The 461,373-nt window shown below is 40.5% G+C and carries 379 protein-coding genes, 13 tRNA genes, 3 rRNA genes and 1 riboswitch (2 of these 396 running past the window's edge); of the genes, 189 read left to right on the forward strand and 206 right to left on the reverse strand.

Going from position 1 to position 461,373, the window contains the following annotated elements; genetic code table 11:
- Window positions 1-203, reverse strand: partial view of a DUF1572 family protein gene (locus OQ289_RS17420; protein ID WP_270088108.1) — the 5' end (the start) only. Its footprint begins 373 nt before the window's first position; 203 of the gene's 576 nt are visible here — the first part of the coding sequence; its start codon is at window positions 201-203; its stop codon lies beyond the left edge, outside the window.
- 176 nt (window positions 204-379) lie between these two features.
- On the opposite strand from OQ289_RS17420, the gene OQ289_RS17425 reads away from it, so the two are divergent.
- Window positions 380-787, forward strand: coding sequence for an NUDIX hydrolase (locus OQ289_RS17425; protein WP_270088109.1), 408 nt, complete (start codon window positions 380-382; stop codon window positions 785-787).
- Here OQ289_RS17425 and OQ289_RS17430 read toward each other — a convergent pair.
- The 8 genes from OQ289_RS17430 to ettA form a co-directional block, all read right to left on the reverse strand.
- The gene (locus OQ289_RS17430; RefSeq protein ID WP_270088110.1) at window positions 784-1,494 is read right to left on the reverse strand and encodes a 3-keto-disaccharide hydrolase; all 711 of its coding nucleotides are present in this window, start codon (window positions 1,492-1,494) and stop codon (window positions 784-786) included. The genes OQ289_RS17425 and OQ289_RS17430 overlap by 4 nt on opposite strands.
- Window positions 1,495-1,649: 155 nt before the next feature.
- The gene (ccoS, locus tag OQ289_RS17435; protein WP_270088111.1) at window positions 1,650-1,820 is read right to left on the reverse strand and encodes a cbb3-type cytochrome oxidase assembly protein CcoS; all 171 of its coding nucleotides are present in this window, start codon (window positions 1,818-1,820) and stop codon (window positions 1,650-1,652) included.
- Window positions 1,821-2,107: 287 nt separating this feature from the next.
- Entirely contained in the window at window positions 2,108-4,504 is a 2,397-nt protein-coding gene (locus OQ289_RS17440) for a heavy metal translocating P-type ATPase (RefSeq protein ID WP_270088112.1), read from the reverse strand.
- A 79-nt stretch (window positions 4,505-4,583) separates the two neighbouring features.
- Window positions 4,584-5,933: an oxygen-independent coproporphyrinogen III oxidase gene (gene hemN, locus OQ289_RS17445; RefSeq protein ID WP_270088113.1), complete on the reverse strand. Its 1,350-nt coding sequence runs from the start codon at window positions 5,931-5,933 to the stop codon at window positions 4,584-4,586.
- A gap of 3 nt (window positions 5,934-5,936) precedes the next feature.
- A complete protein-coding gene (locus OQ289_RS17450; protein WP_270088114.1) occupies window positions 5,937-6,380 on the reverse strand; it encodes a lactate dehydrogenase in 444 nt (147 codons plus the stop codon).
- 167 nt (window positions 6,381-6,547) lie between these two features.
- Entirely contained in the window at window positions 6,548-7,606 is a 1,059-nt protein-coding gene (locus tag OQ289_RS17455; RefSeq protein WP_270088115.1) for a response regulator, read from the reverse strand.
- A 158-nt stretch (window positions 7,607-7,764) separates the two neighbouring features.
- Entirely contained in the window at window positions 7,765-8,955 is a 1,191-nt protein-coding gene (locus OQ289_RS17460; RefSeq protein ID WP_270088116.1) for a PAS domain-containing sensor histidine kinase, read from the reverse strand.
- 4 nt (window positions 8,956-8,959) lie between these two features.
- Window positions 8,960-10,642: an energy-dependent translational throttle protein EttA gene (gene ettA, locus OQ289_RS17465; protein WP_270088117.1), complete on the reverse strand. Its 1,683-nt coding sequence runs from the start codon at window positions 10,640-10,642 to the stop codon at window positions 8,960-8,962.
- A gap of 188 nt (window positions 10,643-10,830) precedes the next feature.
- Here ettA and OQ289_RS17470 point away from each other — a divergent pair, with 188 nt between their 5' ends.
- Window positions 10,831-13,383 carry an ATP-dependent Clp protease ATP-binding subunit gene (locus tag OQ289_RS17470; RefSeq protein ID WP_270088118.1) on the forward strand — a complete coding sequence of 851 codons (2,553 nt, stop codon included), beginning with the start codon at window positions 10,831-10,833 and terminating at the stop codon, window positions 13,381-13,383.
- A gap of 223 nt (window positions 13,384-13,606) precedes the next feature.
- On the forward strand, window positions 13,607-14,047 hold the full coding sequence (locus OQ289_RS17475; RefSeq protein WP_270088119.1) for a hypothetical protein: 441 nt from the start codon (window positions 13,607-13,609) through the stop codon (window positions 14,045-14,047).
- Between the two features lie 88 nt (window positions 14,048-14,135).
- Here the strand turns inward: OQ289_RS17475 and recN are convergent, their stop codons facing one another.
- Both recN and porD read right to left on the reverse strand, forming a co-directional pair.
- On the reverse strand, window positions 14,136-15,797 hold the full coding sequence (gene recN, locus OQ289_RS17480) for a DNA repair protein RecN (RefSeq protein WP_270088120.1): 1,662 nt from the start codon (window positions 15,795-15,797) through the stop codon (window positions 14,136-14,138).
- A 15-nt stretch (window positions 15,798-15,812) separates the two neighbouring features.
- Window positions 15,813-16,706: a type IX secretion system protein PorD gene (gene porD / locus OQ289_RS17485; RefSeq protein WP_270088121.1), complete on the reverse strand. Its 894-nt coding sequence runs from the start codon at window positions 16,704-16,706 to the stop codon at window positions 15,813-15,815.
- A gap of 143 nt (window positions 16,707-16,849) precedes the next feature.
- Here porD and OQ289_RS17490 point away from each other — a divergent pair, with 143 nt between their 5' ends.
- From OQ289_RS17490 to OQ289_RS17500, 3 genes are all read left to right on the forward strand, one after another.
- Window positions 16,850-17,473 (forward strand): sprT domain-containing protein, encoded by a 624-nt coding sequence (locus OQ289_RS17490; RefSeq protein ID WP_270088122.1) that lies wholly within the window; start codon window positions 16,850-16,852, stop codon window positions 17,471-17,473.
- 366 nt (window positions 17,474-17,839) lie between these two features.
- Complete coding sequence (locus OQ289_RS17495) at window positions 17,840-19,501, forward strand: M28 family metallopeptidase (RefSeq protein ID WP_270088123.1); 1,662 nt, start codon at window positions 17,840-17,842, stop codon at window positions 19,499-19,501.
- Window positions 19,502-19,597: 96 nt separating this feature from the next.
- Entirely contained in the window at window positions 19,598-20,011 is a 414-nt protein-coding gene (locus OQ289_RS17500; RefSeq protein WP_033564192.1) for a hypothetical protein, read from the forward strand.
- Between the two features lie 150 nt (window positions 20,012-20,161).
- Here the strand turns inward: OQ289_RS17500 and OQ289_RS17505 are convergent, their stop codons facing one another.
- Window positions 20,162-20,395, reverse strand: a complete 234-nt coding sequence (locus OQ289_RS17505) for a hypothetical protein (RefSeq protein WP_033564191.1) — start codon at window positions 20,393-20,395, stop codon at window positions 20,162-20,164.
- 398 nt (window positions 20,396-20,793) lie between these two features.
- Between OQ289_RS17505 and OQ289_RS17510 the strand changes: the two genes are divergently transcribed.
- A complete protein-coding gene (locus tag OQ289_RS17510; protein WP_270088124.1) occupies window positions 20,794-21,288 on the forward strand; it encodes a hypothetical protein in 495 nt (164 codons plus the stop codon).
- Here OQ289_RS17510 and tamL read toward each other — a convergent pair.
- Window positions 21,285-23,636 (reverse strand): translocation and assembly module lipoprotein TamL, encoded by a 2,352-nt coding sequence (gene tamL / locus OQ289_RS17515; protein ID WP_270088125.1) that lies wholly within the window; start codon window positions 23,634-23,636, stop codon window positions 21,285-21,287. The two genes, OQ289_RS17510 and tamL, sit on opposite strands and share 4 nt — an antisense overlap.
- Before the next feature lie 5 nt (window positions 23,637-23,641).
- On the opposite strand from tamL, the gene OQ289_RS17520 reads away from it, so the two are divergent.
- From OQ289_RS17520 to OQ289_RS17530, 3 genes are read left to right on the forward strand one after another with little or no spacing between them, the layout of a single operon-like run.
- Window positions 23,642-24,394, forward strand: coding sequence for a TrmH family RNA methyltransferase (locus OQ289_RS17520; protein WP_270088126.1), 753 nt, complete (start codon window positions 23,642-23,644; stop codon window positions 24,392-24,394).
- Window positions 24,391-25,581: an MFS transporter gene (locus OQ289_RS17525; RefSeq protein ID WP_270088127.1), complete on the forward strand. Its 1,191-nt coding sequence runs from the start codon at window positions 24,391-24,393 to the stop codon at window positions 25,579-25,581. The genes OQ289_RS17520 and OQ289_RS17525 overlap by 4 nt, the downstream gene beginning before the upstream one ends.
- Window positions 25,582-25,629: 48 nt before the next feature.
- Entirely contained in the window at window positions 25,630-26,832 is a 1,203-nt protein-coding gene (locus OQ289_RS17530; protein WP_270088128.1) for an AI-2E family transporter, read from the forward strand.
- A 58-nt stretch (window positions 26,833-26,890) separates the two neighbouring features.
- On the opposite strand, the gene OQ289_RS17535 is transcribed toward OQ289_RS17530, so the two are convergent.
- Entirely contained in the window at window positions 26,891-28,366 is a 1,476-nt protein-coding gene (locus OQ289_RS17535) for a RagB/SusD family nutrient uptake outer membrane protein (protein ID WP_270088129.1), read from the reverse strand.
- A gap of 30 nt (window positions 28,367-28,396) precedes the next feature.
- Entirely contained in the window at window positions 28,397-31,501 is a 3,105-nt protein-coding gene (locus OQ289_RS17540; protein ID WP_270088130.1) for a SusC/RagA family TonB-linked outer membrane protein, read from the reverse strand.
- Between the two features lie 120 nt (window positions 31,502-31,621).
- A riboswitch (SAM riboswitch) is annotated at window positions 31,622-31,731 on the reverse strand.
- 380 nt (window positions 31,732-32,111) lie between these two features.
- Here OQ289_RS17540 and OQ289_RS17545 point away from each other — a divergent pair.
- Complete coding sequence (locus tag OQ289_RS17545; RefSeq protein ID WP_270088131.1) at window positions 32,112-34,826, forward strand: DNA gyrase/topoisomerase IV subunit A; 2,715 nt, start codon at window positions 32,112-32,114, stop codon at window positions 34,824-34,826.
- Window positions 34,827-34,875: 49 nt separating this feature from the next.
- On the opposite strand, the gene OQ289_RS17550 is transcribed toward OQ289_RS17545, so the two are convergent.
- On the reverse strand, window positions 34,876-35,901 hold the full coding sequence (locus tag OQ289_RS17550) for a N(4)-(beta-N-acetylglucosaminyl)-L-asparaginase (RefSeq protein ID WP_270088132.1): 1,026 nt from the start codon (window positions 35,899-35,901) through the stop codon (window positions 34,876-34,878).
- A 385-nt stretch (window positions 35,902-36,286) separates the two neighbouring features.
- Between OQ289_RS17550 and OQ289_RS17555 the strand changes: the two genes are divergently transcribed.
- The 4 genes from OQ289_RS17555 (at window position 36,287) to OQ289_RS17570 (ending at window position 43,481) form a co-directional block, all read left to right on the forward strand.
- Entirely contained in the window at window positions 36,287-37,522 is a 1,236-nt protein-coding gene (locus OQ289_RS17555) for a C40 family peptidase (protein WP_270088133.1), read from the forward strand.
- Between the two features lie 66 nt (window positions 37,523-37,588).
- Window positions 37,589-38,644, forward strand: a complete 1,056-nt coding sequence (locus OQ289_RS17560; RefSeq protein WP_270088134.1) for a dipeptide epimerase — start codon at window positions 37,589-37,591, stop codon at window positions 38,642-38,644.
- Between the two features lie 189 nt (window positions 38,645-38,833).
- Window positions 38,834-42,031, forward strand: coding sequence for a SusC/RagA family TonB-linked outer membrane protein (locus tag OQ289_RS17565; RefSeq protein WP_270088135.1), 3,198 nt, complete (start codon window positions 38,834-38,836; stop codon window positions 42,029-42,031).
- Between the two features lie 10 nt (window positions 42,032-42,041).
- Entirely contained in the window at window positions 42,042-43,481 is a 1,440-nt protein-coding gene (locus OQ289_RS17570; protein ID WP_270088136.1) for a SusD/RagB family nutrient-binding outer membrane lipoprotein, read from the forward strand.
- Window positions 43,482-43,645: 164 nt separating this feature from the next.
- Here OQ289_RS17570 and OQ289_RS17575 read toward each other — a convergent pair whose 3' ends face one another.
- The 4 genes from OQ289_RS17575 to OQ289_RS17590 form a co-directional block, all read right to left on the reverse strand.
- Window positions 43,646-45,046: a M14 family zinc carboxypeptidase gene (locus OQ289_RS17575; RefSeq protein WP_270088137.1), complete on the reverse strand. Its 1,401-nt coding sequence runs from the start codon at window positions 45,044-45,046 to the stop codon at window positions 43,646-43,648.
- Between the two features lie 33 nt (window positions 45,047-45,079).
- Complete coding sequence (locus OQ289_RS17580; protein ID WP_270088138.1) at window positions 45,080-46,132, reverse strand: S66 peptidase family protein; 1,053 nt, start codon at window positions 46,130-46,132, stop codon at window positions 45,080-45,082.
- A 12-nt stretch (window positions 46,133-46,144) separates the two neighbouring features.
- Window positions 46,145-47,482 carry a dihydroorotase gene (locus OQ289_RS17585; protein ID WP_270088139.1) on the reverse strand — a complete coding sequence of 446 codons (1,338 nt, stop codon included), beginning with the start codon at window positions 47,480-47,482 and terminating at the stop codon, window positions 46,145-46,147.
- 278 nt (window positions 47,483-47,760) lie between these two features.
- Window positions 47,761-49,143, reverse strand: coding sequence for a M20/M25/M40 family metallo-hydrolase (locus OQ289_RS17590; RefSeq protein ID WP_270088140.1), 1,383 nt, complete (start codon window positions 49,141-49,143; stop codon window positions 47,761-47,763).
- Window positions 49,144-49,687: 544 nt separating this feature from the next.
- On the opposite strand from OQ289_RS17590, the gene OQ289_RS17595 reads away from it, so the two are divergent.
- Complete coding sequence (locus OQ289_RS17595) at window positions 49,688-49,993, forward strand: Smr/MutS family protein (RefSeq protein WP_270088141.1); 306 nt, start codon at window positions 49,688-49,690, stop codon at window positions 49,991-49,993.
- 128 nt (window positions 49,994-50,121) lie between these two features.
- On the opposite strand, the gene OQ289_RS17600 is transcribed toward OQ289_RS17595, so the two are convergent.
- Both OQ289_RS17600 and OQ289_RS17605 read right to left on the reverse strand, forming a co-directional pair.
- Entirely contained in the window at window positions 50,122-51,693 is a 1,572-nt protein-coding gene (locus tag OQ289_RS17600) for a RagB/SusD family nutrient uptake outer membrane protein (protein ID WP_270088142.1), read from the reverse strand.
- A gap of 42 nt (window positions 51,694-51,735) precedes the next feature.
- A complete protein-coding gene (locus OQ289_RS17605) occupies window positions 51,736-54,720 on the reverse strand; it encodes a SusC/RagA family TonB-linked outer membrane protein (RefSeq protein ID WP_270088143.1) in 2,985 nt (994 codons plus the stop codon).
- A 597-nt stretch (window positions 54,721-55,317) separates the two neighbouring features.
- Here OQ289_RS17605 and OQ289_RS17610 point away from each other — a divergent pair.
- Window positions 55,318-59,289, forward strand: coding sequence for a hybrid sensor histidine kinase/response regulator transcription factor (locus OQ289_RS17610; RefSeq protein WP_270088144.1), 3,972 nt, complete (start codon window positions 55,318-55,320; stop codon window positions 59,287-59,289).
- A gap of 156 nt (window positions 59,290-59,445) precedes the next feature.
- On the opposite strand, the gene OQ289_RS17615 is transcribed toward OQ289_RS17610, so the two are convergent.
- Window positions 59,446-59,519: transfer RNA gene (locus OQ289_RS17615), tRNA-Pro, on the reverse strand.
- Between the two features lie 504 nt (window positions 59,520-60,023).
- Between OQ289_RS17615 and rplS the strand changes: the two genes are divergently transcribed.
- From rplS to yidC, 5 genes are all read left to right on the forward strand, one after another.
- Complete coding sequence (gene rplS / locus OQ289_RS17620) at window positions 60,024-60,371, forward strand: 50S ribosomal protein L19 (RefSeq protein WP_033564178.1); 348 nt, start codon at window positions 60,024-60,026, stop codon at window positions 60,369-60,371.
- Between the two features lie 465 nt (window positions 60,372-60,836).
- Entirely contained in the window at window positions 60,837-61,937 is a 1,101-nt protein-coding gene (locus OQ289_RS17625; protein ID WP_270088145.1) for a carbohydrate-binding family 9-like protein, read from the forward strand.
- A gap of 1 nt (window position 61,938) precedes the next feature.
- Window positions 61,939-63,024: a family 10 glycosylhydrolase gene (locus OQ289_RS17630; protein WP_270088146.1), complete on the forward strand. Its 1,086-nt coding sequence runs from the start codon at window positions 61,939-61,941 to the stop codon at window positions 63,022-63,024.
- 280 nt (window positions 63,025-63,304) lie between these two features.
- Window positions 63,305-64,924, forward strand: a complete 1,620-nt coding sequence (locus OQ289_RS17635; RefSeq protein WP_270088147.1) for a CTP synthase — start codon at window positions 63,305-63,307, stop codon at window positions 64,922-64,924.
- A 40-nt stretch (window positions 64,925-64,964) separates the two neighbouring features.
- Complete coding sequence (gene yidC / locus OQ289_RS17640; protein WP_270088148.1) at window positions 64,965-66,788, forward strand: membrane protein insertase YidC; 1,824 nt, start codon at window positions 64,965-64,967, stop codon at window positions 66,786-66,788.
- Window positions 66,789-67,131: 343 nt separating this feature from the next.
- Here yidC and OQ289_RS17645 read toward each other — a convergent pair whose 3' ends face one another.
- Entirely contained in the window at window positions 67,132-68,481 is a 1,350-nt protein-coding gene (locus tag OQ289_RS17645; protein WP_270088149.1) for an acyl-CoA dehydrogenase family protein, read from the reverse strand.
- A 279-nt stretch (window positions 68,482-68,760) separates the two neighbouring features.
- On the opposite strand from OQ289_RS17645, the gene OQ289_RS17650 reads away from it, so the two are divergent.
- From OQ289_RS17650 to OQ289_RS17665, 4 genes are all read left to right on the forward strand, one after another.
- A complete protein-coding gene (locus OQ289_RS17650; protein ID WP_033564175.1) occupies window positions 68,761-68,979 on the forward strand; it encodes a hypothetical protein in 219 nt (72 codons plus the stop codon).
- A gap of 187 nt (window positions 68,980-69,166) precedes the next feature.
- On the forward strand, window positions 69,167-70,516 hold the full coding sequence (gene purB / locus OQ289_RS17655; RefSeq protein ID WP_270088150.1) for an adenylosuccinate lyase: 1,350 nt from the start codon (window positions 69,167-69,169) through the stop codon (window positions 70,514-70,516).
- Window positions 70,517-70,590: 74 nt separating this feature from the next.
- Window positions 70,591-71,145, forward strand: a complete 555-nt coding sequence (locus OQ289_RS17660; protein WP_270088151.1) for a NifU family protein — start codon at window positions 70,591-70,593, stop codon at window positions 71,143-71,145.
- Between the two features lie 63 nt (window positions 71,146-71,208).
- Window positions 71,209-71,784: a hypothetical protein gene (locus tag OQ289_RS17665; RefSeq protein WP_270088152.1), complete on the forward strand. Its 576-nt coding sequence runs from the start codon at window positions 71,209-71,211 to the stop codon at window positions 71,782-71,784.
- 65 nt (window positions 71,785-71,849) lie between these two features.
- Here OQ289_RS17665 and OQ289_RS17670 read toward each other — a convergent pair whose 3' ends face one another.
- Window positions 71,850-72,389, reverse strand: coding sequence for a response regulator transcription factor (locus tag OQ289_RS17670; RefSeq protein ID WP_270088153.1), 540 nt, complete (start codon window positions 72,387-72,389; stop codon window positions 71,850-71,852).
- Between the two features lie 67 nt (window positions 72,390-72,456).
- Between OQ289_RS17670 and OQ289_RS17675 the strand changes: the two genes are divergently transcribed.
- From OQ289_RS17675 to OQ289_RS17705, 7 genes are all read left to right on the forward strand, one after another.
- On the forward strand, window positions 72,457-73,305 hold the full coding sequence (locus OQ289_RS17675; RefSeq protein ID WP_270088154.1) for a transketolase: 849 nt from the start codon (window positions 72,457-72,459) through the stop codon (window positions 73,303-73,305).
- A 109-nt stretch (window positions 73,306-73,414) separates the two neighbouring features.
- Window positions 73,415-74,368, forward strand: coding sequence for a transketolase family protein (locus OQ289_RS17680; protein ID WP_033564172.1), 954 nt, complete (start codon window positions 73,415-73,417; stop codon window positions 74,366-74,368).
- 21 nt (window positions 74,369-74,389) lie between these two features.
- Entirely contained in the window at window positions 74,390-74,935 is a 546-nt protein-coding gene (locus OQ289_RS17685; protein ID WP_270088155.1) for an RNA polymerase sigma factor, read from the forward strand.
- A gap of 34 nt (window positions 74,936-74,969) precedes the next feature.
- On the forward strand, window positions 74,970-75,803 hold the full coding sequence (locus OQ289_RS17690) for a hypothetical protein (RefSeq protein ID WP_270088156.1): 834 nt from the start codon (window positions 74,970-74,972) through the stop codon (window positions 75,801-75,803).
- 3 nt (window positions 75,804-75,806) lie between these two features.
- The gene (locus tag OQ289_RS17695; protein ID WP_270088157.1) at window positions 75,807-76,244 is read left to right on the forward strand and encodes a hypothetical protein; all 438 of its coding nucleotides are present in this window, start codon (window positions 75,807-75,809) and stop codon (window positions 76,242-76,244) included.
- Between the two features lie 159 nt (window positions 76,245-76,403).
- The gene (locus tag OQ289_RS17700) at window positions 76,404-77,591 is read left to right on the forward strand and encodes an aspartate aminotransferase family protein (protein WP_270088158.1); all 1,188 of its coding nucleotides are present in this window, start codon (window positions 76,404-76,406) and stop codon (window positions 77,589-77,591) included.
- A gap of 35 nt (window positions 77,592-77,626) precedes the next feature.
- Complete coding sequence (locus tag OQ289_RS17705) at window positions 77,627-78,382, forward strand: SGNH/GDSL hydrolase family protein (protein ID WP_270088159.1); 756 nt, start codon at window positions 77,627-77,629, stop codon at window positions 78,380-78,382.
- A 30-nt stretch (window positions 78,383-78,412) separates the two neighbouring features.
- Here OQ289_RS17705 and OQ289_RS17710 read toward each other — a convergent pair whose 3' ends face one another.
- Window positions 78,413-79,618 carry an MFS transporter gene (locus OQ289_RS17710; protein WP_270088160.1) on the reverse strand — a complete coding sequence of 402 codons (1,206 nt, stop codon included), beginning with the start codon at window positions 79,616-79,618 and terminating at the stop codon, window positions 78,413-78,415.
- A 61-nt stretch (window positions 79,619-79,679) separates the two neighbouring features.
- Complete coding sequence (locus OQ289_RS17715; protein ID WP_270088161.1) at window positions 79,680-80,867, reverse strand: class I SAM-dependent rRNA methyltransferase; 1,188 nt, start codon at window positions 80,865-80,867, stop codon at window positions 79,680-79,682.
- Between the two features lie 333 nt (window positions 80,868-81,200).
- On the opposite strand from OQ289_RS17715, the gene OQ289_RS17720 reads away from it, so the two are divergent.
- Entirely contained in the window at window positions 81,201-81,731 is a 531-nt protein-coding gene (locus tag OQ289_RS17720; RefSeq protein ID WP_033564165.1) for a YceI family protein, read from the forward strand.
- A gap of 37 nt (window positions 81,732-81,768) precedes the next feature.
- Here the strand turns inward: OQ289_RS17720 and thrC are convergent, their stop codons facing one another.
- The 3 genes from thrC to thrA form a co-directional block, all read right to left on the reverse strand.
- Complete coding sequence (gene thrC / locus OQ289_RS17725) at window positions 81,769-83,076, reverse strand: threonine synthase (protein WP_270088162.1); 1,308 nt, start codon at window positions 83,074-83,076, stop codon at window positions 81,769-81,771.
- 213 nt (window positions 83,077-83,289) lie between these two features.
- A complete protein-coding gene (locus OQ289_RS17730; protein WP_270088163.1) occupies window positions 83,290-84,270 on the reverse strand; it encodes a homoserine kinase in 981 nt (326 codons plus the stop codon).
- Window positions 84,271-84,353: 83 nt separating this feature from the next.
- Entirely contained in the window at window positions 84,354-86,801 is a 2,448-nt protein-coding gene (gene thrA, locus OQ289_RS17735; protein ID WP_270088164.1) for a bifunctional aspartate kinase/homoserine dehydrogenase I, read from the reverse strand.
- A 469-nt stretch (window positions 86,802-87,270) separates the two neighbouring features.
- Between thrA and OQ289_RS17740 the strand changes: the two genes are divergently transcribed.
- Both OQ289_RS17740 and OQ289_RS17745 read left to right on the forward strand, forming a co-directional pair.
- Window positions 87,271-87,870, forward strand: a complete 600-nt coding sequence (locus tag OQ289_RS17740; RefSeq protein WP_270088165.1) for a C40 family peptidase — start codon at window positions 87,271-87,273, stop codon at window positions 87,868-87,870.
- 266 nt (window positions 87,871-88,136) lie between these two features.
- The gene (locus tag OQ289_RS17745; protein ID WP_270088166.1) at window positions 88,137-88,652 is read left to right on the forward strand and encodes a phosphoribosyltransferase family protein; all 516 of its coding nucleotides are present in this window, start codon (window positions 88,137-88,139) and stop codon (window positions 88,650-88,652) included.
- Between the two features lie 37 nt (window positions 88,653-88,689).
- Here OQ289_RS17745 and OQ289_RS17750 read toward each other — a convergent pair whose 3' ends face one another.
- The 5 genes from OQ289_RS17750 to OQ289_RS17770 form a co-directional block, all read right to left on the reverse strand.
- Window positions 88,690-90,153 carry a lytic transglycosylase domain-containing protein gene (locus tag OQ289_RS17750; protein ID WP_270088167.1) on the reverse strand — a complete coding sequence of 488 codons (1,464 nt, stop codon included), beginning with the start codon at window positions 90,151-90,153 and terminating at the stop codon, window positions 88,690-88,692.
- Between the two features lie 193 nt (window positions 90,154-90,346).
- A complete protein-coding gene (locus OQ289_RS17755; RefSeq protein ID WP_270088168.1) occupies window positions 90,347-90,568 on the reverse strand; it encodes a twin-arginine translocase TatA/TatE family subunit in 222 nt (73 codons plus the stop codon).
- Window positions 90,569-90,662: 94 nt separating this feature from the next.
- Window positions 90,663-91,943, reverse strand: coding sequence for a murein hydrolase activator EnvC family protein (locus tag OQ289_RS17760; protein ID WP_033564158.1), 1,281 nt, complete (start codon window positions 91,941-91,943; stop codon window positions 90,663-90,665).
- 101 nt (window positions 91,944-92,044) lie between these two features.
- Window positions 92,045-92,830, reverse strand: a complete 786-nt coding sequence (locus OQ289_RS17765) for a DUF4292 domain-containing protein (protein ID WP_270088169.1) — start codon at window positions 92,828-92,830, stop codon at window positions 92,045-92,047.
- Window positions 92,820-94,544 carry a tetratricopeptide repeat protein gene (locus OQ289_RS17770; protein WP_270088170.1) on the reverse strand — a complete coding sequence of 575 codons (1,725 nt, stop codon included), beginning with the start codon at window positions 94,542-94,544 and terminating at the stop codon, window positions 92,820-92,822. The genes OQ289_RS17765 and OQ289_RS17770 overlap by 11 nt, the downstream gene beginning before the upstream one ends.
- A gap of 229 nt (window positions 94,545-94,773) precedes the next feature.
- Here OQ289_RS17770 and rplM point away from each other — a divergent pair, with 229 nt between their 5' ends.
- The 7 genes from rplM (at window position 94,774) to OQ289_RS17805 (ending at window position 101,355) form a co-directional block, all read left to right on the forward strand.
- Window positions 94,774-95,217 carry a 50S ribosomal protein L13 gene (gene rplM, locus OQ289_RS17775; RefSeq protein ID WP_033564156.1) on the forward strand — a complete coding sequence of 148 codons (444 nt, stop codon included), beginning with the start codon at window positions 94,774-94,776 and terminating at the stop codon, window positions 95,215-95,217.
- 11 nt (window positions 95,218-95,228) lie between these two features.
- Complete coding sequence (gene rpsI, locus OQ289_RS17780) at window positions 95,229-95,615, forward strand: 30S ribosomal protein S9 (RefSeq protein ID WP_033564155.1); 387 nt, start codon at window positions 95,229-95,231, stop codon at window positions 95,613-95,615.
- Window positions 95,616-95,633: 18 nt separating this feature from the next.
- Window positions 95,634-96,446, forward strand: a complete 813-nt coding sequence (gene rpsB, locus OQ289_RS17785; protein ID WP_033564154.1) for a 30S ribosomal protein S2 — start codon at window positions 95,634-95,636, stop codon at window positions 96,444-96,446.
- A gap of 187 nt (window positions 96,447-96,633) precedes the next feature.
- A complete protein-coding gene (gene tsf, locus OQ289_RS17790) occupies window positions 96,634-97,470 on the forward strand; it encodes a translation elongation factor Ts (RefSeq protein ID WP_270088171.1) in 837 nt (278 codons plus the stop codon).
- 203 nt (window positions 97,471-97,673) lie between these two features.
- On the forward strand, window positions 97,674-99,056 hold the full coding sequence (locus tag OQ289_RS17795) for a TolC family protein (RefSeq protein WP_270088172.1): 1,383 nt from the start codon (window positions 97,674-97,676) through the stop codon (window positions 99,054-99,056).
- Between the two features lie 131 nt (window positions 99,057-99,187).
- Window positions 99,188-100,171 (forward strand): HlyD family secretion protein, encoded by a 984-nt coding sequence (locus OQ289_RS17800; protein WP_270088173.1) that lies wholly within the window; start codon window positions 99,188-99,190, stop codon window positions 100,169-100,171.
- Between the two features lie 17 nt (window positions 100,172-100,188).
- A complete protein-coding gene (locus OQ289_RS17805) occupies window positions 100,189-101,355 on the forward strand; it encodes an ABC transporter permease (RefSeq protein WP_270088174.1) in 1,167 nt (388 codons plus the stop codon).
- Between the two features lie 57 nt (window positions 101,356-101,412).
- On the opposite strand, the gene pckA is transcribed toward OQ289_RS17805, so the two are convergent.
- Window positions 101,413-103,029 carry a phosphoenolpyruvate carboxykinase (ATP) gene (gene pckA / locus OQ289_RS17810; protein WP_270088175.1) on the reverse strand — a complete coding sequence of 539 codons (1,617 nt, stop codon included), beginning with the start codon at window positions 103,027-103,029 and terminating at the stop codon, window positions 101,413-101,415.
- Window positions 103,030-103,440: 411 nt separating this feature from the next.
- Window positions 103,441-104,343 carry an OmpA family protein gene (locus OQ289_RS17815; protein ID WP_270088176.1) on the reverse strand — a complete coding sequence of 301 codons (903 nt, stop codon included), beginning with the start codon at window positions 104,341-104,343 and terminating at the stop codon, window positions 103,441-103,443.
- A gap of 538 nt (window positions 104,344-104,881) precedes the next feature.
- Here OQ289_RS17815 and OQ289_RS17820 point away from each other — a divergent pair.
- The 8 genes from OQ289_RS17820 (at window position 104,882) to OQ289_RS17855 (ending at window position 118,067) form a co-directional block, all read left to right on the forward strand.
- Complete coding sequence (locus OQ289_RS17820) at window positions 104,882-105,946, forward strand: efflux RND transporter periplasmic adaptor subunit (RefSeq protein WP_270088177.1); 1,065 nt, start codon at window positions 104,882-104,884, stop codon at window positions 105,944-105,946.
- 5 nt (window positions 105,947-105,951) lie between these two features.
- Window positions 105,952-109,029 carry an efflux RND transporter permease subunit gene (locus tag OQ289_RS17825; RefSeq protein WP_270088178.1) on the forward strand — a complete coding sequence of 1,026 codons (3,078 nt, stop codon included), beginning with the start codon at window positions 105,952-105,954 and terminating at the stop codon, window positions 109,027-109,029.
- Between the two features lie 9 nt (window positions 109,030-109,038).
- Window positions 109,039-110,340, forward strand: coding sequence for a TolC family protein (locus OQ289_RS17830; RefSeq protein WP_270088179.1), 1,302 nt, complete (start codon window positions 109,039-109,041; stop codon window positions 110,338-110,340).
- Window positions 110,341-110,769: 429 nt separating this feature from the next.
- A complete protein-coding gene (locus OQ289_RS17835) occupies window positions 110,770-111,372 on the forward strand; it encodes a TetR/AcrR family transcriptional regulator (protein ID WP_052144071.1) in 603 nt (200 codons plus the stop codon).
- 89 nt (window positions 111,373-111,461) lie between these two features.
- Complete coding sequence (locus tag OQ289_RS17840) at window positions 111,462-114,215, forward strand: TonB-dependent receptor (RefSeq protein WP_270088180.1); 2,754 nt, start codon at window positions 111,462-111,464, stop codon at window positions 114,213-114,215.
- A gap of 35 nt (window positions 114,216-114,250) precedes the next feature.
- A complete protein-coding gene (locus OQ289_RS17845; RefSeq protein ID WP_270088181.1) occupies window positions 114,251-115,537 on the forward strand; it encodes a parallel beta-helix domain-containing protein in 1,287 nt (428 codons plus the stop codon).
- 2 nt (window positions 115,538-115,539) lie between these two features.
- A complete protein-coding gene (locus tag OQ289_RS17850; protein ID WP_270088182.1) occupies window positions 115,540-116,619 on the forward strand; it encodes an SO2930 family diheme c-type cytochrome in 1,080 nt (359 codons plus the stop codon).
- Window positions 116,620-116,663: 44 nt separating this feature from the next.
- Window positions 116,664-118,067 carry an aldehyde dehydrogenase family protein gene (locus OQ289_RS17855; RefSeq protein ID WP_270088183.1) on the forward strand — a complete coding sequence of 468 codons (1,404 nt, stop codon included), beginning with the start codon at window positions 116,664-116,666 and terminating at the stop codon, window positions 118,065-118,067.
- Between the two features lie 202 nt (window positions 118,068-118,269).
- On the opposite strand, the gene OQ289_RS17860 is transcribed toward OQ289_RS17855, so the two are convergent.
- The 11 genes from OQ289_RS17860 to OQ289_RS17910 form a co-directional block, all read right to left on the reverse strand.
- Window positions 118,270-119,466, reverse strand: a complete 1,197-nt coding sequence (locus OQ289_RS17860; protein WP_270088184.1) for a threonine aldolase family protein — start codon at window positions 119,464-119,466, stop codon at window positions 118,270-118,272.
- Window positions 119,467-119,943: 477 nt separating this feature from the next.
- Entirely contained in the window at window positions 119,944-121,821 is a 1,878-nt protein-coding gene (locus tag OQ289_RS17865; protein WP_270088185.1) for a glycoside hydrolase family 97 protein, read from the reverse strand.
- A 30-nt stretch (window positions 121,822-121,851) separates the two neighbouring features.
- Window positions 121,852-125,019, reverse strand: coding sequence for a sugar-binding domain-containing protein (locus OQ289_RS17870; protein WP_270088186.1), 3,168 nt, complete (start codon window positions 125,017-125,019; stop codon window positions 121,852-121,854).
- 2 nt (window positions 125,020-125,021) lie between these two features.
- Window positions 125,022-127,178: a right-handed parallel beta-helix repeat-containing protein gene (locus OQ289_RS17875; RefSeq protein ID WP_270088187.1), complete on the reverse strand. Its 2,157-nt coding sequence runs from the start codon at window positions 127,176-127,178 to the stop codon at window positions 125,022-125,024.
- A gap of 178 nt (window positions 127,179-127,356) precedes the next feature.
- Complete coding sequence (locus tag OQ289_RS17880; RefSeq protein ID WP_270088188.1) at window positions 127,357-129,069, reverse strand: RagB/SusD family nutrient uptake outer membrane protein; 1,713 nt, start codon at window positions 129,067-129,069, stop codon at window positions 127,357-127,359.
- A 102-nt stretch (window positions 129,070-129,171) separates the two neighbouring features.
- Window positions 129,172-132,531: a SusC/RagA family TonB-linked outer membrane protein gene (locus tag OQ289_RS17885; RefSeq protein ID WP_270088189.1), complete on the reverse strand. Its 3,360-nt coding sequence runs from the start codon at window positions 132,529-132,531 to the stop codon at window positions 129,172-129,174.
- A gap of 192 nt (window positions 132,532-132,723) precedes the next feature.
- Window positions 132,724-133,857: a FecR family protein gene (locus tag OQ289_RS17890; RefSeq protein ID WP_270088190.1), complete on the reverse strand. Its 1,134-nt coding sequence runs from the start codon at window positions 133,855-133,857 to the stop codon at window positions 132,724-132,726.
- 125 nt (window positions 133,858-133,982) lie between these two features.
- The gene (locus tag OQ289_RS17895) at window positions 133,983-134,573 is read right to left on the reverse strand and encodes an RNA polymerase sigma factor (RefSeq protein ID WP_270088191.1); all 591 of its coding nucleotides are present in this window, start codon (window positions 134,571-134,573) and stop codon (window positions 133,983-133,985) included.
- 486 nt (window positions 134,574-135,059) lie between these two features.
- The gene (locus OQ289_RS17900; protein ID WP_270088192.1) at window positions 135,060-136,430 is read right to left on the reverse strand and encodes a putative oxidoreductase C-terminal domain-containing protein; all 1,371 of its coding nucleotides are present in this window, start codon (window positions 136,428-136,430) and stop codon (window positions 135,060-135,062) included.
- Window position 136,431: 1 nt separating this feature from the next.
- Entirely contained in the window at window positions 136,432-137,862 is a 1,431-nt protein-coding gene (locus OQ289_RS17905) for a Gfo/Idh/MocA family protein (protein WP_270088193.1), read from the reverse strand.
- A gap of 33 nt (window positions 137,863-137,895) precedes the next feature.
- Window positions 137,896-138,753: a ThuA domain-containing protein gene (locus OQ289_RS17910; protein WP_270088194.1), complete on the reverse strand. Its 858-nt coding sequence runs from the start codon at window positions 138,751-138,753 to the stop codon at window positions 137,896-137,898.
- A gap of 323 nt (window positions 138,754-139,076) precedes the next feature.
- On the opposite strand from OQ289_RS17910, the gene OQ289_RS17915 reads away from it, so the two are divergent.
- From OQ289_RS17915 to OQ289_RS17950, 8 genes are all read left to right on the forward strand, one after another.
- Window positions 139,077-140,141 carry a LacI family DNA-binding transcriptional regulator gene (locus OQ289_RS17915; RefSeq protein WP_270088195.1) on the forward strand — a complete coding sequence of 355 codons (1,065 nt, stop codon included), beginning with the start codon at window positions 139,077-139,079 and terminating at the stop codon, window positions 140,139-140,141.
- Between the two features lie 98 nt (window positions 140,142-140,239).
- Window positions 140,240-140,992, forward strand: coding sequence for an SDR family NAD(P)-dependent oxidoreductase (locus tag OQ289_RS17920; RefSeq protein WP_270088196.1), 753 nt, complete (start codon window positions 140,240-140,242; stop codon window positions 140,990-140,992).
- A gap of 475 nt (window positions 140,993-141,467) precedes the next feature.
- A complete protein-coding gene (locus OQ289_RS17925; RefSeq protein ID WP_270088197.1) occupies window positions 141,468-141,710 on the forward strand; it encodes a hypothetical protein in 243 nt (80 codons plus the stop codon).
- Between the two features lie 387 nt (window positions 141,711-142,097).
- Window positions 142,098-142,901: an HmuY family protein gene (locus OQ289_RS17930; protein WP_270088198.1), complete on the forward strand. Its 804-nt coding sequence runs from the start codon at window positions 142,098-142,100 to the stop codon at window positions 142,899-142,901.
- A 130-nt stretch (window positions 142,902-143,031) separates the two neighbouring features.
- On the forward strand, window positions 143,032-143,733 hold the full coding sequence (locus OQ289_RS17935) for a hypothetical protein (protein WP_270088199.1): 702 nt from the start codon (window positions 143,032-143,034) through the stop codon (window positions 143,731-143,733).
- A gap of 95 nt (window positions 143,734-143,828) precedes the next feature.
- Window positions 143,829-144,650, forward strand: coding sequence for a hypothetical protein (locus OQ289_RS17940; protein WP_270088200.1), 822 nt, complete (start codon window positions 143,829-143,831; stop codon window positions 144,648-144,650).
- A gap of 20 nt (window positions 144,651-144,670) precedes the next feature.
- Window positions 144,671-145,672 carry a hypothetical protein gene (locus tag OQ289_RS17945; RefSeq protein ID WP_270088201.1) on the forward strand — a complete coding sequence of 334 codons (1,002 nt, stop codon included), beginning with the start codon at window positions 144,671-144,673 and terminating at the stop codon, window positions 145,670-145,672.
- Window positions 145,673-146,135: 463 nt separating this feature from the next.
- The gene (locus OQ289_RS17950; RefSeq protein ID WP_270088202.1) at window positions 146,136-146,585 is read left to right on the forward strand and encodes a DUF1579 family protein; all 450 of its coding nucleotides are present in this window, start codon (window positions 146,136-146,138) and stop codon (window positions 146,583-146,585) included.
- A gap of 332 nt (window positions 146,586-146,917) precedes the next feature.
- Here OQ289_RS17950 and OQ289_RS17955 read toward each other — a convergent pair whose 3' ends face one another.
- From OQ289_RS17955 to OQ289_RS17970, 4 genes are all read right to left on the reverse strand, one after another.
- Entirely contained in the window at window positions 146,918-147,763 is an 846-nt protein-coding gene (locus tag OQ289_RS17955; RefSeq protein ID WP_270088203.1) for a hypothetical protein, read from the reverse strand.
- A 38-nt stretch (window positions 147,764-147,801) separates the two neighbouring features.
- The gene (locus OQ289_RS17960; RefSeq protein WP_270088204.1) at window positions 147,802-151,218 is read right to left on the reverse strand and encodes a TonB-dependent receptor; all 3,417 of its coding nucleotides are present in this window, start codon (window positions 151,216-151,218) and stop codon (window positions 147,802-147,804) included.
- A 140-nt stretch (window positions 151,219-151,358) separates the two neighbouring features.
- Window positions 151,359-152,531, reverse strand: a complete 1,173-nt coding sequence (locus OQ289_RS17965; protein WP_270088205.1) for a FecR family protein — start codon at window positions 152,529-152,531, stop codon at window positions 151,359-151,361.
- 74 nt (window positions 152,532-152,605) lie between these two features.
- Window positions 152,606-153,199, reverse strand: coding sequence for an RNA polymerase sigma-70 factor (locus OQ289_RS17970; RefSeq protein WP_270088206.1), 594 nt, complete (start codon window positions 153,197-153,199; stop codon window positions 152,606-152,608).
- Window positions 153,200-153,359: 160 nt separating this feature from the next.
- On the opposite strand from OQ289_RS17970, the gene OQ289_RS17975 reads away from it, so the two are divergent.
- Window positions 153,360-154,100, forward strand: coding sequence for an SDR family oxidoreductase (locus OQ289_RS17975; RefSeq protein ID WP_270088207.1), 741 nt, complete (start codon window positions 153,360-153,362; stop codon window positions 154,098-154,100).
- Window positions 154,101-154,301: 201 nt separating this feature from the next.
- On the opposite strand, the gene OQ289_RS17980 is transcribed toward OQ289_RS17975, so the two are convergent.
- The gene (locus OQ289_RS17980) at window positions 154,302-154,874 is read right to left on the reverse strand and encodes an RNA polymerase sigma-70 factor (protein WP_270088208.1); all 573 of its coding nucleotides are present in this window, start codon (window positions 154,872-154,874) and stop codon (window positions 154,302-154,304) included.
- Window positions 154,875-155,737: 863 nt separating this feature from the next.
- Here OQ289_RS17980 and OQ289_RS17985 point away from each other — a divergent pair.
- Entirely contained in the window at window positions 155,738-156,139 is a 402-nt protein-coding gene (locus OQ289_RS17985; protein ID WP_270088209.1) for a hypothetical protein, read from the forward strand.
- Window positions 156,140-156,413: 274 nt separating this feature from the next.
- On the opposite strand, the gene OQ289_RS17990 is transcribed toward OQ289_RS17985, so the two are convergent.
- Window positions 156,414-156,487, reverse strand: a tRNA-Met gene (locus OQ289_RS17990).
- A gap of 415 nt (window positions 156,488-156,902) precedes the next feature.
- Between OQ289_RS17990 and OQ289_RS17995 the strand changes: the two genes are divergently transcribed.
- The 3 genes from OQ289_RS17995 (at window position 156,903) to OQ289_RS18005 (ending at window position 160,140) form a co-directional block, all read left to right on the forward strand.
- The gene (locus OQ289_RS17995) at window positions 156,903-157,280 is read left to right on the forward strand and encodes an START-like domain-containing protein (RefSeq protein ID WP_033564125.1); all 378 of its coding nucleotides are present in this window, start codon (window positions 156,903-156,905) and stop codon (window positions 157,278-157,280) included.
- Window positions 157,281-157,366: 86 nt separating this feature from the next.
- Window positions 157,367-158,833 (forward strand): LptF/LptG family permease, encoded by a 1,467-nt coding sequence (locus tag OQ289_RS18000; RefSeq protein ID WP_270088210.1) that lies wholly within the window; start codon window positions 157,367-157,369, stop codon window positions 158,831-158,833.
- Window positions 158,834-158,925: 92 nt separating this feature from the next.
- A complete protein-coding gene (locus OQ289_RS18005; RefSeq protein ID WP_270088211.1) occupies window positions 158,926-160,140 on the forward strand; it encodes a bifunctional 3,4-dihydroxy-2-butanone-4-phosphate synthase/GTP cyclohydrolase II in 1,215 nt (404 codons plus the stop codon).
- Window positions 160,141-160,175: 35 nt separating this feature from the next.
- On the opposite strand, the gene OQ289_RS18010 is transcribed toward OQ289_RS18005, so the two are convergent.
- From OQ289_RS18010 to OQ289_RS18030, 5 genes are all read right to left on the reverse strand, one after another.
- Window positions 160,176-163,268, reverse strand: coding sequence for an efflux RND transporter permease subunit (locus tag OQ289_RS18010; protein ID WP_270088212.1), 3,093 nt, complete (start codon window positions 163,266-163,268; stop codon window positions 160,176-160,178).
- A 1-nt stretch (window position 163,269) separates the two neighbouring features.
- Window positions 163,270-164,373, reverse strand: coding sequence for an efflux RND transporter periplasmic adaptor subunit (locus OQ289_RS18015; protein ID WP_270088213.1), 1,104 nt, complete (start codon window positions 164,371-164,373; stop codon window positions 163,270-163,272).
- A gap of 1 nt (window position 164,374) precedes the next feature.
- The gene (locus tag OQ289_RS18020) at window positions 164,375-165,643 is read right to left on the reverse strand and encodes a TolC family protein (protein WP_270088214.1); all 1,269 of its coding nucleotides are present in this window, start codon (window positions 165,641-165,643) and stop codon (window positions 164,375-164,377) included.
- Between the two features lie 176 nt (window positions 165,644-165,819).
- On the reverse strand, window positions 165,820-167,166 hold the full coding sequence (locus tag OQ289_RS18025) for a sensor histidine kinase (protein ID WP_270088215.1): 1,347 nt from the start codon (window positions 167,164-167,166) through the stop codon (window positions 165,820-165,822).
- A gap of 1 nt (window position 167,167) precedes the next feature.
- Window positions 167,168-167,845 (reverse strand): response regulator transcription factor, encoded by a 678-nt coding sequence (locus OQ289_RS18030; protein ID WP_270088216.1) that lies wholly within the window; start codon window positions 167,843-167,845, stop codon window positions 167,168-167,170.
- Window positions 167,846-168,011: 166 nt separating this feature from the next.
- Between OQ289_RS18030 and OQ289_RS18035 the strand changes: the two genes are divergently transcribed.
- Together OQ289_RS18035 and OQ289_RS18040 are read left to right on the forward strand one after the other, a co-directional pair.
- The gene (locus OQ289_RS18035; RefSeq protein WP_270088217.1) at window positions 168,012-168,419 is read left to right on the forward strand and encodes a thiol-disulfide oxidoreductase DCC family protein; all 408 of its coding nucleotides are present in this window, start codon (window positions 168,012-168,014) and stop codon (window positions 168,417-168,419) included.
- Between the two features lie 12 nt (window positions 168,420-168,431).
- Complete coding sequence (locus OQ289_RS18040; RefSeq protein WP_270088218.1) at window positions 168,432-169,862, forward strand: NAD-dependent succinate-semialdehyde dehydrogenase; 1,431 nt, start codon at window positions 168,432-168,434, stop codon at window positions 169,860-169,862.
- A 17-nt stretch (window positions 169,863-169,879) separates the two neighbouring features.
- On the opposite strand, the gene OQ289_RS18045 is transcribed toward OQ289_RS18040, so the two are convergent.
- From OQ289_RS18045 to OQ289_RS18065, 5 genes are all read right to left on the reverse strand, one after another.
- Window positions 169,880-170,413 (reverse strand): CopD family protein, encoded by a 534-nt coding sequence (locus tag OQ289_RS18045; protein WP_270088219.1) that lies wholly within the window; start codon window positions 170,411-170,413, stop codon window positions 169,880-169,882.
- Window positions 170,414-170,592: 179 nt separating this feature from the next.
- Entirely contained in the window at window positions 170,593-171,630 is a 1,038-nt protein-coding gene (gene hemE / locus OQ289_RS18050; protein WP_270088220.1) for a uroporphyrinogen decarboxylase, read from the reverse strand.
- Window positions 171,630-172,145 carry a hypothetical protein gene (locus OQ289_RS18055; RefSeq protein ID WP_270088221.1) on the reverse strand — a complete coding sequence of 172 codons (516 nt, stop codon included), beginning with the start codon at window positions 172,143-172,145 and terminating at the stop codon, window positions 171,630-171,632. Before OQ289_RS18055 ends, hemE begins: the two co-directional genes overlap by 1 nt.
- A 6-nt stretch (window positions 172,146-172,151) precedes the next feature.
- Window positions 172,152-172,856 carry a response regulator transcription factor gene (locus tag OQ289_RS18060; protein WP_033564113.1) on the reverse strand — a complete coding sequence of 235 codons (705 nt, stop codon included), beginning with the start codon at window positions 172,854-172,856 and terminating at the stop codon, window positions 172,152-172,154.
- Window positions 172,846-173,721, reverse strand: a complete 876-nt coding sequence (locus OQ289_RS18065) for a sensor histidine kinase (RefSeq protein ID WP_270088222.1) — start codon at window positions 173,719-173,721, stop codon at window positions 172,846-172,848. The genes OQ289_RS18060 and OQ289_RS18065 overlap by 11 nt, the downstream gene beginning before the upstream one ends.
- A 174-nt stretch (window positions 173,722-173,895) precedes the next feature.
- Here OQ289_RS18065 and OQ289_RS18070 point away from each other — a divergent pair, with 174 nt between their 5' ends.
- Entirely contained in the window at window positions 173,896-174,597 is a 702-nt protein-coding gene (locus OQ289_RS18070; RefSeq protein WP_270088223.1) for a YjjG family noncanonical pyrimidine nucleotidase, read from the forward strand.
- 57 nt (window positions 174,598-174,654) lie between these two features.
- On the opposite strand, the gene OQ289_RS18075 is transcribed toward OQ289_RS18070, so the two are convergent.
- The 3 genes from OQ289_RS18075 to OQ289_RS18085 form a co-directional block, all read right to left on the reverse strand.
- Entirely contained in the window at window positions 174,655-175,485 is an 831-nt protein-coding gene (locus tag OQ289_RS18075) for a 3-keto-disaccharide hydrolase (RefSeq protein WP_270088224.1), read from the reverse strand.
- 188 nt (window positions 175,486-175,673) lie between these two features.
- On the reverse strand, window positions 175,674-178,031 hold the full coding sequence (locus OQ289_RS18080; RefSeq protein ID WP_270088225.1) for an outer membrane beta-barrel family protein: 2,358 nt from the start codon (window positions 178,029-178,031) through the stop codon (window positions 175,674-175,676).
- A 195-nt stretch (window positions 178,032-178,226) separates the two neighbouring features.
- Window positions 178,227-178,508, reverse strand: coding sequence for an ATP-dependent Clp protease adaptor ClpS (locus OQ289_RS18085; RefSeq protein ID WP_033564108.1), 282 nt, complete (start codon window positions 178,506-178,508; stop codon window positions 178,227-178,229).
- A gap of 27 nt (window positions 178,509-178,535) precedes the next feature.
- Here OQ289_RS18085 and OQ289_RS18090 point away from each other — a divergent pair, with 27 nt between their 5' ends.
- Entirely contained in the window at window positions 178,536-179,624 is a 1,089-nt protein-coding gene (locus OQ289_RS18090; protein ID WP_270088226.1) for a 3-oxoacyl-ACP synthase III family protein, read from the forward strand.
- Window positions 179,625-180,102: 478 nt separating this feature from the next.
- Here the strand turns inward: OQ289_RS18090 and OQ289_RS18095 are convergent, their stop codons facing one another.
- The 13 genes from OQ289_RS18095 to OQ289_RS18155 all read right to left on the reverse strand — a co-directional run bounded on the left by OQ289_RS18095 (window position 180,103) and on the right by OQ289_RS18155 (window position 191,067).
- The gene (locus OQ289_RS18095; RefSeq protein ID WP_270088227.1) at window positions 180,103-180,999 is read right to left on the reverse strand and encodes an urea transporter; all 897 of its coding nucleotides are present in this window, start codon (window positions 180,997-180,999) and stop codon (window positions 180,103-180,105) included.
- Window positions 181,000-181,233: 234 nt separating this feature from the next.
- Window positions 181,234-181,377: a tyrosine-type recombinase/integrase gene (locus OQ289_RS18100; protein ID WP_333485553.1), complete on the reverse strand. Its 144-nt coding sequence runs from the start codon at window positions 181,375-181,377 to the stop codon at window positions 181,234-181,236.
- Window positions 181,378-181,385: 8 nt separating this feature from the next.
- Window positions 181,386-181,667, reverse strand: a complete 282-nt coding sequence (locus tag OQ289_RS18105; protein WP_270088228.1) for a hypothetical protein — start codon at window positions 181,665-181,667, stop codon at window positions 181,386-181,388.
- A gap of 165 nt (window positions 181,668-181,832) precedes the next feature.
- Window positions 181,833-182,726 (reverse strand): ATP synthase F1 subunit gamma, encoded by an 894-nt coding sequence (gene atpG, locus OQ289_RS18110; protein WP_270088229.1) that lies wholly within the window; start codon window positions 182,724-182,726, stop codon window positions 181,833-181,835.
- A gap of 79 nt (window positions 182,727-182,805) precedes the next feature.
- On the reverse strand, window positions 182,806-184,380 hold the full coding sequence (gene atpA, locus OQ289_RS18115; protein ID WP_033564105.1) for a F0F1 ATP synthase subunit alpha: 1,575 nt from the start codon (window positions 184,378-184,380) through the stop codon (window positions 182,806-182,808).
- 53 nt (window positions 184,381-184,433) lie between these two features.
- A complete protein-coding gene (atpH, locus tag OQ289_RS18120; RefSeq protein WP_270088230.1) occupies window positions 184,434-184,979 on the reverse strand; it encodes an ATP synthase F1 subunit delta in 546 nt (181 codons plus the stop codon).
- Between the two features lie 32 nt (window positions 184,980-185,011).
- Entirely contained in the window at window positions 185,012-185,512 is a 501-nt protein-coding gene (locus OQ289_RS18125; RefSeq protein ID WP_033564103.1) for a F0F1 ATP synthase subunit B, read from the reverse strand.
- 101 nt (window positions 185,513-185,613) lie between these two features.
- Complete coding sequence (atpE, locus tag OQ289_RS18130) at window positions 185,614-185,802, reverse strand: ATP synthase F0 subunit C (RefSeq protein WP_021188666.1); 189 nt, start codon at window positions 185,800-185,802, stop codon at window positions 185,614-185,616.
- Window positions 185,803-185,835: 33 nt separating this feature from the next.
- Entirely contained in the window at window positions 185,836-186,918 is a 1,083-nt protein-coding gene (gene atpB, locus OQ289_RS18135) for a F0F1 ATP synthase subunit A (RefSeq protein WP_270088231.1), read from the reverse strand.
- A gap of 87 nt (window positions 186,919-187,005) precedes the next feature.
- Window positions 187,006-187,398 (reverse strand): hypothetical protein, encoded by a 393-nt coding sequence (locus OQ289_RS18140; protein WP_270088232.1) that lies wholly within the window; start codon window positions 187,396-187,398, stop codon window positions 187,006-187,008.
- The gene (locus tag OQ289_RS18145) at window positions 187,391-187,609 is read right to left on the reverse strand and encodes an AtpZ/AtpI family protein (protein WP_270088233.1); all 219 of its coding nucleotides are present in this window, start codon (window positions 187,607-187,609) and stop codon (window positions 187,391-187,393) included. The genes OQ289_RS18140 and OQ289_RS18145 overlap by 8 nt, the downstream gene beginning before the upstream one ends.
- A 78-nt stretch (window positions 187,610-187,687) precedes the next feature.
- Complete coding sequence (locus OQ289_RS18150; protein WP_270088234.1) at window positions 187,688-189,919, reverse strand: helix-turn-helix domain-containing protein; 2,232 nt, start codon at window positions 189,917-189,919, stop codon at window positions 187,688-187,690.
- 161 nt (window positions 189,920-190,080) lie between these two features.
- Window positions 190,081-191,067: an imelysin family protein gene (locus OQ289_RS18155; RefSeq protein ID WP_270088235.1), complete on the reverse strand. Its 987-nt coding sequence runs from the start codon at window positions 191,065-191,067 to the stop codon at window positions 190,081-190,083.
- Between the two features lie 225 nt (window positions 191,068-191,292).
- Here OQ289_RS18155 and OQ289_RS18160 point away from each other — a divergent pair, with 225 nt between their 5' ends.
- Complete coding sequence (locus tag OQ289_RS18160) at window positions 191,293-191,793, forward strand: phosphoheptose isomerase (protein WP_270088236.1); 501 nt, start codon at window positions 191,293-191,295, stop codon at window positions 191,791-191,793.
- Between the two features lie 96 nt (window positions 191,794-191,889).
- Here OQ289_RS18160 and OQ289_RS18165 read toward each other — a convergent pair whose 3' ends face one another.
- Together OQ289_RS18165 and OQ289_RS18170 are read right to left on the reverse strand one after the other, a co-directional pair.
- Window positions 191,890-193,611, reverse strand: coding sequence for a M56 family metallopeptidase (locus OQ289_RS18165; RefSeq protein WP_270088237.1), 1,722 nt, complete (start codon window positions 193,609-193,611; stop codon window positions 191,890-191,892).
- Window positions 193,604-193,999, reverse strand: coding sequence for a BlaI/MecI/CopY family transcriptional regulator (locus tag OQ289_RS18170; RefSeq protein WP_270088238.1), 396 nt, complete (start codon window positions 193,997-193,999; stop codon window positions 193,604-193,606). The genes OQ289_RS18165 and OQ289_RS18170 overlap by 8 nt, the downstream gene beginning before the upstream one ends.
- An 892-nt stretch (window positions 194,000-194,891) precedes the next feature.
- Here OQ289_RS18170 and OQ289_RS18175 point away from each other — a divergent pair.
- From OQ289_RS18175 to OQ289_RS18185, 3 genes are all read left to right on the forward strand, one after another.
- Window positions 194,892-196,745, forward strand: a complete 1,854-nt coding sequence (locus OQ289_RS18175; protein WP_270088239.1) for a DNA topoisomerase IV subunit B — start codon at window positions 194,892-194,894, stop codon at window positions 196,743-196,745.
- A gap of 25 nt (window positions 196,746-196,770) precedes the next feature.
- Entirely contained in the window at window positions 196,771-197,613 is an 843-nt protein-coding gene (purU, locus tag OQ289_RS18180; protein ID WP_270088240.1) for a formyltetrahydrofolate deformylase, read from the forward strand.
- Between the two features lie 99 nt (window positions 197,614-197,712).
- Entirely contained in the window at window positions 197,713-199,497 is a 1,785-nt protein-coding gene (locus tag OQ289_RS18185; RefSeq protein WP_270088241.1) for a hypothetical protein, read from the forward strand.
- Between the two features lie 110 nt (window positions 199,498-199,607).
- On the opposite strand, the gene OQ289_RS18190 is transcribed toward OQ289_RS18185, so the two are convergent.
- From OQ289_RS18190 to OQ289_RS18200, 3 genes are read right to left on the reverse strand one after another with little or no spacing between them, the layout of a single operon-like run.
- Complete coding sequence (locus OQ289_RS18190; protein WP_443020444.1) at window positions 199,608-200,513, reverse strand: class I SAM-dependent methyltransferase; 906 nt, start codon at window positions 200,511-200,513, stop codon at window positions 199,608-199,610.
- 51 nt (window positions 200,514-200,564) lie between these two features.
- Window positions 200,565-201,329, reverse strand: coding sequence for an ABC transporter ATP-binding protein (locus OQ289_RS18195; RefSeq protein WP_033564090.1), 765 nt, complete (start codon window positions 201,327-201,329; stop codon window positions 200,565-200,567).
- An 11-nt stretch (window positions 201,330-201,340) separates the two neighbouring features.
- Window positions 201,341-202,075, reverse strand: coding sequence for an MlaE family ABC transporter permease (locus OQ289_RS18200; RefSeq protein WP_270088243.1), 735 nt, complete (start codon window positions 202,073-202,075; stop codon window positions 201,341-201,343).
- Between the two features lie 289 nt (window positions 202,076-202,364).
- Between OQ289_RS18200 and OQ289_RS18205 the strand changes: the two genes are divergently transcribed.
- Both OQ289_RS18205 and ispG read left to right on the forward strand, forming a co-directional pair.
- Complete coding sequence (locus tag OQ289_RS18205; protein WP_033564088.1) at window positions 202,365-203,312, forward strand: LiaF transmembrane domain-containing protein; 948 nt, start codon at window positions 202,365-202,367, stop codon at window positions 203,310-203,312.
- A 44-nt stretch (window positions 203,313-203,356) separates the two neighbouring features.
- On the forward strand, window positions 203,357-205,369 hold the full coding sequence (ispG, locus tag OQ289_RS18210; protein ID WP_270088244.1) for a (E)-4-hydroxy-3-methylbut-2-enyl-diphosphate synthase: 2,013 nt from the start codon (window positions 203,357-203,359) through the stop codon (window positions 205,367-205,369).
- 62 nt (window positions 205,370-205,431) lie between these two features.
- Here the strand turns inward: ispG and OQ289_RS18215 are convergent, their stop codons facing one another.
- Complete coding sequence (locus OQ289_RS18215) at window positions 205,432-205,938, reverse strand: T9SS type A sorting domain-containing protein (RefSeq protein WP_033564086.1); 507 nt, start codon at window positions 205,936-205,938, stop codon at window positions 205,432-205,434.
- A gap of 254 nt (window positions 205,939-206,192) precedes the next feature.
- Here OQ289_RS18215 and OQ289_RS18220 point away from each other — a divergent pair, with 254 nt between their 5' ends.
- On the forward strand, window positions 206,193-208,136 hold the full coding sequence (locus OQ289_RS18220) for a KUP/HAK/KT family potassium transporter (protein WP_270088245.1): 1,944 nt from the start codon (window positions 206,193-206,195) through the stop codon (window positions 208,134-208,136).
- A 59-nt stretch (window positions 208,137-208,195) separates the two neighbouring features.
- Here OQ289_RS18220 and OQ289_RS18225 read toward each other — a convergent pair whose 3' ends face one another.
- The gene (locus tag OQ289_RS18225) at window positions 208,196-209,896 is read right to left on the reverse strand and encodes an amino acid permease (RefSeq protein ID WP_033564084.1); all 1,701 of its coding nucleotides are present in this window, start codon (window positions 209,894-209,896) and stop codon (window positions 208,196-208,198) included.
- Between the two features lie 60 nt (window positions 209,897-209,956).
- Window positions 209,957-210,640 (reverse strand): hypothetical protein, encoded by a 684-nt coding sequence (locus OQ289_RS18230; protein ID WP_033564083.1) that lies wholly within the window; start codon window positions 210,638-210,640, stop codon window positions 209,957-209,959.
- 113 nt (window positions 210,641-210,753) lie between these two features.
- On the opposite strand from OQ289_RS18230, the gene tyrS reads away from it, so the two are divergent.
- A complete protein-coding gene (tyrS, locus tag OQ289_RS18235; RefSeq protein WP_270088246.1) occupies window positions 210,754-212,037 on the forward strand; it encodes a tyrosine--tRNA ligase in 1,284 nt (427 codons plus the stop codon).
- 73 nt (window positions 212,038-212,110) lie between these two features.
- On the opposite strand, the gene OQ289_RS18240 is transcribed toward tyrS, so the two are convergent.
- Window positions 212,111-212,815: a DUF4397 domain-containing protein gene (locus tag OQ289_RS18240; RefSeq protein WP_270088247.1), complete on the reverse strand. Its 705-nt coding sequence runs from the start codon at window positions 212,813-212,815 to the stop codon at window positions 212,111-212,113.
- Between the two features lie 149 nt (window positions 212,816-212,964).
- Between OQ289_RS18240 and OQ289_RS18245 the strand changes: the two genes are divergently transcribed.
- The 3 genes from OQ289_RS18245 (at window position 212,965) to OQ289_RS18255 (ending at window position 217,382) form a co-directional block, all read left to right on the forward strand.
- Complete coding sequence (locus tag OQ289_RS18245) at window positions 212,965-215,592, forward strand: FtsK/SpoIIIE family DNA translocase (RefSeq protein ID WP_270088248.1); 2,628 nt, start codon at window positions 212,965-212,967, stop codon at window positions 215,590-215,592.
- 2 nt (window positions 215,593-215,594) lie between these two features.
- Entirely contained in the window at window positions 215,595-216,251 is a 657-nt protein-coding gene (locus tag OQ289_RS18250) for a LolA family protein (protein ID WP_033564080.1), read from the forward strand.
- Between the two features lie 99 nt (window positions 216,252-216,350).
- On the forward strand, window positions 216,351-217,382 hold the full coding sequence (locus tag OQ289_RS18255; RefSeq protein ID WP_033564079.1) for a LacI family DNA-binding transcriptional regulator: 1,032 nt from the start codon (window positions 216,351-216,353) through the stop codon (window positions 217,380-217,382).
- On the opposite strand, the gene OQ289_RS18260 is transcribed toward OQ289_RS18255, so the two are convergent.
- Genes OQ289_RS18260 through OQ289_RS18275 form a run of 4 tightly spaced genes read right to left on the reverse strand, consistent with a single transcriptional unit; the run spans window position 217,379 to window position 222,192 of the window.
- Window positions 217,379-218,728, reverse strand: a complete 1,350-nt coding sequence (locus OQ289_RS18260; RefSeq protein WP_033564078.1) for an MFS transporter — start codon at window positions 218,726-218,728, stop codon at window positions 217,379-217,381. The genes OQ289_RS18255 and OQ289_RS18260 overlap by 4 nt on opposite strands.
- 31 nt (window positions 218,729-218,759) lie before the next feature.
- Window positions 218,760-220,175 carry a glucuronate isomerase gene (gene uxaC, locus OQ289_RS18265; protein ID WP_270088249.1) on the reverse strand — a complete coding sequence of 472 codons (1,416 nt, stop codon included), beginning with the start codon at window positions 220,173-220,175 and terminating at the stop codon, window positions 218,760-218,762.
- Window positions 220,176-220,177: 2 nt separating this feature from the next.
- Window positions 220,178-221,347, reverse strand: coding sequence for a mannonate dehydratase (gene uxuA, locus OQ289_RS18270; protein ID WP_270088250.1), 1,170 nt, complete (start codon window positions 221,345-221,347; stop codon window positions 220,178-220,180).
- A 23-nt stretch (window positions 221,348-221,370) separates the two neighbouring features.
- Complete coding sequence (locus tag OQ289_RS18275; RefSeq protein WP_270088251.1) at window positions 221,371-222,192, reverse strand: SDR family oxidoreductase; 822 nt, start codon at window positions 222,190-222,192, stop codon at window positions 221,371-221,373.
- 261 nt (window positions 222,193-222,453) lie between these two features.
- Between OQ289_RS18275 and OQ289_RS18280 the strand changes: the two genes are divergently transcribed.
- Window positions 222,454-223,458, forward strand: coding sequence for a sugar kinase (locus OQ289_RS18280; protein WP_270088252.1), 1,005 nt, complete (start codon window positions 222,454-222,456; stop codon window positions 223,456-223,458).
- Window positions 223,459-224,100 (forward strand): bifunctional 4-hydroxy-2-oxoglutarate aldolase/2-dehydro-3-deoxy-phosphogluconate aldolase, encoded by a 642-nt coding sequence (locus OQ289_RS18285; RefSeq protein WP_270088253.1) that lies wholly within the window; start codon window positions 223,459-223,461, stop codon window positions 224,098-224,100.
- A gap of 70 nt (window positions 224,101-224,170) precedes the next feature.
- Here OQ289_RS18285 and rpoC read toward each other — a convergent pair whose 3' ends face one another.
- The 14 genes from rpoC to OQ289_RS18355 form a co-directional block, all read right to left on the reverse strand.
- Window positions 224,171-228,451 (reverse strand): DNA-directed RNA polymerase subunit beta', encoded by a 4,281-nt coding sequence (rpoC, locus tag OQ289_RS18290; RefSeq protein WP_270088254.1) that lies wholly within the window; start codon window positions 228,449-228,451, stop codon window positions 224,171-224,173.
- A 74-nt stretch (window positions 228,452-228,525) separates the two neighbouring features.
- Window positions 228,526-232,335, reverse strand: a complete 3,810-nt coding sequence (rpoB, locus tag OQ289_RS18295; RefSeq protein ID WP_270088255.1) for a DNA-directed RNA polymerase subunit beta — start codon at window positions 232,333-232,335, stop codon at window positions 228,526-228,528.
- Between the two features lie 167 nt (window positions 232,336-232,502).
- Window positions 232,503-232,880: a 50S ribosomal protein L7/L12 gene (gene rplL / locus OQ289_RS18300; protein ID WP_003011668.1), complete on the reverse strand. Its 378-nt coding sequence runs from the start codon at window positions 232,878-232,880 to the stop codon at window positions 232,503-232,505.
- Between the two features lie 79 nt (window positions 232,881-232,959).
- Entirely contained in the window at window positions 232,960-233,478 is a 519-nt protein-coding gene (rplJ, locus tag OQ289_RS18305) for a 50S ribosomal protein L10 (protein WP_270088256.1), read from the reverse strand.
- Window positions 233,479-233,480: 2 nt separating this feature from the next.
- Window positions 233,481-234,179 (reverse strand): 50S ribosomal protein L1, encoded by a 699-nt coding sequence (gene rplA / locus OQ289_RS18310; protein WP_033564310.1) that lies wholly within the window; start codon window positions 234,177-234,179, stop codon window positions 233,481-233,483.
- 23 nt (window positions 234,180-234,202) lie between these two features.
- The gene (rplK, locus tag OQ289_RS18315) at window positions 234,203-234,646 is read right to left on the reverse strand and encodes a 50S ribosomal protein L11 (protein ID WP_033564069.1); all 444 of its coding nucleotides are present in this window, start codon (window positions 234,644-234,646) and stop codon (window positions 234,203-234,205) included.
- Between the two features lie 185 nt (window positions 234,647-234,831).
- The gene (gene nusG / locus OQ289_RS18320) at window positions 234,832-235,377 is read right to left on the reverse strand and encodes a transcription termination/antitermination protein NusG (RefSeq protein WP_033564068.1); all 546 of its coding nucleotides are present in this window, start codon (window positions 235,375-235,377) and stop codon (window positions 234,832-234,834) included.
- 18 nt (window positions 235,378-235,395) lie between these two features.
- Window positions 235,396-235,590 (reverse strand): preprotein translocase subunit SecE, encoded by a 195-nt coding sequence (gene secE / locus OQ289_RS18325; protein WP_033564067.1) that lies wholly within the window; start codon window positions 235,588-235,590, stop codon window positions 235,396-235,398.
- 22 nt (window positions 235,591-235,612) lie between these two features.
- Window positions 235,613-235,683: transfer RNA gene (locus OQ289_RS18330), tRNA-Trp, on the reverse strand.
- A 159-nt stretch (window positions 235,684-235,842) separates the two neighbouring features.
- A complete protein-coding gene (tuf, locus tag OQ289_RS18335) occupies window positions 235,843-237,027 on the reverse strand; it encodes an elongation factor Tu (protein WP_270088257.1) in 1,185 nt (394 codons plus the stop codon).
- Between the two features lie 60 nt (window positions 237,028-237,087).
- Window positions 237,088-237,159, reverse strand: a tRNA-Thr gene (locus tag OQ289_RS18340).
- 94 nt (window positions 237,160-237,253) lie between these two features.
- Window positions 237,254-237,326 (reverse strand) — tRNA-Gly (locus tag OQ289_RS18345).
- 55 nt (window positions 237,327-237,381) lie between these two features.
- Window positions 237,382-237,462, reverse strand: a tRNA-Tyr gene (locus OQ289_RS18350).
- Between the two features lie 31 nt (window positions 237,463-237,493).
- Window positions 237,494-237,566 (reverse strand) — tRNA-Thr (locus OQ289_RS18355).
- A gap of 373 nt (window positions 237,567-237,939) precedes the next feature.
- On the opposite strand from OQ289_RS18355, the gene OQ289_RS18360 reads away from it, so the two are divergent.
- Entirely contained in the window at window positions 237,940-239,049 is a 1,110-nt protein-coding gene (locus OQ289_RS18360) for a BamA/TamA family outer membrane protein (protein WP_270088258.1), read from the forward strand.
- Window positions 239,050-239,087: 38 nt separating this feature from the next.
- Here OQ289_RS18360 and OQ289_RS18365 read toward each other — a convergent pair whose 3' ends face one another.
- From OQ289_RS18365 to OQ289_RS18375, 3 genes are all read right to left on the reverse strand, one after another.
- Window positions 239,088-239,522: a hypothetical protein gene (locus OQ289_RS18365; RefSeq protein ID WP_270088259.1), complete on the reverse strand. Its 435-nt coding sequence runs from the start codon at window positions 239,520-239,522 to the stop codon at window positions 239,088-239,090.
- A 111-nt stretch (window positions 239,523-239,633) separates the two neighbouring features.
- Window positions 239,634-240,050, reverse strand: coding sequence for a bactofilin family protein (locus OQ289_RS18370; protein ID WP_270088260.1), 417 nt, complete (start codon window positions 240,048-240,050; stop codon window positions 239,634-239,636).
- Window positions 240,051-240,054: 4 nt separating this feature from the next.
- The gene (locus tag OQ289_RS18375; RefSeq protein WP_270088261.1) at window positions 240,055-240,882 is read right to left on the reverse strand and encodes a M23 family metallopeptidase; all 828 of its coding nucleotides are present in this window, start codon (window positions 240,880-240,882) and stop codon (window positions 240,055-240,057) included.
- Window positions 240,883-241,325: 443 nt separating this feature from the next.
- Between OQ289_RS18375 and OQ289_RS18380 the strand changes: the two genes are divergently transcribed.
- The 3 genes from OQ289_RS18380 (at window position 241,326) to OQ289_RS18390 (ending at window position 245,416) form a co-directional block, all read left to right on the forward strand.
- Entirely contained in the window at window positions 241,326-243,734 is a 2,409-nt protein-coding gene (locus OQ289_RS18380) for an ABC transporter permease (protein ID WP_270088262.1), read from the forward strand.
- Between the two features lie 75 nt (window positions 243,735-243,809).
- Window positions 243,810-244,469, forward strand: a complete 660-nt coding sequence (locus OQ289_RS18385) for an ABC transporter ATP-binding protein (RefSeq protein WP_270088263.1) — start codon at window positions 243,810-243,812, stop codon at window positions 244,467-244,469.
- Window positions 244,470-244,564: 95 nt separating this feature from the next.
- Window positions 244,565-245,416 carry a transglutaminase-like domain-containing protein gene (locus OQ289_RS18390; RefSeq protein WP_033564308.1) on the forward strand — a complete coding sequence of 284 codons (852 nt, stop codon included), beginning with the start codon at window positions 244,565-244,567 and terminating at the stop codon, window positions 245,414-245,416.
- Here the strand turns inward: OQ289_RS18390 and OQ289_RS18395 are convergent.
- Window positions 245,413-246,534: a hypothetical protein gene (locus OQ289_RS18395; protein ID WP_270088264.1), complete on the reverse strand. Its 1,122-nt coding sequence runs from the start codon at window positions 246,532-246,534 to the stop codon at window positions 245,413-245,415. The two genes, OQ289_RS18390 and OQ289_RS18395, sit on opposite strands and share 4 nt — an antisense overlap.
- 161 nt (window positions 246,535-246,695) lie before the next feature.
- On the opposite strand from OQ289_RS18395, the gene OQ289_RS18400 reads away from it, so the two are divergent.
- The 13 genes from OQ289_RS18400 (at window position 246,696) to OQ289_RS18460 (ending at window position 259,404) form a co-directional block, all read left to right on the forward strand.
- A complete protein-coding gene (locus tag OQ289_RS18400; RefSeq protein ID WP_270088265.1) occupies window positions 246,696-247,346 on the forward strand; it encodes an epoxyqueuosine reductase QueH in 651 nt (216 codons plus the stop codon).
- 122 nt (window positions 247,347-247,468) lie between these two features.
- A complete protein-coding gene (locus tag OQ289_RS18405; protein ID WP_270088266.1) occupies window positions 247,469-248,005 on the forward strand; it encodes a YceD family protein in 537 nt (178 codons plus the stop codon).
- 14 nt (window positions 248,006-248,019) lie between these two features.
- The gene (gene rpmF, locus OQ289_RS18410; protein WP_081981171.1) at window positions 248,020-248,211 is read left to right on the forward strand and encodes a 50S ribosomal protein L32; all 192 of its coding nucleotides are present in this window, start codon (window positions 248,020-248,022) and stop codon (window positions 248,209-248,211) included.
- A gap of 105 nt (window positions 248,212-248,316) precedes the next feature.
- Complete coding sequence (plsX, locus tag OQ289_RS18415) at window positions 248,317-249,255, forward strand: phosphate acyltransferase PlsX (protein ID WP_270088267.1); 939 nt, start codon at window positions 248,317-248,319, stop codon at window positions 249,253-249,255.
- Window positions 249,256-249,261: 6 nt separating this feature from the next.
- On the forward strand, window positions 249,262-250,260 hold the full coding sequence (locus OQ289_RS18420; protein WP_270088268.1) for a beta-ketoacyl-ACP synthase III: 999 nt from the start codon (window positions 249,262-249,264) through the stop codon (window positions 250,258-250,260).
- Between the two features lie 68 nt (window positions 250,261-250,328).
- Window positions 250,329-250,808: an acetyl-CoA carboxylase biotin carboxyl carrier protein gene (gene accB, locus OQ289_RS18425; protein ID WP_270088269.1), complete on the forward strand. Its 480-nt coding sequence runs from the start codon at window positions 250,329-250,331 to the stop codon at window positions 250,806-250,808.
- 75 nt (window positions 250,809-250,883) lie between these two features.
- The gene (gene accC, locus OQ289_RS18430; protein WP_270088270.1) at window positions 250,884-252,248 is read left to right on the forward strand and encodes an acetyl-CoA carboxylase biotin carboxylase subunit; all 1,365 of its coding nucleotides are present in this window, start codon (window positions 250,884-250,886) and stop codon (window positions 252,246-252,248) included.
- 75 nt (window positions 252,249-252,323) lie between these two features.
- Window positions 252,324-253,199: a twin-arginine translocase subunit TatC gene (tatC, locus tag OQ289_RS18435; RefSeq protein WP_270088271.1), complete on the forward strand. Its 876-nt coding sequence runs from the start codon at window positions 252,324-252,326 to the stop codon at window positions 253,197-253,199.
- Between the two features lie 6 nt (window positions 253,200-253,205).
- Window positions 253,206-253,646, forward strand: coding sequence for a ribose 5-phosphate isomerase B (rpiB, locus tag OQ289_RS18440; RefSeq protein ID WP_270088272.1), 441 nt, complete (start codon window positions 253,206-253,208; stop codon window positions 253,644-253,646).
- A 59-nt stretch (window positions 253,647-253,705) separates the two neighbouring features.
- Window positions 253,706-255,271, forward strand: a complete 1,566-nt coding sequence (locus OQ289_RS18445; protein WP_270088273.1) for a M28 family peptidase — start codon at window positions 253,706-253,708, stop codon at window positions 255,269-255,271.
- A gap of 178 nt (window positions 255,272-255,449) precedes the next feature.
- Window positions 255,450-258,140, forward strand: coding sequence for a carboxypeptidase regulatory-like domain-containing protein (locus tag OQ289_RS18450; protein WP_270088274.1), 2,691 nt, complete (start codon window positions 255,450-255,452; stop codon window positions 258,138-258,140).
- Window positions 258,141-258,197: 57 nt separating this feature from the next.
- The gene (locus OQ289_RS18455; protein ID WP_270088275.1) at window positions 258,198-259,103 is read left to right on the forward strand and encodes a J domain-containing protein; all 906 of its coding nucleotides are present in this window, start codon (window positions 258,198-258,200) and stop codon (window positions 259,101-259,103) included.
- 4 nt (window positions 259,104-259,107) lie between these two features.
- Window positions 259,108-259,404 carry a chaperone modulator CbpM gene (locus OQ289_RS18460; protein ID WP_270088276.1) on the forward strand — a complete coding sequence of 99 codons (297 nt, stop codon included), beginning with the start codon at window positions 259,108-259,110 and terminating at the stop codon, window positions 259,402-259,404.
- 22 nt (window positions 259,405-259,426) lie between these two features.
- On the opposite strand, the gene OQ289_RS18465 is transcribed toward OQ289_RS18460, so the two are convergent.
- The 5 genes from OQ289_RS18465 to arfB form a co-directional block, all read right to left on the reverse strand.
- A complete protein-coding gene (locus tag OQ289_RS18465; RefSeq protein WP_270088277.1) occupies window positions 259,427-260,248 on the reverse strand; it encodes a hypothetical protein in 822 nt (273 codons plus the stop codon).
- Window positions 260,249-260,268: 20 nt separating this feature from the next.
- Window positions 260,269-261,930 (reverse strand): M56 family metallopeptidase, encoded by a 1,662-nt coding sequence (locus OQ289_RS18470; RefSeq protein ID WP_270088278.1) that lies wholly within the window; start codon window positions 261,928-261,930, stop codon window positions 260,269-260,271.
- Window positions 261,931-262,033: 103 nt separating this feature from the next.
- A complete protein-coding gene (locus OQ289_RS18475) occupies window positions 262,034-264,031 on the reverse strand; it encodes an energy transducer TonB (RefSeq protein WP_270088279.1) in 1,998 nt (665 codons plus the stop codon).
- Between the two features lie 33 nt (window positions 264,032-264,064).
- Entirely contained in the window at window positions 264,065-264,433 is a 369-nt protein-coding gene (locus OQ289_RS18480) for a BlaI/MecI/CopY family transcriptional regulator (RefSeq protein WP_270088280.1), read from the reverse strand.
- A 157-nt stretch (window positions 264,434-264,590) separates the two neighbouring features.
- Complete coding sequence (arfB, locus tag OQ289_RS18485; protein ID WP_270088281.1) at window positions 264,591-265,001, reverse strand: alternative ribosome rescue aminoacyl-tRNA hydrolase ArfB; 411 nt, start codon at window positions 264,999-265,001, stop codon at window positions 264,591-264,593.
- A 551-nt stretch (window positions 265,002-265,552) separates the two neighbouring features.
- Between arfB and bshA the strand changes: the two genes are divergently transcribed.
- From bshA to OQ289_RS18505, 4 genes are all read left to right on the forward strand, one after another.
- On the forward strand, window positions 265,553-266,689 hold the full coding sequence (gene bshA / locus OQ289_RS18490; RefSeq protein WP_270088282.1) for an N-acetyl-alpha-D-glucosaminyl L-malate synthase BshA: 1,137 nt from the start codon (window positions 265,553-265,555) through the stop codon (window positions 266,687-266,689).
- 77 nt (window positions 266,690-266,766) lie between these two features.
- Window positions 266,767-267,471, forward strand: a complete 705-nt coding sequence (gene pyrH, locus OQ289_RS18495) for a UMP kinase (RefSeq protein ID WP_033564304.1) — start codon at window positions 266,767-266,769, stop codon at window positions 267,469-267,471.
- A 30-nt stretch (window positions 267,472-267,501) separates the two neighbouring features.
- On the forward strand, window positions 267,502-268,065 hold the full coding sequence (gene frr, locus OQ289_RS18500; RefSeq protein WP_033564044.1) for a ribosome recycling factor: 564 nt from the start codon (window positions 267,502-267,504) through the stop codon (window positions 268,063-268,065).
- Window positions 268,066-268,258: 193 nt separating this feature from the next.
- The gene (locus OQ289_RS18505) at window positions 268,259-269,242 is read left to right on the forward strand and encodes a sugar phosphate isomerase/epimerase family protein (RefSeq protein ID WP_270088283.1); all 984 of its coding nucleotides are present in this window, start codon (window positions 268,259-268,261) and stop codon (window positions 269,240-269,242) included.
- 36 nt (window positions 269,243-269,278) lie between these two features.
- Here the strand turns inward: OQ289_RS18505 and purE are convergent, their stop codons facing one another.
- The 9 genes from purE to OQ289_RS18550 all read right to left on the reverse strand — a co-directional run bounded on the left by purE (window position 269,279) and on the right by OQ289_RS18550 (window position 277,643).
- Window positions 269,279-269,788 (reverse strand): 5-(carboxyamino)imidazole ribonucleotide mutase, encoded by a 510-nt coding sequence (gene purE, locus OQ289_RS18510; protein ID WP_033564302.1) that lies wholly within the window; start codon window positions 269,786-269,788, stop codon window positions 269,279-269,281.
- 7 nt (window positions 269,789-269,795) lie between these two features.
- Window positions 269,796-270,938 (reverse strand): 5-(carboxyamino)imidazole ribonucleotide synthase, encoded by a 1,143-nt coding sequence (locus tag OQ289_RS18515; protein WP_033564043.1) that lies wholly within the window; start codon window positions 270,936-270,938, stop codon window positions 269,796-269,798.
- A gap of 8 nt (window positions 270,939-270,946) precedes the next feature.
- Window positions 270,947-271,459, reverse strand: coding sequence for an NADH-quinone oxidoreductase subunit B (locus tag OQ289_RS18520; RefSeq protein WP_033564042.1), 513 nt, complete (start codon window positions 271,457-271,459; stop codon window positions 270,947-270,949).
- The gene (locus OQ289_RS18525; RefSeq protein WP_270088284.1) at window positions 271,456-272,052 is read right to left on the reverse strand and encodes an NADH-quinone oxidoreductase subunit A; all 597 of its coding nucleotides are present in this window, start codon (window positions 272,050-272,052) and stop codon (window positions 271,456-271,458) included. The genes OQ289_RS18520 and OQ289_RS18525 overlap by 4 nt, the downstream gene beginning before the upstream one ends.
- Before the next feature lie 179 nt (window positions 272,053-272,231).
- Window positions 272,232-273,569, reverse strand: coding sequence for a signal recognition particle protein (ffh, locus tag OQ289_RS18530; protein WP_033564040.1), 1,338 nt, complete (start codon window positions 273,567-273,569; stop codon window positions 272,232-272,234).
- Window positions 273,570-273,899: 330 nt separating this feature from the next.
- Window positions 273,900-274,592: a zinc metallopeptidase gene (locus OQ289_RS18535; RefSeq protein ID WP_033564039.1), complete on the reverse strand. Its 693-nt coding sequence runs from the start codon at window positions 274,590-274,592 to the stop codon at window positions 273,900-273,902.
- A gap of 211 nt (window positions 274,593-274,803) precedes the next feature.
- Entirely contained in the window at window positions 274,804-275,397 is a 594-nt protein-coding gene (locus tag OQ289_RS18540; RefSeq protein WP_033564038.1) for an RNA polymerase sigma factor, read from the reverse strand.
- A gap of 242 nt (window positions 275,398-275,639) precedes the next feature.
- Window positions 275,640-276,911: a serine hydroxymethyltransferase gene (glyA, locus tag OQ289_RS18545; protein WP_270088285.1), complete on the reverse strand. Its 1,272-nt coding sequence runs from the start codon at window positions 276,909-276,911 to the stop codon at window positions 275,640-275,642.
- 201 nt (window positions 276,912-277,112) lie between these two features.
- Window positions 277,113-277,643: a DUF7935 family protein gene (locus tag OQ289_RS18550; RefSeq protein ID WP_270088286.1), complete on the reverse strand. Its 531-nt coding sequence runs from the start codon at window positions 277,641-277,643 to the stop codon at window positions 277,113-277,115.
- Between the two features lie 92 nt (window positions 277,644-277,735).
- Here OQ289_RS18550 and OQ289_RS18555 point away from each other — a divergent pair, with 92 nt between their 5' ends.
- The 7 genes from OQ289_RS18555 (at window position 277,736) to OQ289_RS18585 (ending at window position 285,971) form a co-directional block, all read left to right on the forward strand.
- Window positions 277,736-278,089: a HesB/IscA family protein gene (locus tag OQ289_RS18555; RefSeq protein ID WP_033564036.1), complete on the forward strand. Its 354-nt coding sequence runs from the start codon at window positions 277,736-277,738 to the stop codon at window positions 278,087-278,089.
- 404 nt (window positions 278,090-278,493) lie between these two features.
- Window positions 278,494-281,907 (forward strand): isoleucine--tRNA ligase, encoded by a 3,414-nt coding sequence (gene ileS, locus OQ289_RS18560; protein WP_270088287.1) that lies wholly within the window; start codon window positions 278,494-278,496, stop codon window positions 281,905-281,907.
- A 3-nt stretch (window positions 281,908-281,910) separates the two neighbouring features.
- Window positions 281,911-282,297 carry a TraR/DksA family transcriptional regulator gene (locus tag OQ289_RS18565; RefSeq protein WP_033564034.1) on the forward strand — a complete coding sequence of 129 codons (387 nt, stop codon included), beginning with the start codon at window positions 281,911-281,913 and terminating at the stop codon, window positions 282,295-282,297.
- A gap of 53 nt (window positions 282,298-282,350) precedes the next feature.
- A complete protein-coding gene (locus tag OQ289_RS18570; RefSeq protein ID WP_033564033.1) occupies window positions 282,351-283,001 on the forward strand; it encodes a lipoprotein signal peptidase in 651 nt (216 codons plus the stop codon).
- Window positions 283,002-283,343: 342 nt separating this feature from the next.
- Window positions 283,344-284,303, forward strand: a complete 960-nt coding sequence (locus OQ289_RS18575) for a M20/M25/M40 family metallo-hydrolase (protein ID WP_270088288.1) — start codon at window positions 283,344-283,346, stop codon at window positions 284,301-284,303.
- Window positions 284,304-284,310: 7 nt separating this feature from the next.
- Window positions 284,311-285,258 (forward strand): SDR family oxidoreductase, encoded by a 948-nt coding sequence (locus OQ289_RS18580; RefSeq protein ID WP_270088289.1) that lies wholly within the window; start codon window positions 284,311-284,313, stop codon window positions 285,256-285,258.
- Window positions 285,259-285,440: 182 nt separating this feature from the next.
- Window positions 285,441-285,971 (forward strand): acyl-CoA thioesterase, encoded by a 531-nt coding sequence (locus tag OQ289_RS18585; protein WP_033564030.1) that lies wholly within the window; start codon window positions 285,441-285,443, stop codon window positions 285,969-285,971.
- Window positions 285,972-286,046: 75 nt separating this feature from the next.
- Here OQ289_RS18585 and OQ289_RS18590 read toward each other — a convergent pair whose 3' ends face one another.
- From OQ289_RS18590 to OQ289_RS18605, 4 genes are all read right to left on the reverse strand, one after another.
- Window positions 286,047-286,457, reverse strand: a complete 411-nt coding sequence (locus OQ289_RS18590) for an EVE domain-containing protein (RefSeq protein WP_033564029.1) — start codon at window positions 286,455-286,457, stop codon at window positions 286,047-286,049.
- 166 nt (window positions 286,458-286,623) lie between these two features.
- Entirely contained in the window at window positions 286,624-286,971 is a 348-nt protein-coding gene (gldC, locus tag OQ289_RS18595) for a gliding motility protein GldC (RefSeq protein ID WP_033564028.1), read from the reverse strand.
- A 60-nt stretch (window positions 286,972-287,031) separates the two neighbouring features.
- Complete coding sequence (locus OQ289_RS18600) at window positions 287,032-287,277, reverse strand: hypothetical protein (RefSeq protein ID WP_033564027.1); 246 nt, start codon at window positions 287,275-287,277, stop codon at window positions 287,032-287,034.
- Window positions 287,277-288,626 (reverse strand): DEAD/DEAH box helicase, encoded by a 1,350-nt coding sequence (locus OQ289_RS18605; protein WP_270088290.1) that lies wholly within the window; start codon window positions 288,624-288,626, stop codon window positions 287,277-287,279. The genes OQ289_RS18600 and OQ289_RS18605 overlap by 1 nt, the downstream gene beginning before the upstream one ends.
- Before the next feature lie 159 nt (window positions 288,627-288,785).
- On the opposite strand from OQ289_RS18605, the gene OQ289_RS18610 reads away from it, so the two are divergent.
- The 4 genes from OQ289_RS18610 (at window position 288,786) to OQ289_RS18625 (ending at window position 292,465) form a co-directional block, all read left to right on the forward strand.
- Window positions 288,786-290,924 (forward strand): S46 family peptidase, encoded by a 2,139-nt coding sequence (locus OQ289_RS18610; RefSeq protein ID WP_270088291.1) that lies wholly within the window; start codon window positions 288,786-288,788, stop codon window positions 290,922-290,924.
- Window positions 290,925-291,049: 125 nt separating this feature from the next.
- On the forward strand, window positions 291,050-291,229 hold the full coding sequence (locus OQ289_RS18615; RefSeq protein WP_033564024.1) for a hypothetical protein: 180 nt from the start codon (window positions 291,050-291,052) through the stop codon (window positions 291,227-291,229).
- A gap of 72 nt (window positions 291,230-291,301) precedes the next feature.
- On the forward strand, window positions 291,302-291,589 hold the full coding sequence (locus OQ289_RS18620) for a hypothetical protein (RefSeq protein WP_270088292.1): 288 nt from the start codon (window positions 291,302-291,304) through the stop codon (window positions 291,587-291,589).
- Window positions 291,590-291,772: 183 nt separating this feature from the next.
- Entirely contained in the window at window positions 291,773-292,465 is a 693-nt protein-coding gene (locus tag OQ289_RS18625) for a hypothetical protein (RefSeq protein ID WP_270088293.1), read from the forward strand.
- A 138-nt stretch (window positions 292,466-292,603) separates the two neighbouring features.
- Here OQ289_RS18625 and cysM read toward each other — a convergent pair whose 3' ends face one another.
- The 9 genes from cysM to OQ289_RS18670 form a co-directional block, all read right to left on the reverse strand.
- Entirely contained in the window at window positions 292,604-293,476 is an 873-nt protein-coding gene (cysM, locus tag OQ289_RS18630) for a cysteine synthase CysM (protein ID WP_033564022.1), read from the reverse strand.
- A gap of 2 nt (window positions 293,477-293,478) precedes the next feature.
- On the reverse strand, window positions 293,479-294,306 hold the full coding sequence (locus OQ289_RS18635) for a serine O-acetyltransferase (protein ID WP_270088294.1): 828 nt from the start codon (window positions 294,304-294,306) through the stop codon (window positions 293,479-293,481).
- A 17-nt stretch (window positions 294,307-294,323) separates the two neighbouring features.
- Window positions 294,324-294,701, reverse strand: coding sequence for a DUF3037 domain-containing protein (locus OQ289_RS18640; protein WP_033564020.1), 378 nt, complete (start codon window positions 294,699-294,701; stop codon window positions 294,324-294,326).
- Window positions 294,685-295,482 (reverse strand): HipA family kinase, encoded by a 798-nt coding sequence (locus OQ289_RS18645; protein ID WP_270088295.1) that lies wholly within the window; start codon window positions 295,480-295,482, stop codon window positions 294,685-294,687. Before OQ289_RS18645 ends, OQ289_RS18640 begins: the two co-directional genes overlap by 17 nt.
- A gap of 240 nt (window positions 295,483-295,722) precedes the next feature.
- Window positions 295,723-297,075, reverse strand: coding sequence for an aryl-sulfate sulfotransferase (locus OQ289_RS18650; RefSeq protein WP_033564018.1), 1,353 nt, complete (start codon window positions 297,073-297,075; stop codon window positions 295,723-295,725).
- A gap of 7 nt (window positions 297,076-297,082) precedes the next feature.
- The gene (locus tag OQ289_RS18655) at window positions 297,083-298,684 is read right to left on the reverse strand and encodes a SusD/RagB family nutrient-binding outer membrane lipoprotein (RefSeq protein WP_270088296.1); all 1,602 of its coding nucleotides are present in this window, start codon (window positions 298,682-298,684) and stop codon (window positions 297,083-297,085) included.
- Between the two features lie 46 nt (window positions 298,685-298,730).
- Window positions 298,731-302,198: a SusC/RagA family TonB-linked outer membrane protein gene (locus OQ289_RS18660; protein WP_270088297.1), complete on the reverse strand. Its 3,468-nt coding sequence runs from the start codon at window positions 302,196-302,198 to the stop codon at window positions 298,731-298,733.
- Between the two features lie 215 nt (window positions 302,199-302,413).
- Complete coding sequence (locus tag OQ289_RS18665; RefSeq protein ID WP_270088298.1) at window positions 302,414-303,559, reverse strand: FecR family protein; 1,146 nt, start codon at window positions 303,557-303,559, stop codon at window positions 302,414-302,416.
- 62 nt (window positions 303,560-303,621) lie between these two features.
- On the reverse strand, window positions 303,622-304,254 hold the full coding sequence (locus OQ289_RS18670; RefSeq protein ID WP_270088299.1) for an RNA polymerase sigma-70 factor: 633 nt from the start codon (window positions 304,252-304,254) through the stop codon (window positions 303,622-303,624).
- Between the two features lie 273 nt (window positions 304,255-304,527).
- Here OQ289_RS18670 and OQ289_RS18675 point away from each other — a divergent pair, with 273 nt between their 5' ends.
- From OQ289_RS18675 to gldG, 7 genes are all read left to right on the forward strand, one after another.
- Window positions 304,528-305,544 carry a hypothetical protein gene (locus tag OQ289_RS18675; protein WP_033564016.1) on the forward strand — a complete coding sequence of 339 codons (1,017 nt, stop codon included), beginning with the start codon at window positions 304,528-304,530 and terminating at the stop codon, window positions 305,542-305,544.
- A 435-nt stretch (window positions 305,545-305,979) separates the two neighbouring features.
- The gene (locus OQ289_RS18680) at window positions 305,980-307,182 is read left to right on the forward strand and encodes a BT_3928 family protein (protein WP_270088300.1); all 1,203 of its coding nucleotides are present in this window, start codon (window positions 305,980-305,982) and stop codon (window positions 307,180-307,182) included.
- Window positions 307,182-307,715, forward strand: coding sequence for a shikimate kinase (locus tag OQ289_RS18685; RefSeq protein WP_033564014.1), 534 nt, complete (start codon window positions 307,182-307,184; stop codon window positions 307,713-307,715). The genes OQ289_RS18680 and OQ289_RS18685 overlap by 1 nt, the downstream gene beginning before the upstream one ends.
- A gap of 15 nt (window positions 307,716-307,730) precedes the next feature.
- Window positions 307,731-308,675 (forward strand): glycerophosphodiester phosphodiesterase family protein, encoded by a 945-nt coding sequence (locus tag OQ289_RS18690; protein ID WP_270088301.1) that lies wholly within the window; start codon window positions 307,731-307,733, stop codon window positions 308,673-308,675.
- Window positions 308,676-308,678: 3 nt separating this feature from the next.
- Window positions 308,679-309,386 (forward strand): ATP-binding cassette domain-containing protein, encoded by a 708-nt coding sequence (locus OQ289_RS18695; RefSeq protein ID WP_033564012.1) that lies wholly within the window; start codon window positions 308,679-308,681, stop codon window positions 309,384-309,386.
- A 66-nt stretch (window positions 309,387-309,452) separates the two neighbouring features.
- Window positions 309,453-310,034, forward strand: coding sequence for a hypothetical protein (locus OQ289_RS18700; protein WP_033564011.1), 582 nt, complete (start codon window positions 309,453-309,455; stop codon window positions 310,032-310,034).
- Window positions 310,035-310,131: 97 nt separating this feature from the next.
- Window positions 310,132-312,543 carry a gliding motility-associated ABC transporter substrate-binding protein GldG gene (gene gldG, locus OQ289_RS18705; RefSeq protein ID WP_270088302.1) on the forward strand — a complete coding sequence of 804 codons (2,412 nt, stop codon included), beginning with the start codon at window positions 310,132-310,134 and terminating at the stop codon, window positions 312,541-312,543.
- A gap of 72 nt (window positions 312,544-312,615) precedes the next feature.
- Here the strand turns inward: gldG and OQ289_RS18710 are convergent, their stop codons facing one another.
- A complete protein-coding gene (locus tag OQ289_RS18710) occupies window positions 312,616-314,109 on the reverse strand; it encodes a succinate CoA transferase (protein ID WP_270088303.1) in 1,494 nt (497 codons plus the stop codon).
- A 348-nt stretch (window positions 314,110-314,457) separates the two neighbouring features.
- Between OQ289_RS18710 and OQ289_RS18715 the strand changes: the two genes are divergently transcribed.
- Together OQ289_RS18715 and OQ289_RS18720 are read left to right on the forward strand one after the other, a co-directional pair.
- Window positions 314,458-315,270, forward strand: a complete 813-nt coding sequence (locus tag OQ289_RS18715; protein WP_270088304.1) for a helix-turn-helix transcriptional regulator — start codon at window positions 314,458-314,460, stop codon at window positions 315,268-315,270.
- 126 nt (window positions 315,271-315,396) lie between these two features.
- Window positions 315,397-316,248 carry a 3-keto-disaccharide hydrolase gene (locus OQ289_RS18720; RefSeq protein ID WP_270088305.1) on the forward strand — a complete coding sequence of 284 codons (852 nt, stop codon included), beginning with the start codon at window positions 315,397-315,399 and terminating at the stop codon, window positions 316,246-316,248.
- 106 nt (window positions 316,249-316,354) lie between these two features.
- On the opposite strand, the gene rpsT is transcribed toward OQ289_RS18720, so the two are convergent.
- Window positions 316,355-316,609 carry a 30S ribosomal protein S20 gene (gene rpsT / locus OQ289_RS18725; RefSeq protein ID WP_033564006.1) on the reverse strand — a complete coding sequence of 85 codons (255 nt, stop codon included), beginning with the start codon at window positions 316,607-316,609 and terminating at the stop codon, window positions 316,355-316,357.
- Window positions 316,610-316,865: 256 nt separating this feature from the next.
- Here rpsT and OQ289_RS18730 point away from each other — a divergent pair, with 256 nt between their 5' ends.
- Both OQ289_RS18730 and sucD read left to right on the forward strand, forming a co-directional pair.
- Complete coding sequence (locus tag OQ289_RS18730) at window positions 316,866-317,399, forward strand: RNA methyltransferase (RefSeq protein WP_270088306.1); 534 nt, start codon at window positions 316,866-316,868, stop codon at window positions 317,397-317,399.
- 80 nt (window positions 317,400-317,479) lie between these two features.
- On the forward strand, window positions 317,480-318,352 hold the full coding sequence (gene sucD, locus OQ289_RS18735) for a succinate--CoA ligase subunit alpha (RefSeq protein WP_033564004.1): 873 nt from the start codon (window positions 317,480-317,482) through the stop codon (window positions 318,350-318,352).
- Window positions 318,353-318,471: 119 nt separating this feature from the next.
- On the opposite strand, the gene OQ289_RS18740 is transcribed toward sucD, so the two are convergent.
- The 16 genes from OQ289_RS18740 to spt all read right to left on the reverse strand — a co-directional run bounded on the left by OQ289_RS18740 (window position 318,472) and on the right by spt (window position 331,912).
- Complete coding sequence (locus OQ289_RS18740; protein ID WP_270088307.1) at window positions 318,472-318,969, reverse strand: DinB family protein; 498 nt, start codon at window positions 318,967-318,969, stop codon at window positions 318,472-318,474.
- Between the two features lie 120 nt (window positions 318,970-319,089).
- Window positions 319,090-319,323: a hypothetical protein gene (locus OQ289_RS18745; protein WP_270088308.1), complete on the reverse strand. Its 234-nt coding sequence runs from the start codon at window positions 319,321-319,323 to the stop codon at window positions 319,090-319,092.
- Window positions 319,323-319,847 carry a DUF4252 domain-containing protein gene (locus OQ289_RS18750; RefSeq protein ID WP_270088309.1) on the reverse strand — a complete coding sequence of 175 codons (525 nt, stop codon included), beginning with the start codon at window positions 319,845-319,847 and terminating at the stop codon, window positions 319,323-319,325. The genes OQ289_RS18745 and OQ289_RS18750 overlap by 1 nt, the downstream gene beginning before the upstream one ends.
- A gap of 9 nt (window positions 319,848-319,856) precedes the next feature.
- Window positions 319,857-320,327, reverse strand: a complete 471-nt coding sequence (locus OQ289_RS18755) for a DUF4252 domain-containing protein (protein WP_270088310.1) — start codon at window positions 320,325-320,327, stop codon at window positions 319,857-319,859.
- Window positions 320,328-320,339: 12 nt separating this feature from the next.
- On the reverse strand, window positions 320,340-321,005 hold the full coding sequence (locus tag OQ289_RS18760; protein ID WP_270088311.1) for a hypothetical protein: 666 nt from the start codon (window positions 321,003-321,005) through the stop codon (window positions 320,340-320,342).
- A complete protein-coding gene (locus OQ289_RS18765) occupies window positions 320,971-321,486 on the reverse strand; it encodes an RNA polymerase sigma factor (RefSeq protein ID WP_270088312.1) in 516 nt (171 codons plus the stop codon). Before OQ289_RS18765 ends, OQ289_RS18760 begins: the two co-directional genes overlap by 35 nt.
- A gap of 413 nt (window positions 321,487-321,899) precedes the next feature.
- Window positions 321,900-322,011 (reverse strand): 5S ribosomal RNA (gene rrf / locus OQ289_RS18770).
- 85 nt (window positions 322,012-322,096) lie between these two features.
- Window positions 322,097-324,981 (reverse strand): 23S ribosomal RNA (locus OQ289_RS18775).
- Window positions 324,982-325,134: 153 nt separating this feature from the next.
- Window positions 325,135-325,208, reverse strand: a tRNA-Ala gene (locus OQ289_RS18780).
- Window positions 325,209-325,221: 13 nt separating this feature from the next.
- Window positions 325,222-325,295, reverse strand: a tRNA-Ile gene (locus tag OQ289_RS18785).
- A gap of 112 nt (window positions 325,296-325,407) precedes the next feature.
- Window positions 325,408-326,929, reverse strand: a 16S ribosomal RNA gene (locus OQ289_RS18790).
- The 16S, 23S and 5S rRNA genes sit together here with 2 tRNA genes alongside, the layout of an rRNA operon.
- Window positions 326,930-327,474: 545 nt before the next feature.
- The gene (locus tag OQ289_RS18795) at window positions 327,475-327,858 is read right to left on the reverse strand and encodes a GtrA family protein (protein ID WP_270088313.1); all 384 of its coding nucleotides are present in this window, start codon (window positions 327,856-327,858) and stop codon (window positions 327,475-327,477) included.
- Window positions 327,859-327,877: 19 nt separating this feature from the next.
- Window positions 327,878-328,582: a CDP-alcohol phosphatidyltransferase family protein gene (locus OQ289_RS18800; RefSeq protein ID WP_270088314.1), complete on the reverse strand. Its 705-nt coding sequence runs from the start codon at window positions 328,580-328,582 to the stop codon at window positions 327,878-327,880.
- Window positions 328,583-328,592: 10 nt separating this feature from the next.
- Window positions 328,593-329,588, reverse strand: a complete 996-nt coding sequence (locus OQ289_RS18805) for an NAD-dependent epimerase/dehydratase family protein (protein WP_270088315.1) — start codon at window positions 329,586-329,588, stop codon at window positions 328,593-328,595.
- The gene (locus OQ289_RS18810; RefSeq protein ID WP_270088316.1) at window positions 329,585-330,706 is read right to left on the reverse strand and encodes a hypothetical protein; all 1,122 of its coding nucleotides are present in this window, start codon (window positions 330,704-330,706) and stop codon (window positions 329,585-329,587) included. Before OQ289_RS18810 ends, OQ289_RS18805 begins: the two co-directional genes overlap by 4 nt.
- Window positions 330,707-330,712: 6 nt before the next feature.
- Entirely contained in the window at window positions 330,713-331,912 is a 1,200-nt protein-coding gene (spt, locus tag OQ289_RS18815) for a serine palmitoyltransferase (RefSeq protein ID WP_033566382.1), read from the reverse strand.
- Window positions 331,913-332,290: 378 nt separating this feature from the next.
- Here spt and smpB point away from each other — a divergent pair, with 378 nt between their 5' ends.
- Window positions 332,291-332,746, forward strand: a complete 456-nt coding sequence (gene smpB / locus OQ289_RS18820; RefSeq protein WP_033566383.1) for an SsrA-binding protein SmpB — start codon at window positions 332,291-332,293, stop codon at window positions 332,744-332,746.
- Between the two features lie 6 nt (window positions 332,747-332,752).
- Here the strand turns inward: smpB and OQ289_RS18825 are convergent, their stop codons facing one another.
- Window positions 332,753-333,658, reverse strand: coding sequence for an AraC family transcriptional regulator (locus tag OQ289_RS18825; protein WP_270088317.1), 906 nt, complete (start codon window positions 333,656-333,658; stop codon window positions 332,753-332,755).
- 255 nt (window positions 333,659-333,913) lie between these two features.
- On the opposite strand from OQ289_RS18825, the gene OQ289_RS18830 reads away from it, so the two are divergent.
- From OQ289_RS18830 to OQ289_RS18840, 3 genes are all read left to right on the forward strand, one after another.
- Entirely contained in the window at window positions 333,914-335,416 is a 1,503-nt protein-coding gene (locus tag OQ289_RS18830) for an aldehyde dehydrogenase family protein (protein WP_270088318.1), read from the forward strand.
- Window positions 335,417-335,539: 123 nt separating this feature from the next.
- Window positions 335,540-336,577, forward strand: coding sequence for an alcohol dehydrogenase AdhP (gene adhP, locus OQ289_RS18835; protein ID WP_270088319.1), 1,038 nt, complete (start codon window positions 335,540-335,542; stop codon window positions 336,575-336,577).
- A gap of 65 nt (window positions 336,578-336,642) precedes the next feature.
- Window positions 336,643-337,017, forward strand: coding sequence for a DUF779 domain-containing protein (locus OQ289_RS18840; protein ID WP_270088320.1), 375 nt, complete (start codon window positions 336,643-336,645; stop codon window positions 337,015-337,017).
- A gap of 114 nt (window positions 337,018-337,131) precedes the next feature.
- Here OQ289_RS18840 and OQ289_RS18845 read toward each other — a convergent pair whose 3' ends face one another.
- The 5 genes from OQ289_RS18845 to OQ289_RS18865 form a co-directional block, all read right to left on the reverse strand.
- Window positions 337,132-337,539, reverse strand: a complete 408-nt coding sequence (locus tag OQ289_RS18845; RefSeq protein ID WP_270088321.1) for an acyl-CoA thioesterase — start codon at window positions 337,537-337,539, stop codon at window positions 337,132-337,134.
- A 129-nt stretch (window positions 337,540-337,668) separates the two neighbouring features.
- Entirely contained in the window at window positions 337,669-339,492 is a 1,824-nt protein-coding gene (locus OQ289_RS18850; RefSeq protein WP_270088322.1) for a MutS-related protein, read from the reverse strand.
- A 32-nt stretch (window positions 339,493-339,524) separates the two neighbouring features.
- Window positions 339,525-340,181, reverse strand: coding sequence for a protein-L-isoaspartate(D-aspartate) O-methyltransferase (locus OQ289_RS18855; protein WP_033566389.1), 657 nt, complete (start codon window positions 340,179-340,181; stop codon window positions 339,525-339,527).
- A gap of 79 nt (window positions 340,182-340,260) precedes the next feature.
- Complete coding sequence (gene priA, locus OQ289_RS18860; RefSeq protein WP_270088323.1) at window positions 340,261-342,738, reverse strand: replication restart helicase PriA; 2,478 nt, start codon at window positions 342,736-342,738, stop codon at window positions 340,261-340,263.
- Between the two features lie 190 nt (window positions 342,739-342,928).
- Window positions 342,929-343,318 carry a DUF423 domain-containing protein gene (locus tag OQ289_RS18865; RefSeq protein ID WP_270088324.1) on the reverse strand — a complete coding sequence of 130 codons (390 nt, stop codon included), beginning with the start codon at window positions 343,316-343,318 and terminating at the stop codon, window positions 342,929-342,931.
- A gap of 155 nt (window positions 343,319-343,473) precedes the next feature.
- Here OQ289_RS18865 and OQ289_RS18870 point away from each other — a divergent pair, with 155 nt between their 5' ends.
- The 5 genes from OQ289_RS18870 (at window position 343,474) to OQ289_RS18890 (ending at window position 350,182) form a co-directional block, all read left to right on the forward strand.
- A complete protein-coding gene (locus tag OQ289_RS18870) occupies window positions 343,474-346,110 on the forward strand; it encodes a hypothetical protein (RefSeq protein ID WP_270088325.1) in 2,637 nt (878 codons plus the stop codon).
- Window positions 346,111-346,229: 119 nt separating this feature from the next.
- Window positions 346,230-347,240 (forward strand): DHH family phosphoesterase, encoded by a 1,011-nt coding sequence (locus OQ289_RS18875; protein ID WP_033566392.1) that lies wholly within the window; start codon window positions 346,230-346,232, stop codon window positions 347,238-347,240.
- A 19-nt stretch (window positions 347,241-347,259) separates the two neighbouring features.
- Window positions 347,260-348,264: an FKBP-type peptidyl-prolyl cis-trans isomerase gene (locus OQ289_RS18880; protein ID WP_052144355.1), complete on the forward strand. Its 1,005-nt coding sequence runs from the start codon at window positions 347,260-347,262 to the stop codon at window positions 348,262-348,264.
- Window positions 348,265-348,380: 116 nt separating this feature from the next.
- A complete protein-coding gene (locus tag OQ289_RS18885) occupies window positions 348,381-349,160 on the forward strand; it encodes a TatD family hydrolase (protein WP_270088326.1) in 780 nt (259 codons plus the stop codon).
- Complete coding sequence (locus tag OQ289_RS18890) at window positions 349,160-350,182, forward strand: asparaginase (protein ID WP_033566394.1); 1,023 nt, start codon at window positions 349,160-349,162, stop codon at window positions 350,180-350,182. Before OQ289_RS18885 ends, OQ289_RS18890 begins: the two co-directional genes overlap by 1 nt.
- A 35-nt stretch (window positions 350,183-350,217) precedes the next feature.
- On the opposite strand, the gene OQ289_RS18895 is transcribed toward OQ289_RS18890, so the two are convergent.
- From OQ289_RS18895 to OQ289_RS18945, 11 genes are all read right to left on the reverse strand, one after another.
- The gene (locus OQ289_RS18895; protein ID WP_270088327.1) at window positions 350,218-351,525 is read right to left on the reverse strand and encodes a bifunctional folylpolyglutamate synthase/dihydrofolate synthase; all 1,308 of its coding nucleotides are present in this window, start codon (window positions 351,523-351,525) and stop codon (window positions 350,218-350,220) included.
- 12 nt (window positions 351,526-351,537) lie between these two features.
- Complete coding sequence (locus tag OQ289_RS18900; protein ID WP_270088328.1) at window positions 351,538-352,359, reverse strand: energy transducer TonB; 822 nt, start codon at window positions 352,357-352,359, stop codon at window positions 351,538-351,540.
- Between the two features lie 78 nt (window positions 352,360-352,437).
- Window positions 352,438-352,848 carry an ExbD/TolR family protein gene (locus tag OQ289_RS18905; RefSeq protein WP_033566397.1) on the reverse strand — a complete coding sequence of 137 codons (411 nt, stop codon included), beginning with the start codon at window positions 352,846-352,848 and terminating at the stop codon, window positions 352,438-352,440.
- Between the two features lie 26 nt (window positions 352,849-352,874).
- The gene (locus OQ289_RS18910) at window positions 352,875-353,576 is read right to left on the reverse strand and encodes a MotA/TolQ/ExbB proton channel family protein (protein WP_270088329.1); all 702 of its coding nucleotides are present in this window, start codon (window positions 353,574-353,576) and stop codon (window positions 352,875-352,877) included.
- A 117-nt stretch (window positions 353,577-353,693) separates the two neighbouring features.
- On the reverse strand, window positions 353,694-354,782 hold the full coding sequence (locus tag OQ289_RS18915) for a hypothetical protein (RefSeq protein WP_270088330.1): 1,089 nt from the start codon (window positions 354,780-354,782) through the stop codon (window positions 353,694-353,696).
- A 40-nt stretch (window positions 354,783-354,822) separates the two neighbouring features.
- Complete coding sequence (locus OQ289_RS18920; protein ID WP_270088331.1) at window positions 354,823-356,559, reverse strand: TonB-dependent receptor; 1,737 nt, start codon at window positions 356,557-356,559, stop codon at window positions 354,823-354,825.
- A gap of 6 nt (window positions 356,560-356,565) precedes the next feature.
- On the reverse strand, window positions 356,566-359,607 hold the full coding sequence (locus tag OQ289_RS18925) for a tetratricopeptide repeat protein (protein WP_033566401.1): 3,042 nt from the start codon (window positions 359,605-359,607) through the stop codon (window positions 356,566-356,568).
- Window positions 359,608-360,182: 575 nt separating this feature from the next.
- Window positions 360,183-361,121 carry an aspartate carbamoyltransferase catalytic subunit gene (locus tag OQ289_RS18930; protein WP_270088332.1) on the reverse strand — a complete coding sequence of 313 codons (939 nt, stop codon included), beginning with the start codon at window positions 361,119-361,121 and terminating at the stop codon, window positions 360,183-360,185.
- Window positions 361,122-361,148: 27 nt separating this feature from the next.
- Complete coding sequence (gene pyrR, locus OQ289_RS18935; protein WP_270088333.1) at window positions 361,149-361,694, reverse strand: bifunctional pyr operon transcriptional regulator/uracil phosphoribosyltransferase PyrR; 546 nt, start codon at window positions 361,692-361,694, stop codon at window positions 361,149-361,151.
- 105 nt (window positions 361,695-361,799) lie between these two features.
- Window positions 361,800-363,179: an APC family permease gene (locus tag OQ289_RS18940; protein ID WP_270088334.1), complete on the reverse strand. Its 1,380-nt coding sequence runs from the start codon at window positions 363,177-363,179 to the stop codon at window positions 361,800-361,802.
- 116 nt (window positions 363,180-363,295) lie between these two features.
- Complete coding sequence (locus OQ289_RS18945) at window positions 363,296-366,322, reverse strand: DUF2723 domain-containing protein (protein ID WP_270088335.1); 3,027 nt, start codon at window positions 366,320-366,322, stop codon at window positions 363,296-363,298.
- 273 nt (window positions 366,323-366,595) lie between these two features.
- On the opposite strand from OQ289_RS18945, the gene OQ289_RS18950 reads away from it, so the two are divergent.
- From OQ289_RS18950 to pth, 6 genes are all read left to right on the forward strand, one after another.
- Window positions 366,596-366,666, forward strand: a tRNA-Gln gene (locus tag OQ289_RS18950).
- Between the two features lie 131 nt (window positions 366,667-366,797).
- A tRNA-Gln gene (locus OQ289_RS18955) sits at window positions 366,798-366,868 on the forward strand.
- 233 nt (window positions 366,869-367,101) lie between these two features.
- A tRNA-Gln gene (locus tag OQ289_RS18960) sits at window positions 367,102-367,172 on the forward strand.
- 68 nt (window positions 367,173-367,240) lie between these two features.
- The gene (locus tag OQ289_RS18965) at window positions 367,241-368,197 is read left to right on the forward strand and encodes a ribose-phosphate pyrophosphokinase (RefSeq protein ID WP_033565384.1); all 957 of its coding nucleotides are present in this window, start codon (window positions 367,241-367,243) and stop codon (window positions 368,195-368,197) included.
- A gap of 401 nt (window positions 368,198-368,598) precedes the next feature.
- A complete protein-coding gene (locus OQ289_RS18970; protein WP_270088336.1) occupies window positions 368,599-369,195 on the forward strand; it encodes a 50S ribosomal protein L25/general stress protein Ctc in 597 nt (198 codons plus the stop codon).
- A gap of 176 nt (window positions 369,196-369,371) precedes the next feature.
- Window positions 369,372-369,932, forward strand: a complete 561-nt coding sequence (pth, locus tag OQ289_RS18975; protein ID WP_270088337.1) for an aminoacyl-tRNA hydrolase — start codon at window positions 369,372-369,374, stop codon at window positions 369,930-369,932.
- Window positions 369,933-370,136: 204 nt separating this feature from the next.
- On the opposite strand, the gene OQ289_RS18980 is transcribed toward pth, so the two are convergent.
- Both OQ289_RS18980 and OQ289_RS18985 read right to left on the reverse strand, forming a co-directional pair.
- Window positions 370,137-371,873, reverse strand: a complete 1,737-nt coding sequence (locus tag OQ289_RS18980; RefSeq protein ID WP_270088338.1) for a M56 family metallopeptidase — start codon at window positions 371,871-371,873, stop codon at window positions 370,137-370,139.
- Between the two features lie 10 nt (window positions 371,874-371,883).
- The gene (locus OQ289_RS18985; protein WP_270088339.1) at window positions 371,884-372,246 is read right to left on the reverse strand and encodes a BlaI/MecI/CopY family transcriptional regulator; all 363 of its coding nucleotides are present in this window, start codon (window positions 372,244-372,246) and stop codon (window positions 371,884-371,886) included.
- A 256-nt stretch (window positions 372,247-372,502) separates the two neighbouring features.
- On the opposite strand from OQ289_RS18985, the gene OQ289_RS18990 reads away from it, so the two are divergent.
- From OQ289_RS18990 to OQ289_RS19065, 16 genes are all read left to right on the forward strand, one after another.
- A complete protein-coding gene (locus OQ289_RS18990; protein ID WP_270088340.1) occupies window positions 372,503-373,408 on the forward strand; it encodes a LysR family transcriptional regulator in 906 nt (301 codons plus the stop codon).
- Window positions 373,409-373,489: 81 nt separating this feature from the next.
- The gene (locus OQ289_RS18995; protein ID WP_270088341.1) at window positions 373,490-374,467 is read left to right on the forward strand and encodes a c-type cytochrome; all 978 of its coding nucleotides are present in this window, start codon (window positions 373,490-373,492) and stop codon (window positions 374,465-374,467) included.
- 3 nt (window positions 374,468-374,470) lie between these two features.
- Window positions 374,471-374,938 carry a DsrE family protein gene (locus OQ289_RS19000; protein ID WP_270088342.1) on the forward strand — a complete coding sequence of 156 codons (468 nt, stop codon included), beginning with the start codon at window positions 374,471-374,473 and terminating at the stop codon, window positions 374,936-374,938.
- Window positions 374,939-374,999: 61 nt separating this feature from the next.
- Entirely contained in the window at window positions 375,000-375,911 is a 912-nt protein-coding gene (locus OQ289_RS19005; protein WP_270088343.1) for a molybdate ABC transporter substrate-binding protein, read from the forward strand.
- 279 nt (window positions 375,912-376,190) lie between these two features.
- Complete coding sequence (locus OQ289_RS19010; RefSeq protein WP_033565393.1) at window positions 376,191-377,480, forward strand: citrate synthase; 1,290 nt, start codon at window positions 376,191-376,193, stop codon at window positions 377,478-377,480.
- A gap of 155 nt (window positions 377,481-377,635) precedes the next feature.
- Window positions 377,636-378,709, forward strand: a complete 1,074-nt coding sequence (locus tag OQ289_RS19015) for a complex I subunit 1/NuoH family protein (RefSeq protein WP_270088344.1) — start codon at window positions 377,636-377,638, stop codon at window positions 378,707-378,709.
- Between the two features lies 1 nt (window position 378,710).
- The gene (locus OQ289_RS19020; protein WP_270088345.1) at window positions 378,711-379,280 is read left to right on the forward strand and encodes a 4Fe-4S binding protein; all 570 of its coding nucleotides are present in this window, start codon (window positions 378,711-378,713) and stop codon (window positions 379,278-379,280) included.
- Window positions 379,277-379,825, forward strand: coding sequence for an NADH-quinone oxidoreductase subunit J family protein (locus OQ289_RS19025; protein ID WP_270088346.1), 549 nt, complete (start codon window positions 379,277-379,279; stop codon window positions 379,823-379,825). The genes OQ289_RS19020 and OQ289_RS19025 overlap by 4 nt, the downstream gene beginning before the upstream one ends.
- Complete coding sequence (gene nuoK, locus OQ289_RS19030; protein ID WP_270088347.1) at window positions 379,822-380,127, forward strand: NADH-quinone oxidoreductase subunit NuoK; 306 nt, start codon at window positions 379,822-379,824, stop codon at window positions 380,125-380,127. The genes OQ289_RS19025 and nuoK overlap by 4 nt, the downstream gene beginning before the upstream one ends.
- 2 nt (window positions 380,128-380,129) lie before the next feature.
- A complete protein-coding gene (locus OQ289_RS19035; RefSeq protein ID WP_270088348.1) occupies window positions 380,130-382,172 on the forward strand; it encodes an NADH-quinone oxidoreductase subunit 5 family protein in 2,043 nt (680 codons plus the stop codon).
- Window position 382,173: 1 nt separating this feature from the next.
- Window positions 382,174-383,778, forward strand: coding sequence for a complex I subunit 4 family protein (locus tag OQ289_RS19040; protein ID WP_270088349.1), 1,605 nt, complete (start codon window positions 382,174-382,176; stop codon window positions 383,776-383,778).
- 1 nt (window position 383,779) lies between these two features.
- On the forward strand, window positions 383,780-385,270 hold the full coding sequence (locus tag OQ289_RS19045; RefSeq protein WP_270088350.1) for an NADH-quinone oxidoreductase subunit N: 1,491 nt from the start codon (window positions 383,780-383,782) through the stop codon (window positions 385,268-385,270).
- A 134-nt stretch (window positions 385,271-385,404) separates the two neighbouring features.
- Window positions 385,405-386,010 (forward strand): DUF4254 domain-containing protein, encoded by a 606-nt coding sequence (locus OQ289_RS19050; RefSeq protein WP_270088351.1) that lies wholly within the window; start codon window positions 385,405-385,407, stop codon window positions 386,008-386,010.
- 5 nt (window positions 386,011-386,015) lie between these two features.
- Window positions 386,016-387,041 carry a glycosyltransferase family 9 protein gene (locus OQ289_RS19055; RefSeq protein WP_270088352.1) on the forward strand — a complete coding sequence of 342 codons (1,026 nt, stop codon included), beginning with the start codon at window positions 386,016-386,018 and terminating at the stop codon, window positions 387,039-387,041.
- On the forward strand, window positions 387,041-388,291 hold the full coding sequence (locus OQ289_RS19060) for a glycosyltransferase (protein ID WP_270088353.1): 1,251 nt from the start codon (window positions 387,041-387,043) through the stop codon (window positions 388,289-388,291). The genes OQ289_RS19055 and OQ289_RS19060 overlap by 1 nt, the downstream gene beginning before the upstream one ends.
- Window positions 388,284-389,399, forward strand: coding sequence for a glycosyltransferase family 4 protein (locus OQ289_RS19065; protein WP_270088354.1), 1,116 nt, complete (start codon window positions 388,284-388,286; stop codon window positions 389,397-389,399). The genes OQ289_RS19060 and OQ289_RS19065 overlap by 8 nt, the downstream gene beginning before the upstream one ends.
- Here the strand turns inward: OQ289_RS19065 and OQ289_RS19070 are convergent, their stop codons facing one another.
- Genes OQ289_RS19070 through OQ289_RS19080 form a run of 3 tightly spaced genes read right to left on the reverse strand, consistent with a single transcriptional unit; the run spans window position 389,400 to window position 392,281 of the window.
- Window positions 389,400-390,221 carry a glycosyltransferase family 2 protein gene (locus OQ289_RS19070; RefSeq protein WP_270088355.1) on the reverse strand — a complete coding sequence of 274 codons (822 nt, stop codon included), beginning with the start codon at window positions 390,219-390,221 and terminating at the stop codon, window positions 389,400-389,402.
- A 45-nt stretch (window positions 390,222-390,266) separates the two neighbouring features.
- Window positions 390,267-391,082, reverse strand: a complete 816-nt coding sequence (locus OQ289_RS19075; RefSeq protein WP_270088356.1) for a glycosyltransferase family 2 protein — start codon at window positions 391,080-391,082, stop codon at window positions 390,267-390,269.
- Between the two features lie 38 nt (window positions 391,083-391,120).
- Window positions 391,121-392,281: a glycosyltransferase gene (locus OQ289_RS19080; protein ID WP_270088357.1), complete on the reverse strand. Its 1,161-nt coding sequence runs from the start codon at window positions 392,279-392,281 to the stop codon at window positions 391,121-391,123.
- Window positions 392,282-392,324: 43 nt separating this feature from the next.
- On the opposite strand from OQ289_RS19080, the gene OQ289_RS19085 reads away from it, so the two are divergent.
- Both OQ289_RS19085 and OQ289_RS19090 read left to right on the forward strand, forming a co-directional pair.
- Window positions 392,325-393,272 carry a glycosyltransferase gene (locus OQ289_RS19085; RefSeq protein WP_270088358.1) on the forward strand — a complete coding sequence of 316 codons (948 nt, stop codon included), beginning with the start codon at window positions 392,325-392,327 and terminating at the stop codon, window positions 393,270-393,272.
- A gap of 23 nt (window positions 393,273-393,295) precedes the next feature.
- Entirely contained in the window at window positions 393,296-394,393 is a 1,098-nt protein-coding gene (locus tag OQ289_RS19090; protein WP_270088359.1) for a glycosyltransferase WbsX family protein, read from the forward strand.
- A gap of 11 nt (window positions 394,394-394,404) precedes the next feature.
- Here the strand turns inward: OQ289_RS19090 and OQ289_RS19095 are convergent, their stop codons facing one another.
- The gene (locus tag OQ289_RS19095; protein WP_270088360.1) at window positions 394,405-395,205 is read right to left on the reverse strand and encodes a glycosyltransferase family 2 protein; all 801 of its coding nucleotides are present in this window, start codon (window positions 395,203-395,205) and stop codon (window positions 394,405-394,407) included.
- A gap of 2 nt (window positions 395,206-395,207) precedes the next feature.
- Window positions 395,208-395,936: a hypothetical protein gene (locus OQ289_RS19100; RefSeq protein ID WP_270088361.1), complete on the reverse strand. Its 729-nt coding sequence runs from the start codon at window positions 395,934-395,936 to the stop codon at window positions 395,208-395,210.
- Between the two features lie 173 nt (window positions 395,937-396,109).
- On the opposite strand from OQ289_RS19100, the gene OQ289_RS19105 reads away from it, so the two are divergent.
- On the forward strand, window positions 396,110-396,883 hold the full coding sequence (locus tag OQ289_RS19105) for a glycosyltransferase family 2 protein (RefSeq protein ID WP_270088362.1): 774 nt from the start codon (window positions 396,110-396,112) through the stop codon (window positions 396,881-396,883).
- Between the two features lie 61 nt (window positions 396,884-396,944).
- Here OQ289_RS19105 and OQ289_RS19110 read toward each other — a convergent pair whose 3' ends face one another.
- From OQ289_RS19110 to OQ289_RS19130, 5 genes are all read right to left on the reverse strand, one after another.
- Window positions 396,945-398,036 (reverse strand): glycosyltransferase family 4 protein, encoded by a 1,092-nt coding sequence (locus OQ289_RS19110; RefSeq protein ID WP_270088363.1) that lies wholly within the window; start codon window positions 398,034-398,036, stop codon window positions 396,945-396,947.
- Between the two features lie 261 nt (window positions 398,037-398,297).
- Window positions 398,298-399,383: a DegT/DnrJ/EryC1/StrS family aminotransferase gene (locus OQ289_RS19115; RefSeq protein ID WP_270088364.1), complete on the reverse strand. Its 1,086-nt coding sequence runs from the start codon at window positions 399,381-399,383 to the stop codon at window positions 398,298-398,300.
- Entirely contained in the window at window positions 399,380-399,748 is a 369-nt protein-coding gene (locus tag OQ289_RS19120; protein ID WP_033565410.1) for a sugar 3,4-ketoisomerase, read from the reverse strand. Before OQ289_RS19120 ends, OQ289_RS19115 begins: the two co-directional genes overlap by 4 nt.
- On the reverse strand, window positions 399,733-400,737 hold the full coding sequence (locus tag OQ289_RS19125) for a glycosyl transferase (protein ID WP_270088365.1): 1,005 nt from the start codon (window positions 400,735-400,737) through the stop codon (window positions 399,733-399,735). The genes OQ289_RS19120 and OQ289_RS19125 overlap by 16 nt, the downstream gene beginning before the upstream one ends.
- On the reverse strand, window positions 400,734-401,537 hold the full coding sequence (locus OQ289_RS19130; RefSeq protein WP_270088366.1) for a methyltransferase, TIGR04325 family: 804 nt from the start codon (window positions 401,535-401,537) through the stop codon (window positions 400,734-400,736). Before OQ289_RS19130 ends, OQ289_RS19125 begins: the two co-directional genes overlap by 4 nt.
- A gap of 564 nt (window positions 401,538-402,101) precedes the next feature.
- Here OQ289_RS19130 and OQ289_RS19135 point away from each other — a divergent pair.
- The 3 genes from OQ289_RS19135 (at window position 402,102) to OQ289_RS19145 (ending at window position 405,203) form a co-directional block, all read left to right on the forward strand.
- Complete coding sequence (locus OQ289_RS19135; protein WP_270088367.1) at window positions 402,102-402,593, forward strand: SixA phosphatase family protein; 492 nt, start codon at window positions 402,102-402,104, stop codon at window positions 402,591-402,593.
- Between the two features lie 73 nt (window positions 402,594-402,666).
- Window positions 402,667-404,685, forward strand: coding sequence for a thioredoxin domain-containing protein (locus OQ289_RS19140; protein ID WP_270088368.1), 2,019 nt, complete (start codon window positions 402,667-402,669; stop codon window positions 404,683-404,685).
- A 20-nt stretch (window positions 404,686-404,705) separates the two neighbouring features.
- Window positions 404,706-405,203, forward strand: a complete 498-nt coding sequence (locus OQ289_RS19145; protein ID WP_033565415.1) for an FKBP-type peptidyl-prolyl cis-trans isomerase — start codon at window positions 404,706-404,708, stop codon at window positions 405,201-405,203.
- 56 nt (window positions 405,204-405,259) lie between these two features.
- Here the strand turns inward: OQ289_RS19145 and mnmD are convergent, their stop codons facing one another.
- A complete protein-coding gene (gene mnmD / locus OQ289_RS19150; protein ID WP_270088369.1) occupies window positions 405,260-405,925 on the reverse strand; it encodes a tRNA (5-methylaminomethyl-2-thiouridine)(34)-methyltransferase MnmD in 666 nt (221 codons plus the stop codon).
- Window positions 405,926-406,084: 159 nt separating this feature from the next.
- On the opposite strand from mnmD, the gene OQ289_RS19155 reads away from it, so the two are divergent.
- Window positions 406,085-407,326, forward strand: a complete 1,242-nt coding sequence (locus OQ289_RS19155; protein WP_270088370.1) for a dicarboxylate/amino acid:cation symporter — start codon at window positions 406,085-406,087, stop codon at window positions 407,324-407,326.
- A gap of 1 nt (window position 407,327) precedes the next feature.
- On the opposite strand, the gene OQ289_RS19160 is transcribed toward OQ289_RS19155, so the two are convergent.
- Window positions 407,328-408,371, reverse strand: a complete 1,044-nt coding sequence (locus OQ289_RS19160) for a lipid A deacylase LpxR family protein (protein WP_270088371.1) — start codon at window positions 408,369-408,371, stop codon at window positions 407,328-407,330.
- 253 nt (window positions 408,372-408,624) lie between these two features.
- On the opposite strand from OQ289_RS19160, the gene OQ289_RS19165 reads away from it, so the two are divergent.
- The 4 genes from OQ289_RS19165 (at window position 408,625) to OQ289_RS19180 (ending at window position 414,102) form a co-directional block, all read left to right on the forward strand.
- Complete coding sequence (locus OQ289_RS19165) at window positions 408,625-409,044, forward strand: cytochrome c maturation protein CcmE domain-containing protein (protein ID WP_033565418.1); 420 nt, start codon at window positions 408,625-408,627, stop codon at window positions 409,042-409,044.
- Between the two features lie 25 nt (window positions 409,045-409,069).
- Entirely contained in the window at window positions 409,070-411,538 is a 2,469-nt protein-coding gene (ccsA, locus tag OQ289_RS19170; RefSeq protein WP_270088372.1) for a cytochrome c biogenesis protein CcsA, read from the forward strand.
- The gene (locus OQ289_RS19175; RefSeq protein WP_270088373.1) at window positions 411,535-412,302 is read left to right on the forward strand and encodes a Rossmann-like and DUF2520 domain-containing protein; all 768 of its coding nucleotides are present in this window, start codon (window positions 411,535-411,537) and stop codon (window positions 412,300-412,302) included. The genes ccsA and OQ289_RS19175 overlap by 4 nt, the downstream gene beginning before the upstream one ends.
- Before the next feature lie 246 nt (window positions 412,303-412,548).
- Entirely contained in the window at window positions 412,549-414,102 is a 1,554-nt protein-coding gene (locus tag OQ289_RS19180) for an FMN-binding glutamate synthase family protein (RefSeq protein ID WP_033565421.1), read from the forward strand.
- A 119-nt stretch (window positions 414,103-414,221) separates the two neighbouring features.
- Here OQ289_RS19180 and OQ289_RS19185 read toward each other — a convergent pair whose 3' ends face one another.
- Window positions 414,222-414,665, reverse strand: coding sequence for a MarR family winged helix-turn-helix transcriptional regulator (locus OQ289_RS19185; RefSeq protein WP_270088374.1), 444 nt, complete (start codon window positions 414,663-414,665; stop codon window positions 414,222-414,224).
- A 107-nt stretch (window positions 414,666-414,772) separates the two neighbouring features.
- On the opposite strand from OQ289_RS19185, the gene OQ289_RS19190 reads away from it, so the two are divergent.
- Window positions 414,773-415,183 (forward strand): hypothetical protein, encoded by a 411-nt coding sequence (locus tag OQ289_RS19190; protein ID WP_270088375.1) that lies wholly within the window; start codon window positions 414,773-414,775, stop codon window positions 415,181-415,183.
- Between the two features lie 5 nt (window positions 415,184-415,188).
- On the opposite strand, the gene OQ289_RS19195 is transcribed toward OQ289_RS19190, so the two are convergent.
- Together OQ289_RS19195 and OQ289_RS19200 are read right to left on the reverse strand one after the other, a co-directional pair.
- Window positions 415,189-415,965, reverse strand: a complete 777-nt coding sequence (locus tag OQ289_RS19195) for an amidohydrolase (protein ID WP_033565423.1) — start codon at window positions 415,963-415,965, stop codon at window positions 415,189-415,191.
- 91 nt (window positions 415,966-416,056) lie between these two features.
- Window positions 416,057-417,034: a polyprenyl synthetase family protein gene (locus tag OQ289_RS19200; protein WP_270088376.1), complete on the reverse strand. Its 978-nt coding sequence runs from the start codon at window positions 417,032-417,034 to the stop codon at window positions 416,057-416,059.
- Window positions 417,035-417,193: 159 nt separating this feature from the next.
- Between OQ289_RS19200 and OQ289_RS19205 the strand changes: the two genes are divergently transcribed.
- On the forward strand, window positions 417,194-418,360 hold the full coding sequence (locus tag OQ289_RS19205) for a glycosyltransferase family 4 protein (protein WP_270088377.1): 1,167 nt from the start codon (window positions 417,194-417,196) through the stop codon (window positions 418,358-418,360).
- 9 nt (window positions 418,361-418,369) lie between these two features.
- Entirely contained in the window at window positions 418,370-418,699 is a 330-nt protein-coding gene (locus OQ289_RS19210) for an iron-sulfur cluster assembly protein (RefSeq protein ID WP_033565426.1), read from the forward strand.
- A gap of 26 nt (window positions 418,700-418,725) precedes the next feature.
- Here the strand turns inward: OQ289_RS19210 and OQ289_RS19215 are convergent, their stop codons facing one another.
- From OQ289_RS19215 to OQ289_RS19225, 3 genes are all read right to left on the reverse strand, one after another.
- Window positions 418,726-419,958: a cation:proton antiporter gene (locus OQ289_RS19215; RefSeq protein WP_270088378.1), complete on the reverse strand. Its 1,233-nt coding sequence runs from the start codon at window positions 419,956-419,958 to the stop codon at window positions 418,726-418,728.
- A gap of 14 nt (window positions 419,959-419,972) precedes the next feature.
- Window positions 419,973-420,452 (reverse strand): cation:proton antiporter regulatory subunit, encoded by a 480-nt coding sequence (locus OQ289_RS19220; protein ID WP_033565428.1) that lies wholly within the window; start codon window positions 420,450-420,452, stop codon window positions 419,973-419,975.
- 165 nt (window positions 420,453-420,617) lie between these two features.
- On the reverse strand, window positions 420,618-421,397 hold the full coding sequence (locus OQ289_RS19225) for an MBL fold metallo-hydrolase (protein WP_033565429.1): 780 nt from the start codon (window positions 421,395-421,397) through the stop codon (window positions 420,618-420,620).
- A 114-nt stretch (window positions 421,398-421,511) separates the two neighbouring features.
- On the opposite strand from OQ289_RS19225, the gene recJ reads away from it, so the two are divergent.
- The 3 genes from recJ (at window position 421,512) to OQ289_RS19240 (ending at window position 425,596) form a co-directional block, all read left to right on the forward strand.
- Window positions 421,512-423,212 carry a single-stranded-DNA-specific exonuclease RecJ gene (gene recJ / locus OQ289_RS19230; RefSeq protein ID WP_270088379.1) on the forward strand — a complete coding sequence of 567 codons (1,701 nt, stop codon included), beginning with the start codon at window positions 421,512-421,514 and terminating at the stop codon, window positions 423,210-423,212.
- A 111-nt stretch (window positions 423,213-423,323) separates the two neighbouring features.
- Window positions 423,324-424,058: an LPS export ABC transporter ATP-binding protein gene (gene lptB, locus OQ289_RS19235; RefSeq protein ID WP_033565431.1), complete on the forward strand. Its 735-nt coding sequence runs from the start codon at window positions 423,324-423,326 to the stop codon at window positions 424,056-424,058.
- Between the two features lie 23 nt (window positions 424,059-424,081).
- Window positions 424,082-425,596, forward strand: a complete 1,515-nt coding sequence (locus tag OQ289_RS19240; protein ID WP_033565432.1) for a GH3 auxin-responsive promoter family protein — start codon at window positions 424,082-424,084, stop codon at window positions 425,594-425,596.
- A 7-nt stretch (window positions 425,597-425,603) separates the two neighbouring features.
- On the opposite strand, the gene OQ289_RS19245 is transcribed toward OQ289_RS19240, so the two are convergent.
- Both OQ289_RS19245 and OQ289_RS19250 read right to left on the reverse strand, forming a co-directional pair.
- A complete protein-coding gene (locus OQ289_RS19245) occupies window positions 425,604-426,338 on the reverse strand; it encodes a tetratricopeptide repeat protein (RefSeq protein WP_270088380.1) in 735 nt (244 codons plus the stop codon).
- Entirely contained in the window at window positions 426,335-426,904 is a 570-nt protein-coding gene (locus OQ289_RS19250) for an RNA polymerase sigma factor (RefSeq protein WP_270088381.1), read from the reverse strand. Before OQ289_RS19250 ends, OQ289_RS19245 begins: the two co-directional genes overlap by 4 nt.
- Before the next feature lie 77 nt (window positions 426,905-426,981).
- Here OQ289_RS19250 and OQ289_RS19255 point away from each other — a divergent pair, with 77 nt between their 5' ends.
- From OQ289_RS19255 to OQ289_RS19265, 3 genes are all read left to right on the forward strand, one after another.
- On the forward strand, window positions 426,982-428,982 hold the full coding sequence (locus tag OQ289_RS19255) for a PKD domain-containing protein (protein WP_270088382.1): 2,001 nt from the start codon (window positions 426,982-426,984) through the stop codon (window positions 428,980-428,982).
- Window positions 428,963-431,569: a CHAT domain-containing protein gene (locus OQ289_RS19260; protein ID WP_270088383.1), complete on the forward strand. Its 2,607-nt coding sequence runs from the start codon at window positions 428,963-428,965 to the stop codon at window positions 431,567-431,569. The genes OQ289_RS19255 and OQ289_RS19260 overlap by 20 nt, the downstream gene beginning before the upstream one ends.
- Window positions 431,570-432,288: 719 nt before the next feature.
- Complete coding sequence (locus OQ289_RS19265) at window positions 432,289-433,356, forward strand: branched-chain amino acid aminotransferase (RefSeq protein ID WP_270088384.1); 1,068 nt, start codon at window positions 432,289-432,291, stop codon at window positions 433,354-433,356.
- Window positions 433,357-433,410: 54 nt separating this feature from the next.
- On the opposite strand, the gene miaA is transcribed toward OQ289_RS19265, so the two are convergent.
- From miaA to pdxA, 4 genes are all read right to left on the reverse strand, one after another.
- The gene (miaA, locus tag OQ289_RS19270; RefSeq protein ID WP_270088385.1) at window positions 433,411-434,319 is read right to left on the reverse strand and encodes a tRNA (adenosine(37)-N6)-dimethylallyltransferase MiaA; all 909 of its coding nucleotides are present in this window, start codon (window positions 434,317-434,319) and stop codon (window positions 433,411-433,413) included.
- Window positions 434,320-434,332: 13 nt separating this feature from the next.
- Window positions 434,333-434,914: an IS1096 element passenger TnpR family protein gene (locus tag OQ289_RS19275; RefSeq protein WP_270088386.1), complete on the reverse strand. Its 582-nt coding sequence runs from the start codon at window positions 434,912-434,914 to the stop codon at window positions 434,333-434,335.
- Between the two features lie 207 nt (window positions 434,915-435,121).
- Window positions 435,122-436,540 carry a CCA tRNA nucleotidyltransferase gene (locus OQ289_RS19280; RefSeq protein WP_270088387.1) on the reverse strand — a complete coding sequence of 473 codons (1,419 nt, stop codon included), beginning with the start codon at window positions 436,538-436,540 and terminating at the stop codon, window positions 435,122-435,124.
- 124 nt (window positions 436,541-436,664) lie between these two features.
- Window positions 436,665-437,720, reverse strand: a complete 1,056-nt coding sequence (gene pdxA / locus OQ289_RS19285; RefSeq protein WP_033565441.1) for a 4-hydroxythreonine-4-phosphate dehydrogenase PdxA — start codon at window positions 437,718-437,720, stop codon at window positions 436,665-436,667.
- Between the two features lie 481 nt (window positions 437,721-438,201).
- Here pdxA and OQ289_RS19290 point away from each other — a divergent pair.
- The 4 genes from OQ289_RS19290 to OQ289_RS19305 all read left to right on the forward strand — a co-directional run bounded on the left by OQ289_RS19290 (window position 438,202) and on the right by OQ289_RS19305 (window position 441,369).
- Window positions 438,202-438,275: transfer RNA gene (locus tag OQ289_RS19290), tRNA-Ala, on the forward strand.
- A gap of 180 nt (window positions 438,276-438,455) precedes the next feature.
- Window positions 438,456-439,235: a 16S rRNA (adenine(1518)-N(6)/adenine(1519)-N(6))-dimethyltransferase RsmA gene (rsmA, locus tag OQ289_RS19295; protein WP_270088388.1), complete on the forward strand. Its 780-nt coding sequence runs from the start codon at window positions 438,456-438,458 to the stop codon at window positions 439,233-439,235.
- Window positions 439,236-439,246: 11 nt separating this feature from the next.
- Window positions 439,247-440,407: an FAD-dependent monooxygenase gene (locus tag OQ289_RS19300; RefSeq protein ID WP_270088389.1), complete on the forward strand. Its 1,161-nt coding sequence runs from the start codon at window positions 439,247-439,249 to the stop codon at window positions 440,405-440,407.
- Entirely contained in the window at window positions 440,404-441,369 is a 966-nt protein-coding gene (locus OQ289_RS19305) for an NAD(P)-dependent oxidoreductase (RefSeq protein ID WP_270088390.1), read from the forward strand. The genes OQ289_RS19300 and OQ289_RS19305 overlap by 4 nt, the downstream gene beginning before the upstream one ends.
- On the opposite strand, the gene OQ289_RS19310 is transcribed toward OQ289_RS19305, so the two are convergent.
- On the reverse strand, window positions 441,328-442,197 hold the full coding sequence (locus OQ289_RS19310) for a hypothetical protein (RefSeq protein WP_270088391.1): 870 nt from the start codon (window positions 442,195-442,197) through the stop codon (window positions 441,328-441,330). The two genes, OQ289_RS19305 and OQ289_RS19310, sit on opposite strands and share 42 nt — an antisense overlap.
- A 202-nt stretch (window positions 442,198-442,399) precedes the next feature.
- On the opposite strand from OQ289_RS19310, the gene acs reads away from it, so the two are divergent.
- The 8 genes from acs to mnhG all read left to right on the forward strand — a co-directional run bounded on the left by acs (window position 442,400) and on the right by mnhG (window position 450,375).
- Window positions 442,400-444,316, forward strand: a complete 1,917-nt coding sequence (gene acs, locus OQ289_RS19315) for an acetate--CoA ligase (RefSeq protein ID WP_052144249.1) — start codon at window positions 442,400-442,402, stop codon at window positions 444,314-444,316.
- 221 nt (window positions 444,317-444,537) lie between these two features.
- Window positions 444,538-446,847: a putative monovalent cation/H+ antiporter subunit A gene (locus OQ289_RS19320; RefSeq protein ID WP_270088392.1), complete on the forward strand. Its 2,310-nt coding sequence runs from the start codon at window positions 444,538-444,540 to the stop codon at window positions 446,845-446,847.
- A 109-nt stretch (window positions 446,848-446,956) separates the two neighbouring features.
- The gene (locus OQ289_RS19325) at window positions 446,957-447,370 is read left to right on the forward strand and encodes a Na+/H+ antiporter subunit B (protein WP_033565448.1); all 414 of its coding nucleotides are present in this window, start codon (window positions 446,957-446,959) and stop codon (window positions 447,368-447,370) included.
- Window position 447,371: 1 nt separating this feature from the next.
- Window positions 447,372-447,728: a Na+/H+ antiporter subunit C gene (locus tag OQ289_RS19330; protein WP_033565449.1), complete on the forward strand. Its 357-nt coding sequence runs from the start codon at window positions 447,372-447,374 to the stop codon at window positions 447,726-447,728.
- Entirely contained in the window at window positions 447,725-449,227 is a 1,503-nt protein-coding gene (locus tag OQ289_RS19335) for a proton-conducting transporter transmembrane domain-containing protein (RefSeq protein WP_270088393.1), read from the forward strand. The genes OQ289_RS19330 and OQ289_RS19335 overlap by 4 nt, the downstream gene beginning before the upstream one ends.
- Window positions 449,228-449,271: 44 nt before the next feature.
- Complete coding sequence (locus OQ289_RS19340) at window positions 449,272-449,748, forward strand: Na+/H+ antiporter subunit E (protein ID WP_033565451.1); 477 nt, start codon at window positions 449,272-449,274, stop codon at window positions 449,746-449,748.
- Complete coding sequence (locus OQ289_RS19345; RefSeq protein ID WP_033565452.1) at window positions 449,745-450,020, forward strand: monovalent cation/H+ antiporter complex subunit F; 276 nt, start codon at window positions 449,745-449,747, stop codon at window positions 450,018-450,020. Before OQ289_RS19340 ends, OQ289_RS19345 begins: the two co-directional genes overlap by 4 nt.
- The gene (mnhG, locus tag OQ289_RS19350; protein ID WP_033565453.1) at window positions 450,013-450,375 is read left to right on the forward strand and encodes a monovalent cation/H(+) antiporter subunit G; all 363 of its coding nucleotides are present in this window, start codon (window positions 450,013-450,015) and stop codon (window positions 450,373-450,375) included. The genes OQ289_RS19345 and mnhG overlap by 8 nt, the downstream gene beginning before the upstream one ends.
- Window positions 450,376-450,420: 45 nt before the next feature.
- On the opposite strand, the gene OQ289_RS19355 is transcribed toward mnhG, so the two are convergent.
- The gene (locus OQ289_RS19355) at window positions 450,421-452,814 is read right to left on the reverse strand and encodes a TonB-dependent receptor (RefSeq protein ID WP_270088394.1); all 2,394 of its coding nucleotides are present in this window, start codon (window positions 452,812-452,814) and stop codon (window positions 450,421-450,423) included.
- A 521-nt stretch (window positions 452,815-453,335) separates the two neighbouring features.
- Here OQ289_RS19355 and OQ289_RS19360 point away from each other — a divergent pair.
- The gene (locus OQ289_RS19360) at window positions 453,336-454,562 is read left to right on the forward strand and encodes a hypothetical protein (RefSeq protein WP_270088395.1); all 1,227 of its coding nucleotides are present in this window, start codon (window positions 453,336-453,338) and stop codon (window positions 454,560-454,562) included.
- A 112-nt stretch (window positions 454,563-454,674) separates the two neighbouring features.
- On the forward strand, window positions 454,675-455,430 hold the full coding sequence (locus OQ289_RS19365) for an SDR family oxidoreductase (protein ID WP_270088396.1): 756 nt from the start codon (window positions 454,675-454,677) through the stop codon (window positions 455,428-455,430).
- 702 nt (window positions 455,431-456,132) lie between these two features.
- Here the strand turns inward: OQ289_RS19365 and OQ289_RS19370 are convergent.
- The 5 genes from OQ289_RS19370 to OQ289_RS19390 all read right to left on the reverse strand — a co-directional run.
- Window positions 456,133-456,693: a serine O-acetyltransferase gene (locus tag OQ289_RS19370; RefSeq protein ID WP_270088397.1), complete on the reverse strand. Its 561-nt coding sequence runs from the start codon at window positions 456,691-456,693 to the stop codon at window positions 456,133-456,135.
- Window positions 456,694-456,813: 120 nt separating this feature from the next.
- Window positions 456,814-458,301: a PKD-like family lipoprotein gene (locus OQ289_RS19375; protein WP_270088398.1), complete on the reverse strand. Its 1,488-nt coding sequence runs from the start codon at window positions 458,299-458,301 to the stop codon at window positions 456,814-456,816.
- Window positions 458,302-459,069, reverse strand: a complete 768-nt coding sequence (locus OQ289_RS19380) for a DUF4843 domain-containing protein (RefSeq protein ID WP_270088399.1) — start codon at window positions 459,067-459,069, stop codon at window positions 458,302-458,304. It lies immediately after the preceding gene.
- 4 nt (window positions 459,070-459,073) lie between these two features.
- Entirely contained in the window at window positions 459,074-460,537 is a 1,464-nt protein-coding gene (locus tag OQ289_RS19385) for a RagB/SusD family nutrient uptake outer membrane protein (RefSeq protein ID WP_270088400.1), read from the reverse strand.
- Window positions 460,538-460,547: 10 nt separating this feature from the next.
- Window positions 460,548-461,373: the end of a SusC/RagA family TonB-linked outer membrane protein gene (locus tag OQ289_RS19390; RefSeq protein ID WP_270088401.1), read on the reverse strand. Its footprint extends 2,423 nt past the window's final position; 826 of the gene's 3,249 nt are visible here — the last part of the coding sequence; its start codon lies beyond the right edge, outside the window; the stop codon is at window positions 460,548-460,550.

Raw genomic sequence — 461,373 nt, forward strand, 5'->3', positions numbered from 1 at the left:
TCTTTTTCTCCATCACTATGTAAAAAATCCGTCCACCGCGAGTGCATATTTCCGGCCAAATGATTAATCAACATCGCAATACTGTTACTCTCGGCATTAAACTTCCAAAAAAGCTGCTCATCCGTGAGTTGTTGGAATGTACAATCTCCTAAATTTTTATAATATTCAAATTGTTTTCGGGCACTTTCAAGATAAGACATCATCTCTTCTATTTGATTTACTTAAACTTAGCTAATATACAGCACATCTTCAAATAGACTTCCAAATATCCGATATCAATAGCACAAACGTGAGAAAGCCTCTACTATTTACGAAATTGTGATGACCAAATATATTTAGTGCATAAATATGGCTATTTTTAAGCCGTAAATTTTACGACATGAATAAACTATACACCGCAGGTCTGGTTGTCATCCAAGATGACAGCTTATTATTGGCATACAGCAAGAATAAACAGGCTTGGTATCTACCAGGAGGAAAAGTCGACTCGGGGGAGACAGCAATACAAGCACTAATACGAGAAATCGAAGAAGAATTAAAGGTAACCTTGATTCCCGAACACATCAACTTTTATTGCCATATCCAAGCCTTAGCTTATGGAGAAGATCAATTAATGATGGAACAGGACTGCTTCCTATACAGACTTCCAATACAACCTACACCAAGTCTTGAAATCGAAAAAATCGCTTATTTTGATTTTGAATCTTATATTCAAGAGCCTATACAAGTACCAGGTGTCATCAAATTGTTCCAACAATTAAAAGCAGATAGACAAATCCTCTACTAAGGGAGCTCGATAATCTTCAGATTTCGAAAATGTATCTCCGCACCCTCAGATTCTAGACAAAGATAGCCTTTACGCGAAGAGGATTGCCTAATACCATTCACAAACTTCCCATTTACCGAAAGCTTGACGGTGCCGTCTACACAGACAACTTCATATGTATTCCACTCGCCCTTACCCTTTGCTCGGTTTTCGACAGATTTACTACGTTCACCTCTTGGATTATCAGGAATGGTCTTCACTCCTCCCGCTCCAAACAGCTCACCATGTACATAAGCTATAGGAGCAGGCACGCCGTTTTGGAAATTTTGGTTCACCCAATCCAACTCAAGCATTTGCACTTCAACTCCAGCAGGTAAACGGGACCCTTCTTGAGGTACCGCATCACACCAGACAAATACGCCTGAATTGCCGCCCGCTTCCATATGTCGCCACTCTACGTGCAGTATAAAGTTTTCATACATCTTTTCAGACCGCATCACCCCAATAGGCAATCCTTTACAAACCAACAAATCCTTTTGCTTGTACCAAGTATCAGGACTTGTATTGACATCTATCCAATTTATTGCTTTTTCCTTGGTCTTGGTATTGCCCGTTAGGGTACTCAGCGGGACTTCGGTTCCAAATGATAGTGTCGTTTGTGCCTGTAGTTGAGATAAAGATGCCAGATGATAGATCAATATCCAAGTGGCTATTTTCCATAGTTTCATTTTGTGTCTATTAGGTTTATGGTTCAAAATACAATTGACTCGTTACTTTTCATCAAAACGTGTCACGTGCCCGATACCGCAATCGATCAGTGCTGGGAGGGATATATCGTCGCAGACGCTTAAATCAAAGCAGCGTCTAACGGAATTGGATCCTGTCATTTCTGGCGTTTATCCGATGATTCTTTAATCTCGTCATCGAAGAGAATACGGACGGAAGGTGTATACGTATCGTCATTTTGTCCCGATTTATGAGACCAAAAAAACGCTCCTAAAAAAACTAAGGCAACGAAAATACTACAGCCAATCAAAAAAAAGATAATAGTCATATCAAAAATATATTGTAACGCCCTCCTCACCCATTAAAATGAGGAATGATAAATATAGAAATTAAAAACACAATATCTGTCGCATCATGCTGCCATGAGCCTATTTATTTCAAACATCCCAACTTAGCGTTTGTTTAAAATTCATCTAATAATTTCTTTATGTCTCTTTTTGGCTGACGACTTCGTCATGTTTTTTTGCGGTAGAGACGCCGCTAGCTCAAAAAATACGCTTCGTCTCGTTCAAAAATAGCGTATAAAAATTTCATCATCTAAATTTACTCAGGCTCTTAGATTAGTTTTTTTCTTTTGGCATAAAAGCGCGTCATCAAGCTGGTAAACGATATGATAGTAACGGTACTAATAGGCATCAAGATAGCCGCAAATAGCGGTGACATCGTCCCTTGTACCGCCCAGCTCAAACCGATTACATTATAAGCAATGGATATCAGAAAGCTCATATGTATGACTTTGACTGCATCCTTGGCAAAGGCAAAAAATACAGGAAGCTTATCAAAACCCTCCCCATCCAAAATCGCATCGCAACCTGGTGAGAAGTTGTTGATATCATCGCTTATCGCTATCCCCAAATCAGCGCGCTTTAAAGCCCCTGCATCGTTCAACCCGTCTCCTAACATACATACCGTCCGGCCGTTATCCTGCCAGGATTCTATCGCTTGCAATTTGTCAACTGGACTTTGGTTGAACAACAAGGTCGTATTTGACGGAAAAATCAATTTCAGCGCATCTGTCCGCCTATCGTTATCGCCAGAAACCAAATGCAGTTCATATTCGGATTGGAGACTGTTAATGACTGTCGCGAGTTGGGGTCTCCAAGACTGCTCTAGTGTAAATCGGCCTTTTATTCTATCGCCTATACAAACATACACTACCGAACCGCTCTCCTCATTATGTGTGGTTCCTACAAATGAAGCGCTTCCGATTTTAATTTCCTGCTCACGAACTGTTGCTACTATTCCTCCCCCTACGATCTCTTGATAACTATCCAATGTCAAGTGTTTAGGAGCGGCAATCCATTTCACTATTTCTCGACTTAGGGGATGGCTTGAATTCCGACAAACAGATGATACCATGAGCAATTCGTCTTCATCCAAATCCCCCTCAAAGTAAACAGATGACTGGGTGGGTGAGGATATAGTCCCTGTTTTATCAAATACAATCGTATCTATAGCCGCCATTTGCTCTATAGCTCCCGTATTCTTTACATAAAACTTATTCTTATCAAAGATACTCAGCGCCGCAGAAAGTGTAAATGGGGAGCTTAGCGCCAAAGCACAGGGACAAGCAATGATCAATACAGCTGTAAAGGCTCCCCAAGCCCGATTTGTATCCTGATGGAACAGCCAAATGACGGTAGCGGTAAATGCAATCATCAAAAGACCTATCGTAAAGTATTTGCTGATGAACCCAACAAAGGTGTCAAACTGTTTGTCCTGGGCCTTAAAGCTTTCATTGTTCCATAGTTTGGTTAGGTAGCTTTGGGACACCGGCTTCACCACTTCCAGCTCTATGGCCTCGGCCAGCTGTCGTCCCCCTGCATAGATTACCTCTCCCAACACTTTATTGATGGGATGGGATTCACCTGTTACAAAGCTAAAGTCTACTGCTGCATGCCCCTTCAATAAGATGGCATCTGCTGGAATAATCTCATTATTTCGTACCAAGATACGATCACCGACTTGAATATCCGCAATCGGAGTCGCCCTGTCCCCTTTCTCCGTCAGGACCGTCACCGCGACAGGAAAGTACGAGCGATAATCTCTTTCAAATGAAAGGTGATAATATGTACGTTGTTGCACCCACTTACCAATAAGGATAAAAAAGACCAAACTGCAAAGCGTATCTGCAAATCCAGCTCCTGTGCCGCTCAACACTTCCCAGGCTGTTCGAACAAACAAAATGAATATCCCCAATGCTAAGGGCACATCTAGATTCATCCTCTTCTGCCTAAGACTCAACCATGCCGATTTAAAATAATCCGAAGCGCTGTATACCAAAACGGGAATAGCGAAGGCCAAGTTGACATATCCAAAAAAGGCGGCATATTCTTTTTCGAAACTGGCCATTCCAAAATAATCGGGAAAACTCAGCATCATAGAGTTTCCGAAGCAAAATCCAGCTACAGCAATCTTGCGGACCAAGCTGCCCTGTTCAAATTTCTGTCCCTGCTTGACTACATCCTGTAATGTGATTTTAGGTTCGTAACCAATATCTGTCAAAAGCTCTACTACCTCCCTTAGCGAGATATCCGCATGCTTAAATCGGAGCGTCGCTTGTCGTTTCATAAAATCCACTTGAGAAGATAGGATCCCTGGATTCAATTTATAAAGATGCTCCAACAACCAGATGCACGAGCTGCAGTGGATCACAGGAATATAGAACGTAATAATCGAACGTTCGTCGTCCTTATAGTCCAATAGTTTGGCTGCAATCGCATCTTCATCAAGATAACTCAGGTCAGTTCTTTTGGTCCGATTAGCCTTTCCCGGATGCACGTTATATTGGTAATAGCTCCCCATATCATTATCATGCAAGATCTGATAGACCGTCTGGCATCCCAAACAGCAGAACGGATGATCATCGAGTTCATAATGTCCACTGCTTATTGCATCCCCACAGTGATAACACTTCGCACTTTCTATGGTTGGATTACTGCTATCATTCATCTGTATAAATATTTAGAGCCTATAAACACCCTTCTTCTATCGATTTATTGGTTTCACTATTCTATTACGCACTTATTTTCTATATCGCTTGGCTAAACAGCTGCTCATTGTTCTTGGCTTGATAAAGACGTTCATCAAAAGCCATGCAAATATTTCTCAGAAAAGATTTCCCCATTTCCGTAATCCTTACATCTGTCCCTGAGTATGTGACAAGGCCGTCTGCAACCATAGGCATCAATCGCTTCTGGATACGCGGAGTCAGTGTCGAATCACTCGCAAGCATCGTCTTTCCTTTGCACATCACATCTAAAATATATCTTCTCAACAGAAGGTCTTCATCATTCAACAAGTGCCCCTTCACTACTGGGAGTACGTCAGCTTCAATCAACCGATGGTATTCTTCTACTGTCTTCACATTTTGTGCAAATGCACTCCATGCATCACTGATAGATGATACACCAAGCCCAATCATCAAAGGTGTGTAACGATCGGCATATCCCATAAAGTTACGATGCAAACGCCCGGCTTCCAAGGCCCGGAACAATTCATCGCCCTGTTTTGCAAAATGATCCATCCCTACGTCTTCATATCCAGCCTCACTAATCAACTGCTTTCCTAACTGATAGAGACTCAATTTTTCCTGTCCTTGAGGGAGGTCCATTTCCGTAAATCGGCGTTGTCCTGGTTTGACCCAAGGCACATGGGCGTAGCTGTAAAACGAAATACGATCGGGTTCCATTGCCAAAGCCTTAGTGATGGTATCTCCTACCCTTTCCATCGTCTGCAACGGCAATCCATAAATCAAATCAAAATTAATAGATGTATAACCGATTCCCCTTGCATCACGCATTACGCGCGCTACATCATCAACCGTTTGCCTACGGTTGATGACAAACTGCACCTCTGGGTCAAAATCCTGAATCCCAAGACTCAATCTACGAAATCCCAAATTATAAAGCGTTTGAAGATGTTGAAAAGTCGTGTTTGCAGGGTGAGCTTCAAATGAAAAGGATGCATCTGCCGTCGGTGTATGTCCCTCCAATATCCCTGTGATCAAGCGTTCCAAATTATCAGGCTGAAAGAAGGTAGGTGTACCCCCTCCTAGATGTATCTCACATATACCGATAGAACCTCCGCCCATCATTTGGACATACATTTCCCATTCTTTCAAGACAGCCGTTATGTAAGGCTCCTCTACTTTATGATTTTTAGTGATTCGGGTATTACATCCACAATAAGTACACAGGTCCTCACAGAATGGGAGATGGATATAGATACTGACTCCTCCAGATTTTGAATCAACATACGTATTTTTAACACGTTGCCTCCAATTGGAACTACCAAAACTGTCATTTTCCCAAAAAGGGACGGTTGGGTAGCTCGTATACCGCGGAGCGGCAACATTATATTTCGAAATCAAATCCTCCATAATTTATCTTTTTCTATTGTAATGCTTGACGTTATCAAGCCGCTCACTGCAATCTTTCGAACAGCAACATGCCCTGCCTATACATTTCCCATTTTCCCAGAAATTCAGGTTTCGGATCGTTTGCTTAGCTACGCCTTCGATTGTTTGGTTTTCGTAAGGTGTGTTCGCAATCTTTATGTTCAAAGATTCGGCTTCTGTAGCATCTATATGCTGTACACCTATAGAGCGTGTGATGAGATACAGCACGCCTAATTTCTTAAGTTCAAACAAGATACTTTTATCTAAAAAATCCTTTTCTGATACAATGACAGCCTTCTTCCCCACAGCATAGTGCACGGTGGTACCGTCCAAACCATTAGAGATCAAAGTAAGGTCATGCACCTTTTTATTGGCCAAAACCAATATCTCTTTCTCTTCAGGCTTAATGTTATAGGCTACAACTTTCATGTAATATCTCCTCGATTTTGCGATAACACATAACAAATGTAAATCTAATACCAAAAGAAAGCCATGAAAAAGGTCATGTTTAGAAATGACTTTCGTCACTTATTTTGCATAAAAAAAGCGAATATCGCTATACGATATTCGCCTTCACCTATCATTAATATGTACACTTATCTGATTTGTCTCAGATTATTGACCGAAGAGATACGAATGGCATTCCCCTTCTTCTTAATGAGATTAGCTTCTTTAAAGTCAGCCAATATCCTACTGATTGTTTCATTCGCGGTACCCGCCAAGGTGGCCAGTTCCTCCCTTGACACGTGTAGCACATGCCCACCGTCTTCATCTGGACGAGTCTTCTCTGCTACATCGATTAAAGCATTGGCTACACGTTTGCGGACAGAGTCATACGCCAGTTCCAGCAGTTTTTCTTCTTTCTCTTTTAAATTGCCAGACAATAATTTGATAAACTTGCCTGCAATGGCCGGTTTTCGAAATAATAGCTCGTAGAAATCGTCCTTGGGAATCAGCGCTATTTCGGAATCTTCCAATGCAATCGCACTGTCTGTATACTCTTCATTCAATAACACGGCTTCATATCCAAAAAAATCATGCCTTACATAAATATCTGTAGACAGCTCACGTCCATCCGAATAACTCAAAAAACTTCTAACCTTTCCTATGATTATGTAATAGACGAAAATCGGATTGTCTTTGAGTTCAAACACAAGTTGCTTTTTCTTGAATTCCTTTATACGAGAAGAATCAATAAGCTCTTTCAACATGAGGTGCTGCTCTTCGTCACTCAGGTGTGATTCGCCACTTCCTACGGAAGATTTGGCCACCATTTGACCTCTCTTTTTCAATCTACTTTCGATTGCATTTAGAAGCTCTACATCGTCAAAAGGCTTGGTGAGGTAATCGTCAGCCCCCATTTCCATGGCCTTGCGCATGTCAATGCGTTCGCTCTTTGCCGTCAAAAAAATAAAGGGAATTGTAGCGGTTTGCTCGTGTTTGCTCAACATATAAAGGACACCATAGCCGTCAAGCTCCGGCATCATAATATCACATAGAATCAGGTCTGGTGTGTTCTCCAATGCCATTTCTACGCCTACCCTCCCATTCTCAGCTGTCAACACGTTATAATATCCTGTCAACTCTAAAATTTCGGAAGTTCCCTCCCTAATTTCAAAATTATCCTCAATAATCAAAATATTTTTCTTCCTCATTATTCAAATAATGTTAACCTAATTGTTCAAACTTAGATAAAATGTTTGCATCTACAAAACCCAATGCAGCGAGCCCATGCCTATCATGTAAGGGTCAAAGCATAGCCTTCAACCATTCTTCTTGTGGGTAGATTTGTATAAACAGCTTTTTCTAAAGACTATTTATCAGACGAAAATGTGAGTAAGAAAGCCGTTCCTTGGTTGATGCTGGATCGATACTCTAATTTCCCATCGAGAAGCTCTACATAACGTTTTACTATATTCAATCCGAGGCCGGTGCCCGGGATATTCCCCGTATTATGTGCCCTGAAAAAAGGTTCGAATAGACTTACCTGATCTTCGTAAGGTATGCCTATTCCATTATCCTTGATGTTGACGGTACAGTTGCCATCTTCAATCTTTGTACTGAATTCAATAAAGGTATCTTCTCCTGAATATTTAACAGCATTGGAAATGAGATTGATTACAATACTTTTCCAGAGATGCGCATCCATTAGAAATTCAGCCTCTACCCCTGTATGTTCGTATACGATATGTTGATTTTTTTTACAGATCATTTGCATCTCTTCCGTCACTTCTTCGGCCAGCGAAACCAGGTTGATCCGTTCCATCTGGACGGCAACTACCCCAGCTTCCAATTTCTCCAACGAGAGGAAATCATTCAAGATATTAGTCAATAGTTGCACTGAGCTTTTGATACGGGAAGTATGTTTGCGAACATTCAGAAAATCGGGCTTTTCGATATACTTTTCGATTAGGGACGCCGACAGCTGTACCGAGCTCAAAGGCGTCCTAAACTCGTGAGAGGCCATCGATACAAATCGAGATTTCATTTGGCCGAGTTCTTTCTCCTTTTCCAAAGAGTTGCTGACCTCAGCCTTTGCTTTCTCCAATTCAGAAACCGTCTTGATCAAATCCTTGGTCCGTTCACTGATTTTTTGCTCCAATTCCAAGGCGTGCTTCAACAGCTTATCCTCTGCTTCCTTTTCTTTTGAAAGGTCATGGATAAAACCTGTGAATATACTTTTATCGTGGTAAAACACTTCGCTCACAGCCAACCGGAATGGGAACGTCGTCCCATCCTTCCGCCTCCCTCGTACTTCACGACCTATTCCGATAATCTTTTTCTTACCTGTTGTCTGATAATTATGGATATACCCATCATGGTTGCTCCGGTCTGGCTCAGGCATCAATAGAGATACATTACTCCCAATCACCTCTTCCGGCGAATAGCCAAATAAACTAGACGCAGCTGGGTTAATAGTTTCCACGTTCCCCCTATTATCGATTGTAATAATGCCATCGATAGCGTTATCAATGATTGCTTTTAATAGTTTTGCAGCCTCCACTTGATTATTTTACCAGTTTTCTATATTTGATTCGCTTAGGTCCTATATCTCCCAACCGTTTTTTCCGGTTTTCTTCGTATTCGGAATAATTCCCTTCAAAGAAGTATACCTGTGAGTCACCTTCAAAAGCAAGAATATGCGTACATATTCTATCCAAGAACCATCTATCGTGCGAGATGACCACGGCACAACCACCAAAGTTTTCCAAACCTTCTTCTAATGCTCGTAGTGTATTGACATCGATATCATTCGTCGGCTCATCCAGTAGCAGGACATTCGAACTTTTCTTCAACGTAATGGCCAGATGTACCCGATTACGCTCTCCGCCCGAAAGTATACCTACATTCTTCTGTTGGTCTGCACCGTTAAAGTTAAACTTAGAGACATAGGCTCTAGAGTTCACTGGACGATTGCCCAAAAGAATATTGTCTTGACCATCTGTAATATTTTCCCAAACGGATTTGTTTGGGTCCAGATCATTGTGCATCTGATCCACATACCCCAATACGACGGTCTCACCTACCCTGAACGTTCCCGTATCAGGCGTTTCTTGTCCCGTGATCAGTCGGAAAAGGGTTGTCTTTCCTGCACCATTGGGACCAATTATGCCTACAATTCCTGCTGGGGGAAGTGAAAAACTCAGGTTTTCAAACAAAATGCGATCGCCATAAGACTTTGAAATGTCGTTGGCTTCGATGACCACATTCCCTAAACGAGGTCCAGGAGGAATGAAAAGTTCCAATTTTTCTTCCCTTTCCTTCGTCTCCTCCGAGGCTAATTTTTCATAATTATGCAAACGAGCTTTGGACTTGGCATGACGGGCTTTTGGTGCCATACGCACCCATTCCAACTCACGTTCCAGAGTCTTTTGACGTTTGGACTCTGTCTTTTCTTCTTGCGCCAAACGCTTTGCTTTCTGATCCAACCAAGAAGAATAGTTGCCTTTCCAAGGGATACCTTCTCCCCGATCCAACTCCAATATCCAGCCCGCCACATTATCTAAGAAATAACGGTCGTGCGTCACTGCGATGACCGTCCCCTTATACTGTTGTAGGTGCTGCTCCAACCAGTCGATTGACTCCGCATCCAAGTGGTTGGTGGGCTCATCCAGCAACAGCACGTCGGGCTCCTGTAGCAAAAGACGACATAGTGCCACCCTTCTACGCTCTCCTCCTGACAAATTGGCAATCAAGGATTGTGGCTCGGGACAACGTAACGCATCCATTGCGCGCTCCAATTTGGCATCAAGTTCCCAAGCATTCGTAGCATCTATTTTATCCTGCAACTCCCCTTGTCGGGTCAATAGCTTATCCATTTCATCTGCATTCTCATACACTTCTGGCAAGCCAAACTTTTCGTTGATTTCTTCGTATTCCTTTAAAACAGCTGTAATCTCCGCAACACCCTCTTCAACAATCTCACGGACAGTTTTCTCCTCATCTAATACCGGTTCCTGCGCAAGATAGCCCACGGTGTATCCTGGGGAGAAAACCACTTCCCCTTGGTAGGCCTTGTCCAATCCAGCAATGATTTTCAAAACAGAAGACTTACCCGATCCGTTGAGACCGATCACCCCTATTTTGGCACCATAAAAAAAGGAAAGATATATGTTTTTTAAAACTTGTTTTTGAGGCGGGTAAATCTTGTTTACACCTGCCATCGAAAAGATGATTTTCTCGTCAGACATATTGATTTTTGTAACTATTTTGTAAACAAAGATAATTATTCCGCCCGATAAACTGACATTTTGCTAGATTTAGACGTATGGCGTAATTGTTGATAACATTAATAGAAAATTAGGGTAAGACTTTTGGATATATATTTATACATTTATATTATCCTTAATTCGAACTCAAAAACAGAAAGGTAAACTACATGGAAGCAAAATTTTCACCACGCGTAAAGGATGTAATATCCTATAGCCGAGAAGAAGCTTTACGTCTTCGTCATGATTATATTGGCACAGAACATCTTTTACTTGGGTTGATTCGTGAGGGGGATGGAGTGGCGATTAAGATTTTGAAAAATATCGGTATCGATACTGCAACTCTACGACAGTCTATTGAAGATGCCGTAAAAGGTTCATCGGTGTCTCGTGCACCAATTGGCAACATGCCACTAACAAAACAAGCAGAAAAAGTACTTAAAATCACATACTTAGAAGCAAAGATATTCAAAAGCGACATCATCGGCACTGAGCATTTGATGCTTGCAATCTTGCGTGACGACGAAAACATCGCCTCTCAGATTCTGCAACAGTACCAAGTTACCTACGATGTGTTCAAGAATGAGGTTGAGCAAAACAAAACCACCATTACCGATGAGGCTCCGGGCTCTTCAGCAGGTGGGGATGATGATTATCCAGAAGAGGAGCAATTCAACCAGCCTAAGAAAGTGTCGGATATCAAGTCTAAGACACCGGTATTGGACAACTTTGGGCGTGATTTGACAAAAGCTGCCGAGGAAGGTCGCCTAGATCCTATCGTGGGCCGGGAGAAAGAAATCGAGCGTGTATCACAGATTTTGTCTCGTCGTAAGAAGAACAATCCTTTGCTTATTGGGGAGCCTGGTGTTGGTAAATCTGCCATTGCAGAAGGTCTTGCGCTTCGTATTATCCAACGCAAAGTGTCACGTGTCTTGTTCAACAAGCGGGTAGTCACACTTGATTTGGCCTCTCTTGTAGCAGGAACGAAATACCGTGGTCAATTTGAGGAACGGATGAAAGCTGTGATGAACGAATTGGAAAAATCTCCAGATGTCATCCTATTCATCGATGAGATTCATACTATTGTTGGCGCTGGAGGTGCTTCGGGTTCTTTGGATGCCTCAAACATGTTCAAACCTGCTTTGGCTAGGGGCGAGATTCAATGTATCGGAGCTACTACGTTAGATGAATACAGACAATATATCGAGAAAGATGGTGCTTTGGACCGTCGTTTCCAACGCGTCACCATTGAGCCTGCGTCTCATGATGAGACCATCGAGATATTGACCCGTATCAAAGATAAATACGAAGAGCATCACAATGTCAACTACACACCTGAAGCTATTGAAGCCTGTGTGTCATTGACCACCCGATACATCACTGACCGTTTCCTTCCGGACAAGGCCATTGATGCACTGGATGAGGCTGGATCACGTGTCCACCTTAACAATATACATGTACCACAGTCCATCATTGATATCGAACAAAAGATCGAAGAGGTCAAGGTCGAGAAAAACAAGGTTGTTCGCAGTCAGAAATACGAAGAAGCCGCTAAGCTCCGGGATTCGGAGAAAAAGCTTTTAGAAGAATTGGAACGTGAGAAGACTGCTTGGGAAGCGGAGACCAAAACTAAGCGCTACCTCGTTACCGAGGACAATGTTGCCGAAGTGGTCTCCATGATGACAGGTATTCCGGTCCAACGTGTCAGCCAGACGGATAGCCAAAAGCTATTGAACATGGGTGATTCGATGAAGGGACGTATCATTGGACAAGATGACGCCGTTCAAAAGTTGGTCAAAGCCATACAGCGTACACGTGCTGGGTTGAAAGACCCTAAAAAACCAATCGGCTCCTTTATCTTTCTAGGCCCTACAGGGGTTGGTAAGACCGAGTTAGCAAAAGAGTTGGCTAGATTCATGTTCGATTCGGAGGATTCGTTGATCCAGATTGATATGAGTGAGTACATGGAGAAATTTGCGGTATCCAGATTAGTGGGAGCGCCTCCAGGATATGTAGGATATGAAGAAGGTGGACAATTGACAGAGAAGGTCCGTCGCAAACCTTATGCAGTAGTCTTACTGGATGAGATTGAAAAGGCACATCCCGATGTCTTCAACTTATTGTTACAGGTATTGGATGAAGGACAGTTGACAGACAGTCTTGGTCGCCGGGTAGATTTTCGTAATACCATCATCATCATGACTTCTAATATCGGAGCCCGTCAGTTGAAGGAATTTGGGCAAGGAGTAGGATTTACAACTGCTGCAAAAACAACCCAAGCTGACTCGCACGCTAGAGGTGTTATCGAAACGGCCTTGAAACGCGCTTTTGCTCCAGAATTCTTGAATCGCGTAGATGATGTCATCGTATTCAACTCCTTGAATAAAGAGCACATCTTCAAGATTATCGATATCGAATTGAAATCTTTGTTCGCACGTATCGAAGGATTGGGCTATCATATCGAACTGACAGATACTGCCAAAGACTACATCGCGGAGAAAGGGTATGACACCAATTTCGGTGCTAGACCACTGAAACGTGCTATTCAAAAATATCTTGAAGATCCAATTGCTGAAGAAATCCTCAGAGGAGAAATTCAAAGCGGAGGCACATTGACGGTAGATTTGGATAAAGAAAAAAATGAAATCACGGTCAAGGGCCAACCTTCTAAAGGAGGAGGAAAAGATAAACCCAAAGAGTCTGACGTATCTAAAGACAACTAAGGATACCACCGACTTAATCAATAGAAAATCACCAGATTAGTCTGGTGATTTTTTTTGACCCTATGTAGCTTACCTTGTATAGTATTTGGTTGCTATGCCCTTCATGGGACAAATAAATGCGTTACGCTTTTTTTATGGCAGAATTTTTGCTTCTTAGATTAAACTTAATTCATATATCTTTGTCTTATCATAAACAAGTATAAATTTTAAAACACATATACACATGAAAAGATTTTTATTAGCCTTAGTCGTGATTGGCATGACGATTGGATTGTCAAGTTGCACGAAAGAGTATATCACGAACTACTTGCCTGGTGTGAGTTATGTGGTACCTGTTACATCCAACCAGTGGACAGGCGGCGGCAATGGTATTTACCAAACTACCATAGCTATGAAAGATTTGGACAAAGCGTATTTTGAAGATGGCCATGTTAATGTTGCCGTTTCATTCAATAGCAACGCAGACTATTATGAAAATATCCCAGGAGACTTGGAGAGCTTTTACAAGATCAATAATGAGGAGAGAGTCACACTACATAGTTATAGCGCAAAATACAGTATTGGTCAGGTAGTTATTACTGCTGAAAGATTGGGAGGGGATAATAGAGCCCCTGAAGATATGCTTGTGAAGATTGTCCTTACAGATGCTGATATTGGCAACTAAGAAATTCGAACGTATAAACTATAACGGGATTCCAATTGGAATCCCGTTATAGTTTATACTATTCTCTAAATATAGATAGTCATACGCACTACCCTTCGATTAGTTCGGCAGCATGCTGTAGAGCTGCCTCTCCGGGATTGGATCCGCTCAACATCTGCGCTACTTCTATTACCCGCTGCTCTGGAGATAGCAGAATGATATTAGATTGGGTCTTGTCACCCCTATCCTCTTTGTATACCTTAAAGTGGCTAATTCCTTTTGAAGCTATTTGCGGCAGATGCGTAATAGCCATCACCTGCATATTGGCAGCCAATCTGTGCATAATCTCCCCTACTTTCAATGCCACTTCCCCCGATATACCGGTATCAATCTCATCAAATATAATGGTTGGCAAAGCAGTAGACTGTGCAACGAGGGATTTCAATGCCAGCATCACACGTGACAACTCTCCCCCTGAAGCTACTTTATGGATAGGCTTTAGCTCTTGCCCTTTATTTGCTGAAAATAAAAACTGTACCGTATCTTGCCCCGACTCTTTAAACAGACCTTCCTGCATTTGTTGCAGGTCGATATGCAATTGTGCATGAGGCATACCTACTTCATCCAATACGGCCTCTACATGTTGTTGAATTTGGGGAATTACTCGTCTTCGAGATTCGGACAATTCGGATGCTGCTATTTTTGTTTCTTTTTCAAGGAGGGATACTTCTTTTTCGAGATGTAACAACTGCTCTTCTTGTCCTGATGTAGCTATAATCTTGGATTCAATATCATCTCGTAGTGCAATCAATTCCTCTACTTGATCCAATCGATGTTTCTTCTGTAGCGTATACAATAGGCTAAGGCGTTCATTAACGATGTTCAAGCGATTTTCGTCCAACACGACCCCTTGCTCCAGTGCTTCTACTTCTTGTACGATATCCTTCAGCTCGATATGCACACTCTGTAAACGGGCGACTATAGTTTCAGCTGTCGGCATATACCTCTGCGCTTGTTGCAAGTATGTCAATGCATCCTTGACCATCCCCAGCGCATTGGCTTCCTGCTCGACTAAATACTGGGTAGCGCCTAACAACGTCCGCTTTATCTCTTCAGCATTTTCCAATTGTCGTTGTTCGTCTTCCAGTTCGGATTGCTCCCCAGTTTTCAAACCGGCCTGCTCTAGCTCATTGAATAGAAATTGGTGATAATCCATCTCCGCATGGGCAGCTTCTATAGATGAGCGAAGTTGCGCCAATGCTTTACTTTTAGATTTGTAGTTTTTAAACGTTTGTGAAAAGCTTTCCTTCAAAGCTCCATTCTGAGCGATACCATCGATGACCATCAATTGGAAAGCTTCGGTATTAATCTGTAAGGTGGCATGCTGTGAGTGCACATCGATTAGTTGCTCACCTAAGCCCTTAAGTACCGTTAGATTGACCGGTGAGTCATTGACAAAAGCACGAGACTTGCCATCGACGCTAATCTCCCTGCGAATAATGGTTTCTTCGTCATAATCCATATCATTTTCTTCGAAAAAAGCCTGAAGATGATACGATCCGATATTGAAATATCCTTCTATGATGCATTTTCGATCCTGATTAAAGAAGTATTTACCTTCTACTCTACTGCCCAAGATGAGGGCGAGGGCCCCCATGATAATGGATTTTCCGGCACCGGTCTCCCCAGTAATGATATTTAAGCCCCTATCAAAAGAAATATCTAGGGTATCGATAAGTGCATAATTTCGAATATAGAGTCTGCTCAGCATAGTAATCGGTCTCGCTTATTTTCTGATTTCTTCGTATTGCGTTGAATTCGTAGGGTCTACTTCTACCAATAAATTATAGGCCTTCACGCCCTCATTGCCAGGCATCTTACTGAAGATTCCCACAAATTCTTTGGCCTTTGCCGCATAAAATGCGGAAGTCAAGATATTACCGCTATTATTACGGTCTACCTCTTTCAATCTAGGAAGTTGATCGGCCATCATTTTTCTAGCTTCGGTTTCATTGGCAGACATTTTATCCAAGCCCTTGAGGTGGTAATAGTACGAGAACTCCCGATAGGGTGCATATCGCCTATCTGTCAGATTGGTAATCAACCAATAGCGGTTGTCAAAAGCATCCATCGACCGCCAGCCGACGTAATCACCATTTTGGGAATAGTTCACAATATCCTTCGCAACTGAGAAAAATGGATTTCCGCCGTTCAATTTAAAAGAATCTGCATCCATTCCAATGATGACATTGGCATAAAAACCTAGCAACGAAGAGAGGTTGCTCATATACTGATTCTCGTTGTAGTCCAACAAATCTCCCTCTACATAAGAAAAATTGAAATAACGGTCGTTAAAAGCTAAAATGGGACTATTATAATTGGTGCCAAAAACTGGTCTCGAAGAGAATATTTGGGCTGTAGCTTTGAATTCCTTAGAGCCATCCCAGGACGTAATCGTAATCAGCATTGCTCCATCTATACGTTCCTCATTTTGCACTTTATTGGGCGTCCACGGCCTGTTATTCAGAAAATCAGTAATCGCTTTCTGCAGGACTTCTAAAGAGCGCTTATTGGTATTCTGCACCTGCGGTGACTGTACATCTACGCGGATATTAAGCTCTTGCGCCGACAGGCGACACACCAATAGGCTTAATAGAAGGACACTTATTAGCTTATACATATATTTCTGACAAACGGGATTTATATGCTCAAACTTAGAAAAAATGCTTTGCATTCGCAAGCCAATCCATCAACTTAGGGGCTGCCTATGCATATCTCACTCCCCTTGGCACATTCGCAATTAAATGACTAATTTTGGACAGTATGCCTGACTATATCCAACAATTGCAAAAACATATGCCAGAAGTGGCTGCCCCTATTATCGCTCAATGGATAGTGGATTCTAAATGCCATTTTCGAATAAGCAGGGCACGCGTAACCAAATTTGGAGATTATCAAGCGCCTTATCGGGGACAACCGCATAAAATATCGGTCAATAACAATCTTAACCCCTACGCATTCTTGATTACAACTATTCATGAATTTGCTCATTTGCGTACGTGGCAGCAGCATAAGAATAAAGTGAAACCTCATGGCGGCGAATGGAAAGCTAACTTCAAATTTCTAATGGCTCCATTCTTACAGCTTCAAGTATTTCCAGAAAAGATACTCGTTGCCGTTGTCAGCTATTTGGATAATCCCGCAGCTTCCAGTTGCACGGATTTGCATCTATATCGAACACTGAAGGAATTTGACCCGCCACAGACGGAGACGACTATCACAGTGGAAATGTTGGAACAAGATGATTTTTTCAGCATGAAAAATGGACGGACTTTTCAACGTAAAGAGAAAATCAGAAAACGTTATAAATGTATAGAGATACCTTCCAATAAAATCTATTTATTCCACCCTATCGCTGAGATTGTCCCATTAAAGAAACCTTCGTAAGTTCAACACCTCCTTGTGTTGAACTTGATTCGGCATCTGTAGGTCTGTAGCGGAAAACGAAGTCAGATGCGTAGAACTTTGAGACCCTGAATCAAGTTCAGGGTGACGTAGTGGTAAAGTAAGGGTAACATAAGGGACTACAATATTAAAAAAGAATAGGGTGACGTAGTGGTAAAGTAAGGGTGACATACTTAATGAAATTCAGGGTGACGTCTATAATCACAGTGACATATAGCAAGGTATCATAGCTGCTGGTGATTATGAAATCATGAAAGTTTTATCTAAGTTTGGGTACCAAATACCTTCAAACAACAGTACTTGAGAAGGCATAGCTACGAAAACAAAACGTGTAAACACAACAAACACATGAGACTACTTCATTTCCTATCTGTACTTGCCATCACCATGCTCGGTGTATCCTGTCAAAATAAGAAAGCTAATTCTGATTCGGTTCATGACACCAGTGGACTAGATTCGGTTGCGCTCGGAGCTATATCTGAGAGCAGCTACAAAAAATACGTTGAGGAGCTTTCATCCGATGCATTTGAAGGCCGGAAACCCTTTACAAAAGGTGATACTCTGGCTGTGACCTATATCGAAGAGCAGTTCAAACAGCTGGGATTGGCTCCAGGAAATGGTGACAGTTTTTTTCAAGAAGTCCCTATGGTAGAAATCAGCAGCACCGCTCCCTCACAACTTACCTTAACCGGAGCCTCAGGCAAATTGACTATCAATAATCTAGCGGATTATGTTATCGGCAGTAGACAATTAAAAGAAAACATTGATGTCGACCAATCGGAGCTGGTCTTTGCCGGATTTGGCATCATTGCGCCTGAATACAACTGGAATGACTATGACGGGTTGAATGTAAAAGGAAAAACCGTTGTTGTCATGGTCAATGACCCCGGACGGTATGACAAAACGCTCTTTAAAGGGGATACCATGACCTACTACGGTCGGTGGACCTATAAATATGAAGAGGCCGCTAGACAAGGTGCAGCTGGTGTATTAATCATCCATGATAAAGGAGCGGCAAGCTATGACTGGGACGTGGTAAGATCAGGATGGAGTGGCTCCCAATTGGACCTTGTCTCCAAAGACAAAGGAGAGTCTTATACCGCATATGAAGGATGGATATCTGCAGAAACCACAAAGAAGCTCTTTGCACTATCTGGAATACAAGAAGATTTGATTGCTCAGGCGAAGAAGCCGGGTTTTAAACCTCGAAGTCTCGGCATTACGACGGATGTTCGAATCAAGAATAGGTATCGTACGTCAACCTCCAACAATGTCATTGCTAAATTGGAGGGTAGTACACGTAAAGATGAAGTGATTATATATACAGCCCATTGGGATCATTTGGGAATAGGCGAACCGGTAGATGGGGACTCTATTTATAATGGCGCGATAGATAATGCCGCAGGGGTAGCGGCACTTTTTGAAATCGCGAAGGCATTCAAAGCAGCTAAAGTACAGCCCGAACGTACGATTGTTTTCATGGCGGTCACAGCCGAAGAACAGGGCCTGTTGGGCTCTGCCTACTATGCTGCAAATCCTATCTATCCTTTAAAAAAAACGGTTGCTAACCTGAATATGGATGCTTTCAGTCCAATGGGGGCAACCAAAGATGTATCTATAGTAGGTATGGGGCATTCGGAATTAGATGAGTATGCTGCACGGTCGGCCGCCAAGTTCGGGCGCGAAGTACACGACTCTGGCAACCCTTCTTCTGGTGGTTTTTTCCGTTCGGACCATTTCAATTTTGTAAAAAAAGGGGTTCCTGCTCTTTTTATGGGGAGTGGAGACCAATATCTTGAAACGGACACTACGGTATTACAAAATCGTAAGAAATTACTGTCAGGCAGGTATCACGCACCCTCGGATGAGGTTGATCCACATTGGGACTTCAACGGGATAATCGCAGATATCAAGCTCTTCTTTGATATGGGCTACACGATGAGCCTTGAAGCCACATATCCAAAATGGAAAGACAAGTCTGAATTCAGACATGTAGGAAGTAAACGATAAACGATGCTTTTCTTTCATATTTTAGTCCTCCCCGACTTCCATATGAAAGAAACTTTATCTAAGTTTGTGATTGAACAAAATTAAAGAGAGTTAAACATGCTACATTTACATTCCACATTAGCGATTGTGCTGCTATTGGCATTGGTGGTGTCCATCATCATTACTTTAGCAAATCTTGCTGGCAACAAAGCCTATAATCGCAAGATTGCCTTAATCGGGCTAATCTCCGCACACTTACAGTTAGTGGTCGGCTTAGTACTATTCTTCGTACTAAAATACCCTTCCATGATGTCAGGTGGTATTATGAAAGATCCGACCTTGCGTTTCAAAATCATCGAGCACCCTTTGACGATGATTATCGCTATCGTATTGATTACGATAGGATACTCGAAAGCTAAAAGAATTACTGATGCAAAGAAAGCCAATAAAACGGTGGCTATCTTCTTCATCTTGGGCTTAATATTTATCTTGGCTAGAATTCCATGGTCTACATGGTCCCTATTCGTTTAGTCAAACATTCATACCGCAAAAAAGTCCCAATACATCTGATATGTATTGGGACTTTTTAGTATAACGGACTGTTGGATAAATTTTATTAGGCATAAAAAAAGCCTATAGTAATCACTATAAGCTTTTATATATTTTTAAAGTGCTTACCGACTATTTCTTACTTCCAAATCCTAAGATTGCAAACACAGTCTTGAAAGCAATGATAGTAGCGATGATCAACAAAATATTTGCAATAGTCGAAAAGAGAAATGAATCTTGAATAAATCTAGCAAAGACACCTGCAAGACCAATAACAATAGCAACAGTTAAAGTTACATAATACTCTGAACGATTAGCATTATTATCTGTTTTCTTCGGCTGTCTTTGAGCTGTTGTATTTTCCATGTTTCTATTTAAATGAATGTTACGCTGCAAATGTACAAAGTAAAGCACTAAACAAAAAATTTATTTGACTAAATAATTGCCACATCCCTCGACAGCGCTACTATATTTTTTCTAGGCAAACTGCTATAAACAAAGGATTTTAGCTAATATTGCATCGAAATGGATGTAGGTTTGCGTTCGTCTGTATATAATTGGTCTTTTGACAGTCATCTGCTGGCTGGCGAATCCAGATCATGTTGTATCCGTATGCGTGCGGTGTATACCAAGTGGATATTTCACATGCACGCAAACTCTACATTGGACAGAGAGATGCTTTCTATCTCCTTCGCTATCGGTTTTTTTTACAACGGAAATACAGCACCATGCAGCACTATTTGATTATACTTTTGTTCATAACAATGCAAGCATATAGCCATGCTCAGCAGAATGTCATCAAGGATTTTACCGTTAAAGAGAATCTTACTCAGAATGGTCGTCTAGCCATTGTTGCGACAGACACGACTGGCCAGGCCAGTGAAGCTATCAATGGAACATTCGTCTTCACATTGAATGGACTACAGCAGGAGCTCTCTTTTCGGAATGGAGTGGCTGTAGCTGATAGCAAGATAGCATCTTCAACGTTTGTATTTTTCAAACACAAAAATCAAGAAGATACGATTGGCAAACTTTTCTACGTCTTTAAATCGGACAAGGGATTGAATCCTATCAAAATCAGCGGGCTAGCGCTTCTCCTTATCCCTAGTATTATTCTTTTGATTGCCTATACTTTCAAACGCTTTATATTGGCGGCCGTGATATTGGCACTAGCCTATGCATTTTTCAACTATTCACAAGGTCTAAGCTTGGGCAATCTAATGGAGAGTATCATTATGGGTATCAAGAACTTTATCTAGAAAGGGAAGCCTATTCCGAAGTTGTATTGAATAAAATTATAACGATCGGGCTTATGGGATTCGTAGTAAGACTGCTTAAAATCTTTCTGATCGAAGAAGTGCTTGATTACCCACTGATCCTTGCCTTCAAATTGTGGATCTTTTACTTTGATTCCAGCGTCTAGTCGAATCACAAAATAATCAGAGTCAAAACGAAGTCCAAACCCCGAGCCAATAGCAATCTGGGTCATGAATTTATCAAACTTAAATTCACCGCCAGGATTCAATTCATTCTCCTTCAAGCGCCATACATTCCCAAAGTCCACAAATGTAGCACCATTCAACTTGGCCCCTAGGAAGTGGTTGAGCAATCGAAATCGATACTCGGCATTACCCTCTAGCTTGATTTCGCCTAGTTGGTCCAAATTCCGAAGATTGAGTCGCAGCGACTCGTCCAACCCTTCCCTATTGTAACTTCCTGGACCTAAGGTACGTGCTTGCCATGCTCTGATACCATTCATTCCGCCACTGTAAAAGCTCTTTTCAAAAATCAACAAGCTGGAGTTATTGCCATAAGGAATAGCGATTCCGGGATTGATTCGGAATACAAATTGCCGATTACCGCCAAGATGACGATACAAACGATAATCCAATTCTAACTTTGCATACTGAAGATAAGGGACGTCAAAAAGAGTCCGTTCTCCATCCTCATTTTGACTGAAACTAAAGAGCTTGCTGGCCACCCCTAATACGTTCCCACTAAGATCAATCGCTCCTCTGAAATAACTAAAATCTTCCAACTTCAATAATTTAGGTGCATTTAACGTGTAGGTATATTGAGAACCCAATCCAAAATACTCCCGATTATTACTTCTTATATACAGCAAGTAGCCCTCATCAAAGAGCTGTTGCTCAAATGCTGCATCCAACTTGCCTACCCTATATTCCAAAACAACAGGTGTATAACTATGTTGTTTGTTTGCCGTTTCAAACCAGGTATAGTTCAACGTATTGATAAAATATCGATTGGAATAGGCATTATCTTGATTGAAGATCTGTAGATTGGAAGAGAAGGTTGTCTTGGGAAGCCCGTATTTACCGATACTATTAAAAATGCCAAATGGCACTAATAATCTTGGAAATATCAAATTGGCTCCAATCTGAAAATCATTGTTGAATATTTTCTGCGCAAGATTTCCCTTTAAGCGAGGATCAAAGAGCACCCCGTAGCGCATCTTGATTTCCAATTGTTCGGCACCACCGAAGATATTACGATGGGAGAATGTATTGGCGATATTAAATCCGCTCATTCCTGAACTGAAGGTGTATTCGCCTTCTATCTGATTGCCCATGATGGGGCGAGGAATCAACTCGTACCTTACATTCAATTTATTGGAATCCACCTTTTCGTACAAAATCTTCACGCTTCTAAACCCGTTCATCTCATAAAGGCGGTCATAGGAGAGATTTTCCTTACTCAAATCATATTTATCGCCAGACTTGACGAACATGTATCGGGCAAGTGGGCGCAATCTAAAATTACCGGTCTGATCTTCAAAATTAACGTTTAATACCGTATCGCGGTAGGTTTTACTCCTTTTGCCAACGGACTGATTCAAATTGCGAATGGTCAGCGCACTGTTGTTGATATAGTAGAGGGTATGCTGGTCTAGCTGCGGTGGGTTGTCTACAGATATCTTCAAATCTACTTGGTAATTGCGCAGGCTAGAATCCACACCTGCACGCATATACTGCCTAACGTAGTCGTAGTACCCATTTGTTTTGAGCAGCATATATAGATTTTCCCTATCTGTCAATAGCTTTTCGGCATCGTATCTTTCTCCTATTTTCACATGGGAGTGCGGCGCTAACCAATCATTATACAGTTTCTCAACCTGAGGATCTTCAATTTTCACCTCTTTACTACGTATGGTGTAGGATTGCCCGGATACTACTTTAAAATCAATACTTGCTTTTTTTTTCTTAATCGATATCTCAGGTTTCACTTCGGCATTGAAATACCCTTTTGTTTGCAAGAAGCGTTGAATCTGTTTACTGGAAAGCTCTACAAGCGCTGTATCCAATATATGAGGAGCCTCGCCTACGCTCTTGACGTTATTTTTTTTATACTTACCGTCTTTGGTATTGAAGGTATTGTATATAAACAGGTTCATTTTTGAATTGGGTCGCAATTCACTCGAAACATAAAGTGAAGAACGCTCCTTCAGCTTAGGATCTCCTCCTGTTATATCCACATCTGTGACTAAAGCCTGCTCGTCTTCCAGATATTTTGTTGAACGGCATCCACTAAGAATTAGCAACAAAAGCGTTATACTTGCATATAAAAAATAAGTCGTTTGTTTAATCATCAAAAATGTTGTCAAAAGCGCAAATCAGTCTAGTTACATCTCTCCAACATAAAAAGTTTCGCAAAGAGCATGGCCTTTTTGTTGTAGAGGGTATCAAATCTGTAACGGAGTTTTTATATTCATCGTATGACGTTCATGCCTTATTCTACACGGCAAGCGTTAACACAAAAGTGGTTAAAATACCGCAAAATATAAAATCCTACGAGCTGACTGCTAATGAATTCTCAAAAATTAGTCAATTAAAATCTCCTCAAGGGATATTGGCCCTTGTGAATCTTCCCAAAGAAGCGTCCCTATTAGCCTTGGATTTGGCCAATCGATTTACATTGGTCTTGGATGACGTCCAAGATCCTGGAAATCTAGGAACCATTATTCGTACGGCGGAATGGTTTGGATTTAAAGATATCATTTGTTCAATAGGCACCGTTGACGCTTATAATCCTAAAGTAGTGCAAGCGACAATGGGTTCGCTGTCCCGTATACGGATCCATTATACAGACCTTCCTTCTTTCATTTCTCACTGTGGTCTTCCTGTCTTTGGGGCGCTTCTGGATGGTTCTTCCGTCTATGAAACCTCTTGGGGAGGACAAGGCTTGATCGTGATGGGCAATGAAGGTAATGGTATCAGTCAGGAGGTCATCAAACTGGTGAACCAAGCTGTGACGATACCTCGTTTTGGGGAGGCAGAATCGCTCAACGTAGCCGTTGCTACCACTATCTTCTGTAACGAAATAGCCAGAATGGGCATCATGAAATGACGGATACGAGCTCAAATTCAATATATACCCTACAATTTGCACTCCTGTGTTTGAGTTCGCTACTATTTTCAGCAAGCTTCAACATGATTATTCCCGAGCTGCCTAATTACCTCAGCAGTATGGGCGGAGCTGAATATAAGGGTCTGATTATCGCCCTGTTTACCTTGACGGCTGGTATTTCTAGACCGTTTAGTGGTAAGTTGACAGACAAATGGGGACGTGTACCAGTGATGGCCGTTGGCTCTGTTGTGTGCTTTGTTTGTGGATTTTTGTACCCTGTACTCACTTCAGTGGCCGGGTTTCTTATGCTCAGGCTGGTACATGGTTTTTCGACAGGGTTCAAACCTACGGCTACTTCGGCATACGTTGCGGATATCATCCCACGCGCTCGTTGGGGAGAGGCACTCGGTCTTCACGGTTTATGCTTTAGTATTGGTGGTGCAGTAGGCCCAGCAATTGGAAGTGCTATATTTCAAGCTTATGGTATAGATACGATGTTTTATAGTTCTTCTTTATTTGCACTACTATCCATCGTAATTGTAGCCAACATGAAAGAGACGCTATCCACTAAAGAGAAACTCAACATTTCGATGTTCAAGATCTCTAGATCGGACATTATAGATTTGGGAGCACTGCCCGCTGGCGTGGTCACTTTTTTATCCTACTCGGCCTATGGCGTCATCTTGACTCTAATACCTGATTGGAGTGAGCATCTCGGCTTAGCCAATAAAGGGGTATTCTTTACGGCATACACGATTGCTTCTATCCTCATTCGATTTCTCTCTGGAAAGGTAGCCGATCGATACGGCCGGACAAAAGTCATTATGGTCGGACTGGTCACTGTGGCACTCTCCCTGTATCTCATAAGTGAGGGTGATAATTTTTTCAGATTGATGCTCGGTGCTAGTGTATATGGTATTGGTACGGGTATCCTATCGCCGGCGGTGAATGCTTGGACAATAGACCTCAGTAGTCCACAACAACGAGGTAGGGCTATTGCAACTATGTACATCTCCTTGGAGGCTGGTATAGGATTGGGTGCTCTTATCGCTGGATTCTACTATCGTGATATCATCGAGAATATTCCAAAAATTATGTTGACCAATGCTGCTGTACTGTTATTGGCCCTAATCTATATGCTTTGGTGGCAATTTATGAAAAAACCGAAACAGGAATTGCCGATGTAGGATTTAATTGTATCTTTATAATTGTAACTGAATAAACAACTAGACAATATGGAAGATAAAAAAAGTTCCCCGCCCTATTCGCTTAGCTTAGCGTCGAGCTTATTTGCGTTAGTACTTATCATCGGCCTGATGTATGTCACGCAAAGTGTATTGGTCCCGCTACTATTTTCCATCATTATTTCTATTACACTGTTTCCCATTGCTAATTTTTTAGAGCGTAGATTACGATTTGTACGTTCATTGGCCGCCATTGTATCTGTAATAATTGCCATATTGATTATCGGTGGCATCTTGTGGTTCATTGTACACGAGAGCATTATTATAGGACGAGATGCAAGTGACATCACCAACAAAGTAACGTCCGTTGTGGAAAGCTTCCAAGATTGGATGCAACATCGATTTGGGATGGAAAGAAGCGAAATGGCGGCAAAGTTTCAAGAACAGAGTAACAAGGTACTCGATAATGTGGGCGGTTACCTATCTACAGCTTTTGGGTCCATTGGGAGTACCCTTGCTGGAGTAGTACTGGTTCCTATCTTTATTTTCTTCCTGCTTTATTACCGAGATTTTTTTAAAGAGTTTTTCTTTAAGACTTTCAAAGATACCGAAAACAAAAAAATCAATGATGTACTCAATAAAATCTATCAAGTGGTACAAAGTTACTTCTTGGGTCTGGTTACTGTAATGGGCATCGTCGCTGTATTGAATACAGTAGGTTTGATGATACTGGGCATTGAGTATGCTTGGTTTTTTGGTTCGTTGGCTTCATTCCTAATGTTACTTCCTTATATCGGAATTGCTATCGGATCTATCCTTCCTGCATTATTTGCGTTGGCAACAAAAGATAATGCTTGGTATGCGATTGGTGTCATCGCTTGGTTTCAGGTAGTCCAATTTTTAGAAGGTAACATCATTACCCCAAATATTGTTGGGGGAAAAGTAAGTATTAACCCTTTGATGGCAATCATCGCTATCTTAGTGGGTGGTATGATTTTCGGATTGGCGGGTTTGATTCTTGCGCTACCTATGACCGCAGCCCTTAAGGTCATCTTCGATGCCATTCCTTCTATGCAGTCCATCGGCTTTTTGATAGGTGAGCCGGAGAAACAACACCTTAAAAGAAACTCCACTCAAGAATTGTTAATGAAATGGGGAATCGTACGCCCCCCTCGCCGAAAGAAGAAGGAAACGGAAGATGTTGCGACAGCAGCTAAAGAGGTTACCACAAAAAGTAACGAAAAGGAAAATTAAGAAAAAGGAGGTTTCTTGTAAGAAACCTCCTTTTTCTCTTTTAATAATATGCTATACTTTATAGATTTTCATTTCGATTTCTTTCACTTTCTGGAATTGCAAAAAGATAATATCGACTATTAGGCACAAAAGATGTACGATCAGGAAATATCAGAAGTGTATGGCCTAAAGCCTCCACACTTTCGTTCTTCCCTTCGTCATTTTTCACGGTCACATATATTGCTGTACCATCGGGTTTAACATAGCTTTTCCGCGCAACGGAGACCTGCGTCCGTAGGATGTCGGTGAGTGAAAATCCTTCTCCCCACAATTCTTTTCGACGCTCAATCAATATTGCATCAACTAGGTTCCCTGAAGTGTAAGGTTTGGCATTCCGTGCACCCCGCAATTCATTCAAGCGATCTATAGCCTCTCCTTCATGTCCGCCCCTCGCCAATCCTTCCGCCTCAATCAAATACATTTCTGCTGCACGCATATATACAATATCGCCAGTCATATTCGACCTAAACTTGAACTTTTTATACTTCAACCAGCCTTTGTTTATGCTAGATCCACTCCATTCGAAAAGTTGACTACGGATATCTTGCTCATCAAATAGTTCTTTAAAATATGGATCAGCCATAAAACTGCTATAGTAAGCTTCCTTTGAGGAGACATCCATGTAGTGGAATGTATAACTCTCATCGCTTTGCTCTGGGGTCTGTGGATGCCCCCATATCCATTCGCCATTTGCCAAGTCATTGAACCCTTCTGCATATTTAGCTGCTTCCATTAAAGGATAGCCCTTTCGAGCATCAGCCGCATGCTTTGCTGCAAGCTCCCATTTCTCGGTATTCAAATAGGTACGAGCCAAAAGGCCGTTGATTATCGCACTATTGATTTTGTATTTTGCTCCTTGATACATCCCCACCAATGTTAACGCATCTTTAAGATCGGATTCAATCAATGCATACACTTGCTCTACTGTGGCCCGAGCCTGAGGAACAGTGGTAACAGTGGTCGGCTCGGTATAAATGGGTACTGCCAATGCATCCTTGTCCTTGGCATATGTATACTGATAGAAACTTACTAGGTTGTAATAAGCAAAAGCCCGAAGTGCTTTGGCCTGTCCTTTCAGCCTGTTCTTATAGTCTAGATCTCCATCAGCAGCATCTATTTTGGTGACGACATTATTCATATTGTCAATGACTTTATAGAATAAGGTCCAGAAAAAGGTAGTCCTGCTGGAAGTCTCATTGAACATGTCTGTGAAATTGTAAGGCCCCGCATATCCATACTTGGTTGTAATCAGTGCGACATCGCTTCCCATAGCGTCACTGGTACGCATCACAGCACTATACCCTGGGTTAGCGTAAGTAGCATATGTTTCATTCAGATATTTCCAGGTGCCATTGATGACCGTCTCTATATTATCTGCATTCTTATAGATTTCATTTTCATCCACGGCATCGGTCGGTGCTGTCTCTAGATCTTTTGAACAACCTACCACCACTAAAAGAAAGAGACTGGCTATATATATAATATTTCTATTCATGATTATTTATCCTATTTTTCAAAATCCATTCTAAAATCCTAACTGTAGACCTGCAGATACTGAACGCATTGCTGGGTATCTATAATAAGTTGCTCCATTGACTGTTTGCTCAGGGTCCATCCCTTTGTGTTTGTTGAAGGTCAATAGGTTCTCTCCTTGAGCAAAGACGCGTAATTGTTGCAACCCGATACGGGTCAGCAAGTTTTTAGAAAAGTTATATCCCAAGCTCACATTTTTCAAGCGCGCATAACTGGCACTATACAGGAAACGAGTAGACTGTTGTGTCCAACCTGAGTTGGTAGTCGAGAGCGCTGGCACGTCAGTATCTGTATTTTCAGGGGTCCAGCGGTTTAAAATCTCCTTACTCCATGCTCGTCCAGGAGAATTACCATTGTGCATGACCATCAAATAGTCTCCATCATAAATCTTGCCCCCTAGACTGAAAGTCAGTAGCGCTGATAGATCTATATTTTTGTAGGTGAATGTATTGCTCAGTCCTCCAGTTACTTTGGGTAATGCCGATCCTTGAATCGACCTGGAGGCTTTACTGTAGTCCCAAGTCGCATCCTTTGAACCGTCAGCATTCTGAATGTACCACGTTGGTGTACCATCTCCAGGATTTACCCCTGCCCATTCCTTTATATAAAAATCATATATAGATCCACCAACACGCAGTAATTTATTACCACTTTCAATATCCTTATTTCCATTTGGCAGTTCGGTAATCTGGTTTTTAAAATGGCTTACATTCAAATCTAGATTCCATCGAAAATCTTCATTCCTGATGGGAATGGTCTGTAAAGTCAATTCAATACCTGTATTTTTGATCCCCCCTAAGTTGACATCATATCCTGTAAATCCGGTCGAAGGCGCCATCGGCATGGTATACAATAAGTCTTTGCTCTTACGATCGAAATACTCTATCGAAGCAGAAATGCGATTATTCAAAATAGCGACATCTAATCCTACATTTAGATTAAGGTTGGTTTCCCACTTCAAATCTGGTGTCGCCAATCGGCGTGTCACCGTCCCCCCTTCACCCAAGCTATTGGTGATGGCATACAATCCTTGATAGGCATAATAAGTACCTAGATTGTCATTGCCTTGCGCACCATAACTGGCTCGTAAAGTAAGTTGGTTGAATAGTCCTGTATTCTTAAGAAATTCTTCCTCGGCAATTTTCCAGGAAGCTCCCAAAGACCAGAATGTACCCCATCTGGTATCTGGAGCAAAGCGCGAAGACCCGTCCGTACGTAGTGATCCAGAGAAGAAATAGCGATTTTTATAATCGTACTCCGCGCGCCCCAGAAAACTCAACAATGCATAGTCTACAGAATAGCCATCAAAACCGGTCAACAACGACGCGGCATCTGGTTCATTAAACCCAGGCATTACAAAACGCTCTCTACTCCCACTAATCTCTGAATTCTGATACTTATAGAATTCTTGTCCTCCCAAAAGGTTGATATGATGATCATCCCATGTTTTATCATAGGTCAAGATATTATTTAAAGTATAGGAGACTCGACGAAAATTGCTTTTAGACACGCTGCCTTTAGTTCGAACCCCGTCTCCCAGCAATGGATTCACGAAATCATGTGTATTGGAATTGACATAATCTAAGCTGTAAGTGGTCCTAAATTTAAGGTCGGATGTCAAGATTGCCTCCAAATATGCTCTACCAGAGAGGTTCTCTCTACGGATATCGTTTTTATCCAAAGGTAGCGATGCTGCCATATTACTATTGGGAGTAGCCCCAGCAGGTCTGTAACTTCCAAAGTCATAGATTTTATTATCATTATCGTCCAATTCGTATGAACCATCTGATTCTCGTTTATAATAGGGATAAAAAGGACCTATTGTACGTGGAAAGTTAATAATATTGGCCGTGTTGCTGTCTTCGGAGGTTGGATATTTCTGTAGGCTACTGCTCACGGAGAGATTTAATCCTGCATTCAACCAACTTTTTGCTTTGACATTGGTATTCAACCTGGCATTATAACGTTTAAATCCAGATTCAATTGCGACGCCTTGATCATTGAGGTATCCAAAAGATAGATAGTAATCGCTTTTTTCACCACCACCTCCAAAATTGAGATCCGATTGTGTACGGTTTCCGGTACGTAGTAATACATCTTCCCAATTGTCATTCCACAGCGTTTTGGCACCTGTGACTAGCTTACCATCCACACCTACCGGCTCAGGAAACCCTGATCCATATGGGTTGATACCGAGATTGGTGACCAATTGACGACTAGCGGTAGCTGCGGCTTGTTCGGCCGACATCTTATTAGCGACGTTGCGATTACGTAGTGCCTCCCAGTATAATTCAAAATATTGATCTGTATTTACTTTTTCATAATCCTTTACCGCTCTGTTTGAAAAACCTTGGTTCAAACTAAAATTAATCCTCGTATCTCCTTTTGCGCCATTCTTTGTCGTGATGATAATAACACCATTTGCTCCCCTAGAACCGTATAGAGCGCTCGCAGCTGCATCTTTAAGCACTGAAATAGACTGGATATCGCTCTGATTGATGGCGTTGATATCACCATTGTAGGGATTGCCATCCACAACGTATAAAGGCGCACTTGAGGCATTGATAGAGCCTATCCCTCGGATACGAATTGTCGCATCTGTACCTGGTTGGCCAGAGGAAGAAACAGACTGTAGTCCCGGAACTTGTCCTTCTAGGGCCTTACTAACGGATGAAACAGGTCTATTATTAATATTCTCTGCTGAGATGGTCGATACCGATCCTGTAAAATTTGCCCGTTTGGCGGTACCATAAGCTACGACCACGACTTCATCTAAGCTACGGTCACTTGGACGTAAACCTATATGTAGATTATCTACTGCTGCATTTACAATTGTTGTTTCAAAACCCACGTAGCTGAGCTGCAATTTGGAGGTTGTCGCTGCTTGAATTGAAAACGAACCATCTTTGGCTGTCCGTACCGTGGTAGTCCCCCCCACAACACTTACATTCACATCTGACAATGATTCCTTTGTCAATTCGTTGATAACAATACCTTGTACTGTTCTCGATTGCTGGGCTTGTCCATAATTGTAGTACAACAATAACGGGAGGACCAGCACCCAGGTCGCATTCATCTTTTTAAGTAATTTTTCCATGCTCATATCAAATACATTAAATCTGTCGATATTCCATACATATCCAAAGCAGCAACAGCCAGTTGGCACATGTGACGGCAAGGCTCTTTTCACGTCCGGACTGTGAGTAAGCACTTGATCCACTTATCGATTCTGCTTTTTTCAGCAGAGAGGCAGTAGCACCTTGCATGGAGACTGGCAGGTTGCTAAGATTTCATCGGGCCTATTCCCTCCATCTTTCCAGATAAGTACGGTATCGATTATTAGGATGCAAAGATAGCGATATTATATATAATCTATAATATATATAGACTTTATTGCTTTTATGACATTTCTATTAGAATATCCACTTTTCCTTCCTCTACAAGAAGGAGTCCCTATTATGTCTGTACGCAGCGAGACCGCTAAGACATGTATAATTAACGGTCGTGGAGGGCTTACAATCGTTTATTAAGGGGATTGCGTGCTTCTAAAAAATCGATTCCATTCTGTTGGATTTTGATAATCAATCATTTCACCTTATGCCTATATCAAAGAGTTGGGAGATTCCAAAATCGTTTTGTATTTTTACCGAGCCTGATTAATATCGGGCCAAATAAAAACAAGTCCAAAACTATTTAGTGCATAATAAATGAGCGACGAAACGAACTACAACGACGACCACGAAGAAGCATTATCACCTCAAGAAAACGAACAGACCAGCAATACGATTCCTTTATCCGGTTTATATGAAAACTGGTTTTTGGATTATGCTTCGTATGTCATCTTGGACCGTGCAGTACCTCATATCAACGACGGATTCAAGCCCGTCCAACGCCGAATACTCCACTCATTGAAAGAGATGGATGATGGTCGATATAATAAGGCGGCCAATGTCATCGGTAACACCATGAAGTATCATCCACACGGGGACGCTTCTATCGGGGATGCGATGGTACAATTAGGTCAAAAAAACCTACTCATAGACTGTCAGGGTAACTGGGGAGACCCTATCACAGGCGACTCAGCTGCTGCACCTCGTTATATCGAAGGTCGCCTATCCAAATTTGCCCTTGACGTCGTATTCAATCCGGAGACTACAGAATGGCAATTTAGCTATGATGGTCGGAATCGCGAACCTGTAACACTTCCTGTCAAATTCCCATTGCTGCTGGCCCAAGGAGCCGAGGGTATCGCGGTAGGTTTGGCGACCAAGATTATGCCGCACAATTTTATCGAGCTGATCGATGAATCCATCAAAGTTCTTCAAGGGGAGCGTCCGTATCTTCTTCCGGATTTCCCAACTGGGGGAATGGCCGATTGCTCCGCTTACAATGAAGGGCAAAGGGGGGGTAAAATCCGTGTTCGTGCCAAAATCGAAGAGCGTGACAAGAAGACTTTGGCAATTACTGAAATCCCCTTTGGAACCACTACAGGGGGGCTCATCGAAAGTGTTGTCACCGCTAACGACAAGGGAAAAATCAAGATTAAAAAGATAGAAGATAACACCGCTGAAAACGTAGAGATTATCGTACACCTTGCGCCAGGAATCTCTCCTGACGTGACTATTGATGCCCTGTACGCATTTACGGCATGCGAATCTTCTATTTCACCGAATACATGTGTCATCAAGAATGAGAAGCCATACTTCATGAGTGTGAATGACATCTTGATTGAGAACACAAAAAACACCAAAGACTTGCTGAAACAGGAGTTGGAGATCAAACTCCATGACCTACAGGAAAAGATTTTTTTCAGTACGCTACTCAAGATATTTATACAGCAGGGCATGTATAAACATCCCGACTATGAAAACTCTGGAGATTTCAACACTGTGGTGGGCGTATTGGATACTTTATTCGAGCCATTCTTCCCTCAGTTTTACCGTACCATCCTGCCTGAGGACTACAAAAAACTGATCGATAAGCCGATGAGTAGCATCACGAGATTCGACGTAAAGAAAGCGGACGAACAGATGGCTGCTTTGGAGGAGGATATTAAAACGGTCAAGAAGCATCTTCGTCAATTGACTGAATATGCAATTGCATGGTATACCCGATTGAAAGAGAAATATGGTCAAGGACGGGAACGCAAGACCGAGCTTCGTGCTTTTGATAAAGTAGAGGCTTCACAGGTAGCATTGGCTAACGCTAAGCTGTATGTAAATCGTGAGGAAGGATTTATCGGGTCGAGCATGAAGAAGGATGAATTCGTATCTGACTGTTCGGATATTGACGATATTATCGTGTTCCGAGGTGACGGCAAGTATGTGGTTACTAAAATACAGGACAAAGTATTCGTCGGAAAAGACATTATACATGTAGCTGTATTTAAAAAGGGTGACGAACGTACGATTTATAATGTGGTATATAAAGAGGGCGGTACAGGGACAAGCTATATTAAACGATTCTCGGTAGTAGGTGTGACGCGGGATAAGGAATATGACGTATCGAAAGGATCGAAAGCTTCGAAAATACTGTATTTCACGGCCAATCCGAATGGGGAGGCGGAAATCATAAATGTACAGCTGAAACCGCATTCGAAGCTTCGCAAATTGGCATTCGACATGGATTTTGCAGAGATTGCCATCAAGGGGCGTGCATCGCAAGGAAATATCGTATCCAAATACCCTGTAAAGAAAATAGCGTTTAAGAGTGCGGGAGTATCCACACTCGCTGGACGAAAAATATGGTACGATGAAATCCTCAAACGACTGAACGTGGATGAGAGGGGCAAGTACTTAGGTGAGTTTGATGGGGATGATAAGATTCTTACGGTTATGGCGGACGGTTCATACGAGTTGTCCAACTTTGATTTGAGCAATCACTTTGATGAGAAGATGATTCGTATCGAGAAGTTCTATCCGCAACATGTCTACACAGCTGTACACCAAGATGGCAAAAGTGGCACTTACTATGTGAAGCGTTTCTGTTTTGATGAGTTGCCTGTGGGCAAACGGGTTACTTTCATTAATGATGAGCCGAATTCGAAGCTTATCTTGTTGACCAATGCTGCTGAGCCGGTGGTCAAATTGGACCTTCGCAAAGGAAAATCGCAGACCGAAGAAGTCATAGACCAACCTTTGGTCGAAATCATTGATGTGAAGGGGATAAAAGCGCAAGGTAATAGGCTATCGTTCCACACGATACAGAAGATCGATTTGCTTACAGCCGAAGAGGATCTCACCGTTTTAAAGGAAAGTGAAGAAATACCTCCTACGGAATCTGATCGACAGCATGATAGCAGGGACGTCAAATCGGACCTGACACTTGAGATCACCAATCCCGATGATGTCGAACTGGGTGATAACCTTAAAAAGGATGACAACGGAAGTATAGACGACAATGGCCAGATAGGTTTATTCTAGCATAAAAAGATCCGGTAGTGATGCCGGATCTTTTTTTAAATACTAAGAACTAGGCTCCAAAAATATGTTTTCCTTTGATCAACAGGTCTTGTTTCTCTTGGTTGCACACGGCATATGAAAAACCATCTTGCAAAGCATAAGAACCATACTCGCCCTTTTTATTCAAGGCTAGGAATCCAACCTGAATTTCCTTGGCCGTAGCTGGTTTTTTCTTGATGATGCGTTCGACTGCTTCTTTGCAAGCCGCTTCGGGAGTGTATCCTTGTCGCATAAGCTCGACTACCAAAAAACTGCCTACTGTTCGGATTACTTCTTCGCCTACACCAGTAGAGGTAGCTCCTCCCACTTCATTATCTACGTAAAGTCCAGCTCCAATGATAGGGCTATCTCCTACCCTTCCTCGCATTTTGAAGGCCATTCCGCTGGTGGTACATGCTCCTGCAAGATTACCATCGCTATCCAAGGCCAGCATACCGATTGTGTCGTGATTGTACTGATTACCTGGTAAGCGTTCGACGGCGAATGACTTGTTCTCAATATTCATGATGGGTTTGTATTTCTTCTCTTTCAACCATTCCTTCCATGCCTTTTCACCCTCAGGCGTCAACAATTCTTCTTTTTCGAACCCTTGCTGAAGAGCGAACTGCAGTGCCCCCTCACCTACTAGCATGACATGTGGTGTCTTGTCCATGACTAACCTAGCGACCGATATCGGATGTGCTATATGTTCCAAAGCAGCGACTGCCCCACAATTGCCTTCGGAATCCATAATACACGCATCCAAAGTTACATGACCATCCCGATCAGGATAGCCTCCCTTGCCTACCGTCATATTCTTCAAGTCAGCTTCGGGTACACGCACTCCTTGTTCAACCGCATCAATGGCTTTTCCATTTTTTTTCAAAATTTCCCAAGCAGCTTGATTGGCTGCGACACCAAAATCCCAGGTTGAGATCACGATGGGAGCGCCACCTTTTGTAGAAATAGCTCCAGAAAAACTCGACAAAGTACTCAAGCTTCCTAAAGAAGCAGCTCCCATTATCCCTTGTTTTATAAATTTACGTCTTGAATGCATATCTAACATCGTCTTTTATACAATACAATATTACGAAACACGCACGAGAGCTTAGGCACCTTTTCGAAAACAAAGTTATGTGCACAAGGGGTTTTAAATCCAATTTCACTTAGCACCTATTATTAAAATCCATCATCTAATTTGTTTATGCTTATTTTTACTATAACGCAGCTCCGTCAGCTTTGCCGTAGACATCCTTGTTACTGTTTTACAGGGATGTCCGATTTCGTACATTAATCGACCTCTAATCATTTCGGCAATAAAAGAGATTTCGAATCGTAAAAAAATATAAATTCAATTCGGTTTTATGCAACATTTTTATTGAAAAAATCAAAAACATACAATAAATACGTATCTTTAATATAAATTTTAACCCTATATTAGTATGCGCCCAATTCATCCAAAAGTCCTTTTCATATATCCTAGCATTGCTTTTATCTCTCTCTTTTGTCTAAATACAGCCGCTGCCCAACAGATTGACTCGTCGCGGTATGTGCAGATTAGAGAATTGCAAGAAACCGTAAAAAATGAATTTGCACCGGATAAAAGATTAAAGTTGGTGGAGCTGTCGACAACGGATGTACCGGGTAACATATATGTCATCCAAACTACAGAATCGGCTGCTCAAAAGAAACTGCAAGCGCAAACAAAAGGTATCGATGCTGACATCACTATTATCCTTCTTCCAGATGCATCTGTAGAAAACAAACACCATGGTGTCGTTAACCTCTCAGTTGCCAACCTTCGAACCAGACCCGACCATGCTGCGGAAATGGCCAGTCAAGTCCTACTTGGCGCACAGGTGGACATTCTTCAAAAGGTGAGAGGCGATTACAGAGTGCGCACGCCAGAGGGGTATATTGCTTGGGTGCCCACTTCTTCGATTGTAGCAATGGATGAAACGGAGCTTCAACAGTGGAGCAATTCCAAAAAGGTAATCTTTACAAGCGAGTATGGAAAATCGTACGCACATCCTACCTCAACTGCTGCACAGGTCTCCGATTTGGTATATGGCGACATCCTAACGTTAGTTGGAGAAAACGACAAGTACTATACCGTAAGCTATCCTGACAAAAGAAAAGCTTATGTAAAAAAAGACGATGCTTTACCTTTCAATAAATGGCTAAGTTCGCGCACTCCCACCGCAGATAATGTAATTGCGAGTGCTAAAACTATGCTTGGACTCCCCTATCTATGGGGAGGGACTTCAACTAAGGGGGTAGATTGTAGTGGATTCACCAAAACGGCCTATTTCATGAATGGATTTGTCATACCCCGAGATGCCTCTCAACAAGTATTAGCAGGCGCATCTATTGACATATTGGGCGAAGATGGTCACTTTGACCCTAAAAAGGCACTCCAAAACCTCAAACCAGCGGATCTCTTATTTTTTGCGGCAGGCAAAAATAGTAATCCCAATGCGAGAGTGACACATGTTGCCCTATACATTGGCAATGGGACGTTCATTCACGCTGCAGGATCTGTAAGAATCAATAGTATGTTGAAGGATTCGCCCGACTATGATGACTTTCAAACGAGAACGGTAGTGGCTGCAAAAAGATATTTGGGTATCCAAGACCCCACAATTCAAAAGGTCGAAAACAGTAATTATTATAAATAGGACAAATAGTCCGCCTAAATACTAAATTCGCAGTACAGGAATCGCTATATAATACTTGATAATATCATGAACAAAACAGATAACTGGTTTTCTAAAGATTTTGGACGATTCAAGCTGAGGTATCGTCCCTACACCCTCGAACTTCGTCATGTCTTCACGGTGGCTTCATTCAGTCGTAGCACTACTCCTGTTGTCTTGATTGAATTGGAGTATGATGGGATTATAGGGTACGGCGAAGCGAGTATGCCTCCCTACTTGGGCGAATCTCAGGAAAGTGTCATTCATTTTTTAAACCTAATAGACTTAAGTATTTTCTCTTCTCCTTTCGATACGGAGGATATCTTACAGTATATCGATCAACTTGCCTTGAAAAACACGGCGGCAAAAGCGGCAGTTGACATCGCTCTTCATGACATACTGGGAAAAATCATGAACCAGCCTTATTATAAAATTTGGGGATTGAACCCCATACTCATCCCTCCGACATCTTATACTATAGGTATTGATACGGAAGAAATCATCCGACAAAAAGTAGCTGAGGCTGATCAATTCAAGATACTAAAGGTCAAACTTGGGTTGGATACAGATAAGATGATTATCAACACTATTCGCCAAACTACCGACCGCCCTCTGTGTGCGGATATCAATCAAGGATGGAGGTGTAAGGAAGAGGCCTTAGAAATGGCGCACTGGCTTGCCGAACGGAATGTTGTATTCCTCGAACAGCCGATGCCTAAAGAACAGGTGGATGATAACGCATGGCTCACGGAGCACAGCCCCATTCCTACCATTGCTGACGAGGCTTGCCAACGATTAGTGGACGTCCCCGCATTGAAGGACGTGTATACGGGTATTAACATTAAACTGATGAAATGTACGGGAATGCAGGAAGCAAAAAAAATGGCGGAAGTGGCGCGTGCACTGGACATGAAGGTCATGATTGGATGCATGACGGAGACGTCATGTGCCATTTCGGCCGCGGCTCAACTTTCACCACTAGTTGATTGGGCAGATCTCGACGGGGCACTTCTTATTGGGAATGATGTATATGATGGAATGAAAGTGATTGAGGGAAGCTGCATTTTGCCGGATAGGCCAGGCATTGGTATACTAAAACTTTAACTGTATTTGAGCGAATACAAACAAAACTAACCAAACATACTAAAATCTATTTTAAAACAACAAACTAACCATTAATCGATGAAATATACTTGGATATAGCGGCAATACCGATACCTACAATATACTGAAGCACTAGACAAGATACCGATTTCTAATTCCGAGATATTTCATTACCTAAAAAAAACAATAATGAAACATCTTCTACTCGCATGCTGGTGCCTGTTGACGTGCCTCACCACCACGACCATCTATGCACAGCAAACTTCTGTTACGGGGAAAGTGACAGAACGCTCCACTGGCAAACCTATCGTTGGCGTCACCATTAATGTTAAAGGCTCTAATAGGAGCACCTTGACTAATGAAAGTGGCGCATTCAGCCTTGCCGGTATCCCTTCAAGTAGTACATTGGTATTTACATCTGTAGGCTACCAAAGTCAAGAGTTAGTGGTCGGTAGCAGGACTACCCTCAACATTTCGATGTCTCCAACCGACCAAACGCTGGATGAGGTTGTCGTCACGGCTTTAGGCATTAAGCGTAATCAAAAATCGGTCGGTTATTCAACCCAACAAGTAAGAGGCGAAGACCTAACGTTTACCAAAGAAACCAATATACTTGGTTCACTGGCGGGAAAGGTCGCAGGCGTACAAGTTACAGGATCTTCTGGAGCCAATTTAGGAGGTACACAAAAGATAAAAATCAGGGGAATCAACTCAGTAACTGGAGGAGGACAGCCATTATTAGTGATAGATGGCACACCAATTTCAAATGCTAATTTCAGTTCTAGTGATGCAAATGGTGTTGACTTGGGAAATGTTGGTCAGGACATCAATCCTGAAGATATCGAGAATATCAATGTTCTCAAAGGACCTACAGCCTCTGCCCTATACGGTTTAAGAGGTCAATATGGGGTTATCATGATTACAACAAAAAAAGCCAAACAAGGACCTAAAACAATTGATATTAGCATCAATTCAGCAACCTCTATCGAGAAGGTTGGCAACTTCATGCCGTTACAAAACACGTATGGTGTAGGAAACAATCAGACGTTCTTAAAACTAGCATCAGGTGAATTGTATGTAAACGGTAATGACGAATCTTGGGGTCCCAAAATGGACGGCACACCCGTACGGATGTACTACAGCTTTTATCCTCAAGATCTGGAATATGGAAAAACTACGCCTTTCTCACCGCAGCCTAATAATATCCGAGACTTCTTCAACACAGGAATAAACACCAACAATGGCGTCACAATTGCAGGGGGAAATGAAAACTCTGCAATCAGATTCAGTTATAATAATACGTACATAAAAGGAACCTACCCGAATACCTGGTTGAAAAGAAATAATCTCGGGTTGAACGGATCACTGGACATCACATCCAAATTAACCGCATCTGCTAATGTAAACTATGCCAACAATAAAGCCCAACGTCCAGCCCAAGGTTATCAGGGTTCATTTACCGGGGCCACGCAATGGTTTCAGCGCAACATAGACATCAACCGATTAAGAGATTACAAATATGCCGATGGGACCATTATGAATTGGAATGTAAATCCCAATACTTCTACGGAACTGATTACAAATAACAAACCCTCAGACTGGAACAATCCGTTCTTTGATGCTTATGAAAATTTAAATAACGATTCGCGTGACCGTGTATTCGGCGATGTCGGGCTATCGTACAAAATATTAAACAACTTAAAAGTATCCGGATTCATTCGAAAAGATTTCTTCACACAGAACATATCAAGCCAAACAGCTATAGGTGGTCGATTAGATGAAGGCTATAGGGTTGGTAAATACCAAAACAATGAAGACAATTATGAATTCCTAGCAGAATATAGCACGAAATGGGATGAACTCTCGCTAAACGTCAATGCAGGTTCAAATCTTTATAAAAGGAAATATGACTATCTACGTCAGGCCACAGTAGGAGGATTGTCTACAACGGGCTTCTACAATATTGAGGCTTCCATCGATAGACCCGATGTAAACTCTTATACTTTAAAAAAGCAGGTACGATCCATTTATGCGATGGCTTCGTTGGGATATAAAGATATTTATTTTTTAGACGCTTCCATTAGACAAGATGTCTCGTCAGCACTTCCTAAAAACAACAATTCATATTGGTACCCATCCGTTTCCGGATCGTTGATTTTCAGCGAACTATTAAATGCTAAAGCACTCTCATTTGGTAAGCTAAGGGCTTCTTACGCTATTGCGGGTGCAGATGTCGACCCTTACGACATTCTGATGAACTATGAAATCGGAAGTGTTTACAAAACGTCAACAAGCACAATAAACACCATTCGAGTTCCTGTAAAACTTAGAAATCCTAATCTGGAACCTTCATTTGCACACTCATTTGAAGTGGGAGCGGATTTGAAATTTCTAGACAACAGATTAGGTATTGACTTCACCTACTATCAACAGCGAAATAAGAACCAGGTGATTGATCTATCGCTATCAACAGGAACGGGATATTCGTCTGCGACAGTCAATGCGGGAGATATCGAGAATAATGGTATAGAAATATCGTTATTTGCAAACCCTATCAATACGAATAACTTCAATTGGAATACAACCATAAATTTAGCTAAAAACAACAGCAAAATCCACGAACTAATCGAAGGTGTCGATTCTTATCAACTTGGACTGAATACATATTCGAGCCAAACGATGTTTTTATACGCGAATAAAGGCGAAGCGTTTGGGACATTAATGGGGCCAGGATACAAAAGAGATGAGGCTACGGGAAAGATTATGTTGGATGCGAACAATATGCCTGTACAAGAGCTAAATAAAAATTTCGGGTCCGTACTTCCAGATCTGACAGGAGGGTGGCTCAACACATTCAGATACAAAAATGTGGATCTCAATGTCATGATTGATTTTCAAGCTGGTGGACAGTTTTTCAGCTGGTCAAAAATGTTGGCCGTTAAATCCGGACAGGCTGAAGAAACTGCTGTACTAAACGAAAATGGTAAAAATGTTCGAGATCCTTTAACTGACGGCGGAGGCTATAAAATCAATGGAATTTCTCAAGCCAATGGACAAGAAGTCAACTCATTTGTGGATGCCAGGACCTATTTCAGAAATAATATTGGTACGAGAATATATGAAGAATGGATATATGATGCTTCCTATATCAAACTTCGAGAGATCAGTCTAGGCTATACACTTTCTCAGAACATCTTGTCCAAAGGTCCTTTCAAATCGGTACGAATAGCCGGTATTGCAAGAAATCCTTGGATGATTTGGCAGAAGGCTCCAAAGGGGCTTGATCCATCTGAACTATCTTCGGGTAGTGCTTCCATTAGTTGGATTGAAAAAGGAGAACTACAAACCGTTCGTTCTTTTGGTATTAATCTTAGTGCTAAATTCTAAATTCCTACAGATGAAAACTACACCTATTTCAAAATATGCTTTGCTATTTATTACGTCTATGAGTATAATCTCATGCAGTACTAAATTTGATGACTCCTACTATATAGACCCCAACAACCCATCAAAGGCTTCGGGTACACAGTTAATCGCAAATTCACAATTTTACCTCCCTAATGTTAGCTCTAGCGCCTTCGGAGTCCACTATCCGCAATACTTATCCTTGACAACTTTTACGGATAATACGAGGTTTATTTCCTCGGTTTTTAATTTTTCCACTTGGTACACCGGGCCCTTGAACAACCTGGAGAATGTCATTAGCAATGCCGATGTTCTCAATGCAAATGAAGGCCCCGTCATCAACCAACTTGCTGTGGCGAAAATCTTAAAATCCTTCTTCACATGGCATGTAACCGATCGATGGGGTGACATTCCTTATTCAGAGGCATTACAGGGAACAGCGATGTCAACCCCCAAGTATGACAAACAACAAGATATCTACAACAATATTTTCACCTTATTAGAGGAGGCCAACTCTTCCATAGTAACGACGAATGGTGCTATAAAAAATGACATTGTATATGGAGGGAACATTCTGAAGTGGAAAAAACTAGGGAATACCATTCATCTACTAATGGCTTTACGTCTATCAAAGGTAGACCCAGAAAAAGGTAAGATAGAATTTGCGAAAGCGCTTGCGGCTGGGGTATTTGAATCCAATGCTGATAACCTCTCCTATCCACATCTCGCTGAAGTGGACCATGAAAACTTTTGGTATACGTCATTCACTCGATTGGGGCGCAAGTGGTATGCGCTAAGTAAGCCATTAGTGGACTATATGAAGCCCTTAAATGACCCTAGACTCCCAATTTTTGGTGACAAGAATAGTGTTGGCGAATACAATGGATTGGAATTTGGCAAGGCTATTCCCAATCCTGATGTAGATATTCCACAGGTCTCCCTATTGGGAGAACGTCTAAGGGAGCAGAATTCTCCAGTAAATATTGTGACCTATGCGCAAGTACTCTTCGCGAAAGCAGAAGCTGCTAAATTGGGATGGATTGTCGGTGGGGATGTGCAAGCAAAAATTTTCTATGAAGATGCCATCACCCAGTCCATCAGCCAATGGACAGGCAGTACGAGCTCTGCTGCTGATTTCATTGCACAAACCACTGTGCAATACAACTCCACTAAGGCCATTCAACAAATAGCCGAACAAAGGTGGGTCCACTTATTTCTGAATGGATATGAAGCTTGGGCAGAATGGCGTAGGACAGGATTTCCCCTACTTACTTTGAGCTCTGATAACAATGGGGGTAAAATCCCTAGACGAGAGGGCTACCCATCTCAAGAAGCAACAAATAACAAGACAAACTATGATGCTGCGGTTGCATCATTTCCCTACGGTGGTCCAGATGGATTTGACACACGAGTATGGTGGGATAAGCCCTAGAATTATGTTTAAAGTCTAAGTATAAAAGCCTGTCCATACAACATGAACAGGCTTTTATACTGTACACAACGTCCGAATTAATTCGTTCCGCTGTACGGATTTTGGTCTGCTTCTGATAAAGCAGTATTATTGGCAGGTTTAAAAAAATAGCGAAAGGGTGGTCTTTATTTAGAAATATCGATCAGATATCCATTTATAATCGCATATCGAATGTGGTTTTCTTTCTTCAAAAAGAATGTTGCTTCTTGGCCAAGGCGCAGTTGCGAAAACGAACGAAACTGCTGGGCTTCATGGATACCTCGAATCGGAAGTTTCATCGCTTTTAAATCACTTCGGTCTTTGATTAATATCGTTGAATACCCAGACTTCAATAACTCCGTGACCCTTTGGGTGTCTAAATCATCTTGATGTGAAAACGGCTCGGTATAGAGCTTTCCAAATTCTACCGTATATCCCTCAGCATCAAGGTCATCATACCCATAGAATTCGGTTAAATCACCTATATCCTCAACATAGCCTTTAACATAGTAGTCATTACCTACCGTAATCTCATCCCTGCGTATAGCAATATCTACTTTGATTGGAACTCCTGCAGCGACAAGAGCTATATTGCGCAATACGACATCATGCAACTGAGTAGCATTGAATGGAATTTGCTCATAGTCTTTGATATCGTATTGGGAATAACTTCGTTGTGCGATTTGCAACAAAGCATTCAGTATAATAACAAAATTGAGTTTACGGATTTCCTGCTTTTCTGGATCTCCTTTGAACGCGCCAGATTCGATCAGCACTGTACTTGCTCCCCATTTTTGAAAATTGTCTCCAAAGGCACGAGGCGAGTGTTCGTCATCGTACTTGGCTATGGCACCAGGAATATACTGTTGTAGAATTTGTTCCATCCCGACGATGATCTTCATAGCATCCCCCCTTACTTCGTTCACATCTCTATTGACATTATAAGCGGGAGCTAGTAAGGATATCGTCACCGGATTGCGAGTACCCGGTACATTGTAGTAGATGTGTTGATCATGGAGATTAAACCCATATCTTGGTTTCAAGATTTCTGCCCTTGAACGTAGCAGCTTCCCTTCTGGAGTAGCTGTATCTCGCGCATCTCGATTGAGGTCTATCTGCTGTGCGTTGCGACGAGTGTATATTTCAGCACCGTCTGGGTTGAGCATGGGGATGAATCGAATATCTAGCTCGTGCTTCAATAACTTTCTTATATCATCAAACCCATCGTCTTTGCTTGTCAGGAAATTGAACAAATCAAAAAGCGCCATGGTGGCAGTTGGCTCGTCCCCATGCATTTGCGACCATAGCATGACAACCCTATCTCCCTTGCCGTATTGCACTTCATGGATACTTCTTTTCTGGACGGATGTGCCGATTGGTTCAATCTGAAGTACGCCCAATTGACGATGTTTTGCTAAAAGCTTGATTATATCTTCGTGTTTAAACCGTCGACTTTGCAAGGCCGTTTCTTTGTAACGAACGTATATTGTATCTAATTGCGATTTGGTCAATAGGGTTGACTGGGAGAAAGAACTATTTCCGATCATGATAAGCAAACATATTAATACTAAGGATTTCATTTAGGAGGTCAATGTTGGTTGTAAGACTTCTAGCGTCCCTTTATCAGCGTCGATACGAACCCGAACGCCAACAGGCAAGATAAATTGGTCCGCGATATGTCCAATCATCGCACCACTATAGGCTGGGATATCCAAAGGTTCGATATAGTCTCTGAATACTTGCTCTAGTGTCAGTGAGCCGTAGCCGCCTGATGGCCCACAACCTGTGCACTTACCAAAGACAAATCCTTTAATGACCGATAGTATACCTGACAATCTCAACTGACAAAACATCCGATCTACCCGTTCGATATTCTCGTCTACTTCTTCAAGAAAAAGTATAGAATCTTTAAAGTCCGGTAGATAGGGCGAACCACACAAGCCGGTTAATACTGTCATATTTCCACCTAAGAGAATTCCTTCAGCCTGCCCTGGACGCCATGTTGTAATACGTTCTTTATATTGTACAATATGGTCACCTTTGTCGACAGGATTAGCAAATATAGGAAGGATATTGTCTACAAACTGTGCTTCAAAGGATTTGGCGACTTTGTTGGTCCATGTGCTGATACCTACAGCACCATGAAAAGTAACCAGTCCCGTTTTGGTGTAGAGTGCCATGATCAAGGCCGTAATATCAGAGTATCCCAACAGTATTTTAGGATTTTTAGCGATCATGTTGTAGTCCAGCCGATCTAGCAGTCTGGAAGTACCCGCTCCACCTCTAATACAGACTATGGCTTTTACCTCGCGATCACTGAACATCTGATGGATATCTGCTATCCGTTCTTGATCGGTCCCGGCTAGATGTCCATAGCGGCTGCGAATATGGTTTCCTTCTTTAACTCTAAATCCTAACACTTGGAATATTTCACGAGCGATGGTAATGGACTCCTCCATATCCAAAACACCTGCAGGGGCTATTAACCCAATCGTCTCTCCTTTTTGGAGGCGTGGGGCCAACAATTGTGCCGCATGCAGTATGTAGGCATTCGAATGTTCATCGGCCAAACTCGAAAAAGGCATTGCTAGTGTACCGATTGTTAACGATTTCAGAAATTCCCTTTTGTTCATGGCCAATGTATATTATCGATTAAAAAGTAATCGCTGTCCTGTCCCGTACTCGATTAAGTTTCCATTGGTGTATGCTAGATTTCCAGATACTACCGTATGTGTAATAGTGGAGGTAAACTGATGTCCCTCAAATGGAGACCAGCCGCACTTAGAAAGTATATTGGATTTATTGACCGTATAAGGTTTATTGAGATCGACTAATACCAAATCGGCCCAATACCCTTCGCGAATGAATCCTCTTTCCTCTATTTGAAAACAGATGGCTGTATTATGTGCTGACTTCTGAACTAATTGTTCTAATGTCATCTTTCCTTGGCTCACCATATCCAACAGAGCCTGTAGTGCGTGTTGCACCAAAGGCCCTCCAGAAGGAGCGGCACTGTATGATTTTGATTTTTCCTCAATAGTATGCGGTGCATGATCTGTCGCAATAACATCTATATGACCATCCAATAATGCGTTTAGGATTTGGTCGCGATCGGTCGCCGTTTTCACTGCGGGATTCCATTTGATAAAATTGCCTTTCGTAGCATAGTCCTGATCGGAGAACCACATATGATGTATACATGCTTCAGCAGTAATACGTTTTTGCTCAAGAGGAATCTCATTGGTAAAAAGAGCCGTCTCTCGTCCTGTGGATATATGCAGGATGTGCAATCTCGTATTATTTTTCTTTGCCAATTCCACTGCTTTAGAAGAGGATAGGTAACAAGCCTCCTCCGATCGAATCAGGGGATGCATATCGATAGTGAGTCCTTCTTCTCCATATTGTTCTTTATACATCAACATGTTAGCACGAATGGTCGACTCGTCTTCGCAGTGAGTAGCAACTAGTGTAGGTGAATTAGCAAAGATATTTTCCAAAGCACGCTCATTGTCTACCAACATATTCCCAGTGGAGGATCCCATAAACACCTTCACACCACAGACATCACGAGGATTGGTTTTGAGGACTTCTTCCAAATTGTCATTGGCGGCGCCCATGAAAAAAGAATAGTTGGCCAGTGACTTTTGGGCACCAATATCGTACTTATCTTGAAGAAGTCCTTGGGTCAAGGTATTGGGTACAGTATTTGGCATCTCCATAAAGGAGGTAGTCCCTCCAGCTACGGCTGCACGACTCTCGTGCCATATATCAGCCTTGTAGGTAAGGCCAGGTTCACGAAAATGCACTTGGTCGTCGATCAACCCGGGCAGTAAATGCAATCCTTCAGCATTGATCTCTTGATCGGCAATGATATTTAACTCCTGGGCTATCTTTTCGATTCGACCGTTTTTAATATAGACATCTGCTACTTTGATTGTCCCTTCATTGACAATATGTGCAGATTTGATAAGTAGTGAAGACATTCGGTGGTTATTTATTATCCTTTAGAACAAACTTAGATAAAACTTTCATGATTCCATAATCACAAACAGTGATGAAAGTTGCTTATGGACATTTAAAATAGACTCTTTTCAAAAAATCTGACCGTATAAAACCTATGGTAGTAGAACCAAACATCCGATTGAAAAGAGTGGTACATTTATCACCACATCAACGGCTGGCAGAATGTTCCATTATATTTCCCAAGCGAGGTGGATATATACAGCTCCACTCATTTCTATATATTACTTCGGATTCTTTGTTAGAGTTGATCGATCTGCTGATCTACTAAGTACAACAAAGCGGCAATTGCGGCTACACCAGATTGCAGTTCTCGCTTATCGACGGCTTCAAAGACATCCTTGGCCGTATGATGTAAGTCAAAGTAGCGATGTGGATCGGGTCTGAAATTAAACATGATTGTATTCGGAAAATGACGCCCCCACACGCCCGAATCTACACCTGGGCTCCCCTGAAGAAATCGTGATACCCAAAATTTTTGTTCGAAGAGCGGCTTCCAATGCTCCTGTATCCAAGCGACACGGTCGGCAGATGCCTTAATGTCAAATCCTCGAGGCGCAAATCCCCCCGCATCACTTTCAATAGCCGCCACGATTTGCTCATTTTTATCTTTGGCAACCTGACCGTATGCGGAGGCACCGTGTACTCCATTCTCTTCATTCATGTAAAATACGAGACGTATGGTATGTTTGGGTTTGTAGCCCAATGCCATCAATGTACGAATGGCATCTAATGTCCCCATCGTCCCTGTACCATTATCATGGGCGCCTTCGCCAACGTCCCAAGAATCAATGTGACCGCCTATCGTAATGATTTTTTCGGGTGATTGAGTGCCTTTCCACTCTGCAATTACATTATGGGTATGGCGGACTCCCTTCCAAGACGAATGTTGCTCTAAATAGACTTTTGCAGTTGGATTTGCTTTTAAGGCCTTACTCAATTTAATAGCAGATACTGCCGATATTGCCATAGCGGGGATGCTATCTATCCCTTTTATATAACCGGTGCCACCTGTATGTGGAAAATCATCTGCTCGAGAAGAGGACAACGAACGAAACAAAAATGCAACTGCACCGAGTTTAGCTGATTCTGATGGTCCTCGACTACGTTGGCTCGAATTCAACCCATAGGCGACTCCAGTCTCGACAATAGATTCGTCCCAAGGTTTATTGATGAATACAATCTTCCCACGCACTTGGTCACCATGTTTTTTCAAATCGCTTAACAACTCTACTTCTATCACTTCCGCTTCCAAGCCTTGAGGTGGTGTAGCTACCGACCCACCAAGGGCCAAAACAGTCAACGGTTCCTTCGAATCTATGATATATGCTTTCTCTTGGGGGCCTCGATCCCAATATGGAAGCTGTACATCCTGCAAATAAACTTGATCAAAATCCATTTTTTGCATTAATCCCTTAGACCATATTACGGCCTTATCTGCATTTGGGGAGCCAGCAATCCGATTACCAATCTCTTTTGTGAGATAACGCAAATTGTCATATGCTTCGCCATTATAGAAGGATTCGTGATAAATCTTATCTAACATAAGTGAATCTTGTTGTCCAAAAGCGCTACTTGTGACAGCAATTACATGGAGTAGGGTCAATAAAACTATTCTTTTCATCTTTATAAATTATTTCACAAGTATAAAATTCAATACTCGTCAATTCCTATATATTATGTTCATAGAATTTGCCCCATAAAGGAGAGTGTGAATATATACATAATCTTGCTTTAGCGCATAAAATTTCATAAATTGTCCTTTTGCATACATGTGCATGTCAACATATTTTTGTCCTTCTATCCACCAAACATTTATTTCCGTAAAAGTCCGTTAAAATGCGTAGAAGTCCGTAAAAGTCCGTAGCTTCTCTAGGTTAACTTCGTCTTAACTCGTGCTTAGCTCCGTCTTAAATTGGGTATTGCTTCGCGTCCTCTTCTAAAGGGTGTCGGGGTAACATCTTCCCAAACATCAATCGAAGAGAAGGCAAAGGTATACCCTAGCCATCCCGAATTTGTCGCCACGACATATCGTGCCCTCCTAACAGAGATTCAAACAGCGTCAACAATCTGACACTCAAATTAACGTCACAGTAATCAGAAGCAATTCGTCTTCGTTCTTTATAATTTGGCGAGCAATTGCCAAAACTAAATATTACTTTTGAAGGATGGCGAGAGAATTACCGAGACCTGCCAAGGTGGTGGATTTACATCCGCAGGCATTTTTGAATGACTGGGAAGACTATAGTGCCGATGAGCTGCTTGTAGAATCACTGGATTTACTTCGAACATCCCTTGATCAGGCCATTTATTGGGAGTATCCTGAGATTAAATTTATTCATGGAAAAGGCAAAGGTATTCTTCGAAAAGAGGTTTACAACGAACTTGCCACCTACAGGTCCAGTGGCGCTATATCCCGCTACTACCCTTCCTATCAAAATGAGGATATTGTAGTGGTTGTTATCGGTATTTAATATCTTTCAATCATAGATACCTTTATATAGAACACCCCCCAATAAGGAGTTATTGAGGGGTATTCAGAAAAGGCAATCTGAAAGATGTGTCTTTTAGACCTTATACATCTGAGTTCTCTCTTACTAGACTAGTACCCTGGATTTTGCACTAGATTAGGATTGACCGCGATCTGTTGACTGGGAATAGGATATACGAGTGTCTTCGGATCAGGATCTGCAGCTTTTTCTTGCCAAGCTAGTAAAAACTTACCGAACCGTATGAGATCCTGTCTTCTCCAACCTTCCCAATAGAGCTCACGAGCTCGTTCGTCTAGTAAATTGTCCAATGTTAAAGTGGTAAAAACTGTCACTCCTCTATTGGTACGGATATCATTTACTAAATCTAGGGCATCCGATGCTGCACCTGTCCCGCCTCTCAATATTGCCTCTGCTTGCATCAATAATACATCTGAATAACGATATACGACCCAATCGTTGTTGCGCTGTCCAGTCACTCCATAATCAAAAGCGTATTTCATAGGACGGATACCCGCTGTTTCAAGTGTTGCTCCAGATGTACGTATGGTTACTTCCCGGGTAAACGACAATGGTGCATTTGCAGGATTTCGAGCCATCAGTGGTTGATTGGTCGTCCAGTTGTATTGTTGTCCAGCAAAAAAACCGACATTCTGACGATGGTATTTTTTACTTTTGTTGGAAGTCGTATCGGCATCGTATTCATAATAGATACCTCTCCTTTCATCCACATCCGTAAACTTGTCGTAATAGTCCGATAATGTACACCAACCATTCCAACCTCCAGGTCGCATATTATAGTGGGCAATGGTATTCCAAGTCCTATCCACATTCCCACCTCGTTCTCCGTTTTTATTGAAGAGGGTGTAAATATTCTCTGTGGACTTTACATCATTGTTGGGCGCAAAATTGTCGAAATATTTACCTTTTGCAGATACACTATAAGCACCTGTTGCTGTTATTTCTTTTGCAAGTGCAATAACCCGATTCATATCTTCAGCCGCAAAAGTAGGAGCTTGTCTGTTGAGAAATGCACCTCTATTTAGATGAATCTTCATTAACAAAACTTTCGCAGCATTTCTATTCGCTACATAAGCTTCGGTAGGTCCATTTTCTGGTAGACTGTTCATTATTTCTGTCAGGTCCTTTACCATATAATCAATAGCTGCTTGTGGTTGTAACACCTCAGGGGCTATGCGAAAATCCTCTAATGAGGCTCCCTCTCTAATTGGAACCACACCATACAAATCCAACATATCAAACATCGTTAGTGCCCGTATAAATCGAGCTTCCGCTGCCTGCTGTGCACTGGGCTTATAACGTAATACATTTCCAGCATTATATATCGCTGTTCCTAAGCTAACGAAAGTGTTGTTCATATAGCCATTATCAGCATTCCAAGTATGCAGGTGGATCGCGCGATGCATACCATTATCATCCCAATCACCACCGCGAGTGGGTGCCATTGCAGCATCTGTGGAGACTTCCTGCATCACCCAACGTTGCTCCTGCTGATATGGTGTGTTTAGTGAATTATAAGCTGTAATCAATAAGGCTCCTGGTTCTACATTGGATGTGCCTTCTTCCAATTCTCCCTTAAACTCTTCATTCAGTTTGGTACAGGAGAATGTACTTGTGATGACTGAACCGGCAATTACTATATATATTAAAGATCTTAGTTTCATTTTTTTATTTTTTAGTGTTATCCAGTAATTCGTATCGTACCATTAAAGAGAAAAATTAACGCCGAAAAGTATATTTCTGGCCGGAGGGTAAGGTAAATACTCAATACCCAAAGATGGAATACCATTTGTGGCACCGTCCGTATTGACCTCCGGGTCAAATCCGGTATATTTCGTGATAATAAAGAGATTTTGTCCAGTTAGCGAAACATTCAAGTTTTTGAATGTGCTACCGATATCACCCAATTTGTAACTCAGCGTTAAGTTAGCGAGCTTCAAGTAATCTCCTTTTTCAAGAAACCGAGTTGACGGAGCCGATGAATTGGAAGTAGACTCTTTAACAGATGTATCAAAAAAAGCTGAGCCGATATTTCGGGAGGATAGGTTACTTAACCCTAAAGTTGTAGCTGCTGTATTGTTGAATAGATAATGTCCCATAGCACCATTCATATTGGCGGAAAGAGAAACTTTCTTATAGGATACATTGGTTGAAATGCCGACCAAGGTCGTCGGATTCGGACTGTTCGAATAGAATTTGTTAATGGCTGGATCATTGGCGCTGCTAATGCTACCATCATGCCCCCGGTACATACTCATTCCCGTTTGCGGATCTATACCTTGATAATCGGCCAGGTACCAAACGTTCAACGGCTGCCCATTAACCATCCGCTGACCTAACACACCGGAAAATCCTTGTCCTCTCAAAGCTCCCGTTTCATAATATCCTACTAGTCCGCTTACACTATTTTTGAGAAAAGTGGCATTACCGGTCAGGTCCCAAGTCCAATCGGTATTTTTAACAATGGTCCCTGTCAATGAAACCTCTACCCCTTTGTTGACAATTTCACCATCGAGATTTACCCAGATACGGCCTGCAGGGGCAGGTTGAGCGAGTGTCTGCTCAAATAGCGCATCGGTTGTCTTTTTATTAAAGTAATCAATCGATCCGTAGATACGATTGTCCAAGAATGCAAAATCGAGACCTGCATTTAAAGTAGTCGAAGTCTCCCATTTTAAATCAGCATTACCATAATTGGCCTGACTAACACTTTGATTTCCAAAAACCAACCTATTTAATGATGCACCGGAAGGGAACTCTTGGTTGCCTGTCTTACCCCAGCCCAATCTCAATTTCAATTGACTGATATTGGTATTGGATTTAAGAAATTCCTCCTCAGCGATATTCCAAGCTAAAGCAAGTGAGGGAAACATAGCATATTTGTTATTCTCTCCAAATTTGGTGGACCCATCTCTTCTTGCGGTCACGGTTAATAAATAACGATTGAGGTAATTGACTCCTCCACGGGCAAAAAAGGATTGCAATTGATTGGTAGGGCTTCTATAGGATGAGATCTCCCTGGTAGAGACAGAAGAATACTGTAAATAATCAAAATAATCAAGTCCCATATATCGGAATCCGCCCCCAAAGGCTATATTATTGTTATAATTGTAGTCTAGGTATTCGTATCCAGCTACTGCATTTACACTCCAATCCTCGTTAACCTGCTTGTTGTAGGAAAGCATATGGGTCATTTGCAAATTGGTCTCTCCATTATTGGAATTGAATGCCTGCTCATTGCTTTCCGCGGAAGGATCAATGAGTCCTGCTCTATACATCCCTTGACGATTACCTGTTTGACGCATTGCACTGTAAATAAAACGGTACTCCAAATCATTGGTAATTTTGTAATATGGTGCGATATTGACTACCATTGTATTGGTAGTTGCGAGATCTTTGAATGCCTCTATACTGGTCAGGGGATTACGAGTAGTGGTACTGACAAAGGTCAAATTTCCATTCTCATCTCTTATAGGACGAGTAGGATTCCATTGCAAGGCTTGTGAGATAACATTGCCTTCTGACCCTACCATGGCATTGATAGGTGCATATTTATTGTCCATCTGGGTCAAAAACACTGCAAAATCAAGTCCTAATTTCTTACTTTCTAAAAACTGGAAGTTACCCGTAAAATTGGCGGTATATTTCTTGAGTTGAGATCCTAAGATAATGCCATTTTGATTCAAATATCCACCAGACAAGCGATATTTCCCATGATCGGTACCGCCAGCAACATCCGCATAATAGTTTTGAGTGACTGCGTTCCTGGTAATGGCTTTAAATGCGTCCTCTTCGGAACCAAAATCTGCATTTGCTACTTCGGAAGGTGTATAATAACTTAAAGCTTCTCTAAATCTAGCTGCATTCAATACGTCCGGAAATTCACGCATACTCGAAATTCCCGTCGAGGCACCGATTGATACCTCGGGAGATCCTATTTTTCCTTTCTTTGTGGTAATAATGACAACCCCATTTGCTCCCCGAGATCCATAAATCGCTGTTGCAGAAGCATCCTTAAGGATGTCCATACTTGCTATATCACCTGGATTTAGATAGGTTAATGGATTTCCTCTATCTGAAGAGAATCCTCCGCGCCCTTCGGGCAAAGGTGAATTACCAGACATGGGTACACCATCTAATACGAATAGTGGATTGTTACTGGCTCTAATGGAGGAATTCCCCCTGATTCGCACTGTTGTAGAGCCACCCGGTTGTCCTGTATTATTAATCACCATTACTCCTGGAGTTTTTCCTTGAATCAATTGATCGGGGCTGGTCATGATCCCTTTATTGAAGTCCTTTGCTCCAATGGTTACCATCGCACCTGTTAAATCTTTCTTCCGAGCTGTACCGTATCCAATTACCACCACCTCATCTAATCCATGATCGGCATTCGGCTGTAAGGTAATGGTCATATCATTACCGACAATCGGTACTTCTATCGTCATGTAACCTATAAAAGAGACTTCCAATGATCGAGCATCATTGGGTACATCCAGTGAAAAGATTCCTTCTCCGCTTGAACTTGTAGCAATTGTGCTTCCTTTAACTTTAACGGTAGCGCCCGCGAGGGGGGTTGCTGTCTCGTCCACAACCTTCCCCGTCAAGACTTTTGTCTGAGCGACGACGATGAGGGATACGAACAGTAATGTCACTGTCATTACGCATTGTGCAAGTAGTTTGTTTTTCATCCGCATAATTTTGTTTTTTAGTGGTTATGAAGCTATCCGACTTAGGCCTTACTGTGCGGCTGGAAAAATCGTAATGGTTTCATGTATTGTTTGTTTAGTGTGTTAATTGATTATTTTTTCAGGGCAATGAGATACTTCTGGCTCCTCTATTTAGTTCAACTTCAAATTAAGCTATATTGAAAAATCATGTGATTAAAATTACTACGCACTTACACTCAACTTCACAGCTTTCTGTAGTTGAATCATACATAACATTCGTTTTCGATTGCCAAACATCGTTGAACAGACTTCTTTTTCCCAAATCGTTGAAGTTTCAGAACTAAGGAAATAGATACTGTGTATTTTAAACGATGTCATCCAGATTTTGCTGATACACCTTTGTGTCCAACATGCAAAGGGTCGAAAAACAAATGCCTAGATTTATTTCAGCAAAATTTTACGGTAAAACATATGTTTATATTTGGTTACTATAATTACATAAAAATCAACAAATCATTCCTGCTGCTTCAATCACAGCGTCTCAATTTTATATCATAGTGTATCAGTAAAAATTTTTTTTGTCCTTTTATTGATTACTTTAGCTTAAAGGACTGGGTTTTGAAAAAAATTGCATTTATCTACACAGTTTACGTATTGCTTGTGCTGGGCCATGTTCAGGCACAACCTATCTATTTTAAAAATTACCAGACCAAAGATGGTCTGTCCAATAACACAGTGACCTGTATAACACAGGATATGCAGGGATTTTTGTGGTTCGGGAGTCGAAATGGATTGAATCGCTTTGATGGTAACAGCTTCAAGATATTCCAACATAATATCTTCGATAGGCAGAGTATAGGAAGTTCTTCCATTTTAAGTCTATTAACGGATAGTAAAGGCACCATGTGGGTAGGCACCACTCAGGGAACATATATATACGACCCTGTAAAAGAGAATTTCAGACATTTTAATCAAATCCCCGCAGGTGAGGTCCGTTCTATAAAAGAATCGGGAGGCTTCATTTGGCTCTCTTCTAATGGCAAACTGTACCGATGGAATCTCTCTGACTCCAAAGTATCATCTTTCAACCCCGATGAAGGGGATATCATTGCAGCTACAAGCAACCAACAGGGTGAGCTATGGGTTGTCACGAGTAGCTACTCCATACAACGATACGATGTCAAACTGGGTCAATTCATCGAAATTGATTTATCTTCGGTAAACAAAAAGATACGCTCTAAAATAAGGACCGTGTATGGGATTAACGATTCTCTTTTAATTATTGGCACGACGAATACCGCTTATATATTTGACAGCAAAGAGGAGCGACTGACTAATCTATTTGCTAGCTGGACTCCCAAGAAAGCCATTCAGATCAATAGCATTATTCAGCAAACGAAAAATGTCTTCTGGCTAGGTACAGAGACTGGGATATACACGTATGACATAGAGACGAAAAGTCTACACAGCATAAAAAAAGACCCGCTTAATCCCTTTTCGATATCTGACAACGTTGTTGTTGAGTTTTTTCGGGATAAAGAAGGAAGCATTTGGACTGGGACGTTCTTTGGTGGATTAAATCAATATATCAATCAGTTTGATAATTTTAAGAAGTACCTATCTGGTTTTGGAAAATCAGCTCTATCCGGAAATATCGTGCATGAAATCAGCAAAGATAAGTATGGCAACTTCTGGATAGGAACGGAGGATGGTGGACTGAATAAAATTGACCCTAAATCTGGGGTGACGGAGCATTTTAGAGCGGATGGTAAGACAGGGAGCATCACGCACAATAACATTCACGGACTTGCTACAATCGGTGATGAATTGTGGATAGGCTCGACATCACATGGGCTTGACATCTTGGATATAAAAACGGGAAAGTTAAAACGTCACTACAATGAAATTGGCGAGGGTGCATTGCGAAGTACGTTTGTAGTTTGCCTGTTCAAGACGAAAGACAACACCATGCTGCTAGGTACTGACCGTGGATTGTATCAGTATGATAGCAAAAGTAAAACCTTTCAACTTTTGCCTATTAAATCGGCCTGGATACAGGGCATACATGAGGATGCAGAAGGTATACTTTGGATCAACACCTATGGCAGTGGTGTATTAATATATGACCGAGTATCTGCGTGTGTACGTCAGTTGTATTCCGAACCTGGGAAATCCAATACTTTGATCAATAACTACGTTAATGGACTTTTTGAAGACAGCAAAAGAAACATATGGCTTTGTACAGAAGGGGGCCTATCTAAATATCAAAGAAATGGCCTTTTCACCAACTATCTAACTGAGACAGGTTTGGCTTCCAACCAAGTGTTCAAGGCTCTGGAGGATGACAACAATACGATTTGGATATCAACAGGTAGAGGGTTGGTCAGACTAGACGATAAAAATCCAAAAGGCATCATGTATACAGCGAGGGACGGACTTCCTACGGAACAGTTTAATTACAATTCTGCCTTTAAAGATACAGACGGGACCCTATATTTTGGAACAATTAAGGGAATGGTGAGCTTCAACCCGGCCAAATCTATTAAAAACCACTTTGTCCCCCCTATCGTAATCAGCAGCATACAAATTAACAATGCCGATTCTCCTGTACGAGAAGATGGGTTTTTAAAACGGTCAATCTCCTTGACATCAGAAATCAAACTTACCTACGACCATTCGAATATCAACTTTAACATAGCCGCTTTAAGCTACGCATCACCGAAAAGTAATGCATACCGATATACTATGGAAGGTTATGATAAAGGATGGACGGAAATCAGTGGTAATCAAAAAATATATTACAACAAGCTTCCTCCTGGAACCTATACCTTTAAGTTCATGGGGGCCAACAACAATGGTGTATGGAATCCGAAGCAAAAGGAGCTACGAATTATCGTTTCTCCACCGTGGTGGTCTTCGAATTGGGCTTACACCTTATATGTATTGATTGCTAGCACTATCGTCCTCTTTGTATTGCGATATTATTTCTTACTTGTAAAGGCCAATAATGCCCGAAAAATGGATATATATGAGCGAAAAAAAGAACAGGAAATATACAATCTTAAATTAGAATTTTTCACCAACCTTGCACACGAGATTCGAACACCGCTGACGTTGATCAAAATGCCTATCGAAAAAATCATACGTACCCAAATATTTGTGGACAGCGAAACCATCCAGGATCTAGCACTAATCGATAAGAACACTTCTAGACTCATCCGACTCACGAATCAATTACTAGACTTTAGAAAAGCAGAAACCAATAATATGAGCCTTATTTTCACTAAAACGGATATTAATGTGTTACTATCCGAAGTATTCAATGATCTGAATTATTTGGCTAAGGACAAATCATTACAATATGAGCTGTCTTTGCCCCGTATCAGTCTGACTGCCTATGTTGACGAAGAGGCATTTAGGAAGATATTCACCAATCTCATTCACAATGCCATTAAGTATGCTGCGAATGAGGTTGCCATAAAATTACTTCCATTCAACAGCGATGATATCATGTTCAATGTAGAATTCCGAAATGATGGGGAGCTCGTTCCTATCGAAAAAAAAGAAAAAATTTTCGAACCTTTTTACAGATTGAACGAATCAGATAAAGATACAGGAACGGGTATCGGCCTACCACTCTCTCGTTCATTAATCGAGTTACACAAGGGCAGCTTATCTCTAATCTATACCGAAGAGAATAGGAACCTCTTCCTGCTTTGTTGCCCAATCTTACAAGACCAATCTCTGGATATAAGATCCTTTCATGAAGAGATGGATGACCAGGATTGCAGCAATGTCTATTATCCTGATGCTCAACATGACATGGATAAGCCGGTCATCCTCTTAGTGGAAGATAATAAAGAGATACTTGCGTATCTTAATAAGGAGCTAAAAGTCACCTATACTATTCTAAGAGCTAGCAACGGGGCTGAGGCTCTTGATATTTTGGACAGTAATAACGTACAACTCGTGCTAACAGACATTATGATGCCTGTCATGGATGGCTTGGCTTTATGCAAAAGAATCAAAACGGATATCTTGTACAGCCATATTCCCGTCATTTTCCTGACGGCAAAAAATGCGTTGGATGCCAAAATTCAGGGATTGAAGAGTGGTGCTGATGCATATATTGAGAAACCATTCTCCATGGAATATTTAATGGTACAAATACGTAGCATGCTTAACAATCGAAAAATTATCAGGGATTACTTCAGTACTTCCTCTTCAAATCTAATGGAAATTAATGTCTCAGCACCAGATAAAGATTTTATTGGCCAGTTGAATACCATCATTTATGATAATATATCCGATATTGACCTTAATGTAGAGGAACTAGCTAAGTTAATGAATATGAGTAGGCCTACTTTATATCGTAAGATCAAGGGACTTTCGGATTTAACGCCTAACGAACTGATTAACATATCTAGACTAAAAAGGGCGGCTGAACTACTCTTACAGAAAGAGTACAATATTACGCAAATCGCTACAATGGTAGGTTATACGGTACAGTCCAACTTTTCTCGAGATTTTCACAAACATTATGGTATGACTCCCAGTGTCTATATAGCAGGGAGTGGGAAGTCTCAATAGCATTAAGAAATTGTTGTTCTCAAATTTCGGGGTGGCAGGATTGGCTCAGTCCCTCTCGCCCTAAACACAATCCCTAAGCTTCCTACGGATCGAACTAACGGTTCTCATCAGCCATCCCCAAACGAAAAAAGCCCTAACTTTCGTTAGAGCTTTTTGTCGGGGTGGCAGGATTCGAACCTACGACCTCCACATCCCAAATGTGGCGCGATACCGGGCTACGCTACACCCCGAAAAGGTATCACCTTTTTTTCTGTGGCACAAATATACGGCGAAAATCCATTTTACCAAATATTTTTTCATCTTTTATTTGTGCGTCCATCTGGAGGTTCCGTAGCGCACAATGACTCCCCTTTACATCACTCCTTCTTTAATTTCAGAAGACGCTCTTCTCCAGGCCCTTGCCGCAAATAGATAGTGTATCGACATCTCCGCGCCGTCGCTATCCAGTAACGAAGACCAAATGACAGGATGTAATCGTATATATGTGATTGATGGCTATTGTACAGAAGATCAGCTGTTCATGAAAAAAGTCTATGTATGGCACACTTAGAGAAGAGACTCCTTTCCAAACTTGATTTGAAGAAAAGTAAATTATAATCAGAAAAATGTCTATTTTTGCATCGAAATCGAAGCAAGACACTTTTTTGAAAAAAGTATTTTCATAAATGAAAAAAAAGCTGTAATATTGCATTCCGATTTTTGCAGGACAAAATCGTTATTAATTACTCGAAATCATGGATTTAGTAAAATTTGTAGAAGAACAAGCGGTTACGAAGAATGAAATTCCCGCTTTCAAAGCAGGAGATACCATCAGCGTTCATTATAAAATTCGCGAAGGAAATAAAGAGCGTGTGCAAGTGTACCAAGGTGTGGTGATCCAATTAAACAGCGAAGGTGCGAATGCAACTTTCACCGTACGTAAGATCTCTAACGGAATTGGTGTAGAACGTATTTTCCCTGTAAACTCCCCTAACATTGATCAAATTGTAGTAAACAGCTACGGTAAAGTTCGTCGTGCGAAATTATATTATCTTCGCGAACGTACTGGTAAAGCTGCTCGTATCAAAACAAGACGAGTATAATTACTTACTTAAAGCAATAAAAAAAGGCTTTGGATTTATTTCAAAGCCTTTTTTGCATACCTTTCTGTCCGGGCGCCAACCTTTGCGTAAAATCAGACGTCTTAGAAAAAATAAGACGGGCTCTTCTCTGTCCCTACCTCACCCAATCTTACGAACATCCTAAATCCCACAACACCCTTCCCTCTTTAAGCCGTATCTATCTGCGCAACTTGCAACATTTCGATTACAGAATGCACTAAATTTCGTTGCTAAAACATTTTACCTTACTTTCATTTTATATTTTATTCTATTTATTGCGTGTCTAAACTCAATGATATACATGAGCTAATTTCACTCGGTCCAATTGCAGATGGGCGCTCTAGTAGATAATAATTGCTATATGGGTCAATATTATCTACATGAAGGTTCCCTTTCTTGTTTTTGAGTCGTTGAAAATCAATTTCGCGCTTTAGGTTAACCACACTGATGAAAAACGTACTGTTCTATCTTATTTCACTTCCTGCCCTCATTCCGTCTGCAGTTGCACAACAGAGCCTGGCACAATTTGAGGCCCTACAGAGCCTACCCAAGACATATGCGATCCCGAAGACTGAACAACCGATCATCATCGATGGACGAAATGACGAGGCTACATGGCAAAATGCGCCGTGGACTGACTTGTTCGTTGATATACAGGGGGATTCCAAGCCAACACCGACCTATCCCACACAGGTGAAGATGACCTGGGACCAGGAGTACCTATATATATATGCTCAATTGAAGGAGCCACATATCTGGGGAGACCTTGTCAATCATGACGACATCATCTACCATAACAATGATTTTGAAGTATTTATAAAGCCTAATGTCCATCAAAGTGAATATTACGAAGTTGAGATCAATGCGCTCAACACAATTTTTGACCTTTTACTTTCAAAACCTTATAGATTTGGGGGGAACGCGCTGACTCACTGGGACCTCAAGGGGTTAAAATCAGCGGTGCACCTGGAGGGTACATTGAATAATGCAAAGGATATTGACAAATATTGGGCTGTAGAAATGGCTATCCCATTTCAATCATTAAGGCCATATGGTCCAAAAATGGCTCCGAAAATCGGTGATTACTGGCAAATCAACTTTTCAAGAGTACAATGGCATCACGACCTTGAAGATGGAAAATATTCCAAAAGAAGAGTGAATGGCAAAACAAAAGAAGAAGAAAACTGGGTGTGGTCTCCTATAGGAGTAATCAACATGCACTTTCCTGAACGCTGGGGCTACGTTCAATTTGTGGAGCACGGCATTGATACGCCGCCAGCACTCCCTTCCTACTATCTCATTTCTAAACTAGCATGGAATATACATTATCTCCAGGGTCTTTACGTGAACAGCCATCAGACTTACGCGCACAAATTGAGCTTACTCCCAAGGTATGAAAAATACATCCAACCTTTATTAAATGAGTACGAGGTGGAGTTGCTGACCGACTCTAAGAAGAACTATTATTCCTTGCTTTTGAGAAGTAAAACAAATAAAGCGCTTATGGCTACCATCGATAGTAAAGGAAACTTTGACACCCATTTTTAACATGATGAACAACAGAAGAAATTTTTTAAAATTAGCTGCGGGAACTGTCGCAGCGCTCAGCCTAAAACCTTCATTCGCTATTTCAGGGGTCTCTGCTCCTTCTTTTAATTTTGATTATTGGTTTTGGGTAAGGCCTAGTGAAAAGGACACTGCAGCCACCCTTAAGGCCCGATATACATCATGGAGAGAAGCGGGGGTCGTAGGTCTTCTATTTGAAAATTATTCAGAAAAACATTTTTCAATAGCAAAAGAACAGGGGCTGCAGACGCACCGTTGGATGTGGACAATGAATAGAGGAGAAAAAGAACTACTTTCATCACACCCGGAATGGTATGCTGTATCACGCTCGGGAAAATCCTGTGCTACATCACCTGCATATGTGGATTACTATCGTTTCTTGTGCCCGTCACATCCAGATGTACCTAAATATTTAGAAGAAAAGGCTCGCGAACAGCTGGAAAAAAAAGATGTTGACGGTCTTCATCTTGATTATATCCGATATCCAGATGTAGTATTGCCAGTCAATCTATGGCAAAATTATAAATTGGATCAAAGTACAGAATTACCGGATTACGATTTCTGTTATAGTCAATTTAGTAAGGAGGCTTTTAAAAAAGAAACTGGCATTAACATAGACCACGTGGAGTACCCTGCACAAAGTCTGTCTTGGCGAAATTTCCGCTATCGTCAAATCAATAAGATTGTCAACCGTATTGCGGAGGCCGCAAAGGAATATAACAAGCCGCTGACAGCAGCGGTATTCCCGACCCCAGATTTAGCGAAGCGCATTGTCAGACAAGATTGGACAAACTGGAATCTCTCAGCTGTATTTCCCATGATATATCATGGATTCTACCGCGAACCCATCTCTTGGATTGGAGAAGCAGTAGCCGAAGGAGTCCAAACTCTTCACCAGAAATTTCCACTATATGCCGGTCTATATTTACCCGACTTCCAGAATACCCAGGAACTTGAATCCGCTATACAGCTTGCCAAAGTAAATGGAGCTTCGGGTATTTCGCTATTTGGGGAATCCGAAATAGACCAAGAGGTCTTAGATTGCATCAAGAGGATAAAATTTGGATAATTATTGAATCTTCAACCACCTGACCGCAAAGGGGCTTGAGGGATTTGCGAGCATTGGCATTTGCAAGCTCCCCCTCTACATAGCTTAGTAGTTGGACAATTGTCTTGTTAAATGACAACTCCTTTCTTCTAAGAGAAAGGAGTTGATTGTAAAGATTTTCCTTTTTTCAAGCGACAATAATCATCACATCCAGAAAAATTTCCTATCTTTGTATCCCGTACATGAAGCTGATAAATGGGACAAAAACCCATTACTTTTTAGTTCAAAATCCAACATTGCTATGACTAAATATATTTTTGTTACGGGCGGCGTTACTTCGTCGTTAGGGAAAGGCATTATTGCAGCATCTCTTGCCAAACTTCTCCAGGCACGTGGCTATAAGGTTACCATTCAAAAATTCGACCCTTACATCAACATCGATCCAGGAACATTGAATCCATACGAACATGGCGAATGCTATGTAACGGAAGATGGAGCTGAAACGGACCTTGATTTGGGACATTACGAGCGATTCTTAAATGTACCGACCTCCCAAGCTAACAACGTCACTACTGGTAGAATCTATCAACATGTAATCGAGAAAGAACGTGAAGGAGCATACTTGGGCAAAACTGTTCAAGTCATCCCACATATCACGGACGAAATCAAAAGACGCATGCAACTACTTGGCGAGACGGGTGAGTATGATATTGTGATTACCGAATTGGGAGGCACGGTAGGTGATATCGAATCTCTTCCTTTTGTAGAAGCGGTGCGCCAATTGAGGTGGGAGTTGGGCAATAATGATTCATTGGTGATACACTTGACATTGGTACCTTATCTTGCGGCCGCAGGTGAGCTCAAAACAAAACCGACTCAGCACTCTGTCAAAACACTATTGGAATATGGTGTGCAGCCTGATATTCTGGTATGTCGTACCGAGCACACGTTATCTCAAGATATTCGTAAAAAATTAGCATTGTTCTGCAACGTTAATATCAATGCCGTCGTGGAGTCTATCGATGCTTCTACTATTTACGATGTCCCGTTGTTAATGTTCAAAGAACATCTGGATAAAACGGTATTGACCAAATTAAAACTCTCGACCAAAAACGACCCCGATTTGACGAATTGGAAAGCTTTCTTAGGGAAACTCAAAAACCCTACCAATGAAGTAAATATCGCATTAGTGGGTAAATATGTAGAACTTCCAGATGCTTACAAATCCATCTCTGAAGCTTTTATACATGCTGGAGCTAGCAATGAATGCAAAGTAAAATTACATTACGTTGCTGCAGAAAGCGTTGGGAAGGAAAATGTTACGGATAAATTAAAGGGAATGGATGGGGTACTGGTAGCTCCAGGATTTGGCGAACGTGGTCTTGACGGAAAGCTCAATACCATTCAATACGTACGTGAAAATAATATTCCTTTCTTTGGTATTTGTCTAGGTATGCAATGTTCGGTAATTGAATTTGGTCGTAATGTCCTCGGTCTAGCTGACGCCAATAGCTTTGAGATGGACGATACGACCACTAATCCTGTCATCAACTTAATGGAAGAGCAAAAGAACATCACTAATATGGGTGGTACGATGCGATTGGGAGCGTATGACTGTGAGATCAAAAAAGGGACAAAAGCCGCTGCAATTTATGGAAAAACAAAAATATCGGAAAGGCATCGTCACCGCTATGAGTTCAATAATGCTTATTTAGAGCAGTATGAAAAAGCAGGTATGATTGCCTCAGGATTCAATCCAGACACGGGTTTAGTCGAAATTGTGGAACTGAAAAATCATCCATTCTTTGTGGCAGGTCAATTTCATCCAGAATTAAAATCAACTGTAGCAAATCCTCACCCACTTTTTGTTAGCTTTGTAGCCGCTTGTTTAGCGGGTCAAAAAGCAAAAGCAACAAAATAAGGACTGTTGTCTAATATTGAATAGAAATTAATAAGTAAAAATGGATAGAAATACCCTGATTGGTTTAATTCTGATTTTTGCGATTTTAGGTGGATCATTCTACCTGATGAAGCCTTCAGAATCAGAGATTAAACAAGAACAAAGATTACAAGATTCTTTGAAACGTGTGAAGGCTGGATTGCCTCCAACTCTTGATTCAACAAAGAATACTGCTGTTAAAGCCGCAACTCCTTCACTTGTCGATTCGGCTGATTTAAAAAAACCATTTGGTGGTGCCAAATATGGTGATGAGAAGATCATCACGTTGGAAAATGAAAAAATCATTGCCAAAGTCACTTCAAAAGGTGGACGTGTAAAATCCGTTGAACTCAAAAACGAGAAGAACTTTGATGGATCGCCTTTAATCCTATTTGACGGGAACAACAATAGATTTGGACTTTTATTCAATGCGGCAGGTCAGAATATCGCTACGAATGACCTTAATTTTCAATCGTCAGATGTCGATGCCGTCGTGAACAACGATGATACCAAGTCTATCAAGTTCAGACTAAACTATAACGAAGCTCAGTATATTGAGTATACTTATACATTAAAAGGCAACGACTACAATTTAGCTTTGGATGTCAACGCAGTAGGTTTGCAAAATTTGGTTCCTCAAGACCAAAAGACTATTCTATTGGATTGGGGTGCTATACTTTATCAAAAAGAGAAAAATGTAAAAGGAGAACGTGATAAGTCCTCTATCTACTACAAGACAGCAGAGAATGATGTAGACCACCTCAGTGAGACAGGGGACGATGAGGAGAAATTGGAGAAAAAGCTAACTTGGATAGCATTCAAGCAACACTATTTTTCCAGTATCTTAAGTAGCAAGACTGGGTTCGCTTCTGCTGACCTAGATGTTAAAACTGCTGCAGACTTGGATATTGTAAAACTTTACAGTGCTAAAGCTAAATTGGATTTTTCAAACCAAAAGGACAACCAGTATTCGTTCAACTTTTTCTTCGGTCCAAATAAGTATAATATCCTGAAAGCACAGAATAATGATTACCACCGTATCATCAATATGGGATGGGGACCTATGCGTTGGATCAACCAATGGATCACGGTTCCTGTGTTCAACTTTCTAGATGGTTTTCACATGAGTTATGGAATTGTTATTTTGATTTTGACAGTTCTATTAAAAGGTGTTCTCTTCCCACTGACCTACAAATCATACCTGTCAATGGCGAAAATGCGTGTATTAAAACCACAATTGGACGAAATAAAAGCCAAGGTAGGTGACGACAACGCGATGCTATTGCAACAGGAGCAGATGAAATTATATAAACAGGCGGGGGTCAACCCATTGGGGGGCTGTCTACCGCTTGTCATACAGATGCCATTTACGATTGCATTCTTCTACTTCTTCCCGAATTTATTCGAATTGAGGGGAGAAAGCTTTTTATGGGTGAAAGACTTATCGACCTACGACGCGCCGATTACTTTTCCAGCGATTTTCGGAATTGACCACATATCTTTTATGTGTATCTTAATGACATTAACGACATTATTGACTACGTGGTATAATAATGCAACTTCAGGAGTTAGTGGACAGATGAAATATATTGGATATTTCATGCCGTTAATCTTCTTCTTCGTCTTAAATAGTTTCCCTGCTGGTCTTAACTATTACTACTTCTTGGGAGCTGTCTTCACGTTCTTGACTCAACTTATCATCCGCACATTCGTAGATGATGATAAGATTTTAGCCAAACTTGAAGCGAACAAAAAGCGCCCTGAGTCTGAAAAGAAAAAATCTTCTTTTCAAGCCAAAATGGAAGAAATGATGAGGCAACAACAAGCTCAAAAAGGAAAAAAATAGGAAGCATTTCTTAATGCAGTAAAAAGTCCACTCTAACCGCTAGAGTGGACTTTTTTATTTTCTCCCTGTTATAGCTAATGGACGAAGGGTTATCCATCACCTAATAAGCAAGTCTTGACAGGGTGGAATAAAACAACGGCATATAAATATATTGCAATCCTGCGGGTGCTTGAATTCAGCCTCGAACAGCATAAGACTAGCAATAATGGCTTGATTCCACATGCTCAAAGGGTAATCAAGAGCGCTATTAGATTGTTACTACTGCCTGTGAAGTATTATTTTGACCATATTGTGCCATCCATTTTCTTTGGGTACAATATGCTTTTTTAACATGTTCACTTCGCTATACAAAAGCACTAAAGCCAGTAATACTGCGTCCTACAATAAGGGAATTGATTTCCTTAGTACCTTCGTAAGAATAGATAGCTTCTGCATCGGCAAGGAAACGGGCTACGTTGTATTCCAATAGAATGCCATTCCCACCCATTACTTCTCGGGCTTTTGAAACGATATCTCGTGTACGTAGGGAACAAAATACTTTGGCCAATGAGGCATGCTCATCTTTTAGCTGACCAGCATCTTGAAGCTCCGACAACCTATAGACGAGTGTCTGCATAGCTGTCAAATTGGACAACATTTCGACGAGATGATTTTGGATCAACTGGAAAGAAGCTATGGGCTTACCAAATTGTTTACGTTGGCGGGTGTAATCTAATGCATTTTCATAGGCTCCTCGAGCACATCCAACCGCCATCCAAGCTACTCCTGCTCTTGTCATTTGCAGTACTTTTGCCGTGTCTTTGAAAGAATTGGCCTGTTGTAAGCGATCAGATTCAGCTATGACACAATTGGACAGGGTAATCAAACCGTTCTGCACAATCCTAAGCGCCATTTTGCCTTTAATTTTCTCGACGACAAAACCTGGGGTTCCCTTTCGAACTATAAACCCCTTTACTTCTCCATCATCCAAATCTTTGGCCCAAACGATAGTGATATCCGAAAACGTGGAGTTACCTATCCATTTCTTTTGTCCATTGAGTACCCACCCTTCCGCTGTCTTGCGGCATGTCGTAGTCAGTCCTCCGGCAGCTCCCGACCCCACCTCTGGTTCGGTAAGGCCAAACGCACCTATGACTTCCATTTTTTGCATTTTTGGCAACCACTCTTGTTTTTGTTCTTCCGACCCACAGATATAAATAGATCCCATTGCCAAACCACTCTGTACACCAAAAAAAGTAGCAATAGAAGAGTCTACACGTGCAATTTCAGCAGCAATGATACCCTCCATCAAAGATGATCCACCTGCACAACCGTATCCTTCATAAGTATAGCCAGCAAGATTAAGGGCCGCAAATTTTGGAATAATCTCAAAAGGGAATTCATCTCTCAGCCAGTAATTATTGACAATCGGCTGAATCTCGGACTCCATGAAAGACCTTACTTTCAATTGAAGTGCTCGATCTTGTTCATTCAACTTGGAATCAATATCATAGAAATCACCGTTGATAGGCGGCAATTCTTTTTTATTTCCGCCCCCGGTCAACATCTTCATGACCATCTGCAATTGTTTATCATCCATTTTGGCGACAGCATTCAAAACTTGCTTCAAGTCAACTTTTTTAGAAATCTTTTCCAATTGTTCTAAATCGACAGACTTCATCAAATCCATCATACTCTTAATTTTGTCAAACATATAGATATCGTTTAGTGCATCTCCTTAACCTTAACAAAAGGTCTCTTATTTTAGTTTTATTGAAGTATATATTTTAGAGCTTGTGTTAAATATATTCAATAATCCTCCAATTCACGGTAAACAATAAAAATATGAAAAAAAATAAACCATTTAAATCACTGTAAATAAGACTCTTAAATTAAAAAGTAAAAAAAATGAAATAATTGGGGTTACCTTTTAGGGTTACGGGTATTAATGGTAAATAAACAAATTTGTTTCAATTAAAATAGAAAATTAAAAATGAAAAACTTATTCAAATTCGGATTTTTAGGTTTAGCTTTAACTTTGGCTTTCGCTTCATGTGGTAACTCTACTACTAAAACTGAAGAAGCTGCTGATTCATTAGCTGATTCTATCTCTGCTACAACTGATTCTATCGCTGATTCATTGAACAACGTTGCTGATTCACTTAAAGCTACTGGTGATTCTATCGCTGATTCACTTAAAGCTGTAAAATAATCTCTGATTTAGAGCAAATAACTCAATAGAAGCCGGTGCAATATGCACTGGCTTTTTTTATTCTCCTTTTTCTCCCTAAAAAAGCCTACTAATTCACATATAGGAACATTATTGCTTTGTTTTTTGCGAAGAGATATTCGTGATTGCCAAGCATTTTATCTAATTTTGTCAAAATAACTTGACTAAGATGGCTTTATCTTCCCTTACTGCCGTATCTCCTGTAGACGGCCGCTACTATAACGCAACACATGAACTCGCAGCTTACTTTTCGGAATTTGCTTTAATAAAATATCGCGTGCTTGTCGAAATTGAATACTTCATTTCGTTGACGACTTCAGGTATTCCACAGCTCCAACATTTTGATGGTTCATTAAATGAAAAATTAAGAGATATCTATCGTAATTTTACAATTGAAGATGCCCAGTGGATAAAGGATAAAGAGAAAATCACAAATCACGACGTAAAAGCTGTAGAATACTTCATTAAAGACAAATTTGAGCTTTTTGGCTTGCATGACTCTTTGGAGTTCATCCATTTTGGCCTTACTTCTCAAGATATCAACAATACGGCAATTCCTTATAGTTGGAAAGAGGCAATCCAAAACAGTTATCTTCCAGCAATCGAAGAATTAACAAACGAGCTCCGTGCTCTTTCTGACGAATGGACAAATATTCCTATGCTGGCCCGGACACATGGACAGCCGGCGTCACCAACGAGACTTGGAAAAGAAATCAAAGTGTTTGTAGAGCGTATCGAGAAGCAAATTCAGTTGCTCATCGCTGTTCCATACTCCGCAAAGTTTGGAGGGGCTACAGGTAACTTTAATGCACATCATATTGCTTACCCGACCCACAATTGGGTAGACTTTGGAAACAATTTCGTGAACAACGTATTGGGACTGGACCGCTCTCAAACAACTACCCAAATTGAACATTACGATAACTTCGCGGCTAGCTGCGATGCACTAAAAAGGGTCAATACCATTATTATCGATTTATCTCGAGACATTTGGACGTATATTTCAATGGATTATTTCAAGCAGAAAATCACCGCGGGTCAAATTGGATCCTCAGCGATGCCGCATAAAGTGAATCCGATTGATTTTGAAAATGCAGAGGGAAACCTGGGCTTGGCGAATGCACTGTTTGAGCATTTGGCAGCCAAACTCCCAATCTCTCGCTTACAACGTGATTTGACAGATTCGACAGTATTGAGAAATATCGGAGTTCCGTTTGCACATACGTTGATTGCAATCAAATCGACACTGCGAGGCCTTCGTAAATTAATTTTGAATGAGAAAGCACTTCAAGAAGATCTTGAAAAGAATTGGGCGGTAGTTGCGGAAGCACTTCAAACGATATTGAGACGTGAAGGTTACCCTAAACCATATGAAGCATTGAAAGATTTGACCCGTACAAATACGCATATCACGTCTGAAACAATCGCTGAATTTGTAGAGAACTTGAATGTTAGTGCGGAGGTAAAAGCGGAATTGAAGGCGATATCCCCCTCCACTTACACTGGAGTGCAACTATAAGCTTTGACGCTTTAATGACGGGTAGGCAAGTTGAAAACCCCTATCTTTGTTAGACTATTATAGAGAGTAAAACTATGGCAACCATAAACGTATATACGGAAACAACTCCGAATCCAGCGACAATGAAATTTTTGGTCAACAAATTGTTGATCAATGGAAGTTTAGACTATGCAAATAAGGAAAAGGCGCAAGAGTCTCCTTTTGCTAGTGAATTATTTAAATTCAACTTTGTAAATGGTGTTTTTTTCGCCAGCAATTTTGTAACAGTAACCAAATCCGATGGTGTTGAGTGGGATGATATTGAAGCCATCTTAAAAGACTTTATCAAAGGAGCAGTAGAATCTGAACTTGCGGTAAAAGAAGTGCATCATGACGAAGATGTTGAGTTTGAAGGAACAGAGGTAGAGGTTAAAATCCAGCAGGTATTACACGACTATGTACGTCCGGCTGTTGAACAAGATGGAGGAGCCATCGCGTACAAATCATTTGAAAATGGTACGGTGACTGTGGAATTAAGAGGTTCATGCAGTGGTTGTCCATCTTCAACGATTACGCTTAAATCGGGTATTGAAGGGCTATTGAAACGAATGGTCCCTGAAGTAGAGGAAGTTGTTGCAGAAGCAATGTAAACTGCATGAAATGAAAGAAGGCTAAATCAATGATTTAGCCTTCTTTCATTAATAACACCACATATGCACATCATTAAATATTATTTTCTTTTGGTTGGTCTGCTCCTAGGAAACGCTCTCTTGGCGCAGGTTACTCTTGTGCATGTTAACAAGTCAACTATCGATCGAAATAAGGTTGCTTATAGCGGCACTAGGATAATGACGGTGGATGCTGTTGAGACAATGCAAGGGAATAGACTATACATCTTCTCTAAAAATGAAAAAGGTGAAACCGCAGACTCTCTTTATGCGGAGGAGTTTATGAAAGAAGACAATGTTTGGCAGATACAATGCAAACGAGGATTTAGTTTTCCTAATTCGATCTTGATGACATGGGGCAATCGTAAAGCATTCTTTGATGCCGATAAAGACCATACTCCTGAAAGTTTGTTTATTTTTTCAAAAAATGATGCCTCCAACCTCGACAAACAACAATCCGTATTCCTATTGCTATTTCATCAACGACAATTTTACACCATTGAATCCAAAGCTGAAGATCAATATATACAAAATTATTACTCGGATAATTTTGATAAGTTACCAGCGGTAATAAAAGACAGGATACTTGACTATTGGAAGAAATTAGATAAGACCAATTAAGATCTAGCGTCTAATATCAAATCCTATCCCTCTTACAGCATGTATACCTAGCGCTGTATCATGAATTAGATACTTGCGCAATCTACTAATGAAAACATCCATGCTTCTTCCAGAATCTGTTCTCTAGTTACAACTTGGTGATTACGTGCCCATAAATAACTCAACAGATGCATCTCTCGTTCGGTCAATCGAAAAGTTTCATTTTCATGAATCAATACAAAATTGGCTTGATTCAAGACATAGGTTCCGATATGGATTTCATTCGGGGGTGTTAGTGTATGACTTCTACGTAATATATTTTGGATACGCAGCACCAGCTCTTCGGGGTCGCAGGGCTTGGTGATATAATCATCGATTATCAAGATACCCAAAAGGTGAGCGCCACAATCCGATTTAACTTTGGGAACCCAACCATCAAGAACAACAAGACCATTGATAGGATTGAAGAACAAAATCGTCTTTGAAGGATAAAATCGACCAGTAATGGACTTCTGACCATTGTATCCGAAAAAGTAAATTACCACAGGAAGGGATGCACGATACCTAGGTGAGTATTGTTTTGCGGGAGACTCTTTATTGAAGTTAAAGGGAAGCAATAAATTCATATTTAATCGACCTACTCTGTTAAAAATGACTAACTTTGCGAAAGTTGTGAAAACCATATATTTAAAAATGAGTGCAGATATAAACAAACTAGAACAAATCGCATCACAAGTAAGACGTGACATCGTACGTATGGTACACGCATGTCAGTCAGGACACCCTGGAGGATCATTGGGTTGTACCGATTATTTTGTGGCGCTTTATTTCAATGCCATGAAACATGATCCATCTTTCAATATGGATGGAATCGGGGAAGATTTATTTTTCTTGTCGAATGGCCACATTTCACCAGTGTTCTACAGTACCTTGGCGCATGCTGGTTATTTTGAAATTAGTGAACTAGCCACCTTCAGAAAAATCAACTCTCGTCTTCAAGGACACCCGACTACACACGAGCACCTTCCGGGTATCCGTATTGCGTCTGGTTCATTGGGTCAAGGTCTTTCGGTAGCTATTGGTGCTGCACAAGCAAAGAAATTAAACAAGGATAGTAACCTTGTGTATGTATTGATGGGAGATGGGGAACTTCAAGAGGGTCAAGTATGGGAAGCTGCGATGTATGCTCCACATAATAAAGTCGACAATCTGATTGCTACTGTTGACTATAACAAAGCGCAGATTGATGGCTCCACGGACCAGGTCCTCTCCTTGGGTAACCTTCGTGCTAAATGGGAAGCATTCGGCTGGGATGTCATGGAAATTGAAAAAGGTAATGACATGACTGCAGTAGTGGCTGGACTTGCTGAAGCGAAATCGCGTACTGGAAAAGGAAAGCCAGTTGTTATTCTCCTGCACACCGAAATGGGCAATGGTGTAGACTTCATGATGGGCTCTCACAAGTGGCATGGGGTCGCTCCAAATGATGACCAATTGGCATCTGCATTAGGTCAATTAACGGAAACTTTAGGAGATTATTAATTATACCAGATATTAGTATTTAGACATTAGTACTTAGCATTTGTATTTTAACACATTTACTGGAATCTAACTACTAACTACTCCATACTAACTACTCGATATTAAAAGAATGAAAAAATACACATACACAGAATCAAAAGACACACGTTCGGGATTTGGAGCTGGATTATTAGAAGCAGGTAAGCAAGACGAAAATGTTGTGGCGCTATGTGCTGACTTAATCGGTTCACTAAAAATGAACGACTTCATAAAAGAATTTCCAGAGCGCTTCTTCCAAATTGGTATCGCAGAAGCGAACATGATGGGTATTGCAGCAGGATTGACTATTGGTGGAAAAATTCCATTCACGGGAACTTTCGCTAACTTTTCAACAGGTCGTGTCTACGATCAGATTCGTCAGTCTATTGCTTATTCAGACAAAAATGTTAAGATTGCGGCCTCACATGCTGGATTGACTTTGGGTGAAGATGGTGCTACTCATCAAATCTTAGAGGATATCGGCTTAATGAAAATGCTGCCAGGAATGACCGTCATCAACCCTTGTGATTTCAATCAAACTAAAGCTGCTACTATAGCTGTTTCCAAACATCAGGGTCCGGTCTATTTACGTTTTGGACGTCCTGTAGTACCTAACTTTACTCCTGCTGACCAAGAGTTTGTTATTGGAAAAGCGGTCCTGTTGAACGAAGGTACAGATGTCACGATTATAGCAACTGGACACTTAGTATGGGAGGCTATCCAAGCTGGGGAAAAACTGGCGGAATTGGGCATCAGTGCCGAGATTGTTAACATCCACACGATTAAACCTTTAGATGAAGAAGCTATTTTAGCGTCTGTTGGCAAGACAAAATGTGTCGTCACTGCTGAAGAGCACAACCGTCTTGGTGGATTGGGTGACAGCGTGGCTCAAGTATTGGCTAAACATCTTCCTAGCCCACAAGAGTACGTTGCGGTCAACGACAGTTTTGGTGAGTCGGGTACCCCTGCTCAACTTATGGAAAAATACGGATTGAATGCAGACGCTATTGTTGCCGCTGCTCAAAAAGTAATAAAAAGAAAATAATAAAGTCCACAACGTCAATATATGGAAGATGCTTTAATAATTTCGAAATTTGCTGACGAACATACTCGTGAAGAGGCATTTGGACTATTGTTGAAGAAATATCAGCAAAAAATTTATTGGCATGTGAGAAGGATGGTAATCGACCATGACGATGCAGATGATGTGGTTCAAGATATCTTCATCAAGGTGTGGCGCAATTTAGGAAATTTTAGAGAGGATTCTCAATTATACACTTGGTTGTACCGCATTGCTACGAACGAATGTATCACCTTCCTAAATAAGAAAAAGCAAAAGCAGAATGTATCGTTAGACGACGATACGTCTGCTTATTTAGCGGATTCGCTTGCGGATGGCAGCTATTTTAACGGTGACAAGGCGCAGTTGAAACTTCAGCAGGCCTTGCTAACGTTGCCAGAAAAACAAAAATTGGTATTCAATATGAAGTATTTCGATGACATGAAATACGAAGAGATATCGGATGTATTGGGAACAAGTGTGGGGGCTCTAAAAGCATCATACCATTTGGCCGTTAAAAAAATAGAGCATTTTTTTAACACCCACGATTAAACCTTTTGCGCTTAGTGTACTCTATACTATTACCATGAAGGAAAACACCACATATCAACATCATTCAGAGGGAGATAATCTTCCTGAATATTTACGTGTAAATCCTTTCATCGTACCCGCAGGTTATTTCGATAACCTTGAGTCCAATATTCTTTCCCAAATCAAACTTGTCCATAATTTAGATATCCAACCGAAAACATTTCAAGTTCCGAGTGGATATTTTGACGATTTGCAATCTCGTATTCTATCTGCTGTCTCAATGGACCAGTTGCTACAATCTGCGCAAGAAGAAAGTTTTACGGTACCCAATCAATACTTTGATACGCTTCAAGATAACATTGCCTCGAGAATAGTCGAAAAAGAGTTGAAAGACAAAGTACAGGCTGACGGATTCGATATTCCTAATGGATATTTTGATCAACTCACTCAGTCTGTATTGGCTAATGTTGCTCTTGACCAGATGACTGGGGGTGTAGTTAAAGATGGATTTGCAATACCTGCTACTTACTTTGATAAGCTGTCAGCTGATTTGAGAAAAGCAACAGTTCCGAAGGAAGAGATTGTTACTCCTGTCCGACGGTTAAACAATAGCAATTGGATACGATATGCTGCTGCGGCCTGTCTAGTGGCTATATTAAGTGTAAGCGCCTTTTTCGGACTACAAGAATCCAAGGAAAGCAACCTGGCTTCCGAAACGATATTGTCTAATATTTCGGATGATGAGATTATGAATTATCTTGCCGCAACTACCAATGGCGATGATATGGTTTACTTCACACAGTACATCTATCAACCCAATGATTCGGAAGGTGTTGGTAAACAGATTGATAAAGAAGATTTAGAAGAGTATTTAAATTATACATTATAAGTGATGTTACAATTGAAAAATATAATAGCAACATGTTGTTTTGTATTTCTTTTGACTTTGTCTGCTCAAGCACAGCGTGATAACGAACGCTTCAAAGCCATTGAAAATGAAAAAATTGCCTATATAACAAAAGAGCTTAAACTAAGTAAGACAGAAGCGCAGCAATTCTTTCCTATATACAATGACTATTCTCAAGAGATGTGGAGAATACGTAATCAAAAAACTGGCCCAAAACAAAGTTCTCCTAGTAGGGGTAATGGTTTTCGACAGGGAGGAACACAGGACGTACTAGCCTATGATGCTAAGGAGTTAGAAATCAAAAAAGAATATCGAGCTCAATTCGCCAAAATTATTGGGAACTCTCGAGCCTCTCAATTTTTTGAAATCGAACAAAATTTCAGAGAGCTCCTCTATAAAGAATGGCAAAATCGACATAAATAGCGTAGATAAAAATACAAAGAAGAAGTCCAAAGGGCTTCTTCTTTTTTTCTGAACATCTATATCTCAAAAGATGATGTATATAGGTCTTTAATATCTTCATAGGCATCGCAATCTTGTAGCGAGGGAATCTTGAAGGTTTCATTTAAATATTAAATCAATATGCTTAGTAATCGCGAACTCTTCTTAATGAATACCGCCCAAACGTCCACATCACCTCGTATGGTCGAAATAGAAAGGGCTGAAGGAATTTATTTATATGGTCCAGAAGGGCAAAAATATATGGACCTGGTATCTGGATTTAACGTCAGTAATATCGGTCATCGACATCCCAAGGTAATACAAGCGATACAAGCGCAATTGGAAAAGTACTTACATGTCACCGTGTATGGCGAATTTGTCCAGGCTCCACAGGTACAGTTTGCGACGGATTTGTTAGCAACCTTGCCTCACTCATTTCAATCTGTATACCTTACCAATAGCGGAGCTGAAGCTGTTGAAGGCGCAATGAAAATCGCCAAGCGATATACAGGCAGACGTCAAATCATTGCTGCGAGGAAGGCGTATCATGGAAGTACGCAAGGAGCATTGAGCCTTATAGGGAACGAGGAGTATCACCAAGCATATGCTCCACTCCTACCTGAAATAAGTTTTATTAACTTCAATCAGCAAGAAGACCTTGAATCCATCACAAACCAAACCGCGGCCGTGATACTGGAAGCTATCCAGGGTGAAGCTGGTGTCAGGGTACCTGATATGGCTTATATGAAGGCTGTTCGAAAGCGTTGCGATGAAACTGGAACCTTGTTGATATTTGACGAGATACAGACTGGATTTGGTCGTACGGGTAAATTATTTGCTTTTGAACATTTCGGCATTGTGCCCGATATTTTGATGCTAGCCAAAGGCATAGGTGGAGGAATGCCGCTGGGGGCATTTGTCGCTCCGAAACAGATTATGGATGTCATCAAGGACAATCCAATGCTTGGACATATCACTACATTTGGAGGGCATCCTGTATCATGTGCTGCCGCTAAAGCTTCTCTAGAGGTGATACGGGATGAAAAGCTGATTGAGCAGGTGGCTGATAAGGCCCAATTGTTTCGGGAGCTCCTATCGCATTCAAAAATTAAGGAAATCCGAGGCCTCGGCTTGATGATGTGCATCCAACTTGAGACCTTTGATCAAGTATACCATGTCAGCAAATACGCAGCTGAAAATGGCGTGATGATAGATTGGTACCTGCACTGTGAGACAGCCCTTCGCATAGCCCCTCCTCTAACAATTACCAAGGAGCAAATCGAAGCTGCTTGCGCAGTAATTTTAAAAGGAATCGATATTTACGGTTAATTTTTGCTAATTTAGGTTTACTCAAACCTATATCAATGAATACGAACAGAAGATCTTTTATTACTAGAAGTTTATTTGCCACTGGCGCTGCCCTGATGAGTAGCTCGTTCTTACATGCTGAAGAACACTCCATGAACAAAAAGGGAAAAATAGCTATTAAAGAAAATGATATCATCCTTTTTCAAGGTGACTCTATCACCGATGCTGGACGCAAGAGGGACAATAGTGCTGCCAATGATACATCCGCATTTGGCAACGGATATGCTCTTCTAGCTGCGGGAAAGCTACTTTCACAACACGCGTCAAAGCACATTAAGATTTACAACAAAGGAATCAGTGGTAACCGCGTACCAGATTTACAAGGACGCTGGCAACAGGAAGCCATTGACTTAAAACCGACCATCCTTAGTATCCTTATAGGTGTCAATGACTTTTGGAGAACAATGGACAGTGGAGCAAGCAATACCTCTGAACAATTTAAGAGTCAATATCAAAAATTGTTGGATGGCACCTTACAAGAATTGCCAAATGTCCAGCTCATTATTGGAGAGCCTTTCGGAGTTAAGAACGTCAAACACGTCACAGACGCTTGGTATCCCAAATTTTTGGGCTATCAGCAAGCTTGCAAAGAAATCGCGACTGAGTTTAAAGCTACCTTTGTTCCTTATCAAAGTGCCTTCGACAAAGCTCTCCTACAATCTCCAGGAGATTACTGGACCACCGATGGTGTCCACACCAGCCTAGCAGGTGCATCCTTGATGGCCGAAACTTGGTTGGCAGCTATAAAATAAGAAAGCGGAGCTTAGCTCCGCTTTCTTATTTTATAGCTCTACCTCTTTATGAGGTGTACGCTGAAGGTCCGGCAAGAAGTAAGCAACGATACCAATCAATGGCAAGTAGGAGCATATCTGGTAGATAAACGCTATGGATGTATGATCAGCATACCATCCTAGTAGCGCAGAACCTAATCCTCCCATACCAAAAGCGAATCCATAAAACAGTCCAGATATCATTCCTAGCTTTTTAGGTAGAAGCTCTTGTGCATATACAATAATAGAAGGGAAAGCTGAGGAAAGGATTAAACCAATAATAACAATCAAAATTCCCGTAGTTGTAAAATCGACATATGGCAGTGCCAATGCGAATGGAGCAACCCCCAGCACTGAGAACCAAATGACATATTTTCGACCAAAGCGATCGCCGAATATCCCACCAAGTAATGTACCCACTGCTACGGCAATCAAGAAATAGAATAAAAAGACTTGTGCCTGTACTTCAGATATTCCGAATTTTTCCATCGTAAAGAATTGGAAATAGTTGGTAATACTTGCAATATAAAAGTACTTGGAAATAATAAGTAAGAGCAATACTACTACAGACATAATCACTCTTGAATTGGGCAGATCCGGCGCCAATACCACCTTATTTTTGACAGCTGTGCGATCGGCTATTTTTACTTTATACCATCTACCAATATAAAGCGCTACTACCTTCCCTAATATTGGAACAATTGCAAACCAGATGATGGCATCTTGTCCTTTTGGTAAGATAAAAAAAGCAACTAATATTGGCGCAAGTGCAGTTCCCGCATTTCCACCGATCTGAAAAATGGATTGTGCCAAGCTTCGCTTTCCTCCAGATGCCATATAGGCCATGCGAGAGGATTCGGGATGAAATATGGACGAGCCTACTCCTACTAGGAAAACTGAGATTAATATCATCTCATAGTTGTGGGCCTGCGCAAATAGAACCAAGCCTACAAGGGAAAATGCCATAGCAATCATCTGCGAATATGGTTGTGGGTATTTGTCTGTATAAGACCCCACTACTGGTTGGAATATGGATGCTGCGATCTGGTAAACAAAAGTAATCATCCCAATCTGAGAGAAGGAAAGGTGGTGCTCGTCTTTTAAAAGCGGATAGACCGAAGGAATGATCCCTTGAACGAAATCATTAAGTAAATGAATGAAACTGACTGCAAAAAGAATCGGAAAAACAGGTTTACTGTTTTTAAAATTTGAAACCATACACTTAAAAATTTATAAAAAAAACAAAAGGCTGTCTATCAAACAGCCTTTCAAAATATGACTAAAGTATTCTCACTAGGAGCCCCTTCAAGTATTCGCCTTCCGGAAACGAAGCACGAACGGGGTGGTCCTCGGGTTGATGAAATTGCCGTATAAATTGGATTTCTTTCCCTGCGTCCAATGCAGCCCAAGCAATAACCTGTTTAAAGGTGTCGAGATCCATGGCGCCTGAGCAAGAGAAAGTGGCCAATAAACCGCCGCTTTCCAGCAACATCATCCCTCTTCTATTCAAATCTTTATATGCTCTAGAAGCTTTTTCCAGAGATGATCTTGACGGGGCGTACTTTGGCGGATCTAAGACAATCACATCAAATTTTCGCTCTTGGTCTATAAAAGTGCGCAATTGCTTATTGACATCGGCCAAGATAGAGGTTTGCTTGTCTTTATCATATCCATTGGCGATAATATTGCGTTCTAATGTCTCTAATGCTAATGCAGAACTATCAACAGAGGTCACCTCAGCAGCTCCCTGTTGCAAACTATTTAAGGAAAAGCCTCCAGAGTAACTAAAGCAATCTAAAACCTTTTTACCGTGAGTATATTGGGCGGTCAACAGTCTATTTTCTCGTTGATCACAATAAAAGCCCGATTTTTGGCCGTCTATAATGTTGACTTTATAATGAATTCCATTTTCGACAACATCGACAAATTCGGGAGGTAGCTCGCCAAACAAGAGTCCGTTTGTATCAGGTAGACCTTCGTATTCTCTTGATTTGAGATCACTACGTTCATAAATACCTTTGGGTTTCAATAATAAGTTCAACTCGTCGATAATGACTGTCTTCACCATTTCTGTACCTGCCGCATGAACTTGTATTGCGATATACTCGCCATACTTATCGACAATCAATCCTGGAATAAAATCAGCTTCAGCAAAGACTAAACGGACAGTATTGGTCACGCCTTCAACGAGCAGATGCTGTCTTTGTCTCCATGCGTTTTGTATACGACTGCGCCACCATTGTTCGTTTATTTCTCTATCGGGATGCCATTCTAGCAATCGTACGGCTACCCGTGAATTATTGTGAAAAATTCCATAGGCGATAAATTCCTGTGCGATATTAAACACAGAGACAACCTCCCCATCTTCAATTTTATCGGATAGCGAGCTGATAGCACCCGAAAACACCCATGGATGTAGCTGCCATGCGGCTTTATCTTTTCCTTTATGCAGGATTACCTTTTTCATTAGCATCTTATATTTGATCCATGATGACTCCCCGAACTCGTCTCCTTCGGAAGAGGTACCAGACCAATTCTCATCATGTTATATCTCTCTTATAGACTATCTCCAGCTTACTTCTGAGGAAGAGAAGGACTAGCCTGATTAGAGGGAATTGATTTCATCGCTGCAAATTTAGGTTTTAATTTATAGATTATTACATAAGATTGTGTTTTCATTTATATAAAAAAGCGCTCCATGCCTTAAATTACACTAGTCAAAAATAGTTGTCAAAAATATTGACTGGACAACACAAAATCTATGTATAATTGTTTGTTGAATCAGATAGTCCCAGACACCATGAAAAAGTTGTTCACTCTTGTCCTCACAATCCTTACCTCCGTCTCTTTGGCTTTGGCCATCCATGTATATACCTCTTGGAAAATAATGGAAGATGACTATGTCATTCGTTTCAAGACGGATAAAGCCAATGGCACCATGAAGGGGCTAGAGGGCCAAATTTTATTTGATGAGCAAAACTTAGACAAGTCCAACATTAAGGTTAGTGTAGATGTAAATACTATTGCCACCGGGATTTGGTTAAAAAACAATCATGCAAAGGCCAAGAGTTTTTTTGATAGCGAATCTTATCCCAAGATATATTTCTCTTCTACTCACTTTCAAAAGTCAGGATCGGGCTATATTGTAGAAGGAGATTTGAAGATAAAAGATACTACCAAACGAATACAGATTCCCTTCAGCTTCCATTCTAATCAAAATAAAGGCGAATTTTCGGGAAGCTTCCAAATCAACAGGACGGACTACGGGCTCCTAAAAAATGGTGTAGGAGAACTCGTTAATATCGATATCAAATTGCCGGTGAGTCAGTAAAATAAGGAAAGCTTACAAGAGTAAGCTTTCCTTATTCTTATCTATTTTCGACTAGATAGCGTCTGAAAGCATCATAGTCCACTAACATATGTTCTGCCAATTTCTCTTTTCCTGTCAATTCCTTTGCTCCTTCGGGAAATTCAATTTGCTCGAATGCATCTGGTGCGATAGCATCTGGAAATTTACAAGGGTGTGCAGTCGAGAGAAAGACTGACGCATATTGTCCAGGATGCTCTCGTGCATATGCCTGCGATGCAACCCATGCAATTGCTGTATGCGGACAAGCCACATAGTTGTATTCTCTAAACAATTGTTCCATTGCATCTTTTGTCGTCGCATCATCATAGGTGTATGACGTGACCATTTTTTTCAGATGATCGAGGTCCTGATCAAACAAATCTTGAATACGTACCCAGTTGCTAGGGTCGCCGACGTCCATAGCATTGGCCAATGTCTGCACAGAGGGCTTCGGCTCATATTTGCCCGATTTCAAAAATCTCGGAACGGTATCGTTTACGTTGGTAGCTGCAACAAAATGTTTGACTGGCAGTCCCATTTTATAAGCTAATAGACCTGCTCCAATATTTCCAAAGTTACCACTAGGAACGGTGAAGACGATTTCATTGATTCCTTGCGCCTTGAGTTGCGCATATGTATAAAAATAATAAAAAGTCTGTGGAATTAGTCTAGCGATATTGATTGAATTGGCAGAAGTCAACCTCAATTCGCTGTTGAGTTGAACATCGTTAAAGGCTCTTTTTACCAAGGCCTGGCAGTCGTCAAATGTGCCGTCAATCTCTATCGCCCTAATATTTTGTCCATTCGTAGTCAATTGTAATTCTTGCACTTCTGAAACTTTTCCTTTGGGATATAAAATCGTGACACGTGTACCGGCTACTCCTAAAAATCCTAAGGCCACAGCTCCTCCCGTATCGCCTGAGGTAGCAACCAAAACATCCAACAACTGATCATCTGCTTTGGAAAAATATCCCATGACACGACTCATGAACCGCGCTCCAAAATCTTTAAACGCATAAGATGGTCCGTGAAAGAGTTCCAAAACGGCTGTATCTTTATTTAGAAAACGTACTGGAGCGTCAAAGTTAATAGCTTCGTTAACAATCTTTTTCAAATCTGCTTCTGGGATATCGTTACCAATTAATGCATGTGCAACATGGAATGCTATCTCGGGCAAGGAATACTGTTGGATATTACGGATAAACATCGGATCCAACTGCGGAATATGCTCTGGCATATAAAGGCCTCTATCCGCGGGTAGAGAATTAAAGACAGCGTCTTTAAAGGAAACGCTTAGCTCTTTATTATTGGTACTATATAATTTCATTGCAATTAAGTATTAATGAGTGTTAGCTTCAAATTGTATTAATGAGCTCGTTACACTCGGTTATTAATGAGTGTTAGCTTCAAATTGTATTAATGAGCTCGTTACACTCGGTTATTAATAAGTGTTAGCCTCACTAGAATATGACCCTATCATAGTTCGGTCGGTGACGAGTAAACTCAGCGGTTATTCGCCCCCTCTAGTCCATGTACACCATTAGCCTAGTATTCTGGGACCATCCACATTGACAGCTGAGATATAACCATAGCTCTCGATTTCAGCTTCGCTCAAATGTTGCTGAATCTTCTCTGTTATCTTTTGTGCAATATGCGCATCCCGAGTAACCGCTACAACAGAAGGACCTGACCCCGATATACCAAAACTAAGTGCCCCCTCCTCCATTGCTATTCTTTTCATTTCGTAAAATTGAGGGATTAAAATTGCGCGAGTGGGTTCAATCAGTACGTCTTGCATACTTCTAGCAATAAGATCATAGTCTTCTTCGTACAATCCGGCTATCAGTCCAGCGATATTTCCCCATTGTACAACAGCATCTTTTAGATATATTTTCTCCTTGATTAACTGCCGTGCATCACGTGTAGGGACATCTACCTGAGGGAAGATAACTCCGACATGCAGTTCTTTGGGTGCTGGCAGTGGGATTACGTCCAAAGGTTCATAGCCTCTAATAAGAGTAATACCACCAAATAGGGCTGGCGCCACATTGTCAGCGTGTCCAGTACCACAGGCGAGTCGTTCACCCTCTACACAATATGGCAGAAGCTCTTCGCGCGAAAGCGGGCTTCCTAATAGCGTATTGATGGCAAATAGCCCCGCAACAGTGCTGGCCGAACTGGAACCTAAACCTGAACCAATAGGCATATGCTTGTGCAACTTGATCTCGACACCGACTTCATGTTCCAACCCCAGGTTGCGTAATAAAGATTGCACCGAAGCTGAAACGGTATTTTTTTGAGGATCTAGTGGTAGTCGTCCATCGTCACCTGTTATCTCTGTAATGACTACTCCAGGTTCGCTACGACGCGTCATTACAACTTCATCTCCTGGTTCATTCAGCGCAAAACCTAGGATATCAAATCCGCAAATCATATTGGCAACGGTGGCCGGTGCGAATACCTTCACTTCATCCAAGATCAGGGATAGATCAATATCTTTTTTTAATTGCGATAGTTCCATTATAAGTTTTTAGTATTTAGATATTAGCATTTAGACAGTAGTAGGACGTCGATTGATGTGATCCAAACTACTTAACTTTTATATCAAGCTCCAACATTGACCAGATCTGCAAATACACCAGCTGCCGTAACCTCAGCCCCTGCCCCTGGTCCTTTTACGACCAACGGCCGTTCTTTATAACGTTCGGTAGTAAAGGATATAATATTGTCACTTCCTGATAAAGAATAAAAAGGGTGATCTGGGCCTACGAACTGTACAGAGATGCTGACTTGACCATCTTCAAGCTTACCAATATAGCGAATCGCCTTATTTTCGGTTTGAGCCTTTGATTTTAACGCTTCAAAGTATGCATCTTCCTTCTGAAGTTCCTCGTAAAATGAGTCCACATTCTCAGCGGCAAGACAGGATGCTGGTAAAATAGCGCCAAGGTCGACATCTTCGGCTTCTAGGGTATAGCCTGCGTCACGCGCTAATATTAACATCTTACGCATAAAATCTACTCCTCCTAAATCATCACGAGGATCAGGCTCGGTATACCCCAATTCTTGCGCTTGTTTGACGACGTCGTAGAAAGAGGCATCTCCTTTAAAATTATTAAAGATATAAGATATCGTACCCGATAGGATGGCTTCAATCTTAACAATACGGTCACCACTCATCATCAAGTCTTTCAACACGCGGACTATAGGCAGGCCGGCACCAACATTCGTTTCGTAAAAAAAGTCTACACCATGTTGATGAGCGGTATCACGTAGGAGCTTGTATTGACTATATTTGCCCGAATTTGCGATTTTATTACAGGTGACTATTGATATATTAGCCTTAAAAATATCTTCGTAATGGGTCGAGGGGATTGAACTGGCTGTATTATCGATAAAGACGCAATTTGGAAGATTCATATCTTTCATCTTATCAATGAAGAGAGAGAGATCAGCTTCTATACCATCATCGTTCAACTGAGATTCCCACACATTTAGATCGACTCCGTTTTCCTTAAACAACATCTTGCGACTGTTGGAGATTCCTACTACCTTGACTTCAATATCATTTTTTTCTAACAGAAATCCATGTTGGCTATCAAGCTGCTTAAATAGCGTAGCGCCAATATTTCCAGTTCCTAGATTAAAGACATGTAATGTCTTTTTCAGTTCAGCAAAGAAAGCATCATGTACAGCATTCAGTGCTTTGGAAAGATCTATTTTCGATATGATAACTGAAATATTAAACTCGGAAGACCCTTGTGCTATTGCACGTACATTAATCCCATTTCTACCCAAAGCTGAAAACAACTTGCCTGACATACCAGGGGTCTTTTTCATATTCTCGCCAACGATGGCCAATACAGAAAGATTGCTTTCTATCTCTGGATGCAAAATTTTATTCGCCTCAAGTTCTAACTCAAATTCGATTTCGATCAACTGAACGGCCTTTAATGCATCATCTGGATGGACTGCAAATGTAATGCTGTGCTCGGAAGAGGACTGCGTAATCAAGACCACATTTATCTGTTCGCGAGCTAATAGTGTAAAGAGACGACCACTGAAACCTGACTTACCAATCATCCCGGAGCCACTCAAATTAATGACTGAAATATCACTTATTGATGATATACCCTTGATTGGATACGATGTCTGCCCGCTATCAAACTGAATGATGGTTCCTTCAAATTCAGGTTGAAATGTATTTCGGATAATAATGGGTATTTTTTTTAAGAATGCAGGTATCATTGTTGGAGGATAGATAACCTTGGCACCAAAGTAAGATAACTCCATCGCTTCAGTATAAGATAATACTGGTAATGAAAAAGCTTTTTTTACAATTCGTGGATCAGCTGTGAGCATCCCATTGACATCTGTCCAGATTTCTATAGCAGATGCATTCAGTACCGACCCGAAAATAGCAGCCGTATAATCGGAGCCGCCTCTCCCTAACGTGGTGATTCTTCCTTTATCGTTAGATCCAATAAATCCGGTTACAAACATTAATTTGTCCGCATGCGAATGGGATAAGGCCTGAATTAACTGATTAGTGAGCACATCCTGTACACTGGCGTTACCGAAATTTGAATTTGTTTTGATGTAGTGCGAAGCATCTATAAAGGTAGCTTCTTCAATCTCCTGGGCAGCAATCTTGGCCACTAGAAATGCAGAACAACGTTCGCCATAGCTTACTACGAGGTCTCTACTCTGATTACTGAGCTCGCGAAGGGCTAAGATCCCCTGTAGCAAATCCTCGATTTCATTGAAGTATAATTTCAACTTGGTAAACACTGGATTTTGGAATTTGACACTAATCAATTTTCGGATTACGTCAAAGTGTTTGTCTTCCAGGATTTTCATCCCTTCCTCGAACGGCTTTCCCTCAGCAGCTTCCTCTGCCATCTTGGTCAATAAATTAGTGACTCCTGACATGGCCGATAATACGACCAATGGCTGTTCACCAGCTTGCTGAGCTGCGGATACAATCTGCAAAACAGAGCGGATACTTTCTGCTGAACCTACTGAAGTGCCTCCGAATTTTAGAACTTTCATATTATATATAACTGTTTAGATGATTTTTAAAGCAAAAAACGCCTTCCTCTTTTCGGAGGAAGGCGTTTTCTTTAATATTTAATGTACACTTTTCAATACATAGAAACTACTTCCTCCGAATATATAATCCCGGTGGTAATAATAATCGATGTAATAATAGTGTTAATTTTCATTTCTGTTCTTTACTGAGGCTAAAGGTAGTATATTATTTTTGAAATATTCAAAGATATTTTATTTTTTTTATCATTTTGGCATTAAAAGCTTGCTTTGGTAATGTATTCATAGATATGAACGTTAAATATTGCTTTTGTAGACTGCAATTGATTTGTTAAAAAAGGTTAAAGGTATGTTAAAATTAAGTCAAAATATTTGGATGCAATGGTATTATGCATTAGATTTGCGACAGTGGTGTATGAAAAAACATACATTGCTGCTGTAAAAGTTTAAAGTTGTATTTAAAAGCGATTTAATGAAAACAAAGAAAATAGTAGCGTCATTGCTATTTATAGGCTTATGTCTAGTGTCGCAGGCACAATCAACAAAAACCACTTCCAAATCAGAATCTGCCGATCCTGATAACTTAGCAAAAGAATATTTTTCACAAATCATGGGTGTAGCCGTTTCAGCTACGACAAATACCAAACTGTATCAATTTGTTTATGATTGGATTGGAACTCCCTACCGCTTAGGTGGAGATTCCAAGCGTGGTATTGATTGCTCTAAATTTGCATATGAGCTTTATGACCAAGTATTCAACACCTCTATCGGATACAACAGTCGCAATATCTATACACAGGTAGACCCCGTACGTAAAAATGAACTTAAAGCTGGAGACTTGGTTTTTTTCAAGATTAGAAGCCGTAATATTACGCATGTAGGTGTATTTCTAGGAGATGATAAATTTGCACATGCTTCTTCAAGCAAAGGCGTAATGATCAGCAACCTAAACGAAGCGTACTGGAAAAGGTATTATTACAATGGTGGTCGAATGCCTGTAGAGAACGCGGAAGACATTGGAAGAGTCCTTACAGCTGATTTATTGAAAGAAAGAAAAGCGAAGCTCAACTAGATTATCGCAAACAATAAAATAGGTCCGATTGCCAAAGCAATCGGACCTATTTCCTTTAGAAGAGTTTGCACCTCCCTCCTGTACATCTTCAGTAAAAAAAGTATCCACAATTGCCAACCTTCCCCTCCGGCAACGTCAGCCGACTCTCTATTTAGCATGGTGTCTTTCCTCGTACTTGCATTCAATAGCACACATATGCTTACTATGTTCTGTTTGTGAATACCAAGCATTTTTTCTAAGTTTACCTCTGTAAAATTTGAACTGATATGCCCTCAAAAAAGACCCTTATTTTAGACAAAGAACAGATAAAACAAAAGTCAATTCGCATTGCTTATCAAATCGTGGAAGACAATTTTGAAGAGAAGGCTATCGTCTTAGTAGGTATTGCAGACCGAGGATACGTGTTTGCTCAACGCTTACAGCAAATTCTCGTGGAGCTAGCTCCTGATAAAAGCATTGAATTAATCAAGGTAACGGTTAACAAGACAAGTAGAAAATTAGATGGCGACACCGATATTCCAGCTTCCAATGCCAAAGATAAAGTAGTGATTCTTGTGGATGATGTCTTGAATAGTGGCCGCACATTGGCTTACGCACTCGGTGTATTCTTGGATGTCCCCCTCAAAAAAATGCGCACTGCCGTATTGATTGACAGAAGTCATCATAAGTTTCCAATATTTAGTGACTATTATGGTCTTAAATTATCTACGATACTCAAAGAGCAAGTGGAAGTCACATTGGAGGAATACGACAAAACAGAAGATGCAGCTTGGCTTACATAGCCGAGCTGCATCTCTAGATAAATGATATATTTTACATTTATTTTTGAGGGATACGAAGTTTCATCCCTGGCTTTAGTTTTGAATTATTCAATCCATTGGTGGATTTGATATTTGTTACAGTCGCTCCTTTATATTTACTCGCTATGCCTGAAAGTGTATCTCCTTTTTTAACCACGTAACTCAGATAGGTGCTACTAGATTCTTTTTTGCTTTTTGAGGTTTTACTTACCGTGCTGGCCAACTGCTTGTTCACGCTGCTATTAGACACTATTAATGATTTACCAGCAGCAACACGACTGGATGTTAATCCATTCCATGCTTTTAAATTGTGGACACTTACACCGAATTTGTCGGCTATTCGCTGAAGTGTCTCTCCTTTTTTGACCTTATATCTTCCCACAGCACCGCTTCCAGCGACTCGAAGATCATCGTTAGCGGCCTCGACAATGGCTACTGGAACAGCCAGAGGTGTGTTCAAAGCAGCATAGAGATGTTCTTGGTCCATATCTTCCATCTTGGGTATCACCAATCGTCTAGGAACCTCTACGGTGCCATTAACAATTCCCTTCTTATAGCCTGGATTTAACAGTTTCAGAGAAGCTGTTGGAATATTCAAAGCTCCGGCTATATTATCCATTCCTAAAAACTTATCGACCATCAAGACATCAGTTGCAAGATGATAGTCATGAGTGGATGGGATAATATCATTTTCCTCAATATAGCCAAACATATATGTCATTGCAATAAATGCAGGAACATAATTACGCGTCTCTTTGGGTAGGAAACGGGATATTTCCCAAAAATTAGGATTGTCTTTACCGGATTTTGCGATTGCACGTTTCACATTACCTTTTCCACAATTGTAAGAAGCAATAGCGACCAACCAATCACCGAACTCTTTATAGGATTCCAACATATATTTAGCAGCGGCATAACTGGAGGCATATGGGTCTTTGCGCTCATCGACATAATTGTCCATTGCTAAATCATAGAGCTTTGCAGTTCCGTACATAAACTGCCAAGGGCCAGTAGCACCTACTCTGGATACAACTTGGGGGTTGAGTGCTGATTCCACAATAGATAAATACTTGATTTCCTCCGGAACGGCCATTTCCTTAAATATCTTTTCGTATATCGGAAAATAGTACTGTCCAAGTCCTAACATCCGCCCCATGTGGGGCTTATAGTTTTTCGAGCTATAGAGCTCAATATAATTACGGACCTGAGCATTGTAATTTAGGGGTACTTCTTTTTGCAACGCCAACAGCTTACGGACCATTCCTACGTCTTGGATGTCAAAGACTACATCATCGACATCGCGTTCGCCAGCGTTGACAAATTTAATGCTGTCCAGCTCTCTTAAGATTTGTGTATTTTCATCTGCTAAATGTTGTAAAAGAGAAGATTGAAGTTCTCCTTTTAACGATGAAGAGGGTAAACTTTGTGCATTGGCGGTTGACAAGTATAGCAGTCCCGCTAATGACAAGGTTACTACTTTCATTTTAATCATAAGTTTGATTTAATACAAAAAAAAACGAGTCCACATGTGATTCCTTAAGTAAATGGATTGCAGCAGATTTCGCATGATTACAATTTCGGTGTTCCAAAAATCAACTAGCCTAATTTTTGAAAAAGGTTGAAAAACAAGGTAATGATATAATAGGTATATCATTACCCTCTTGTAACGAATAGTACTACCCGTTATTTACAGTGTCTTTGTTATTAGTGGTAGTCGAAGAGTCTTTTGTTTCAGAATTATCTTCACGTTGACCGTCTTTAAACTCCTTTACGCCTTTTCCAAGGCCTCTCATTAATTCAGGAATTTTCTTACCTCCAAACAACAATAGCACTATCACTACGATAATGATAAGCTCCTGCCCACCTAATCCCATTATTAAAAACGTTGATGTTAACATAATTTATTTTTATTTATATTATTTCAAATACCTTCTTTGCTGCTCCCAATAAAGGGATAACTATCAAAGGTAAACAATTATTTTTTATTACAATCTATCTCGCCAACCAAGACTCTGGATTTAACTCGTTCATCCCTTGAAAGATAGAGAATTTAACAATGGAAATTCCTTCTTCTTCGTCTTCACCCGCCGTTCCAATTGTTTGTCCCGCACTCACTTTTTGTCCGTTTGAAACAGAAAGACCTTTCAAATCGCTGTATACGGAGAAGTACTCCCCGTGATTGATAATTACACTGCCTACCCCACCAAAATTAAATGCTTTCGACACTGTTCCCGAGAATACTGCTTTGACAGGGGCATTGGCGTTGGTACGAATCACGATATCGGGATTATATACGGTCACATTTCGGCCATATGACCCCATACCAAACTTGCGAATAATATTCCCTTGTCCTACTGGCCAAGGCAGTCTACCTCGATTGGATTTAAAGTCAGCAGACAATTTCATCGCTTCAGGAGTAGATTTCAACACTTCTCCATCGGTTTTTCTCTTCGTTTCTTTTTCAACTTCGGCCACAGGCTTACCCGTCTTGCGTGCTTCAGCCTCGGCGAGCCTCTTACGTTCGGCCTCTGCTCTTCGACGCTCTTCGGCAATTTCTCTTGCGATTGCCGCTTTGATCTGCGCGGCTAGCTTGCGCTCTTGTTGTTGTTTTTTACCCAATTGGGATTTAACGTCACGCTCTTGTGATGCCAATTCATTCAATACCTTTGAATGCTCGGCCCTATCCTTAGCGATGACATTACGTTCATTTTGTTGATCTTTCAGAAGTGCATTTTTCTTACTTTTATCAACTTCCAATTGTGCAATTTTTTGCTTTATCTTGTCTTGCGTAGCTTCGATTTCGTCCGCTTTTATCTTTCTCGAATCATTGAATTGCTGAAGGTATTTAACACGTCTATAGGCCTGATTGAAATCTTTAGATGCAAAAACAAACATCATTTTACTATAGGCATTCTTATTACGAAAGGCAAATAAAATCATTTTCTCATAATCCTTGCGCAATTTTTCTAACTGGGCTTTGAGTACGTCAATAGCGTTGTTGTTAGATGCTATTTGATTATTAATCAATCGAACTTCTGAATTAATCGTCGAAATCTTCTCTTCCCTTAGATTCAATTGCTTGCTTAGCGCATTCACCTCTTGCTGAGATAACTTTCGCTCCTTGGAAGTGCTTTGTAACACCTTTTGTAGCTCTGCAATCTCTTTTGTTAATTGCTCCCGTTGTTTCTGCAATAATGCACTACTCTGTGCCTTACTAACAGTAACAATCAGAAACAGTGCTAATATGCTTAATAATACTTTTTTAAAACCCATGAACTGATTTTATTTCACTTTTGCCTTCTGAGTAGATCACAAAGCTAACCATGTATAGATTGCGAAAATAATAAAACTCAGGCATTAAATATTAATATTCACTAATTTATTACCTTATATCTTGTCGGGACATTAAACGGTATCTCTAATGGCTCGTTAAATGCGACTTTGTTATAAACCAAATCTGCATCGACTTTAGTATCCTCTCCGATTAGATTAAGTCTTAGTCGCTGTGGAAAGTTGTATCCACTAACCAAAACATGTTGTCCATAAAAGGCTTCCAGTTTCTGACTTCTTCCATCTTCCGCCAATCGGAAAGTAGTAGGTCTATTATTGGCATTGATAATGTAGTGAAATCGCATCCCATCTTTTATACCGACCATCTGTGTATCGTCAGCGCTACTCGCCATCTGCAAATTATTTGTATTCAAAAGTGAGGTCGATACGTTACCCAATAAAATATCCTGTAGACTGCCAAATGTAACGGATGGATTCGTGTAATGATAGATATAACTAAAAGGTTTGGCAATATATTCGCCTTGTAATTTATTCAGAATCTTCACACTATCCGGCGTAATCAAAACACGAGCTACTTCAATGCCTAATATAGCGGTCACCGAGATCCAAATCGCTTTATCCCGCTCAATCCGAATATTGGCGGTCACCTCCTGTGATTTGTCACCTAGCACCAATGTGCTCTTTGCTTTCCCAGAAAAAGTATGAAAATCCAGATTACTTAATTCAAATGTTTTAATCGCGTTTGAAGTAGTAGTAATGGGAGTAGTCCCTACCACATTGGCTTGATCTTTCACAGCAAGCTTCTTTTTACTACCACAAGAAGATAGCGCAAGAAGCAACAAAATCCCTATTCCACACTTATTCCACATATTTTTTGTTCTTTATCTTTAAGCTCAACTTTTCTTTATTAACATCTTCAGCGTCTATTAACAAAGACGCCTTCTCCCATTGCTTTATAGCTTCCCTTTGTTTACCAACATGGTACAAAATATCGCCATAGTGATCCAACAAAGTTGCTGATATTTGTGTACCGGAATTTTTTATTGATTTCTCGATCCAAACCAGTGCATCTTCATATTTTTCCTGTTGAAAGAGTACCCATGCATAAGTATCTTGGAAAGTTGCCGAATTGGGATCCAATTCATTAGAGCGTTTAGAATATTCCGCAGCTTTCTCCAAATCCTTTTTTCTTAACGACAAATAGTATGCTAAATTGTTCATTGCCGTTACATTTGTGCTATCTAGCTTTATAGCTTCTTCATACGCAACGTCTGACGCTGACTCCATTTTTAATTGATGGTACAGATCGCCCAGTGCGGCATAAATATTCGACTGAACAAACGGATTTTCATTCTCACTGCTATTAAGTGCCATCTCGAGCATCTGTCTAGCTTTTTCTTTATCATCGTTCATCAGATAAGCTAATCCCGTAAAATATAGCAATGTGGAATTATTGGGATTAGATCTCAATCCTTCCAATCCATGTACAATGGCGACGTCTACCTCCTGCAATGCCATATCAGCATTGATAAGCATACGCCAGGCATCGATATTGGCGGGGTTGATTCCTACTGCTACTGAAAATAATGAACGAGCGGCATGTGGATCTTTACGCCTCCACATCACATCACCTTTGGCCATGTGACTTTCGGCCATGCGCGGATGTTTCAAGACTAGCACATTGGTCAAATCTTGCAGTTGGTCTAACGTGAATCCGTTTTCACGCAAAAGAAGTGCATGCACCACCCTATTCTTTTCTTGAAAATCCAATTTATCAGACTCAAAAGCTTTCTTAAGGTAGTTAAAAGCTAGTTTTTGATTTTTGGAGGCGGTGTAGGCATCCGCCATATCTAGATACAAGAGATCGTCTTTGGTGACTTCAACACCTTTTTCCAAAGTCGAAACAGCTTTTTTCGGTTCCTTGCCCTGTATATATATATACGAGAGACTGCTATACACTTGACGAAGTGGGCTACTTTTCTCTTCCCAATTCTTCAACAACACCTTCGCTTCTTCCGTGCGATCTTCATTCATTAATATCTCGGCTTTCAACATATCCAATGTGTCCGACACGCCAAACTTATTTTTAGTGACCTCGTAATACTCCAGGGCTTCATCAGGCTTTTTACTCACCTGCAATAACATGATTTTTTCACGGTAGGGCTGCGGGATGTCTGGATTATGTACAATCACTTCGTCCAATAAGCTCAACGCAGCTGGTAAATCTTGTTTAGACTTATATAGATCTACCAAGAAATTATAATATCTTAAGTCCTTTTTAATAGAGAGTGCCTTTTGCACATTTGCGACAGCCTCTTCATAATTCCGAAATTGTCCATATAGCAAGCCTTTAGCGTAGTAAATTTCATCCGCGTTGGGATATTTGGCCGTTACTTCGTCCATAATCTGGAAAGCCTCCTGAAACTCGCCATTTCTCAATTTTACTTCGATCAGTGTCAGCTGTTCTTGGTAAGGCTTCTTTTCGACTTGCTGAGCATGGCTTAATGAATATAGCCCAAGCTGCATACCTATCGCCACTACTATCACTACAAAACGAAAAGGGCTTTTTTCATGTATCATCATGTATCTCATATTTGAATTATGTACTAATGTAATCAATCGTGCATAAAAAGATGACAAAACAACGCAAAAGTTTAATGCAATGACTGTTAATAAATGTAAAAGTTTCATAGGCTATCAAATAAAGAAAAAACCATTTCGGCTTTTAAATCTTTTAACGTACCTTTGCAGTCCTTTGTAATAAAGGAAAAAGAAGAAAATAACATTTATTTAATTAATTAATCAAAAGCAAGTGAATACGTTAAGTTACAAAACTGTCTCTGCCAACAAGAACACTATCAACAAAGAGTGGATTGTTGTTGATGCTGAAGGCGAGATTTTGGGGCGCTTGGCAAGCGAAATTGCGAAAGTAATTCGTGGAAAACACAAGCCAACATTTACCCCTCACGTAGACTGTGGAGATAACGTCATTGTTATCAATGCAGACAAAATTAGATTGACCGGTAATAAATTAGGTGACAAAGTTTACGTTCGTTACACTGGATACCCAGGTGGTCAACGTTTCATTACTCCTAAAGAATTATTGGCAAAACACCCTGAGCGCATCATTGAGAAGGCAGTTCGTGGTATGCTTCCTAAAAACCGTTTAGGTCGTCAATTGTTTAAGAACCTTCATGTGTATGCTGGAACAGCACACAAACATGAGGCTCAGAATCCAACACCAGTTAAATTTTAAGGAGAATCGACATGTCAACAACTAACACTTCAGGAAGAAGAAAAACTGCTGTTGCCCGCATTTACTTAACTGCTGGTAGCGGAAACATTACCGTTAATGGTAAAGACTACAAAGAATATTTCCCAACATTGCCTTTGCAATACATTGTTACTCAGTCTACTGAAGTAGCAGGTGCTGCAGGAAATTATGATGTGAATGTTAACGTGAATGGTGGTGGTGTAAAAGGTCAAGCAGAGGCTGTACGCCTTGCAATCGCTAAAGCTCTTATTGAGCTAGACGCTACCGTAAAACCTGCATTACGTGCTAAAGGTTTAGTAACTCGTGACGACCGTATGGTTGAGCGTAAGAAACCAGGACGCCGTAAAGCACGTAAAAGATTCCAATTCAGTAAACGTTAATCAAAGGAGGATCAAAAAATGGCAAGAACAACTTATCAAGACTTATTGGATGCAGGTGTGCACTTTGGTCACCTTACACGTAAATGGGATCCGAAAATGGCGAAGTACATTTTCATGGAACGTAACGGTATCCACATCATTGACTTGAACAAAACCCTTACGAAATTAGAAGAAGCTGCTTCAGCTATCAAACAAATCGTAAAATCAGGTCGTAAAGTTTTATTCGTAGCAACGAAAAAACAAGCAAAAGAAATTATCGCTCAACAGGCAAAAGAAGTAAACATGCCTTTCGTAACTGAAAGATGGTTAGGTGGTATGTTGACAAACTTTGCAACTGTACGCAAGTCTATCAAAAAGATGTCGAATATCGACAAAATGCAAAAAGATGGTACTTACGACGTGTTGTCGAAGAAAGAGAAATTAATGATTCAACGTGAGCGTATCAAATTGGAAAGCCTTTTAGGGGGTATCGCTGATTTGAATCGTTTACCGGCTGCTTTATTCATCATCGATGTAAAAAAAGAGCACATTGCTGTTTCTGAAGCAATCAAATTGAACATCCCTACTTTTGCAATGGTAGATACAAACTCTGACCCTACTAACATTGACTTCCCGATTCCTGCAAATGATGATGCTACTAAATCTATTAGCCTTGTCGCTGGAATCATCGCGAAAGCAATCCAAGAGGGATTGGACGAACGTAAACGCGATAAAGAGGAAGAAGCTGAAAAAGAAGCTGCAGCTGCAAAAGCTCAAGTGGACAACGGTGGTGAAGCTGAAGAAGCTAACGCTGGTGCTAAACGCCCTCGCAAAGCGAAAGACGGAGAATAATATTTTCTATATTAAACCGGATAGACCTGTGTTAGCTTTTGGAAATTTCGATGTCCATAGCCCGCACATATCTGTCCGGTTTTTTTGTTAAATCTCCATTATCAGATTTAACAATTCACAATTGCTTAACACAAAAAAAGCGATTGTAAACATATCAAACTGTAATTTTATAAAAACAAAAAATAACATGTCAGTACAAATTTCTGCATCAGATGTAAATAAACTGCGTCAACAAACAGGCGCTGGTATGATGGACTGTAAAAAAGCATTAGTAGAAGCAAACGGTGATTTTGAAGCCGCTATCGACTATTTACGCAAAAAAGGAGCTAAAGTAGCTGCAAGCCGTCAGGATCGTGAATCTAACGAAGGTGTCATCATTGCGAAAGCAACTGAAGATAAAAAATCAGGTATCGTTGTTGAAGTGAACTGTGAAACTGATTTCGTAGCTAAAAATGCTGATTTCGTAGCTTTTGCTGAAGCTATTGCTGACATCGCATTGGCTAATCAACCTGCTACATTAGATGATCTTAAAGCGCTAGAAATCGATGGCCGTAAAATCGCTGATTTGTTGATTGACCAAACAGGTAAGATCGGTGAGAAAATCGAAGTTTCTAAATATGAAGTTGTAAAAGCTGAAGAGGTTGTTGCTTATATTCACGGTAACTATCGTTTAGGTGTATTAGTAGGTCTTTCAGCTAGCGGTGCGGGTGTACAAGAAGCAGGTAAAGATGTAGCTATGCAGATCGCGGCTATGAACCCAATTGCTATCGACAAAGATGGTGTTGATCAAAATACTATCGAACGTGAAATAGCTATCGCAAAAGAGCAAATCATTGCTGAAGGAAAACCTGCTGAAATGGCGGAGAAAATTGCACAAGGTAAATTGAATAAATTCTTTAAAGACACTACTTTATTGAACCAAGAATTTGTGAAAGATTCTTCTAAAAGCATTTCTCAGTTCTTAGATTCAGTATCAAAAGGATTGACAGTTACAGCTTTTAAACGCGTTCAATTGGGCGCATAAGCTCAGCTGGTAAGCTAAAATAAAAAGCAAGCCTATCCCCTACTCGTGGATAGGCTTGCTTTTTATTCCTAAAATTAGTTGCATAAGCAATTTTAATTTTGATAAATAATACTTACTTTGATACTGGAATAACACCTAATTAACTTAAAAACAGAACAAACCTTTTATGTGTTCGATTGTACTTTAGTAGAGCAATTTTAACTATGATAAGAAAAATCACCACCGCGTTCTTCATCCTTTCTTGCACTCCTATTGTTTACGCCCAACGTGTGGTCAGTGAACAACTAAAAGTTCCTATCCAACAGGCTATCTCATCCAATCGTGGACTACAGGGGCAATACATGGAAACAGAAAAAGTGAGAATAGAAGCTAATATGGTTAAAAATAAACTTCTACCCTCTGTATCTGCAGCAGGATTTTACTCCTATTTCAATACTGGTGGCAAATTGGATATCCCCACTGCCAATATTCCAAACACATCGATCAATCTATTTGAGGGAGCTCAGGATTTTAGATTGCAGGGACAGGTAGGCCTTCTTGGCGTAACTGCCACACAGGTAATATTCAGTGGCCTACAAATCACCAATGGTCAAAAGGCCCTGCAGGAAAAAGCAAAAGCGCAGCAATACCTGGCTGATGCAAGTAAAGAAACTATTGCTAAGGATATCATCAATACCTTTGACCAACTCATGCTGTTAAAGGAAGTCCAAAAACTGATTGACGATTCTGAAAAGCGACTTGAGAAAGAACATCTTAAAGTCAGCAAAGCAATCGAAAATGGGTTGGCGATTCCATATGACCGAGAGAAGATTAAACTGGCAATGCTTGAACTAGAAGCTAAAAAAGTAGAGTTAAATGGTTCGCGAGAGCTCATTTATCAAAAACTGGAACAGGATACACATCTTTCTTTGAGTGAACTCAAAAAAATAGACTATGAACTATTGGAAATCCTACTGAGTGACTATCCGGAGAGCATTGAAAATAGAAATGAACTTAAAGCGCTGGATGCGTCTCAAAAAGCATATGAATATGTTTATAAGAAAGAGAAGGGATCAGGGCTGCCTCAAGTATTTGCATTTGGCTCAGCCTCCTATAGCAATGTATTCAATTCTAAATTAACCTTACAAGATCTTTCTTTGTTGGGAGATGTACGTTTAAGATCGGACCAATTGCAGCTATTTCCAACATTCTTGGTGGGTGTAGGTGCTAAGTGGGAAATATTTAGAGGAGGTGAACACAAAAACAAATTGAGACAAGCGAAGCTAGATATTGACATCAATCAAAACAAAAAGGATGATGTGCGCGAAAAGCTCACTTTATTACTCAAGAAAAATAGGGTCGAGTACAACACTTCCAATCAAAAATTAAAGGTAAATGACCAACAAGTACAAGTTGCAAAAAATAATTTCAATCTATCTTTAAAACAATATCACGAAGGCCTTATTGATGTAACTGAGCTTCTTGCCACCGAAAATGACTATTACAAATCTACCTTAGGGTATTTTTCACAATTGCTACAACAACGTAAATCCGCACTGGAGGTATTACACACTTCTGGTGATTTGCTAGACAACATATTAAAGTAGGATGAAACCGAAATGTAGATAATTCAGAGACGGACAATCAAATACTATTTGCAACGATGATAATCAACAAAGTAAGCCGAGGGCAAGTTACTTATACAAGTCAATTCTACACTCATAAATAATATAAATAGATGAAAAGATATACATTTTTTTTACTTGTTTTTCTACTGACTATTGCAGCGTGTAAAAATGAAAAGAAAAATACCGATCATGTCCTTGAGGGTAAGGTAGAGCGTGACCAATTAAGTGTAGTCACTAAGATACCTGGAAAAATCGAAAAGATACTCGTGATAGAGGGTCAACATGTACAGAAAGGAGACACGCTAGTCATTCTTCAAATACCCGAAGTTACGGCAAAAGAAGAACAAGCAAAGGGAGCACTGGATGCTGCTCAAGCGCAATACAACATGGCCAAGAAAGGTGCGACAGATGGACAGATCAAACAATTGAACGCCAAGGTCTCTGGACTTAAAGAACAACTGGATTTTGCGGAAAAATCACTAAAACGACTCTCAAACCTATTACAGGATAGTCTTGTACCACAACAAAAATATGACGAGGTATATGCCAAATACCAGGGTGCTAAAAACCAATACATCGCAGCTGTCGCTGAATTGAACGACGTGCAACATGGAGCACGTGTGGAACAACAACAAATGGCATTGGGTCAAAAAGAAAGGGCATTGGGTGCGGTCAATGAAGTGAGTATAGCGGCCCAAGAGCGTTTCCTCATCGCACCGCAAGATATGACAATTGAAAGTATCAATCTTAAGGTTGGGGAACTGGCTCTTGCTGGATATGCCATTGTTGCTGGATACTTGGATGAGACGACTTATTTCAGATTTACACTGCCTGAACGTAAGATGGCTAATATCAAACCCAATATGCAAGTAGCTATTAGCATCCCTTACAAAGACAACCAAACTATCAAAGCCCAAGTCGCTACAATAAAGGCTTTAAGCTCTTATGCCAATATTGCAACAGCTTACCCTGATTTTGATCAACAGGAGTCACTCTTTGAAATAAAAATTGTCCCCTTAGATCGATTAGCGGCCAAAGACATCTTAACCAAGAGCAATGCTAAATGGGATTTAAATACTATACACGCGCAATAGAAAAGGAGATTTATTAAATGAAACTACTTTGGGAATTGATTATACGTGAATTCAAACTCTTTAACAACAATAAGGTACTGCGTATTCTATTTATCGGTGCACCTATTCTTTACGGGGTTTTAATCGGCAATGTGTACAAAAAAGGGAAAGTGACCGATTTACCCATTATTGTGGTGGATGAGGATCGCTCTCCCATGAGCGCAAAGTTGATCGATATGTTTAATGAAAGCGAAGTGATATATGTATCTGATATCCTCCATGATAATTTTAACTCACGCCAACTGGCACTGGAGAAAGAGGCTACCGTTGTGGTCAATATACCCCGAGGCTTTATGTCGAATATCAATCAGAATCGACAGACCGAAGTAGCTGTATTTGTAGATGCTTCGAATACCTTGACCTCCAACTACGCTATGCTTGCCGTAAATGTCTGTGCCGCCACCATGAAGGCCGGAATTCAGATTGAAGCACAAAAGAAAAAAGGAGTGCCTGGCTACATTGCTTCCCAGCAATATGAACCCTTTAAAACCACCATTATCAAGCAAAATATCAGAAGTGGGAATTATCTGTATTTTATGCTTCCTGGCGTCCTGATGACTGTATTTCAGCAGATTCTTTTGCTGGGGCTCGCCCTATCTTTCGCATCTGAATTTGAGAGTAATACATTTAAGCAATTGCTTACAAAAAGCTCAAACCCTTTCACCTTAATATTTGTCAAGGTCTTCCCATACCTTTTGATGTCCATAGGTGTGATGGCCTTATACTACGGATTTGCCCTATTCTACAACATTCCTATTGATGTAGAGGTATGGCCTTTTATTTTATCTACTACTTTATTCATTCTTGCGGCTAGCTTTATAGGTATTTTGGTGAGTATTGCCGTACCCAATCAGCTGAAAGCAACAGAGATATTAATGGTCATTGCTACACCTAGTTTTATCCTCAGCGGTTTCACTTGGCCCCTTAGCCAAATGCCTCAGTGGGTACAGACTATTGCCGATGCCATTCCCCTGACCCATTATCTCAAGATTTTTAGACTCCTATTTATAGAGCATGCCCCCGCTCATCTGATTAGACAACCTATGGTTGCGTTGGCAATTATTGCGGCAGTTTGTTTCTTATTGTCTCTCCTATTGCTTTACGTCAAAATACGAAAGCACAAGAAGCTCATCTCAAACGAATAAAAGAAGGCCCAATTGATACACAAATGGGCCTATTTCACAATTTGAGGTTTTAACGATTTATACTTCTACATTTACTTTCTGAGGCTGAGGTCCTCCTGCCAATATTTCCTCATTCAAATCGTATTTATGCATATTGGAGATGAACAATGCTGCGAGCTTGTTTGCCTGTATGTCATAGGCATCGTCATTTTTCCATAGCTTTTTAGCATCCAAGATATCATCAGGTATACCCTCGCAGGAAGTTGGGAATCTCAATCCGAAGATATGATGTTTTCTAAAGTCCATATCTTGGAGCATCCCGCACATGGCCGCCCTAATCAAACTACGGGTATAGCTCAGCTTAATCCTATGCCCTACTCCATACGGACCTTTAATCCATCCCGTATTGACTAGCCACACACATATAGAAGGGTCCATGATAAGCTTTGATTTTAATATTTCGGCATATCGCTCTGGATGTAATGGTAGAAATGCTTGACCAAAACATGCGGAGAAAGTTGCCATAGGCTCCACCACTCCCACCTCCGTACCCGCTACTTTAGCGGTATACCCAGATATAAAATGATACATCGCCTGCTCCGTGTTCAACAACGAAATAGGGGGTAATACGCCAAAGGCATCGGCTGTCAGGAAAAATATATGTTTGGGTACGCCCCCAATACCTGATAAGTCGGCCCCTTCCATGAATTCAATAGGATAGGACACTCTTGTATTTTCAGTAATGGACACATTCTCATAATCTGGGATTCGACTATTATCCCGATAAACTACGTTTTCCAAAAGTGCTCCGAATTGGACCGCATTGAAAATCTCGGGTTCCTTCTCCGCTGTCAAACCTATACATTTGGCATAGCAGCCTCCTTCGAAGTTAAACACCCCATCGGCTGACCACCCGTGCTCATCATCTCCGATCAACAATCGGCTTCGATCTGCAGACAAGGTGGTCTTTCCTGTACCGGACAGCCCGAAATACAGAGCCGTTTCACCGTCTTTGCTTTTGTTTGCTGAGCAATGCATCGAAAGCACATCATGCTCCTTCGGGAGTATAAAATTCAATATGGAGAATACGCTTTTTTTGATTTCGCCTGTATAACCTGTACCTGCAATCAAAACGATTTTCTCCGTAAAATTGAGAATTACAAAATTGCGATTCTTGACTTCTAAACCGTCTATCGTATCCAACATTAAGGAAGGCGCTACCATGATTGTCCATTCAGGTATCTCGCCGTTTAGAATTTGCGTAGGTCTTATGAATAAATTATTGGCAAATACGTTTTGATAGGCCGTTTCCGTAATTACGCGCAAAGAGATACCATAGCGAGGGTCGGCGCCAGCTTTTGCATCTCTAACATATAGTCTTTTGGATACACTAAGGTGCTGTGTGATTTTGGATTTTAAAATATCGAAGGCCTCTTGCGAAATTGGTTGATTGATATCACCCCACCACACCTCATTTTCGGTAATTCGGTCATTTACGATATAACGATCCTTTGGTGCTCGTCCAGTAAATTTTCCAGTTTTTGCATTTAGCGCACCCGAGTTGGAAAGTGTCCCTTCTCCATTATAAATTGCATGTTCAACTAACGTTGGTACGTCGAGTTGATAGTTTACCTCTTGATCATTTAAGATGTTCAGATAACCCAAATCAAGTTTGACTAATTTTTCCGTAGCCATATGTTTTAAATTTTAAAGCCCAAAATTAGACCTTTATATAGCTAAAAAACAAGCTATTGTATTTATAACACACTTATAAAGTACTGAATATCAATTAGAAAAAATTAATTATTTTTTAGCATCCAAAGATAAAAAGATGCTAAAATTAAAAAAATTAGCGTTACAACTAACTTTCTACTCGGAAATCAATATTTCTATTGATGTAAAAATGAAGTCAACTGTGCGGATGAAGCAGTCCAGCAACACCTCTAAATAGTTGCATAGCATTTTAGTATTCTATAAAATAAGTTGGCCCAATTAAATAACCAGCTTTCAAAAATAAAAGAGCTGTCTCAAAAGGCCCTAAACACGTGGTAAGACGGTACCTTTTGAGACAGCTCGTTCTCCTTTTTGATGGACGACTCGCAATTGCTACATCCCGTCAACAGTATTTACAGTATCCGTTTCAGGAGCCTTATCTATCAACTCCATAAATTGATCTAGCTTAGGTGTAATAATGATCTGTGTCCTTCTGTTTCTCATTTTACCATTAGCAGTCGCATTATCAGCGATTGGGTTATACTCTCCGCGTCCACCAGCTGTCAATCGTTTAGGATCAACCCCATAAGTAGATTGCAAAGCTTGTACTACTGAAGATGCACGTAATGCGCTTAAATCCCAATTATTACGAATATTTGGCTTAGAAATAGGATCAGAATCGGTATTACCTTCAATCAGCACTTCATAATCTCTATAATCCTGGATGATTTTCGCGATTTTACTCAGCGTCTCTCCCGCCTTATCTGAAATCTCATAACTTCCAGATTTGTAGAGCATGTTATCAGACAATGAAATATAGACCACTCCTTTTAAGACCTGTACATCTACATCTTTCATTTCTTCCCTGCTCAAAGATCGTGTTAGATTGTTTGTCAAAACCATATTTAAAGAGTCACTCTTATTTTTAGTATTAACCAAATGTTGGATATACTTATTAGACGCGTTGATTTCATCCACCAATTTGGAAATATTCACATTTCCCTGTGAATTTTGATTAATACTATTGTCCAATGACTTCTGCAACGATGCATAGGCCTCTTTCAACTGGGCATTATTCGCTTTTTCATAGGCCAACTGCTCTTCGAGGCTCTTTATACGTGTACGACCTTCGGCGAGTTCCAATTGGCCTTGTTGGTATTTTTGTCCAAGGTCACGGTGCTCGGTCTGCAGCTTGTCATAGTCTAATTGCAATCCTTTGAATTTACCGCTACTCACACAGCCTGTCATTAACAGACCAGAGAATAAGATAGCGACTGGTATTATTGGATGTTTCATGTTATGAATTTGATTTAATGTTCTTCAATATGCAAATATGAACGAAAACGAACAAAATAAATGCCTAAGTTTTGAAGTAAGGTGATTTAGTCTATATTTTAACAATCTTTAGGGTTTACAAAAGTACTGTTCTTCAGAAGTCTCGGCACAAGCACTAAAAATGTTGTAACATACTCCTGACAATAAAGCTTTATTAATTCTTATCAATATATTTGAGTTAGATATGGATATATAAGACTAGGTAGCACCAATAACAAATATCGAGCTCAAACCCCTAATTAATATATCTCCAATGGTCAATCTAACAATATACTCATTCTAATATCAATATGAAACCGAGATGTAAATATTTTTGATACATAGGGCAAATACTATTTACAAACGCAATCATCGACAAATGACTAGCGAAATGTAGCGAGTCTATTTATATCACTAGTTCATATATAAAAATCAATAAGATGAAACTGTCGGGCATACGCTCACCAAATTACAAACGGCTTCTGACAGCTTCATCGCCATTAAAAGACACTGTATTCCAATGAAAAAAAAGTCCGTCATCTACCTCTTGATTATCCTTGGCGTGTTCGCAATCGGCTATGTTCTGTTTTTCAAAAAAGATAAAACTAAAACGGCTTCAGTGCAGGACACTAAAGGTAAATCTTCCATGCTTACCGCAGAAGCTATCGTAGTCACCCCCACAGAATTTGACAATGTACTCTCGTTGTCAGGTACTATAGATGCAGATGAAAAGCTCGAAGTCAGAAGTGAAGTGAGTGGTAGGGTAGACAAAATATACTTCAATGAAGGGCAGCGTATATCTCAAGGACAGGTATTGGTAAAAATAGATGATATCGAGTTACAAGCCCAACTAAAGCAAGCACAGACTAGCAACCAATTGACTTCTGAGAATGAAAGAAGAGCGAAACTCTTGCTAGCGAAAGGCGCAATCAGTCAGGAAGAATATGATATTGCAAGTGCAGCATTTAAGACATCACAAGCTCAAATCCAGTTAATCCAAGCACAAATCTCAAAAACGATTATTCGTGCACCTTTTAGTGGTAGCATAGGTCTACGAAATATATCTCCAGGAACCATTATTTCATCTACAACATTGATTACAAACCTGGTCAAGGACAATCGTGTTAAAGTGACCTTTTCGGTTCCAGAGAAGTATGCCAGTCAACTCAAGACCAATTCACGAGTTGAATTTACAGTTTCCAACAACGCTAGGACCTTCGAGGCAAACATATATGCTATTGAGCCAGAAGTTGCTCTGGCTACCAGAACGATGACCGTACGCGCATACGCACAAAATCCAGAAGGGAAACTCATCGTGGGTTCATATGCAAATGTGTTGCTCCCCCTTAATGACAGTGTCAATGCCATATCTATACCAACAGAGGCCATTGTCCCTGTTCAGGATGGAAAGAATGTATTTGTATTCGCAAATGGAAAAGCCAAACAGGTGGCTGTCGAGACGGGAAACCGTACTGAGAAAGATATTGTGGTGCTGTCTGGATTAAAAAGCGGAGATACCGTGTTGACCACTGGTGTATTATCGCTCAAAGATGGTTCAGAGGTAAAGGTGACACTTAAGAAATAGAAAAGATGAATCTTTCTGCCATATTTATCAAAAGACCCGTACTGACCATTGTCGTTAACTTGACGATTATGCTCTTCGGGTATATAGGTTATAGTTTTTTAGGTGTCCGTGAGTATCCATCCATAGACCCCGCCATTGTCTCTGTACGTACCAATTACGCCGGTGCAAACCCCGACATCATCGAATCCCAGATTACAGAACCCCTCGAGAAGTCCATTAACTCCATTGATGGCATACGTAATATCACCTCCTCAAGCAATCAAGGCTCCAGCAATATTTCGATTGAATTTGAATTGGAAAAAAATCTAGAAGAGGCGGCCAATGATGTGAGAGATAAAGTATCACAAGCTCTCCGTAGTCTTCCTCAGGATATTGATGCTCCCCCGGTTGTTTCTAAGGCCGATGCAGATTCGGAACCTATAATCACCTTGACGATACAAAGTGAATTACGAGACAATTTGGCTTTGAGTGATTTTGCTGAAAATGTCGTTGGCGAGCGGCTACAGACCATTCCCGGTGTCAGTAGTGTACAAATATGGGGACAGCAACGGTATGCTATGCGTCTATGGTTTGACCCCACCAAATTATCCGCTTATGGCATCACCGTCGCCGACGTAAGGAGTGCCCTAACGGCTCAAAATGTAGAGTTACCCTCGGGAAAAATAGTCGGGAAGAATACTGAATTGACCGTCAAGACTGTTGGAAACCTCTCTACAGAGAAAGAGTTTGACAATATTATCATCAAATCGGACAACGAAAGAGTGGTCAAGTTCAGCGATATCGGATACGCCAAGCTTCAGGCCGAAAACCTAGAAACAAAGATGGTGAGTGCTGGCAAACAGTTGGTCGGTGTGGCCATCATTCCGCAACCAGGCACCAATTACATTGATATTGCCAATGATTTTTATAAGCTTCTCGATCAGTTAAAAGAAGATATGCCTGAGGACATCATCCTGAATGTCGCAGCCGATAATACGACCTTTATTAAACGATCTGTCGTTGAGGTCGCGGAGACTCTTTTAATATCAATCATCCTGGTCACGCTTATTATATATTTTTTCTTTCGGGATTGGGGCATAGCGCTACGTCCCTTATTGGATATTCCTGTCTCCTTGATTGCGACTTTCTTCATCATGTACCTTTGTGGATTTTCCATCAATGTATTGACCTTACTCGCAATTGTACTTGCCACTGGGCTGGTAGTAGATGACGGGATTGTGGTCACGGAGAATATCTTTAAAAAAGTGGAAGAAGGTATGTCCCCTATACAGGCGGCACTCAAAGGATCCAAGGAAATATTTTTTGCTGTCATATCCATATCCATTACGCTCGCAGCGGTGTTCTTGCCTGTCATCTTCCTGCAAGGTTTCGTAGGTCGATTATTTCGAGAGTTTGGGGTAGTCATTGCATCTGCCGTATTGGTCTCTGCATTTGTATCCCTAACATTGACCCCTATGTTGAATGCTTATCTCATCAAAGGAACAGGTCATGAAAAGTCAAAATTCTATATTTGGACTGAGCCTTTTTTCGAAAAAATGAATACTGGATACGCCCTAATGTTAGGCAAATTCATGAAAGCAAAATGGATAAGCTTTCCAATCCTAGCTATATGTTTTATCATCATTGGCATTATCTTCAGTTCGATTAAGAAAGAAACAGCCCCTTATGATGACCGCAGCAATGTCAACATGAGTATTACTGGTCCCGAGGGTGCTAGTTTTGAATACATGGACCGTTATATGCGAGAGTTGGATAAACTTGTTTACGATTCGGTCCCTGAAAACAAAATCAGTCTTGTCATGACCTCCCCCAGTTTTGGAAGCGGGTCGGTCAACAATGGACGGGTACGCATGACGTTGGTTGACCCTAGCGAAAGAACACGATCACAGGATCAAATTGCGAATGAACTTACCAAATGGACCAAGCAATATGACGGTATAAAAACAAGTGTGTCCCAACGTCCTACTATCTCTGTCAATAGGCGTGGTGGACTACCGATACAATATATCATCCAAGCTCAAAATTTTGATAAGCTCCGCGAAAAAGTGCCCGCCTTTATGGAGGAAATCAACAATGACCCTACTTTTTCGGTGACGGACATCAACCTCAAATTTAACAAACCTGAGCTACACGTATCCATAGACCGTGCTAAAGCACAGAGTATGGGCATCTCGGTATTGGATATCTCGCAGACGCTTCAAATGTCACTTAGTGGACAGCGATTTGGGTATTTCATGAAGGACGGGAAGCAGTATCAGGTAATTGGTCAGATAGAGGACGATCGCAGAGCTACTCCCTTTGATCTGACCTCTATATTTGTCAAAAATAATCAAGGAAATCTGGTTCAATTGGATAATCTGGTACAACTCCAAGAAGAGAGTAGTCCACCTCAGCTCTATCATAATAATCGGTATATGTCTGCGACAGTATCGGCAGGTCTTGCACCAGGTATGAGTATGAGTGATGGTATTGCAGCCATGGATAGAGCCAAGGATAAAGTTCTAGATGAGACCTTTACGACCGATTTGAGTGGCGAATCACGAGATTTTGTAGAGAGCAGTTCCAATACGATGTTTGCTTTTGGATTGGCACTATTGCTGATTTATCTGATATTGGCCGCTCAGTTCGAGAGTTTCTTAGATCCATTTATCATCATCTTAACAGTACCTATGGCCGTGGCAGGTGCTTTAATCAGCCTATGGCTATTTGGCCAAACTTGGAATATATTCAGCCAGATTGGAACGATCATGCTCATTGGCCTGGTCACTAAAAACGGAATCTTGATCGTGGAGTTTGCCAATCAACTTCGAGAAGAAGGAATGCCAAAATTCGAAGCCATCATGCATTCCGCTGAATCTAGGCTACGTCCTATCCTGATGACCAGTCTCGCCATTGCACTTGGAGCATTACCGATTGCGCTCTCTTTCGGAGCTGCTGCGACAAGCCGAATCGGTATGGGGGTAGTCATCGTGGGTGGCACTATCTTTTCATTGATACTGACGCTATTTGTTATTCCAGCAATCTACCTAATGTGGTCTCGCGCAAAAAAACACAGACCTGAATTTGACAACATTGAAGTATAAAAATAGACTATGCTACACAAACTCACCTTACTCATAATACTTTGTTACCTTTCCGCTATAGGGAATGCACAAGAATTATTGACTATCGAACAAGCCGTGTCTATCACACTTGAGAATAATTTTGACATTAAAATTGCCAAAAATAATACCCGCATTGACGAGCAAAATCGCAGTTTGGGAAATGCGGGAATATTGCCTAGAGTCACAGGAAATTTCACCCGTAACAATTCTATCCAGAACTCTAGACAGGTAAGGGCGGATGGGCAAGTGCAGGAGCTTAATAACGCTAAAAATGACAATATGAACTACGGCGTGAGTCTCAATTGGACCATTTTCGATGGCTTCAAGATGTTTGCGAAATATGATCAATTAAAAGAGATTCAAAAGCAGGGAGAAGCTGAGGTTAGGTATGCAATCTTGACTCAAGTCAGTGAGATTATTGCCACTTACTATACGCTTGTACAGCAACAAAAGATGATTCGAGCATTGGACACAGCTATAGACCTCTCTCAATATAGACTCACTATGGCTCAAAACCGGTTTGAGATTGGTAAAGCCGCAAAGCTCGAAGTTTTGAATGCACAGGTCGATTTAAATGCTGATAAAACCACTTTACTACAGCAACAGGAGCAATACGCCAACAGCAAAACGTATATGAACCAGCTTATGGCAAGGGACCTAGGCATTACATTTAGGGTGGAGGATTCTGTGGCTATAAACGATGACCTCAAACTTGGAGAATTATTGGGAACGGCTGAAAATCAAAATCCACAAATTCAACTTGCAGTTATCAACAAACGCATTTCGGAGTACAATCTCAAACAGATAAAAGGCGAACGCTACCCTATTATCTCGCTCAATAGCGGGTATAATTTCAACGAGTCCCATTCTTCCCTTGGATTTGCAACAGAAAATAAAGGTCGCGGATTTAACTACGGTGTGAGCGCATCTGTCAATATCTTTAATGGATTTCTTCAGAATCGAAATGAGAAAATTGCCAAAATCGAGATAGAAAATTCGGAACTACAAATTGGCCAGCAAAAGCAGACTATCCAATCGCAAATTACTTCGCTCTTCCAGACTTACATCACCAATTTAGATTTGGTACAACTGGAACGTAGCAATGAAGAACTGGCAAAAGAGAATCTCGATATTACCTTCGAGAAATTTAAGATAGGAACGATTACCACTTTGGAGGTTCGGACAGCCCAACTCAACTACATCAACACCATGGTCAGGAGCTACACCGCGCAGTACCAAGCTAAGCTATCCGAAATAAGATTAAAGGAGCTCGCTGGCAACGCATTTTAACGGGACAAATTCAAAAAGCTTCTCCTATTTTCCAAAATTCCTCCTGTTCTTTCTGGGTATACGGATACGCTATACTGCTATCCAAAAGTATACCCCTCTCCCTCACTAAGAAGGTCTCGTAGCTCACTGTGCGACATCTTTTACCCAACATCCAAAAGGGCCATATATTTTTTCATTATTGAAAAGCAATTTATAATCGCTCCTATCTGAATAGCAATGTTTGCGGTATTGTTGTAAAAATAAAGGTCTGCATTAGATATAGATGCTTAAGGTTATTGTCTAAAAAATATAAAAATCAAAAAAATAACTTCTTTAATATCCTGATTTTATTAAGTTTAATAATTCAAAACAACAATATTCAATTTTTCAAACTTTTTAATAAAATGTTTGGATAATTGAAATTGTGTTTATACCTTTAGTCTGAGCAATATGAGTAAGAAAGAAGAAGTAAAGAGAAAAATTGGGAAATCGGCCATGGAATGTTTTGCAAAATTCGGTCTTGACAAGACAACGCTTGAAGACATTGCCAAAGCTGTAGGCCTCAATAAGACGTCACTATATTATTATTATAAGAGCAAAGAAGATATATTTATTGAAGTAGCACTGGCTGAGGGAGAGCATTACATACACGCCCTTCAACAAGCTACTTTACAGAAGGAGGGCATTGAAAACCGGACAGCCTTCTATCTCGAATCACGATTCAATTACTACAAGAATGTATTGAACATGAATCGGGTTTCTGTAGAGTCTATGGGTAAATTATTACCCCGATTCTTCGATTTATATGATGCACTGATGGTACGAGAAAAGGCATTCTTAACACAACTCCTAGAGCAAGCTGTAAAAGCTGGGGAGTTAGATTTAGCCGACCCTACAAACACCGCTTCCGTACTCATCAACTTTTCTAACGCTTTAAAACACAGTGTAGAGCAACAGGCCATGCTCAAACGGGAGTCCGAAATTGACTACACGCAAAGCCTTCAGGATACAAAATTTTTGGTATCGCTGATTTTTAAAGGAATAAAAAAGTAGCCACAGTATCGTTGGGGATAGAAGCCTGGTAAAGGGGAAGAGGTTATTTTGATATTTTAATTTTGTTGCAAAACTAACCAATTATAAATATGAAAAAGGTCCTTCTACTCACACTAGTCCTTTATCTCTGTACCCCAAGTTTGCTCTTGGCACAGGGTTTACTCAAAGGCAGCATTAAGAACAACGCTACCAATGAGGATGCATATGCCATCTCTGTCCGTATAAAAAATGGTTCAGACGGCACCTATACAGATGATCGCGGAAGGTTTCAATTAAAAACATCCCAAACACTTCCCATCACGTTATTAATTTCGTCTATAGGTTTTGAACCGCAAGAGGTTTCTATAGAAAGCTTTTCAATACCTGTTGAAATCCGTTTAGAGCCAGCCCGCATCTTAGGGCAGGAGGTAGTAGTTTCTGCAAGTCGAACGGTTCAAAACAAACTTTCTTCTCCCGTGACTATAGAACAGATTAGTGCAAAGGACATTGTAAATTCTCCTCAACTTAATTATATGGACATGATGCAGGGACTCAAGGGTGTGGATGTGACGGTATCTAGTCTAGGGTTTACGAGTGTGACTACGAGAGGTTTCAATACTAGTGGCAATACCAATTTCACTCAAATCGTAGACGGCATGGATAATCAGGCTCCTGGCCTAAACTTTCCTCTCGGTACGGCAATTGGCTTAACCCAACTAGATGTGGACAATATCGAACTATTATCTGGGGCTTCTTCAGCACTATACGGTTCACGAGGCTTGAATGGTACAATGGTCATGACTGGAAAGGACCCTTTCAAATATCAAGGAATAAGTGTGCTAGTGACCCAAGGTATCAACCACGTCAACAATAAGAAACACAACGATCCTGTATCGCCTTCTCCTTATTACGATTGGACAATTCGTTTCGCCAAGAAAATCAATGACAAAGTTGCCTTCAAAATCAACACCCAATATACACAGGCAAAGGACTGGGTAGCCAATGATGCAAGCAATAAAAATGGACCTGGAGACCACCTCACAGACCCTAATTACAATGGCGTGAATTTTTACGGAGGTTCTACTTCTGTTGACATATCTCCCTTTTTACAAGCTGCCCTTGCTGGAAATCCCGATCTCGCTCCTATCATCGATCCACTACTTACTAAATCCAACTATGTAGCACGCACAGGCTATCCCGAATATGGATATTTGGACAATGGCGCAAAGCTCTTTAAGGTCAATGGCGAATTGCGTTATAAACTAGGCTCCAATATTGAAGCTATTGCGTCTGGGACATTCGGAACCGGAAATATCGTGTATACCAATGACACTCGATATCAATTAAAAGGTTTTAAAGTAGGACAATATCGATTGGAGATCAAAAGCGACAACTGGTTCGTCCGGGCCTATACCACCCAAGAGAATTCGGGGCGTACGCTGGTGTCCGGACCTACAGCACAGTACATCAACGAATCTTGGAAAACCAGCTATGACGGCGCCACTGGCGGATGGTATCCTGAATACACTTACGAATTAATCAATTCTCTTGCTGGAGGTGCAGCCTTGAACGATGCTCATCTTGCAGCTCGAGCATTTGCTGATCAAGGACGGGCGGAGTTAGGCACACCACTCTTCAACAGATTGAAGGATAGCATTACCAATACTCCGATTTCCGAAGGTGGTACGCTCTTTTTGGATCGTAGCAAATTGTACAATTCCGAAGCACAATATAACTTTAGCGACCAGATTAAGTTCATGACCTTAATTGCGGGAGTAAATTGGCGTCTATACCATTTAGACAGTAAAAACACCTTATTCCCAGATAAAGAGAAGCCCATCAATGTCAATGAGTACAGCGCATATGTGCAATTGGGTAAGAAAGTCGCCGATGAACGATTGAATCTTGCTGCATCCTTCCGATATGATAAAAACACCTTATTTTCGTCTCCGAAAGTGACCTCGCGGGCATCTCTGGTATTTGAAGCTATGAGCGAAAACTATATTCGCCTATCTTACCAAAACGCGTATAGCTTTCCATCTAATATTCAAGCCTTACAAAATACACTCAATGGTTACAACAGCTATTCTTCTGGCGGCTCTTCCTTACTACTCAACGACAACTATCAATTTGACAAATACCCTCCTTATGTATACGAGAGCGTCCTCAAATTTCAACAAACAGGAGACCCTGGAGTTCTTGAAAAATTCAAATATGACGACATCAAACCTCAGTCAGTCAATGCATTTGAGTTAGGCTATGCCGCGCTTTTGGGTAATCGAGTGATACTTGATGTGTTGGGATATTTCTCTACTTGGAAAAATTTTATTGGATATGCCAATGTAGCTAATACACCAGGTACCGATGACGTTAATGCTTTTAAAGACCACAGCACTTATATACAATACAATATTGCGTTTAATGGGGGTGAGACTGTCAACACTTATGGTTATGCTGCCAGCCTAAGTATGGACATGGGTCTCAACTTTTTGGGAAAAGTCAATTATTACTCTGATTACCTCAAGAACAAGAACGATAGCCAAATCAACAACTTCAACACCCCCAATTACCATGTCAACTTTGAGTTTGGCAATAGTGGCTTTGGCAAAAAGCAGGTGTGGTCATTTAATACCAGCCTCCGCTATAAACCAGGTTATCACTACGTAGTCTCTGGGGGATTGGCGTCGGGCGAAGTCCCTAGCTCGGCCGTCATTGATGCTCAGATCAGTTACAAACTAATCAAGGCACGCTCAGGGATACGCATCGGTGGCACCAACATTACCAACAAATACTATTCGACAGGTATAGCCAATCCACGGATTGGTGCTGTTTACTATGTTACTTATGCATACAATATATTTTAACCTTTCTCTATTTCATTTATAAATCCTACATCATTATGAGACAACCATTTTTTTTAACGCTAGCTTTGATGCTATTGACCATAGGCATCATGAACGCCTGCACCCACAACAAAACACAAGAGGACACCTATACAACCGTTCTCAGTTTTAAACCTGGTGATGAGGCCAAGATAGAAGAAGCATTGCTATCCCTGAAAGACAGCACAAGTATCCTCCTAGAAGCTGGTAAGTACGAATTCGACAACTTGAGCATTGTTCAGGTCAATCATATTCTGATTCACGGTGAGGGGCACGACAGGACTATCCTCAATTTCTCCAGTCAGTCCCAAGGAGGAGAAGGTATCCGGGTCACCGATGTCAAGGGATTCACTATTGATGGCATGACTATCCGCGACTCCAAAGGAGATTTATTAAAAATAAGCAACAGCAGTGACGTCAAGGTGACTAACCTGCATGCGCTTTGGAGCCAAGCTGATTCCACTAGCGGAGGTTATGCGATATATCCCGTTCTCTGCAAAAATGTACTCGTTGAAAATTGCTATACCGAGGGGTCTTCAGACGCAGGTATTTATGTTGGTCAAACTGATGGAGCAATCGTCCGCAATTGTAAGGCTGCGAAAAACGTGGCGGGGTGTGAAATCGAAAACACATCCAATGCCGAAGTTTACGATAATGAGTTCTACAACAATACGGCCGGATTTTTAATATTCGATTTGCCAGATTTATCCAAAAGAGGTGGAAAGGTAAAGGTCTACAACAACAATATCCATGACAACAATTTTAGGAATTTTGCTAAAAGCGGTAGCTTTGGCACCTATTGGGGGGTAGGCAATGCTTCACCAGGAAGTGGCATCATTATCCTGGCCGCTTCTGATATCGAAATCTATGACAACAAAATCATAGGAAACAATACTGCAGCAATTACCATCGCCTCCGGATTTGCGACTGATGACAAGGCAGCCGAAAAAATCAATGCCAATTACTCCCCTATCTCGAAAAACATCAAAATCCACAGTAATAAGATGGAAATGGGTCCAGACTTCCCAAAGCCAGCATACGAGCACCGTATCGGACAGGTCTTAGTAGCTACTCAGGACCAATTGAACCGATTGGAACCTAATCGTAAAAGTAAACGAATTCCACTTATTGTATACGATGGGTTCAACAGTAATATCTTGACCAATGGCACTGCCCTCAATCCGGATTCGATTTGCATCAATCAGCCTGAAGAAAATCTATTTGTTAATGCTGATTTTCAAAACATAGCGAAACCTGAAAATTGGAAGCCAAACACAAATATTGTTCCATTTCAATGTAAATAATAATGCGCAAAATATCTCTTTTTGGTCTCCTAATTATACTCAGCACATCATCCGCCGTGCTAATGCAGCAGGCGTGCAAGCACAAAACCAAACCACAGGCCACTACCAGCACGACAGGATTCGAATTTAAGGAAAGGCTTTCTGACTACGGTTTTTTCACAGGGGTCATCAAAGATTTAACACCTGCAGAGGGGGTTGTACTCTATGACCTCAGTACTCCTCTATTTACCGACTATTCCATTAAAGACAGATTCATCAAACTACCGCATGGCCAGTCACTCACCTACACAGCCAGTGGGCCGTTGGGCTTTCCTGACTCCAGTATCATTATCAAAAACTTCGCTTATACCAATGAAGCTCATCAAAAGATTATGATTGAGACCCGACTGTTGGTCAAAGACCCCAAAGACCATAAGTGGAAGGTGATGAATTATCTTTGGAACAAGGAACAGACCGATGCTGTTCGACATATTACGGGTGCCAAAGTTCCGATTACCTTACTTGATGAAGATGGAAAAAAACATGTCACGAATTATATGGTACCGAATACCAATGACTGCAAAAGATGTCATGTAAACAATGGCACATTGACCCCAATTGGACCTAAAGCACGTAATCTCAACTTTACTTTAAATGGGCAAACTAAGAATCAACTTTCGCAACTGGCATCCAATGGCATACTTGTTGGTCTACCCGACTTGACGAAGGTATCGCAATTGCCGATATGGACAGATTCAAAACACTACAGCTTGGAAAAACGAGCCAGAGCATACTTGGATATTAACTGTGCTCATTGTCATACCAAAGGGGGAGATGCATTTAACACGGGACTATTTTTGGACTACGAAGAGAACAACGCTAATCATTTAGGGATAAAAAAAGCACCAGTCTCTGCTGGAGGAGGTGCGGGAGGGCTTGACTTCGACATTGTCCCGGGTGACCCGGCCCAGTCTATTCTCCTGCATCGGATGAATAGTATTGAACCAGGGACCGCCATGCCCGAGTTAGCACGTACTATTATCCATAAAGAAGGAGTGGCTCTGATAAGCGAATGGATACAACGCTTACCAAAGGAAAAATAGACTTTCCATACATAGGCGGTGATGCCTCTAATTAATTATCACTAATGATGACAGATTACATTCAAACTGTTTTTGAACTTCAGCAAAAGAACAAACATACGCTCCAATGGAGTACAGCACAACAGCGCATAGCTACCTTAAGGAAGTTAAAGTCGGCAATACATGAATTCGAAGAAAGGATATATGCAGCATTACAAGAGGATTTGAGAAAAAGCAGATTTGAATCCGCACTTACAGAAGTGTTCTTCGCACTTAGTGAAATAGATTTTGCCATCCAGCATCTAAAAAAATGGATGAAACCCCGAAAAGCTCGAAAGACATTCACCAGTGTATTTGCTTCCAATCGAATATATTACGAGCCTAAGGGCGTATGTCTCATTATTGCCCCTTGGAACTATCCTTTCCAATTAATCATGAGTCCGTTGATATCGGCTATAGCTGCTGGTAATTGTATTGTATTGAAGCCTTCGGAAATTAGCTCTTCGGTCAGCAAGGTCATCGCTCAGTTGATCCAACAGTATTTTAAGAAGGACGAAATAGCTTGTTTTGAAGGTGATCGGTCTATATCCGAATTCCTACTCCAGTTGCCTTTCGATCATATTTTCTTTACGGGCAGTACCTCCGTTGGTAAAGCTGTCATGCAAGCGGCTGCCAAAAACCTCAGTTCCGTCACACTCGAGCTTGGCGGAAAATCACCTGTCATCATCGACCCTTCTGCTAATATCAGAGATGCAGCAATCAAAATTGCATGGGGCAAGCTAATCAATGCTGGTCAGACTTGTATTGCACCCGATTATGTATTTGTGCACAGATCTAAGCTAGGAGAATTTATAGTCCATTTTAAGGAAGCTGTCATTCGTCAATTTTTCACTGAACAGGGTCAGTTGGACGACTCTCAATATGTTAAGATTATCAATCAACACCATACGGATCGCCTCATGGGCTTGATTCATGATGCAACCGACCGGGGCGCCTCTATAGTATGGGGTGGACAAGTCGAGCGGTCGGCATTGACCATCTATCCTACCCTGCTATGTGATGTACCTTTGGATAGCAGAATAATGGACGAAGAAATATTTGGCCCCATACTCCCCGTGATTCCATATGACGACATAGAAATGCCGATCAGGACCATCAATAGCAAGGGCAAACCCTTAGCATTCTATATTTTCAGTAAAGACAAACCTACTGTCAAACGGCTCTTGACCAGTACAAGCTCTGGTGGCGCATGCGTCAATGATGTAATTATCCACGTATCCAATCCTAACCTACCCTTTGGAGGAATCAATGGCAGCGGTATAGGCAGTTGTCATGGTATATTTGGGTTTAAGGCATTTTCACACGAAAGATCTATAGTCTTTCAGTCAGCCCTAAATATATCCAAGCTCATCTATCCACCCTATACAAATAAGGAATGGGTATTGAGACTACTTCGAAAGTATATGTAAGATACTGTATATAAACAGTCCTATACAATTAAAAGATGGAAATCGGTCAAGCCACTATTTGTTCGCCACCCAGCTACGACTAAATTCAGATAGTAAGTACGAGCTAGAGCTTCATATCGCCGACCTGCAGCATTTCATCAGGCACTACAATATCGATAGTACGGTAAGTGCCTAAAAAAATTGCCCAAGTATCTCAATATCCTTAGGTTAATCTCGCAAAAGAGATGGCCTTTTGAAAGGACGAGGTAATGGCGTCATTATCCCGTCGTAACAAAGTGGCATTTGTCTTGACAGCAATTGTACCATCTTCCTTACGTACCTTTCCAAGGATAATGTTAGCTTCTTGACGTAGGTATGTCTTTAGCTTAACCACATCTATGTATTCCTCGATTTTCATCAAGCTAATGTTGCTCCCGCTTTCAATCGGTTGTAGATGTAGTCCTTCTATTTCGTTTAGCGCCTTAAATAATGTAATAGACTTGTTTCGCACCTCCTTCATTACCGCATCAATATCTTGCAGATGATATAAAGCCATAGCAGCGTTGGGCCAATTTGTAAAGATTCCACCACCGTGTATTTTAATCAAGTGATGCATCTGATCGATGGTTGATTTATCTCCACACAATATGGCGCCACCGGTAGCTCCCAAATACTTATATAGACACAAGTACACTGTGTCAAAATATTGTGCATAGGTAGCTATGGAGCTTCCGGTATAAGCCGCCGCAATATGGAGACGTGCACCATCAAGATGCATCTTATAACCTTTACTATCACAATAATCTTTTATTTTCTTTATCTCTTCCAATGGGAACAGGCGATTTTCGCACCTTCTGACAGGCGTCTCTATCGATATGACGGCCCCTGGTAAGGCAAAAGCTTCTTCTTTCTCATAATAAGAAATAGATTCTCGAAGTTCGTCCACATTAAACCAATGCTTATCCGATACAAGGGGTATAAACCTTTTATTGAATAGGGTCTGTGCCGCATCGGCTTCATCCCTGTATACGTGACTCTGTTCTTGGACAAATGCTTTCGTACCAGAACTTCCCAACACCGAGATAGCCAACTGATTGGCGAGTGTCCCCGAGGGTAAGTATACGGCAGCTTCTTTGCCCGTAATCTGTATGCATTTTTGCAACAATTGCCCCATCGTTCCATCAGCCGCATAACTATCACGCTCTATGGGATTTTTCGTTTGTATCGCCTGCAATTGGCTAAGAAAGTCGTCAGGCCTATAGAATATACCATCGTTAATGAAGTAGACCGCGTCACTATCCTTCAACTTTTTTTGTTCAGGATTGTGGGACGGATGTGCATTGGTAATCGACATATTGGTGAGCACAGGTATGGCTAATCCAGATAATCTAAGAAAATCACGGCGTTTGTAAAATCCCATAGGTACAGCTGATTAATGAGGTGCTTGGATGTTGTGTTAACTATTTCTCGATAAAGATATCGATTATTTATTTTGTACACAGGCTTGCTCTTGACTATGATGTGTTCATCGCCTATCGGCTATTTTCACTTTGCAATATTTGTATTCCATACCCTCCCTTGTATACTGGGGCACCAACGTAAAGCAGAGTTTAAAACCGTCAATCCAAAATTCATCTTCTACTGCACAAAGACATTTATTATTTTTCTATCTAAAAATATCACTAGTTCAATTAGTGTTTGAAATTTATTCTACTTTTTTTCCTGAATGAAATGATAAAAATATTTTGCTCTTCCATAAACTTTGTGCGATCAATATTTCCACTGAGAGATAATAAATACAAAATAGAACACTCTCGACACAATATTTTGAAAAAAAATACCATTTTAAAAATAAAACAAAAAAGTACCCGAAGGTACTTTCTTATGTTACTACTATCTAGTTGAGGGGGCGTATCCAAATAGCCTGCCCCCCAGAAGGTATCAACTTAGCCTCAAGTACGGTATTAGCATCTACTTTGATTCGCTTGATGGAAACCTTAGTACGAGTTTTCGAGGCAGGATCATCGTCGTAAATACTTGCTTCATACTTCTTGCCTGACATCAAAAATCCAAGTGGAATCTTCAGCGTACGGGCATCATTATTAGTAATTGTGCCAATAAACCAATCGTCCCCCTTTCGACGTGCAATTGTAATGTATTGACCTATCTCTCCATCCAAGACTTTGGAATCCTCCCATACGGTAGCTATATTATCAAAATATTCGAGCTCAGGCTCGCCGTGCGAATCCGATGGAATATCATACCAATACATGTACTGCAATGGACTGTAAAAGATTGTGGAAAGGGCCATCTGATGCGCAGAAGTGGTCTTTATAGTACGATTGGACGGTACATTTGCCTTTAGATTCTTTTGTTGGTAATAACAAATCGTATAATCGGCTGCTCCAGCTATGAATCGTGTAAAAGGAAGAATGGTATTGTCGGTAGCAGTAGGCATCTCTTCGTTGCCATAAACCCCCTCCTGAGTCAGCAGATTGGGGTAAGTACGACTAAACCCCGTTGGCCTGTACTCGTCATGGACATTGACCATCAAATTATACCGTGCGCATTTCTTAATGGCATCATGTAACCAAGTGGTCCACTTGTGGGAACCTACGCCTACAAAGCCGAATTTTACACCACGCACCCCCCACTGCTGAAAGAGAGGCAGCAATTCATCCAATTGTTGATAGAGAGCACGTTGATTCACATACAAGAATACCCCAACCCCGTTATCATTGGCATACCGAATGATTTCCTGTAGCTCCAAGTCACTTTTGGGATTGCGTCTTGGATCTACATTTACCTCACTAGCATCAGAACCCACGACATATTCATACCCATACCACCCAGCGTCAAAGTGAATATACTGGATGTTACGCTGGACCGCAAAATCAACTAATTCTTTAGAGCCTTTCATGGATAGTGTCATTTCTCGCATAATCTTACCCGGTTGGATCCAAGATGTATTATTGATTGCAGACGGAGGGTTTAGATTCAGTAGCAAATCATTATTAGCGAGTAATTGGCCAGGACGGTCTGCGACCATCACAACTCTCCAAGGGGTAGCAAATGGAGTGTAAAAATCAACTTTATCGTAGATTGAGCAGCTTATAGTATTGGGTTTGCGGGGACTTAATGCAAACTTGGTACGAGCATAGTTAACCATTTGCGCTTCTGTCAAACAAGCAAAACTTCCGTCTGGAAGCTGTAGTACCAATGGCCTCTCACTTTCTCCGGGCCAACTTATCAAGGGAAGTAAACGATACTCTGCCTGGGCAATATTGGTAAACCATGCCTTAGTTCCTTCAGGCACAGTGAACTCCGTGAGCTCTTTAACAATATTGATGTCCATACCTCCATCGGGGTCTTCTGGAAAAAAATATCGAAAAGCGATACCTTCGTTATAGGCCCGAACCTGAATTTGAAATTTAAGCGTAGGACTATCACCCAATAACAGGGTGATAGTCATTTCTTGGAAGTGATCCCGAACTTGATTTCGCTCTCCATAAACAGGCTTCCACACAGTATCGCACATTACCCTATGTATATCACCCAGCCGAAAGCCCCTCTCCCAACCGACCAACCCCAAAGTTGATGACAACACGACAGGCCTACCCTGATTGGATATGGAATATATTGGTACTCCATCAGATAATAACTCAAACGAAAATGCTAACTCTCCGTTAGGAGAACGCAATTCAGAGGCCCCGTGAGTCGCCAATAACTGCTTGCCTACGAAAAAAACACACAGAAACACTAGAATTCTTAACATCTTAACTTTTGATATAATTCTCAACAATAATTATTTTAACAGATTATCTAAGAATGAGACTGCTGTGGGATTGTGTGTGACTCTATCAATCATTTCGATTTCACATATCCGGAATACACCTTTACCCAATTTCAACTCACCTGCCGCCATGACAGTCCCTTTGTCTCCTAGCCAATTGGAATTACCACTGCTTAAGATTGGTTCCCATTGGGCCCCAGAAATGGTATGACTAAGAATGGGAGCAATGCAATTCTCTTTGCTATCATACCATAGATTGAAGTCAAAGGGTTTATTATTCCTGACCACTGAGTGACCGGTCATAGGCGACGCAAAGTAATAATCGCCCATACTATTTTTTTCGATGAGTACAGTAGTAGTGGCAATCGAATATTGCCCAGCTGGGAGTGTCATGAATACAACAGTCTTGCCTTTACTGACCCATCCGTCGATTTCCTGTTGTCTTGATTTGTAACGTTCGTAGTTGCCAACAAGTACGGCATCAGCATTTGTCCCGGAATTAGTAATCGTATATCCAGCTTGTTGAGCCAATGTGGCCAACTGTCCGTTAATATCTTCGACTATGTACAGTTTTTTCTTGGGTATTTTCCGTTTCGGAAATATTTCAAAGGCAAATTCATTCTGATAAACACTCGTCCCCTGCTCATTAACCAAAGCCACACGTAAAGTATAATCAGTACGCTGGGTAACATCCGGAGATTTAAATTTTATAAAACCTTGGAACTCCGAACTGTTAACGGGTATTTGAGCAGAGATATGATTGGCCATGATGACCTCTCCACCCTTTTCAATTTGATATTTCAGCAGATACCCAGTCGGGACCGTGTTCAAGTCATTGCTTATCCAAGCTTCAAAAGCAGTTTCTTCCTCTGAATAAAACTTATTTCGATCACTACGCAACGAGACCATTAATGGTTCCAAAGCATTCCGATAAGCAAAATATGCTTTTTTCGGTTGCCGATCCACGTCCATTATAGATTTCATCCAACCAGCAGGCCATGCATCGATGAACAAATGAACTGCAAACGAAACCATCCTAGAGTCGCGCCTAAAGGTCTCGGCTACGAACTTCATCGCCCATGCCTGATATTCCTGACTCGCCTCTATCCAATTTTCTAGGCTATTTTGCGGATTGTACCACATATAGTGAAAGCGATGGGTCTGCGATTGTGAAATCTTATTCGCTGTCCAAATAGCGTCCTCTGCTTTATTTTGAGGTAACCAAGAAACTGGATAATATTTGGTCATGACGTTCAATGGATCGAGACCTTCGGCACCAAACTCGCCACAGGCATACATCCATCCCGGTTTGACTGGCTGCCAATAACCTTGGTACATCTTTCCGAGAGCCAAGCCATGCCCATTATACCACGTATTGTAACAATGATTATCCGGTAATCCTGGAGAAGGTGGGTCATAGTCACCATCCCCAGCCTTGATTACCCGATCGGGATTGCTTAACAGGACCGCTTGGTCCAGCGCAGTAAACAAGCGGTAATATTCGTCAGCGGTATTCAAGCTACGCTGAGGAAATCCCTCTGCGTTGGGAAAGCGTTCATTAATATAGGTGACCAATATGGTGGAAGGATGTTTTCGGACTAATCTCTCCATCTCCTCTACCTGTCTAATTGTCTCTGCAAATTGATTGCGGCGTAAGCTTCCAAACAGAGGAAGATCGGTTTGATTCAATAGGCCCAATTTATCACAATAATCGTATACTTCTTCCTGCACTGGACGCTGGGTAAAGCGTAGATAATTAAGATTACACAGTTTGGCCAATAACAGGTCATCTATCAACTGGTCCCAGTTCTTTCGGAATACAGATTGCTGCTCAAACCCCATACTGTTGGCCCCCCGCAGACGAATCATATTGCCATTAAGATACATATTGCCTTTAGGTGTGTTGAGAGTATCCATCGTAAAGCTACGCATACCAAACTGCTGCACACGGGTGTCGGTAAGGCGTCCCTTGGCATCGTATACCTTGACCTGAATTTGATAAAGCCAAGGATTCTCGGGCTCCCATAGTCTAAACGTCTTCATGTCAATAGGGATACGTAGATAGTTGGGTCCATATCCCATTTTCAGTGTATTCTGCTCCCAATCTGCGGGTTTCGCTAAATCACCTACACCAGGCACATAGGTTGTAGAGGGGATGTACTCCATATCTTGTACGACAGTTTCTAAAAAATTTTGACCATAGACAGAGATACGCAATGTGGCTTCTGCGGGATAAGGCTCAAAGTTATTGACTTCAATCCATGCCTCAGCGACGGAGGTTTCTAATTTAGGACGTACAAAAATATCATGGATGTGCAACGGTGCCCTAGCTTCTAAATAACAATCTTGATAAATACCCATTCCAGGTGGGCATAGGTGCCAACCCAACTCCGGATCATCATACCCTAATCCACTTACAGCATAAATCTTATTCCCAATAAGCGAATTACCTTGATCATCTTTTCCTCCGGTACTGGTGTAATCGTTTTCTACTTTTACCAAAATCTGATTTTTACCAGGTTTGGAATATTTTGAAATCTCAAACTCAAAAGGCGCAAAAAAACCTTCATGTGTACCACATAACTGACCATTTACAAAAACGGATGCCTTGTAATCTACAGCCTTAAAACAGATAAACAAATTGCCAGATGCAAAATCGGCTTCTACAAGGTCAACTTCTTTATGATAATAAGTCACTGCGCGGCCTAATGGTGGACCGTAATGCGGTATTTGAACCTCCTCCCAGTTACCAGCCCCCCTTAAGGTGCTTGTAAAATCATTTCGATCGGTTGCCGTCTCTACTCTCCAATTGAATGCGGTGAGCGGAATCTGCTTTCTAGTACGATCAGGTACAGGTGCCAAATTTTGCATAAATGGCAGATATCGTTTTTTTAAAGAAGACAATTCTGAGTATAGTTCTTCTTTTGTAGAAATAGGCTTTACAGCCTTAAACATAGAAGCTGGATTATGTGCGATAGGCAAATCAATATTCGCTAATATAGGTGGCTTAGGTTGTACCAATAAATGGAATCGTGTATCATATTGACGTGTGCCGATATCTGCAAATTTATCCTGCGCATGGGCATTATGTACCAGTAACATCAGCGGTACAAACAAGTTGGAAACACGAAAAGCGGTCCGTAAAGATGGTCTAAAAAAATTTTTCAATATCATATTCATAGTTATCTTTGAACCCCTATTTTATCAAATGGGATGGCTTTAAATTCTGGCAGTAATTTGAATATATCAGAAGTAGGTTTGAGCTGAAAGTTCATTTCTGATATATCTTCGAATCCAGGATCCCCAGTACCAATGTAATTTCTCCCTATCCACGACCAATCGGCCTTTCCTGCATGTAGGAGCTTAGTATCGATGAATACATTGTGATCAATCCAGTTACGTTTGGGTAAGGCAGGATCATCTTCGAAATAGGTGCTCAAGTGCGGATATCTGCTCGCCCAAGGCTCGCCTTTATAATTAACGGCTTCCAATCGCTTTTGAAATAATCCATCTTTATCAAGGTTGGCTTTTGCCCAATTCATCAATCTATTGTCTAGATGCAGAGCCTGACGTGGACCAATAAAGATATTATTGCGATACACATTATCGCTCCCTCCTCCTAATAATATATTTTTGGTGCCGGCTTTATAAAAAACATTCCCAGTGACTTCCATCCCACAGGCACCGTCATCGTGATATACCGCCACTATGAGACCATGGTCATTGCCAATGTGATGAAAAAAGTTGTATCGCACTATATTACCCTGCTCACTGGGATCTCGACCATAGTATATAGCTCCCATATCATCTCCATCCGTAACGGCATGATGGATTGCATTATACTCTATCAAATGATCATTACCGTGGAGCAAAACAGCACTTCCTGGGCAATTATATATCTCATTGTTACGTATGATATTGCCTACACCATCGATATTAATACCTGCTCTGTACGAGCGATTGAGTCGGTTGAAATCGTGAATTGTACAATTCACGACCTGATTGTTGCCCTTTTCTAAAGTCAAACGATCTCCCCCACCCATACTAATCCCTCCCGAGCCTATGTTATATATCTCACAATTGGATATAATATGATTGGTGCCAGCCTCGCGGTTAAATGTTGTATTCTTGTAAATATGGCTTGTCAATCCTCCCAATTGAGCCGAGGCTACCACACCATCTCCTTCGTGAACCAATTGTTTGAATGGTTCTACCCCTTTACCCATGGTGACCGCAACGATACCCAGATTTCGAAAGATGCAGCTCTCAATTCTATTAGCCTCTCCATTCTCGATGTAAAGCCCCATGCCTCGTGAACATTCAAAAATCAACTTGTCGAAATGAATATATGATGCCCCCTTTAATTGCACTAAAGGTGCTTCAAGCATAGATACTTCAATTGTCTTCAAGTCGGTGCTCAATGGATAAAAATAAAGTATTCCAGAACTCCTATCTAGATAGTACTCACCAGGTCTGTCTATCTCTTCCATTAGATTGTAAGCGAAAAACTTATTGAATTTGGCTCCACTTTTAAATCCATATAAGGTCTCTTGCTTAGTGGTAATTACCTTATTATTTAAATCTATATTAGCGACCTGCACAGCATCATCAGCATATCCGTAGTGAAAGAAACCAGATATCCAAATATCTTTGGCTTGCGTCCACCGACTCGGCTGGTCATTCAAAAAGTGAAATTTACCTCCACGTTGTGAAAAGTCCTCATTACGCGGTACTGACCCCGGGTCAAGGACTTTGCCCATCTGCATCAATGTATCATTGGGGAAGCGGGATATACTCAGTGCTTCTTTATTTACAAATAATTCTAAAGGAGCGGGCTCATAGGGGCGTAAAAATCCACGTGGTGTCAACTGTCCGTAATCGGTGATTCCTGCTTTTTTCAGATTAATTTGCAAAATTTGATTTTTGGCTGAGGCTGTGAATCTTGCTAATATGGCTTTATCCTTTACGGGAACGGCTGAATGGATTGGCAGAGAGATGCCGCCTGAAAATGAAACAGTTTCATCTTGATAGGCCGCATAGGTCACTGGTGCAACCTCTGACCCGGAGTCATGCTCATCAAAAAAAACACTGCTCTTAAAGTAATATTCGCCCCCACGAAAGTACACATTGATAGCACCTCCTTTTTTAGTTTGAAGGACTTTCTTTACGGCTGTGCGTGCCCTCTCCAGTGTAGCAAAAGGCTTATCAAGTGTCCCTAGTGCCTTATCATTACCAGTAGGCGACACGAAAAACTGCCTGTCCTTCTGTGCAGATACTGTCCCGATAAAGAGTATAAGTATAAATGGTAGAATTTTAAACTTGCGTGATATCATTAGCATATAAATAGTGTGATGGACTGTAGGAATTCCTTCCCCTATCCATCTGTTATCATTTTTTATTGTACAGCATATCCTACATGCAGTGTATCGAAGCATCCTATAGATTCGACAAGTAGGATAAAAGAAACCTGACCAAGCAGTCAGGACTTCTCTTCGTAATAAAGCTCAAAGAGCACAATTAATTATAACCGGGATTTTGATCCAAAACGGCCGCAGTATTCGCTTCAATTTCACGTCTTGGAATGGGTAGCTTATTGACAAAATCTGGTGCGACTAAATTATTCTCCTTTAAGTAGCCATTGTATTTATTTAGATATTCGACAAGTTTTCCTGTACGCATCAATGTATTTAACCTAAACTCTTCTCCATACAATTCACGGGCACGCTCATCTAGGATTAAATCAATATTGACATCTGCAGCGTCTACAGGAGTAGCTTTTGCCCGATTTCTAATCGCATTAACATCTGCTGCTGCTCCCCCCATATTACCTTGTAGCATCTGCGCTTCTGCTCGCAAAAGATACGTCTCTGCCAAACGCATAATGTACCAATCTTTCCAGTTGCGTCCCGCATCGTTCTTTTTCTTGCTGGAAGCATCGGTTGCTAACCCCAAAGGCACAGCCCTTACGAATTTCATATATCGGCTGGAGGTCCTTATTTTCCATAGCGAATGGGTGGATGCATCTGTATTTTCTTTAGTTATCTTCTGACCAAAGTATGTACTATTGGGATTCGTAAAATAGAAGTCACGCTGAATATTATATTCAGAATTTCGCATATCTTTACTAAAATCTGCTTTATAATCCCAGATGATTCTATCCGCGTAATCTGTAACAATCAAGCCAGCGACCGGTCTACCATTGAGGGTATCTAATAGCCAATTTTGCACACCATTCTTATCCTTTGCTTGCCAAAATAGAGGACCCCACCATCTATCCATTGTGAAGTATCCTCTTTCGTCAACGCTATTTCCTCCTTTTATTGCGGGATCTTGCGTCATATTCCAAATTGCTTCTCTATTTCCTTCTTTATAGGTCATATTACCTTCCTGAAACAAATCCCAATATACATCTCCCCAAGGAGCGCCAGCTCCCTGTGAATCATAACCAGAAAATTTGAAATCTTTATTTACGCCGAATCGGGATGTCATAAGTTGCAACTTTCCACCATCAATAACTGCACTCGCCGCTGCGACAGCTGCAGGGTAATCTTTTAACGAAATGTTGATTTCGGAAAGTAGATGATAAGCCGCCTCACGTGATGCCCTACCTGATTTATTTTGGTCTATAGCTGGCATATGTTGTACTGCGAATTCTAAGTCAGCTTTACATTGCTCATATACTTGTTGTTGAGTAGCTCTTACATAGTCAAATTTAGGCGTTTTTGTCTCTTGAAGAACCAGTGGTACACCACCCCACATATTGGCTAAAAAGTGGTAGGCGAATGCTCTTAGAAATTTGGCCTCGCCAACAATTGCATATTTTTCACTTTCAGAAGTCCATACAGCCGTACTCAAATCAGCGCGATCGATAATAGTATTAGCCTGCGCAATATACTTGTACAAGCGACTCCACCATTTACTAGCAAAACTATTGTCAGCATTCATCCGATCCCATGCAAAGTAAAATTTGCTTACAGGACTATTGTGAACCACATTGCTCAAATCCAAATCAATTCCCAACATATCATAGTTGCTCCAATCATCCGTAAAGGCGTACATATCGGTCCGGAATGCTAGATAAGTACCCGCTAATGCAGACTCAAACTGTGCCTTATTGGTAAAGGAATTTTCGGGAGTATAAAAATCTAGCGGCACTTCAGTCAATGACTTCTGACATGACCCAACTGCAATAGCAACTAGTAGAGATAAGTATATAAATATCTTTTTCATATGTGTTTAATTTTATTTTTCATCTGTGATATGGAATATCCAAACTAAATTCATTCGTATTTGTAGTGCTTTTGCTATTTGGATATTTCATAATCTTTATCATTAAAAGGTTACATTAAGCCCCATCGTAAAGGTGCGAAGAGAAGGGATCGAGCTCACGGTAAGCCCACTTCCTGTGGCAGCATCTAGACCAATCCAATGTGGCGAATAGGTTCCCAAATTATCTCCGCTTACAGAAACGTTCAAACCGTGGATACCATATTTTTTCACATGTTCTGTCGCATTGTAAGACAATGCCATTTTCTGTAACCGAATAAAACTCCGATCATAATATTTGGGGGCTTTAGCGGCCGCATCTGCGTTATAACTTGGACGAGGGAATTCGGCTGAGGTATTCTCAGGTGTCCAATAATCATATACAGGATGATTGAGATCACCTCTATTAATATAGCCGTCGTTCCAAGGTGTATTACCACCATTGATGAACCAATTATTACCACCCCAGATAGAATTTAGATAAACCAATAGAGACAGCTTACCGTAACTGAATGTATTGGTAAAGCTCCATCTAAAATTAGCATTTGAATCCCCTAAAAATTCTCGATCCGCATCCGATGTAATCTTACCATCTCCATTAACGTCATTCAACTTATAATGCCCTGGTTTAAACCCTGCCAAGATGGTACCATTGTCTACATCCTCCTGTTGCCACATACCCACGACACGATATCCATATACTGTTGTTAAGGATTTGCCGATAAATAGGTTGGAAGAAATAATATCATCCTCTACTCCATCTCCATCCTTATCCCCTAACAAACGGGTTACTTTATTTCTATTCAAAGAAAATGAAGCACTGGAGGACCAGCTGAATTTACCACTTTCTATATTCAACGACCTTAGATTAATCTCTAACCCTTTGTTTTGAATTTCACCAGCATTCGCTGTGATAGTCGAAAATCCCGATGATCCTGGAAGCGGCAAAGTAAAAGCCAAATTATTAGTATGGGTAAGATAGCCGTCAATAGATCCGGAAATTCTACCCGCTAGGATTCCAAAATCTATACCTCCATTTAACCCCGTAGTAGACTCCCAGACCAAATCGTCATTCCCGAGTGAGCCAACATATTGTGCATAGGTATAATTCGCATCCCCTTGGTAAAAATAATAGCCATTGGAAATCTTAGAAAGGGTGCTATATGGTGCAATAGATTGATTACCATTGGTACCATAGGACGCACGCAAAGCTAATGCACTAAATAGGTTGGTATCCTCCATAAATTTTTCGCGGGCTATATTCCAATTTGCACCTACTGATCCGAAGGTTCCATATTTATGATTAGCTGAAAAAGCCGAATAACCATCTCGTCTTACCGTACCTGTCAAGGTATACCTATCATCGTAGGAATATGTCAATCGGGCCATTTGACCGATACCCTCGTTCTCGCCACCTGAACTAGAAGCATTCTGAATGGCTCCAGCGGATAAGCGATAAGTCCCCAATTGGTCATTATCAAACCCCGATGCAGAAGACACTTGCCCGTATGATTGTGCTTTTTGGCTAGAATGCAACAACGTCAAGTCAATGTTGTGTACGTCTAGGAATGTCTTATTATATTTAATGATATGATCGAATAGGGTATATGTACTGCGGCTATAATCGCGAGAACCTTTGCCTTTTGGAGCTAACCCCGAGAAGGTATGCAAACCATAGAAAGAACCGGTTTCAGCCATATTCAATGTCTTGGAATAATTGATGGTATAGGTCAAGCCCTCTATCCATGGTACGCGGATAGTACTGGTCAATATCCCATTTAAATTGTTGGTCCGATTATAGGCTTCCGTCGGTAACACTAAAAAGGGATTGACCATAGAAGTGGTAGATTGCGGATACATTAAGTAACTACCATCCACGTCATACAAGCTAGCATAAGGGCTGAATAACGAGGGACTACTGCCACCCTCACCGGTACCATATATCCTACCATCAGGATAATCACGATAGCTGTAATAGGATTTGACTCCTAATGTCCACCAATCCGTCACCTTGGACTCGAGATTAAGCCGCAGACCATAATGTTTAAATTGGTCATTGACAATCACTCCACGCTGATCAACATAATTTCCAGATAGGAAATAGCTCATTTTATCAGTCCGCTGCGATACACTAACGGAGGTATTTTTATTAAATCCCCTTTGCCGGAATGGATCATAAGGATCGGGCAATGTAGCCTGATGGTCGGAGGTGGCATCATAGTTCTTTTTCTCAATTTCTTGCAAAAAACTTGGCGTTTGATCAAACGTCAATGTAGTACCATTATCCCTCAAAATATCATATAGCCGTTGAATATATCCCTTGGCATCATAGACTTTCAAACGTTCCAATTCGCTAATGGAACCGTAACTCGTATTAATTTCAAATTTGGGCTTTCCATCAAGACTGGATCCTTTTTTTGTTTCGATTAAAATAACACCATTTGCTGAACGAGAGCCATAGACTGCCGCAGCACTTGCATCCTTCAATACCGTGACACTTTCCACATCTGATGGAGAGATATCAGCCATTGATCCGTTGAAAATAGCACCATCTAGTACTATTAGTGGAGAGCTCGACGCTGCAATAGTATTGGTTCCTCTAATTGTAAATCCCGGAACACCCCCCGCTTGGTTGGCCTCTCCGACATTCAATCCTGCAACTGTCCCCTTGAGAGTTTCCATAATGTTATTTACAGGCACTTTATCATAAGATTTGAGGTCTGCTTGCGCTACGGCCCCCGTAACAGCCTGCTTCTTAATGCTACCATAACCTACTACAACAACTTCTTCTAATCCGCTCTCGCGGTCTATCAATTGAATGGTAGCCATTGTCCCTAAGGATGCCCGTATCTCTTGATTGACATATCCCACAAAAGAAACCACTAGAATCACCTCTCGCTCCTTGACTGGTATTGTAAACTTTCCGTCAGGTCCGCTCATCGCACTTTGGGAGCCGTTCTTAATCTTAATAGTCGCGCCTGCTAACGGTTGCCCGTCAGCAGTCTTCACGATACCCGAGATTTCCTGCTGAACAACTGGACTAGTGACAACAGGTATTGCCACAGGTCTACCTTTAGTGATGACCACCGATTTGCCCTCGATGGAGTATTTCAAATTCCGATTATACACAATAGCTTCCAGAGCCTGCTCCAGCTTCACGTTCTTCAATTGGATATCAAATTTCTGTGCATCTTTCAAGACTTCACTATCTAATAGAAAGTCATATCCAGTTTGGGTACGCAGCTGTTTGATTAGGATTTCTAAAGAGGCATTGGTCTGATTTAATGACACGTTCTGTCCGAACGTATTGGCAGAGACTTGAGTCAAAAAGCCAATTAATAAGATAAATGTCAATTTCATAATGAGTAATGATTTGGGCGGCAACAACATGCGTCGCCCTACCTTACGAAAAGTATTTTTTTTCATAACTTTGGAAAGTGGTTAAGTTGTTTAGTAAATAATTGTTAATCAGCTAGGACATATTTGACAGTAACAACGACTCCACAGATTGGCCGTAAAGTGGTGGTACACTTTGCGGCTTTTATTGTAGTCGTACTTACCTAGGAATATACCTAAGGATCTCTTGCTATATTTTTCATTTTAATTTGGATTTATTGGTTAATATTTGGCTTTATTGACAATTACTTTGCGACCTACAATCGCGAAACTAACTTGGTGGGTTCGTTCCAATTGTCTCAACACATCATCTAAATTGTTTGCACGCGATATATAACCCCAAAGTTTAGTCTGTATAGGCGCATCTGGTGCAAACACCAACTCAACATCATACCAACGGGCTAATACCTGCATGACGGTCTTTAGGTTATCATTAAACTTGAAATAACCTTCTTTCCAAGCAACAGCAGCCTCTGTATCTTGATTATGTACCTCCAATTGACCTCCCCTGTTGATGGCCTGTTGACCAGGTTTTAAGTACTGCTGATGTAAGCCCGAGGTAATCCTCACGGCACCTTCCAGTAGTGTAGTCTTGACGCCCTCTTGCTCATTATAGGCATCAATATTAAAGTGAGTACCCAATACGTCAACGCTCTGAGAATTAGTTTCCACGATAAATGGAAGCTTGTCCTTAGCCACTTCAAAATAGGCCTCCCCCTCTAATTTAACCTTTCTAAAGCCGCCATATCTGATATTGGTCTGAAAAGTCAAACTAGATGCCGCATTGAGCCACACTTTCGATTGATCGGGAAGAATCATCATATAGGTTTCTCCCTTGGAGGTAGACAGTGTATTCAACTGTTCTGCTGATGCCTTGGAACCTATTGATTTGATTTCGTACACTAGCAGACCATCCTTGGATTTAGAGACCGTGACTCCAGAGGTCTCCGCAAGCTCTCCGGCATTAGCCTCAGCGAGTTTGATCTTTCGTCCATCAGCCAATGTAAGTGTTGCACCTGTTGTTCCTGGCTTAATCACCCGCTCCACAACAGGAAGGTCATCATTAGGCGACTGCTCTTTATTTGTATAGAACCAAACGAACCCAATCAATAGTAGCGCAGCGACCGCCGTAGCATATCGCCATCGAAAGCGACGAATTTGAGTATACTCTCCATCCCTTCGCAGCGTTTCCCACATTTCTTTCTTTATCCGCTCATAGTCCTCCATATTATCGAAAGATGACATGTTTTTGAACCCCTGGGTGGCATACCAAGTATCCACGACTTTGCATTCGGCTTCCGTAGCGGATCCGTCTAAATATCTATCTAAAAGCTGCTTTCCTATTTCCCTGTGCATATATTGGTTATCAACAGCGGTATGCTGTCTATCTATAATACCCCCGAAGGCAATCGATGGGGTAGATGAATTAAAAATATTTTTTTGATAAGATTAGGTCCGGATAATTGGGGATATCAAAAGTTTCAATATGATCGAAATAGAAGGACGAACAAAAGGCTATAAGCACTGTGATGAGCAAGCTTTTCTTTCAGAATACGCAATGCGTATTGTACCTGTTTACGAACGGTACCCTCGCTGATTCCAAGTTTTTCGGCAATCTCCTTATGAGAAAGGTCCTCAATCCGACTTAACTGAAAGACCTCCCGCATCTTGGGAGGCAATTTTGCAATCTCCTGGGTAATCAATAGCATCAACTCTCTTTCGTCAATACCCTCTACAGTGTCATAGTTTATATGTAGGCTATACCTTCCCAACTCATTTAGATAGTCACTTTTGGTCTTACCTTTTTGTATAAGTTTCAGTACACGATTTTTGGACGCGATATACAGGTATCCTCCTAGATTGGCATCTTCCCTAATCATGTCAGATTTACTCCAAATAGAAGTAAAGAGGTCTTGCACCAAATCCTTTGTCGTGTCTTCATCTCGAATCATAAGGTTGATCCTATAATAAATCAACATCGCATATCGATCATAAATCTCAGCAAAAGCTTGTCTATCTCGCTGCTTCACAAGAGAGATAAGTACAGCATCTGTAAATTCCGTATAGTTCATTATAAATATTGGCCAACCAGTACGCTCAATAATTGAATTACAAGTATTGAAAAATAAGTTCCTCTTTAATAGTTATCAGGGTATAAGCTCCAGAAAATACCCACCCAAATTAGCAAAAAACAATGGCTTTGAAGGATTATATCCAACAAAAGCAAAGAAAAATTTAATGCATTACTACTCTTCAGTAATATATCAATAGCAAGTTATTTCTTATATCCTTGTTACAGTAGCAGTTGAGATATTATAAAGCTGGCCAATAGATTTACAACCGTCAATCCCCTCTACAAGAGTCAAAAGATTTCATGAAAAGATAAGTCATTGTGTCCGAGGGATTACGCTTTGTCCAATACCCTTTCATTAAAAAATATCGAAACAAATGATTTTCAAAGAACTACGACTAGGTTCAGATATAAAAGAAACCATATCCAATCAATCACACTCTCTTCTGCCCTATTTACCTGTCCATCGTCAACCTACTACATGCACTTAATCTTTACCTTTAGCCAATTCAAGAGCTGACGTGGTCACATAGTATTTAGCAATCATATTGGGCACTTCCCAATGTGGCATATCCTGATGTTGAAGATACTGTAAAAATTTATTCGTCACCCGCTCAAAATGTCGTTCATGCCCCTCTTTAAGCTCTTCTGGCACACTCACCCACCATCCTCTCGCAGTTTTATGAACTGCGATTCCGGGATATCTAGTCTGCATCTCCTTCAATTGTCCTATCAATATTGATTCGAATCCTTCATCTGCAGTATTAACAGGCTCGATATACAATTGTGGCTTGTATTTTTCTTCCGCGCCCTGACGGATAATCAAGTTTGCCCGACTACCTCTCATAATAGAATAATGAGTATCACCTGTACCTTCAGGAGCCCTATACCCCCATTTGACCGACACTTTGGCGTGTACTCCTTTTATCCTATAATTGATTTCCCCATTCGCATACACCTGCAGAATACTATCCTGTACGACATCCTTTTTGAGAAAGTCTGGAAACACTTCAGACTTAGTTACCGCACTAAATTCTCTTAATGAGAGGTCGGTGCTTGATCTGATCGCAGACAATAACTGAATATCATCCTGATAGTTGATTACTTGTTCAGGAAAGCATTCCCACTGTACGAGATCGACCAAATGTGTAGTGACATCCACAATCCCTTCTCCCTCCTGCTCCACATCCATAAACCAGACTGGTCGAACCAACGGACTACCAGAGACGTGCTTGTAGAAATAATGCACACTTTCTTTAGTTACAGCTGGATTGTCTACAGTTCCTTTTTCTAGCGTCCCAAAAAGGGAGTTCAACATAGAGAACTCTTTCTGTAATATAGTCGTAATCTCGTACCGTTCGGTCATAATATCGTATAAGAGGACTTCCTTTTCTTCAGCAACTTTAAATGCAGCTTTTAATTTTTCAAAGCCCTCCTTATTGATGGCCATGGGCTTGTCTGCCAAGACATTCAAACCTGCATGGACAGATTCACCGATATAATCCATTTTCCTTTTATTGTTACCCGCCAATACAACGACATTTCCTTTCTTTTCGGATAACATTTTTTCAAGATAATCATCTCCAAGATACACCTCTTCTTTCCAAGTAGTGGGATTGTCATCACGTCTATTGTAGGCATTTATCTTTTCCAAGTGCAGCTCTACATCCTTTCCTTTAGGTGCATACACCCATACCGTTGTATCTGTATCTGGATACATCGATTTTTGGACCAGTGCAGCATGAAAATGCCCGGGATCCAGGGTGATAAACCTTACCCCGTGCTCTTTTCCGCTCTTTGATTGCATACAACCTGCCATCGTCAAGACCAAGGGGAGCGCAAATAATTTATTTTTCATTTTAGCCATTTTTCTCGAGGATATAATTAGTCCCATATGGATATCTTTGCGGTCTAGACAATAATTTGTTCGCCTCTACATTATCTTTAAACACCTCTTTCTTAGGGTCCCAGTATAATTTTTTATTAAACTTCATAGCCGCATGTGCTACCAAGCAGGCACTGCATGAGCGGTGCGCCACTTCCACCGGACTAACCGTCACCTTCCCACTCTTGATACAGTCTAACCAATTAGCATGTTGCTCTTGACTTTCGTAGAGATGTATTTCGTTCGGCTCAATCTTCGAACTCAATATCTTAGGATCACTTGCATGAAATATCTTACTTGGAGGAGCACCTGCCCCTGGGTCAGAAGCCGTCACTCCAACATTTCCCCTTGTCACGAATATCCAACCATTCGTCCCCTCAAATTTGACTCCATTTGGGTATTTGCTATCCATATACATATCTACTCCATTGGCATACTTTGCATGCACTTGGTAGTCACCATGCACATTCCATAGTCCTGATTTGGGAAAATCAGCATGAGCCTCCACCTCTATAGGCCCAGTGAGTTCTGTGTCCATGCCCCAATGGGCAATATCAATATGATGTACACCCCACCCTGTAATCATACCCGCACCAAATTGTTCTAATCTCAACCACCCACCCCTTGACCCAATATCTGTAGGCGAGTGGACACGATCTTCGGCATAATAGATATGAGGTGTCGACCCTAGCCACATATCGTAGTTCAAACCCACCGGTATAGGCATCTCCGTGGTCACCCCACCTGACGGGTCAGCAGGAAGACCTATTTGTACGCTCTTGAGCTTACCTATCCGACCATTCCTCACTAATTCACAGGCGTTCTTAAACTGAGGAAAGGGATTGATGGAGCGTTGTTGACTACCAAGCTGAAATACCACACCGGTCTTCCGCACAATATCACTCATCTGCCGTCCTTCTTCAATGGTCAGTGAGGTGGGTTTTTGCAGATAAATGTGCTTCCCTGCCAGAGCTGCTTCTATTGCTGGCTGAGCATGCCAATGATCGGGAGTACTGATGATTACAGCATCGATATCCTTGTTGGCAATCAAATCTTGATAATTATCATACATCTGTACATCGACATAGGTCGAACTTCCCGTTTTCTTTGTATACCATCCCTCTACCATTTTTTTACCGCTTTCCAACCGATAACGGTCCACATCCGCAATGGCCATAATATGAGCATTGCCATGTTTGAACGTTTCGACCAAATCATGGGTGATTGCTATTCGTCCACAACCTATTTGCCCGATATTGATTTTATTGCTTGGGGCATTCTTCCCAAAAACTGAAGCCGGAACGATGGTCGGAAAGCCTATCGCTGCAACCGACGCGGCAGCACCTAGCACCCCCGTTTTCACAAACTCCCGTCTGCTATAACTCATTTTATCTTTTATACTCATATTCGAAACTTGTATATGGTTTTTATATATCGATTAGTAGCGCACTGGGGTATCTCTTGAATCAGCATATGCTCTACTATAATCGAGCTTTTTCACCTGACCCGCCACAAAGTCAATCCCCTGAAGGATATGTGTCACAAAAGTCGGGTCTTCATAAACCTCCTTATCATGTCCCAGTGCGGTGACCCACACATGTCCACCGTCGAATTGTTGATGCCAGGCCGCTGGATACAATTCAAAAAATGGGGCAGAGAATTGCTTTATCCTTTCGGCATCCGCCGGCTTAGAAGCATCCAAGCTTGTGACATCATGCGCCATCAGCACATGTGTACCTGGGTACAACTCTTTGCCAAAATAGCATTCGTCCTTCACATTCCACTCCTTCGGTAAGCCCACCATAGTAGGATGATTGGCATCTATTACCTTGACAATATATTGTTGATTAGCTGCATGCCATGAAAATGTACATCCTACCATCCGCTTAAACCACGTCCAATTTCTTTCAGTACCGGTTACTGAATGGAGTCCAATGAAACCTCCTCCTGCTTGCATATATCTTCTAAATGCCAAGCGCTGGGCATCGGTATCAAATACATCATTATTTGTACTCGGAAATAGTATTAAAGTATATTGCTTCAGATTTTCAGCTGTAAAAACCGCTGGATTATCAGATACATCGGTCTGAAATTGATGCATTTTACCCAATTTTTCCAATGCCTTTACTGCAAAGGGAATGTTGTCATGCACATAGCCCTCACCATTTTTGGTGTAAATCAATATTTTTTTATTTTTTAAATTTGAAGGTTTCTCCATAGCCCTAACGGGCGCAGCGACAATTAGGCAAAGTAAAAGCACGACAATCACCTTAAGATTGGAATTCAAGATTTTCATTTTTTAAGTTTAAGTTATCTTAATATAAGTTTATACGTACCTCGCCAGTTTATTTTGAACGATTACTCAATAGTAAAATTACGCAATAAAATCAAAATTGCAACCGATAGCATAAATATTACAAAAAAAGATTATTTTTACAAACTTGCAATTCTCAATACACACAATGTAAATCAATAAAAACGCAACTTATCACCACAGAAAGAGCACATGGAGCATTTCAGATTTCACACGAACCCCACCCAAGGAATTGGAATACCCAAACCTAGATTGGCACCCGCGATATTATTTATTGAACAACAGCCCCCTATTCAACAATAGCTATGCAACCGATTAAAGAAGTAACGATTTACGACATCGCTGAAAAGCTCAATTTATCACCGACAACAATAAGCAGAGGCCTTAAAGACCACCCTGCCATCAATAAGAAAACAAAGAAAAGAATCAACGACACCGCCTTGGAAATGGGCTATCGCTCTAATACATTTGCCAGTAACCTCCGCAGTCAACGCACACACACGATCGGGGTAATTATCCCGAAAATGAACAGCAACTTCATGTCGACAGTACTCTCCGGCATGGAAAAAATAGCCAACGAAGCCAATTACAACCTCATTATAAGCCAATCACTTGAATCGGCAGAAAAGGAAATGCTAAACATCAAAACCATGTTTAACAATCGGGTTGATGGCCTCATGATTTCGATCGCCTACGACACCATAGACTACTCGATATTTGACCTTTTCATAAACAAGAATATCCCTTTACTCTTCTTTGATCGCACGATCGACCATCCGTTATGCCCAAACATTGAAATCGACAATCAAAAATCAGCCTATATAGCCACCAAGCACCTCATCTCGCAAGGATGTGAAAACATTGTACATATCACGGGCAACCAACAGAGAAATGTATATGCCGAACGACAAAAGGGATATGAAACCGCGCTGCTAGAAGCACAACTCCCAATCAAAGAAGGAAACACCCTAGTATCCACCCTGGATGAGCAATCAGGCATAGATGCTGCTGAGGCAATCCTAGAAATGCACCCCCTTCCTGACGCCGTATTTGTAGACAACGACAACTGTGCCGCCAACTGCATGATACATCTGATAGAAAAAGGCATCCAAATCCCTGAACAAATAGCATTCGTAGGTTTCAACAACGACCCAATAGCCAAGATTATCCGTCCAACCCTCACAACAATCAATTATCCCGGCTTCGAAATGGGACAAATAGCAGCCAAGAAGCTAATCGCTCACCTCAATGGCGAAGAGAGCCTAACTACCACAAATTACATCGGACTTCGATCCGAACTCATACCTCGAGAATCCTCTGCAAGAATCAAATCAAAACAACAAATCGACGACGAGGGCGCTCCACAATAAAGCATTATGTAAATTAATGCATTCGATTGCAATATATCAAAAATATAACTACATTAGACCATTCTTAAAAACCAAAAAAACGACACCTCATACTCATCATGAAAAATCAAAGCAAAAGAAAAATTGCTATCATCACAGGCGGCAGTTCAGGTCTAGGTTATGCTATTGCCGAAAAATTTGTGGCCAATGAAATATACACCATACTTATCGGAAGGAATGAAAAAAATCTAAAAAATGCTTCCGAAAATCTAGGGGCCTTATCATCTTATATCGTATTTGACGTAACTTCACTACAAGATATACCTCAGCTAGTAACAAAAGTAATAACTTCCTACGGCTGCATAGATATCCTTGTCAATAACGCTGGAATTAATCTGAAGAAAGATTTTGTAGATGTAACGGACGATGAATTCCAGCATATAATACTAACCAATCTTACAGCCGTATTTTCATTATCGCGTGAGGTTTCCAAATACATGCTAAGCAATCAAAAAGGCACCATTATTAATATTAGTTCCATGGCTTCGCAATATGGGATTCCTAAAGTCATGGCCTACACGGCATCCAAGTCGGGTATTGAAGGAATGACAAGAGCCATGGCAGTAGAGCTGTCTCCTTTCGGAATCCGTATTAACTGCATCGCCCCAGGGTTCATTGCCACAGACATGTCTGCAAAAGCCTTGAACAATGACCCCGAACGAAAAAACAAAGTATTATCTCGAACACCCATGGGCAAATTGGGAGCCCCCGCTGACGTAGGAGACCTAGCATACTTCTTGGCTTCTGATCAGGCAAAGTTTATCACAGGGACAGTCATACCAGTAGATGGAGGAAATTCCATCGGCTTTTAGGGAGCTTGCATTCATTTCACAAAAGCAATAGGTTCCCACATCTACCTGATAAACTGATTCTATCGGACAAAGAAAGCATCCTTGGATGGGTGCTTTCGCCCCAAACCTCCACAATACCGAGATAGAGACCATATTAGTAAGCCTCCTTGAAGATGAGTACGTGACAAAACAAGGTATTTAGCTTATTACTTGACCCAATGGCATACAAACGCTCCGTACGTTTATATTAACCTCATGTATATCTCTACTTCAATTTTCATTGGAACACTATAGCCATATTTTTGTTTGGGTAAGCCACATTCGTTCTCTCTTATATAAAAAAAGATTATTCTCTCAATCAGACAACCGTATCAGCAATAGACAAAAAATAGAGCACTCCCGAACTCCTCGACCCAATATTTTGATATAAAAACAACCCTGCCAACTCGTTAAGCCTACAACGACCGGTGTAACAGGGGTACCTAATCACAATCAAATGCCTTATGACAACAAGACCTTGATCGATTACAAAGGAAATACGGCTTATTACATCATGAAAGACGACAGTGATATTTTTTACTCCAACACCATTGATACCAACACCGCAAAAGCCACTAGGGTAATACGATTCGCGGGTATCCAAGATGTAACAGCCATTGCAAAATTAAAGCCTTCCAAAACAAGTACCAAAAATTACCTCGAAGAGGGCCATTCGGCTCGTCATTTAGAATTACCATAGCTTCAAATGATTAGGTTTTTAATCTAAAGCAAGTTAATATTTGATTAACCATAACTTCTAATTTAAACTATTTTTAAACTAACCTTAGTATAGCCTTTATATAGCAATTAGCTATGGTAAGGCTATGTAAAGGCTATGTTAACCCTATGTAAAAGCTAGTTTAATATCTAATTTGGTCACAAGAAAGGCTTAAATAAATATCTGCTGTATAGTGAAATAGCAAAGTCTAGTTTGAAAAGAAGATATTCGAATGTTTACTCTCCTCTACAAAATTTCAGAATCTTAGAGAGATCGATTTTAATATATCAAATATCAGTTTTCATACACCAATATGTGAAAACTGATGCTATCTTTACTCATTATTTAGAATAATTACAAATAAAAATAATGAATATCAACAGACAAATTGTAGCCTCAGGCGTCCAGGTAAAATATATCTTTTTTGCCTTTCTATTCATCGGACTAATTTCATCTTGTGATAAAGGCAGTGACCCTAAACCCGATGAGGAAGTCCCCCCACCGGATGACACTACACCCACGGATGAAAACATGTTTTATAAGCTACATCGGGTAGAAAACTTTCAGGGAACCCAAGACAATAATTTTGAAGATGCGGCAACAACAATCTATTATAGTTTAGAAAGCAAAAAAGCGATGGCTGCAGATTACAAACAAACAAATCGTTGGGATATGGCGTTTGGAGGTTTACTAAATAGCTTTGTATCTGGCAACAACGGCAGTAATTCTACGAATTCTGGATATGGTAACACAGCCAAGGGGGGTATTACTATCGTCGAAAAACCCTTTGACCAAGTGACAGATATACCTGCGGATGCGCAGTTTAAGACCGGGGGCCAACTTATTGGAACGGATAATTACGGTGAGTTTGGCGAAGGGATAGGTTGGTACCTGTATGACTTTGGCGGTACCATCGTGCGTGATGGTGCTTATGCCAATCAGCACATAGCCTATGCACTAGACAAATCACTAACCTTAAAAAATGGTACCGTGGTCCCTCCACGTACTGTCATTATCCGCACTGCAAAGGGAAATTACGCAAAAATCAAAATGATATCACTTTATAAAGATCAATATGAACGTGCGCAATGGACAAGGTCCTCACCAAAAGTGTATTTCACATTTGAATATGTATTGGCTCCTGCAGGAAGCTCGAAATTTGAAATTAAATAAAAAAAGCAGCTTGTATACTAAATAAAAAAAACCGGATATACGTTACAGGTACATCCGGCACAATTAAGACTAATTAACAATTTTATTTATTAACCAGCCCCTCCTAAGTGGCAAAATTACAGAAAAAGAAATGAAAAAATCATTTAGATTATTAACAATTGCATTTGGACTTGCTGTTATCGGAATAACAGTATCATGTAATAAAGACGCTGATGTCACGCCTGATTTACAGATAAATAGTTTTGCCGTTGCCCCAGCCCCAGTGGGTGACTCTGTCAACTTTACGGCCACAGGCACGAAAGGATATCTGAAAACACTTTCTTCCGGTGTGTACGGTGCTCGCAATTTCCATCAAGGCACGGTGCCTTCCGAGGTTGACACCTCCCAATGGAGAAACCCGGCAAGTACATACTATTACAATCTTAATATAAACGATGGAGGTACATCTGCCAACTACGACTTTCTTTTTACTGGAACAGCAAATTCTTCCTTCACTGTCAATACCGCAACATATGATTTATTCTATGTAAACACCACCTTTAACGCTGTGGTAAATACCACACCTACAGGCCGCGTGGCTATTCCGTTAGGAGTAGCAGCATCAAATAGCACTTCTGGCTCAGGAGATCCAAGTAGTGCAGGCTGGTATATTTACAATATCAGCAACCATATTATGTCCAGCTTCCAGCCACGTACCTATATTTTGGTAAATAAAGGGACCGGAAGTAATTGGAAAATCAAGTTAAACAGCGTGTATTGGAATGGAAGCCCGAATTCGTCTTTCGCTGCAACGAATTTTCCTTTCATGAGTTTCGACTACTCAGAACTGTAGCATCTGAAATAGCACAAGATCTTAATTTATTTGGTATACGACAGCAAAATTCCGGTGTCAAAATCTATTGACACCGGTTTATTAGAAATAAAATAATGAATACAACTTTACAAACACTCAAATTCAATTTTGGTTATAAGGCATTATTGTCTATCGCCCTAGCCAGCACGTGCTTGATCAGTGCATGCACTAAAACAGAAATTACACCTTACGATGAAGAGCCTCTAGCACGTATCAATAGCTTTAAAATCATTAACAGTACCGCAGAAATTCCAGGAGCTATCAATGAAAACGAGAAAACGATTACTGTCACTATACCTGCTGGAGTATACTTGACGACCTTGGAGCCCGAAATTGCTCTATCAGAGGGGAGTACCCTCAAGGTGGGAGCTGATAGTTTGATTACTAATCTAATTAACTACTTCGCAGAGGGAGCTACACGGGAAATAAATTACCCGGTTACGGCGACGGATGGCAGCAGTGCTACTTATAGACTTCATATCAAGACCAACCAACCTCCATTGGAGATGGGCGAAGTATCTCAGGATGCATCAAATCCCCAAGCCTATGATCAAACATTGTGGTTTACCAATAATTATGTATACATCTTAAATACATTAAAAACTTACCCCTATTCTACTAATTTTGAATTTGATATGACTTTAGCTCAGGCGAGTCTAATCGGGGAAGATGGAACAGAATATAAATTTAAGTCAGCACAATCGGGAACTCCTCCAATCATCGAAAGCGCATATATGCTGTTGAATTTAAATAATATTATAGGACGTGTAACAGGAAGCGGCTCAGGGACTACATATAACCAGACACCTCCTGCGGGTCTTTACAAGATAAAGCTGCGTTACTACAGTCGAGAGACTACACTGAAAAATCCCATCCGAATTTTCTACAACAATTAACCTGCTTTAAGATCATGACAATGAAAAAATACTTCTACTTCTTGACGTTACTAGCTGTCCTTAGCTTTTTGAGTTCTTGTAAAAAAGAATATGAGATGGCCCCCACCCCATACAAAGAAATCACTTCCTTTAAGATAGCCTATCTAAATGGTCAAGATAGTGTCGAGGCTATTCTGGATGGCGAAACTATTCACATCGTATGGCCCGGTTTGACAGAGTGGCCTATTCCGGAAACTGTCAAACCAAAGATTACCGTATCGCATAACGCCATTATCTCGCCAGCATCTGATGCTGCCATATCTTTAGAAGATGGCACGAGTTATACGGTAACAGCACAGGACGGGTCCAGCAAAACCTTTAAACTAAAGGTGACCAATGGCGCTATATTGCCTGCCTTTATGAATGAGGATGCCATTTCATTACCGGCTGGTGGGCAAGCAAGCGTCAGTTTTTCTAATCTGGCAGCAGATGGCTCAGATGTTATTTATCTGGTTAATGATGCCAAAGAGGAATTTAAACCAATCCATGTTTTACAGACGCCAGTTGGTGAAATTTTTTTTATTGCCGATCAACCCGATGGCTCGGGTATTCCGGCAGGCGAATACTACGTTAAAGCGATTAACAAATATCAGGTACCAGTAGTTAGTAGTACGAAAATGGTGACCATCACCAACAAAACAGCGCTGCCGTACATTTATTTTAACCACACACAGCCTATTGAAGTCAAGCGGGGTGAAACTTTCACCGTTCCTATTCGGAATTTTGGCAAAAAGTATGGCATCAACCGTGCACGCTTTTACTACATCGATAACGAGAGTGGTTACGCATCATTTGTGACGTTAACCTATATTGGCACAAATGCAGCCTTTAATGAGGTTTCATTTCAAATACCGGAGGATGCTCCTACGGGTATAAGTCTACAAAGTAATCAAGGTTTGCAGATCAGACCAACCTTCGAGGGTATAAATATGACGACAAGCAATACCGCATACTATGCGCATACCATTAAAATAGTCGAATAACACGTTCTATCTTAAAAGCTTCCATAAACTTCCCTTATTCCGATTGGTTCAAGGGAAGTTTGTGCTTAAAGAAAATGAAGCCGAAGTGCAAGTAGTTCGCAGAACATGTTTTCAGGTATGGTGTCTGACAGTGGTTTTTATAGACCAGGGTATAACTCATTAATCGCTCTATAAATCTGAGTAATTATGATATGTATCTTAGCTACCTAATACCACTATGAATTACCGTTGATAGGGATGTATCAAAGATCTTGGTTGGGACCGTATTACATGAAGAAGTAGAAATAGCAATAAAACGTTGACAATAAACATACAATTCAATAAAAGGTATCTTTTCAAGGCTATCGATAAATTTGGTATACAAAGAATCTGTCGTGACTACCCCACCTATTTGTCGGCATTGCCCGCTAAATAATAAAAAGTGTACTGTATCTTTGCTATGCATCCTATAATACGAGCAGCAATGAAAAACCATAGTGTAGCGCATAATCAGTTAAGCAAATTTGTCGGAAAGTGGCACACTGAGGGCCTGATCCCAGGTACTCATAATACTCCAGCGATAAGCATCAAAGGAACGGATACATATATGTGGATTGTAGATGGTTACTTTTTACTTCATACAGCCGATGTAACAATCGGAGACGACAACAGTCAAACTCATGAAATCATTGGTTACGATTATTTAAATAATCACTATACCATGCAACACTATAATAACAAAGGCAACTCTGGGCTGATGACAGCGACAGTTAAGGATAACATTTGGACCTTCGTTGGAGATGACCTACGATTTACAGGTGGATTTAATGAGGAGGAAGACGAATTTACTGGTATCTGGGAACACCATTCAATGACTAGCGGTTGGAGCCATCTTATGAATATTAAGTTATCCAAAAAGATTGAAACAAAATAAAGATTAACAAACGAGCAGTGACTCTCATACATCAACATTAAAACCATTCCGCGATCCGTGCATCTTATACAGTTAAGATATCGATCGATTCAATATCCAACCGATTGCAGCGTTAGTTTATAGTCATGTGTTCCTCACTCACTACCGTCAAATCAATCTGATTTGCAGGAATTATTTTTAACAACGCCATAAATAAGGATATGAGGTAATAAGCCATCAGCAAACCCACCTTGGGAATACACCCTGCCCATGAAACTCTAATAGTTGTTATAGGGTAGAGAGAATCGCTGTATGTTGGCGCTTGCCGATGGCTTTCATTCATTGATGTATATCTAATCAGCAAACAATATGTTAGTAGCTATTTCATAGAAAGTATCTCCCTTTTTTATAAATGGAGGAGCTTCACCCCAGGTTTCCCTTGAAATCATATACAAGGTAAATATATTTTTAACAGGTAAGGGATCGATACCAGAAGGACTAAATGCCATATTGGAATAATTTGTCCCACCATGATTGAGCAAGGGTTGGCCGGTATCGCTATCTACAAATTCGAACACGTAGCTGCAAGGAATCTCCGGTAATGGATTAGGCAGACCATCGGGTAAAATGTGGTACTCTGCCTTGTCCACACTATTCTTTACGTCTTTGATGGCACCTATCTCCTTAACCACCTCATTCCAATCAGCATCATAATAACTAATCGATACTTTGAGATCCAATCGTTCAAATGGAATAAGGTCTTGGGCATAATTGGCTAGCTTTACTTTGATGTGTCCTGCGGGAGCCGGAGTTTCGGCATCCTGTTCTTTTGGATCGATAAAAGCGACGGGAGCATCCATTGTAGGTTGGAATAATGTAAATGTTTCTTTGGTACCCGGCTTTACGTCGATCACTTTTTCTGCAACCACTTTTCCATCGCGGGTATCATAGAATTCGAATTTGCCTTCACCAGGCACCACTCTGATTTTCTTATTGCTTGCATCCCACTCGCTTGGGTATCCATTGTACCTAAGCCCTATAAAGACACCAGCCCCATTGTCTCGTAGTGCAGTTTTATCCGCATCAAAATAGACATCGACAAATTCTGAGAATGAATTTATATATTCTGCTTTCTGGCAGGAATGCAATCCTGTTGATAATAGGCAAATAATTATAGTATTTCTTATAGACGCTTTCATCTGTTTATTTTTTGATTTTCAACTGCAATGATTGATGATTAAAAATTATAGCTCACACTCAGACTGAAACGTCGACCTTCCCTTTTACGGTAGGTGATGTTGTCGCCCTCTTCTTTATTGTATTGAATAGATTTGCCCTTTTTTAGGATATAAAATTTATTGTCATCCGTTTCATAATCATCGATATTGATGTAATAACTTGTCCAATCGTCCAGTATGTTGGCAATATTGAGTTTGACCTCCATTTTTTTCTTTAAAAACCGGGCATAAAATTGGGCATCCAGTTGTTTAGGAGCCAATTCATACTCGACCCTCGCCAGATTTACATTTGCCAAATTTGTTCGGGCACCACGGTGGTTGTAGCTCGCAGTAGCACCAAAACGGTCTCCCCAATAACCCAATCCCAGGTTCAATAACCAAGGGGACTGACCAATCAATGGTCTGTCCTGATTGGGGTAGCGTTGTTGAACACGTTCGGCAACCTGTGTTTCCGGATTATTAATCCATTCCCAATGACTGAGCACATTAACCTCTGATTTGAGCAGTGTTCCATTGGCCGATATAAAAAAGTCTTTCGCCCAATCCCGGTCGGAAAGGAAACTGAAATTTTTCCGGACTTCCAATTCCAGTCCCAGGTTTTTTGCACTTTCCATATTGGCATAGGTATACTGGTTGGAACCGTTGCCGGAATGGATCAACTCGATGGGCTTGTCCAATTTTTTATGATACCCCGTTAATGAAATAATTTCTCCGGGTGAAGGGTACCATTCCAATCGTAAATCCATATTGTCGATCAATGTAGACTCAACATGTTCGCCGTATACATAGCCGTCTATTTCAAAATCGTACATCGCAAACATCCCTACTTCTCTAAAGTCTGGTCTTATGATGGTTTTGGAATAGCTACCGCGGATGTTGAACTCAGGGGTCAAGCTATAGGTGGCGTTTATAGACGGAAGGAACCGCCAGTTATCTTCCTCCACCCCAAAACGATGTCTTTGCACATCATCTGGATCTGGTTCGTCTTGGTAAGATCGTCTATACAGCTCTTCCTGCTTTGAGTTTAAGCCAAAGTATTCGGCACGAACACCGTACACTAAGCGAAGTTTATTCCAAAGTTTCTGATCAGCCATCAGAAAGAGGGCATGTGAGCTCATGTCCCCATCGTAGTAGCGCCCCCCCAGTGCATCGGCGTAATAATATGCCTGACCATTTCCATTCCCGATATTTTCGGTCGCAAACAATCGGTCATAGGGTACCTCGATTGCAGGAGCCTTCTGATTCGCGGTTCCCTCAGCCCAGGATCTGGTCCAGGGAACCATTTTATTTACATCCAGCGAACGTTTTTTAGACCATGCTTGATAACCCAGCTTGATTAGGGTAGATACTTTTTTTTCTTCTCCAAATTTACGGGAAAATGCTGCACTCCAATTGTAGTCAGTTTCATTGATATGTGTCCACATGCGCCAGTCTTTGAAGCTGTTACCGGTAGAGGCCGCTGAATGTGTCATTAGTCCTGGTGTTTGAAAATAGGGCTCATCTGCAATAATAGCGGTTAATCGATAAGAGAGTTTGCGCTCATCCAATATCTGTTGCTTAATTTTATTGACGGCAAACATCCCTTCGGCTTTAATTTTCCAGGGCAGCTGATATTCACCGATCAACTGGTGCTGTTGCAGGGACATCGCCTCAGGTAACTGATAGACTAATTTAGTGGCACCCGGATTGGAATCTTCACGGGGATTCTGAATTGATTCATTATAGTTATCGCTGTATGTGCGGGCATACATGTTTTTTAGGGCAATCTTAAAATTCTGCCCCTGCAAGCCCATATTTGCAAGCAATCCTCCGTTACTGTTGAAACGGTAGGATGTGCCAGCCCCGTTGTCACCAAGACCTACACTATCAATATAGTGATTCATGGGCGAACGTCTCACATTATTAAAGGAGACGATATTCTGCTCGTTCCTGAAATTTGCAGATGCGACAAATCCAAAGCGATTTCCATTTTTTAAATCATAAACACGCCCAAGCGAGAGACGCATGTTTTGATTGGGTGAAGCTTTATATTTGTTTAATCGCATGGCATCACTGTTCAACCTTTTAGACTGGGCAATGGCATCCAGGTCATTGTATTTTACGGCATCACCAAATTCCGTCGGATTGAGCGGTGTACCGTTCAGTTCGGGATCAGTAAGGATATAACCCGGAGGCGCATCTAGTTGGCTCGCCCGGTTATTCCAGTCCCAGGTTTTCATTCCTTCAGGCATTTTGGCCGATTTGTCAAAGAAACCGAAATATTCACTGGTATGGCGTTCGCCCAAACGGTAAAAGTCTTTTCCAGTGGTTCGTGAATTACCGCCCGTCCCCAATTGAATGGTGGTAAAATTTTGTTCGGGGATATCGATGGTATTTACAGATACCTGCCCACCCGAAAACTCGGCCGATACATCCGGTGTTGCCGTTTTGTTGACTACTACGGAGCTGACGATTTCGGTAGGAATGATTTCAAAGGAAAAATCACGCCTGTTCTGCGAGGTGCTTGGGATTACGACACCATCCAACATGGCTTGATTATAGCGATCGGACATTCCTCGTACAATGACACTTCGGTTGTTTACCGTCGTCAGTCCTGTCACTCTTTTCAATACCTGCCCCATATCATTATCGGGGGTACGGGCGATCTGCTCGGCGGATATACCATCGGTCACGGAAGCTGCATTTTTCTGTGTAGCATATAGTCCGGCTACGCTCTCTTTTTTATAACTACTGGTCACAACGACCTGATCAAGCATACTTGTAGATTGGACCAAAACAATATTGAGACTGGTTAACTTGCCCGCTTTCACTTCTATTTGTGTGATACGCTTAGTTTGGAAAGAGATGTAGCTTACTTCCAGAATATAAATACCTGGAAGTAAGCTAAAAACATAACTACCATCTACACCGCTTTGGACAGTTTGGCCAGTCGATATTAGTTTAATGTTGGCACCGAGAAGTGGACTCCCGCGATCGCCAATCACTTTACCGGAGAGGCGACCTGGCTGTTGGTTAGTGGTATGGGACGTAGTAGCTTTCGCTTTGATAAGGATATTATTTTCCACAAGTTCGTAGCTCATAGGTTGCTCAATAAATAGTCTATCAAGAACACTTCGGAGACTACCTCCCTCAACCTGGATATCTACCAATAATGCGGCTTTCATCAATTCGGTGCTATATAGACTTTCATAACCCGTCTGGCGTTTGATTTCAGATAATACAGTAGAAAGTTGCGCCTGTTTGTAGGAAAGACTGACCTGTTGGGAGTAGACAGCCGCATGCAGTTGCATATACCCTATTAGCATAAAGAGGAACGTTAGTTTCATGACGCGGATGGCGGGGCCATTCCCCAAAAAATGGTGTATAACGAAGTATAAACCCAGGCCATTTGTATTGCCGGGACAATTTAAAATCATATTTTTGTACTATTAAGCGAATAAATCTGTAAACTAATTCTTGCTGGATTATTTTCAGAGGCTTGATATCGCCGGCAGTGTACCACCACTGCCGGTTTTTGCCTTTCTCATATGGTCCTATGTCATAAATTTTCTGTTTTTTAGGGGTTAGTAATCTTTTGGTTGGTTATAATCTTGACGTTCTTAGCATTGATTTCGAATCGAAAGCCCCCAGTTACTTCCAACATGTTCAGTACGTTGGACAAGGGCAGACTACGTGAAATACCACCATTAAAATGAACCATCGGCATGTTACTGTAATCGATGTCAACGTCATACCAGTTCTCCAGCTGTTGCATGACGGTGCGGATATTATCGTTTTCAAAGCGGAACATACCATTCTTCCAGGCAGTCGTCTTTTCCAAACTGACGTTATAGACATTGATTTTCCCGGTTTCAAATAAAGCTTGTTGCCCAGGCACCAGAATGATACCTTGCCTTTTCGATATGTCTTGAACCCGAACACTGCCCTCTATAAGGGTGGTGGCTTCAAATTTCTGTCCAACATACGCAGTCACATTAAACTGGGTGCCCAATACTTCAATCTGTTGATTTGGGGTCTCGACGATAAAGGGAATACTTTTCTGCTTATTACGCATCTTTGCCACGTCAAAATACACTTCCCCGCTCATCTTTACGCTTCTTGACTCCGTTGCAAAAACTGTGGGAAAGGTCAGCGAGGAACCTGCATTGAGCCATACTTTGGTACCATCAGGCAAAATCACCATATACCGCCCACCTTTGGGTGTTGTAATAGTATGGTAATCATTGATAGCACCGTTAAAAGGTTTATGACTCATCTGATAGACGAGCGCACCTTCAGAATCTAAGTAGAAAGGGAGGCCATCTAATTTGTTAGAAGCTTTATTATCCAATATAATCGACCTCCCATCGGCAAGTCTGAGGTAGGCTTCATCCTTGGCAGGTAACGCGTCATTGACGCTATAAACAGCAGTATCTTGTGCAGGATTGCCTTGAAAAAGCAGCATATATCCCCACCAAAAAGTCAGTAGAAAAATGGCAGATATGGCACAGCTCCATGTCATACGATTATATGATTTACGACGCTGTAGATGTTCAGGATTTGCCTGCGAACTGATTTTTTGGAATAGCATTTTGGCTTGTTGCTTCTTCTCTTCGACAGTCAATAGGTCTGTGAATCCCGGTTCTTGCTCAAAGGTATCGTATAGGTCATCCAACTCTTGGCGCTCAGCCTTCGAAGCCAACCCCTGTTCCACTTTTCCAATTAACTCAATAAAACGTCTTTTATCCATTTTTATGCCTTAATATAGATAAGACACACTCCAAGCTAAAAACCGCTATTGGAAAAATGTACTTTTTAAAATTTTTATGAAAATTGGTAGATAAGGCCTAAGAATACAATTGAAAACTGATAGTCCGTAAAGTCTGTACGCAAAATATCCATGGCTTTACGGATGTGCTTTTCTACAGTACTAATGGATATTTGGAGCTTTTCCGAAATATTTCTGTGAGAAAGACTTTCTATCTTGCTCAATAGGAATACTTCTCGACATTTCGCAGGCATACGACCGATTGAACGTTCCATCTGTATGGATAATTCTTTTTGATGTAGATTTTGATAGGGAGTTTCGGAAGAAAATATCTGCTTTTGGGCCAAAATACTTTCCATATATTTTCCGTGAATGTGCTTAGAGCGGTAATAATTGAACACTCGAGATTTTAGAGCTACTTTCAGGTAGGCCTCCACGGATGTATGAATGTCGAGTATCTCTCTTTTCTGATAAAGTGAAACAAAAAGCTCCTGCACAATCTCTTCAGACTCCTCTTTGGAACCAATTCTTTTATATGCACTGTCAAGTAATACATCCCAATATCGCATAAAAATCTCCTTGAATGCTTGGTGATTGTCCAACTTCATTTTTCTGACTAACTCTTGGTCTGACAATACATTGAAAAACATATAGTTCTATTGATATTCCTACACACAAAATTAGCGTACGGAAAACAACAGAGGATTAACGTTCTATTAAATTAGTATGAAGAAAAGTAATACAGCAAGTTTCGGATTTTATCTAGACCTCTATTAAGATAGCTTTGCTTTATATATAAAACAAAACGATATGCAGATTTTCAAAAATAGCGTAATTCTAATTACAGGAGCCAACCGAGGGATAGGTAAATCGCTTGTAAAGGCCTTGCTGAACAATGGAGCAAAAAAGGTATATGCAACCTGTAGAGACTTAAATGGAATGCCCGAATTCAATGACAGCAGGGTAATACCACTGGAATTGGACATTACCAATGATGACCAAGTGGCACTTTGCGCAGTCGCTGCCCCCGACACTGAAATTCTCATCAATAATGCAGGGGGGGTAAATCCTGGAAATATTCTCGAGGGTAATCCGATTGGAATGGACAAAGATATGAAGGTAAATTATTTTGGAACAATAAAGATGATGCGTGCATTCGTACCTGTTTTGAAAAAAAATACGCCTGCTAAAATTATAAACATTGTTTCTATTGCAGCGTATTCACCCTTACCGTCCATTGCAGGATATGCAGCATCCAAAGCTGCCCTTTTCTCGGCAACACAATCAGTAAGAATTGAATTGGCCAAAGAAGGAATCACTGTTCATGCAATCAACCCTGGTGCAATTGATACCGATATGAACAAAGGAAGCGATTGGGATATGCCACATCCCGATAGCATCGCAACAAAAATACTAGCGGGTGTATCCGAAGGACAGCTGGATATGATACCAGACGAAATGGGCCAAGGCATGTACAATGCCTGGAAAGAAGAACCTTCGAAATTGTCACAAATCTTTTCCGATTTGTATCACGGCAAAAATGAAAGATAATAGCTGTATTCAAAGTGGACACTAAACTATAGCCTTTTCCAAACTCATTTTGATAAGCTGGTAAGTATTTGAATATGAAGTAGGATAAAGAATGGAAATTCGAAGCAATACATCTTAAGTGTATGCCAAAACTATATTTGACACCATTAAGATATGAGCTAAGGATCAGAACACACACAATCTCGCTCTACTTCTAATATTCTACATAGTTAAGAAAAACACATTCAGTCTAGATTTTATAAATTTGATAGCTTTACCGATATACCATTCGACAGTCTTTTTTGATAGCTGCAATTCAGCAGCTATCTGCTTATGTGTATACCCCTCGACACGACTCATCTCGAATACCAAACGACATTTTTCAGGCAGTATGGCTACTAAATTGTTTATTCGACCATTGGTCTCGTAATACTCCATCCATTGTTGTGTAGAGTCGTCTGGCAAATGTAGAAGGGCCTCCTCGGCGGCTTCATCTCCATAGTGCCTATGTCTTGCTCGCGCATTTAGATGCTTTAATACACGATACTTAACAGCAACGGATAAATAAGAACGGAGTTGAGAATGAATCTCAAGGTCCTCCCTCCTAAGCCAAATGCTGATAAATACCTGCTGAACAATATCTTCTGCTTCTTCGTGACTGCCCAACTTATTGGCAGCAGCGGTAAAAAGTCTTTTCCAATACCTTTCATATATTTCACCGAATGCTTCCTCGCTACTTAGCTTGAGCAACTGGATGAGGCTTTCATCCGAAAGATGACTTGTCGCTTCTTTCATAATTTAAAGACAAATAATTTTCAGGCAATTTGCAGCGCGAGATGATAGATAGTATTCTACTTGTGATGGCCCATTGGCTGCCCGTTGGTTAAAAAGGCTTATTAGTGCTGTCCATGGGGAAATGTTGTCCCATCACACTAAAAAATCAAATGTTAAAAACTACCGACCAACTTTTCCCTGTTTCACAAAAAAACTATAGTGATGCCTACCATCTTGACGGGTTCAAAAAAACGTACTATCTTTAGAGTTGCTAGAAAAGACAATACCGATTGCTTGACCTCTAAAAAATAGAGACATGACTTTTTTATGGAAGGATGGTCGGTAGGGATGAATACTAATGTACAACGCAACTTCATTGTGCCGATGAAAATAGGTCGCGTGCAACCTGCCCCATCTTGGTAGTGTGGTGCAGTTATGTAATCATCCGAGTATAGCGATTACCCTATTCGGGTGGAGAGAACAGGTTTTTTAATAATAATGCTTGAGCATACCAGCATTCGACTTCCCTTGAATGGGATTGTTTGTACTGATGTCTAATTGGTCTTGTCGTTTTCATAATCATAATTGGTTTTATGGAAACGAGCCTTGATGCATACGAAGCGAGGGGTGACAATCCTATCTTCAACTTTTATCGAGGCACGGCTAAGAGCCATTTGACGAAGTATCCAATAGGGTGCCACCCCTCTCTGCAAAGATACAAAAATAAGGGGTAGCGACTACCCTACGGTCTTGCGTCATTGAAATTTAGCCGTTTTCGATAACAAGACTCTTTTAATTATAGTCGCAAGCCAAACATTGTTGGCATACACAAATGTAAAAACATTATTTAAGACTACCAAATATATGGTAGGAAATTTTAAGAGATGAGTAAAATTTTCGAAACTAAAGCTATCTTCCGAATAGAATACGAGTTAATACAAAATGTAAAGAAATTTCGCAGCCAAAAGGGCTGGTCTCAAGAAGTATTAAGTTCAAAATTAGGATTTGTTGAAACATTCGTCGGGAAATGTGAATCGTTGGATCAACCTGAAAAATATAATTTGCGGCATATCGGGATAATCAAAAAAGTATTTGACCTTAAAAGCCTAGACAATCTTTTTCCTGACGGATTGCCTAAAGATGAGCAGATTATAATTGCTTATAAAAAGGTTCCGAGAATCAAGGCTGACGGTACGCCTTCTAAAATAATGGAAAATGTAGTTATTGAGCTTGTCGTCGTCGAAGAAGAAACAAAAGCTGCTGCCAATAAAACGAAAGAGAGGTGATGACCAATGACTATGGTTATTCTAAAGCCATCCCATAGAGAACTAATAAAACGAAGGGTTAGCTATTAGGAGCAGGATCGAACTGCAGTCCGCCAGCTGGCGGATATGAATCCTAGCCAAAACCCTTATTAACGACAAAAGCTCCAAGGTGTCTTGAAGCTTTTTTAGTAGCGGGGAGCAGGATCGAACTGCAGTCCGCCAGCTGGCGGATATGAACCCTAGCCAAAACCCTTATTAACGACAAAAGCTCCAAGGTGTCTTGAAGCTTTTTTAGTAGCGGGGAGCAGGATCGAACTGCCGACCTCAGGGTTATGAATCCTGCGCTCTAACCATCTGAGCTACCCCGCCGTTTTTGAGTATGCAAATATAGCAATATCAAACTATATTCAAAATACCTTTACACATATTTTTCAGCTTTTCTTGATGAAAAAGGGATATGCGCTCGCAATTAGCTAAGAATGAAACCATCACGTTTTTCCTAATTTGCAGTGTAAAGGAAAAAAAATCTGACTGCTTCACTACCCCAAAAAAACAAACTCATTCAAAATGAAAAAAATAAGCTAAAAAAGTTTTTTGCTTTTTATCCAAGAAAAGTTAGATACTATTTTTTTAAACAAAATAAATATGTATACTTACAGAAATGGAGTCACCTAGTTCTTTTGTGTAAGGGGGAGTAAGTCGATTTTTTCAAGGAGAATTAGTGTGGCACGATTTTTAAAAGAAAAGTGTTCAAGAAAACAACTAAACTAGTGCATATAATTGTATGGAAGAAAAAGTAAAATTTCAACGCGAATATATCATAAATTCATCTCCTCGAATACTTTATCCTTTTTTGGAAGAGGCTAATGCGCTATCACAGTGGTTTGCGGATGAGGTCCACCATCGTGACAACACCTATGAATTTATCTGGGATAACGAAAGCCAAAAAGCAAAGCTTGTCTCATTCAAAGAAAACAAAAGTGTGAAGTTTAAATGGCTGGATGATGAGCCCTATTATTTTGAAATGGAAATCAATCAAGATGAGCTCACGAATGACGTTGCCTTATCGATTACAGACTTTGCCCACAAGGACAATCTTGAGGACCGCAAAAAAATATGGGACAACCAGATTGAATATCTTCAAAGTGTTATTGGAGCCTAAAAAATCTTTATCTTTGTAGCATAAAACATATTTATGCTACAAAGTATCAATAATTAATAGTGATAGGTTGTATAGCGAGCTGACGGATGAAAAAAATTCACTTATTAATTCTTCAATCTTTCATCAAACCCTTCATCGTCACATTTTGTATTGTGATGTTTGTGCTGTTGATGCTTTTTCTCTTCAAATACATTGATGATTTGATCGGCAAAGGGTTTGAATGGTATGTCATATTGCAACTCATCGGCTATCAATCTGCCGTACAGATGCAGATGGCCCTCCCGCTCTCCATGCTCCTATCCTCCATCATGACTTTCGGTAATCTTGGAGAAAGTTATGAATTGGTAGCGATTAAAGCTGCTGGGGTTTCGTTACGAAAAGCGATGACACCTCTGTTTATCTTGGTGACCATGTTCAGTGCTGGTTCATTTCTATTCTCGGATTACATCCTACCCATTGTAAATCTTAAAATGGGGTCTCTCCTATATGATGTTCGCAACAAACAAGCAGACTTTTTGATTAAACCAGGAATTTTCAACAGTACAATCCCTGGGTATGCTATTCGTGCAAAAAGTAAAAGTAAAGACGGTACAATATTGAAAGACTTGATGATTTATGATCATAGTACTGGAAGTTCGGCCAATAATGTAACGCTCGCCCAAGAGGGGTTTATCCAGAATTCGCCTGATAACAGCTTTATGGTGCTCAAACTCAAAGACGGAGTAAGATACGAGGAGTCTCGTGGAAAAAATTCAAAGACATATGACCCCAGAAGGCAGTTTATCCGCTTTCAATTCAAAGAAACGGAACAAAAATTTGATATGGAAAATTTCAAGATGAAGCGAACAGATGAAAATCTTTTCAAATCTCATCACGCCATGTTAAATCTTAAACAGCTCAAGGTCTATACCGATTCCAATTATCGACAACTGGATAGTGTGGGGCGCATGGCAGAAGCTGATATTCGAAATTATTACAACTATTATTCTAAGTACTTCAACCCAGAAGGTGTCAAAGTAAAGCCGCAAAAGGTCAAGCCTTACAAAAACTTCCTAGATGATATAGTACCAGCAGGTCAACAAAGACAAATAATAGGTTCTGCAATAACGCAGAGTCGCTATATTTCCGAAACCCTCGGTAATAAGACAATGGAATATAAAGCTTTTAAGGATAGGGATATTCGATATCGATTAGAGTTTCATCGTAAATTTACACTTGCCGTATCCTGCCTGCTTCTATTTGGCATTGGGGCACCTTTGGGGGCAATCATTCGAAAAGGAGGCCTAGGCCTACCTGTAGTCATGTCTATCATCTTCTTTCTAATTTACCACATTATCTCAACAATGTCCGAGAAAGCAGCAAAAGATGCAAGTCTCTCTCCGGTCGTTGGCATGTGGATGGCCATCATCGTACTGACACCATTGGCTATATTCCTAACGTACAAATCGACCACAGATTCTTCGCTATTCGATATTGAACAGTACAAACTCAAGGCTCAATACTTTGTAAATACGATTAAAAACAAATTCAGTAAGGATAAAAAACAGATTTAAATCGAAAGATTTAAATAATTTGACAAGAGGGTTATAAATGGTATGTATAACAGCTCTAACTTTGTAAAAAATTGATTATTTCTTAATATAAAATGGATATTAAACTCAATACGATTGAAGAAGCAATCGCTGACATACAAGCCGGAAAAGTCATTATTGTAGTCGATGATGAAGACCGCGAAAATGAAGGTGACTTTGTAACAGCCGCACGCAATGCTACTCCGGAAATCATTAATTTCATGGCTACGCACGGTAGGGGTTTGGTATGTGCACCGTTGACCCAAGAACGTTGTAATGAATTGGGGCTCGAACTAATGGTGGGCCAAAATACTGCAGTATATGAAACAAACTTTACCGTTTCGGTAGATTTACAAGGCTATGGCTGTACTACCGGAATCTCTGCTTCAGATCGTTCAAAGACTATTAAAGCGCTTATCGATCCCAATATCCGTCCAGAGGAACTAGGACGTCCAGGGCATATATTTCCACTTATTGCAAAAGATGGTGGCGTACTTCGTCGTACCGGCCATACCGAAGCTACTGTCGACTTAGCTCGTCTCGCTGGATTTGAGCCTGCTGGGGTATTGGTCGAAATATTGAAAGAAGATGGTGAGATGGCTAGATTACCAGAACTTATTGAAGTAGCCAAACGCTTCGACCTCAAAATCGTCAGTATTGAAGATCTTATTGAATACAGATTAAAACATGACTCTCTAATTGAAGAAGAGGTCACTGTCAACATGCCAACTGAATTTGGTGAGTTTAAATTGAAAGCCTACACACAGAAAGATACAGGAGCGCAGCACCTAGCTCTATTTAAAGGTGAATGGAATGAAGAAGAACCTATTTTGGTACGTGTACACAGTTCATGTATGACAGGTGACATCTTTGGCTCATGTAGATGTGATTGTGGACCACAGTTACACAAAGCGATGCAAATGATTCAAGCGGAAGGAAAAGGTGTTATAGTATATATGAATCAGGAAGGCCGTGGAATTGGACTAATCAACAAACTACACGCCTATAAACTGCAAGAAAGTGGTGTAGATACAGTTGATGCCAATCTCCAATTAGGGTTCAAAGCCGATCTTCGCGACTATGGTGTAGGGGCTCAGATTTTGAGAAGCTTGGGTGTCACTAAGATGCGGTTGATGTCCAACAATCCAACTAAGAGAGCTGGACTGGTAGGTTATGGCCTGGAGATTATCGAAAATGTACCCATCGAGATCGAAGCCAACAAATACAATGAAGAATATCTCAAAACAAAACGTGACCGTATGGGTCACACCATCATGAAGAATCTATAGTTAACAAAAAAGGGACTCATTGAGTCCCTTTTTTGTTAACTATATTCCTTTCGGTATGCGTAATAGAATAATATCGGCAACACAGCCACAGATAGGATAAGGCAGATAATCAAACCGCCGACAATCATAATGGCGAGGGGCTTTTGGATCTCAGACCCCATTCCACTCGATAATGCCGCGGGGAGCAATCCCATTGACCCCATGAGTGCAATCATGACAACAGGTCTAATCCGACTCTTGACGCCGCTATAAATGGACTCTTGGAGGCTCATTTTCGCCTTTAGATTGTCCTTCATCACACCTATCAATACAATACCATCTATTGTCGCGACTCCAAACAAAATAATAAATCCGATACCTGCAGAGATACCAAAGATAGTCCCTGTCACCCATAATGAAATAAACCCACCAATAAAAGCAAAAGGTAGTGTGATTGCTGAAATCAAGGTATCCTTCCCATTTCCAAAATTAGCATACAACAAGAGAAGAATGAGTACCAATGAGACAGGGACAACCATCATCAATTGCTTGGAAGCCCTTTCTTTACTTTCAAACTCTCCTGCCCATACCAATTTATTCTCTTTGGCAAGTGATATTTCCTTCTCGACCTTTGCTTTAGCCTCTACAATTGTACTTCCCAAGTCGCGGCCTTCAATATTGAATCCTATACCAATATATCGAGAATTGCCCTCTCTATATATAAATGCAGGCCCAGTATGGTAATCTATCGTTGCAATTTCTCGAAGAGGAACACGTTGATCGTTCATTGTTGGAATCAAGATATTACCAATCTTTTCGGGATTATCACGATATTCCTTCTGAAAACGTAACCTCACATCAAACATGCGTTCATTTTCATAAAATGTAGTTGCAGACTGTCCGCCAATAGTCATCTCGATGACGGATTGCACATCTCGGGTGGACACTCCGTATTTGGCCATTTTAGAATCGTGTAGCTGTATCCGCAACTCGGGAAGCCCGATATTCTTGAATACATTGACATCCGTAATCCCCTCTACAGATTCAATCGTATTGGCAACTTGAAATGCTTTCTTTTCCAAATCATACAGATTGTCACCAAATATCTTGATTACCAATGGGCTCTTGACACCTGCAACATATTCCTCTACATTATCCTGAATAGGTTGGCTAAATCCAAAGTTGATACCTGGATACTGCTGCAGCTTATCCCGCATCTGCTGGATCAATTCATCTTTTGAGATTTTGTTCTTCCATTCTTGATGGGGCTTTAATTCAATATTGAATTCGATATTAAAAAATCCGGTAGGGTCTGTACCATCGTTGGGTCTTCCAGTCTGGGTCATAATGAAATCTATTTCATCAAAATCATCCCTAAGCATTGTCTTCATCTCTTTTGTCAGCTCTACAGATTCGTCCAGATTGATACTATTAGGCAGTGTCGCTCTAATGTAAATGGCACCTTCATTGAGCTTAGGAAGGAATTCCGAACCATAGAAGTGAAACCGTACAGCGGACCCGATAAGAATAAACAGAAATAAGCCAATCGTCCACTTCTTATGCTTAAATGCAAGCTTAAAGAAACTAAACACATGCTTTCCAAAGAATCTAGATATGGCATTCTCCTTCTCACTGATATTCTTATTAAGTAGATACTTACACATCGCAGGTACATAAGTGAGGCTCAAAATCAAAGAACCCAACAAGGCATATCCTAAGGTAAACGCTAATGGCGAAAACATCTTTCCTTCAACTTTTTGAAAGGAGAAGATAGGCAAAAGAGCAACTATTAGAATCAATAAAGCAAAGAATATATAACTTGCGACGGACCCGGCACTCTTCTTGATTATTCCTAATTTTGATATCTTATTAAAGCGGGCTGCACCTAGTCGGTGGGACTCCCGCTCCATCGCCACAAATACGGTCTCCACGATGACGAGCGTGCCCTCGAGCAGCAAACCAAAATCGAGAGAGCCCATTGAGATAAGGTTAGCAGGCAACCCTTGTATTCGCAGCATGATAATCGCAAATAGGAAGGCCAATGGGATGACCGACGCTACGATAAACGTCGTCTTCCAATTGTACAAAAAGATGAATACGATAAACGAGACCAACAAGATGCCCTCTACTAAGTTTTTAGAGACAGTATGCACCGTATTGTCCACCAGTTTTGTCCGATCCACGATGGGGATAAGTTGTACATTCTTGGGTAAAATACGGGTATTGAGATCTTCAATTTTTTCTTTTAACCGACCAATGACCTCAGACGGATTCTCGCCGCGTAGCATGACTACTATCCCTTCGACTAAATCGTCCTCATCATTGTATCCAACTTGTCCGAGTCTAGGTTTGGCAGAAATCTGTACCTCGGCCACATGCTTAATCAAGATAGGAGTGGATCCATTGACTTTGACCAAGATGTTACCAATATCTTCTATCTTATCAAGCAGCCCTACACCACGCACCACATAGGCTTGATTGCCTTGCTGAATAACATCTCCACCTACATTAATATTAGAACGGGATACGGCTTCGTATACATCCAAGGGAGACAAGTTGTAGTTTGCCAACTCGGTAGGGTTAATCTTGATTTCGTATATTTTCTCCTCACCGCCAAAACTGACCACATCTGCCACACCAGCTACCGATACCAATTCACGTTCTATAGTCCAATCTTGGATTGCAGACACTTCCTTAATAGGTAAATCACTCTTAATAATGTATCTAAAAATTTCGCCCGTAGCACCATATGGGGGTTCAATCTCGCTGTGTGCACCATCTGGCAAATCAACCCCATTCATCCTATTGGCAACATATTGCTGTGCATAAAAATCATCCACTTCATCATCAAATTGCACTGTCACGACGGATAATCCAAATAACGAAATCGACCTGACCTGAGATTTCTTTGGGATGGTGTTCATCTCTTTTGAGATGGGCAATGTCACAAACTTTTCAATTTCTTCAGCACTCCGGCCAGGCCACTGTGTAATAATCCGTGCTCGAGTATTGGTCACATCCGGGAAAGCTTCAATCGGGGTATGGATATAAGCATAAATTCCAACAAACAACATCGCCACTGTCGCAAAAATCACGACCAAAGAATGCCTAAGGGAAAAGGCTACAATATTTTGGACAAATTTCTTCATGTTATTTCATCAACTCTTCAAAGACAATCAATTCATTTCGGGTGATAATCTGATCTCCCTCTTTATACCCCTCTCGTACAAATGTATATTCATTATTCTCTGCCACAGGCTTTATGGGCATCACTAACAGGTCACAATCTCCATTGTATACCACCGCGTATTTTTGATTATTATTGAAGATAATAGCATGATTAGGAATAGCTACGAGCTTTTCATCCATTAAAGTGGCTTTGTTGATAATGACATCTGCACTCATTCCGGGTTTCAATCTCAGGTCACCATTGTCCAACAAAACACGCGCCTTTAACACCCTTTCTTCCTGATCGAACACGTTAGAAATCTGCTGTATCTTACCACTGAATACCTCATTTGGATAAGCTAATGTTTTGACCGTAACCGCAGCACCATTCTTTACATATTGTAAGTTGTTTGCATAGATATTGACCATCACCCACACTTGCTTGAGATTACTCAGCGCAAACAACTGTTCCTCATTATTGATATTGGCTCCCGTATTGATATTCTTTTCTACGATATAGCCATCTTTTGGAGCCTTTATCTGAAAAACACCCTTATCTGCCGTGGCATTGTACAAATCCATGTTGGCGTCTAAACGCCGTAATGTCGCATCTAGATTGGCGAGTTCGACCTTAATCTCATCCACATCTCTAGCTGAAGCTAAGCCATCGTTGAACATACTTTGTGTGGACAAGAGCTTTTGCCTGGTTAAAGCAATCTGATTGACCAACCCTTGCCGCTCATTGGACATATCATTTACCGAAATACTCCGTACAGTAGCCAATACCTGCCCTTTTTTTACAAATTGTCCCAAATCAAAAGTTACCTGTTCTGCCGTCCCATCCAGCATACTTCTATACTTAACCACATCGTCCTCATTGTAATTGATACTCCCTGTAAGCGATATTTGTTCTTTCACAGGTTGCAACGACAGCTTTTCAAGGGTGATTTTTTTCTTAAAATCTGCGGTCAAGCAATATTTGTCCGGAGACTTATTAGTCAATTTGGTCGTATCCCCGCCTTGATTGCAAGACGTCAACGAAAGACCCCACGCTATAAAAACTGGAGCATACCTTATTTTCTTCATCTTAAATATCTTTTCCAATAACATACTGTAGTTCTTCAATGGTTTTCAAATACTGTTCTTTACGGTCAATCAAATTCTTTTTACTATCTAGATAGGAAGACACAAAGTCCACAAACTCAAGCACAGAGATATTACGACTTTGGAAGTTGCGGGTATACTTTTCTAAAGATCGATCTAACTGATCTTCAAATTGCCCACCCAACTTTTCAATGATGGATTGTAACTGAGTTAGCCTAGAAACAGAGGCATCCAATTCGTTTACTATCGACAGTTTATGCTGTGTAAGTGTGGCATTGCTCTTTTCGATTTCCAATCGAGCTATCTTCACATTTCCTTGGTTTCGATTGAAAATGGGAAGATCTATACTCGCACCAATCCCAATAAAATCTTGCATGATGTTTCCACCTCGATCATATCCAAGATTCAATTGTACATTAGGCTTTCGCTCGGCCTCCTCTACCGCAAGCTGTTGTCTACTCAACTCTACCTGATTGCCCGCAAGGCGAAAATCCGCTCTATTCTCCATGGCGTCTATCTTCCACTGAAGTATTTGGGGAGTAATAAATCGATCGATATTGAGGGTATCTGCAATAACAATCAACGGGGCTTCATCCAAGTTGATATAGGTCTTGATTCTCTGTATACGTGTAAGCTTGTCGTTCCGAATTTCCGTCAGTTCATTCTGAAAAGATAGCATCTCCGAATGAATGCGTACATACTCCATTTCGCTGACATTGCCTTCTTTCCATTGCTTAAAAAAAGCATCGGAGAGATTGCTGAATAATTCAAATTGAGATTGATACAAGGTCTCCTGCACCTGTAACGCCTGCAACTCAATAATGGACTCCCGCAAATCGAACTTAAGGTTGCGGAGTGTTTCCTCGAATTCCAGTTCTTGACTTTTCAAGTTCAATCGCTCTAATTGAATTCGCTTCTTGCGTTTACCAGCAGTCTCAATTATCTGTTCCAATTCCATTGAAACTTGCTGATGCTTTCCCCATTTTCCGACTAAGGACGGCATGGTTTCAGCAGGATTATTTTTCCATAGATTGACCTCCGAAATAGAAAACGTAGGATTGGGCCATAATCGGGCTTGGAGAATAGCAGCACGGGCCTGCTCAATTTGGTATTTCCCTGCCAGTAATGTCAAATTGGCGGACAAAAATTGTTGTTCGATTTCACGCCTAGCGAGTTCCCTACTGGAATTGTCCTGCGCTAAAGAATGAAAGGTGCTCAATATAAATACACCTATAACTAGTAAATATCTCATGTACATCATCTGCGTCGAGTATATGATATGACTGCGAACACATTCGATCGGATAGTATCTTATAAATTGTTCTCTAGCCATGCCACACGATTTAATTTTGAGACAAAACTAATCGTAGTAGATTACACAAGAATTTGAGTTAGATTAAAATTCGATTAGAATAGATTAGAATTTCATTAGGACACTGGAAAAGTGAGCTCGACAATGGTCCCTAGCTTATCAGATGTCAAGTTGAATCCAATATTATGTTGTTTGAAGATAACCCTTGCCAGTGATAATCCTATGCCACTGCCCTTGATATCTCCTATATTCTTTCCTCGATAGAAGGTCTGACCGACTAATGGAAGGTCGTCCTCAGCGATACCTATACCACTATCTTGAATACGAATAATCAGCTGCCCTCTATCCTGGAATATTTGAATCTTTACCGGTTTATTGTTGGAGTATTTAATAGCATTCTCAACCAAATTTTGGATGGACAGTTGTATCAGCACGTCATTGCCATAAACATGGAGTACATCCTGATCTTGAATTTGCAGATCCACTGAGATACGCGCGCTGAACTTTTCTTGAGCATAGGAGACAATATCCCAAACCACCTCATCCAATCTAAATTTTTGGTATGACAATGCCGAACTTTTGGCTTCTGTTAGAATAAGCATATTGTCCAATATATTCGTTAGATTGTCAACATTATCCAACGCAATCTTGGTCGCCTCCTGATATTCTTCAGCAGTACGGATTTTTTGCGAAAAGACCTCTAAAGTACCCGATATGGCAGCTAGCGGAGTTCTAAATTCATGAGATACATAGCTCACAAAGTTCTTCTGGATGATAAAAGTTTCCGAAAGCCGATGAAGCAAAGAATTATAGGTATCGATCAGTTCTTGCAATTCATCTCCGGAATTGATGGTGGAAATAGGTTGGTGTATCGTTGAAACTTCTTTGTGTTTGACCTCTTCCACTACCCTTTTTATTGGACGATAGGCAATCTTGCTCAAGACATAGGCAAGTACAACAATACTTACCCACGCCACCAGTAGTACCACAGCGACAATAGCGAGGAGCCTATTTATTTGATCTTTAAAATCGGAATTGCTTTCTTTCACAAAAACATAAAAATCACCTTGATTATCCGGATAATACATCCCGTAATAAAAATGATTATTGGACTGAAAGCTTACTTTTTTGTTTTTCTTGACCGTCATAAGTCGATCTGGAGATATATTGCTATCGTTTTTTAGACTTCCAAACCTTACTTCCCCTTTAGAGTCATATATGGCCACACGGGACCGATCAATCAAATTTTCGAACTGTATTTTAAACTCGTTGTGCTTGTCATCAGACTGCTCATCCTTCTCCAAATAATAGATCCCTGACACCAAGCAAGTGGTTTCCAATTCGTTATAAACAGAGCGTTCACTAGATTTATAAAAAGTCCAATAAATCAATACCGTGGCTATCCCGAAGATGATACCAAAGATTAATGAGGTTATAAATGTGAGTCGCTTTCTTAAGTTCATACTATCCTTGCATCATATATCCAGTTCCTTTTATAGTCTGTATATATTGGTGTTTACTTTCATCTATTTTATTGCGGAGATAAGATATATACACATCCACCACATTGGTATTATTATCAAAATTAATACCCCACACAGCATTCAATATCATCGTCCGGGATACAACTCTATCCTTATTCTCAGCAAGATAAATCAACAGTTTCAACTCTTTGGGCGAAAGTTCTATTTTCTCGCCATGCTGATACACTGCATGTTTGTCAAGATCTATCCTCAGTTCCTGTACCAAGATATCATTTTGGTGTATCTCCTGTTTTTGATATTTGGTACGTCGTGTCAACGCATTGATACGAGATATCAATTCCTTGAAATGAAAGGGCTTTACCAAGAAATCATCGGCACCACTATCCAATGCTGCGACTTTATCTTCAGTATCATTCAGGGCACTCAAAACTAATATCGGTGTCAGTATGCTTTTGTAGCGAATCATCTTCGTGAGCTGTATACCGTCTACTCCAGGTAACATGACATCTAGTATAATCACGTCAAAAGATGTGTCAAAGACAATCTCTCTGGCCTCCTCCGCTGAAGCGCAGAGTTGCACATTAAATCCATTCTCTACCAACCCCTTAACAACAAAATCACTAATCCTAACGTCATCTTCCACAAGTAGTATCTGCATAGCATTTCATTTAATCCAATATTTTCAAACTTAGATAAAATGCTTTGTATTCCCGAGTTCTTCATTAAAAAACACGACCAGTAATTTGAATCGGCTTTTTTTGACGTCCATATGGTGATAGCTCCTTAATATTTTCCGTAATTTTATAAAAATCCAAATCAAATTGATGTCAACCTCAAAAGTTAAAAATATTATTTTGTTTGATGGTGTGTGCAACCTATGCAACAATACCGTTAACCTTATCATGAGAAACGACAAACGACGCAAATTCTATTTTTCATCGTTACAATCCGATATTGGACAACATTATCAATCTCTTCTTGGCCACCAAGTCGATTCCATCCTTTATATCCGTGAGGGTCAAATCCTCAGTAAGAGTAATGCTGCTTTGTACATCGCTAAAGACTTAGGGTTTCCGTGGAGCTTTCTATTCATTTTTAAAATCATTCCAACCTTTCTACGAAATCGGTGTTATGATTTTATAGCAAAATACAGATATAAGTGGTTTGGCAAACAAGACAGCTGTCGTATGCCAACAGAAGCAGAGCGCAAACGCTTTATCCAAATACTTTAATGTTTTCTACTCATGCAAAATTCACTATTGATCAACAAAGCATATGTCAATGGGAAATTCATATCCAGTTCTCATACATTTGAAATCATCAACCCTGCAACGGGTCTGCCTATAGCAGCAATGCCCGACCTCACGACAAACGACTGCAAAAAGGCAATTCTAGCTGCAGAATCTGCCCTCCAGAGGTGGAGAGAAACCAGTAATGGTGAACGATCTGCAATCATTCGGAAATGGTATGAGCTCATTGTATCGCATAAGCCCCTTTTAGCAGAGATCATGACTTTAGAAAGTGGTAAGCCGCTACAAGAATCTCTAGTAGAGGTCGATTATGGCAACTCTTTCGTAGAATGGTTTGCAGAGGAAGGTAAACGCGCTTATGGAGATACCATCCCAGCATCGAAAAAGGGAATGCATCTGATGACCATCAAGCAAGGAATCGGAGTGGTGGCTGCCATCACCCCTTGGAACTTTCCTTTGGCGATGGTTACGCGAAAGGTAGCACCAGCCCTTGCCGCAGGCTGTACCGTGATATTAAAGCCCGCATCGCAGACTCCGTTCACTGCCATTGCATTAGCCAAACTTGCCGAAGATGCAGGTATACCCAACGGTGTCTTCAATGTCATCACAAGCAAAGATAGTGCAGGTATTGGTCAGGAGTTGGCTACAAATAAGACAATCCGTAAACTTTCTTTCACAGGTTCGACACCTGTCGGTAGAACATTAATGGAACAATCGGCCTCCAACATCAAGAAACTATCGATGGAACTTGGGGGTAATGCGCCTTTTATTGTCTTCGACGATGCCGACGTAGATGCAGCCGTGGAAGGTGCCATCGCTGCAAAGTTCAGAAACTCTGGACAAACTTGTGTCTCTGTCAACAGATTTTACGTCCAAGACGATGTCTATGACGATTTTGCATCCAAACTTACACAAGCGGTCAAGAAGCTCAAAGTGGGTAATGGCCTAGAAAAAGGTGTACAGATTGGGCCGCTCATCAACGCAAAGGGATTGAAAAAAGTTGAAGAACACGTTGAGGATGCTCTTGCCAAGGGAGCGAAAATCGCGACTGGCGGTCGAGTAATCAACGGCCTATTCTTTGCCCCTACTGTATTGCTTGATGTAACGTGTGACACTTTGATTGCACAAGAAGAGACCTTCGGTCCAGTATGTGCACTTTTCAAATTCAAATCTGAAGAAGAGGTTTTATCCTTAGCCAACAATACTGAATTTGGACTAGCCTCCTATTTTTACAGTCAGCATGTCAACAGATGTTTTCGAGTTGCTGAAAAATTAGAAGCGGGAATGGTGGGCATCAATATTGGACTTATATCTAACGCGGCTGCACCATTTGGAGGGGTAAAGGAATCTGGAGTAGGACGTGAGGGGTCCAGATATGGACTAGATGAGTATATGGAAATTAAATATTTATGTTTTGGTGGGTAATGTCTCCAAAACATAAATTAGCGTGTGCGATATCTTTTGTATAATTTGACAGCCATCATCAGCACCACTGAAAGTCCAACTAGGCCAACAACTCCAAATATCCAGTTGAGTGCAGACTTCAACACTACTAGAAAAACAATAGCAAACAACAATAGTGTTGCCAACTCATTCCAGAGCCGAAGTTGTGTCGATGACCATGTACACGTTTCGACTGCCAATTGGCTCATAATCTTTTGACAGATAAAGTGATAAACCACCAAACCCACAACAAAAAGAAGCTTAACATGCATCCACCCCATTTCAAGCCAAGAAGGCGAAAGGTACAACATGAGCAAACCTGCAACAACAGTCAGGTACATTGCCGGTGTAGTAATGACCCACCACAGCTTGGACTCCATGACCTTAAACTGTTTGTGTAGTACCTGATATTCTTCGGGAGTCTTCGTCTTGGCCTCTATATGATAGATAAAGAGTCTAACGATATAGAATAGTCCCGCCATCCAACAGACGACAAAGATAATATGGATGGCCTTGGCGTATTGATAAACCATTTTTCTTTGGAATTAATGTACTGCAGCGCGAAAATTGACATAGGATAAAAGAATATTGATGATTTTCACTCTTTACACTTTAATCCCAAACGCTCATTCTATGATGAAAGGACTAAAGAATAAAGACTTTATCCAATCCCTATTCTTTAATCCTTCTATTTTTAAGCTAAATATCTTCCTTAATAGCGAAACTCTCTAATAACATCTACTGCAAATTTGACATTGTCAAATGGCATATCGGGCATGATACCATGACCGAGGTTAAATAAAAAGCCTTCTTGACCTCTCATACGTTCAAATAGCTCGTGGATTTTTTTCTCAATAACGGTTTTATCTGCATATAGTATAATCGGATCAAAATTTCCTTGTACGGCTATCCCCGATGGAAGGTCCTGCTTTACGTTCAAGATATCAGCATTCCAATCCAAGGAAATAACATCAGGCCTCGCTTCGCTCATAATTGGGTAGAACACAGAACTGCCGCGTGCAAAAGAGATTACTGGAACACCCGATCTATTTATCCTGGATATGATCTGCTGGGTATACGCATGTCCAAACTCAAGATAATCATTCCATGAAAGCGCCATTGCCCAACTATCAAATAACTGTACAGCATTTACCCCAGCTTCAATTTGCATATTCAAGTAATCCACGGTAAGATCTGTAATCTTCTGCAAGATGTAATGTCCCAACTTGGGATCATTGTTAAGCATAGTCTTCGTCAATTTAAAATCCTTGGACGACTTGCCTTCTACTAGATAGCTTAAAATAGTAAAAGGAGCGCCTGCAAATCCAATCAACGGAATGCGTCTGGACAATCTTTCTTGGATTACTTGGATGGCATCCGCGACATATTGAAGCTTATGCACGCTTCCAGCATCCAATTTTTCAGCATCCTCCCATACACGCACTGGATTCGCAAAACGTGGCCCCATCCCTTGTTCAAAGGACAAATCACCACCCATAGCCTCGGGAGTCACCAAGATATCCGAAAATAGGATGGCAGCATCAATATCTAGCAAATCTACCGGCAACATGGTCACATCAGCTGCGATTTCAGGAGTCTTGCACATTTCCAAAAAAGAATACTTATTCTTAATCTCCCAATACTCCGGCATGTATCGTCCCGCTTGACGCATCATCCATACTGGAGGACGCTCTGTTTGCTGACCAAATGCAGCCCTGATAAATAAATCGTTTTGTAAGGTTTTGTTCACTATAAATGTTTTGATAATTCGTTTTCTATTTTCTCAACAATTGACCGTTGTCTACCCGTCAACTGCAATCCATTTGCGACCTCCAGATAGGCTTTGACGCGGTCGTAAGCCTTTTTTCTTAAATTGATATTTGCAAGATTAATCAGCACCATTCCCTTCTCATGCTCTCTTTTCCAAGGCAAGCGGGAAGCCAATTGAAAATGATATTCAGCCTCGTCAAGCCGATCTTCCTTAAGGGCTATATTACCCATCATGAATTCATAAAAATTTCGTCTTCCTTTACGGAGCGTGTCGGGATTGGTGATGTCTGACAGTAACATCTTGGTCTTCTCATAGTCTTGCTTGTGAAAAGCCTGCGTCGCTATAAAAACGGAGCCTTCTCTGTATTGGCTCCAAATCAAATAGCCAATCCCGCCAAGTATATATACGCACGCGTAGTAATGCTTAGCATAGATGGCATAAACGAGGAAACATACAGCAACGGCAATGACTATATATCGTGCCTTTTTTGTCATTACTACTTACTGATTGTCTGTAAACTTATATCCAACTCCACGGATGGAATGAAAATAAATAGGATGCTTTTGATCTGGCTCAAAGTATTTACGGAAAGTCAGAATGAAATTATCAATGGTACGTGTAGATGGATATACATCGTAGTTCCAGACCGTTTCTAAAATCTGTTCACGTGATACTGCTTCATTACGGCGCTCTATTAGAAGCTTAAGCAACATCGTCTCCTTTTTTGTTAAGGAAGTGACCGTACCATCGGCATGATGGAGTTCGTAAGAGTTGAAGTATATGGTCTTATCACCTATGGTATAAGAGTTCAATTCTTTAAGATCATCCCCTTTCATACCTCTACGCACTAAGTTACCTACACGAAGGATAAGCTCTTCTAAGTTGAAGGGTTTGACCAAATAGTCATCAGCACCTTTCTTGAGTCCGGTAATACGGTCTTCGCTACTATTTTTGGCCGTGAGGAACATAATAGGGACTTCGCTATTTTGCAAGCGAATGGTTTCAGCAACCTGGAAACCATCAATCTCCGGAATCATGACATCTAATATGATGAGATTGAAACGTTCCTCTTTAAACACTTTAAGTGCTTTTTTACCATCTGTAGCGGTACTCACGCGGTACCCTTCTAACTCGAGATTTAATTTGATAGCCTCTAGCAAATGTTCTTCATCTTCTACTAGAAGTATACGTTGTTTAGCCTGCATAGTTTTCAAATGTTACTTCAAAAATACTCCCAGAAGGAGTGTTATCTTTTACTTTTATCGTGGCGTTATGCTTCTGCAAAACCGTCTTCACAATGTATAACCCCAATCCTGTCCCTTTGGTTTTGCGGGTGGACTCATTACCTACTCGATAAAATTTATTAAATATATTCTTTTTTTCTTCATCCGGTACACCTATTCCATGGTCAGTAACTGAAAAAATCAATTTTGTTCCCTCTTTTTTCAATCTGACGAATACACTGGCGCACGGGGGGGAATACTTGATAGCATTTTCAATTAGATTGGTGACAACATTCGTTATTGCAAATTTATCGGCGACCAACTTCAAATCGGGATCAAGTTCCGGTTTAATGATCTGTGATTGACAAGAATTCTTCTGTAGGCGATCAACAATACCTTCTACCATTTCCGTCAAATCAAACTCTTCCTTCGGCAGGTTATAACTCCTATTCTCAAGCTTTGTGGTGAGCAATACATTCTCTACCAAATCATCCAGTCGTTCTATGTCTTTCAATGAATTCCGAAGAAAAACCTGCTGCTGTTCCTTATCCAAATCTCTTTTCAAAATAGTTTGGATATATAGCTTAACCGAAGCTAAGGGAGATTTCAATTCATGCGTGATGGCAAGCAAAAAATTCTGCTGTTGTTGATGAATCTTATGTTCTCGTTTGAAATTGTTCTTTAACCTCAACACGCCCCATAAGAAAATCAACAAAAAGAACATCCCCTCCCCTATAATCATTGATTTACGTTGAGGCTCATACTTCACCAACATAACGCCCCACCAGATAAGTTGGGAGACCGCATAAAACACCAAAAAATAGAATAGAAAAAGAGTCTTCCTCATACAGAATTCAATCGATAAAAAACAAAAATAGACATTCCATCAGGTATTAAAAAGATTCTAAAACATTTTGACACTAATAGGAAAAAACGCATAAAACCTTATTATCAATCGAATCCTACAACCTAATAAAAAGGATTTTTGACATTCTAATTTTTAATTTCTATTTTACCCCCTATGTTCCAACACAAGAAAGATATATTCTTCGACCTAGATCATACCATTTGGGATTTTGACAAGAATGCAGCCGAGACCTTACATGAGCTTTTTTTTAAATATCAATTTGATAAGCTCTTCAATCATCAGACTGCCGATCTTTTTATCTCAACCTATACGACCAATAATCATCGTCTATGGAATCTCTACCATCATGGTAAAATAGATAAGCCAACGCTCCGACAAGCAAGATTCGGCGACACCTTTTCACAGTTGGGGGTAGACCCCTTGTTATTTCCTTCCGATTTTGAAGAAGAATATTTGATTATGTGTCCACAAAAGACCAATTTATTTCCAAACGCACACGAGACACTGTCCTATCTAAAAGAAAGATACAATTTACATCTAATCTCAAATGGCTTTAAAGAAGCATGTGAAGTGAAGTTGATGAAAAGCAATCTCGAACAATATTTCGAGCATATTTTCATCTCTGAGCTCGTAGGCGTCAATAAACCGGACCCCAAGATTTTCCAGCATGCACTAAGGGCTACAGGTGGAGTTTCAGCGCTATCCATTATGGTGGGTGATAGTATTGATGCAGATGTAAGGGGCGCCCAAAATGTAGGGATAGACGCGATATTTTTCAATCCCCACCAGAGTGCTATACCTATTGACGTCAAGCACAGCATTACAGATTTGGGAGAGCTCAGGCAGGTGTTTTAAATTTCTAGCAAAATAAAAAAGGAGCCTGAGGCTCCTTTTTCTAGTATTTATTTTTCACTACAGTACCTTCACCGTAATGTTTTTCAACCAGACGTCATCGCCATGATCCTGGAAACCAATCACTCCAGATTTAGACTTTCCACCAACTTGGCTCAATAGCTCATACGCCAACGGCCATTTTGCTTCGCTAAATTTGCTAGATTGTAAAAGCGCAATCCATTGTGGCGTCCACAAATCGTACTCTACTACTTTTACTCCATTTTGGTAATGGGTCACTTTGCCCTTATTCACAACAATCTTAGCTAGGTTCCATTCCCCAGCAGGCTTTCCATTTTGCGGTTTAGCAGGAATCATATCGTACAACGATGCAGATTTGCGGTTCCCGTCCACACCTTGCTTGGCATCAGGATGATTGTCATTGTCCAACAACTGATATTCAGGACTAGAAATATAAATAGGCTGTCCTTCTACTTCTTTGGCAAGGAAAAAAGTTCCTGAATTACCCGCATGTGATATCTTCCACTCGAATTCCAATTCAAAGTTTTTAAAATCATGTGCGAAGATTAAATCGCCACCTTCAGCCTTTTCATTGCCTTTGGGTTTTGCAGTGAATTTAAGCGTACCATCCTCAATACCCCATTTTGCAGGAATATGATCCTTGTTATACCCTCTCCAGCCCTCTGTTGATTTTCCATCAAAGATGACATAAGCGCCTTTACTATTCTTCGGAAACTTTTTAATGTCAACTTTTGAAAAATTTGACAGTTTATAGCTGGGAGCAGCTGTTTCTTTCTTTGTCTGTGCCTGTACGTGTTGCGATGTATCGACACCAAATGAAAAAGTCAATGCGGCCACTCCTGCAAATAGGTAATTGAATTTTGATCTCATTGTATTATTTTTATAATCGATTTAAGTGTTTTTACTAAACTTAGATAAATCTGTATTCATATGCAAATCCAAAGAAATTGCAAGTCTAATTTATCAATCTCTATTCCGTCACGACGGGTTATTTGCAGTGGAAAAATAGCAAAAAAAAACGAATTTTAGGCTATTGCTAATTCCTTTTAACATCTTGTCTAAAATTGTTCACCACCTTCCATCTCCACACTATTTTCCACTCGCTTCTTCTTTCCGAGGTCCTGCATGCCAAAACGATAAGAGAATGAAAGCATAAACATACGCTTCATCCAACGGTGTTCGAAATAAGAATTGACTTGCGCCGTATTAGTATATCCTCCAAATTTGCGAGTATCCAATAAATCTCGAACATTGAACATGATACTCCCTTTTTTATTCAAGACATCCTGCTTCAATCCTACATCTATCCCAGTCATCGGTTCAGTTTTACCCTGTGCCCGCAAACGTGGGGCGTTATAGTCCGCCCGTATTTGCCCTGAAAGATTCGCCAAAATCTTCACATTGGAAGTCATGTTGACATTCCAGTTCAAAGCATCACTCTCCTTAATATCAAACGCGGTATTACCATCTATCTTATTGTAATACATGTTACCGTTGAGGGTTACATCCAACCAATTGGTAAAATTAACCTTAGAAATTAATTCCAAGCCTGCGACACTCGAATTTGTCAAATTCTCCCATCGGCTTTTTGTCACACTTGTGGATGTATTGACATCGTAGATATAAGGTTGCATCATATCCTTCATACGCCGATAGTATCCCGTGGATATAAAGTTCCATTTTTCATAAAATTTGGCATAGCTCAACTCAAAAGAATGGATGTCCTCTGGTAGCAAGTTAGGATTACCTTGCCTACGATTCATATCATCCGACACATCTTCAAATGGATTCACTTGCCAACCACGAGGACGTTGTACACGTCTAGAATAACTCAACTGCACCTTGTCGCCATCCTTGCCAACAGCATAGGTCAAGAAGGCTGTTGGATACAATCTAAAATAGTCTTGCTTGGCTTTCGTCTCTATCTCGTCGGAAGGTGTAGATGGGTCTTTTTTATAATAAATAGAAGTCAGATAAGTCTGCTCCCCTCTCAAACCAACTTGGTAGGAAAGCTTATCCGTCAGTTTATTTTGATAATTAACATACAAAGCATGCACAGAATTTTTTAAATCGAAATCATTGCTGATCCCATAATCTGGGCGCATACCACCAGATATATTGTCCAACGTATCTGAAAACTGTGTATCAAATGAGCTTCGGATAGTCGTTTTGTAGCCAAGTTCCAATTTGCTAGCATCCGAAAATGGCCTTACATAATCCACCTGTATATTCGTATTCTTTCCATCTTCAGAGGTACTATTCAATCTGCTTTCGATAGGCAATTCCGTTGAATAAGTCTGGTTGTAATCGTTTGTACCATCTTCTGTATCCCGACCATACATGACGTTTGCAGTCAATTCTTCTCCTTCACGAGCAAATTTTCGACTGAAGTCCAGGTTTAAGTCATATCCCAAATCATCTTCTTTTTGCCGAGAGGTACGTAGGCTGGTCCCATTCAATTGAGGATGGTTGAAATAGGAATATTTTAAGTCATTATTACGGTCGTTGTCCCGTACACTTAGGTTTCCAGAAATCCCGATTGTAGTTTTTGCATTAGGAGAATACTCCACCCCCAGTTTGAACATGTTATTGATGCCCTTTCGATTGGCATCCTCCACATTGTTGATCTGGCTATTATTATTTAAATACGTATTCTTGGTCGCTCCGCCGCCAACCATATTACGCCGACTGAAATTGTAACTTCCGCTGTAATTGAATTTTTCGTCCTTGTAACTTAGGGTTGCCCCAGCAGAGTAGTTGTTGTATGATCCCCCAGAGGCATTGAACATGCCGTTTAAACCTGTCCTGACATTTTTCTTCAGTACAATGTTGATAATACCTGATTGTCCCTCGGCGTCATATTTCGAAGAGGGATTGGTGATGACCTCCACCTTATCTATGGCATTGGCGGGTAAGGATTGCAACAAGCTCGTAATATCACTCCCTGCCATTGCTGACTCCTTTCCATCTATCAATATCCGGACACTGCTAGATCCTCGCAGGCTTACTGAACCGTCCATATCCACTTGAAGGGTAGGTACATTTGCCAAGAGATCGGTTGCAGTCCCACCCACACTTACCAAGCTCTGTCCTACATTGAATATCTTCCGGTCTATGCCAATCTCCATTGCAGGAGCTTTCCCCTCTACAACTACTTCATCTAGCATCTGGCCGTCCTCTTTCATCTTCAATGTTCCCACATTTAAATTCTTACCTTTTTCAAGGTTGATATTTTCTTTCACCAGATTTTCATACCCCATGAAGGTAACCCGCACCGTATATACCCCCGCATCTACAGCATCAAAGATAATTTGTCCATTTATGTCCGATTGTTGACCTTTGATATAAGCTTGTGAAGATTGCTTTAACAAAGCAGCACTTGCCCCCAAAATGGGTTCATTGGATTTTTCATCCACCACAAGAAATTTTATTTGAGAGGACTGTGCGAAAGAAAAGACCGGAAGGCAAACAAATAAAAGGTAAAGCAAAATTCTCGACGACATAGTGTATTATTTACAAATGGAAAAGCAAAAATGCTTCTTTTCACTTGCAATAAGTAACACGTAACCGCATTATTACGAAGAAATCAATCTATTCAACCGTTTTGACTATCACTCCACAGACACGGTCAAACCTTCGGATTTCAATATCTTACGGTATATCTCCATTTCTGTATATGACCCTTCCAACACCGGGCATTTACCCGCGGTATGTACTTTCCAAGCGATTTGCTCGGCCTGTCCCTCCGTATACTGCAGATGCTTCATCAAGCACGTGATTACATGCTCAAATGTATTAATCTCATCGTTCCAAAGAATCAGCCGATTTGAACTTTTGACGGCTGCTAAGATTTCCTCCAATGAATAGGTTTCCTGTTCTGTCTCTACACTCATAGCACAAAAGTAATTAATTTTCAAAAAATGTGTAATTTTGAAGTTCTGAAAATTAACGAGATAAGAGATATGTTTCAATCGAGGATAGCTGGGATCGGTTATTATGTCCCCAAAAATGTATATACCAATGATGACCTCACGCGATTCATGGATACAAGCGACGAATGGATCCAAGAGCGCACCGGCATCAAAGAACGCCGCTATGCTGACCGCTTGGGAGAGACTACTACTACTATGGCTATTGAGGCGTCGAAAATTGCTATAGAACGTGCGGGCACCACTGCTGCAGAGATTGATTTTATCATTTTCGCTACGCTCTCGCCAGATTACTATTTTCCAGGTTGTGGTGTCCTATTGCAACGAGAGATGGGAATGAAAGAAGTCGGAGCATTGGATATTCGTAATCAGTGCTCAGGATTTGTATATGCGCTTTCTGTAGCTGACCAATTTATCAAAACGGGAATGTATAAAAACATTCTAGTAGTCGGCTCCGAAAAACAATCTTTTGCAATGGATTTTGCTACCCGAAGCCGTTCCGTATCTGTTATATTTGGAGACGGTGCAGGAGCTGTGGTCCTACAACCGACTCAAGAGCACGGAAAGGGCATCCTAAGCACGCATCTCCACGCTGACGGAGCAGATGCCGAAAAGCTAGCCATGTACTATCCAGGAGCTTCTGCAGGCATCTGGTTGGATAATCCACCAAAATGGCCAGAACAAGAACTTGGTGGACTATACATGACCAAAGAAATGCTTGAAGATGGCTCTACCTCCGCCTATATGGATGGTCAGGCTGTGTTCAAAAAGGCGGTAGTAAAATTCCCGGAAGTCATCCAAGAAGCACTGGCTAAAAACAGTCTAGTAACCAGCGACATTGACATGTTAATCCCCCACCAAGCCAATCTCCGTATCTCCCAATTTGTACAGAAATCCTTGGGACTGGCTGATCATCAAGTATTCAATAATATCCAAAAATATGGAAATACCACGGCAGCATCAGTGCCCATCGCGTTATGTGAGGCTTGGGAAGAGGGCAAGATAAAAGAGGGAGACCTGATATGTCTAGCTGCTTTTGGAGCAGGCTTCACCTGGGGATCAGCACTCATTAGGTGGTAACCCCTACCATAATAAAAAAAGAGGCGATCAAATTTCACAAGTGACCGCCTCTTTTTTTATATTATAAAGTTTTTAGCAAAAAGTCATATCAGCTGAATATTAAGCCTCTATAAGAATAATCAAAAAAGTTAGGTATTCAATTCTTGCAATTGTTCTCAAAAATAACTGGCGTACATTTTTCCTCCTTCAACAGGACAAGACGTCTGTATGCGGAATATCTTATTATGGTCAAGGAGTTTAGAAAGTATATACGGTTTAATGTTGCGAAAGAAATTGATTTCCTCCCATCGGCTTTTAATGCCTTGCTTTATAACATCCTCTCTTATCAACAACAAATATTCTTGCTGGTATAGCATCATTTGATACGCTTCATCAATAGCATTTGAATGAAATTATTTAAAACCACTATTTTATCGATGTGATGTTAACGGTAGTTTTTCTTTGCCACACTAATTATACATGTTCGCTCAATCCTCCATTACTTATTTTTCTTACCGCTCAATCTAATGTTATTTTTCAAAATAAGTGTCGTGACTGATGCAGCAACAAATGGAAAAGTTAATTGAGGAAAGGGTAGTGTGGTCATATACTGACTAATGATTGTCGTCAAAACAACAGAAAACAAAACCCAAATTCCGTCTTTTGTTTTATTGCCAGCAAAAACAATCGCACATAAAACTGCATTATAACTTACTAAACCTAAATTAATATTTTCAACGGGAATAGAAAAGAGTTGAGATACAAATACAGCCACTATCGAACCTGCAAGTCCATATAATGCTGCAAGGGGCGAGTTGATAAATACGGCAACAAAAAATACTACCCCTGCTAATAAATTGTCTTGAAAAATAACCTGTCCATATCCTCGAAAAGCAAAACCGAAATCAGCTTCGTCATAAGTATTTACAGGGGATGCGGTAATATTCAATTCGGGTAAAAAATGATTAATGATAAATAGTATTGCCCAACTTACTAATACAAAAGGTAAAGTAAAGACTGTTACTTTATTCGTTATAAAAAAGTGCTGTATAAGTGTTGAAATGATTGCTCCTATAACAATAAAGCACCAAATAATCAGTGTCGGTTTACTAAACAAAATTAATGCAGCTCCAACTAAAGCAGCATTAAATCCGTAAAGTCCTTTGTCTATACCGCTTATTTCAAACTTAAAAAGTTTGGCTGCCAATGTCGCTACAAAAACTGAAACGATTACAGCTATTCCCATATTGATTGAACCAATAAGTACTCCAACTAAAAACAGGAAGCCAGTTAGTGCATTCTCTTGGAGCATTATCTGCCCCAAGCCTTTTAAAGATTGATTTATCAATGTAAATCGTGTAGCAGTATTTCTATAAGTCGGGTTTTCTGATGTCATAATCTTGATGTTGTTCCTGTAGGCTACTTTCCTGTATGTTGTGTCCTCCAATTACTGCTAACTAGAAGATTGGCACAAGTTATCCGTTTTCAATTGTTTGTAATTTTTTTTATAGCAAGCACTAATATAAATAAAAAACCAATGCTTATAGCATTGATTTCCCTTGGTAACTTTATAAGTTCAGAGTTGCGAAACAAAAGACTATTCCATACCCTTAAATTTATGCGATAGCTTTTACATATCCTTTCCGACTTTCTCGTTAAGAATTTTTGCATAAATCTGCGTTGAGGCAATGTTTTTATACCCTAACATCTTGCTCAAACTTTCTAATGGAACACCCTCGCTCAAAAACAATGTGGCAAAGGTGTGAGATGCCAAATGAAAGGTTACTTTCTTTTGGACAGTCTATCTGGAAATATTCGTTTTAGACTATCATTGCTGACCGTATTTGAGGGTACAGTAAATACCTTGTCTTCTTTTGAAAATCCCGCATCCTTTTCGATAATCATTTTTGGATATCCAACAGCATCACGTTTGATGATGTAGACGTTTTTTTCTGCGTACAGTAATCCATTGGTTGCTGTCAAAGAAATCTTGAATATAGCTATTTTAAGTCCTTTCATATCGGAATAGGAAAGACCTGTAAAGGTGTTATATCTGTTTATCAAAAGTAACGTGTTGGTAACCCTACTTTTGACAAAAATCGCTTCTTACTGCTTTTTAACTCATTATCAAAAAATCAAAAAACGGCTGTAAAATCTTTATTTACAACCGTTTTACCTGGTTTTAATCTTTGATGTATTTTTACTGAAAATTTATCATAAAAATACTATTTATCCATTTGACAGTGCTGCAGCACCTGATACGATCTCGGTCAACTCAGTTGTAATGGCCGCTTGACGTGCTTGGTTATAAGACAGCTTCAATGATTTAATCAAATCACCAGCATTCTCAGTTGCCTTGTCCATAGCTGTCATACGAGCACCATGCTCAGAAGCATGAGAATCCAAGACAGCTTTGTATAATTGGATTTTGATAGCCTTAGGAATTAATTCCTCTATTATTTTTTCCTTAGACGGCTCGATGATGTAATCAATCTCCTTTGGTTCTTCTTTAGTCTTTGCGGTATCTTCTGCCGGAAGTAAAGGCAAGATCTGCTCTGCTGTCAATATTTGAACAGCAGCGTTGCGGAATTGATTATATACCACCTCTACGCGGTCGTAGTTGCCTTCTTTGAATTGCTCCATGATAAACTCTGTTATCTTGGAAGTATTCTCAAAATTAAGCTCGGTGAACAATTCACTATGATTGGCCACGACATTGTACGCATTGCGTTTGGCATAAAAATCATTTCCTTTCTTACCGATAGCTATGATACTGACGTTACCTTTTCTTAGTTGATCTGCATATTTCTCCGAAATCAGATTATTGGTTGCCTTGATAACATTGGCATTGAATGCTCCCGCAAGTCCTCTATTGGACGAGACCACTACCAATAGTACCTTATTGGGCTCGCGATCTTTGGTAAAAGGTGAATCATTACCTTCGACACTTGCAGATACATCAGCCAGAATCGCCCTTAATTTATTGGCATATGGACGCAATTGTATAATTGCATTTGTCGCACGCTTTAATTTGGCGGCAGACACCATTTTCATCGCTTTAGTGATCTGCTGCGTCGAGGATACCGATACAATACGGTTTCTTACTTCTTTTAAGTTTGCCATATTTAAATTGAGACTTGAGTATTGAGCACTGTGTATTGAGTATATTGCTCTATACTCAATACTCCATACCCATATCTAATTAATATTGTGATGCTAATTCTTTAGCAACTTTTTCCAACACATCAGTCAATTCATCTGAGAATTTACCAGCTTTAAGTGCTGACAAAACTTCTGGATGACGTTGCTCCAATTGAGTTAGATAATCCTCTTCAAATTGACGCACTTTAGCGACTGGTACCGAACGGAAAAGGCCTTTAGTACCTGCATAGATGATTGCAACTTGTTTTTCAACAGATACAGGAGAGAACTGTCCTTGTTTCAAAATTTCAACGTTACGAACCCCTTTATCCAATACAGCCTTAGTTGCAGCATCTAAATCCGAACCAAATTTAGAAAATGCCTCCAGCTCGCGGTACTGAGCCTGATCCAACTTCAATGTACCAGATACTTTCTTCATCGGTTTAATCTGCGCATTACCACCTACACGGGATACAGAGATACCCACGTTGATTGCTGGACGAATACCCGCATTAAACAAGTTAGACTCTAAGAAAATCTGACCATCGGTAATTGAAATTACGTTGGTTGGGATATAGGCAGATACATCACCAGCTTGTGTCTCAATGATTGGAAGCGCTGTCAATGAACCACCACCTTTCACCAAATGCTTAATAGACTCAGGAAGGTCATTCATATTACGAGCAATTTCATCTGAAGCATTGATTTTAGCAGCACGCTCTAATAAACGGGAGTGAAGATAAAACACGTCTCCAGGATATGCTTCACGACCAGGGGGACGACGAAGCAATAAGGATACCTCACGGTAAGCTACCGCCTGTTTTGACAAATCATCATATACAATCAATGCTGGACGTCCGGTGTCACGGAAAAATTCACCAATTGCAGCGCCTGACATCGGAGCGTAAAACTGCAAAGGTGCAGGTTCAGCAGCCGAAGCGTTGACAATCACTGTATAAGCCATCGCTCCTCTTTCCTCCAATGTACGAACGATGTTCGCAATTGTAGAGTTCTTTTGACCCACAGCAACATAAATACAGAACACAGGTTGACCTGCATCATAAAATTCTTTTTGGTTTAAGATGGTATCGATACACACAGCAGTCTTACCTGTCTGACGATCACCGATAACCAACTCACGCTGTCCACGACCGATAGGAATCATAGCATCGATGGCTTTGATACCTGTCTGTAGAGGCTCTGTAACTGGTTGACGGTAAATTACCCCTGGAGCTTTACGCTCAATAGGCATTTCGTAAGTATCTCCTACAATCGGTCCCTTACCATCGATAGGCTGACCCAACGTATTAACGACACGACCCAAAAGTCCTTCACCCACTTTGATGGATGCGATACGTTCAGTACGTTTAACAGTACCGCCTTCTTTTACGTTTTCAGAAGAACCCAAAAGTACAACACCTACGTTGTCCTCTTCCAAGTTCATGACGATACCTTGCAATCCGTTATCAAACTCTACTAACTCTCCCAACTGTACTTTAGTTAAGCCGTAGATCCGAGCGATACCGTCACCTATTGTTAGGACTGTACCCACTTCTTCGAGTTCGGCTTCTGATTTAAAGCCTGACAATTGTTCTCTCAAAATTGCCGAAACTTCATCTGGTCTTACCTCTATCATTGTAATTTTTATAAGGGGTTTTTTATTTTTGTTTTATTTCCAAGTTCGGTGGCTTATACCGCCCGAACAGCTAAATATCTTTCTAAATCTTCTAATTTGCGCGAAATACTAGTATCGATTTGCTTGTCTCCGACTTTAACGACGAATCCACCAATCAATGAAGTATCTACTTTATTAGTCAAAATGACCTCTGCACTGAGTTCCTTAGCGATAAGTGTTTTTAAAGTTTCAAAATTTTCAGTCGACAATGTTGAAGCAGAAATGACTGTCGCTTCTACGACACCTTTAATCACGTTATAACCACGTAAAAACTCTTCAGCAGTACTGTAAAGAATCTCACCTCGGCCTTTGTAGATCACAATTTTAAAAAATGCCAAAACCGAAACATCAAACTTATCCTTGAACAATTGGTCAAGAATGGCATATTTCTTTTCAAATGTAATGATTGGATTAGCTAATACTGCACGAAGGGCTGTATTTTCTTTTACCACCGATACAAACTGTTCAATATTCGCTTTTACGTCTTCCAGCTTACCCTGTTCCTGAGCCAAGTCTAATAAAGACTTTGCGTATCTCGATGCTACTTTATATACTGACATAGTTATAAATTATAGATTTGACTGACCAATGATTAGTTTAACTTAACATCTTTAAGCAAATCTGCTACTAAAGACTGTTGCTTACCTTGGTCCTCAAATTCTCTACTCAATACCTTACGGGCAATCTCGATTGACAATTCGGACACCTGAGCTTTCACTTCTGCCAATGCTTTTGTTTTTTGGCTCTCAATCTCATGTTTAGCCTGAGCAATCAAACGTTTTCCTTCAGTCTGCGCTTGCTCTCTTGCCTCAGCAACGATCTTGTCTTTCAACTCTTTTGCTTCTTTCAAAATCAAATCACGCTCGGCACGAGCCTCTTTTAGCAATTGCTCATTTTCGTTGGTCAAACGAGCCATTTCCAACTTAGCTTTCTCTGCAGCAGCCAAAGCATTGGAAATGCCATTCTCACGCTCTTCAAGCGCATCAACGATAGGCTTCCAAGCAAATTTACCCAATAAGAAAATGACGATTACTAGAATAATGACCTGCCAAAAAAACAGGCCGTATGAAAACTGATCTAATAATTTATCCATTGATATAGAATATATGTGTGTTTAATACTTTTTATTTTAAAAATTCATAAAAAACATGATTGGTAACCAACCGTTACCAATCATGTTTTAAGGTTTTGTGACTATTTACCCAATAGTAAAGCACCGAATGCTAAACCTTCAAGTAACGCACCAATGATAATCATTGCAGTTTGGATTTTGCTAGCAGCTTCTGGTTGACGAGCAATAGCTTCCATAGCCGAACCACCGATTTTACCTAGTCCTAAACCTGCACCGATAACGATTAAACCGGCTCCAATTAAATTGTACATAATGTATGATTTGAATAATTAAAAAAATTCTGATTAATGATCATGGTGTTCCTCAACTGCCATCCCAATAAACAAGGATGAAAGCATGGTAAAGATAAACGCCTGTAAAAATGCTACCAATATCTCCAATACGAATAAAAACAATGTCAACAACATCGACATCGAAATACTACCTGGCAATGTTAAGAGTTCTTGAAGCAAGTAAATTCCCGCAATCAATCCCATGACAATCGTGTGTCCAGCAGTAATGTTTGCAAACAAACGAACCATCAACGAAAAAGGCTTGGTGAATAATCCTAAAACCTCTATCGGAGCCAGAATAAACTTGAATGGCACAGGTACTCCTGGCATCCAAAAAATATGCTTCCAATAACTTTTATTAGCTTTGAAATTGGTTATTAAAAAGGTGAACACCGCGAGACAAAATGTGATACTGATGTTACCCGTAACATTGTACCCTAGTGGAGTAAGTCCCAACAAGTTTAGAATAAAAATCAAGAAAAACACAGAAAGCAAATACGGCATGAACTCTTTGTATCGATGACCGATATTGGGTAAAGCCATTTCGTCGCGAACGTAGAGTACTAATGGCTCTAATACACGTGAAAATCCCTTTGGCAAATTATTGGATCCTTTTCTGTAAGTCTTAGCCAGTCCAATGAACATAATGAACATCAAGATCGCAGCCAAAAATAACCCCGTAACGTTTTTTGTTATTGAAAAATCCCAAGGCTTGGCATTCGTTGGGTGATGTTTTTCATCCATTGTCAACATACCCGAAGCATCGGTCTTATAGATTTTATTGTGAAAAAGCTTGTAGAATTGACCACCTTCTTCAACTACAGCGTTGCCGTGATCAAATCTCGCAGAAGAGAATACTTTAAGACCATTGTCAATCAAAATGACTGGCAATGGAAAACCATAAACTTTCCCTTCTTTCTTATCGCTGAATAAAGAAAAGTAATAATCATCTTCCAAGTGATGGGCGATATATTCACGGATTTCTTCAGACTGAGATTTTGGTTCGCCAGTAACATCACTAGCACTCGCCAAGAACGGTTTACATCCGAACAATACTACGGTAAAAATAAGAAGCGCTCTCCTAAGACTCTGCATGTTTTCTTGTTAATTTTTGCGCAAAAATACGATTTTATTTATCATCTTCTGCGATTAATTGAAACTTTTTTTTATTTTAATAATCCTCTATTTATTCTCTTGATTTATAACTTTATAGGTTATAAATACGTCATAGACCAGAAATGCAAAAAACACGGCCAAAAAATTATATTCAAGGAAATTTTCAGGCATCTTGTTCAACCCTTTATTCACGTACAAAAAGGATGCAGCCATCTTCAAGGTCAACAAACCCAGAAAAATAAATCCGATATTTTTGGGCATTACCGTATTAGCTACTAAGATAATGATCAACATCACCGACGAAGCAATGCCCTCGAAAAGATATAAACCCGAAAGACTATATGAACCTGTTGACCATGCTCCCTGTAAATCCAGATTATTCAAAATAAAATAGTGACTTCCAAACAAAATGGCTCCAATAATCAACAGTAGTATAAAATAGCCTACAGACTTACTCATCTTTATTTATTCGATTAGCTTGTTTAATAAAATAATAGAGCGATACAAATACACCCAAAAATGTACAGATTTTCATTGCTAGACTTCCTGAAAGCACATATTTCTCATCCAACCACGTACCCAACAGATAGAAAAGATAGATGGTAATCCCCATCTGGGAAGGCATTGCAATAAACATCATCCACTTATTGTTTTTGCCTTTTTTTTCCATAATTTATGTGTTAGTCAAAAGGAGTCGTACTTCTCCCCTATCTCAAAATCATGTGCAAATATAAGCGATAATTTTTGTTTAATCTATACTCAAAACTTTTTGTCCTATTCGAATATCAGGATAGTCTACTGTAGGGCCTAGAAGGGTCTTTAATTCAGAAGAAGAAGCATCTGGGTGCTGCTTGATCACAGCGATTATCTTATCAAGCTTCACCTGGTCAATAAGCTCAGTGGCTTCGACCCCTTCTCCAATAAAATTTATTAAGTGTCCATAAATAGTACCCACTACCATACCGCGCTTAGTGGCTATCTCTTCAATAGATTGACCATCCTGGAACATCTCGAGTGATATTTGCTTGGTATCCAATTTATTCTCCCCTTTCTGATCTTCCGTGTCTGTCGCTGATTTCACGTTATCATCTTTAGATTTTTCAAACTTTTGAATTTGGCTGACCGCATTGCTCACATCACCATCATTCATCAAAGTCTCTGCAATTGTCAAGCAATGAATCAATTGTTCCAACTTGCGTTTATAATCCAAGTGAATGGCTTGAAGCTCATCCACATATTTTTTTGTCCGTTTCTTTATTTTCCAATCCGCAATATGCTGCGCAGTCGCTTGCAAAAGCTCCGTTTCCATTTTTGGTTTAAACCACAGAACCGCAGATCGGGTTCGTTCGCATATTTTAGTATAATCCAGACTTTCCTTGTCACTCAAAAGTGCATATAGCTGATTAATAAAAGTATGGGCGACTTTCTCCTGCACCTTGAGGTTGGATATCAGAGTAGAAAAGTAACGTTCGGCTCCAGGTTTATCATCGATATTCCGATCCGCTAGTGATGCGCTCAGGCCGGCTGTCTCTTCTACCAATGGTGTCCATCTAAAGCTATTTAGCAGAATCTGTCCCAAATAATTACGTTGACAAAGCTCCAATACCTTAGGCAGTTCATTTTCGGATAGAATACGCTGCATAAAGTCCACCACTTGAAAATCTGTACGGATAGAATGCGATGGAATGGGAGATTTAAGCACCAGTCCTTCCAACCCTGTCAACCTACTCAGCGCAACATACACCTGTCCCGCTGCAAAAGATGTTCCAGCATCAATAATGGCCTTTTCAAACGTCAATCCTTGACTTTTATGGATTGTAATAGCCCAAGCCAAGCGTAGCGGATATTGCGAAAAAGTCCCCATGACCTCCGAATTAATGGCATCTTGCCCTTTATCGTAGTTATATCGTATATTTTCCCACGTTTCTCGTTTTACGGTAACTTCATCCGAGCCATCTGGAAAAGTTACAACAATCTGTTGCTTATCCAGATTTATCTCCTTTACAGTGCCTATCTTGCCATTGAAATATTTCCGATCATCCCCAGTGTCGTTTTTGATAAACATAACTTGTGCCCCCTCCTTCAATGTCAATGTCTCATCCGTAGGATAAGATCCCGACTGAAAGTCATCCTTAATGACCGCTTTTATATTCAACATCTTACCTGGAAGCGCAATCAATTGTTCCTGATTAATCGAATCAGCAAGTCTATTGTGCGAAGCCAAAGTAATATAAGAATCTGACTGAGTGGGCTTAAAATCCGCTTTGTAGTGTGAATTAAGATAATTCAAATCCATCTGTGACACTTCGTTATTACGAATGTTATTCAGCAGGTTGATAAAAGCATCATCCTTCTGCCTATATATATGGCTCAGTTCAAGCATTACAGGTGGAAACTCCCGCATTACCTTTGCATCAAAGAAAAAAGGACTTGAGTAAGCGCCTCGCATCACTGACCACTCATTATCCCTAACAACAGGAGGTAACTGATAGAGGTCTCCGATAAACAGGACCTGTACACCTCCAAAGGGTCTTTGGTCTCTCCGTACCGATTTCAGGATGATGTCGATAGCATCCAGTGTATCACTACGAACCATGGATACCTCGTCAATAACAAGAAGCTCTAACTCCTGTAGGATGGCACGTCGCTGCTTGGTCAATTTGATGGTGCTAAACAGGCGACTTTTATTATAAATATGATGATCTTGATCATTCCAATTCATCTCGTAATCTTCCAAGAAAACTCCAAATGGCAACCAAAAGAGGGCATGAAGGGTCGTCCCCCCCGCATTCATGGCTGCAACTCCTGTAGGGGCCGTAATGGCCATCTTTTTATACGAATGCTTGTGAATATATTTAAGGAATGTTGTCTTTCCAGTCCCTGCCTTTCCCGTCAAAAAAAGATTTTGATTAGTTTGATTCACAAAAGCAACAGCTTGTATAAATGCCGTATTATGTTGATCTAAAGACAGTTCTCCCATGATTAAAAAATATAGTAAATGCTCAAAAAATATCGAAATGAAGTATAAATAAAGCGTACCTGTCATTTATTCAATGATGGTTTACTTACACGCACGCTTATGGGCAAACTTAGACAAACTTGCCTTTTTTCACAAGTAAAATCGTTGAACTAGGGCAGCTATCAGATTTGGGCAACGATTGGCAAAAGTTGCACCTTAAGCAGCTCTTGCAATAACTGAAGCTTGACTTTAGCAACCAACACAGCATCCCTATCGTGAATGAGCGCCATGGTATATGATTCAGGGAGAGCATTAATAGCTTTTTTAGACTCTTCAATAGACTTGCGGACCTTAGCGTCCAATTCACTATCTTGGTGCCCCACAACGGTAGAAATCCCCAATCCTTTATGCAAATCCAACTTGCCAGTATACAGGTTTTCGATAGAAATGAGATTATTCAAGATATCAAATTTGATATTATCACTATAGGGATTTTCAAGAGTAGTATTTTCTGGATGAAGATAATTATCAGCTATCTTTTCATCGATGATTTCATCCGTAACCGTAATCATCCGCTCAACATAGCCCTTCAGCCTCTTTTGACAACCGATCGTACGTTCCTCATCTCCTCTAGCGCGCAGCGTCGAAACATCTGACGAAGCTTCCCGTGCCAACGCAAGCAATTGCTTACTCTGCTCTACCATACTGGTTGTAATCGTCATTAATCCTTGAAGCTCTGCATCCGTCATTTCAGCCGATACTTTGACACCCTCAGAGCCCCATAAAATTTCTTCGATCAACTGTAGTTCACCCAATTGTGCCCCAGAATCCATATCATTTGACGCAAACATCAATCGTTTGTCCATCCGACTGCGGATAGCTGCTGCATGCAAATCATCGACGTAATAACCCTCCGCTTGCTCCCAAAGCTCGCGCGCTTCGAACCAAGCCTCGCGCGCTTGCAATAACGAAAGATCATCTCCAATCTCAATTCTCGCTACTGCCGCCTGCAGGTCTATGACTCGCTCACATAAAAGCTGATGTGTAGGAAGAATAATATGGGATTCGATATTGTCTATGACCTTTACTTGCGTATTGACCTTATCTTGATTTGTAGAACAACTGCCCAGGATTGGAATTAGAGCCAACCCCAAATATCTGCTTTTCATTCGTATTACTTAATATATTAATGTTCAGATCTTTGTAGCCCCATCAGGACCATCGCCCATCAAACAACCTCGGTACAGACTATTTCAATCTGGCTTCGCCCATTTATCTGAATGAATAAAAACGTTTGCAAAGGTAGAGATAAATTCGTAAATTGAAAGTCACAATATTAGTGGTAAATTTTAAAAAAAAGCCTAACTTCATCGCCATAAGTAAATCAAATAAAAATGGAATACGTAGATAAATCAGAATTATTCAATGAAATAGAAAAAATCCTCTTAGACAAAGGATTTAAAATTGAAAAACAAGACCAAACTCGCCCTTGGGGTGGATTTTTTGTTATAAACGAAGATCAGGCTCAGCAGTTTGCAGACGAATATTTTGAAGGACTAGATGTCCAGGGACTAAAGATATCTGGGAAACTAAGTCCAAAAATCCTAATCGTTGCCCCAGAAAAGCGCCTTTCGTGGCAGTATCATCATCGTCGTGCCGAAATATGGAGAGTAATCCGCGGCAATGTTGGCGTAGTAACTAGCACTACCGATGAAGAGCAAGAGGTTAGAAAACTAACCGAGGGAGAAAGTATCAAACTGAAACAAGGAGAACGCCATCGCTTGGTGGGATTACAGGAATATGGTGTATTGGCTGAAATATGGCAACACACAGATATCGAGAATCCCTCAGACGAAGATGATATTGTACGTGTACAAGACGACTTTGGCAGATAGCAATCAAGCAAAAGAGGGGAAAAAATCCCCTCTTTTTTTGTTGGCCAAAGCCACAATAAACATATAAAACAGTATCAGTAATCCGCGCGCGAGTCCCTACCACTTGTCATTTGATTTTTCTTTCTTTTCCATAGCCCTTTCGGCCGCTCTTTCTGCACGTTCTGCAGCACGCTCCGCCTCTCTTTCAGCACGCTCCGCTCTCCGTTCGGCATCTCTTTCTGCACGTTCGGCCTTTCTCTCGGCAATTTCAGCAGCTCTCTCTCCACGCTCGTCAGCTTCTCTTTCTATTTTGGCAATCTTAGCTTTAAACTCTGGCGAGTTGTATCTCTTTTCGATTTCAGCCGCATCGGCCTCTATCTTCGCAATCTTAGCTTTGAATTCGGGTGAATTATAGTGTTCCTCTATCTTCGCTGCATTTGCCTCTATTTTTGCAATATTAGCTTTGAACTCAGGTGAATTAAATTTTTTCTCAATTGCCTTTGCATTTTTCTCGATACGCTTTATCATGGCCTTAAATTCAGGTGAATCAGGATTTTGCTGACCACTCTTCACCGCACCGTCTACAATCTTTTGAATATCTTCTGTAAAATTTGTCGATGCCATTACATCACTCACCATGCGTCCAATATCTTCAGTAGAAACCACGCTCTTCATGAATTCGGGGGAAGAAAGAAAAGATAAATCCATATCCAATTTCAGGGAATCCATCGCCACGACCATATCCAAAGGCAGAGAGTCATTCTCTAAAGCCATTGGCGAGGTGGGAGCAGTTGGAGGATGAGGAATCAATGAATCTGCACACAATGTCGAGTCAGGACCTAATGTATCCAAACCTATCAATGAATTGGTGACAGAGGATAAATTCGTATTCCTTAACGTATCTTTTTCAGCCTGAGCATATGTCCTTTTGCTGAACAGCGCAATGGTTCCGATCAAAACCATGATAGCGAGTAGTTGGAAAGCATTCGTTTGGAGTGCCGATCTTTTCTTAGTAATCATAAGTAATCTCTTTTTTATCAAAGAATGGTTAAATGGGCTGACCAACGTCACCACCTGTCTTTGCGAGACAGATTGCAACAGCAATGCGAGGTAGTCAAAATGATTGCGAGTGGAGACAACTGCTTCATCCGCCAAAAATTCATGATTGGTCTGTATAGCTCTTTTATAAAAATACAATGCAGGATTGAACCAGAATACAATCAGCAAAATCTCAATGAATATAATATCCCACGTATGGTTTTGCTCGATATGAGCCCTTTCATGATCGACAATATCTTGTGCTAAGCCATCAAAATACTCCTCTCTATTAACAAAGAGATACTTAAAAAAACTGAACGGAGAGACCCGGTCATTTATAAGAATGATGGTCACATCATCTCTTCTCACGGTCTCCGCATGTACTATTTTAAGATACAGTTTTCGGAGGTTTCGATTAAAACGAATGGCCATAGCAATGGCTCCTACAAAATAAAGCAGTATAACACCAACAAGCAGATACCCCCCCCAACTATTGGTTCCTGACGGCTCTACAAGAGTGGCCCCGGCCACAGCACTTGACGAGGATGCAGAACTATTTGCCGCTAAAGCAATGGGTTCCTCACTTAATGTTTGTACGTGTTCATAAGTCGGCAACTGTACGTATTTTTCGACAGGGGCTTCCACTTCAAATACGAAAAATGGGATAAGCAAAGCCAATAGTAGAGACGATAACAAATACCATCTGTTAATACGGAATGACTTCACATACTGAAGCAGGGCAAAATACAAGACAATAAAGATTGTCGAACCTGCAACGAATTTAAAAATAAACTCAATCATCGTTTCTCTTTTTAAGTTCTTGATCTACTATTTTTTTCAAACCCTCCAGTTCTTTATCGCTCAAATTTGCTGATGACGTGAAAAACGAAGCAAATTGTAGGGTTGAATCATTAAAGAATTGCTTAATCATTCCACTCATTTGGTTAGAAAAGTAAGCTTCTTTCTTTATCAACGGAAAATATCTTCTAGAATTGCCAAATGTCTCATAATCAACGACACCCTTCTCATGCAGCCGTTTCAAAAGCGTTGCAATGGTCGTCGTAGCAGGCTTCGGATCAGGATAACATTCGATAATATCTTTTAAAAACGGTTTACCCGCTTGCCAGATATAATCCATCAATTCTTCTTCCTTCTTGGAAAGACTCTTTTCTATATCATTAGAATTCATTCTACAAATATAGAACAGAATATTTATAAAAAAAGAATTTCAGTCAAAAATATTTTTAAAATAGATTAAATACACTGATTATCAGTAAAATAAAAATCAATAAAACATCTAATAGATAGAGAAAACACTGACTAAAGGGAACCACAAAAGTCACCAATAGCCGCCGGAAACCGCTTTCAAAAAGTCAACCCCCATTCCTACTGTAGCATATTGTATAAACGTCCCGTCTTAATAAAATGAATCAGGATTTGCCGGCAATCATCCATTACATTTAAGTATAGCTAACATGAACAAGATGAAATTCAAATCAAGTATTTAGCTGATGCTACATTGTTGTTTAGTATAACACTACATTTACTCATGTGATGATGACAAAAATGTATCCCAATATCCAAAGAAAGTTAAGATTGAGTACAGCACATCTTCAAAAACCAAAGAGATCAAACATGGGGAGATAAGCCTTACCGATAGCCTTGGAAAAGATTCCACGAATGTCGCTGGTCAAGTACCTTTCAATACGGCATTCAAAAGAATGGTAGCCAAACCAGGCGAAAAAGTAAAACTAGCTTTCAAAGCCTCTGGAAACGGAGAAATTAAATAAGATATCAAAGTCGACGATCAAATTGTAAAAACTGAAACTTTCAAATCTACCGCAGACAGTTTAAAAGCCTCACTAGAATATACCTTTTAACAATTTCCCTTTAATATAATCCCTGAAAGCTGCTTCCATTCACTTGGAGCAGCCTTTCAAACGTATTATGAGCTACAAGTCGATTTAATTCTATATCTTGTTGCCCAAGCGGATAGACGAATACCTCAAAATATAAAAGAAGGAATACTTGTGAAAAAAAACAAGTTTATCTAAGTTTGCTTTCAACATTTTCACACCTTTATGACGACATATAACGAAGACAGCATACGATCACTGGACTGGAAAGAGCATATCCGCTTACGTCCAGGGATGTACATTGGTAAGCTGGGAGACGGCTCTGCATATGATGATGGAATCTACGTACTTTTAAAAGAAGTAGTCGACAACTCAATCGATGAGTTTGTAATGGGCGCTGGGAAGACGATAGACATTACCGTCAATGAGAACAAAGTTGCCGTACGTGACTATGGTCGCGGAATTCCCATTGGCTCAGTAGTCGATGTAGTATCCAAAATAAATACAGGTGGTAAATACGATAGTAAGGCGTTCCAAAAATCAGTAGGTTTGAACGGTGTGGGTACGAAAGCGGTAAATGCACTATCTTCACAATTCACAGTACAGTCCTATCGCCAAGGAGAGACGCGAATAGCACAATTCAGCAAGGGTGAGCTCATGGCGGATGAGAAAAAAGAAACCACTCAACGCAATGGTACTGCTGTAGCTTTTTATCCAGACGAGAGCATCTTTAGAAACTACAAGTATCGAATGGAGTTTGTCGAAAATATGATCTGGAATTATGTCTTCCTCAACTCTGGGCTAGTTATCAACTTCAATGGACAAAAGTTCATTTCTGAAAATGGTCTTAAAGACCTGTTAGAGCGGAATATTGATACAGAGTCCATGCGTTATCCTATCATCCATCTCAAAGGAGAAGATATTGAAATCGCCTTGACCCATGGGCAGCAATATGGAGAAGAGTATTACTCATTCGTCAATGGACAACACACCACGCAAGGGGGTACACACCAAGCAGCCTTTAGGGAAGCAGTAGTAAAGACCATCCGCGAATACTATAAAAAAGATTTTGATGCAGCAGATGTACGCGCGTCCATTATTGGAGCGATTGCCATCAAAGTACAAGAGCCCGTATTTGAGTCGCAAACCAAAACCAAATTAGGTTCTCAAAGCGTTGGTCCCGATGGTCCCACTGTGCGTACGTTTATCAACGACTTTGTTAAAAAAGCCTTGGATGACTACCTGCACCGCAATTCAGAAACAGCTGACGCCCTATTGAAGCGCATCATGCAATCCGAGAGAGAGCGTAAGGATATTGCAGGAATCAAAAAATTGGCAAATGAACGTGCAAAAAAAGCTTCGGTACATAACCGCAAGCTGCGGGATTGCAAAGTTCACTTTTCAGACAAGAACGAACGGAATCAAGAAACGACTCTCTTCATCACCGAAGGAGATTCAGCAAGTGGCTCCATCACCAAATCTCGTGATGTGCAGACACAGGCGGTATTCAGCTTAAAGGGAAAACCGTTAAACTCATATGGCATGTCCAAAAAGATAGTCTACGAAAATGAAGAGTTCAACCTGCTACAGCATGCCTTGAACATTGAAGATGGATTAGACGGTCTACGTTACAACAATATCGTTATCGCTACAGATGCTGATGTCGACGGCATGCACATCCGTCTGTTGCTACTAACATTTTTCCTTCAATTTTTCCCCGACCTTGTAAAAGCAGGTCATGTCGCAATCTTGCAAACCCCTCTATTTAGGGTCCGAAATAAGAAAGAAACGATTTACTGCTACTCGGACGAGGAGAGACAGCGCGCCATTGCAAAACTAGGAGCCAAACCCGAAATCACCCGTTTCAAAGGATTGGGAGAGATTTCTCCTTCCGAATTTGGATTGTTTATTGGAAAGGATATCCGGTTAGACCCTGTCATCTTATCCAAGGATCAAAAAATCCAGCATCTATTGGAATATTACATGGGTAAGAATACACCAGACAGACAGAAACACATTGTCAACAATCTTCGCGTAGAAGTAGATATCGAAGCTGAATTGACCAAAGAAGCAGTATAAATAAAGAACCACACAACCTAAACCCTTGAACACTCAAATACTCATACTAATCCAATGTCAAGACGACGTTGGATTAGTTGCCAAAATATCCAATACAGTAGCACAATATCGTTTGAATATTGTGACCATGCGTGAATATGTAGATGAGGAATCTAACAAATTTTTCGTCAGATTAGTTTGTAACGGCAGCATTGACCAACCATCACACTTGCAGGAGTCTTTAAAGGACAATCTCCCACCAAATGCGCAGATTACAATAAACCCTTCCGAACGAAAGAAAATCATCATACTCGTAACCAAAGAACATCATTGCTTAGCGGATATCCTTATACGCCATCACTTTGAAACGTGGAATACAGATATACAAGCAGTCATTGGCAACTACAGTGAATTGGAGGAATTCACAAAAAAATTCAATATTCCCTTCCACTATGTTTCACATGAAAACATTAGTAAAGAGGAGTTTGAAAGTAAAATTGCTAACCAGATATCCATATACCCTTTTGACTATCTTATCTTAGCTAAGTTCATGCGGATACTATCACCAGATTTTGTACGAAAGTTCAAGAATCGCATCATCAATATCCACCACTCATTCCTTCCGGCATTTATAGGCGCCAATCCCTACAGACAAGCATACACCAGAGGAGTAAAAATCATTGGCGCTACCGCTCACTATGTGACAGACGATTTGGACGAAGGTCCTATCATTGTACAAGATACCCGAAGAGTGAATCACACGTACACCGTACAAGATATGATGACCGCTGGCAAAGAGATTGAAAAGGCTGTATTAGCTAGAGCTATACGCCTTTTGCTCGAAGATCGCGTCATGTTAGATGGCAATAAGACCATAGTCTTTGAATAGAAAAATCTAAAATGTGATTAACATCATTATTTAATAGCGCTTCTCCACATTTTTTTTTCGGAGAATTATTAGCTATTTCGTAACATATAACTACGTCATATGTTGCACTCATTTCACATCCCGGTACTAGGGCTTGCATTCTCCATAGATTCGCCGCTTAAAGTTGCTAAGTATGGTATTTCATCCGTAATCTCTATCGTAGATGATGAACTCATCGAACGTATTAGGATCTACTATAGCCAACGTCATCAGCTCGACTGCAAGCCCATCACAAAAAAAGAGTACGACTTTAGGGCTATGCGGATAACTTCTTATCTCAATCTAGTAAAAGTCCTAGTCCAAGAACAAATAGAACATATCCGACAGCAGGTACTCGAAACTAGCCAGGAAAGTACCCGTTACTTCAATCTCCTACCGGAAGGTACTCCTATCAAAATGGATTACAATGAGTTTATCACCGAAGTCGATCCTCAAAAAAGAAGTCAACTAGCAGTGCAAATCAGCAAACATATACAAGCTGGAGACATCGATGTCAACATCATGTCTAAAGTGGACAAAATGAATGTAGCCGCCATCGGACATCCTATGGATGAAAAACTGTCAGACGCCCTAGCTGCCCTTAGAGGGTTTGCCAACTCCGAATTACAGTCCTCCGTTGTCCTTTCAGCAGGTATGAACCCAAGACTATATACCTATATTTCAGAACTTGAACAATTTTGGCCCAAAGAAGGTGGTACATTCAACAAAAAAGTGACACTCAAAGTAAGCGACTATAGATCAGCTTCTATTCAGGCTAAATTTTTGGCTAAAAAGGGAGTCTGGGTTTCCGAATTCAGAATTGAATCTGGCCTCAACTGTGGAGGACATGCTTTCGCAACCGATGGCTTTCTATTAGGTCCTATATTGGAAGAGTTTAAGAACAAGAAAAAAGAGCTTCAAGCTGAACTCTTTCACGTCTATCAGCAGTATTGGTCCTTAAAGAGCACAGACCTACAGTATCCACCTCCTATAAAATATACTGTACAGGGAGGTATCGGTACAGCAGACGAACATCGTTTTTTGCTGGAACACTACGATTTCGATGCAGTAGGCTGGGGATCTCCCTTCTTATTAGTTCCAGAAGCCACTACATTAGATGATCAGACCTTAAATGCACTATCTATTGCTTCAGCCGATGACTTCTATATCAGTGATTCCTCTCCGCTAGGTGTACCCTTCAACAATTTTAGATTAAGTTCCGCCGAGAAACAACGGATACAACGCATCCAAAGCGGTCGACCAGGTAGTCCATGCAAAAAGAAATATCTAATCTCTAATACAGAATACACAGAACAACCCATATGTACCGCCTCTCGAGAGTATCAACATCTTAAAATTAAAGAATTGCAAGAGAAGCAATTGCCTCGAATGGAGTATGAAAAGGAATATGAAAATATCACCGTTAAGACTTGCTTATGTGACGGCCTAGCGGCTCCAGCTTATATCAAGTATGGCATTTTAAAGCCAAGAGAGATTGATTCCGTATCCATATGCCCGGGTCCTAATACCAGTTGGTTCAAAGGAATATTTTCGTTAGATCAGATGGTTAATCATATATATGGACGTGATAATCTATTAAAAGATCAATCACGTCCATTTTTCCTCATTAGCGAATTGAAACTATATGTCACCCACATCCAAAAATATGTAGAAATCAATATGTCTACAGTAGACGAGAAAAAGATCCGTTATTTGGATAAGTTCAAGAGACAATTACAGGAAGGAATCAGCTACTACAAAGAATTAAAAGAAACGTTGAATAACTTTCCAGCCCACATCATCCAAGCTATTCCCAACGAACTCCTACAGATAGAACTACAGTTGGAAAAGATAAAGTTCAGCTAAGTAATTGCTGGCTTCTATCGGTGCGCAGGCTATCACAGATAGGAAATAGTCACCCATCGACAGCGCTTTCCCTTAATCAAAAACGGACTTCAAATGAAGTCCGTTTTTGATTAAGGTGTCGCTATTGTTCGAAACTTACCAAATACTCCAAGAGGTAATTTGGCACCTGCTGTGGCCTGCAGATATAGCTCCCCTATCTCCAAATTCTCAACTTTCGGAAACGCAGTCCGGATGAGGTTCTCGACAATTACTGAAGAGAAACCCAGCGAATAGGTATTTAGGATAAGGAAATGTTCTTTAGGATCCAACAACTGCACGACATCTCTCATCATTTCTGTTATATGATCCTCCAATTTCCATTTTTCCCCCTTAGGTCCATGTCCATATGCGGGGGGGTCTAATATGATGCCGTTATAAGTATTGCCTCTTTTAAGCTCACGCTTCACAAATTTAAGAGCATCTTCCACTACCCACCTAATATTGTCGATTTCTGATAATTCTTGATTTTCGTTGGCCCAAGTGACCACCTGTTTAATAGAATCTACATGCGTAGTATCTGCTCCAGCAGCTTTTGCAATCAATGATGCTCCGCCTGTGTAAGCAAATAGGTTTAGTACCTTCGGTGTTTCAGTCTTAAAGGAACGAACAGATTCGGAAATGTAGTCCCAATTAACGGCCTGCTCTGGGAAAATACCCACGTGTTTGAAAGAAGTCAGTCCCAAACGGAATTTAATCGCTACATCAGTGTTCTTGTATTCAACATACCAACGATCCGGCGTTTTGGCATTCTTTTTCACCCATTCGCCAGAAGTAGCAGATCTCCCTTTGAAACGGATATCATGGCGCTTAGTCCATTCGCCCTCAGACAAAGTCTTTGGCCAAACAGCCTGAGGCTCTGGCCGTATAAGCACCAAATTGCCAAAACGTTCCAATTTTTCAAAATCCCCGCAATCGATCAACTCATAGTCTTTCCAATGCGTAGGAGTCAGTAGTTGTATTTCTGTATGATTCAAAATATAAAATTTGCTGCAAAGATACAGTTATCTATCAAAAGTATATAATCAAGATTACTGTTCTCGCTTCATGGATTTACGAGCAGCCTGCATCAAAGGGCTTGCAAACACAAAGTCATTAAGTTCCTTCACGTCCGACCCCAGAATATCCTGATTCGTACCTTCCCAAAACTTCTCCCCCTTATATAGATACAGAATGTATTCCCCAATCCCCATTACCGAATTCATGTCGTGGGTCACTACGATTGTCGTACATTGATATTCCTGAGTCAAGTCTTGTATCAGCTCATCAATCAAAATCGAAGTAGCAGGATCAAGACCCGAATTTGGTTCATCACAAAATAGATACTTAGGCCCCATACTAATTGCCCGAGCAATACCAACTCGTTTTTTCATACCTCCAGACAATTCTGTAGGGAACAACTTATTAGTACCGGCAAGATTAACCCGTTCCAAACAAAAGTTAGCCCGATCCACCTTTTCCGCTTTGGACATATCTGTAAACATATCCAACGAAAACATCAAGTTCTGCTCCACAGTCATCGAATCAAACAGTGCCGAATTCTGAAAAAGCATCCCGATTTCTTTACGGATAGGTATACGCTCTTCAAAATTCATCTTAGTAAACTCCTGTTTATCGAAGAAAACACGCCCCTGTTCAGGGTGATGCAGTCCTACTATGCACTTTAAAAGCGTACTTTTTCCAGAACCAGACCCCCCAATGATGAGACTCACTCTGCCTGGTTCGAAAATCGCATCTATACCCTTTAAGACCTCGTTATCCCCAAAAGATTTATGTATATTCTGAATTTCAATCATAGTTTATCAACTTACAGCATAATAGCAGTAATCAAATAGTCGCTTGCCAAAATAGTGATACACCCGATTACAACAGCTTGTGTACCCGCCTCTCCAACTTCTAAAGCCCCACCCCTTACATAAAAACCTTTATATGCAGGTACGGACGTAATTATAAATCCAAATACAACTGCCTTTACCATCGCTACAGATACTGTAAATCCATTAAAACCTCCTTGAATACCTTGGATGTAATCCGCAGCACTTACAGCGCCCGATAGCGCCCCTCCAATCAAACCACCTAGTATTGCACAAAAAATAGCCACAATGACCAACGCAGGAATCATCGTAACCCCAGCTAGTACTTTAGGAAGAATGAGATAACCCGGAGTATTGATACCCATAATCTCTAAAGCATCAATCTGTTCGGTCACACGCATAGATCCGATTTGAGAAGAGATGGAAGACCCGACCTTCCCCATCAAGACCAATGCTGAAATCGTTGGTCCTAACTCCAATATATTGGAGTCCCTATTAATTTGGCCAATAATAGAGTTGGGAATCAAATCCGAAACCAGCTGAAACGCAATCTGCATCGTCATGACCGCTCCAATAAAAGTAGAAATAATAACTATCAAACCTAGCGAACCTAGGCCAATATCGGTCATAGCCAGCATAGTCTCTTTCCAATAAATTTTCCCCTTTTCTGGTTTCTTAAATACGGCCTTTAATAGTAAGATGTACTTCCCAATATGATAAATAAACATAAATGTGCTTGAATGACTGACTTTCTATATAAACAGCATAATGCTGGATTAGTTTAGGGATTCCCCTACTTATCTCAAATTAATTAAACGAATATAGACATAATCCTACAAAAACAGGTATCCCTTCAAATGCCATGATGCCTATTACAAATTACGCACTTTACCGATAAAAAAAAGAGATTCACCGATTTTTTGATTCGAATAACCTAAATACTCTATTTTTTTCACCATCTTCACTTTACTTTTGAATCAATCAGCTAATTGAAATAGGAAGTAAAGCACTAAACATATGAACAATAGAAAAATAACCTCTGGACTTATTTTCCTTTTTGTAGGAATAGTACTCTTGTTAGATGTATTAGATATCGTGGAGTTCAACTGGGTTGAAATTATAAAGTACTGGCCACTACTCATTATTCTAGGTGGCATTAATATGCTCATGCCTAATAGCGAATTCGGACATATCGCCAAACTAGGTTTTACATGTATTCTGCTTGGATTTTTAGCCTATGTCGGTTTTGTCACACCCAAACAAGATCTTCTATCCCGATTCTTAAGAGGTTCAAATATCCATATTAGCACCAATGATGATGATAGCATTGCTGATAGTAATTATAGTCATAGTCTCTCGGTGCCTTTGCCAGATACCCTGACCTATGCTTCGGCCAATTTCGACATGGGTACCACCAACCTGCATCTATCCGACGTTGCCAGCACTGTGTTATTTGAAGCAAAGAACACTTCCAATTCATACTTTATGGAATTGTCATCCAATACTTCTAAACAAGGTATACCACACGTCAACCTCAATGGAGAGAAAAAAAACGAAGGAAAAAGCAAAAACAACAAAACGCTCATCAAGCTCAATAAAGAGGTCGTATGGGATTTAAACTTTGATATAGGTGCATCCGAAGTAAACTTTGACCTATCTCCATTCAAGGTACGCCATATAAATTTCGATACAGGTGTCAGCTCAGTAAAATTAAAACTCGGCATGCCCGTAAGTCACTCACAGGTCAATATAGATGCAGGAGCCTCTTCTTTAGAAATCCTCGTCCCCAAAAATGCAGCATGTCGCATTGTATCTGACGGAGGCCTATCGACCATCTCTATGGATGCCGGATTTCTAAATAAAACCGATGGTATTCGCGAGACAGCAAATTATCCCAACGCGGCTGAAAAATTTGATTTTGCTATTGACGGAGGAGTTACATCTATTAAAATCAAGCAATACTAAATCTACTATGTTTTTATTGTATAATCCATAACTTTGCACTAGATATGGATACAAACAATTTATTGACTTTGCCAGGAGGCTATTGTAATTCAAAAAAAGAATATAGCCGGTGGTTGACCAGAGAAGTAAAAATTGGCGATATACCTATGGGTGGTCACAATCCCATTCGTATACAAAGTATGACCACAATCGATACAATGGACACCATAGGATCGGTTGAACAAACTATACGTATGGTGGATGCAGGATGTGACTATGTGCGAATTACTGCCCCGAGCATTAAAGAATCTGAAAATTTAGCAAATATAAAGAAAGAGTTGAAGGCCAGAGGCTATCAAGTACCATTGGTAGCCGATATTCACTTCACACCCAATGCAGCAGAAGTTGCTGCAAGGATTGTTGAAAAAGTAAGAATAAACCCAGGCAACTATGCCGACAAAAAGAAATTTGATCTGCTAACTTATTCCGATGGCGAATATCAAGCCGAACTAGATCGTATTTATAAAAAATTCGCTCCCTTGGTTAAGATTTGTAAGGAATATGGTACAGCTATGCGAATTGGGACCAATCATGGGTCACTTTCAGACCGAATTATGAGTCATTACGGAGACACTCCCGAAGGGATGGTAGAATCTGCATTGGAATTTATCCGTATCTGCGAAGATCTCAACTACTATAATCTTGTCATCTCGATGAAATCGAGTAATCCACAAGTTATGGTCCAAGCTTATCGGCTATTAGTACAAAAGATGGTTCTCGAGAATATGAATTATCCACTTCACCTCGGCGTCACAGAGGCGGGTGATGGCGAAGACGGGCGAATCAAATCCGCGGTGGGCATCGGCACGCTCCTTGAAGATGGACTCGGCGATACTGTAAGAGTATCTTTGACAGAGGAGCCGGAGAAAGAAGCCCCTGTGGCGATTGCTTTGGTCAATCGATATCGAAACAGAGCGCAGACCTTTCACCAACAAGTCCCTCCCCCCATCTTTCAGTTCAACAGCTTACAGAATGATGTAATACCTTATCACTCCAAGGAAACTAACACGTTCATTGGAGGATCTCTAGTTCCTCGAGTAGCCGTAGACCTATCTACTAGTAATCTAAAAGACCCAAATATCCTGACATCCGTTGGATACAAATATGACGTCTTGAATGACAAGTATCACATGGGTGAGCAATCTGTAGATTTTGTTTTCTTAGGCGACCAGCTTCCCTCATTCAATATGCCAGGCAATCTCAAACAGCTTTATAATTATCACACTTGGCAAGGAATCTCTAACCCCTCGAATATACATCCCGTATTTGAACTCGAAGAATTTATATCTGCAGCTCGAAAAGACTCGGCACTAAATCTAATCAATATCAAGAATGAAGACCTTCAAACCGATACCTTCGGACAGTTGCCTCTAGACCACACCATTGTTTTCATTTTACAAACCGATCATATACACGGAATGGCCGAGCAGCGCCAGTTTTTTTTAAATCTTCAAGAGATTGGAATAGATTGCCCCGTAATCATAAAAAGATCATATGCTAAAGAAGAGTTTTCTGGTCCATTGGGCGATATCATGAACCCAGAGGAACCCCTTTCCAAAATACAACTATACGCTGCTACAGATCTTGGGGCATTGTTGATTGATGGATTAGGATCAGGAGTATGGATAGACTCTCCTGCGACTCCAATTGAAAAGATTGTTTCCGTTTCCTTCGGAATCTTGCAAGCCACACGCTCACGTATCTCCAAGACAGAATACATCTCCTGTCCAAGCTGTGGAAGAACCTTGTTCGATTTACAAGAGACCACCCATATGATTCGAAGTAGAACGAATCATCTTAAGGGATTAAAAATAGGAATCATGGGTTGTATTGTAAATGGTCCCGGAGAAATGGCCGACGCAGACTACGGCTACGTTGGAGCTGGACCGGATAAAATCACATTGTACAGAGGTAAAGAAGTCGTTAAGAAAAATGTTAGCTCTTCGAAGGCTCTGGACGAATTGATTGAAATCATCAAGGAAGATGGTCGTTGGATAGAAAATACGGAAATATTGTAAATAAAAAAAGGTCTTACCGTGGTAAGACCTTTCTCTTTAAAATTATATATCAAAAATGAAAACTATCTAACGGATATTCTTTTGACTACAGTTTCCGTACCAGCAACTAGCCGCACGAAATAAAAACCTGAAGTCAGTTTCTTATTGGTATCAAATGCAAGATTTTGGTTACCGGCATCCAAAGAGCCATTCATTAGGCTTAAGACCTCATTACCTAAAGCATCCATTACCTTGATTGATACAGTATTTTGTTTACCTAATTTGAACGATACGGTCACCTGTTCAGCAATGGGGTTATAAAACACTTTCACATTATTAATAAGCTTATCAGACTCAGTCGCTGAAAAAACTTTCGCTGCTGATATACCAAAATCACTAAAAGAGTCGTTATTAAAATATTTAGCGGCTCTTGAAGTGGAAAAATTGCTTTTATTGCTTAACGTCATTTTTTTCAAAGAAGAATCGCTGGCCATTACCATGTTTGATCCCCAAGCAAAGCCCAAGCTTGCCACCAGCACGAGTGCGTTGGTAAAGGTTGTAATCAAACGTTTCTTGGTAAAAATCTTCATTCTATATGTTAAGACAAATCTGTTAGCAATTGGTTTAATCAAATATAAACCTTTTTTTGAATTCTGCTCATACAAAAATAGATTTTTTTATCAGAATAGCAGATAAAACTCTACTAATTACAAAGTCTTTAACAATTTTTAACACCCCTTGACGTTGTCACAAAAAAAAGCAAACTTTGGCGATTCAATTTTGTTAATCAAAATATTGAATTATTGTAGCAAAATCGAAGATTTAGTCATTTAATTTATTTAGAATGTCCACAGAAAATAAGAACGGCGTTCAAAAACTTAGCCTCGGAGGCTTATTAATTAGTTTAGGAATTATTTTTGGGGACATCGGGACCTCTCCTCTTTACGTATTCAAAGCCATTATCAACAAAGGAACAATAGACCCCAATCTCGTATTAGGTGGTCTCTCCTGTGTGGTATGGACCATTACACTTCAGACCACTATTAAATATGTATTGATTGCCCTCAATGCGGATAACAAAGGTGAAGGTGGTATCTTATCTTTATATTCCTTAGTTCGCAGGCAGGCCAAATGGCTCATTATCCCGGCTATTATAGGAGCCGCCGCACTCCTTGCTGATGGAATGCTTACACCGGCCATCACCATCTCATCCGCAGTGGAAGGGTTGGCCATCCACAATCCTACGTTACAGACAGTACCTATTGTCATCGCAATTATTTCCGGCCTGTTCCTCATACAGCGATTTGGTACATCTATCGTCGGAAAAGTCTTCGGTCCATTGATGTTTGTATGGTTCGTCACGATTGGCATATTGGGTTTAACATACATCGATCAAGCTCCAGAAGTATTAAAGGCTCTAAACCCTTATTATGCGATCAAATTAATCGCGACCACGCCCAACGCTCTCTTCATTATCGGCGGTGTATTTCTATGTACAACAGGTGCTGAAGCACTCTATTCCGACATGGGACATTGTGGAAAAGCCAATATACGAATCAGTTGGATACTGGTTAAAGTTTGTCTACTGTTGAATTACTTTGGTCAAGGAGCTTGGCTCTTGGAGCACGCAGGAAGCCAGATAGGTGAGAAAAATCCATTTTATGCCATTATGCCTGAATGGTTTATTAGTTACGGTATCATTATAGCCACCATAGCTGCAATAATTGCAAGCCAAGCGATGATTTCTGGCGCTTTCACATTGATATCAGAAGCGGTCAGACTCAATATATGGCCAAAAGTCACCATCCGATACCCGAGTGACCACAAGGGCCAATTATATGTACCGTCAATCAATCTCATTCTCTGGGCAGGTTGTATGCTAATTATTGCTGTATTTAGAGAATCCAGCAATATGGAGGCTGCATATGGATTAGCGATCAATTCGACATTTATCACAACCACCATTTTGATGGGGTACTTCCTCAGGTGGAAACGAGTGAATAAATACTTGATATTCCTATTTGTCGGTTTCTATTTCTTTATTGAGTTTGGATTTCTAGCAGGAAACTCCGTTAAAATGGCCCATGGGGGATGGCTGACCTTATTGCTATCTGCGGCCTTGATTACCGTCATGTATTCGTGGTATAGTGCTAGACGCATCAAAAATCGATTCGTCAAATTTGTCAATATCAAAGAATACAACTCCATTATATCCGAGATGAGTGAAGACCCGACTATCCCGAAATTTGCTTCTCAATTAGTCTATCTCACCAGTGCCAATAATCGTAAAGAGATTGAGTACAAAATCATCTATTCGATTATCAATAAAAAACCAAAAAAGGCAGACGTCTACTGGTTGGTACATGTAGATGTCATGGACAATCCTCATACACGCGAGTATACCGTCGAACAATTGGTACCAGGTAAATTAATCCGTGTAGACTTTAAGCTAGGCTTTAGGGAAGAACAACGCATCAGCTTGCTCTTCCGTAAAGTTGTAGAGGAAATGGTTCAACGAAAAGAAATAGACATCGTTAGTAAGTACGACTCCTTAAAAAAACACAATGTGCCTGGGGACTTTAGATTCGTCATCCTAGAAAAGGTACTTTCCAAGACCAATGATCTTAAGTGGAAAGAACGGATTATCTTTGAAATCTACAAAATCTTGAAAAAATTCAGTCTTTCCGAAGAAAAGGGGTTTGGCTTAGATGCTAGCTTTGTGACCATAGAACGCGTGCCGTTAAGTATACCACGCACCACCGAAGTCATTATCAAAAGAATCAATTAGCCGATCTCAGTCGGCAATTAGTTTCAAAATAAAGCCTCCGTTAATTACGGAGGCTTTATTTAATCCTTCAAAGCTTGAGCATCCCGATTTAATTTTGAATGCCTATATCCGTACATAAAATAAATAATCAACCCCGCCAATAGCCATAGAATAAAGATAATCCAATTGCTCGCTCCAAGTTCCGTCATCAAGTACAAATTGATTAGGATTCCTGTCGTGGGTAACAATGAGAAGTTGTACTTATATGCATAGATACTCATCACCACCCACACTATCCAAAAAATGATAATCAAAGATTTATGCTCAAAGATATAAAGAGGAGACAACGACCTCCATTCCTTAATAATATCTTGCCCATACCCCCACAAAAGCCCAAGTGCAATCACAAAACCTATACCTATCAAATATTTTCCATTTACATAGGGCACCCTAAATTTCGATTTTTGAGACAATCCTGAATGATCCATGTAAAGTACACCCCCACAGACAAGAATAAAAGCAAAGAAAGTCCCCACACTAGTCAAGTCTACAAAGAAGTCCATTTTGAAAAACAAGGAAGGCACAGCCACCACAATTCCCGTCACGATAGTCGCATAAGAAGGTGTTTTATATTTCGGATGTACCGTAGCAAATTTCTTCCACAACAAACCATCGCGACTCATGGTCATCCAAATCCTAGGCTGTGCTAGCTGGTATACAAGCAAAGCACTGGTGATGGCTATAACAGAAGTTACGGAGATTACACCCGCCATATGATCAAATCCAACATATTGAAACACATAGGCTAGCGGATCCTTTACATTCAACTCCGTATAATTAACCATACCTGTTAACACCAATGTAATAGCAACGTACAATACCGTACAAATCAGGAGGCAATAAATCATTGCCCTTGGAAGGTCCCGTTGTGGATTCTTACACTCTTCGGCCGTAGTAGATATAGAGTCAAAACCAATAAAAGCAAAAAAGACCGCAGCCACACTACTCATTACCCCACCCATACCGTTTGGCGCAAATGGAGTCCAATTTTCGGGCTTAATAAAAAATATTCCCCCACAAATCACCGCCAAGATAATCCCTACTTTAATAATGACCATGATATTGCTTGCTCTTTTAGATTCTCGGATACCGACATACACAAGAGCAGTTACCAAAAGTGTAATAATCCCTGCTGGCAAATCGAATACGATAGGTGTATCGCCTATTCTTGGCGCCGTCTCATAGGCCTCAAGAGCGAGCTTATCAATACCCGTCAATTTATCAACACCTACTTCCAACATTTTTTGATGGGCATCAAATGCATATCCAGGAGCCATAGAGAGCCATCGGGGTATATGGAGGCCGAAGCCCGCTAACATCGATACAAAATATTGTGACCATGATATCGCGACCACCATATTCGAGACCGCATATTCCAAGACCAAAGCCCATCCAATAATCCAAGCAAACAATTCACCAAATGCCACATAGGCATACGTATATGCGCTCCCAGATACAGGCACCGTACTCGCAAACTGCGCATATGATAATGCGGTAAATACACACGCAAATGCTACAAAAACAAAAAGTAGAGATACCGCAGGCCCCCCATTGTAGCTGGCTAGACCAATAGTACTGAATATTCCCGCACCTACAATAGCTGCTATTCCAAGAGATACTAAATCTCTAACGCCTAAAATCTTTGCAAGTCCTGATCCATGATGCTGGGAATCGCTAATAATCTGATCAATGCTCTTCTTTCGGAAAAGTCTATTTGCCATATCAGTGTGTTTACATCCGTATTTTACCTCTATAAATACGATTAAAGTATATGCTAAAAATTACTCCATTAAGGATAGCTTGTCCTGGATTTCTATATAAATGCTCTTGTAGTCTGTCAATTCGCGATCTACATAGGAAGTCAGACTATCCCTTAGGCGTTCATGGTGTTCGGGTAGAGGTTTGAAGTCCCAAATTCGCTTTGCAATATTAAACAAAGGATATGATATTTTACTAATATCGATATATTCATAGGTATACTTCGACTGCACAAAACCATGGTAATACTTCATGAATACAGATGTATCTTCCAACCCAATGGTTTGCAAATATTTAACGATGGTAGCGTCATCTACAGCAGAAAGGTCGTCATAGAAGCGATCTAGGTTGATAGCTTCATGTTTGAGCAATAAATGGTCCAGTATAAGCTCTAGAGAGACATGCGCCAAAAAAGAAGGTCGTATAGGTAAGCCTTCGAGACTATCCTGAATCTGGAGCCGTAAACGATGGGTATGATCAAAAAAAAATGGCGAATTGTGAAAGAGACGATCTACCTCGACATGTCGATACCAGCCCTCAGATATAGGTTTCATCTTGACATGATCAAGCAAGATATCTTCATAACGATTAGGATGGAAAACATACTTTTTATCTGCATTCTTAAGCAAATCAGGCAAGATCCCACCAAAGACACGCTCAGACGTAGTAGCATATCGTTCGAAGTAAAAGTGAGACAGAAAATTCATGTTGAAAGGGATTAAAATCACACTAAGCGCGTAATATCTTAAATCTTGACGTAAGATACAGCTTAATCTTCTTATCTTTGCAACTTATATAAAATTTTCTTATCCGCATTATTATGAACTTTGTAGAAGAATTACGTTGGAGAGGCATGTTACAAGATATCATGCCTGGAACAGAAGAGTTATTAAACAAAGAAAAAGTAGCCGGTTACATTGGTTTTGACCCTACAGGAGATTCCCTACATGTTGGTCACCTGACACAGATTATGACACTTATTCATTTTCAAAATGCTGGGCACAAACCTGTAGCTTTGGTTGGGGGTGCCACGGGTATGATTGGAGATCCTTCTTTCAAATCCGCAGAAAGAAATCTATTAGATGAGAAAACTTTAAATCACAATGTTGCCAGTCTTAAAAGTCAACTCGGCAAATTCCTAACATTCGGGGACGGCGCCCTCGATGCCCAAATGGTTAACAATTATGATTGGTTTAAAGATTTCAAATTCTTGGATTTCATTCGTGACGTTGGCAAATTGATCACTGTCAACTACATGATGGCTAAAGATTCAGTCAAAAAAAGGTTGGAAGGTGAAAATGGGTTATCGTTTACTGAATTTTCGTATCAACTGATTCAAGGGTATGACTTCTACTATCTATGGAAACATCATAATTGTAAAATTCAGATGGGTGGATCGGATCAGTGGGGCAATATTGTCACAGGCACCGAATTCATCAGACGTCAAGACCAAGGAACAGCATTTGCACTCACCACACAATTAATAAAAAAAGCTGACGGGCAGAAATTTGGCAAAACAGAATCGGGCGCCGTATGGTTAGACCCTAAGAAGACCAGTCCATACAAATATTACCAGTTCTGGTTAAATGCGACAGATGACGACGCTAAAAATTGGATTCGCATTTTCACATTAAAATCAAAAGAAGAAATAGAAGGCATCATTGCCGAGCATGATGCTGCGCCTCATACACGCACAGTACAAAAAGCTTTAGCCAAAGATATCACTATTCGTACGCATTCCGAGAAGGACTATGAGACTGCATTAAAGACTTCTGAGTTTCTTTTTGGAAATGGATCACTCGAATTCTTAAATGAACTAGACCACCAGTCTGTATTGGATGTATTTGACGGTATTCCTCAATATACTATAAGTCGTGAGGAACTTACTCAAGGCATCAATATTTTAGATATGCTAGCTGTCAAATCTGCAATTTTCCCTTCCAAAGGAGAAGCTCGTAAAATGACTGAAGGTGGTGGTGTATCCTTAAATAAGGAAAAAGTTGCCACAATCGAACAAGTTATCAACACGGACTACTTGATTAACAATAACTATATCATTGCCCAGCGCGGTAAGAAAAACTACTACTTGATTATTGTAGAATAATAGTAAATTATTACACAGTAGAAGGGCCTTCATAAATGAAGGCCCTTTGTTATATAGTAGTTGTATGTAAAAGTCACTTGAGTTGCTGCAGAATTTGTGCTTCGAATCCAAATTTACTATCTTCCTTCTCCTCCTTAGTTAATCCTTTAGCCCAAATTGTATAAATAGCCCCTTCCTCTGGTATAAATTCAAAATTCGCAAACTCCACATTCGCAGTAGAGGCAATGAAAAGCTGATGCTTCTTTCCAGCCTCCATCGTGAAATACGCACTTGTTCCTTTGAAAGCTATGCCTTTGGCCAAAAGCGCGCGCGCCTCTTTTTCACCAAGATTTAACGCAGGTGCATCCGGACTTAGATTGATAAACCGTATGCTTGCCTTCCCGGCCATTGGTGCTTCATTACTATCTTCAAAACTTATCACATCCAAATTCCGCTCACCAATGACAAATAAGGAGTATATCTTTCCAGGAGCAAACGCGAGCTGCTTCGAGACCAGTGCACCCTTTGACAAACTATCCCGATCGAAGACCCTTACCAGACGATTTCCAGGAAACGCATTCCGATAAGGAAGATAATCGCCAAATCCAAAACTCTCGTTAGACATATTCAGCTTATTTTGGTCCAATCCAATATCCAATTTCTGCTCGGAAGGGACAGCGTTAACGGCACTCGTAGCCGAAAGCTCTCCGTAATCGTAATCATCTTTATCCAACTTGCACGCAGATAACAGAACAATGACCAGTAGAAGACCGGCAAAAATAGGGGTAAATGTATTCACTTTATACATATAGATTCAAAATCATGATGTTTGATAATAGAACGAAAAACAAGAAAGAATCGCTACAACTCGCTAACAAATGGTTTTTTGGCCTAATTTTTTCTATATAAAATGATTAAGTTTGTAATAAGATTATTATCATTGATTTCATGCTAAATAAAGGAAATACTTTTAAGAATACAAGTGGGGGGAATCCAATAAAGAAAAACCAAAAAACGACTTCAAAGAACTACAATACAAAGAGTTACAAAGAGCCGTCAACACCTATTAATCTAACCGAAGCACAAGAAAAAGTGGTCAAGATTCTGGGCATTTTCTTGTTCCTGATGACCTTTGCCTTTGCCATTTCTTTTGCTTCCTATTTGTTTACTTGGCAAGAGGACCAAAGTTATATATCCACGTCAAATGGCAGTTGGTCAACATTATTCAGCACTGCCCAAGAGATTGATGACGATTCCGTTGACTTACCCGTCGTTCAAAATAAACTTGGAAAATTTGGAGCCTTACTTGCTAACCAATTCATCTACGAATGGTTTGGAATAGCATCTTTCATTTTTATCCTCATCCTGTTCGTCGTTGGCTATAAGCTGTTCTACAGAAAAAACATCCTTCCTGTATGGAGAACATTGCTATACTCATCCATAGCAATTATTTTCGTATCCGTAACATTAGGGTTTCTACAATCCTTCATGTCCAACACACCACATATGTTGGAAGGGAAGTTTGGCTTCTGGACCAACAAGCTACTCGAAGCACAGATAGGAACTGCTGGAGTTGCTGGTGTCATTGCATTCGCTTATCTTTCTGTGCTTATCCTTATCTACAACTTAGATTTGAAATTCAGCTTCCAATCCAAGAAAAGGATTTACGACGAAGACCTAGAATCTATGCAAGATGATGGGGACAGCATTCCAGAAGTACATAAGCCCCGAACCCCTATCCTTAAAGACGAAGACTATGTTTTAGATCCTATTGATTTGAATGCAAAAAGCGAGGTCGTGGAATTCAATCAATTCAAAGAAACGACAGAAATACCTCCCTTGCAAGAGAATGCCATAAAACCCAATTACAATGCCGCATTGACGTCAGACCATGATGTCGAAGTCGATCATATTCCCAACATCTCATTTACTATAGACTCCCCCCTTGAGGAAGAAGAATCTCCCGAACAAAAGACAAATGACAATCTGCCGTTGAGTGTTGAAAAAGTAAATGAAGAAAAACCAATTACAGCCAATGATCTAGTCGCACAATTTGGAGAATACGACCCTAAATTAGATTTGTCAGGTTATCAACACCCTCCATTAGAACTTCTAAAGGATTATGGCACGGGCAAGATTACAATCAATCAACAAGAACTCGAAGCCAACAAGAATAAGATCGTAGACACACTACGCAACTACAGCATTGAGATTGAGCATATCAAAGCAACTATTGGTCCCACCGTTACCCTTTACGAAATTATCCCTAAGCCAGGAATCCGAATTTCAAAAATCAAAAATCTAGAGGATGATATTGCATTGAGTTTAGCAGCACTCGGAATACGTATCATAGCACCTATGCCAGGAAAAGGAACAATCGGGATAGAAGTCCCCAATAGCTCTCCAGAAATGGTATCCATGCGTTCAGTACTTGCTACTGAAAAGTTCCAAAAAACAGATATGGATCTCCCAATAGCATTAGGAAAGACCATATCGAATGAAGTGTATATAGCCGACCTTGCCAAAATGCCCCATTTACTTGTAGCAGGAGCGACAGGTCAGGGTAAATCCGTCGGTATAAATGCGATATTGACTTCATTGCTGTACAAAAAACACCCTGCGGAACTTAAATTTGTACTAGTCGATCCTAAGAAAGTAGAGCTCTCCCTATTCAAAAAAATAGAACGTCATTTTCTTGCCAAACTTCCAGGAGAAGATGATGCGATTATCACCGATACTAAAAAGGTAATCAACACGTTAAACTCACTCTGTATCGAAATGGATCAACGTTACGACTTGTTAAAAAACGGACAAGTTCGTAATTTGAAAGAATATAATGTAAAATTTGTCAATCGCAGATTAAACCCTGAGGAGGGTCATCGATTCTTACCCTTTATAGTTCTTATAGTAGATGAGTTTGCAGATTTGATGATGACAGCAGGAAAAGAGGTCGAAACACCCATTGCCAGATTGGCCCAATTGGCTCGCGCGGTAGGTATACATTTAGTGATTGCAACACAGCGACCATCCGTCAATATTATCACGGGTACGATTAAGGCCAATTTCCCAGCCAGATTAGCGTTTAGGGTGCTTTCTAAAGTAGATTCTAGGACAATTCTAGATTCTGGAGGTGCCGATCAGCTGATTGGGCGAGGAGATATGCTTCTTTCCACAGGCAGTGACTTGATTCGTATTCAGTGTGCCTTTGTAGATACGCCCGAGGTAGATCAGATTTCCGACTACATCGGAGGGCAACGCGGATATCCCTCAGCATTCCTGTTACCAGAGTATGTTGATGAAAATGGAGAGGGTAGCGGATTGGCAGATTTTGACATGGATGACCGTGACCAACTCTTTGAAGAAGCGGCCCGCTTAATCGTCATGCATCAACAAGGCTCCACATCTTTAATCCAACGCAAGTTAAAGTTGGGCTATAACAGAGCTGGACGAATTATCGATCAATTGGAAGCCGCTGGTATAGTGGGTCCATTTGAAGGAAGTAAAGCGCGCGAGGTGCTCTATCCAGATGAATATTCGTTGGAACAGTATTTGGAAACATTAAGAAAGGATAATTAAAGATGAAGACAAATTTATGGACACTGATAATGAGCATACTCCTGCTCTGTACCAGTAGTCACACACTTGCTCAGCAAGAAGCTGCTGCAAAAAAGATATTGAATCAAGTATCCCAGAAATACGATGGTTACAAAACCATCCAGGCTACATTTTCATTTTCAGCCAAGCAAGCAGACGGCTCAAGCTATGCCGATAATGGAACATTATCGTTGGACAAAAATGGCAATAAATACCTCATTGAGATGAGGGCGCAACAACTTATAAGCGATGGTAAAACCACTTGGACCATCCTTAAAGAGGAAGGCGAAGTCCAAATCAACGATGCAGACAATTCCAATGACAATATCAATCCTAGCAATATCTTTTCATTTTATAAATCGGGATTTAAATACGTAAGTGCTCCAGATGAAACAGTAGGACAGACCACACTTAGCGTTGTAGACCTTTCTCCAATTGATACAAAAAAGAATTATTTTAAAATCAAATTGAGAATCAATAAATCCACCAAACAGATTTATGATGCCACGATATTTGACAAATCAGGATCAAGATACACCTACACCATCAAATCATTAAAAGGCAACGTCAGTTTCCCTGCAGGGACATTTGCCTACAATAAGTCCAAATATCCCGGATTAGAGGTCGTAGACCTTAGGTAAACACATACTAAAAGGGGCATCCGCAACGATGCCCCTTTTTTTTGTATCTTTATTTCAAATTTTGCGTTAACTTTACTTAAAACCCAGAGACCCCAAAACATGTCAAGCATCACGATTAAAGAAATAGCAAGGGCGTTGAATGTTTCTATCTCTACTGTTTCTAAAGCACTGAATGACAGTCATGAAATTGGAGATAAGACAAAAGCGAAAGTTCTGGAATATGCAGCTGCCCATCACTACAAGCCCAACCTACTAGCACAAAATCTGAAAACAGGAAAATCCAATACGATTGGTGTCATCCTCACTTCCATCAATAATCCCTTCTGTTCACAAATTATCGAGGGGATACAACAACATGCATTGAAAGTTGGACTTGATGTCATCTTTATGCAAAGCCGCGAACAACCAGAAATCGAAAAATCATGTATAGAAACCTTGATGCAAAGGGGTGTAGATGGGCTTTTGATTTCACCTGTGGATGAAACTTCCAATCAAAAATTATTGGAAGATATTCATACCCATCAATTTCCAGTCGTCATCTTTGACCGTATACAACATAGCCTCGATACATTCAAAATCGGTGTAAATAATTTCCAAGGAGCCCGTCTCGCCACCAAACACCTAATAGACTCTGGCCGTAGAAAGATTGTCAACATTACCGCGTCCCGCTTTGGGTTATCAGGGGAACGATTTAAAGGATACAGAGAAGCATTAAACGATGCAGAAATTCCCTTCGAGCCACTTTACCATGTCCAATGTAATATGCAAAATCATGACGTGTTAGATGTAGAACTCAAGAATGCCATTAGCGCATTAATGAATTCTCAGCATAAACCTGATGCCGTACTGGGATCATCCGATACCATTACCGTTCGCTTATTGGGCGTGCTTTCTGAAATGGGATATCAAGTGCCCGAAGATTTGGCTGTTATTGGTTTTTCAAACATTGAATTTGCCAAATCATTAAACCCTGCACTATCCACTATCCGTCAACCTGCCCTGGAAATAGGATCATTGGCTATGGAGAAACTAATGCAGTTAATGTCTAAAAAAAATTGGCATCAAGTTCAAATTGAAACCATTGAACTTGACACCAAACTAACTTTTCGTAAATCGTCTATCGTAGTTTAATCCATCTGTACCACTTTCATCTTAGGCACCAATGCCTTCATGACACACCATGCTATTAGGTACGATACAGCACAGATAGAAAACATAATCGTGTATCCGACCTCAATATTCCCTTGGGCACCGTAGTAATCAAACAGCCCCCCTCCTAATTTGGACATGATGACACCACCAAACCCGCCAGCCATTCCACCAATCCCAGTTACAGAACCCACAGCACTTTTAGGAAACATATCCGATACCGTTGTAAAGATATTTGCAGACCAAGCTTGATGGGCCGAAGCACCTATACCAATCAAAACTACCGGAATCCAAAAAGTATAATCACCAAGAGGTTGAGCGGCCAATACGACTAACGGAAACAACGCGATAATAAACATTGCACGCATACGTCCATCATATGCCGCATATCCTTTATTTATAAAGTACATCGGGAATGCTCCCCCGCCGATAGATCCTACCATTGTCATACTATACAAGACCGTAAGTGGCAACATCATATCTGTAGTACTCATACCGTACTGTACTTTAAGATAAGACGGCAACCAAAATAGAAAAAACCACCATACTCCATCCGTCAAAAATTTCCCCAATGTAAAGGCCCATGTTTGTCTAAATCCGAGCAATTTCACCCAAGATATCTTCGGCTGTGGAGCATTTGCATCCCTATTTTCAATCAATAGAGAGTCACTTACAACATAGTCGTACTCCGCTTTAGATAATTTTTTATCCGGCTTGTCATACATGATGAGCCAGAAGATTAACCATACAAAGCCAACTAGGCCAACGATGATAAATGCAGATTGCCAACCCCAATTATAAGCCATCCATGGCACTGTTAACGGAGCCAAGATTGCTCCCACATTCGTCCCCGAATTAAAAATACCTGTTGCAAAAGCACGCTCCTTCTTCGGAAAAAATTCAGCTGTAGCCTTTATTGCGGCCGGAAAGTTGCCCGATTCACCAAATCCCAATACTATCCGCGCAATGATAAATCCCAAAACAGAGGTTGACACTGCTGTAATACCAAAAACTCGTGCAGAAAACTCACCCATCTCTACGGCATAAGCATGCATAATTGCTCCAATTGACCATATAACAATCGCAATGGCAAATCCCAATTTTGTACCTAACTTATCAATAAATCGTCCAGCTAACAGCATCGACACTGCATAAGCAAACTGAAAAGTTGCAGTAATATTGGCATAGTCCGTATTAGACCACCCAAATTCATCCTCAAGTATCGGATGCAGCAAACTCAATACCTGGCGATCTAAATAATTGACAGTAGTAGCAAAAAATAACAAAGCACATATCGTCCAGCGGTACTTTCCAATCTTGTTGTTCATAATTTAAATAGGTTTAAAAAAGGTATTTCAATTAAAGGTTGAAATATTCCTTAGCATTATAATAACAAATATTCGACACCATTTTACCAACCCATTCTAGATCATTAGGCATGACTCCTCTTTGGATATCATTGGCAAACATATCACAAATTAACCTTCTGAAATATTCATGTCGAGAGTAAGAAAGAAAACTGCGTGAATCCGTCAGCATACCTACAAAACAACTAATCAAACCAATATTAGATAAAGTATCAATCTGTTGTTTCATTCCATCCAACTGATCTAAAAACCACCAAGCAGATCCATATTGAATCTTCCCTCTAAATCCCTCCCCTTGAAAATTACCCGTCATCGATGCAAATACAGCACTGTCCGAAGGATTTAAGTTATATAGTATAGTCTTCGGCAATTCGTCGGTGCGCTCTAGATTATCCAAGAATTGGGTGAGCGCTGTTGCGTGTTGAAAATCACCAATGGAATCAAAACCCGTATCAGGTCCCAATGTAGTCAATAAACGATGATTGTTGTTTCGGAGTGCGCCAATATGAAACTGTTGCACCCAACCCAATTTATAATATTTCCTAGCTAAATGTGATAATACATAAAAACCAAAACCATCTTTCAATACTGGTGTCACCTCTTGATCATTGCCATTCAACACTCCCTTAAACACACGATTTATCTCCTCCAGTCCAGTGTTACCTTGTAAAGGTATCCAACTTAAACCGTGATCCGAAAGACGTCCTCCCACTGCGTGAAAGAAATCGATGCGGCTTTCTAATGCGAGGAGAAGTGAATCAATATCATCTATGTTAATTTGTGCTACCGCAGACAATTTCTGTATGTACTCCCTGTAGACATCACCACCATCGAGTTGCAGCGATTTATCCGGTCGGAACGATGGCAATATCTTCGTATTGAAAGATGATGTTTTCCCAAGTGCAATATGTGCCGCCAAATCATCTATCGGATCATCTGTAGTACCCACCATCTCTACGTTAAAATGCGTCAGAAGAGATTGTGTCGAAAAACCAGGCTCAGCCAACTGCTCTTGCGTCCGATCATATATCCGTTGGGCGTTCGACCCGTTAAGCAATTCCTGAATACCAAAAGGATTTTTCAATTCCATATGGGTCCAATGGAAAAGAGGATTGCGTAATGTGTGCGGCACTGCCTCTGCCCATTTTTGAAATTTGTCCCTATCTGTAGCTGCTCCAGTAATATATTTTTCTTCAATGCCTAACACACGCATGGCCCGCCACTTGTAATGATCTCCATGTAACCATATTGCTGAAATATTTTCAAAATTCCTATCTTCCAACACTTCCCCCGGCGGCAGGTGAGAATGATAATCAATTACGGGTAAATTGACAGCGTAATCCTGATACAACCGTTGCGCTAACGATGATTGGAGTAAAAAATCCTCTTTTAAAAATTGTGTTGCCATACTTATTGATTGCCTGATATCCCTAGTTCTAACCCTCTGAGTTCAGCTAACCCTCTCAAACGCCCAATTGCCGAATAACCCGGGTTGGTCACCTTAGCCAAGTCATCCAACATTTGGTGCCCATGATCTGGTCTAAAAGGAATTGGAGTATCTCGCTTACTATTCTCTTCCACTAGTGCTTTCATCACACTATACATATCCACATCGCCATCCAAATGATCTGCTTCATAGAAGCTTCCAAATACATCCCTTTTAACATTACGAAGATGCGCAAAATACACCCGATCTTTAACTGCGTCAAATATTTCCAGCACATCGTTGTCCTTTCCTGCACCGAGCGATCCCGTACAAAAACAAACCCCATTGAATGATCGGTCAACTCCTTTTATGATTTTTTCAAAATCAGAACACCTAGACGCTATCCGTGGTAATCCTAAAATAGGATATGGAGGATCGTCGGGATGTATCGTCATCTTAATCCCATTCGATTCACATACGTCAGCAATCTCTGATAGAAACCACAAAAGGTTGGCACGAAGGCCATCTGCACCGATTGTTTTATAAATATCAATACTTACCAACAAATCACTCAATGTCGTAGCTTTCTCACTAGGAATCCCCATCAACACATTTATTGTTAATTTATCGATATCCGCTTGCGTATATTGGTGTGATTTAGCAATCGCCTCTTCGACTACTTGCTTTGGATAATCCGCCGAAGCCCCTTCCCTTTTAAGAACAAACATGTCAAAAAATGCCAAATCAAACCAATTAAAATATAACGCTTTTGCGCCGTTCGCCATTTCATAATCCAACTGCGTACGCGTCCAATCTAATACCGGCATAAAATTATAGCATACCGTCTTGATACCACACGTGGCCAAATTGGTCAATGTCTGTTTATAATTTTCAACATATTTCGCTGCGTCGCCATTTCTCGTCTTTATAGCTTCATGTACCGGTACACTTTCTACTACTGACCATACCAGTCCCCCAGCTTCAATAATAGACTTCCGTTCTTTTATTTCATCTAATGGCCAGACCTCGCCATGCGGAATATGATGTAAAGCACTCACTATACCTGTTGCCCCTGCTTGCCTCACATCACGTAGTGACACAGGATCCTGAGGTCCATACCACCTCCACGTTTGTTCTAATCTATTTTTTTTCATCCTATTATTTTTAACTTCAATTTCTATACACCCGACCACGCATTGAAACCACCATCTACATAAAGGGTCTCACCATTGATAAAGCCCGATGCCCGACTTAATAAAAATACCAAAGCCCCTTCCAATTCAGATGGATCACCCAATCTTGAGAAAGGTGTTTTGTTGATAAATCGTTGAGCACGATCTGTAAATCCACCCTCCGTCGTGGTCAAGAGCGTTCTATTCTGTTCAGTTAAAAATACACCCGGGGCAATTGCATTTACACGTACCTTATCTCCATAACGTAGAGCCAACTCTGTCGCCATCCATTTTGTATACCCAACAATGCCATTTTTAGCAACTGTATACCCCAGCACTCGGGTTAATGCAGTGCTAGAAGCTAATGAAGCAATATTGATAATAGAACCCTTACCTTTTTCTGCAATCACCCTCCCTAGAATTTGCGTAGGTATAATGGTCCCATGCAAATTCAGCTCAATGGCTTTAAGCGTATCTGATATATTAGCATCAAAAAGGTTATCATCAGGGCCAATCGTTGCTCCAGGGATATTACCCCCAGCAGCATTGACCAATCCGTCTATAGTTCCCCACTTATCCAAGATTATATCCCTTGCCCTTACCATTTCCTGTTCATTGAGCACATCGGCGACGACTGCTAAGCCCTTACCTCCTAATGTCTCAATCAATTTCACGCGTTCATCGGCCCTTTCCTGGTTTCTTCCGATTACGACAATCTTTGCACCCGCCTCCGCCAGTGCCTTAACAAATGATTTACCCAAAATACCGGTCCCCCCTGTTACGACGATGACTTGGTCTTTTAAAGAAAACTGTTCTAAAATATTCATATGTAAATAATCTCTTTTTAATGGTCATTATGATACATCCAAGGATTACCTAATTCTATATCGATGCATTTCAGCATCCTTGGATATCTATTAAGGTTGTTAGTTTATAATCTTCCGTTTATAAAAATGCTAATTTCGGACTAGAATATAAAGCTAATGGCACCTTATATTTACGATAACGATTTCGGAAATAAACACCTCCTACATCAACAATACTGCAAATATTTTGTATTTTCGATAGAAATTAAATAACTCAAACCTATGCCCCTAAAAAAAGTACTCTCCTTCGGCGAGCTACTCATACGACTACAAGCCACTTCCGATTCTTTTTTTGAAACTACTGGCAATAACCACCTGCAAATATTTCCAGGAGGATCCGAAGCCAATGTTGCTGTCACATTAGCACAATTAGGTGTACCTACATCCTACCTCTCTGCTACACCAGATCATGTCCTTGCGCAGGAAATTAAGAGCAAATTGAATTCCTACGGTATCGACACCTCCAAAATCAAGATGCAAGGAGATCGTCTTGGAAGTTATTTTTTACTTTCAGCAAATGGATTGAGCAAAGGAGAGGTGATTTATGATCGTAAATATTCTTCCTTCAGTCAACTGACCCCACAGGATCTAAATTGGGATGAACTGCTAGAAGGAATTGATTGGTTTCACTTTACGGCCTTGACCCCATCGCTAAACGAAGGACTGGCAATGATATGCAAACAGGCTTTAGAGGTGGCCGTAAAGAAGGAAATCACAATTTCCGTCGACCTAAACTATCGCAATCGCCTATGGCAGTACGGCAAAGAACCAATTGAAGTCATGCCTGAACTCGCAAAATACGCAGACGTAATCATGGGCAATATCTGGGCCGCCAACAAAATGCTAGGAACGTCTATTGATGATACCTTGGACCGGCACACCTCAAAAGAAGCATACGCGGAATATTCAAAAATATCAGCAAAAGAAATCTTCGAAAAATATCCCAAATGTAAACACGTGTCCAATACCTTCCGATTCATGGATAATCCAAAGCACAACTTGTTTTATGGGACCTACCATACAAGGGATACAGACAAGGTATCAGACACCTTTGAAACCAATCAAGTCGTTGATCGTATCGGTAGCGGAGATGCCTTCATGGGAGGGCTCATCTACGCTATCATTACCGACAGTACACCACAAGAAATTATTGATATAGCTACACAAGCCGGCTACCAAAAGTTAGCGGTAGAGGGCGATTTTGGAAACGGAAAAATAACAAAATAAATGAACAATACATTAATGCATATACAGGACGCACCAGTTATTCCTGTATATTACCACGACGATATTGAGCAGTGCATAGATGTACTAAAAAAGTGCTATAATGGAGGGATAAGGGTTTTCGAATTTGTCAATAGAGGCGAATACGCTTTAGAGAATTTCAAGCAACTATTAGCCTATAAGAACGAATATTTACCCGCTCTAAAACTAGGCATTGGAACTATCAAGACTGCGGCACAAGCAGAAACTTTTGCCAAGATTGGAGCCGAATTTATTGTCAGTCCCATTATCAATCAGGATGTTGCAAGAGTAGCATCACAATATAATTTGCTTTGGATACCAGGCTGTATGACACCTACCGAAATTGCAAAAGCGGAGGAATTAGGTGCACAATTAGTGAAATTATTCCCTGGAGATACCTTAGGCCCTAAATTCTTAAAAGCAATATCTCCGCTTTTCAAAGGCTTAAAATTCATGCCGACAGGTGGTGTAGATACAACAGAAGAGAGCATACAATCATGGAGAAAAGCGGGTGTTTTTTCCGTAGGGTTGGGTTCTAAGTTATTTGCCGCCCCAATTGCGGATGAGGGCAACCAGTGGTTGGAAGATAGATGCGCACGCTTATTAAAATGGGCGAAAGCATAATCCATTAAAAAACCATTAAAAAAGGGTAGCAATTTAAAATTGCTACCCTTTTTTAATGGTTGAAAAGAAATTAGTCCTCTTCTTTAGAAGCTAATAACTGATCGTATTCTTCACGAGAACCTACAATGATATTGCTATACGTACGCAAGCCTGTTCCCGAAGGAATTAAGTGGCCTACAATAACGTTTTCTTTTAATCCTAATAGATTATCACGCTTACCTGCAATAGCAGCCTCATTCAACACCTTAGTTGTCTCCTGGAAGGATGCAGCAGAGATAAATGACTTAGTTCCCAATGAAGCTCTGGTAATACCTTGCAACAATGGACTAGAAGTTGCTGGGATTGCATCCCTAACTTCAACCAGCTTCAAGTCACGACGTCTCAGACTAGAATTCTCTTCACGCAATCTACGTAAAGTCACGATCTGTCCTGGACGAAGTTCGTTAGAATCTCCCGATTCGACAATAACCTTCTTATCGTATAAAGAGTCATTCTCTAGCATGAAATCCCATTTGTTAACAGCTTCTTTTTCTAAGAAACGGGTATCTCCCGGGTCTTCAATGTTCACTTTTTGCATCATCTGGTGAACAATCGTCTCAAAGTGCTTATCATTGATTTTTACCCCTTGAAGGCGATAAACTTCTTGAATACCATTTACGATATAATGCTGTACCGCTGAAGGACCTTTAATAGATAAGATATCTGCTGGAGAAATTGAACCATCTGATAAAGGCATACCCGCTTTGATAAAGTCATTATCCTGTACAAGGATGTGTTTCGAAAGTGGAACCAAGTATTTCTTGATTTGACCGTCACGAGACTCAATAGAAATCTCACGGTTACCACGTTTAACACCACCCAATGCTACAACACCATCAATCTCAGTTACTACAGCTGGATTTGAAGGATTACGCGCCTCGAATAGTTCTGTCACACGAGGAAGACCCCCTGTAATATCTCGGGTTTTACCAGTAGAACGAGGAATCTTAACAAGAATAGCTCCTTCTTTTATTTTTTGACCATCCGATACCGAAACGTGGGCACCCACTGGGATATTGTATGAACGAACAACCTCTCCTTTAAGGTCAACAACCTTGATAGTCGGGTTTTTCGTTTTATCACGAGTTTCAATAATGACTTTTTCTTTGTGACCCGTCTGATCATCGGACTCTTCACGGAAAGTTACACCCTCGATAATCGCATCGAACTCAATTTTCCCACTGAACTCCGAAATGATAACCGCGTTATATGGATCCCATGATACTAGACGTGTTCCCTTTTCAACAGTGTCTCCCGCATTCACGTACAATTGTGAACCATAAGGAATATTTTGTTGGTAAAGTACTTTTTTACTTGTCGGTTCGATGACACGAAGTTCTCCAGAACGACCCAAGACTACTTGATGAGTACCATCTTCGCCTTCTTGAGATACGGTACGCACATTCTCGAATTCAACTAGACCTTCATGCTTAGCTACAATTTGTGACTCGGCTGCAATATTGGAAGCCGTACCACCCACGTGGAACGTACGAAGTGTCAACTGTGTACCCGGCTCACCAATAGATTGTGCTGCGATTACACCGACAGCTTCACCCAATTGAACGCGTTTACCCGAAGCCAAGTTACGTCCATAACAGGAAGCACATACTCCGCGCTTAGATTCACATGTCAATACCGTGCGTATTTCGATTCCTTCGATACCGGCGTTTTCGATACGTTCAGCTATTTCTTCAGAAATATCCTGATTCGCAGATGCCAAAAGTTCGTTTGTCTCAGGATCATGTACATCATACAATGTTACACGACCTAGTATACGATCGTATAGTGGTTCGACGATATCATCATTATCTTTTAGAGCTGTTGTATAGATACCTCTCAATCCGCCACAATCTTGGTCAACGACAATCATATCTTGAGCTACGTCATGTAGACGACGTGTTAGATAACCCGCATCCGCTGTCTTCAATGCCGTATCGGCAAGACCTTTACGCGCACCGTGGGTAGAGATAAAGTATTCCAAAACCGAAAGACCTTCTTTAAAATTAGAAAGAATCGGGTTTTCGATGATTTCACCACCAGAAGCACCAGATTTCTGTGGCTTAGCCATCAAACCACGCATACCACACAGCTGACGAATCTGCTCTTTGGAACCACGCGCACCTGAATCCAACATCATGTATACCGAATTGAAACCTTGGTTGTCATTCGATAAGATATCCATTACGTGCGCAGTCAACTTGTTATTGATACGCGTCCAGATATCGATGATTTGGTTGTAACGTTCGTTGTTCGTAATGAAACCCATATTGTAGTTACCCATTACATCTTCAACTTCGTTAGTCGCCTGTTGAATCAATTCAGACTTCGCCGCAGGAATATTCAAATCCTGCAAATTAAACGAAAGACCTCCTTTGAAAGCTGTTTGGAAACCTAATTCCTTCATATCATCCAAGAATTTCGCTGCACGAGCCATACCCGTATTTTTCACGATCTCTCCAATGACATTACGAAGGGATTTCTTTGTCAACAACTCATTGATGAATCCCATCTCTTCTGGTACAATCTGGTTAAAGATTACACGACCAACAGTAGTTTCCAACAAAGCATCAACGATTTCGCCTTCCCTATTTCTGATTTTAGTTTTTACTTTGATAAAAGCATGCAAATCAATTTTCTTCTCATTCAAAGCGATAATAACCTCTTCTGCAGAGTAGAAAATCATATCCTGACCTTTTACAATGTGGTCCCCTTCAGTCTTACGGCCTTTAGTTATATAATAAAGACCCAATACCATATCCTGAGAAGGAACAGTTACTGGAGAGCCGTTTGCAGGGTTCAAGATGTTGTGAGCGGCCAACATTAAGATTTGGGCTTCCAAAACAGCAGCATTACCCAAAGGTAAGTGAACCGCCATCTGGTCACCGTCAAAATCCGCGTTAAACGCTGTACAAACCAGTGGGTGTAACTGAATTGCCTTACCCTCTACCAAAGTGGGTTGGAAAGCCTGTATACCTAAACGGTGAAGCGTAGGCGCACGGTTTAGTAATACTGGGTGGCCTTTCAATACATTTTCCAAGATATCCCATACTACTGGATCTTTGCGATCGACGATCTTCTTAGCAGATTTTACAGTCTTCACAATTCCTCTTTCAATCATCTTACGGATGATAAACGGTTTATAAAGCTCCGCAGCCATATCTTTAGGTAGACCACACTCATGTAATTTGAGGTGAGGTCCAACGACAATTACCGAACGAGCCGAGTAATCCACACGTTTACCTAATAAGTTTTGACGGAAACGACCTTGCTTACCTTTAAGGATATCAGATAATGATTTCAATGCACGATTACCCTCAGTCTTCACCGCGTTAACCTTACGTGAGTTGTCAAATAATGAATCTACAGCTTCCTGTAACATACGTTTTTCGTTACGTAAGATTACTTCGGGAGCTTTAATTTCAATAAGACGTTTCAAGCGGTTATTACGGATAATAACACGACGGTACAAGTCATTTAGATCTGATGTCGCAAAACGACCACCATCCAAAGGCACCAATGGGCGCAACTCTGGTGGGATGATAGGAACGATTTTCACGATCATCCATTCCGGACGATTTTCAATACGATCTCTAGAACCACGGAAAGCTTCCACAACGTGAAGACGTTTTAAAGCCTCATTTTTACGTTGTTGCGAAGTCTCGTTTGCTGCTTGGTGACGAAGGTCATATGACAATTGATCTAGATCGATACGTTTCAATAACTCTTCTAGTGCCTCAGCACCCATTTTTGCAATAAACTTCTGAGGATCGTTATCATCCAGATACTGATTTTCTTTAGGTAGTGTATCTAAGATATCTAAATATTCCTCTTCCGTTAAGAAGTCCATATAGTTGATACCATCTTCCTCTTTGATACCTGCCTGGATAACGGCATAACGTTCGTAGTAGATAATCATATCCAACTTTTTAGTTGGAAGACCTAATAAATAACCGATTTTGTTAGGAAGAGAACGGAAGTACCAGATGTGCGCAACAGGAACCACCAAATTGATGTGTCCCATACGCTCACGACGTACCTTTTTCTCCGTCACTTCAACACCACAACGGTCACAGACAATACCTTTATAACGGATACGTTTGTATTTACCACAGTGACATTCGTAATCCTTTACAGGACCGAAGATACGCTCACAGAATAAACCATCACGTTCTGGCTTGTAGGTACGATAGTTAATCGTTTCTGGTTTTACAACTTCACCACTAGAACGCTCTAAGATTGTTTCTGGTGACGCCAAGCTAATGGTGATTGACGTAAAGTTGCTTTTAATTTTATTATCTTTTTTGTAAGACATACTTTTATTCCAAAGTTAAAGCTGTATGAAGAAGCTTAAGAGGATCTTCAATCCTCCTAGCTCTAATTGCTTAATTAATCTAATGTGATATCTAAACCTAAACCGCGTAACTCGTGTACCAATACGTTGAACGATTCTGGTACAGATGGAGTCGGTAGGTTATTACCCTTAACGATTGCCTCGTAAGTCTTCGCACGGCCGACTACATCATCTGATTTCACTGTCAAGATTTCCTGTAAGATGTTCGAAGCTCCGAATGCCTCAAGTGCCCATACCTCCATCTCTCCGAAACGCTGACCACCGAATTGGGCTTTACCACCTAATGGTTGTTGCGTAATCAATGAGTATGGTCCGATAGAACGAGCATGCATCTTATCATCAACCATGTGTCCTAATTTCAACATGTAAATCACACCTACTGTAGTTGGCTGATCAAAACGATCACCGGTCAAACCATTGTACAAGTATGTTCTACCTGAAGCTGGTAAACCTGCTTTCGCAATCCATCCTTCAACTTCAACCGGCTCAGCACCATCAAAGATAGGCGTCGCAAACTTCACCCCCAATTTCTGACCTGCCCAACCAAGCACTGTTTCATAAATCTGGCCCAAGTTCATACGTGAAGGTACCCCTAGTGGGTTCAACACAATATCAACTGGTGTCCCATCTTCTAAGAACGGCATATCTTCATCACGCACGATACGAGCAACGATACCCTTGTTACCATGACGACCGGCCATCTTATCTCCTACTTTCAATTTACGTTTCTTAGCCACGTAAACCTTAGCCATCTGAACAATTCCAGACGGAAGCTCATCCCCTACAGATATAGCGAATTTCTCACGTTTGAAAGCTCCTAGCTCTTCGTTCAACTTAATGTTGTAGAAGTGAAGCGCCAATTTGATTAACTCATTTTTATCTTCGTCAGTAGTCCATCCTGTTGGATTGATATTTTCATAGACTAAATCAGCAAGAATCTTCTGTGTGAACTTAGCTCCTTTAGGAACCAATAACTCTTTATAAACATTGTAGATACCTTGACTAGTTTTACCATTCACGATTGTAAATAACTTGTCAACTAGACGGTCTTTCAATATTTTTACATTCCTATCGTGCGAAGTTTCCAATTTCTCAAGAGTCTTACGTTCGACTTCTTTAGACATCTTCTTAGCACGAGAGAATAATTTAGTATCAATGACAACACCCTTGATAGAAGGAGGAGTTTTCAACGACGCATCTTTCACGTCCCCTGCCTTATCTCCAAAGATTGCTCTCAATAATTTCTCTTCTGGAGAAGGATCAGACTCGCCCTTAGGTGTAATCTTACCGATTAGGATATCTCCTTCACCAACTTCAGCACCTACACGGATGATACCGTTTTCGTCCAAGTCTCTTGTCGCTTCTTCCGAAACGTTGGGGATATCCGCAGTCAATTCCTCTTCACCGCGTTTCGTATCACGTACTTCCAATTCAAATTCTTCAATGTGAAGGGAAGTAAAAATATCTTGACTTACTACACGCTCAGAGATTACAATCGCATCCTCAAAGTTGTATCCTTGCCAAGGCATGAAAGCCACTTTAAGATTACGACCTAATGCCAATTCTCCATCTTCAGTAGCATATCCTTCACATAGTACCTGCCCCTTTTCTACACGTTGTCCTTTTCTGACAATCGGCTTCAAGTTGATACAAGTACTTTGGTTGGTCTTCTTAAATTTGATTAAACGGTAAGTTTTGATATCGTCATCAAAAGATACTAAACGATCATCATCGTTACGATCATAGCGAATTTTGATTTCCTCGGCATCTACATATTCCACCACGCCATTTCCTTCAGCATTAATCAATGTACGAGAGTCACGCGCTACACGACCTTCAAGACCAGTACCTACAATAGGAGCTTGTGGGCGCAACAAAGGCACAGCCTGACGTTGCATGTTTGACCCCATCAATGCACGGTTGGCATCATCATGCTCCAAGAAAGGAATTAACGATGCAGCTATTGACGTAATCTGATTCGGAGAAACGTCCATCAAATCCAATTTCTCAGGCTCAATAATCGGGAAGTCACCTTCATATCTAGCTTTTACTTTAGGATCCTCAAAATTACCTTTATCGTCATAAATCGCATTTGCTTGCGCAATTGTTTTTTCATCCTCATCCTCTGCAGACAAATAAACAACAGGCTCCTCCACCACTACACGTCCATTTTCTACTTTACGGTATGGCGTCTCGATAAAACCAAGATTATTGATTTTCGCGTGAATAGCCAATGACGAAATCAACCCGATATTTGGTCCCTCTGGAGTTTCAATAGTACATAGACGACCATAATGCGTATAGTGAACGTCACGAACCTCAAACCCAGCTCTTTCACGAGAAAGACCACCTGGACCTAATGCCGATAGACGACGTTTATGCGTAATCTCAGCCAATGGATTAGTTTGGTCCATGAACTGAGAAAGCTGGTTAGTTCCGAAGAACGAGTTTATGACGGATGATAATGTACGCGCATTGATTAAGTCAGTAGGTGTGAATACTTCGTTGTCACGAATATTCATACGTTCACGTATAGTCCGAGCCATACGAGAAAGACCTACACCAAATTGCGCATATAATTGCTCGCCTACAGTCCGAACACGACGGTTGGACAAGTGGTCGATATCATCCACCTCAGCTTTTGAGTTGATCAGGTTGATCAAATATTTCACAATCGCTATGATATCCTCTCTAGTCAATACTTTCGTATCAGTAGGTGTATCTAATTGCAATTTGCGGTTAATACGGTAACGACCGACATCCCCCAAATCATATCTCTTATCCGAGAAAAACAAACGGTCGATGATACCACGAGCAGTTTCCTCATCTGGTGGTTCAGCGTTACGCAATTGACGGTAGATATGCTCCACCGCTTCTTTCTCCGAGTTCGAGGTATCTTTCTGAAGAGTGTTATATATAATAGAATAGTCCGCATTATTAGACGCATCCTCTTTAGCCAAAATAAGTGATTTTACTCCGGCATCGATGATGAAGTCAATGTGGTCTTCTTCCAAAACAGTTTCACGTTCAAGGATAATTTCATTACGATCGATAGAGACTACCTCACCAGTATCCTCATCCACGAAATCTTCTACCCATTTCTTCAATACCCTAGCCGCCAAACGACGACCAACATATTTTTTCAATCCAGATTTACTAACTTTTACTTCATCTGCAAGATCAAACAATTCCAAGATGTCTTTGTCTGAATCATAACCGATAGCACGTAGTAAAGTAGTAACTGGGAATTTCTTTTTACGATCGATGTAAGCATACATGACGTTGTTTACGTCTGTAGCAAACTCAATCCAAGACCCTTTAAAAGGGATAACCCTTGCAGAATAAAGTTTAGTACCGTTTGTGTGTCTACTCTGACCGAAGAATACGCCTGGTGAACGGTGTAATTGAGATACGATTACACGCTCTGCACCATTTACAACGAAGGTACCTTTAGGAGTCATATACGGGATAGTACCCAAGTATACGTCCTGAACAATCGTTTCGAAATCTTCGTGCTCCTCATCATTACAAGATAACTTTAATTTTGCCTTTAGAGGAACGCTATAAGTCAAACCGCGCTCGATACACTCTTGGATATCATAACGGGGAGGATCAATAAAATAATCCAAAAACTCAAGCACAAAAATGTTTCTTGAATCAGAAATAGGGAAGTTTTCCGAAAATACTTTGAACAGCCCTTCCTGATGGCGGTTGTCAGAAGTAGTTTCCAGTTGAAAAAACTCCTTGAAAGACTGTAATTGTACGTCCAAGAAATCAGGATAATCAATAACCTTCTTACTGGTCGCAAAATTTACTCTCTCTTTTTGAATATTATTGTTTGCCAAGGGAATAAGAATTTTAGTTTAAAAAAACTGAGCTAACTATGCTGCTAAAATCGCATGACAATTATGTAACAGCACAAACATAATCGATAGCGTAGTGATAAAATAGGAATAGACTCTGACAGATAAACCGTCAGAGTCTAAACCTTTAAGGTGCTTAGTATGTGAGATTATTTGATCTCAACAACAGCTCCAGCTTCTTCTAATTGTTTTTTCAAAGCTTCAGCTTCGTCTTTAGAAACACCAGTTTTCAATTCTTTAGGTGCTCCGTCAACTAAATCTTTAGCTTCTTTCAAGCCTAGACCAGCTAAATCTTTAACCAATTTAACTACCGCTAATTTCTGACCACCAGCTTCTTTCAAGATAACGTCAAATGAAGTTTTCTCTTCTGCAGCAGCAGCGCCACCTTCAGCAGGAGCAGCAGCAACTGCAACAGCAGCAGCAGCAGGCTCGATACCATACTCATCTTTTAAGATATCAGCTAGTTCTTTAACTTCTTTTACTGTTAAGTTCACTAACTGTTCAGCAAGTTGTTTTAAATCTGCCATTTTATTTTGATTTTTGAATTTACTTTTAAAAATTTTGTTAATTAAATGATAACGAATGTTCTATAATAAGGAGGATTCGTTAGCCTCTTTCTTCTAAAGCTTTTACTAAGCCCGAAATTGTATTTCCGCCTGACTGAAGAGCTGAGATAACATTCTTAGCTGGAGATTGAAGCAATGCGATAACATCAGCGATAAGTTCTTCCTTAGATTTAAGGTTCACTAATGTATTCAATTGACTGTCTCCTACAAACGCAGATGAATCGATATAAGCTGCTTTCAAAAGAGGTTTATCACCTTCTCTACGTAACTGCTTAATTAATTTCGCAGGAGCGTTACCGATCTCAGAAAACATTAACGTTGAAGCACCTTTCAATGTTGCAACGATTTCCTCTGAATCTACACCTGCTTCGATTAAAGCCTTCTTAATTAAAGAGTTTTTCACTACTTTAATCACGATATTGCTCTCAAAACATTTGCGACGAATGCCATTCACTTTTTCAACAGATAAATCAGCAGTATCAGCAATATAGAAATTACCGTATGATTTAATCTGCTCGGCCAAAGCTTGAACAATTTCTTGTTTTTCTTCTTTTCTCATGATTAAATTCCTGCTACTGATTTAGTCTCAATATGAATACTAGGACTCATAGTTGATGAAATGTGAATGCTCTTAAAGTATGTTCCTTTAGCGGCAGATGGTTTCAAACGCGAGATAGTTTGCAATACCTCTAATGCGTTATCATAAATTTTATCTGCCTCGAACGACGCTTTACCAATCGAAGTATGGATGATACCTGTTTTATCGACTTTAAAATCAATCTTACCACCTTTAACGTCCGTTACAGCTTTACCTACTTCAGTAGTTACTGTACCAGTCTTAGGGTTAGGCATTAAGTTTCTTGGACCTAAAATACGGCCCAATTTACCTACTTTCGCCATAACACTAGGCATTGTAATAATGATGTCAACGTCAGTCCAACCGCCTTCGATCTTGCTGATATAGTCATCTAAACCTACGTAATCGGCACCTGCAGCCTTAGCTTCTTCTTCCTTATCAGGAGTACATAAAACTAAAACGCGTACAGTTTTACCAGTTCCGTGAGGTAAAGTTGCAATACCACGAACCATCTGATTTGCTTTACGGGGATCTACGCCTAAACGAACGTCGATATCCACAGAAGCATCGAATTTGGCCAATGATATCTCTTTTACTAAAGCAGAAGCTTCTTTCAAAGAATACGCTTTACCAGCTTCAATTTTGGATAGTGCCGCTTTTTGATTTTTTGTTAATCTAGCCACTTTTCTTAAACTGATTTCGTTAATTAATTGTTCCAAGGAGCATCACCGGAAACGGTAATACCCATACTACGTGCTGTCCCTGCTACCATACGCATAGCAGCATCTACAGTAAATGCATTTAAATCTACCATTTTATCTTCTGCAATCGTTTTCACCTGATCCCAAGTAACAGAAGCTACTTTTTTACGGTTAGGCTCACCCGATCCACTCTTTAGACCAGTAGCTTCTTTCAATTGAATTGCTACCGGAGGAGTTTTGATGATAAAATCAAAAGACTTGTCGCTGTAAACTGTAATGACAACAGGTAATACTTTGCCTGGTTTGTCTTGCGTACGAGCGTTGAACTGCTTACAGAAATCCATAATATTCACCCCTTTAGCACCTAATGCAGGTCCTACTGGAGGAGAAGGATTCGCAGCTCCGCCCTTAACTTGTAATTTTACTAACGCACTGACTTCTTTTGCCATTTTGTTCTGAATTTAATTTATTAAATGTTTGTTAGTAAGTTGGAAGCAAATAACGTAACATTTATATATTCACTGATGCTAAACCTAGCACCAAATGAGGTGCAAAGATATAAAGATTTTCTCAATTACAAAAATATATCACATAAAAGAAGAGAGGAACTTTAATATTCCTCTCTTCCGATGCTTTATTCTTTTTCTACTTGCATGTAGTTCAACTCCAATGGTGTCTTTCGTCCGAAGACCTTTACCATTACAATCAGCTTCTTCTTATCTTCGTGAACTTCTTCTATCTCTCCAGTAAATCCATTGAAAGGTCCATCATTCACTTTTACAGTCTCCCCAACGTAATAAGGAACATTAATGGTCTCACCTTGTTCGGCCATCTCATCAACTTTTCCCAAAATACGATTGACTTCACTTGTACGCAATGGGATTGCATTTCCAGCTTTATCACCCAAGAATCCAATCACACTGTTGATATTCTTAATGATATGCTCAGTCTCACCATCCAAAGCCGCTTCTATAAGGACATAACCAGGATAATAGTTACGTTCTTTAGCAACTTTCTTACCATCACGCATTTGGTAATATTTTTCCATAGGAATAAGCACTTGAGCAACCAAATGTTGAATCCCTAGGCGACTAATCTCAGCGTCAATATACTGCTTAACTTTCTTTTCCTTACCACTTACAGCACGAACCACGTACCATTTTAAACTTTGATCTGCCATAAATATTAATGCTGAAAATTATGAAGTAATCCCGTATAACAACTCCAACACATTACTTGACGACTTATCCATTACAAAGATAAGAAGCGCAATGATAAGAGAAGCAATAAGTACAACCACTGCCGAACTTTGCAACTGCGACCATGTAGGCCAAGTCACTTTCTGCGTGATCTCTTCATAAGAGTCTTTAAAAAAATCGAGTACTTTCGCCATTTTATAGTTTATCTATAGTTTGCACGGGCACAAGGATTCGAACCCTGATCAAAGGTTTTGGAGACCTCTATTCTACCATTGAACTATGCCCGTGTGGTTTGTTTATGACGTTGCAAATATAGCCTTTTTAACCCTTTGCAACAAATATTTTTCATCTTTTTTGCAATTTCCCAACCAGATGAAGAGTTAGAAAAAATAAGCTAATCAACCTCAGCTGATTAGCTTATTTTATATTTTTGAATCTATTATAGATTACAAGATTTCAGTTACCTGACCAGCACCTACTGTTCTACCACCCTCACGGATTGCGAAACGTAGACCTTTTTCCATTGCGATAGGGTTGATCAATTTAACAGTGATCGTAACGTTATCACCTGGCATAACCATTTCAGTACCTTCAGCTAAAGAGATTTCTCCTGTAACGTCTGTTGTACGGAAATAGAATTGAGGACGGTACTTGTTAAAGAATGGAGTGTGACGTCCACCTTCAGCTTTAGACAACACGTAAACCTCTGCTTGGAAATAATCGTGAGGAGTTACTGAACCTGGTTTACAGATAACCATACCACGACGGATATCAGTTTTCTCAATACCACGTAACAATAGACCTACGTTATCACCAGCCTCACCGTAATCTAGGATTTTACGGAACATCTCAACACCTGTTACTGTAGATTTCAAGTTTTCAGCGCCCATACCTAAGATCTCAACTGGATCTCCAGAGTTGATGACACCTCTTTCGATACGACCTGTAGCAACTGTACCACGACCTGTGATCGAGAACACGTCCTCAACTGGCATTAAGAAAGGAAGTTCAGTCAAACGTGGAGGAATCGGAATGTAGTTATCAACAGCTTCCATTAAATCTAATAAAGCTTTAACCCATTTCTCTTCTCCGTTCAAAGCTCCTAAAGCAGAACCTTGGATTACAGGGATATCATCACCTGGATATTCGTAGAATGACAACAATTCACGAACTTCCATTTCTACAAGTTCTAATAATTCCGGATCGTCAACTAAGTCAACTTTGTTCAAGAATACTACTAACGCAGGAACACCAACCTGACGAGCCAATAGAATGTGCTCACGAGTTTGAGGCATAGGACCGTCCGTTGCAGCAACAACGATGATAGCACCATCCATTTGAGCAGCACCAGTTACCATGTTTTTAACGTAATCGGCGTGACCTGGACAGTCAACGTGTGCATAGTGACGATTTTGCGTTTGGTATTCTACGTGTGAAGTATTAATAGTGATACCACGTTCTTTTTCTTCAGGAGCAGAGTCAATTGAATCAAATGAACGAACCTCTGAAAAACCTGCATCAGCCAATACCTTAGTGATAGCTGCAGTTGTTGTAGTTTTACCGTGGTCAACGTGACCGATTGTACCAATGTTTAAGTGTGGCTTACTGCGGTCAAATTTCTCTTTTGCCATGTTTATGCGAATTAGTAAATTAAAATTTTATTTTTTTTTCTTCTAAAAGTTATTCTTACGAGCCAAAGATGGGATTTGAACCCACGACCTCTTCCTTACCAAGGAAGTGCTCTACCCCTGAGCTACTTCGGCTTTTTAAAAATTGTCATTTATAGATAAACGCCTCCACCTGTTAGATATCATTTATATCAACTGAGACGGAGACTTAAATCGTGTAATAAAAGAGAGCGGAAGACGAGGTTCGAACTCGCGACCTATAGCTTGGAAGGCTATCGCTCTACCAACTGAGCTACTTCCGCTTTTGTCTACAAGTCTGAGCGCGTTAAAACACTCAAACTTGTAAACGATTTGGTGTGGGGGGAGAAGGATTCGAACCTTCGAAGCCGAAGCAACGGATTTACAGTCCGTCCCATTTGACCGCTCTGGAACCCCCCCAGATACCTGCAATTTAAGTTTGCAACTCTTGAGCCTCCTATCGGAATCGAACCAATGACCTACTGATTACAAGTCAGTTGCTCTACCAGCTGAGCTAAGGAGGCTTCTATATATTTTAAATTTCAAACTCTCTAAGAACGTCGCTTTTTCCTTTCAGCGAGTGCAAATTTCCAATATATATTCGACTTTTGCAAGTTTTTTTTTAAAATTTTATTTATCGACTTAAAGAACGTTTTCAAACCCTTTCGGACAGCTTCGCAAACCCGTTTTGTTTGTGATGCAAAGATAGATACTCCAAGCACATTACAAAAATATTTTTGCAAAAAAAGAGGTCCCCTATCTCAATACACCTGATATGCAGTCAAATAATTTTGCATGTTTTTTTTCAATTTATTAAATCCGATCAATATCCTATATTTGAAAATGCAAAAATGGTCACGTTACACCATGCTAAAAAACTACAGCATGGTTCTTTTTATGTTATTTTTTTATTCAAATTCCTCGGCTCAGCAACAAAATCTCGTACAAAAAATCAAAAATAAATTCCTCTCGAGCGAAAAAGATTCCACCCGCTCGGCAAGTTTCATGGTGCTGCCCGCGGTAGGCTATGCCCAAGAATCGGGATTTGAGTATGGAATTGCAGGAACCTATAACTTTTATGTGGACAAATCGGATATCACAAATCGAACTTCTAGTCTCATCTTGATGGGGACATTAACCACAAAAAGTCAAAAAAACATCAAGCTAACAAGTGACATCTGGACAGAAGAAAACAAATACCACATCCTATCCGAATTCAGATACAGAGATTGGCCGTTCAACTTTTATGGCATTGGCAACGATACCTGGGAAAGCGACGAAGATAAAATCGGCCAGAAACTGTTCCGAGCCCGAATAGATGTCGAGCGAAAAATAACCAAAGCCTATTATGCCGGCCTGAACATCAGTTACGAACACTTTTCGTTTCATGACCAAGAAGCAGACGGCGTATATAATCAACAACCCTTGATTGGAAAGACAGGAGGACAATTTCTCGCATTGGGACTATCTCAACTTTATGACAACAGAAATGTAACCACATATACCACTAGAGGGTATTATGCTCGAATCCGATACGCTTATGCTCCTGACATCTGGGGTGAAGATAATTTCCATGGTAATCTATTCGATATAGACGTTCGGGGATACCATCCTATTTCAAAATCACTGACCGTGGCTGCCCAGGGAATCTACCGTTCAACCTTCGGAAATCGGTTACCTTTTTACCAATACAGAGACTTGGGGGGCGATATGATGATGAGAGGATACTATTTAGGAAGATATAAAGATCGAAATTATATGGCGGCACAAACCGAACTACGATACAGGTTTCATCCACGATTTGGGATAACAGGCTTTGCTGGCACGGGGAGTACCTTCTCTAAGGAGCAAGATATTCGATTGATTCCCAGCTATGGTGCAGGATTACGCTACTTCTTCAGCCTAGAGCACAGCAGTACCATTCGATTTGACTATTCTTTTGGCGAAAAGCGACAAGGAGAGAAAAGGCAATCAGGCTTTTATTTAAGCATTAGTGAGGCTTTCTAATACTGTCGTGAAGGAGGTCCACAAAAGAAGATACTGACCTATCTCTTTTCCTGTATTACCTCACTTGGTCTCCAATACGGGTAACGCAGCACAAAATTCTCCTTCTGTTGCCCATCCCTATAGAGCAAAATGCCAAAATGAAATAGATTGATCGAAAGTACCACAGATTGATCGAATACAAGTCTGTTCCACCGATCTGTCGATATAGGAGTAGCAAACGGCCTATCTACAACAACAAGTTTTCTGGCATTCATCAGTTTTATCACCTCATCCAACTGTACATCAGTAAGGTTTACTAAAAGTGCGTCAGTTGAAGATGCACGTTCGACATGACAAAGTTGGTCCACACCTAAATAAGCTAACATCTCACTCAGCAAACCCGCATATTTCGGCTTAAAATCTTTAGGAAGTTCTGCCCGCGGCAGTAAAGGTCCAGATTTACGATAGATGACCTCGTCAGTGAGCCTATACATATAAGGTGAATGTGTACCGTGTCGACTATTGGAAATGAAAAAGTGTCTTAGGACAAGCCAGTAATAACGCATATAAAGTAAAATAATGTTAAACAATCCATGTAGCCATAGTTACACGGACATTGGTTGTTCTACCGATGCAACAATTTCATCCAATAGAAGTACTGCCGAATTCATTTGCAAAGTCCCATTATACTTTCCTCCCATCTCCACTTCTAACGCATTTACAAATAGGTCACCTTCGATATGTCCCGTACTCTTCAAATGGAGTTGATCACAATTCAGGTTGCCAATCAACTTCCCATATACAATCACCGCATTGCTTTTAATGGTTCCTATCACTTCCGCCTTCTCCCCCAACACAACCCCTTTTTCGAGGTCAATATTACCTTCTACCATTCCATCGATACGAATCGCGCCCCCCCCAACTATGTCGCCCTTTATTGTAATCCCACCGGCAATCACCGTATCGATTGGTAGCTTGTCTAAATTAGAGGTTTTAATAGCCTGATTAGTCTTTTTAAACATAAAATTAAAAATTAATATAGTCTTTTGGATTGATTCTTTTGCCGTTCTTGATAACTTCATAATGAAGGTGAGGCCCCGTACTACGTCCAGTATTCCCCAGTCCACCTATCGTTTGTCCCAATTGCACCACATCATTCTGCTTGACATGGATACTAGCCAAGTGCCCATATAGTGTTTGAAAACCATTTCGATGTTTGATAATGACACAATTGCCATACCCCCCTTTTCTTCCGGAAAAGATGACCTTGCCTTGTGCGGTACTTTTCACCGCACTTCCTACTCTCCCTTTAAAATCGACCCCTTGATGATTTTCGACGGCGCTACCTCCAAATGGATTTCTACGATATCCAAAATTAGAGGTCTGAGGGCCCGGATGCGGCCTCCCTATTGGAATATCCCGAATCAGTTTCTCCATTATGAACAAGTCCTTCTCATAAAGAGCTGCTATTTCATTGATATCTGTAATTTCAACATCCAATGGCCCCCCGGCGTTTTCTAATTTTAGTTCCTTCAATCCACGATCTTTCAAATAGCCATTTATTTTTTTAAAGCTACTGTCTATCGATTGGAAAGATTTTTTGGCCTTATCAATGTCAATTGCATTCCTGATCTGGTTGGCCCGTGTCAGTCTTTCCTTATACAAGACCGAATAATAACTGCTGGTATAGTCATAGATAAAAAATGCAATAACAGACCCCAAAAGGGCAAATAATAGGGTTGCGACCAAAAGATACTTCCTCCAATTCAACAGGATGGATGTGGGTATCTGAAGCGTACGCTTATCTTTCCCCTCAGTGTCGACAAACAACACCGAAGTCTTGTGTTTTAGCATAAGTAGATAATAATATTAGGTTCCTAAGATAATCAAACTTATGAATATTATCCTACAAATAAAGACAATAAAATACACAACAACTTAAATTACAATGAATTGATTAAATAAATTACACCATACAAGTGTAGAAAAAAACCATCGCTATTATTTCAATTAAGGCCTCTTTTATCTTAAAAAAATCATCTATCCCTCCATCACAACTTACCAAATATCTGCTAGATATTGAGATGCAAAAAAAATCTGTCCGCCTCCGAACAACAACTGTCCGAATACGAACATTAAAAAACAAACTAAAAGAGCCAACACGCTAATAAACAATTATTTGCAAAAATGGCACAACATTATACATAATTTGATATCAGAAAGAAGGCAACTGGATTTGAAAAGTAAATCAAAGAGGAAGCCCATCTAATACACAGCTTGTTAGATAAAAAACAACAATGATACAGAATTACTTAAAAATCGCTTGGCGTAACATCTTAAGGAATAAGGGATATGCCACAATAAATATCATCGGCTTGGCTATAGGCTTAGCCTGTTGTCTATTAGTCGTTATTTATATTCAGAACGAACTTTCTTACGACCGATATCATGTAAATAAAGACCGTATTTACAGAGTAATACACGATCATAAAGAAGTGGGTAGTACAGAGCAACATCAAGTGTGGGGAAATGCTCCCATTGGTGCAGCCCTAAAATCCGACTTTCCCGAAATCGAAAAGGTCGTTCAGTTTTCCGGCCAAGTATCTATCCTTTTTAAACAAGGTGAAAATACGTTTCAAGAGGAACGCGTGTTCTTCATGGACGCTACCGCCTTCGATGTATTCAGCTGGAAAGTATTGATGGGCGACGTTACCTCTGCTTTAGAAAAAGCATATTCAGTAGTTCTCACAGAAAGTACCGCAAGAAAATACTTTGGTAATCAAAATCCAATCGGCAAAACAATTGAAGGTGGATTAGCAGCCGGTCGAGCAGAGGCCGGTCTTTATACGGTCACGGCGGTGATAGCAGACGTGCCTACGAATTCACACTTCACCTTCGATGCTTTATTATCCATGAGTACCTTTAGAAAAGCTCGGCCTAGTGTTTTTGAACAGGAAGGTTGGGGTTACGTAGATTTTTACACCTATTTTTTAGCATCAAAACAGTTTGATATCGCCCGATTCCAACATAAAATTCCAGATTTCCTAAAGCGCCATCATATAACAGATGGGAAATATAACTTCCATATCGAACCCTTTCTTGCAGCATATATGCACTCTCCTGCCGATAGGCAACCCGGTATCCTTGGAAACTATCAAAATCTATATATATTCGCTATTATCGGTGGATTTATCTTACTGATTGCTTGTGTGAATTTCATGAATCTTGCCACTTCAAGATCAATGGAACGAGCTAAGGAAGTGGGTATTAGAAAAACCATTGGCGCTAATAAAAGTGACCTTATTGTACAATTTATGTCAGAGTCACTGGCACTGGTTTTTATAGGTGCACTGTTAGCTATTATCCTGGTCATTATTTCCCTCCCTTTTATGGAAGCATTCTCTGGAAAATATTTCACATACACAGCATTACTCAATAGCAATACTTGGGCTATTTTCGTTCTTGTCACAATTCTGACAGGGATTTTGGCAGCTTGTTATCCGGCATTGATATTGGCCAATTTAAAACCCATAAAGGTATTAAAAGGTACTTTCAGCAATGCCAAGGGGGGAATATTTTTGCGTAGAGGACTGGTCGTTTTTCAATTTTTTCTTTCCATCTCCCTTATTGCGGGAACAGTTATTGTCTTTTCACAATTGAATCAATTGCAGCAGCAGGATCTTGGATTTCAAAAGGCACAGCGGCTTGTCATCGACTATAATTTCGATCAAAACGTCAGCAATAACTTAGAGGCCATCAAAACAACTCTCTCAAAAGACAGAGATGTATTATCAGTGACAGCATCACGTACTGTACCAGGAACATTTTTCCCAAATGCAGGTACAGAAATCATGTCTACCGACGGGAAAATGACCTTGTTCGCGCCTTCTCTTTTTGAAGTAGATATAGATTTTATTCCCAATATGGGAATAAAAATGGCAGCGGGCAGACCTTACTCAAGAGATTTTCCAGCAGACACCGCGCATTCACTTGTTATTAATGAATCTGCTGCACGATTATGGGGGTACTCAAATCCGCAAGATATCATTGGAAAACAGTTCAGACAATGGGGTAAAGAAGGGACAGTAATAGGTGTCGTGAAAGATTTCAATTACCTTTCTTTGCACCGCAAAATTGACCCCTTAGCTTTACGACTAGAACCCAATAGCAGTCGCTACTTAACTATCAATATCCAAAACATGAATCATCCCGAGACTATTACACGAATAGCTAAACTCTGGGCCGAGCTCGTCCCTACCCGCCCTTTTCTATACAGCTTTCTAGATGATAATTTTAATCGACAATATGAGGCTGATTACAATTTCAGAAGACTTTTTGCTGCATTTTCAGGTCTTGCCTTATTCATAGCCTGTCTCGGCTTATTAGGACTTGTAACATATACTGCACAACAGCGCACAAAAGAAATCGGTGTCCGTAAAGTACTGGGCGCATCTGTCTACAATTTGGTCATGCTTCTTTCCTCAGACTTTATTAAGCTGCTGATTGTTTCACTATGCATTGCAACTCCCATATCTTGGATTACCATGAACAAGTGGCTGGACAATTTTGCGTATCACATTGCCCCAAAATGGTGGATGTTCGTCTTTGCGGGAATTGTCGTTATCTGTATTGCATTGATCACCGTCAGTTTTCAGACATTTAAAGCGGCTAAAGCAAATCCGGTCGATAGCTTAAGAAATGAATGATAAAAATCTAACGTCGGAGCATCCGTTCACCACCCAATAACTACTTATACTAAGACAACTTCAATAACGCAAGAAATGATTAGATTAAAACATATTTTCAGATGGTACGACACTGGAGGAATACGTTCTTTTGTTCTTAAAGACATCAATTTAGAGATACAACAGGGCGAATTTGTTTCGATCATGGGACCTTCCGGCTCTGGCAAGTCGACCTTACTGAATGTCATTGGATTGCTGGATGAACCAAACGAAGGAGATTATTATTTTATGAACGAAAATGTCTTTTCCCTGAAACCAAAAAAAAGAACAGAACTGTTTCAGTCCAACATAGGGTATATCTTTCAATCGTACCATCTAATAGATGAGCTTACCGTATACGAAAACATCGAAGCACCACTCATCTATAAAAACCTATCAAGCAAAGAACGAAAAGCTATTGTAGGGGACATGCTCGATCGCTTCCGCATGGTAGGTAAGAAAGACCTCTTCCCGTCTCAACTATCCGGTGGACAGCAACAGATTGTAGGAATTGCCAGAGCGTTGGTGACTGCCCCAAAATTGTTATTGGCAGATGAGCCTACAGGAAATCTGAATTCGAAACAAGGAGAAGAAATTATGGAATTATTTAAGCAATTGAATGAGGAAGGGGTCACTATTGTTCAAGTAACACATTCCGAAACGAATGCCATGTATGGCAAAAGAATCATAAACTTATTCGACGGTCAAGTCAAATAAAATAGGAGAGCAAGAAAAACAAAGACTTTTGTGAATTAAAAAATTTGTCACCATAATTGGTTTGCTATTTCCTTTCAAAAATGGTATTTTCGTTTATGAACGATAATGAATTAAAAGCTTTAATATCATTGTTGGATGACCCGGACATGATTATTTTCAAAGAGGTAGAGCAGAAGCTCATCACCTGTGGCCCAGAAGTCATTCCTTCCCTAGAAGCATCTTGGGAAAGCTCCTTTGATGTACTTATGCAAACAAGGATCGAAAACATTATACATAGCATACAATTCGATCAAATCAAAAATGAACTCCAAGTCTGGAAGATGAGTAATTCTTTTGACCTGCTCAATGGACTGCTTATCATCAATAGATACCAATACCCAGCAATGGATGTCGACAATATCATGTTTCAATTCGCGGAGATGAAGAGAGAAGTATGGTATGAATTGATTTATGATATGAGCCCTTATGAAAAAGTAAAATTGCTCAATCACGTCTTTTTTCAGGATTTTGGTCTGTCAGGGAATACAACTAGCTACCACGACCCTCAGAATTCCTATCTCAACAAGGTATTAGAGAGCAAAAAAGGAAACCCCATTACACTGGCATGTATCTACTGTATTGTAGCCCAACGCTTAGACATTCCCATTTATGGTGTCAATCTACCCAAACATTTTGTCCTCGCCTACATGGGTGATGACGAGTTGAATGAAAAACCATTGTTCTACATCAATGTGTTCAATAAAGGGCAAATTATGAAAATGGAAGACATCCTTTCTTTTTTGAAGCAGCTCAACCTGTCTCCAGCCAATGAATACATCCTTCCTTGTGACAATGTATCCATCATCAAAAGAGTACTACGGAATCTCGTTGCCTCTTACGACCAGCTAGATAGTCGAGAAAAAAAAGAAGAAATTCAGATTTTGCTGGACCTCATGGAGATGCCTTAATCCCGTCCGTCAAAATAAAGTCCAGATGGCGTCAAAGACCCCGTGCTCGCTGTGACATCGGGTTTGACATTTCCCTGGTCGACTATCTTAAATCGGCTGATTAGCTTCTTCTGAGGGTCTGATACAAATAAGAATACGGCATCAGCCCTTCTATCCAACGACACATCTATGGGTTGCTCCAGTCCCGTTTCACTTCCCTGAATGATCCGTGTGGGGACAATAGGTCCTGGGAGCAAGGTCGAGAATTTGTCAATGAGCAATATTCGACCATCTCTTCCCTCTCCATTTATCAACGTGTAGTCCGTGAGTGCAAGCAAGTCCAACTTCTCATTGTACGAAATCCCGCGAATGTTATTGGCACCTTGAATGGTATATTCCTCAGGTTTCACTTTATCACTGGTTATCAAGGTATCTTGACTATCTGCAATACCTTTAAAGACCATCACCCCTCCATTATCGCCGGTTTTGGAAACAAACAAATCTTTTCCTTTCATTACCAGCCCCCAAGGCCTTAAGTTATCGGGCAGCACAATTTTTTGCCCATACCTTACATATCCAGTCGCGCTAGCTCGATCAAATCTATAGATCCCAACAGGGTTTGGATCTCGAGTACCGACTCCCTGAGACCGTACCTTCGTAATGTATAAATACCTACGTTCTGCAAATGTGGTTATGCCTCGCGCACTGCCTGTTACATTATGTCTAATTGGAAAAGTCCCAGAAGGAATCCCCGCCTCTCTATAGTCCATAGAGGCCAACAGCGTATCAGGAACAGCAAAATTATTGACACTACTCTGATATACCCTTCTCAAGAGCGGGTCAAAATAGATGGCTGCACCGCCTTTTACACCCGATATAATACTGATACCTGTACGGAATTTAAACACATTCGAATTGTCCCCATTTTCGCCAACTGAGTCCGCCAACTCGATGATACCCATCGTTGGGAATGCCGGAGTAGCCTCATTGGTATTGTAATCTGAATACGAAACATACAATCTCGCAAATTTATTATCTGGTCGTTCAGGCTCATCATCATTACGCTTACATGCGACAGTAAGACCAACTAATAATACAAAGCAAAGGAGCACGCCGACAGATAGAGACTTATTTTTCATGTTTAATACTTGACTTTAAATACAATTTGCTGTTACAAAGGTATAAAATAGTTACCCAATATAAAGACGGAGTAGCTGCTCCACCTGCTACATTAACAGCCTATTGTTGCAAATATTGTTCAATTTCCTTAAAATTGCAACGTATATTATTTAGGATGGATATGGAAGGCAAAGAAATTATTCGCGAAAAACTCGATTTACCTAACGAAGGCAAGAAATTACTCTTACATTCTTGCTGCGCCCCGTGCGCAGGAGAGGTAATGGAAGCATTGATAGCTTCGGATATTGATTTCACCATTTACTTCTATAATCCCAACATTCACCCCCGAAAAGAATACGACCTTCGTAAGGAAGAAAATATTCGATTCGCCGAAAAGCACAATATTCCTTTTATAGATGCCGACTACGATGCGGACCACTGGTTTGAGTTGGCCAAAGGGATGGAACACGAGCCCGAGAAGGGAATTCGGTGTACGATGTGTTTCGATATGCGTTTTGAGAAAACGGCCGAGTATGCTGCAGCCAACGGCTTCGATGTGATATCCAGCTCATTGGGCATATCGCGGTGGAAGAACATGGAGCAAATCAATGACTGTGGGCTAAGAGCTGCAGCACGTCACGAAGGTATGGAATACTGGACATTCAATTGGCGCAAAAAAGGTGGTTCTGCACGCATGTTGGAAATCTCCAAAAAAGAAAAATTCTACATGCAGGAATATTGCGGATGTGCCTATTCACTACGTGATACCAATCACTGGCGCCTGAAAAACAATCGTGAAAGAATAGAATTAGGTAAAAATTATTACGAATAGAAACTCGCTTGCGGTAATAACTAAAGAAGGATTTATAGGCTCATAAGAACCTTTAAATAAATTGAAAAAAATTTCCTTTCTATAAGATTTATAATTACCTTTGCAGGCTCAAATGCAGGATTGTGAAACATCTAAAACAATACAGAATACCATTCTCTGGGCTAAATGCGGGGAAACACAGTTTTGAATTTGACATTGATAAAAAGTTCTTTGAGTGTTTTGAGCATTCCCTTACTAAAGATGGCAATTTGAAAGCCACTGTTGAATTACAGAAGCAAGAAAACATGCTAAATGTGCATTTTGACATCAACGGTACAATTCAACTGACTTGCGACATCTGTTTATCTGACTTTGCTTACCCCTTGTCTATCAAGGAACGCATCTTGGTCAAATTCACAGAAGAAAGTTGGGACGACAATACGGAAGAAGTATTAATGCTATCAAAGAATGATTACGAACTTGACATTGCAAGTTTACTCTATGAGTACATCAATGTGGCAGTTCCTTATTATACCAGATGCAGTGAGCAAGGAGTAAACCAAACGTGTGACAACGATATGCTGAGTAAAATCAATCAACTCGATGCACCCGAAGAGGACGACAAACAAGAAAACATAGACCCGAGGTGGTCGGCACTAAGAAATATAAAAAATAACTAAAACGGAAATACGAGATGGCACATCCAAAGCGTAAAACTTCTAAATCAAGAAGAGACAAAAGAAGAACACATTATAAAGCTGAAAAACCTACATTGACAGTTTGTCAAGAGACTGGTTCAGTACATTTACCTCACCGTGCTTACACAGTGGACGGCAATTTATACTATAACGGTAAATTAATTATCGAAAACACAGCAGTTGTCTAACAATCTTTCAAGACTTTAAACATCCCAAAATAAGTATGAAATTTATTATTTTATGCTTTACTTTGGGATGTTTTTGCGTATTATTGAATTGAAAAATAATAACGAATGAAGATTGGTTTAGATATTTTAGGAGGTGATTTTGCTCCAGAATCCGCGATTTTAGGAGCAATTGAAACTCAAAAAGTGTTACCGGCAGAACAACGCATTGTTCTCATAGGTGACGAATACGATGCTAAACAACGCATCCAACAAGCAGGGGCACAAATAGATGATTTCGACTTTGTACATGCTCCCGAAATCATCGGAATGGGTGAGCATCCAACCAAAGCCATTGCCAAAAAGCCAAACTCAAGTATCGTAAGAGGTTTCGACCTGTTGAAAAACGGTGAAATAGACTCCTTCGCATCAGCAGGCAGTACAGGAGCGATGTTGGTAGGCGCGTTATTCAGTGTGAAAGCGATTCCTGGAATTTTAAGACCAGCCATTGCCACGAATGTACCCAAGGTCAAGGGTGGAAGTGGGCTGCTTCTCGATGTTGGTGCAAATGCAGACTGTAAGCCCGAAATGCTGAATCAATTTGCTATACTTGGAAGCCTCTACATAGAACACGTATGGGGCATTGACAAACCAAAGGTAGGCTTGATTAATATCGGAGAAGAAGAAGAAAAAGGAAACATCCTTACCTCAACCACCTATCCCCTACTCAAAAACAACACTCAACTGAATTTTATTGGTAATGTCGAAGGAAGAGACATCTTTACAGATCTTGCTGACGTCATGGTATGTGATGGTTTTACAGGAAATGTAATTCTAAAGATGGCAGAGTCTTTCTATGTGGTCACTAAAAAGAAACAGATAAAAGATGAGTTTTTTGACCGCTTCAACTACGAACAGTATGGTGGGACGCCTGTATTAGGTGTCAACGCACCCGTGGTCATAGGGCATGGTATATCCACACCCGAAGCAATCAAAAATATGGTTTTACTATCAAGAGATATGATACAATCGAAACTAATCGATAAAATCAAATCTATTTTCAATTAACGTATTATGTCAAAAATTCATGCAGCTATTACAGCTGTAAATGGCTATGTTCCTGACTATATCCTCACAAATAAGGAGCTTGAAACAATGGTGGATACCAATGACGAGTGGATTGTCAGTCGTACCGGTATCAAAGAAAGGCGTATTCTTAAAGGAGAAGGAAAAGCTACTTCAGATCTTGCTGTACCGGCTGTAGAAGGCCTATTAAAAAAGCGGGGTATCACCGCCAAAGATATTGAACTTATCATTTTTTGCACCAGTACTCCAGACATGTTATTTCCTGCTACGGCCAATATTCTAGCCGATAAGATTGGAGCCGTAAATGCTTGGGGATTTGACCTACAGGCTGCATGTTCAGGTTTTCTATTTGGCCTCAATACTGCTTCGCAATTTATAGAATCGGGCAAGCACAAAAAAGTATTGGTAGTGGGTGCTGATAAGATGTCGGCCGTTGTAAATTACAAAGACCGCAATACCTGCATCCTCTTTGGTGATGGATGTGGCGCAGTATTATTAGAGCCCAACGAAGAGGGCTTTGGAATCCAAGACGCTATATTAAAAACCGATGGATCGGGAGGACAGTTTTTAAACATCAAAGGAGGAGGCTCTTTAAACCCAGCCTCCCATGCTACTGTAGATGCAGATATGCATTATGCTTATCAAGAAGGACGTACCGTATTTAAATTTGCGGTAACCAATATGGCTGATGTAGCTGCAGAGATTATGGAAAAAAACAACCTCACGGCAGATAGTGTCAATTGGCTAGTTCCGCACCAAGCCAATAAACGAATCATCGACGCCACAGCTGAGCGTGTAGGACTACCCGAAGAAAAAGTAATGGTCAACATTCAAAAATATGGGAATACGACTAGTGGCACTATCCCATTATGCTTATGGGAATGGGAAAACCAACTTAAAAAAGGAGACAATCTAATTCTTGCTGCCTTTGGTGGTGGATTCACTTGGGGTTCTATTTATTTAAAATGGGCTTATAATCCCCAATAATTTATTACCTTTAGAGGCTAATTTTTTTGGAATAACATTAAACATTTAAACATCTAAAACTTGCTAATATGAGTATGGATATCAAACAAATTCAAGATCTGATTAAATTCGTTGCCAAATCGGGTGTGAATGAAGTCGCGATTGAAGAAAAAGATTTTAAAATCACTATAAAGACAAATCAAGAGCCCACCTTTGTAACTGCTACAGTACCTGCGGCAGCTCCAGTGGCGGTAGCTACGGCTCCTGCCAGTGCAGCGACACCCGCTCCCGCTCCTGCTGCAACAGTTACCGCCGAAGATACGTCAAAATTTATCACGGTAAAATCTCCTATGATTGGAACATTCTACCGTTCTGCTGGTCCAGGCAAACCTAATTTCGTCAATGTTGGTGACGAAATCAGTGTCGGCAAAGTGCTTTGTATCGTGGAGGCCATGAAACTCTTCAATGAAATTGAATCAGAAGTTTCAGGAAAAATTGTCAAAATCTTAGTTGATGATGCGAAACCAGTTGAATATGATCAACCATTATTCTTGGTAGATCCTAGCTAACAATTACTTCTTTCCAAGAAGTAATCAGCATATTCAGCGAGAAAATCGCATAATAGTAGACATCAATTAAGACTCATGTTCAAAAAAATATTAATTGCAAATAGAGGTGAGATTGCCTTACGCATCATTCGTACATGCCGAGAAATGGGTATTAAGAGTGTTGCCGTTTATTCAACTGCTGATAGAGACAGCCTACATGTCCGTTTCGCGGATGAGGCTGTATGTATTGGCCCCCCTCCTAGTAAAGATTCTTATTTAAACATCCCTAATATTATCTCTGCCGCAGAGCTCACCAATGCAGATGCTATTCATCCGGGTTACGGGTTTTTATCCGAAAATGCCCGCTTTTCGGCAATTTGTGCAGAATATGGCATCAAATTCATTGGTGCGACTGCCGATCAGATTGAAAAAATGGGAGATAAATCATCTGCTAAAGATACCATGAAGAAGGCGGGTGTTCCTACCGTACCTGGTTCGGATGGTCTATTGCCAAGTTTTAAAGAAGGTATTAGACTGGCCAACGAGATGGGATATCCAGTTATCATCAAAGCAACAGCTGGTGGTGGTGGTCGCGGAATGCGTATTATCTGGAAAGACGAAGAGTTTGAACCCGCTTGGGATTCAGCGAGACAAGAGTCTGCAGCAGCTTTTGGAAACGATGGCCTTTATTTAGAGAAATACGTAGAAGAACCTCGTCACATCGAAATCCAGGTTGTAGGTGATCAATACGGAACAGTTTGTCATCTTTCTGAACGCGACTGCTCCATACAACGTCGCCATCAAAAATTATTGGAAGAAGCTCCATCTCCTTTTATTACACCAGAGCTACGTGAAAAGATGGGGGAAGCTGCAATAAAAGGTGCAAAAGCTGTCAACTATGAAGGAGCTGGAACAATCGAGTTCTTGGTAGACAAGCATCGTAATTTCTACTTTATGGAGATGAATACACGTATTCAAGTGGAGCATCCTGTGACCGAAGAAGTGATTAACTTTGACCTGATTAAAGAGCAGATTAAAGTAGCTGCAGGAATCCCTATCTCTGGTAAAAACTATGAGCCCACAATGCATGCCATTGAATGCCGTATCAATGCCGAAGATCCATTCCATAATTTCAGACCCTCACCAGGTAAGATCACAAATTTCCATTCGCCAGGAGGTCATGGTGTGCGTGTAGATACACACGTATATTCAGGGTATACCATTCCACCAAACTACGATTCGATGATTGCTAAAGTAATTACCGTGGCGCAAACCCGTGAAGAAGCTATCTCCACTATGGAAAGAGCCTTGAGCGAATTTGTCATCGAAGGTATACACACCACTATCCCACTTCACTTGCGGATATTGCGCGATCCGAATTTCAGAGCTGGAAATTTCACAACTAAATTCATGGAAACATTCGATTTATCCGAATATCCTGAAGAAGAGGGGAATGTATAAAATTTCTTTTACATATTTAAAAAATACCATTCTTAACAATAAGAATGGTATTTTTGTTTTTCGCGAACATACATTATGAGTAAAACGACTAAATCCAGCCTAGTTCAAGCTATTAAAGATAAAGGAAAGAATATTGAAGGCGAAATGTCCTTCTTCGATCATTTAGAAATTTTAAGATGGCATATCATCCGCTCGGTGATTGCAGTTGCTGTATTTGCTACCCTAGCCTTCTCTTTCTATGATTTTGTCTTCAACAAAGTCATTATGGGGCCAAAAAATCTAGACTTTTGGACATATAGGATGATGTGTAAGGCAGGAGAGATTCTTCATATCGATGGTTTCTGTGTAGACAAGATTCCCTTCAACATTATCAATACAGAAATGGCCGGACAGTTTATGCTACAAATCAATTCCTGTTTGATTACAGCGGTCGCTTTGGGATTCCCATATCTACTATTCGAAGTCTGGTTGTTTATAAAACCTGCTTTGACCGATATAGAACGGAGATCGGCTCGAGGATTCATATTCTATGCGACATTTCTATTCGTACTCGGGATGCTCTTTGGCTACTACATAGTCGTCCCATTATCTATCAATTTCTTATCCAACGTCTCCTTAAGTGCCGAGATTACCAATCAAATTACGATTGACTCCTATTTGTCAACAATTGCGACATTATCTTTGGGCTGTGGTATCGTATTCTTGCTCCCTATATTGATTTTCATTCTTTCTAAACTAGGTATTATGACGCCTGAGTTTATGCGCGCTAGCAGAAGATATGCTATTGTTATCATCCTTATCATAGCCGCGGTCATTACCCCAAGTGCTGATGTCATCACAATGTTGACCGTCAGTGCTCCGATGTTTATATTGTACGAAATCAGTATCATGGTCTCAGCGAACGTCAAAAAAGGAAAAGAACAAAAAGAAAAAGAGTTTTACCGCAATTAATAAGATATGAGTTCAGTAAAGACCATCGCTATCGGAGGCGATCATGCAGGATACGACTACAAAAGTGTGCTTATCCCATTTTTAGAAGAGTTAGGTTATACCGTTAAGGATTTTGGGACCTATTCGGCCGCATCTGTTGACTATCCAGATTTTGCACATCCTGTCGCTTCAGCTGTTGAAAGCAAAGAATTCGATAAAGGAATCCTGATTTGCGGAAGTGCAAATGGTGTAGCTATCACGGCCAATAAGCATCAGGGAATTCGCGCCGCAATTTGCTGGTTGGAAGAAATTGCCGCATTGGCTCGCCAACACAATGACGCAAACATTGTCTGCATACCTGCACGTTTCGTAGATATTGATCTGGCAAAGAAGATTGCTAAAACCTTTATGACGACAGACTTCGAAGGTGGAAGACACGCGAATCGCGTGGATAAAATCTCCTGCTAAGCATAAATTATTCTCCATAGGGTAGCATTCTGCTACCCTACCTTAAAAATCCTCAACGTATGATAAAGAAAATAGCACTAGCCCTTAGCGTCCTGCCTTGGTTATATAGCTGTGCAGTGGCTCAAGAACCTATTCAAAAGAAATATGCTGATCTCCTCGACGTCAATCAGGCAAAAGCACATCTTACCCTTTTAGCCTCTAAAGAATTTGAAGGACGAGGTACTGGTCAAGCCGGAGGACAAAAAACAGCTGAATACATCGCCAATCATTTTAAATCTTTAGGACTAACAGCCCCAAATGGGACGTATTTTCAACCATTATCGCTATATAACTCTAAATTTGAGGTCAAACAATTCAACATCAACAATCAGGGCTATATTAATGGGAAGGACTTCTACATCCTTGGAGATAACAAGGAAGTACAAGTGAAAGAGGCCGACATCTTATTCATCGGCTATGGAATCGAGGATCCCAAATACGATGACTTCAAAGACATAGACGTCCGTAACAAAGTCGTCCTTTTAATTGCAGATAAAGAGCCCATAGATCACAATGGTCACTCGCTCTTGACCGGCACTAAAAATAAATCCGAATGGTCGACTTCTCGTAACAAGAGAATGCAAAACCTCATGGCAAAAAAGCCGAAGCTCATTTTGGCTGCAACAGCAACGACTACACAAATGTTAGAAAAAATGTCGGGAAGATTGACAGGAGGTTCCTATCATCTTGGGGCACCTAAAGACGCTGGCACTGCAGGAGAAAAACCAGCAGTTGCCTTTATCACTTATGCGATGGTCGATAACATTCTTAAGAACAAGTCTTTGTCTATGGACATGATTGAATCCATATCCACCCCCGCTTCCGCAACTGTGCCTGTCTCGATAAAAGCACAATATGGCATGACCAGCACAGCTTTAAATGACCCTAACGTATTGGGGTTACTAGAGGGCTCGGATTTAAAAGAAGAGATATTGATTATATCAGGCCATTACGACCACGATGGAATTGATGCCAATGGAACTATCTTTCCTGGAGCTGATGACAATGGTTCAGGAACAACGGGAGTGCTTGAGTTGGCGAGAGCATTTTCAAAAGCCAAGGCAGATGGCCATGGTCCAAGAAGGAGTATCCTATTTTTAGCTTTTGCAGCAGAAGAAAAAGGCTTACTAGGTTCAGAATACTACTCCGAAAACCCCATCTTCCCATTAGCCAATACCGTAGCCTGTCTCAACATGGATATGATCGGCCGTATTGATGACAAGCACCTAAATGGGAATCACAATTATATACATGTCATTGGTGCCGACAAATTAAGCTCTGAACTACACGCCATCAACGAAAAAGCTAATGATGACTATACACAGATGGAATTAGATTACATGTATAACGACCCTAAAGACCCCATGAGGATCTACTACCGCTCCGATCAATACAACTTTGCTAAACACAAGATTCCTGTAATATTTTACTTCTCAGGATTACATCCACATTATCATACCCCTGAGGATACCGTCGACAAAATCGATTTCCCCATGATGGTCAAACGTGAAAAGCTCACTTTCCACACAGCGTGGGAAATTGCTAATCGCGATAAAAAATTGGTGGTAGACAGTAATAAGGAGTAGATAAAGATCCTTCTCATAAAAATCCCCTTAACGATATCGTTAAGGGGATTTTTTTTGATCTCCCACTATTGATAAGCACACGTGCGCTTAAGATGGTTAATAATTGTTAATTATTGCATATTTTTTTATTAAAAAAACATTTATTTTATATTATTGCAGCATAATCAATAAACCTGATATGAGATTCTTGCTCCTTGTCCTTACCTTGGCGATTTCGCACCATTCCTTTGCTCAATCTTCTGGTGTGCTCGTCGGCACAGTGCTCAGCGCAAATGATAAGCCCTTGGAAAAATCAACTGTCAGCTTACTAAACAAGCAAGATTCAACAGTTGTCTCCTACACCCTAACAGATGAAAAAGGTAATTTTCGCCTAGTCAAACTTCCTGTACACAAAGAACTTATCTTGCATATTTCGCATATTTCGGGGCAACCTTTTCAACAAATTTTAACACTAAACAACCAGGAGACCAAAAATATAGGCACTGTCAAACTCAGGGAAAATATGCTTGAAGAAGTCGATATTTCAATAGCTCCCCCCGTCCGTATGAACAAAGATACACTCGAGTACAATACAGATTATTTCAAGACACGGCCTAACGCGAACGTCGAGGAATTGCTCAAACAATTACCGGGCCTTCAGGTAAATATGGACGGAACAATCTATTATCAGGGAAAAGAAGTGTCTTCAGTCAAGGTAGATGGAAAGGATTTTTTCGCGACAGATTTAAAAATTGCTACACGAAATCTCGACGCCTCTCTCATCAAAACGGTACAGGTTTATCGGGATAAAGGCGAATCCAAGAGAATCGTAGATAACGAAGATAAACTTCCAGTAACCATCAATCTCAAGTTCAAAAAAGATTTCCTAAAGGCCGATTTCGGTAAAATATATGCAAGCGGAGGTACCCGAAAAAGGTATGAAGCAGGAGGATTATTTAACACCTTCAGAGACACTCTGCAACTCAGTTTCATTGGATTTGGCAACAACATTAATAGACAGAGCTTTGATTACGGCGAATTGCAACAGCATGCTGGACTTGGAAGAGCGGAAAATTACGGATTTGATAATTTCGGAGGACGCAACTACTGGGGTATAGGCAATGATTTAGCAGGCGGATTCAACCTCAATAACGATTGGGGGAAAAAGACCAAGCTCAATATCATGTATATGCTCTCCTACAACAAAACCCTCAATCAAGATATGAGTACACAGACCGCACGTTATAATGGAGAAGAACAATTTGGCAATTACACCTCGGACAGAGAAAATAATCTTCTGAAAAATAATATCAAGAGTCTTCTTCGACATCGTTTTGACACGACGGCATATATTGAATTCACTCCAAACCTCCAATTAGAGCGTAACAAAAACACCGGGAATAACATCAGTCAAAGTAATACCGAAGCGTCTCTTCTCAACAAAAGTGAAAATAACAACCAATCCTCTAGCAAAGCACACTCTTATAATCATGGATTATTTATTGAAAAACAAATTACCCCCAAACATGTTATCTCACTACGAAACAATCTCCATGTTAACAATCGTTCCAATGACAACGTAAATAATCAACGTGCCTTCGTCTATCAACAAGATAATAATACGGAGTTTCATATTTGGCAAAATACAGATTCAAGAAACAAGTCAACCAATACCAATACCTCATTCAATTATGGCAACAAATGGATAAAGAAGCTTAACTTTGAATTATATTTCACCTACAGCAATTCCTTTAGCAAACCAACCGAAACACTCTGGATTAATAAAGATAATACAGGCGCAGTGCGAGCAATGGAATTGGAAAATAACTACAAATACAGCGATCAAGATTATATATCTGCCATTAAATTCTTTTGGAAACCTATAGAAAAATTATCGGTTAACTTTGGAACAGCTTATCAGATTAAAGACTACGACTTTGATTTTTTGGGACTGGCACCCAATCGACAAAAAAAGAAAGGATATTGGCTTCCTAATATATCGATTAGATTTAAAGAGCTCGAGCTATCTTGGGCCAAGGACTTATCAGCCCCCGAAACAAATAGAATCCTTGTGCAACGCAAAGACCAGGACCCCCTATACACCTCGCTTCCATCGCTCGACTTTGATAATACCCAACGAGAGGATATCCGATTGAGCTATAACAAGTACAACCAAAAATATCAAATAGGGATGTATTCTGGAATTGGATTTAAGGACAAAAGTGTCGGCTACAAAAGCTGGAGAGATAACCAAAGCGGGCACTACACCATGCAAGCTTTTCAATCCGGAAATACTACAGATGTAAATGCTTCTTTCTACCTCCGATATAATATATTGACCAACAAGAAGTGGCAATTGTATTTCTCACAAAATTCAAACACCTACAGTTACCAACATTACGCTTCTGTAAACGATGTAGACAACAAATCTACCAATTGGTCGCTTAATTTTACACAAGAAATGTCTTTACTTTGGAATAATTTGATTGGAATCTCCCCAAAATACACATTCTCCACCAATCGAAATTTCAACAGCGTAAAAGATAATCCTGATTTTATAGAAAGCAAATACAAAACCCATAGCTTTGGCATGGGATTAAATATCAATCCAATAAAAGGATTTTCTTTAGAATCCAGCTATTCTCTAGAAAATCGTGCCAGCGGCTTGAATGCTAGACAAAATTTTAATATCCTAAATGCCTCTCTGCTCTATAATCTTAAAAACCAGGGACAAATTAAGTTGTCAGGATTTGATATCCTTAATCAAAATAGCAGCAACCATTGGGGAGTGCAGGGTAATACAACCTATTACACGACCTCGATTGTGTTACGTCAATACTTTCTCTTGGGATACATCCATAAATTCAATTTAGTAAAGGTCAAAAACTAAACCTTTCTCCGAATTATGTGTTTTCAAATAAACTCCTGATCTAAAGCAATACTAAAAATGGCATTTGTAGATTATTATAAAATACTTGGCATCGATAAATCAGCTTCGCAAGACGAAATAAAAAAGGCCTATCGCAAGCTCGCTAGAAAATACCATCCCGACCTCAATCCTAATGATGAAACCGCAAAACAACGATTTCAAGAAATTAACGAGGCTAATGAAGTGCTAAACGATACGGAGAAGAGGCAAAAATATGACCAGTATGGAGAGAATTGGAAGCACGGAGAGGAATACGAAAGGACACAACAACAAAGTGGCTATGGGGGAAATCCCTTTGCAAGTGCTGGAGGTCAGCAACATCAATATTCCGGTAACTTTGACGAAAGTCAATTTTCTGACTTCTTTGAGCAAATGTTTGGCAGTCGGCGCGGCGGTGGAAGGCAGAATAACTTCAAAGGACAAGATTATAATGCAGAACTGACGCTATCGTTGCAACAAGCGTATACCACTCATCAAAAAACCTTCACCGTCAATGGAAAAAATATTCGCATTACCATACATGCTGGCGTACAGGACGGACAAAAAATAAAACTAAAGGGGCATGGCGGTGACGGTGTCAATGGAGGGCCAAAGGGTGATCTATATTTGACATTCAATATCGAGAAAGATACTAAATATACACGAGAAGGCGACAATCTCCATACTACCCTTGACATCGATCTATACACCGCTATATTAGGCGGAGAAACCGTGTTGGAAACGCTTGGAGGTAAAGTCAAGATCAAAATCAAACCCGAGACTCAAAATGGCGCAAAAATACGATTGAAAGGCAAAGGATTTCCCGTATATCGAAAAGAGGGACAATTTGGAGACCTGTATGTAAACATCAATATACAGATGCCCAAAGCGTTGTCAGATGAAGAAAAAAAGCTATTCATGCAGTTGGCCGAGTTAAAAAAATAACACCATGGAAAATACAAAAATTAAAATTGCAGACTTTTGTCAATCCAGGAAAATTGAAACATCATTTATACAGGTGTTGGAAGATAGTGACTTGATTCAGATTACAATCGAGCACAATGAACAATACGTAGACGAGAGTCAACTTAGGAATCTAGAAAGATTTGCCGCACTATACTTTGACCTTGACGTCAACCCACAGGGAATCGAGGTAGCACATCACCTATTACAAAAAATAGAACAACTACAAGAAGAATTGAGAATATTGAAGACTACTATGAGAAAATTGCACACCTCATTATGATTCAGGAGATGTATTTCAACACCTATATCTCTCGTTCTTCAGACCAAATTAAATTGTGTTTCAAATCGGTATATTCAATCAGGTATCTGCCCTTACAGACTTTGAAAGCGACTAATGGCAACTGATCGGGATTAATCAGTGTGTAGACAGCAAGTTTGCGTTTATCAGTATCAGCAATATTATAAATATTGATTAAAGCATAAATACCCTTTAACCGTTTCTCTTGTGGAATTTCCACTTCAATATTCCCTACATGCTCATCGCCACACGGGATATGAGTCTTGTCTGGTAAGAAGAAATGGCCACCGTCTTTTCTAGCTGTCCGTATATTATTTCGAATTAGTCTTTCAAAATCATAGTACGCTGTGTCCTGTATATTGGGGCTGTAGTATATCAATCCGATGGATTTTTGCCCAACAGGAAACACAGCATCAAAAACATCTATTCCCTTACTGACAATTTTTCTAAAAAGATAACGCTGCCCATCGAGATAATGTGGTACATACGCACTCGTATCAATTATATTGTCCTTGGCTACATAACTGATTACTCGATAGAAGGGAGTACGGATTGGTTCAGCAGAAAACAAGATTTCGGTATTTGAAGGGGACAATCCCAGTCTTTTTAGGAGTTTCCTTTGACCAGGGTACAACACATCCGTCCGAACTCCTTTTCCTAGTGTCGACGCATATACGGCGTAGTCTTCAAAAAGCTCCAATGTTAATTTCTTATCAACATTCTGATAATAAGGATCACCATTTATAACATATCCATTTTGAGCAAAATCATAAGATTTACAACCAACCAGTAGTAAAAAGCCAAATAACACAAGGAGTTTCCACATAAATCATAGATAAGAATTGATTATTTAACGATGTTCAATCGAATTGGCAATGTATAAGCGACACGGACTGCCCGTCCGTTCTGAATACCTGGTTTCCATTTCTTATTGTACCCTTGAATCATTTTCTTTGCAGCCTCGCCCGTCCCATATTGGAGATCCTTAACCACTTCAACGTTTGATAGGCTTCCATCTTTCTCTACAATAAATGCCAATTGAAGTACTCCATTTACACCTTTTTCAATTGCTTCTTTGGGGTACTCAAAGCTATCACCTATATACTTCATGAAAGACCGCATTCCTTCCTGAGGTTCTGGTGTAATTTCAACCGCAGTAAAAAGCACATTAGCTCCTTCTTCAGACTTGCTCTGCTCACTTTTGAGCAATAACTTTGCAGGTGCTTTCCCGTCACCTTCATGATTCTCAGATTTAGATTGCGAAAACTGGCCTCTATCTATACGTATAGGCATCTGATAAGAAACACGTACAGGTTTTCCATTCTGTATTCCCGGAGACCATTTCCCGCCCGCTTTCAACACCCTTATTGCTTCTTCCCCAGTGCCATACCCAAGACCTTTGTTTACCTTAAAAGTCGATAGCATTCCATCCTTTTCCACGACAAAACTCACTTCAACCCTACCCTCAATATTATTATCAATTGCTTCCTTTGGATAATTATAGTTCATCCCAACATAGTTCATAAAGGCCTTCATACCCCCAAGAGGTTCGGGATTGACTTCTACAACAGTGAAAACTTTATCCTCTTGCTGTTGTATTCGTACGATAGGGATAGTATCTTCTGTTTGCTTAGATATAGGAATAGGGCGCGTTGGCATATCGACATCCAACGCCGAACCTACAAGGGCAATATGGGAGTCCACACTATCATTATAGGCCAAAGCGGTAAAGCCAACAAGAGAAATTAAAGGCACTATTAGCAGATATTTTAAGCGATTGATATTTTTGGATTTATGCCTAAAGAGCATTCTAATTCGTTTCTTTAAAAGTGATTGATTTGAGAACTCATGATACAATACATAAGTCGGTACATTCAATGCACTTGCAACCAGAATTTCCGCATATGTACGTTTATCCGCTCGAGCTGAAAGCTCATCAGCGATACATTCATGCACAAATTTCAACTCCTTTATATAGCAATGCAATACCGGATTGAACCAGTTAAATACACGAGTCAGTTCAGCAAACAAAATGTCATAGGTATGGCCCTGTTTCACGTGGATACTTTCATGCAAACGAATGATTTTTGAAGCCGCTACATCCTTGCCAATGTGAACTCTATGAAAGAAAGAGAAAGACATCTGTCTATCCGATTGTCTCAACAATCTCATCACGGCAAACAGGCGGATGAGTAAGTAAAGAAATGCTATTCCTACAGATATCCAATACACCTGCTGAAGATCAACCTGTAGCCCCTGCGACCTTAAAACAACTTCCTCTCCTTGGATAACAGTAATTCCCATTTTGATGGTTGGGACAACTTCCTTTCCATACCAACTTCCTTCAAAATCGACAAATTGTAAAGCCGGAACTAAAATAGACAAGAGCAATGAAGCCAATAGATAAGCACGATTCCAATAAAAAAAGGTCAGCTTACGCATGAGGACATGGTAAATCGAATAAAAGAAAATCATACTCACATTAGCAATAATCAAATAGGTCATCATAATTTATTCTTGTTATGGTTTATAAGTATTTGGTGCGCCCTGACATATTGTTCAACTAAAATTGTCTGAAGATAATATCCGGACTCTCCTCAGACAATCCGACTCATGATTTTTTCAGCGTGTTTCCCCTAAACTTTTTAACTTCAAGAACACCCACACCTTCAACTGTCTTCAAGCCTATAGTCATCTCATATTGGCTTCCCATGTTCTTACCATCCAAAATAGCAGGGGCCCATGCACCTTGCTTTGCAATCAAACTCCACAACTGTACACCTTGACCATTACGCATTTCCTTCACAATTTTATATGCTGATGGTTCTCCGTTCTCGTTGATCGAAAATTGAATAGATACCTCACCATTTTTTTGATTTCGTATCAATTCATCATCATAAACAAAACTGCTCAAAATTGATTTTTGAAACTGTGCCATTCCGCCAATCGGAGAGGCGTGTACGTCTACTCGAGTATAGTTATGTTTAAATTTGCCATGACTATCAAATTTCAAAGCAATGAAATTTTTAGATAAGACCGCTTTTGTACCATTCTTGGCTGGGTGCCATTGTGTTTGAGAAATCAGACGGATAGTTTCCCTTTTAAATGCTTCACCCAAATCAGTCTCCGCTGTAATATCAGTAGGCACTCCTTGTTCATTGACAGTTAGTTTCACCCCTATATAAGGATCTACATCTTCGTTATTTAATTGGCGAGGCATCCTAAAGTTGTTCGATAACCAATCGATCAACTCGCCCTCGCCTATTACCGGTGAAGCCTTTGAACTCGCTTCGCTCTGTGTCACATTCAATTGGATAGGCAATACATACGCTACACGTACAGCTCTCCCATTCTGCACGCCTGGGCGCCAATTTTTAGATCGCTTCATCAGTGCTATTGCTGCTTCTCCAGTCCCATATCCCAAATCTTCTTTTATATTGAAATGTGTAAGTGCCCCATCCTTCTCAACAATAAACGAAACCTGTAACGTTCCATTCACCCCCGCATCCAATGCTTCATCCGGAATTCTGTAGTTCTGGCCTATCCATTGACGAAAAACAGACATCCCCTCAACGGGTTCCGGATTACGCTCCACAGCTGTGAATAATTCATTGCCAATTGAATCACTGGTTGATATCCGCACCCCCTTTCCGAGCCCTGTATCATAAGGTGAATAATCAAGAGTACCAATACTGACTACAGATTGTACTGACGTGTAATCAGTATGCATATCCCCACTAGTTATAGGCAACACTACACCTGCAACCTTACTCTCAAGTTTAGCAACCATATTCTTTGCTTTAGAGGTATTGAATACCATCGTAGATCCTGTAACCATTAGTAATACAGGGACGATCGACAAGTACAGATACTTATGCTTTCTTTTTGATTTAGTTCTAAATAACATCATAATTCTTTTCTTTAAAAAGGAGTCATTTGAAAATTCATGCGTCAATCTCGATGGACCCACATTCATAGCATGCGCCACCAGTAGTTCAGCGTACGCCACGCGGTCTTCTGAACAGGCCTCATCGGCCAAGCATTCATGTTGGAACTTTAATTCCTTTGAATAAAGGGATAAAATAGGATTAAACCAATTGAACAATTTCACCAATTCAATCAAAACTATATCGTAGGTATGCCCTTGCTTCACATGGACTTGCTCATGCATCAAAATTGTAGCATTATGCTCCATATGCTTTCCCACAAAGATTTTGTTAAAAAACGAAAAACTTAGATTATTTCCTTTAGATGAAATCATTCGCTGAAGTTGGAATACTCGATATCCTAACCACAATATGGAGATCAATACACCACACCAATAAAGAGGTGATAGGAAATCTATCAAATACCATTTCTGCCGTGCTTCCTCTAAAACAACAACATTGACGTCCATCATTTTAGACAAGTCGACTGTTGGCAGTACCTCTTGCAGCAGTTCATGGGACGATAAGTCTATAAATAGACCTATAGGCACCAATAATGACGTTATTATAGCTCCCAACAGATAATACCTATTCCAATGAAAAAATGTTAATTTCTTAAAAAAGAAACTGTACAAAGCATAACCTATCAGCAACGAGATATTGACTAATATTAAGTATATCATAATCTAATTATGTCTACAATCAAAGAATAGTGCCTATTTATGTTTGTTCAACAATGCCAAGATATCATCCAATTCTTTGATATCCATCTGTTTCTCCTCCAAAAAAAACGAAAGCATTCGTTTGGGAGAATTATCAAAATAATTGGTCAACAGCTTCCCTGTTATTACTTTTTTATACTCTTCTTTCGTAATCTTTGGCCGATACTGGTGACTTTTACCAAAAGATATATGCGTCACAAAACCCTTGGTTTCTAAAATACGCACAATTGTGGAAACCGTGTTATATGCTGGCTTGGGCTCAGGAAGTCTCTCAATGACATCTTTTACAAATCCTCCTCCCATCTCCCACAATTCGTGCATAATCTGTTCCTCTGCTTTCGTTAGTTCCTTGAATTCGTTCATAATATCTAAAAATAAAAAAGACAATATTATCTACAATCGATTATATAGCAAGTTTAAAACTAAGATTTTAGTTTAACAACTAAAATCTTAGTTTTAATACATAAAAGACTGATAATAAGATAAATAATTTTAAAATAAAATGTATTTTGTAATTGAACTAGTAATCGAAGGGTTTGCTTCGAGACTGCTTAACCTGAGATCTTTGCTTTTTTCGATCTAATCGCTCGACAATCTTTGAATAGGGTATTTTGGTTTTCTTCCTTACTTTGACTGGGGCCAGCACCTCTTCTAGAAGTCTTTGAAAACGTTCGACTACAAGCTCTTTATTTCGCAGTTGAGATCGGTCGGTATCACATTCCAATTGTAGAAGACCTTCCTTATTGATTCGATTCGACAATAGGTGCAAAATCTTAGCCTTCTCCTCCATATCAAAAGCTTGACTAGCATTGACATCCCACTGCAGGAGTACTTTAGAAGAGACTTTGTTGACATGCTGCCCACCAGCTCCTCCAGAACGCACAAACTTAAAATTGAGCTCGGCAACTAATGCCTCTTTGTTTGTTACCATGATTAAACCTAAACAAATTTGAACATAAATACAATATCTTCTCCTCTCAAATAAGATTTAAAAATAGAGAGACAAACCTCAGCTTTTATTTGCACCCGATAGCGACAAAGTTAATTCCATTTAGGGTACATTTCTAGCTTTTGTAAGGACTTTATAGGGCTTTGATCCGGACATAGTCCGAACATTATTCGGATAGATTCGTATAATAACCGATAAATATCTGAGTTATATCTGGATATTATTCTAATTAAAAAGACAGTTGTTCCCTAAATAGTCCCTCGGAGATGGAAACCAATTCTCCAACTTTACAGGTAAGCCTTGAAAATAATTCCAAACAAACAATACCTTTACATATCTTTTAGTCATCTATATAGAGGAAATAAGGGAACAGACCGTGTAAATAACCTTGAATTTTAATCTGGTCAATATCCATCTGTATCAACGTAAAATCAAACAGCTGAAATTTTGCAAAATTATGGCAATTGAGTTGCAGTTGTCTTACGGAAATAATCTTTACTTTGCAGTAGATAACTTTGACATACATAACATAGATGAAAATAGGAATAGTCTGTTACCCGACCTTTGGAGGAAGTGGAGTAGTTGCTACCGAGCTAGGTAAGGCCCTTGCGGCAAATGGCCACGAGATTCACTTTATCACGTATCGCCAACCAGCGCGCTTGGACTTTTTCTCCGAAAATCTTTTTTACCACGAAGTAGCAGTCTCACAGTATCCATTATTTGACTTTTTGCCCTATGAGTCTGCTTTAGCTAGCAAACTGGTAGACGTCGTCAGATTTGAAAACCTAGATGTACTACACGTGCACTATGCGATTCCACATGCCTCTGCAGCCTTTATGGCCAAGCAGATATTGGCCACATACGGCATTAACATTCCTGTCATTACAACCTTGCATGGTACAGATATCACCCTTGTAGGCAAAGACAAAAGTTTTAGTCCTGTCGTCACTTTTTCCATTAACCAGTCTGATGGTGTGACTGCTGTATCCGAAAATCTCAGGTCTCAAACCTTGGAGTACTTCGAAATCAGTAAAGATATTAAGGTGATTCCAAATTTCATCGACCTAGAACGCTTCAGTAATAAGGATCGCTCTCATTTCAAAAAAGCTATCGCCCCTGCCGATGAGCGAATACTGATACATACGTCCAACTTTCGAAAAGTAAAGAAAACAGACGACGTCATCCGAATCTTTCAAAAGGTAAATGAAAAGATTCCCAGTAAATTGTTAATGGTCGGAGATGGTCCTGAACGTAGAAATGCAGAAGAATTGTCTCGTCAACTGAATGTCAGCCATGATGTTCGCTTTCTAGGAAAGCAAGATGCTATCGAGGAAATATTATCAGTATCTGATTTATTTCTTATGCCATCAAGCTCCGAGAGCTTTGGCCTAGCTGCTTTAGAAGCAATGGCTTGCAAGGTTCCGGTAATATCTACTAATACAGGTGGTCTACCTGAATTGAATATTAACGCAGTAACGGGTTTTTTGAGTGATATAGGTGATGTGGACCAAATGGCAGCCAACTCCATTTATATTTTGGAAGACTGTGAACGGCTTTCCAAATTCAAAGATGCCGCACTTGAGCGAGCTAAAGATTTTCAACTAAGCAACATCATGCCCCAATACGAAAGCTACTATCAAGAGATTGTCGAATCGGTCAAAAAAGGTTAATTTCTTTGTGATTGCAGCAAGGGGGATTAAAAAAATTATCATATCTTTGGCTTTTGGAAAACTTCCAAAAAACAATCATGAAATATAAACGTATCCTACTCAAGCTCAGCGGAGAAGCCTTAATGGGCGAACAGAACTATGGTATTGACATCAACCGTGTCAGACAATATGCTAACGACATTAAAGAAATCCACGAATTAGGTCTTGAGGTCGCCATCGTTATCGGTGGAGGCAATATCTACAGAGGTCTTAGCGCCGAACAATCGGGTATGGACCGGGTACAAGCAGACTATATGGGAATGTTGGCGACAGTCATCAATAGCATGGCTTTACAGGATGCTTTAGAGAAAGTCTCTTTAAAAACTCGTCTGCTAACAGCCATCAAGATGGAGCAAATTTGCGAACCGTTTATTCGTAGAAGAGCTGTCAGACACTTAGAAAAAGGTCGGATTGTTATCTTTGGCGCTGGCACAGGAAATCCATACTTCACTACGGATACCGCAGCATCTTTGAGAGCTATCGAAATCAATGCCGATGCTGTACTCAAAGGCACTCGTGTAGATGGTATCTATACCGCAGACCCTGAAAAAGACCCCACTGCAACGCGTTTTGATGAAATCTCTTTTACGGAGGTCTATAACAAAGGGCTTAATGTAATGGATATGACTGCCTTTACGCTATGCCAAGAAAACAATCTTCCTATTATTGTGTTTGACATGAATAAACCAGGCAATCTAAAAAAATTGGCTAATGGTGAGCATCTTGGAACAATAGTAAGATAACAACGAATCAGAAAAATAACGAACATACATATGAACGAACTTATTTCTCTTCAACTTGATGACTGTAAGGATTCAATGACTAAAGCAGTATCATTCACGGAATCTGAATTGACAAAAATCCGTGCAGGAAAAGCATCCCCATCTATGCTAGATGGTATATCCGTAGATTATTACGGAAGCCAAACACCTCTTTCGCAAGTGGCCAACGTAAACACAACAGATGCCCGCACAATTGTTATACAACCTTGGGAAAAGTCATTGATCAATGCTATCGAAAAAGCTATCGTCGATTCCAACTTAGGTTTAAATCCTCAAAATGATGGTATTATCATCCGTTTGGTAGTTCCTGCTTTGACCGAAGAAAGAAGAAGGGAGCTCGTTAAAAGGGCTAAAGAAGAAACTGAAAAAGGCCGTATTGCTATTCGTAATATCAGAAAAGACACTAACGAGTCCATCAAAAAACTAAAAAATGATGGAGCTTCTGAAGACGAGATTAAAATCGGAGAAGGTGAAGTCCAAAAATTGACTGATAACTTCATTGCTCAAATAGACAAACTATCTGAGTTGAAGGAAAAAGATATCATGACGGTATAAGCAATATCGTTCTACACAGGAAAAGGTCTTCATTTAAAAAGTGAAGACCTTTTTTGCAAGCTACATTTTTACAAAAATCACCCATCACGTTCAAAATATAAACACGACGACGACATAGAGGTCATCAGAAGGTTTTGTTTTCATTATAGCCCAAATATTATGTAACTTAACATACTATTATGTCTTAAAATAAATGATGAATAACGCTAGACGAAAATTTCTAAAGCATGCTGGAATAGGTATTTCGGCAGCTTTTTTAAGCCCATACCTCTTTTCCTGCGAGTCCAAAAAAGCAGGAACTGGTCCCTTTCAACAAATCGGCATCCAGCTTTATACGTTGCGGGACGAATTGGCACAAGCCCCTATAGCCACCCTAGAAAAGATTGCAAAAATTGGCTATAAACATGTCGAAACATTCGGTGTTGATGTACAGAAAGGTACGTTCTTTGGTCTTGCTATCAAAGAATTCAAAAAAGTGCTAGATGACAACAACCTCCAAACCCATAGTGGACACTATGACCTGTCCAAATATCTAAGTCAGACGCACACAGATAAAGAAAATGTCGAACGATACGTCGAAATAGCGAATGAGCTTGGTCAATCCTACGTGGTAGCTCCCGTCACGCCAATGTTTGATATCAATGCGCTAAAATCAAAAGACTATCAATACGCAGCTGACCAACTCAACAAAGCGGGTGAAATCTCAAAAAAATCCAATATTAAAATGGGCTACCATAATCACTTTTGGGAATTTAGAGATCAACCCAATGGTACCAAAGGATTGGATATCTTGATTGCCTTTACCGAACCCGATTTGGTAGACTTTGAACTAGATCTTTATTGGATTGAAAAATCTGGGCTGAGCCCACAGTCCTATTTTGAAAAATATCCAAATAGATTCTCCATGTGGCATGTAAAAGATATGGATAGAGGATTTACAACGCCTATTGTTGGTGGAGAGCAAGATAAGCTAGGATTCGAAGCCCTCATTAAGGAAATAAAATATGCTGAAGTGGGGTCAGGGAGCATAGACTTCACCAATATATGCAGATATGCGGAGAAATCAGGTTTGAAATATGCTTTTGTTGAACAGGATGATATTTATATTTCGGACAAATTTGCGAGCATTAAGAAAAGTTATGATTATGTAGAAGCCAAGCTTGCTACTATCCAGTAATAAAAAAGGGAAGCAGCTGCTTCCCTTTTTTATTACTTAAAATTTCATGTTCTCGACCTCAGCAGCTGTTTCTTCGACTTTCGCACCAAGTTCCTTTTTAAAATGAATCAGGTTTAGGGCAATTTTGGCATCTGCTGTCCCAAGTATCTGCGCAGCGAGAATTCCAGCATTCTTAGCCGCATTCAATGCTACAGTTGCCACGGGAATCCCATTCGGCATTTGCAGAATAGAAAGTACAGAGTCCCACCCATCAATTGAATTTGAAGATTTGACAGGCACTCCTATTACGGGCAAATGGGTAATAGAAGCCACCATACCAGGTAAGTGAGCTGCTCCCCCTGCTCCAGCAATGATAACTTTCAACCCTCTCTCTGCCGCGGCCTGTGCATAGTCGAACATGCGTTGAGGTGTACGATGCGCTGATACAATTGTTACTTCAAAGGACACGCCTAAGTCCTTGAGAACTTCAATAGCATCCTGCATCACTGGAAGATCTGACTTGCTTCCCATAATTATCCCGACCAAAGGGGAACTTTCCGAACTCATCATTAATTTATGCTTTTACTTTTAATATCTCCTGTACCTGCCGCGCATTGGTAATAGCCAATTCCCGATTGTCGTTCACGATGCATACATGCCCCATCTTACGAAATGGCTTGGTATATTTCTTACCATACAAATGGAGGTAAACACCATCCATCGCTAATATCTCCTCTATCCCTTCATACTTGGCCAAGCCTTCATAGCCTTCTTCTCCCAAAAGATTAATCATTACCGCATTCGTACGCGTATCGACATTGCCTAAAGGTAGATTGAAGATGGCACGTAAGTGTTGAGCAAATTGAGAGGTATAGTTACCCTCTATAGTCTGATGTCCACTGTTATGCGGCCTAGGCGCAAGTTCGTTGACTAAAATTTCACCTTGCTTAGTTAAGAACATCTCAACTGCCAAAAGTCCGACTATTTGCAAATCATGTGCAATTTTTTTAGCAATCTCTTCTGCTTGCTGTTGGATATCAAAACTTAGCATCGATGGTGAAATCAAAAATTCCACCAAATTAGCTTGTGGATTAAACTCCATTTCTACCATCGGAAACGCTGATATATCTCCTCTATCATTACGTGCTACGATAACAGCAATCTCTTTTTCAAAATCAATCCATTCTTCAATGATACTCGGCTCTTCAAATGCTGTTGCCAAATCTTCCGAAGTGGTTATTTTCTTCACGCCCTTGCCATCGTAACCATCTCGTCTCAACTTCTGAATATAGGGGATTGTCAAATTTGCATTGGATAAATTCTCCTTTGTAGATATCAATTGAAATGGAGCAGTTGGAATATCATTCTGCTTAAAAAATTGCTTTTGCAGTCCCTTATCTTGAATCAAACGGATGATTCGGGATTGCGGAAAAACCTGAACTCCTTCCTCTTCCAATTTTTCCAAAGCATCTACATTGACCTTCTCGATTTCAATGGTCAACATATCCAAATCCTTACCAAAATTGTAAACCGTATGAAAATCACTCAACGACCCAACCTCAAATCGGTTACACAATTTGCGGCACGGAGCATTCTTGTCCGGATCTAGAACATGTACATTTACATTATAATTAATTGCTTCTTGGATAACCATTCGTCCCAACTGGCCCCCACCCAAAATCCCCAACTGCAATTCGCCATAAAAATCCTTTGCCATAAATTTAATTATATTTTTTCGGTCTCGGAACGGAATAAACTTTCCCCCAAAACACTTTCGTTTTCTATTTTCTTTTGTAACTCCAGAAATGCACCAATCAGGGCCTCAGGTCTAGGTGGGCAGCCCTGCACATATACGTCGACAGGTATAATGCGATCGACACCTTTGACCACGTGATACCCATGCTGCCAATAGGGCCCACCACAGTTAGAACAGGAGCCCATCGAGATTACATACTTTGGCTCGGGCATTTGCTCATAAAGCTTGCGAATGCGATCTGCCATTTTGAAAGTGACAGTCCCCGCGATAATCATCACGTCAGATTGCCGTGGTGAAGGTCTAGGGAAAACCCCCAATCTATCCAAATCATAAGTAGCGGCCATTGCCCCCATCATTTCAATCGCACAACAGGCTATTCCAAAACTAATAGGCCACATGGAAGAAAGCCTCGCCCAATTCAATAAATCATCTAGTTTAGCCACGACGACACCGTTATTTTGCAATTGACTCTCTATACTCATGTTGTGGTTCCTGGTTTTCTAAATGTGGGTTTAAATCCAATTTTAGGTTTTACATCTACTTTATCCGCTGATACAGCATCGACAGCAGTGGTTTCGGCATCCCTATAGTCCCTCACAGCATAACTTCGACTATTGAGCGCATCATAAGCTTCCGAAGGAATATTGACCTGTACCGACGGAGTGACGTGAATGGGTTTAATCCATTCCAAATCTCCTCTACGCCATACATATACTAATCCTAAAATCAGCACGCCGAGGAATAATGTCATCTCTACCATAGTAAACCACCCCCATCTACTATCAGCCTGAATCAACTCTTGTTGTCCAAATACTGTTGCCCAAGGAAATACAAATATAAGTTCCACATCGAACAATAGAAAAACCAATGCAATGACATAAAATCGAGGATTGAATTGTATCCAAGCGGTACCTAGGGATTCTTCCCCACATTCATATGTACTCAGCTTGATTGGATTAGGTTTTTTGGGTGAAATCACCTTGGCTAAGAAAATGGTGGCGCATACCAACAATATTCCTATCAAAGCAATGATAAGAATCTTGCCGTATTCTGATAATTGCGCGGGATCATCCATAACACAAAATTAGTATTTTTTTATTACTAAACTTAAATAAGGTTATTTTTAATACGATCCGGATGGATACCATTAAAAATAACCTTATCAATCTTATCTTTTATTAGTGAAAATAGGACCATTTAGTGAGAGATAAGCCTTACAAAGCCAATAGCACTACCAAGAGAAACCCAGTTTCACTATCTACCTGGCATTTTAGGCATGTTGCGCATCATCTTAGCGGCCATAGCAGGGTTGGACATCTGCTTCATCACTTTACGCATATCACCAAACTGCTTCATCAATTTATTGACCTCATTAATATCCGTACCCGACCCTTTTGCAATACGAATACGTCGCTTTTGGTCTATGGCATCTGGATTTTCTCGTTCAAATGGTGTCATCGAATCGATGATAGCTTCAATAGGTTTGAATGCATTATCGTCTACCTCCACATCCTTCAACGCCTTCCCTACTCCCGGTATCATGCCCATCAAATCCTTCATATTTCCCATTTTTTTTATCTGTTGGATTTGAGATTTGAAATCATTGAAGTCAAATTTATTTTTACGGATTTTTTTCTGCAATTCGGCAGCTTGCTTTTCATCAAACTGCTGCTGTGCACGCTCGACCAACGATACTACGTCACCCATACCAAGGATACGAGAGGCCATACGCTCTGGATAAAATACATCCAAGGCCTCCATCTTCTCCCCCGTACCGATAAATTTAATTGGCTTATTAACGACAGACTTAATAGATAGTGCAGCTCCGCCTCTGGTATCTCCATCGAGTTTGGTTAATACCACACCTGTGAAATCCAATCTATCGTTGAAGGCCTTAGCTGTATTGACAGCATCCTGACCCGTCATAGAATCTACAACAAAAAGAATTTCTTGCGGCTGCGTGGCTTCTTTTACAGCCGTAATCTCTATCATCAGCGCCTCATCTATAGCAAGACGGCCAGCGGTATCGATGATAACCACATTATGTCCGTTGCGTTTGGCTTCTTCTACACCCGCTTTAGCTATAGCAATAGGATCATTGGAATCCCGATTTACAAATACAGGGACACCTACTTGACCGCCCAATACTTCGAGCTGATCGATAGCAGCTGGACGATATACGTCACCTGCCACCAATAGTGGTTTTTTACCCTTCTTATCTTTTAGATAATTAGCCAATTTTCCAGAAAAAGTGGTTTTACCAGCACCATTAAGTCCCGCAATAAGGATAACAGTTGGATTCTTAGAAATATCCAAATCCGTGACAGAGCCCCCCATAAGTGCGGTAAGCTCATCGTTCATGATTTTGGTCAACAACTGCCCAGGAGAAATACTGGTCAACACATTCTCTCCAAGTGCCTTTTGTTTCACGTCATCTGTAAAACTTTTGGCCGTTTTATAGTTAACATCCGCATCCAATAAGGCTTTACGGATTTCTTTCATTGTCTCCGCGACGTTGATCTCTGTAATGTTACCCTGTCCTTTTAATACTTTAAAGGCTCTATCTAACTTATCCTGAAGATTCTGAAACATGATAATTATAAGTCTTTTTTTTGAAAGTGTTTACTGTTTTATGATTTCCAAGAACCCTCGCTTCACTTTGCCTTCTATTGGAGCAGGTCATTCACGAAGGTTTTTCTTGATAAAGGACAAAGTTACAAAATTGCCTTGAAATGAAGGATATACTTTACAACGAAACATCTGCATATAAAAACCCTGGGAACAATAGTTTTTGCGCTATAGATGCCGAGCACTAGCGTACAGGTTGGCGCCATGCCCACAATTAGAATAATCCAAAAAAAATAGGACAGACGAATTTGTCGTCTGCCCTATCCATATTTTATAGTAAATACTTCTAAACTATTAGTCCCTTCGGCCGCCAAAGAGGATAGAGGCATAATACAGTAAAGTCACCAATGCTGACAATGCTGCTACAACATAGGTCATTGCAGCCCATTTCAATGCATCCTTAGCTCCATCATGTTCTTCCCTACTATGAGTAATTCCCGCATTATTGAGCCACGCCAATGCTCTATTGGATGCGTCAAACTCAACAGGAAGGGTGACAAAGCTAAATACTGTCGTAATCGCCAAGGCTCCTACACCAATGGCCAATAACCAATAGTTACCACCTTTAGAAATCGCAAACATGATAACACCTGCCATCAAAATCCAAGAAGTCATTTTGGACGCAAACCCCACCATCGGCACCATCGCCGAACGAAACTGCAACCAAGAGTATGCTGTTGCATGTTGTACAGCGTGGCCGCATTCATGTGCTGCTACCGCAGCAGCGGCAATACTTCGCCCTTCATATACCTCTGGGCTTAGGTTGACAGTCCTATTTTGAGGATTATAATGATCTGTCAACTGACCCTCGACCGAGATAATCTGCACGTCATAAATCCCATTGTCATTCAGCATTTTTTGCGCAATTTCCCTTCCTGACATCCCACTAGACAGCGGGCTCTCTGAATATTTTTTAAACTTACGCTTAAATCTCCACTGGACAACAAAGCTTACCACCATGATGCCCACAAACAGTATTATATACATATCTTTTCTTTTTTCTTTAATTATACAATATTCCTATCAAAAGGTATTCCATTGGTCCAAAGTGCCAATTTATAATCCACTAAAATACAAAAATGGCGCAATCTGACAAAAGGTTAGTCTCGTTTTTATGATGATATGACAAAATATCCGCAAAAAGAGAGAGAGTTCCTTATGAAACTCTCTCTCTTTTTGTGGATAAGATTATTTTGGTTTATCCTATTTGTAGCATCATATTATGTTCTTCTATCATCTTCCGAAGGTTACTTAATGCATAGCGCATTCTTCCTAGTGCAGTATTGATACTGACTTCGGTGATATCAGCAATCTCCTTAAAGCTCATTTCGCAAAAGTGACGCATAATCAAGACTTCCTTCTGATCATCCGGAAGCAATTGAATGATTTTACGCAAATCAATATCTCGTTGATCCCTAACCATCTTCGATTCGGCGCTATCATCTGCAAATTGCAATACTTCGAAAATATCAAAGCCATCGGCATTGATGACAGACGGAGCCCGTTTCTCTCTTCTGAAATGATCGATAACCATATTGTGCGCTATACGCATCACCCAAGGCAAAAATTTACCTTCATCATTATAGCGGCCTGCTTTAAGCGTATTGATAACCTTGATAAAGGTTTCTTGAAAGATATCCTCGGCTAGGTGTTCGTCCTTGACCTGTAGATAAATTGACGTATAGATTTTGGTTTTATACCGGTCTAACAAAACTTCTAAACCAGACTCATCACCGTCTATATAAGCATGAATTAACTCTTGATCGCTCTTCTTTTTATTTAATAGTTTCATAACGTTTTCCCCAACATTTAACAGTTAGCATTCTATTAATAAGTACTGAATTTTATAAGAGTAAATCTATGCTATAGGCGATTCTAGTTTAAGTGTCTATTTTTTTTCAACACATCAAATAGAGTGAAAATAAATGGTTAATCAAATTTTAGGCCACGTTTTTAACATTTCTTCACATATTAAATGAAAAAAGGCTCAATCATTACTGAAGGAGCCTTTTTTACATTCCAAAGGAATCAATATTATTTATACAATGGGAACTGTGCCATCATTTCTTTCACTTTTCCGTGTATTTTGTCCAATTCACTGTCATTACTGTGATTCGCAATTGCTTCGTCAATTAACTCGCCAATCTGCACGATTTCCGCTTCTTTGATACCACGTGTCGTAATCGCAGCCGTGCCGAAACGCACACCTGAAGTAACGAATGGTGATCGTGTGTCAAAAGGCACCATATTCTTGTTAGTTGTAATACCAGCTTTACCCAACACTGCCTCAGCTACTTTTCCAGAAATATCCTTGTTGCGTAAATCCACTAACATAAGATGATTGTCGGTACCGCCCGAAATAATTTTGTAATCTCTATCGACAAAAAATTGTGCCAGTGCCGATGCATTTTTCTTAACCTGAACAATGTATTCCATGTATTCGTCAGACAATGCTTCTCCATACGCGATTGCTTTTGCTGCAATAGTGTGCTCTAGTGGCCCACCTTGTGTACCTGGAAAAACCGCTAAATCAAGGAGTTGTGTAATGGTCCGGATTTCACCTTTAGGTGTCTTGATACCCCAAGTATTTTCAAAATCTTCACCAACCATAATCATACCGCCACGAGGTCCACGAAGTGTCTTGTGAGTAGTAGTAGTTACAATATGACAATGAGGAAGTGGATCGTTCAACAAACCACGAGCGATAAGCCCAGCAGGGTGAGAGATATCAGCCAAGACTAGTGCATCAATCTCATCAGCTACCTTACGGATACGTGCGTAATCCCAATCACGAGAATATGCAGAAGCACCACAGATAATCATTTTTGGTTTTTCACGCAATGCTGTCTCCTCCAATTGCTCGTAATCAATCAAACCTGTATCCTCTTTCACCCCGTAAAACAGAGGTTGGTATATCTTACCCGACAGATTTGCAGGCGAACCGTGTGTCAAGTGACCTCCATGTGATAAGTCAAGACCCAAGATTTTATCCCCTGGTTTGATTGTCGCCAAGAATACAGCAGCATTAGCTTGTGCTCCAGAGTGAGGTTGTACATTGACCCACGCTGCGCCAAATAATTGCTTTGCACGATCTATAGCAATAGTCTCGATTTCATCGACAACTTCACATCCGCCATAGTATCTTTTGCCCGGAAGGCCTTCTGCGTATTTGTTTGTTAATACCGAACCTGCCGCTTCCATAACCTGCTTAGAAACAAAGTTTTCAGAAGCAATTAATTCGATGCCTTCCTCTTGGCGCTTCAACTCATCGTTGATAAGATTAAATATGGCTTGATCTCTTTCCATTTTATCCTTTTAAATAGTAAAATTTATACTGTTAGATTGATTTTGCAAAATTATATAAAATGCTTGGCATTCACAAATCAATCCAGCTGTAGGGAGAGAGCCCCTTCAAGTAATTATAGAGGAGTAAAAAATGCATAGTATCTCTTAAAAAAAGCACCTAATCAAACGTTTATATCGCCATCGCTATCATCTCAGTCAACATTATAATCCCGCTTCTTTTTTTAGAATAAGCACAGTCGTATCGTATGGATTTGGACTAAGTTCAACCAAAAACCGCAATACTCCTTCTGTGTAGTTAGCCACCGTATCGGTTGCTTTCGCCTTTGCAACACTATCCAGCATGCCGACAGTATTCTCTTTCAATACACGCACAGCTGCCCACGCATCTGTTGAAACATATAATTGCTGAGTAAAATTATACTGAAACTCACTTTCTACTTCTTGTACAACCAATTGGTGCAATTGTGCTACTGTTAAGTGATCCTGATAGTGGCGAGCAATTAGATTACGAGGCTCTATACGATTAACAAAGAGCAACAGTCTCTCATATGAGCCTGCACGCAAGGACGATTTTCCAGAAGCTTCCAAGTGCTGCTTATCCAACATCTTGGTCTTGAAAATAAGCGCCTCCACCTTGGGCCATACAATACGAAATGCCACAACTAGGCCCGCACATACTCCAAATGCAAGCAAAAAAAGATTCTTAAAAAAATCTATATAATCGATATCCATCGTCAATGTTTATAAAGTGTCAAAAATCCAAGCGAATCACAAAACTGCTTAAAATTATGTATTTTTGTGTAGTTGACTTTAAAAAAATAACGATGAGTACAGAAAATATTGTTGAGAAAGCACCGCTTACTTTAACAGAGGGTGCTGTCAAGGAGCTGAAAAAACTGAAAGACCAACAGGAAATCTCCGATGACTTTGGCCTACGGGTGGGGGTCGAAGGTGGTGGTTGCTCTGGCATGAGCTATATCCTAGGCTTTGATCAAAAGAAAGATGGAGATAGTGAGTTCGAAATCGAAGGCATACGCGTATTCATGAATAAAGCACATGGCCTTTATCTGGCCGGTATGGAGGTCGATTTCCAAAACGGACTAGATGCGCGCGGATTTACATTCAACAACCCTAATGCTTCTAGCACATGTGGTTGCGGCAGTAGCTTTTCTGCATAACAACACATTGCCCCGCCTTGAGCCATGCGCATAGGCTAAAAAGATAAGAGATTTATCTTTTTCTTTGAAGAAGCAAATGTCCAAAAGGGTGTTGTCATCCTGAATTCAGTGTAACTTCAGTATTGAAACACCTTGAAATTAAACAATCGCCCCGACCTAGTTCGGAGCGATTGTTTAACGACTTTTAATCAGCCTCTTCTTTTATCCCCTTCTCTCCTCTAAAGGCTCTATTGACCAAAGCCTATTGACAAACAATCATCGAAACAAAAAACCATATTGCCCTCAAAGGGACTTTTTCACTTCAAAGGTCTTCAAATTGGGATCTTTTTATTAAAGATGCCCCCTTTTTCCTTAACATAATAATTCTTAAATTTGCAACCTTAAAAACAGGAGACAAAATACTGATGTACAAGGAATATAAGCAGCTCAATCTGCCTCAAATAGGCAAAGAAATATTAGAACGTTGGGAACGTGAACATGTCTTTGAAAAAAGTATCAGCAACCGCCCCTCCAGCAAACCATACACATTTTATGAAGGACCTCCTTCTGCAAATGGAATGCCGGGAATTCACCATGTGATGGCGCGTTCGATCAAGGATATTTTCTGCAGGTATAAAACTTTAAAAGGTTATCAGGTCAAACGTAAAGGCGGGTGGGATACCCACGGTCTTCCTATTGAACTTGCTGTAGAGAAGAGCCTTGGCATCACGAAGGAAGATATTGGAAAGAAGATTTCCGTAGAGGAATATAATGCGGCTTGTCGTAAAGAGGTCATGAAATATACAGACGTATGGAATGACTTGACCAACAAGATGGGATACTGGGTCGACTTAGAAAATCCATATGTCACCTATGAAAATGAATATATCGAAACGCTTTGGTATTTATTAAAAGAACTCTATAAAAAGGGACTTTTATATAAAGGATATACTATACAGCCATATTCTCCTGCTGCAGGAACGGGCCTAAGCTCGCACGAGCTAAATCAGCCCGGCACCTATCAAGATGTAAAAGATACCACAATCGTTGCTGAGTTTCGATTGACTAAAGGACAGATTCATCCGGCTATAGACAAACTTGTCGAAACCGAAGATGAAGATGTGACCTTCATAGCTTGGACCACTACCCCATGGACACTTCCTTCCAATACTGCACTTGTTGTGGGTAAGAGAATCACCTATGTAAAAATCAAAACCTTCAACCAATACACTGCGGCTCCTGTTTCTGTCATCCTGGCCAAGGATTTGATTCTAAAACACTTCAAATCAGAAGGAAAAGATACTTCTTTTCAAGATTATAAATTGGGGGATAAGATAATTCCTTGGGAAATAGCGAACGAATTTACAGGTGAAGAATTGGTGGGACTTCGTTACGACCAATTAATGCCTTATATTACAAGCGAAGAGCTTCAAGAAAAGGCTTTTCGAGTCATTCCAGGTGACTTTGTCACAACCGAAGATGGTACCGGTATCGTACATGCAGCCCCAACTTATGGTGCGGATGACTTTAGGGTAGCCAAAGAAAATGGAGTACCAGGTATCTTAGTAAAAGATGAAAATGGCAAAGAAGTTCCTACCGTAGATCGCACGGGACGCTTTATAAAAGAAATAACAGATTTTGCAGGACGCTTTGTCAAAGAAGAATATTATTCGGACGCTGAGCGCGCAGACAAAGAGTTTCGTCCAACGGATGTCTTGATTGCTATTAAGCTTAAAGAAGAAAACAAGGCTTTCGATGTCAAAAAATATGAACACACCTATCCACACTGTTGGCGTACGGATAAACCGGTCCTTTATTATCCATTAGATAGCTGGTTTATCAAAACTACAGCCGTCAAAGAGGATCTGGTGGCATTAAATAAAACTATCAATTGGAAACCTGAAGCTACAGGTTCTGGACGCTTCGGAAATTGGTTGGAAAACTTAGTAGACTGGAATCTTTCTCGCTCCCGTTATTGGGGTACTCCTTTGCCTATATGGCGTTCAGAGGATGAGAACGAAGAGATTTGCATTGGATCACTTCCCGAACTCAAATCCTTTTTAGAGGATTCCCTTAGATCCGATATACTTTCGGACGAAGAGAAAAATAGAAATCGTGAATATCTCGAAAAGTTTGGAACAGGAGATTTAGATCTACATCGTCCTTATGTAGACGACATCGTATTAGTATCAGATGGGGGACAAAAATTGTTCCGTGAACCAGACTTAATCGACGTTTGGTTTGATTCAGGCGCAATGCCTTACGCGCAATGGGGACTTGACCATGAAAAATTGGAAAGAGGAGAAGAATACCCTTTCAAAGATGGTTTTGAAAACGCCTTTCCTGCCGATTTTATTGCCGAAGGTGTAGATCAGACTCGAGGATGGTTCTTTACCCTACACGCAATTTCGACCATGATACGCAAGTCGGTATCCTTCAAGAATGTCGTTTCCAACGGACTCGTTTTGGACAAAAAAGGCAACAAGATGTCCAAGCGTTTGGGCAATGGGGTCGATCCTTTTTCCACCATCGATCAATACAGTGCAGATGCTACCCGTTGGTATATGATTAGTAATGCCTCACCATGGGACAACTTGAAGTTCAATATGGAAGGGCTGGATGAAGTACGTCGCAAGTTTTTTGGGACGTTGTACAACACCTATGCCTTTTTTGCTCTGTATGCCAACATTGATAAATTTGAGTATGCTGAACCTGAAATTGCAATCAATGAGCGCCCTGAGATAGACAGATGGATCATCTCTTTATTAAATAGCTTGACAAAAGAGGTGGACGATTTTTATGCAGACTTCGAACCGACCAAAGCCGCCCGTGCTATCCAAAACTTTGTGGATGAGCATCTCAGCAACTGGTATGTACGACTATGTCGTCGCCGTTTTTGGAAAGGGGAGTATTCAGCTGACAAAATTTCAGCGTATCAGACGTTATATACCTGTCTAGATACCATTGCAAAATTGATGTCTCCAATTTCACCTTTCTTCTCCGATCAATTGTTCCTTGACCTTAACCAAGTAACAGGAAAAGAGCAGGTAGTATCTGTACATCTAGCCAATTTCCCTGTATTCCATCCCCACTTAGTAGATAAAGAGTTGGAAGAAAGAATGGCCTTGGCACAGGATATTTCTTCGTTAACGCTATCATTGAGGAAGAAAACAGCTATCAATGTCAGACAGCCCTTGAATAAAATATTGGTACCTGTATTGGATAGTGCATTCCAACATCAAGTCGAAAAAGTCAAGGACCTTATCCTATCCGAGACCAATATCAAAGATATTGAGTTCATCGGCGACACCACTGGAATTATTAAGAAAAAAATAAAACCTAATTTCAAGGCTCTTGGCTCGAAAGTTGGTAAAGATATGAAGATGGTTAGTGCTGCCATCAATGTATTATCACCAACTGACATTAGTACACTAGAGAAGGAAGGTACCTTAGCCTTAATTGACACACCTTATACCATCTCAATAGATGATGTCGAAATTGTTGCTGAAGACGTTGAAGGCTGGCAAGTTGCCAATTTAGGAAAGCTTACTGTGGCTTTGGATGTCCATATCACAGAAGCGTTGAAGAAAGAAGGGTTATCTCGCGAATTAATCAATAGAATTCAGAATATTCGTAAAGAAAAGGGACTAGAAGTGACGGATAGAATTAAGGTAATGCTTAGTGATATTCCTGAAATTACAGCAGCAGCCAAAGAAAATTTATCTTATATTAGCGCTGAAATTCTAGCCGATTCTTTTGATTTTCAAGAATCTTTAGCAAACGGAGAATCTATTGAAATTGACGAGAAAGAACTAACAGTATTAATTGTAAAAGTTTAAATTATGGCAGATAACAATGAAAAAACTCGTTATAGCGATGCAGAATTGCTAGAGTTTAAAGGAATTATTCTTGAGAAATTACGCATTGCTAAGGAAGAACTTTCTTCGCTGACAAAATCGCTGAATAATAGCAATGCGAATGGGACTGACGATACGGCTGGAACGTATAAGACATTAGAGGATGGATCTGCTACTTTGGAGAAAGAGCAAACCAACCAGTTAGCTGCGCGCCAGAAGAAATTTATTGACAATCTAGAAGCAGCGTTGGTACGTATTGAAAACAAAACGTATGGTGTGTGCCGTGAGACGGGTAAATTAATTCAAAAAGAAAGATTAAAAGCTGTCCCCCATACTACATTGAGTATTGAGGCTAAAAACAAACAATATTAATTTTTAAATTCTAAGTGGTTCCTATATTGGTAGGAACCACTTTTGCTACATATATGAAAGGCTACACCAAACCCCTCCTGTTAATTTTTATAATCCTCCTAGTTGACCAGCTATCCAAATTCTGGGTCAAGCTTAATATGACCATTGGTCAGAGTTATAGAATATTGGGAGAATATTTTCAGATCCATTTTATTGAAAACAATGGGATGGCATATGGAATGGAGTTTGGTGGTGAAGCTGGCAAACTGTTCCTGACTCTATTCAGAATAATAGCTGTTGCAGGTATCGGTTACGGTTTGCACTATATGATCAAACATAAATATAATAGAGGCTTTATCCTGAATGTTGCACTTATTATGGCCGGTGCAGCCGGAAATATTATTGATTCCACATTTTACGGAATGATTTTCAGTGAAAGTACTTGGTACGATAAAGCAGTTCTATTTCCTCAAGGAGGTGGATACGAATCCATTTTTCATGGAAAAGTAGTAGATATGCTATACTTCCCCTTGATCAGTGGGACATTTCCAAGTTGGCTACCCATATGGGGGGGCGAAGAGTTTTTATTCTTCCGTCCAGTCTTCAACGTAGCCGATTCCGCTATATCCGTAGGCGTTATCCTCATTTTGCTCTTTCAAAAAAGATACTTCAAAGTGGAACATGAAGAAAAATCAAGTGTCCATAGTGAAATGTTGGAAGACTAGATAACGATATTTAATCCTATCTTCAAAACACCATATTTACCCATTCTTGTAGGAGCTACGAATAAAAGTGAATGCATTTTTACACCCCCAGTCTTGTATAACACAAGCTACTGCTTTGCTTAATTTAAGTCACTCGCTACTACTAGTTATATCAACATGTTGATATAACAAAACCTTTAGAAGTCAAGAGAGACCCCGAAACAAGCTCTGAAGTGAGGTATAAGCTGCTTCTAGAGATTTCGCTTCTTCATCCCGGACCAAGGTTTAAACACGTAACCCACCGGTTCATTTACTACTTGCATCCTTGTTCTTTATTCGTAATTTCGTTTTCAAATCCATATCATGTCAACACGTAAACTCATGCTATGCTCAGTCTTCGCGGTAAGTCTACTTTGCATAGGTTCAAAAGTTAGCATTGCGCAACAAATCGATACCGTACTATTAAAAAAACACATTTATTATCTGGCCGATGATAAGATGAAAGGAAGGGGCACTGGCAGTAAAGAGGTAAAAAATGCCGCCAAGTATGTAGAAAAACACTTCAAAAAATATGGTCTTACACCTAAAGGCGAAAAGGGGTATCGACAAGCTTTTACCGCCAAAGTACGTCGAGTAGTTGTAAAAGACAGCATTCGTACCGCAGATAATGTCATCGGACTGATTGACAACGGCGCTCCCTTGACCATTGTTATCGGTGCACATTATGATCATTTGGGCACAGGGCATCAGGGTAGCTCAAAGGATTCATTAGGGGTCGGCAAAATACACAACGGAGCAGATGACAACGCCTCTGGTACCGCGGCCCTCCTCGAACTTGCAAGATACTACAGTAGCAATAATATAAAAGAAGAATACAATCTCCTGTTTATTGCTTTTGGAGCAGAAGAACTCGGACTCGTTGGCTCTAAGTACTTTACTGAGAACCCTACTATACCCCTTGACCATATCACTGCCATGCTCAATATGGACATGATAGGCCGGTACAATCCAGCACAAGGTGTAGCCGTGATTGGATACGGCACCAGCAAGAAATGGCCTGAAATATTCAATGGGTTGACACCTTCCATCAAGTACTACACGGGGCATGATGGCAATGGGGGTTCCGATCAAACTTCCTTTTACAAAAAAGATATACCCGTTCTATTTTTTCATACAGGAGGACATCCTGACTATCACATGCCCACAGATGATGCCGACAAGATAGACTACACCTCGCTCAAAGGAATTGCAGACTTAGAAATCATGATCATTGATAGAATAATGAAACAGCAGCACAAGCTAGACTTTCAATTTACTAACTAATTCAGATATGAATACAACGGTATTAATCACAGGAGCCAACGGATTTTTAGGTCAGAAATTAGTCGATTTGATTTCACGGGATAGACGGTACAAGGTCATCGCTACCTCTAAAGGTGTCAACCGAAATCCCAACCAGGAAAACTATAAATTCAAGCAACTGGATATCCTCAATCAGAAGGAAGTGGAACATTTACTCACCGAAATTCAACCGGATGTGATTATCCATACTGCTGCTTTGACCAATGTCGAGAGCTGTGAACAGCAGCCAGAACTTTGTCAGCGCATGAATGTAGACAGTGTGACGCAATTAGGGACGTATGCCTACAAACACGGCACCTATATCATACACCTCTCTACAGACTTTGTATTTGATGGGGCAAATGGACCTTATAATGAGGAAGCAGAAACAAACCCCTTAAGTGCCTATGGGATTAGCAAGCTTGCTTCCGAGCAAGCACTACTTGCTACGGACTGTAACTGCGCAATTCTCCGTACCATACTTGTATATGGTATTATTGCGGACCCACTACGGTCCAATCTAGTACTATGGGCCAAAGAAAAGCTGAGCGCTGGTGAATCTATAAAAGTCGTTAACGACCAATATCGTATGCCGACGTTTGTAGATGACCTGGCGGAAGCCTGTCTGCTTGCTATTGAAAAAAGGGCCACCGGCCTTTTTCATATTTCAGGAAAGGAAATGATGTCTATTGTACAAGCCGTATATGCAGTGGCTGACTTTTGGAATCTAGACAAGAGTTTAATCCAAGAAATCTCTGCAGCAGATATTGGTCAAGCTGACAATCGTCCTAAAAAAACAGGTTTTGATTTAACAAAAGCTGAAATCAGTCTAGGATTTGTACCCTCAGCTTTTTTAGATAGTCTCAAGCAAATCGACAAGCAATTTAAAAAATTTAGACGCATACAAGCACATCGCTATAAGAGTAAAATAGTTTAAGCATTCAACAAGTTGACATGCATACGATTGGAACAGATTAATTATATATTTATATAGAAACTTCACAGGGGAACAACTTTCATCAAAGGTTGCGTCTAACAATAAGAGTCAAAAAACTGATTCGCTAATTGCTGAATCACAAAGTAAACGAGCTCCCGAGCTCATAAAGTAATTATACACATATGAAAGCAAAGTTTGCAAAAGAATCCTACACGGAGATGAATGAACTCGTCCTCCCCAATGACACCAATACATTTGGAAATTTAATGGGGGGCAGGTTACTCTATTGGATGGATATCTGCTCGGCGATGGCCGCACAGAAACACTGCAACAATGTGGTGGTAACAGCCTCAGTGGACAATGTGTCTTTTAATCGTCCTGTAAAGCTCGGTGAAGTTGTCACCATTAAAGCGCAGGTGACACGTGCATTCAATACCTCTCTAGAAGTACGTCTCGAGGTCTTCGCCCAGAATCTTCCTAAAGGTACCAAGGACAAATCCAATGAGGCTTACTATACATTTGTAGCGTTGGATGAAGAGGGCAAGCCCAAAGCCATTCCAGCGCTAGTTGCTGAGAGTGAGCAGGAAATAAAATTGTATGACGAAGCCATGGAAAGAAGAGAACTACGGCTTATTCTAGCGGGAAAAATCAAACCGCAGCATGCTACCGGTATCAAGAAATTGTTGAAAAGGTTAGAGCAAAAAGGAGATTAATCCGTTCCCTATAACAGAAGAGGTCTTCCCCATATGGGGAAGACCTCTTCTGTTATAGGGAGGTTTATTCAAATACTATCCGCCATTTCCAAGGAGAACGATACGATCGAACTCTTCTTGTTTTAAAGGCATTACAGACAACCTTCCTTGACGTACCAGTGCTACATCCTGCAGAAATTGGTCCGCTTTGATTTGTTCTAAAGTCACCGGATGAGGAAAAGTCTCTACAGGCGCAAGGTCAACCACTACCCATCTTTCATCATCGGTAGTGGGGTCCTGATAAAACTCCTTTACCACTTTGGCTATGCCCACTACTTCTTTACCCTCGTTACTATGATAAAAAAGCACCAAATCTCCGATCTGCATAGCCTTCATATTGTTGCGGGCCTGATAATTGCGTACGCCATCCCAGAAGGTCTGTCCGTCTTTATTAAATTGTTCCCAGCTATATTTAAAAGGCTCTGATTTAACTAAAAAATAGTTCATATTGCAATAAAAACTTTAAATTATATCATGAATGGAAGAATGAAACTAGGATTTAAGGAGAAAACATAGATTCATCTCCTACCCTTAATCTCGATTCTAAATATTAATATCGACCAACTGCTATCTAATTAAGCTCGAATCAATACACAAATCTAAATACGAATATCTATTGCTGCTCGAGTACTTCCATTTTTTCGGCAAAATGCGCACAGTAATCCCTGAGATCACCAATCACTTTATCAGCCATGGGATCTCCACCTGCCGAACGGATAAAGGTATCACCTAATGTCTGAAGAGTTTCATAAAAAAAACGTTTCATCTCATCATAAGGCATATCCTTTGTCCAAAGATCTATACGCATCGAATTCTTGTATTGAGAATCCCAAAGAGCAAGGAACATCGCTTTTGCGGGAAGTTCATCAGTAGACTCACCGTCACTAGAAGACCAATTGATTTGCTCGGGGACATTTTGCTCGTCCAACTCTATCTGTAATTTTATTTCTGCTTTCTTCATTATAATAATTGTTTCATATGCACTACGTCCACCTAACAAATCGTCTAGGTTACGTTCACACTAATACATTTTTATTAATATGGTCACAATACTGACCATTAATATAAATCCTATCTCAAAAATCCAGACTCTATTCATTGCCTTCAACCAAATTCTAAACAGAAGGTCCATCACTGACAATACCACCACTAACACAATCATCCAAGGAATAGAAATCATCGTACCCGCAGGATTGCCAAGTTCACTAAAGAACCAGACGAGGATACAAGCAAGTACAATATTTAGTGGTGTGAGCTTCAATCCCATTACTTACCTCTGAAAGTTCGACCAGATTTGGATGAATTTGATTTCCTTTTCCCTCCATCACGTTTTGAAGACCGAGACTTAGGTTGACCATTTCCATTCAACATATACTTTTTCTCATGGAAAGCACCTTTGAAATCAGGATTATCTTTTTTCTTTTGACTATCAATTTCACGAGCTATGGCCTGACGCTCTTCAAAGCCAGTACTCTCGACAAACACTTCGTCAGGCAATTCGTTTACAGGGATAGATTGGCGAATCAATTTTTCAATCTTACGTACGTAATATTCTTCTGCCGGATTTGCTAATGTAATCGCGTCGCCTACATTAAACGCTCGCCCTGTACGACCAATACGGTGTACATAATCTTCTATAACGATCGGCACCTCAAAATTAATCACGTGACTCACGTTAGACACATCCAATCCTCGCGCTGCCACATCCGTGGCAACCAAGATTCGGATACTTCCTTCCTTAAAAGCATTAATAGAATTAATCCGTGTATTCTGCCCTTTATTTGCATGGATGACCCTCACCTGCTCAGCACCATACTTACGCTCTAGAAAATGAAATACATTATCAGCTACTGCTCGTGTCTTGCAAAAGACTATCAAACGATGAAATTTCTCATCGTCTTTCAATAAATGTTGAACAAGATTCAGTTTAGTCTTCAAATTAGGAACTTTATAAACCACTTGCTGAATAGTTTGTGCAGGAGTAGCTTGTTCCGTAACTTCTATAACTGTGGGAAAGGCTAAAAAATCACCCGCTATCTTACGAACCAATTCGCTCATGGTCGCAGAAAACAAAAGATTTTGCCGTTTCCGAGGGACCACCTCCAATACACGATGTATCTTAGATATAAATCCCATATCCATCATTTTATCGGCCTCGTCCAATACGAGGAATTTCAATGACTTCACAGGAATATGTCCTTCTAGGTACAAATCCAAGAAACGTCCAGGAGTAGCCACTATGATGTCCACCCCTTTTTCGAGATTTTCAATCTGTGTCTTGGGACCAAGGCCTCCATAAAGAACCACAGTTCTCAAATCCAAATATTGGGAGAATAAACGTATGTGCTCCTCGATTTGCATCGCCAATTCGCGAGTCGGCGAGAGTATAAGCGCTCTAGCGTCATTTCCTTGGGCATACTTCAATTTCATCAACATCGGCAACACAAAAGCGGCAGTCTTACCCGTTCCTGTCTGCGCGATTCCCATCACATCCTGCCCTGCAAGAATAGGAGTGATTGCTTTTTGCTGAATCTCAGTTGGTACGGTATAACCCGCCTCTGTGATGGCATTAAGAATCTGTTTATTGAACTTGAAGTCTTCAAACGAGTTTTGCATTTGACAAAGATAATGAAAACCATTCACATGAAAAGGTCACAATACCATTAGTTTCAACCATCCAGAGCAGGTTTTTTCGGAATAAGAAAGCTACAAATTTTGATTTAACTCTATTTTAAAGCAACTTTGCTCTATAAAAAAAGAACATAAAAGGTTGATATGAAAAAATTATGGATTTTTACACTGCTATTCGCAGTAAGTCTAAGCTCATTTGCAGATGAGGGGATGTGGTTTTTAATGCACATCAAGCGTCTCAACATGGTAGATATGAAGAAAGAAGGGTTGAAGCTGACAGCTGAGGAAATTTACAGCATCAACAACTCCAGCCTCAAAGACGCCATCGTCCAGTTTAATGGAGGATGTACAGCAGAGATTGTCTCCAACCAGGGCTTGGTATTCACCAACCACCACTGCGGGTATGGTGCTATCGCAGAATTGTCAACGCCAGAGAATGATCACCTTACCAATGGATTTTGGGCAAAGACAAAGGCCGAAGAATTAAAACCAAAATCACTCTATGTACGCTTTTTCGTACGTATGGATGATGTTTCTAAACGTATCTTAAGTCTTGTCAATGATAAAATGACAGAAAAAGAACGTGAAAAAATCATTAATCAAGAAATTGCCAAGATTGAAAAAGAAAACAACGAAGGTGGTAAATACACCGTATCTGTAAGACCTTTCTATAATGGAAATGAATATTACTATTTTGTGTACCAAGACTTTCAAGACGTTCGCTTAGTGGGCACCCCACCAAACAGTATTGGAAAGTTTGGTGGGGATACTGATAACTGGGAGTGGCCTCGTCACACTGGAGATTTCTCCATATTCCGTGTCTATGGAGATAGAGATGGAAATCCAGCGGCATATTCCAAGGAAAATATCCCTTTGAAACCGAAGCACTTCCTCCCGGTCAGCCTTAAAGGTTTTCAAGATGGCGATTTTGCGATGATACTTGGCTACCCTGGACGTACCAACAGATGGATGCCTTCTGCAGGAATTAACCAGAATGTCAAATTTGCGTACCCTGCTTGGGTAGAATCTTCAAAAGTAGGTCTGGATGCGATGAAGAAATTTATGGACCAAGACCAAGAAATTAAAATCAATTATGCGTCCAAATACTCTGGCGTAGCCAACTATTGGAAGAATCGTCAAGGGATGATTGATGCTTTGACTTTTCACAAAACAGCAGAAACCAAAGCCGTTGATGAGGCTAAATTCAATAAGTGGGCTAATAAAACAGCGAACAAAGCTAAATATGGGGATGTCATCAAGACTATCAACGATTATTATGCCGCGACCAATGAGAAAGCTAGACACGACAACTACCTAATGGGTATGTTGCGCTCATCAACATTTGCAGCACTTCCTGCAAACTTAGGAAATGGTCTCGCTCAATATGCAAAAGAGAATGACGCCAAAAGAAAAGAAATGCAGCCAAAGCTTGATGCATTTATTAAAGATTCATACGAGAAGCTTCATCTACCGTTAGAAATTGAAGTCCTTGCGCAGGAGCTTAATCTTTATGCGAAAAAAGGCGGAAATATCGCACCATACATTGCTGAACTGGCAACTAAGAATGGTGGAAACTTTCAACAAGACATCAAACAAGCTTTCGAAAGCAGTGTATTTGCTTCTGAGCAAACCATCAACAACTTCATGGCCAACCCAGATGCAGCTACTATACAAAATGACCCGCTCTTCAAAATATCTACAGCCCTAATGAGCAAGTATCGCGAGACAACTCCCGGTCAAGAGGAAGCAGAAGGAAATTTTCAAGCGGCACATCGTAAATACATCGCCGGTGTACTGGAATCAAATCCAAAAGGCAAATACTATCCAGATGCCAACAGCACCCTTCGTTTGACGTATGGCTCAATCATGACCCTCCCTCCAAACCCTAAAAATGATGCGGCAGAAAACTACTACACAACATTGAAGGGCACCATTGCCAAGTATAAAAAAGGAGACGAAGAGTTCGATCTGCCGCAAAGATTAATCGATCTGTACACTGCAAAGGATTTTGGACGCTATGCAGACAAAAAAGGACACATGCCCGTTAACTTCTTAAGCAATAACGATATAACAGGAGGAAACTCAGGTTCTCCAGTGATTAATGGCAACGGAGAATTAATTGGCTTGGCTTTTGATGGAAACATTGAAGCTATGGCTGGAGATGTGATCTTCGACCCTAAACTTCAGCGCACAATATCTGTAGATATTCGCTATGTACTATTTATCATTGATAAATTTGCGGGTGCCACGAATATAATTGACGAATTGAAAATTGTGGAGTAATAGCGATTAAATGACTTTTTTATGCAAAAAAAAGCGAAAAAAGAATTGAGCATTCAACACTTTTTGTATATTTATAACATCGTTTGAGAATTAATTAAAGAAAACTAAAATTATATTAATTAAAAATGGAAAACTACACTAAATTAAAAGAGCTAGTAGCTTCAATCGAAGCAGATGCAGACAAATTTTTCAACAATGGTAACGCTGCTGCTGGTACACGCGTACGTAAGGGTTTACAAGAAATCAAAACGTTAGCACAAGAGATTCGTAATGAAGTAACCTCTAAGAAAAACGACGGGAAATAGTCACCTATTTTCTACAGATAAAAATCCTTATTCCTTACTCGGAATAGGGATTTTTTATGACACATCAATCCTATGATAACACGGACATCATTTAACGAAAGCCTCGCACTGACGGCACCTCCACAATACTACACTATCTATCAACAATCATTGTGGCACGATGCAAACGGAGACTGGCAATCTGCCCATGACCTTATCGACCACCTTGATGACCTCATCTCAGCTCATATACACGCCTACCTACACCGCAAAGAGGGCGATCAATGGAATGCGGGGTACTGGTATAAAAGGGCAAAACAACCCGTATTCACAGGTGCCCTTAAAGACGAATTTGAATATCTCTTCGACTTGTATGCATAGACTTCTACTCTCCTATATACACCATCATCTTCAAGTAACATCTTCGTAAACGCCCTACAGGAACGATACATCTTCTCTTGCATACCCATAGATGACAACCTATATCCACTCCCCTCTCCATACGGAGTTTGTGATTGCAAAGCTTTTTGCCTAAGTTTATGTATAACCAATACGTATACGGACATGAAAAAATCGCTTCTCACTTTCATCATTGCCCTATTCTCCCTTCAACTTATATCAGCCCAGACACCGGTTTTAGAAGGCGCCTACCAATCAACAAATAATGGTGTTACAGAACTGTGGCTATTTAAAGATAATTATTGTACTTATACCAAGTATGGAGATAAGGATTTTATGCTCACTTGGGGTGGGCCTTTTCGCATCGAAAACCAACATTTAAGCGTACTTGTGGAATTCAATTCTCAGAATGTATCCCAAGTCGGCTTGGAAGAAAAATCTCCACTTAGCACCACCAATCCGACCCATCTAAGAATAGCTGGCAAAAAATACAACAAATTGACAACAAAAAATCAACATCTAGACGGGCTATGGAGAATTACCGGCCGAAAAGAGGGAGAGCAAATCAATACTATTAAAAAAGCGGACCGAAAAACAATTAAAATATTGGTAGACGGTCACCTCCAATGGATAGCAATCAATCCCGCAGAAAAAGGATTTTATGGAACTGGCGGTGGTACTTACACTTTCAACAACGACTTGTATACTGAGCACCTTCTATTCTTTTCTAGAGATAACAGCAGAGTAGGCGCCACATTGAGTTTCAAAGGAGAAGTGAAGAATAAAGACTGGTATCACAGTGGCAAAAGCTCCAAAGGAGACCCCATCTTCGAAATATGGAGTAGAGAGACCGAATAGAAATAGAAATCTCAGCAATGTAATCTTTGCTGAGATTTCTATTTATTCAACCCAAATATGCACCCTTCCAACAAGAGTACTTAACGGGTGCTATACTGTAGAGCGAGACCTGCTATTGGGATTAACACAATGCTTACACTATCCAAAGAGATCCGAACTTAGATAACGATCGCCCCTATCGCAAGCGATAAAAACAATCGTGCCAGCTTCTAGCTCATTTGCGACCTTCAATGCTGCTGCAAATGCACCGCCCGTACTCATCCCTGCAAAAACTCCCTCACGCTTCACAAGCTCACGGGCCAAATGTGTCGACTCACTTTGTGAAATATCAATCACTCGATCCACACGTGAGGGGTCAAAAATTTTGGGAAGATATGCCTCTGGCCATCTACGTATTCCGGGAATAGAAGATTCTTCAGTAGGTTGGCACCCAACAATCTGTATCTCTGGATTCTTGTCTTTCAAAAAAATCGAATTGCCCATGATTGTTCCAGTAGTACCCATAGCGCTCACAAAGTGGGTAATCTGTCCATTCGTATCCTTCCAGATCTCAGGTCCTGTAGTCTTGATGTGTGCCTGGTAATTATCTGGATTAGCAAATTGGTTGAGAATAAAATAATCCCCATTTGCCGCCTTCTCCTCTGCATAGTCCCGACAAATTTCCATTGTCTCCAATAGCGTTACCTTAGCACCAAAGGCCTCCATTGTCAAAGTCCTTTCACGAGTAGAGGTAACTGGCATCACCAGTTCCAAACTCAATCCATATATACCTGCAATCATCGCCAACGCAATGCCGGTATTGCCACTTGTTGCCTCGATCAACTTGGAATCCTGATTAATCTCGCCGCGCTCCATTGCCGAACGAATCATATTCAAGGCAGCTCGATCCTTTACCGAGCCCGCAGGATTATTACCCTCCATTTTGGCATATATCTTTACCTTCGGATTGTTGTGAAATTTAGTAATCTCGACAAGAGGCGTGTTTCCAATTGTATCTATTATAGTTCCCATTTTCAAATAAGTGGTTTAGCGTCTACAAATTTTGAATTAGCTTGATGGTAGACCGTAGTATAGGGGTCTATACTAGATGTCAACCAGACATTGCCCCCAATAATGGAATGGTGGCCAATAAAGGTCTCTCCTCCTAAAATAGTTGCCCCAGCATAGATAATGACATAATCCCCTATGGTGGGGTGGCGCTTGATATTGGCCATGTTCTTCTCAACACTAAGTGCACCCAAAGTCACCCCCTGATATAACTTGACATGATCTCCAATAACACACGTCTCCCCTATGACCAATCCTGTACCATGATCAATGTACAAGTATTGGCCAATACTGGCTCCAGGGTGGATGTCTATACCTGTTTTCGAATGTGCATATTCAGTTAATATACGAGGAATAAGTGGGACTCCCAATTTCAACAACTGATTAGCCAGTCGGAAAATTCCAATAGCCATAAAACCTGGATAAGTTCGGATGACCTCTCGTATACTTTTGGCTGCCGGGTCTCCCTCCACAATAGACCGAGCGTCCGTCAACATGATTTCATACAGTGCAGGCAACTTATCGAAAAATTGACGAGTAATCTCCTGATTATCACATTTTGAGCAAGCCTTGGTTCGAATCAGCAAGTCGAGTAGCTCATTCTCGGATTGCTGAAAGGCAATCCGAATTTCGTCTACGGACTGGTAGCTGTTTGAATTTCGTTCTGGGAAAAGCAGATGCAATAGGTTCATTGACCATTGTGCAATTCGCTTATTAGAGGGCATATCCTGTACTTCCAGCTGCTTTTGAAACAAGTGGCTGTAAAAGTCCTCCATATTCTCTTCCATTGACATGTTTTTTTATTATCTCTTTAAATTACCAATTTATTGAACAGATGTACGAGCATCTGCTGTGGGTCATCCGTCAATCCTGGGTGCACGGCCGAGCATTGGATAATGGTACTTCGCTTTGCCGTCAACCAACGAAATCGCTCAGCCTGATCTAGCTCTGCCAACTTCCCTCCAGATTGCTCCCCATTGCAGATCTTAGCAAAGGAGTCAAGATGTGCTCTTACCATATCGATATCCAAATCTCGATACAATGCTTCACATTTTGCGTCATTCAACTGCCACAAAAAGCCCGAAAAACGCAGTTTTTTACAGTACAAGATTACCCCTATATTAATGAACTCCTCCCGCTCAACCTGCGGGACCAATCTCACTACAGCATATTCAAAGACTGCCTTCACGCGCTTGTTCAATTTGATTAACAAATAATTCCGAATGTGTCAGTCTATTGCAGAAAAAGCGAACATATACAGCCCTAGCATCATCTGCACTCAATTCCCGAATTTCATCCACAAGCCACTCATCTGGGACCACCGAAAGGATTTTTTGGACTACCTCCTCTGTGATAAGAGACCGATAGCGATTATCGACATCCCTAACACCCGTTGCATACTTCAGCAGCACATGATCTTTAATCTGAATGAAAGGTTTTATCGACTGCTCCTCCCAATTGTCCCAACTGTGATGAAAATATAAGGATGCACCGTGATCGATCAACCATAATTCCTTATGCCATATCAACATGTTGGTATTGCGCACCGTGCGATCTACATTCATCAATAATGCATCCAACCAGACAATCTTGGAAGCTTCCTCCTCTCCGATACGATCCACATTGGCATCAAACGTAATCGCTCCATTCAAAAAGTGCACACCCAAGTTCTTGCCCACACTAAACTTTAGCAAATCTTGTATCTCTTCATCCGGTTCTGTACGTCCGAAAGAGTCGTCTAAATTTGCGAAAACAATCTCAGGCATACGAAGTCCCATCACTCGAGACAACTCTCCACCTATTAATTCTGCAATCAACGCCTTTCGCCCTTGGCCCGCTCCTCGAAATTTAATTACGTAACTAAATCCATCGTCTGCATCTACAAGAGCAGGTAATGATCCCCCCTCTCGAAAAGGTTGAACATACCGAGTAACATTGACTTCTCTTATCTCTAATTCTTTATCAATCATCTGCAATCATTAATGTAATCTGGTCACCCACCGAAATTCCCCTACGAAGATTCTCGACAACTATTCTTTGTAAGCATTTCTGTAAATATCATAAAAAATAAAACATAAGCCTAAAAGAATTATGTAAATGCAGCATAAAAGAAATCATCTAACACCCTACTGAACAATCCTCACAATTACCGACAAAAAAGGGGAGACGCGTCCTGCTCTCCCCTTCCATATCAAAATATATGGCACATCTTAATGAGAGAACCGGAATGGTTCTTCAAGATACTCCATTCTGTAAACACGATCTTTCAATACAATCTCATTGTAGATTTTTCCGCTTTCATCTAATAAAAGTCCGACTCCTTTCACTGAGCTAGCGACCAAGAAATGATTTCCTTGAATCTGCTGTACACTACCCATTATTGCAGAATAGTATGCTTGCGGCAATCGAATACTATGCTGTATTGAAGCATTCATTTGCAGTTCATCTAGCTGAAAAGAGATAATTCGACTGTGCTTGCGCACCTCCCCCCCATTATCAAACAATAAGAGTTTACCATCTGTGGTCATATGGGCGTAGTGTTGAAACATAAAATAACCAGCATTATCCATATTGACATTCCCGCGACCTCCTAATTTCCACATCACAGCACCAGTCGTCGAATTGATTTTCCAAACTTGATGTAGTGCCCGCAAGGATACAATATAGTGACTATCCTTATCCTGAAAAACAGAGTTAATCCATGGTTGCTCCCGCATATCCGCGTCATATTCTCCTCGCGCATCAAACGTACTCCACTCCCATACCTTATTTCCCTTGGCATCCCATTCGACAAGCCCATCTCCTGGATATCCCCCCTTCAATTCATTAGTCACCGCCACATAGTGTCCACGATGATTCAATATTGCATCGTGATGTATACTCTTATCAAATCCAACTCTTCCCTTTCTATGGAAGAAGACAGTATCTCCAGCTAAAGTAGTTTCAAGCAAGATATTTCCATCTCCGAATGGTGTATGATCTTCATCCTCCACCGTCAATATCGTGTTGCGCTGGGTAAATCGCACACATTTGACCGTATTAGGTGAACGACGAAACCAGACAATGTCCCCCTCATTGTTCAAGATATATGTACACGAAGGGCTTGACATATTAGCAAACATAAAGTAACCCGGCAAATTACTTCCGAACTTGCTTTCATCCTGTTTATAAAATCCGCGAACCTCGTCGGGTATTTTTTCGGTCATCAGTATCAACTCGTTTTCCTTCAAGACAATGCGCTGACCATCCTGCGAGACGGCCGACACATCCATCCTATACCGGGTGTTCTCCTTCAGATCAAGCAACCCAAAGATGTGTTCTCGCTTCGCCGATGACTGTAATTCGCGGACTTCTTGCGGTCTACCTTCAGCATAATATCGAATCATAAGGTCACTTACCGTCGAAATACCAATCCTCAGCCGGGCAGAAAGCCCTATCTCCTTGCTATAATCCACATGCATTTGCTCAATACGCAAATCATCTCTAGATATCTCCTTTTTACAGGCAATCATCAGGAACAAACAAATGCCCATCACAGCAACATAAATACCATCAGATTTCATTTTATCCTTATTGCTTGTCCCACCATACTGGTACTAACCAATCGTTTTTACCACCCATTCGTCCAAGTGCTTCTTGTAAATTCTTACCATTTTGAATGGCTTCAGATTCAGGATAGAAAAATCGACGTGGAATAACCCCATCGGTACCGCTAGTATACCATTCTACCGAAGTGAATGGCACCAATTTAGGATATCCAGTTCTTCTAAAATTGGCATATGCTTCAGCCCCGTTGAGAAAAAAATTGACCCACATCTGACTATGGATTGATTCCATTGTAGCTTCAAAATCAGAAGGAAAGGGCAAGTAGTGGGCTTTTAAAGCGTCTATATTGCTTTGCCCGATTGGCGGAGCGCCAGGATACAAAGCCATCATTTCACAACTTGCCTGAATGCCGTTCATAAAATGTGTTTGGGCATTTGTAGCACCCGCCCATCCACGAGCAGCTGCCTCCGCCTTCAAAAATTCTACCTCCGCAAAGCTTAGATGAAAAAAAGGCGCATCCAAAGCCGATACATATTTGCTAGGTTGTAAGAATTTAAAATTGTGCCCAACCTCAATTTGATTGCCATCATCATCAGTCACAGGACCATAATTCTTAAATTCATTCCAGGCCATCGCACCAGGACTCACACCCAAGGGTTCGATAAAGGCAGATATATCGATTACATTACTGGATACCCCCACTATACCGTCTCCAACATAAGTCCCGCCATATATATGTAACCTTGGATCCTCGCGCTCGGCCATGTAATTGACCAAGGTCCTCACCAACCTGAAACCAGCAGATATGGCATCCGCTTTAAAAACCTGTGATCGGCCATTACCCCTGAACTCGTCAGCTGTGTAATTGATAGGCATATGCTTAATCATGCAGATATCGCTATTATTAGCCATCACTCCATTCGTTAATGCGCGCTCCACTTGCTTTTGAGCTTCGGCAAGATTTATTTTCGTTAATCTAAATCCGAGCCTCAACCGCAACGAGTTACAAAATTTTTTCCATTTGGCGACGTCCCCATTATAGAACATATCCCCACCAACAGTCTTCCCTGCTACATCGAATGCAGCATTCGCCTTTTCCAACTCATTAAAAAAATCGGCATAGATATCCTCTTGTCTATCATACTTAGGCTTAAACTTACGTTCGGTGAACCCCTTTATTGCCTCACTGTATGGAATATCACCATACATATCCGTCATCCTAGAAAACATATACACGCGAAGTACGCGAGCGGCGGCATTCATATTGACCATCTCAGGGTCACTTTCCGTACGATCAAGGATGTCCTGTATATTCTTAAGTTCACGCGGATAGGTCGACTCCCAATGGCTATACCAATGACTCTTCTCTACCACTCTATACATCCCTCCATGCTGTGTCCACCAAGACCCCCCTAGATGCTGGACAATAGGGGATGCAATACCCAAATCATATCTCCAGGCATCCTCACGATCACCTGATAGAGATGATTGAATTTTAGTAAGCTGATATGCTGGATCAAGTGATGTAAACCCCGCAGGATCCTCGTTGAGACTCGTCAAGTCTTTGGTACACGATAGACACATCAATGAAAGTGCTATCAACGACAAATATTTTATAATTTTCATTTTCAAATCGTCTTAAGTAATATGCGTATTAAACTGTCCAATCCGACTAAAATTTCACCTGCAAATTAAATCCAATAGATTTACGCCCCGGCAAAGAGCCGTATTCAAATCCTTGTCCATTACCATTATTATAGTTGGATTCGGGATCTATATTGGGTACGTTCTTTTGTATAATCCATAAGTTACGTCCAATGATACCTATAGACGCCTGTTGTATAGCCAATCCCTTCAAAAATTTAGTCGGTATGGTATAACTAATACCGATATCTCGAAGCTTGACATACCCCCCATCATAAATAAAAGGTTGAGGAATATTATTACCAACAACTGCCCAATAAACCGTAGGATTGACCGCAACCTCATTCTTTTCACCAGCTTCATTCACCCCCTCACCAACATATCCACGTCCATTCTGGGCCACTTGATCGGGGTCTTGATTCGCCTGCTCCGCAGCACGGCGCTCGGCAGAATATTCATTCCAAGAATCACGTCCTCCAGCAGTATTCGGATGAGAACCATTGATGTGCATGGTCATATTCGTCATCGAAAATAAGCTACCGCCCTTACGAACGTCTAAAACAGCCTTTAATTCAAATCCTTTATATAAAAAGCTATTCACGAGTCCCCCAGTCCATTTCGGAAGACTATTTCCAATTTCTACGGGAGCATCTGTATATAATGGCATACCGTCTTTACCGTGTATACGACGTCCCTGCTCATCCAATGCAAAACCATTACCTAAGATAGTCCCAAAGGGTTTACCTTTTTCAGCAATAATAGTCGCTCCGGCCCACCGAGCCTCCGCCACAGTATAGGCGTCCAAATCTTCGTACAAATCAACTACAGTATTGTAATTTTTCGAGAAATTAACCGCTAGATTCCAGCGGAAAGAGTTTTCTAACACGATTGGCGTCCCCTTTAAAAGAATCTCTACACCCCTATTCTTTAATTTAGCAGCATTGAGTGATGCAAAGCTGTATCCCGTCGTTTGTGGAATTGGCAAATCGATAAGTACATCATTCGTAACCTCATCATAATATGTAAAATCCAAACCTAAGCGGTTATTGAAAAAACTCAAATCTGCTCCGAACTCAACAGAAGTCTTACGTTGCGGACGCAATTGTGCATTGGGGATGGTTTCACCAAGCACTTCACCCATGGGCATGCCATTCATAGCAGTCCCCGTCAAAGAATACAGAAATCTAGTCTTATAGGGGTCTGCATCCGAACCAACCTGACCAACAGACGAGCGCAACTTAGCATAATTCAGAACACTTGAATTCAAGGCCAAGGCATCACTCAGTACAAAACTCAAGTCAGCAGCTGGATAAAAGTAAGAATTGTTCCCCTTCGGAAGAGTAGATGACCAATCGTTTCGAGCCTGCAAATTTAAGAACAAGTAATTGTTGTAACCCAGTTCGACATTTCCAAATATAGACTGAATCTCCTTTCTTGGATTTGCGGGTAGCACCTTTAATTCTTTAAAATTAGTAATAAGGTCTTTCCCTGGCACATTGATTTCTGTACCTGTCGTAAGGGTCTGATCACGGTTAAATTTCATAACATTACCCCCAAGCATGGCCCCCAACCGGAAGCTAGGTGTCAACTCTTTACGAAAATTGACCATCGCTTGATAATTGTCCTCACGCACAAACAAATCATTCAGAATCAACTGGCCACCATCTCGTGTAGGTGTATTGCGATCGTAGAAATTCCTAAATTTGAAATTGTAAAAATCTGTACCACCACTGACGGAAAAATTTAAGAATTCGTTCATTTCGTAATTCAACCTTGCCGACCCACCTATTCTTCTCTTGTCGCTATCATTTTTTGTTCTGTTCAATGTCCAATACGGATTGGCTCGATATTGATTTCCCGTGTAATTGATATAAGAACCATCTTCATTCTGATACTCTTGTAGCCACGCTTGATCAAAATTGCCCGCGATACCGATCAATCCATTACCAATATTGTTGACGTCATCCGTCAAGGCTGGTCTATTTTTCACATCTTCTTGCATCAAAGAAGCTTTCACCTCCAACGTAAGTTTATCCACCAATTTGGTCTCTCCCCTCAATGAAAAAGTATTCCGATCAAATTTACCGCTAGGTACGATATCCTTATTGGCAACATTGGAGTAGGAAAAGCGCAGATTACTCCGCTCATTACCGCCACTGAGTGACAGTGTGTTCATTGCTGTGACTCCTGTTCTGAAAAAATTCTGAATATTATCCTCGATATATTTGTAAGGTCTCATTTGCCCATTCCGTTGGATAATAGAATCCAAATCGGTATATCTAGGCCCCCAATTGGCTGCGATGTTAGAAGCCTCGCTCGCGTTACGTTGCGCCAGCCCATTATTCCCTTGCCCATATATCTTTTGCACCTCTTCCAATTTAGTCGAAATATGGTCGGTAGTCAATGAAGAGTTAAAATCTACCCCAATTCCCTTTTGTCCCTTACCGCTCTTCGTCGTAATCAATATTACCCCATTCAAAGCTCTGGAACCATATAAAAGCGCCGCCGATGCCCCCTTTAATACTGAAATATTCTCAATATCATTCGGATTGATATCGGCAACACCATCTCCTAAATCAAATCCGCCATTATGATCAGCACTACCAATATTACCGTTGACAGCAGGAACCCCATCTATCACATAAAGAGGCTGATTACTCCCCTGCAGCTCACGGATACCACGAATCACGACACGACTGGAGCCGGTAGGCCCTGCGGTCGTGGTAGAAATATTGACGCCTGCAATCTTTCCTGCTAAAGACGCAATCGCATTTGTTTCACCAAAACCTGATATATCCGTACTCGACACATCCGAAACAGCATAACCCAGTTCGCGTTTCTGCCGTTTGATACCAAGAGCTGTCACGACGACATCAGTCAATTGTTGGACCTGTTCATGAAGTGTTACAGATAGGCTCGACCTATTAGCCAACGTGATTTCTTGCGAAGCATACCCTAAGTAACTAAAGAGGATGATAGCATCACTCGGCACGTTCCGTAGCTCAAACTCCCCCCCGCTATTGGACACAGTCGCCACATTGCCCCCCTTCACTTTAATACTCACACCTCCAAGTGGATTTCCAGTAGCATTTCGAACTACACCTTTTACAAGGGATTGTTGCAGAAGTTCTACGGGGACACTATCTTCTTTCCTCTTTACAACTACCGTGTTGTCAACGATTGAATATGCTACAGGCTGGTTGGCAAAGCACAAGTCCAATACGGTATTAATGTCAGCGTTTTTCACCTCGATATTGACATTTTTTGTATCTTTTAGCATCGGACTGCTATATACGAACTCATATCGGCTCTGCTTACTAATCTTGCTGATAATCTGTTCCAAAGAACTATTCCGCTCAAGCAAGGTAATTTTTTGCGCGAGCGTCTTGGCCTGTACCTGAAGAATTGTCCCGATAATCAGGAGAATGGTCAGCTTGGTCATAATTAGAATCTTATAAGAAAAGGATTTGCTCTTCTTAGATAAATAAAATTTCATACTTTTGAGTGGGTTAATTGATTAAATGAAATAACTACTTAGTGCATTTTTTCAATGAAAAATCCTTATAGGGCTGAAGCGTCATCACCGCTCAGCCTTTTTTATTTTTCACGAAAATTCAATTTTTCAATGTAGGTGTAATGTCATAGTTTAAGTTCTCTTTTTTAAGGGTTAATAATTGATTTATAGTGCTGAATGGGACAAATATCCTTCTACTAGGGCGTCACCACAATTTTTTTACCATCGACCTTGAACTTAATAGTACCGGTCATTTCCAATTTTTGAAGAATATCCTGAATATGCTGTCTCCGCAAAATCCTTGCAGAATACTCTTTTCCTTGCATATCCCCATGATATTCGACCTGCACATCATACCACCGTGCCAACTGGGTCATAAGCTCCTTAATAGGCGTATTTTTAAAGTTGAAATAACCCTCTATCCATGCCAAATCGGCATTCAAGTCAGTCTCCGCGACAGTTACATAGCTTTTATCATCGCATACATCTGCCGACTGGCCAGGTTTTAACAAGACAGCATGTCCCGGTATAGACACCTTTACAGATCCTTCCAGAAGCGAAGTCCTTACCAAGTGAACAGTGTGTGTGTTGACGTTGAACTTGGTGCCCAAGACCTGTATTTCCGCCCGATTAGCAGTAACAATAAAAGGGCGCATATTGTCTTTAGCAACTTCAAAATATACTTCACCACTTACCGTCACCCGGCGCTGACCTTCCACGAAAGCGGTCGGAAACCGAATACTACTTTCGGCATTTAAAAAGACTTTCGTACCATCTGAAAGCACCATTTTATATTGTCCGCCTCTAGGTGTTTCCAAAGTGGAGTGGACCACCACATCCTTAGGGCTGGAATCTCTTCCTTCAAGCACAAGACTTCCATCCACAATGTTAAAAAAATCGGCGGTATTGCCATCTTGCTCTTCATCTCCCAAAGAGATGACACGCCCGTCCGACATTCTCAATATGGCTTGATCAGACCCTGGCACAATCATTTCATCTACTGAAGAAATGAAAGCAGCTGTAGCTGGTTGTTCTTGATAATACCTATAACCTAGTACACTTATCGTCAGGATAGCACATATGGAGGCGGCTATAGCAACTTTTTTGAAGGAGAAGAACCTAGGTACAGTATCCACCTCACCAACATCCACCTGATGGCCTACCGCTATCTTTGTTTTAAAAAGAATACGTTCAAGTGCAATCTCAACATCGCCCAACTCGTCGCACTCTACGTTGGTATGGTCCTTAGACCTATACCATTCCAAAAGCTGCGCTCGCTCTAATTCAGTAGCTGTACCAAGCGTATATCTTTCAATAAGAATATGCAATTCCGAATCCGTCATTATTAGGTATAATTTAAGGGTAAGTACGACAAGGAAGGAATTACCCTTAGTCAAATTTCGATTTATTCAAAAAAATCAGACAAAACACTAGAAATCAGCAGGATAAAAACACCCCTATCTTTTAGGCTCTTGCGAACTGACTTCAGGGCCTTTGTGAGATGGGCCTCGACGGTTTTTTCGGATACATTTAGTTTTTCCGCTATTTCTCGGTTATTGAGTCCTTCCTGACGACTCAACACATATACTTTGCTACACTTTTCAGGCAATTGCTCAACAAGCCCATCCACAAATTCTTGCAGGAATTTAGCATGTAATCGCTCTTCGAAAGTGGAGTACTCAGGCTGATAATTTTCAAGCACAATCTCCTCCCGTCTACGCGTCTTATAAATAGCCTTGAAAATTGAAAATTTAATTGCGGTAGCCAGATAGGCTTGGAGTTTTTCAACAGTAATTAACGCCCTTCGTTCCCATAACCCAACGAATACCTCCTGCACGATTTCTTCTGCCAACTCCCGGTCTCGGGAATAATTATATCCCATAATCAGCAATTTTTCACTGTAGCGCCTGTAAATCTCGCTAAATGCCACTTCATCTTCCTCTTTGAGCAAAGCTGTCAATTCTTGATCAGATAGGATAGAATAATTGGCCATGGCATAAACTGGTATACTGACAAATTTAACTAAAATGCTTTGCATTCCCTAACATCCACTAGAGATAAAATGTAGGCTAGCGCAGATTTCATTCTGCTCGCAATTAATTATGCTATTCTTATAAGAAAATTTTCAAATGAAAAACATCGAAACCCAACCCTCAATATGGTTGCTGTTCTAATCACACGATTACCCTTAGCTTCGTTAAAGATTATATCGATTGTTGCACCATGTAGAACTCATATCCTGACTATTTCAGATGGAGATATCAGTATCTCTTAAAAAACATGTACTTTAGGTTAAAAAAACATAAAAACAATGAGGCATACCTTATACTCCTTCCTGCTATTGCTCACTTGTTTGAGCTCCTATGCTGCCGCACAGACAAAAGAGGACCTCAAAAAGAAATACGAAAACAGCGATCTCCATAAGGAAACGGAGAAGAAGATGAGGAACAAGCAGACCTATCCAGATAGTATCATTCTAGCACCACTTCACTTTACCAACTCCTTTGTCAATTTAGATAGTAACGTAAATGATTTTCAATCCTTCAGTATCGATGTCGAAATTCAAAACAACATCCCCGATGACTATGCCTTCTATATATCACCCTTCAACATCAGCCTAAATGGAATACCTATCTATGGGGGCATTCAAACACATTCGGATGGGCACAGTGTCAAAGATGACAGTTATCAACAGATTGGAAGGGGTGGTATTTTTTCACGGTGGTACGAGCGAAATAAAGAAGCTACGCGAACCCATGGATACTATAACAGCAGCGATGGTGAAGGAGACTTCATAAGTGTCCGAAACAAAGTAAACTGGAATAAAGGCAAATATCGCTTAAAACTGACTAAAGCTGAATATATTCCAGGGAAGTCGATTGCCGACAAATTCTCGCCCAAAGATTTATACTTTGCTTGGGGTGACATGGAACATACATGGGTGACCTACACCGTCGAAAACCTTGATAGTAAAAAAGTTGACACCATCGGATCGTTGGCTTTTCCTGGGAAGAAACTGACAATGAGCAAAACCATCATCTATTTTACAGAACAATACCATAAAGCGTTTGATTTTGCAGCAACCGACCGTAAGCTTGGTGCAGGATATCTTCACTACAAAAAAATACCGACTATTGACATGACACTAAGCAATTTAAAGATTAACGAAACGCTATTTATCCCCAGGGAAATCAAAACCCATCACAATCGAACACATCATCCCGATCAAGATCAAATTAAAATGCCTATGCCCATTTTGTCAATAGATCGATATGATGCATCCACTGGCATTCTGACCTATTGCATAGGTAGGTTGGTCCATTGGTAGGTCAAATCATAGTCCATTTTTGCAATAGCATCATTTTTCAAATCGGAAAATGATGCTATAATTACAAAGGCTCTCCCTCCTTTTCCCGCAAATTTTACTTATTCTACTTATATTTGCTAATCAGCAAATTTTAAGTATAGACTATATTCATTAATGAATACAATTCAAGAATACAACAGTGTTATCAAACATTGTCAACATCTTTTTATAAAAAAACCAAAGATTATGGCACCACAGGGCGCGAAATGCATATTTCTTTACTTACCAATTTATCCTCATGAAAACACGCTGTATAAAACAAATTGAGGACAATAGAGGGACAACCATCCCTTCCGAAAGATTTAATGCCAACTGTTCTGTCTTTGCCTTAATATAAAATGGAATTGGCCAAATAAGTTTAAATATCTACTTTTCAAAGTGGTAAAATAAAATAACATGCAAAGTACGTACACTTCTCCATCAAAAAAACAGAGTCCCAACTACTTACTAGGGTTTGCCAGAATCATCACCGGCTTACTTTTTATTTTCTCCGGCTTAATCAAAGCCAATGATCCGACCGGATTTGGATATAAATTGGAAGAGTACTTCCACGTTTTCCACATGGATTTCATGAATGATTACAGCACGTTGATAGCCATTGCCATTTGCGGGTTTGAGATTATACTGGGAGCTCTTTTACTGTTTGGATTCTATGGTAGAAAGGTCGCTTGGGGACTATTATTACTAATTATCTTCTTCACCTTCCTAACCTTTTATTCGGCATTCTTTGAAGTAGTTACATCTTGTGGTTGTTTTGGCGATGCAATCCCATTGACACCTTGGCAATCGTTCTTAAAAGATTTGGTGTTATTGGCACTCATCCTTATTATATTTGTGTACAGGGGGCAAATCAAATCTATTGTCAACGATGCATTTACAAAAGGGCTATTGACCATAGCGATTATTGTAATCTCCTTAGGCATTGGTATTTATACTACACATTATCTCCCGTTTATTGACTTCTTACCCTATAAAAAAGGAAATAACATCCCTGCTCTGATGATACTCCCTGAAGGAAAAGAAGGAGATGTATATGAGACCATCTATGCGATGAAAAACACGAAAACAGGAGAAACCAAAAATGTCACCGATAAAGTGTACATGTCTGAAAAGATTTGGGAAGATAGTAATTGGGAAATCGTGGGTGACCCGTCGAGCAAGCTCATTAAAAAGGGATATGCTATCCCAATTCCCGACCTTATGATTACCGATAGTGAAGGGACAGACCGTACCCAGGAACTCATCACCAACCCATACTATAATTTTGTCGTGGTCAGCAAAGACCTCACCAAGATGGATAAAAACGACCTAGAATCACTCAACAAAATTAACCAGACTGTGAAACAGATTGCCGAAGAATATAATCTCCGTGCTGTCCTATTGACAGCCAGTTCATCTAATGACGCAGACTTTCTGAGCAAACAAATGGACCTGATATTTGAAATCTTCTATGCCGACCAAGTTCCATTAAAAAGCATGGTTAGATCAAATCCAGGTGTCTTACTTATGCAAAACGGAAATGTAATTAACAAATGGTCGCATAACAACTTTCCGAGCGCAGAAAAACTAGTGTCTAAATATTTCAAAGAAGATAAATAATGGCAAAACCAATTTTTTTGATTGGCTACATGGGAAGTGGCAAGACGACTATTGGCAGAAAGCTAGCCAATAAGATGAATCTACCATTCATTGATCTCGACGAGGAAATCGTAAAACAGATCGGCATGCCAATTGCCGAATATTTTGCAGCCAATAGTGAAGCAGACTTTAGGACAATCGAACGTGACTTCCTTCGTCAATTAGAATTACAAGAAGCCATCATCTCTACAGGTGGCGGCACTCCTTGCTTTCATGACAACATACAGTGGATTAATGATAATGGAATATCCTTGTATCTTAAGATGACACCAAAAAGCCTGTGGGATCGACTCTCGAAATCTGACGTAAAGAAAAGACCCATTTTAGAAGGGCTGACAGGTAAGCACTTGCTCACGTTTATCGAAGCAAAACTTGGCGATCGTGAGCCATTTTACCAACAAGCACATATCATATTTGACAAATTGGACAGAAATCTTGACGAAATCATCAATTTAATCAACATACATCAAAAGGCTATAAATACATCAGCTTAAACAAATACCGTTTATATGAGAAAGAGTATACAGATCTTTTTATTCGCATTTATTTTAATCTCTACTGCCACTAGTTGTCTAGAGCTTGCCTCATCAAGCAAACCCTCTTTGACCCAGGGCACGATTTTCAATTTTAAATCGGCGAATGATCTCTATCAATTTCTGACATACGACGAAAAAAGATACCCATTAGTAAGTGCCCATCGTGGCGGACCGTATCCAGGATATCCTGAAAATGCCGTAGAGACCTTTGATTTCATTGCAAGTAAACAACCGTCTATCATTGAATGCGATGTCAGACTTACGAAAGACTCCACTCTGGTGCTCATGCATGACGAAACCCTCGACCGCACAACAACCGGCGAAGGTCGCATCCTAGACCACACCTTTGAAGAACTAAAAGATTTGCGACTAAAGGATCAAGATGATAAAGTAACCAAATACAAGATTCCTACGCTGGATGAAGCCCTGAAATGGGGGGTGGGCAAAGTAATTTTCACTTTGGACATCAAACCCGAAACACCGTACGACCTAGTGGTGAATGCCATTAGAAAAGCAAAAGCCGAAGCCTACGTAGTCATCATCACCTATAGTCCCAATCAAGCGGGCCGCATATTCAGTCTAGCCCCCGACTTAATGATTTCGGCTTCCATTCGAAACTCAGGAGATCTACTCAGGCTCAATGATCGCGATATCCCTGACAACAGACTTGTAGCATTTGTTGGGACGCGAGAACCAGACCCAAGCCTTGTCGAACTCCTACATGGTCATGGGATACCTATTATCCTAGGTACTATCGGTAACTTGGACAAACAGGCAACAGCAAAGGGTAATCAAGTCTACGCCGAATATATAGAAAGAGGTGCTGATATATTGAGCACCGATAGACCATTGGAAGCAGGCAAATCATTGAGGTACTATATCACTAAACGGGGGCTCAAATCACCTTTTATTCAATAACACATGTCAATCGTTGTACAACAAATATGCAAGTCCTATCTCAAGCAACGAGCTTTAGACCATGTATCCTTTGAAGTCATCCCTAATCAGATAATGGGTTTTCTTGGTCCCAATGGAGCTGGAAAATCCACGACAATGAAAATCATTACCGGAATCATTCCCGCAGATCAAGGAGAAGTATTCATCAATGGCAAGAATATAAAGGAATCCGGAAATACATTAAAAAAAACAATTGGCTATCTTCCTGAGCATAATCCCCTATATGAAGACATGTATGTCTTAGAGATTTTAGAATTCGAAGCCAATGTACACAAGCTCCCCAACAAAGTAGCTCGCATTGATGAAGTTATACAAATGACAGGGCTACAATCCGAACGGCATAAAAAAATACAACAATTATCAAAAGGATATCGTCAACGTGTCGGATTGGCAATGGCTATTATCCATGATCCAGCCATTTTGATTTTGGATGAACCTACATCGGGGCTAGATCCAAATCAAATACTTGAAATCCGTGCGCTCATTAGAGAATTAGGAAAAGAGAAAACCGTATTGTTCTCGACCCATATCATGCAAGAGGTTGAGGCAATCTGTGACAATATCCTCATCCTCAGTAAAGGCCGAGTTATGGACTGCTTACCCCTAACCGAAATTCAACAAAAATATCCCCGAAAAACCATCGAAGAAGTATTCGTTCAATTAACACAATAATTTTTGAAAACTTTATTGGGTTTGTCTTGTTTTATTATTGTTTAACAATAACAAAAACTCAAGATCATGAAAAAATTATTTCTACCATTTATTTTATTACTAGGAACTGCTGGATTGGTTCAAGCTCAAAATCGGATCGAGACCACTCCACAGACTTCAGCAGATGTAGGTATGAAACCTATTGAGCAAGGTAACTGGATGATTGGAGGTTCGATCGGAAGCATTGGATATAGCTTTGAGGGCAAATCATTCAATGCGGGTATAAATCCACGTGCAGGTTATTTTGTGACCGACGGTTTAGCAATTGGAGCCGAAGCGTTGTTGGGACTGACAACTGTCAAAGATGAAGATAATCTTTGGAGCTACGGGATTGCTCCATTTGTACGATATTATTTTCCTGGAGGCGCAAGCTCGACAGGCCGCTTTTTTGGACATGGTTCAGTGGGTATTGCAGGCAGTTCACCTGGTGATGGCGCAACCATCACCGCAGGTGCAAATGTGGGATATGCGCATTTTATCACACAAACTGTAGCTCTAGAAGCAATGGCTGGCTACAATTACTCCAAAGCCAATATCAGCGGCGCGGATAAAGCAACTGGATTGGGCGTAAGTGTCGGTTTCCAAATTTATCTTCCTGGAAAAAGATAATTCATTCCATTTTACAAGAACGTATTGATAAGGATGTCAGTACGTTCTTGCTTTACCGCCTTCTATTTCCTAATTTCGAAGCAAAAAACAGGATATTTTGCTTAGCATCTATAAAAAAGAGGTTTCCTCTTACTTCAGTTCATTCATTGGTTATCTCGTAATAGCGTTATTCCTCACCCTAACAGGACTACTATTTTGGGTATTCCCAGAAACAAGCATACTAGAAAACGGTTACGCCTCACTTGAAGGTTTCTTCTCATTAACCCCGTATCTCTTTATCTTTCTAACCCCTGCTGTCACCATGAAGGCAATAGCAGGTGAAAAGGCTGCAGGCACATACGACCTTTTGCTAAGTCGTCCCTTATCTGTCCGAAAAATCGTTTTGGAAAAGTTTGTAGGGGGAATTACCATTACCACTCTAGCTATATTACCGACCATCATTTATGCAGCATCCATTTATTTTTTGGCGCAGCCAATTGGCAACATTGACATTGGCGCAACTATAGGATCATATCTAGGATTGATGCTATTGGCGATGGGGTTTGTAGCTATTGGTCTATTTTGCTCCGCCCTCACCACCAATACAATTGTTGCCTTCCTTTTAGCTGTATTTCTCAATTTCCTATTTTTCTATGGTTTCGAGGCTTCCAGTCAATTATCCCCATCACCAGATATTCAAGATTTAATTCAATCATTTGGATTTTCAGACCATTATGAGGCGATAAGTCGAGGAGTACTCACACCGGTAGATTTTTTCTATTTCATTTCTATCCCCATACTTTTTTTGGTGGTGACAATTGGACACCTGAGAAAAGACTTCAACCCACGAAGGAAGACATTTACTTATTACGCAGGCACACTTGCCTTGATAACATTGGTAAATTCAGGCATATTTCACACCCTCTTTGATCGAATCGATTTTACAAGCGACAAGCGCTACACATTAACCCAAGCGTCAAAGGACATTCTAAAAAAACTAGACAAAGACGTATACATTACAGTTTTTTTAGATGGCGAACTTCCGAGTGGTTTTACGAGATTGAAAAAAGCAGCCATAGATATGGCCGCGGACCTACGCTCCTATTCCAATGGCAAACTAAAATTCAATATCTTAGACCCTTTGGCGGGTACTCAGCAAGAACAACAGGAATTTACACAAGCACTCCTCGGGAGAGGATTATATCCGACCAATCTGAGTGTAAAATCCAAATCAGGATTCAGTCAAAAGATAATCTTCCCTGGAGCTATTGTTGCAACAGACAGTATAGAGATACCTGTCAACCTGCTGCAAAACCGTACAAATGCAAGTCCTGAGCAAATCCTAAACAACTCTATACAAAATTTGGAATATGCTTTTATATCTGCAATAAGCAAGATTAATAACACAGAGACACCTTACATCGGATTCACGGATGGCCATGGCGAACCAAGCGATCTAGAGCTATACGACGCCATGCACTTGCTCATGAACGGCAATCAGGTTGGACGTATACATTTAGACGCTATGGATTATGAAGGGCTGAAAAAGCTTAAAATCATGATTGTCGTCAAACCCCAAAAACCATTTTCAGAAAGTGAAAAATATAAGATAGATTACTTTGTCCGCAATGGCGGGCATATCATTTGGGCATTAGATCAAGTAGATGCAAGTCTAGATCAACTTAAAACCACTGGACAACAGACACTCATTGGGAGACAACTCAATCTGGACGATTTACTCTTCCTGTATGGTGTCAGACTCAATTACAATCTAATTGGTGATATGAATTGCGGACAGATACCACTATCTGTAGGCAACATTGGTGGAAGACCACAAATCGAACTAGCCCCTTGGCTCTTTCACCCCATTCTTATTCCCATGTCAAATCATCCTGTCGTCAAGAACTTAGACGGTATCCGTACCGAGTTCATCAGTAGCCTAGATACCATAACCACATCTGGCATCCATAAAGAAATCATTTTACAATCCTCGCCTTTCGCCAAGACGTGGAATACCCCCTCGACAATTTCATTGCAAATGGTCGAGCAGCAACCCGATCCTTCTACCTTTAAAAATACACCCATACCCGTAGCGGCATTGCTAACCGGCCAATTTCCCTATCTTTTTCAGAACCGTCCGACACCAAATGGCATTCAGAGACCTGTTGATTTGACACCAATATCAAAACCTGCTAAAATGATGGTAATAGGTGATGGAGATTGGCTAATCAATCAAATAAATGCATCGGATCAATCACCGTTCCCACTAGGTTGGGATAGATATACCAATCAACAATTTGCCAACAAAGTACTTTTAGAAAATGTTGTGGACTACCTACTCAACGACACTACCTTAATATCTCTACGAAATCGAGAAGTCAAACTTCGCATGCTGGATCAAGCTGCTGTGAAAAGAGATTCTTTGAAATGGCAACTCATCAATGTGGGGCTACCCTTGACCATCCTATTGGCAACCGGCACAATACACTTTTATTGGAGAAAACGGAAGTATCAAAAAAAGGTCGCATAGCCCCTCTATTTATTAGAATATTCAAAAATATCGACTACCCTGTTTAAGTAGCCGATATTTATCAGGTTTAAGTTACGATTTCTTCATCGTTCCTGTTTCATTCAATCGAATATGCCAACTAAAAGCCTCCTCCAATAGGTGTGGCGTGTGCCCACCTCGCTCCTTCGCACGATCGAAATAGGACTGTAATTCTTCTCTAAAATCAGGATGTACACAATTATCAATGATTACTTGTGCCCGCTCTCTCGGTGCTAGTCCTCTCAAATCGGCCAATCCAATATCCGTCACTAAAATATCAACGTCGTGCTCTGTATGGTCAACGTGGGACACCATAGGCAGTACATGCGAAATGGCATTTGCTTTGGAGGCCGCCTGGGTCACGAAAATACTCAAGAAAGCATTACGAGCAAAATCACCAGAGCCGCCAATACCATTCATAATCTTTGTCCCTACAATATGAGTAGAATTAACATTTCCATAAATATCAAATTCGATAGCCGTATTAATTGCAATCACCCCTAGTCGTCGGATCAACCCTGGTGTATTGGAAATATTCTGAGGCCTTAAGACCATACGATCCCTATACCTGTCCAAATTATCAAAAACCCGACTGTAGCATTCTTTAGAAACAGTGATAGAGGATGCAGATGCAAAGGAGAGCTTACCCGAATCGATCAAATCGAATGCACTATCTTGCAGTACCTCCGAGAACATCGTTAAATCATAAAAATTACTGCTCTTAAATCCAGTCAATACCGCATTGGCCACTTTACCTATACCTGCCTGTAAGGGTAGCAGTCGATCCGTCAGGTGCCCCAACTGAACCTCATTCTCAAAAAATTCCATGATATGTTTGGCAATAGCCGTTGTTTTCTCATCTGGCTCTGCAATATCTGCTGGACTATCGATAACATCCGTAAACACTATCGCAACAATTTTATCAGGATCTATTGGAATAGTCCTACGACCAATCTTGTTCCATGGAGCCACAATAGGAATCACATTACGATAAGGATAGTCCTCAGCTTGATAAATATCATGTATCCCCAATACATCCATGGGTACTGCTGTATTAATTTCTATAATTACCTTTTTAGCAAGAGCAGCAAATGTCGCTGAATTGCCGACAGATGTCGTTGGAACCAAACTTCCATCCCTTTCAATAAATGCGACCTCCAATACAGCAATATCAACAGGAGGAAGATTTTTGTTGTGAAGCAGTTCAGCACTTTCGCTTAAATGTTGGTCGATAAAAAGAACCTCACCCTCGTTTATTTTATTACGTAAAACACGATCAACCTGAAAAGGCATTCTCTTTTTCAAAGCACCCGCTTCCGCTAGTTTACCATCAGTATCATGTCCCAAAGAAGCACCCGTCATCAGTGTGATTTTTAACTTCTCTTTTTTAGCCCTTTCGGCAAATGCAGGGAGTACAACTTTACTATCTCCCGCCTTTGTAAACCCACTTGAACCGACGACCATATTGTCTTCAAAAAGTTGGGCCGCTTGTTCGGCACTCACCACTTTATCCTTTAGACGCTCAAGGCGAATTCTATCGTATGTCATATTCTAAAAAAGTAAAAACTATCTATATAAGTCTCTCATAAACAGAGTAGACAATATTAATCATTTATTTATTTGGCATTTTATTGCCCATCGCCACAAAATTATCCAATAAAGACGATATATTTGTAATTATTTATAAATCAGTCAGTAATATCAACATTCCGGATATTAGTGATTACAAACACAAGATGCGAAATCTACAAAGCACTGATATAATGCATCTTATAATTCACAAAAAATGAGTACGTACTAACTTTTCACCTGTTTCTGTATGAATACAGGTGACTGGACACTCACTTTTATAAATATGATTTATTAGTCAAGGAAATAGTTTAATAAAAATCGGAGATGGAAGTTAAATATGTAGACCGATATTACATGACAGAAGTAGATGCATTTGAAGACAGCATCTATTGCCATCATAAAGTGATGGGCGAAAAATTTATCGCTGAACATGTGCATCAAAAAGGTCAATTTTTATATACCGAAGGTGGAGTAGTATTCTTAAAAACCGACAATAAATCTTTCTTTCTTCCAGCAAGGCATTACATTTGGATTCCGGGAGGCGTAAGGCACAGCATACACCCCAGCAGCCCTGAAGTAATCATGCGCAACCTTTACTTCCCAAAGTTTGAGACAGATACGGTTTTCTTTGATAAAGTCAACATTTATCCAGTCAACGATTTACTAATTGAACTAATCATGTTCACCAACCGATGGAATGGCAATATATTTCCAGTAGAAGAGCCCAAGTACTCTATTGCAAAAGCATTTAAATTGCTCCTTCCCGAATTATCCCAAACAGAGCTTCCGCTAGCACTTCCTTATCCTAACCACCAAAAGCTAAAGGATATTATCACCTATCTAGATAGCCGGATCGAGGAAAATGTTGGGTTCAAAGAAATTGCAAAACAATTTGACATCAGCGAACGCACGTTGGCTAGATTATTCCAAAAAGAGTTAAACATGTCTTTTATCCAGTATTATACAATATTGAGAATGCTCAAGGCGCTAAAACTACTCTTGGACGACAAGCTAAGTGTAAACGAAGTCGCACTTAAAGTAGGATATAGCAGCCTTCCAACCTTTAGCAATACCTTCAATAAAATTGTTGGGGTGAGACCGAGTGAATATGTAAAACATAAAAATCATCTATTGTAAGGAGAAGACCCCTCTCTTTTTTATCTATCTTTAGTCTCAGGGATGTCAATCTTCGGAATAGGATATGTTGACTTAACATATTCCATTTCAGAAAAATCAAATGTGTATCAACAATTAAAAATATATATGAAAATTAAAAATCTGCTGGCTGCTGTAAGTACGGGAGCTTTGCTACTCTCCGCCTCCCTATCAGTAGCACAATCTATCAAGACGCCCAAACCCATTCAACTCTTCAATGGGAAAGACATGAAAAATTGGATTGTAAAAATCCGTCAACATGAAGTCGGAGAAAATTACGCCAATACCTTTCGAGTAGAAGAAGGTTTGCTAAAAGTTAGATATGATGGCTATCAAGAATTTGACCAACAATACGGTCACCTAGCATATGACAAACCCTTTGGAGCTTATGTGCTACGTGTCACTTATCGATTTGTCGGAGATCAGGTCAACGGTGGTGAAGGTTGGGCTTGGAGAAATAGCGGAGCTATGCTTCATGGACAAGATCCTCGAACCATGTTAAAAAATCAAGACTTCCCAATATCCGTCGAAGGGCAATTATTGGGGGGCGATGGAAAAAATGAACGCACCACAAGCAACCTCTGTACACCTGGCACCAACGTTGTCATGAATGACAAATTATTCACACCACATTGCATAAGCTCTAAATCGAAAACATACCATGGCGACCAATGGGTCACAGCAGATTTTGTCGTACTGGGGGATTCTGTAATACAACATATATTGGATGGACAGATTGTACTGGAATATCAAAAACCTCAAATTGGAGGAGAAAATGTTTCAGACTACGATCCTGCACAGAAGAAGGACGGTCAACTCTTGAGTAAAGGATACATCTCTTTGCAAAGTGAAAGTCATCCGATTGATTTCAAAAAAGTAGAACTTTATAATTTAGAACCCTTTATGAAGGATTCAGCAAAACTGGATAAAATCATCAAAACTATCCTAAGCAAAAAATAATCAAATAGCCCTGACTTTATAAGCCAGGGCTATTTATTCATCTACAAGAAAAGGGACACAACCTAATGCGTCCCTAAATATTATCTGTACAACTACTTAATCAGGATTAAGCTAGTTTGTTAACCAACTTAGTTAATTTTGATTTGTTGTTAGCCGCTTTTCTCTTGTGAATCACGTTCTTTTTAGCCAAACGATCAAGCATAGAGATTACACGAGGTAATAATGTTTTAGCCTCTTCTTGAGACGTTGTGTTACGTAATTTTTTAATCGCGTTACGAGTTGTTTTTGCTTGGTAACGGTTTCTCAAACGCTTAGTTGCATTTGCTCTAATTCTTTTGATCGCTGATTTATGATTTGCCATTTCTCTTAGCTAATTATTATTCTTTACTTAAATTTCGGACTGCAAAAATAACCCTTAATTTTCATATATCAAAATCTAAATTAAAGTTTTACCAGTATATCTTTCTCCAATTCCCTCAAACTAGCCTCAATCAATCACAAAACAAGTAAATAGCTTTTATATACCCTTTTAGGAACTCCCACTCTACACGAGCTCCATCAGAAATCAATACCATATAACCCCTTGTAAAAAGAAAGCAATTTATCTAAGTTTGCATATGCAAAAATTAACGATGGACCAATTGCAGCGTCCTGATGTAGAAACATTTAAAAAACAAGATAAAACACCTATCATTCTTGTGTTAGATAATGTCAGAAGTATGCATAATGTAGGATCCGCATTCCGTACATCCGATGCTTTTGCTGTCGAAAAAATAATCTTAGGTGGAATCACAGGTACTCCGCCACATCGTGAAATAGAAAAAACCGCACTAGGAGCCACTTCTTCTGTTGATTGGGAACATACTATTGATACCTGTGGTCGACTAGAGGAATTGAAAAAACAAGGATATACCATTCTAGCCATAGAACAAGCAGAAGGCAGCATAATGCTTCATGACTTCCAACCATATCCAGAAAATAAATATGCATTTGTATTTGGCAATGAAGTACATGGTGTAGATGAGCAAATTATGAAAATTGTCGATCATTGTATCGAAATACCTCAGTTTGGGACCAAACATTCATTCAATATCTCCGTTACGATAGGTATTGTATTATGGGATTTTGTTTCAAAAACCACCCTTAAGTAAAAAAAATCAACAACTTAGACTATTAAACTTTTAGATATCATCGCAAAACAGTAGATTTGTGATGCAAAAATCAAGAAAAAATGAGTGTACTAGTTAATAAAGATTCAAAAGTTATTGTACAAGGTTTTACAGGGACTGAAGGTACTTATCACGCAACTCAAATGATTGAGTACGGTACAAATGTAGTAGGTGGTGTAACTCCAGGAAAAGGTGGCCAACAACACTTAGAGCGCCCTGTATTCAACACAGTACAAGATGCTGTAGACAAAACAGGCGCTAACGTATCCATCATTTTCGTACCTCCCGCATTTGCTGCTGATGCTATAATGGAAGCTGCTGCTGCTGGTATCGAAGTAATCGTTTGTATTACGGAAGGTATCCCGACCAAAGATATGATTCAAGTAAAATCATACTTGAGTGACAAAAACTCTCGCTTAATCGGCCCTAACTGCCCTGGTATCATTACTGCCGATGAAGCTAAAATCGGTATCATGCCTGGATTTATCTTCAAAAAAGGAACAGTAGGTATCGTGTCAAAATCAGGTACTTTGACTTATGAGGCTGTTGACCAAACTGTGAAAGCAGGTTTAGGAATCACAACCGCTATCGGTATCGGAGGAGATCCCATTATTGGAACAACCACCAAAGAAGCTGTAGAATTGTTGATGAACGATCCAGAAACCAAAGGTATCATCATGATTGGTGAAATTGGTGGTGGAATGGAAGCCGAAGCTGCAAAATGGATTAAAGAGCACGGTACAAAACCTGTAGTTGGATTCATCGCCGGTCAGACTGCGCCTCCAGGACGCCGTATGGGACACGCTGGTGCAATCGTTGGTGGTGCTGATGACACAGCTGCCGCTAAGATGAAAATCATGGCAGAATGCGGCATACGCGTTGTTGAGTCTCCAGCTGAAATTGGAAAAGCTATTGCAGAAGAATTAGCGAAATAACTATTCTTCTTATATAAAAAAAGGTTCCGAAGTTAATTCTTCGGAACCTTTTTTTATATAAGAAATCTATAAACATTTTCTCATCAAACCACTGTTGAAAGACTTTCATCCGTCACGTATTATTTCATCCGATCATCTGCAGACGGACCATATAACCCCGGCACAGGTAGCCCCAATAATCGAAGATACACGGTCAACTGACCTCTATGATGATACACATGATTGAATACCAAAAAACGAACCGCCCCCACTTTTGGCATTTTCGCAATCACATAATCTCCAGATTTTAATTCAAACTCGGATAGCCAGTCCTCATCCCTCGAACGCTCTATTGCGGCACAATTACGTTCGTAGCCCTCATCTAAAAATTGAATAATCTCCTGTACTTTAGAAAACTTATGTCCTTTAAAATCAATTTCAAAATTAAATGTATCGCGAGCTATCACTTCCGTAGCTAGATTCGTCATCTCAACGGTATGTGTTGCTAAACGCGTCAATGACATTGATTTCTCATGTGGTCTCCAGTCCAAATGTTCATCAGACAATACCTCCAACATTTTTCTTGTACTTGCGGTTTCCTTCTCCAATTCAATCAACAAACTCTGCTTAATTCCCATAATATATATGCTAAAAAATAGTGAAGCTAATATAGTTAAAACTTCATGTTTCCCCTATCTCTTTACTCACGATATGTAAATAAAGACTATGTTGTGACATCTAAATATGGTGAATTCAATTTACTTACCAAAAGTAAGCCCTATCCATTGCTTATTCGAGCCATCAGCCAAGCGCTTTGACAATTGAAAAAAAAACAAGTCCTCTCCGATTTCACAGTAAGCACTCCAATCCTCCACTTCTACTGTTGCATTCCAATCTATTTTAGCCGGCGGTCTATCAAAAGACCTATCGGAAAATCTGTCCACCATTGACAAAACGAGCATTATCGACAAGACAATAAAAGAAGTTTTCATCACATATTTGCTTTTCTCTTCTGTTGACCCTCATAATGCTGAATCATGTCCGAAAGTTCTTCAATACTCAAATCAGATTTAATATCGACAAAAACCAAATCTTCATCGTCAGCAATACCGAGCATTAGTCGTTTGATACGATTACCTTTAAATTTTCCATTTATAGATATTCGGGCCCCATCACTGTAAAGACTAGCCATTTCTTCGAAACGATTACGTATTAAATACTTCTGAAAATCCTTCATCAAACGCTCATTCTTCGAATTCGATATTGTCATCATTTTCACCCTCTTCAACTTTTTAAGCGCAAACCGAATCAATTCTTGGTCTTCATCTCCGTCCTTAAGCGCATTTTTCACGAATGGGCGAACCAAATAAGTTGGGACATTTAAAGACACGACCGCTGCCTCCTTAGAAAGATGATGACGATTTACAAAGTCCATATTTGGACGACTCTTTACAAGACAGCTTTGCATCAAGACACTAGTCATTAAGAGCAAAAAGCAAATTTTTAAACGTTTCATTCTCCTAAATTATTGGTCAATTAACTTGTTAATATCCTCATATCGAACCTTGCCATCTAAAATCATAAATATCACGCTATCATCAGCTACAATACTCAATAATAAGTTATTAAGATTATCGGATTGAGAACTCTCAGTTAAAAAGCGGATTTTATTGCCATCTGAATTAATAGAAACCAGCTCCTCATACTTCAGTGCGGCAAATGCTTTTGACACTTCTGACTTTAGGTGTTTATCCTCACTATCCTCCACAATTAGCATCTTAATGGAGTTAATGTTTGCCAGGAGCGGTTTAATTTGATTAAGCTCTTCATCCCCAAGTTTGAGCTTGTTCAGCATACTAAACATAGGTTTGGCTATCTTAATAGATGTGACACCTTTTCCTTCCTTATATTGCTCAAAGATTTTGTCCAATTTAGCAATCTGCGCATTTGCTATGTTTAGATAGCAAAGACATATAAAAAATAGGGTAGTCTTCATAATTGTATGTATTTATAGTTCAATAGTTAAATGTTTCAATTTGCGTACGCCGTCGATTCCCTTTCCAATGTTAGAAGAAGCCAGCGTTAACACCGAATGGGTAATTCTTAGCGCTTCATCTTCATTTGTAATACGCACACCATTCACTTCAACATAGAAGGACTCTTCATTGGGTCTCTTCCCAACAGATTTAGATTGGTATTTCCTCTTAATTCGATGCTCCTTATTGTTGGAAACCGTACCAACAACTGTTGAAACCATACGGTTACTATTTTCTGCTGGAAGCTGTACGTCCAAGGGCCTTACATCCGAAATATTTACATCTATAGATTCCTTAGCTATACCAGTCGATTTCGGGGCGGATTCCCTATTCCCGTGCTGCACGAACATCCAGACACCTCCAATGACCAACAGTACCGTAGCAGCTAAACTTAAGCCGTACTTCCAATACACGCTGCTCTTTAAAGGATGCACCTGCACGACATCCTCATTCACTCGTGATTCAGTTTTTTCCAAGAAAGTATCAAAGTCCAACTCCATTTTCTCTTTTCCCGTATCCTTCAGCAAAGAAAAATAAGGTTCACTATCACTTTCGTCCTTCAAAAAACGCTCTTCCTCCAAAGAAGATTTTCCCGCCCAATACTTAGCTCTTAATCGCTCTAATTCTTCTCTCTTCATAATCAAAAATTTTACTCAACACTCCTTTTACCGTATTTCTAGCACGAGATAAATTGACACGTATTGCATTTTCCTCCATACCTGTCAATTCGCATATAGTGACAATATCGTATTCTTCAATATCTCTTAAGTACATCACTAAGCGTTGCTTTTCAGGTAACGAATCTATTAATCTTAATACAATGTCTTTCGTAAGCGCGGGGTCATGATCTTGTTGATGACCAAGACGATACTCACTTTCGTACCTCGCCTTTACACATTCTCTAGAAATTTTATTTAGGGCCATATTTTTTGTCATCCTCATGGCAAACGCTTCTGTATTAACTATACCCTGTAAATCATCACGTATTTCCCAAAGCTTCATCAACACCTCTTGCACCAAATCGAAAGCATCTTGTTGATTAACCATAAACCGGCAAGCAAAACGGAATAGTTTATCCTTATGGATAAAAATGTTCGCTTTAAAGGTTTCTTGATTCATACTCGCTGCTTTTATTAAGAAGACAATCTAAGGTCCATAAACATTACATAGATTTCAAAAAATACTTCATTTGAAATCATTTAGATTATTTGCACATCATTGGTAGTTAGATAATAAGAGTAAATATATGAGTCGAATCCTATCTTAATATCTACAGATTTATCTTAATGCATAACACCCAATGAGGAGATACGGACTCAGTAAACTCAAAAAAAACTAAACAAACAAAAAATCCCCCCGGGTTCACGCAGGGGCGTACGATAAGGTGTCGAGCTACTGTCCTATCTGCCATCCGCTGCGAATACGGTCCGGTATCCCCTGGGATACGCTGGGAATTGGGAATATGGGTTGTTGTGTGTCCCCGGGAGGGGCAACAAAAAAAGCCCCCCCGGTTTCCCGGGGGGGCGTATAAAAAAAGGCACCGACCTACTCTCCCACCTGTTACGGCAATACCATCGGCTCTGGCGGGCTTGACTTCTCTGTTCGGAATGGGAAGAGGTAGACACCGCCGATATAGGCACCTGAAATCCTTTTTGGTACGACACGTTATGGTCGTATCTATAGACAATCGAAAGAAAAAAACAAAGAGGAAGACAACAGTGTCCTCTGCTTGAGAAAGCTTCGGGCTATTAGTATTGCTCGGCTATGGTATCTCTACCTTTACACCTACAACCTATCGACGTAGTCATCTACTACGGCCCTCTAAGGAAGTCTCATCTCGTGGCTAGTTTCGCACTTAGATGCTTTCAGCGCTTATCTATCCCCGACGTAGCTACCCTGCCGTACACCTGGCGGCATAACAGGTTCACCAGCGGTCGGTCCAACCCGGTCCTCTCGTACTAAGGTCAGATCCACTCAAACTTCCAACGCCCACAACAGATAGGGACCGAACTGTCTCGCGACGTTCTGAACCCAGCTCGCGTGCCACTTTAATGGGCGAACAGCCCAACCCTTGGGACCTTCTCCAGCCCCAGGATGTGACGAGCCGACATCGAGGTGCCAAACCTCCCCGTCGATATGAGCTCTTGGGGGAGATCAGCCTGTTATCCCCAGCGTACCTTTTATCCTTTGAGCGATGGCCCTTCCATACAGAACCACCGGATCACTATGTCCGTCTTTCGACCCTGTTCGACTTGTCGGTCTCACAGTCAAGCAAGCTTATGCCATTGCACTCCGCGTACGGTTACCAAGCGTACTGAGCTTACCTTTGAAAGCCTCCGTTACCTTTTTGGAGGCGACCACCCCAGTCAAACTACCCACCAAACAATGTCCTCGACATAATCGAGTTAGAAACCGGATACAGAAAGGGCGGTATTTCAAGGTTGATTCCATGGCTCCTGGCGAAGCCACTTCAACATCTCCCGCCTATCCTACACATCCTGTACCCAATTCCAATGTTAAGCTATAGTGAAGGTGCATGGGGTCTTTCCGTCCCGTTGCGGGTAATCGGCGTCTTCACCGATACCACAATTTCACCGAGCTCATGGCTGAGACAGCGCCCAGATCGTTACACCATTCGTGCAGGTCGGAACTTACCCGACAAGGAATTTCGCTACCTTAGGACCGTTATAGTTACGGCCGCCGTTTACTGGGGCTTCGATTCAATGCTTCTCTTGCGATGACATCCCCTCTTAACCTTCCAGCACCGGGCAGGTGTCAGGCCTTATACCTCATCTTGCGATTTCGCAAAGCCATATGTTTTTGTTAAACAGTCGCCTGGGCCTTTTCACTGCGGCTTCTCACTCTCGTGAGGAAGCGCCCCTTCTCCCGAAGTTACAGGGCCATTTTGCCGAGTTCCTTAGCCATGATTCACTCGAGCACCTTAGGATCCTCTCCTCGACTACCTGTGTCGGTTTACGGTACGGGTTTTTATAACCTGGAGCTTAGCGGGTTTTCTTGGAAGTCTGTTTACCTGCTCTATCAGCGCCGCCGGAGCTTTGCTGTACTATTGGGTTTCAGCAGGGTCGGCGGATTTGCCTACCGTCCCTATACCTACGCCTTTCAACGGACTATTCCGTCAGTCCGCGGCAGTGTCACTACTCCGTCACCACATCGCAGTTATAAAAAGTACTGGAATATTGACCAGTTGTCCATCGGTTATCCCCCTTCGGGTGTACCTTAGGCCCCGACTAACCCTGATCCGATTAGCGTTGATCAGGAAACCTTAGTCTTTCGGTGGGCGGGTTTCCCACCCGCCTTATCGTTACTTATGCCTACATTTGCTTTTCCATAAGGTCCACAGCACATTGCCATGCTGCTTCGCCCCCGATGGAATGCTCCCCTACCAGACATACATCGCTGTATGAATCCATGGCTTCGGTAGTAATCTTGATGCCCGTTTATTATCCACGCCCGGCCGCTCGACTAGTGAGCTGTTACGCACTCTTTAAATGAATGGCTGCTTCCAAGCCAACATCCTAGCTGTCTGGGCAACCGGACCTCGTTAGTTCAACTTAGACTACATTTGGGGACCTTAGCCGATGGTCTGGGTTCTTTCCCTCTCGGCCCTGGACCTTAGCACCCAGAGCCTCACTGCAAGACATATCTAACAGCATTCGGAGTTCGTCTGGATTTGGTAGGATTTGACTCCCCCGCACCCAATCGGTAGCTCTACCTCTGCTAGACTCTATTCTCACGCTGTTCCTAAAAACATTTCGGGGAGTACGAGCTATTTCCCAGTTTGATTGGCCTTTCACCCCTACCCTCAGGTCATCCGGAAACTTTTCAACGTTTATCGGTTCGGTCCTCCATTACATGTTACTGCAACTTCAACCTGCCCAAGGGTAGATCACAAGGTTTCGCGTCTACCTCATCTGACTATGCGCCCTATTAAGACTCGCTTTCGCTTCGGCTGCGCGGCTGAACCGCTTAACCTTGCCAGACAAGAGTAACTCGTAGGCTCATTATGCAAAAGGCACGCCGTCACGGAACTTGTCCGCTCCGACCGCTTGTAAGCACACGGTTTCAGGTTCTTTTCACTCCCCTGTTCGGGGTTCTTTTCACCTTTCCCTCACGGTACTGGTTCACTATCGGTCTCTCAGGAGTATTTAGCCTTGGCGGATGGTGCCGCCGGATTCCCACAGGGCGTCTCCGACCCCGCGGTACTCAGGATACCACTATGCTGGCATTCTTTGCCTGTACGGGGCTATCACCCATATCGCCCGGTTTCCCAACCGGTTCCAGTTCATAGCGCCAATGCAATATCGTGGTCCTACAACCCCCAAAATGCCGTAACATGATGGGTTTGGGCTCTTTCCCGTTCGCTCGCCACTACTTGGGAAATCATTGTTATTTTCTTCTCCTACGCCTACTTAGATGTTTCAGTTCAGCGCGTTCGCGTATTGTACGGCATACCTTCAGTATGCCAGGTTTCCCCATTCGGAAATCCACGGATCGAGTCGCATTTGCCGATCCCCGTGGCTTATCGCAGCTTATCACGTCCTTCATCGCCTCTGAGAGCCTAGGCATCCTCCGTGTGCCCTTATTTACTTTCTTCCTCCTCATGGCCCTTTTGCTACCATGGAAGTGCTTGTCGTTACGTTCCCCAAAAGGAAAACGTCCCTACTGTTGTCTTCTCTTGTAATTTTTTTCTTTCAATATGTCAAAGAACTCTTTGCGCACGCAATCCATATAGGACGGCGGCGTTCGTGGAGAATAACGGATTCGAACCGTTGACCCCCTGCGTGCAAGGCAGGTGCTCTAGCCAGCTGAGCTAATCCCCCGTATAACCGATCGTAGTCCCGAGCAGATTTGAACTGCTGACCCCTACATTATCAGTGTAGTGCTCTAACCAACTGAGCTACGGGACTAGCTTATATCTCTCTCGGTACCGACCTCCATATATAGGGACGGACCTTATTCCATTTCTTTTTCCTAGGTCGATCATGTATGTACGTAACGAGTACCTATCAGGTACTCTAGAAAGGAGGTATTCCAGCCGCACCTTCCGGTACGGCTACCTTGTTACGACTTAGCCCCAATTATCGGTTTTGCCCTAACACGCTCCTTGCGGTTACATGCTTTAGGCACCCCCAACTTTCATGGCTTGACGGGCGGTGTGTACAAGGCCCGGGAACGTATTCACCGCGTCATTGCTGATACGCGATTACTAGCGAATCCAACTTCATGAGGTCGAGTTGCAGACCTCAATCCGAACTGTGATCGGCTTTCAGAGATTGGCATCACATTACTGTGTAGCTGCCCGCTGTACCGACCATTGTAGCACGTGTGTAGCCCCGGACGTAAGGGCCATGATGACTTGACGTCGTCCCCACCTTCCTCTCTGCTTGCGCAGGCAGTCTGTTTAGAGTCCCCACCTTGACGTGCTGGCAACTAAACATAGGGGTTGCGCTCGTTGCGGGACTTAACCCAACACCTCACGGCACGAGCTGACGACAGCCATGCAGCACCTAGTTTCCTGTCCCGAAGGACGTATCCGTCTCTGGATACTTCAGTAACTTTCAAGCCCGGGTAAGGTTCCTCGCGTATCATCGAATTAAACCACATGCTCCTCCGCTTGTGCGGGCCCCCGTCAATTCCTTTGAGTTTCACCCTTGCGGGCGTACTCCCCAGGTGGATAACTTAACGCTTTCGCTTGGACGCTGACTGTCTATCGCCAACATCGAGTTATCATCGTTTAGGGCGTGGACTACCAGGGTATCTAATCCTGTTCGATCCCCACGCTTTCGTGCATCAGCGTCAATGATGGCTTGGGATGCTGCCTTCGCAATCGGTGTTCTGAGACATATCTATGCATTTCACCGCTACTTGTCTCATTCCGCATACCTCAACCATATTCAAGTCCTTCAGTATCAAGGGCACTGCGACAGTTGAGCTGCCGTATTTCACCCCTGACTTAAAAGACCGCCTACGCACCCTTTAAACCCAATAAATCCGGATAACGCTTGGATCCTCCGTATTACCGCGGCTGCTGGCACGGAGTTAGCCGATCCTTATTCTTCGGGTACGTTCAGCCACCTACTCGTAGGTGGGTTTATTCCCCGACAAAAGCAGTTTACAACCCATAGGGCAGTCATCCTGCACGCGGCATGGCTGGTTCAGGCTTGCGCCCATTGACCAATATTCCTTACTGCTGCCTCCCGTAGGAGTCTGGTCCGTGTCTCAGTACCAGTGTGGGGGATTCTCCTCTCAGAGCCCCTAGACATCGTCGCCTTGGTGGGCCGTTACCCCGCCAACTAGCTAATGTCACGCGAGCCCATCCCTGTCCTATGAATATTTGATCCCCGGAAGATGCCCTCCAGGGATGTCATGCGGTGTTAATCCGACTTTCGCCGGGCTATCCCCCTGACAAGGGTAGGTTGCTCACGCGTTACGCACCCGTGCGCCACTCTCACGGGGTGCAAGCACCCCGATCGCGTTCGACTTGCATGTATTAGGCCTGCCGCTAGCGTTCATCCTGAGCCAGGATCAAACTCTCCATTGTAAAATGAAGTGTCGACTCTAACTATCTATAACATAAATAGAATTGTCTTTTTTAATTTCCCGACCTGATTGGCTTGGCTTTCGTTTTCCGAACTTTCGCCCGGAAAAATCCCAGCTACTCGTTACGTTACATGATCATTTCCTTAAAGAACTCATCTGCCTCGACTCGCGTTCCGGCATATATCTCACAGGGCTTCGCGCCCCGATCGTTTTCCTGTTTCCAAAACCCTCCGTTTCCGAAGGGACTGCAAAGGTAGGGATATTTTCGACATCCGCAAACTTTATTTTAAAATTGTTCGCCGGAACACATCGCCAATCCCTTCTTTCAAACGGAACGACCTCTCGATCGGACCACACCTCCCTTGCGGAGTGGTGCAAAGGTAGCACTTTTACATAACCACTTCCAAACTTTCAAACAAAGTTTTTTAATTAAAATAGGTAACGGCCTATCAACCTGCCGAATAAAAAACGATATGGGGGCGGAAAATCGGGGAAATCACGCCCTATTTCCCCTATATCCTATGGCCATGCCCCGCGGCCCCCGGATCATCTAAAGACCCAGTAGCGTTGCAGGGGATAGTTGAATCCCAGGGACACGACCAGCTCAACGGCCAACCTACCCACCTTATAATCTATACCGAAGACCTGCGACACGAATGGGGTCGCCTCGGATTTCAAGAGAATACTGCCCAACACCACCAATATAAACTTCCATACCTGCCCCCCGACCGGACTGTCGTCTTTCTGGAACGCCCAATATCGATTTAGGGAAAAATTGACCACGGCGCCTAGGGCACCGGATATACGGATAGCGTTCTTGACATCGATCCCGACGACTTCCTTGCAGAACACCATTACCCCATAATCAAAAACTCCGCCTATAAAGGCGGAGGCTTGAGCTTTTGCAAACGCAAATATCTGCTGTTTCATATCTTTTTAAGGTCCAACACTAATCAACTCTCTTCCTCAATTCCTGCTCTCGTTTTGCAGCCTTCTCCTCTTCGTCCCTTTCGTCCCCCATTTTTAAAAGAAGGCCTGTATCCTTAATATTGATGAAAAATAAAATAGCACAAATAGCAGCAACCAAGTAATTGATTACCCCGGGAAAAACGACCTCCAGCACCAGGACAAGACTTATAATCACTCGTATCTCGGTAGGCCCTACTATTCCCGCGTCGATTGTATACTTGTCAGTCACCTTGTAGCGCAACTGAGAAATAATCATACTCCAACCATAACAAGCAACCAATACATATCCAATTACTTCAAAAATACCTTTTGCATATATAATATAACCAAAGCCAATCAATACTGTACTGATCCAATCCATAATAATATCCAAGGAGAATCCATACCATCTTCGGGACTTATTTCTATAAAAGGCTAATCTACCGTCCAAGGAATCCCCAAACCAATTTATCACAAACCCCAAAACACCAATAAGTAGGTATTCAACACTCACGAATCTCGCTAAAATAAATGCGACCAATACCAAAGCAGAGCCAAACGTCCCAATCCCAGTCAACATATCCGAGGATATCCATGACGGGACTTTCGGCACCAAATATGTAATTAGTTTTTGTTCCGGACTACTTAGTATGTTTGTTCGTTTGCGGTCTTGAAATAATTTCTTATTAATCTTGAATTCACTCATAATGTCATCTTTATAGCCACCTATTCTCTTTATACCACATCAAGGTCTCTGTCAAACCAGTTACTAAGTCAAATTTAGGATCAAACCCTAATTCCCTTCTAGCGGCAGAAACATCACATCCCCAATTTGCGGCAGTCAATTCATTTAGTCGTTCAGGATATAAGACTGGAATATTTGGAGAACGTTTATAGGCCCATTCAAATAAATGAGCAATTTTTTTGATTACAAAAAATGGTATATGAACCCTAATGGCACGTTTATTCAACGTCTTCTTAAAAATATCAGCCATTTCATATCGGCTGTAGATATTTCCATCCGAAATATTATACACCTTAAACTGTGCATGCGTGACCAGGCAGGAATGCAAAATCACTTTCGCCAAATCATCCACATAGATAAAACTCAATTGTTGGGGTTTACGTCCAATATAAGCATCTACCCCACTATTCAATGTTTTAAAAAGTATGAATATATCCTTCTCTCGCGGACCATATACAGCAGTAGGTCTAATTATCGTAATCGGCTTGTCCGCAAACCGATCTTTCAACACCAATTCTATCTCCCGCTTACTGCGTCCATATGCGGTCACGGGTCGATAGGCTGTACGTTCAGAAATCAATCCATCTTGTATTGCGATAGGTCCAACCGCCGCTAAGCTGCTGACAAATGTCACTCGTTTTAAAGGTATATCCGCATCGAAAATTGCAGAAAAGAATTTTAGCGTGTAGTCTCGATTAACCCGAATCAAATCCTTTTCCTCTTTTGCTCTTGTCATGGCAGCGGCGTGGATGACATACTGGTACTGATTTTCCTCTAGCACAGAAATCAATCCTTCATGGTCTTCGTAGTCCAAATACACAAATTTATCCACTGCGTGTTCTATCTGAGAAATAGAACTAGACTTACGCACTGCAGCATGGACTTCCAAGCCAGCAGATTTGGCAGCCTCCACAAGATGAAACCCTACAAATCCACTAGCCCCAGTTATTAGGACTCTCTCTTTCATATCGTCTTCTCGTAAAAACGATAACGTTTATATAATTTACCATTAATCTGTTCGATAGCATGATTCATCATGTAGTTGTGCTCCAACATCCACGAGCATTCGGCACCTTCAATACCTGCAGGCCCAGCATTGTGAATAATACGGCCATACAAACATGCTTCAATTCCAAGCTTTCGATAATCATCTATCACTCCAAGCATCAGGACCCTAAGTGTCTTCAATTTACCTTTTCCAAAGAGCAATTTAAAAATACCAGTCGGCAACAACCTGCCTCTTTTAATTTTAATCTGAATTTCATTGATATTAGGTATCCCAACCGCAAATCCCACAATTTCATCACCTTTTTCTGCAACAAGTGCAAATCTAGGATCTACAATCATTTTCAAATCTTTTGCCACATAATCAAACTCATCATCGGTCATTGGCACAAAACCAAGATTCTTATCCCAAGCTTTGTTATATACCTTCCTTATTTTATGAGCCTCATTCTTAAAATCTTTCAGATTAATCTGCCGTAGAATAATGCCCGACCTCTTCAATCGTTCTTCCAAACGTCCCAAAAGCAATACAGACCGCTGATCAGCCTCGGCTGTACTAACATAATATGCTCGAAGATCGACCCTTTTTGACATTCCGGCGTTCTCGATCAAATCGATATAATAAGAAGGATTATAAGGCATCATTGCCATGGGGGGCATATCGAAGCCGTCAATCAGCAGCCCACATACGTCATTTGTTGAAGGATTCAGTGGTCCGACAAGTTGATCCCCGCCCTTATCTTTGACCCATTCAATAACCGTGTCAAATAGCCTATTGGCCACCTCTTGATCATTTATACTATCAAAAAACCCAAAAGCCCCTTCATTAACCTTATTATACTCATTATTACGAACATTCCAAACCGCAGCTATGCGCCCCACAAGCTCCCCGTCGCGATAAGCCAAAAAAGGCTGTATCTGAGAATGCTTATAAAAAGGATGCTTTCCTGGAGTGAGTAAATCGGCTTGTCCCAAGAAGAGTTCAGGGACATATTGAGGATCTTCCGCATGTAAATCATGCGGAAAATCTATAAAGATCCGTCTTTGTTTCTTTGTTTCAACGGGTATAATCTGAATCATAGGAGATTAGATTAGAGATTCAATTTCAGCTAGCTTAAATACCTTCACCATTTTCTCGACAGCCTCATCGATTTGTTCGAACGTGTGAGAAGCCATTAATGAGAATCTGATTAAAGATTCCTCGGAAGGAACTGCTGGAGATACAACAGGGTTTACGAATACGCCATCATCTTGGAGCATTTTTGTCACCCAGAACGTCTTTTCGTTATTACGGATAAAGATAGGGAGAATAGGACTTTCTGTTTCTCCTAAATCAAATCCACTTTCTAAAAGTAATCTTTTTGCGTAGTTTGTATTCTTCCAAAGATTTTCCATATGCTCAGGTTCGCTGACCATGATTTCCAATGCTTTTAAAGTAGAGGCTACCGAAGCAGGAGTCATACTAGCACTAAACATTACAGAGCGAGCATTATGTTTTAAATAATCGATTACGTCTGCATCACCTGCCACAAAACCACCGAGCGAAGCAAGAGATTTACTAAAAGTCCCCATAATCAAATCAACTTTGTCAGTCAATCCAAAATGAGAAGCTGTACCAGCACCATTCTCACCAATAACGCCCAAGCTATGTGCATCATCGACCATTAATATTGCATCAAATTCATCCGCAATCTTAACCATCTCCGGTAAGTTAACGATATCCCCTTCCATACTGAATATACCGTCAGTAACGATCATTTTCGCACTATCCTCCGGAAGACGGGATAGTTTAGACCGCAAATCATTCATATCATTGTGGGCATACTTGATTACTTTAGAGAAAGACAATCGACTACCATCAATAATAGATGCATGATCTCTTTCATCCAATAAAATATAATCATTTCGGCCTGTCAAACATGAAATCGGCCCTAGATTAGACTGAAACCCCGTACTGAACAAAATAGACGCCTCTTTACCCACTAGCTGAGACAATTTGTGTTCCAATTCAACATGAATATCCAATGTCCCATTTAAGAAACGAGACCCCGCGCATCCTGTGCCATATTTTGAAAGAGCGTTTTGGGCAGACTCTATGATACGAGGATCAACTGTCAACCCCAAATATGAATTGGAGCCAAACATTAGCACCCTTTTGCCATCAATCAACACCTCTGTATCTTGCTTAGATTGAATCGGTCTAAAATAAGCATACAGACCCTTCGACTTCAGCTCTTCGACAATATTAAAATGCGAAATTCTCTCGCTTAACTTTCCCTTGCTCATGCGAATAAATGGCTTTTCTATTTTAGTAAAATAAATAAAATTCTAAATATCACTCTTAATTATTTACCATTTTGGACAAATGTTCAATAAAATATGTGTTCCTAAGCCAAAAAACAACAGGCAAAACTGCACTCTTAAACCTCACAACACAAACATTATCAGTAAATTAAAAAGAACTAAGCTTCTTTTGTAAACTAAAAAACTCGTGCAAACATACGAAACAAAATCCGACATTCCTTTATTGTCTACACAATTTTTGACATGTAAATATCATAAATTTAATTCTAATTTAACAGTTGATTCACAAATAATCTATGCAGGTCTCGAAACGGTTAGGCCATAATTGATTACCTTTGTAAAAGCAATATACGAAATAAAATGGCATTAGCGGCAAATATAAATATCAAAAACAAAAGAGCTTCGTTCGAATATCACCTATTAGATAAATACGTGGCGGGAATACAATTATTAGGTACCGAGATTAAATCAATACGCGAGGGAAAGGCTAATATCAACGATAGCTTCTGCGCCTTTTTTGACAAAGGCTTATACATCCGCAACATGCATATTGCTGAATACTCCCACGGCTCATTCTACAACCATGAGTCAAAGCGAGATCGACAGTTACTGCTAACAAATAAAGAGTTGAAAAAACTCAAAATCAAAGGCGATGAAAAGGGCTTCACGATTGTACCCCTTCGTATATTTATCAGTGACAGAGGGTTCGCAAAAGTTGAAATTGCATTGGCGCAAGGAAAGAAGGATTTCGACAAACGTGAAACCCTCAAAGAAAGAGACTCCAAACGCGAATTGGACAGAGCTATGAAGAAGTAAATGGAGCTAGGACATCATCAAATATGCACCAGGCGTCATTCCCTCTTGCCTGCGAAACATGCGGACAAAATAGTTCATGTTATTAAAGCCGCTTGCATAACAAGCCTCTTTGATATTTCGAGTATACTGAAGTACTCTTTTTGCATTATTGATGCGTGCCCGAATTACATACTCCATAGGACTAATACCCAGCTCCTCTTTAAACGACCGAAAGAGGCTCGGCTTACTCATATGTGCCTTTTGGCTTAAAGACTCTATTGTGATATGTTCATGAATGTGTTCTTGGATATAGGATGTCACTGCATGCAGTCTTGAACCAGACTTTGTAGTGCAGCTCTCTATACTAATAAGGCTTTGCGTCTGCATAATTCGGATGAGCAGCTCCTTAAGAGTTAAATCGGCCAATATATCCTTATGCTTTTCACCACTTATCGATATCGCAAAAAGCTTATCAGTCAACTTTGCCAACTCTGCATCATTCAAAAAATGGTAATGCTCCAATTGGAATTTCCATCCCCCCTCAGCAAATGTACGCGGAAAGTATTCATTGAGATACCCTAGGATTGCTTGAATCTTTTGATGACTAATTGCGAGCGCCGTACATTGTGTTGGATCCTCCTCCGAAGCTTCCGGGAAATCAATATGCATCGATACCAAAGGTGGAACAATTACCGTCTCTCCAGGTAAATAGTCAAATCGAGGACTACTTCCCATGTGCATCACCTTCTTCCCTTTCAACATATTAATCACCACTAAATCACTAAAATGCAGAGGAACAAGTTTACTCTCCTGATAAGTCTCATATACGTTAAGTTCAAAATCTTGAAGACTATAAGCCCTTCGGTGCTCTACAAGAGAAGTAAGTTCTCGCCTATCCGTAAATGGTAATTGATTCAAAAGATGTTTCATCATCACAAGATAATTATAACTAGTTCTACCCAATTTACTAATCAAAACGTAAAAAATCAAATATTCTGGTTCAAGTCTTAGAATATGATGATCGATTTACATTACCATCTATTTAATGCCCTTCCTCAGAATAAAACTATAAATCTGACGATGATATTATTGTGCTACACTATGATAGGATAGTGCTAAGTCTCTCATGGTATTCTATATATATTTGAAAATAACCAGATATATTTTTCATTTAAAAATCATATTCATATGAGTACATTCAATAGACCAACGTTCAATGAACGCTACGACAACTACATAAACGGAAAATTTACAGCCCCCATCCAAGGAAAATATTTTGATGTTGTCTCTCCAATAGATGGTCTCGTTTTCACCAAGGCCGCGCATTCCACGAAAGAAGATTTAAATATTGCCGTCGATGCTGCTGCTGAAGCCTTTAAAATATGGGGCAAGACCTCAGCTACTGAACGAAGCATTATCTTAAATAAAATTGCAGACCGTATTGAGCAAAATCTTGAATTCATAGCTACTGTCGAAACGATAGACAATGGCAAAGCAGTACGCGAGACGTTAAATGCAGACATTCCATTAGCAATCGATCACTTTAGATACTTTGCCAGCGTCATTCGCGCAGAAGAAGGATCATTGACAGAGTTGGATAGCAGCACCGTATCCTTAATTGTCCACGAGCCAATTGGCGTCGTTGCACAAATCATACCTTGGAACTTCCCCATTCTAATGGCTGTTTGGAAACTTGCTCCTGCTTTAGCTGCCGGCAACTGTGTCGTTCTGAAACCAGCAGAAAGCACACCTATATCCATTCTAGTATTGATGGATCTGATCGGTGATTTACTCCCTCCAGGCGTCATCAATATTGTTAATGGATTTGGATCAGAACTTGGCAGAGCACTCGTCACCAATCCAAAAGTAGCCAAAGCGGCATTTACAGGCTCTACAGCCACTGGCCGTCTCGTAATGCAGTACGCCACCGAAAACATAATTCCCGTCACATTAGAATTAGGAGGAAAGTCCCCTAACATCTTCTTCAGCTCCGTCATGGACGAAGACGACGCATTTTTAGACAAAGCAATAGAAGGCGCAGTCCTTTTCGCATTCAATCAAGGAGAGATCTGTACCTGCCCCTCGCGTCTACTTATTCAACAAGACATCTATGACCGATTCATTGAGAAAGTCATAGACCGTGTCAACAAGATAAAAGTTGGGAATCCACTAGATAGTACAGTGATGATGGGAGCGCAAGCTTCCCAAATCCAAAAGGATAAAATTGTGTCTTACATTAAACTCGGAAAGGAAGAAGGCGCCGAAATTCTCACTGGTGGTGACATCAACAATTTGGGCGACGGTTTGGAAAATGGATATTACATTAAACCAACCTTATTCAAAGGACACAACAAAATGCGCATCTTTCAAGAAGAAATATTTGGCCCAGTACTCGCAGTCACCACCTTCAAAGATGAAGCTGAGGCTATTGCAATCGCAAATGACACCATGTATGGACTTGGTGCAGGCGTATGGACCAGAGATGCACATCAGCTTTACCAAATTCCTAGAGCGATCCAAGCAGGCAGAGTTTGGGTCAACCAATATCACAACTATCCTGCAGGAGCTCCATTTGGTGGTTACAAGCAGTCAGGTATCGGCAGAGAAAACCATAAAATGATGCTCGGCCACTATAGACAGACCAAAAACATGTTGATTTCCTACAGTAAAGAAAAGCTCGGATTCTTCTAAAACAAATGACCGAATCTAATTTAGTATTGAGGTTCGGTCACTCATATTTCAGTGCACTAAAAGTAATTACTCCAAGCCACAATTTTGCCAGTATATTAGTTTAAAACCCCAAAAAGAAATACTATGATTCCAAAAACAATGAAAGCTGCTGTTGTCCAAGCTTATGGACAGCCATTAGAAATTAGGGAAGTGCCCGTTCGTGAGCCGGGACGGTATGAAGTTTTGGTGAAAGTAATCGCTTGCGGGGTCTGTCATACTGATTTACATGCCGTTGACGGCGATTGGCCAGCCAAACCCAAGATGCCTCTTATTCCCGGACATGAAGGCGTAGGTATCGTTGTAGCCTGTGGTCCTGATGCCCAAGCTAAGGAGGGAGATGCCGTCGGCGTACCATGGTTATACAGCGCATGTAGCTGCTGTGAGTACTGTATTACTGGATGGGAGACGTTGTGTGAATCTCAAAACAATGGAGGATATAGTGTGGATGGTAGCTTTGCTGAATATGTAATAGCAGATTCTCGCTATGTAGGCCACCTCAAATCAAATGTTAATTTTTTAGAAATTGCTCCAATTCTTTGCGCTGGCGTAACCGTATACAAAGGTTTGAAAGAAACAGAAACTAAACCTGGAGAATGGGTAGCTATCTCCGGAATCGGAGGACTAGGTCATGTAGCCGTTCAATATGCTAAAGCCATGGGCATGCACGTAGCAGCTATTGACGTAGCGGATGAGAAATTAGAATTAGCAAAAAAACTTGGTGCAGATCTCATCGTGAATGCTAAAAATACAGATCCAGGTCAGTATCTACACAAAGAAGTAGGCGGTATGCACGGCGCCCTTATTACCGCCGTATCTCCAATTGCCTTCAAACAAGGAATTGATGTATTACGTAGAAAAGGTACCATTGCACTCAATGGGCTCCCTCCGGGATCCTTCGAACTGCCAATTTTTGAAACCGTATTAAAGCGAATAACAGTAAGGGGATCTATTGTCGGAACCAGAAAAGACATGCAAGAAGCATTAGAATTTGCCAATGAGGGACTAGTTAAAGCAACCGTATCCGCTGCAAAACTAGAGGACATCAATGATGTCTTTGACAAAATGAGAAAAGGACAGATTGACGGCAGAATTGTACTAGATATTGCCAACAGCCCCAATTAATGCTCGCTGTAAAGTAGTCTTCAATTCATTTCGATTGAAGACTACATCACTACTAAAAAAACAAAATGACTTCAAGATTAGCAATCACAGACGCGGCGCGACAAGTAGTAGAAGACCTTAAAGAAAAACACGGTCCACTTATGTTTTATCAAGCAGGTGGGTGCTGTGAAGGCACACAGCCACAGTGTTTTGAGAAGGGAGGTTTCTTCCCTAGGATGAATGATGCCATGATTGGACTAGTCGAAGGGTATGAATTTTGGGTAGACCGAGACCTATTTGAGTATTGGCAATACTCACACTTTACCTTAGACGTACTTGATGGTTTCGGACCTGGAGGATTTTCCTTGGAAACACCACTAGGAAAAACCTTCACCATACATTACAGACTTTTCAATGAAAACGAATTGAAAAATCTCTCGCCCATAATCAGGGCTAATTAAGAAAATAGTTCTCTCGCACTAAGAACCTGTTTAAAATTCATCTAATGATTTCGTTACTCTTTTTGGCTGCTACTGCGTTATATTTTTAAGGTAGAAGCGCTGCTATCTCAAAAATTAAGCCTCGTCAAGACTAAGTCCCTCCAATACAGGGATGGGATTCTTATTTTCATCCAGCGCTACAAAAGTAAACAATCCATTTATTGCTAACTCTCGCCCCTCTTCATACATATGCTCGAGGTATATCTCCACTCTCACTTTCAAACTAGTCCTCCCTATACTATCCACTCTAGCGACGGCCTCTATGATGCTACCTGAAGGTATTGCCTTAGCAAAGTCTATTCGATCAGTAGATACTGTCACAAGGCGCTTATGACAAAATCTAGTCGCCGCCATAAAGGAGACTTCATCCATTATTGCCATAGCTTTACCCCCAAACAATGTATCATGGTGATTGGTCAAAAATGGGAATACCGTCGTACATACCCGTGTTTCCGCCAAATTAATTCTTTCTTCTAAAGTCATATTTCTAATATTGATATTAGGACTTGGTGTCAACAGATAAAGCTATCCACAAAAACCAACATACTTCATTTTATAGACAATGCTGACTGCAGCTTTTGAGACACCCCTGTGGACATTTCTGCATCTCCATTAACTCGCGTTTTTTTCAATATCTACACCAATCCCTTTAAGTAACATAGAGGCATTGAATACTTTGCATTCCCCCTCTTTCAATTTATAGTCAAATAACATTTCGCCATCGCGCACCTGAATATCGAAGTGATAGTTTTTCATAATCCCCGGATACTCGCCTTCCAACGTAGAAAGCTGCAAATCATGGGTAGCCACCATCCCTTTTCCATCCATTGCAATCAATTTTTTAATAATCGCACGCGACCCCAAATATTTGTCCACGGAATTAGTCCCCCTCAACATCTCATCAATTAGGAAAAAGCTATCCTTATCCTCCCGAACAGTTTCTAAGATATACTTCATCCTATCCAGCTCGGCCTTGAATGTAGAAGTACTTTCGTTCAGATTGTCTTTAATTCGCATATACGTAATCAACTTATAAATTGGTATTTCAAAAACAGAAGCACATACTGGAGCTCCTGCATAGGCCAACACCGCATTGATTCCTATTGTCCTCAAAAATGTACTCTTACCAGCCATATTAGACCCTGTCACCAAAGCGATTCGATGGTCACCTGCATCATAATCATTCTCCACGGCCTGTCTTGCGGATATCAGCGGATGATTGATATCTATTGCCCTAATCTTCTCATCAGTATGCCCCTTTAACATTGGAAATACCCAAGTAGGATGATTACGTTTCAATGTTGCTAGACTGACTAATGCTTCCATCTCTGCCACCACATCAAATGCTTCCAATATATTTTCCTCATAATTGGACTTCCATTTAACGATAGCCATCACCTGCCGAAAATCCCATAGCAAAACCATATTCAACACTAAGCCAACAATAACGTTATTCCGCGCATCCAATTTGTTGATCAAACTCCCCAAAGCTTTAAAAGCATCCGATAGCTTTCCCTTATGATTATCTACCTGTATACGTTGCTGCAACTGTTGATTCAAAGGACTCTCCCACACTTGATTTTCAATCAACTGAATGCCACCAGCATAAGCATTTAAGATTCCACCTACCTTATCAATTTTGCTCGAAAAAACCGACACCCGTCCTGACATTGCTAATGTCCACAATACATTAATCAAAGCCAATATAGTGACATAACCCAACGACTTCACACCCAAGAACGACAGTCCGATTCCGGCAAGCAGTACAAACGGAATAATCTGCGTATATATCCGCATAAATGCATTTCCAAAAGACAGGTCGTCCCCCTGAAAATATTTCTTCAAAAACGGCTTCACCTCCATTTTCTGATCCAGATTAAACAGCAACCGGCTTTGTAACTGTTGGCTCCATTCCAATTTTGGTTCCAGCTCCTGCACAGCAGCCTGTCTGTCCATGATTGTAGCTTTATCCACTGCAGAACGGAACCAATTTGCCAGCACTTTCACCCCTTCTTTTGTTGCAGCACGATTGACCAAAGTAAATAATGAAAATCGACCAAATACATCCAAATCCGAAAGATAAGGATGCCTATTGTCTTCAAAATCTTCACCTTCAACATAGCAGGTTTCACGTCGATCACGAAGCAGTATCTCATTCTTATTGACCCGTAAGAAAGCCGTTAAATCTTCTCTTTCCCTTTCCAATCGACTTTGACGTCTTATCAAATAAGCAAAAAGAAGGATTATCGTCATGAACAATACAAAAACAATCCAAACCTGTTTCTGTTGAAAACTCCAGAATAACAAACCTCCTCCGCCCAGAATAACGGCAAGTCGTGCTAAACTATTTTTATTGATTCTTTTAGTAAGTGTTTCTATTTCAATTTGAGTTTGCGCAATAGCCTCCTCATATTTTGAAAAAATCGTTGTATTCATATGGTCGTCAAGTTATAAAAAAAGCTTGGTACTTACCAAGCTTGATCTCCCACTAAAGGAACAAATCTAAAAGTATCTAATTCTATTCGTTCAAAATCGTTCTCTCCCACACGAAGAATAGTCACCATCTTCTGTGCCTGCTCATCACCTACTGGAATCACGAAAACGCCACCTATCTTCAATTGCTTTAACATAATCTCGGGAACGAAAGGAGCACCAGCCGTCACGATAATCTTATCATAAGGTGCATGTTCAGTAATGCCTTTTGAACCATCTCCTAGAAAAAAATTTGGCTTATAACCCATATACGGCAACACTTGGATCGTCCGATTATAAAGTGCCTCCTGCCGCTCGATTGTAAACACCTCCGCTCCTAGTTCCATGAGAATACAGGTTTGGTATCCCGATCCCGTACCTATTTCCAGAACCTTATCCCCTTTTTTCACGTGGAGCAATTCAGATTGATAAGCTACAGTATAAGGTTGCGAAATGGTCTGTCCATCGCCTATGGGAAAAGCAATATCTCGATACGCCTGATTCCAAAAGGTTTCATCAAAGAAAAAATGTCGCGGAACTTTTCCAATTGCTTTCAACACGTACTTATCCTCAATTCCACGTTTTTCCAAATGTTTGACAAGCTGCTTTCTTGCCCCCTTTTCTCTATAGTTATCTACGAATTTATATGCCATTACCATCCAAAATTACCGTTAAAAACGCACATCTGAAGGATTAAAATGCAAAATGTTTGCTGTCAAAGGGATATCCAAATCAATAAGGATCAACATCAATCTGTATCCGTACACCACTATGAGATTTATCAAGCTCAAATACTAGAAGGGCTTGACTAATCAGCTCTTTTACTTTCGCGATACTCACACTATTTCTTTCTATTTTCAGCGTAATGGTCTGAATAAAGTAGGTCCTTACTCGACTCACCAATGGAGGTTCGGGCCCCAAAACACGCGCCCCCAATGACGTCCTCAGACCAGAAGCCAAATCTTTGGCCGAATCAAAGCACTTCTGGATGTCAGGGTGTTTCACATCAATTTTAATCAATCTATAAAACGGAGGATATTGATAATTTTTCCGCTCGGTAGCTTCCTGAATAAACATCTCAGCGTAGTCATGCGCCACCACCTGCTCTATGACCCGATGTCTAGGTGTATATGTTTGGATAATAACTTTACCTACCACATCTCTTCTCCCCGCCCGTCCAGCTACCTGCGAAAACAACGAAAAAGCTCGCTCATAAGCTCTAAAGTCCGGAAAATTAATAATAGTATCTGCATTAATGATACCGATAAGACTTACCTTTCCAAAATCCAGACCCTTAGCAATCATCTGGGTCCCGATTAGAATATCATATTCATGTTCATCAAATGCCGTTATGATTTTTTCAAAACCATGCTTTCCTTTGGTCGAATCTAGGTCAAGACGACCAATCCGAGCCTCCGGCATTAGAAGTTCCAGCTCTTCCTCGATACGCTCCGTCCCGAATCCCCGACTTTCCATATGCGTAGTACCACATGCAGGACATACTTGTGTAGGTCCCTCGTGATGTCCACAATAGTGACAGTGCATCCTATTTGTGGACTTATGATACGTTAAACTCACATCACAATTTACACATTTCGTCACATATCCACATGTATTACATTGGATAATTGGGGTATGCCCCCTCCTATTTTGGAATAATATAACCTGTTCCTTTCTGTCTATTGTCAGTTGGATTTCTCTTAGCAATACCGTACTAAAATAGGTATGCATATTTCCCTTTCGCTTTTCCTCCGAAATATTAACAACCTCTATTTCTGGGAGCTGAGCAGTACCATATCGTTTTAACAATGCTACGAAACCATATTTTCCTGCTTTTGCATTATAATAGCTTTCGATAGAGGGTGTCGCCGACCCGAGTAATACTTTAGCTTGATGCAAATACCCTAAATAAATTGCTGTGTCACGAGCATGATAACGAGGCGCAGGATCGTACTGCTTATAAGAGCTTTCATGCTCTTCGTCCACAATCACAATCCCCAATTTATGAAAAGGCAAGAAGAGTGAAGACCGCGCACCAATTACTACTTTGTATTCATTTTTTAAAACCTTGTGCCACACTTCCGCTCTTTCATTATCATTGAATTTGGAATGATACACCCCCAATTGGTCTCCAAAATATAATTTCAACCGTTCTGTGATTTGAGTTGTCAATGCAATCTCAGGCAAGAGGTAGAGTGCTCCCTTACCCTCAGCTATTGCCTGTTCAATCATCCGGATATAAAGCTGCGTTTTCCCCGATGCAGTCACACCATGTAGTAACACCACATCCTTCGTCCCGAACAATCCGTTTATCTGCTCAAAAGCAGCTTGTTGATCAGTATTAAAGCTGAATTCCGCTGTCAATTCTATATCTTCGCCCTCAAACCGACTCACGATTTTCTCCTTTACCAAAAATACCCCCTTGTCAATCAACGCGGTGATGCTACCTGCCCCACAGCCAACCGCTTCCATAATTGCCTGACGGGTTACTTCCACCGCTGCTTTGGACAACTGTAAGTAAGCCAGTACCGCATCCTGTTGCTTAGGCGCACGGTTCAATGAATCAAGTAATTCACGCTTCCCTCGCTCATCTCCATATTCCGTATTCAAGACTAGAAAATTCTTTCGCTTAGGTTTATAGCGTTCAGATATCTCTTCGGATATCTGCAAAAATCCCCTGTCAAATAACTGTTTGAGAATCGGAAACACAGTTTTTTGGCCCAATAATTTGACAATATCACTCACACTAAGTTCACCCGCAATTTCAAGTGCTTCAATGATCATGTATTCCTTATCCGATAGCTCACTTTTATCCACTCGATCCGAATCCGCGGCGATAATCTTTGTTTCGCTAGCCAGCTTCAGCGCCGCAGGCAATGCCGCTTGCATCACCTCCCCCAATGTGCACATATAATAATCGGACATCCATTCCCATAATTTCAACTGAGATTGGTCTACGATAGGATGCTCATCTAAGATATCAAGCACATATTTTGCCTCATACTTTTCAGGAGCTTGGTCGGTAATATTTTTAACGATAGCTGAATAGATCTTATTTCTTCCAAACTGAACGATGACACGCATCCCTATGCCGACCTTGTCGCTCCACTCTGAGGGAATACGATACGTATATGTTTTGGAAATAGACAGCGGTAAAATGACATCTACAAAACAAGTTTTTCGACCAGTTGAAAATAAAGAAAAATCCATCGACATGTTGCAAACTTAGATAAACTTGGGGCTATATGCAAGGTAGTAATGCACGAACAAAACGATAAAGGCATTAACCTCTCGAAACAAAACCTGTAGGAGGCACTTGTCGAAAAAAACCAATATAATTGTCCGTTATATAGCTACCCCAACCTTCAAGAATTTTTATAGCGAAGTATTGTGAAGAATTTTAAGATCTATTCTTAAGCGCGGCAATAAACAGTCCGACCCAGCCAATCATAAAGCAAACACCCCCTAACGGAGTAATTGGTCCCAGAATCGATACATTTCCGAAGCCTGTCACCTCCCTAACACTTAAGATATATAAAGAACCCGAAAACAATAGAATACCGATGACGAACGCAAAAAATGCTACTCGAATAGACGTATTCTTAGCTCTAGAAAATGTGGCTAAAAACAACAATGCAAAAGTATGATAGAAATGATATTGATTTGCGGTTTCCCAAGTACCGATAAGATCGTCGCTAATTTTCCCCTCCAATCCATGCGCGCCAAATGCCCCCAATATTACAGCAGTAAGCCCCAAAAAGGATGCTGTGAGAATGATTTGTTTATTCATGAGTTAAGTCAATATTTTTTTATCCTCGGTATACTGCCTATAAAAGTATAAAATATCACGCAATAAGCTAGTTTTTTTATCGAAATTTGAGGAAACAAGTCGATGGCGCTACCAAAGTTTAGATTTGTAGGTTTTTTTAGTACGTTTGTTTGATCATGAGAAACACCATTATAGTCACAATATTACTTTTTATTGCCGTTATAGCAGCTTCTATATACTACTTTTCGGATTTAGACAAAGACCATAATGAAGCTGTCAAACCGCTGAAGTTTCTACCACGTGACACCTATCTGATAGCTTCTTTCAAAAATGACGAAACTACGGACAATATATTTAAGGATTTCGAAATCTTCAACGCAATACTAGGCAATAAAGAAGTTGATGAGTTGACAAACTTAAAAAATTCACTATTAAGGAGCCCTGCTTTGCAACCCTATACTCTTAATCAGGAAATCTACATATCCTTCCATCCGGAAGACAACGAAATCACGTCGCTATTTACGATTCCTTTTACGCAAAACATTCCTCAAAAAGAGCTTTCAGTGTTAGTCAATTCCCTTAGTAATCGTTATAAGGTAAGCCTCAAAGACACGTTAGGGACTACCTTATATACCTTGGACGAAGGGAGAAAAGACACCTTACTATATGCTGCATTTTCCCATCAGATGATATTCAGTAGCTACTCCAAGAACCTACTGCTAAAAACACTCGATGACAATAATTTAAAATTATCCAAAGACCAAATCGATTACTTTATTCAGCACAATTCTAAGAATTCCCCACTAAGTGTCTATTTCGACCACAAACAGATCCCCCATATTACGAAGCAACTTATCCATCGGAAACCTGGGCAAAACATCAGCCTATTTGCTGATCTCAGAGGCCAATCGGCATGGAACATCAATTATAAAAACGATGCCTTGATGCTTGTTGGCGAGAGCGAAGTTACAAATGACTCCAGCTATCTTTCCATTTTTACAAATCAAAGTAAAACAGATCAAAACCTTTACACATACTTTCCATCCAATACAGCCTCTTATTTAGAATATTCTATTAGCGATACCACCTCCTTCAATAAAAAACTCGATAGTTTCTTTGATAAAAACGACGATCACAAAAGATATATGAACCATATACAAAATGTGGAAAGCAGTATAAAAATCGATTATGAAAAAAATCGAAGAAGAATCTGGGGAGATAATTTTGCTACAGTAGAATTGACTAACGGAGACCTGCTCGGCTTTGTAAAAATTGGCGACCCCAAAACTTTCAACACCCTCATTAGCAAGCTAAGCAAGGAAATTGCAGATTCTCTTTACCAATTGGACTTTTCGAATACACTTTACTTTGCTTATGGAAAGGCATTCCAATCTTTTCAACGCCCATATTTTCACATCCTGAACGACCAAACCGTTGTCTTTGCCAACTCACAGGGCAACCTTCAGGCTTACCTTAGAGATTGGAAAATGCAAAATCTACTCACAGGCACTTTAGGGTTCAAAAATTTTGAAAAACTACAAGGCAATAAAGCTAATGTCACATTTTTCCTTCACGGCAAAAATGCAAATAGCATCATTGCTAACTCACTAACATCATCCTATTTAAAAAAATATAGAGATAAAGAGAACTTTGGTTTTCAGGATTTCTACTCGTGGTCAATACAATTAGCAGGTAACAACGGAAGCTTTCTTTCAAGCATATATGGCATATACAAAAGCAAGTCCGCTCCTGGCGGCGCACCAAGTTGGACCTACCCTTTCGATGGAAAACTCATCGGCAGCCCCTGGGTCTTCGAACACTCCGACACCAGTATGATGATCCTAGCCCAAGAGCAGAACCATACAGTACACGGCATACATCCCAACGGATCGAAACTATGGTCCGCAGTTTTTTCTGGCCGCGTAATCGGTACACCATTCCAACTGGCTGATCGTAGTATAGTGTTAGTTACAGACAATCAGCGCTTGTATCGCTTTGACACCGCTGGAAAAGTATTCAAAAACTTTTCATTAGGACTTCCCCAACCGGCAAGTTACTCTCCTACACTCGCTAGTTATGACAACCATATACTGTTCATCCCAATAGCTAATAAGATTTTGGCCTACGACATCGAAGGTCATAAAGTAGAGCAATGGAAAATAACAGAGCTAGACGGCGAAATCCTGTTTGACGTCAAGACTATTCGGTTCAAAGACAGAGATTATATCGTCGTAGGGACCCAAGCAGGTAGTTTCTATTTCCTAGACACAACAGGTAATATCATCAAGAAAGTACAACATGATGACATATCTAAACTTACTAACCCTATATTCTTAACTCCTTCCCTTGATGGTCAAGATTTGCAGATTCATACAGCAGATGGGGTGGGCAATTTAATCATCGCAAGCCTTACAGGGAAAACACAAAAACGCCCTATTAGCCAATGGTCCTCAAGTGCATATACGGATTTCCGAAATGTCACTTCAGATGACCAAGCAGATCTTGTTGTCGTTGATAAAAATAAACTGACAGTGCACAGCATTAAAGATAGTACCCTATATTTTCAATACACTTTTACCAAAGATATTGATGACAGACCCCAATTTTTCCCGCTCGAGAAGAATCTTTTCAGGCTAGGAGTCGCTTCCCGAAGTAACTACCTAATTGGCCTATTCAACGAGAATGGTCACATGCTAGAAGGCTTCCCATTAGAGGCACTTCCTAATTTCTATTTCGGAAAGATTAATTACGCTGGCGGCAACTATCTATTGTGTACCAAACGAGACCACAAGCTGTACGCATTTCCATTTTAATAATTTGATTTTCAAAATTTTAAATTAATGTGCCAAAAAAGGTTAAAATCAATAAAAACGTACAAAAAATAGTTCCAAATACTAATAATTTATATTAGGTTTGCATTCTTAAATTAGCTATGCTGACACGACAACAGAACAAGGAAATACTATCCAAATCAGACAAAATCGTCATTACAACCCATCATAAACCAGATGGAGATGCTTTAGGATCATCATTAGGTCTATACCATTGGCTTAAAGATGCTGGGCATCATGTAAATGTAATCGTATCATCTGATTTTCCTGCTTTTTTGGACTGGTTGCCGGGTCGTGATGAGGTACTCATTTATCCTGACCAACCCGAACTATGTCAGCAACTCGTTCAGGAAGCGGCCCTTATCTTTTGCTTAGATTACAATGCTTTTTCACGAACAAATGTAATGGAGCAAATTTTACGTGAGGCTCCCGGCAAAAAATACATGATTGATCATCATCTGGATCCTGAAGGATTCGATGACTATCGTTTGTGGGACTCATCCGCTGCCGCGACAGCTCAATTAATTTTCAATTTCATTGAAGACTGTGTCGATCAAGTAAGCGAAATTACTCCAACAATAGCCACTTGTCTTTATGCTGGCATTATGACGGATACGGGCTCATTTAGATTTAGGTCGACTACCGAAGAGGTACACCAAATTATCGCTAAGTTGATTCGATCGGGAGCTCGCAATTGGGAGATACATGAGTCTATCTACAACAGCTCCACGGAAAACAGACTTAAATTTCTAGGGCACTGCCTTCTGAACAGATTGCAAGTCATACCTGAATACAATACTGCGCTGTTTGCGGTTGCAAAGCAAGATTTAGAGCAATTTCAAGTCACTACTGGTGATACCGAAGGACTCGTTAACTATGCCCTTTCTATAAAAGGTATACGATTAGCAGCTTTGATTATAGACAGAACTGAATTAATAAAGTTATCTTTACGTTCTATTGGAGATGTACCGTGTAATGAAATTGCACGTAAGCATTTCAACGGAGGAGGGCATTTCAACGCTGCTGGAGGTAGCGCCGAAGGGGACTTGAAATCCGTGGTTGACCGATTTAAGATGATGTTACCTGAATATACTGAAATATTAACAAAATAACTATAGTGAATAAACGGAAATGAAGAAATCAATCCTATTATTATCAGCAGTTGCATTGCTATCAACTGCTTGCCAAAATTTCAAAAAAGGAGATGGCGGTCTTGAATACAAAATAGTAAACGATAACGGTGCCGAAAAAGCTAAAGCCGGTGATTTACTATCTGTAGATATGATTATCAAATCAGACAGAGACTCTGTGTTAAACAGTACATACGATATTGGCCTACCTCAGATTGTAAATATTGCACCAGACAGTATCCCTGGTCTATACAAAGGTGATTACAATTCCATGTTCAAGTTTTTAGGTGAAGGCGATAGTGCCGTTTTCCACCTAAATGTAGATACCATGGCTGCAAAAATGAGCCAACCTAAAGTTGAATTCGCAGACAAATATGTTACCTTCACCATTAAGGTAAGAAAGCACTTCAAAAAAGGAACATTGACAGATTCGGCTCTTTATGCTGACATCAACAAATACATGGAAGGTCAATTGGAAGGATTGAAAAAAGCTGAAGAAGGTAAAATCTCGACTTATATCAAATCCAATAAATTAGACCCTAAGAAAACAGCTTCAGGTCTTCAATACGTCATCAAAGATCAAGGAAAAGGAGCAAAAGTTGCTGTGGGCGATACCGTTGTTGTAAACTACACAGGAACATTGACATCAGGTAAAGTTTTCGACACCAACAATGCCGAAGTAGCGAAGAAAGAAAAAATGCACAATGCTATGCGTCAATACGAACCTATTCGTTTCCGTGTAGGACATGACCCTGTCATCCAAGGATGGACTGAAGGTATGCAGTTATTGAACAAAGGAGGCAAAGCTACATTTATCGTCCCTTCTCAATTAGGTTATGGTGAGCGTTACCAAGGAGGTCCTATTCCTCCATATGCACCGCTTGTATTTGAGGTTGAATTGGTAGATGTTATACCGGGTCCAAAGACTGAGCCTGCGCCAACAGCCAATCCACTCGGAGCTCTTGGCAATGCAGCACCACAAGGCACAGCACCAAACGTAAAATAATTTACAATTATCTTAATAAAAACACGATTCAGTTAGCTGAATCGTGTTTTTTTGTTTATAATTAGGCTATCTGTTTACAAAATGTTAATTTTAGGCCGATTTAAGGAATTCCTACTATGCCTGACCCCTATATATTAACAGATACCCATACCCATATTTATTATCACGTTGATACATCCACTTTAGATGAACAAGTGCAACGATGCTTTGATAAAAATATCCATCGGTTATTTTTACCGAATGTCAACACAGCTTCTATCGAAAAAGTACTTGGTGCTGTTAAATCATATCCAGATAATTGCTTCCCCATGTTGGGATTACACCCCTGTGATGTAAAAGACAACTACAAAAAAGAACTTGCCAACATAGAGACGGCGATAGCCAATCACAAGATATATGCAATAGGCGAAATTGGCTTAGACCTTTACTGGGATAAAACAACACTATCCATTCAACAAGACGCCTTCCGTATTCAAGTAGCATGGGCTAAACAGTTAGGTCTCCCTATTGACATTCACTGCCGTGAAGCCTTTGATGAACTTTTTGAGCTATTGGAAGAATTAAAGGATGATAAACTCTTTGGAGTACTGCATTGCTTTACCGGCACTTTAGCGCAGGCACACAAGGCTATATCGTTGGGCTTCGCCCTAGGGATAGGCGGTGTCGTGACCTACAAAAAAGCTGGACTAGATATCGTCGTAAAAGAATTAGATCTTCAGCATATTGTATTGGAAACAGATGCTCCCTATCTAGCTCCGGTCCCTTTTCGAGGCAAACCAAATGAGAGCAGCTATCTATATCATATAGCAGAGAAAGTCGCAGACCTCCATCAAATCAGCATTGAAGAGGTAGCCAATATCACCACAGCAAATTCACAAAGAATATTCGGAATCTAATGCACAACATATTCATTATCTACACAGGCGGGACCATCGGCATGGTCAAGGACGAAGAGACAGGTTCGTTCGTACCCTTTGACTTTGAGCTTATCGCACGCAATCTACCCGATCTCAGCAGGCTCAATTACAAATTGACGGTACATTCCTTTACCCCTATTATTGACTCCTCCAATATGAACCCCACTGTGTGGATAGAAATGGCTAATATAGTCAAACAAAACTATGAGCACTATGACGGCTTTGTTATCTTACATGGATCTGATACCATGGCCTTTTCAGCCTCCGTACTTAGTTTTATGTTGGAGGGGCTACAAAAACCTGTAATCCTTTCCGGTTCCCAACTCCCTATTGGCGAGATCCGTACAGACGCCAGGGAAAACCTCATGACCGCATTGGAAATTGCTTCCGCTCAAGTCAACGGTAAATCCCTTATACAGGAAGTCTGCATTCTTTTTGACAATAAGTTATTCAGAGGCAATCGTTCTTTCAAATACAATTCGGCCAAATTTGAGGCATTTCGTTCCCCTAATTATCCAGTACTGGTCGAAGCAGGCATCCATTTAAAATACAATACGGAGGCACTCTTGGACAATAGCAACAAAGAGTTCATCTTACATACCCAATTAGATAATAGGGTGGCCGTCTTGAAATTATTTCCGGGGATGAGTGCTTCCACAATCAAGACTATATTAGACTCCGATGTCCGCTCCATTGTCATGGAAACATTCGGTTCCGGAAATACCACCACTGATCAATGGTTCCTAGACCTCCTTAAAGAAGCCATTGATTCCGGAAAAAACATCTTAAATATATCTCAATGTAAAGTAGGTTCCGTAGAACTGGGACGCTATGAAACCAGCCAAGGACTGAAAGCAATTGGTGTGCTCAATGGATACGACATGACCTTTGAAGCTGCAGTCACTAAATTAATGTATCTACAAGGCGAGTTAATAAGCCAGCAGGAAGTTGCGTACTGGATTGAAAAGGACATACGAGGAGAACTGACGGTCAACGATTGATGCTAACGCGAGGGCTGCCAATTGAGATTGACGTTCTATGCTTTTCTGTTTGTCAAAACTTCAGCTACTACAAAGTTGCTTCCCCCGACAAAGATTAAATCACCTTCAGTATAAGCTTGTTTAGCCCCCTCTAAAGCATCCATTACACTCGAGTAGGATTTGCCTGATAAATGGTAAGTAGCCGCAATCTGGGTTAATTCATTCGCATCCATAGCTCTCGGCATTTGAGGACTTGAAAAGTAATAAGTCGCTTCTTTTGGCAACAACGGCAACATATGATTCAAATCTTTATCCTTCATTGCACCCATCACGATGTGTAAGCCACGATACGATGTCAGCGCAAGGTTTTTGAGAACTTCTTTTATACCGTCCTCGTTGTGACCGGTATCACAAATGATTAATGGATTGGTTGAGAGGGTTTGCCAACGACCTTGTAATCCCGTATTCTTTTGGACAGATGCCAATCCCCGTCTTATATCTTCATCAGCAATATTAAACCCGCCAGCTCTAAGACGATCAACACCTACGAGCACCCCGAGTAGGTTTTTAAGTTGATATGAGCCTTTCAAATCCAAATGAAATCGCCCTCTCATCGTCTGCAAAGCTCCTCCTACTTCGACTTCCATATACACATCATTGGTACTTAGTAGTGTAGACTGCAATACATCTGATGCAAAACAGATAGGAGCCTCTTCATTAGAAGCCTTACTTTCAAAAACAGGAGCAGTGCGACTGTCTCGTTCGGAAATGACCACTGGTACACCATGTTTGATAATACCGGCCTTCTCACTAGCAATCTCTGGCAACGTATCACCTAACAAATTCATATGGTCCATCCCAATATTCGTGATAAGGCAGAGCTCAGGAACAATAATATTAGTACTATCTAATCGCCCTCCAAGTCCCACTTCGACGATTGCCACATCCACTGTGGCTTGTGCAAAATAATCAAAAGCCATTGCTACCGTCACTTCAAAAAAAGAAGGTTGTATACGGTCCATCAACACCTTTTGACTTTCTACAAAGTCAATCACCTGTTGCTCGGGAATCACCTCACCATTGATTCGAATACGTTCCCTAAAATCGACCAAATGTGGAGAAGTATACAGACCCGTCTTATATCCAGCCTCCGCTAGTATAGAGGCCAGCATATGAGAAGAAGAGCCTTTCCCATTCGTGCCTGCGATATGTATGGATTTGAATTTATGCTGAGGATTGCCCAGCGCTTGGCAGAGGGCCAACGTGTTATCTAAATCTTTTTTATAGGCGGATACCCCAACACGGGTAAACATAGGTAATCGAGCGTATAAATACTCGATTACCTCGTTATATGTAGCATTCATGTAAAATGAATTTTATCTAACTCTAAAGTTGAATACGATGACACCTGTTTGGGAATCAGGTGCTTTTTCCAATTCATTGAGACGAGCTCCACGAACAGCTCGTTCACATTTTTCCCATAACGATCGATCGGGAAGTGTGGTCCCCTTCACACCCGCTCGTGCATAGGTAATGGTGCCATTAGGAGCCACACGGATTTCAACCGCAACCTTTCCAGATTGTTGTCCCTTATCATCGATATTAGGGCGTACCACGAAACGTCTATTGGCTATCGAAAGCATCATGTTGCCATCACCGGATCCCCCTTCGCCATAATTAGAAGCCAACGGGTCGCCCAATTTACTTCCTTGATTACCTGCGACACTTCCTGTACCGTCTCCAGTACCTGTTGCATTATTCTTTTTACCCTTATACAAAGCATTCGGGTTCACCGCCGGCGTACTATTCTCCTTTTTCGTCGTAGTCTCAGTAGCGGTCACCTTAACAGGTTTCTCCGCCTTTGCTACAGCCGGTGCATCATCCATATCCTGTGTCGCCACTACTTTATCAGCAACTTGCTGAGAGGGGGTAGGTGTGGGAGTCTCTGTAGGTTCAATTTTATCCGGCTTTACATTGTTCGCATTGGGATCCATAGAAGGTTCCTCCACGCTCATATAATCATCGCCCATACCCTCATCACTTGTACCATAATTGACAATGATTCCGCCCGTACCGTACTGTGGCAATTCCTTGCTAAATACGATAAAAAAACCAATCGCTACCAGTGCTCCCATTATTATGGCAGAGATACCAAGTGCTTTTGGTAAGTTGTTCTCCTCTTGAAGATGATAATACATATTATAAAACTAACTTTTTTTGATCAAAGAACAAAGACTTAATCCTTGCTCTAAATATCAGTATCTCGATACTAATCCCTATTTATCCTTCTTTGGCTCTGTGGCCAATACCAATTTAATCTTCAAGCGATTAGCAACATCCATCACCGAAATCACATTCTGAATCGGCACACTATTGTCAGCATACAACATAATCGTCAATTCTTCACCAGTAGCCATCTTAGACTGAATCAATGCCTCTAGGCTCTCATAGGGTACCACTTGCTTATCAATATGATATTGCAAGTCACTAGTAATCGATACGGTCATTGTTTTCTTAGCGACAGATTGCTCACCAGCACTTGACCTAGGAAGCAACAATTTGACAACCTGAGGATTGGATACAGCCGACGCCAACAGGAAGAACAACATCAAGAAAAACATGATATCGTTCAATGCAGCGGTATGTACTTCAGCAGACGGCCTTGCTCTTCTATTACGAATATTCATAATTCAATTTCTTTCTTACTGGTGACTTATGCGCCAGGTTCGTCCAACAAATCAATAAACTCTACTGCATCTGTCTCCATACGCAAAATCAAACGCTCCACCATCATATTCAATATATGATAGCCAATATACGCTAAGATACCAACGGTCAGTCCAGAAGCTGAAGAAATCATCTTCACATATAGACCTCCAGATACGGAACCAATATCAATCCCGCCTACGGCCTCTACATCCCTAAAAATCTGAATTACCCCAAAGATTGTTCCCACAAATCCCATCATTGGTGCTATACCCGCAATAATACCCAATATATTGATATTCTTCTCTAGCTTAGAGACCTCAATCTTGCCTACATTCTCAATTGCACCTTCTATGTCCTTAATTGGTCTACCTACACGCAAAAGACCTTTTTGCAACATTCTTGATAGTGGCGTATGGCTTGAACGGCATACTGCTACCGCCGCATCTAACTTACCAGACATTACGTTACTCTTGATTTGTGCCATTAATCCATTGTCAAATCTTGACGCTTTCCTTATGGTAATATAGCGTTCTATAAAAATTACCAATCCCAAAAAGAAAAGAAAGGCGATTGGCCACATAATCCATCCCCCCTTCATTAAGAGTTGTATCAGATTTGTGTCCTCTTGTGTAGCCATTTGTATAGGCTGTTGTACTGCCCCAGCTAATGAGTCCAATGCTAACGCTGTGTCTTGAATTAATGACATAATGCTATTAAGTATTTATTGTTATATTAATTAGTATCCTGATATTGAAGCTTATACTTGATGTGTTCTTCCCTCTTTGGGATTTCAAAAACTATCACAAAGATAACCCCTTTTTTCTTATTTAATTCGCTCTGAGAATGCATTTGGTTCGATGGACTCACGCACTTGCCGTAATTCGATATCGGCTTCCTCTTTAGTCTTAAATGACTTCCATACCACCTTCTTCCATTTCTTAGACCTTTTACTTTCGTAGATATACACCTTCTTGTGGCCCTTCGCACGCAAATCCTCCACTTGCTGCTCCGCTTGATTCCAATGTGCATGCGAACCCACTACAATCATCCACTCATGGGTTGCCGGCTGCAATTCTACTGGCTTTTGCACCACACTATCTTGTCTGACCGAATCACTCTTCGCGCTATCCACTGCGGCCATCAATACTACTGTATCTGGCTGAGGAAGAGGCTGCAAATGTACAGACGTATCTTGAGCAGGAATACTCGCCACCGGAGTAGATATATGCTGCTTCTGCATATCCCAGTAGTAATACAATCCTCCGATAATACCCAACGACACTAAAGCAGCCACCACGTACCATACCGTTCCACTAGATTTAGAGCGTTCAGGAATCCAAGCCTCGACTATTTGCGACGCTTCCTCCTGCTCTTCTTGTATTTTCTCTTCTTCTGTTGATTGCGCTGAAACAATTGGAGAAACGATTGGTGGTACCACCGTTTCCTCTTCTGATACGACTTCTTTAACAGGCGATATAGGCATCTTAGCCCCTTCCGTTTCTATAAAAGAACGCATCTTGTCTTCAATATCCTTGATGGGTTCGAAGTTGAATCCCGTGAGATCTAATGGTTTGAATACGAACGTATTCCCATAGTTAACCAAGTATCCAATATCATCCAATTTAGCTTGACCAGATTGCAGCAATTCTTCCTTCACCTTTTCAACCTCCTGGTTCACTATAACCATTGCCTGTTGACGGTCTACTTGCAACTGACGTTGCACATAGGTGACAAAGTCATATCCAAAAGTTCCCTGTGTGTCCAGTTCCAGATAATTGATAGGAGGCAAAAAAGCATTGCGACTTTGATCGAAAGTCGCTGGAGTATGTTTCCGTTTAAAGACACCAATCCCATCTACCTTAACCTCGGCATGTCTTTTTAATACGTTATTAATGCTTTTTCCTAAATTCATCCTTATCAATATCTTTGGGACGCAAAGTTACTATTTTATATTAAAACGAATAATTAAGACCACCCAGTATATTGAACCCAAAACGAGGATAGTATAGATAATTTTCGTATTCCTTATTAAACATATTGTTTGCCTTCACAAATATACCCAACTGCTTCATTGCCCGATACTCGGCTCCAGCACTTAAATCGAAGAAAGAAGGAAGCGTTACCTTTTTATAAGTTGGAGAGATATCTACAGTTCCTCCATTACTTGTATAAGTATATTCTCGTGCAGTCCTATCGCCGTGAAATAGTGCCTCAGCATCTATGAACAACTTATCCGAAATATTGAAACGTGCATTAGCTGCGAGTTTCAATTTCGGCAAGTGCCAAGCCTCGTCCTCCGTTTGCATCGTATATTGATCGATGTTCAGACGACCACCAAGATTGACGACTTCAGAAAGACGAACATTGATTTCCCCCTGCAAGCCGAAATATTTGGAAGCTTTCTCACCCAGTCCATCATAGACCACGTCAAATTGGAAAGGAGTATTGACATTATTCACAAATAAAGGCAACCCTTCCAACTGTTTGTACATCACTTGTGCTTTATAGCCAAATGTCGCCCCTGCATTCCCTTTAATACCTCCAAAGAAATTCAGTCTTTCTATGGTATTAATCATATTTGCCCCTGGTGCTAAGTACGGATTTTCTTTCGTAAATGAACGCAACGATGCTTTCTTCACATTGCCATTCACCCCCCCAAACAAGTGGATATATTCGGGTACAAGAGAAAAGTCAACCTCGGCAGAAGGAAATACATTGAAACGAGAAGAATCACCAAATTCAGAAACCAGATTAGCGCCCAATGTCACTACATAGTTATCTCCTTTAAAGCTGATATACGGATTGATATTCGCGATCGAATTTTTTGTCTTACCACCTTTATCCACATTGGCCGTACCGTCTATGCTATTCACGTCCACACTCAGGTTAGCACCAATGTTAAACGCACGCATACGCTTATTTAAGTAACCCGATAGTGCGATAGAATTTTCCTTAGCCTCAAACTTATCTTTGTATGTATAGGCATCAGCTTTCGCAGAGTAGCTAAAGGCATCCTCGTTATTTGGATCATAGTTACTGGTCAGCTCACCGGTAAAATAGATGTCATTGAAGGCTTGCTTCTCTGGAGTTGGATTAAGAGATACACCATTGATATCTAAAGGATTGCCATAGAATCGAGTGGCATAGCGGTTGTAGCCGATAAGTCCATCTACTGTAAAGGCATCATAAACTCGTCTACCAAACACGCCAACCTCTTGCTTCGAAAACCGTTGATTCTCGATATCGCCCTTTTGGCTTAGATGCTTTACAAATCCCCCTACACGTATATTTTCATATTCATCATATGAAAAATAACCTTCACCTAGGATGGTATTAAAATTTCCTACTCCCAGTTTAACATAGTTACTTGTCTGATCGGACATTTGAGAAAAAGGAGTCTCTTTAATATCCAACTTATATAACCCTGTATTGATATCTAACTTCTTATCCACTACATTGCCATAATTAAGCTTAGGCATATAGCTCCTTTTGTTGGTCATATCCGGGCTACGTCGGATTTTGACTGCGTCAGCAAGAATAGGCTTATAATCCCGCACTACATCAAACGAATCAATCGTTACTGGTTTCTTGTCTGTAGGCTCCTGTTGAGCAAATCCATTAAAACCTGCACCAAGTAAGAAGGTTACTACGGCACATTTCTTAAACACAGTATTTTGCAACTTCATCATTATTTCCTATTTCTTTGTAGTATTTAATTTCTGTAATTTTTCCTTAGCTGTCTTCAAGATATCGTCCTCTTTGTTTTCGTAGTTATCGATAATACTCTCCAAAGTTGACTTCGCTTGGAAGTTGTCGCCTTTTCCAGCATATGCATCCGCCATCAAGATAAATCCTCTTGCCACCCAATAGTCATACGAAGAGAATGAATCTGAAATATCAAAGGCAGATTTGATTGCCTTATCATACTCTTTGCCTTTCAATTGTTGTTCGGCAACCAAATACCTAGCTTCGGCCCCTGTAGCTGTTTTACTTTTCAGCGCAGCAAGGTTTAATTCCTTTGTCGCATCAGCAGCTTTATTTGTTGCTAGATAAGCCTTTGCCGCATACAAATGTGCTTTAGCGATTTCCTCCTCGGACGACTTCTCATAGTTTTTCACTAAGGCCGCGTAGTTCAACGTCTCCTTGTAATCACCAATATTGAAATAGCTAGTCAACAAATTGTTGATTGCATATGCGTAATTGGACTTGTACTCCGAAGTCAATTCCAATTTTTTTAACTGCTGTACAGCTTCGTTGTATTTATTCTGTTTGAGATATAAATTAGAAACACTTACTAATGCACGTTCGGTGTATGCACTTGTCCAGTCATTCAAGATAATATTATAATCGTGTAAAGCTTCATCAGTCTTTCCTAGTGCAGCATTACTTTCTGCACGAACAAAACGTGCGTATTTTTCTTGAATAGGTTTTGGGAATTTATCAAAATATGCATTCACAGCTTCCACAGCTCCCTGGTAATTCCCTCTAGAAAACAAAGTAGTTGCAGTGGAGAACGTACGAGAATCTTGCTCCGAAGTAGTCAAGTCCCCAATATTGGTTCCTGTCGCATAGCGGATGTATCCTGTAGCATCACCTTTATCCAAATAAATATTCTCGATAGAGCGCATGGCCTGCTTAGCCTCATCAGTCGTCGAGTACTGGTCCACCACTCGTTGGAAGGTTTTCAATGCTACTTCATTATTATCTTGATTGTATTGTACCAAACCAATTGTGACCAAAGCGCGAGGCACATAACTACTTCTAGGATACTTCTCCACCATACTCTGTAGTCCAGAAATGGCTTGATCGTACTGTCCTAATGTAAAGTAAGTATAAGGAATCTCAAACGCTACATCATCCGCATAATTAGACTTTGGGTATTTTTGAACTACAGCCTGCAGAGTAGCAATCTTACCGCTGCTATTCCCCTGCAAACCTTGTATAATTCCCCTCTGGAACAACGCATAGTCTTGACTCTGCGCCTTCGAGTTAATCAACTTATCATACTCGGTCATCGCACGTCCGTAATTTTTTAAAGAAAAATACGAATCCGCTAATCTGGCAATAGCATCATTTCGTGTATTCAATTCAATCCCTTCCTTGCCACCCATGGACAAGAATCTCTCGAAATAGTTTGCCGAAGTGTTATAGTTCTCATTTCTAAATGCAGCATATGCCAAGGCGTAATTTGCGTAATTATAGACATCCGTATTACGCGCAGCAGGTAAGCTCAAGAATTTATTGAAGCTTGCTGTAGCCTCTTTATATTTACGGACTTCGTACATCGCTTCCGACTTCCAATAGATTGCTAGTGCATAGATTTCTTCATCATAACGATTGGCTTCGGAACGCATGAACATGGAGATTCCATTCTCAAATGCACGCTCATTATAATATTCTAAACCACGGTAGTAGGTTACTTTTTGATAAGCAGCATTCGCTTCCTTACCGCGATTTTTCATAGACTCCAACACATCCACTGCCGCGCGGTAGTTTTTCGTACTCAAGAGAATTTCAGCATACAGCGTCTGAGCCTCTTCATTTCGCACATTAGTAGGATAGGTCTTTATATATTCCTGAATAGCATCCAATGCTACCTGATGAAATTCCAATTCATAAGACAACTTCGCATAATTAAAGAGGCCTTCTTCTTGCAGCTGTGGATCAAAGTCAAGCTTTGACGCCCTAAAAAATGCATTCCTAGCACTCTGCTTATTGTTCTTCTTCAAGAAGGCATCACCTAACGTGATCATCGCACTTTGATAATAAGCATCGGGCTCGGTCATTTTTTCAAGCTCCATAATAGCCTTATCGTATTCTCCTAACTTATAGTTGATATAACCAATTTGATAACTATCTTGGTTATTTTGTGTCTTACCTTGATCTTGCGATTGGAACTTGTCGTAATATTCTTTTGATTTCTGCAGATTTCCTTTAATAAAATAAGTAGCAGCAATCACACGAAACATATCGGTCTCATTATCTTGCTTGGTCGTCTGCAAAATAGGGAGCGCATAGCTCAACACCTCATCATAACGTTTGTCCAGATAGTACAACGCTGTGATATAATAGGGATAGCTGCTTTCATAAGCCTTGGACCCCTTCAACCGCTCGAATTCATTTAGAGCCGTCTTGTACTCCGCATCCAAGTAACATAGATAAGCATAATAATAAATAGAGGCTTCTTGATACTGTCCGCGTTGATCTTTCAAAGATTCGAAAACCGGCTTCGCAGATTTATAATCCTCAGTCATGAACTGTGAGTATGCCAGTTTAAATCTGTACTCTGTATTCTCTGCCCCAGCCAGATTTTTACTCTCTATCTTGGTAAACCATTCGATGGCTTTCTTATAATCTTTCTTAGCATAATATGAACGGCCAATTTGGAAGTAAGCCGCTTTGGAATTAGGACTAGATGGATAATCTCGAATATACTTCAAGAATCTACCTTCAGCATCCGAATCTCCAAGCTCCAATGCGCATATGGCCTGATAATAACGAACATTTTCTTTCATCAGGCTTAACTCCTCATTCTCATCCAATTGCAAAGTAGACTTTGTGCGTATCTCCTCCACTTTGTCAAACTGTTTAGCTGCAGACCCGAACTTACCTCTCTCGAAAAGTTCCATACCAGATTTAAAAGCCTTATTGAGATCCTGCCAAGCAGTCTGTTGAGCAAAAACCGGCGTCGTCATTAAACTCAGCGCAATACCTACCTTGTAAATATTTTTATTCATCTGTCTATTTTTTATTTCTCAGTCGTCAGATGGAGCCTTTGATTTTTAAAATAATTATTGCCTGACTGCTTAATAATTACTTTAAAAATGTCGGGTTCATCTGTCTATTTTTTATTTCTCAATCGTCAGATGGAGCCTTTGATTTTTAAAATAATTATTGCCTGACTGCTTACTAATTATTTTAAAAACGTCGGGTTCATCTGTCTATTTTTGTCTCAATGGTTCAACACTTGCTCCGCGAAAACTAGATGAAGCATAAGCTGTCATTAGGCCATTATCATTATCGCAGATTCAATATATTCATCAGTGCTGACATTGCTCCTAATCAAAAGATTCTAAAATAACGCAAGTACCCTTATGAGTCCATTTTAAAAACGTAGACGCTACATCATGTTAGTATCCTCCATCAGTAGACATACGTATTTTAAAGTACTAAATTAGGACATCCTCGACAAGTTTTCCTCAAAAGTTATTAACACCTGTTAAGAACTGATAGTATAACGTAGAATTAGAAAAAAAAATATGCCCGATTGAAAAAATCGGGCATATTTCAGCTACTATAGAGAGCGGTAATCTTATCCCCTTTTCCCTGCTAATAGATAGAGTACGGCCATACGTACAGCGACTCCATTTTCGACCTGATCCAAGATAATGGAATGGTTACTATCCGCCACATCAGAAGTAATCTCGACCCCTCTATTGATAGGTCCTGGATGCATGATTGTAATTTCTTTATCGAGAGATTCCAAAATTTCTTTATTCAAGCCATATAACATAGAATATTCCCTTAATGACGGAAAATAGGCGATATCTTGTCGCTCTAATTGGATACGCAACATATTTGCGACATCACACCAATTAAGTGCTTTACGAAGATCGTGCTCAACTTTCACCCCAAGTGATTGGATATACTTAGGGATCAAGGTAGTAGGCCCACAAACCATGACCTCGGCACCTTGCTTTTGTAGACAAAGGATATTTGAAAGTGCCACACGCGAGTGCAACACATCTCCAATAATAGCGACCTTCCGACCGGCAACATCACCATATCGTTCACGTATCGAAAAAGAATCCAATAAAGCCTGTGTAGGATGTTCATGTGCACCGTCACCAGCGTTGACAATCTGCGCATTTACATGCCGACTTAAGAATACACCCGCACCTGCATAAGGATGGCGCATGACAATCATATCTACCTTCATCGCCAATATATTGTTGACGGTATCTATTAAAGTCTCTCCTTTACTTACTGAAGACGAAGACGCTGCAAAATTGACGGTATCAGCAGAAAGCCTTTTTTCAGCCAATTCAAAGGATAACCTCGTTCGTGTAGAATTTTCAAAAAAAACGTTTGCGATAGTAATATCTCTCAATGAAGGAACTTTTTTAATTGGTCTGTTCAAGACGTCTTTAAAATTAGTCGCTGTATCGAGAATTAGATTTATATCTTTTTCATTCAGATCCTTGATTCCTAAGAGGTGTCGTGTACTTAGTTGTTCTGCTGAAGATGACATGTATATCAGATTATTAGCGTTTAATATTTATTTCTTTTCGTTCAATAGGATAATACTGTCGTGTCCATCCACCTCTTCCCAATTGACAATGACCTTTTGAGAGTCAATGGAATCGACCTGGATACCTATGTAATCCGGTTCTATAGGAATTTGACGGGAGAATCGACGGTCTACCAATACCAACAGTTCAATACGACGAGCTCGGCCAAATGCTTGTATTGCATCCATTGCCGAGCGAATGGTACGTCCAGTCCAGAGTACATCGTCTACAAAAATCACGTTCTTACCTTCGACTATAAAATCAATCTCGGTACTATTTGCTAATAATGGATTAGCCCCTTCTCTTCTAAAATCATCACGAAAAAAAGTAATATCCAAAATCCCCGTAGGAACGGGATGGCCGAGCATAAGCTCTAACTCTTTGGACAATCTATTAGCCAAGTAAGTACCTCTTGGTTGGATACCCACTAAAGCAGCATTCGAAAAATCAACGTGATTTTCAATCAATTGTTGGCAAAGTCGCTTGATTGTAATTTGAAATTTGGGACCGTCTAATAAAATCGACTGTTTCATTCGAGGAATATTTAGGCAAACCTACTATTTTTTTTTGAAAATGCTGCCTTTTTTATAGCAAATAGCAGATTATGGTCAATTGCTAGCTATTAGCTGCCACAAACCTTAACGCCTTCTATTCACAAGATAATAAACAGGTAACCCAATCAAAATCAGGATTAAACCTGGCCATGTATATTGAGGTTTATAAAAAATAAGTAATACGCAAAATAACCCACCGATGCCTAGATACAGAAATGGTGTAAAGGGGTACAAAAAAGCCTTATAAGACCGCTCTACCATTGGCTTCTTCCAGCGCATCCATATCACACCCGCCACTGTCAACATATAGAACAAGACGATGACAAAAGAAATCATATCTAACAAATCACCGTATTGCCCACTCATACATAGTAAAGACGCCCAAGCCCCCTGCACCCATAACGAACGACTAGGTACATTGAACTTATTGTTCGGGATGATCTGCTTAAGGAACAAACCGTCTACAGCCATCTTTTGAAATACACGTGCGCCCGAAAGAACCAGCCCATTGACACAGCCAAAGGTAGAAATCATCACCAAGATAGCCATGATTACTGTGCCTGTATGCCCCAAAATCTTCTCAGCAGCAGCGACAGCAACACGGTCGTTCTGTGCAAAAGCAATTTCGTCACGTTCCAAAGCCATTAAGTAGATAAAATTACAAAACAAGTAAAGAATCATCACCAAGGCAGTCCCCCAGACCATAGCACGCACCACATTCCTTTTGGGATTTTCAATCTCACCAGCAATGAACGTGACATTCTCCCAAGCTACACTGCTAAAGACCGACCCTACCATCGCTGCGGCCACACCCCCCATTAGCACCCCACCCGAGATGTCTGTCCATCCAAGCCCCTTCAAGTTTTGGGAGGCTTGAAAACCAAAGCTCAGGTTATCCATAAAGAAATTGTGCTTAACCATTACCGCTCCACCAATGATTAACACCAAGAGAGCTAAAATTTTGGAGGAAGTAAAAACGGATTGCACAAGCTTACCGCTTTGCACACCTCGAGTATTAATAAATGTAAGCAACAGGATAACCAAAATGGCCAATATCTGAATCCACGTAATCTTGAAATCACCCTGCTGAAAAATAGGCGCCGCATTGTTCAACTCAGGGATAAGATAAGCGGTAAACTTACCAAAGGCGACTGCCACAGCAGCGATAGTACCCGTCTGAATAACCGTGAACAAACTCCACCCATATAGGAAGCCCGTCATCTTGCCGAAGATTTCTGTGAGATATGTATATTGTCCGCCTGCTTTGGGATACATAGAAGATAACTCCCCATAACAGATCGCCGCAGCAACGGTCATCACCCCAGTAATCACCCAAACCACAACCATCCACCATCCAGAACCTAACTGTCGCATGATATCTGCCGATACGATAAAGATACCACTCCCGATCATAGAACCCATTACGATCATAATCGCATCCCATAACTTAAGTTGACGTGTCATATTATTGGTTTATGAAAATAAACTTACACATATTCCACAATTTATTATCAAACCACCACATAAAAAAAGGAGTGATCTTTGAAAAATCACTCCTTTTTTACTTTCGTAGTTCCCTATTATTGCTGGATATGGTATTGCTGACTCATTTGGTTGATCAATCCATCCACTTCTTTTGTAAGCGGATTGTTCACCTCCTTGGCCATAATATCTCTATAACGAGATAGTGCATAGAAAGCATACTGCACATTGCGCGTTTCAAGATCAGGCTTCGTCTCGGCAATTGCTTGGTAGTAGGCTACGTTCTCTTTAATAAACTTCACATTACGACTGACAATCTCATCCGCTTTCTGCTTCTCGCCAGTCTTGTAAAGTGCATCAATGACCGTCCAATAACTCAAAGTTTCGGGCATACCGTACACGCGCTTTGGCATATTGGTATAAGCATCCACTGCCAATTTCTTCACCTCGTCCATTCGTCCTTGGGCCTGTAACCTAGAGATTGCATCACCATAGATACTACCTACGTATAAAGAAATATAACGATAAGAATCCGGATCGATATAAGAGGCATTCGCAATATTACCCCATTTGAACTTAGTCATGATATTGTTGTAAATTGCATCTGGATCTACTAAGCCTCTACCTTCCCCTTCTTTGACCCCCATCTCAACAGGCATCAAGCGTAAAGCAAATCCCTCTGACACCAAGTAACGATCCAAGCCCATGAAGTTATCATCGGGGACGGTAACCGTGAAATAAACAGGTCTCTTCCAATTATTATTGGCCAAAACAGCCAACATAGAAAGCTCCGCTCTCGAAACTATATTCTTGTTGTAATTCCAAGTCAACGTATCTGCAATGGCATCATTCCATTCTTTAGGCACCACCTTATTGGCCAATACGGCTTGCTTATCGACAGGCAATAACATTTTTTTGGTCGGCAAGTAATTTACCATCTCCCCATTTTGCAACTGCGCTTTGTATTCAGGATCATCAGACAACATGATTGTCAACAAATCCTTCACATTTACATACCCGGGTATACCTGCATCTTGATAATAAATCACATCACGTACCCCGTCCTTAATTTTATCTGGATCGATATTCAATGGAAGTGCATCTGCATCATTTACTTTCTGCATCATCTGCTTCATATACCAATCCGAGCTTAATAAACTCAAGTTGACCACGCGCACATCCGTACGAAATCCCTCCACCTCTTGCACGTACCAGAGTGGATAAGTATCATTATCACCGTAAGTGAAGAGTATCGCATTAGGCGCACAGGATTCCAAATAATTCCGCGCCATATCTCTTGCTAAATATTTCTCCGAACGATCGTGATCATCCCAATTTTGAGCAATCAAGATGACAGGACCACCAAGTACACACACAGCCGTAGCAATATAGCTCGCCATCTTCGGATCGAGTTTCTTCCTCAGGAAATCAGCAATCGCAACGACCCCAAGCCCAATCCAAATGCTGAATGCATAAAACGAGCCTGCATATGCATAATCACGCTCACGAGGCTGCAAAGGTGTCTGATTCAAGTAGAGCACAATAGCCAATCCTGTGAAGAAGAATAACAAGCCAACAATGCCCGCGTCACGTTGCCGTCTTCCAAAATGCCAAAATGCGCCTATAAGACCTATGATTAGGGGTAAGAAAAATAGTTTGTTATATGATGGATCGGTAATCACAGATGTAGGCAAAGCCTTCTGTCCCCCCACATGCATCTGGTCTATGGGTTGCTTAATTCCCGAAATCCAATTACCCTCTGTAAAGGTCCCATTCCCCTGCTGATCGTTCTGTCTTCCTGCAAAATTCCAGAGGAAGTAACGTCCATACATGTGACCTATTTGATAACCAAAGAAAAATTTGATATTATCTCCAAAAGTAGGTTGTTCATTTTCCCCTAGATTAAGATAATCTCTATAATACTGAACGTGTCCCGGTCTATCTCCACTATAAATACGAGGAAACAACGTTTCTCTATCATACTCGTAACCTACTTTTTTCTTCGCGACGACATACTTATCCCCATCCTTACGGTATACATTTCCCGTTTCCTTTGATGAAATTGGCTGCGCGTCGAAAAATTTGCCTTTCATCAAAGGTTCATCCCCATATTGCTCTCTATTTAAATAGCTCAAAAATGTGAATGCATTCTCTGGATCGCTGTTGTTTAATGTTGGGTTGGCTTTAGCACGAACCATAATCATCGTAAATGAGCTATATCCAAAAAGTACAAAGGCAGTACACAACAAGGCAATATTCAATAGTGGTTTGACTTTCTTGATCGAATACCAGATACCAAATACCAATGCACCGACCAATAGTAATAAGAAGAATGTCACGCCAGAACCAAAGCCAAAGCCCAGTGTATTGACAAAGAACAAGTCAAAATAGGCTGCAAACTTGACCGAGAACTGTATAATTCCCCAAAGGATGAGCGCCAATACGACGACTCCAAGCATCAAGGCAGTCAAAGCACCCTTAGACGTAGCTTTTGATGTACGACGGAAATAAATAACCAATGCTATTGCAGGAATTGCCAATAAATTCAACAAATGCACCCCTATAGACAATCCCATTACATAAGCAATGAATATCAACCACTTGTCACCTCCTGGCTGATCCGCCTGTTGTTCCCATTTCAAAATAGCCCAAAATACAACGGCTGTACACAAAGAGGACATAGCATATACCTCAGACTCTACTGCCGAGAACCAAAACGTATCAGTAAAAGCATAGGCCAAAGCCCCCACTAGACCTGCTCCCATAATCTGAATCAGGTTTGCCTGTGACACTTCCTCCCCACCAGTTACCAACACTTTCTTCGCTAACGCCGTAACTGTCCAAAAAAGAAACAGTATCGTCAATCCACTGGACACCGCCGAACCGATATTCATCCAAAACGCAATGCGCATGGTGTCACCCATTGCCAAATTCGAGAACAAGTTTTGCAACATTAAAAATAAAGGAGCTCCTGGTTGGTGAACAATCTGAAGCTTGTAGGCTGAAGCAATAAACTCTCCACAGTCCCACCAGCTCACAGTCCTTTCGACCGTCATCACATACACGACCGTGGCGACAACAGCGCAGACCCAACCTAATAAGTTGTTAATTTTAGTATAGTTCATAAATTATGATAGTATTTTGATAATACGCCTCGAAAATAAGGATTACAAACGGACTTCGGAATAATATTGTTCATTTTTAACACAATCGTAGGGGGCAATTTAACGAAATACGGCGATAGTTGCTTTGGAAGCTCCATTCGAAGATATCATGCGATAAATTATTAAGCTGAAAATCAGCAAGGATAAAGAAATTAAGCAAAAAAGTTTTGGAGAAAACAAAAAGCCCTGTATATTTGCATCGTCAAAATGAAACACAACGTTTCAAGACGTGATTGTCCCATAGTATAATGGTAGTACGACAGTTTTTGGTACTGTTTGTCTTGGTTCGAATCCAGGTGGGACAACAAGAAAAAAGAGAATTGCAAAGCAGTTCTCTTTTTTCATTTATAGCCTTTTTAACACTTTAAAAACAGTTTTGTTTATTTAAAACATTTATATATCTTTGCACAACATTAGCAGCTCAGGTCGCTAAGTTTGTCCCATAGTATAATGGTAGTACGACAGTTTTTGGTACTGTTTGTCTTGGTTCGAATCCAGGTGGGACAACAAAAAAGAGGATTGCAAAGCAGTTCTCTTTTTTCGTTTATAGCTGATTTTGCCGACCCTTACCCCACTCTAATCTGTGCACAATATTTAAATAAATTCCATCTCCAGCGACTGCGCATTTACAGCATACAATCCAATGACAAAATTGTTTTGCCCACCGTTCATATAAACTTGCATATCAAAGCAATTTTATCTATTTTTGCCCCGACAATAGCGATCACTTTTGCCACAATTGTCCCATAGTATAATGGTAGTACGACAGTTTTTGGTACTGTTTGTCTTGGTTCGAATCCAGGTGGGACAACTTTAAGTAATTAAACAGAAATTTATCAAAGTAAATTCTATTCTAATCCTTATTCAAAAACACTCACCATGCCTTTGCAATTTAACACCGTAAAACTATTTGCTGGTTCCGGCACACAGGAATTGTCAGAAAAAATCGCAAAATCTTACGGAAAACCTCTTGGAGACAAGACCTTATCAAAATTTAGTGACGGAGAGATCCAACCTTTCTACAACGAATCTGTACGTGGAAGTGATGTCTTTTTAATCCAGTCTACCAATCAGCCAACGGACAATCTTTTAGAACTCCTATTGATGATTGACGCTGCAAAGAGAGCATCCGCCCATTACATTACAGCTGTAGTTCCTTATTTTGGATTCGCCCGTCAAGACCGCAAAGACAAGCCAAGAGTAGCAATTGGAGCAAAAATGATTGCCAACCTAATTACAGCCGCTGGTGCGCACCGTATCATGACGATGGACCTACATGCAGCTCAGATACAAGGATTTTTCGACATTCCGGTAGACCACTTAGACGGCTCTATTATTTTTGTCCCTTACATCAAATCCCTAAATCTACCAAATCTAACGATTGCATCACCTGACATGGGTGGTTCATACCGCGCACGTACTTTTGCTAAATTTTTCAATGCAGAGGTTATCATCTGTGACAAAAGACGTAAACGCGCCAACGAAATTGAATCTATGTCTATTATTGGGGATGTGACCGGTCAAGACGTAGTCCTTATTGACGACATTTGTGATACAGCAGGTACTTTGTCAAAAGCAGCGGCATTGATCATGGAAAATGGAGCAAAATCTGTTCGTGCACTGTGTACACATGCGGTGCTATCAGGCAAAGCATATGAGACTATTGAAAATTCAGTACTCGCAGAAATGATAGTAACAGACACTATCCAGCTCGATACTGAGAAAATGAAGTCTTGCAGTAAAATCAAAGTCCTATCTACACAGGACTTATTTGCAAATGCTATTAAAAATGTAAATGAGCACGGATCTATATCCGACCTTTTTCAAGTAGATTAATCTGTGGATCCAAAAGACCACAAGTATATATAAGACAATAGAGGGAACTAAAATTAGTTCCCTCTATTTTTTTTGCAAAACCTCGTATTTAAACACAGTACATTCTTAATGATACCCCAGGAACAAAGTCAACTCCAAATTAGACAATAAAATAGTATTTACATAGGGATAACATAGCCTTTACATAGCCCTAACTTAGCCTTTGGCTATATAAAGGCTATCTAAAAGGTAAGTTAAAGTCAGTTTAACTTAGTACTTGATCACAACTTTTCCCAAGTAGCAATATAAACTAGAGACTACGGCCATTCGGAATAATGTTCCTGAAAATCTAACCGTTAAGATTTTGAATTTTCATTTTTTAATCCTTATCTTTGCACCTCAAATTTTAATAAATTAAAACGATGAAATCAATTGCTATTAGCGGTTCTGTTAGACAGAACGTAGGGAAAAGAGATGCAAAAGAATTGCGTTACGAAGGTAATGTACCTGCGGTTCTTTATGGTAGTGGTACGCAAACTCACCTATCTGTATCCGCAGCTGATTTGAAACAAGTGCTTTACACGCCAGAAGTTGTATTCGTAGAATTCGACCTTAATGGAAAAAAAACAAAAGCTATTGTTCAAGACGCTCAATTCCACCCATTGACTGACGTTGTTATCCACGTAGACTTTTTAGAGTTGAACGATGACAAAGCTGTTTCAGTAAATATCCCTGTTAAATTGACAGGTACTTCTCCTGGTGTTAAATTAGGGGGTAAATTAGTGCAGAAATTACGTACGCTTCGTGTAAAAGCTACTCCGAACAACCTACCTCAAGAAATTGAAGTACCTATGGAATCTTTGGAAGTAGGTAAATCATTCCGTGTAGGTCAGGTGAAACTTGAGAATGGTAAAGTGTTGAACAATGCTGACGATACCATTGTATCTGTCATCATGTCTCGTGCTCTACGTCAAGCAGAACAAGAAGCAGCTAAAGCAGCTCAAGGTAAAAAGAAATAATCTTAAATAGATTATAATAGACTTCATAAGAAAAGGCATCGATACGATGCCTTTTTTATTACCCCCACCCCTTAACCCATCTCTTCTTTCTTCCAGCCTTTCCCTAAAACCGAGGTAACCGTCTAAAATCTCACATCTATTCTCTATTTTTGCAGACTTAGATCAACAGATACAACATGAATTATCTTATAGTAGGCTTAGGTAACATCGGTCGTGAATATGAAGACACGCGTCACAATATTGGGTTTATGATAGCCGATGAATTGGTAAAGCAGGCTGGAGGTTCATTTTCCACATTAAAGTACGCCTTCTTTTCTGAATATAAGCAACGCGGACACAATGTACATGTCATCAAACCGACTACTTATATGAATCTCAGTGGTAAAGCTGTCAACTATTGGATGCAGCAACTTAAGGTACCCATTAGCAATGTATTGGTGCTTGTGGACGACCTGGCGCTTCCCTTGGGTACCATTCGTATCAAACCCAAAGGCAGCAGTGCTGGACATAACGGACTTAAATCCATTGAAGCCCTATGTGGTGGACAGGCTTACCCCAGACTAAGGTTTGGTATAAGTGACAATTTTCCAAAAGGCCGTCAGGCGGAATACGTATTAGCTCCCTTTGATAAGGATGAACAACCCGAGCTACCTGCGCTCATTGAACGTTCGGTCCAAATGATCAATAGCTTTATTAATATCGGAATAGAGCTGACCATGACCAATATGAATAAATAACCTACTTCATTTCCTGAAAAATATTCCCAACGAATGACTATCGGAAGTGACAGAGCTGAGTCTGCTTCGCTGTAGCTTAGATTTGATAGGTATTAACCATATGTCCTGAATTAATCTCGAATCTGTAATGGAGTACGGGTACACGTTAAAACAAAAAGCCAAACATAATTGTTCGGCTTTTTACATTAGGAAGTTTAATCGTTACTATTTCGTAAATTTTATCGTATCAATCCGATTATTATTTTTCTTTCCGTATCCCATAATGGTGATGGTATCCAGTTTACGCCCTTCCGTAACAGAAGTTGAATTCGGACCAACCGTCTCAGCACCTTTATCCTCCTTACCCGATTTGGTCGTGACTAGAATAACTCCGTTTTTGCCTTTTTCACCATATAATGCATTTGCTGCATCATTCTTGAGGACGGAAATACTTCGGATAGTATTAGGATCCAAATCATTCTCCCCGGACCGATAGTCTTTAACCACACCATCTACTATGAAAAGAGGCACTTTTTCGGTTAAACGGTTTTCTGTTTTCCAAACTAAAGAGACCTCATTTAGATTAGATACCTTACTAGTTGAGGCACTTCCCTCCCCATTTAGAGTCTTTATCATGTGTTGTAACGAAATCCTATTTGTGGAATCCGCTTTATCAGTCACACGAATACCTGTAACTTTTCCATTGAGTCTATTCGTACTCAATGAGTCCACGACTTCGGTTGGGGTCTTTGCTTTTGAAGGATCTTTCAAAGTAATCAATATCGCACCGTTTACTGCTTTCGGACCATACTCAACAACCGCAGCCTCTCCCTTCAAAATGCTGATGCCCTCAATACGATTGGGATCCAAAGCTTTCATAACATCCCCATCAACCTGTTTGCCCTCAAGGAAATAAATAGGTTGATTATCTAGAGGCATTTCTGTCAAACGAATTGTCACATTCGGCTGTGGTTTCTCCTGGACAATTTCAATTTTCTTGTCTACAGGTTGGACATCAACTTGTTTGACAGTATCCTTCGACATAAATGGCCTCGGCACATCAAGCACAGTTTCCTTGGCTATACTCACTATATTTTCAATTTTGGCCTCGGCTCTATCGATGGTCAATGCGCCCGCGGTAAAAATCAACAGCGGCAGCATAAAGGCATATTTGCTAAGTTGCAACTTGGAGGAGCGTCGTTTGTTCATCATCATGATCCTAAGTTTTAACGTTTTGAAATTAAATTGGTTTCCTATTCCAATAGCTGCACCTTGCTTGGTTACATGCAGGAGACTATATTGATATGTTTGCTTATCTACCCCACGATTGAGAACCTGCTGATCAGTCAGAAATTCTAGATTTTGACGAATGGCCCGGCGCATCATCCACACAAAAGGACTGTACCAACACAAAATCAACGTCGCTTCGCCCAAGAGGATATCCAATGTATGCTTACCTTTCACATGGATTTCTTCATGATGAAAGATATCCAATAGTTCAATTTCCTCGTGTAAATCCTTATTTACATAAATCCTATTCATAAATGAAAATGGAACAATAGGTATCCACACGTTACGAAATATATAGTCTCGCCATTGTGCCGGTTTGGAATACAGATGTATGCGAACCAAGCTCCCAAGCTGTGCCAAAAACTTAATCGCCAGTACACACATTCCAATCGTCAATATACCGATCAACACTGCTAGCAAGGCCACCCCTTCATTTGTTTCTTTTACACCATTAGGAATGTAGGTCATGTAATCACCCATCACGATTAGGGGTTTGGCAAACCATGCGCGTAAATCTATAAATGGGTAAGCAAAGGAAAACAGAATCCCTGAAAGAAAATAAAATCGATTCAATCCGTAGAATGTCAATCCCTTCAGCATAACCTTATACCCAAGGTATACAATAGCTAACAGGACATTTACTTGAATAACATAATTTAAGAGATTTTCCATAAGACATCAATTAACTTTTACCATTTTTTATCATATTCATGATTTCTTCAAGTTCAGAGGCAGACAGTTTCTCTTCTTTGACAAAGAAGCTGACCATCTCCTTATAGGAGTTCCTGAAATAATCTCCAACAAATCCATTCATGAATTTGGCCTTATACTCCTGCTCACTGATTAGCGGTTCATACCGCTTTGCATTTGCATACTTTACTGCTTTGACATATGCCTTTCGCTCTAAGTTTTTGACCGTGGAAGCTAATGTTGTATAAGGAACCGTACTTCCTTTGATATTATCTAATATCTCTTTTATAAAGCCTCCATTTAGTTGCCAAATCGACAACATGGCTTCTTCTTCCTGTATTGTTAATTTTTCCATAAAACACCTTCTATTACTTGTACTTTACAAGTTTACGAAAAAATCGTAGACAGTCAAGTATTTTCAACATTTTCTTTCGTAATTAACTCTTTATCATGCGATAAGGTATTTAACAACGGTATAAAACCAATTTTTTAACATTTGTCTATTTGTGACAATACTGTTGTATTGAAGAAGAACTAGGTGTTTTTTTATAGATTTACCAACATCATCAGAATGGATAACCCTGAATAAAGGCAATTGCCAATCCTCACATATGGAAATAGATTATAGATTGAAGGTATTTTATGTGGCTGCTAAAACATTGAATTTTACGAAAGCAGCATCTGAATTGTTCATCTCCCAACCTGCGGTCAGCAAGAATATACAGGAGATGGAACATACCGTGGGCACTCCATTATTTGAGCGGCTAGGCAATCGTTTGGCACTAACTAAAGCCGGATCGGTACTCTACCATCATGCACAACTCATCTTTGAACAATATAATCTAGCGACTTATGAAATAAATCAAGTCATCGGTAAGGAGAACGGTAGCCTTTTTATTGGAATCAGTACGACAATCTCCCAATATGTCATTCCAAAGATACTGGCTCAATTTGTGGCCAGCTATCCCGAAAATGAGATTAAGGTCTATCAATATAATTCGAAAAAAGTTGAGGAGCTACTGATTCGAAAAGAGATTCATCTCGGTATTACGGAAGGATTGACCGATAATCGCTCACTCAAATTTACTCCTTTTCTAAAGGATGAAATTGTATTGGTTACCAACGCGCAGAACACGTTTTTTCAAAAAGAGAACTGTACACTAATGGATTTATCTACTATCCCACTCGTGATTCGTGAAGAGGGGTCAGGCACTCGTGATATCATTGAGGAGCGTTTAAAACAACATGGAATATCTATACATCGCCTAAAAATTGAAATCACGCTATCTTCTACGGAAAGCATCAAACGTTATCTAAAATATAGCAATGCTGCTGCGTTTGTATCTATACATGCAGTCAACGAAGAGATTAACAACAACGAGCTGAAAATAATTGATGTATCAGATTTTGCGATAGACAGATATTTTTACATCACACACATGTATGGTGGCTTGGCTGGATTGCCACAAAAATTCTTCAAGTATATCCAACAACATAAAAATAATATCTATACATAACCTTTGCTTATACCCTATAATAATTGGACATTATAACGGCATCATAAGTTCTTTTAGATTTGCTTCAAACCGACAAAGATTATGGAAGAAGAACTAAAGAGCTATCGCAAAATTACAAATACCGTTATATTACTGAGCGTCGTCTTGGTATGTTTTATATTGCTTACTTCATATTTGACACTCCGTCCACCAGTACGCGTTCAAGCCGAAAAAGCTACAAACGACAGTATAATTAAACATATTGACCACTATATACCTGTTGCATTTACCAGTAGCAAAGAGGGAGAATTGGCTTCATATGGCGAAAAGCTCATCAAAGAGACTTACAACTACTTTTATAGGGATGGTCAGAAAATCGGGAATCACTTAGCCTGCACCAACTGCCATTTAAATGGCGGCACGAAATCATTTGCTGCCCCATACATAGGTCTCACCGGGGTATTTCCAATCTATATCGGTCGTGAAGATAAGATTGAATCCTTAGAGGAGCGCATTAATGGATGTTTCGAACGCAGTATGAACGGTGAGGCAATAGCTATCAATAGTACAGAAATGCGGGCGATTATTACCTATATCAAGCATATCAGCGATCAAACCCCAGTGGGCAAACGTATTCCTGGACAGGGATTCGTCAAGATTGAAGTTCCAGAACGTGCTGCAGACCCAAAATCAGGTTCGGTAGTCTTCCAGCGGCAATGTAAAAGTTGTCACGGTGCTGAAGGGCAAGGTATTAAATTAGCAAATAGCAAAGGATACCAGTATCCACCACTATGGGGTCCAGATTCCTATAACGACGGCGCAGGTATGTCACGATTATTGACAGCCGCTAAATTCATCAAGGGAAACATGCCGCTAGGAGCTACACATGATGCACCAATCCTCAGCGATGAGGACGCCTACGACGTTGCGGCTTATATAAACTCGTTCCCGCGTCCTGAAAAAGCAAACAAAGAGCTGGACTATCCTAATTTGGCAAAAAAACCTAAGGATACGCCCTATCCACCATTCAATGATGAAATCAGTCAATTACAACATAAATACGGACCTTATAATTTTTAGATCATGAATAAAACACTAATGATGGTAATCCTGGCTATATGCAGCCTAAGCACAGTAAAAGCACAGATGAAAGAAAATACCGTGGAGAACAACAAAGCGTTCCAAGGAGCTGTTGCAGAGCAATCTAGCTATAAAGCTATCTATCAATTGGACACGAATGACCCGAAAATAATTGAAAAAGCTATTCGCAATATCAACAATGTGCTGGATGACCCGAGACTTAAGGGCAAGCTTGAAATCGAATTGATTACCTTTTCGGGAGGTACGGAAGCCTACCTACTAGGTTCAAAATTTGAAGAACCTTTGAAAAAACTAATACAACGTGGTGTTACAGTGGCACAATGTCTCAACTCGTTGAAAGAAAGAAACCTGACAAAGGCACAGCTTTTTGATTTCGTAGGTTATGTACCTAGTGGTAACGGCGAACTCATCATCCGCTCGGCACAGGGATGGACGGTCATCAAACCGTAACCCAAAACGTAGCGCAACAAGCTAATATAGACTACTTAATTTATCCATAACAATTGAATATATGCTCAAAATCATCATTTATATAGGGGTACTATTTTCGGCAATATCCGTCGCGAATGCACAAGATCACCGCTTTGATCCACCTTGGAATACCCCACCTGAAGCTGCTGTAAATTTCACGATTCCAGGTATCGACAATATCCCCGATTTATATGGTGAAATTGAAAATCCCCAACTGGTCATCTTTTTTGCAGGAAATCAGTTTATGGTCATCGATGACCTCATCAAGGGGTTTAAAAAGCTTCATCCCGAATACGAACGTATTTTTGTAGAGACTTTACCTCCAGGTATTTTAGCCAAACAAATCCAAGGGGGATCGTTGACTATTGGCAATTTGAAAATCACGCATACCCCCGATATCTATACTGCGGGCCAAAGACGCATTACAGAAATGACGGATTACTTTGACCAGACCATCGAGTATGCACAAAATAAACTGATTCTCATGGTTCCAAAAGGAAACCCCAAGCAGATTAAATCACTCGAGGACCTACAACGACCAGAGGTACGCATCGCTATGCCAAATCCAACGTGGGAAGGAGTAGGCGAGCAGATTAAAACAGCCTACAAAAAGGCAGGTGGACAGAAACTGGTGGACGCAGTGATGGAAACAAAAACCAATGACGGGAGTACCTACCTAACCAAGATACATCACCGGGAAAGTCCTTTGAGAATCTTGAACGGATTGGCAGATGTCGCGCCTGTATGGTATTCGGAAGTTGCTTTCCAAAAGATGATCAAGCACCCCGTAGAGGGAATAGAGATTCCCGTGGAACATAACATCACTGCCAAATACATGGCTGGTAAATTGAAGAAATCGAAAAACAAAGAAGCCGCTGCTCATTTCATGTCTTACTTACAATCGGACAAGGCCAAGGCCATTTATAAAAAATATGGTTTTGATGTAAATTAGACATCTTAAATAATTCACTGATTACGAGCGACTTTCTAACGCAAGAAAGTCGCTCTTTTCATTTTAGAATATTAAATTTTGCATATTAGTTTCACTCATTTGTTTGTTTATCCAATATTTTTAGATACTTTAGGATGCGTTGTTAATATATTGCTAATTCCACTTTAAGTCTTCATCAAATTGGCCGGATTTGACTTAAAAATGGCATATTAATTCATTTCGGCACATTGATTTACATTTCAATTTATTTACATTTGCATAATACAACATATTCAAATTATGTCTGAGACAGTTAAACTTACTTTAAACGATTCATCATATGAGCTTCCTGTTATCACAGGAACTGAAAATGAAAAAGCTATTGACATCTCCAAACTAAGAGATCAAACTGAATATATTACTTTAGACCCAGGATTTAAAAATACAGGTGCTACTAAAAGTGCTGTTACTTTTTTAGATGGCGAAAAAGGAATTCTTCATTATAGAGGTTACCCTATTGAGCAGTTGGCAGAAAAGTCTACCTTTTTGGAGGTTGCTTATTTATTGATATATGGTGATTTGCCGTCTGAAGAAACGTTGAAAAAATTTAGACATGACATCAGCAAGCATACCTTGATTCATGAGGATATGAAGAAATTCTTTGACGGATTTCCTTCTAAGTCCCATCCAATGGGACAGTTATCATGCTTAGTAGGGGCATTATCAGCTTTCTATCCAGAGTCTCTGAATCCAAATGCTACTGAAGAAGAAGATAATTTGACAATTATCAAGATGTTGGCAAAAATGCCAACAATTGTCTCGTGGATCCACAAAAAATCATTAGGTCACCCAGTGATGTATCCAAAGAATGACATGAACTATGTTCACAATTTCCTGAGCATGACGTTTGGTCAATTGACAGAAGATGTGGTAATAGATCCTGTTGTCATCAATGCGATGCACAAATTATTGATTCTACATGCGGACCATGAGCAAAATTGTTCAACTTCTACGGTTCGTATCGTTGGTTCATCCAATGCAAATCTATTTTCTTCCATATCTTCAGGTATCTCTGCACTATGGGGTCCATTACATGGGGGTGCCAACCAAGCTGTTATTGAGATGCTAGAAGCCATCAAAAATGATGGTGGAGATGCTGAAAAATATCTTGCGAAGGCAAAAGACAAAAACGATCCATTCCGCTTGATGGGCTTCGGTCACCGTGTATATAAGAACTTTGATCCTCGCGCTAAAATCATCAAGGTCGCATGTGATGAGATTTTAGAAAAATTAGGAATCGATGATCCAGTCTTGGAAATTGCTAAAAAATTAGAGCAAGCAGCATTGAACGATCAATACTTCATCGATAGAAAATTATATCCAAATGTTGACTTTTACTCGGGAATCATCTACCGTGCACTAGGGTTTAACTCTGAAATGTTTACGGTACTATTTGCATTAGGTCGTCTACCAGGATGGATTGCCCAATGGAAAGAAATGCGTGAGAACAAAGAGCCAATAGGTCGCCCAAGACAAGTCTACACGGGAGCAACAAAAAGAGACTATACAGACATTAAAGATAGAAAATAAGGCTTTTCTAATCTTCTTATTAAGGACGCTCCAATTGGGCGTCCTTTTTTTATAAAAAAAATCTACTAAATTGGTATAACTTAGCAGTTAGATGCATTAAAAATGCGCAGTTTTGTTTATGTTTGCATTCTAATTAAGAATTATTCTAAAATAACTTGAGTAGCCTATTAATCGATATACTGGTCCCAATTGCAATCTTCAGTTTTATTGCAGTGTTTACGCTATTTGCAGTATATGCAGAGCGTAAAATTGCTGGATTTGTACAGGATCGTTTAGGGCCAATGGAGACGGGGAAATATGGCAGTCTACAAACCATTGCTGATATCCTTAAGCTCCTCCAAAAGGAGTTCATCACTCCTTCCTCAGCCGATCGTATTCTTTTCATAACTGCACCTGTTATCATTTTTGTAGCTGTTTTTATTGGCTTTAGTGTGATGCCATGGGCAGCTGATTTTATTCCCGCCAATACACATACCGGACTTTTCTTTATTATGGCTGTAGTTTCAATAGATGCTATTGGAATCTTAATGGCGGGATGGGGTTCGAACAACAAGTATTCTATGTTGGGATCTATTAGGGCAATTGCTCAGATGGTTTCTTATGAAATTCCAGTGGGTCTGTCTCTCATTGCGGCAGTGATGATTACCCAAACATTGAATCTAAATGAAATTGCTTTAAATCAGGGTATATTAACAACGGAGACAGTTAAATTCTTAGGGATTTGGGAAGTCACGAATATTGGAGGGTTTCTATCTTGGAACATCTTCCAAGCCCCACATTTGCTAATTGTATATGTCATCTTTTTCCTAGCTTCTTTAGCAGAGTGCAATCGTGCGCCATTTGATATACCTGAGGCCGAATCGGAATTGATTGGTGGCTTTCACACAGAATATGGGGGCATCAAATTCGCCTTTATTTTTTTGGCTGAATATGCAATGATGTTTTTGGTCGCGATGTTGGGCGTTGTTATCTTTTGGGGCGGCTGGAACACACCACTTCCAAATATTGGGAGCTTAAAATTGGCGACTTGGACAACAGGATTAGCTTGGGGAATATTTTGGACCTTATCAAAGTCCCTGTTGATTGTGGGTGTGCAGATGTGGATTAGATGGACACTCCCTCGTCTACGGGCGGATCAACTTATGTCCTTATGTTGGAAGGTACTCATACCAACTGCTTTTGTGTGTATGGCCATATCAGGAATATGGAGACTTGTCATGATGAACTAATATGCTATTGATCAAAACGACCATAAATGCACTATCTACTGCTGTCAAAGGACTATCTCTGACGGTGGGGCATCTATTTGGCGCTAGGAGAAAACGTCAGGAGACAGATATTACGAAAGAGCGCTATTTTGATCGCCAAGATGGCGTGGCGACGATACAGTTTCCAAAACAAAAAATGCCTATACCTGAAGTTGCGAGGTATCAACTTCAAGTTGATATCGATGACTGTATTGTATGCGACCTATGTGCAAAAGCATGCCCTGTAGACTGTATCGATATCACGTCCATCAAATCACCTGAGGCTATAGGTAAGACGTCCGATGGAAGTGTGAAACGTTTATATGCTGAAAAATTTGATATCGACATGGCGAAGTGCATGTATTGCGGGCTATGTACAGTAGTGTGTCCTACAGAATGTATCACGATGACCAATCAATATGATAGAAGTACCACGAATCTAACAGATTTGATCTATGGATTTGGAGAGATGTCTGATGAAGAGATTGCAAGTCGAAAAGCAGAGTGGACCAAATTCCAAGCGGACAAGGAGGCTGCAAAAAAACAGTCATGACCTTAGCCGAAATCTTATTTTACGCATTCTCCTTATTGGCCATTACCTCGGCCTTATTGGTCGTGAGTTTAAAAAATACGGCTCGTGCCCTTTTCCTATTTTTCATCGTTCTATTTGCCATGGCAGGTTTATACTTGTTTGCATTGGCAGATTTTGTTGCAATTACGCAGATTATGGTCTACGTTGGTGGGGTCTTGATTTTAATGATATTTGCTTTCATGCTTTCTAATAAAGAGTTATTAAAGGATTTACAGGCTACATCGGCTAAATTTTTATCTCTACCCAATTGGCCGTCCCTTTTGTTGGCCTTAGCATTTTTTGTTGTAATGGCCACAGCTTTTGTGGAGTGGCAGACTGAAGGTCCTATTTGGGTGGAACAGGCAAAGGCTCAAGGGACGGAGATAAAAGCAACGGATAATAATATCCGGGAATTGGGGTTTCGATTTATGACGTTTTATATTTTGCCATTTGAGATTATTGGTATATTTCTAATGATGACATTAATGGGGGCAGCACACTTATCGAGAAAGGACGGACAGTCATGATTACATTGACTCATTTTTTGGTTGTCAGTGCCTGCATATTTAGCATAGGACTTTATGCGGTACTTTCGAAAAAGAATGCTATCCTTATTTTAGTTGGGATCGAGCTGATGATCAATGCCGCGATTCTGAATTTTATAGCATTTGGACGTTATGACAAAATCAATTACGGAGGTCAAGTGTTTGCACTTTTTGCGATTGTACTAGCAGCCGCAGCGGTTGCTGTTGGGCTGGCACTTATCCTGAATGTATACAGACATTACAATACCATCAATCCCGATCATATTCAAGAATTAAAAGATTAGCATTGGATTATCTAGTAAATATATCACCCCTTACTACTGCGTTTCTGACGTTGGTTTTTCCTTTGATTGCTTTTCTTTATCAAGCAATGGCTGGTAAACGGGACTCGTCAGGCATCATCCCATCCATAGCTATTGGATTAAGTGCCTGTGCCGGCATCCTCACTTTTGCAATGATATGGAACAACGCACCAATAATGGTGCAGTTGGAATGGTTTACTATTGGAGCGCATACTTTCACGGTTGGTATTTTATTGAACAACCTCAGTGCACTCATGTTATTTATCGTCCCTGCTATTGCACTACCCGTTCACCTCTACTCCAAGGCGTATATGCAGGGAGATAATGGGCTACATCGGTATTGGATGTATTTGAGCCTATTCTGTTTTGCAATGCTCGGATTGGTATTAATGAATAACCTCCTCTTGATGTATGTCTTTTGGGAGCTCGTCGGATTTGCGTCGTATTTGCTGATTGGATTCTGGTTTACGAAAGAATCAGCTGTACAGGCCAATAAAAAAGCATTTATCATTAATCGGATTGGAGATTTAGGCTTTCTCATTGGGATCGCCATCATTTTCAGTCACTTCGGAACTTTGAATCTTTCGGAATTATTTGGGAAAGAGGGGGTACTTTTACAAAGTACGATTGCAAATGGTCAGTGGGTTTCGCCAACCAATACCATGGATGCCTCCTGGCAGACTATCGCAGGCTTAGCATTTTTCTTGGGTGCCATGGCTAAATCGGCTCAATTCCCGTTACATGTTTGGCTACCGGATGCGATGGAGGGACCGACCTCCGTATCGTCACTTATCCATGCTGCGACAATGGTGGCTGCTGGTGTGTTCTTAGTGGCGACTATATTTCCACTATTCAATGAAACAGTCTTACTGTTTATAGCTGTAATAGGTACTATTACAGCATCAAGTGCAGCTTACTTTGCACTGGCGCAATATGACATCAAAAGAATATTGGCTTTTTCGACGATTTCTCAGCTGGGCTATATGATGGTGGGTATAGGTATTGGGGCATGGGATGCCGCTATCTTCCACTTGGCTACTCATGCATTTTTTAAGTGTCTCTTGTTCTTATGTGCGGGGGCAGTGATTCACGAAATGGCACACCTCAAATTGCACAGTCAACAAGATTTTGACCCTCAAGATTTGAACAATATGGGTGGGTTGCGAAAATACATGCCGAAAACATTTTTCTTGATGGCACTTGCGTCCCTTGCTTTGGCGGGATTTCCACTGACCTCAGGCTATCTTTCCAAAGACAGTATTATCCTCTCAGCATTTGAATGGAGTGCAACAAAGGGGACACACTACTTCGTGATACCGGTCTTGCTTATCGTGGTGAGTGTGATGACTGCGTTTTATATCGGAAGGCTGGTTTTTAAGGCTTTTTTCGGAGACCTTCGCATTAAAACATTGTTAGTTGGGAAAATTCATCTCCACGAAGCACCTCGATTGATGCTAATCCCGATGTTCTTTCTAGGCCTATGGTGTATCTTTCCACTCTTTTCCCTTCAACCTATTTCCTACCATCACGCTTGGATCATGGACGGATTGTTGGAAGAATACCCATATACCGTCAATCATTTGGCCCATATCATCATTCCGATAGTTTTGCTAATAGGCGCAATCGGTAGTTGGTGGATTGGTTATCGCTGGTATGTTAAGGGGCATTATCCGTTAAACCCAAATCATCTATTGATTAAATTATCGTTACACCAAGGATATCTTAATGAGTTTTATCAAACTATCTTTGTGAATGTAACGGTATATATTGCCCAATTCGCACATGGAATGGACCGGCATCTTGTAGATGGCGCAATACATGCTTCTTCATGGCTTGTACTTCGATTGTCCAGTATCATCACATGGATCGATCGCGTCTTGGTAGATGGAATGGTGAATGGCATAGCAGCTATCGCCTATTGGTTGGGGAATGTGTTTCGACATTTTCAAAATGGTCGGTTACAATATTACCTATTTTCGGTTTTCTTAGTCGTTTTAGTTGGATTAGTTTATTGCTTTATAAAATAAAATGGGATTACTTTCGCTCATCATCTTCCTCCCGATTGTAGCAGCATTACTGATACTGATACTGCCTATCAAGTGGAGCGCGACATACAAATACATTGCATTGCTATTTACAGCTATTCAATTGTTGATTTCGGGATACCTTTATCAGCAGTTCGACACCGTCAAATCGGGAATCGATGCTGTCGGTGGATATCAATTTGTTGAGCAAATCCCGTGGATTCGACTAAGCTTGGGTAATATCGGGAATCTAGAGATTGATTATTTTCTTGGATTGGATGGTATTTCTTTACCGTTAGTTGTCTTGAGTACGTTCGTGATGCTGATGGCTGTCGGTGCTTCTTGGAACACCCGTAAAAGCCCAAAAGGATATTTCGCCTTATTGATGATTTTGAATATGGCTGTTATGGGTATCTTTTCAGCCTTGGACTTTTTCTTGTTTTATGTTTTCTATGAAATCATGCTTTTACCGCTTTATTTCTTGATAGGCATATGGGGTGGCACAAGAAGGGAATATGCGGCGATCAAATTCTTTATATACACATTGTTTGGATCGGTATTCATGTTATTGATAATCGTGGGCCTCTATTTTTCGGTGATCAACCCATCATCAGGAGCCTTTACGTTCAATATGCTGACGATGATGAATCCAGATCATTATATTGAAGGGGCATTCTTCTCACCAGATAGCCTATCTACGATATTTGGACTATCCACCAGATTGGTGGGCTTTGTGGTCCTATTCTTTGCTTTTGCAATCAAAGTACCTATCGTACCGCTACACACTTGGTTACCAGATGCTCACGTGGAAGCGCCAACCCCTATTTCAATCATACTGGCGGGTATCTTACTTAAGATTGGTGGATATGGAATCATCCGTATTTGTTATGGAATCTTTCCTGATATAGCCGCTCAAACAAATTGGTGGATAGGATTGATTGGTGTTATATCTATTATTTATGGAGCGTTGAATGCACTTTCTCAAAAAGATCTAAAGCGCATGATTGCCTATTCTTCGGTATCCCACATGGGGTTCGTGTTATTGGGGATTGCTTCGCTAACTGCCGAGGGGATTTCGGGGGCCATGTTCCAAATGATCAGTCACGGATTCCTATCGGCTGCATTATTTTTCTTGGTAGGTGTATTATATGACCGTGTACATGACCGATATATATATCATTTTAGAGGATTGGCTTCTATCATGCCGAAATATACAGGCTTTGTTGCTGTGGTATTTTTTGCATCTTTGGGCCTTCCTGGTTTTTCGGCATTTATAGGTGAAGCATTTGTCATCATCGGTGCCTTTAATGCTGAAAGTATCGGCTCGGAACTACCGAGATGGATGGCAATCGCGGGCTCTATCGGGATACTACTGAGCGCAGCTTATTTCTTATGGACCCTTCAAAGGATGTTTTTTGGACAGACTCGACTGAAAGGTGGAGACGACTGGGCTTCCAAACTGGTAGACCTCGACGGTCGTGAGCAGCTCATTCTATTTCCAACAGTGGCACTCGCACTTATCCTCGGAATTTTCCCGTTTTTGGTGTTCGATAAGATGAATGCGACGATTCTAAATTTCGCGACAATTATTCAACATTACATCGGGTAATATGGAGCATAACAATCTGACATCTACTCTCGACCATCTTATTGGAAGTGTAGCGTTTCTCGCTCCTGAATTGGTCTTGATATTAGCATTTATATGCAGCATATGTTGTTCGCTATTTGTGGACCGCATATGGAAGAACAGCACATTGATGGTCAGCATCTTGGGACTCGCAGCTTCACTATATGCACTTGGCTCGCAGTTATCCTTTGATTCGCCAACGGTTTTCTTCGACATGGTCACGATTGATAGGTTTTCCATTTATTCGCGCCTATTGATTGTGGGAGCTGGGCTTATTATCTTGTTGTTCATCCATCAGTATTTCTCATTCCATACACCTCGAAAGAAATCCAACGATATCTATCCAATCATTCTGGCTTCTATCATCGGAATGAATCTATTGACCATGACCAATAATTGGTTATTAGCATTCATTGCCATCGAAATGATTTCTATTGCTTCCTATACATTAGTAGGTTTTCTATCTCAAGAAAAGAAGGAATCAGAGGCGGCCATGAAATACGTCCTATTCGGATCGGTATGTGCCGCAGTAATGCTTTATGGCATTTCACTTCTGTATGGTTTTTCAGGAAATCTGACGTTTAACGCTGTAGACCATATCAAAGGCTTGATTGATGCGCCAGAACTGGTGGTCACCATAGCCACATTATTTATTCTAACTGGAATCGGATTTAAGATGGCTTTCGTACCGTTCCATATTTGGACTCCAGATATTTATCAAGGAGCACCAACTCCAATAACGGCTTTTTTGTCTACACTGCCCAAAATAGCTGTAATCGTATTCCTGACAAGGCTATATATTGCTTGGGCTGACACTCCATTCTATTTTTCGGATTTATTCTATTATATACTGATTGCAGCAGCTATATTGACCATGCTGATTGGAAATCTAGCCGCCTTGCAGCAACAGGATGTAAAGAGAATGATGGCATACTCTTCTATTGGTCATACAGGTATCCTACTGATGATGATTTTGGTATACACACCCAATGAACCACAAATACTGCTATATTATCTCTATAGTTATGTACTGATGAATCTGGCATCCTTTATTTTTATCGGACAGTTGGAACAACAAACCAAACAGACCACTATAACGTCATATGCTGGATTAGGGAAAAGATACCCCCTACTATTTGTAAGTTTCACTTTCATCTTGATTTCTTTAATTGGACTCCCTCCTACTGCGGGCTTTATCGGCAAATTGATGATTTTCTCAAGTGTATTGGACGTATACCAAGAAGACAACCATATCGGTTTATTGATCTTATTAATTGTAGGTGCCTTGACGGCCGTTATTTCTCTATTCTTTTATTTCAAGATTCCCTTACAGGCATTTCTAAGAAATTCAGAAAACAAATCAGATATACTTGAACTAAAATGGACCCCTTTATTGATTATCGCCATTTTTTTCACAGTACTGGTCTTGATACTGGGTATTTTCCCGGGGTTACTCATGGATGCATTTGTATAATGTTGCGCTTACAATTACCCCACAAACCGACATCCAGACACGAACTCCTATTTACACTTAAAAGCTCCACACATTGCCTTTTCATGCTGCTTGTTAAAATTGCATATCAGAAACAATTTATCTAAGTTTGTAAGATGATAAGCGCCATAGCAAATTCCATTTTTCAACGTGCAATCGAAGATTATCACGTGCATGACAATATCGATCACCCTATTGAAAATCCATATGATAAGTCTTCATTGGAGCATTTATTGTATTTAAAATGTTGGATCGATACGACGCAATGGCACATGGAAGATGTGGTCCGCAATCCGGATATAGATCCTAAAGAAGCTCTTTATTGGAAACGACGTATCGACGAATCTAACCAATATCGCACGGATACGGTGGAATATATTGACAGTTACTATTTGCACGAGTTTGAGGGAATCAAACCATTGGAAAATGCAACTATAAATACTGAAAGTCCTGCATGGGCAATAGATCGTCTGTCCATTTTAGCGCTGAAAATATATCATATGTCTCAAGAGACCTTACGGAAGGATGTGGACCAAACCCACATCACGACCTGCCAAGGAAAACTGGATATACTCCTAGAGCAACGTACAGATCTATCCTCTAGTATTGATGCGCTTCTAAAAGACATAGAAGAGGGTAAAAAGTTCATGAAAGTCTATAAACAGATGAAAATGTACAACGACCCAAATCTCAATCCTATTCTCTACGCTAGCGGCAAATAATCAACATGTCTATACCTGCTAATATAGTAGTCACCCGATTTTCAGCAATGGGTGATGTGGCCATGGTCGCTTCTGTATTAAAAGAACTCATTAAACAATATCCTGACATTCGCATTATTATGGTCAGCCGACCATTGTTTAGGGCTTTTTTTGAAGATATTACAGGGGTCACTTTCCATCCTTTTGACCCAAAGGGTAAGCACAAAGGGCTAACTGGGCTACGAAAGCTTAAAATTGAATTGGACACTTATCAGGCGGATGCGGTCGCGGATTTACATTTCAATTTGCGATCTCGAATACTCGATATGTTATTTCGTCTTTCAGGAATACAGGTACAACAATTGGATAAAGGTCGAAAAGAAAAGAAGCAGTTAACTAGGTTTCCAAATAAGGTATTAAAGGCACTGAAATCCACCCCTGAACGATATGCCGATGTATTCCGCCAGCTCGGTCTTTCGCTCACGTTATCTGGAAAGCTCGCTAAAGTGGTTAAACCTCTTCCACCAATGGCTTTAGCACTCTTTGCAGATGAAGAGTCCAAAAAAATTGGGATTGCTCCTTTCGCTCAACACTCCTATAAAGTATTCGCAATTACGAAGATGGAAAAAGTGGTGCAATATTTGTCAGAGGCAGGATATGATGTATACATTTTTGGAGGGGGGGGTAGTGAAAAGGTTGTTGCGGAAAAATGGGAAAACCAATTCACTCGTGTACACAGTATGATTGGAAAGTTCAAGTTAAATGAAGAACTCGCTATCATCGCTAATCTGGACCTCATGATTAGTATGGACTCATCGGGCATGCATATGGCTTCATTGATGGGAATACGTTGTCTATCCATATGGGGTGCAACACATCCATACGCTGGATTTTTGGGGTATGGCCAGCATTACGAAGATTGTATACAAGTAGACCATCCTAATCGACCTAATTCGGTCTATGGGAATAAACCGTGCATTTGTGATGGTATAGAGGCCATTGACCTCATTACGGAGGAGATGATAATTCAAAGGATTAAGGAGGTCGTGTGATGAAGATTGGATTGATTACCGTGCGGTATGGGTTAGATATCAATGGAGGAGCAGAATTCCATTGCCGTATGTTAGCAGAGAGGCTATCGTCTTTCTATCAGGTTGAAGTATTAACGACTACCATTAGAAATTATGTAACTTTTGAAAATCCCTATCCCATAGGTTTAGAGCAAGTCAATCAAATTAATGTCCGCCGCTTTGCTAATAAACCATTTAATGCTAACTCTTTTTATCAGGCCGAAAAGAAAGCTAAATGGTCGAGAAAAATAAGACGGATAATCTATCGGCTGGGGCTAAGTCAATTAGTTTTTAAGTTATTCCCAATTTGGAGATTCAAATTAAAAGAGGAATACGAAGTCATGAGGTCACATCGCTTCTACTCCGAGAATCTGTTGGATTACCTTCAGGATCATCAACACGAGTTTGATGCTTTTATATTTTTCTCCTATGAGAATCCACTCACTCAACTCGGGGGGCTAATCGCTCCAAAAAAAACTATTTTGATGCCGGCTGCCCATATGGAGGGAATGCTTTTCCGAAGTATTAATACGCACTTATTTGCTAAAGTGGCTCACATTGCCTTCAATACGGAGACTGAGATGAAAATCTGTCAAGATATATTTCAGCAAGCTATGGCTCCACATCAAGTGGTAGCTGTTGGAACTTCGGTCGCCACTCCTGCTGATAGTGAATCTGTAAAGTTGCAATATGACCTACCAGAAAGATACTTACTTTACTGTGGACGGGTTACTCAGGAAAAATTAAATTCATTGATTCCCGATTTTCTAAAATATAAAAAAGAGTATCCCAGCGACTTACGCTTGGTACTAACAGGGGATGTGATGTCGGAGAAAATCATTTCTAGTGAAATTTTTTATACCGGATTTGTATCTGAACCGACCAAAACAAGCCTCATGAAAGGAGCACTAGCTATTATCAACCCTTCTACGGTCGAGAGCTTATCCTTACTAACTTTAGAGGCACTATCACTTGGCAAGTATATCATTGCAAATAAGCGCTGTCAAGTGATGATGGAACACGAACGCAGGAGCCTTGGGGCAGTAAAATGTTATGGTTCGTATAAAAACTTTACCGAGATCTTGAATGATACACTACATAACCCTACCCTTCTTGAAGAGATAAGGGATGTTGCTCAGCAATATGTGACGAATAACTACGATTGGGATACTGTTATTGGGAAATACAAACAAATTTTAACGCAAATAAAGCAATCTCGCCCATATGTTTAAGATAGGTTTTGATGCAAAAAGGTATTTTACAAATGCGACGGGATTGGGTAACTACAGCCGAGACCTGATCCGAATCTTATCTACAGGACTGGATAATGTGGACCTTCGTCTTTACACGCCAAAGGTATTGGAAAAGTACAGCTCGTCTTCCGAACGTCTAACGCCTATTCTTCCCAGAAGTATCGAGGGAAAATTGTTTCCTCAATTATGGCGGTCTACTGGAATCCTTAGCGATTTGAAGCGAGATCAGATTGATATCTTCCATGGATTATCGGGAGAGCTACCAATCGGTATATCGGGGACTACCGTAAAATCAGTCGTGACTATGCATGATTTGATATTCCTGCGATACCCCGAGTGGTATGGGTATTGGGACAGAAAGATATATAATAAAAAATTCAAACAAGCCTGTCATGAGGCCGATAGCATAGTGGCGATCAGTGAACAAACAAAAAAGGATCTTCAGACATTCTTCGCAGTACCTGAGAAAAGGATTCAGGTTATCTATCAAGGTTGCCACCCAGAGTTCAAAATAGCAAAGACAGCGGATGAACGAATACAACTTCTAAAGAAGTTAGGTATCCCATCATCTTTTTTGCTAAATGTGGGTACGATTGAGCCAAGGAAAAACATACTTTCCGTCATTCAAGCCTTGGAAGAAATTGATTATCCATTGGTAATCGTTGGAAAGAAAACGGACTATCAAACAGATTTGCAAAAATTTATTGCACAAAAGAAGATGCATCACAGAATATTCTTTGTTGAAGGTCTGTCTATGCGAGAACTATCTATTCTCTATGGCGCTGCTACTGCTTTTGTATACCCATCCAAGTTCGAGGGATTTGGAATTCCGATAATTGAAGCCCTATATTCAGGAACACCAGTAATTAGCAACAAAGAAGGAGTTTTTCCTGAAGCGGGAGGACCTTCATCGGCATATGTAGATATCAATTGCTTAGACGAGATTAAGCATGCAATCATGAGAATCTTGGAATCCGAGAGTCTAAGAGCCGCTATGACTAAAGATGGCATCGCCTATGCACAGCGATTTAACGACGACAAATTGTTGACACAATGGCGAATGCTGTATTTGAGTCTATTAGATTAACTAACCCTGAGATTGGTTTGTAAAACGATTTAATCCATTTTCGCACCATTTCGATTTGTGTAAAATCGCATCATTCAAAATCTTATCGTTTTGTGGTAGTGCGCTACGAGGTTCTTCCTTGTGATACAGGTGGTAGGCAATAGCCGAAAATTTGATATTCACCCTTCTCACACCTGCATTAAACATCCGCTCCACAAATTCGCTATCTTCTCTTCCCCATCCTACGAATTCGTTGTTAAAACCATTGACCCTTACCGCATCCTCATAAAAAAAAGACATGTTACAGGATCGAATGGCACGGTGGCTATAAGTGATTGGCCTTTTTATCATTTGCGCAAGAATCGTGTTCCTAAATGCAAATAGGCGCTTTTCAAACCGGTATTCAATATCTGGATCACCATATACCGGCTTGAAGGGACGGCTAGGATTCTGTAAGATGTGAAGTGTCTTCTTCTCGGTTAGTAAGAATCTTCCTCCCTGTATAAAAAATCCCTTTTGCGCAAATCTAATATGATCTTTTACAAAGTAAGGATTGAGTATCATATCACCATCTATAATAATTACATAGGGGCACTTAACAAGCGACAATGCCCTATTGCGAATCTCTGCGGCCCTAAAACCATTATCAGGATGCCATGCATGCAGTAAGGGAATCTCAGACAGAGTCCTATATTTATCGATGAGCATCTTTGTCTCTGTCCCAGAGCCGTCATCTGCTATAATTACTTGACTCGGCTTGACAATCAAGGAGTTGACCGATACCAAAACGGACTCTAAGGCATCTGGTCTGTTGTAGGTTGTTATAATAAGTGCGACTTCCAATATATCTCTATTGCTTTATGTAAGATATTGCCAAATCTACAGTGCTCAGGCAAGAATTGGATTGACCACATATTTGTCCAATCCATTTATACAGTAGGTCAGCTGTTGTTTCTTCGTTTGTTCAAAGATACGTTCATTTTCTAGAATCGTTTCCTTTGCATTGATTTTATGCCACAAATGAAAAACAATCCCTCCAAATTTCAAGAAGCGTTTTTTAAGACCCGCATTCATAAGGCGTGCAATGAATTCCTTATCCTCTGGACCCCAGCCGATAAAATCTTCATTGTAACCATTTACACGAATAGCATCTTTTCTCCAATACGCCATATTACACCCATGAATCTCCCACTTCTCCTCTCCTTTAGCTTTGTAATTTGTTTCAAACAATTTCCAAAACAGGGAGCACCTGAAGGCACTGAAAAAGTTAGAGACTCCTCTTGAAAAGGGATTAATCTGGATGGACATCTTATCCATTTTATCCTGTGAATATTTTTTATCTAGATAAATTCGACTTGCTCTTACAAAAGAATTGGATTGGGAAAATCGAACATGATCCTCTATAAAGTAAGGATGCAGTATGAGATCACCATCTATCTGTATGATATAATCAGACGAACAACTTACAATTGCTTTATTCCTGATCTGTGCCAATTGAAAGCCATTATCAGGTTGCCAGATATGTATTATGGGAAAGGGAGCTACCTCTCGCCAGTGATGTATCACACTTAAAGTATCCTCACCCGAACCATCATCCGCGATAACGATTTCGTCTGGATATACGGATTGAGCCATTATACTTTCCAAACAGAGCGACAAAGCAACTGGCCAATTGTAAGTAGATATTAATAGTGATACTTTCATTTATAAAGATGATACGTTTATATCAAAACAACTCATTTCTATTTCCCCAGCATAATTCGGTCCAAAACTTCAAATTCATGTTCACGATTGTGATTATTTTTAAAATACATCATAGCCTGGTCTGACAGTTCCTGATAGAATAAATCATCTTCTAATAGACGTACGATGTAATCTGCAAATTCAATATGATCCTGTGCTACGAGACAGCCATTTTGTCCCTTATTGATAAGCCCATCGACTCCACGTCGGTTGGTCACAACAGGCAATCCAAAAGAAAGTGCTTCAAGCACTTTAATTTTAACACCAGTACCACTTAACATAGGACATATGCAAATCTTGGTATCCCTATACACTTGGTCCAAATCTTCTACCAATCCTAGTTTAATAATATTTTCAGCATCTTTTATCATGCTTCCAATTTTGCCAACAACCCCAATTTTATATTTACTTACTAAAGGTTGGACATATTCTTGAAACCACTCCATACTTCTAACATTGTGAAAATTAGCACTTGCGACATATAGAATATCATAAGCTCTATCTTTCTTGGCGATATCGGTTGTATTAGTATTAAAGGAGATAGGCAAAAGACTAACTTTCTTTTTGGCAAACTGTTCAAATATAAATTGCTCTTCTATTGAATAAGTCCAGATTTCATCGAATTTCTTTAGAATGTTCATTTCAGATTCAAATCTATCTCCCATTTTAATGGTTTCATCTCCCTGCTCTTTAGCCATTAGTTGCAATGTGGTAAAATCATGTGTGTCCAAAATCTTATAAGCATCTATATCTGAATCGATTACATTCCCGTATTCAGCATAGCTGATGATTACGATATCATAACGTTGTTCGGAGATGATTCGCTTCAATGTTTTTTTAAAATAAGGCGAAACTCTATCTATATCACTGGTGTTCAGAATTTTATTTATTTCCTTAGGCAGCTTATCCGTTAAGAAATAACGAATAATATTTCCCTTTTCCATTTTGAACGGAACTATCATCAACCCTAAACTTGGATAGTGAAGTTCAAATTTTGTTTTGCCATCTTCATCCCAATTTATAGAAGAAATAAAATCGACGTCCATCATCTCTCTTCTGGCCTCAAAATACTGCAAAAGTTGGCGGCATCTTGTTAAATTACCAGCCTCTGAAGAAAAAGGATTTTCCGCCATGTAATACAAAATCTTCTTTTTATGCATGGATTTTCAATGTTAAATTAACTAATTTTGTAACATTGCAAATATGGACAAAAATCACGTATTAGACGAACTCGCCATAATTATTCTGAACTACAATTCAAGTACCGAGGTCCAACGTCAAGTCGATACATTACTAGGTGAAGGCTTCACTAGGACATCTTTCTACATTATTGACAATGACTCCACCGATGCAAAAAAACTTGAAGACTATTGCAGAGTAAAAAATATTTTCTTCCATGAAATGGGAAGTAACTTAGGCTATGCTCACGCCAATAATTGGGCAATAAGAAGAGCTAAAACCGATGGAAAGGATTTTTTTTTAATATTAAATCCAGATATGCATATCGATGCCGATTGTATCTACACACTTTGTTTAACTATCGCTCAAGACCCCTCTTTAGCTGTGGTTGGTCCTAGAATCATGTTTAATAACCAAAGGGACATGATTTTCTCGGACGGAGGGTTACTTATTCCAAAAAGGGGATTTGAAGGAGGGCATGTTAATTGCTTATCCATGCTTGAAGATGTATCACTAACTGGGCTAAACTATAACATTGATTATGTAAATGGAAGTGCAATGCTTTTTCGATGGGATGTTTTGGAAGATATTGGATTTATGTACGAACATTTATTTATGTACTACGAGGAGTCAGAGTGGTGTTACAGAATAAAGCAGTCCAACCGCTGGAAAATTGCTATCAATACTGATGTTAGCGCTTATCAAACAGACAGTTCAAGAGGGGAAGTATATGAATATTATATGACTCGAAATAGAATATGGCTCTGTAGGAAATATAAAGGAAATATCTACAAGGCGCTTAAAAACCGTTGGCGCTTAATTAAAAAAATTTTTAAACGAAGAGATTTAAGCAATCAGGAAAAAAGATCCTTTATTAAGAAGGTAATCTCGGGCATAAGAGATGGATTCAAATTAGATCTTCACCCTTCTACAAAAGGTTACCAAACTGATTTCAATCGACATTCTCGATAAGTGAACTCCATATTTATAAAAAAATGAGCAACGACATTAAACCCATTGCAATCCATTTACCTCAGTTCCATCCCTTTCCTGAAAATGATGATTGGTGGGGGAAAGGCTTCACTGAATGGAGAAACGTAGCAAAATCAACACCGAAGTTTAAAGGGCACTATCAACCTCAATTGCCCAAAGATTTGGGTTTTTATGATTTAAGGTTAGAAGAAGCACTTATACAGCAAGCTCAACTTGCAAAAGAATACGGAATATACGGCTTTTGCTATTATCATTATTGGTTCAGCGGAAAATTACTTATGGAAAAACCATTAGAATTGATGTTGGCATCAAAAAAAATAGACTTGCCTTTTTGTCTTTGCTGGGCTAATGAAAATTGGACAAGAATCTGGGATGGTTCTGAAAAATCGGTATTGATAGCGCAAGATTATAATTTAGATGACGATCGAAAGCACATACATTACTTAATACAGTTCTTTAAAGACGAAAGGTATATAACAATTGATGGATGTCCAGTTTTAGTAATGTATAGGAGTGAACTCCACCCCAAAATCAATGAAGCTGTTCAACTTTGGAGGGATGAAGTTAAAAAAGCAGGATTTAAAGACCTATATTTGATTAGGGTAGAGAACTTTGAAAAAAATATAGATCCAAAAACACATGGATTCGATGCTGGTATGGAGTTTGCCCCGGATTTTGGGCTTGCCAGGAAGAAGTTTTTAAAAAAGAATCCAATTGAATATGTCTTCACAAAAATCTTACATAAAACAGGTCTTAGGCGTAGTGGTCATTTCCAAAACAATGTCTACAGCTATGACGAATTAGTCGAAAAAATGATGGACAAGCCCAAAAAGTCCTACAAGCAGTTTAGATGTATAACTCCGGCTTGGGATAACTCTGCTAGACGATCGACTGGCGCAACAATCTACCATGAATCAACTCCGGAAAAGTTTGGCAAATGGGTATCCTTCGTGGCAAATTTTACCGATAGGAACTTTAAAGGCGATGAAAGAATATTTTTTATCAATGCATGGAATGAATGGGCCGAGGGCAACCATATGGAACCGGATTTAAAAAATGGCCGCGCTTATCTTGAGGCATTTAGAAAAAACAAGCTGTGAGCTTGTTTTTTCTAGAATTTTAGTTTTATATAAATTATTAGTGCTCGTATTGCAGATTTAACATCACCTTCCTTAATAAAGCGAGAGGCTGTTTCTCTTATCTTCTTTTTATATACCTTAAACTTTGAATTTGCAATTTTCCATCCATAATGAGCAACAATAATACTCCATTTGTCAAGCTCAAAATTAGGATCTCCTTGTGTAGAACTTAGTCCGCCTCCTGCGAACCGTGCAATAGTCAAGGGTATATATATGGGGTTAGTGGTCGAGATTGTCCTCAAGTTAAAATCATAATCAGCACAAACTGCGTACTGAGTGTTATATTCGTTATTGGCAGCAAAAAGTGTATGATGGTAAAATATAGATTGATGACAAATATTGTGTCGAAGAAAATCTTCAAGCGGTATTTCACCTTTATAAATTTCTCCATCCTTTGCCCATGGTGTACCTCCATCTATCATTACATTGCCATATACAAGTTTGGAATCAGCACAGGTCAAATAAGGGGCGCAACTACTTAGAGTATGGTCTTCAAATAAAGCATCATCACTACCTAAAAACAGAAACCAATCCCCTCTCGCTCTTCGTAGCGCCTTATTCATCGCATCATAGACGCCTTCGTCAGTTTCTGAATTAAAAATAATACGCCTATCACCAAATCTTTGGACTAAGCTTTTTGTCTGATCGGTAGATCCTCCATCTTGTACAATGATTTCATAATCCACCCAATCCTGCTTAATGATACTTTCAATACAGCGCTCAATAGTTCTTGCCGAATTGAAAGTGGGGATAATGATGCTAAAAAAAGGCATGTCTAGCTAAATAATGATTTGATTTTTTGCAAAAACGAAGGTTTATTCTTTTTGTAATATTCTTTAATATGTCTCCAGTCGTCTCCAACAGGTTCTTCAGACTCATCAATTCTTTCACCTACAAATCTATATTTTTTTCTACTGATGGGAAATTTTCTACCCTCAAAGAATTCATCATGCACCGTTTTGCTATCCTGAAAATCTTGATAAATAGTTTCGAGAAAAGTTTGGTCGACGCCGTATTCTTGATGTTGTTGACGACCGACAAATTGTTGAATCAAGTCATACATTTTAAGATATCCGGATTTAATTCCCCACATTCCTCCAAGAATCCCCAATTTGCTGGCTCCAAATGGAATCTGATGAAAAGGATGATCTCGCATCACATGAAGAATCGTACCATCGGCAATCCACTCTCCTACTGCTAAGGCCTCTCTTTTTGAAATACGAGAATCAGCGTCTCTAAAAATGGCTCGTTCACAGTCTTCTCTATCAACCACAAAAAATCTCCAAAACAATGGATGAATAGATTCGTCGGTTATCAATACCAACTCTACGTTTCGCTCCTTGAGTTTATCCAAAATATCATCTGGAACATTCTTATCATGGAAAACAATCATACTCCACCCAGGATAAATATCCTGCAATGCATCTGCATTTTTGACCGCTCCAATCGTGTAAAGAGGAAGCTCTCCCCAAAGACTAAAAGAGAGATATTTCTTTCTATTCATACATCTAGTCAGTAATATTTTTCAAAAAAACACCTGTTTAAGCAGGTCAGATATATTTTATAGCAAGAACAGAAAATAAAATATACCCCAAATTGACGAATAAATATTTATACTTGCTAATAAATTCAAATATTAATCCATATAATGGATAAGCATTTTTTAGCATTCCGTTCATGAAATTATCGATTATCACTATTAATCTCAATAACAAATTGGGCTTGATAAAGACGCTACAATCCATACAACAACAGACCGTTCAAGATTTCCAACATATTGTTATAGATGGCGATTCTACCGATGGAGGTAAAGACATTATTGCAAGCAACACCCGTATAAACAACTGGATATCAGAAAAAGATTCAGGTGTATATGATGCCATGAATAAAGGTATAAAGCTAGCAACTGGTGAATACTTGTTATTTCTGAACAGTGGAGATACCTTGTATGAAGCGCATACCATCGAAAAAATCTTTACTGATTTACGTCTTGAAGATGTGATTTATGGCAATCTTATGATTGACGACAAGGAAAGTCCATATGTATACCAATTTCCAAAATCACTAAGCTTTAAATTCTTGTTTCACAATTTTCTAGGTCATCCATCAACATTCATGAAAAGACGGCTTTTTGAAGATTTTGGGCCTTATGATTTAACGTATAAAATTGCTGCAGATTGGGCCTTCATGGTTAAGGTGATTGCAAAAGAGAATGTTACAACAAAACATATAGAACAAACTATTGCAATATTCGACATGGACGGGATGAGTGCTGACCCAAAAAATGTCCCCATAATGCTTGAAGAACGAAAACATTTTCTCCAAAAGACCTTCCCACTTTTCTATGAAGACTATCTGGATATTCAGCAGACCGAACATGCTTTGGAAAGGATAAAATCATCGAAAGGGTTCAAGATATTGAGGGCCCTTGGCGTGAAAAAATTCAAGTAGATGTGTCCTGCAACATTATCCTGAGCATCATGCTTGAAAAAAGGGACGGACACATGCAATATTAGATTAATTTCTGGTAAACATCGATAGTTTTATCCACACAATCGTCTAGTGAGTATCGTTGCAACTGTTTGCGCCCTTTTTTTATTAGATCGAGACGATAATCAGGGTGCATCAATAAGTACTCCATTCTTTCTACCAAAGAATCCAATTCCTCTGTTTCAAAATAGACAGCGGCATCTTCGGCTATTTCGGGAAAACAACTAGCATCGCTCAACAAAATTGGGCATTCATTTTTAAATGCTTCTAGTATGGGCAAACCGAAGCCCTCATACATAGACGGGTAGACAAAGTACAACGCATTTTTATACAATGTATTCAGTTGGTTATCGGTAGCGGCTATTTGTACCGTCCTATCCAAAACATGGTGTCTATACAGGTGCTCTTTTTCAGCTATTTCCAGCGGCCCTCCGGCCAAGACCAACTTAAGATTCGGATGTCGTCGGGCCAAAATACCAAATGCTCGGATAAACAAACTAAAATTTTTATATCCATATCGACTACCAACATATAATATATACTCCTTGGGGATGCCCTCGACCTCCTCATGAAAGATGTCGTCAGTCAAGTCTATTCCATGATATACCACTTCTATTCTGTCATCGGCTATGCCATAGTATTTCAATATATCGTCCTTTGTCTGCCTCGAAATCGCAATGATCTTGTCTGCTTTATTGATTAGTAGTCGTTTTTGATAAGCGGTGGGGTCTCCCGGCGGAAAAAATTCGGGTAAGTTCTCATACGTCATATCATGAACGGTTATAACTAGCGGCTTCTTCAATGATTCAATAAAATAGGGGTCAAAGTACGTAGGATGAAAAACATCTACGTCCCCATTAAGTTGGCTTTCAATAACCGCTCTATTTTTGTGTAGGATTTTATGGGCTTTACGAGGGTATTTCTTTAGCTTTTCAGCAAAATTGAACTGTCTCAGGTTGCTATTGGGCAAGTAATAATTGATATTACCAAATACGTCGAGCGAATAGGTAATCCCATCTACCGCGTCAATACCTCGCATCAATTCAACGAAATACCTAGATATTCCACCAAATTTCTGAGCCGTAAATATCTGATAATCATACAATACTTTCATTCCAAAGGGTATTATTGTTTTAGTAAGAAGGTAACGCATAGCTTATACCTCAAAAAACTATAAAAGAAAGAGCGATGATTTGATAAGATACAATGAAGATTTTTCAGTTTAGGTCGCGTTTGTTTGGAAAAATATCCACGCCTAACTTACATTCACCCTTTCCTCTAATGTTGGAAGAGGCAAAAATAAAGCTAAAAATTTTAAAAACTCAGATTAATTCCAAAAGATTGACAAAACAACTGGATATATATAAAAAATTTACTAGAACTGATTCATGACTTGGACGACACGAAAAATCTCTTCTTCTGTATGTCCATAGGATATTGGTAAACTAAGGATAGTTTGATGTATCTCCTCTGATATAGGGTACTCACCTCCTTTCCACACTCCTTCCATGGCCTTTTGCTTATGAGGGGGTATAGGGTAATGCACTTCTGTCTTAACCCCATGATCCGATAAATAGTTACGCAACCGATCTCTTTGCGGGTGCCTAATAGCGAAAATGTGGTACACGTCCTCAAATCCCTCTTGGATAATGGGCAATACAAAGTTGGGGTTAATCTCATTCATATAAATGGAAGCCAACTTTCGCTTATGCGCAGTAATCTTATCCAAATATTTCAGCTTGACAGAAAGAAAAGCGGCCTGCAACTCGTCTAATCTCGAATTATATCCTACTTCTTCATTGACGTATTTTATTGATGAACCATAGTTGCGCAGTGTTCGTATTTTTTGGGATGCAATTGCACTATTGGTAGTCACCGCTCCGGCGTCTCCCAAGGCCCCTAAATTCTTGGTTGGGTAAAAGCTAAAAGCACCAAAGTCTCCAAAGCTACCTGCCATTTTTCCTTGATACCGTGCTGCATGCGCCTGTGCACAATCTTCTATCACACAAAGATTATGTCGTTCTGCTATAGCCATTATAATCCCCATATCGCACATCTTACCATAAAGATGCACCGCCAGTATAGCCCTCGTTTTAGATGAAACAGCAGCTTCTATCTTTAAAGGGTCTATATTATAAGTACAAATATCGGGCTCTACTAAAATCGGTTTCAGCCCACAATGCAGGATTGCCAATATCGAGGCTATATAGGTATTTGACGGCACGATAACCTCGTCTCCAATAGCAAAGTCGAGTTGTTTAAATGCCAATACCATTGCATCCAGCCCTGAGGCTACTCCAACACAATGCTCTACCTCACAATATTTTGCAAATGAAATTTCAAATTGCTCTACCTCTTTGCCCAAAATATACCAACCACTGTCTAAAGTACTTTTAAATATTTCATGGTATTCCTCAAAAAAGGTTTGGTTACTTTTTTTTAAGTTTTCGTATGCTATCATCTAATATAAGGTTCGTATATATAATCGTTGGAATCAAAATATTCGGACGCTAAAACCATGAGTATAGCATCTGATGTAAAATTGTACATCCGATGCCAATCCTTTGGCTCCAATATCAAACAACTATGTGGTCTATTTAGCAAAAACGTATGTTCATGACTACCGTCATTATTATAGATTTCGCAACTGCCTTTAATACAAATAGCAGCTTGTAAAGTATTATGATGCCGATGCCCCCCCCGAACGGATTCATTAACGCCGTAAATGTAAAAAATCCGCTTTACATCAAAAGGTACTACCTTTTCGATTACCGTAAGATTGCCCCTCTCATCGGTGAATGTTTTCAAATCTAGCTGATAAGCCATTTTCGTAAGAAATAAGATTGGTGATAATAGCGATTAAATTGTCCTTTAATGAATAGGAGATACATACGGCGAAGAGATTTACGTATTCGCGGTATTTCAATTGCCTCGTGAAATTTCCGAGCTGCTTCAACTCTAGCCAATGCACGATCGGCAGCTTTTAAAGCATATACATAAGGGCCATATATATATTGTAAATCATTTTCCGAAAGTCTGTATACGGATGTTGGTAAGAAAGCATTGGCCTCTGCATATTTAAATGCATGGTAATGATAGAACACTACCGGAAAAACAATAGCAGTTGCCGTCTCTCTTCCATACAGGATACCATCTCTATGTTCAAAATCATATTGCTGAACATTCCAAGGTGCTACTCCACCTCCTAAATGCTTTAACTCGTGTACACCTTTAAAACGGCTTGCCCAATCATCCAAATACTTTTGATCTCCAAATTTACCTTCTTCAATACGATTATAACACCACGCTATGCAAGAAGAGCGCCACCATTCAAGTGCAGTCATCCCTTCTTCGGTATCCTTGAAACACATAAATTGTACGCAGTATTTACCACTGGAATCAAATTGGTCATATTCCGGGGTGTAGCGATGCTCGGTAATTAGCACAGAGCGTTCTCCCATTTCGCCAAGTAAAACAGAAGGATCTGCGAAAAATAAAAGATCAGCATCTAAATAGGTACAAGAATCAAGTTGGTAGGTCTGTATGGCATATTTGATAATCGAGGGAGTACAGGTCCAACAATATTCAGCCTCTGTACGTGTGGGTTTGATGGCCAACAATTGCTCGTCTTCAAAATCCGTGAGTGATATTATTGTGGCATATTGTAGATGAAGCTTACGTAATGTTGAATAACAGACATCATCGAAGGCAAAAATATAAAGATGGAAGCTAGGGCAGTATCGTTCTAGAGAATGGTACATGGCTAGTCCTCGAGACAGATATCGAGAATCGAATAGGGTACAATAATTGATCATAAGGTGTGTTGTAATAAAAATCCTTTGTCATATCCCGCTAGCTCCCCGTCAATATACATATCTGCTTCACCCACGACATAAGATGAAAAATCAGCCAATATAATATACTGTGTAAAATGCTGAAGAAATTGCTCTTCATTAAAAAACCAAGCGGGATAAGATGCTTCATATATTTCAGGAGGAACTCGCTGAATAGTAAGACGGTCTCCACCCGATCGAACAAAGGCTGTCCGATCGAATAATAAATACGGACACTTCATTTTACTTAAATCTTCTAAGAATAGATGCGCGTATTCTAGATATTGTACAACACTAGATAGCAAGATAACGTCTGGACGAACCTCTGCAATACTTTCGCTAATTGTATGATAGAATTTAAGCTGATGATTCTCAAATTCCTCCCTCCCTATATCAACATAAGAAGGCTGTTCAACGATATGCCAGTGCAGACTGCTGAGGGGTTTCAAAAAATCTTTAACTTGAAAATATGTACTTCCCAACGAACCTCCAAAATCAAGCACCCGCAAGCTATTACCACATTGTGCAGCGATATATAAAAGACTGCTTATAACGGGAAACGGATATTCTTTTTTATCAAAAAGTACTGAATCACGTTCATATACGGCTTCACCATCGCGTACCTTTGCTAAAGAAAACCTAGTTTTTTCCAAAATGTTAAGCTGATCATAACCGGAGGTCTCCTCTTGAGCTGCACTCCAAGAGACATAATTTCCAAACCACCCGTATTTTGTCGGTATAGGCTTGGGGGTATTCTTCTTTTTGAAGAAAAATCTTTTCATAGTTTATTCCATTAATAATTGTAATGCACAAAAGACATCCACACAGACAACAAGCAATCAAGCACATAACGCTAGACCAAGTTGAAAAGTAAGCAACCTTATATAAAAGAAACAAAAACTAATAATCTACCATACCTTAGATTGAAACATCTATTTGGTAGCATGACGAAAGTAATAGCAAAAATGCTACTACAGTATAAAGCAACGGTTTAAATTGGTAACATATTCAACAAAAAAACGACAGTGAATCCGTAATTTATTTCCTCAAAATCAACAACATCTTTCCCTAACAAGAGCGCATATCCTCCGTCCCAATCATTCTCTTTGAGAGATGAAGTGCACCTTTTAACCTTCTTTCCACACTATACAATAGTAAAGAGAGACTATAAAAGATTCCTTAGACGTCTATGTCAAATGATAGTTTATTTGCAACAAAAATAATACATTTATACACTACTTGTATATGGTTCTCTTAAATATATTATTTTTCTTTTTCACCCATCAAAATGATAAAAAATAAAGCCTTATCTTGCACATAGACCATTTAGTGTAAAGCAATATAACATGCCAAATAAAAAACTCTACATCATCCGTCATGCAAAAGCTGAAGAGCACTCTTTTACGAAAAGTGATTTTGAACGTCATCTAATCTCGAAGGGAAAGGAAAGAGCCGAACGAATTGCCCTCGAACTAGCTGGTGAGCTACAAATAGACGAACAGACCTTGTTCATCTCCTCAACGGCTAATCGGGCGTTGGAGACTGCGCATATTTTTGCAGATATACTTGGCTATTCCCCAGCTGCTATCCAATTGGAGCGTGATATTTATGAGGCTCATCATCGAGATATCTTGAAGGTAATCAATAGTGTTCCGTCTTCTTTCCAAAAAGTATTGGTTTTTGGCCACAATCCTGGATTGTCTGACTTAGTGGACTACCTCACCAATCGGCCTGTAGACCTCAAGACCGTCAACATTGCCATTATCGAACTACCAGCTAATTTTGATTTTGCGCACGTAAGTGCTAACAGTTCGAATCTGATCAAGGTGCTAGCATAATATATTACATCACCCCCTCCTCCCATAGGTGAGATTTTGTATAAAGGGTGGGGTTTTGTACCTTTAATATCTTATGGCAAATCAACTCCAATTTGAAAACTCTCCCTATCTCAAACAACATGCCCATAATCCGGTACATTGGATGCCATGGGGTGAAGAGGCATTGACAAAAGCAAAAAACGAAAACAAGCTGATTATCATCAGCATTGGATATTCAGCTTGTCATTGGTGTCATGTAATGGAGCGAGAAAGCTTCGAAAATGAAGCCATCGCGGAGACGATGAACAAATTTTATGTCCCCATTAAGATTGATCGTGAAGAACGCCCAGATATAGACCAGATTTACATGATTGCCGTTCAACTCATGACCAATGCTGGTGGTTGGCCATTGAATTGCATCTGTTTACCTGACGGCCGGCCAATCTACGGAGGGACTTACTTCAAGCCTCATGACTGGCAGAATATCCTATTGCAAATCGCTCAAATGTGGGAGGAACAACCCCAAGTCGCTATTGAATATGCGAGCAAATTGACCAATGGCATACATCGTAGCGAACAGCTTCCTATACATCCGATTCCGGAACAATACACACAGCAGGATCTCTTAGACATCGTCAATCCATGGATTGATCTATTTGACAAACAAGATGGTGGGTATAGCAGAGCTCCCAAATTTCCGCTTCCCAATAACTGGGTATTCTTATTGAGATATGGTGTGCTATCCAACAATCAACAGCTTGTAGATCATGTACATTTCACCTTACAAAAAATGGCTTCAGGTGGAATCTACGACCAGATTGGAGGCGGCTTCTCCCGTTACGCTGTGGATTCCCGTTGGCACATTCCACATTTCGAAAAGATGCTCTATGACAATGGACAGCTCCTGTCTCTGTATTCTGAAGCCTACCAACAGCGTCCACTTCGCTTTTACAAACGTTTGGTAGATGAAATTGTGGAATGGGCTGAACGGGAGATGTTTGCGGAGAATATGGGTTTTTACAGTGCATTAGATGCAGATAGCGAGGGGGTAGAAGGCAAATATTATTCATTTTCTAAAACAGAAATAGAACACATCCTAGGGGAAGACGCCGAACTTTTCATCTCCTATTTTAATATTACAGCCGAAGGAAATTGGACAGAGGAATCTACTAATATCCCTTTTATCGACTTAGAAGCAGATATCATGGCATTGGATGCGGGGTATACGCCTGATGAATGGGACATCTACTTGAAAGAGGTCAAGAATAAATTATACACCTATCGCGAGAAGAGGGTGCGCCCTGGATTGGACCACAAACAACTAGCGACCTGGAATGCCTTGATGCTAAAAGGGCTGCTAGATGCATATCGTGTATTTGACAATGAAAAATACCTTCGGCTAGCGCTTCAAAATGCGAAGTTCATTATTAAAGAGCTTGTCAAAGCCGACGGTACTATGTTGCACCAACCCAAGGACCACAACCGCGAAATCGGGGGATTCTTAGATGACTATGCTTTTACCATCGAGGCCTTCGTCACTTTATATGAGACGACTTTCGAGGAATACTGGTTGACCCAAGCCCATATCCTATTGGACAAGGCAATTGAATTGTTCTATGATGTAGAGCAAAAGGTATTTTTCTATACGGCCGACCAATCGGAAAAACTTATTGCCCGAAAAAGTGAAATTATGGATAATGTCATCCCTTCTTCTAATTCTACGATAGGTCGACAATTGAAAAATCTAGGCCTTCTGCTGGATGAAGAGAACTATACGGCAATCGCCGACCAATTGTTAGCTAACGTGTTTCCGCAGATCAAATCCTACGGATCGGCATACTCCAATTGGGCCATCCTACTGCTTGAAGAAATCTACGGGAAAAACGAAATTGCCTTAACGGGAAAAGACGCGGTAACATGGAGAAAGCTGCTAGACAAGCACTACATTCCAAATAAAATCACATTGGGAGGAACAAAAAGTAACCTTCCCTTGTTATTAAATAGACAAGGTATTGAATCAAAAGCATACCTTTGCAAAAATAAAACATGCAGTCTTCCACAGGATTCGATTGCTTCACTACTGAATTTAATAAATGATAACGGGAGAGATTGATCTCCCATAATTTAATTCCAATGGCAATAGCACCAAACAACGTAGTAACGTTGACTTACACACTTCACACAGTTGAAAACGGTGAAAAAACTTTCGTAGAGCAAACCAATAATGAAAATCCTTTGGACTTCTTATATGGCGTAGGCATGATGCTTCCAAAATTTGAAGAAAATATTGCAGGCCTTAATGTTGGCGATAAAATTGATTTCGAACTTTCTGCGGTTGATGCATATGGTGAAAAAGACGAACGTGCGGTCGCTCAATTACCAGCAGACATGTTCAATGAAACAGGTCTACCTCCGGTAGGAGAGGTTCTTCCTCTTCAAGACAACGAAGGAAACCAATTTCGTGCAGTAGTAATTGAAGTAACTCCAGAAGCTGTGGTAGCAGATTTGAATCACCCGATGGCTGGAAAAAATCTACATTTCGAAATCGAAATTCTCTCTGTTCGTCCAGCTACTGAAGAGGAGTTGTCTCACGGACACTCACATGGACCTGATGGTACACACAGCCACTAAGCTGCCTGTACTTCAAAATACAAAAGCCTCGAAAATGTTTTCGAGGCTTTTGTATTTTATAGCTTTATTGCTCTAAGCATTTCTCTTTTCCCAGGAGCACCCGGAGCTTTCTCTATCTTAAAGCCCAGTGCCTTCATACTCCTTTTCAAGTTGCCGGTAATAGCATAGGTCACAAACAAACCTCCGGGCTTGATAAATTGCGCAATATGGGACAAAGACTCATCTGACCACATCTCAGGTTGGTGCACGGCTGCAAATGCATCAAAATAGACTACATCAAATTGCCGATCGGTCTTAAACTCTAAAAGCAACGTTTGTGCAATGTGCAGATCGATCTGCGCTGTAACCTTCGTCGGTTCGGTGAATGAAGCGCTATAGTTATCTAAAAATTGTTGCCAAAGGACGGTCGATACATATTCGCCATATCCCATCTCTTGCACAATGTCCAACGTTAAGGGGAATCCCTCGATACCAAGATAGCTAAGCTGGATATCTGTAGACGAGATGTAGGAACAGGTTTGGATGAAATTAAGTCCCGTCCCGAACCCTATTTCAAGAATGGAGACCTGCTTCCGTTCATATTGTTTCAAGAAATAATCCAGTCCCATATTCACAAATACATGTTTACTTTCTTGCACCGCTCCGTGCTTAGAGTGATAACACTCACCTACGGCTGCATTATATAGGGTTTTAGACCCGTCGCCGGTTGTTACTAAATCCATTACTACTTAAATTTTAGCAAACTTAGAAAAATTAGGGAGTAAATGGGACAGTATATCGCAAAATATAGTCTGGCCTACAAAAGCTATGATTTGTTTCACTTTTTTGCAACGACATATCGGGAATATAAAGCATTTTGTCTAAGTTTATATCAAACTTAAATGAAAAGCAGCGGCAAAACATTTTTAGATAATTACGGGAGCCTACTCCTTCTCTTGCTTGGCATATCGATTGGCTGTTTAATCGGAATCTTTGCAAAGGACATTGTCCCCTATATCAAGCCTCTCGGAGATATTTTTCTCAATTTACTTTTTGTTTCTATTATTCCACTTATATTTTTCGCCATTTCGTCTTCAGTGGCTAACATTGAGGGTAATAATCGTTTGGGAAGGATTATGACCGTAATGGCATTGGTCTTCTTAACAACCATTGTCATTGCTGCTATCAGCATGATTGTCGTACTCAAACTATTCCCCATTGACCAGGTCATCAAAGAGGTGCAACCGTCCGATTCGGTGTTGCTAGCTCCGGATGAAACATGGGGAGACCGTATCGTTCGCTTCCTAACGGTGGGAGAATTCGCAGACTTACTGTCACGACAAAGTATGTTGGCGTTTGTGATTTTTTCCTTCTTAGTCGGTATTGCCGCTCGCAAAACAGGTGATACGGCACGCCCTTTTATCATATTCATCAACGCAGGCAATGAAGTCATGAAAAACCTGTTGATATTGATTATGAAAATTGCCCCAATCGGCTTGGGAGCCTATTTTTCATTTCAAGTATATGACTTAGGCCCTAAGCTTTTCGATATCTATGCCAAACCCATGGCGATTTATTATGGATATGGAATCATCTACTTTTTTGTATTCTTTACGATGTACGTATTTATTGCAAACGGTCGGAAGGGAATAAAATCTTATTGGAAAAACAACATTTTACCTTCCTTCACAGCTATATCAACATGTAGCAGCTTGGCCACTATGCCCGTTAATTTAAATGCGGCACCACATATGGGCATCCCCAGCTCTGTATCAAATGTTGTGATACCTCTGGGCACTACTCTTCATAAACATGGGTCTTCCCTCTCCTCCATTTTGAAAATATATGTTGCTTTTGTACTGATTGGGTGGGATTTTTTCGAGCCAACGACTATGATTATTGCTGTTGCAATAACGGTACTGGTCAGTATTGTGGCTGGAGGTATCCCTAATGGGGGATACATTGGAGAAATGCTAATGATTTCTATTTATGGGCTACCTACAGAGGCCATCCCTGCCGTGATGATTATCGGCACATTAGTAGATCCGCTAGCAACAGTACTGAATGCTACTGGAGATACCATGGCTGCCATGCTGGTCACACGCTTCTCGGGAGAAAAGTTCGCAAATGTCAATGATGTGTAGCTCAGAACCTAAGGCCTAGCTTAATCTGTCCATATTGGTGGTTTTGATACATCTTTTTTCCCTCTTTGGTGTTAAACAATACACCTGCCTCTATTGATATACGCGAATCGGAATAAGCTACTCCAAGATGATGTCGCCATATATGGGGCATGGTTTCAAAACGATCTTCCTTTTTCTTTGCAAATGGACCTCCCTGTAAAGTCGCATTGTAAAATTGAGAAGAGTAACTCGGTGTATAAAAAAAGTAGTATTCAGAACGTGTATCAAAGAAACTGCCATTACCCACGAAATGTGAGGTATGGAAATTAGATAGTTTGCCCAGCCGCAAGGAAAGCTCAGCAGTCGCATTGGAGAAAATCATCCCTCCTCTTAATGAAGCACCACCAGAAAGCTCAACTTTATTAGAGCTACTCCGCCAGATTCGCTTTGCAAGACTCGCTTCTAAATCCACCCCTATGGAGGTATTAAGTTGGGATTCCCAGCTTTGGACTTTATACATGCCAAATACACGATGTACATAGTCTTGCACTTCCTTTCCTTTGGCGGCATTACCTATGACGCCGACCTCGGTCTTGATAGCCCAAATCCATTCATCAGAAAATACACGCTGAAAACGTCCGTTCAAAAAAAGATAGGCTGTAGATGGCCTATCCCAATATACATCGTCACCCGCATAGACTTCGATTCCATTATACAGTTGATGGCCCAATTGCAACGATAGAAGATCTGTTTTAAGAGCTGATTGAGAGAGTGGTGTCTCCAATGTAAGGATTAATCCATTGGTATAATATCGATCTTGGCCAGTCATGAGATAAACATCGTTATCGCTCTGCAATGATATAAAATGAGAATTGAGTTGTTGAGCAAGTGATGCTCCCACCATGGAGAAGCAAATCGTAATCAGAAGGAATACTTTAAGAAAAACACGATTACGTCTCCAATACATTGTAAAAATTCGGATATAGGTACATACCAAGGACAAGATAATTATTATTTCCGGATTTTTATCCGCTTTGAATAAGTCGAATCCACATTTTAACCTCATTATTTAAAACAATTCCAAATAAGGCTCCTGATTTGGTTTTTTACTTACTTCCATTCGTATTTCGTAATTTTGCACTTGATTAAGTGTATAAAAAATGAAGCCATCGCAAATCTTCACAACTACGTAGTTATGAGGACGAATTGCGACACCGACTTTGGATTGGATGGCATTTCATTACAGAAAAAAAGAAAAACCAAGTGCGATGCCCTCATTTATCTTAAACGAGACTAGCACTTACTAATAATTTATACGGATGAAAAAGAGTTCGATTGTATTAATAGTTATCATTGCAGTAGCTATAGCCATGATATTAGTGATCTACACAGATTCGAGTACATATTCAAATTTCACCCAGGCCAAGGAGAAAAATACAGAATTGTATGTGGTGGGGGTATTGAATAAGGAAAAAAAACTAATCTATGAGCCTACTAAAGATGCGAATCACTTCTCATTCTATATGTATGACAACGACAGTACAGAATGTCAAGTAGTATTTAACGGAGCAAAACCACAGGATATCGAGCGTTCGGAACAAATTGTATTGACAGGGAAAATGGAAGGAAATGTATTTCATGCAAGTAAAATTTTGATGAAATGTCCGTCTAAATACAATCAAGATCAAATGGAGGTTACCGAATCAATGGCAACTCCGAAAACAGCTTCTATTCAATAATCAGCAGTATCACTTATTTTCAATAATGGACGTAAATTACGTTGGGGAACACCTTATTCCAGGTAAAATTGGACAATTCTTTGTTATTTTAGCCTTTGGATCAGCTCTTTTAGCATTTATCAGTTATTTCTTTTCAACCCGAAATCCGGAGGACAAATCTTGGAAAACAATAGCTCGGATTGGAACCTGGTTGAATGCTATTTCAGTGGTCGCTATTGGTGCGATGTTATTTTACATCATCTACAATCACCTTTTCGAATATCACTACGCTTTTGCGCATTCGTCCAAATCACTACCGACCCACTATATTATTTCCAGTTTCTGGGAAGGACAAGAAGGTAGTTTCTGGCTATGGAGTTTCTGGCAAGTAGTAATATCCATGATTTTATTATTCAAAGCCAAATCATGGGAAAGCCCAGTAATGACGTTTGTCATGCTGTGTCAAGTGTTTTTGTCCTCTATGTTGCTAGGCATAGAAATATTCGGACATCGTATAGGAAGCTCTCCTTTCATCCTGCTAAGAGATGCCATGAATTGGCCTTTCCTCAGCGACCCTAATTATTTGTCAATGATACAGGATGGAAGAGGTCTCAACGCCTTACTCCAAAACTATTGGATGGTGATTCACCCACCCACTTTATTCTTGGGTTTCGCCTCTATGATTGTACCATTTGCATACGCCGCAGCAGGTCTTTGGACCAAACGGTACAAGGAATGGATCAACCCAGGATTGCCTTGGGGTATGTTTGCAGTAATGATATTGGGTGTTGGTATCATTATGGGGTCTTTTTGGGCCTATGAAGCCTTAAATTTTGGAGGTTTCTGGGCATGGGATCCCGTGGAGAACGCCTCTATCATCCCATGGTTTACCTTAATTGCGGCAGTTCACGTCATGGTGGCATACAAAAACTCCGGTCACTCTTACTTTACAGCGACTTTTCTTGCCTTAATTAGCTTTGTACTGGTAATCTATGCTTCTTATCTTACTCGTAGCGGTATATTGGGAGAGACTTCAGTACACTCTTTCACTAGTCTAGGGATGTCTGGACAATTGATTATCTTCAACGTCGCCTTTCTCGTTATCATGGTTGTGCTATTGATTGTCCGCAAAAAGGATATGCCGACAACGCAAAAAGAAGAAGATATTTATTCTCGTGAATTTTGGTTGTTTATTGGTGCACTAGTCCTTGTTGTAGCCTGTGTCCAAATCATTTCGACGACTTCCATCCCTGTATATAATGCCATCTTCAATACAGATGTAGCCCCTCCTATTGACCCTATTCCCCACTATAATAAATGGCAAGGTGCTTTTGCTGTTGTGGTATTGATATTGACTGCTTTTACGCAATTCCTAAAATACAAGAGAACGGATTCACGTAAATTTTTCGCGGCTACGATTGCCTCCCTTATCATTGCCTTAATTATTTCTGCAGGAATTGTATATGTGACCAAGATATACACAAATTTCATGTACATCTTGATTGCTTTTGCAAGTACATACAGTATCATCGCTAATATTCAAATTTTGGGAGATGCCTTTAAAGGCAAATGGAGATTGGCTGGCTCGGCAGTAGCTCACATAGGATTTGGGCTGCTGGTTATCGGTGCGGTAGTAGCAGCAGCGACCAACGAGGTCATTTCGATTAATAACAGCGGCTATATTGCTGTTGCAGGATTTGACAAAGTAGAGAAACCTGGTGAAAATCTGTTTTTAACGGAAGGGGAACCTGCACAAATGGGACAATACCGTATTACCTATGTTGGAGATAGTATTGCTCCTCCTAATGTATACTATAAAATTAAATTTGAACAACTTGATGAAGAATCAAGAAAAGTCAAAGAACAATTCTTATTGATGCCGTTTGCACAGAACAATCCACAAATGGGAGGGCTGATCGGGACACCGTCAACCAAACACTACATCACTCATGATATCTATACCTTGATTACTGCTGCCCAAGCGGATACGCAGACCCAAGCTGGAAATAAATCAGAAGAAGAGAAATCCAGCTTTGATGATTATGAAGAGCCCGCAACCTATCAAGTCAATGTGGGTGACACCTTAAGATACCGCAATGGATTCTTCGTTATAGAAGGGGTAAATAAAGACGCAACCATCAACAAAATTCCTAAAGCACCAGATGATGTACTCGTGGGCTTGAAGATTAAAGTAGTGGCGAAGGATAAGAAAGAGCATCAAGTAGAACCTCTTTTCTTAATAAAAGGTGGCAATACATTTGATTTCAATAAGGATGTAGAAGCGGAGGGATTGCGATTCAGATTCACCAATATTCTTCCAAAGCAAGATAAACTTGAAATCATGGTCTATCAGAAGCCCCTGCCAGAGAAAAAATGGATTGTATTCAAAGCAATTAAATTTCCTTATATCAACTTCTTCTGGTGTGGCACAATAGTCATGACAATTGGATTTATCATGTCTATCTATCGTCGGGTCAAAGACCAAAAAATAAAAACCCAACCAACAAAAGCATGAAAATCATCATCCTAGGAAGTGGAAATGTGGCAACTCATTTGGCCAAACGCTTACATCAACTAGGTCATTCGATTTTACAGATATACAGTCGGAATAAAGCCAATGCACACGCATTGGCTTTAACTGTCAATGCTATTGCTGTGGATGAACCGGATCAACTATTCGCTGATGCCGACCTCTATCTACTTGCCGTCAGTGATGAGGCTATCCCCACCATAGTGGAGCTTCTTCCAAACAATCTAAATGGTGTGATCGTACATACATCAGGGGCGACAGATATACAAGTACTTGAAAAATTTGGGCATTCAGGTGTACTCTACCCCTTACAGACACTCTCCAAACTACAGGCTATTGCGATGGAGCAGATTCCTATAGGAGTGGAAGCCAACTCCCAAGAAACCTATGATAGACTTTGGAAACTTGCACAAGAGCTTTCACCAATGGCTTTTAAATGCGATAGCCAACAACGATTAGCTTTTCACATAGCAGCTGTAATGGCCAACAACTTCAGCAACATCCTTTATCAAATTGCCTATGAAATATTGGAAGCACATGATTTACCGTTCGACCTTTTGCTTCCCATCATACAAGAGACGGCAAAAAAAGTAAAAAATAGTGCTCCCATAGCGTTACAAACAGGGCCTGCCATACGAAATGACAATATTACGATAAACAAGCATTTGAACTTTCTTAGGGAGAATAGGGCTTGGCAAGAAATCTATCAACAATTGACAATAGAAATTGCTAAAAGGAGAGGTAACTAAAGTATTCCTTACAAAAACAACAAATCACCGCTGGGAAGCGCAAATATTTCCTTTTGACCAGTTTACTTTCTAATTTTGTCACGTTATAACATAATCAATTTATCGATTATAAGTCGGCAGATATGGCTTCAATTTACAAAATTTATGCTCCTGTGTCCAGGATTGGCAAGTATCTCCTACTTGCTAACCTAAATTTTAGCACCCTATTTGCTGTACAACATCCAAACACTATAATATCATACGATTATGCCTGTTAGAAATCTAATCATCGGAGCCATCGCGTTAATTAATTTCATTATCATCTCCTTTGGGTTGATATTTGCCACGAATTGGTTTTGGCTGCTTATTATCCCACTTCCGATGTTGCTGATTGCGATCTATCACACCATCCAGACCAAACACGCTATTCTAAGGAATTACCCTTTGGTCGGGTATTTTCGATTTTTCTTTGAGTCTATCCGACCAGAGATGCGTCAATACTTTTGGGAGTCCGATACAGATGGTCGCCCATTTAGCAGGCGCCAACGTTCTATTGTTTACCAGCGTGCGAAAAATGAACGAGAGACTGTTGCATTCGGTATGCAAAGCGACCCCAATGCAATTGGCAATGAGTGGGTAGCGCACTCTGTATTTCCGTGCCATATCCAAGACCACAATCTTCGGACCATGGTGGGCAACTCGCAGTGTAAACAACCTTACAGCTTAAGTGTATTCAATATTTCAGCGATGAGTTATGGCGCACTAAGCAAAACGGCTATTACAGCATTGAATAAAGGTGCGGCTCTTCAAAACTTTGCCCATAATACAGGTGAGGGAGGAATCAGTGAATATCATATCAGCGGTGGGGATCTTATTTGGCAAGTGGGAACGGGCTACTTTGGATGTAGAAATGAGGAAGGTAAATTTGACGAAAAGCTCTTTCAAGAGAAATCCAACCGCCCATATGTAAAAATGATTGAACTCAAGCTTTCGCAAGGAGCTAAACCTGGTCACGGTGGTATATTACCAGCGGCAAAGAATACACCTGAGATTGCAGCAATACGCCACGTCATCCCAGGTACGGATGTGATGTCTCCTCCCGCCCATAGTGCTTTTGGTACACCAGAGGAGATGATGCTATTCATTCAGCATATGCGTGAGCTGTCCAATGGTAAGCCAATAGGTTTTAAAATATGTATAGGTGACAAACAAGAGTTTATTGATATTTGCCATGCGATGCAGACTACGCAAATCGTGCCGGATTTCATCTCGATAGATGGCTCTGAAGGTGGAACGGGGGCAGCTCCACTAGAATTTACGGATAATCTAGGTATGCCCCTTTATGACGCATTGACATTCGTGACAAAAACACTTATTTCCTTTGGTCTAAAAAAATATATCAAGATACTTGTATCAAGCCGCATTGTAACAGGATTTGACTTACTGAAGGCCATTGCCTTAGGAGCGGATGCTTGCTATAGCGCTCGTGGCATGATGTTCGCCCTAGGCTGCATCCAAGCATTGAAATGCAATGAAGATATTTGTCCTGTAGGGGTAGCCACACAGAGACCTAACCTTTACAAAGGATTGGATGTTGAAAATAAATATGTCCGTGTTGCTCAATTTCACCGCAATACACTCCGCGCCACGGTGGAGATAATGGAAGCCTGTGGTTTTAAAACCTTGAATGACGTATCTGCAGATAAATTTTTTCGCAAAGTAGATAATAGGACGACGATGAGTTTTGAAGAAATATACTTTGGTTCGGAAGGAAAGCTGATTAACAGTCATACAGACTTTGCTCCGAAAGTATTCAACTAGATTTTTAAAAAAATCCTGACCTATATGTAGTCAGGATTTTTTTTTAGATATTAACTCAGTGATTGTTGAAGTTTGACCTTAGCCATCGCCCCCCATTGGAAGGGCCAGTGAACACAGGTCTACTTGAGATTGGAGTATACTTTAGACAATGTATCATGCGCGCTATAAATCGCATCAGCGGAGACGCCACTCAACGCTTCGGATATAGTCTTCGAGGCCTGCTCTAAGCCTTTGGATTTAATTTGTCTCCCCGCTTTTGTCAGATAGATCAAATTAGATCGGCGATCCCCTTTGTCATTGACGCGTATCACTAGATTTTGCTTCTCCAGATTATTAATCAACCTAGTCACACTTGGCTTGTCTCGGAATGTGCGATTTGCCAGCTCTTGCTGCGTTAATCCTTCCTCCTGCCACAAATTGTATAAGATACTCCATTGTTCTGAAGTAATACTCACTCCAGATTCTTTTAGGTTTTGCTGGAGCCTTCTTGTGAGTGCGGTAGTCGCTTTACCTGTCAGAAAATTAAAAAAATCTTCTGTGTAAATGGTTTCATTGGTAATCATTTTAATGGTTTGGTTTAAGTTGTTTATGCAAATAAAACAAAACAAGTTAAGATTAGCAACAAAATTATTACTTTTAATTCCTTCAATATACTTATCTTTAGCCTGATATGGAGCAGATATTACCTTTATTAATCGGGTTGGCTATTTTTGCCTATAAAATTTACGAGAATTTTAATAAGCAAAAAGAGGAAGATCGTAAACGCAACTTGAAGCGTCCCAAGGCGATGCCAACTACTCCGTCTCCTGTACAAACGACCAAGCCTTATACCCCGCCCCAACCACCATCACCTCCTGTTTTCAAACAATCAGAGAGACATTTAGTGCACAAGAAAATAGAACCGGTATCCAACTTACCAAAGGAGATTCCTGCTGAGGTGGCTCAAGCGAGGAAACAAAGAGAACGCACGAAACGATTGCATCTTGATGAAGTGGGCTTAGAACGAGAAATGGAAGTCAGTTTTGACCTACGTCAAGCAATTATACAACAGGCGATATTGGAAAGACCATATAAATACTAAATCTACTACTGTAAAGAAAAACCATCTGCATCCCCCAAGAATGGAAAATCAGCACGTGTAGTGAGTAAATCTTTAGGATTTAAGGTAAATGTATACAAATCTTCATCTTCTGGCTTGTAATAGATTACATCCCCCATTGGAGAGATACACATCGAGCCTCCAGAATAATAAATTTCATTACCATCATGCCCTACTCTATTGACGCCGATTACAAATGACTGGTTCTCAATAGCTCTTGCTGGAATCAAGCTACGCCAATGCGCGGAACGCTTATCTGGCCAACTGGCGATATACACTAACAAATCATATGCAGCGTGTTGATTTCGTGACCATACAGGGAAGCGAAGATCATAGCAAATCATCGGGCATATTTTCCAACCTTTCAGCTGCAAGATGACGCGTTGGTTTCCTGGTTCGAAATACTTGTGTTCGCCTGCCATCGTAAATAAATGGCGTTTGTCATATTTGACAAAACTACCATCAGGAGACATCCATACAAAGCGATTGAAATACTTCCCATCTTCAAGTATAATAAGAGATCCCGCTATGACGCAGTCAAATTTTTGGGACATTTCGTACATCCAATGCATTGTAGGCCCATCCATCGTCTCTGCGCATTTTTCAACATTCATCGTAAAACCTGTATTGAACATTTCTGGCAAAAGTATCAAATCTGTTTTCTCCCGAAGTGATGATAAACGTAGTGCAATATTGCTCAAGTTTTTCTCGATATTCTCCCAAAACAAATAAGCTTGAAAAGTTGTAATCTTGATGGTTTCCATGTATGTGTATAATTGCCCTTAACAATTAAAATAATATTATGACAATATGATAAAAAATCACGATTTATCATAATCGTAATTAATAACTATACTATCGTATCCTGTTTAATAAATCGCCTGCGAGATTATAGAGCTGTTCTTTTCTATCCTGTCCCACTTCAATCTTTGCTAGTGTATCGAAAGCTAACGTCGTAAAATGTGCTTTCTTATCATTAGCTAGCGCTCTAATGTTGTATTTAGCGTACAATGTTTTCATCAATTGTACTTTATTTGGTTCGTATTGCAGATCACATGCAAGAAGTTGTTGAATGTCAATAATATCATCCTGACTAGCATTTTCCAGCAACTTGATAAGTAAAAATGTCTTCTTATTTGCGATAATATCCCCCCCAACCTGTTTACCAAATGTTTCGGGGTCACCATATACGTCCAAAATATCATCTTGTAGCTGAAAAGCCACACCAACATACACCCCAAATTCATAAATCAACTGTTGTTGCGCAACAGGAGCCCCTGCAATAATCGCTCCTAATTTTAACGCACCTCCTAATAAGACAGAAGTTTTTAGGGTAATCATATGAATATACTGCTCTTCGGTCACGGATTCAAGAGACTCAAAGTCCATATCCAATTGCTGTCCTTCACACACTTCAGTAGCTACTTTATTGAAGGTATTCAACAAATCAAAGAGATACTCTTTGGGACATTTGGCAAGCTGCTCATAGGCTTTGATTAAAAGACCATCTCCAGAAAGAATGGCAACGTTGTCATTCCATTTTTCATGAACGGTCTGTTGACCTCTTCTCAAAGGTGCCTTGTCCATAATATCATCATGGATCAGCGAAAAATTATGAAAATATTCAATCGCTAACGCTGCTGGGATGGCATTTGTGACCGCTTGAAGACCGAACAACTCTGCCCCCATCAACACCAATACGGGGCGAACCTGCTTACCTTTAAGGGTGAGGATATAGCGTATAGGGTCGTACATATTTGCAGGGGTCTCTGGAAATACCACTGAAGCTAAAGCTTCTTGAACAGAATGAGAGGGGGAAGTACTTGTAATCATATCGTTTCTTATCTCTGCGAAGATAGCAATTACTCGCGAGTAATACACAGCGCTGGGCCTTCTAGCCTCATCGATACAAGGAGGGTAGATGGCATTATTCTAGAATCAAATTGTTCAATATGATATTTAATTTCTAATTTTAATGCTTAATCTTTAATCGTGCGCATACTCATTATCCATAATTATTATCAGGACCTAGGCGGAGAAGACATTGTTTTTCAGCAAGAAGTTGCCGAACTGCGACGAGAGCACGAGGTATTCACGCTCATTTTTAAAAACCGCAAGGGTGTGAAGGGACTTTTTCAATTTCTGCTCAGTCCATGGAATGTATTTGCTGCACGAAAAGTACAACGAAAGATAGCTGAAGTGAATGCCGATATTGTCCATTTTCACAATACGCAATATGCATGTGGACCTTTGGCTATCCGACATGCAAAAAAAGCAGGAAAAATCGTCGTCATGTCACTCCACAACTTTAGATTATTATGCCCCTCAGCCACTCTCTTCTATAAAAACACCTTATTTACGGATAGCATACACCGAAAATTCCCCTGGCTGGCTATCGAGAAGAATGTGCTAGACAACTCAAAAATCAAAACACTTTGGACGGCTCTTAGCTATTGGATACATCGTAGAATTGGAACCTGGAATCTTATCGATCGTTATTTTGTCTTGGCAGAGTTTTCTAGACAATTATTCATTAGCAGCACACTTCCTGTGGATAGTGACAAATTTGTAGTCAAACCTAATTTTGTAGATATGACAAGCACCATCCAAAGTAAAGAAAGAGGAAAGCATTTTCTTTATGTAGGGAGATTGTCACCCGAGAAGGGAATCACCAACCTACTCCAAGCGATAGCAGGTACAGATATCCAATTAAAAATAGCAGGTACAGGTCCACAAACAGAGGAAGTGAAGAGCATGGCTATTAAAAATCCCAATTTGGACTATTTGGGAATGATGGACAAGTCGCAGATTATAGATGAGTTGAAATTCTGCAAAGGGCTTATAGTACCATCTGTCTGTTATGAGGGTGGGGTGCCGCTGACGATTATTGAAGCGTTTGCGACCTGCACCCCAGTAATCGCCAGCAACATAGGGGCTATACCTGATGTTATCATAGAGAATGAGACGGGTTTTCTGTTCGACCCGCATAAAGCCGACACTATTATTCATGCTATCACACAGGCTAACTCTACACCAACAGCAGTATTAGCAGGAATGAGCCTAAAGGCACTTGATCTTTACCAACAGTCATACACTCCTGACATTGTCATTAGAAAACTAACCGCAGAATATGAAATGCTTATAAAAGATAAGTCTTAACTTTGTAGTATGAGCATCATTTTTTTAGACAAGTTAAACTTAGGTAGCAAAATCCAAGAAGTATTGGAGAGCATCTACGACCCGGAGCTTAAACCAGCAAACATTGTGGACTTAGGTCTGATATATGAAGTGATTACAAAGGAGGATGGCATGGCCAAGATTGTAATGACACTGACAGCCCCCGGTTGCCCTGTTGCTGGAGAAATCATGGACGAGGTACAGCGAAAAGTAGCAGCTATAGAAGGATTAAAAGGCGCTGTAGTGGAGTTGACATTTGACCCACCGTGGACCAAGGATATGATGACAGAAGAGGCTAAATTGGAATTAGGATTTTTATAGGACAATCCGTGGTGGATTCACCACGTTTATTTCCCCTCCAAGTCGCTCAATTTCTTAACGGGCTTAGTGGGTACCTGATCTTTCCCGAAAAGCTTGTTCCATATATTTCTTGACTCCTTCGTTAAGAGAGGAGAGACTATTGATAATATCAATACGTATACCACGACAAAGGACTGTAGAACGGGTAGCAAACCACCAGCCTTACCAATGTTGGCCATGATGATGGAGAATTCCCCTCGAGCCGACAATGTGAACCCAATATCAAAAGATACACGAGGTTTCATTCCAGAGAATTTAGAAGCGAAATATCCTGAAACCAAGTTGCCCGCAATGGTAATTACAGCAGCAATGGCTGCCCACATCACAGCCCCTCCCAACGACATCATGTCGATGGATAAACCAAAGCTAAAGAAAAACATAGCGCCGAAGAAGTCCTTATAGGGCAGCACCATGGCTTCAATCTTTTTAATATACTGAGAATCTGCCAAGACCAAACCTGCCATTAAAGCCCCTATCGCCTCGGCTACGTGAATAGTCTCCGAAAAACCAGCAACTAAAAACAGTAAAGCAAATATCAGCAAAATAAAAAGCTCGGAGGACTTCACCTGCAACAACTTATCAATAGCTGGAACGAGTTTGCGTCCTAAAATCAAAAATACCAGTATAAACCCTAAGGCTAACAAAGAAGTACCAGCGACTGTCCAGAAGGAACTACTTCCAGTAAGAATCAATCCTGACAGAAAAGAAATATGCATGGCTATAAATAGGTCATCGAACATAATCATGCCCATGATGACCTCTGTCTCCGGATTGGCAGTACGTTTGAGGTCTGTCAATACTTTGGCCACGATGGCTGTAGACGAACTGGTCATGATACCGCACAGGACCATTGTCTCTTTGAAGGGCATATCCATCAACCATCCGATCAGCAACCCCGAAACAAAGTTAAGGGCTACATATACACTACCTCCCGTGACAATGGATTTACCAGATTTGATAAGTCTGCCTACCGAGAATTCAAGCCCTAAGTAAAACAGAAGGAATAGTACCCCTAAGCGGCCCATAAAATCAATAAAGGGTTTGCTTTCGGTAAAGGATAGATCAATCAATCCAAACTGAGGGGCATGCTGTCCTAAAACCATCCCTATCAATATAAAAAAAGGTATAACGGAGAACTTCAACTTATTCGCGATAAAACCGACGATAGCGACGAGTCCAACAGCAACACCTATTTCTAAGATAAGGGTAGTAGATAGCATATGATAAAAATTAATTAATGAAGTAGTTCTTTTAACGCTTTGATATTACCTCTCTTTCCAGCAACAACAAGAGTAGTACCTGGACTAATTTCGTAGTCTGGGCCGGGGTTGATCACGGTATCTTCATCTCGAATTCCAGCAATAATGCTCGCGCCTGTATTTTTACGAACGCCTAGCTCACCGATTGTCTTGTTGCAACTGACGTCACCCCCACCGACCTTATACCATTCTATAATCAAGTCGTCCAAAGCGACCTCGATGGTTTCCAAAGCTTTGGGTTTATAAGAAAGTCCGCCTATAATACCGGCAACTTGTCTGGACTCCTCATCAGAAAGGGTCATGACACACCTTGACTCATTTTCTTCGGTATCGTAGCGATACAGCTCTCTTCTTCCATCGTCATGGATAACAACAACCATGCTATCCCCTGCATCCGTCTCTATTTGATATTTCTTACCTATACCAATAAGATCCGATTCTCTTACAACTGACATAATGTAAATGATTAGTGATTAATTATATGCGAAACGGCTTTCTTATTGAACCGTATCTTGCAAACTTAGTTAAACTTTTTTTGATATGAAAACTGAAGCCCATTATCAGACAGCAGTCTTGTATTCGTTTTCTAAAACACGATAACATCGTGCTTTAGCGGCCAACTATTCCGCATGAATCAGCTTATATGTCCCGTCCTCACGTTGCTCAGGTCGGCCAATAGCTATACTTTTAGAATGGTAGAACAAATAGATCCAATCATTCGGAGCACCCTCTTCCCAATATTCTTGACGTAATTCTTTGGCCCTGCGCCCATCATAGTCATACTTTGCGATGAAGTTACGGAAGATCTCCTCTGGCTCAGGAAGTACGTCTCCTCCAAAAAAGTAATGTTCACCTCCAGTCTCTATATGGAATGCTTGATGGTGAGGTGTATGTCCACCATTTTGCTCAAAGCTAATCTCCTGGTTGACCATCCCTCCACCCTCTACCAAAACGAGGTTACCGCTTCTTTGGATAACATCAAATATATCTGTCTTGTAAGAAGATGAATGCCCACTGAACGCGTCTTCCCATTCTCCTCTTTGCACAATATATTCCGCTTCTGGAAAAGCGATGCGACCTACGCCATCTCTAAATTCAACCATGCCTCCTGTGTGATCTTTGTGCAGATGTGACATCAACACATACTTGACATCTGTTGGTTCAAAGCCCAATTTTCGGATATTATTGTGAATAGTCAGATTCCCGTCATCATCTGTCATACCCAACCCTGCATCACATAATATAAGTCCTGCAGCAGACTCAATTAAGAAAGGGTGTACATGTACAAATAGGGATCCTGGACGATCCTTTGGACTGTCTTTATCTTTATCAAAAGGTATGAATTTTTTCGAGGAATCGACGGAAAAAGAGCCTTCAAAAAGCGAATGTGCTTGTATCATATTTATATGCTTGGAAATATGGAAGTTATGATTTCAACATTTTTAGTTACTGACCAAAGATTAGGTAAGTAGCTTTTCAAAACGTATATTTACACGTTAAATCAATGCAAAGATATGCAAAAAAGGTGGGTACTAAAGTCTAAATCTGAACATAGCAAAGTCATAAAATTAAGTGATGAGTTAGGTATCAGTCCAGTACTCGGCGAATTGCTGATCAATAGGGAGATTGAAACTTTTGAGCAAGCAAAAGAGTTTTTCAGACCCTCTCTTGCACATTTGCATAATCCTTTTCTGATGAAAGATATGGATATTGCCGTATCTCGAATCGAAAAAGCAATAGGCAATAATGAGAAGATATTGATTTACGGTGACTACGATGTAGACGGAACGACAGCCGTAGCCGTAGTGTATAATTTCTTCAGGGAATTTCATACCCGAATTGAATTCTATATTCCAGACCGCTATGCTGAGGGCTATGGTATTTCTACCCAAGGCATCGACTATGCAGCTGAAAATGGTTTCACCCTGATTATTGCTTTAGACTGTGGCATCAAGGCAAATGATAAAATAGATTACGCCTCTTCCAAACAAATTGATTTCATCATTGGAGATCACCATCTCCCTGGTGAGGAGCTCCCTCAGGCAGTGGCTGTACTGGACCCGAAACGTGAAGACTGTATCTATCCATACAAAGAGCTATCTGGATGCGGGATTGGCTTTAAGCTTATACAGGCTTTTATCCAGAAAAATGAGATGGATATCCAGCTATGCTATCAATTCTTGGATTTGGTTGCGGTCAGTATCGCTTCAGATATTGTCCCCATAACAGGAGAAAATAGAATCCTCTCGCATTTTGGACTTCAAAAGTTGAACACCAACCCCTGCTGTGGACTTCAAGCACTCATCAACCTATCCTCTAACAAGACAGGCACATTTACGGTCAATGACATTGTCTTTCAAATCGGCCCTCGCATTAATGCTGCTGGCCGCATAGATCATGCGAAAGATGCTGTCAAACTACTAATATCTAAATCACTACCAGAAGCGAAGGATTTTTCAGAAAGTATAGATGACCAAAATAATGTCCGTAAGGATTTTGACCTGAAGATAACCGAAGAAGCACTTTCGCTTATTGATGAGAGTGAAAAACTACAGGCGCGAAAATCGACAGTGCTGTTCAAAGCCGATTGGCACAAGGGTGTAATTGGTATTGTCGCTTCAAGGTTGACGGAAAAATATTATAGGCCTACAATCATTCTAACACAAACGAATGGTCATGTTGCTGGGTCTGCTCGATCAGTAATCGGTTTTGACCTGTATGAAGCCCTGAGTGAATGTAGCGATCTACTGGATCAGTTTGGCGGACATAAATATGCCGCAGGGTTGACAATGAAATTGGAGAATGTTAGCTCTTTTCAAGAGAAATTCGAAGATGTGGTCACAGCTAAAATCAAACCTGAAATGCTACAACAGGAGGTAATCATTGAAATTACTATTCCTTTAGTAGATATAACGGTCCGATTCTTCAAGATTCTGAAACAATTCGAGCCATTAGGCCCTCAAAATGAAGCTCCAATTTTTCTCACAAAAAAGGTAATGATCGTTGGCAACGCATACATTGTGGGAACAAATCACCTCAAGATGACGATTCGACAAGAGGATTCAGCTTCATTTGACTGCATAGGATTTGGTTTGGCTGAACACCTTCCCCATATCAACAGCGGCAAACCGTTTGACATTTGCTACGCGATTGAAGAGAACAATTGGAGAGGTAAGAAAAATCTACAATTGAACATTAAGTCTATACGATACTAGCAATTATGCATGAAAAGAAGCCAAAATCGCAGTCTTCCATTTCAAGGAAACTTTAGTTAAGTTTGTATACTAGTGCCTTAGGCCAAATCATCAGCTTGAAACGAATACATAATGATCTTAAAAGCAGAGCACCTCATTAAAAAATATAAACAACGTGTTGTTGTCAATGATGTATCCTTCCATGTAGAGCAGGGTGAGATAGTAGGACTCCTAGGCCCTAATGGGGCAGGAAAAACGACTTCCTTCTATATGATCGTAGGTCTAATCAAACCTAATGAAGGACATGTTTATCTAGATGACCAAGAGATTACCAGTGATGCAATGTACCAACGCGCTCAGAAGGGGATTGGTTACCTTGCTCAGGAAGCCTCTGTTTTTAGAAAGCTATCTGTGGAAGACAATATTCTAGCGGTATTGGAGATCCATCATCCCAATAAAGAGGAGCGTAAGGAGAAGTTAGAAGAACTATTGACGGAATTCAGTCTCCATCGCGTCCGCAAGAATAGAGGCGACCTCCTTTCTGGGGGCGAGAGACGACGTACGGAAATTGCAAGAGCTCTTGCTGCAAATCCATCATTCATTTTATTGGATGAGCCTTTTGCGGGTGTCGACCCTATTGCCGTAGAGGAAATTCAGACCATCGTATCTAAATTAAAGACCAGAAATATCGGCATACTGATAACGGATCACAACGTACAGGAGACACTTTCCATCACTGACAGAGCATACCTTTTGACCGAAGGCAAGATTATGTTGACTGGCACCCCCGAAGAAATTGCAAACAATGAATTGGCGCGTAAGTTCTACTTGGGCCGCCATTTTGAGTTGAGACGCAAAAAATTATAGACTTAATCATTTTAATCTAAGATATGGCAATATTAAACTCGCTCTTCACGTGGTTCATGAATAAAAGGATGCATCAAATCGATCTTTTTATCAAGTATCCCCACGAAGTTCAAGAAGAGTGGTTTCAGAGTTTAATATCGACAGCCGAAGCGACTGAGTGGGGCAAACGATACGATTACAAAAGTATCCTAACCCCTGAGGAATACAAGCAAAGAGTCCCGATACAGGACTACGACTCCATAAAGGGGTATGTAGATCGAATGATCAAAGGAGAGCAAAACATCCTATGGCCCTCGGACATCAAATGGTTCGCAAAATCATCGGGTACCACCTCTGATAAAAGCAAGTTTATCCCGGTTAGTGAGGAAGCATTGGAAGAGTGCCACTATCAAGGTGGAAAAGATATGCTATCCATCTTCTGTCACAATAAACCGGACAACAAGGTATTCACGGGTAAGTCTGTCGTCTTAGGTGGTAGCTCTCAAATCAATAGTTTTAGCTCTGATTCATACTATGGAGACCTCTCGTCTATCTTAATCCGTAATCTACCCTTTTGGGCTGAGTTTAAACGGACCCCCAACTTGGAGGTCACACTTAATCCTAATTTCGAAGAAAAAATAGAGAGTATTGCGCAAATCACAATAAAAGAAAATGTAACCAATCTAGCTGGCGTACCGACATGGAATATTGTGATGGCTAAGCGCATCTTAGAAATCACGGGAAAAGACAATCTACTAGAAGTATGGCCGAATCTCGAATTTTACAGCCACGGTGGGGTGAGTTTCAAACCCTATCGGGAACAGTTTAAAAAACTAATCCCTTCGGATAATATGTACTATCTCGAAAACTATAACGCTTCTGAGGGGTACTTCGCTTTGCAGGATCGATCGGATTCTGACGATCTGCTTTTGATGTTAGACTATGGCGTGTATTACGAATTTCTTCCGATGGAAAATCTTCATGATGAACACCCGAAGACCCTAAGCCTTGATCAGGTAGAAATCGGAAAAAATTATGCGTTGATTATCTCCACCAATGCTGGTCTATGGCGGTATATGATTGGAGACACAATCAAATTCACCTGCCTATCTCCCTTTCGGATTCAAATCTCGGGACGTACCAAACAATATATCAATACCTTTGGTGAAGAATTGATTGTAGACAATGCAGAGGTAGCGGTAAAAAAGGCAAGCGATATAACTCATGCGATTGTTAGGGACTATACTGCAGGACCTGTTTATTTTAATAATGGAGAAGCCGGTGCCCATGAGTGGATCATCGAATTTGAACAACAGCCGGATAACTTTGAAAACTTCTGTGCGATATTAGACGATACCTTGATGTCTATCAACTCGGATTATGAAGCCAAACGATTCAAGAATATGGCATTACGATTCCCTATCATTCATAATGCACCCCAAAATACATTCTTTGGATGGATGAAATCTAGAGGAAAACTAGGCGGACAGAATAAAGTCCCGAGACTATCGAACACCCGGGAATACCTCGACCCTATTCTCAAAATACTTGGCAAGTAAATATCAGCTATTTCTTTAGTTCTAATTTTTGCAGTAAGCGGGATGCTTTCTTGAACATGGTGCTTGTATCCTCTACCTGTTTCAGTGCTTGAATTGCTTCTTGATCCTTTCCTTCTTTGTGGTAAGCCAACGCAAGGTAATACCTAGACTCATTCTTAAACACAGAAGTGCCTGCTGCTAGAGGTTCTAATATCTGGGCTGCCAGCGTATATTCGGCCATACCATAGTGGCAAAGTCCCAAATAATATTTGTACTGGAGATTGGTAGGATCACCCGACACAAGGTCTTGGAGTAAAGGCATTGCAGCGTTGTAATCCTCTGCATTGAACAATGTTGCTGCCTTCGCATAGGAAGACTCTCCATCCGTTGCCCCCCGTACAACGGCAGTATGCATTGTCGGGAGATTATATAAGTCATCCGGAGATTGAAAGAAGAATAGTCTGACCACCACTATTATACAGGCAGCGGCCACAATTGGTATAGCATAGGTCAACATCTTCTTGAATGGAAGGGTCTTTCCAGTAGTCGTACGGTTCTTGTGCTGAGCATGTACCAAAGATTGTCTCAATTCTTGTTCCTGACGGCTCATACGCTTGGACAGCGTAGCCTGTACGTCACGATACAATTCGACCTCCTCTCTCAATGTGGAATCCGCTTCCATCTCCTCTTCAAACGCCAGGAGCTCCTGCGGTTCGAGGCAATTATCGATATAGTCGTTTATCTTTTCCGCTTTTGACTTCATGATTTCTTTGTTTTGTATGAAGTGTACATGTTAACACGTTCCATTAGCGTGGCCATACATTCGCTTTTCTTCTTTCGCAAATAAGCATACGTGACACCTAGAGATACCGCAATTTGTTCCTGATGTTTCTCGGTGATACATCTCTTGATAATCTCCTGGCAACGATCTCCTAAAGTAGCTAGTACGCGCATCACCTCATTCTCCCGCTCAATATGTTCCAACTCTTCCTGTAATGTTAAATCTGATACATCTTCAATACCATATAAATCATCTGTAGATTTTGTTACCTCTATTTGTTTAGCTTTTTTCAACGCATTCAGCCATTTACGCTTGCAGACCATTAAGAGAAAGGATTCGAAGGAGGTTGTCAGTTGATAGTTTTTATCCAGCCCCATATGGTATATATCGACTAGAGATTCCTGTAGAATGTCATAGGCATCGTCTTCTGATCCGTTATTAAAACAAATCATCCTTACCACCTTCTTTCCAAATTGGGTATAGATACTTTGAATACCTAAGGCATCATTAGACTTAAGGTAGTCTATGTATTTCTGGTCAGCATGCATGAAATGAAATCGGTTATTTGTAAATGTAAGAATTATTCTATTAATTTACAGTCAGAGATCCTTTATTCACCTACTTTATGAAACGGCTATTAACCTTTATCTCTTTGCTTTTTGCTCATTATTCATTTGCCCAGGACACTGTCAGCGATGCACCCATTGATACTTTCCAAACTATCATCCATAGTCAACTAGAAGGTGGTGGACAACGATTCAAGGCGGAGCTGCGCCCCCTAGTTCAGGTCCCAGGAGGTCGAACTCCTTTCTACACTTATCTCTGGGATTTTGGAGATGGTCATTTCAGCACTGAAGCAAATCCTTTACACCAATATGCCAAACCGGGAGAGTATGAAGTATCAATCTACGCCGTCAATAACTATGATGATGGCCCAAGACCCAAAAGACCCAAAAAGAAGATAAAAGTAGATACACAATTAGCCAACAACCCCATTCCCAATCGTTTTGAACAATCATTTTTTAGTGCCAATCAGACTTTCCAAATCTTTAAGAACTGTAATGCTATTCCGGGGCAAGACATGTCGTTGGTCGTAGGAGTGAATACAGGTGGGAAAAAAGGTAAAATATATTTGTTGACGAATGAAAAAATAGCGGGACTGGCTGGCTTTTCACTTGCTGAGCAAAGCCGCTACTATAACGAAAAAATAGATAGTGCTGTCAAAGAGCCGCAGATGCAACAGCTATGGGCTACGGTGAAACAGTCCACCTTGACCAAGTCTGGAAGCCCAGCGTACGGGATTAAGGAGGAACAGCAATTTAAATCGGAAAAGGACGCTATTTCCTATTTTTCAAATCTGTATGAGGCGTATCAGACAGTGTCCACGTATGAGGTAGACCCCAGCAATGGGGAGACACAGTTTGCATTGGTAAACCTAGACATCACACCGGAAATGTTGGTCGATACAAATGCTATCGTCACTATATCGGGTGTATTTATCCCCGAGGATGGGTTGGCAAATGTACACCAAGTAGATGTGCCGATTATCAAGTCTCATGATCCTAATAAAATGTCCATTCGCCCAGCTCGAATGAATTATAGGCTCCAGATGCGAAAGAAGAAGACAATGACATATAAAGTCCAATTCCAAAACGACGGTGAGGGGGATGCCAAAAATGTAAGATTGGAGATGCAACTACCAAAGGAAATCGATAAAGACAGTTTTAAGCTGATTGCCTTATATCCAGAATGTGATAGCTGTGAGAACGCATCCAGCAGAGGATGCTATCGGTACTATCTTGACGACACAGGAAAACTTGTCTTTCATTTCAAAGATATCTCGCTACCAGGGACTGGAGCGCCTGATGTTACAGACCAGGACAGCACCCAAGGCTTTATCCTATTTTCCGTCCATACTACCAAACGTCTCCAAAACAAATCATTCAAGGCGCATACGGATATATATTTTGATAAAAATGAACCTATCCGCACCAATACCGCTACATCAAGATTTAGGAAAGGGTTTTCTCCTATTGTGACATTTGGGCTGAATTCCTCTATATCGGGTGATTTAGGAGAAAATGACATCAGTAAAAAATATACCAATGGCATAGCCCTAGGTGTAGGCCTAGCTCCAATCGCTCCATATAAAAAACCGTATTGGCAAGTAGAACTGTACGCAACCACGAGCGGGCTAAATACGGACAACCCGAGGGTTGATGGCGATGGTGTTGTTGCCGATCCAGAATATGGAGATAAGGGATTTCAATATATAGCCTCGCAAACGTCATTGGAACAACGGTTTCTCCACCTAAGTATCCCGGCCCAGGTGCGTTACAACTTTAATCGGTACCTCTCAGCTGGGATTGGAGCAATGGCACGCTTACAAATCAACACCAAGAACGAATCTACCACATCATACTTCGGTCGTGGTGCCAGTGGTGTAGAAGCTTCCATCACACGGTCGGACGTATTAGAAAAGGAAAAAACATCCAAGATACTGTGGAATCCATTCGTAGACATAAACATCGGATTTGTCTACTTAGGTCCATCAATTGGATTTCGGTATAACTATGATAAAAACGTAAAACACACGGCCAATATATATGCTCTCTGGCGGTTTTAAATATATATTAGTCCTAACCATACTATGTGTATTTCACGCTTGTGGGAAGCGAACGGTATCCAACGAGATCACGCAGAATATAGATACGGTTTCCACTCGATTACTGGATTCGTTAGAAACTGTCGCCTATCAGTATCCTGAGCGGTATATACAGCAGGCCGATTCGTTTGTCAATCAAATAGAGGGTATTATACAGCGTGTAGAAGATAAAGTAATCTATGCCTATATATTAATGAATGTTGCCTACTCGTTGAAGGAGCATGGCAATCTATATGAAAGCATCAAATACTATGAAAAGGCATATCAATACGTCCATGAAAATAAGCTCGCCGACATTGATATAGCTGCACTCGTAATCAAGCCTTTGGCTAATCTGTATACTCGTATCGATGATATCGAGAAAACCGTAGGATTGCTGGAACATGCCCTTTCGGAGACCTCGGAACCGCAACAAAAAATCGCACTATTGAATAACTTAGCCCTAGCTTATCTCTACTTGCCCGCACCACAAAAATCCATCAGTTTATCCCATCAATCATTGTCTTTGGGACCGCGCAATACACTGACTGAAGCCCTGATTTACAACAATCTTGCAAATGCGTATCAACAAATTGGAAATCGTGATAGTTGCTATTTATTCAATAAAAAAGCCATTGCTATCTTTGAGCACTCATCTCTCCAAGCGGATACGCTTAGTTGGTATACTTCAGCATTGCTACTCAGAGGAGAATTAAATGAATCTCCCAAGGATTTCGAGACAGCGCTAAGGTTGTTGAACAATGCGAGTAACAACGGTTATCAACGAGAAAAAGCCAAAGTCAATCTACAATTAGCAGAACTATACACACACAGCAAAAGACCTGGAGATTCCAAAAAATATTTCACCGAAAGCCTCGCCTTATTGAGCCCTTTGAGAGACCCCAATGGGTATGTAACGGATTACACCTATACCCACGCACTCACAGGGATTGCAGACAACTATGAGTTTGTACATGACAATGACTCTGCTTTTTATTATTACAGACTGGCGATAGAGAATGATTTCAGAACACAACAGCTAATCACAGGTCGAGAGGGACATCTCAAAAACAACAAATCAAGCCGGCAACGTGTAGAGAAAATGTTATCCACCGCAAGCCGACTCTTGGGCAACACCACAGAGGAGGCAATTGCACAAGAAATCCTAAAAACTTGTTTTTGGTTAACAGAATTATCTAAAGGCCGACTACTGATCAATGAAATAAGCCGCTCGTCCAATTGGTCACAGGACAGCACCACATTGGGGCATAAACTAAATAGGTTACAACATATCTATCGGCAAATCCACTCGGTCCAAGACAATCCATTAAAAAAGGAATTAAAGCGAGAAGCACAACAACTGCTACTGGAACTGCAAATCGACGAGAAGTTTTATGAAAAAAAATTTGAGGTTCCAGATATCAACCTATTCTCCGAAAAAATAGGCAATTCCACAGATTACCATTATACGTATTTTACAAATGCAGATAGCTCACTTTATATCTTATCCTGCAACAACGGGACATATCGCCTACACAAAGTAGGAAATAGCATTGTAAAAACCGTAGACACCTTCAAATCCACCTATTTTGGACACAGTCCACAGGCATACAACAATGACCCGAAAGCCTATGATTTGATGGCGACAACGATTTGCTCGGCGCTTCTCCCCGAACTACCGCAGAGAGATGGAACATTGTTCATTTCAACAGACGGTAGCTTAAGCGGCCTTCCGTTTGATGCGCTCCGCCAAGGCAATGAATTTCTTGTGGAACACTACAATCTTTCCTATCTCCACACCTTTATCCTGAAAGAATACATCAGCCCCCCAATCCTTCCTCCTTCTAAGATCAACATTCTGTATCGTTCCAACTATACACCGCCACTCCCTAACCTCCTATTTGCCGATCAAGAGGCACAAGAGTTACAACGTAGATATCAAACGGCAGTATACTCTGAAGAAAGACAATCAATAGACGATCTTCAAAGTGCCTTTGCTGCCCGAGACATCTTACACATCGCCGCACATACCTCCTTGGATGATAACAACAGTCCCATGATTTATCTAAGGACACCCTTATCTATCGATCAGATCAAGGTTTCGTGGATTGGCTCACCGCTAATTTTCCTTTCAGCATGTAATACGGCGTCCGGCGAAAATCTCACATCAGAAGGCATGGAAAGTCTAACACGGGCCTTTTTAACAAAAGGCGTTCCTTCCGTACTGGCTACCTATTGGTTGGCGGATGACGAGGCCACGCTAGACATCACCACAACTTTCTATTCCAACCTTCTACAGGAAAAAAATCCAATCAACGCATTGGGCCAGGCGAAAAGAGCTTTTATAGCGCATTCGAATGAACAGGGACAAAATCCATGGTATTGGGCCAATATTAATCATTCAGGAATTGACACCGAAATTTTACTCACACAAAAAAGGGACCTTACGTCCCTTCTAATATCGGCATTGATTTTATCTTTACTGGCTATAGCAGGCTACTCTTACAGACGCCTAAGGTCTAATGGCAGTCTTGTAAAGATAAACGAAGAATCCGAGGATAAACCTTAAGGTCCCGTAAGGTTTCATCTTTTCACTTGGTCTATTGCTTTTCATAGGTTTATAATTACTTTGTAATCCGCTAGCTAGCGGATCGGGTTGCTTTTTTAACGGTAGCATGGAATATCCGCACTATAACTATTCGTGCTTGGTTAGTCTATGCTACATCAAAATTTCATATTTATATAAAACATGGATGTTTACCGTTGTGTTATATTTTGTGTTAAAATTGACATTGGCTCTCTAATTTCTCGTTTATAAATACACCGAAATATCACTACATTAATTGGAATGAAATCGTTCTCCAGTTGGTAACCAACAAACGAATGACATTTTTGTTGACGAAATTGGTAAATAATTACCTCGATAAGCCCACCTAAATTCCAAGACGGCCATTTTCTTGCATGTTTGCGTGTTGTTCTTTTCATTATTTTGCTATTGAATTATTATTACGTTGTAGTCCGAGAACTAGTCGATCAGCTTGCTTTATTGATGTATTAATCATCAAGCTTGTTATTCTTAAACTTCATGTATACATCAACTTTTGTTGTCATTTGTTACCCCCTGATTTATTTTTTTTACATCCGCTCGTCTTCATCCCATCGTTAACTTTGCTATTGTAACCAAGAGTTCAAGTGAATAATTTTTGTCCTGTCTATCAAAATTATTCACATCTCGGTTTCATGCTATTTTTCTTTTGCTTACATTAGCCTTAGAAATAATTATTAAAGATGAGCGCGACAGACACTTATTCCATTCGCGTAGAGCCCACACAGCAATCGAGACTCTCGCAGGTAGATTTTAGCAATCTAAAATTTGGAAAAATCCTTTCAGACCATATGTTGGTGGCTGAATATGAAAATGGGGAATGGACAGATGTGAGCATCGTCCCTTACGGAAACTTGAGCATTAGCCCATCAATGTCAGCCTTGCATTACGGTCAAGCGATTTTTGAGGGAATCAAAGCTTATAAATTTGAAGATGGAACGGTCAGTATCTTTAGACCAGATAGGAATTGGGAGCGCTTCAATAAATCTGCAGCAAGATTAGAAATGCCCGAAGTTCCAGAAGAAATTTTCATGGGTGGTCTTAAAAAGCTTCTAGAAGTAGATAAGGCTTGGGTCCCTCAAGTCACAGGAACCTCTTTATACATCAGACCTTTCATGTTTGGTACTGAAGCCGCATTAGGTGTACACCCATCGGCTTCTTATAAATTTATCATTATCACTAGTCCTGTCGGTGCTTACTACAATAAACCGTTGAAACTTAAAGTAGAAACTCACTTCACAAGAGCAGCACAAGGTGGTGTAGGTTTTTCAAAAAATGCAGGTAACTATGCTTTGTCCTTGTACCCTACACGACTAGCCAATGATGAAGGTTTCGACCAATTGATTTGGACAGATGCCAAAGAGCACAAGTACATCGAGGAAGCAGGTACAGCCAACTTGGTATTCCGTATTGGCGATACTATTATCACCCCTCACGATGATACTATCTTACACGGTGTGACACGTCGCACGATTGTTGAACTTGCGCAGCATTGGGGATACAAAATCGAACAACGCCATGTATCCGTAGAAGAATTGATCAATGGAATTAAAGAAGGTATAGTATCCGACGCTTTTGCAGCAGGTACAGCAGCAACTTTGACACCCATCTCGACAATTGGATACAATGGAGAGCTTTATGAATTACCAGAAGTAGAAAACCGAGAATTTTCCAACAAGGTCCTTTCTTATCTTAATGACCTTCGATATGGAAAAATAGAAGACCCTTTCGGATGGAACTTCATCGTATAGGTAACTCGTATGAAAGAAAAAAGGCCGCATTCATGAATGCGGCCTTTTTTTGTTTCAAGCTTTTAGTTTCTTCTGTATATAGTCCAACACCTGTTCGATATCTTGCGGTTCGAACCACACAGCATCACCACCTTTTTTAAACCAGGTAATTTGCCGTTTGGCGTACCTTCTTGAATTTTGCTTAATTCGGTCTATAGCTTCATCCCATGTAAGGATACAAGCCAGATAATCAAAAATTTCCGCATATCCGACTGTCAGAAGCGCTGGCTTATCCTTATAATTAACCAAGCTCTTAACCTCATCAATCAACCCTGCGGCCACCATCGTATCTACACGCCGATTGATCCTGTCGTAAAGCTTTTCTCGATCGGTATTCAAGGCAATTGTAATGATATTAAATGGCCGCTTTGCCGTAGTATTCTGTCTGTAAAATGAAAATGGCTTGCCCGTGCTCTCATAGACTTCCAATGCACGAATCACACGTTGGGAATTACTCCGATCGACTTCTTCAAAATACTCGGGATCGACCTCTCTCAAATAGGTCTGAAGTACTTCAATCCCTTCCGCTTCAAATCGATTATTCAGTCTATCCCGGACTCCAGGGAGCGGCTTAGGTAGGTTGTCTAGCCCTTCACAAACGGCCTTAACAAACAAGCCCGATCCACCCACCAATACGACCACATCATGAATCTGGAATAGCTTTTCCAACAAAGCAAGGACGTCGCGTTCAAAATCTCCTGCTGAATAATCCTGCTCTATGGAATGTGAATCAACAAAATGGTGTGGCGCCGCTGCCAACTCTTCCATAGAGGGCTTGGCTGTACCAATGGTCATTTCTCGATAGAACTGTCGAGAATCAGCAGATATAATTTCGGTCTTAAAATGATTGGCGACTTGAATAGCCATAGCAGTTTTCCCTATCGCGGTAGGGCCTACTATGGCTATTAATGTTTTTTGCTTCAAAGCGAGACCTTTGTTAATACTCGTCTTCTACTCCTGATGGACGATTGCCGCCATCTGTATCTTCTTCCCCCTGCTCATCATCAAACATATCGAAATCATCCTCTTCATCGACACCATACTGCGTCTCCTCCTCTTCATACTCGGCATCATCTTCATCCACTGGTACCGCAGGTATTACTGCACTGCCAAGCGACTTCGGAGCCACTCCGATAGTTTTAAATACAGTAGGATATTCTTTCCCTTCTTCTTCTTTGAGGATTTTGATTAACTCAACATGAAAATCGTAAGGTCGCTCAAAATTGTATACATAATAGAACTTCTGGTGCGGATCGTCAATAAATTTACTTAACCGCACACCTTCCATCAAAAGGACTTCGTTTGCAATCTTCCTCTCGGTAGGGAACAAGGCGATTTCAGTACCTTTTTTCCATTGATCATTGCTTACATAAAACGAAGAAGATGTTTCGACTTCGTAACCGGTAGTCTTATGGATTGCATGGTGAAGGTCCAAAAATGTTTGCTTAGAAAGCATATCAATTTCACGGTAAACATCTTCGTAGTCTTCGAAAGTAACTCTAAATCTGTAAATAGCCATTGTCTTATATGTTGAAATCTATAGTATCATTTGATGCAAAAGCGGTCTAAAATTACGATTTTATTTCTTTAATAAAAATCAAAAGACCAGCTTACGCTGTCAATTCAAGTTATTGATATGGACTTTATGTCCACTTACTACGTGATGCTGTTGTATTCTCCTACCGGAGAGCCCCCACTATCTTTAACACCTAAAAGAAACAAATCACTAGATATTAAGTTTGTGTTGGGCTTTCAATCCCATCTTGGCACCTATATCGATCATAAAGTGATAAGCCTGATCCCTAGAGTTTGCTATCTCACCTTCTAGAATAGCTTCCCGTATGGCATTTTTAATTTTGCCCACCTCTCTACCCGGTCCTAAGTTGAATACTTTCATAATATCCTCACCTGTGATAGGCGGTTGCCAATTACGAATCTGATCCCGTTCGTCAACGTCTTTAAGCTTCTGCTTGACCAGCTCAAAGTTTTCTCGATATTTTTTCTTTTTAAATTCGTTTTTAGTAGTGACGTCAGCATGGCAAAGCATCATTAATGCATCAATATCATCCCCAGCCTCAAAAAGAAGACGTCTTACAGCAGAGTCGGTCACGATATCCTGGGCTAGCACGATAGGGCGTAGATGTAGCAGGACAAGCTTTTGCACAAATTTCATCTTCTCATTTAGAGGCAATTTGAGCTCGGCAAACAATTTGGGTACCATGCGAGCGCCTTTATCCTCGTGTCCGTGGAAAGTCCACCCCAGTTTTTTATCAAATCGCTTTGTGGCCGGCTTTGCAATATCGTGCATAATGGCGGCCCATCTCAACCAAAGATCGTCGCTATAAGTAGCTACATTGTCCAACACCTCTAGTGTGTGGTAAAAATTATCCTTATGGCCCTTCCCGTCTACAATATCAACACCATACAGTTGGTACATAGCCGGGAAAATAAGTGGTAATAGTCCGGTATCGAATAAGTACTTAAACCCGATGGAGGGCTTGGCTGCCATTATAATTTTATTCAGCTCGTCGGTAATCCGCTCTTTAGAGATAATATTGATTCGATGCTTAGTCGTCGCGATAGCTGTAAGCGTTGCTAAATCAATCTTAAAGCTCAATTGTGTCGCAAATCGAATGGCTCGCATCATCCTGAGCGGATCATCCGAAAAAGTCACTTCCGGTTCCAATGGGGTCTTGATAACCCTTTGTTCGATATCCTGGAGACCATTGAATGGATCCAGTAGCTCTCCGTAGTTGGAGATATTTAGCGAATAGGCCATCGCATTGATGGTAAAATCACGTCTATTTTGATCATCTTCTAGAGTGCCATTTTCTACAATCGGCTTTCTAGAATCCGAACGATAGGACTCCTTCCTGGCACCCACAAATTCGACATTGAGGCCATCATAGACTAGCATTGCCGTGCCAAAGCTTTTATAAATCGCCACTTTGGTATGGAGCTTTTCCCCCAACTTGTTGGCAAAATCAATTCCGCTACCTACAATTACCACATCGACGTCATTCTTAAATGGCCGCCCCATAATATGGTCACGCACATACCCGCCAATGACATAACATTCGGTATTTGTTTGTGCTGCTAAATCTTTGATATGGGAAAAAATCGGATGTTGTAAATTGTCACTCATAGCTTGCCACGGTTCTCAAAAAACCTATCAGTTTGCAAAAGTAAGGAAATTTATTATAAATCAACGAGATTGATGGACAAGTATACAGCATCGCTTTTGGACAATGCTATATTCTGAGCAACTATTAATCGCGATCTTTACTTAATTTACGGAAAGCCAGAGGATTGGCCGTCAATTCAGCTTGTTCCCGTCGCCTTTGTACAATATGACAGGCTGTGAAGATAGCTTCCAGAAACGAATCATGGGAAGCCAAATTCTTACCGGCGATGTCATAGCCAGTACCGTGGTCGGGTGACGTCCTCACAATGGGAAGTCCGGCTGTAAAATTGACCCCTGTGCGGGATGCAATATGCTTAAATGGAATAAGTCCCTGATCATGATACATTGCTAGCACGGCGTCAAATTGTGTATAAGTATCGCCAGCAAAGAAACCGTCTGCAGGATAGGGGCCAAAGCAGAAAATGCCTTCTTCATTTGCTTTTTCTATCGCAGGTCTTATGATATCTCTATCTTCCGTCCCAATGAGGCCATTATCACCAGCATGCGGATTAAGTCCCAGCACGGCAATTTTTGGCTTTTGAATCCAAAAATCCGTCTTTAGGCTGTTGTGCATCATCCTCAATTTATGCAGAATACTATCTACTGATATCTTAGCCGCAATCTCATTGACAGGAATATGTCCGGTGACAACCCCTACCCGTAATTCGTCACTGACCATAAACATCAATACATCATCTGTACCGCATTTTGATTGCAGATACTCCGTATGTCCAGGAAAGTTGAAACCTTCTTGCTGAATATTATGTTTGTTGATAGGTGCTGTTACTAAAGCATCTATTTTGCCGGCATTTAAATCTTCAACAGCCTTTTCTAAAGATAGAAAAGCATATTTTCCTCCTATCTCATTCTCCTCACCCAAGGTAATCTTTACATCCTCCTGCCAACAATTGATCATATTGGCACGCTTGGGATTGGCTTGATCGGGTTCATTTACCACGTTGAAACTAAAATCATTAATACCGATTGCCTTTCTATGAAAGGAAGCTACTTTAGTATTTCCGTAAACAATAGGCGTAAAAAACTCTAGAATACGACTGTCCATCAAGGATTTAATAATCACTTCTAGACCTATTCCATTCACATCTCCTATAGAAATACCAATTTTTAGTTTTTCACGCATATATAGTAAATTTAACCTCCCAAACTTAGATAAAATGCTTCGCATTCACAAACCGAGCCGCATGCTATCAGCACACTCGTATGTGCCATTAAAACAAATCCAGTAGCATACGAACAAATTAAAAAAACAATTTACACATTGTCTTCAATATACTCCGCAACAATGAAAGCATTGTATACAAAAGTTATTTCCCATATCCGCCTTCTCGAAAAGGAAATAGCATAAAACGGGAATAGCAAATAAAACGATAGTAAACTTAACGAAACTTTACTTGATATAAAAACCAACCTCTTGCTTATATCAAATGCTGTGATCATTTCCAATAAGTGCCGCTACGTCCATATGGAAGAGCATTGCACACCCCTCTGTCCACAAGAGGAAAGTACGACCCTAAAACCAACTGGATATTAAGCATATCGATATTTTGTTGAAAATAAATTTTGATAATACATAAATAATAGCAATCTTCACGCTCTGAAATGGGGGTTTAGCTCATTTGGCTAGAGCGCTTGCCTGGCAGGCAAGAGGTGACCGGTTCGAATCCGGTAATCTCCACTTAAATAAAAAAGCACTTACATTAATTTGTAAGTGCTTTTTTTATGCCTATAAATAATACCTCCTAAAAACGACAGCTTTGGTCTTGATTCATTGTTGCCCCACTTTTTTCCCTAAAAAAAGAGAAGCTCGATAGGCTTGAGGCTGAATATCCTTATCTTTGTCAGCAAACAGATTACTATGAGTACGGTTAGAGCAAAGAAACATTTAGGGCAACACTTTTTAAACGACAAAAATGCAGCACAAAAGATTGTGGATGCATTGAATCCGCAACTTGGATTTGACAAAGTACTAGAAGTAGGTCCTGGAATGGGCGTCCTATCTGATTTCTTACTCCAAAATACGACCTATCAAACGTATATGATTGATGTAGATGCCGAATCTGTAGAATTTTTAGCAGACAAATATCCACAATTGGGCGACCGGCTTATCCATGGAGATTTCCTAGCCTTGGACTTCTCTGCCCATTTTGGACCAAAGGTAGCCGTCATTGGGAACTTTCCGTATAATATATCTTCCCAAATCCTGTTTAAGATACTGGACGAACGAAATCGTGTCGTACAGATGACAGGTATGTTTCAAAAAGAAGTTGCCGAGCGTTGTACAGCAAAACCGGGAAGCAAAGAATATGGGATATTGAGTGTCTTCTTACAGGCTTATTACGACGTCAAATATTTATTTACGGTCAAAGCCGGAGCATTCAGTCCACCTCCGAAAGTCCTTTCTGGCGTAATCAACATGGTCAGAAACGATCGAGAGAAGTTGGACTGCGACGAAAAATTGTTCTGGCGTGTGGTCAAAGCCGGCTTTAACCAAAGACGTAAAACGTTGCGCAACTCTCTTTCTGGAGTGGTCACAAAAGAGAACATGTCAGACAATCCCCTATACGAACTGCGGGCTGAGCGTCTTTCTGTTGCTGATTTCGTCACGTTAACAAACGAAATATCATCCACATATTAATATAACTGCCCATGCAGCGCTTCGCAATCATAGGAGGAGGGATAGCGGGACTGACCACCGCAATTGGTTTGAGCCAAATAGGCATCCAAGCAGATATTTACGAAGCAGCGACAGAACTTAAAGGGATTGGTGCTGGCTTTGGCTTGGCGGCAAACGCTATGCAGGCACTTTCCACTCTTGGATTGCAAGCGGAGGTACTGCAATTGGGACACCTACTGCCCGACTACAATATTTTGGACCAGAGGGGCGATGTTTTGATTTCGCCAGATACAGCTCGCCTGAGTAGACAGTACCGTCAAAGCAATTTTGCGATACATCGTGCCGATCTCCATCAATTTCTATTGTCCAAAATCCCCAGCACCCAATTACATCTTGGCAAGCGGGCGATTAGATTGAAGCAAAATGCAAATGGCAGCACCGTCACTTTTGAAGATGGGAGTAGTATTGATGCCGAGTACTTCATTATCGCCGATGGCGTGAAATCTTCACTACGTCAACAGTTAGACCCTACATCAACTCCACGCTACTCAGGATATACTTGTTGGCGAGGCACGCTGGATAACACTCACATCCAATTGAAGAAAGGAACCGAGACATGGGGGGCAAGAGGGCGCTTTGGGATGACACCTTTGGCAAACAACTGTATATACTGGTATGCCTGCGTTAATACGGAAGCCAATAGTACTGTTCACAAAAATTGGAGCATACATGACCTATATCTCCATTTTGCAGCATATCATGCTTCTATTCCAGAGATTATCCTTTCGACCCAAGAAGAGCGCTTGATTTGGAATGACATAATAGATATCAAACCATTGAAGAAATTCGCCTTTGGTTCCATCCTTCTCATCGGGGATGCCGCGCATGCGACTACTCCCAACATGGGGCAAGGAGCTTGTCAAGCATTAGAAGATGCAGCTGTATTGGTTGATGAGCTCAAAAAGGAGAAAAATATCCAAATGGCATTCCTCAATTTTGAAAAAAGACGATTAAAGAGAACCAGGTACATTACCGAAACCTCTTGGATGATAGGAAAGGTTGCACAATGGGAAAACCCTTTCCTTGTAAAAACCCGTAATATCCTGATGAAAAATCTCCCTAACAGACTACAGCAATACAAACTTAATAAGCTGTTGAATGTTGATTTTATGAGCATAAACAATACAAGATGAACGTACATAAGATATTGATTGTCGACGACGTAGACGAGATATTACTGCACAAACTTGCGAACAATGGAATAGCATTTGATTACTATCCAGATATGGACCGCGTTGGAGCCGAAAAGGTAATAAGTGGTTACACGGGCCTGGTTATTCGGTCTAAATTTCAAGTCGACCAACCTTTTATGGAATTGGCTCCCCAACTCGCTTTCATTGCTCGAGCTGGGGCTGGCATGGACAATATTGATGATGTCTATGCTGCTCAGCAGCATATCATGCTTATCAATGCACCGGAGGGAAATCGCGACGCTGTCGGAGAACATATGATTGGCATGCTGCTCAGTCTAATGAACAACCTCAATCGGGGTCATCTTCAGATTCAAAATGGTCGATGGTGGAGAGAAGAAAATAGAGGTTACGAACTGAAAGGTCGTACAGTAGCACTTATTGGATACGGGAACAACGGACAAGCGATGGCTAAAAAGCTATCTGGATTTGAGGTCAACGTAATCGCATATGATAAATATAAGACTGGGTTTTCAGACCAATACGCGCGCGAGGTATCGATGGAGGAAGTCGTCAAGCAGGCAGATATCCTTTCTTTTCACATCCCGCTGACCAGAGAGACAAGAGGTATGATAGATGAGGAATACTTATTCCACTTTCGCAAACCGATTTTCTTTTTAATGGGCGCTCGTGGAGGAATAGTGGATGTCCCTGCTGTATTGAAAGGACTCGATACCGGAAGAGTTATCGGAGCGGCATTTGATGTATTACCCGTCGAAAAATTCCCACCTCTCGCCGAGCAAAGTTGGTATAGTGACTTAATCAATAGAGACAACGTGCTACTAAGCCCACACGTTGCAGGTTGGACATTCGAAAGCTACATCAAACTATCAGAAGTAGTTGCCGATAAAATCATCGACTATTTAAAAGAGAGCGACGGCACCCCATACGAGCACAAATTGTAGAATAAGACTTAAATCCAACAGATAGGTATAGTGATAATGTCCTTGTTTCTTGAACACCAAGAATCGGAGGAATATCGCAATGATTAAATCGGTCAAAAACAACGATATTTTGATTTCCCAACTACAATCTGTAAAAAAAAGCAATATAGCGTGTACCGATAGCAAAAGATAGCATAGTCGCTTCGCATTTCTCTCTCCCAGCATATTGGGAAGTGTCTTCAAGTGATAGTAAGAATCCTGTGCAATATCCCGTATATCAAAAGGCAAGGTGCATATGATTAAAAACAAAAACTTCAGTACCGACAGGCTACTGAGTAACGCTGTATCAATCTGTACTCCCTCGGCATACAATTCGACATAGGGCAACACCACACTACTGCATACCCATATAAAGGCAATATGAAAGATTTTTGCTCCTGGGAGTTGTCTCAGCCCTACTTTGCGATTTTCGTACCGAAATAGGGGTAATCCATACAATACACTGATGACACCTATACCTCCCAAAAACAAAACTGCCCAGAGCTGAATATAAAACAAGCACCACAGCAAAGCAGCAGCAGCGATGATGGCATTAAACCATAACAACCATTCATGTGCAAATACCCACTTTGTGCGTGCGTATTTAGACGCTTGAGGGTCTACCGGCTTAGACCATAATAGACTGAAGTTGTAAAGCAACAGTGTAGCCGCTCCTTCAATCACAACAATCGGATAGTCGATCGCTTGATCAAAGACAAAATAAGTCATAGCACACTGTGCCATTGCTGCACATGCAATGAGCAAATTGGTATATATGGAGATATAAAACAGCTGTCTAATGAACCGCATCCAGACTAGATTTCAAATTGTAATGACAAAATAACAATTGTGTTATGTAAATCATAAATTTCGTGATTAGGTATTTAAAAATTGATATTTAGTAGCGAAAAAAGTAAATTAGTGCTTCATTTATCCAGAATGGACAATATGAATAAATATTTGTCCGATTCAGATAAACATAGGAGATAATTAAGAATAAACCAATATAAAAATGAATCTACAGATTAAATCATTTGAAGAATATCAAGATGCCTACAAAAAGAGTGTAGAAAATCCTGAGGAATTCTGGGCGGGTATTGCCGAGAACTTTTTTTGGAAACGTAAGTGGACAAATGTCCTGGATTGGAATTTTAAAGAGCCGAAGATCAAATGGTTTGAGGGGGGGAAACTTAATATTACTGAGAATTGCTTAGATCGCCATATCTATAACCTTGGGGATAAACCAGCGATTATTTGGGAGCCTAACGACCCAAATGAGGCGCATCGTATCCTTTCATACAAGCAATTGCTTGCGAAAGTGGAACAATTCGCCAATGTATTAAAAAATAACAACATCCGTAAAGGGGATCGGGTTTGTATCTATTTGCCTATGGTTCCTGAGTTGGTCATCGCCGTATTGGCTTGTGCTCGTATTGGAGCTATCCACAACGTTGTATTCGGTGGATTTTCGGCTCAATCTATTGCCGACCGTATCAACGATGCCCAATGTAAGCTCGTCGTTACTTCTGATGGCAGTTTCCGTGGCAATAAGACCATTGACCTTAAGAATATAGTAGATGATGCCTTGTTACAGTGTGACACAATTGAAAAGGTAATCGTGCTTACACGTACACGCACGCCAGTATCTATGATTAAAGGCAGAGACGTATGGTGGGAGGATGAAATCAAAAAAGTAGAGACACAAGGCAACCCTGCTTGCCCTGCTGAAGAAATGGATGCAGAAGATACATTATTTATCCTCTATACGTCTGGCTCCACAGGCAAACCCAAAGGTATCGTACATACTACCGGAGGTTACATGGTATATGCGGGTTACACGTTCACAAATACTTTCCAATATCAAGCTGGAGATGTACATTTCTGTACTGCCGACATCGGTTGGATCACCGGGCATAGTTACATTATCTATGGACCGCTATCCCAAGGAGCCACTTCTTTAATGTTTGAAGGAGTTCCGACTTATCCGGATGCAGGTCGCTTGTGGGATATCGTAGCCAAACACAAGGTGAATATCCTATACACAGCTCCTACGGCTATTCGTTCATTAATGGCTTTTGGAAATGATTTTGTAGAGGGGAAAGATTTGTCTTCGATCAAAACACTAGGTTCTGTTGGAGAGCCAATCAATGAAGAGGCTTGGCATTGGTTTGACGAAAAAGTAGGCAAAGGTCAAGCGCCAATCGTCGATACATGGTGGCAGACGGAGAACGGTGGTCATCTCATCACTCCAATTGCAGGTATTACACCGACTATCCCGGGATACGCCATGCTCCCACTTCCAGGTGTACAGCCTACATTAATGGATGAGAATGGGGAAGAAATAAAAGGCAATGATGTCTCTGGAAATCTTTGTATTAAATTTCCTTGGCCTGGTATGCTCCGTACAACATGGGGTGACCATGAGAGATGTAGACAGACTTATTTTGCAACCTACGAAAACATGTATTTCACCGGTGATGGTTGCTACCGCAGTCCCGAAGGGTATTACAAAATTACAGGACGTGTCGATGATGTATTAAACGTATCGGGCCACCGTATAGGTACAGCCGAGGTAGAAAATGCAATCAATATGCACTCTGACGTAGTAGAATCTGCAATCGTAGGATACCCACATGCCGTGAAAGGACAAGGAATATATGCGTATGTCATTGCCAACCACCATATCGATGCGGAAAGTACGCGTAAGGATATCTTACAGACCATCACCCGGCTGATAGGTGCGATTGCAAAACCGGATATCATCCAATTCGTACCTGAACTACCCAAGACAAGATCTGGGAAGATTATGCGCCGTATCCTGCGTAAGATAGCTGAGGGCGAAGAATCCAACTTAGGCGATACATCTACCCTACAAGACCCGACAATTGTGGAAACGATTGTGGAAGGTGCTAGGGAGTTTAAAAAATAGACACGCGTAGAAAATGTCTACAGAATAGCAAAAGCGCATGACCGAAATTCGGTCATGCGCTTTTGCTATTCTGTGAACGTTTATATTCGTTAAAAATCAAGTTAAGGGGGCGAGCTGTTGCTTGGGATTGGTCTATTCGAAAGGAAAACCCCAATAAAATTCTGTTTTTTCGGTATTTTTTTAGTATTTTGTTTGACTCAAAACTTTTAAACAAAGACTAAATGCTATTTGCCGTTTTATCAGGACTTATAACATCGAGCCTTATTGTTCCATTTGGTAGATTATTAAGGACCAAATGGGGTTTTATTCTCGCATTTTTACCGTTTTTCCTATTTCTATACTTTCTACAGTATACGCCTGCAATAAATGCAGGATACACTATTTATCAGCACATTCCGTGGGTACCCTCTCTTGGCATTGACTTTCAATTTCGCTTGGATGGGCTATCGCTGCTCTTTTCTTTTTTGATTACAGGCATAGGGACTGCTATCTTTATCTATGCGCGTTCGTATATGAAAGACTATGTCAATATGGATCGATTTTTCGGCTTCCTATGTCTATTCATGGCGGCGATGCTAGGCTTGGTACTTTCAGACAACATCTTTTTACTTTTTATTTTTTGGGAACTCACCAGTATTAGTTCTTTCTTTCTAATTGGGTTTAATAATGAAAATAAAGACTCCCGCAAAAGTGCATTGACAGCATTGAGTATAACCGGCTTAGGAGGTTTCTTTTTATTGGCAGGCTTGGTATTAATGGGAAATATAGCAGGGACTTACAGCATCTCTGAACTGGTCGATCAACACGCGACGCTTATCCAGCATCCGCTATACCCTTTGATATTGGGATTAGTTTTCATAGGAGCACTGACCAAATCCGCACAGTTCCCGTTCCACTTCTGGTTGCCTGGAGCAATGAAAGCACCGACACCTGTCTCCGCTTATCTGCATTCAGCTACCATGGTCAAAGCAGGAATTTATCTCTTGGCACGCTTTTTCCCAATTCTTGGGGGGACCGACCTGTGGACTTATCCTTTGTTGATTATCGGGGGGATTACCATGCTCTATGGAGCTATCCATGCGCTATTTCGCGTCGATATGAAAAGCGTCTTGGCCTACTCTACTATTTCGGCATTGGGCGTCCTCACCTTCCTTATTGGATTAGGAACGGAAGAGTCTATTATTGCAGCCTCCGTTTTCCTACTTGTGCATGCACTCTATAAAGCGACTTTATTTTTGATTACAGGCATTATAGACCATGAGACAGGTACGCGCGATATAACTGTACTCCGAGGCTTACGCCAAGTGCTGCTTCCTGTAGCTATTGCAGGGCTTTTGGCATCTCTATCCAGCGCGGGATTGCCCCTTACCCTTGGTTTCATCGGAAAGGATTTGATTTATGAAGCTACTCTACATTTCAAGGACAATCTTGCATTGTTCTTAACTGTAGCCGCCGTAGTGACCAACATCGGTCTGGTTGCTGCTGGATTCATGGCCGGAATTAGGCCATTCGCCGGTACTTTACCCTCTTCATTCGAAAAAATACATCTGCCCGATAAAGCAATGTGGATTCCACCTCTTGTGCTAGCAATCCTGGGGTTGCTCTTCGGTATTTATCCGCAATGGATCGGAGAGCACTTGACCCAAGCTTCGGCTGTAGGTATATGGGGTTCAAAAATAGATGTTCATCTCAAATTATGGCATGGATTCAATACCGTATTGCTTTTAAGTATCATCACGCTAGCCTTAGGAACTATCTTGTTCTTCATCAATAAACCAAACATCAAGAAACTCCAAACGATTGAGCGACTGAAGGCAATCTCGCCTGAATACCTATTCACGTCAATCGGTAAGGCATTCGTCTCTTTTTCGGCCAAATATACCCACACCCTACACAATGGTTATTTGCGGTCTTATCACCTAAAGATCATTCTGTTTGCCGAAGCTCTTTTGGCCTATAAATTATTTTTGAGTGGTCCCGTCTATATTGATTATGATAAGTTATCACCCATCAGTATATATGAGGTCGGGATCGTACTGATCCTTATAGGAGCTTTGTATCTTGTCGTTACGACATCGTCACGACTTACTGCTGTAGTTTCCACCAGTGTTGTTGGATACTCCATATGCTTGATGTTTGTCTTCTACAGTGCTCCAGACCTTGCCATGACCCAGTTTACGATCGACACACTATCGACCGTCCTGTTTGTCTTGGTCCTATACAAGCTTCCTCCTTTTCTGAACTATGTCAGTCCCAAAATATTTTTTAGGGATGCCATCGTCGCACTAAGTTTTGGATGCCTGTTGTCATTGATTGCACTACGTGTACTTCATGAACCTGTAGATACCGTAGTGAGCGATTTTTATGGTGCAAATGCATACCTACTCGCTAAAGGTAAGAATGTTGTGAATATCATTCTGGTGGATTATCGAGGTATGGACACGATGTTTGAGACTGTTGTATTGGCAATTGCAGCCTTAGGCGTCTACAGCCTACTGAAATTGAGGTTAAAATCTTCAGAAAAAGAATAAGTAGAGGTATGCATCTCTTTCAAATCAGTAACTCGACAAATTGAATAAAAAATAAGTGCCCTACTCCTACCGACTGGAAATAGGTGTCACGACAAAAAAAATTTTACGGATGAAAAGTACCATTTTACAAACAGCAGCAGGATATCTGCTTCCCATCCTTCTCCTCTTTTCGGTGTTCTTGCTATTGAGAGGACACTATTATCCCGGAGGTGGCTTTGTTGGCGGGTTGATTGCCTCCATTGCCTTTGTACTCCATAGCTTTGCCTATGGTACCGAGCAGACCATGAAAGTACTTCGGTACAAACCCATATCGTTGATTCCAATTGGCCTTTCCCTCAGCTTTCTCAGCATGATTGCACCATTAGCATTGGGCAAACCACCCATGACTGGTTTATGGGTCGAACAAAAGATACCCGTCATCGGCATGATTGGTTCGGCACTTTTTTTTGATATTGGCGTCTACCTGGTCGTCATCGGTGTTGTATTGACCATTTTGTTTACCATAGCCCTAAATACCGACTAATATGGAATTGATTCTGGTTGTAGTGATAGGGCTTCTATATGCTGCGGGGATTTATATGATCCTGCGACGTAGTATGGTCAAGCTCCTGCTTGGGATTATGTTGCTAGGTAACGGTACCAACATCTTGATTTTTCTATTGGGCAATATTACAAAGGGCAAGCCACCCGTCATTGGTGCCGATTTCAGTGTTTTCAAGGATATCTATGCAGACCCTATTCCACAAGCTCTTATTTTGACCGCTATCGTCATCAGTTTTGGTTTAACGGCATTTGCTATTGTCCTACTAAAAAGGGTATATGCATTGATCAACACCGATGATTTAGATGATTTGAACACTCCAGAAGAAGAAGATTTATGATTGACAATTACATACTGAGCCCTATTTTTATCCATTTATTGACTGCCATTGTGCAGTTGATGTTTTGGCGACGCACCACCACTCAGCGGGTCATTAGTATCCTGGGAAGCTTTTTGGGATTGTCAGCAGCCATCAAGTTGTTTGCAAAAGTATATGACGGCCCTATCCTCACGATGAATGCTGGAAATTGGGACGCTCCATTTGGGATTGTATTTGTTGCCGATATGCTGAGCACGACATTGGTTCTCTTGACCTCGATAGCTTGCTTGGCCGTGTCCATATTTTCGGCTACCGGCATTAGCAGGCAGCGTATACGTTATGGATATTTCCCTATATTCCATTTTTTGATACTTGGCCTTCATGGTGCGTTTCTGACAGGCGACATTTTCAATCTCTACGTTTACTTTGAGGTCATCATCATTTCCTCTTTCGTATTGATGACGCTAGGTGGGCGGCAGGCGCAGTTGGAGGGTGCGGTCAAATATATGGCCATGAATATCTTGGCGTCTACTTTTTTCTTGACAGGAATCGGTATTTTGTATGGCATCACGGGGTCGCTCAATATGGCGGACCTGGCATTAAAAATTCCAAACGTCAAGGACCAGACCCTAGTCGGAATTACTTCGTCATTCTTTATCATTGGATTTGGCATCAAATCGGCGGTGTTCCCGCTATATTTCTGGCTTCCTTCATCCTACCACACCCCACCATCGGCAGTAGCAGCTACATTTGGGGGCCTACTCACCAAGGTAGGTATATATGCCATGTTCAGAGTATTTAGTCTCATCTTTATCCCTAGTCCCTTTACGAAGACGTTGCTCATGACACTTGCCATACTCACCATCCTGACCGGCGCTTTCGGTGCCCTTACCAAGACCAATATCCGACGATTATTTTCGTACCTTATTGTGTGCCATATTGGTTTTATGGTTGGTGGATTGGCCATGTTCAGCAAATTGGCGATTACAGGAGCCGTATTTTACCTGATACACGACATCATAGTGAAGACCAATATGTTCCTTATTGCAGGACTTATCCGACAGCTACGGGGATCGTTGGATATGCTGAAGATCGGGGGACTTTATAAAGACTATCCCAAGATTTCTCTATTGATTGGCCTCGTACTTTTCTCGTTGGTGGGGATTCCGCCATTGTCTGGTTTCTGGCCAAAGATATTTTTGATTCAAGATGCATTCACGCTCCATCAATATGCCTTTATAGGAGCTGTGATTATTGGAAGTTTTATTACCCTGTACGTCATTGCCAAAATGTGGTCGGAAGTCTTCTGGAAGAACCCAAAAGATAGCGACGATATCGAAGACAAATTCATGCCTTTGCCGCTTTATAGAAAAATTCTGCTGGTGAGCCCTATCGTACTATTGGCTACGACAACACTTTATATCGGTCTGAATGCAGAAGCAATCGTCAGAGTGTCGGATAAGATTGCGACAGAGATGTTGGATACGAGTGCCTATATAAAAGCTGTATTGGGAAAATAGCATCGCATTCCACTGAAATTTATACTTAAAGAAAAAAAGAAGATATGATAAAGCACTTTTTAATGAACCTGTTACTCTCCTTTATTTGGGTGGCATTGACGGGTTCGATGTATTATAGCAACTTTCTTTTTGGATTTCTATTAGGATTTTTTATCCTTTGGATTATGAATATCAATGAGTCAGATCATCGATATTTCTATCGGGTTCCGAAGACATTAGGCTTTATCTTATATTTTTTATACGAGATGATAGTTGCCAATATACAGGTTGCTTATGATGTGATTACACCCAAGTACTTTTTTAAACCGGGGATTGTACGATACCCATTGAATGCTAAGACAGATTTCGAGATCAACCTACTCTCCATGGTCATTTCCCTGACACCGGGCACATTGATTATGGACGTGAGTGAAGATAAAAAATCCCTGTACATCCACGTGATGTATCTGAAGGACAAAGACCGATTCATCGAACAGATCAAGAATGGTTTTGAAAGGAGATTATTAGAAATTATACGATGACGCTAGCTACTTATTTTGATTATATTATACTACCGATACTGACTATTTCGGTTATTCTGACGTTCATACGCTTATACAAGGGTCCCAACATTGTGGATCGTGTGATTGCTTTGGACCTGATTATCACCATTGGTATCGGTATCATCACGGTGTATAGCATCCGAACAGGACAGGAGGTCTTGTTGGATGTGGCCATTATCCTTGCGCTGATCGCCTTTCTAGGCACGGTCGCCTTTGCTTACTATATTGAAAAAAAAGACCATCATGACTGATACATTCTTGGCTATTTTTAGCACTATCGGTGCCCTAGCCATCCTATTTGCGGCTATTGGTATCCTTAGGATGCCGGATTTCTATCTACGACTGTCTGTTACCGTCAAAGCGGCGACACTTGGAGTAGGTCTACTCTTATTATGCACAGCGATTATCTTTCCAGATGTATCGGTGACGACCAAAGCCATCGCGATTACTTTTTTTCTGGTACTGACAGCACCAGTTGCAGCCCATATGATCGGACGAGCGGCGTACATCACCCATACTCCGTTGTGGAAAGGCACCATCATTGATGAACTCAAAGGGAAATATGACGATGAGACTCATGAGCTAAAGGGCGACGAGAAAGAATAAGGGGCAGCCCAAAAAGAGCGCCCCCACCATATAATACATGGATAATCAAAACTCAATCCTATAATTGATCGTAGGAATGATACCACTCCATTTTTGTGGCTCTATGATACGCTTACTAAAGTTGTAGCGCATACCGACAGTATTCTCTCTATTTAGCGCATTTTGAATATCCAAGATAAATAAGTGGCTTACCCGTTTGCGGTTGATACGATAACTTGACGAGAAATCAACCCTTATGTATGGATCTGCCGTTAACGTATTGATTCGCTCCTGATCGATTACCTCTTCATCCAAACGAATAGACTCTTCTTCTAGAACGGGTGAATATTTTCTTCCTCCGGCATAAATCAGCTTAGCATTTATCCCAAATAGATTACTTTTATTCCTTCCTACACTCCATTCTTTTCCGACCAATAGATTACCAACATAGCGCGTGTTAAAGGTGGTATTGTATTCTTGACCATTCAGTGCTTTGAATTTGGAATCAAACAAGGAAGAAGTTGCGATGAAATAGTACCCTTTGCTCAGCGACTTTTCAAGCGAAAGTTCTATTCCATAGTTTTTACCTGTCCCCTTGTTGACCAGTTGACGGTAAGTAGATGTTCCTATTGCAGAAATATCCGAAACATTCAGCAAGGAAAAATTAATGGTTGGATCTGCAGATACCGGTACATCATATAAATGCTGATAGTAGACTTCCGTCTTGAATTTAAAGCTACCTCCAAACAATCTTTCGTAGCCCAGTACTGCTTGGGCAGACTTGGTGGGTGATAAAGGTTCAGTCGTTTGCGATTGGTCGATATCAGCGCCACTTTGCGCAAAATAATAAGACAATGGCTCGAGTCGATTATATAGTCCTGTCCCGAAGGAAACCAACTGATTTGGAGTGACTTGCCAATTCAACCCTAATCGCGGTTCTAGACTCCAACTTTTACTCAAGACGAAGTAATTGGCATGTATTCCAGAGTTTAACGTTAATTTGTCCGTCAAGGCTGTCTTTAGTTGCGCGAAAGCATCATAAGTGCTCGTATTACCCTTTTGATTAATCCGTTCTCTCAATCCTTGTTGTTGCGCATCATAGCTTAAAGCATAGAGATCATAATTTAGAAAGCTAGCATTTACCCCTGCTCTTAACGTATGCGTGCTATTCCATATATAATTCAGGCTTCCTGCATATCGCATTGCCGTATTGGTGAATCGATCTTGATGATTAAGCCCTAAGACATAACTTGGCGAGAGCGTATCTGTCCTATTCGAACTTCGACTAGTGGACATGGATACAATATTATTAAAATAGAGCTTACTATTAGCAACATAGAGGTGTTTTAAACCTATACTACCCGCATTAAATCCGAGATTCATGTCGTAGGCATCGGTCCGCTCTTCCCATTTTTGATAATCTCGTTCGGCAGTCTCCTTTATTTTACCCAGTCCACCAATCCCAAATAGCGAAAAAGTTCCGGCTTTCTGGGTGGGGACCACAAAGTTGAACGAGAGGTCTTGATATTTAGGCACACCGGCATCCGACACCTTTACCCCGACCTTTTCTAATAAGCTAAGTGAAGAATAGCGATAGCTAACTAAATAAGACGCATCACTTCCTTTTTTAAAAGGACCTTCTAACGTCGCGCCAACTCCCAATACACCGACGTTGAAAGTATATTCACGTTTATCGGCATTACCTTTTCTGAATTTTAGGTCGAAGACCCCCGAAATCGCATTGTTGTATTCGGCAGCAAGTCCACCTGTATAGAAATCCGAATTCCCGAGTACCATGGTGTTAATCATACTCACGCCTCCTCCAGAAGCACCTTCCATGCCAAAATGATTGGGGTTTACGATCTCTATTCCTTCCAATCGCCATTGTAAACTTTTCGGAGAATTCCCACGTACGATTATTTCATTGTCATCGCCACCGGCGACAACGCCAGGAAAACTTTGTGCCATCCTCGCTGGATCAAAGAACGACCCTGCATATCGATTAGTCTCTTCGGGCGAAAAGGACCGTCCGCTAGTCATAGCCATCTGATTTAGGGGCCGTTTACCGGTGTTGGCATAGACAATGGCTTCATTCAGCTTATTCACTTGTGATTCCATCTCTAAGTTCATTACATTTTCCTTCCCACTGGTAATCAAGACCTCCGAAAGCAAAATGGGTTTATAACCGGTCATGCTAGCTTGTAATACCTGCCGCCCCAAAGATATACCGGCCAAACGAAAAGCACCATTCGCGTCTGTACTGGCGCTCTTGGTTACCGTACTGGATGAAATCGTCACAGTCACACCGACAAGGGGTAACCGGCTGTCGACATCTAGTATTGTCCCTTTTACAGCTTCGGTCAATACCTGGCGACCTTGAGATATAGAATCTTGCCGTTGAGCATTTGCAAACAAATTCTGGAATAGTGATAGGAGGATAAAAATCGATAACCTTTTCATATGGATATTATTTGATTTTCAACTGTCATATGGAATATCCAAACTATATTATTCGCGTTTGTGTGCAGCCCGTGCTACATGCATATTTCATATGGATATTATTTTTTACCCATATGACAATCAACTCTGCTTATACCCTTGCTGTCCATAGAGATTCTCGTCAGCGGTTAATTTCTCCCCCTTAATATCCTACGACTATTGATGGTTCGAATTGTTAAAAGAAATAAAAAGTTGTTATGAAAACTTTTATATGGATTTAATTTAATCGATGTACATCTGAAGTACAAACACCACCCGCAAGTCTAGTATTGTCATGAAGCTTCGAAGTTATTTTGTACACATATGTATTACTAAAAAAATAATCTTAATACCTCCTATTCCATACGCTAGCATTCAAAAAAGAATGTCTATACGATCAAAAAAAGTGATTGTCCCAATAAAATCAATCTTTTATTTTCTCGGGACAAGTGTATGATTCTACCGTTTAACATCTCTGAAACTTAAATAAATGGAGCAGAATTATGAATACACTATTTTCGAAATCGATTTATAAGAAATTATGGATTTGCTGCAGTATCCTATTATACGCAACATCTACAAGAGCAAACATGCGAAATATCGTCAAACTAGATAACCATGCAACAATTACACTCGATGGATATCGTAGCGAATATGCTTATAACCTCAATGTCATCTATTTCGTCCCTGCTGACGGTGATACCATCCCTGGCTACTGCCATCGCATCAGTACCCTCTTACTTTGGGCACAAGAATATACCAAACAGGAAATGGCTCGACATGGGTACCCCGATAAGACATTTGGATTATTGGTCAACAATAAACAGCAAGTCAAAATGCATGTCATCCGATCTCAATACCATCATAGCGAACTGCCATATGAAGGGAATGCAGGTTCCAATCGTGCTCAACATGAAGTGCAAGCTTTTTATGACAACTTTCCAGAAGAAAAACACGGCCAACATACGTTGATTATCTATCCCTCTGCCATGCGGAGCAATGGCATACAACCCCTAGCGGGTACACCCTTTTACGGTGTGGGCAAATATGGACACGCATTGGACTACTCGCTTTTGACACTGGAAAATGTGCAGGCAAATGGCACCATCGGTAATGAAGCCCGTAAATGGTTTGGTGGCATGATCCATGAGATGTTCCATGGATTAAACTTACCGCACAATTCCCTGACAGCCTTTGAAAATGGCACCCCACTTATGCGATTCCATTATCGGCTCGGAAAAGACCCCGTCATCTTGACAGCAGCCGATGCCGCCATTCTCAATGTAGGTCAGATATGCAGCAAAACCAAAGGCAGCTTCTATACCCCTTCCATCAATTCGCTATCTATCGACCCTTTTACATATGACCCTATATCTGGGACTATTCAGGTCAGTGGTTATTTTACGGCTACCCAAGCGGTGAACAGCATAGTTGTATATATCGACCCTTATGAAGACCGAGAAAGAAAAGAAGGTGGGCCAGGTAACGCCAATACCGATTACGACGCTATATCCTTTGTTGTAAAACCATACAACGGTACTTTTAAAACGGTTATTCCAATAGCGGCTCTCAAAAATTTCGACACGAATATCGATCACTACATCCGCATCAATCTACTGCATGAAAATGGGCTCCTGTCCACCAATGTCAGTATGTCATCCTTCCGCTTCACTCGGAATAAAATTCCGGAAATAAACGTCAATGACACACGGTTGGCCAATAAGATTTGATGACCACCTATCAACATCCGTAACTCTCCTACTTTTATTCGGGACAATCTATCTCCACGACCGTCACTATAATCAATTAGGTTAAACTTTACAACCCCAGAAACTGAACGACATGGAAAACACAAACGTAAAAGGAAAGGTCATCCTCATTGCCGGAGGAGGCAAGAATCTAGGAGGCCTATTGAGCCGAGATTTCGCAGCACGAGGAGCCAAACTCGCTATTCATTACAACAGCGAAAGTTCGCGCGTCGACGCCGAAAAAACTTTGGCAGACGTCCGAGACTCCGGCACTGAAGGTTTTCTATTTCAGGGAGACCTGACCAATATCTCCAACATTACCCGATTTTTTGATGAGACATTGGCCCATTTCGGCGGGATAGACATAGCCATCAACACGGTGGGCAAGGTCTTGAAAAAACCATTTGGTGACACTACTGAAGCGGAGTATGATAGTATGAGCGACATCAATGCCAAAGTAGCCTATTTTTTCATACAGGAAGCAGGCAAGAAATTGAACGACGGGGGCAAAATCTGCACCATCGTCACGTCTCTTCTAGCAGCATATACAGGCTTATATTCGACCTATGCAGGCATGAAGGCTCCTGTCGAACACTTTACCCGAGCAGCTTCCAAAGAGTTCGGCCCACGTGGCATATCTGTGACAGCTGTAGCTCCAGGACCTATGGATACACCATTTTTTTATGGACAAGAAAGTGCTGAAGCCGTAGCTTATCATAAATCAGCTTCTGCCTTGAGCGGATTGACGGATATCCAAGATATTGCACCACTCGTAGAGTTTTTGGTAACCGATGGCTGGTGGATTACTGGGCAGACGATATTTGCCAACGGCGGATATACCACCCGATAACGATGGCTATACAAGATAATTTTTGAGTACCAGTACTGGCCGTAGTGGATTTTATCTATCTCCGGCCAGTTTTTTATATACGCCATGACATGCCCCATAAAGTGTCCTGCGGATTCACATTTAGGAAACGCTTTTTAACGTAATACCCCTCGATTCTGTTACCAGACAGCACACTCAGTGTACAAACATAATTTTGGATACAATGACCTTTGACGTCTCCTCAATTAACATCCCCACCCTACGAACTAAATGTTTGATTTCACAATAATCTGTTTGAAGTTTTGAGGATAAAGATTCTTTAAGTTTTTTATAATTAATCGAGGATATAAAGAGCAATGTATTCTTTATCCACTGAAATAGATTCACATCGCTCCTTTTGTAGATAGCAAACAACAAAATAAACTGGCTGACATTAAGCTCATCAACTTAATTCTTTCCTTGAACTCCATTTTTTATATGGATCCACTTCATTACTGTATCATTTTCTGTCAGAGATTTCCATAGCTTCTCCTTATCAACTTTATTGATTCCGACTATTTCAAGTCTGTCAAGATTTACCAGGCATGTTTAAGAGTAACCATCAAAGAGTGTGATTGTCCCGAAAAAAGTACAATAAATCTATGGGAATATCCGCTAAGGAAAGGCCCTAGATAAAGAAAGTAATAAGGATTTATAACAGCAACTTGCTTAGGCCAGAACAAATTAAAACTCATATCTGCTGCCGACAAATTTACCCGGATTATCAAAATTCAATATTTTGGCGGGCACGCCCGCGACTGTGGCTGAAGCCGGCACATCTTTGACGACCACGGCCCCCGCCCCCACGGAGCAATTGTCCCCTAGCTTAACTTGGTTCACAATACATACCGAGGGTCCTATGTAGACATTGTCCCCAATTTCAGCCGCAAGCCCATGTGCCCCAATCGTCGTAAACTGGCTTACATTTACATTATTTCCAATTTTCGTTGTTGGATTTATGATTACCCCTATCCCATGCCCGATATAGAATCCATAGCCTATTTGGGTCTGCACATCTATCTGGATGCCATATTTGCGTGATAGCCGCCAATGCATAAACGTAGCTATTGGGCGGAGCGCACCCTTTACTTTAGCTAAGCGAAACCAAAATGTATAAGCAAAGCAGTGGTTTAGGGCTAATATGCCAAACAATACGATTTTAAGTGGATACGATGTCAACCCATATCGGGTATAGTCACTTTTGATATATTTCCAAGCTACACTATAACTGGGATACTCTTTCATAGTCAATCCATGTTTTCTCAGGCCTATGTAAGATTCACGATTCAACAATATGATTGTCCCTAAAAAAATGAAAAATTTCTAAATAATGGAGAATAGAAAATTCAATAAAACTGTAGCTTGCTAAAGAATATCTATACTGACAGCCTTATCAATTTTATTCCGTTCCTGTTTTTCAAACGATGCGGTAGCTATATCGTAGAGGTAGAATGAGCCTTTCTTGGGTTTAGCGCTATTTTCATCAAAAGTAGCAATTCCAATTTTCTTACTCACATTGGATAAAACGAGGTCAAAATTCCATGCCACAATATCGCCCGAGTTATCATTTGGTAACGTCAGCACGAGGGAAACGTCTAATGTATTCGCCGAACAACGATAAATAGCTCTTCCCCGTGAAAAGTACCAGTATTTATCGTAAACGATGAAGTTCGCTGCACCTTCCATCTCAGGAATACCCTTAGTAACAATTACCTGAGCTTCTTCTGGTCGGTTGTTTGCTTTGAATGTAATATTATGCAAGTAAAACACTTGCCCTTTACGTGTCAAAAATCGCCAATGCGCTTGCCATTCTTTCACATTGAGCAGCTCGGCAGCGGCAACATAGCTATGCCCCTTGGTATCGTCCGGGTTAAAGACTTCGTCATAAACCTGGACTCCTCCTTCATACAACTCGTTCCCAAAAATTCGAATTCGTTCATTTCTTTGATCAAATCCACCTACGAAATTGGCCGAAAAAATGTTGCCCAAACCACTTAACTTACTGACTATAACACTTTTTTGACCAAAATCATAATTCAACGGATCTTCCGAATTTATAATAGGTCCCACCTTACCAAATGCCGCATAGCGACATTTCCCATCCATTAGTACAATACCAGGAAGCCTATCTCTATACGTAAATAACTCCATATAGGTTGGCTGGAGAGGCTCTCCCGAAATAACAGAGCCAAATTTAGTATACCTTAATATTGGCAGATAGGTATATAGATCAAGAGCTACTATGGGGCAATCCCCCTCTGATGTTGTAATATGAACACTCCATTGTGGGAAAGGGATAATCTGCACTCTTATAGGTTTATTTCCTAATGTTACCTCACCAAATTGGCGAAAGTGCCGAAAAAAATCACTCTCCTTAGATCCTATAACTGACAAAACAGATTCACCCTGATTAGTTGCTGTCAGCAAATATGTACCATTCACAATACCGGCAATGACATAGATATAAATCTGTTTTGCATAGGTAATCGTGGTTTGCCTATCTAACACATGTAAAACAAAACTATGGGTTCCTACACCCAACATTTCGCTAGCTATAGACAACTCCAATGTATTGCTAACAGTATCCCTTCCTTTCAACCAGCAGATGGCCAATCTACTGAGATCTTCTCCGCTCAACGTACCTGAAACCTGAGGTTTAAATCGAATTTCACCTCCATAACTATAGCTATAACTTTTACCATTAAGATCGTCCCCGTTCATATCGACAATTTCCAGTTCATTGATGTTTTCGTAGACATAGTTTCCCCTATCTTTCGCGCAGCTATTGAAAAACTGAATAAGTATAATCGATACTATTATAATCTTCCATGCCTTCATACTTATTGAAATCATTTAAGGTAAATATATTCTTGGTAGTGACCTATCCCCATTAGGATATACTTCGTTATCATGGAAAAATTTTTTTAGCTGCTCAATATACATAAAAGTAACAGGATAATCAGGCTCCGAAGCATATAAAGGCATATTTTTCCAAGAATAGTTAGGTTTTTCTGTTGGCAAAAGGGGCGGCGTAATATCCAAGCCTGGTATATAGGTCCGAATCCACTGCCGATATACCTCTGGTCTGTATTGCCCAAAGTAAGAACTCCATCTTGTCCACCATAATGGCTCTAACAATTGATCGCTTATTAAAAACCGACAGCTAGTTCGCGAAGTTCCTCCGATTTCAAAAATACCATTGCTAACCAAATCTATTGTCAAAGAGAATACTCGCTCCTTAAGTGCCTGATCTTTTTTAACCGAAATAAATAGCGTATCCACAAAATATCCAGCGCGTATTATTGGTTTTGATAGTTCCATCAATGCCAAATTTATAGTTGTTTCATCCTTATTAATTCTAACATTGTATTCTCTATCTTCACTTTGTCGCTGACCTATAATTAGCACCGGGATTGCAAAGGTAACTTTATCAACCTCAACAGATTGTATTGCAAAAGAAAAAGAAGTAGAATCTATATAAAGCTGATGATAGTTTGCCCAAGCAGTTGGTTGACCAAACTCAACATAGGAATTATCTACATCAAATAAATCCAAATTATCTTTCTCTTGACATCCCGTCGCCAAGATTATAACAGTTAAAAAAATATACAAATGCCGCATATATTTAAAATTCTTGTGGGTTAAGTAACTTTTCATCTGTTGGCAAAGGAAACAAAAATATAGCCTCACTAGCTGCTATTGAATAGCCATTTCTATATATCGGATGAAACAAGCGCTTATAATAAGTATACAGATACCCCTCTCCTATATATTCCCGTCTTACCTCATCCATGATATAATCTTGTAGGGCTAGCGCAGTGATACCTATCTTTCCAGCAAGCTTTGGCAACCCTCGATGTGTCCTTAAGGTATTTAAATATTTCACAGCTTGATCTATATTTTGGTCTAGGTAAGACTCGGCTAGAATTAAGTATATCTCAGGAAGATTGATCAACTGCATCTCAAAAAAATGAACATTAGCAGATTTTGTGCTTTTCTCATCAAATTCTACTGTTCGAAATTTAACAAAATATTCATTAAGGCCCCACATTTTGTAACGGTAGTCGGAAATACTACCTGAACCCTGCGTATAAATATTAGCCAGAAAATCTCGAAAATCTGGCATCAGTATCGTGCTTACATATAAGTCTCCTTCAAAAATACCATCCATATTTTTTTTTAAATCTTTCACATATATGCCCCAGATATTTTCAATAGTCCACCTTCTATCAGCTTGTTCATCTAACAGAATATCCTCGTCTTCAATTAACCTGATAGATTTATTGAAGCTGATCTGGGTCAACAATTCTTCTCCACGCTGAATAGCTTTAGGTTTGTCTCCGGCCCATTGTGCTTGTCTAACCAACAAGGCCATGACGGCGTAATAATTCATGCGAATGCCTCTGCGATCCAACAAGGCATTGTAGGGCTGCCCTTCAACGTTTCCATCATTAACCTTTCCATTAATTATAATTGGATCTTCCCTGAGTAGACTTTTTGCTTCCAATAAATCTTCTTCAACTTTATACAAAAAATCTTGGCTTGTAGAGAATTTTGCGGGTTCCTTGGCGACAGTGGAATAATAAGGGACAGCAGGTGTATTCATTCCTTTTAGAAGGGTTACAGGTCCAAATAACTTAAAAATCTCTAAATGTATATAAGCTCGCAATCCCACTAGCTCACCTTTTATGAGATTATAATTAACATCTGTTCGTATGTTATCTAGATAGGATAACATCATATTACACTGATATATAGCGCTATACATTTTTGACCAGATCACATCTCTTTTTTGTTGAAATGCCAGATTCTGAAAGTCAAATTGATTTTCCGCATAATAGTCATGTTGACTATCTATGATCCAATAGCCGGCCATCACATCTAACATGCCGAACTTCAATTCACGTCCATATAAACCCGGCTCGGCCAACTGCAGATATATTCCAGCCAGGGCTTTAACAAAGCCTATCCGATCCTTTAATGCATCGTCTACATAAATTTCATCCTTAGATCTTACATCAAGCCATTTGTCACATGAGCTACTCCCCAGACACAAGAAAAATAGTATTAGCAATCCTATCTTTTTCATTTTTAACGCATTAAAACTGAGCCATTATTCCAAAATTAAACGTCGCTGCAAAAGGATAATCTAGCCCACGCTCCATCTTTACAGAACTTAAACGAACAACATCATTCATCGCAAAGTTTACCTTCAAGCGTTGTAATTTATAGCGCGTAATCCATTCCTTTCGGAGATCGTAGTTAATCAATAACATCGAAAAACATAAGGTGTTTTCACGCTCGACAAATCGACTTGATAAATATGTTTTTTCACGTATACGTCTATCTTTAAAAGCTACAACATCCCCGGGGGTCTTCCAACGCTCCTGATCGGCTGTAAGATCAGTATTTATTCGGCCATCATTATTTTCTATACGATCTACAAGTGTGTGATTATAAATATCACCGCCAAGGGTATAGGTAAAATGAGTCTGTATATTTAGCGATTTAAAATTAAAAATACTGTTTAGTGTGCCGAATAGTCTAGGCTCCTTATTTCCGATTACGCTAATATCTGCGACATCCCATTTATCTGTTATCCGTCCTTCTTTTGTTAAATAAAATTCTTTCCCTGAGGCAGGATCTATGCCTAAAGATTTTACCCCTTTAATATTATTTACAGATGCTCCTTGCTGATAGAATGTGTTTTGCACATACGTTCCATCTTCGCGCTGGACTAAATTACTTTCATTTAAGACATTCAAGGCATCTGAAATTTTCATCAATTTTCCGCTGTTCTTTATTGCTGTGGCCCCTATACTCCAATTTAAATTTTTTGAAATATTATCGACCAACCTTATAGACCCAGCACTTTCAAATCCACGATTTTGTAACTGCCCCATATTTTCGAAATAAGAATTATTT

The sequence above is a fragment of the Sphingobacterium sp. SYP-B4668 genome (genome assembly GCF_027627455.1).
Taxonomy (GTDB): domain Bacteria; phylum Bacteroidota; class Bacteroidia; order Sphingobacteriales; family Sphingobacteriaceae; genus Sphingobacterium.

Bases quoted from the DNA above. Each gene is read 5' to 3' on its own strand.
- OQ289_RS17425 (WP_270088109.1), top strand. From the start codon at position 380: ATGAATAAACTATACACCGCAGGTCTGGTTGTCATCCAAGATGACAGC.
- OQ289_RS17430 (WP_270088110.1), bottom strand. From the start codon at position 1,494: ATGAAACTATGGAAAATAGCCACTTGGATATTGATCTATCATCTGGCA.
- ccoS (WP_270088111.1), bottom strand. From the start codon at position 1,820: ATGACTATTATCTTTTTTTTGATTGGCTGTAGTATTTTCGTTGCCTTA.
- OQ289_RS17440 (WP_270088112.1), bottom strand. From the start codon at position 4,504: ATGAATGATAGCAGTAATCCAACCATAGAAAGTGCGAAGTGTTATCAC.
- hemN (WP_270088113.1), bottom strand. From the start codon at position 5,933: ATGGAGGATTTGATTTCGAAATATAATGTTGCCGCTCCGCGGTATACG.
- OQ289_RS17450 (WP_270088114.1), bottom strand. From the start codon at position 6,380: ATGAAAGTTGTAGCCTATAACATTAAGCCTGAAGAGAAAGAGATATTG.
- OQ289_RS17455 (WP_270088115.1), bottom strand. From the start codon at position 7,606: ATGAGGAAGAAAAATATTTTGATTATTGAGGATAATTTTGAAATTAGG.
- ettA (WP_270088117.1), bottom strand. From the start codon at position 10,642: ATGTCTGACGAGAAAATCATCTTTTCGATGGCAGGTGTAAACAAGATT.
- OQ289_RS17470 (WP_270088118.1), top strand. From the start codon at position 10,831: ATGGAAGCAAAATTTTCACCACGCGTAAAGGATGTAATATCCTATAGC.
- OQ289_RS17475 (WP_270088119.1), top strand. From the start codon at position 13,607: ATGAAAAGATTTTTATTAGCCTTAGTCGTGATTGGCATGACGATTGGA.
- recN (WP_270088120.1), bottom strand. From the start codon at position 15,797: ATGCTGAGCAGACTCTATATTCGAAATTATGCACTTATCGATACCCTA.
- porD (WP_270088121.1), bottom strand. From the start codon at position 16,706: ATGTATAAGCTAATAAGTGTCCTTCTATTAAGCCTATTGGTGTGTCGC.
- OQ289_RS17490 (WP_270088122.1), top strand. From the start codon at position 16,850: ATGCCTGACTATATCCAACAATTGCAAAAACATATGCCAGAAGTGGCT.
- OQ289_RS17495 (WP_270088123.1), top strand. From the start codon at position 17,840: ATGAGACTACTTCATTTCCTATCTGTACTTGCCATCACCATGCTCGGT.
- OQ289_RS17500 (WP_033564192.1), top strand. From the start codon at position 19,598: ATGCTACATTTACATTCCACATTAGCGATTGTGCTGCTATTGGCATTG.
- OQ289_RS17505 (WP_033564191.1), bottom strand. From the start codon at position 20,395: ATGGAAAATACAACAGCTCAAAGACAGCCGAAGAAAACAGATAATAAT.
- OQ289_RS17510 (WP_270088124.1), top strand. From the start codon at position 20,794: ATGCAAGCATATAGCCATGCTCAGCAGAATGTCATCAAGGATTTTACC.
- tamL (WP_270088125.1), bottom strand. From the start codon at position 23,636: ATGATTAAACAAACGACTTATTTTTTATATGCAAGTATAACGCTTTTG.
- OQ289_RS17520 (WP_270088126.1), top strand. From the start codon at position 23,642: ATGTTGTCAAAAGCGCAAATCAGTCTAGTTACATCTCTCCAACATAAA.
- OQ289_RS17525 (WP_270088127.1), top strand. From the start codon at position 24,391: ATGACGGATACGAGCTCAAATTCAATATATACCCTACAATTTGCACTC.
- OQ289_RS17530 (WP_270088128.1), top strand. From the start codon at position 25,630: ATGGAAGATAAAAAAAGTTCCCCGCCCTATTCGCTTAGCTTAGCGTCG.
- OQ289_RS17535 (WP_270088129.1), bottom strand. From the start codon at position 28,366: ATGAATAGAAATATTATATATATAGCCAGTCTCTTTCTTTTAGTGGTG.
- OQ289_RS17540 (WP_270088130.1), bottom strand. From the start codon at position 31,501: ATGGAAAAATTACTTAAAAAGATGAATGCGACCTGGGTGCTGGTCCTC.
- OQ289_RS17545 (WP_270088131.1), top strand. From the start codon at position 32,112: ATGAGCGACGAAACGAACTACAACGACGACCACGAAGAAGCATTATCA.
- OQ289_RS17550 (WP_270088132.1), bottom strand. From the start codon at position 35,901: ATGCATTCAAGACGTAAATTTATAAAACAAGGGATAATGGGAGCTGCT.
- OQ289_RS17555 (WP_270088133.1), top strand. From the start codon at position 36,287: ATGCGCCCAATTCATCCAAAAGTCCTTTTCATATATCCTAGCATTGCT.
- OQ289_RS17560 (WP_270088134.1), top strand. From the start codon at position 37,589: ATGAACAAAACAGATAACTGGTTTTCTAAAGATTTTGGACGATTCAAG.
- OQ289_RS17565 (WP_270088135.1), top strand. From the start codon at position 38,834: ATGAAACATCTTCTACTCGCATGCTGGTGCCTGTTGACGTGCCTCACC.
- OQ289_RS17570 (WP_270088136.1), top strand. From the start codon at position 42,042: ATGAAAACTACACCTATTTCAAAATATGCTTTGCTATTTATTACGTCT.
- OQ289_RS17575 (WP_270088137.1), bottom strand. From the start codon at position 45,046: ATGATCGGAAATAGTTCTTTCTCCCAGTCAACCCTATTGACCAAATCG.
- OQ289_RS17580 (WP_270088138.1), bottom strand. From the start codon at position 46,132: ATGAACAAAAGGGAATTTCTGAAATCGTTAACAATCGGTACACTAGCA.
- OQ289_RS17585 (WP_270088139.1), bottom strand. From the start codon at position 47,482: ATGTCTTCACTACTTATCAAATCTGCACATATTGTCAATGAAGGGACA.
- OQ289_RS17590 (WP_270088140.1), bottom strand. From the start codon at position 49,143: ATGAAAAGAATAGTTTTATTGACCCTACTCCATGTAATTGCTGTCACA.
- OQ289_RS17595 (WP_270088141.1), top strand. From the start codon at position 49,688: ATGGCGAGAGAATTACCGAGACCTGCCAAGGTGGTGGATTTACATCCG.
- OQ289_RS17600 (WP_270088142.1), bottom strand. From the start codon at position 51,693: ATGAAACTAAGATCTTTAATATATATAGTAATTGCCGGTTCAGTCATC.
- OQ289_RS17605 (WP_270088143.1), bottom strand. From the start codon at position 54,720: ATGAAAAACAAACTACTTGCACAATGCGTAATGACAGTGACATTACTG.
- rplS (WP_033564178.1), top strand. From the start codon at position 60,024: ATGGATTTAGTAAAATTTGTAGAAGAACAAGCGGTTACGAAGAATGAA.
- OQ289_RS17625 (WP_270088145.1), top strand. From the start codon at position 60,837: ATGAAAAACGTACTGTTCTATCTTATTTCACTTCCTGCCCTCATTCCG.
- OQ289_RS17630 (WP_270088146.1), top strand. From the start codon at position 61,939: ATGATGAACAACAGAAGAAATTTTTTAAAATTAGCTGCGGGAACTGTC.
- OQ289_RS17635 (WP_270088147.1), top strand. From the start codon at position 63,305: ATGACTAAATATATTTTTGTTACGGGCGGCGTTACTTCGTCGTTAGGG.
- yidC (WP_270088148.1), top strand. From the start codon at position 64,965: ATGGATAGAAATACCCTGATTGGTTTAATTCTGATTTTTGCGATTTTA.
- OQ289_RS17645 (WP_270088149.1), bottom strand. From the start codon at position 68,481: ATGTTTGACAAAATTAAGAGTATGATGGATTTGATGAAGTCTGTCGAT.
- OQ289_RS17650 (WP_033564175.1), top strand. From the start codon at position 68,761: ATGAAAAACTTATTCAAATTCGGATTTTTAGGTTTAGCTTTAACTTTG.
- purB (WP_270088150.1), top strand. From the start codon at position 69,167: ATGGCTTTATCTTCCCTTACTGCCGTATCTCCTGTAGACGGCCGCTAC.
- OQ289_RS17660 (WP_270088151.1), top strand. From the start codon at position 70,591: ATGGCAACCATAAACGTATATACGGAAACAACTCCGAATCCAGCGACA.
- OQ289_RS17665 (WP_270088152.1), top strand. From the start codon at position 71,209: ATGCACATCATTAAATATTATTTTCTTTTGGTTGGTCTGCTCCTAGGA.
- OQ289_RS17670 (WP_270088153.1), bottom strand. From the start codon at position 72,389: ATGAATTTATTGCTTCCCTTTAACTTCAATAAAGAGTCTCCCGCAAAA.
- OQ289_RS17675 (WP_270088154.1), top strand. From the start codon at position 72,457: ATGAGTGCAGATATAAACAAACTAGAACAAATCGCATCACAAGTAAGA.
- OQ289_RS17680 (WP_033564172.1), top strand. From the start codon at position 73,415: ATGAAAAAATACACATACACAGAATCAAAAGACACACGTTCGGGATTT.
- OQ289_RS17685 (WP_270088155.1), top strand. From the start codon at position 74,390: ATGGAAGATGCTTTAATAATTTCGAAATTTGCTGACGAACATACTCGT.
- OQ289_RS17690 (WP_270088156.1), top strand. From the start codon at position 74,970: ATGAAGGAAAACACCACATATCAACATCATTCAGAGGGAGATAATCTT.
- OQ289_RS17695 (WP_270088157.1), top strand. From the start codon at position 75,807: ATGTTACAATTGAAAAATATAATAGCAACATGTTGTTTTGTATTTCTT.
- OQ289_RS17700 (WP_270088158.1), top strand. From the start codon at position 76,404: ATGCTTAGTAATCGCGAACTCTTCTTAATGAATACCGCCCAAACGTCC.
- OQ289_RS17705 (WP_270088159.1), top strand. From the start codon at position 77,627: ATGAATACGAACAGAAGATCTTTTATTACTAGAAGTTTATTTGCCACT.
- OQ289_RS17710 (WP_270088160.1), bottom strand. From the start codon at position 79,618: ATGGTTTCAAATTTTAAAAACAGTAAACCTGTTTTTCCGATTCTTTTT.
- OQ289_RS17715 (WP_270088161.1), bottom strand. From the start codon at position 80,867: ATGAAAAAGGTAATCCTGCATAAAGGAAAAGATAAAGCCGCATGGCAG.
- OQ289_RS17720 (WP_033564165.1), top strand. From the start codon at position 81,201: ATGAAAAAGTTGTTCACTCTTGTCCTCACAATCCTTACCTCCGTCTCT.
- thrC (WP_270088162.1), bottom strand. From the start codon at position 83,076: ATGAAATTATATAGTACCAATAATAAAGAGCTAAGCGTTTCCTTTAAA.
- OQ289_RS17730 (WP_270088163.1), bottom strand. From the start codon at position 84,270: ATGGAACTATCGCAATTAAAAAAAGATATTGATCTATCCCTGATCTTG.
- thrA (WP_270088164.1), bottom strand. From the start codon at position 86,801: ATGAAAGTTCTAAAATTCGGAGGCACTTCAGTAGGTTCAGCAGAAAGT.
- OQ289_RS17740 (WP_270088165.1), top strand. From the start codon at position 87,271: ATGAAAACAAAGAAAATAGTAGCGTCATTGCTATTTATAGGCTTATGT.
- OQ289_RS17745 (WP_270088166.1), top strand. From the start codon at position 88,137: ATGCCCTCAAAAAAGACCCTTATTTTAGACAAAGAACAGATAAAACAA.
- OQ289_RS17750 (WP_270088167.1), bottom strand. From the start codon at position 90,153: ATGAAAGTAGTAACCTTGTCATTAGCGGGACTGCTATACTTGTCAACC.
- OQ289_RS17755 (WP_270088168.1), bottom strand. From the start codon at position 90,568: ATGTTAACATCAACGTTTTTAATAATGGGATTAGGTGGGCAGGAGCTT.
- OQ289_RS17760 (WP_033564158.1), bottom strand. From the start codon at position 91,943: ATGGGTTTTAAAAAAGTATTATTAAGCATATTAGCACTGTTTCTGATT.
- OQ289_RS17765 (WP_270088169.1), bottom strand. From the start codon at position 92,830: ATGTGGAATAAGTGTGGAATAGGGATTTTGTTGCTTCTTGCGCTATCT.
- OQ289_RS17770 (WP_270088170.1), bottom strand. From the start codon at position 94,544: ATGATGATACATGAAAAAAGCCCTTTTCGTTTTGTAGTGATAGTAGTG.
- rpsI (WP_033564155.1), top strand. From the start codon at position 95,229: ATGTCAACAACTAACACTTCAGGAAGAAGAAAAACTGCTGTTGCCCGC.
- rpsB (WP_033564154.1), top strand. From the start codon at position 95,634: ATGGCAAGAACAACTTATCAAGACTTATTGGATGCAGGTGTGCACTTT.
- tsf (WP_270088171.1), top strand. From the start codon at position 96,634: ATGTCAGTACAAATTTCTGCATCAGATGTAAATAAACTGCGTCAACAA.
- OQ289_RS17795 (WP_270088172.1), top strand. From the start codon at position 97,674: ATGATAAGAAAAATCACCACCGCGTTCTTCATCCTTTCTTGCACTCCT.
- OQ289_RS17800 (WP_270088173.1), top strand. From the start codon at position 99,188: ATGAAAAGATATACATTTTTTTTACTTGTTTTTCTACTGACTATTGCA.
- OQ289_RS17805 (WP_270088174.1), top strand. From the start codon at position 100,189: ATGAAACTACTTTGGGAATTGATTATACGTGAATTCAAACTCTTTAAC.
- pckA (WP_270088175.1), bottom strand. From the start codon at position 103,029: ATGGCTACGGAAAAATTAGTCAAACTTGATTTGGGTTATCTGAACATC.
- OQ289_RS17815 (WP_270088176.1), bottom strand. From the start codon at position 104,343: ATGAAACATCCAATAATACCAGTCGCTATCTTATTCTCTGGTCTGTTA.
- OQ289_RS17820 (WP_270088177.1), top strand. From the start codon at position 104,882: ATGAAAAAAAAGTCCGTCATCTACCTCTTGATTATCCTTGGCGTGTTC.
- OQ289_RS17825 (WP_270088178.1), top strand. From the start codon at position 105,952: ATGAATCTTTCTGCCATATTTATCAAAAGACCCGTACTGACCATTGTC.
- OQ289_RS17830 (WP_270088179.1), top strand. From the start codon at position 109,039: ATGCTACACAAACTCACCTTACTCATAATACTTTGTTACCTTTCCGCT.
- OQ289_RS17835 (WP_052144071.1), top strand. From the start codon at position 110,770: ATGAGTAAGAAAGAAGAAGTAAAGAGAAAAATTGGGAAATCGGCCATG.
- OQ289_RS17840 (WP_270088180.1), top strand. From the start codon at position 111,462: ATGAAAAAGGTCCTTCTACTCACACTAGTCCTTTATCTCTGTACCCCA.
- OQ289_RS17845 (WP_270088181.1), top strand. From the start codon at position 114,251: ATGAGACAACCATTTTTTTTAACGCTAGCTTTGATGCTATTGACCATA.
- OQ289_RS17850 (WP_270088182.1), top strand. From the start codon at position 115,540: ATGCGCAAAATATCTCTTTTTGGTCTCCTAATTATACTCAGCACATCA.
- OQ289_RS17855 (WP_270088183.1), top strand. From the start codon at position 116,664: ATGATGACAGATTACATTCAAACTGTTTTTGAACTTCAGCAAAAGAAC.
- OQ289_RS17860 (WP_270088184.1), bottom strand. From the start codon at position 119,466: ATGGGATTTTACAAACGCCGTGATTTTCTTAGATTATCTGGATTAGCC.
- OQ289_RS17865 (WP_270088185.1), bottom strand. From the start codon at position 121,821: ATGTTAAGAATTCTAGTGTTTCTGTGTGTTTTTTTCGTAGGCAAGCAG.
- OQ289_RS17870 (WP_270088186.1), bottom strand. From the start codon at position 125,019: ATGAATATGATATTGAAAAATTTTTTTAGACCATCTTTACGGACCGCT.
- OQ289_RS17875 (WP_270088187.1), bottom strand. From the start codon at position 127,178: ATGCTAATGATATCACGCAAGTTTAAAATTCTACCATTTATACTTATA.
- OQ289_RS17880 (WP_270088188.1), bottom strand. From the start codon at position 129,069: ATGAAAAAGATATTTATATACTTATCTCTACTAGTTGCTATTGCAGTT.
- OQ289_RS17885 (WP_270088189.1), bottom strand. From the start codon at position 132,531: ATGAAAAAAAATACTTTTCGTAAGGTAGGGCGACGCATGTTGTTGCCG.
- OQ289_RS17890 (WP_270088190.1), bottom strand. From the start codon at position 133,857: ATGCACAGGGAAATAGGAAAGCAGCTTTTAGATAGATATTTAGACGGA.
- OQ289_RS17895 (WP_270088191.1), bottom strand. From the start codon at position 134,573: ATGAACTATACGGAATTTACAGATGCTGTACTTATCTCTCTTGTGAAG.
- OQ289_RS17900 (WP_270088192.1), bottom strand. From the start codon at position 136,430: ATGAAAAATAAATTATTTGCGCTCCCCTTGGTCTTGACGATGGCAGGT.
- OQ289_RS17905 (WP_270088193.1), bottom strand. From the start codon at position 137,862: ATGAGTATAAAAGATAAAATGAGTTATAGCAGACGGGAGTTTGTGAAA.
- OQ289_RS17910 (WP_270088194.1), bottom strand. From the start codon at position 138,753: ATGAAAATCTTGAATTCCAATCTTAAGGTGATTGTCGTGCTTTTACTT.
- OQ289_RS17915 (WP_270088195.1), top strand. From the start codon at position 139,077: ATGCAACCGATTAAAGAAGTAACGATTTACGACATCGCTGAAAAGCTC.
- OQ289_RS17920 (WP_270088196.1), top strand. From the start codon at position 140,240: ATGAAAAATCAAAGCAAAAGAAAAATTGCTATCATCACAGGCGGCAGT.
- OQ289_RS17925 (WP_270088197.1), top strand. From the start codon at position 141,468: ATGCCTTATGACAACAAGACCTTGATCGATTACAAAGGAAATACGGCT.
- OQ289_RS17930 (WP_270088198.1), top strand. From the start codon at position 142,098: ATGAATATCAACAGACAAATTGTAGCCTCAGGCGTCCAGGTAAAATAT.
- OQ289_RS17935 (WP_270088199.1), top strand. From the start codon at position 143,032: ATGAAAAAATCATTTAGATTATTAACAATTGCATTTGGACTTGCTGTT.
- OQ289_RS17940 (WP_270088200.1), top strand. From the start codon at position 143,829: ATGAATACAACTTTACAAACACTCAAATTCAATTTTGGTTATAAGGCA.
- OQ289_RS17945 (WP_270088201.1), top strand. From the start codon at position 144,671: ATGAAAAAATACTTCTACTTCTTGACGTTACTAGCTGTCCTTAGCTTT.
- OQ289_RS17950 (WP_270088202.1), top strand. From the start codon at position 146,136: ATGAAAAACCATAGTGTAGCGCATAATCAGTTAAGCAAATTTGTCGGA.
- OQ289_RS17955 (WP_270088203.1), bottom strand. From the start codon at position 147,763: ATGAAAGCGTCTATAAGAAATACTATAATTATTTGCCTATTATCAACA.
- OQ289_RS17960 (WP_270088204.1), bottom strand. From the start codon at position 151,218: ATGATTTTAAATTGTCCCGGCAATACAAATGGCCTGGGTTTATACTTC.
- OQ289_RS17965 (WP_270088205.1), bottom strand. From the start codon at position 152,531: ATGGATAAAAGACGTTTTATTGAGTTAATTGGAAAAGTGGAACAGGGG.
- OQ289_RS17970 (WP_270088206.1), bottom strand. From the start codon at position 153,199: ATGTTTTTCAATGTATTGTCAGACCAAGAGTTAGTCAGAAAAATGAAG.
- OQ289_RS17975 (WP_270088207.1), top strand. From the start codon at position 153,360: ATGCAGATTTTCAAAAATAGCGTAATTCTAATTACAGGAGCCAACCGA.
- OQ289_RS17980 (WP_270088208.1), bottom strand. From the start codon at position 154,874: ATGAAAGAAGCGACAAGTCATCTTTCGGATGAAAGCCTCATCCAGTTG.
- OQ289_RS17985 (WP_270088209.1), top strand. From the start codon at position 155,738: ATGAGTAAAATTTTCGAAACTAAAGCTATCTTCCGAATAGAATACGAG.
- OQ289_RS17995 (WP_033564125.1), top strand. From the start codon at position 156,903: ATGGAAGAAAAAGTAAAATTTCAACGCGAATATATCATAAATTCATCT.
- OQ289_RS18000 (WP_270088210.1), top strand. From the start codon at position 157,367: ATGAAAAAAATTCACTTATTAATTCTTCAATCTTTCATCAAACCCTTC.
- OQ289_RS18005 (WP_270088211.1), top strand. From the start codon at position 158,926: ATGGATATTAAACTCAATACGATTGAAGAAGCAATCGCTGACATACAA.
- OQ289_RS18010 (WP_270088212.1), bottom strand. From the start codon at position 163,268: ATGAAGAAATTTGTCCAAAATATTGTAGCCTTTTCCCTTAGGCATTCT.
- OQ289_RS18015 (WP_270088213.1), bottom strand. From the start codon at position 164,373: ATGAAGAAAATAAGGTATGCTCCAGTTTTTATAGCGTGGGGTCTTTCG.
- OQ289_RS18020 (WP_270088214.1), bottom strand. From the start codon at position 165,643: ATGAGATATTTACTAGTTATAGGTGTATTTATATTGAGCACCTTTCAT.
- OQ289_RS18025 (WP_270088215.1), bottom strand. From the start codon at position 167,166: ATGAACTTAAGAAAGCGACTCACATTTATAACCTCATTAATCTTTGGT.
- OQ289_RS18030 (WP_270088216.1), bottom strand. From the start codon at position 167,845: ATGCAGATACTACTTGTGGAAGATGACGTTAGGATTAGTGATTTTGTT.
- OQ289_RS18035 (WP_270088217.1), top strand. From the start codon at position 168,012: ATGTCAACCTCAAAAGTTAAAAATATTATTTTGTTTGATGGTGTGTGC.
- OQ289_RS18040 (WP_270088218.1), top strand. From the start codon at position 168,432: ATGCAAAATTCACTATTGATCAACAAAGCATATGTCAATGGGAAATTC.
- OQ289_RS18045 (WP_270088219.1), bottom strand. From the start codon at position 170,413: ATGGTTTATCAATACGCCAAGGCCATCCATATTATCTTTGTCGTCTGT.
- OQ289_RS18055 (WP_270088221.1), bottom strand. From the start codon at position 172,145: ATGACAAAAAAGGCACGATATATAGTCATTGCCGTTGCTGTATGTTTC.
- OQ289_RS18060 (WP_033564113.1), bottom strand. From the start codon at position 172,856: ATGCAGGCTAAACAACGTATACTTCTAGTAGAAGATGAAGAACATTTG.
- OQ289_RS18065 (WP_270088222.1), bottom strand. From the start codon at position 173,721: ATGAGGAAGACTCTTTTTCTATTCTATTTTTTGGTGTTTTATGCGGTC.
- OQ289_RS18070 (WP_270088223.1), top strand. From the start codon at position 173,896: ATGTTCCAACACAAGAAAGATATATTCTTCGACCTAGATCATACCATT.
- OQ289_RS18075 (WP_270088224.1), bottom strand. From the start codon at position 175,485: ATGAGATCAAAATTCAATTACCTATTTGCAGGAGTGGCCGCATTGACT.
- OQ289_RS18085 (WP_033564108.1), bottom strand. From the start codon at position 178,508: ATGAGTGTAGAGACAGAACAGGAAACCTATTCATTGGAGGAAATCTTA.
- OQ289_RS18090 (WP_270088226.1), top strand. From the start codon at position 178,536: ATGTGTAATTTTGAAGTTCTGAAAATTAACGAGATAAGAGATATGTTT.
- OQ289_RS18095 (WP_270088227.1), bottom strand. From the start codon at position 180,999: ATGACATCAGAAAACCCGACTTATAGAAATACTGCTACACGATTTACA.
- atpG (WP_270088229.1), bottom strand. From the start codon at position 182,726: ATGGCAAACTTAAAAGAAGTAAGAAACCGTATTGTATCGGTATCCTCG.
- atpA (WP_033564105.1), bottom strand. From the start codon at position 184,380: ATGATAGAGGTAAGACCAGATGAAGTTTCGGCAATTTTGAGAGAACAA.
- atpH (WP_270088230.1), bottom strand. From the start codon at position 184,979: ATGTCAGTATATAAAGTAGCATCGAGATACGCAAAGTCTTTATTAGAC.
- OQ289_RS18125 (WP_033564103.1), bottom strand. From the start codon at position 185,512: ATGGATAAATTATTAGATCAGTTTTCATACGGCCTGTTTTTTTGGCAG.
- atpE (WP_021188666.1), bottom strand. From the start codon at position 185,802: ATGTACAATTTAATTGGAGCCGGTTTAATCGTTATCGGTGCAGGTTTA.
- atpB (WP_270088231.1), bottom strand. From the start codon at position 186,918: ATGCAGAGTCTTAGGAGAGCGCTTCTTATTTTTACCGTAGTATTGTTC.
- OQ289_RS18140 (WP_270088232.1), bottom strand. From the start codon at position 187,398: ATGAGTAAGTCTGTAGGCTATTTTATACTACTGTTGATTATTGGAGCC.
- OQ289_RS18145 (WP_270088233.1), bottom strand. From the start codon at position 187,609: ATGGAAAAAAAAGGCAAAAACAATAAGTGGATGATGTTTATTGCAATG.
- OQ289_RS18150 (WP_270088234.1), bottom strand. From the start codon at position 189,919: ATGGGAGAACTGTCTTTAGATCAACATAATACGGCATTTATACAAGCT.
- OQ289_RS18155 (WP_270088235.1), bottom strand. From the start codon at position 191,067: ATGAAAAGCAGATATTTGGGGTTGGCTCTAATTCCAATCCTGGGCAGT.
- OQ289_RS18160 (WP_270088236.1), top strand. From the start codon at position 191,293: ATGGAATACGTAGATAAATCAGAATTATTCAATGAAATAGAAAAAATC.
- OQ289_RS18165 (WP_270088237.1), bottom strand. From the start codon at position 193,611: ATGATTGAGTTTATTTTTAAATTCGTTGCAGGTTCGACAATCTTTATT.
- OQ289_RS18170 (WP_270088238.1), bottom strand. From the start codon at position 193,999: ATGAATTCTAATGATATAGAAAAGAGTCTTTCCAAGAAGGAAGAAGAA.
- OQ289_RS18175 (WP_270088239.1), top strand. From the start codon at position 194,892: ATGACGACATATAACGAAGACAGCATACGATCACTGGACTGGAAAGAG.
- OQ289_RS18185 (WP_270088241.1), top strand. From the start codon at position 197,713: ATGTTGCACTCATTTCACATCCCGGTACTAGGGCTTGCATTCTCCATA.
- OQ289_RS18195 (WP_033564090.1), bottom strand. From the start codon at position 201,329: ATGATTGAAATTCAGAATATACATAAATCTTTTGGGGATAACGAGGTC.
- OQ289_RS18200 (WP_270088243.1), bottom strand. From the start codon at position 202,075: ATGTTTATTTATCATATTGGGAAGTACATCTTACTATTAAAGGCCGTA.
- OQ289_RS18205 (WP_033564088.1), top strand. From the start codon at position 202,365: ATGAACAATAGAAAAATAACCTCTGGACTTATTTTCCTTTTTGTAGGA.
- ispG (WP_270088244.1), top strand. From the start codon at position 203,357: ATGGATACAAACAATTTATTGACTTTGCCAGGAGGCTATTGTAATTCA.
- OQ289_RS18215 (WP_033564086.1), bottom strand. From the start codon at position 205,938: ATGAAGATTTTTACCAAGAAACGTTTGATTACAACCTTTACCAACGCA.
- OQ289_RS18220 (WP_270088245.1), top strand. From the start codon at position 206,193: ATGTCCACAGAAAATAAGAACGGCGTTCAAAAACTTAGCCTCGGAGGC.
- OQ289_RS18225 (WP_033564084.1), bottom strand. From the start codon at position 209,896: ATGGCAAATAGACTTTTCCGAAAGAAGAGCATTGATCAGATTATTAGC.
- OQ289_RS18230 (WP_033564083.1), bottom strand. From the start codon at position 210,640: ATGAATTTTCTGTCTCACTTTTACTTCGAACGATATGCTACTACGTCT.
- tyrS (WP_270088246.1), top strand. From the start codon at position 210,754: ATGAACTTTGTAGAAGAATTACGTTGGAGAGGCATGTTACAAGATATC.
- OQ289_RS18245 (WP_270088248.1), top strand. From the start codon at position 212,965: ATGCTAAATAAAGGAAATACTTTTAAGAATACAAGTGGGGGGAATCCA.
- OQ289_RS18250 (WP_033564080.1), top strand. From the start codon at position 215,595: ATGAAGACAAATTTATGGACACTGATAATGAGCATACTCCTGCTCTGT.
- OQ289_RS18255 (WP_033564079.1), top strand. From the start codon at position 216,351: ATGTCAAGCATCACGATTAAAGAAATAGCAAGGGCGTTGAATGTTTCT.
- OQ289_RS18260 (WP_033564078.1), bottom strand. From the start codon at position 218,728: ATGAACAACAAGATTGGAAAGTACCGCTGGACGATATGTGCTTTGTTA.
- uxaC (WP_270088249.1), bottom strand. From the start codon at position 220,175: ATGGCAACACAATTTTTAAAAGAGGATTTTTTACTCCAATCATCGTTA.
- uxuA (WP_270088250.1), bottom strand. From the start codon at position 221,347: ATGAAAAAAAATAGATTAGAACAAACGTGGAGGTGGTATGGACCTCAG.
- OQ289_RS18275 (WP_270088251.1), bottom strand. From the start codon at position 222,192: ATGAATATTTTAGAACAGTTTTCTTTAAAAGACCAAGTCATCGTCGTA.
- OQ289_RS18280 (WP_270088252.1), top strand. From the start codon at position 222,454: ATGCCCCTAAAAAAAGTACTCTCCTTCGGCGAGCTACTCATACGACTA.
- OQ289_RS18285 (WP_270088253.1), top strand. From the start codon at position 223,459: ATGAACAATACATTAATGCATATACAGGACGCACCAGTTATTCCTGTA.
- rpoC (WP_270088254.1), bottom strand. From the start codon at position 228,451: ATGTCTTACAAAAAAGATAATAAAATTAAAAGCAACTTTACGTCAATC.
- rplL (WP_003011668.1), bottom strand. From the start codon at position 232,880: ATGGCAGATTTAAAACAACTTGCTGAACAGTTAGTGAACTTAACAGTA.
- rplJ (WP_270088256.1), bottom strand. From the start codon at position 233,478: ATGAGAAAAGAAGAAAAACAAGAAATTGTTCAAGCTTTGGCCGAGCAG.
- rplK (WP_033564069.1), bottom strand. From the start codon at position 234,646: ATGGCAAAAGAAGTCAGTGCGTTAGTAAAATTACAAGTTAAGGGCGGA.
- nusG (WP_033564068.1), bottom strand. From the start codon at position 235,377: ATGGCAGATCAAAGTTTAAAATGGTACGTGGTTCGTGCTGTAAGTGGT.
- secE (WP_033564067.1), bottom strand. From the start codon at position 235,590: ATGGCGAAAGTACTCGATTTTTTTAAAGACTCTTATGAAGAGATCACG.
- tuf (WP_270088257.1), bottom strand. From the start codon at position 237,027: ATGGCAAAAGAGAAATTTGACCGCAGTAAGCCACACTTAAACATTGGT.
- OQ289_RS18360 (WP_270088258.1), top strand. From the start codon at position 237,940: ATGTTATTTTTTTATTCAAATTCCTCGGCTCAGCAACAAAATCTCGTA.
- OQ289_RS18365 (WP_270088259.1), bottom strand. From the start codon at position 239,522: ATGTATAGGCTCACTGACGAGGTCATCTATCGTAAATCTGGACCTTTA.
- OQ289_RS18370 (WP_270088260.1), bottom strand. From the start codon at position 240,050: ATGTTTAAAAAGACTAATCAGGCTATTAAAACCTCTAATTTAGACAAG.
- OQ289_RS18375 (WP_270088261.1), bottom strand. From the start codon at position 240,882: ATGCTAAAACACAAGACTTCGGTGTTGTTTGTCGACACTGAGGGGAAA.
- OQ289_RS18380 (WP_270088262.1), top strand. From the start codon at position 241,326: ATGATACAGAATTACTTAAAAATCGCTTGGCGTAACATCTTAAGGAAT.
- OQ289_RS18385 (WP_270088263.1), top strand. From the start codon at position 243,810: ATGATTAGATTAAAACATATTTTCAGATGGTACGACACTGGAGGAATA.
- OQ289_RS18390 (WP_033564308.1), top strand. From the start codon at position 244,565: ATGAACGATAATGAATTAAAAGCTTTAATATCATTGTTGGATGACCCG.
- OQ289_RS18395 (WP_270088264.1), bottom strand. From the start codon at position 246,534: ATGAAAAATAAGTCTCTATCTGTCGGCGTGCTCCTTTGCTTTGTATTA.
- OQ289_RS18400 (WP_270088265.1), top strand. From the start codon at position 246,696: ATGGAAGGCAAAGAAATTATTCGCGAAAAACTCGATTTACCTAACGAA.
- rpmF (WP_081981171.1), top strand. From the start codon at position 248,020: ATGGCACATCCAAAGCGTAAAACTTCTAAATCAAGAAGAGACAAAAGA.
- plsX (WP_270088267.1), top strand. From the start codon at position 248,317: ATGAAGATTGGTTTAGATATTTTAGGAGGTGATTTTGCTCCAGAATCC.
- OQ289_RS18420 (WP_270088268.1), top strand. From the start codon at position 249,262: ATGTCAAAAATTCATGCAGCTATTACAGCTGTAAATGGCTATGTTCCT.
- accB (WP_270088269.1), top strand. From the start codon at position 250,329: ATGAGTATGGATATCAAACAAATTCAAGATCTGATTAAATTCGTTGCC.
- accC (WP_270088270.1), top strand. From the start codon at position 250,884: ATGTTCAAAAAAATATTAATTGCAAATAGAGGTGAGATTGCCTTACGC.
- tatC (WP_270088271.1), top strand. From the start codon at position 252,324: ATGAGTAAAACGACTAAATCCAGCCTAGTTCAAGCTATTAAAGATAAA.
- rpiB (WP_270088272.1), top strand. From the start codon at position 253,206: ATGAGTTCAGTAAAGACCATCGCTATCGGAGGCGATCATGCAGGATAC.
- OQ289_RS18445 (WP_270088273.1), top strand. From the start codon at position 253,706: ATGATAAAGAAAATAGCACTAGCCCTTAGCGTCCTGCCTTGGTTATAT.
- OQ289_RS18450 (WP_270088274.1), top strand. From the start codon at position 255,450: ATGAGATTCTTGCTCCTTGTCCTTACCTTGGCGATTTCGCACCATTCC.
- OQ289_RS18455 (WP_270088275.1), top strand. From the start codon at position 258,198: ATGGCATTTGTAGATTATTATAAAATACTTGGCATCGATAAATCAGCT.
- OQ289_RS18460 (WP_270088276.1), top strand. From the start codon at position 259,108: ATGGAAAATACAAAAATTAAAATTGCAGACTTTTGTCAATCCAGGAAA.
- OQ289_RS18465 (WP_270088277.1), bottom strand. From the start codon at position 260,248: ATGTGGAAACTCCTTGTGTTATTTGGCTTTTTACTACTGGTTGGTTGT.
- OQ289_RS18470 (WP_270088278.1), bottom strand. From the start codon at position 261,930: ATGATGACCTATTTGATTATTGCTAATGTGAGTATGATTTTCTTTTAT.
- OQ289_RS18475 (WP_270088279.1), bottom strand. From the start codon at position 264,031: ATGATATACTTAATATTAGTCAATATCTCGTTGCTGATAGGTTATGCT.
- OQ289_RS18480 (WP_270088280.1), bottom strand. From the start codon at position 264,433: ATGAACGAATTCAAGGAACTAACGAAAGCAGAGGAACAGATTATGCAC.
- arfB (WP_270088281.1), bottom strand. From the start codon at position 265,001: ATGGTAACAAACAAAGAGGCATTAGTTGCCGAGCTCAATTTTAAGTTT.
- bshA (WP_270088282.1), top strand. From the start codon at position 265,553: ATGAAAATAGGAATAGTCTGTTACCCGACCTTTGGAGGAAGTGGAGTA.
- pyrH (WP_033564304.1), top strand. From the start codon at position 266,767: ATGAAATATAAACGTATCCTACTCAAGCTCAGCGGAGAAGCCTTAATG.
- frr (WP_033564044.1), top strand. From the start codon at position 267,502: ATGAACGAACTTATTTCTCTTCAACTTGATGACTGTAAGGATTCAATG.
- OQ289_RS18505 (WP_270088283.1), top strand. From the start codon at position 268,259: ATGATGAATAACGCTAGACGAAAATTTCTAAAGCATGCTGGAATAGGT.
- purE (WP_033564302.1), bottom strand. From the start codon at position 269,788: ATGAGTTCGGAAAGTTCCCCTTTGGTCGGGATAATTATGGGAAGCAAG.
- OQ289_RS18515 (WP_033564043.1), bottom strand. From the start codon at position 270,938: ATGGCAAAGGATTTTTATGGCGAATTGCAGTTGGGGATTTTGGGTGGG.
- OQ289_RS18520 (WP_033564042.1), bottom strand. From the start codon at position 271,459: ATGAGTATAGAGAGTCAATTGCAAAATAACGGTGTCGTCGTGGCTAAA.
- OQ289_RS18525 (WP_270088284.1), bottom strand. From the start codon at position 272,052: ATGGATGATCCCGCGCAATTATCAGAATACGGCAAGATTCTTATCATT.
- ffh (WP_033564040.1), bottom strand. From the start codon at position 273,569: ATGTTTCAGAATCTTCAGGATAAGTTAGATAGAGCCTTTAAAGTATTA.
- OQ289_RS18535 (WP_033564039.1), bottom strand. From the start codon at position 274,592: ATGTATATAATACTGTTTGTGGGCATCATGGTGGTAAGCTTTGTTGTC.
- OQ289_RS18540 (WP_033564038.1), bottom strand. From the start codon at position 275,397: ATGAAACTATTAAATAAAAAGAAGAGCGATCAAGAGTTAATTCATGCT.
- glyA (WP_270088285.1), bottom strand. From the start codon at position 276,911: ATGGAAAGAGATCAAGCCATATTTAATCTTATCAACGATGAGTTGAAG.
- OQ289_RS18550 (WP_270088286.1), bottom strand. From the start codon at position 277,643: ATGGATATCGATTATATAGATTTTTTTAAGAATCTTTTTTTGCTTGCA.
- OQ289_RS18555 (WP_033564036.1), top strand. From the start codon at position 277,736: ATGAGTACAGAAAATATTGTTGAGAAAGCACCGCTTACTTTAACAGAG.
- ileS (WP_270088287.1), top strand. From the start codon at position 278,494: ATGTACAAGGAATATAAGCAGCTCAATCTGCCTCAAATAGGCAAAGAA.
- OQ289_RS18565 (WP_033564034.1), top strand. From the start codon at position 281,911: ATGGCAGATAACAATGAAAAAACTCGTTATAGCGATGCAGAATTGCTA.
- OQ289_RS18570 (WP_033564033.1), top strand. From the start codon at position 282,351: ATGAAAGGCTACACCAAACCCCTCCTGTTAATTTTTATAATCCTCCTA.
- OQ289_RS18575 (WP_270088288.1), top strand. From the start codon at position 283,344: ATGTCAACACGTAAACTCATGCTATGCTCAGTCTTCGCGGTAAGTCTA.
- OQ289_RS18580 (WP_270088289.1), top strand. From the start codon at position 284,311: ATGAATACAACGGTATTAATCACAGGAGCCAACGGATTTTTAGGTCAG.
- OQ289_RS18585 (WP_033564030.1), top strand. From the start codon at position 285,441: ATGAAAGCAAAGTTTGCAAAAGAATCCTACACGGAGATGAATGAACTC.
- OQ289_RS18590 (WP_033564029.1), bottom strand. From the start codon at position 286,457: ATGAACTATTTTTTAGTTAAATCAGAGCCTTTTAAATATAGCTGGGAA.
- gldC (WP_033564028.1), bottom strand. From the start codon at position 286,971: ATGAAGAAAGCAGAAATAAAATTACAGATAGAGTTGGACGAGCAAAAT.
- OQ289_RS18600 (WP_033564027.1), bottom strand. From the start codon at position 287,277: ATGGGATTGAAGCTCACACCACTAAATATTGTACTTGCTTGTATCCTC.
- OQ289_RS18605 (WP_270088290.1), bottom strand. From the start codon at position 288,626: ATGCAAAACTCGTTTGAAGACTTCAAGTTCAATAAACAGATTCTTAAT.
- OQ289_RS18610 (WP_270088291.1), top strand. From the start codon at position 288,786: ATGAAAAAATTATGGATTTTTACACTGCTATTCGCAGTAAGTCTAAGC.
- OQ289_RS18615 (WP_033564024.1), top strand. From the start codon at position 291,050: ATGGAAAACTACACTAAATTAAAAGAGCTAGTAGCTTCAATCGAAGCA.
- OQ289_RS18620 (WP_270088292.1), top strand. From the start codon at position 291,302: ATGATAACACGGACATCATTTAACGAAAGCCTCGCACTGACGGCACCT.
- OQ289_RS18625 (WP_270088293.1), top strand. From the start codon at position 291,773: ATGAAAAAATCGCTTCTCACTTTCATCATTGCCCTATTCTCCCTTCAA.
- cysM (WP_033564022.1), bottom strand. From the start codon at position 293,476: ATGGGAACTATAATAGATACAATTGGAAACACGCCTCTTGTCGAGATT.
- OQ289_RS18635 (WP_270088294.1), bottom strand. From the start codon at position 294,306: ATGTCAATGGAAGAGAATATGGAGGACTTTTACAGCCACTTGTTTCAA.
- OQ289_RS18645 (WP_270088295.1), bottom strand. From the start codon at position 295,482: ATGATTGATAAAGAATTAGAGATAAGAGAAGTCAATGTTACTCGGTAT.
- OQ289_RS18650 (WP_033564018.1), bottom strand. From the start codon at position 297,075: ATGAAATCTGATGGTATTTATGTTGCTGTGATGGGCATTTGTTTGTTC.
- OQ289_RS18655 (WP_270088296.1), bottom strand. From the start codon at position 298,684: ATGAAAATTATAAAATATTTGTCGTTGATAGCACTTTCATTGATGTGT.
- OQ289_RS18660 (WP_270088297.1), bottom strand. From the start codon at position 302,198: ATGAAATTTTATTTATCTAAGAAGAGCAAATCCTTTTCTTATAAGATT.
- OQ289_RS18665 (WP_270088298.1), bottom strand. From the start codon at position 303,559: ATGACGGATTCGGAATTGCATATTCTTATTGAAAGATATACGCTTGGT.
- OQ289_RS18670 (WP_270088299.1), bottom strand. From the start codon at position 304,254: ATGCAAAGCATTTTAGTTAAATTTGTCAGTATACCAGTTTATGCCATG.
- OQ289_RS18675 (WP_033564016.1), top strand. From the start codon at position 304,528: ATGAGGCATACCTTATACTCCTTCCTGCTATTGCTCACTTGTTTGAGC.
- OQ289_RS18680 (WP_270088300.1), top strand. From the start codon at position 305,980: ATGCAAAGTACGTACACTTCTCCATCAAAAAAACAGAGTCCCAACTAC.
- OQ289_RS18685 (WP_033564014.1), top strand. From the start codon at position 307,182: ATGGCAAAACCAATTTTTTTGATTGGCTACATGGGAAGTGGCAAGACG.
- OQ289_RS18690 (WP_270088301.1), top strand. From the start codon at position 307,731: ATGAGAAAGAGTATACAGATCTTTTTATTCGCATTTATTTTAATCTCT.
- OQ289_RS18695 (WP_033564012.1), top strand. From the start codon at position 308,679: ATGTCAATCGTTGTACAACAAATATGCAAGTCCTATCTCAAGCAACGA.
- OQ289_RS18700 (WP_033564011.1), top strand. From the start codon at position 309,453: ATGAAAAAATTATTTCTACCATTTATTTTATTACTAGGAACTGCTGGA.
- OQ289_RS18710 (WP_270088303.1), bottom strand. From the start codon at position 314,109: ATGACATACGATAGAATTCGCCTTGAGCGTCTAAAGGATAAAGTGGTG.
- OQ289_RS18715 (WP_270088304.1), top strand. From the start codon at position 314,458: ATGGAAGTTAAATATGTAGACCGATATTACATGACAGAAGTAGATGCA.
- OQ289_RS18720 (WP_270088305.1), top strand. From the start codon at position 315,397: ATGAAAATTAAAAATCTGCTGGCTGCTGTAAGTACGGGAGCTTTGCTA.
- rpsT (WP_033564006.1), bottom strand. From the start codon at position 316,609: ATGGCAAATCATAAATCAGCGATCAAAAGAATTAGAGCAAATGCAACT.
- OQ289_RS18730 (WP_270088306.1), top strand. From the start codon at position 316,866: ATGCAAAAATTAACGATGGACCAATTGCAGCGTCCTGATGTAGAAACA.
- sucD (WP_033564004.1), top strand. From the start codon at position 317,480: ATGAGTGTACTAGTTAATAAAGATTCAAAAGTTATTGTACAAGGTTTT.
- OQ289_RS18740 (WP_270088307.1), bottom strand. From the start codon at position 318,969: ATGGGAATTAAGCAGAGTTTGTTGATTGAATTGGAGAAGGAAACCGCA.
- OQ289_RS18745 (WP_270088308.1), bottom strand. From the start codon at position 319,323: ATGAAAACTTCTTTTATTGTCTTGTCGATAATGCTCGTTTTGTCAATG.
- OQ289_RS18750 (WP_270088309.1), bottom strand. From the start codon at position 319,847: ATGAAACGTTTAAAAATTTGCTTTTTGCTCTTAATGACTAGTGTCTTG.
- OQ289_RS18755 (WP_270088310.1), bottom strand. From the start codon at position 320,327: ATGAAGACTACCCTATTTTTTATATGTCTTTGCTATCTAAACATAGCA.
- OQ289_RS18760 (WP_270088311.1), bottom strand. From the start codon at position 321,005: ATGAAGAGAGAAGAATTAGAGCGATTAAGAGCTAAGTATTGGGCGGGA.
- OQ289_RS18765 (WP_270088312.1), bottom strand. From the start codon at position 321,486: ATGAATCAAGAAACCTTTAAAGCGAACATTTTTATCCATAAGGATAAA.
- OQ289_RS18795 (WP_270088313.1), bottom strand. From the start codon at position 327,858: ATGAAACAGCAGATATTTGCGTTTGCAAAAGCTCAAGCCTCCGCCTTT.
- OQ289_RS18800 (WP_270088314.1), bottom strand. From the start codon at position 328,582: ATGAGTGAATTCAAGATTAATAAGAAATTATTTCAAGACCGCAAACGA.
- OQ289_RS18805 (WP_270088315.1), bottom strand. From the start codon at position 329,588: ATGAAAGAGAGAGTCCTAATAACTGGGGCTAGTGGATTTGTAGGGTTT.
- OQ289_RS18810 (WP_270088316.1), bottom strand. From the start codon at position 330,706: ATGATTCAGATTATACCCGTTGAAACAAAGAAACAAAGACGGATCTTT.
- spt (WP_033566382.1), bottom strand. From the start codon at position 331,912: ATGAGCAAGGGAAAGTTAAGCGAGAGAATTTCGCATTTTAATATTGTC.
- smpB (WP_033566383.1), top strand. From the start codon at position 332,291: ATGGCATTAGCGGCAAATATAAATATCAAAAACAAAAGAGCTTCGTTC.
- OQ289_RS18825 (WP_270088317.1), bottom strand. From the start codon at position 333,658: ATGATGAAACATCTTTTGAATCAATTACCATTTACGGATAGGCGAGAA.
- OQ289_RS18830 (WP_270088318.1), top strand. From the start codon at position 333,914: ATGAGTACATTCAATAGACCAACGTTCAATGAACGCTACGACAACTAC.
- adhP (WP_270088319.1), top strand. From the start codon at position 335,540: ATGATTCCAAAAACAATGAAAGCTGCTGTTGTCCAAGCTTATGGACAG.
- OQ289_RS18840 (WP_270088320.1), top strand. From the start codon at position 336,643: ATGACTTCAAGATTAGCAATCACAGACGCGGCGCGACAAGTAGTAGAA.
- OQ289_RS18845 (WP_270088321.1), bottom strand. From the start codon at position 337,539: ATGACTTTAGAAGAAAGAATTAATTTGGCGGAAACACGGGTATGTACG.
- OQ289_RS18850 (WP_270088322.1), bottom strand. From the start codon at position 339,492: ATGAATACAACGATTTTTTCAAAATATGAGGAGGCTATTGCGCAAACT.
- OQ289_RS18855 (WP_033566389.1), bottom strand. From the start codon at position 340,181: ATGGCATATAAATTCGTAGATAACTATAGAGAAAAGGGGGCAAGAAAG.
- priA (WP_270088323.1), bottom strand. From the start codon at position 342,738: ATGGATTTTTCTTTATTTTCAACTGGTCGAAAAACTTGTTTTGTAGAT.
- OQ289_RS18865 (WP_270088324.1), bottom strand. From the start codon at position 343,318: ATGAATAAACAAATCATTCTCACAGCATCCTTTTTGGGGCTTACTGCT.
- OQ289_RS18870 (WP_270088325.1), top strand. From the start codon at position 343,474: ATGAGAAACACCATTATAGTCACAATATTACTTTTTATTGCCGTTATA.
- OQ289_RS18875 (WP_033566392.1), top strand. From the start codon at position 346,230: ATGCTGACACGACAACAGAACAAGGAAATACTATCCAAATCAGACAAA.
- OQ289_RS18880 (WP_052144355.1), top strand. From the start codon at position 347,260: ATGAAGAAATCAATCCTATTATTATCAGCAGTTGCATTGCTATCAACT.
- OQ289_RS18885 (WP_270088326.1), top strand. From the start codon at position 348,381: ATGCCTGACCCCTATATATTAACAGATACCCATACCCATATTTATTAT.
- OQ289_RS18890 (WP_033566394.1), top strand. From the start codon at position 349,160: ATGCACAACATATTCATTATCTACACAGGCGGGACCATCGGCATGGTC.
- OQ289_RS18895 (WP_270088327.1), bottom strand. From the start codon at position 351,525: ATGAATGCTACATATAACGAGGTAATCGAGTATTTATACGCTCGATTA.
- OQ289_RS18900 (WP_270088328.1), bottom strand. From the start codon at position 352,359: ATGTATTATCATCTTCAAGAGGAGAACAACTTACCAAAAGCACTTGGT.
- OQ289_RS18905 (WP_033566397.1), bottom strand. From the start codon at position 352,848: ATGAATATTCGTAATAGAAGAGCAAGGCCGTCTGCTGAAGTACATACC.
- OQ289_RS18910 (WP_270088329.1), bottom strand. From the start codon at position 353,576: ATGTCATTAATTCAAGACACAGCGTTAGCATTGGACTCATTAGCTGGG.
- OQ289_RS18915 (WP_270088330.1), bottom strand. From the start codon at position 354,782: ATGAATTTAGGAAAAAGCATTAATAACGTATTAAAAAGACATGCCGAG.
- OQ289_RS18920 (WP_270088331.1), bottom strand. From the start codon at position 356,559: ATGATGAAGTTGCAAAATACTGTGTTTAAGAAATGTGCCGTAGTAACC.
- OQ289_RS18925 (WP_033566401.1), bottom strand. From the start codon at position 359,607: ATGAATAAAAATATTTACAAGGTAGGTATTGCGCTGAGTTTAATGACG.
- OQ289_RS18930 (WP_270088332.1), bottom strand. From the start codon at position 361,121: ATGTCATCTTCAGCAGAACAACTAAGTACACGACACCTCTTAGGAATC.
- pyrR (WP_270088333.1), bottom strand. From the start codon at position 361,694: ATGAAACAGTCGATTTTATTAGACGGTCCCAAATTTCAAATTACAATC.
- OQ289_RS18940 (WP_270088334.1), bottom strand. From the start codon at position 363,179: ATGACACGTCAACTTAAGTTATGGGATGCGATTATGATCGTAATGGGT.
- OQ289_RS18945 (WP_270088335.1), bottom strand. From the start codon at position 366,322: ATGAACTATACTAAAATTAACAACTTATTAGGTTGGGTCTGCGCTGTT.
- OQ289_RS18965 (WP_033565384.1), top strand. From the start codon at position 367,241: ATGCCTTTGCAATTTAACACCGTAAAACTATTTGCTGGTTCCGGCACA.
- OQ289_RS18970 (WP_270088336.1), top strand. From the start codon at position 368,599: ATGAAATCAATTGCTATTAGCGGTTCTGTTAGACAGAACGTAGGGAAA.
- pth (WP_270088337.1), top strand. From the start codon at position 369,372: ATGAATTATCTTATAGTAGGCTTAGGTAACATCGGTCGTGAATATGAA.
- OQ289_RS18980 (WP_270088338.1), bottom strand. From the start codon at position 371,873: ATGGAAAATCTCTTAAATTATGTTATTCAAGTAAATGTCCTGTTAGCT.
- OQ289_RS18985 (WP_270088339.1), bottom strand. From the start codon at position 372,246: ATGGAAAAATTAACAATACAGGAAGAAGAAGCCATGTTGTCGATTTGG.
- OQ289_RS18990 (WP_270088340.1), top strand. From the start codon at position 372,503: ATGGAAATAGATTATAGATTGAAGGTATTTTATGTGGCTGCTAAAACA.
- OQ289_RS18995 (WP_270088341.1), top strand. From the start codon at position 373,490: ATGGAAGAAGAACTAAAGAGCTATCGCAAAATTACAAATACCGTTATA.
- OQ289_RS19000 (WP_270088342.1), top strand. From the start codon at position 374,471: ATGAATAAAACACTAATGATGGTAATCCTGGCTATATGCAGCCTAAGC.
- OQ289_RS19005 (WP_270088343.1), top strand. From the start codon at position 375,000: ATGCTCAAAATCATCATTTATATAGGGGTACTATTTTCGGCAATATCC.
- OQ289_RS19010 (WP_033565393.1), top strand. From the start codon at position 376,191: ATGTCTGAGACAGTTAAACTTACTTTAAACGATTCATCATATGAGCTT.
- OQ289_RS19020 (WP_270088345.1), top strand. From the start codon at position 378,711: ATGCTATTGATCAAAACGACCATAAATGCACTATCTACTGCTGTCAAA.
- OQ289_RS19025 (WP_270088346.1), top strand. From the start codon at position 379,277: ATGACCTTAGCCGAAATCTTATTTTACGCATTCTCCTTATTGGCCATT.
- nuoK (WP_270088347.1), top strand. From the start codon at position 379,822: ATGATTACATTGACTCATTTTTTGGTTGTCAGTGCCTGCATATTTAGC.
- OQ289_RS19040 (WP_270088349.1), top strand. From the start codon at position 382,174: ATGGGATTACTTTCGCTCATCATCTTCCTCCCGATTGTAGCAGCATTA.
- OQ289_RS19045 (WP_270088350.1), top strand. From the start codon at position 383,780: ATGGAGCATAACAATCTGACATCTACTCTCGACCATCTTATTGGAAGT.
- OQ289_RS19050 (WP_270088351.1), top strand. From the start codon at position 385,405: ATGATAAGCGCCATAGCAAATTCCATTTTTCAACGTGCAATCGAAGAT.
- OQ289_RS19055 (WP_270088352.1), top strand. From the start codon at position 386,016: ATGTCTATACCTGCTAATATAGTAGTCACCCGATTTTCAGCAATGGGT.
- OQ289_RS19060 (WP_270088353.1), top strand. From the start codon at position 387,041: ATGAAGATTGGATTGATTACCGTGCGGTATGGGTTAGATATCAATGGA.
- OQ289_RS19065 (WP_270088354.1), top strand. From the start codon at position 388,284: ATGTTTAAGATAGGTTTTGATGCAAAAAGGTATTTTACAAATGCGACG.
- OQ289_RS19075 (WP_270088356.1), bottom strand. From the start codon at position 391,082: ATGAAAGTATCACTATTAATATCTACTTACAATTGGCCAGTTGCTTTG.
- OQ289_RS19080 (WP_270088357.1), bottom strand. From the start codon at position 392,281: ATGCATAAAAAGAAGATTTTGTATTACATGGCGGAAAATCCTTTTTCT.
- OQ289_RS19085 (WP_270088358.1), top strand. From the start codon at position 392,325: ATGGACAAAAATCACGTATTAGACGAACTCGCCATAATTATTCTGAAC.
- OQ289_RS19090 (WP_270088359.1), top strand. From the start codon at position 393,296: ATGAGCAACGACATTAAACCCATTGCAATCCATTTACCTCAGTTCCAT.
- OQ289_RS19095 (WP_270088360.1), bottom strand. From the start codon at position 395,205: ATGCCTTTTTTTAGCATCATTATCCCCACTTTCAATTCGGCAAGAACT.
- OQ289_RS19100 (WP_270088361.1), bottom strand. From the start codon at position 395,936: ATGAATAGAAAGAAATATCTCTCTTTTAGTCTTTGGGGAGAGCTTCCT.
- OQ289_RS19105 (WP_270088362.1), top strand. From the start codon at position 396,110: ATGAAATTATCGATTATCACTATTAATCTCAATAACAAATTGGGCTTG.
- OQ289_RS19110 (WP_270088363.1), bottom strand. From the start codon at position 398,036: ATGAAAGTATTGTATGATTATCAGATATTTACGGCTCAGAAATTTGGT.
- OQ289_RS19115 (WP_270088364.1), bottom strand. From the start codon at position 399,383: ATGATAGCATACGAAAACTTAAAAAAAAGTAACCAAACCTTTTTTGAG.
- OQ289_RS19120 (WP_033565410.1), bottom strand. From the start codon at position 399,748: ATGGCTTATCAGCTAGATTTGAAAACATTCACCGATGAGAGGGGCAAT.
- OQ289_RS19125 (WP_270088365.1), bottom strand. From the start codon at position 400,737: ATGATCAATTATTGTACCCTATTCGATTCTCGATATCTGTCTCGAGGA.
- OQ289_RS19130 (WP_270088366.1), bottom strand. From the start codon at position 401,537: ATGAAAAGATTTTTCTTCAAAAAGAAGAATACCCCCAAGCCTATACCG.
- OQ289_RS19135 (WP_270088367.1), top strand. From the start codon at position 402,102: ATGCCAAATAAAAAACTCTACATCATCCGTCATGCAAAAGCTGAAGAG.
- OQ289_RS19140 (WP_270088368.1), top strand. From the start codon at position 402,667: ATGGCAAATCAACTCCAATTTGAAAACTCTCCCTATCTCAAACAACAT.
- OQ289_RS19145 (WP_033565415.1), top strand. From the start codon at position 404,706: ATGGCAATAGCACCAAACAACGTAGTAACGTTGACTTACACACTTCAC.
- mnmD (WP_270088369.1), bottom strand. From the start codon at position 405,925: ATGGATTTAGTAACAACCGGCGACGGGTCTAAAACCCTATATAATGCA.
- OQ289_RS19155 (WP_270088370.1), top strand. From the start codon at position 406,085: ATGAAAAGCAGCGGCAAAACATTTTTAGATAATTACGGGAGCCTACTC.
- OQ289_RS19160 (WP_270088371.1), bottom strand. From the start codon at position 408,371: ATGAGGTTAAAATGTGGATTCGACTTATTCAAAGCGGATAAAAATCCG.
- OQ289_RS19165 (WP_033565418.1), top strand. From the start codon at position 408,625: ATGAAAAAGAGTTCGATTGTATTAATAGTTATCATTGCAGTAGCTATA.
- ccsA (WP_270088372.1), top strand. From the start codon at position 409,070: ATGGACGTAAATTACGTTGGGGAACACCTTATTCCAGGTAAAATTGGA.
- OQ289_RS19175 (WP_270088373.1), top strand. From the start codon at position 411,535: ATGAAAATCATCATCCTAGGAAGTGGAAATGTGGCAACTCATTTGGCC.
- OQ289_RS19180 (WP_033565421.1), top strand. From the start codon at position 412,549: ATGCCTGTTAGAAATCTAATCATCGGAGCCATCGCGTTAATTAATTTC.
- OQ289_RS19185 (WP_270088374.1), bottom strand. From the start codon at position 414,665: ATGATTACCAATGAAACCATTTACACAGAAGATTTTTTTAATTTTCTG.
- OQ289_RS19190 (WP_270088375.1), top strand. From the start codon at position 414,773: ATGGAGCAGATATTACCTTTATTAATCGGGTTGGCTATTTTTGCCTAT.
- OQ289_RS19195 (WP_033565423.1), bottom strand. From the start codon at position 415,965: ATGGAAACCATCAAGATTACAACTTTTCAAGCTTATTTGTTTTGGGAG.
- OQ289_RS19200 (WP_270088376.1), bottom strand. From the start codon at position 417,034: ATGATTACAAGTACTTCCCCCTCTCATTCTGTTCAAGAAGCTTTAGCT.
- OQ289_RS19210 (WP_033565426.1), top strand. From the start codon at position 418,370: ATGAGCATCATTTTTTTAGACAAGTTAAACTTAGGTAGCAAAATCCAA.
- OQ289_RS19215 (WP_270088378.1), bottom strand. From the start codon at position 419,958: ATGCTATCTACTACCCTTATCTTAGAAATAGGTGTTGCTGTTGGACTC.
- OQ289_RS19220 (WP_033565428.1), bottom strand. From the start codon at position 420,452: ATGTCAGTTGTAAGAGAATCGGATCTTATTGGTATAGGTAAGAAATAT.
- OQ289_RS19225 (WP_033565429.1), bottom strand. From the start codon at position 421,397: ATGATACAAGCACATTCGCTTTTTGAAGGCTCTTTTTCCGTCGATTCC.
- recJ (WP_270088379.1), top strand. From the start codon at position 421,512: ATGCAAAAAAGGTGGGTACTAAAGTCTAAATCTGAACATAGCAAAGTC.
- lptB (WP_033565431.1), top strand. From the start codon at position 423,324: ATGATCTTAAAAGCAGAGCACCTCATTAAAAAATATAAACAACGTGTT.
- OQ289_RS19240 (WP_033565432.1), top strand. From the start codon at position 424,082: ATGGCAATATTAAACTCGCTCTTCACGTGGTTCATGAATAAAAGGATG.
- OQ289_RS19245 (WP_270088380.1), bottom strand. From the start codon at position 426,338: ATGAAGTCAAAAGCGGAAAAGATAAACGACTATATCGATAATTGCCTC.
- OQ289_RS19250 (WP_270088381.1), bottom strand. From the start codon at position 426,904: ATGCATGCTGACCAGAAATACATAGACTACCTTAAGTCTAATGATGCC.
- OQ289_RS19255 (WP_270088382.1), top strand. From the start codon at position 426,982: ATGAAACGGCTATTAACCTTTATCTCTTTGCTTTTTGCTCATTATTCA.
- OQ289_RS19260 (WP_270088383.1), top strand. From the start codon at position 428,963: ATGCTCTCTGGCGGTTTTAAATATATATTAGTCCTAACCATACTATGT.
- OQ289_RS19265 (WP_270088384.1), top strand. From the start codon at position 432,289: ATGAGCGCGACAGACACTTATTCCATTCGCGTAGAGCCCACACAGCAA.
- OQ289_RS19275 (WP_270088386.1), bottom strand. From the start codon at position 434,914: ATGGCTATTTACAGATTTAGAGTTACTTTCGAAGACTACGAAGATGTT.
- OQ289_RS19280 (WP_270088387.1), bottom strand. From the start codon at position 436,540: ATGAGTGACAATTTACAACATCCGATTTTTTCCCATATCAAAGATTTA.
- pdxA (WP_033565441.1), bottom strand. From the start codon at position 437,720: ATGCGTGAAAAACTAAAAATTGGTATTTCTATAGGAGATGTGAATGGA.
- rsmA (WP_270088388.1), top strand. From the start codon at position 438,456: ATGAGTACGGTTAGAGCAAAGAAACATTTAGGGCAACACTTTTTAAAC.
- OQ289_RS19300 (WP_270088389.1), top strand. From the start codon at position 439,247: ATGCAGCGCTTCGCAATCATAGGAGGAGGGATAGCGGGACTGACCACC.
- OQ289_RS19305 (WP_270088390.1), top strand. From the start codon at position 440,404: ATGAACGTACATAAGATATTGATTGTCGACGACGTAGACGAGATATTA.
- OQ289_RS19310 (WP_270088391.1), bottom strand. From the start codon at position 442,197: ATGCGGTTCATTAGACAGCTGTTTTATATCTCCATATATACCAATTTG.
- acs (WP_052144249.1), top strand. From the start codon at position 442,400: ATGAATCTACAGATTAAATCATTTGAAGAATATCAAGATGCCTACAAA.
- OQ289_RS19320 (WP_270088392.1), top strand. From the start codon at position 444,538: ATGCTATTTGCCGTTTTATCAGGACTTATAACATCGAGCCTTATTGTT.
- OQ289_RS19325 (WP_033565448.1), top strand. From the start codon at position 446,957: ATGAAAAGTACCATTTTACAAACAGCAGCAGGATATCTGCTTCCCATC.
- OQ289_RS19330 (WP_033565449.1), top strand. From the start codon at position 447,372: ATGGAATTGATTCTGGTTGTAGTGATAGGGCTTCTATATGCTGCGGGG.
- OQ289_RS19335 (WP_270088393.1), top strand. From the start codon at position 447,725: ATGATTGACAATTACATACTGAGCCCTATTTTTATCCATTTATTGACT.
- OQ289_RS19340 (WP_033565451.1), top strand. From the start codon at position 449,272: ATGATAAAGCACTTTTTAATGAACCTGTTACTCTCCTTTATTTGGGTG.
- OQ289_RS19345 (WP_033565452.1), top strand. From the start codon at position 449,745: ATGACGCTAGCTACTTATTTTGATTATATTATACTACCGATACTGACT.
- mnhG (WP_033565453.1), top strand. From the start codon at position 450,013: ATGACTGATACATTCTTGGCTATTTTTAGCACTATCGGTGCCCTAGCC.
- OQ289_RS19355 (WP_270088394.1), bottom strand. From the start codon at position 452,814: ATGAAAAGGTTATCGATTTTTATCCTCCTATCACTATTCCAGAATTTG.
- OQ289_RS19360 (WP_270088395.1), top strand. From the start codon at position 453,336: ATGAATACACTATTTTCGAAATCGATTTATAAGAAATTATGGATTTGC.
- OQ289_RS19365 (WP_270088396.1), top strand. From the start codon at position 454,675: ATGGAAAACACAAACGTAAAAGGAAAGGTCATCCTCATTGCCGGAGGA.
- OQ289_RS19370 (WP_270088397.1), bottom strand. From the start codon at position 456,693: ATGAAAGAGTATCCCAGTTATAGTGTAGCTTGGAAATATATCAAAAGT.
- OQ289_RS19375 (WP_270088398.1), bottom strand. From the start codon at position 458,301: ATGATTTCAATAAGTATGAAGGCATGGAAGATTATAATAGTATCGATT.
- OQ289_RS19380 (WP_270088399.1), bottom strand. From the start codon at position 459,069: ATGCGGCATTTGTATATTTTTTTAACTGTTATAATCTTGGCGACGGGA.
- OQ289_RS19385 (WP_270088400.1), bottom strand. From the start codon at position 460,537: ATGAAAAAGATAGGATTGCTAATACTATTTTTCTTGTGTCTGGGGAGT.